This is a genomic window from Marinomonas vaga, assembly GCF_055388305.1.
Genome location: NZ_AP043903.1, coordinates 1766200 through 2127500, shown reverse-complemented (window position 1 = coordinate 2127500; position 361301 = coordinate 1766200). Strand labels below are relative to the sequence as shown.

Genomic DNA, 361301 nt, shown 5'->3' with positions numbered 1-361301 from the left:
AGTTTCCATTCATAGCCGCGATGATGGAATAAAATCCTGAAAACAGAGCAGCAGTTGTAAACAGATTAGGTAAAAGGTACACACCTCGACGTGGCTGCTTTAGCGTTTTGGGCGCCTCAGCCGTGTCATCTTCTAGCTCATCTTTGATTATTTCTTTTTCTGTTTCTTCAACAGGCATATCGTCCACCTTCATTATGGAACCACCTAAACCAATTTTGCTAATGCACGTTTAGCCGCAGCAACGGTAAACGCAATGTCTTCTTCCGAATGAGCCTGAGAAGTAAACCCTGCCTCAAACGCAGAAGGAGCCAAGTAAACACCTTCTTCTAATAGGTGATGGAAGAACAACTTGAATTTATCAGTATCACACTTCTGCACATCCGCGAAAGTTGTCACACATTCTTGGTCTGTAAAGAACAAGCCAAACATACCACCGCCAGCACATACAGTCACCAAGGGTACATTTAACTCGTCGGCAGCAGCTTGAATACCTGTTACGAGGGCGATAGTTTTGCTTTCTAACGTTTTGTGGAAATCTGGCTCGCTAATTTTATTCAACACCGCCAACCCTGCCACCATTGCTACAGGGTTACCTGATAAAGTCCCCGCTTGATAGACAGGACCTAGGGGAGAAATGTGCTCCATAATCTCCCGTTTACCACCGAATGCTCCCACTGGCATGCCCGCACCAATGACTTTACCTAATGTGGTCAGATCTGGCTTGATGTTGAATTTCTCTTGAGCACCGCCAAGTGCCACACGAAATCCCGTCATAACCTCATCAAAAATCAATACCGCACCGGATTGATCACAGACTTCACGAAGCGTCTCAAGAAAGCCTGCGGCAGGTGGAATGCAATTCATGTTACCAGCAACAGGCTCAACGATGACGCAAGCAATCTGATCGCCTATCTCATTGAAACATGCTTTTACTTCTTCAATATCATTAAATTGAAGGGTGATCGTATGTTGCGCTAAATCCGCAGGCACCCCAGGGGAGTTTGGGACACCCAGCGTTAATGCACCTGAACCTGCTTTCACCAGCAGAGAGTCAGAGTGACCGTGATAACAACCTTCAAACTTAACTATTTTGTCGCGACCTGTATAACCACGTGACAAACGGATAGCGCTCATGGTCGCTTCCGTACCTGAGTTCACCATACGCACCATGTCCATTGAAGGCACAAGTTCGCAGACTTTCTCCGCCATGGTGATTTCAACTTCTGTTGGAGCCCCAAAGCTCAAACCAAAATCCAGTTGTTTGCGAACAGCACCAATCACATCTGGATGATTATGGCCGAGAATCATTGGTCCCCAAGAACCAACATAATCGATGTAACGTTTACCATCCTCGTCGTAAACATAGGCGCCTTCCCCTTTTTGGAAAAACAACGGCGTTCCGCCCACACCATTAAATGCTCGAACTGGCGAGTTCACTCCGCCAGGAATACGTTTTTGGGCGCGAGAATACAAATCTTCTGAACGACTCATAACAGGATCCACTTCTTACTAAAATTTAAAACGGGCGAACAACCACCAAGATGGTCACGCCAAGTAAAATCAAAACAGGCAATTCATTGAACCAACGGTAAAACACATGACTACGAGTGTTCACATCATTGGCAAATTTTTTCAGTAATCGCCCACATGCATGGTGATAGCCAAGTAACAAGACCACTAAAAACGCCTTGGCATGAAACCACCCTGCTTTTAAATAATATTCCGGTGCATAGGACACCAACCAGACACCAAACACCACAGTCAAAATGGCTGACGGCGTCATAATGCCTCGATACAGCTTACGCTCCATAATTTTAAAACGTTCGATACTCGCTGTATCTTCTGCACTGGCATGATATACAAACAAACGCGGCAAATAGAACAAGGCAGCAAACCAGCACACCATCGAAATAATGTGGAACGCTTTTACCCACAACATAGTTATTCCTTAAACAACATTTGATTAAGCTGATGGGAAGTCACTAGCCAGAAGCTTCCCGCATCAACATACTGCACCAATACTTGCGACTGATTATTTTTGTGTAGCCAATTTATCAGGTCCGGCAACGGCATAGATGAGTCAATCACCCTGACTTCTTTTCCCTGTAATGCCATCAGCACATCCATTCCCTGCTGATCTCCATCACTGGCCAACCAAGCCTGTGGACCAAGATCCAATTGTTTCAACTTGTCCAACATTTCAGGGGCTGAAACTAAAAAGTAGGCATCGCCAGCTTTGATTGCCACATAGTCTACCATATTTGACGCCAAATCTCGGATTCGTTCCAAGGGCAATATGGCGGGCAGCACTTTTACTTTCTGCGCTACATTACGTAGATCCTGTTGACGCAACAATCGCTGGACTGGTGACCACTCTGAAACCAACCCTAGGGCATTCATGCGCTCCACAAAGATAGAGTCCTGATTAAACAACAAGCGAATCGCCGTGCAGGACAACACAATCACAAAAATAGCAGGGACAATGGTTTGAGAGGTATGGGTCATTTCCACCATAGCAATCATAGCCGTAAGGGGAGCCTGAAAAGTCGTTGCCATCATGGCCGCCATGCCAAGTAATACAAATAACGACATTTCTGTTGCTGGCAGAAGTCCAGTGTCGACCCACAAGGACACTTGCGCACCCACTAATCCGCCAATCACAAAGGTAGGACCGATCATCCCACCAGGAATGCCTAATCCAATAGACAAAGATGTAAGCACCACCTTAGCGATAATTAAGATCAGGAGAGGCATGATAAAGTTCCCTCCCGTCAACGCTACATTTAAAGAATCATAACCGCCCCCAAGCACCTGAGGCACCAGCAAGCCAACCGCCCCCGTCACGACTCCTACAAACAGAAATCGGACCCATGGCGACACATTACCAAAGCGCCAAAACCAGCGTTGCACTTGATAAAAAAGGCTCGATGCAATGACGATCAGTACCACCAAGACGCAATAAGCGAGCAGCATAGAAAAATCATAAAGGGGCAGTTTAAGCACGCCCAACTCAAATAAATCGAAACGCCCAAGCAGGCCTTCACTGATAAACATGGCTACGATTGATGACAGCAATACAGGCAGTACCAAACGCAGCCGATATTCATGAAATATCACCTCGTAGGCAAACAGAACTCCAGCTAAAGGGGTTTGAAAAGCCGCAGCAATGGCACCAGCTACACCACAGGCCACCAAAGTATCCACACCGATATATGACAATCGAAAACGCTGGGCAAGTCGACTACCAAAAGTCGCGCCAATATGCACTGCGGGCCCCTCTTTGCCGATTGACAGACCTCCCATCAATCCAATGAGAGCACCTACAAACTGAACCACCGCATTAATGATCGGCAAGTTGCCCTGATGATAGTTCAACCGTTCAACAACATAAGGGATACCAACCTTTAAGTGACGTTTTGGCAGGAAGTGCCAAATACCAGCCAGTAGAATACAAGCCAAGACAGGTAACAAAAAACGGAATTCAGGAGGGAGAAGTTCATAGCTTTCGCTATGGGTAGGCAAAATAAAAGAGGCGAACCATAACAACAGCATCACCAATGATGTCATCGTGAGACCACTGAGAACACCGCATACCAGCGCTAAACCAGACAGCACCAATAAATCGTCAGAGCCTAGATCACCTTTGCGCCAGCGCTCGATAAAATTCAATCCCTTCAGTTTTCACTCCTCCAACTGTCATAACGCATCACTGTTTCGACACACCAGCGTCCGCCAAACACATGTGAGTCATAATTTTCTCAATATTCGGCCAACTGTCCATCTCTACCCTTAACGCGGTTAAACGCGCCATGGTTTCAGTTTCTACCAACATGATGATGTCCACATCACCGCTAATATAGTGGGCAAACCGAATCTCAGGAATAGAGCGAATGTAGGGCTCGACCATCTCTCGAACCATGGGTCGAAAGGTCAACGAAAAATACGCCATGACAGTATGACTGGCATCGACACCCAATCGCGCGTGATACCCTTCAATAACTCGGCTCTCTTCTAGTCTTTTTATCCGCTCGGTGACGGCTGATCGAGATAAATTAACCTTTCGACTGATGTCTGATACAGACTGTCGAGCGTCCTCCACCAACAATGCCAAAATTTTCTCATCAAATCGATCAATAGCCATTTTTGTTCTTCTATTCCTTGCCGTCATTTTGACGGTAAATACGTTATTTTGCCGCGAATTGCTGACGATTTGTATAGCGCCATTGTTTACGCTTCATTTTATCCTTTGCCTTACAAATCAGTAAAACGGTATCAAGGAAAATCCAATGCAATACCAACGCACTCTTGGCCCAATTCGTGGCATAGCATTAACCGTCACAACCTTTGTCGGCACTGGGCTGATGATTCTACCGGCGATCTCAGTGGCAGAAGCGGGATCCTTCGCTTTTTACGCTTGGTTGATCACAGCACTGGCAATCATGCCTGTCGCGTTTGTTTTTGCATTACTAGGCAGTAAATATCCGTCTGCTGGTGGCGCGTCACACTATATCGGAAAAGTACTTGGGGCAAAAACAGAACGGGCTATTGGCTGGTTATTTCTTAGCATACTCTTGGTAGGACCGACCGTAGCCATCAAGGTGGCAGCAGCCTATCTCGCGGTTCTACTAAATGTTGCCGAGGGACAAATACTGAACCTGAGCATTATCACACTCATAGGTATGCTACTTTTTGCCATTGCCGGGCTTAAAAACTCCGCAAGCTTCCAAACCATTATTGTATTGTGTTTGATCACCACTGTTGTAGCACTCTTTGCCCTTAGCATGAACGCCTCATCAGGCGCCGTGATGCTAAACGTGGAGGCTCCGACCGCACTCACTGATATAAACACGGCACTATTAGCCACAGGGACTATTTTTTGGTGCTTCATCGGTATCGAAGTTATGGCTCATATGGGAGCTGAGTTTAAAAACCCTGGTCGGGATTTTCCAATCGCCTTGTTGGGTGGCATTGTCATTGTTGTTGCCCTGTACTTAGCAACTGTATTAATGATCGCCCACCATAAAGTATACGGGGACGAACTCACAAACAGCCAATCCCTTGCCTTATTAGTTGGCGCTTTACTTGGTGAAGAGGCCCGTCGCTACTTCGCCTTGGGCGCTTACGTGATCGCCTTCTCTAATGTTGGTGTTTACATTTTAGGCTTCTCTCGCATGATTCAATCTATGGCAAGCCAGCACGCCCTCCCCCACTACTTTGCCAAGCTAACCGCTTCTGGCACACCTGTCCGGGCGGTGAGCCTAGTAGGAATCATAGGTATTGCATCTCTTTTGTTTTTTGAATATTCAGGGACACCTCTTAACTGGCTCATCGAAATGACCAATGGTGCTTTTCTGCTCATTTACTTATTAACCTGCGCCATCGCCATTAAACTGCTAACGGGCGCACTCAAAGCCATTGCATGTGTCGCGACACTCTTTTGTATCGCCATGACCACCTTTGTAGGGGAAAGTATGCTATTTGCTCTGATTGCCTTTGGACTGGCATTCGCATGGGAACATATGAAATCTCAGAAACGCCCCCTCCCTGATGAAAAAATTCATGTACAATGAGGCTATATTCAAACACATGGCTTTGCTTGCGTAATAAGCAAAGCCTGGGATACATCAGGAGAGAATCACATGCCATTACTAGACAGCTTTCGAGTAGACCACACTCGCATGCATGCACCTGCCGTTCGCGTTGCTAAATCCATGGCGACACCAAAAGGCGACACTATCACTGTGTTTGACCTACGTTTTTGCGTGCCGAACGAAGAAATCTTGTCTGAAAAAGGCATTCATACCTTGGAGCATTTATTTGCCGGCTTCATGCGTGATCATCTAAATGGCGACGACGTTGAGATCATCGATATTTCACCAATGGGTTGCCGCACAGGTTTCTACATGAGCCTAATCGGAACACCAAGCGAAGAAAAAGTCGGTGCGAGCTGGAAAGCGGCGATGGAAGATGTAATTAATGTTGCAGCAAAAGAAGATATTCCAGAGCTAAATGAATACCAGTGCGGTACCTACACGATGCATTCCTTGGAAGAAGCGAAAGACATCGCTAAAAACATTCTGGCTCGCGGCGTAGCCGTAAACAGTAATGAAGAGCTATACCTAACCGAAGAGTTTTTGGCTGAACACTCTTAATCGACCGCCATTTTACTTTCTGGTAATACAAAAAAGGAGCCGTGGCTCCTTTTTTTATGTCCGAGATAACTTGCTTAAATACGTGATGCCGTCGCCAGAAAGGCACTCGCTAACACAAACACGCCACCCATACCGCGGTTAAGGTTCGCCATACCACGGGGACTGCGAATCAAACGACGCAACTGACGGCCACCAATAGCATAGAAAAATGCTGCGATAAACTCCGTGACCATAAAGGTCATCCCCATGATCACAAACTGAATAGTCACTGGCTGATTCAAGTCCAACATTTGCGGGAAGATCGCCGTAAAGATCAATATTGCTTTAGGGTTACTAACGGCAATCATGAATTCTTGGCGCATGCGATCCTTATGAGAACTTGGGACCACAACCCCTCCTTCTTCCATGGAAACAAGGTTATTAGACGCCTGCATCCAAGCCTTTACCCCCACATAAAACAGATACAAGACACCCAGCCATTTCACGACATTGAACCAAAAAGGAGAAGAAACGATCACCGCTCCTAAACCTAATGCAGAGATCAACATCAAAATACCAAATGCGATGTTCCGGCCAATCACTGCAATCAGCGCCGCCCATGCTCCAGCACGAATGCCGTTGTACATAGCCGTAAAATTATTAGGACCAGGACCAAAGGACAACAGCAATAAAATAGGCGCTGTTGCGAGCCAAAGTTGTAGTGCCATTCGCTGTTTCATTACCTCTCAAAGAATGACTTATGATTCCAAAGCAAAACTCACTCCCAACCTTGTTTTTCAAAGACCTAAGCCTTGGATTCAAAGGTTTCCTGCTGTTCTGACTTTAACCGTTCACCGTAAAATTGGCGGCAACTTTAACGATATATTGAGGCGATGTCATGTCTATTCCGCACATTTTTTTATGGTTAACTGCCTGCATCTGGGGTTTTGCATTTGTTGCACAAAGCACGGCTATGGACGACATAGGTCCCCATACTTTTAACGCCGTTCGATTTCTCTTAGCGACCTTGTCACTTATCCCTTTATTGCTGCTCTTTAAAACCTCTCAAGCCTATGATTTTAAGAAGCTTTTAATCTGTGGCACCAGCGCTGGCACACTGATTTTCTGTGGCTTTACCTTCCAGCAAATGGGGCTCTTGTACACCACGGCCGGAAACGCAGGTTTTATCACCAGCATGTACATAATTTTTGTACCCTTGGTAGGACTGCTTTTTAAACAAAAAATTGATCGCTTAGCTTGGGTGGGAATCGGCGTAGCTTTAGTTGGTTTTTACACTTTAACCGTAGGTCCTAACCTTTCGATTAATAAGGGGGATGCGTTAGAACTTGTAGGCACTTTATTTTGGACGTCCCATGTTCTGTTTATTGGTTACCTTTCACGCTCTCTGCCTGCCCTGCCGCTATCGATCATGCAGTTTGCCGTTGCGACTGTCCTAGCAACCCTTACAGCTTTTATTTTTGAAGCACCAACCATTGCTGGCATTGATGCCGCTTGGTGGCCATTAGTATATGCGGGTGTGGCTTCTTCAGGCATCGCCTTTACTTTGCAGACATTGGGACAACGTAAGGTCATTCCCAGCACCACCGCTTTGATATTATCCATGGAAGCGGTCTTTGCGGTGATTGGTGGCTGGTTATTTATGGGCGAACTATTAACCAGTCAGGCTTTATTTGGGTGCGGATTGATTTTTACTGGGATGATCGTCAGCCAGTGGCCACGAAATAAAGCGAAACTAACTTCAGCTGAACAACAGCCACTTTAAGCATCAGCCAAAGCCTAGAAATGGCTCGCTTCTTGAGCGTTTAAGGGTAACTCTCGCTTGATCGGATTAGATAAAATCATCATGGTTTTAGTGTCACTTAGATCGATCAAGCGTTCCAGCAACACATCCAATGTGGACATGGACGCCACAGCAACCTTCAATATAAAGGCGGATGATCCAGTGACATTGTAGCAATCCACTACTTCGTCTAATCCCAGGACGAGGTCTTTAAACTCACGCTCTTTTGCTCGATAAACCTCACACTCCACCAATGCAGTAATGGGAATACCCACTTTTTCTAAGTTTATCCGAGCGCCATACCCGGTAATCACACCTTGCTCTTCTAGCTTTCTAACCCGCTCTGCAACCGCAGGGGCAGACAGGTGTACTAATTTTCCTAGTTCGGCAAAACTGAGTCGGCCGTTAGACTCCAATGCTTGAATCAGTTTCCAATTAATCTTGTCCATTTGTCACCCTAATCTATAAGAAGCACTAGCTTAGCGGTTAGTACGGGAGATTTCGATAACCATCCAAATAAAAACGGCCACATAAAAGTGGCCGTTTATTCCCGTTAAAGTAATGGATTAGCTGTTACTGCTATCAATGCCCAATTCTTCTTTTAGAGAAGCCACTGAGTTGCTGTACGCTTCAGTAATGGACTCCATAGTGTTGTCATAGGTTTCTTCCGCTTTTGCCAATGCTTCGTCAGTGTTCGCCTTGTCTTTGGCTGTTTCATAGACATCTTTTGCGTTCGCTACCTGCTCATCAAATTCTTCGTGGATGTCTTCCATGCCATCTTGAAAATCCGATTTAACATCAGCCCAAGTATCTTGAGCATTATCCTCGGTGAGCTTTTCATCAATAAAGCATTCGGTCTTCGCCGTCATCAGACTTGCTTGAGACGTAAAGATTTCACTCCAATCATCCTGTACTTGAGCCGTTTTCAATGCCACTTCTTTCTCTGCCACAGTTAAACATGCATTATCATCTGCGTAGACCGCCGACCCCGACATAGCAGCAACCGAAACAGCTACGGCCAACGCACCTTTTTTTGCGACATTTACTGATTGGTTTACCAATGAAGTGTTCATAGTTTCGTCCTGTCTCAATGAATGTGTACTTACATTGTTAATGGCGGGCTAAAGAAATTAAAGGGGCTCAGCGCGGGTTACAGAATTGCTCCTATTAAGTACTAACATTAGAGCTCACTGCGCATTTACTGTGTAATTGTCAGCATCATTTAAAGAATAGGAGAATCAACATTCTTATAGGCATAAAAAAACGCGCCGAAGCGCGTTTTTGAAACAACCTGATAGAAGTCTTACAATGACAAGGTTTTTTCGCCTCGTGCGATACCTGAAACCCCTGTACGCACGACTTCAAGTGTGTGCATGCCACCTAAAGCTTGCAGGAAGCCATCCAACTTGTCGGATTCACCCACGATTTGAATGGTGTAGATAGACGGGGTCATATCCACGATGTTGCCACGAAAAATGTCTACGGTACGTTTCACTTCGGCACGCTGAGCCCCAGAAGCACGTACTTTCACTAGCATCAATTCACGCTCAATGTGCTGACCTTCTGTCAGGTCCACCAACTTCACTACATCAATTAGCTTATTCAGCTGCTTAGTGATTTGCTCGACCACTTGGTCTGAGCCGAATGTTGTTAAAGTCAAACGAGACAAGGTTGAATCGTCTGTCGGCGCTACGTTCAAAGACTCAATGTTAAAGTTACGCTGAGAGAACAGACCAACCACACGCGACAATGCACCCGGCTCATTCTCCATTAAAACTGAGATAATGTGTCGCATATTAAGTTCGCTCCGTTTTGCTCAAGAACATGTCACGCATAGAACCGCGTGGCACTTGCATTGGGTATACGTGTTCTTCTGGGTCCACGTAACAGTTGATGAATACAAGCTGATCCTTCATTGCGAACGCTTCTTCCATCTTAGAATCCAACTCATCCTTCGTACGAATCTCAACATACTTATGACGGTAAGCACCCATCAAGGCCTCAAAGTCCGGCAAAGAATCCATGTAAGAATTTGAGTGACGACCTTCATAGTTCATATCTTGCCATTGGCGAACCATGCCCAAGTAGCCGTTGTTCAAACATAGAATCTTCACAGGCAAGCCATACTGAAGACACGTGGACAACTCTTGGATGTTCATCTGAATACTGCCCTCGCCGGTCACACAAACGACCGTCTCTTCAGGGAAGTTGATTTTCACACCCATTGCCGCAGGCAAACCAAAGCCCATAGTGCCTAGACCACCAGAGTTTACCCAACGGTAAGGTTTAGCAAACTTGTAGTACTGAGCTGTAAACATCTGGTGTTGGCCCACATCTGATGCAACAAACGCATCACCTTTAGTGGCACGCCAACACGCTTCTACTGCCGCTTGTGGCTTAATCTTCTCACTCGAAGTGTCGTAACGACCGCCGTGCACCTGACGCCATTCATTAATCTGTTTCCACCAAGTTTGAATAGACTCTTGGTTTTTACGTGCTGGAGCATCGTCGATCAACTGAAGCATTTCTTCCAGCACTTGAATAACAGGCCCTACAATCGGCACATCGGCACGGATTGTTTTAGAAATGGACGCAGGATCAATATCGATGTGAATGATTTTTGCACCAGGACAGAATTTATCCGGATCATTGGTAACACGGTCATCAAAGCGCGCACCCACAGCCAAAATCAAATCACTGTGATGCATTGCCTGGTTCGCTTCGTAGGAACCATGCATCCCCAACATGCCTAATGACTGTTTATCAGTACCTGGATAGCCACCTAAGCCCATAAGCGTATTGGTGACAGGGTATTCTAACTGTTGCGCAAGCTTAGTAAGCTGGTCAGAACCACCGCCCATGATGACACCACCACCAGCGTAAATAACCGGACGCTTGGCAGCTAAAAGTAGATCCACTGCTTTTTTGATCTGACCGCTGTGACCTTTTGCAGGAGGCGTGTAAGAGCGCAAAGACACGGACTCAGGATACTTGTATTCGAATTTTTCATTCGGCATCGTCATGTCTTTTGGCACATCAACGACAACCGGACCTGGACGGCCACTGCTAGCAATATGGAAAGCCTTCTTCAAAATCATTGGGATCTCAGAAGGATGCTTGACAGTAAAGCTGTGTTTCACGATAGGACGTGACACACCGATCATGTCTGTTTCCTGAAACGCGTCTTCACCGATCAGGTAGCTCATAACCTGACCACAGATGACAACCATCGGAATAGAGTCCATAAATGCTGTCGCAATACCAGTCACGGTATTGGTCGCACCTGGACCAGAAGTTACGAGGACGACGCCTGGCTTACCCGTTGCACGAGCATAACCGTCAGCCATGTGGGTTGCAGCTTGTTCGTGGCGGACGAGCACATGCTTAACATCTGATTGTCGATGCAGTGCGTCATAAATGTGCAATGCTGCACCACCTGGATAGCCATAAATATTTTCGACTCCCTCATCTTTGAGGAAGCGGGCGATCATTTCACCACCGGATAATAACTCCACCTTGAAAACCTCTGTAGTGTTCATCTGTCTGCTTATTTTGGTGCAGCTATTGTAACCGCATACCAAGGGCAGATTAAAGTTGATAAAACGATGTTTGCAAAACTAATGAGTTGCCTAGAATCAAGGAACACTCAAACGCAAGAAATCGCAGTTGTGACACTGCCCGCGTCTTTTCGCGAGGGAAAGCATTGTTGGTAAACGTTCTACTCACAATACTTTGTGTAACGACTATACTTAGTCGTATAGGAGGGGCTGTTGGCCGCCATCAGAAGAGACAATCAGCGGGGTATTGCTGATGTAATAAGCCATTGTCGCAGGCATCTCTCCCCGAGTCAATGAATTGGGGGACTTATGTACCTTTGTCCTTGCTCAAACCGCCCTTTCATGGTGTCATATAGTTAGTCTGTATTAAGGAGTTCCAATCATGGCTTCAGAACTAAACCAACAACGAATTATTGATGAGTTTTTACGCTGTTTTCGCAAAATGCTCATGGAGCCTGAACTGTCTGGCGAATTAGTGCGCATTGCAAAAGAGCACATCAATGAGCCCAACGCATTTCAGAAAATTGCTGAAGAAGTTTCCAACCAAACCACACTAAAAATCCCAGAAGAGCACTCAGAAGCAGATCGTTTATTTATCAAACTTCTGATGGACACAGTGAAAAGCGACGTTAATTTATATTAACGTCTCCACCGAAGGTAAGAGGTTCTCTTACCTTCAAAAATAAGCGCAGCCCGTGTTACCCAATCAACTTAATTCCCCATCAGACCTCGCCGAGCTTGCCGATCAAATTAAACAATGGGCGCAAGAATTAGGCTTTTCCGACTGTCGCATCGTTGATCCTGAATTAGAGCAATATCGAGAGCAATATCATGCTTGGTTAGACGCTGGATACCATGGCACCATGGATTACTTAGCCAATCATGACTCCCTGCGCTTTACCCCAGAGGCTTTACACGCGGGCACCAAACGTGTCATCAGTCTAAGTATGGCCTACTTACCCCAATCTGTAGAAACCGTTAAACGCCTAACAACCAAAGACAAAGCATATATTGCCCGCTATGCATTAGGACGGGATTACCACAAGCTGATTCGCAAACGTTTAACACAATTGGCAAAACGCATCCAAGAACAGGTTGGCGATCACGGCTATCGTGCCTTTGTGGACAGCGCTCCTATTTTAGAGCGCCAAATAGCGGAGCAAGCTGGCATGGGGTGGATCGGAAAGAACACACTATTACTTGCCCCAAAGGCAGGTAGCTGGTTCTTGCTCGGTGAAGTTTTTACCAATTTGCCTCTTCCGGTGGACGCCCCGACAAAGACAAAGCATTGCGGCAGTTGCTCCGCCTGTTTAGACAAATGCCCGACCGATGCATTTGTGGGACCATGGGTTTTGGACGCCAGCAAGTGCATATCCTATTTAACCATTGAGTACGATGGCATCATCCCTGAAGAACTACGCGCCAAGATGGGCAACCGCATTTTTGGCTGTGATGATTGCCAACTGGTGTGCCCGTGGACCAAGTTCGCTAAACACACACAAGAAGCAGATTTTCAGCCTCGGCATAATCTAGATAACGAAGACCTAGTAACGTTATTTAACTGGGATGAAGAAACCTTCCTAAGCAATACTGAAGGCTCCCCTATTCGACGTACAGGGTATGAAAACTGGCGCCGTAACTTAGCCATCGCACTAGGTAACGCTCCCACTAGCGGAGCCATCGTTGAAACACTCAAACACGCTCGAAAAAATGCCTCACCTAAGCTTTTGATCCACCTAGATTGGGCGCTTGCTCAGCATCAAGTGTGATCTTATTGAGCTTCTCCATTTCCCCAAACGCCAATTGCGTATCAGGCCCAGGACACTTAGCACACACCACGCAGTTTCGGCCATGGGCTTTGGCGTCATAGAGGGCATCGTCAGCCCGCTTTAAGACTTCGGAAGACTGCTCGTCTGTGCCGAGTTCAGCCACGCCAATACTTACTGTTACTGTGAGATCAAAGGCCTTGTTTCGAGAGCGAGCTAAGGAGCCACGAATATGCTCAGCCTTGCATCGCGCGAGCTCGATATCGTAGTAAGGCAGCAAAACAGCAAACTCCTCTCCTCCCCAACGACACACGAATCCATTTTGGCCAACCACTTTGTTGATGCAGTCTGCCGAATGTTTTAACACTTGGTCCCCAACTTGGTGACCATATTGATCGTTCACTTTTTTAAAGTTATCTAGGTCAATTAAAAGAATCGATAAAGGGGCTTTATGCTGTTGGGCAAAGGCCAAATTCTCGGAAAAAAGTTGATCAAAACGCGTACGGTTATACACCTGAGTCAATGCATCCGTATTAGCGACCACCGATAACTGCTGATTCAGCTCTAACAAGATTTTATTTTTGCTTGCTAGAGCGGCCGTCCTGAATGCAATTCGCTGCTCCAACTCTTCATTAGTTGCTGCAAGCGCTTCCCTAGATCGGGCCAAGGACAGCAATACACGATTCACAATCCCGATAATCTGACGATATTCTATAAACTGTGACAAGGAACTGTCGTATTGGATCGGAGTGGGCTTCTTTAAATTAATCAAGCTTAATTCTTTAACAAAGCGAAACACACTTCTGCGCAAACTTCGACGAACCAATACCCAAATCAACACCACTAGCAATGCTAACTGAGCCAACATGGCGAATAAGGTTATCCCAAATTGAGAAAACAAGATCCCTACCATGGACAAATGATTAAACTGCACCAGAAGAATATCAGACGAGGCGTTTAAAGCGATGCTGTGCAACTCTCCCTCTCGCCAAGGTTGCTCAGTGGCTGGATTTACCCAATTAAAGCTATTACCAGACCTAGGATTTTTTAGCGCAACACAACTGAATAATTCTCGATTGTCATCTAAATAATGAGAAATTAGGTTGTCGCGCTTCACTGGCGACATACGTTTAATGCTGAGTACTGTCTCAACATAATTTGCCAGCTTTGCTAGACCTCCCTGTTGCTGACTCAGTAGCACATGATAGGAGACCACCATAAAAATTGCTAAAACCAAAGCCGCGGCAATTAAATAAAACGCCATCACCTTTAGCACGATAAAATTCACTGCACTTCGCTGAGCTATCACGCAAAACCCTTTAATATCCGTATTGAGAGCAAACGCTTTTTAATCTTCAGCCCACCTCCATGTGGGCCGAAGTAAACATTCCCTGCATTAAAAACTGATCAAAAATAACACAGCAGTATCACAACACACTAACTTATTAGGGTATTTGCAAAGTAAAATCACGAAGTGAGGCGTATCAAGCCCTCTTGTGCCGTGGAAGCCACTAAGTTTCCTGCTCGATCAAAGATTTTACCTCGTACAAAGCCTCGTGCAGAGGAAGCAGAAGGACTATCAGCCACATATAATAGCCATTCATCCAAGCGGAACGGACGATGAAACCATATGGAATGATCTAAACTGGCAATTTGCATTTTTGGGCTACCAATTGAAATACCGTGGGGCTGTAACGCTGTCTCCAAAAAGCCATAATCCGTGGTATAGGCCAACATACACTGGTGCACTAATTCACAGTCCGGCAGCGGTGCCACACTCTTAATCCACATATGGCGAGCGGCCAGTCCAGGACGCGGGCGAAATGGGTTCTGATTTTCCACAATGCGATATTCTATGGGACGGTCAGCGGTCAATAAATCACGAACTCGCTCAGGGATTTCCTCCGCATGGGAACGAAAGAGACTTAACTCTGATTTGAAATTCTCTGGCCCGGGCACGTTCGGCATGGTTTCTTGGTGAGAGAGCCCTTCTTCAAACACCTGAAACGATGCTGTCATAACCAAAATACTCTTGCCTTTTTGACTGGCGATGACGCGACGAACACTAAAACTTCCCCCATCACGCACCACTTCCACTTCGTACTTGATGCTTTCGTTAGCATCGCCAGGTCGCAAGAAGTAGCTATGTAAAGAATGGGGGGCACGTCCTTTAGGCACGGTCTGAGAGGCAGCACTCAATGCTTGCCCTACCACTTGCCCACCAAACACTTTAGGAAACCCCAGATCTTGGCTTTTTCCCTCAAAGCTCAGATCTGAGACTTTTGTTAAAGTCAGTAGGTCAATTAAATTATGAATCACCTGTTGCACGCGAGTTCTCCTTATCGTTCGCTATGGTGTTTTTATACCAGCTTAGTACTGATCACTTAAATGAATCAATAGCTAGAATTCTTTGCCTAGTCCGCAAAATTTTGCTTCTATAGCAGGGTTAAAGCGAGGTTTTTACGTGTCACACTCCATGCTCACAGACCCATTCGGTCGCACAATTGATTATCTTCGAATCTCCGTCACCGACCGCTGTGATTTTCGTTGTACCTACTGCATGGATGAAGATGCCGAGTTTCTTCCCCGCAAGGACATCCTATCCTTAGAAGAAATAGTTCAAATCGCCCAAGCTTATTGTAGCCTAGGGACAAAGCGCATTCGTATTACCGGTGGTGAGCCACTGGTGCGCAAAAACATCCTTTGGGCGTTAGAGAAGATCGCCGCCCTTCCAGGATTAGAAGAGTTGACCATCACCACCAATGGCTCACAGCTGACTAAAATGGGAAATGACTTGCTCAACGCCGGGGTATCTCGCCTTAATGTGAGTTTGGACACCCTTAAGCCAGAACGCTTTTTAGAACTCACCCGTCGGGATAAGTTGCAACAGGTACTCGATGGGATCGACACCGTCACCCAGTTACCTTTTAAACGCATTAAGATGAATGCAGTCATCCTCGGTGGTTACAATGATGATGAGGTGTTAGACCTCACGCAATTTGCCTTCAACAAAGGTATGGATATTAGCTTTATTGAAGAAATGCCCCTTGGACACATCAGCCATCATGATCGAGCCAAAGTCTATGTTTCCAGCGATGACCTGCAGGCATCGTTAGCAAAACACTGGCAGTTGTCGCCATCAGACAACAAAACGGGGGGGCCATCACGCTATTATGATGTGCTGGGACAGACCAGCAAAATAGGCTTTATTTCCCCCCACAGCCATAATTTTTGCAGCACTTGTAATCGCGTACGTTTGACCGCAGAAGGCCGCCTTCTACTGTGCCTTGGTAACGAACACTCGAAAGATTTGAAATCGGTCGTACGGGCTCACCCGAACAATCCGCTCGTCTTACAACAAGCCATTATGGACTCTTTGGCATTAAAGCCAGAGAAGCACCATTTTAATTTAGAAGAAGAGCCGCAGATATTGCGCTTTATGAGCGCCACAGGCGGCTAATAAGGAATTTACCATGGCCAAAACACCTTCTCCTTTTCGACCTCTTAACATTAGCGTACTGACGGTTTCTGACACTCGAAGCCTTGCTGAGGACACCTCTGGTGACGCGCTAATCAGCTTATTGACGGAAGCAGGACACACTCTGCAAGACCGCCAGATCGTAAAAGATGATGTTTATGCCATGCGTGCGGTGGTTTCTAACTGGATAGCGGATTCTAAAACCCATGTGGTACTGATCACTGGCGGCACAGGATTCTACTCCAGAGATAGCACACCAGAAGCCATCACCCCTCTACTAGATAAAGAAGTGGATGGTTTTGGGGAACTGTTTCGCCAGTTGTCATACGAGGAAATCGGCACTTCTACCATTCAGTCCCGTGCTCTGGCAGGACTTGCTAATAAGACCCTTATTTTCTGCTTACCAGGGTCTACTGGGGCGTGTCGCACCGCTTGGAATGGCATTATTAAGGAGCAACTGGACGCGCGCCACCGCCCGTGTAACTTTGTCACCATGTTGCTCGGACCATTACCTGAAGGACAAGGAGCTTAATCCATGTCTTCACTGATGCCATTACAACAGGCTCTTGAAAAAGCGCAGGGCGAACTACAAATTAAAGTTGCACAGGAAACGATCAACCTGAGCCAAGCCCTCAACCGAGTGCTTGCCAAAGATGTGATCGCTCCCCTTGATGTGCCACCCGCAGCAAACAGTGCTATGGATGGCTATGCCATCAACACTGCAGACTTCGAACAGTCAAAACAGCCTTTGCTTAAGGTGAGCCAACGCATCACTGCCGGTGATCCAACCGAGCCATTGAAGCCAGGCACTTGTGCGCGAATCTTCACAGGTGCTGAGCTACCATTGGGCGCCAACGCTGTGGTCATGCAAGAAGACACTCAACTTGAAGAAGAAGCAGTACGATTTTTAGCGACACCAAGTCATGGGGAGAATGTTCGTCCTGCAGGGCAAGACATTCAACAGGGATCCACCATTCTTCGACGAGGCAAACGCCTTAGCCCAGTCGATCTGGGGGTGATTGCCAGTGTTGGCATCACTACCGTAGAGGTTTATCAGCCATTAAAAGTAGGCATATTAACCACGGGGGACGAGCTGGTAACACCAGGACAGCCCCTAAAAGCCGGCCAGATATACAACTCCAACGGCCCATTACTAGAAGCTCTTATCCAAACCGCAGGCCATCAGGTCAGTTTACATAAGCATGCTGAAGATTCCATTGAATCCACTGAACAAGCTCTCCTAGAACTAAGCCAAGTCGCAGATGTAATCATCTCCACAGGAGGTGTCTCTGTGGGCGACGAAGACCATGTTAAAGCAACGATCGAAAAACATGGCCAACTCCACCTTTGGAAAATTGCCATCAAACCCGGCAAACCTCTAGTTTTTGCAAAGGTAATGGAGACTCCCTTTATTGGATTACCAGGCAACCCGAGCTCGACCCTCGTGACCTTTCACTTGTTTGCACGCCTTACCTTGGCCAAGGCCGCTGGAGAACATTTATGCTTCCCAACAGGGTATTCGGTTCAATGCGGTTTTTCTCGCAAGGCCAATCAGAGCCGCGACGAATTCTTAAGAGTGACCTTGCATGAAGGGGTCGCAAAGCCTCACCCACAACAAAGCTCAGGTGCGCTGCTCGCCGCCAGTCAAAGTGATGGTTACCTCCATGTGCCTGCAGGCCAGGCTCCAACGCCAGGAAGTGAACTCCTGTTTTACCCTTTTAGCGGCTTCTAAACTACACTTTATAGACAATGCAAATGTGCCTGTAAGGAGCCCATGATGAGAGATAAAAATTGGGAACAATCGCTCTATGATCACCAACACATAATGATCAAACATTTGGATATTCACCGCCAAAAGGAGCGTACTGAACCTCTCAGCACGGACGAGAGAATGGCTGTAGAGCATGCGTTTCAGCTCTTAGTTGCTTCTATGTTGGATTTTGCACGCTATGTTCTCGAGCACCACTACAATCACAAAGTGAACACCAGAGAAGAAGTCTTAGAAGCCCTTATCAAACATAAGGACGTGACCTATGAACAAGGCCAGCAGATCGAAGCCTTGATTGAATTGCGCAATAAGATTTTAAACGACTATCTGAATGAGAATTTTGAGCTATTGTCATCCGCTCTCGCCTTGCGTCGTTATGCGCTGGTGGAGGTGCTAACTAAGGAATGGACAAATCGTTTAGACAGTTTGTAATGAATCAGCCGAACAAGAATGTTCGGCTGATTCATTATGACTTATTAAATAGAAGCGATCTCTGCTGAAGTCAATCCAAGCAAATATAACACGCCATCAAGCCCCATCTGACTCATGGGACAAGGGGCTTGCTGTCGAACAATTGGCTTGGCATGCAGAGCCACACCCAAAGCGGCATCATTCAGCATTAATAGATCGTTTGCACCATCACCACAAGCAATGGTTTGGCCATTCAACACATCATATTTCATCGCCAGAGAAGCCAGTAACTCCTGCTTACGCTTAGCATCCACAATCGGTCCGATATGGCGACCAGTTAAAGCGCCATTTTCGATTTCAAGTACATTCGCATGTACTTCCGTCATGCCATAGTCATGCTGCACACGGTCAGCGAAGTAAGTGAAACCACCGGATAAAATGGCCGTATTCCAACCAAAATGATGCAACACTTTCATTAAGGGCGCGATACCGTCCATATGAACAATGCGCTCATAAACAGAATCCATCACATCACTGCTCAAACCGTTCAATAGCGACAAGCGCTGGACAAAGCTCTCAGTAAAATCAATTTCACCACGCATTGCGCTAGCAGTCACCGCAGAGATTTGCTCGCCGATACCCATTTCAACGGCCAACTCATCCATGACCTCCGCTTTGATCAGGGTTGAATCCATATCAAACACCGCCAAACCACCCGCTTTAATATCTGGGGTTTGCATCTGAAAAACATGGTCAATTCCGGTAGTGTCTGCCAAGGTCAACAACTCACTACGAAGCGCTTCTGGTTTACCATCTTCAATAGGAGTGCTAATGTCATAGCGAATGACACTTATGGGATCCTGATCGTTAGTTAAACGCTTGTTTGTAGCCTCAATTTGATGTTTATCCAACCATGATTGGAAAAGAGACAGGCTACTGCTCGTAATGTCGCCGATAAGTGTGATGGAAGCAGACATAGAAACTCCTATTTATGGGGACGCTAACTATACCAAATCCCTATGCATACGCTAACCTTCTCACATAACTCTAAAGAAATTTAAGTGCATTCCGAAAAGAGTAACAGACTTAAAAACTCTATGCGCATCAACTAGCTATTGAATTATTAGACAAATCAGGACGTCGATGGACACCGTAAAAAAACTCTCTGCCGGATACAAACGAATCCTACAAAAATGCTCGTCGGCCAGTATTGTCGTTTCGACTTATATCGCATTAATGATTATCACCTTGGCGACGGTTTGGTTTTCTGTCACCTCCGCGGTCAATAACTACCTTAACCAGCAAACAGACGTACTTGGTAGCAGCTTAGCCACCCAAGCGGCCTTCAACGCAACCCAATCCATCTTGACCAACGATTTACTCAGCTTGAATGTGTTACTAAATCGACTAGTGGTAAGCGATAGCATATTGGGAGCACGGGTTTACAACAAAAAAGATGAGCTGCTCGCCCAAGCCAGCCAGAATGGTACACAGACCAGCAGTGAGAACGAATTACGCCCCAGTGAAACACACAGAGTGTACAGCTCCCCGATTAGGTTTCGTGACGAAATAGTGGGACATGTATTGATCACACTGGATAAGTCTGGTTCACAAAGTACATTAGTCCAGATCAGCAATCTGATGATCGGGCTGGGGATCATACTGACGGCAATCACAGGTCTAGTTTTGCTTCTCGTAATGAGACGCTTGTTTCTTCCAATTACCATGGCAAGCGATGCTGTTGAAGCTTTTACCAAAGGCACCAGCAATGCTCCTTTGCCAAAGCACAGCTATCGTGAAGCGACAGAGCTTGCCGACCAAATCTCCACCTTGCAGACCCTAGAGCTCGCCACACCGATAGCAACTGTCACGCCACAAACCGTCTCCCAAACATTTAAGGAAGACGAGCAATACGAAATCGACTTTGACACCATTATCAAGGAATCAGAGCGAGAGTCCTGCGCCTTATACATTCAATTTAATCATCTAGAAAAATGGCGCGAGGATATGTCCCCTCTACAGGTGGCTAACCTCCTAACTCCGCTTTACCGGGCCATATTCCTATCAGCTGAGCATTTTCATGGTCAGGTACATCAGCACGAAAGCGATAATGTCATCATCCTATTCCAGGAAAAGGATTGCGATGACAATCTGTTTATGGACGCAGCTAGCTGTGCCGAGCTCGTCAGATTGCTACTAGAGAAACTTTCCAATACAGACTTGTATCAGGACGTCCCTGATATTCTCTATCATATGGGGCTTGTGAAAGGCTGTGAGCAAGTTTCTAAGATGTTTGAAGAGAGTTATTTTGCTGCCGACCAAGTGACTGATTTAATTCAAAGTGCCAAGGCACTTTCCTTGTCGGAAAGCTCAAATAAGCTGGTTATGGGAGATGACATTGTGACCCGCCCAGAAATTCAAAACCGAATCATTCTTAGCCTGCCAGAAATCATCGATCTAGAAGATGGTAGCGAACATCTCGCTTACACAGTTAAAGACCTGTCTGAAAAGTACCGCAAGCGTGTCAACCAAGTCATGGACGAGCTATCCGGTGATGAGGCAACCGATTCAGTTTAGCGACGACCTTCTAACACTAAAAAGGCCAGCATTTTTGCTGGCCTTGTTCTGACACTTTACTTATCAGTGATCCAAATTAATCACATCTTCTAAGGACAACCCTTTATTCTGCAACATGGTTCGTAGCTTGCGCAGTGCCTCCACTTGGATTTGACGTACTCGCTCTCGAGTCAAACCAATCTCTGCACCCACATCTTCTAAAGTGCTAGGCTCGTAACCACGTAACCCAAAGCGACGGGCAATAACCTCTCTCTGCTTATCATTTAGCTCATCCAAGAGGTTTTCAATGTTTTGATGAACATCCCCATCCTGACGCTCGTCTTCTGGGCCAGCATGTTGTGTATCCGCTAGGACTTCCACCAAGCTCTTATCATTGTCTAAACCACCAACGGGTGAATCAATAGAACTAATGCGCTCATTGAGACTCAGCATTTTTTGCACGTCCGCCACAGGTCGATCAAGCATCTCTGCAATCTCTTCTGCGCTGGGTTCATGATCAAGCTTTTGTGTCAATTCACGGGCAGCTCGGAGATAAACGTTAAGCTCTTTTACCACATGGATAGGAAGACGAATGGTACGGGTTTGGTTCATGATGGCACGTTCGATGGTCTGTCGAATCCACCAAGTCGCATAGGTTGAAAATCGAAAACCCCGTTCCGGGTCAAACTTTTCAACAGCACGAATCAGACCTAAATTGCCCTCTTCGATCAGATCTAGTAACGATAACCCCCGGTTGAGGTAGCGGCGGGAAATTTTAACAACAAGACGGAGATTACTTTCTATCATCCGCTTTCTTGCTGCTTCGTCGCCTTTTAGGGCAAGGCGAGCAAAATAGACTTCTTCTTCTGCCGTTAGCAGAGGTGAGTAACCTATTTCACTTAAGTAGAGTTGGGTAACGTCTAAAGATTTTGTGTCGCTCTCTGCATATCGAGCACTCACGGCGGATTCGAACTCCTGATCAGAGGCATCATCTTCCATGTCCTCGAAGTCAAAATCACCAGCTCCTTGTAGCATTTCTTCGTTTGATTCTTTGCTCGTATCTACTGATTTCATATCGCCCTCCTGAGTCCCAAAATGTGATTATTATTGTTTGGGAAGCACTTTTAGTGGATCGATCGGTTGGCCATCGCGCCGCACCTCAAAATGCAGCATAGGTCTTTCGGAGCCTTTCCCTCCGATAACAGCTAACGAATCACCAACCCGAACGGTCTGTTTTTCCTTAACCAAAATACGTTCGTTATACGCATAAGCACTGAGATACACATCACTGTGTTTAACGATGACTAGGTTTCCATAGCCAATCAATCCATTACCCGCGTAGACAACTACACCATCGGCAGCTGCTTTTACATGCTCAGCTTCTTTTCCTCTTATGTCTATACCTTTACTACTTACGCCAGCGTTTGAAAAGCTTTTTATGACAGAACCTGATACTGGCCAGCGCCAATCTGATACTTTTTTGTCTGGCACTTTTACAGTGGACACAGGTTTCGTAGAGGAGTTCACTTTTGCTTTGGAGTTTTTTGTTACTGCTTTAGACGCAGTTGTCGATGAGCTTGAAGACGCCACTGAACGAGGTTTAGGAGTCCCAGATAAGCGGATTTTTTGGTTCGGGTAGATTACGTATGGAGAATCAATGCCATTAATATCTGCCACATTTCGGTAGTCCAGCCCATATGAAAAAGCAATAGAAAACAAGGTTTCACCAGATTTAACTCGATGAACACCATTACTCGGAACTTTCTGAACTTTTGCCCCAGACGGTTGCGATGAATAAGGATCAAGATCTGAGTAGTGAAAGCTATCGTAGGCACAACCGGTTAGAAAAAGACACGACAATAGAACACTACTGACTTTCCCTGTCAGTAATTTAGGCACCTCTAATATTCTTTTTAAGTGCTCAACAACAATCATTCCAGATAACCAAACCTTACATTACAGGGCGGCGTTATGACCTTGGTTTCTTTTTTGTAATGAGATGTAATGAATCAATAAAACCGATACAGCCCCCAATAAAACAAGACCTATTGGCACAATTAAATGGACCATTACTTCAAAATCTGTCATTTGCCACGGCAACAGTAATTGTTCTTCCACAGGCAAACGTTTATCACCTACTTGAGTGTAGGCTACCACTTCTTTCCATGGCCAGACCTTCACTAATGCCCCCAACATAACCCCCGTCAATAAGGCGAGTGTGAGAGACTTTGCTTTCAAAAGTAACCAATGGAGTACTTTTGAAAAGCTCAACAACCCTAGTACAGCGCCGCAGGCGAACACAGCAATCACAACAAGATCAAGGGACTTTATAGCACCAATGACATAACCATACATGCCCATCATCAGCAACAGAAAGCTACCTGAAATACCTGGCAGAATCATGGCACAAATAGCAATCATACCTGCTAAAAACACCATAAATAAGTTAATGGATACCGGCACAGGAACCAGTAAAGATAAGGCGGCACCAGCCATGGCCCCTATCACGAGTAACATACCGTGCTTTGAAGTGAACTGCTCAATGTCTGTCACTAGAACATAAGCGGAAGCGATAATAAGCCCAAAGAAAAAGCTCCACAGCCAAACGGGATAGCTCACCAACAGCTCAGTAACCAAGCTGGCAATGCCAAAAATACTGGTAGCAATGCCCAACAAAAGCACTATTAAAAAGTTACCGTCAAAGTGGCGCCAGAGACCTTTAAAGTCGCCACTAAACAGCATCTTTATGCTCGCCAAATTCACGCCACTCAATGCCCCAATCAATCGATCATAAATACCAACAATAAAGGCAATGGTGCCACCAGAAACACCAGGAACAACATCTGCCGCTCCCATTAACACGCCACTCAAATATGTTTTCAGCCACTTAGGCATCTATCTTTCCTTCTAAAAGAGGCACAAATTGCGCTACAGCAGATTCTAAGCGCTTCCATTTATTTCCGTGTCGTCGCCAGCAGCCAATGGCTGGAACTGCATCTGCGATAGGCATAATTAAAATGCCATCTTCTTTTAACATATCAGTCAGGGCAGTTGGAACTTTACTCGCCATAGCGGTCACGATAATAGCGTCCATTTCCACTTTTTGTGGCCATCCTAAGTGGCCATCCCCATGGAGAAACTCCACATTATTAATGGACATACTTTTCAATCGCGCTTGAGCTTGGACATACAAGCTTTTTTGACGTTCAATGGTATGTACCTTATTAAAGAAATGCGCCAACAAACACGTCTGATAACCAGACCCTGTTCCCACTTCAAGCACCCTGCCCAAACGAGCATATTTCAATAACCAGGAAGTCATCTTAGCCACCGTAAGAGGCTGACTTATGGTTTGATTCCGCCCGATGGGAAGAGGAGTTGGACTGTATGCAAGATGGGAAAATGCAGGCTCAACGAATTCATGGCGTGGTAAAGCAGCCATGAGCTCTAATAACTCTTTGTGCTCAACACCATGACTCTTCAAATGCTCAATCATTTGATTAGACCGGGATTGAGAGCGCTTCAGTAATTCATCTAGGGCAGCTGTCATAATGTCTTATTAAATACCCATTGCTGCAATTGATTCATCGCCGAATGACTTGTCATATCTGTATGGATGGGGGTAATGGACACAAAGCCTTCGGACACAGCATGAAAGTCTGTCCCCTCAGCCGCATCATGAGGGTCAGCTAAAGCGCCAATCCAAAAGCTTTGAATTCCCCTCGGGTGTTGCGCTGGGATCGCAGGATGCGCCTGCTGGCGATACCCTAAACGGGTCACCTTCATCCCTTTTAGCGCTTCATAAGGCACATCTGGCACATTAACGTTTAGTAATACTTTAGCTGGCAAATCAAGAGTATGGGCGTCTTCTAATAGCGTTAGTATTACCTGTGCAGCGGTATCGAAGTGCCTATTTCCCACCAACGAAACGGCAAGGGCTGGCCGCCCTAAATGGCGTGCTTCCATAGCAGCCGCTACGGTGCCTGAATAAATTACATCATCACCAAGGTTAGGGCCGTGATTAATACCTGAGATAACCGCATCAAAGCGCCCATCTATTACTTCAGACATGGCTAGATTCACACAGTCTGTCGGAGTGCCATCCACTTTATACTCCCGCTCACGGACAAGGGTCGGACGTAATGGCCGCGTTAATGTCAGGGAGTTACTGGCGCCACTGCGATCACGATCAGGGGCGACTAAAGTACACTCAAATTGGGTGCGTAGCGCTTTGGCTAGCGTTTGAATACCTAAAGCATCCAAACCATCATCATTCGCTAATAGGATTCTCATGATGTCTTTCTTGGGATCGATCATTAATGACAAATAGTTCTCTTAAGACACTGGTGGCAAATGCCCCTCTAGGAAGCTCAAATTGCAGCACAAGCTGATCAGGCCCCTTATCTCCTTTTAGCAATTCCCAGGCCATGTTCTCAGGTGCGAGGCGAGTTGGGCGGCTATCTCGAGCAAAATCATAGGTAATAAGCCCATTGAGGAGCGCTGTTTCCTCTGCGTACAGGGCCGCCATTGATTCAGCGCGCGCAGGAGTTGTCCCCATGGGCCAACCATCACTAATCAAGGGAAGAACTGGAGACACCTGACCAAACTTATGACGATGAATCAAATCTAAGGATAAGGCCTTCACACGAAAGGACTGACTGCCGTCTTGGGGTTGAGCAATATCCCCCACTTGAAGGGTATCCCAACTACCATCAGCCACAAAAGCAGATAAAGCTTCATTAAAAAACCAGGAGCGAATAGCCGATAACCAAAAGGATTCCGTTTTACCTAGTTTATGAGTGCCTTTGCGACCAGGCAAAACCATCTTACGGCCATTGACCAAGTTATTTCCTTGGATGCCAAAGCGCTGCTCGCCATAGTAATTTGGCACACCAAAGCGCTCGATAAGCGCTAACCGTTGCTGCATTTCATCAACATCAGAGTCTAGATTACGCAGTCGCAGCACAAAGCGATTACCTAAATGTCCACCGGTACGCAGTTTTTTGCTGTGACGCTTTTGCTCCAAGACACGGACCATTTCTGGAGCTAAGAAAACCTTCTCTATGTCTGCCACATCCACATCTTGCTTTGGGGAATGAATACAGAACCACTGACGGGTAAGTGCGTGTCGATCTTTAGCACCCGCATAGCTGACTTGCCTCGCTGACACATTGGCCGCTTTGGCTAAGCGCTTTGCCAAAAAGTCGGTGTTGACGCCTTTTTTCTCAATCCAGAGGTAAACAAATTCACCTTTTTGATCCGGCTCAAAACCAAGGATTTCCTCTACCAAGAAGTCACTTTCAACGGTTTTCAGATCCGCTGTGCCAGTGGGGCGCCCCCATGCATAGTGCCAATCCGTGTTCATGCATCCACTCGATATAGCAAGGCTACTGCTGCCACAGCAATGCCCTCTTTACGGCCAGTAAAACCAAGCTTCTCAGTGGTAGTTGCTTTAACGTTAACTTCCGATATAGCAATCCCCAGATCCTCGGCGATATTGGCGCGCATGGCATCAATATGTGGGCGCATTTTGGGGGCTTGGGCCATGATGGTGACATCAAGATTCCCAACCCCTAACCCCAGCTTCTGCACCTCAGCAAAAGCATGACGAAGTAAAACTCGACTATCTGCTCCAGCGTATTCCGCATCGGTATCAGGAAAATGCTTGCCTATGTCGCCTAAAGCCGCCGCTCCCAACAAGGCATCCGTCAAGGCATGCAACACCACATCCCCATCCGAGTGGGCCACTAAGCCTTGCTCATAAGGAATGGACACCCCACCCATAACAATATGATCGCCTTCCCCAAATTTATGTACATCAAAGCCGTGGCCGATTCTAAATGGCATCATGAATTCAATTCCTATTGTTGGGTGTGTGTCTGACTAGCCAATATAGCATTGGCCATGACAAGGTCTTCTGGCACGGTAATTTTTAGATTGGTGGCTTCCCCTTCGATAAGAGCAGGTTGCCATCCTAATAGCTCCATAGCAGAGCTTTCATCGGTAATAGCCAAATTCTCTTCGAGGGCCGTTGAGAGCCCCTCTAACAATGCCATGAGGGGAAATTTCTGCGGCGTCTGGGCTTGCCAAATGGCACTACGATCTACTGTTCCTATAGACTGGGTTGTTTCATTAGCAAGCTTAAGGGTGTCTTTACAGGGAATAGCCAACAACGCTCCTTCAGAACCATCATGAGCCATAATTCGAGTTAAAGCATCATGGGTCACTAGAGGACGCGCTGCGTCATGAACGAGAACATTTGCCGTTTCATCCACGCCAACCGCCAGCAAAACTTGCAAGCCATTTAATACTGTTTCTGCGCGCTCTGTCCCGCCATCATAACGAATCACTTGAGGGTGGGTCGCCCATTCGGACTTTGCCCAGTGTTCATCATTTGGACTCACACCTACCGCCACCCCTAGTATCTGTGGATGGGATAAAAAATTGGCTATAGTGACATCAAGAATCGTGCGTTGATTCAGGGTCAAATACTGTTTTGGAATGGCACTCGCCATGCGTTTACCAGCGCCAGCCGCCGGGATGATTACCCAATATTGCGTCATTACTTTTCTACTATTCGATAAAACATTTCGCCGTCTTTAATGTATTGCATCTCTGTGCGCACATGCTCCTCAACGGCATCTTCACCTTTTCTCAGATCTTTAATTTGGGCACGCAGGGCTTCATTTCGCACCTTTAAACGCTTGTTAATCTGCTCTTGGTACTCGATCTGTTTGGCCAACTCGTCTTCTCGTTTCATACCTTGCTCCCCCCAAAATACCTGAAAGGAAAGGTAGGCTGTACTCAGAAGAAAAATGCCAAGAAAAATGCGCAACATCATGTTGAAATATTCAAACTCAAGACTGAACGAGTGCCCATTATTCCGTGAAATGGGATAAAAAAAAATAAAAAAGGGAGAACTTACGTTCTCCCTTTTCGAAGCAAGCTAAATAATTACGCTTGCCCTTTGATCTCAGATAGACCGTTGTAAGGTGCTTTTCCACCCAGTTGCTCTTCAATACGTAGCAATTGGTTGTACTTAGACACACGATCAGAACGACATAGGGAGCCGGTTTTAATTTGACCCGCTGCCGTACCAACCGCTAAATCCGCAATAGTTGCATCTTCAGTCTCACCAGAACGGTGTGAAATAACCGCCGTGTAACCAGCGTCTTTCGCCATTTTGATGGCTTCCAACGTCTCAGTCAAAGAACCTATTTGGTTAAATTTGATCAAGATAGAGTTAGCGATGCTTTCGTCGATACCACGCTTAAGGATCTTAGTGTTGGTAACAAATAGATCATCACCTACAAGTTGGATCTTATCGCCTAGGATCTTAGTTTGGTAAGCAAAGCCTGCCCAGTCAGATTCGTCCTGACCGTCTTCAATAGAGACAATTGGGTACTCATTGCAAAGCTCAGCAAGGTAGTCAGAGAATTCTTCTGACGTAAAGACCTTACCTTCGCCTTTCATGTTGTACTTGCCGTCTTCGTAGAATTCAGACGATGCACAGTCCATGGCTAGCGTAATGTCTTTACCTAGCTCATAGCCAGCTGCTGCAACAGCTTCTTTAATAACCGCTAACGCTTCGGCGTTAGACGCTAGGTCTGGCGCAAAACCACCTTCATCACCCACTGCTGTATTCAAGCCACGAGCGCTTAATACTTTTTTCAGTGCGTGGAAGATCTCTGCTCCGTAACGTAGTGCTTCACGGAAGTTCGGCGCACCCACAGGCTGGATCATGAACTCTTGGATATCAACGTTGTTGTCCGCGTGCTCACCACCATTGATGATGTTCATCATTGGTACAGGCATAGAGTAAACACCTGGCGTACCATTAATGTCCGCGATGTGTACGTACAAAGGTACTTTCTTAGAAACTGCCGCTGCTTTCGCTGCTGCCAAAGAAACCGCTAGGATAGCGTTCGCACCGAATTGAGATTTGTTCTCTGTACCATCAAGATCGATCATGATCTTATCTAGTTCAGCCTGCGCTGTTGCGTCTTTGCCCAGTAGCGCTTCACGGATCGGACCGTTTACCGCGGCTACGGCTTTTAATACGCCTTTACCTAGGTAACGACTCTTGTCACCATCGCGCAGTTCCAAAGCTTCACGTGAACCGGTAGAGGCACCAGAAGGTGCACACGCTGAACCAAATGAGCCGTCCGCTAGGATTACGTCAGCTTCCACAGTTGGGTTACCACGTGAATCCAGAACTTCTCTGGCTTTGATGTCAACGATTTGACTCATAACAAACCCCTTTTAGTAGATGAAAAATTCACAAACACCTGTTTGCTAAAATTATTTTTCTTTTCCTGCATGCTTCAGTGCGGCGTGAACAAATGCACTGAACAGGCCGTGCCCATATCTTGGTGTTGAAGTAAATTCAGGGTGGAATTGACACGCTACAAACCAAGGATGATCTGCAATCTCCACCATTTCTACTAGTGAGTTATCAGCGGACAAGCCTGAGATCGTTAGACCGGCTTCTTTTAATGCTGGAACATAGTAGTTGTTTACTTCGTAACGATGGCGATGACGCTCACTGATCACATCTTGACCGTATGCAGCACGCGCTTTGGTGCCTTCGATCAAGTTACAGTTTTGCGCACCAAGACGCATCGTTCCACCTAGATCGGATTCCTCTGACCGGATTTCTTTGGAACCTTCAGCATTGACCCATTCAGTAATCAGGCCAACGACAGGATTCTCTGTTTTTAGATTAAACTCAGTGCTGTGTGCACCGTTTAGATTTGCTACGTTACGAGCAAATTCGATGACCGCCACTTGCATACCTAGACAGATACCCAAGTACGGAATTTTGTTTTCACGGGCGTATTGTGCCGTGCGAATTTTACCTTCTACACCGCGCTCACCGAAGCCACCTGGGACAAGGATCGCATCCATTCCCTCAAGCACACTTGTGCCTTCTTCTTCGATTTTCTCAGAGTCGATGTAATGCAGTTTTACTTTAGTACGTGCATGAATGCCCGCATGATCCATCGCTTCGATCAAAGACTTGTAAGCGTCCAACAGCTCCATGTATTTACCAACCATGGCGATGTTCACTTGCTTCTCTGGGTTCAGTTTCGCTTGAGCGACCTTGTTCCAGATTTCCAAGTCTGCAATGTTGCAATCCAAGTTAAAGCGCTGAACGATCAGGCTATCAAGACCTTGGTCTGCCAACATTTGTGGAATTCGGTAAATGGTGTCTGCATCGGGTAAAGAAATAACCGCTCGCTCATCTACGTTAGTAAATAGGGCAATTTTCTTACGCTCTGGTGCTTCGATAGAGACTTCAGAACGACATACCAAAATGTCAGGCTGAATACCGATAGAACGTAGCTCTTTCACTGAGTGTTGAGTCGGCTTAGTTTTCGTCTCACCTGCAGTGCGGATGTAAGGCACCAGCGTCAAATGCATAAACAAAGCTCGGTGGGAACCAAGCTCCACTTTCAACTGACGCACAGCTTCTAAAAATGGCTGCGATTCAATATCACCCACAGTACCGCCGATTTCCACTAGGGCAACATCTGCGCCTTCTGCACCAGCGATAACACGACGTTTAATTTCATCAGTAATGTGCGGGATAACCTGAACAGTACCACCTAGGTAGTCACCACGGCGTTCTTTTTGTAGAACATGTTGGTAGACGCGACCAGAGGTAAAGTTGTTGCGCTTATTCATCTTAGTTGAGATGAAACGCTCGTAGTGGCCTAAGTCTAGATCGGTCTCGGCGCCGTCTTCAGTAACGAACACTTCACCGTGCTGGAAGGGACTCATCGTACCTGGATCGACGTTGATGTATGGATCCAGTTTAAGCATGGTGACTTTTAGACCACGGGATTCTAGGATGGCTGCAAGGGATGCAGATGCCAAGCCTTTACCAAGTGATGAAACCACGCCGCCTGTGACGAAAATATATCGTGTCGCCATGAGTGTTTAGCCCGCCTTAAATATGTATGATCGAAATGAGAAAAGGCACTTAAAAAAGCACCTTTAGGACGGGAGCAAATAATAACACCTTGCCCCCTTGCGCTCAATGTAAAAGCTTGGAAGTTTTACTCTGCAGAGACTAAGTTCCATTTCCCAATCCAATCTATTTTTTCAAATCATTGATTTATAGATCTAATACCAAAAGGTCACTACGAGAACCTGAACAACAAGGCATGATGATTTTCCCCTCGAGGCGTTCCGCATCTGACAAAAAAGTATCCCTGTGATCCGGCACACCCTCTAATAATCGAGTCATACAAGTACCGCACCACCCTTCTTCACAAGAGACAGGGATATCTACGCCATTCATTTCTAGGGCTTGGGTGATAGAAACACCTGGCTCCACATCAAACACCTCTCCTGTGCTGGCGACCTTAACTTGAAAAGACTCTTTCAAGGCTTCATCCATAGAAGCAGAACGCTTGCCACTAAAAAATTCCCGATGGAGCTTTTCACTGGACCACCCCATTGCCATCGCCGTATCTAGGACAGCTTCAATGTAAGCGCTTGGCCCGCAGACATAGATATGCATTTTGGGGTCAGCGCCACCAAGCACTTTTTTCAAGTCAATTCGCTGACGCTCACTAAAATGAAAAGTCATCTTATCAACAAAGGCACTCTGCTGTAGCGCCTCATAAAAAGCTGCGCTTTCGGGGTTCTTAGCGGAATAGTGAAATTGAAAGTCCGTGCCTGCTTTTTTAAGCATTTGTGCCATGGGAATTAGGGGGGTCACACCAATACCAGCCCCCATAAGCAAGGCAGGGACGCGCGGGTTAGAGAGTAAAAAGTGATTTTGCGGCGTAAAGCATTTGAGCGCATCCCCTTCCTTCATCCGATGCAACTCTTCTGATCCCCCTTGAGAAAAAGGATCCAATAACACAGCGATCTCATATTCCTTGCCAGTCGTTGGCAATTTACAAAGTGAATACTGTCGACGTAATCCGCTTGGGAGTTGTAACTCAATGTGGGCACCCGGCTGATAGGTAGGCAGGCCTAAGCCATCTTCGTGGGCCAACACAAAGCGCTTAACCTTCGACGTCTCTTGGATAATTTGCTTAATAACCAGATCCAGCATAACCACCTCTTTTCAGGAATGCGTACTTATTACTTAAAGCCTAAATCAAATTCCTCAAGAGGTCGAAGCTTAACACTTATTATCTATTTAAAAGGCATACCAAGAGGGACTTCTAACACATTACCTGTTCCCATCGGCTGTCCCACCATCTCATCATAGGCGCTTTGATGACACAGTACCGTTTGGCCAACCTTCATACCTTCAAACATCTGCTGTAGTTCAATCTTGTTAGGTCGAGAAATATGTCGCCCCTTGCTGTCTTCAAGATAAAACTCTTCTCCAGCAATAATGACCGACACCTGATATAGATTTGGCATCAAAGAATGAATCTTTACCTTCTCAATAACATTAACTTTCTCTAGCTCAGACCATTTCATTTCGTTACTCTCCAAAGAATCACTAAAAACAATTACGCTGTTTTAGCACTGTCGGATTCATAAAAATGACAACAAACGATCTGTATCAACATCTCGATACCCTCCCGTCCTATCAAGATGCTTTGGCACATTTAATCACTCTTAGCCAACAACCCAAACGCGTGATCATCGCCATTGCAGGACTCCCCGGATCAGGTAAGTCCACTATCGCTGAGTACTTAGCAGCCAGAGCAACAGAGCGAGGCATTGACTGCATTACCTCCGTCAGCATGGATGGTTTCCATTTAAGTAAAGCCCAACTTAGGGCATTGCCTGACCCTGAAGCCGCTTTTAATCGTCGTGGAGCCCCTTGGACATTTGACAGTGAAAGCTACACTGACACTCTAAAGAGCTTTAAAGAACAACCAGATAACACACTCTACTGGCCCAGCTTTGATCACTCAATCGGGGACCCAGTCGATAAGGCAATCATGATTCCCACAGCAACGAAAGTACTCATAGTTGAGGGACTGTATGTTTTACACCGTGATCATGGCTTTGAGCACAGTCAAAGCTACTTAGACGAAAAGTGGTATATTGATATCCCTATGGAACGGGCCATGACGCAACTAGCCGAACGACACCAGCAGGCATGGGGCTTTACTTTAGAGCAGGCCCACCACAGAATCGAGACTAATGATGGCCTCAACGCTCAGATTGCGGCTAACACAGCGCATAACGCAAATCGTCAAATCGCCACAAAATGAACGAAAATGTTACAAACTTCGCCGTATTTTTACATGGAATCCCATCACTGGTAAGACTATGTTGATAGCTTAAAGAATGTACAAGAATGCCTTGTACAACGAGAGTCCAATAATCGTATTAAAATAAAAAGGAAGATAGACTCATGATGCCATCCTTTCCCTACCGAAAGACGCTAATTTCATTTGCTGTTGCCATGTCGGCTGCGCAACTGCACGCGGCAGGTTTCCAGCTAAACGCACAATCCGCTACCGGCCTTGGCCGTGCCTTTGCGGGTGATGCAGTAATTGGCGATAACGCCTCCGTGATTGCTCGAAACCCTGCAGCCATGTCCCTGTTCGACAAACAGCAAATCTCCGTTGGCTTTGAAACCATCACCACCGACATCGAAGTAAAAGATGCGACCTATACTGGACCAAACTCTTCAACATCTGTCTCAAGTAACAGTGCAAATACAGACTCTGTTGGTGATACGTCCATTGCTCCAAATTTCTACTATGTCCGCCCAGTAAATCAAAAATTTGCCTGGGGCCTAAATGCTTACTCCAACTTTGGGACTAAGACAGAATTTGAAGATGGTTATCAAGGTTATGAGTACGGTGGCAACACAGATGTGAAAAGCTTCAATTTAGGCTTAGTAGGCTCATACAAAGTAAGCGAAGCCTTAACGTTAGGCGCAGGACTGGATGCCATCTATGGTAAAGGTATTTTTTCACGCCCAACAAACCCGTTCGTTAATGCAGCATATAGCTCAGATAAAGTACTGGATATTGATGCTAGTGGCTGGGCATTAGGCTGGAATGTCGGGGCCATGTATGAATTAAATAGCAGAAACCGCTTTGGTATTGACTACCACTATAGCCCAGAGATCGAAGCAGAAGGCGATGTTTACACTCTTACTGGCGGAAAGCAAAGTGATACAGTAAAGATGCCATTACCAGATATTGCTGAGTTCTCGGGCTACCATCGCCTATCGCCATCCTACGCCTTGCACTACAGCATTCAATTTATTCAATGGTCTGAGTTTGACAAGCTTGAAGCGGAAAAAGCCGGGGTAATAAACACTTATAACTGGCAAGATGCATGGCACTATTCGATCGGTGGCACCTATTATATGAATGAGCAATGGGAGCTGCGCGCTGGCTACATGTATGACACCAGTGCACAGGATGAAACTCGCTCTATTTCGGTTCCTGACTCGGATCGCCAATGGTTATCAGCGGGCTTCACTTACAAGCCAGACCAAATGAGCAGCATTGATTTCGGTGCCACCTATTTACTAGGGGAAGATACTGATGTCAGTGAGAGCAAAAGTGCTCTAAACAGCTCAATTACTGGCACGACTCACGCCAACGCAGTTCTGCTTGGCCTTCAATACAGCCGCTCGTTTTAAGCACACTAAACAGTTGGAACAGAGATAAAAAATGCCTCCATTAGGAGGCATTTTTATTTCTAATTAGGGGTTATAAAGATGCTAGACTCGCTATCGCAGCCGCATCAAATTTATATTTGATGGGTTGTTTGTCACGTTCCATTGCTTCAACACCATCACTCTCTATTTGAACCGGATCCTCCAGTGTTTCAGAGCTTCTAACGTAAGTACAACCCACTAAGATAAAGCAATACACGATCAATATTAAGGCCTTCATGGTGCGTTAATCTCTACCTTGCTTCTTATCCCTATTTACTTACTTAAGCTTAGACCAGTGACTTAGATTCTCCAGTGGCTTTTTAGGGACTTGCTGGCCAAGGAAGTGAGCTTTTTCGTTGCCACTCAATGACGCCATTCCAGCCTGGCTGCTGCCATAGAGTTCCTATGGCAACCAAGACGCCTGCTTCGTACACATAAGGCAGCTGCTCTCGCCACCATAAGGGAATACGTTGATCTTGCAGCCATTTCTTTAGGGGACGATGGCGTCCATTGGGCAAGCATAATGACACCCCTTGTGGACGCCCTCTTACTTCAACCTGACGGTCAGAGTAGAGTTCATCATGCTCACGTATCAGCCACTGCCCAGCAGTTACAATTTGTGAGACAGGCTCGGCAATGATAGGCAGCAAATATAAGGTGGTTTCAAATCGTGCTAACTGAAAGCCTTCGCCGATAAAACAAGGCTGCTTTTCTTGGCTGGAAAAAAACATGGCCAGTACAGACTTTAGCTGAGGCTCTGTCAACGAATGTCCATTCTGACGGACAAAGCGTGACAGCCAGAATCCTTCTTCTCCCTCTGGCAATTGATCTAAAAGTAGCCCCCCACAGGAAGACTGCAATCCTGCTAGCGCCTCACTGGCAAGTCGATCATAGACAGACATTTCCTGCTGCATGAGCCGAGCACTGGAGGCAATCGCCTGAGCCACACCCGAATTATTAGATTGCCAAGGATGCAGTACCTGGTGGCGCAAAAAATTTCGACGATAGCGGCTGTCGTCATTGGATTCATCTTCTATCCATGACAATCCTTGCGCCGTCACATAGGCTTCGAGCGCTTGGCGCGACACGGATAATAAGGGCCGCCATATCTTCCCTTGTCCCAAGGATCGCCAGATAGGAATCCCCTGCATACCCCGTGTCCCTGCGCCCCTCTCTAGTCGAAACAAGAGGGTTTCTGCTTGATCATTTGCATGGTGCCCTTGCGCTAAAATATCGTGGCGCTTTAGATGCTTTTCGAAGGCTTGATACCTTGCTTTGCGGGCGTTTTCTTCAATTGACCTTGAAGACTCAACTTGAACGTATTCTGAAAGGAAACTCACACCCATGGTTTTGCAAACGGTTTGGCAGTGCTCTAACCAGTCGTCGGCATTAGGACTTAACCCGTGGTGAACATGAATAGCGGTTAACGAACTGCGATGGGAGTCAGGCAGCGATTGCGCCAGCATATGAAGTAAGGCTAGAGAGTCCACACCACCGCTAAATCCCACATAGAGTCTCCCCCCATGGGCCAACGACTGGGTCAGTCTTGGATCATCAAATGAAATCATCGTGTTGTAACTCCCAAGAACAGGAAAGGCGCCTAAGCGCCTTTCACATCACATCTTTACTCGCTTATTAAAGGGCGAACAAGTGATGCTTTTTCTTACCTAGTTTTACTAGGAAGTATTTACCATAGTAGCCATTGTCCGCGGTGAAGATGTCTGCCGCAGCCATATTATCTTCCATGCCTTTCGCAACACCATTCACGAACACTGAGTTACGTTGTAGAGCGTCTTTTACTTGCTTACCGCTTGCTGCCAAACCAGCATCCGCTAACAAGGTCGTCATCGGCGTCTCAGCTAGATCAATCCCAGCCAAAGAGCTGCTTGGTAAACCGTCTTGTTGAATCTGCTCTAGGTCCGCTTCACTCAGTTGATCGGTTTCACCGCTGAACAACGCTTGAGTAATACGCTCAGCTGCTGCCAAGCCTTCTTCGCCGTGTACTAGGCGTGTTGCTTCACGAGCCAAAATAGCTTGTGCTTGTGGTTTACCGCCGTTTTCTTGATCCGCTTTTTCAATGGCTTCAATGTCTGCAATCGACATAAAAGTGAAGTAGCGCAGGAACTTGTATACGTCCGCATCCGCTGTACCCAACCAGAATTGGTAGAAAGAGTATTGGCTAGTTTTCTTTGGATCAAGCCATACCGCACCGGACTCAGTCTTGCCGAACTTAGTGCCGTCTGCCTTTGTCACCAGAGGAACAGTCAAGCCAAAGACTTGTGCTTGATTTTGACGACGAGATAGGTCAATACCCCCTACGATATTCCCCCATTGATCACTGCCACCCACTTGAAGCGTACAATCGTACTGACGGTTTAGCTCGGCGAAGTCCATACCTTGCAACAGGGCGTAAGAGAACTCAGTAAACGAAATACCAGCCCCTTCACGGTTTAAACGTTGCTGCACAGATTCCTTGTTGATCATGGCATTCACAGAGAAATGCTTACCGATTTCACGCAGGAATTCGATGACATTCATGTTCCCCGTCCAGTCTAAGTTATTGACCACACGAGCAGGGTTTTCTACCCCTTCAAAAGAGATGAACTGGCTTACTTGGCTTTTAATTTTATCAGCCCAACCAGCAACCACGTCAGCAGTGTTCAAAGAGCGTTCAGCGGCTTTAAAGCTTGGATCACCGATCATGCCGGTAGCACCACCCACCAAGGCGATCGGATTATGACCTGCATCTTGGCAACGCTTCAGCACCAACAAAGGTACTAAGTGACCTAGATGCAAACTGTCTGCGGTTGGATCGAAGCCACAATACAAAGTACGACGACCAGATGACAAGTGAGCGCGCAGCTCTTCTTCTGCAGTCATTTGAGCGATAAGCCCACGAGCCTGTAAGTCAGCTAATAGGTCGATGTTTTGTTGTGTCATTTTGCGATCCAAATCCTGAAAGTTGTTAAATAAATAGCGTTCAATTATAGCCACTTAGTTGATAGGATGACATGGCTTTTACGGGAAAATTGGACGACAAACTTGGACAGGCTACTTTCTTTAAAAACTTTGTTAATCGCGTTTTCTGTAATGCTTCTGTCCGGAGCAGCGTTACTGGTTTGGTCGACCCTTGCAAAACCGCCAGCCACAGCAGTCAGTCAGCCTTCACCCCCCTTACGGTCTGCGGGTCCTATTGCGCCAAAGCCCGACATTCAAAATCCCGTTTTAGAGAACCAAAACGCGCCTAAGCCTACCCCCAAATACCGTGAAAAACATGTCATTACCATACAATCTGGAGACTCTTTATCCTCTGTACTGCGGGCTAAGGGGGTAAGCAACCAACAGATTTACCAGCTGACACAAGCTGACCACAAGGGGGCTTTAAAAGCCTTACAACCAGGCAACACCTTAGAAGCCGACATCGAATACCCTAACGGCACCTTGATCACTCTGACTCTGAGCCAAAATGTTAGAGAGAAAGAAGTGTTCACTGCTCGGGAAAAACACTTCACCCATCGTACGGTAGAGCGACCTATTACAAACGCCCCAGTGTATAAAGAGGTACGTATTGAAACCTCATTATTTGTGGATGGTTCAAATGAAGGAATATCTGACAAGCTCTTATTTCAATTAGCAGAGATCTTTAAGTGGGACATCGATTTTGCTCTGGATATACGACCGGGGGACAGCTTTTCCATCCTATATGAGCAACAGTCTATTGATGGTGAGGCCATTGGTAGCGGCAACATTCTCGCCGCAGAGTTCATTAACAACGGCCGCTACTTTGAAGCCATCCGATATGATACGGAACAACGCACGGATTATTTTACTGGGGATGGCTTATCCCTACGTAAAGCATTTATTCGAAGCCCAGTAGACTTTACCCGAGTGTCTTCTCGCTTTAACCCCAACCGGCTTCACCCTATTTTTAAAACCACACGTCCTCATCGGGGAGTAGATTATGCCGCCGCAGAAGGCACTCCAATTCAGAGCTCAGGGGACGGTACGGTATCTTACGTAGGAGAAATCAAAGGCTACGGCAACACCATCATTATTGATCATGGCCGGGGTTATACGACTTTGTATGGGCACCTAAATAGTTTTGCCCCTGATCTTGTTCAAGGCATGAAAGTGGAGCAAGGTGAAGAAATTGGTTATGTGGGACAAACAGGTTGGGCAACTGGACCCCACTTACATTATGAGTTCCGTGTTAATGGCGTTCACCAAAACCCTGAAACCATTACGATTCCAAACGACAACCCCATGTCAAAAGCAGAGCTACTAGCGTTTTTACCCTATGCTCAATCCATCCGAAAACAACTAAACGCTGCTCATACAGCTCAGTTTTTGGAGACTTTAGGGCGACTCAGGCGTTAGCTTTGTAACACCCAGATTAGACAAATTTCAGACACAAAAAAAGCCGCTTAAAAAGCGGCTTCTTGTTAGCTGTATTAGGCCCAGATTATAGTGCGCCTTCAACAAACTCTACTAGCTGAGACTTAGATACTGCACCTACTTTAGTGGCAGCAACTTCACCACCTTTAACAACAAGCAGTGTTGGAATGCCACGTACGTTGTATTTAGGAGCTGTCTCTTGGTTCTCGTCAACGTTGATTTTCACAACTTTAACTTTACCAGCGTATTCTTTTGCTACGTCTTCAAGAACTGGCGCGATCATTTTACAAGGACCACACCAAGGTGCCCAAAAGTCTACAACAACAGGCACTTCAGACTTTAGTACTTCTTCTTCGAATTGAGCATCAGTAACGTTGATGATGTTTTCGCTCATAACATTTTCCTTAAAATCGGTTAAACAATTAATGAGGTTAGTGTAACACTAATTAAAAAGGTTAAAAATCAGATTCCTTAACCAACCCAATAGCAAATCTCTATAATTCCATATTCTGGATAACAGACACCAGCTCCTGCAAAGAATGCACCTCAGCATCCGGTGTCGTTGCCCATTCGGAGCGCCAGCGTCTTGCGCCATGACGATTAAACCAAATAGCACGAGCGCCGGCTGCGACAGCCCCTTCTACATCATCAACAGGGTGATCGCCCACATGGATCACACGCTCCAAGGACACACCCGACTTCGTTGCCAAACGCTCGAAAATCTCGGGATCTGGCTTAGCAATCCCCTCTTGATCAGCACGAATCACGGTACCAAAGTAGCGATTTAAGGAAATAGCAGGGTGAAACACATCCGCATTACCATTCGTCAAAGCCGCCAACTCGTAACGCTCGGCCAGCTTATCCAAGGTTATGTGCACATCTGGATACAGGTCGATGCGTTGTCGCCAATCATAAAATACATCAAACGCCTGCTCCGCCACTTGTTCCGCCTCTTCCGAAGGCAGACCGTACTCCTGCAACGCCTGTTGATACATGGCTAAACGCACCTGGGTCACATCTTTGGCAATCTCAGGTTGAGACAACAGAACCCGATTCTTTAGATCCCCCATGGTAGGCGTGTAAAAGCGCTCTGCAAAACCCGGAAAGCGCTCATCAAACCATTTTTCCATGGCATGCTCAGCCCGCACTAAAGTCGGATCCACATCCCAAAGGGTATTATCAAGATCGAAAGAAATTAATAATTGCTGACTCATGGCAACAGTCTCAACAATAAGGCACTTAGAAGGTCAGACAAGAAGTCTAAAAAGAGCGACCCCTTATCTTTATCGAAGTGATTTAAGCGATTTGATCCCAACGCGAGTACCCCATGGTAGACCACCTGTCCGCCTTCACGGGAGACAAGCGGCAAGATAGCCGAAGACATCACAAGGTTACTTTGAGATTGAAACAGGAACTCGGATTCCGCAACCGATAAGACGCCACAGTAGCACCCCGAATTCACTAACATTTCTTTTAAGATAGGCTCAGAAGATTCCCAAGAGGCGGTGCGGACCGAACCATCGAAATCGGTATCGTTAAACAACACCAATGACTGATAGGCAATGTTGAAGTCTTCCCGCATCACTTCTTCGATCACTCCGGCAAAGTCATCCAAGGTTTCGCAGCTTAAGCATTTAAGCACTAAGCGACGACTTTTCTTCATGATGCCTTCGTTTTCACGGGCGACATCTACCAAGCGCTCAAATTGTCCACGATAGTCGCCGTTTGATTTACGCAGTAGAGACACCTGTCTCTCAAGCAACGAGATAGCGCCGCCATGAACTGGATGAGGAATCGTCAGCTCCTCCAACAACGCAGGATTTCGTTCAAAAAAATCAGGCGTTTTCTCTAGGTAGCGGACGACATCCTCTTCCCTCATGGAACCTCTCTTATAGATAGATTTGGCCTTCGAAAACTTTTTCAGCAGCGCCAGTCATAATGATGGGGGACGTTGGCCCTTGCCACGCAATACGCAAATCACCGCCAGGCAAATGAACCAGCACTTCTTTGTCCAACCAGCCTTGCTTAATACCGGCAACCACCGCCGCACATGCACCCGTTCCGCAGGCTTGAGTTTCACCTACGCCACGCTCGTAAACACGAAGATTCACCTCTGTAGGAGAAACTACCTGCATAAAGCCAACATTCACATTATTTGGAAAGGCTTCATGGTCTTCTACAACGGGGCCGATGCGATTAACTAACTCATCGCTTAAGGCGTCCACTCGAATCACCGCATGGGGGTTTCCGACAGAAACAGGAGTTAGCTCAACTGTCTCTCCATTCGCTTGGATTTGATACAGGTCCTGCATCGCATCAGCGGTAAATGGCAGGTCAGCAGGCAAAAAGCTCGGCTCCCCCATATCCACTTCCACTTGCCCATTGTCCAATACATTAAGCTGGATCTGGCCACGTTTTGTTTCGACGTTGATCTGACGCTTGTGAGTCAGTTCTCGGTCCAATACAAACTTTGCGAAACAACGGGCACCGTTGCCGCAATGCTCCACTTCGGAACCATCACAATTGTAGATACGATAACGGAAATCCATATCTGGATTCGAAGGGGGCTCAACCACCAAAAGTTGATCAAAACCAATGCCTCGGTTTCGATCCCCTAAGCGCTCGATTTGAGCTTTATTAAAATACACTTTACGAGACACCGCATCGACAACGACAAAGTCGTTGCCGAGGCCATGCATTTTGGTAAATTTCAACAACACAGGGAGCTCCTTAAGCAGGCAAAATATGCTCACCAGTCAGTTGATGATCAATGTCTTCACGTTCGCGAATCAAATGCACTTGGTCACCATCAACCATTACCTCAGCGGCACGGCCACGGCTATTGTAGTTTGACGCCATGGTAAAACCGTAGGCACCAGCGGAACGAACCGCAAGCAAGCTACCAGACTGAATATCCAGCTCACGCTCTTTACCCAAGAAGTCACCCGTCTCACAAATTGGTCCCACCAAGTCATAGACGCGCTTCCCTTCTGGAGTCCCATCGAGGTTGACGGGCACTATGTCCATCCACGCTCCGTACAAAGATGGACGGATCAAATCGTTCATAGCTCCATCAATGATGGCGAAGTTTTTGTGTGGGTTACACTTTAGAAACTCTACTTTAGTCATCAAGACGCCAGCGTTCGCAGCAATAGATCGACCTGGCTCAAAGGCCAAAGACAAATTACGACCTTTGACCTTTTCAAGTATCAAAGCAGCGTAATCTTTTGGCTCCGGCGGCACTTCATCACGGTAACGTACACCTAAACCACCACCTAAATCTAAGTGTTTAATCTGAATGCCTTTCTCAGCCAATTGATCGATTAAGGCAATCAGACGGTCAAAGGTATCTAAGAACGGCTGAAGCTCAGTTAGCTGAGAACCAATATGACAATCCACACCCATTACATTCAAGTTTTCCAATGAGTGGGCCACGCCATAGATACGTACCGCGTCTTTGATATCAATACCGAATTTGTTGTCTTTCAAGCCTGTGGAAATGTATGGGTGCGTTTTAGCATCCACATCTGGATTGACCCGTAGGGACACAGGCGCAATCACCCCCAACTCCCCAGCCACTTTGTTTAGACGGTGCAGCTCAGCTTCAGACTCTACGTTAAAGCAGTGAATGCCTACTTCAAGAGCGCGACGCATTTCGTGTTCTTGTTTCGCGACACCCGAAAACATCACCTTGCTTGGATCACCACCGGCACGCAAAACACGCTCCAACTCACCAATGGATACGATGTCGAAACCAGAACCCATGCGCGCTAAAACATTCAAGATCGCAATGTTTGAACAAGCCTTTACGGCATAACAAATCAAGGTTGGGTGAGACGCAAAGGCATCTGCATAGGCTTTGTAGTGACGTTCAAACGTCGCACGGGAATACACATAAGTCGGTGTGCCATGGGCAGCGGCAATGTTTGCTAAAGAAACTTGTTCCGCATGCAGCTCATGACCGGAATAATTAAAAAAATCCAAGGGGGGGTCCTCAATTCGCGGTGGTGATTGTTTCAGGATCTGACGGCAAGGCGTCTTGTGGCAAATAGAGTGCGCCCTTATTCCCACAAGCAGACAACAACAAAACCGTCAGTAACGCTAAAATGTGCTTTGACACAGTGACAACCATCCATTAATTCAATTTGTTGACAGTATACTGATCCCCCTAGTGATTCCCAACCCTAGCGCTGCACTTTCGGTGAAAATCTTCATGATTTTCACCCTAAACTTTTAGCGAGTATTTGGTATAGTTCCCACATGATGACGAGCCAATATGATTTTGCTCCCATGCCCCGTCAATGGATCGATGGACTATGCATATGAAGCGCCTATTTAAACCCTGGTTACTTGCCTTAGTGAGCGCTTCACTCCTGCATGGTATTTTTTTCTTTGAGTTCAAAGACGCACACTGGGGTGTTGAGATACCTGACCGTCAACCCTCATCACAACTAAACGTCACCTTACTGCCTCAGGATGCTCCCGTCCCTGCAGTGGAGCAGTCCAGCAACTCTGACACGACAGCAGAGCTTCCAACAGAAAGCAATGAAGTCCCAGCGCAGCCAGAAACACCCACTGCCACAGATACGCAACCTGACACCAACACAGAACCTCTTCAAGAAGAAGTGACGGCAGAGGAAACCACCACCGAAAATACCTCGGTAGAGACAAGCGCCACGGAAGCCTCCTCCACAGAGACAATCAATGATCCAGAGAGCACTCCATCGTCAGAGACAACGGAAGAGCAAAGTACGCTACCCGAAACCATTGTTGAGAAAGAAAAACTGAGCCCACCAGTGCAACTCCAAGACATCAGCGAGCCTGACACCACAACAGCCGACACAGACCTAAAGGCCAAAAGCCTGCTCGACATCGGCAGTGCCCAAACATGGCAAGATAAAGCGGATATTAAAGGACAGCCTTTTTCCAAAAAACTCAGGGATCAAATCAAACAAGCTGAACGAGAACAGACCCGCTACGAAAAAGGTATCGTTGAGCAGAAACACTATGACATCACGGAAGACGCGGATGGCACCAAGTACGTAAACATCAATGGCATTTGCTGGAAAATGCCCGAACCTGGAGCAGAAGAAGAATGGAAGGTAGTGCTCTCTGGTTGTTCTGGGCAAAAACGATCCTTTCGCTTCGAACTAAACATCACCACAGATCTATTAACCCCTGAGCAACTTCAGATGTTGCCATTTGGCAATCAAGAATAAAAAATCCCCGCTAGGGCGGGGATTTTTAACATACCATTAGTGGGTAGTTGAATAAGCGCGTTTAACGCTTGGCTAATTCAGCCTTGGCACGCTCAATAGCGATTTTTACTTGGGCTGGGGCTGTACCACCAATATGATCACGAGCTGCCACAGAGCCTTCCAAGGTCAATACTTCGAACACATCCTGCTCGATCATTGCACCGAAGCCTTGTAGTTCTTCAAGGGTCATCTCCGACAAATCTCGGCCTTCTTTGACACCAAAGCCTACCGCTTTACCCACTACTTCATGGGCATCACGGAAAGCTACGCCTTTACGCACTAAGTAATCAGCCAAATCCGTCGCCGTACTAAAACCACGACGAGCTGCTTCGTACATATGCTCGCTACGGGCTTCAATGGCAGGAATCATATCCGCAAACGCACGCAAAGAGCCGCGTAAAGTATCTGCCGTATCAAATAGTGGCTCTTTGTCTTCTTGGTTGTCTTTATTGTAAGCCAAACACTGGGACTTCATCAGTGTCAGCAATCCCATCAGATGACCATACACTCGACCTGTTTTACCGCGTACTAACTCTGGTACGTCTGGGTTTTTCTTCTGAGGCATAATAGAAGACCCAGTACAAAAACGATCCGGCAAAAAGATAAAGTTGAACTGCGCTGAAGCCCACATGACAAGCTCTTCTGCCCAACGGGACAGATGCATCATGGTGATAGACGCCGCTGATGTAAATTCAATGGCAAAATCACGATCACTGACAGAATCGAGAGAGTTATAGGTTGGACGCTCAAAACCCAACAGCTCCGCAGTCATTTCACGATCGATTGGGTAAGTTGTCCCAGCAAGCGCCGCTGCACCAAGAGGCAAAACATTCACTCGCTTACGGCAATCCAATAAGCGCTCGTAATCACGCTGGGCCATTTCGTACCAAGCCATCAAGTGATGACCAAATGTCACTGGCTGAGCTGTTTGCAGATGGGTAAAGCCTGGCATGATAGTGTCTGTATTGCGCTCAGCAAGAGATAAAATACCTTGCTGTAGACGAGTCACCTCTTCTAGCAAGAAATCAATTTCATCACGCATGTACAGGCGAATGTCTGTCGCCACTTGGTCATTACGAGAACGCCCAGTGTGCAGCTTCTTGCCTGTAATCCCGATCTTTTGCGTCAAGCGCGCTTCAATGTTCATATGAACATCTTCCAGCTCAACGGACCACTCAAACTCACCGCGAGCGATCTCTTGCTCGATTTCCGTCAGACCTTGAATGATTTGGTCTCGTTCTTCTTCAGTCAAAACCCCTACTTTCGCCAACATGGTACCGTGGGCAATCGACCCTTGAATGTCTTGTTTTGCCATGCGTTGGTCAAACTCAACCGACGCCGTAAAGCGTGCAACAAAGGCATCAACAGGCTCAGAAAAACGACCACCCCATTGTTGGTTCGTGGTTTTGTTTGTATCAGTCATCTAATCATTTCCCAGTGTGAGATCAATATTGCGGCAAGATTACCTGATAGAGCGACCTTTATAAAGGCCTGCAAGGATGACGCTCCCAGGTCAAGGGAGTATGATAGGGCGAATTTTTACAGTGATACTGCAGTTACTTTCGACCCTAGGAGAGAATGTGAAAACGAAAATCGTCATCGCCACTCGTGAAAGCCAATTGGCTCTTTGGCAAGCCAACAACGTGAAAGCCTCTCTCGAAGCTCTATACCCGGATACCAAAGTGGAACTCCTAGGCATGACCACAAAAGGGGATCAGATTCTTGACTCTCCACTTTCCAAAATTGGTGGCAAAGGCTTATTTGTGAAAGAGCTTGAAAAAGCCCTAATGGATGGCACGGCAGACATTGCAGTCCATTCTATGAAAGATGTTCCTATGGAGTTCCCAGAAGGATTGGGACTGCCGGTCATCTGTGAACGAGAAGACCCAACCGATGCCTTCGTATCAAACCACTTCAACAGTATCGAAGAATTACCTCACGGTGCCGTTGTAGGCACATCAAGCCTGCGCCGAGCCTGTCAACTCAGCATGCACCGCCCAGATATCGAGATTAAAAACCTGCGCGGCAACGTGAACACACGCCTTCGTAAAATGGACAATGGTGAGTACGATGCCATCATCCTCGCCACTGCTGGCTTGGTTCGTCTAGAAATGGAAGACCGCATCAAAGCACGCATCAGCGACGACTTCTCACTACCTGCTGGAGGCCAAGGTGCCATGGGTATTGAATGTCGCACAGACGATTTAGAGCTCATTGAAATGCTAGCGCCACTACAGCACCCTGAAACGGCTTATCGCGTAACAGCCGAGCGCGCCGTTAATAAACGACTCAACGGCGGCTGTCAGGCACCCATTGCCTGCTTCGCCACCTTAGATGGCGAGGAGTTATTTGTACGGGGTTTAGTGGGCAGCACAGATGGCACCAACATCATTCGTGGCGAGATTCGCGGTCACAAATCCCAAGCAGAACAACTGGGTATCGAACTGGCAGAAGAGCTACTTACAAATGGCGCCCAAGCCATCCTTGACGACGTATATAACCGCTAGTTTAGGACCAGAGCCCATGCAAGGATTGAAAGTTCTGGTGACACGTCCCGAACCGGAAAACACCCACACCTGCCAAACCCTCAGTAACTTGGGAGCGGTTCCTGTACCGCTCCCCATGCTACAGATCAAGCCCCTCGAAACAGAGCAAGACAAAAGGCGCCTCCATTCACAGCTGTTTAACTTGGACGCCTACCAATATGTTATTTTTGTCAGTAAAAATGCGGCTCGTATTGGCGCTGAATTGATCGATGAATGTTGGCCGATGTTACCAGTTGGCATTCACTGGCTTGGGATTGGCAAAGGGACCACGGACACCTTAAATAACTTGCATATCCCAGCTATCAGCTCCCCCGGACATGATACTGAAACCATGTTGGCATGGCTCAAACCCGTTAAAATGCGGGAACAAAAAGTTCTCATTGTTAGGGGGCAAGGTGGAAGACCTGATTTAGCGTCTGGATTAGAGTCCCGAGGGGCAAAGGTGGATGTTTTGGAGCTTTACCAGCGTGCTACTCCCACATATGACGCACAAACATTTTTCTTCCTTGAAGAACCTGACGTAATATGGGTAACAAGTGGTGAAGGTCTCAGCAATTTAACACAGCAAGTTCAACAACATTCACCTAACTTAATGAATACGACGTTATTCGTACCCAGCGAACGCGTAGCCGAACACGCGCGTTCCAAGGGCTGGGCACGGGTAATTTGTGCACAAGGCGCTGACGATCAAAGCTTAATCGCAGCCACAATGCAGCATTTAGGATAAAAACATGACGGATAAAAAAGAAAGCCCGGAAACTGAGCTAAATCCAAGTGGTGAAACAACCACGACTGCAACGCCTGAATCATCAACCCAACACACCAACACACCTGCCTCTGACACTAAAGCAGAACACAGCAGTGAGGCCCCTCAGGCACCCGCCAATCAAAGCTCAAATGGCAAAGCCCTATCTGGCATCGCCATCGCAGTCGGAATCGCCGCTCTAGCTTTAAGTGGTTGGCAATATTACCAGAGCAATTTTATCGCTAAGTCAGATACGGCTCTCGCTCAGGCACAAAATAAAATCATCGCACTAGAGCAGCAAATCACTCGTATTGAGCGCACAGCTCAAAATGGCTCCGAAGCCATTCGCAAACTCGCGCCATTACCCCAACAAGTGGACGCTTTGACCTCCCGTACCGCCCAAGCAAAACAAGAGTCAGAGCAGGCACTGTTAGACTTATCCAGCAAAATAAACCGACTTAGCAACGTCAACAAAGACGACTGGCTATTGGCGGAAGCAGAATACTTGATCCGCCTAGCCAACCAGCGCTTACTTTTGGAACGAGACACCCAGAGCACGATCGCTCTCTTAGAAAACGCCGATGACATTTTGGGTAATCTAAAAGACCCCATCATGTTTGAAACTCGCAAAGCCATAGCGCAAGACATACAAGCACTTAAATCCATATCACAATTCGATTTGGAAGGGCGCTACCTGCAACTTGCAGCACTGTATGACCAAGTTGAAGCCCTGCCTCAACGGGAGCCATCTCAGGCTTGGCAGACACAGCAGTCATCCACTACGGAAGTCCCTGCTAGTGCTCTATCAGACATTAAAGCCCTAGCTTCTCAAGCATGGGGAGGCCTGAAGTCGCTGATTGTCGTGAACTACAACCAGAAGCCTATAGAGCCTCTCTTACCACCCTCTGACTACCAAGAATTGGTCACTGGCATACAGCTACAAATTGAAGTAGCGCAGGTCGCTTTATTGAAAGGTGAAAAAGGTATTTATGACAAAGCTCTGGAGCGAATAGCCCGCGCAGTAAGTGAGCATTTTGACCCTAAATCCAGTACAACAACAGCCTTTATGACCACCTTGACGTCTCTGCAACAGGTCAACCCAAATCCTAGCATTCCACTCCCCCGAGCTTCACTGCAAGCCATGCGCCAGTTGATGCAAACTTGGCAACAGGAGAGCGAGCTGCAAAAACCTGATGTGACAGAAGACGCACCAGTGAACAACACCCCAGAGGAGACCCTATCATGAGAAAACTCCTCTTCTCCCTCATCATCGTTTTATTGATTGGTGGTGCCATTGGTCTGGTGATGCAACAAGACTCAGGCTATGTCTTGATCGCCTTCCAAGGGGTGACTATTGAGATGAGCCTCTGGGTGCTAATAGCCGTCACCATTGTGGCGTACTTTGCGGTCAACTTTTTATTTAAATTTCTCTGGGCATTGCTACACCCGAACTCTTCCCTAGCGAAATTGACTGGCAACTTAAGTCAGAAGAAAGCCTTAAAGAACACCATTCGCGGCATGCTAGAACTGGCTGGAGGCAACTGGAACAAAGCTGAAAAGCTACTGACCTCTTCCGCCGAAAAAGTATCTTACCCGCTCCTAAACTACATTGGGGCCGCCTACGCGGCGAGTGAATTAGACGAACACGATCGCTCTAAAGAGTTATTGCGTCAGGCACATAACACCTCCCCCGATGCGGAGTTTGCCATCAGCTTTGTACAAAGCCAGTTACAATTAAAACAAGGTCATTATGAAGGGGCTCTTGCTACCTTAAAGCGGCTACATAAAATGAAGCCAAAACATCGACAGACCTTAAAAATGCTCGTTACCGTTTATACCAAGCTAAAGGATTGGGACGCTCTTCAAGAGCTGACCCCAACACTTAAAAAGCAGGGTATTTTTAATGACAATAACTTATTAGAGCTTGAAAAAAATGCCTTCCTAGCACTGCTAGAAAAGTTGCGCTTCAAACAGAAAATCGGTGAGAACACCAGTTCCCTTGAGTCAGAGCTTAATACCATCTGGAAAAAACTCAGCACCCCCGACAAAGACGATGAGATGCAGGTTCTTTACGCCAGCACCTTAGTTCAGTTTGGTAATGAGGAGAAAGCAGAAAGCTTTATTCGTCAGAGTTTAAATGACAAATGGTCTGATCCACTGGTGGAAGTCTATGGCTTACTCACCAATGTCTCAATGAAATCCGCACTGGCGAACACCGAAACCTGGATCAGACGACACCCAGACAGCGCCCCTCTTTACTTAGCCGCTGGGCGTATTTGCCAACGCCAAAAATTGTGGGGCAAAGCAAGAGACTACTACGAAAAAGCGCTCATGCTAGACGCTAACTCCGATGCTATTGGCGAACTCAGCCGCTTGCTAGAGGCCATGGGAGACCTCGATACAGCGCAAGACCTGATTATTCGCCGTATTACCCACAATTCACAACACTTACAAAGCCTACCTCTCCCCTAACAAAAAAGGCCGAAGAGCATCACTCTTCGGCCTTTTTTATCACACTGCAAGACGCTTGGGTCTGCGATACAGTTATTTAAATCGAACGACTAACTCATGCATATCGCTGGAGACCTTCTGCAATTGCTCCATGCTGTCCATGGCTGCGTCGGCCTCTGCCTTAGTACCTACAGCAAGGTCTGAAATACGCACCAACTGCTGATTAATATCCTCAGACACATGGGCTTGCTCTTCCACCGCAGCGGCCATCTGCACCGCCATGTCAGAAATGGTCGTAACAGAGTCCACTATCGCGGTTAGAGCCTCTTGCGCAATCCCCATTTTTGCCAACCCTTCCGCCGCGCTGTCTCGTCCAGTACTCGCTATCCGTACAGATTCCTGAGCACCATTTCTTAAACGCTCAATAATTTGATGAATCTCTTGAGTTGAGCCTTGCGTTCGCTGAGCCAACTGACGCACCTCATCCGCCACTACCGCGAAACCACGTCCATGCTCCCCAGCTCGCGCCGCCTCAATGGCGGCATTCAAGGCTAATAAATTAGTTTGTTCTGCTATTTGATCTATCATCAAGGCGACTTCGGCGATACCTTCGGATTGCTTAGATAAATCCGACACTGAATCACCAATTTGTCCAACCAGATTCGCTAATGACTGAATAGACGCTTGAGTCTCATCTAGGGTTTTGCTGCCTTTCTTAGCCAGTGACTTGGATTCTTTGGCACCATCCGCAGTCGACTGTACATGCTGGGAGACATCTGAAACCGTCGCTGTCATTTGCTGCATGGCAGCAGCCACTTCCTGGGTTTCATGCTGCTGCATGTCTATTTTTTGGGTCGCACTTTGAGTTTGGGACAAACCAAACTTAGAGCGCTCTGACACTTCGTTTGACTCCTCTTCGATACGCGTCAAAACCGTATCCAAATGCTGGCTCTGACTCTTAGCAGCCACTTCAAGTAGACCAACAGCTAAAGAATGATCCGAATATGTCTTAGCGGCTAACGGGTGGGTAAATGCCCCCCCAAGCGCCGCAGACATCACTTTGTTGATCTTAGCTAAAGTCATCGCAAAGTAAATCACTAACCCGAGCGCTCCGACTAAAAGCGGAACCCAAGCAAGCTCTGCATGGTCTGTCATAGTCATCCCCAACATGACTATGATGGCCAACAAAGCGATGCTCCAAGCCATCACATGGGTTGGCAAAGTAAGCTGCTTTTTACCCCCTCTAATACGACTATAGAGCGCCTCAGCCCGTGCAACAGCTTTACGATCTGGGGACGTGCGCACCGACTCATAACCCACAACAGTGCCTTTCTCTGTCACAGGCGTTACATAAGCATCAACCCAATAGTAATCGCCATTTTTACTTCGGTTCTTAACCATCCCCATCCAAGGTTTTCCTTTTTTGAGGTGCTCCCACATGACTGCAAAGGCTTCTGGGGGCATATCAGGATGTCGTACCAAGTTGTGAGGTGAGCCAATAAGCTCCTCTTTAGAGAACCCGCTGATATCGATAAATGCCTTATTACAATGAACAATTTTCCCCTTTAAGTCTGTTGTTGAAATCAACTTCACATCTGGCGGAAAGGTTCGCTCATGATTTGTCACAGGTAGGTTTTTACGCATATATCCCTCGATGCATAATTCGGTAAAGACACATTACATTAGATAAATCTAATTGAATTTATTTTAATTTAGGTCGCTAACATTCCAGCTTAGACGACATTCACTTTGTTTGCATAATGCTTAATTACGTTAGGCACTTAAATATTTGTGAAGTCGCTTGGTAATGACAGGCAAAAGATAGGTTGGAACCTGTAACGCTCCAGCTAAGGGTAAGAATGCTGGCCCCAATAAGGCGCCAGCAATGGAATAGGTCAACAGCACATTTCGGTTTCCAGCGGTTATGGCTGCAGTCAGGGCAAGCTCATGTCCTTGTTTACGATATAAGAAAAAAGTGACGACAAAAAATACCGCAACAATCGATATAGCAATAAGTAGATACACCACGGCTTCTGCACGATCTGCTTCCCACAGTCCTCGATAGCTCCCCACCAAGCCAAATGGAAACGCGAATACTAACAAGATGGTGTAAGGAGAGACTTTTAATAACACCCTTTGCAGGGGTTCTTTGGGCAAGAATTTATGAGCGCTGTAAGAAATCAAAATCGGACCTAGGATAAAAATCAATAGACGCATTGCATAGGTCACAAAATCCAAGCCTCCATCACTCAAGTGAATAAAATGAATAGGCACAAACAGAGCAAGGGGCAAAAGCAAGGTACTAACAATCGTCATCGCCATGGCCTCAAGGCTGTCGAACCCTAAAGCCCTCACGATCGCAGGTGTGGCAAATAACGACCCTGTGGCGCCAACCCCTAATATGGCCAAAGTCAGTTCTGGGGTCGCTCCAAATACCCAACAAGCCAAAGTAAAGAGGGCCATATAGAAAGCGGAATGTACCAAGCCATACAGCCAGACGCTTTTATTCATAACCCTTTGGATCAAACGCTCCATAGGCATACCCAGCAGGGTGAGCAGCATGAGTGTAAACAACACAATCGGTAAAAAAGGAAATAAGAAATTAGAAGCTATTGGAAAGGTGAAGCCGATAATTGCACACAGGAACATACCTGCAAGAGAATGTTTAACTAGGAAGGTCAACACTGGAAAGCGCCTTAACTAATGTTAATTATTATTAAAATTTATCGCTTTGTTGAGTGTGCGCACTTTCGATTTTGCTCTGGTAACTCAGCCATTTCCAAAGGCCATTGTTTGCGCGCCTCATCAAAGGCATGACGCAACGCATCCAATTCACTTTGTGATACGTCGAGATTTTCTACTGGTGCCTCCATAGGAGCCTGTGTCTTACTGACAGACTGCTTTGCATTAGACGGAAACTGTATTAGGTTGTCCTTCATACAAGATCTCTATTGAGGCAATAAGTGGATATCTCATTACACTCTATGGATAATCGTTGTAAAACGCAACGATCAGTCAAGGTAAGACAATGAAATATTTGATTTCCCCAGCCAAAACGTTAGATCTAGAAAGCCAAGTCCCTGTCAATCAACATTCGGACCCAAGCTTTCTAGAACAAGCCCAATCCTTGATCAACACCATAAAGCCGTATACCCCCTCAGACATCGCTTCATTGATGAAACTGAGTGATAAACTCGCCACATTGAATGTAGAGCGTTACCAAGATTGGTCAAAAGAACATAACGCTGACAACAGCCGCCAGGCAGTTTTTACGTTCATGGGTGATGTGTACACGGGACTAGACGCTTACTCCTTAAGCGAAGCCCAAATCCAATATGCCCAATCCCACCTACGCATTCTTAGCGGCCTTTACGGACTGCTAAAACCTCTGGATCTGATGCAACCCTACCGCCTTGAAATGGGCACCAAACTCAAAAATGATAAGGGCGAGAACCTCTATCATTTCTGGTCTGATGTGATTGCCCCCGCTCTAAATGCGGAGCTTGAAGAAGACGAGTTGCTTGTCAACCTCGCCTCGACAGAGTACTTCAAAGCAGTCGATAAAAAAGCCATCAAAAGCACTATTGTGACGCCAAACTTTTTAGATGAGAAAAATGGCCAATACAAGGTAATCAGCTTCTACGCGAAAAAAGCGCGTGGATTAATGGTGCGCTACCTAATCGAAAGCGGCGCAGAGTCCATTGAGGACATTAAAGGGTTTGATCTGGCAGGATACCGTTACGATCCAGAACGTTCCAAGCCTTTAGAGCCTGTCTTTATTCGCCCTGAGAGCGCTCAATAAGACGCCCTACTGTTACCCGATCATTGCCACCTAAATCTTGATAGGTGGCAATCTCTTCAAAGCCATGAATTTCAAGCAAGCTCCTAACGGCGCTCCCTTGGTCATATCCATGCTCGAACATTAACCAACCCTTTTTCACCAGATAGTCTTTGGATTGAGACACAATATGACGGATGTCTGCCATCCCCTTCTCTTGCGCAATTAACGCAGTCAAAGGCTCAAACCTGACATCACCTTGGGTGAGGTGCTCATCCTCTGGATCAATGTAGGGCGGATTGGACACAATCAACTCAAACGGTGCCGCATCCTTCACCTCAGAGAACCAATTACTTTGGCGAAATTCAGCATTGCTCACGTCATTACGGATAGCATTACTCTGAGAAAGAGCCACGGCTTCAGCTTGATAATCAACTCCCATCACCTTTGAAGCTGACCACTCTTTTGCCAGAGCCAATGCAATGGCCCCAGTGCCAGTGCCGAGATCTAATATGGATCCAGCCCCTTGAGGTAACAAGTCTAACGCCACCTCTACTAATCGCTCCGTGTCAGCACGGGGTATCAAGGTGTGTGCAGAGGTTTCTAGGGATAAACTCCAAAAATCCTGCTCCCCAAGAATGTAAGCAATAGGCTCGCCTTTCTCTCTACGGGCAAGTAACGTCTCGAAACCCACTTGATGGGCATCGCAGACAGACTTATCTGGCCAAGTAAAAAAATAGGTGGTTGAGACCCCCATAATATGAGCCAACAGCAGCTGGGCATCCAATTGAGCTGTATCTGAGAGGGTGTCTAGCCGCCCATAGGCCTGTTTTAGTAAGGTATCAATGGTCATATGGGCGACATCACACAATAGGGTTGCTGGGAGCGGAGATTAATTTTCGCCGCTTAACGCAGCAAGTTGTTCTGCTTGGTATTCGTTCACAAGTGGGTTGATCAACACATCCAAATCCCCTTGAACGATTTCATCCAACTTATAAAGCGTCAAGTTAATACGGTGATCCGTTACACGACCCTGTGGGTAGTTATAAGTACGGATACGCTCGGAGCGATCGCCACTGCCCACTAATGAACGGCGCGCTTCAGACTGTTCAGAAGCCGCTTTTTCTTCTTCCGCAGCCTGCAGTTTAGAGGCCAGTAATGCCATCGCTTTAGCACGGTTTTTATGCTGGGAGCGCTCGTCCTGACATTCAACCACTACGCCCGTTGGAATGTGCAAGATACGAATCGCAGAATCGGTTTTGTTCACGTGCTGACCACCGGCACCAGACGCACGGAAAGTATCAATTCGAAGGTCGGCTTTATTAATATTTATCGCTTCCACTTCGTCCATTTCTGGCAATATCGCTACCGTACAAGCAGACGTGTGGATACGACCTTGAGACTCGGTTGCTGGCACACGTTGCACACGATGCGCACCGGATTCGAATTTCAATTTAGAGTACGCACCATCACCCACGATACGCGCAATCACTTCTTTGTAGCCACCATGTTCGCCTTCACTGGCACTAACGATTTCTACTTTCCAACGTTGGGTTTCCGCATAACGAGAATACATACGGAACAAGTCGCCAGAGAAGATCGACGCTTCGTCTCCACCGGTACCTGCTCGCACTTCCAAGAATACGTTCTTAGAATCGTTGGGGTCTTTTGGCAACAATAGCTTTTGCAGGTCCAGCAAGAGTTGCTCTTTTTGCTCCTGCCCTGCTTTTAGCTCTTCTTGCCCCATTTCCTTAAGATCTGGATCAGAGTCAGAGATAAGCAGTTGTGCTTCGTCAATGTTTTCTAATACTTGCTGGTATTCTTCAAAACACTTCACCACTGGCTCTAACTCAGCATATTCTTTGCTGTAATTACGGAACAGATCTTGATCCATAATGACATCGGCGTCGCTTAGTAACGCGGCCAGTTCTTCGTAACGCTCAGCCAGACTTTCTAACTTAAATTTAATTGATTCTTTCATTCTAGGATTCTTTTGTGTCAGTGATTCCAAGTACACCTGAGGCGATATCCAACGCTTGTTGGTCTGTGTCGGCACCCGCTTGTCTTAGAAATTGGGTTGGCGAATGAATCAGTTTGTTCATTAACCCATGGGCTAGTTTATTCATAACTTGCTCAGGAGACTGACCAGCCTCCAGCGCTTTCATTGCTCGTTCTAATTCGCTTTGTTTAATTGCATCTGCTTGGGCGCGGTAGCTTACAATTAGATCAGCCACTTTGCGAGACTCTTGTTTACGCTTATAGGCATTAATGCCCTCTTCGATGATGAGTTCTGCAGCTTCAGCGGCGTCCTGACGAGCCTTAACGTTTTCTTCAATAACAGAATGCAAATCATCCACTGTGTAGAGATAAGCGTCTTCCACATCCTGTACTTCAGGCTCAATATCTCGTGGGACAGCAATGTCTACCAATAACATAGGCTTTCTTCTACGTTTACTGGTCGCGCGCTCTACCATGCCTTTGCCAATGATGGGTAACTGGCTGGCCGTAGACGAAATCACAATATCCGCCTGGTGCAAATAATCTGTGATATCGCCGAGCAAAATCGCTTCTGCTCCTAATTCATCCGCCAGCACTTGAGCGCGTTCCAAGGTGCGATTGGCAACAATAATGCGCTTAATACCGGCTTCATTCAGATGACGTGCTACCAACTCAATCGTTTGTCCTGCTCCAATCAATAGCGCCGTACTGCGTTTAACATCCGCAAAAATACGCTGGGCCAAGCTCACCGCCGCAAATGCGATAGACACAGGGTTTTCACCAATCGCCGTATCCGTTCGCACACGCTTAGCAATGGAGAAGGTTTGTTGAAATAAGCTTTGCAGCTCTGCTCCCACGGTTTGACCCGATTGGGAAACGGCGTAGGCGGATTTCACCTGACCTAAAATCTGAGGCTCACCAAGAATGAGCGAATCCAGGCCTGCCGCTACACGCATAATATGCCTAACGCTTTCATCGTTACGGTGGGCATAGCAAAACTTCGCGAGCTCTTCCGGCTCGATGTGATGATATTCCCCCAACCAGCGGATAATACGATCCGCTTGCGCCTCATCCTCTACAGCACAATACAACTCAGTTCGGTTGCACGTTGACACAATCACCGCTTCCGATGCGTTTTCTCCAGACACAAGGGAGTGTAATGCCTCAACCATTTTCTCAGGGGCAAAGGAGACTTTTTCGCGGATGGAAACGGGAGCAGTTTTGTGGTTTACGCCCACAGTTATTAGCGGCATTCAGGAACTCTTCTCACAACTTGAGATCGTACAAGTAATTCAAACACACAGGATATTCTTCACTGAGTATCAAGATAGGCCCTATTATAAGTGGAATTTTTAGCTCTTCGCACCCCATCAAATCAATAAATCTATCGGTTGCTTACGCGATCAAGGCATTTTTGAGGCTGACAAGGCTATAACTGCAAGGCTAACATAGGAATCCAAGGGTCAATTAACTAACCGACAGACAGGCACTTATGCACACTCAACGGCTAAAGAATGTTTTCGCAAAAAGTCTCCTCGTCACAGCTCTGGGTCTAGGCTTAAGCGCCTGCAGTGTCCACTCCACAAAACAATCGACACTTATCTCAGACAGCTCCTGGCCAACTCCTACAACACAAAGTGCTAATTCACAGCAGTTAAAACAGTTGTTAAATGCCGAATTCACCCTGCAACGCCAAGGAGGAGAAGAAGCCTTTCCCCTTTACCTTGCAGCAGCCCAAACGAGTGGCAGCGATTTAGTATCCCAACGCTCTACGGCAGCGGCTATCGCCAGCGATAACAATAATGCCGTACTGGCTGCCACAGAACTCTGGCTAACCCAGAACCCCAAGGCCAGCCAAGCCTACCCGGTCAGATTTCAAGCCTTACTAGTGGATGAGCAGTTTCAGCAAGCGCAAGCTCTTTTGATTCAAGCCCGTACTGAAGAGGTGCCGTTAAGCTTTTTACCCGCTTTTGTTGATCAACAAGCCAGAAACATCGACGCAACAACACAATTGCAAACGATTTTGGCTGCTCCTGAATTAGAAGGAGCTCTCTATGTGGAGTTGGCAAAAACCCACTTAGACTTCCTTGAAGGCAAATCCCAAAAAATACTGACCAAGATCGATGCACTCATCGAACAAAGCCCGGATAATGAAATAGAGTCCCTGATCGTCATCAAAGCATTTAGCTTACAAAAGACAGGTGAGACAGAGCTTGCGCAAACGACTCTTGAAGCAGGAGAACAGGACTACCCCGACAGCCAACGCATCTTCGCCACCCTGCTCGACATCATGATTGAAAACGGCCAAACGGATAAAGCCATAGCCAAATTCGAATCTGCTGACCTCTCCCCCTTCGCCCAGCAACAGATTGGCCTATCCATGGGACAACTACTGCTGCAACAGGGCGAGAGACAACAGAGTATCCAAGTCCTCAAGCAACTTCCCTCTAGGGGAGGTCTAAGTCACCAAATCCACTTTATTTTAGCTAATGCCTACCACGAAGATGGACAACAAGAAAAAGCCCTACAAACCCTAACCCGTGTGTTTGGCAGCTTGAGCTGGAATGCATCAGAATTATTGGTCAAATGGCTATATGAAAATGGGCAACCAGAGCGCATCAACAGCATCATTATTCAACGTACTGGGTTAGATGACGAGCCTGGTCATGTGATTGGTGTATCGGATCTCCATGAACAGCAACAGCGCCCAGATTTATCTCTTGAGCTACTAAGTGCCGCGCTGTTAGCTTTTCCTAACATGGACTCTGTTCGATATAAGCGCGCCATCACTTATGATCAACGGGGCCAGTGGCAAGCCGCAATCAAAGACTTACGATTACTTGCTCAAAAGCACCCTGATGACGCGTCTTACCTGAACGCACTGGGCTATACCATCATGGTACGTGACCCAGTGAACATAGACGAAGCCATTGACCTAATTGAGCAGGCTTATGAACTGGACCCAGAAGACCCTGCGATTATTGACAGTTTAGGTTGGGCCCATTACCTAAGGGGCGAATTAGACACAGCTGCTGCCCTACTCAACCAAGCCTGGAACATAATGGAAGATGCTGAGATTGGTGCCCATTACGGAGAAGTTCTTTGGCAACTAGGCCAACAAGAGCAAGCCCGACGTATCTGGCGTACCTCATTGGAATTGAATGCTCAACTCCCTACACTCAGACAAACACTTGAAAAGTTCGAGCCAACATTGCTCGATCAAGAATAGGACCTCTATGAAAAAGCTTATAATCAGTGCTTTAACAGTGTCTGCATTAGCAGGCTGTAGCATGACCCCTACGACTCCCAAAGCACCGACACCAGAGACGGTAGATGCCATTCAATCTTGGCAAACAGAAGGTCGCGTAGGAATCCGCACAGAAAATGACGCTATTTCTGGTAACTTTTACTGGGATTACGGACCAGATCAATACGAACTCAATATTTATGGCCCCTTTGGTCAAGGGGCAACTCGTCTGCAAGGCACACCAAATAAAGTGGCTCAACTGACCTATGATGACAAAACGGTCGTTGGCAAAAACGCTGAAGATCTTCTGTTTGACGAGCTTGGCTGGCAATTCCCTGTAAACCAAGTGCGATACTGGATACGTGGTTTACCATCACCCAAGTCTTACGCCAACATTCAATACGATATCGATGGCAAAACTCCGACACAAATCACCCAAGACAACTGGACGGTGACCTATCGCGAATTTACGGAAATCGATAATTTAAAACTACCTCAGCGCATGCAAGTGACCCGCTTGCCGTATCGTGTGAACCTGATTATTACTCGATGGAACGTTCAATGAGCCCACTAACCCTCCCTGCACCGGGGAAGCTCAATCTGTTTCTACACATTACGGGACGTCGAGAAGACGGATACCATGATTTACAAACTGTTTTTCAGTTCATTGATCTCTGTGATGAAATGACTTTTACCCTGACAGATCAAGATGGCATTCAAATCCAACCTGAGATTCCGGGTGTGCCGCTAGAAAACAACCTGATCTACAAAGCAGCAAAGCTACTGGAGCCCTCCCGCAAGACACCTAAAGGCGTATTGGTCAAGCTAGACAAGAAGCTTCCCATGGGGGGGGGCATCGGCGGGGGGAGCAGCGATGCCGCCACGACCTTACTTGCACTGAACAAACTATGGCAATGTGAACATAATTTGGAGCAGCTTGCTGCCCTAGGAAAAGATTTAGGAGCCGATGTTCCAGTGTTTGTTCTTGGTCACTCAGCGTTCGCTGAAGGCATCGGAGAAAAACTCACCAAAGTCGCTCCCAAAACCCCGTACTACCTGCTTTTAAAGCCAAATTGCCACGTCCCAACTGTTCAAATTTTTACCGATAAACATTTGACAAGAGACACCCCTGCCATCAGAATATCGCACGCCTTGAAACTGGATGGACACAACGATTGTCTAGAAGTCGTGAAAAGGCTTTATCCTGAAGTGGATGAAGCTATGACATGGCTTACTCAATTTGGCGACGCAAAGCTAACAGGTACCGGTGCGTGCTTGTTTTTGGCGTTCGACAAAATTGATGACGCTGAGCGAGTGAGAGCGTCCGCACCAAAGAAGTGGCAAACTTGGGTTTGTCGTGGTCGTAACACCTCTCCCACTCATGATGCCTTGGACCAGTGGATTGCATAGCAGCTGACTGACCGCTGCCTAAAACGCCAGTCTATTTTTCATCGCTACAAAATACAAAGGGTATACACAGTGTCCAAGTTAATGGTTTTTACCGGTAATGCCAACCCTGAACTCGCACGCAGGGTAGTACGCCGCTTGGGACTTCCAATTGGCAATGCCACCGTTGGAAAGTTCAGCGACGGTGAGATCACGGTCGAGATCAACGAAAATGTTCGTGGTAAAGACGTTTTCATCATTCAGTCAACCTGTGCACCAAGCAACGACAACCTAATGGAACTGATTGTCATGGCCGATGCCTTACGCCGCGCATCTGCCACCCGTGTTACCGCTGTAATCCCCTACTTCGGTTATGCTCGCCAAGATCGTCGCGTACGCTCTGCCCGAGTACCGATTACAGCAAAAGTTGTAGCGGATATGATTTCTGCTGTAGGCATCAACCGTGTACTAACAGTTGATTTACATGCAGACCAAATCCAAGGGTTCTTTGATATCCCTGTGGACAACGTTTACGCAACACCCTTGCTGCTAGACGATTTGCAACGCCAAGGCCACGAAAACATTACCGTGGTATCGCCTGACGTTGGTGGCGTAGTACGTGCTCGTGCTTTCGCTAAATTACTGGATGATGCGGATCTTGCCATCATCGACAAACGTCGCCCACGAGCCAATGAGGCTCAGATCATGCACTTGATCGGTGATGTAAAAGACAAAACCTGTGTATTGGTCGATGACATGATCGATACAGGCGGCACCCTGTGTGCGGCCGCCAAAGCACTAAAAGAACACGGTGCATCGAAAGTGCTTGCCTACTGTACTCACCCAGTACTGTCTGGCAAAGCCATTGATAACATTAGCAATTCTGTACTGGATGAGTTGGTTGTGTCAGACACAATCCCATTGACTCAAGCAGCACAGGACTGCGCAAAAATCCGCCAATTGTCGATGTCTGACATTATGGCCGAGGCTGTTCGTCGCGTCTGCAACGAAGAGTCAATCAGTGCCATGTTTGGGGCCTAAGCCAAACATTAACGCTCGGAACGGGTCGCAGTTCTGGGCACCTTAAACTTAATTTAGGATATTTAAAAATGTCTCAAGTACTAAACGCTACTGTACGTAACGAAGAAGGTAAAGGTGCGAGCCGCCGCCTTCGCCACCAAGGTCTTGTTCCAGCTGTAGTATACGGCGGTAACACTGACGCTGCATCCGTAACGTTCAAAAGCAACGAAGTAGCAAAAGCAGTTGAAAGCACAGCGTTCCTAACAGGCGTTGTTAAAGTCGCTGTTGACGGCGCAGAGCAAGAAGTAATCGTTAAGTCTCTACAACGTCACCCAGCTACTGGCGATGTAATGCACATCGACCTTCAGCGCGTTGATTCAGAAACTAAGCTTGTTACACGTGTTCCTCTAGAATTCGTTAACGCTTCTAAATCTGAAGGTGTTAAATCTCAAGGTGGTCGTCTACAAGTAGAAGCGAAACTTGCTGAAGTTCGCTGCCTACCAAAAGACCTTCCAGCTTCTTTGATCGTTGATACGATCGAAGGTCAGCTTGGTCAGATTTTCCACCTTTCTGACGCTCAACTACCAGAAGGCGTTGAGTTGGTTGCTTTGCTTAAAGGCGAAGACCACGACCAGCCTATCGCACGTATCGGTAAAGCTAAGCGCTAATCATTGAGGCAAGTTTGTGGCAGGTTTTAGATTACTCGTTGGCTTGGGCAACCCAGGCTCTGAATATGAAAATACCCGCCACAATGCTGGCGCACAATGGATAGAAGCATTGGCTCGCATGAGCCAATGCTCTCTTCGCACAGAGAAGAAATTCTTTGGCCAATTCGGCAAAGTTTTTATAGGTGGGCAGGAATGTTATCTACTGATTCCTTCGACCTATATGAATTTAAGTGGCAAAGCGGTTCAAGCTGTTTGCCAGTTCTACAAAATCTCTCCCCAAGAAATTCTCGTCGCACACGATGAACTTGATATCGATCCAGGCACCGTTAAATTGAAAAAAAGTGGTGGCCATGGTGGTCATAATGGCCTAAAAGATATCATCAACAAACTCGGCAACAATCGTGATTTTGGTCGTGTACGCATAGGTATTGGTCATCCTGGGCACGCCAGCAAAGTAGCCGGCTATGTGCTAACAAAAGCACCAAGCGACGAATACCAAAAAATCGAACAAACCATTGATGAGTCATTACGCTACCTCGAAGACATTGTCGCGGACAATTGGAGTAACGTTATGAACCATCTTCATAGTTTCAAAGCATAAACTACCAGCTTTAGGAAAATATTATGGGCTTTAACTGCGGTATCGTCGGCTTACCAAACGTCGGCAAATCAACTCTATTCAACGCACTCACCAAAGCTGGCATCGGCGCAGAAAACTTCCCTTTCTGTACTATAGAGCCAAACGCTGGCGTTGTTCCTATGCCCGATCCACGCCTAGACGCCCTAGCAGAGATCGTTAAGCCTGAAAAAGTCTTGGCAACAACCATGGAATTCGTTGATATTGCAGGTCTTGTAGAAGGCGCCTCAAAAGGGGAAGGGCTTGGCAACAAGTTCTTGGCAAACATTCGTGAAACCGATGCGATTGCCCACGTGGTACGTTGCTTTGAAGACGACAATGTCATTCACGTTTCCAACCAAGTTAACCCTAAAGCTGACATCGAAGTCATTAACCTAGAGCTCGTATTTGCCGATCTAGAATCCATCGACAAACAACTGCTTCGAACGGCCAAAAATGCGAAAAGTGGTAACAAAGAAGCCATTGCCCACAAAGCGTTTCTAGAGCGCATTAAAGCACACCTAGAAGACGGACTTCCGGTACGTGGCATGGAGTTAACGGACGACGAGAAGAAAGCGGTTAAACAACTTCACCTACTTACCACAAAGCCAACCATGTACATTGCAAACGTCTCTGAAGACGGCTTTGAAAACAACCCTCACCTAGAGGTAGTTAGAGAGATTGCCGCCTCAGAGGGCGCTACAGTGGTTCCTATCTGTAACCAACTGGAAGCAGAAATCTCCGAGCTGGACGCAGAAGAAATGAAAGACTTTCTTGACGAGATGGGTATGGAAGAGCCAGGCCTAGATCGCGTTATCCGCGCTGGCTATGAGCTACTTGGCCTACAGACCTACTTCACCGCAGGCGTGAAAGAAGTACGTGCTTGGACCGTTAAACAAGGTGCGACTGCCCCTCAGGCAGCAGGCGTGATTCATACAGACTTCGAAAAAGGCTTTATCCGAGCAGAAGTAGTTGCTTACAAAGATTTCATTCAATACAAGGGTGAAAACGGCGCAAAAGAAGCGGGTAAATGGCGTTTAGAAGGTAAAGACTACATTGTGAAAGATGGCGATGTGATGCATTTCCGCTTCAATGTATAAAATTTTCTAAAAATGCTTGACCCATGAATGGGTTATATGAATAATATCGCGCCACAGACACAGGGAAGCCCAAAGCTTTCAGCTGTCTGTGAGAAGATTGTTGGGGTGTAGCCAAGCGGTAAGGCAACGGGTTTTGATCCCGTCATGCGTAGGTTCGAATCCTGCCACCCCAGCCACTCTTCAAAGGCTATGTAGCTCAGTTGGTTAGAGCACATCACTCATAATGATGGGGTCACTAGTTCGAATCTAGTCATAGCCACCAACTTTTTTGATAAGTTGGGGTGTAGCCAAGCGGTAAGGCAACGGGTTTTGATCCCGTCATGCGTAGGTTCGAATCCTGCCACCCCAGCCATCAATTCAGACCTTTAGGCTATGTAGCTCAGTTGGTTAGAGCACATCACTCATAATGATGGGGTCACTAGTTCGAATCTAGTCATAGCCACCACTTCTTACGGTCAATCACATTTTTTGGGGTGTAGCCAAGCGGTAAGGCAACGGGTTTTGATCCCGTCATGCGTAGGTTCGAATCCTGCCACCCCAGCCACTACTTCCTACGTTTCTGGTTTTAAAATTAGCTTATTTAGTACCGACTGACTGGCACTTAAGTATTCCATACCGTACCGTCACTCAGTATAATTCGCTTATTCCAACTCCTAAACAGGGATGATCCCATGAAAAAAGCACTTGTTGCATCAACGATCCTACTTGCCAGCGCCGCAAACGCTGACGTCCTAGGCCTTACAGCTGAAATCGGCCAATACTCTCCTGACGCCAGCTTTGATGGCCGAGTGGACGGCCAGTCATACAACTCTGACTTATCCGCTGACAGCACTACTTACTACGGTATTGCTTTTGAGCACCCAATGCCAGTTATCCCTAATGTTCGACTACAAGGGTCTACTTTAGAGGGCTCAGACAGCAATGCATCAACAAAAGTTGATGCGACAGATTACACCTTGTATTACGAAATCCTGGATGGCCTTGCCTGGCTTGACCTAGATGTTGGTGTATCGTTTCGCCAAATGGACGTTGACGCACGTGTAAACAACTCTAAAGCATCTGAGAGCTTTGTTTTACCAACAGGCTATGTCTCAGCATACTTCACTATCCCAACTCTCCCTATCTCTCTTGGTGGTGAGATGAAGACTTTAGCAGTAGGCGATTCAAGTGTTACTGACACAACTTTGAAAGTGAAATACCAATCCCCTTTCATCGTCGGTGTTGAAGGCGGCTACCGCAACGCTAACCTTAAAATTGACGAAGGTAGCATCGATACTGAAGTAGATTTTGATGGCTTCTTTATTGGCGTATTTGCTGACTTCTAAGCTTCACTAATGTCTAAGCGTCATAGTCACGACAAAAAAAGCCAGCGCATTGCGCTGGCTTTTTTGTTGAATCCCTTTCGAGTGAGAGTTATGAAGCCTCTCGAGCTACCGGCTCTGAGGTAAACGCCATCCCTTCTTCATCAGCATCCACTTGAATCTCGTCTCCTGCCACAAAATGCCCTGATAGCAACTCATTAGCAAGGGGGTTTTCTATCCATTGCTGAATAGCACGCTTCAATGGACGAGCACCATAAATCGGGTCGTAACCTACTTCAGCCAATCGCTCAAGAGCCCTATCAGTTAGGGTCATAGACATCCCCATTTCCGTCAGTCGCTGGTTTAACTGACTAAGCTGGATTTGAGCAATACCTTTGATTTGGGATTGCATTAGCGGATGGAACACCACTGTCTCGTCAATACGGTTGATAAATTCTGGACGAAAATGCATGCCCACCACTTCCATCACCTTAGACTTCATTTGCTCGTATTCATCATCAGAGCGGTATTCTTGAATCACATCCGACCCAAGGTTAGAAGTCATCACCACCACCGTATTACGGAAATCAACAGTACGGCCCTGGCCATCCGTTAAACGCCCATCATCTAACACCTGCAATAGGATGTTAAAAACATCTGGATGCGCTTTTTCCACCTCATCTAGCAACAACACGGAGTAAGGACGTCGGCGAACAGCTTCCGTAAGGTAACCACCTTCTTCATACCCCACATAACCTGGAGGCGCCCCAATCAGGCGCGCCACAGAGTGCTTCTCCATAAACTCAGACATGTCCACTCGAACCATGGCTTGCTCCGTATCAAACAGAAAACGCGCCAGAGACTTACACAACTCAGTTTTACCAACCCCTGTTGGCCCCAAGAACAAGAAAGAGCCATTTGGTCGATTAGGATCCGCTAGACCTGAACGAGAGCGGCGCACAGCGTTAGATACCGCTTTAACTGCTTCATCCTGACCAATCACTGACTCATGGAGAGAGTCCTCCATACGCAGTAATTTATCACGCTCACCTTCCAGCATTTTATCGACTGGAATACCAGTCCAACGAGAGACTACGGTCGCGATCTCTTCTTCTGTGACACGGTTTTTAAGCAATTGCGTCTGGGCTTCTGTTTCTTCTGCTTGAGCCGCTTTCTCAATCTCAGCCTCTAGCATTGGAATAACGCCGTATTGAAGCTCGGACATTTTGGCCAAATTACCCTGACGACGAGCCTCTTCCATTTCGTGACGCACCGCCTCGAGTTCTTCTTTCAGCTTTTGCGCCCCTTGAACCGCTGCTTTTTCAGCATTCCAGATCTCTTCTAGGTCAGAAAACTGTTTTTGCAAGGCATCAATCTCAGACTCTAATTCCGCTAAGCGCAATTTTGACGCCTTGTCTTTTTCTTTTTTCAAAGCTTCTTGTTCGATTTTTAATTGAATCAAACGACGCTCCAAGCGATCCATTTCTTCTGGCTTAGAGTCCATTTCCATACGAATACGACTGGCTGCTTCGTCCACCAAATCAATAGCCTTATCAGGCAATTGACGATCCGTAATATAACGCTGGGAAAGTTTTGCTGCGGCAATAATCGCAGAATCTGTAATGTCCACACCATGATGCACTTCATAGCGCTCTTTCAAGCCCCGCAGGATAGCAATGGAGTCCATGACACTTGGCTCTTCCACTAAGACCTTCTGGAAACGACGCTCAAGTGCAGCATCCTTCTCGATATACTGACGATACTCATCAAGAGTCGTAGCCCCTACACAATGCAGCTCTCCACGAGCCAATGCAGGTTTAAGCATATTCCCCGCATCCATGGAGCCTTCAGACTTGCCAGCCCCCACCATGGTATGAATCTCATCGATGAAAAGGATGATTTGGCCTTCCTGTTTCGACAACTCGTTCAAGACGGCTTTTAGACGCTCCTCAAATTCACCGCGATATTTAGCCCCTGCAATCAAGGCCCCCATATCCAGCGCCAAGACACGCTTCTTCTTGAGACCTTCTGGCACTTCGCCATTAATAATTCGCTGGGCCAACCCTTCAACAATGGCGGTTTTACCTACACCCGGCTCACCAATAAGGACAGGGTTGTTTTTACGGCGGCGCTGCAGCACCTGAATCGTTCTACGTATTTCGTCATCACGACCGATCACCGGATCAAGACGCCCTTCCGCTGCTCGAGCCGTTAGATCCACAGTATATTTATCAAGAGCCTGACGACTTTCTTCTGCATCTGGGTCATTTACCCCTTCGCCACCGCGAACGCTGTCTACCACCGCGGCAATATCCGCCTTGGTAACACCTGTCGCCTTGAGCGCTTTAGACACATCATCCTTCGCATCGAACATAGCCAGCAACAGCAGTTCTGAAGAAATGTACTGATCTTTACGTTTTTGCGCTTCCTTGTCTGCGAGGTTCAACAGGCGACCAAGCTCTGGTGACATCTGCACATTACCATCGTGATCATTCACCTTAGCCATGCGATCTAACACTTGGTTAAGGGATTCACGGAATTTAGTTACTTGAACGCCCGCCTGTTGAAGAATTGGGCGTGTGCTGCCCCCTTGCTGATCTAGCAAGGCAAGCATAAGGTGAACAGGTTCGATATAGGTATGATCTTGCCCCAGCGCTACCGACTGCGCATCCGAAAGAGCAAGTTGTAATTTACTGGTTAACCGATCAATACGCATACATGACCTCCGATAAATCGATTATTAAATAAGCCTCTAATCGCTTTATAGGTGCTAGATTTCACTTTTCAACGGAAGAGTGTCATTTTTTTGACACCCATCATTATTCAAACCAAATCAAGGTCGCCATGCGCCCTGTCACACCCTCTCTCCGATAAGAGAAAAAGCGCGCTTGATCTGTGTGGGTACAATAATCTCCGCCACTCACCCTATGACAACCCGCTGCTGCCAATCGCTGGCGGGCCAAAAGATACAAATTACCTAGCCATTTATCCGGGTGCCCAGCGGGTCTAAATGCTTCTTCGGCATTAGGATCTTTCTCTATAAACGCCGCCCTCACTTCACTGCCAACCTCAAACGCTTCAGGACCTATGGCCGGCCCTAAACAGGCAACCACATCAGCAGGATCACGAAACTTTGCCAAAGTCGCCTCAAGCACCCCATCACACAGCCCACGCCAACCCGCATGGGCGACTGCCACTTCGTCTCCCGCAAGGCTCGTAAAAACTACTGGTAAACAGTCAGCAGTCAGCACGGCACAGACAGTATTCGCCTGATTGGTATAGGCCGCATCAGCGGTCACACTAGAGGGGTTAGGCAAGCTCACCACATCCGCACTGTGCACTTGATTAAGCCACTGAATCTCTCCCTCATAACCTAACCAATCTTTTAACAAGTGACGATTTTGAGACACCGCCTCCGGTAAATCCTGCACATGGGCACCAAGGTTAAAGCCTTCATAGACACCAGAGCTGACACCACCTTCACGGGTCGTCACATAGGCCTTTACGTTTTTCGGCACTTGCCAGTCCAAGGAAATAATTGATTCCATATCTACCACCTAACAAAAAGGCAGCTTAATGCTGCCTTTGATTTATATGTCTTACGTTACATGTAATGGGTTTTACCGCCGTTGTGAAGATCTTCTTCTAACATCTCCAACAGGGCTTTCATATCCTCAGGAAGATCAACTTCCCATTCCATCCATTCACCTGTCACCGGATGAGACAACTCCAGTTTCTTAGCGTGTAAAGCTTGGCGTCGGAAGCCTCGTAGAGCCTCCTGTAGATCAGGAGAACAGCCTTTTGGCATTTTCAATCGCCCTGCATATTGAGGATCACCCACCAAGGGATAACCAATATAGGACATATGCACACGAATCTGATGGGTTCGACCCGTTTCCAACTTTAGGCGAATATGGGTATGGTTGTTATAGCGTTTAACCAAACGATAATGGGTAATGGCCTCTTTACCATTCACTGGTTCTACTGCTTGCTTTTGGCGATTATGAGGGTGACGTCCGATTGGTTCGTCCACCACACCGCCCCCCGTCATTGCACCAATGGAAATAGCTTCGTATTCCCGCCCCATACTACGGTCTTGTAATTGGGTTACGAGATCCGTTTGAGCGATCAAAGTTTTCGCCACCACCATGAGACCTGTTGTCTCCTTATCAAGACGGTGCACAATCCCTGCTCGAGGAACCGTCGCCGTCTCAGGAGCATGATGTAGAATCGCATTTAATAAAGTCCCATCATTGTGCCCCGCCGCTGGGTGAACCACCAAGCCAGCTGGCTTATTGATGATCATGATATCTTCGTCTTCGTAAACGATATCTAGGGGGATGTCTTGGGCATCGTGAACCTCTTGCTCCTCTAAGGCCACATCTAGGGTAATCATCTCCCCGCCGAAGAGCTTTTCTTTAGGCTTAGTTTTCTTGCCATCGACCAAAAGCACGCCATCTTTGATCCAACCTTGGATCCGAGAACGTGAGTAATCTGAAAACATTTCGGTAGCAATTTGATCAAATCGCTGTCCGGAAAATTCCAGTGTAACTTGGGCTTCTTTTACTATGCGCTCTGCCATACAATAAACTTTCTTTGCTCTATGCTGCGTCATGAGGACGCGAAATACGTCAATTGCATAATCGTTATACAAACTATTATGCTGCTTTTACTAGGGTTGTATTATACATGGGATTCATTAAGACATTGTCACGTTTTCTGACAATTGCTGCCATTTACTCCGTTCTGACGGCTTGCTCCAGTGGACCAACCATAGAACCTGACCTTCCCGAGCAGGAATACTTTGATAAAGGCCAGGAGGCACTGGACAACAGCTTACCCTCTACTGCGGTGGAACATTTCAAAAACCTGGAAACGCGCTACCCATTTGGGGATTATGTGATTCGCGCGCGACTTGATCTAATCTACGCACAACACGAGGCAGGTGATTATATTGCCGCTCACGCAGCGGCGGATCGCTTTATTAAAAATTACCCTGATAACAATGCTCTAGATTACGCCTACTACATGCGTGCGCTTTCTACCTATCGCGGAGCAGAAACCTTCTCTGGTCGTTATTTAAATCAAAATCCAGCAGAGCGTGATGCCAGTGAGTTTAACAAGGCATTCAATGAGTTCGCAGACTTTTTAGCTCGCTTCCCTAGCAGCGAGTTTGCCCCAGATGCCAAGGCACGCATGATTCACCTACGTAATATGGTGGCGGAGCATGAACTCAATATCGCCCACTACTACTTTGCACGCAAAGCGCCGCTGTCCGCTCTTCGAAGAGGTCAAGAAGTCGTTCAGCATTACCCTTCTACCCCATCTGTAGAAGAAGCTATTGCAGTGACGATCCAAGCTTACATGGACCTAGAGCTGTACGACAACGCGCAAACGAACCTTGCTGTACTGAAGACCAACTTCCCTGACAGCCAATACCTTGATCAAGACGGGAAGTTCATTCCCTTCGAGCTTCCAAAGGAAGCAGATCCTGACACCCTATACTGGGTCAGCCTAGGGCTCATTAACTAGCAGATATAAAAAAGCCAAGCAAAATGCTTGGCTTTTTTAATTTCATGCCAGATCAAACAATCGTGACATTCTCAGCTTGAGGGCCTTTTTGCCCTTGAGTTACTTCAAAAGTAACTTTTTGTCCTTCAAGCAGGGTACGACGGCCCGTACCATTAATAGCGCGGAAATGAACAAACACATCCGAACCACCATCACGCTCAATGAATCCAAATCCCTTCTCGTCGTTAAACCACTTAACGATACCGGATACCAATTGATCTGACATATAAACCTCTTTTTTTTATACTGCGTTATAAAGCAGTGTTTAAGCTTCCTACTTCGTGATCCCGAAGCATTGTTCCTTGCCACCACACAAAACCAATCTCTGATTTAATTTTGAACAGTAACCTAACCGATAATATGACGACTAAAAAAAAATAGAAAGATCCTACTTACACAAAATATGCACCATATAGCACTTTTGAATCTATTAGCCAACATAGCTCAATAGTTTAACCTCATAAGATGACAACACTTTTACAGTCATCATCCATTACCGCACCAATTAAAAACACCAGAACATCAATCGCACCATTTTGGCAAGGTTTTTGCTTGAAAATGCACCGAAAAAAGGGAATACACAAAAATACCGGGACCAAGGCCTCTATTTGAGGCACAAAAACAACAACCCATACCAAATTGGTGCAAAACCAACTAGGAGCCCTCGTGGATCAAATTAACAGCGCGGTTGAAACACTTATCGCCAGCTCAAACACTCTTTTTATTTTACTCGGCGCCATCATGGTTTTTGCCATGCATGCAGGCTTCGCATTTTTAGAAGTCGGCACCGTTCGCAACAAAAACCAGGTCAATGCTCTGGTTAAAATCATGACCGACTTCGCCATCTCTGCCTTGGTGTACTTTTTCGTCGGCTATCAAATCGCCTATGGTGTAAACTTTTTTGAAAGCGCCGAAACACTGTCACAAAACAGTGGCTATGCCTTAGTGAAGTTCTTCTTTTTAATGACCTTCGCTGCAGCGATCCCCGCTATCATTTCCGGCGGTGTTGCGGAGCGAGCAAAGTTCTACCCAATGCTTATTTCAGCCGCCCTAATCGTGGGGGTAGTTTACCCATTTTTTGAAGGAATCATCTGGAATGGCAACTATGGCATCCAAGACTGGCTTGAAGCATCGTTTGGCGCACCTTTCCATGACTTCGCAGGCTCAGTCGTTGTTCATGGCCTAGGGGGTTGGGTTGCTTTAGCCGCGATAGCACTTCTGGGCACCCGCAATGGTCGTTTCCGAAATGGCAAACTGGTTGCATTCGCCCCATCCAATATTCCCTTTCTTGCCCTAGGTGCTTGGATTCTCTGCATTGGCTGGTTTGGATTCAACGTCATGTCGGCACAGACCTTGGATAGCATCAGCGGCTTAGTAGCCGTTAACTCTCTAATGGCCATGGTAGGCGGCGTTATCACAGCCATGATCATTGGTAAAAATGACCCAGGCTTTATTCATAACGGCCCACTCGCTGGACTTGTGGCCATCTGTGCTGGCTCAGACCTGATGCATCCTATTGGCGCCCTTGCAACAGGAGCTGTAGCTGGTGCTTTATTCACCCTACTATTCACATGGATGCAACAGAAACTACACAACATTGATGATGTATTAGGCGTATGGCCCCTACACGGTGTCTGTGGTGCTTGGGGTGGAATTGCCGCCGGTATTTTTGGCTCCACCGCCCTTGGAGGCTTAGGTGGCGTTAGCCTGACCACACAAATTATCGGCACCTTGATGGGAATTGCCATTGCCCTAGTTGGCGGCGCAATCGTATACGGCATCGTGAAGGCCGTCTCTGGACTTCGCTTAAGCGAAGAAGACGAATTTAACGGCGCTGATTTATCAATCCATAAGATTGGCTCAATGGGTAAAGAGTAGCTTTTCACTAAGACAAAGAGAGGGCTTTGCCTCCCTCTCTTTGTTATGATCAGCACCTCACCCCATTATTTAATCCATTCCCATGCATATCTGGTTACTGACACATTCCGAAGAATTAAAGAAGGCAAATGGCACTGGGGCAGTCGTCTTAGAGACCTACGCTAAACATTGCACGCGCCTGATCTGGGAGCGAACACAACCAGCGATCGAGCTCGTAAATTTACCCCTTCACAACACCTACCTCATCTACCCCAAATCAGATCAAGAACAGACGGTTGAACAAGACCTCACTTGCCCACAAGGGCAGATAGAGAACCTCATTATTTTAGATGGCACCTGGCAGCAGGCTCGTAAAATGTACAACCGAAGCCCCTATTTACATACATTCCAAAAATATGAAATTAACGGAGAGAACTCGATCTTTAAGCGGCGCAAAAACCAAGTTGAGGGTGGCTTATGCACAGCGGAAACCGCTGCGCATCTATTAAAAGTCTTTGGAGAACAAGACGCAGGAGAGAGGATTTACCAAGCGTTTCTAAGTTTTAATGAGAAGCTCCTAAACCACAGTCAGTGAAATTGAGCCAACCCCCTCAACAACTGCATCCATCTTGTCACCTCGTCGAACTGGGCCTACATTCTCAGGGGTTCCTGTCATAATCAAATCCCCTGGGCGCAACTCGAACTGCTCTGAAAGCTTCACAATCACCTCGGCAATATCCCATGTCAGATGGGTGAGGTTACTCTGCTGCATGGTCTCACCATTTACCTTAAGCAGTACCTCTGCCTCAGCCATCAAAGGAGCATCATATCTAGGGACAATTGGCGACAAGGGCGCACTGTTACTAAACGCCTTACCAGACTCCCATGGACGACCTTTTTTCTTAGCCGCCCCCTGAAGATCACGACGAGTCATATCCAAACCAACACTGTAACCAAATACAGCAGCTTTGGCCTGCTCTAAGGTTAAATTAGAGCCGCCAGATTTCAGGGCGACCACTAATTCGACTTCATATTCAAACTGCTCAGTAGAAGTTGGGTAAGGCAATTCCGACGCTTTATCAAAGGCGACCGGTAAGACACAGGTACGATCCTTACAAAAGAAGAATGGCAGATCACGAGTCGGATCATCCCCCATTTCTCGAGCATGCGCGGCATAATTTCGACCGACACAGTAGATTCTTCGCACCGGAAAATACTGATCAGTACCAACAACAGGCAACACCACTTCAGGCTCTGGGGAAACAACATAATCCAACGACATACAACCTCCAAAAAACTCGCTTAGAAATGACCTGTTTTTAGCCACAAGGTCACACTTGATTCCACTTTGAATTGCTCCCAGTCTACCACAGGGGTCCGTAACCAACTTAAAGCAGGCAGAGGCTTACCTAAATACTCAACATTCCCTTCAAGAATCAAGATTTCAGCGGCGCCTTTTACCCTAGCAGCCATTTTATCAAGAGATTGACCATTAATGTGTATGAGACACACTTGCTCATTTTCAAACCGATGCAACCAAATAGGCTCGTCAAGAACTAAAGGAGCTGAGCTGGATTCCACCAAAACATGCTCTTGGTCAGTCGGCAAAAACTGATGGAGTTTTACAAACAACACACACCCATTTTCACTGAACGGAGCATGGCTGGACCCAGGAGGATTTCGAAAATAGGTGCCGGCAGGATAATGACCATTTTCATCAGAAAACACCCCATCAAGGACCAATATTTCTTCACCTAATGGGTGCGGATGAGGACGAAACACCGAGCCGGGAGCATACCGAACAATACTGGTCGCATGGCCACGTTCAGCCCCTTCACGAGCCAAAGGCTTTCGCTCAACACCTACCATAGGGCTGGGTTGCCAAGACTCTAATTGCAGGTCAATCATCACTGAATCTGAGAAATCCATATTCAACATGGTCAACTACTTTGGTTAATTTATGATCTCCAAAGTCTATATGCTGACCTTTCCTATAATCAATGACTATTTCTTGACATAAAAAAAGGCACTGGGGAAAACCCCAGTGCCTATAAATGTCCCAATTAGTCTATCTCCGAACAGAAATGCCGCATGGAACCTTGAATGACCTCATTTAACGTAAGGCTCCGGATAGGAGCCTTAGAGTAAATGCACTCAAGCAATCACTAAATTCTTAGAACAAGTAAGTTGCACCAGTCGCAACAACTTGGTCTTCATCAGCATCTTGCTGCGCGTATTCTGCATACACATACATGTTAGATGCTAGGTTGTAAGTCGCGCCGATACCGTAGTCATCGTAGTCGTCTTCACCAGCTACATCAGATTCCACCATTTGGTAAGAAGCGTATAGATCACCCATGCCGTATGCATAACGAGTGCTTAGACCAAAACGAGTTGCTTCGTCTTTGGTATCTTCGAACTTAGCACCGATAGATAGCGCTGGAGATACTTGCAAAGAAGCTGACAGACCGTAAGTAGGCTCTACGTTGCCACGAGTCGTATTGCGATCATCGTAACCAGCTGCCAAGGTTAGGGCGTCAACAGAGTACTTAAGTACAAGAGTCGCCGCGGTACCATTGTCAGAGCTTGTTGCATCTGTATCGTCAACACTGTCGTCTGCACTGCCTTTTACTTGAGCAGATGCATGAACTTCAAAACCGTTAAAAGAAGGAGAGAAGTATGCAATGGTATCGCCTTCGTCGGTTAGGCTGTTACCAGAGATACCAATGTACTCAAACTGGTCTAGACCATCTTGGATTGCATTGTTGTACACACTGTCAAACGAACCAACCTGCACCTTACCAAAGCCGCCTTTCAAACCAACGAAGGCTTGGTCAAGACCTAGATCAACGTCGCCATCTTTATCATCAGCGTCCGCTTCAAGCTCGTACTTGAAGAAACCTGTTAAGTCTTGAGAAATGGCAGTGCTACCTTGGAAACCAAATGTAGAACCATTATCAGTAAGCTCAGAACCATCATCATCAGAGTTTGCGTAAACAAGCTGGATATTACCGTACGTGTCAAACTTCGTCGTATCGTCCGCAGCAAAAGCCGTCATGGAAGAAGCCGCCACACTTGAAACTGCTAGAGCTACAAGAGTCTTTTTCATAAATTGGTTTCCTTTCAGTTAGTTCATTTCTTATAGAAATCGCTCGATACATGCAAGCAACTTACAGACACTGTAATATTCATTCATATTTAATCAATAGAGTGGCATTAACTTGCATTTTGCATCCTATATAAATGCACTATTAATCCAATTTCATTAAAGAAGACATATCCGAAACAGCCTCCATAAAATTAATATCTTTTAAAAATCAGACACTTACAATAAAACCCCAGAGAATCATTAAAAATTTAACATCTGTTTTATGCATGAAAGTAGAATTTTAACCCCATTTTATGCACAGATATCACTCAAAAACGGCCACCCAATACCCTTAAATAATATCTTTGCGCAATAAAGAACAAAAAAATGCAATATCGGCACTCAAACCCCGAAAAAAATGACACTGTCACGTACCTTTAAATTTACGACCAGCAAAAAAATGCAAACTCTGTTAGCCTTGCTTGCAAAAAATAAGGAGAGCATTTTGGACTACAGCACACTTTCCATACTGCTATTAGTGGGAACAGGATTCCTTGCAGGCATCATCAATACCCTCGCCGGAGGCGGCTCTAATCTAACCCTCCCCGCGCTCATGGTAATGGGACTACCAGCGGATGTTGCCAATGCCACCAATCGTGTGGGCGTTCTATTACAAGGGCTGGTTGGGGTCAGGGGATTTCATAAAGCCGGCCGCGTGGACACATCAGATTTTATTCCTGTGATGATCCCTACCGTTACGGGTGGCATTATTGGCGGGGCACTAGCGTCCTATGCTCCGGAATACATTTTGAAGCCTCTACTTCTAACCGCAATGCTCTCTATGACACTACTAATGCTAATTAAGCCCAGCGTCATCTCACCACCACCTGGAACCGTCCCCTATAAGGTCAAAGAACGCCCCAGGGCTTGGATTGCACTTTTTATCGCTGGAATATACGGAGGCTTTGTACAAGCAGGGGTCGGTTTTCTCTTGATTGCAGCCCTTGCTGGAACCCTGAGATACGACCTAGTTAGAACCAATGCTTTGAAAATGGTGTGTGCGGTAGGATTTACCAGTATCGCGCTCATTGTCTTCATTTGGAATGGACAAGTACTCTGGATACCTGGACTCATCTTAGCCTGCGGTACTATGGCGGGATCTATGGTGGCAGTAAGGTTTGCTATCAACGCAAACCCAAAACATCTGAAGTGGTTTCTATTTGTGATGACTCTGTGCGGCTGCATCGCAGCCTTAATCAGTGACTAGGAAGATTATAGGCAATAAAAAAGGCAGCCTAGGCTGCCTTCTTTTTAAACGTAAACTCTAAATTATAGAGGTTTAACGTTTTGAGCTTCAGGGCCTTTTTTGCCTTGAGCTACTTGGAATTCAACTTTTTGGCCTTCAGCAAGAGTTTTGAAGCCAGCAACGTCGATTGCAGAGAAGTGAACGAATACGTCTGGGCCTTGCTCTTGAGTGATGAAGCCAAAACCTTTAGTTTCGTTGAAAAATTTAACTGTACCAGTTACTACGTCTGACATAATGATATTCCTGTTTGAAATAAGTTATTTGTGATTGTATTGCTACAATCGGGCAGTGCTTAAAAAACTCGGTATTACTTATGACAAAACAGGACAAACCGTATTCTGGCCGCAAGCGACACTGTACATAAATAGCGCCAATTAATTAAACAATTTGATTGTAAGGCTGTTCTCAGTATGGGGTCAACTTAAACTCACACTTTTTTGTAACTTTATTAATAAGCTTTTTCAGAGGCTTATCCCACCTTCTTGCTCTGGATCAATACCTTGGTTTGATTAAGCTATTCTAATCACTATTCAAACCACAGCATGACCATATAGATTAAAGGAGAGCCCTATGAAAATCGCAGTTTTTTCATGCAAGCCCTATGACAAGCGCACCTTAAATAAAGCTGTGGAAACGTCTTCTGACCTGGAGTTGGTATACTTCGAAAGTAGGCTCAGCATGGAAACAGTCTCTCTAGCAGAAGGCTTTGACGGTGTCTCTTGCTTTGTAAATGATGACCTTTGTCGAGAGGTCATCAATCAGCTAGCTGCTTATAATATTCGTGCCATAGCGATGCGTTGTGCAGGGTATAATAATGTGGATTTATACTGCGCCAAAGCCCATAACATTCCCGTATTTCATGTGCCCGACTATAGTCCGACCTCTGTAGCCGAACATGCCGTTGCTTTAATTATGGCCCTCAACCGCAAAACCCATCGCGCTTACCACAGGGTTAAAGAGGGAAACTTCGCCCTCGAAGGGCTAATGGGGTTTAACTTAGAAGGCAAAACTGTCGGTTGCATCGGCACGGGGCGCATTGGCGCAGCATTTTGTAGAATAATGAATGGCTTCGGCTGCAACATTTTATGCTATGACATTTCTGAAAACCCCGACCTTCAAACACTGGGCGCTGAATATGTAGACCTTGCCACCCTATATAAAGAGAGTGACATTATTAGCTTACACTGCCCTCTCAATGCATCCACTCACCATTTAATTAACGACCAGTCTATCGCTCAAATGAAAGAAGGCGTCATGATCATCAACACCAGTCGCGGCGCATTGGTGAACGCTCAACAGGCCATCGACGGTCTCTATCAAGGTAAAATTGGCTATTTAGGATTGGATGTATACGAACAGGAAGGGGCTATTTTCTTTGAAGATATGTCCGATCACATTATCCACGACAGTGTGTTCCAACTACTTTTAACCTTTCCAAATGTCATTGTGACTGGGCACCAAGGCTACTTTACAGATACAGCCTTAGAACACATTGCTCAGACCACTCTTGATAACCTTAAACAAATGCAAAACACACCCCCTCAATACAAAAGAGAGTTGGCGCTATCCACCTAAAAGGTGGTTAGCCGTCTTTTTCAAACTGGGGTAAGTCATCATTTAAATGATACCAACAGGATTTTTCCGCCACATAAATATGCTTTTCTGGCTCGATATTTGGATCGCTGTCCATAACCCCGAGAGCAATATCAATATGGTTAGGGAAATCTTTGTTGTAGTAATAAATCGCGCAACCACAATCCTTACAAAAACCTCGACGTACCCGCTCCGAGGATGCATAGCGACGAATGCGTTTTTTGCCTGTTAGCCATACCACATCCTCTTTCATGCAGGTGCCATAGGCAGCCCCTCTTCCTCCATGACTTTTTCGGCATTGCTCACAATGACAAACACTTGCGCTGATAAAGGGGGATGCTATTTCAAACTCCACAGCTTTACATAAACAAGAGCCTTTCACGTTAGAAGATCCTCCAAAAAATTCTGCGCCATTATGCCAAACTAGTTGAATTACTCAATTAGAGCGCTAAAAAAACCTGCATATTAGTCATATAAGCGGTTGTACTTTGTCGCTAGGCGCATACACTTAATCCATCAGCATTATTCAAAATCAAGCCAACATAAAGCCGATGAATATAAATAAAATCGATCTTAACCTTTTAATTTATTTAGATGTCCTGTTACGTGAATGTAACGTGACCCGTTCCGCCAATAAATTAAACATCACTCAACCGGCCATGAGTAATGGCTTGAAGCGACTTCGGGATTTGCTTGGGGATCCCTTACTGGTGCGTACCAGTGAAGGTATGAAACCAACAGAAAAAGCCCTAAGACTTCAACCGATTGTGCGCAAAGTCCTCCTAGAACTGGAAGAAGCCCTTCAGCCTGAAGCCGACTTCAACGAAAAAACCTCCACCAGAGTTTTTCGTATCATGGCCAGTGACTATGCAGCATCTACAGTAATCCCGCGCCTGCTGAATCGGCTACGAGAAAATGCTCCCGGCATCACCATTGATATCATGACCCCAAGCGATGTTACCTTCCACGATGTTGAGGCTGGTAAAATTGATATGGCCATCAACCGCTTCGAGGAGCTTCCCCAATCGTTCCATGAAAAAAGCGTCTGGCATGACACATTTGTCTGCATGATGTCTGCCGACAACCCCATAGCCCAAAACTTTACCTTAGAAACCTATCTTGAAGCACAACACATTTGGGTCAGTAAAACTGGATTTGGTGTGGGCGTAGGCATGGACCCAACGGACGTCCAAAAACTAGGTTGGGTAGACGAGGCACTTCAACAACAAGGTCGAAAACGCAGTATTCGTGTGTTTACCCGTAGTTATCACACGGCTATGCACCTAGCCTTAGAGCAAGATCTCATCGCGACACTGCCACGCAAAGTAGCACTGATTAATCGTAACAATCCCGATTTCGTAATATTAGAGCCTCCGTTCACTATTCCACCGATTGAACTAAAGATGATTTGGAGCCCATTGTTACACCATGATGCCAGCCATATTTGGTTCCGTAAGCAAGTCATTGAACTAGCCAACGAACTGAAATCTCAAGGTGCACGCCTTTAAGGAATCATCATGACTCTAAATATTCAAGGCATCCACCATGTGGCCATCATTTGCTCAGATTATGAACGCTCGAAAGCTTTTTACACAGATATCTTAGGGCTGACCATTCTGTGTGAAACCTATCGTTCGGAGCGAAACTCCTACAAGTTGGATTTAAAAGTAGACTCTTCGACTCAAATAGAATTGTTTTCATTTCCGTCTGCCCCCATTCGCCCCTCTTACCCTGAAGCTCAGGGGCTGAGGCATTTAGCGTTTTCAGTCGCTAACCTTGAGGAGTCTGTGAACTCTCTAATCAGTCGCGGCATTGAAGTAGAAGCTATTCGGATGGACGAGCTCACCGGCAAACGCTTCACCTTTTTTGCCGATCCAGATGGACTTCCACTGGAACTTTATGAAGCATAAAAAAACGCGCCAATTGGCGCGTTTTTCTTAAATCTAACGAATTACAGCTTGCCGCCGTTTTCGCCTAGGTAAGATGCAACACCGTCAGGTGTGTTCACCATACCTTTATCACCTTTGTTCCAGCCAGCTGGACAAACTTGACCGTGCTCTTCGAAGAATTGAAGCGCATCAACGATACGAACTAGCTCATCCATGTTACGGCCAATCGGCTCATCGTTTACGATCTGAGAACGTACGAAACCTTTTTGGTCAATTACGAAAGATGCACGCATAGCAACGCCTGCTGGGTAGTAAGAATCGCCGCCTTCAGATTCAATACCGTATGCTTGCGCAATCGCGTGGTCCATATCACCTGCTAGAGTGTACTCCACCGCACCGATACCGCCTTCTTCAACAGGCGTGTTACGCCAAGCATTATGAGTAAAGTGTGAATCGATGGAAACGCCAATCACTTCTACACCCATCTCACGGAATTTTTCCATACGGTGAGACATAGCGATGATTTCAGAAGGACATACAAACGTGAAGTCCAATGGGTAAAAGAACACGATTGCGTACTTGCCCTTGATGGTTTCTGCAAGGTTGAAAGAATCAACGATTTGACCGTCAGCCAATACTGCTGGAGCAGTAAAATCAGGTGCTTTTTTACCAACTAAAATAGACATAATCTAAGTTCCTCTTAACTATACCTGTAATAAAACAAAGCCAAAAAACTTTGGCTCCATACTCTCGTCCTCAGACCAGCTTATTCCTCGGAAGGCGCCGCGTCCTTGATCAAACTTTGTAACTCACCGTTTGCAGCCATTTCTACAATGATGTCACAACCGCCCACTAACTCGCCGTTGACCCACAATTGTGGGAAAGTTGGCCAATTAGCGTATTTTGGTAGTTCCGCACGGATATCAGGATTTTCCAAAATGTTAACAAAAGCAAAACGCTCGCCACATGACATCAATGCCTGCACCGCTTGAGCAGAAAAACCACACTGAGGCATACGTGGGTTGCCCTTCATGTAAAGTAAAATCGGGTTGCCTGTAATTTGCTCTTTAATCGTTTCAATTGTGTTACTCACGATCGTAAACCTCTCATCCTGTCACAGCTAAATTTAAGCCATGAAATTGTGTGTATGTATGCGAGAAAGTATGGGGGTTAACGTATTTTTTACAACCCCATATATTGCAAATCCTTTGACAAATCCCCCTTTACTCAATGGCGGCAGTGTATTAAATTGGCCGATTCCCTAATCATTGGTTAACTTTTGACAGGAGCATACCGTGTCGCCGAGACATTTTTTGACTCTGAAAGACCTTTCGTCTGACGAGCTAAAGCAACTGCTTTCACGTGCAATTGAGCTGAAACGCATGCATCGTGAAGGTACTGAATACCAACCTTTAAAAAACAAAGTTCTTGCGATGATTTTCGAAAAATCATCTACCCGAACACGTGTTTCCTTTGAAGCTGGTATGGCTCAATTTGGCGGACACGCGTTATTCCTTTCCCCACGAGACACTCAACTAGGCCGAGGGGAACCCGTTGAGGACAGCGCACGTGTCATTTCCAGCATGGTCGATGCGGTCATGATCCGTACTTTTGACCACGGAATGGTTGAAACCTTTGCGGCAAACTCCTCAGTCCCTGTTATCAATGCGCTGACCGACGACTTCCACCCATGCCAGCTGCTAGCTGACATGCAAACTTACTTAGAACATCGCGGCTCTATTGAGGGCAAAAAAGTCGTTTGGGTTGGTGATGGCAACAACATGTGTCAGTCCTATATTAATGCGGCGGCACTATTAAACTTCAAACTTGTGGTCGCTTGCCCGAAAGGTTACGAGCCCACACCTGAAATCCTCGCAGAGAATGCAGACTACGTTACCGTGGTAAACAGCGCCCAAGAGGCAGCAAAAGATGCTGACCTAGTGGTCACCGACGTGTTCGCTTCCATGGGACAGGAAGATGAACAGGACCTACGCCTCAAAGATTTTGCAGGCTTCCAAGTCAACCAAGCCATCATGGACCTAGCGAAGCCAGATGCTTTATTTATGCACTGCTTGCCTGCCCACCGAGGCGAGGAAGTCACCAGTGAAGTCATTGACCACCCAGACTCTGTGGTATGGGATGAAGCAGAGAATCGTCTACACGCTCAAAAAGCATTACTTGAATTTTTGATCTGTAACTAAGACAATCTCGTAAGGCTCGTTGTAGGAAGCAACTACACGGGCCTTTTTTGCACCCATAGAAATGAAAATCGTTCACAAAACAGAGATTCCCATGAGCATCATTGAAGTTAGGCACTTAAAAACACTCACCGCCCTGCGCGAGACTGGCAGTCTCGTGGAAGCTGCAGAGCGAGTACACCTAACTCAATCAGCCCTATCTCACCAACTTAAAGACCTAGAAGAAAAACTTGGATGTCCTCTCTTTATTCGCAAAACTAAACCAGTACGCTTTACCAGTGCTGGATTGCGACTGTTACAATTAGCGGACGACGTTTTACTGTCTTTTCGCTCTGCCCAGCGCGACATCCAACGCTTTGCAGAAGGTGAAAGTGGACGCTTACACATCGCCATCGAGTGCCACAGCTGTTATGAATGGCTAATGCCCACCATTGATCATTTCCGTGAACACTGGCCAGACGTAGAGCTAGATCTCTCTACCGCATTCAGCTTTATGCCTTTACCTGCTCTAGCGCGTGGCGACTTAGACCTAGTGGTCACCTCTGACCCTCAAGACTTACCTAATATTGAATACATTCCATTGTTTCAATATGAATCTCAAGTCGCCTTATCGAGACACCATCCCTTGGCAAAGAAAGAGTTTTTAGTACCGGACGACTTCAAAAACGAAACGCTTATTACCTACCCTGTGGAGTCGGAGCGTCTAGATATTTTTAAACACTTTTTAACGCCTGTCGGCGTTTCTCCAGCCAAGATTCGCCATAGCGAGCTGACGCTCATGATGATGCAATTGGTTGCGAGTGGTCGTGGGGTCTGCTGCTTGCCAAATTGGGCTCTGACGGAATACACCAACCGCCAATATGTGATTACCAAGTCCCTAGGGGAAGAAGGGGTATGGTGTAAGCTGTATTTGGCGATCCGCAAGGATCAAAGAGACAATGCTTACATGGACGACTTAATCAGCACCGCCTCGAAAACCTGCTTTAAAAACCTACGGGGCATTCTATCCCCAGACCTTTAATCAAGCTTACTTATCGGTCACTTTTAGCCGATCTGGATAATGGACGAGCAAACTCTAGTGAGCAAAGCTTTGTCATGACTAATGACAAGCACACCGATACTCTCTTGCTCTGCAATACGTTTTAATGTTTGCCAAAGCTGCGCCTGCGAAATGGGATCCAGAGAAGCGGAGATTTCATCTGCTATCAGAAATCTAGGTTTGCCTGACAAAGCACGCAAAACAGAAACCCTCTGTAATTGCCCTCCAGAAAGCTCATGGGGATATCGTTTTAGCCAGTCCGACGCCACACCAATGCAGTCGGCTAGCTCCCTGGATGGCACCATGGCCTCCGATACAATTTGTTCCACACGCCAACGGGGATTCATTGCCAATTGAGGGTTTTGATGAAGATATTGAACTGGATGAAACCCTTTACTCGGAACAGTTCTACCGTCCACATTTACGACACCTGTGGCGGGTTTATGTAACCCTGCAAGGGTTCGTCCAAAGGTGGTCTTCCCTGCGCCCGATGGCCCATACACCCCAACAAACTCACCAGACTGTAAGCGCAAGGACACATTTTCAAACAATGGATGATCAAAACCCGCCGATAAATTCACCGCTTCAAGCATAAGAATAAAACTCATTTTGTGGCAGCGCCTGCCACAAGGCTCGAGCATGTTCAGACTGCAAATCTATACCCGATCCACTGAAATCATCCGCTCGCTCTATGCCTAACAAACGTCCCTGATCCAAAATCACAACCCGATCAACCAATGGTAATACTGCGCTGAGATCATGGGTGATAAGCAGCACTGACCGCTCTCCAGAGGCCTGATCACGGAGCCGTTTTAAAATTCGGTCACGATTGTCAGGATCAAGCCCCACCGTAGGTTCATCAGCAACCAATAGGTTAGGTGAACCTACCAGTGATAGGGCCATTAGAACACGTCGCGCCATGCCTCCAGAAAGCTCACTTGGAAAGCGATCAGCAACCTCTGGGGATAGCCCAACATCGAGCAACTGAGCGACAGGGTCGACTTTATCATTGCCTGCGCGACGCCCTGACCAACGAATCTGAGCACCTACTTTCGCCAGAGGATCAAGGTGACCTATGTCTTGGGGCATCAAAGCAATCTGCTTACCTCTCAGCCCTTTTGGGTAGTCATTCATAAGGGATGCTCCCTTAAACATCATTTCCCCTTTCAAATTGGCATTAGGCGGAAGCAAACCCAGAATGGCATGAGCCAACAAACTTTTCCCAGCACCAGAAGTACCTACCACAGCCACAAGCTCCCCTGGAGCAACAGTGAAGCTTAGAGCAGAGAGACGTTCAACTTGCTCACGGCGGATAAGTCCCCCATAACGATGAAAACTCAGGGATAAATTGGACAGGGTTAGCATTGGGCCTCCCTTGGGGTAAATAAACGTCGGCTGGCGCTACCAAGAGCTTCAAAAGCCAGCACTAATAGCACCAGCATCACACCAGGAAACAAAGCCAACCACCAGCGACCAGCACTGATGTGCCTCATGGATTCCGACAACATGACACCAATAGCAGGACGGGAAGGTTCCAACCCGAAGCCTAAAAATGTTAGACCTGCTTCATGCAAAATAGCATGGGGAAACATCAACAATGCCCCAACTAAAATATGAGGCAGCAAATGCGGCAAGATGTGATGCCTTGCAATAAACCACGGCGACTTCCCCAAGGCACGGGAGGTTTGAACATAGGCTGTGGCTTGAACTTCTCGCAATTCGATTCGTAAAATACGGGCAAGACGGGGCCAGTGACTAATGGCCACAGCCAAGATCACCGCTGAGGTGCCGCCACCTAAAGCGAAAGACAATAGAATAAGCAGCATCAGGTGCGGCATAGACAACATCCCATCAATCAGAAACGTTACCACGCGATCCGCACGATCACCAAAAGCCGCCCCTAAAGCCACCAAGGTTGAAATGAATACTGACAGACTTGCCGCGAGCAGCCCAACCCAAAGACTCAAAGCCAAACCATGTAGTGAACGGGCCAACAGATCACGCCCCATTTGATCGGTACCAAAAGGGTGAGCCCAACTAGGTGACTGTAAACGACTCAAAAAATCCGCTCGAATCCCAGTCTCTCCAATAAGAGCCGCCGCAAGCAACACAATCAGTATCAAGGATAATGCCATTCCGCCGCGATACAGAGCACTTAGACGACCATTCATAGGGACCTCGCACGAGGATCGATGACACCTTGTAAACGGTCGGCACAAAAATTAGCTGTCGAAACTATAAGAGTGGTTAACAAGGCGATGGCTAACAGCAAAGGTACATCTCCCTTTAAACCTGCCTCAACCGTGGCTCGACCTAACCCAGGCCAAGCAAACACCTGCTCAGCCAAGATAGAGCCGCCAAATATCTCACCACTTGCTGCCATCATCGCCGCCAAAGCAGGTAGTGCCGCATTTCGTAACCCGTGGCGTAAAACGATATCAAATAAAGACGCGCCCTGTGCTCGCGCTAACAGCACATAATCTGACTGCAGCACTTCAATCATCTTAACTCGAGTATGCAGGGCAATAGAGGACACCCCAAGGGTAGTTAAAACAATCAGAGGCAAGGCAAGGTGCGCCAGTCGCTCCCCAAAAGTCACCTGATCGGGAGGCACACCAATCGGGCCAGAACAACAAATAGGCGCCCAACCAAGCCATACGGACACCCCGACAATCGCCAGAATCGCCAGCCAAAAAGTCGGTGTACCAGCCAAAACATAACACCACAGGCGTATCATTCGATCGATCCAAGTCCCGGCAAAAGAAGCCGCTAATACGCCCAATATAAAGCCAACAATGCCTGATAGCAGCCATGCCAGACCAGTCAACGCTAAAGACGCGCCAATGCGATCCCCCATGACTTCCGCCACAGACATATTATAAGTGGTACTAAATCCCAGATCCCCTGAGACAAGCTGCCCTGCCCAGACTAAAAATTGTTCGGCCACGGGACGATCGAGTCCCCAAGCGGCCTCAATTTGCGCTTTTTGCTCCGGCCCAACTTTGGAAACCGCCACCCCAAGATAAGCATCCACTGGATCAATCGGCGACAATTTCATCAATAGAAAAACCACCAAAGCCACAGTGACAAGTAATATCAGTTGCCGGGTAAAAAGACGCAATATAGACATTTACTGGCAAGTCCAACGCCAGTCTGCGATGGTCGCAGTGACAGGCCAACCATGGCCATGGGGTTCAATTTGGGTTTTGCCCAAATCAAGACATTCATCAATAAAATAAACATGATCTAGGTTCACTAGCCAAACCCAAGCGTTATCCCCTTTAAACCCAAAGTGCTTGGCTGACTCAGACCAATGGTCGTAAGAGGCCTCAACTGTTTTCGCAGCTTGAGCTTGAGCAAAAAGTTTATCTACCTGGGAGTTTTCATAGTAGCTGGGGTTAGAATAGCCTACTCCGCCCAGCTCTGATGCATAGATACCATAAAGCTGATAAGGAGAATGACTGCCAAATCCAAAAACCACAGGTTCAGAATGCATCACCCGTTGAATGGCGTCCCAGCTCCCTCCTACTGGAGTGGCTTCGATCCCAAGAGGACGTAGTAACTCTGCCACAGTTTCCGCTAAGGCCTGACGGGTTGCATCACTGGCGGGGTAATTAATTGGAAAGGCCGCTTTAACGCCATCTTTTATTCGCACACCGTCAGCCCCCATGAGCCAGCCTGCCTCATCCAATAGCTTCTGAGCCGCTTCTGGATCATGGGGCACCTGCACCTCTCCAGACCAAGGCAAAGCATCTGCAGGCCCATATCCTGGGGTACCATGGCCGTGTAACGCTACATAAACCACTAACTCACGGTCGATCCAGAGATTCATGGCCTTTCTAATGGCAAGATCTGAAGTGGCAGAATTGCCCACCTTGCGACCAGAAACACTCTCAGGGGAAGGAAATGGCATACTAAGCCCACGGTTATCAACCGTTTGAACGGCTTTCGGATAAAAACCTTCCGGTACGACATCCGCTAACTGGGCAGGCACTGATACCATTTGTACTACCCCAGCATTAGCCGCTGCCAAACCTGCATCTTCGCCAGTGAATAGAAAAGTAATCTGTTCAAACGCCGGAGCTTTGCCAAAGTAATAAGGATTTCGTTCAACGATTAGCTGTTGCCCCTCCTGCCAAGAGACCATTTGAAAAGGTCCTGAACCAATAGGATGACGCCCATATTCCGGCCCATAGGAAGCTTTAGGAACAATGCCCAAGGTAAAGAAAAAATCCACAAAGGTTATCCAAGGTTTAGTGAGTTCAATCTTTACCGTTTTTGTGTCTAGCGCCGTTGCTTCTTTCATTACCTGCAAATCCAATTGCCCTGCCGATGCTTTGGCATGGTTGAAAGTAAAAGCAACATCTTCAGCAGTCAGCTGAGAGCCATCAGAGAAGCGAACATCCTCCCGCAATGAGATGGTCCAAGTTAATCTATCATCTGAGAGTGTCCACTGTGTCGCTAGATTAGGCTGAGTTTTGAGATCCGCATCACGATTCAGTAAGGTCGATTGAAACAACGGATTACCATAACTTCCCCACCCTAGCAGTGGATCAAAACCGGTTTCAGGCTCACCACCAATGGCTAAGACAATACTTTTCGGTGTGGTTGGAGACTGGACATTTTGTGCAGAAGAAACAGAACTGATGACCGCAATCAAAGCGATGATGACACTGCTGGTGAATTTCATTATGAGCCGCCTAGGGAGAACATCCATTTAAAGTATGCTAAATTTTTATTTTCATCATACTTTTCCCTTTAAAGAAACGCAATTAGAGCTTTGCATCAACACTCTTTTCAAGGCATATTGAGGCTCATAGAAGCAACTATCTTTTACTTAACCTAGATTTCGAACAATTGGAGTGGGAATGCAACGCGTTACAGTCACGTTAGATGACGATCTGATGGCAGAGCTCGATAAGCTTATGGAAGAACGGGGTTATGGGAATCGATCTGAAGCCATCCGAGACATGACCCGTGCAGGTCTAGCCCGTAAAAGAGTAGAAGCCCTACCTGATACCCCCTGCGTGGCGGCCTTGGTCTACACCTTTGACCATCACGCTCGGGAAGCTTCCAATAAAGTGACAGCTGCCCACCACGATCATCATGATTTGACCGTTTCATCCCTGCATATCCATTTAGATCATGATCAATGCATGGAAGTCTCTATTCTAAAAGGGAATGTAAACGAGGTGCGACACTTCGCAGATCACCTCGTCTCAGATCGTAAAGTAAAAAACGGCGAAGTGGTAATCATCCCCACGGAGACCACGACAAGCTAGGGAGAAATAGTCTCGGACAGAGGCCATCTAACAACTAAAAACGACTCTAACACACATCCCCAGAGGGAAAGGTGCTAGCTTAGGGTGTTCTGATGCTGGCTACGGGACCAAATCAAGCTAAACTTAGCTCCCCCTAACTCACTGCCGTCCACCAGTACTGCACCACCGTGCCAGAAAGCGATACGCTGCACGATCGCAAGCCCCAACCCGTATCCTCCTGAGGCACGGGTGCGGCTGTTATCAAGACGCTGGAATGGAATAAATACCTTATCCCTATCTTCAACAGGAATCCCTGGACCATCATCCTCAATATCTACCTGCCAGCGCTCTTCATCCGCAGTAAAAGTAATTGAGATTACAGAGTTAGCATACTTAGAGGCATTAAGAATAAGGTTCTGTAAGGCTCGATGAAGATGATGGGCGTCCGCATTCACAATGTCATCATCACTGACACTGATACGTACGTCGAATCGTTGCAGCAATGCTTGGTTATGATCCACGATCCCCTTCAACAATTGGCTGATGCTGGTTCGCTCAAAATTGAGAGCCAAGGACCCTTCTTCCAACTTACCATAGGTAAGCACTTCATCAACTAGGGTATTTAACTCTTCCACATCGATCTCAAGGGCACTCACAGAAGGTTCCAAGTCCTCGCTGACATCATCCTTCAAGGCTTCAAGCCCAAATCGTAGGCGCGCGATAGGTGTTCTCAATTCATGGGAGATGGCATTGATCATTTCACGCTGAACTTTCAAAAGCCTCTGAATGTGAGATGACATGGAGTCAAATGAATAGGCCAACTCTTTTAAGGTACCTGAACTATCCACTACCCCTTGAGGAAGATTGCTTCGGCCACGGGCAATTTGTCGAGTAACGGTTTCGAAGTGCACACGTTTTTGATCCAAGCGGCTAAGCTCAGCCCAAATCAAGGTTAAGAGCGCCACCACTGCGATGATCACAATTAACACCACAGCTAGACTTAACGAGAAAGCCACATCAAGATCTAGACGAATTCGCCAAGCCTCTCCTTCCCCTGTGAACCATAAAATACTCAACTCCCCTTTATATGAGTCCACGATATCAATTCCAGACTGAGTTGGGGCAAACCAACGATCAGCCTCAACCTTGGTCACCTCAAGATTGGGTAATTCCTTCAGAGTGGCTATTTTTTGTTCTACAGGTTGAGATAAGCTCAAGTAGTAACGGAGCAAGCTGGCTACACTGTAACCGTCCGCGGATTTAGGAACGCCTTCTAATAACAACTGAGACTGACTATAGACTTGTGCTAAATCCCCTTCAGGGGTATCAAGCCACTCTACGGTCAAGTCACTTGGAGCAGATTCGGGGAGAGATACGACACGCCACTGGAAACGAGAGTGTTGGTTTAAAGCATCTAAAGAGAGAGTTTTGCTACCCAATAACTGTCCAGCAAGGTGGACATCGGCACTCATAAGGCGGTGTCTTTGTTCGGCTTCGTAGCGCTTTTGTATTAACTCTATCGCCACATAGCACACCAGTAATATGATGGCCCCTCCGATCAGGATATGCCGATAGAGGCGCCATATATCACTTCTCATAAAGGTTACACCTCTTTTACAAACAGGTAACCCTTACTACGGATGGTTTTGATTCGACGGGGATGGATCGGATCATCGCCAATTTTAGAACGAATACGAGAAATTCGAACGTCTACAGATCGGTCTTGACCATCGTACTCAATGCCACGCAGCTCACCGAAAATTTCTTCACGGCTAAGAATGCGACCAGCATTGCTCGCAAGCAACCATAGCAAATCAAACTCAGCACTGGTGAGCTCAATTTCTTCACCTTCACGCCAAGCTTCACGGCGAGAGTTGTCCACCACAAGCTGACCAAATTCAAGCGTTTGCTCAACACCTGCTTCGACAACACCTTGATCAACGTCTTGGGTGCTACGACGTAATAGAGATTGAACACGGGCAAGCAATACACGAGGCTTCGCAGGTTTAGAGACGTAATCGTCTGCACCGATTTCCAGACCTAAAATTTGGTCTACATCATCACTGCGAGCGGTCAACATCAAAATGGGGCCTTTGTACTCGTTACGTACGCTACGACAAACAGTAAAACCATCAGCCCCAGGCAACATAAGATCTAGAATAACAAGTGACGGCTGCTCTTTGACAATCCGTGAAATCGCATTACGACCATCTGGCTCAACCGCAACAGTAAAACCATTTTTTTGGAGATACTCTTGGGTCAAACTGGCAAGACGCTCGTCATCTTCAACAATCAAAATAGATTGGGGTTCGTTAGCGCTCATGTTCCATCCTCGTCCGTTTGGTAGTTTTTTATAAAACCTTTAAGATCAATCTACTAGAAGATTTCGAATTTGTCTAACTCGCTCTTGGTTTACACCTAGGTCATCGTAACCAACCCGCGAGGCAGAGCGAACATGCATAACGCTATCCGCTTCTGGGAAGTAGAGTTCCACATCATCTCGAAAACCAAATAAACGGCTATCAACCACAATATGTGTGTAGCCTAAGCGGCTCTCAACAATACGCGTATCAGGCTGACTCAAGAAAAACTGCTCTACCGCCAACTGCGCATCTTTTACGTTGCCACGGTAGATAATAGGCTCAACATAGTGTTCTTCATCCTCAGCATCAGCTTGAGATGACACACAGTTTGGCGTGTCAGGGCATGGTAACAACAGTCCCTCGTTAACTCCTAAATCCTGCGGCATTTCATTATTCATCTCTACATAGACGAAAAAGCCAATTAGCATCGCAATGATAACAACAAATACCCATCGCACCATGCTCATAACACGCTGTCCTCTTATCTAAATGATCTACGTCCTGGTTTTTTAGGTTTAAACTCTTGTTTATCAGAGCTTTGCCAATCAAACCCTTTATCTCGGCGCTTAGTACGTGCAACGCTTCCGCTCACTCGCGAGCCACGTTGACGGCGACGGTCATGCACTTCTTGCTGACTCTTAACACTGGTTGGGCGGTGTGGAAGATCCACCAGCTCACATAATGCTGAAACATCATCGTCTTCCATTTCTACCCAGCGACCAACTTTTGCTTTTGATGGCAAGAACACAGGCCCAAAACGCACACGTTTTAAGCGGTTTACCTTAACCCCTTGGGATTCCCATAGGCGACGCACTTCGCGGTTACGACCTTCCATCAGGCACACGTAGAACCAGCGGTTAATGCCTTCACCACCACCATCAACGATGTCAGTAAACTGGGCCATGCCATCTTCTAATAGCACACCTTTTTTCAGGTTAACCAAATGCTCCTCGGTCACATTACCCATCACGCGAACCAGGTATTCACGGTCAATCTCTGTTGAAGGGTGCATCAGGCGATTCGCTAACTCGCCATCGGTAGTGAATAGGAGTAATCCAGATGTATTAATATCCAAACGGCCCACAGCAATCCAACGGCTACCGCGTAATTTAGGCAATTTATCAAACACTGTTGGGCGGCCTTCAGGGTCTTTGCGAGTACACACTTCCCCTTCTGGCTTGTTGTAAATAATCACTCTACGCTCAAGCTCTTCGACAGCCGTTGCTTTAACCAACTCACCGTCAAGTTCAATCACGTCATCAGAGCGCACACGATCCCCTAGGGTCGCCACGTTACCGTTAACGCTAACACGACCTTCACGAATTCGATTTTCCATCTCACGACGAGACCCAACACCCGCACGTGCGAGAACTTTCTGTAATTTTTCGTCCATTACGACCTCTTTGGGGAATGCTTCGCAGCAACCCACTGTTATTAACAATTAACTGTTTCTTTAACGCTACAACACAGCATTTAAATTGCCTGCATTATAGTCACATCCCCTAGCACTTCATAGGCTAGAAAGAACTCATTTTTAAGCAAACGGCGCTGGGTCACCCGCCCCTATTCGCACCACTTGAATGTCATCGGAATCCAACGCCACCACGGTGGTCGGCTGCATCCCACAAAATCCCCCATCGATGACTAAATCCAGCTGATGCTGCAAGGTGTCACGAATGTCATAGGGATCCATCATAGGATCTGTCTCTCCGGGCAAAATTAGCGAGGCACTCATAATAGGCTCCCCTAACTCAGCCAATAAATCCTGTACGATTTTATTATCCGGCACACGAATACCAATCGTTTTACGCTTGGGGTGCATTAACCGACGTGGCACTTCAGACGTGGCATTAAAAATAAAGGTATACGGCCCAGGCGTGTGATGCTTAAGCAATCGGTACAAGGTGTTGTCAAAGCGAGCATAAGTGGAAATCTCAGATAAGTCTTTACAGACAAGCGTAAAGTTATGCTTATCATCAAGACGCCGAATCATACGAATTTTCTCAAGCGCCGCCTTGTCACCAATGTGGCACCCGAGGGAATACCCGCAATCTGTGGGATAGGCAATAACGCCCCCTTCACGGATGACCTGTGCTGCTTGTTTAATCAAACGAGGCTGAGGGTTTTCAGGGTGGATCTGAAAAAACTGGCTCAATATCTTATCTCCAAGTCGTTAAGTACTTCGATGCTACCACTTGTACCAAATGGGTCTTACTTCCTGCTCATGCACTTGCGTGTAACGCCCAACATTTGTCCAAGGCCCAAACGGCCCATGATAATCGCTGCCCGCGGAGGCCTCGAATTCAAACTCTCGGGTCAGCCGCTCTAAGAAACGCACATGATCTGGTCGTTCATGACCAGATGCCACTTCAATAGCGGTACCCCCGTACCGTTTAAAATCGGCGAGTACACCTTTAAGTTTAGTCACAGTTACGGGATATCGCTTGGGATGTGCGAGCACTAACTCACAATCTGTCGCAGCCAACTCCGGCATAATCTCCTCAAGCTGGGGCCAGACATCCCGTATTTGACCAATTTTTTTATTCCCTAAGTAATGATCAAAGGCTTTATTCATGTCTTTGACAATGCCTTCCCGAATCATCACCTTAGCAAAATGGGGACGTCCCAGCTGGCTCTCACCGGCTTCTTCCACGGCTTTGTCGTATAAGTCCGGTAAGCCTTTTTTAACCAGCAAGTCTGCAATTTGGCGACCTCGCTCCAAACGCACAGTTTGATTGCGCTGGGTCCACTTTTTTAACGCTTGGTTATCTGGCTCGAAGCCCAACGCCACCATATGCAGGGGAATTTTGTTCCAAGCGACGGATAACTCACAACCGTTTATAAGAGTCATCCCCAATCCATGGGCGCACTGATGAGCTTCCTCTAAACCTTTGATCGTGTCATGGTCAGTCAACGCCAGCATAGAAACCCCTTGTTCATGGGCAAGGGTTACTAGCTCTGTGGGAGAGAGTTTGCCATCCGAAGCGGTCGAATGAGTGTGTAGGTCTATGTGTTGATAAGGATGTTCAGACATCAATAGGGGTATTCTTTCAAGCCGTTGCTAGGTATGATTCTTCGAGCATACAGAAACTGGTTTGACTATGAAATTATTATTCGACTTTTTACCCATTCTTGTATTTTTCTTGGTATATAAATCCACCGGAGACATCATTCTCGCCACCGCAGTTCTGATTCCCGCAACGATTTTGCAAGTGTCATACACTTGGTGGAAACACCGCCAAATCGAAAAAATGCATGTCATTTCTTTGGTATTAGTGGTCCTGCTGGGAGGCGCAACCGTCTTAATGGGCGATGGAGACTTCATTAAGTGGAAGCCCACAATCGTTAATTGGTTGTTTGCCATTGTCTTCTTTGGCAGCCAATTTATCGGCCAACGCAACATCATTGAACGCATGATGGGCGATAAGATTCAGCTTCCACACAAGGTATGGCGCACACTCAACTTAGCTTGGGTAGGATTCTTTATCCTATCTGGGGCGGTAAACCTTTATGTTGCCTTCAACTTTAGTGAAGACATTTGGGTAGATTTTAAACTCTTTGGTTTGCTGGGTATGACGCTTGTGTTCATTATCCTTCAGGGCATTTACCTCTCGTCACACCTACAGAATAAGGAATAAGCATGCTGTACTCGATTGTTGGCCAAGATGTCGAAAACAGTCTTGAAGCCCGTCTTTCTGTGCGACCAGCGCACTTAAAAAGATTAGAACTACTTCGCGATCAAGGTCGCCTTGTGCTGGCTGGCCCAAACCCAGCCATAGACTCAAGCGATCCTGGTACTGCTGGCTTCACTGGCAGTGTTGTGGTGGCAGAGTTTGCCTCCCTAGAAGAGGCTCAAGCATGGGCAGATGCCGACCCTTACGTTGCAGCAGGGGTCTATCAAACCGTTGCGGTGAAACCTTTTAAACAGGTTTTCTAACTCAAAGACAGCGAGCTACGGCTCGCTGTCTTGTTTTACATCTGAGTGCCCCAGATCTCGTTCAGGGTCAATCACATCCCGCATTCTTTGTTTCAACACCTTAGCCTCCGGAAAACCACCTTCCGCCTTTCGACACCAAATCTCAGTGCCATTCACGCGCACCTTAAAAATCCCCCCTTGGGTTGGGATCAAAGTGACGCTTTTGATGTCATCATCAAAGGTCGTAAGAAGCTCTTGAGACAACCATGCCGCCCGTAACATCCAACGACAAAGGGTGCAATATTCTATTTCTACCACTGCAGTTCTCATGAAAAGCCTCTCTTACTAATTTCACCTTGGCGTACGCGCCGTTAGTCCCTAATATTATGGGCGCTTTATCAATAAGGAAGACTCTAATGAAAAAAAGTTTAATCGCAGGCCTTCTGCTTAGCACATTGAGCATGCCAAGTTTAGCCACCGAAGTAGACATAAAAACCTCCATGGGGGACATCCGCGTAGAGCTTGCCGACGAGGCTGCGCCACAAACTGTCGAGAACTTTCTGCGCTATGTTGATGAATCCTTTTACAACGATGTTATTTTTCACCGTGTGATCAATGGCTTTATGATTCAGGGCGGTGGTTTTAAAGAAGACCTTGATCGCAAACAAACCCGCCACGCTATCCCATATGAAGGCAATAACGGCCTTTATAACGACCGTGGCACCCTCGCTATGGCTCGTACTCAAGATCCAAACAGCGCCACCTCACAGTTCTTCATTAACCTAGTGGACAACAACTTCCTTAACCATGGTGCTCGTGGTGCAGCGGGATACACAGTATTCGGCCGTGTGACGGAAGGTATGGACGTGGTGGATCAAATCGCCAAAGTGCCGACTCGCAACGTTGGCCCTTACCAAAACGTGCCCAATACGCCTGTCATCATTGAGAGTGTCACGCGTGTTAACTAGCTATCGATTAGAAGCACCGACTTTGCACTTTGGGGACGATGGGGTCCCCCGCTCCGCGACCTTTGATGATGTGTATTTTGATAAAGAAGCGGGGCTTGCGGAAACACGCTACGTGTTCCTCGAACACAATCGGCTAACGGAGCGATTTGGCTCTCTGTTAAACCGCAACTTTACCATTGCGGAAACAGGCTTTGGTACGGGGCTCAATTTTCTATGTGCGTTAGAGTGCTTTTTACAGCATGCTCCTGACACCAGTTGGCTACACTTTGTGTCCGTTGAAAAGTACCCCCTATCTAAAGCATCTCTGACTCAATCCCTAGCCATGTGGCCCAGCCTACAGCCTTTGGCTGACGAGCTGATCGCCCATTACCCACAGCAATGCCACGGCCTGCACCGAGTAGAACTCCCTCAGTTACGAACAACTCTAACTCTTTGGTTCGGGGAAGCAAGTGAGGGCTTTACTGCTCTGGACGCTCAAGTGGACGCTTGGTTCTTAGATGGCTTTGCGCCAAGTAAAAACCCTGATATGTGGAGCGATCAGCTGTTTCAACAAATCAATAGGCTGAGTCACTCTGATACCACTTTTGCAACCTTTACCGCTGCTGGCATCGTTCGTCGTGGACTGCAATCCCATGGCTTTCAAGTACAAAAAGTCAAAGGGTTTGGTCATAAGCGGGAGATGATGATTGGCCAGTTTCTAGAAGACGAGCAAACGACCCGATACTCTTCCACTCAACCAGCTTGGTTTGCTTCACGCCCCCTTCGTCCAATGGGCAAGGTCATTGTTATCGGCTCAGGTCTCGCTGGTGCCACCACCGCTCATGCTCTGGCGCAAAAAAACATTGCCGTTGAAGTCTGGGAACAAGCAGATCACATTGCAGCGGGCGCATCAGGAAACGAGCAAGGCATGCTTTATCCGAAGCTTGGGGCATCCGATACGCCAGTCAATCGTTTATATCTAAGCAGCTACCTGTATGCTCATAACTTTTATCAGCAATATGCTGATAAAAGCATTTGGCAACACTGCGGACTCACACAGTTACCAAAGGATGATGCAGAACAACTGAAATTTGAAAAAATCACCCGTGCTGAGCTGTATCCTGATGCCATTTTAAAGGCCGTTGATGGCAAGCTCATTTTGCCTTTGTCTGGCTGGGTGCGCCCTAAAGCCCTTTGCGAAACGCTACTCAGTCACGCCAACATCACAGTGCACCTTAACCGCCCATTAGAGCAGATTAAGACAACAACAGAAGGGTTTGAACTCCTCTCAAACCAACACACTTATCATTGCAATCAAGTAATACTCTGCACCGCCAATCAACAGGATGCGCTGGCACCTTGGACCCTCTTGCCAACGAAACCCATACGCGGGCAAGTGTCTCAACTTCCTATTTCCACATTGGATATTCCTAGCCAAGTAAAGGCTCGTGAGTTTAAACAGGTGATCTGTGCCGATGGCTATGTTTCACCCGCCTTGGATGATCAGCTTAACTTTGGTGCGACTTACGATCTTAAGAATGAAGACTTAACCGTCACAGGCACCAGTCATAGTGAGAACATCTCCAAACTGGCAGATCTTTTACCGATAGATGTGAATGAAAGCCATTCTAGTCTATGCCAAGGTCGAGCATCTCTTCGTTGTACAGTTTCGGATTACACCCCTATCGTTGGGCCAGTTTCTGCAACAGCCAGCCTCATTAACGCTTTAGGACCTTTACGCACTAATGCGAAATGGCAAACCAATGAAGAAGTTGAAAAAATAGAAGGGCTCTATGTGAATTTAGGGCACGGATCTCGGGGGCTCGTCAGCACACCATTATGTGCAAACTATCTCGCCAGCTTAATGCTGGGTGAGCCATTGCCGATTGAGACGGCGGTAACGGATGCTCTGCACCCAAATCGATTTACGATCCGAAAATTGAAACGAGGCGAGGTGTAATGGCCTCGTTTCAGCAATATCAGTCATTAAATTTCGAACAAATCACAGGCACGAGGGATTAGCTCATCCAAGCGCTGATAAGTAGTCGGTCGATACACGGTCTCACCCAGCACAGGATGCAAGCTGCGTAACTTATCGCTAAGCTTAATCACACCTGGGTTAATCGGTTCATATGGGTAAATATGATCCTGCATACTTAATTTATGCAGCTCGTCCAGCTCATCCTGCAGCATGGTTTTCATAGCAAAAAACAAATCCTTGCTATTTATATCATTTGTTTCCCAATATGCGTCGGACAAAGCGCTGTTGAGTTCGTAAAATACATGCAAGGCATCGGATACAGTTCGTTGACTCATAGTCTCTCCATAAATCGGGCTTTGTGTTTACATTTGCCCTTGTATTGATAGATGCTAACCCCATAACCAGACTCTAGCCACGAAAACATGTAGGTATATTGATCTTGAGTAACACAATGCAATCTGACGTGACATCTGACAACTTGTGGCCATCTTTACAGGCTGAAGCTGAAAAGCTAGCACAAGATGAGCCTATTTTGGCAAGTTATTTTAACACCACCATCCTGCGCCATGACTCTCTGAGCTCGGCACTGAGCTTCTTACTGGCCAGTAAACTGGACAGTATTTCCATCCCTGCGATGGTGCTTCGTGAAGTGTTTGAAGAAGCTATGGCTGACGAAGGATCAAAGATTGTCGATTGTATCGCTCAAGATATTTTATCCATTAAGGAGCGAGATGCCGCATGCGATTGCCTGACAACGCCATTACTCTTCTTTAAGGGGTTCCATGCCCTACAAACTTACCGTGTTGCGAATTGGCTGTGGAAACAAGGTCGTGAGAGCCTTGCCTTGTACCTACAAGGCCAAATGTCCATGACCTTTGGTGTGGACATCCACCCGGCCGCCCGTATTGGTTGTGGCATCATGTTAGACCACGCCACGGGCTTAGTGGTGGGTGAGACCTGTGTCATTGAAGATAACGTGTCCATTTTGCAATCCGTTACCCTTGGGGGTACAGGTAAAGAAACTGGCGATCGTCATCCTAAGATACGTTCTGGCGTCTTGATTGGCGCAGGGGCGAAAATTCTAGGCAACATTGAAGTAGGCGAAGGTGCCAAAATTGGCGCCGGCAGCGTGGTGCTAGAGCCTGTTGCGCGACATACTACCGTAGCGGGTGTACCCGCCAAGGTGGTTGGCCGTAACCAAGAAAAAGAGCCATCCCGAGAAATGGATCACTCTTTTAAAGGATGCGTTCGAGACTGAACAAACCATGATTAAAAAGGGCTTCTGAGAAGCCCTTTTTTGTTAGTCGTAACGATGTTCCAAAGATTGCTTGGACACTAACTGAATAGTTTCACTTTCCGTATCAAACACAAGCACCGCCTCACCGTTTTTCAACGCTCGTAACGCTTGCTCACGTTTTCGCTCTGTCGATAACTCATAGTCACCGTAGTCTGTACCGTCTCGGGAAACAATGTCGTTCAACACATTCACCAGGGTATCAGGGTCCAGGGAGTCAAACGGGATGACAGTATCCATAACTTACACTGCCCCATGTTGAGTGAGCATCTGGTGCAAGGCTTCTTCATCCATGACCTCAACACCCAAGTTTTGTGCCTTAGTCAGTTTAGAACCCGCTTTTTCGCCAGCTACCAAACAGTGAGTTTTGGCTGAGACGGAACCACTCACCTTAGCGCCAAGCTTGATAAGCAAGTCTTTCACTTCGTCACGGGAGTAACGAGACAGAGTCCCCGTTACCACATAGGTTAAGCCCTCGAGAGGCTGTTCACCCGCTTCTACGTCCTGGGTGGACTGCCATGTGAGGCCTTGCTCTAACAAGCCACGAACGATCGCCACATTATCCTCTTGATCGAAGAACATGCGAATGTGTTGCGCAACGATTGGCCCCACATCCTCCACTTCAATCAAATCCTCTTCAGATGCGGACATAAGCTTTTCTATATCACCAAAATATTGGGTCAATGTGCGTGCCGTGGCCTCCCCTACTTCGCGGATGCCTAAGGCATAAACAAAGCGATTGAATTGGGTTTGCTTAGAAGTTTCGATAGCGGTCAGAAGCTTGTCCACTGACTTGTCTCCCATGCGCTCCATTGCGAGCAAGCGGGCAGGTTTGTCTTTTAGCAAGAAAATATCCACTGGGGTTTTCACCAAACCAGCATCCACCAGCTGCTCAATCAGCTTGTCACCAAGTCCATCAATGTCTAACGCTTTACGGGAAACAAAGTGTTTTAAGCTCTCTTTTAGTTGAGCCCCACACACTAAACCACCGGTACAACGCTGAACGGCTTCCCCCTCCACTCGTTCCACATCTGATTGACAGATCGGACACTGGGTTGGGAAAACCACTTCCTGAGCGTCCTCAGGACGACGATCTTGCAGAACCTGAACCACCTGGGGGATAACATCCCCCGCACGGCGAATGACCACCCAGTCTTTTACCTGCACTCCCAAGCGTTCGATTTCATCTTGGTTATGGAGCGTAGCGTTTGAGACAGTCACGCCACCCACAAACGTTGGTTGCAAACGAGCCACTGGGGTAATCGCACCCGTTCGCCCAACTTGGAAATCCACTCCTAGGATCTGGGTCACTTCTTCTTGAGCTGGAAACTTTCTGGCAATCGCCCAACGGGGGGCCCGCGCCACAAACCCAAGCTGCTTTTGTTGAGCAATGCTGTCCACCTTGTAGACAATGCCATCAATGTCGTAGGAGAGCCCTTCACGCTGTTCAGACAGCTCAGCGTAATACTCAAGGCAGCCTTTCACACCTGTTACGCGCTTCATCAGGTTGTTGGTTTTAAACCCCCAATCGGATAACTGAAGCAAGCCTTCATAGTGACTATCAGGCTGCTCCCAGCCTTCCACATAACCAATACTGTAAGCACACAGCACCAGTGGGCGAGCAGCGGTAATTTTGGGATCCAGCTGACGTAAGCTACCTGCCGCAGCGTTACGTGGATTGACGAAGGTTTTTTCGCCCTTTGCTGCGGCCGCCTGATTGAGCTTTTCAAAGCCCTCTTTCGGCATGTAAATCTCACCACGGACTTCCAGAACTGGCGGTGGGGTGTCTGTGCGAAGCTTCAGGGGAACAGAATAAATCGTCTTAATATTGGAAGTAATGTCTTCCCCAGACAAGCCATCACCCCGAGTAACGCCGCGGACCAAGTGGCCATTTTCATAACGAATGCTAATGGCTAGACCATCTAACTTAGGCTCACAGCAGTAGGTCAATTCCCCTTTGCCAGAAAGCTTGCGTACCCGCTCATCAAAATCCTGCATGTTGTCATCATCAAAGGCGTTATCTAGCGACAACATAGGGACTGTGTGCTCTACCGTCGCAAAACCATTATCTGGCTTTTCACCAACACGCTGGGTAGGAGAATCCGGTTGAACCCATTCAGGATGCTTAGCCTCAATGGCCTGCAGCGCGCGATAACAGCGGTCGTACTCTGCATCAGGAACCAAAGGCTCATCTTTCACATGGTAGGCATAGCTGTAGTCGTTCAGCTGCTGAATCAATGCTAAAACATCGTCTAAGGTATAGGCTTTGCTATCACTCATATGGCTCTCAAATCCAATCATATAAACAATAAAGGCCCCTATGGGGCCTTAACTTCGCTAAAGCATTTCGGCTTAGCGCTTCTTCTTAGTTAACTGTCGACGCTCAAAATCTTTAATGCGCTGACGGCAATGGGCAATGGTTTGCTCGCTCATGGGCATACGACGCTCATCACGCAATTCACCACCTAGGTTACGCACTAGGGCTTGGGCCGTTTCAAGCATAAAATCAAACGCTTTCATGCTGTTTTTAGGGCCAGGCAGCCCCATAAAGAAGCTCACCCCAGGGCAGTCAGTTTCACCCATGGTATCAAGATTAAAGGTACCTGGCTCCATGGCATTGGCCATAGAGAACTGAATTTTACCTCTATCGAAGCCCTCTTCATGGCGGTGGAAGATATCCATTTCCCCGTAACGCATGCCGCAATTCAATACCAGTTGTAACAGCTCCATACCAGCGAAGGTTTCACCTTCTGGAGCAAACACGTTGATGACAATCACTTCTTCGATTTCAGCTTCTTCGTCTACGGCCTCTGGCTCATCTTCCAGTGGCATATTGTTGGTAGACTGCTCTAGATCAACACTGCTGTAGTCACGCTCGAAGTTTTCTTCTTCATAACTATCATCATCGGCAATAGGGGTTTCTTCTGCTGGGGCTTCGGCGTCGTCATACGCGTCGTCATACTCTTCGTCATAGCCCACATCTAATCCATCATAACCATCGTAGAGGACATCGCCGTAGTCTTGATCAGCATCCACGTTACCCTGTTGGTCATCATTAAATCGCTCAGGCACTAGGGACGCCAGTTCGTCCAATTCGAACTGATCGTTTCGGTCAAGTTGAGGACCTGAATCCACCTTATGAGGCAGATCTGTTAAAGGCCCTCTTGCTGTCTTCCGAGCATTTTCAAATGCATTCATGACCGGATCATTGGATTCCGGTGGCGCACCAACAGGACGAGCACCACCATTGGGAAGTTCCCGACGTAATGTTGCTTCTTTTACTAATTCATCTGGATCACGAAAATCGTCATCGTCATCAAACGTCTGAACGACTTGCGATCTACGGTATCGTCGATAACCATCCACTAAGATGACTACGATGATCACCACTCCTATTAAAATTAGCCACTCACGCAAGCTAAATTCCATTGCAAAAATCCGCTATAGATCAATTAATTTGTCAGTATTATCAGTTGAAGCGCGCTCGGTTTCAATTATAAGCCGACATTGACCTTAAAAATCTTGTCACTATTGCTTGGAACCGACGATAAATACCCTACCACCTCCCCTAATGTGAGGTCATTTGCATCATTTGTCGAACGTTTAACCACCACATCCACTCTGGCAACGTCTGCAAGTGACTGCCCCGGCATTAGGTTATCCAGATTGGTCAGCACAATTGGCGCCTGTATTTGAGCAGCAGGAATACGTTGAATGGCCACTGGCATTCGTTGATCTGGCACTTGCGCATACACCAAAAACACATCATTCGCTGATATTTTTCTGACGTCTAAGTCTAACTGTAAGTGTAACCTATGGGTCACAATTGAAGGAATCATCTGCTCAGTGATTCCTCCTTGCTTACGCGCCGCGGCAATTCCAGAGAGTAAATCTAAACGTTCGGCGCGGTCGGTGCCATTTACTATGGCTTCTTGCCAAGCCAAAATAGCCTCTTGGTAACGCCCAGCATCAAACTCAATAATACCTTTAAGACCTAATGCTTTAGCATTATCCGGCTGCTGTGCTAACGCCTCATCAACAGCGGTAATCATTGCAGGGGACACTTGATTATTTTGGGAATAAAAGAGCGCTTGTGCCAGCTCCACTTGAACATTTATGGCATCTTCTGAGCTGCCATCAAGCCGCGCTAGAACTTCTCGATAAGATGAGATGGCTTGCTCAAAGTTCTGAGCCATAACTTGATCATTCGCCAAGTAATACCAGTCTTCTGCTCGGTCGTAACGTTGCACTCGATAAGACAAGAACTCGGTCACATCATCCTGCGTCGCGGACTGTTCAATCAATTGCTGGGTAATTTTGACATCCGGCGCAAATCCCAGCTTTTGATATAGAGCCACACTGCCTATGATCACTCCTGCAATCATGACTGATAACACCCAGCGAGCTAACTGTGTATCTTTCGTCAGGGCACGCTGCTGATGTTGGCTCACATAATGGGACTCGCTGGTCACGTCCTGCAGCAACTGTTGGGCTTCTTCTTCGGTTAAACGCCCTGCGCCCTGGTCTTCTTTCACTTCTAGGCGTCGGGCAGAAACAAAGCTGGTTAAAGTATCATCATGACCGGCATTGTTTTTATTCACTAGGTAGTGCATCACATATAAAACGCTTAGCACAATCAAGGCAGCCATAAGAGTCCATGCAACGATCATGTATCAGACTCCTCTGTATGGCGGCCTTTACGGCGGATAACCCAAACAAATATCAAAGCACCAAGACCTAAAAGAGCGAACGGCCCATACCAGAGTATTGCGGTGCTGGATTTATGAGTGGGTCGATATAAAACAAACTCACCATATCGAGCGACCAAATAATTTATAATCTGCTCGTCACTCTGTCCCGCTTCAATCATGGTATAGACTTGCTGACGCAGGTCCACAGCAATACCAGCGTTAGAATCTTCTAAGTTCTGGTTCTGACATTTAGGGCAGCGCAATTCCTCGATCAAGGTGCGATAACGAGGTTCGTATTCCGGTTTTGAAAATTCTCTGACTTCCAAAGCCATTGCATAGGTGCTAACGACCGCAGCAATAAGCAGCAAAGCTCTAAATGCTTTGATCATTCCATGTAACCTTTTAACGTTTGCCATACCTCGGCATTCACAACCCCTTGATGGCGATAGAGCACCTTACCATTACTCCCGATCACGAAGGTCTCAGGCGCACCTGTGATTCCCATATCTACGCCAAAATGCCCCATCTCATCCGTCAACACCAAAGAATAGGGGTTGCCCCGCTCTGCCAACCATTCACGAGCAGCTGGTGTTTCGTCTTTGTAATCGATGCCCACGATGTCCACCCCCTGCTCTGCTAACTCACCTAGGTAGGCGTGCTCAACACTACAGGATGGACACCAAGTGGCCCAAAAATTCATTAAATAAGGGCCCTCAGGCAATTCTGCATTGGTCGCGATGGTGTTATCTGCCAAATCAATTAATTGGAATTCTGGTACTGGCTTTCCGATCAACGCAGACGGCATGTATTCAGCGTTTTTACCCAATTGTTGGTAAAACACAACGCCTAAGCCAACAAACAAAGCCAAAGGTACAAAGAACAATAATTTTTTCACGTTACTCTCCTATCTTGCGTCGGTAGCGCTTATCCCATGCGGCGAGTAAGCCCCCCGTCATCATGAGCAAGCCCCCTAGCCATAGCCAACGCACAAAAGACTTGATGTAGATGCGCACACTCCAAGTGTCTTGATCTAACTTTTCACCTAGAGAAATGTAGAGGTCTCGGGTAAATCCTGGATTCAAAGCTGCTTCCGTCATCACCTGCTGACTCGCTTGATACATACGTTTCTGAGGGCGCATTTGGGCAATTTTACGATCCCCCTTGTACACATTAATAAACGCCGTATCAGCAATATAATTTGGCCCCTCGATGTGCCGCGTTTGCTCAAATTCAAAGGTATAAGCCCCAAGATCCACCTTATCCCCAGGCCCCATACGCACTGCGACTTCGCTGCTGTTCATACTGACAAAAATAATACCGATTAACGTCACGGCCACCCCCAAATGGGCCAGCAACATTCCGTAATACTGTCTTGGCAACTTACGCGCACGGGTAAGGATATTCACCCGTGTTTTAAGCACCTTATCAAACCAATCTCGGATCACCATCAAAACTAACCATAGGGCAATGGCGAAACTGAGCCACAAATACAGGTCAAATTCATGGAAGGTAAACACAAGTGCCGACAATACAACCGACAAAATAGCGGGCACCATGGACACATGAAGCAACCATTTACCCTTTGTTTTATGCCATTTGGATAAGGGCGCAATCCCCATGAACACCACTAACAGCAAAGCAATAGGGCCAAACACCGTATTAAAATAGGGGGCGCCCACAGAGATTTTACCTAGATTAAACGCATCAAATACCAAAGGATAAAGCGTGCCCAGCAACACCGTAAGGGTCAAAATGGTTAATAGGATATTGTTAATAAGAAGCCATGACTCTCGCCCTGAGAACCCGAAGCTCACACTTGATTTCACTTGGGACGCACGAAGAGCATAAAGCAGCAAGGAACTGCCAATGATGATCACCAACAGCGCTAAGATGAACACCCCACGGGTAGGATCTGAGGCGAAGGCGTGAACCGAGGTCAACACCCCTGAGCGGACTAAGAAGGTCCCTAACAAAGACAAGCTGAAGGTGAAAATCGCCAACAGCACAGTCCAGCTTTTGAATACGCCACGCTTTTCCGTCACCGCAAGGGAATGTACCAACGCTGTTCCTGCCAACCAGGGCATTAAAGAAGCATTTTCTACTGGGTCCCAAAACCACCAGCCACCCCAGCCCAACTCATAATAGGCCCACCAACTGCCTAAGGTGATACCTAAGGTTAAAAACGCCCAAGACGTATTGGTCCAAGGTCTCGCCCAGCGTGCCCACGAAGCATTCAGATTACCTGTTACTAAAGCAGCAATCGCAAATGCAAACGCCACAGAAAATCCCACATAACCCATATACAGCATGGGAGGATGGACGATCAGGCCAATGTCCTGCAATAAAGGATTTAAATCAGCTCCATCTACTGGCTGATCTGGCAATAACCGAACGAAGGGCGATGAGGTAAACAAGATAAACGCCAGAAAGCCTGACGCCACGATACCCAACACCGCCAATACCACAGGGCCCGTGGCATGGGGTAAGGTATGACTTTTACGGGCCACCGCGGCAGACCAAGCAGATAAAATGGCAATCCACAATAACAAAGAGCCTTCGTGCCCCCCCCACACCGCACTGATTTTAAACCACACAGGCAACAGACTGTTGGAATGCTGACTGACATACAGCAAAGAGAAATCATCCGTGGCAAAGGCCACCGCGAGAATAATAAGACTGCTCCAAATAAGCAGAGCAGAAATATAGGTCAGAGGCTTAGCACTGTTCAGTAACACCCCATTACGGGTGTAATAGCCAATAAAAGGGACTACTCCTAGGGCTATAGAAAACATCATCGCGAGAATGAGTGCAAAATGCCCAATTTCGGGAAAAATCATATCCAACAACCTTATTGAGATTTTGACTGCTTAAGGGCCTCAGCAATTTCTGGAGGCATGTACTCTTCATCGTGCTTAGCCAGCACTTCGCTAGCAATGAGAACCCCATCACCATTCAACTTACCCTGTGCGACAATCCCCTGCCCCTCACGAAATAAATCGGGCAAGATTCCGTGATAACGAATCACTACCTGATGGGCATAATCTGTCACCGTAAACATCACATCCAGTGTGTCAGAATCCCTATCCACACTGCCATCCACCACCATGCCACCGGCGCGAATCATCACCCCTTGAGGAGCTTCACCGTTGGCAATTTGAGTAGGCGAATAAAATAAATTTATGTTTTGCGACAAGGCATACATCACCAACGCGACAGCGACAGCCAAGGTCGCTAAGATAAGACTAATGGTAATTAAGCGCTTTTTACGAACTGGATGCATCTAGCGGTCTTGCTCCCTGCGGTAACGTTTTTTAAGAGATTTGGTAAGCTGTTTACGCTGCATTCGGGTGCTTAGAAACAAACCTGCTAACGCGAGAAAGCTGATGGCATAGGTAGACCACACATAGCTTCCATGAGTTCCCATTTGAAAAAAATCACTCAAGCTATCAAACGCCATCGCCCATCACCTCTTTCTTGACCCAATTTGCTCTGCGCTCACGGTGTAAGACTTCGTTTTGCATACGCCACATGGCAAGCCCGGCACAAAAAACATATAAACCCAATGCAGAAAACAGAAGCGGTAGCCACATTTCCATCGGCATAGCAGGCTTTTCCGTGAGTTTAAACGTGGCTGGCTGATGCAGCGTGTTCCACCACTCAACGGAATATTTAATAATTGGCAAGTTAATCGTGCCGACCAAGCTGACCACAGCGGCCGCCTTATCCGCGAACACACGATCTTCAATGGTGTTTTGTATGGCGATCACTCCCATATACAACAAGAACAACACCAACACCGACGTAAGCCTAGCGTCCCACACCCACCAAGTTCCCCAAGTGGGTTTACCCCAAATAGCTCCCGAGACAAGCGCGATAAACGCCATCACCGCGCCAATCGGCGCCACGGCTTTGATAAACACAGGGGCCAACTTCATTTGCCATACCAAGGTCACCAAGCCAGCAACCCCTAAGCCCAAATAACAGCTCTGAGCCAACACAGCAACCGGCACATGAATATAGATGATGCGGAAACTATTACCTTGCTGATAATCAGCTGGCGCGAACCCTAGACCCCAGCCTATGCCTATCAACAACAGCAGCGCTCCTAAATACACACAAGGGGATCCCCAGCGTCCTGCCCATTGATAAAACCACTTTGGTGAGCCCAGTTTATGGAACCAAGACCAATTCATCACTTCACACTCGCTTTTATTGAAATTGCCGCCATGACTGGAGAGATCACCAAAGACATCAAAGAAAGAGCCGCCAAAATAGCCAGTTGACCACTAAAAGGCATCCCCAATTGAGCGGCACGAATCGCCCCAGTGGCAAAAATAATTACCGGAATATACAAGGGCATAATGATCAAGAGCATCAATACCGCCCCGCGCCTTAAGGAGACAGTGAGGGCGGCACCGATAGAGCCGAAGAAAAACATCGCAGGCGTGCCAAGCAGCAAGGTGACTAACACCACTCCCACAAGATCCATGGGAAGAAACAACATGCTGGCTAGTACAGGTAAAATACAAACCAATGGCACCAAAACCACGAGCCAATGCACTAGGGTTTTGATGAACACCAACCAAGACAGAGATAGGCTGCTCGTTAACCACTGTTCTAAGGAGCCATCGCTGTAATCTTCTTTATACATGCCTTCTACGGCCATCAAAATGGACAAGGCCGTGGCACACCAAATAATGCCTCCTGCGGCTGGAGCCAAAAAGCTTGCGTCAGGACTCACTCCCAACGGAAACAAGGTAATCACCATAACAAAAAACAAAATCGCATTGAGCGTATCCTGCTTTCTTCTGATCAAGCCTAGCCATTCAGACTTCAGAAAAGCGCGATAATTCATGTTTTCAGCTCAATAATCTTGGGGAGCAGAGTTTGCAGAGGCTGATGAGTTGTCATAATGACCGCCCCACCAGACGCTAGATGCTCTTTGATACGATGTTCTAGAGTCAAAGTCCCTTGTGCATCCAGAGCAGTAAACGGCTCATCCAGAAACCAAATCTGCTTATCCGTTAGCCATAAACGAGTCAAAGCCACACGACGCTTTTGACCAGCGGACAAATCACCTGCGGGAGTGTCTTCAAAGTCGGCTAAATTCAGATTACGCAAAGCTTCGAGACGATCTGACTCATGACTGTTTGGACAATAAAGGGAGAGGTTTTCCTGCACAGTAAAAATGTCTTTTATCCCCGTGGCATGGCCAATATAAAGCTGCTCTGCTAATAAGCTATCACGATGGACACTAATATCTTCGCCATTAAACTCAATCGTCCCCTCTTCAATCGGCAACCAGCCTAATAAAGCCTTCATTAAAGAGCTCTTACCAGAACCGTTCTCACCAGCGATACGGATCAGCTCACCCCCTTCTACAGTGAAAGACAACTTCTGACACAGCAAACGTTCGCCGCGCTCGATGCAGAGATGTTTTATCTGTAAGTTAATGGGTTTGTACAAAAGAAATGTCCGTATTGGCCGTTAATGTAAGATTGAGCAAAGCCCCAAAGCGGCGCCTATTATAAAATATATTTTTAGCTTTTCAGAACGAAAGGGCCATCTAAGCATGATCACGGATATAAACTCACTTATCTCCGGGCAAGGGAAAACCAACTCGACCCAAACCAACTCGCCCTCAATCGGTGCCTTGGCGAAGCTGTCGAGTGAGCTAAAATTGATTCAGGGCATGCAGCCGATTCAAATCACTTCAGTGCAAAATAGCCAATCTGCTAACGGCCAGACCGCGCAACTTATTAGCGTCACACAAAACAACCAGCAACGTCTGACATTGGTCAATCAAGAGGCCAATCCTAACATAAAAGCTGGAGATCGTGGCGTACTCAACGTGGCGGCTCAATCGGCCACTTTAACGGTTACCCCCTCTTCAACGGCAAACACCTCTAGCAGGGGGCCTTATGGTTCAAGCGCCAACTCAGCTACAGGGTCTGTTAACAATAGCACTCAAACTCCGCAACAGGTGCCATCAGGCAATTCACAAAGCTCCAACACTGGCACTACAACTCAAGCCCCCCAGCCGCTAATCGCCACCCAGACTAGCGCTAAAATCACGGCACAAGTCGCTATCGCTAGTCAGCCAATTCAACTGACTGTGCTGCAAACGTCCGCTAACTCTACATCTTCAACGGGGGCCACGTCTGCCGCAACAACAGCTCAGCCTGCGCAAGCCGGACAACAACCCAGCACAGCGCCTACAACACCGTCTCCAAACCAATTCAGTGCCACTGTCACCGACGGCAAAGAAACATTCACTCTCAACACACGCCATCCCCTGCAACCTGGAGACACTCTCTCAGTAGTCGTCGATAAACAAGGCAAACTACAGTTTTTGCCTCAAACAACATCAACACCCACTCAAGCCACCATAACAGAGGGGCTTAAACAGTCTCTACCAAAGCAGATAACCCCCCAAGAATTTACCACTATGTTGCGCCAACTCACGACTATGGCGCAGTCAGGTTCCCAGCTGCCGGAACGAGTGTCTCAAGCCTTAGAGCAACTGATTCGCCAGCTTCCCAATTTGCAAAGCCTCACCCAATCTCCAGATTCTCTAAAACAGGCTCTGCAGACATCAGGTACTTTCAGCGAACGTAATCTATCCACCAATACACTCGTTCCCCAAGACTTAAAGCTCAACCTCACTCGGCTGGACGGCGCCACAAACGACCCTAAGACAGTAAGCCAGCTAAACTCAGCCTCCAGCACACAAACCCAAGTATTAAACCAAGTCGCAGGAGCCATTGAACGTATCACGACTCACCAGCTGCGCAACATCGTAGAAAACGTTCAACAAGACGGACAAAATCTACCATTAAGCATAGAGCTACCGATCAAGGACGGACGTAGCACGTCCCTAGTAAACATTCGTATTGACAGAGACAACTCTCAGGACCAGGACGTGGAACCCCACAATCGCCGTTGGTTAGTCCAATTGAAGTTTGAATTTGAAGAAACGGGGAAGTTTGAAGCGCGAGTGAGTGTTCAAGATCAGAAAGTGGGGGTTATTTTTGCTGTAGAACAAGCCGAAACCGAGCAGCTAATCCGAGGCAAGCTAGACGATTTGAAGGAGAGCCTACGCCAAAAGAATGTTGAAATCGAAACCATGGACTGTTTTCGAGCCCAATTAAAAGAGCCTTCCAAATCCCCCTATGATTCCCCCTCCACTCGACTGATTGATGTGAGGACATGATGAAGCAGAAAAAAGCGGTAGCCTTACAGTATGATTTTCAAAGTGCGCCAAAAGTCACCGCCAAGGGCTCAGGTTATCTAGCCGAGCGAATCATGCAGGTGGCTGAGGAAAATAATGTATTGCTTCACCAAAGCCCTGAATTGGTAGAGGTCTTGGCGACATTGGAGATTGGGGATGAGATACCCGAGACCCTATATTTAGCGGTGGCCGAGATCATTGCATTCTCTCATTCCATCAAGAATATCAATAATCCGACCTAATTATCGGGCCGTCAGTAGGGCTGGCTTGAATTCGGGTTACGTCTGGACTCTTTTTTCAGCAGACTAATTAACTCTGCTTCAGCCCGGATTAAGCCACATTTGGAAACCAAATCGTCCACGGTCGCTCCCATTTCTAAAAGCTCCATAGCGCGATTATAGGAGACACTGCTCCCCTCTTTCGAAATCAACTCTGATTGACGCTCTACTGCCATGTTTAAGCGTTTTTCAATTGCGACTAGACGACGTCCCATCCCAATAGAACCCGATGCAAGCACTTGCACCTGTTTTTTCTGACTGAGATCCGCCTCTTTTGCTGCCTGTTGAACAGACTTCACCTTGCGGGACAAACGAAAGGCCCACACAGCCAAACCCAAAATACCCACAAACTGAACAACAAGCAGTAAGTTAAAAATCCATTGAGATTCCATTAAAAGCCTTCTGAAACTAGGTCACATTAAAGCGAGCCAATTTCGCTCCACTCATCTTCTGAAAGCATTTTATCTAAATCTACCAGAATCAACAAAGTATCATTTTTATGGCAAACACCTTGAATGAATTTTGAAGACTCATCATTGCCAACACTAGGAGACACTTCGATCTCAGATTGGCGTAAATACACGACTTCAGATACCGCATCCACCAAGATACCAATAATATGACCTTCCACTTCTAAGATCATAATGCGGGTTGCATCTGTGATGTCACCGGACATCAAACCAAAGCGCTGGCAAGTGTCGATCACGGTGACAACCGTGCCACGTAAGTGAATAATGCCTAGAACAAAAGTTGGTGCGCCTGGCACAGGAGCGATTTCAGAGTAACGAAGGACTTCCTTTACCTGCATCACATTAACGCCGTAGATCTCATTTTCTAAACGAAAAGTCACCCACTGTAGCATTGGATCTTCCGTTTCTTTTACTTCTTTTAAAGCTCTACCTGTCGTCATAGCGACCTCCAAACAAACTTAACCTTTTAAATGTTTTCGAAAACCATTCTCCGGATCTTCAAGCAACTCAATAAATCCCTGTACATCTAATATAGCGCACATATGATCAATGACAGTGCCTGCTAACCAAGGACGGCGACTACGATCTGTCCGCCACTTCACTTGATTAGGTTCTAGGGAAATCGCTTCGGCAACACGCTCACACGCTAACCCCCAGTCGGATCGATCCAACTGGATGACAAATTTAAAGTTGTCTTTCAGCTCACCTTCGTAGTGATTAGGCATTACCCAGCGAGCCGTATCAACGGTTCGAATATTGTGGTCTCCCACATTGGCAACCCCCATAAACCATTTAGGCTGTCCAAAAATCTCGGTGAGTTTATCTTCATGGGATTGATAGATCCCACCTAACTCCACCAGCGGCACAGCCATCTTCAAACCACCTACATAAAAAAGTAAGCATTCAAACCGGCTTTTCGCCCAAGGCAGAGGATCTGTTTTCGCCACATATTTTTGCGGCTCTGGCTCTGGCTCTGGCTCTGGCTCTGGCTCTGGCTCAACAATAGTCTCTTGTGAGTCCATTTGTGGTTCAACGTCAGTCTCAACCGGCCAGTCTTGGATTTCCGCTTCACCGGCACTCACCATCTCAGGCTCTGTTGCCTCTATTTCAGGCTCTGGCTCTGGTTGAGATTCAAGTGCCTGTTCCGCTTGAAGGGACTGAATAGCGTCTTCAAAATCAGCAAATGACGCATCCAAAGCATCTAAATTAAATTCATCCTGAGGCGTCTCTTCTGGTGCAGGCTCTGGAGCAACCTCTTGATCCTGCTCTTCATGGCTAGGCTCTAAAAGGTCCGTTTCTGTCGTCTCTAACACGTCTTGCGTGTCTTCAGTCACATCTTCTACTAGGGTCGAAACGGTAGATTCCTGCAACAAGTCATCTAGATAACGCTGGAGTGCTTGCTGGGGACTGTTCTGTAATGAGTCTTTTGTCTTGGTATCTTTCATGGGCATTAACCTGATGGATGCAACAAGGTATCCATCAAACTCGCATACGCTTTAATGCCTCGAGCGGATGCGTCTAGAGCTGAAGGCGCCACCCCGGCAGTACTGGCATCACGAAGTTTCGTATCAACAGGTATGACCGAATGCCAAACCGCATCATCATATAAATCTTTCAAACTTCGTAAGCTTTTATTCGATGCCTGAGTACGGCGATCAAATAAAGTCGGGACAATTGTATAAGGAATGGGACGTTTACGAGCGCGATTAATCATGGTCAAGGTGCGTATCATGCGCTCCAAACCTTTTATCGCTAAAAACTCAGTCTGTACTGGGATCACTAGTTGCTGGCAAGCGGCAAGAGCATTGATCATCAATACACCCAGAACTGGCGGGCTATCGATCAAAACGTAGTCGTAGTCATCCCAAAGAATCGCTAGGGTTTTTGAAACAACCAGCCCCATACCACCTTGGGCCTGAGCATGACGCTCCAAAGTCGCCAGTGCTGTAGAGGATGGCATCAGGGATAAATTTGGGTGGCCCGTCTCTAAGATTAAAGATCGTGGTAACTCTTCAGGGATTTTGCCATTTACTTGAAACAGGTCATAAGCACTGTGTTCAATGGAATCTGGGTCAAACCGAAAATAGCTCGTTAAGGAACCGTGGGGGTCAAGATCTATCATCAAAACCCTATGGCCGGCATCGGCCAGTAAGCCAGACAGACTCACTACCGTTGTCGTTTTCCCGACACCACCCTTTTGATTTGCCACCGCCCAAATGTGCACACCGACCCCTTAGATTCTATGCATAATTTTTACGTTGAGTATTTTAGCAATCATATACACTAACTTGTTAATTAAACAAGTAATCGTGCACGTTCGCATCCATCTGCTTGCTGATTTTCAGCGTAACTCGACGATTTTGCGCTCTAGCAAAATCGTTACTATTTCTCACTTTAGGGTTTTCACTAGCAAACCCCATTGGAGCCAGCCGTTTGGAGTCAATTCCACGATAAATCAACTCATCCACCACTGAAGCAGCTCGCATACTTGAAAGATGCCAATTGGTTGGGATTTGAGTAGAGTTGGTGGGTAAATCATCTGTGTTACCCAACACTAAAATCGGCGCTGGATAGCCTTTTAGAATATTAGACACCACTATCAATAACGCGACGGCTTCATTGGTCAATTCATAGCTACCGGCACCAAATACAAGACCGGCTTTCATATCCAAGGTTATCCAATTGGCGTCTTCCGTGATGGAGACTTGCCCGGTTGTTTGAAGCTGCGGGAATTGCGAACTAATGGATTCACTCAAGGCGGTATACAAAGGGCTCGTGACTGACTCTTCTTGAGGGGTACTCTCGGGCTCTGATGGATTATTCGGCGTGACTTCCATTAGCTGTTCACTATCAGGCTGTCCCGCTACAGGGTCTCCGACATTAATCGGCTTAATGGATTTTTGCACCGCATCAAACACACCATTGAGTGTTTCAGATAAGACTTTTTCATCTCCCGCCTGCTTTAACGAAATCGAGTAAAGTGCCACAAAAAAAGCAAACAAAAGTGTTATAAAGTCCGCGTAGGATAGAATCCAACGATCTTTATGGGGGGATTGGTCAGGCACATTTCTACGACCTAACTGGCGAGACCGACGACGAGGGCGTGTCTCAGAGCTGCTCATAACCGCCAAGTTCCAAATCTAAACGTTGGGGATGCTTACCCGTGGCTATGCCATGGATACCATCAATGAACATCTGATTTAGCAATAGTTCCTGATCTGCGTAACGATACAACTTACGGCAGATTGGGAACACAACAAGGTTGGCAAACCCCTGTCCGTACAAGGTCGATACAAAAGCAACCGCAATGCCCTGCCCTAATGCTTCGGGACTGTCTAAGTTGGCCATAGCTTGAATCAAACCTAACACAGAACCCATGATCCCTAGTGTTGGCGCATAGCCTCCAATAGCTTCCAAGAAGCCAATGCAACCGGCACGTCGATCACGAATACGAGCCGCTTCTTCGTGTAAGCGGTCTGCAAGTAATTCTGGATCTGTACCATCAACGGCCATTTGTAAAGCACGGGTGGCAAAGGTGTTATGAAGCGCTTTAATGTCACTTTCGAGGGCAATAATTGACAGTCGGCGAGCTTTCAAGGCGAGACGATTAATTGTGTGACGACTGCCTTCTAAATCAAACACAGGAGGCATTAAGGACCAGCGCAGTAGCTTCAATGCAGAAATCGCTTCACTGATGCTACTTTGCACCAAAGCAGCCCCAAGGCTGCCCACAATAACGATAATCGCTGATGGCAGATTCAGCAGGAGAATCACTTCCCCTCCACCCAGCCAATTAGCAAGGAAAACAGAACAGAATGCTAATACCAGTCCACCTAAGGTTAACAGATCCACTAGCAGACCTCTTTAACGATGCGCTCACCAATATGATCTAGATGGATGATATCGTCCGCCAAGCCAGCTTTTTCAACCGCTTGGGGCATACCATAAATCACACAAGAATCTTCACTTTGGACCCAAACTTTAGAGCCAGAGTTTTTCAGCATTCGAGAGCCTTCGCGACCATCTGCCCCCATGCCTGTCATAACAACAGATAATACTTTACCAGGGTAGCACTTTGACGCTGAGCCGAAGGTCACATCCACTGATGGTTTGTAATTCAAGCGCTCGTCCCCTTCTAGAATACGAACACAACCACCGTTGCGAGGATCAACCATCATTTGCTTACCACCCGGTGCAAGCAAAGCCACACCTGGTTGAAGTTTGTCTCCGTCAACAGCTTCTTTGACAGTGATTTGGCAAATGTTATTGAGACGATCAGCAAAAGCATGGGTAAAGGCTGCTGGCATGTGTTGCACTAACACCAAAGGCGTTGGGAAGCCCTTCGGAAGTTTCGTTAAAACCGCCTGCAACGCCATAGGGCCGCCAGTAGATGTGCCAATAGCCACCAAGCTCACTTTTTTGCGAGCGCGGGGAATAATGACCCCCCGGTCAGTAACGATAGGTTTAGGTGCTTCTTTGACCTTAACAGCTGGCGCTGGTTTAAGCTGGCCACCAACTCGAGTTCGGGCAACCGTCAGTACTCGATCCACCAAGGCATGTTTGACGACAGCTGAATCTCGAGAAATGTCCTCGAAATTTTTCGGCATGAAGTCAACGGCACCGGCCTCTAACGCATCAAGGGTAACTCTAGCGCCTTCATGGGTAAGAGAAGAGAACATTAATACAGGCGTTGGCTTAAGCTTCATGATGCTAGCCACGGCAGAGATGCCATCTAAAACAGGCATCTCATAGTCCATAGTCACCACATCTGGAGACAAAGACTGAACCTTATCAACCGCTTCTTGACCGTTATTTGCCGTTCCCACCACTTGCAGGCGAGGATCAGCACTAAATATCTCTACAAGTCGGCGACGAAAAAAACCAGAGTCATCAACGACCAGCACCTTCACTGGCATACAACCGCTCCTATCAACCTACTAACGGGACGCATATGATTTCAGCATACTCGGTACATCAAGAATCAACGCAATACGCCCATCACCTGTGATGGTTGCGCCAGCCATACCCGGTGTACCTTGGAGCATTTTGCCTAGAGGTTTGATCACCACTTCTTCTTGACCTACTAGCTGGTCTACCACAAAACCCACTTCATTCATGCCCACTTGGACTACCACCACATGGGCTTCTTCTGGCTTCTCTTCGTAGGCCGCACCTTTAATTAACCAATCCTTAAGATGGAAAATAGGCAAGGTTTTACCGCGTATGACTACGACTTTCTGACCATCCACCACATTGGTTTTCTTAAGATTAAGGTGGAAAATTTCATTCACACTGACCAATGGGAAAGCAAACGCTTGATCGTTCAGCATCACCATCAGAGTTGGCATGATAGCCAATGTCAGTGGCACTTTAATACTGAAACGAGAGCCTTGACCCAATACGGATTTAATATCCAAGGTACCGTTGAGTTGAGAGATTTTCGTTTTAACAACGTCCATCCCAACACCACGACCCGACACGTCCGTAATTTCAACTTTGGTAGAGAACCCTGGCGCAAAAATCAGGTTGAACGCTTCATCATCAGATAGACGCTCTGCGGCGTCAGTGTCCATGATGCCTTTTTCGACAGCCTTACGGCGCAAGACATCAGCATCCATACCTGCACCATCATCATCGATAGACAGAAGGATATGATCACCTTCTTGCTCAGCAGATAAGATTACGTGACCTACCCTAGGCTTGCCTTTGCTTTCACGAACATCAGGCGCTTCAATACCGTGGTCAACCGAGTTACGCACCAAGTGGACCAATGGGTCTGCTAGGGCTTCCACTAGGTTTTTATCTAAATCGGTTTCTTCACCTCGAAGCTCTAAATTCACTTCTTTTTTGAGGTTACGAGCCAAGTCACGGACCACTCGAGGGAATCGACCAAATACCTTTTTAATAGGCTGCATACGGGTTTTCATGACCGCGTTCTGCAAATCACCTGTCACCACATCCAAGTTGGCAACGGCTTTGCCCATGGACTCATCGTCGCTTTGTAAGCCAAGACGAACAAGGCGGTTACGAACCAGTACCAGCTCGCCGACCATGTTCATGATGTCATCAAGGCGCTTGGTATCCACACGCACTGTGGTTTCTTGAACCACGGGCGAGTTAGCTTTGTCTTTAGGCTCCGCTTCTGGCTTTTCAGCCTTAGGCGTAACAGTCGGTTTTTTGGGTGCTGCTGGTTTTTTTGGAGCTGGCTTTTCTGGGGCTGGTTTTTCTGATGCTGGCTTCTTCGGCTCAGACTTAGGTGCCTCTTTGGCATTTTCAGCTGCAGCAGCTTTTGGCTCTTTCGCCTCAGGCGCTTGCCCCTTACCATGCAAGCTATCAAGCAGTTGTTCAAACTCGTCTTCGGTAATCAAGTCGGATTCAGCTGAGTCAGAGCTTGGTGCAGACTTATCTGCTTCGTCTTTACTCGTATCAGCTTTGGGTGCTTCAGCCTTTTCTGACTCATCCAAGCCAGGAGCACTGCCACCATGAAGCTGGTCTAATAACGCTTCAAATTCGTCTTCTGTAATTTCGTCTGAATCATCACCAGAGTTTGCTGCCGGTGCTTCAGTAGTCTCTTTCTTTGGCTCTTCTTTTGCCGTATCAGAAGCGGCACTGACCCCAGGGGCTCCTGCACCATGGAGCTGATCCAACAGAGCATCAAACTCGTCTTCCGATATTTCATCGGATTCTTGATCTGCGGCAGAGGAGGATTCGGACTCGCTATCATTCTCTGTATCGGAAGAACCTAGTGCGCTGAGCAGAGATTCAAACTCATCATCAGACAAGTCTTCAGGAGTTTGATCGTCTACGACGTCTTCTGCGACAGGTTCTTCAATCACAGGCTCATCATCAACAGCCTCTTCGACCTCTTCAGGTGTGTCGTCTTGTTCGTCGTCATTGGCCGCCAGTTCATCTGCACTGGGCGGTTTAGCATAATAACTCAGCGCTTCAATAAGCTGCGGATCTGCTCGCTCTGGTTCTCCGCCAGCGCGAACGGTTTCGAACATTTCATTGACAGCATCAAGGGCTTGTAGAACAACGTCCATCAGATCAGAGTCAACGGTACGCTGATGGTTACGTAGTACGTCAAACACGTTCTCTGCATAGTGACAGCAATCAACCAAAGCAGTTAACTGCAAGAACCCAGCACCACCCTTAACCGTATGGAACCCTCGGAAAATTGCATTCAACAAGGCATTGTCTTCTGGATTTTGCTCCAGATCTACCAATTGCTCTGAGAGCTGTTCCAGGATTTCTCCAGCTTCTACCAAAAAATCCTGTAGAATTTCTTCATCGACCTCGAAACTCATCCGCAGCAGCTCCTATTAAAAACCAAGACTTGAAAGAAGATCGTCTACTTCGTCTTGGTTATTCAGTACTTCAGGGTTGTCTTTCTTATTAATCGCTGGCCCATGACCACGATCATCATTATTTTCTTGGCTCTTTTCTTCGTGTTCCATGCCTGAAATGCTATCCACTCGACCAGCAACCGACACGAGATGCACCAAACGCTCTTCAACATCGCGAATCAAATCGTTCACTCGAGTGATCACTTGTCCGGTAAGATCCTGATAACCCTGTTCCAATAAAATGGTATTAAGATTTGTGTGTAGTGTGGTCGCGCTTTCATCGGTGTACTTAAGAAAGGCATCAATACGTTTGTACAAATCTCGAAACTCTTGGGGCGTTAAATCACGTTGAATCAAACGATTCCAGTCTTTGTGTAATTCACGGGCCTGATTCTGCAACTCGCTGGCAACAGGAACACTGCTATCAACCATGTCCATGGTCTTGTTAGCAGCTGAGCTGGTCATTTCAATAACATAGTTTAAGCGATCAGAAGCGTCCGTGATCTTAGACGTGGCTTCAGGGGAATCAACTGCGCCGCCGTTTTGCAACATCATTTCCATTGAGTCAATTTGGAAATCTCGAATCGCATCATGCAGGCTGCGGGTCAGGTAGCCCACTTCGTTGTAAAAGCTCTTGTGGCGGGCATCACTCAACTCTTGAATGATTTTGATCGCGCCACTGAAATCACCGACTTCAATTTTGTTAAGTAAATCTACTGCGCCATCTTTGACAACAGATTCGAATTCACCCAGCTTTGAATCGTTACGTTCAGACATGCAGACACCTACTTAGCAGAATCAATTCGTTCGAATATCTTCTCAATCTTTTCTTTTAACGCAACAGCGGTGAAAGGTTTCACCACGTAGCCATTTACCCCCGCTTGAGCGGCAGCAATGATCTGATCACGTTTGGCTTCAGCGGTTACCATTAGTACAGGAATCGTTTTGAGCTTGTCATCCGCACGCACAGCACGAAGCAGCTCAATCCCTGTCATTCCAGGCATGTTCCAGTCTGTTACCAAGAAGTCGATTGTGCCTGTCTGCAAAATTGGCAGAGCAGTCGTACCATCATCTGCTTCGACTGTATTGGTAAAGCCCAAATCCCTCAGCAGATTTTTGATGATACGTCTCATCGTTGAGAAATCATCAACAATCAGGATTTTCATATTTTTATCCAATGCAACCTCCACAACCCACAGGTAATGTCATAATTATCATAGCCTTTAATCTTGCCAATCACTCAGCCTAGCTCGCAGCCGCATAGCAGCTTGACTGTGAATCTGACTGACTCGTGATTCGCTGACACCAAGAACGGCACCAATTTCTTTTAAATTAAGCTCATCATTGTAGTAGAGCGATAACACTAGTTTTTCACGCTCTGGCAAACGATCAATCTCTTGTGCCAAATGACTCTGGAAGCCACTCTCTTCTACTAGATGATGAGGCTGGCCGGCATCACTATCAGACTCAATGTCTAATTCATGACCGCCATTTTCACTGTCTAACATTTCTTCGTAACTGAACAACTGGGTCGACATCGAGGAATGCACAATATCATGGTATTCGTCGATGCTTATTCCCATATGAGCAGCCACTTCTAAATCTGTTGCTTCGCGACCTGTCGCCGCTTCGATTTCGCGAATCGCGGTCGTGACAGCTCGACCATTTCGTCTTACTGAACGAGGCGCCCAATCGCTTTTACGCACCTCATCCATAATCGAACCACGAATCCTGATCCCAGCATAGGTTTCAAAGGATGCGCCTTTAGTCGATTCAAAACGTTTGTAGGCTTCAATCAACCCCATCATGCCCGCTTGCAGTAAATCGTCCACGTCTACATTGCTAGGTAAACGCGCTAACAAGTGGTAGGCAATTTTCTTTACCAAGTAGTCATACTGCTGCACGATCGAATCAATCGACAACGTTGCTTTCTTTGAGTATGTGCTGTAACCATCTTTGCGTTGCATACGATGCGCTATAACCTTGTGTCTGCCGCCTGTGAAGGCATGATCAAATGTACTATATAGTTATACATCACGCTCTGACAAATAACATAATTTTACTAACTCCCATACTTTAGTGACCCATATAGCTGGCCAAACTGCTCGGCGGTATATACAGCTCTACTGATTAAGTTATGGGCCCGCGCAGGTTCGATGTCATCAGGGATTCGCTGACCATCGGCCACGTACATGACGGGTAGTCCTTCCTCGATCACCACACTTATGGCTTCACCAAGGGAGGCTGACTCGTCCAGTTTACTCAAGACACAGCCATCAAGCTGCACTTGGGAATACACATCTACGACGGTTTTTAGTACTTGTCTTTGACTAGTACAAGGTAACACTAGCAGCTTTTTCAGATGGCCGCGGGCGCGCTTCATCATAGCGAGTTGACGCTCTAGGTTACGGTCGCGGGGATTCATACCTGCCGTATCCACTAGTACAAGGGAGTAATCTGAGTATTTGTCGAGCACTTCATTAAGGTCTGAATATTCATTTACCACTTCAACAGGCACGCCCAAAATCCGACCAAAAGTACGAAGCTGCTCATGGGCTGCGATACGGTAAGTATCAGTAGTCACCAGCGCAACACTCCCTGGACCGTGCTTTAAAACATATTGTGCGGCGATTTTACCAATGGAAGTGGTCTTGCCGACCCCTGTAGGCCCCATGAAAGCAATGCAGCCTCTAAAGGCATCACCGGAGTTTCTAACTGGGATGCAATCCGCAAGATACGATAAGGCTTTTTTCCAATCTTCCTCACGTCCGGTTAGCTGAAGATCAGAAGCAATTTTATCAATCACTCGTTCAGAGAGACCCAAGGTCACAAGTTGTTCTTGAAGCTTATTTCGCGGTGTCTTCGAGGTGCTTGGTCGAGGTGCAGCTTCTGTTGCCGTTTGGCTGCGCTCTAATAACTCACGTACTTGATGCAGCTCTTCTTCCATAGCACGAAGCTTTTCTTCGTCAGCCGTAGGCCGAGCATGGGTATGAGGCTTGACCGAAAGCGCTTCGTCGATAACAGGCTCTGGGTCATAAGGTGGCTGGTATGTGGGTTGACTAGGCGCCGGCGCTTCTTCAAAGACCTCGTAAGCATCACCTGAACGTTTGCGCCCAGCAGGCTCATTTGCCCCCTGAACATCCATATTGCGGGCCTGCTCAATACGCTCTTTGTAGGACTGGCTTGGTTGCGCTGATGCAGGCGGCTTTTCAGGTGCTCTATTACTTGAAGAAGGAGAAAAACTTGGCGGCACAGAACCATCATAATCAATGACAGTAACAATCTCGACTTCCCCTGATGGAAGCTTTTTATTGGACAAAATGACAGCGTCAGGCCCTACGGCGTCACGGATTTTCCGTATTGCCTTGTGCATATCAGGAGCTCGAAACCGCCTATACTGCATTTATATACCAGTCCTTTCAGTTTATTTTTGCATACAAATCCATAGCTTACCGGAAAGATTTTCATAAATATAGCGTGAAAATCAATGGTTTTCCTTGATTCATTGACCAATTACAGCGACAACCGTGACGCGCTTATGATCTGGCACTTCTTGATAGGAGAGAACTGACATATTCACTCCCCCGTAACGCATAAAACGGGCCAACATTGGACGAATAGGAGCAGACACAATCAAAATTGGTGCGTTACCCATAGCCTCTTGTTGTTCAGCATGCTCTTTAAAGGATTTTTGCAATTGCTCGGCCATTTGAGGCTCAAGAATAAGCGCCTCTTCATTCTTAACCCCAGACTGCTGGCTCTGCTGAACGGTTTGCATGAGCATTTTTTCCAGCTGCGGATCCAATGTCATAACAGGGACTTCTTCCACCCCTTCAGCTAAGGCCTGCATAATCATACGAGATAATGAGGTGCGCACCGCCGCCGTCAGTATCATCGGATCTTGAGTTTTGGGTTGAACCCCCATAATCGCCTCAGCAATCGTACGCATATCTCGCAGAGGAACATTTTCCTGTAGCAGGTTCTGCAGCACTTTAAGCAACACACTCAAAGGCACAGTGTTGGGCACCAACTCCTCCGCCAACTTAGGGTTATGCTGTTTAAGCAAACCAAGTAATTGCTGCACCTCATCATGACCTATCAGCTCATAGGCATGTTTTTGCATAACTTGGTTGATATGAGTTGCTACCACTGTGCTGACGTCTACCACTGTGTAGCCAAACGTTTGGGCTTGATCTCGTTTCTTGGTATCAATCCAAATAGCGTCCAAGCCGAAAGACGGATCTTTACCCGGAATACCATCAATCTTGCCAAATACTTGCCCAGGATCAATCGCAAGTTCTTTATCGGGATGCACTTCCGCTTCAGCTAAACTAACCCCCATTAGAGTGATGCGATAGGCATTCGGCATCAAATCCAAGTTATCGCGAATGTGTACACTGGGCACTAGAAAGCCAAGCTCCTGAGAAAGCTTACGACGCACCCCCTTGATGCGAGAAAGCAACTCTCCCCCTTGGCTCTTATCCACTAGAGGAATTAAGCGATAGCCCACTTCTAACCCCAACATATCGACTGGCGCCACATCCTCCCAGCTCAAATCTTTTGTTTCAGCTGGAGGTTTGGCCTTACCATCATCTCCCGCTTTGACACCCTTAGAAGCGGTTTTAGATTGGGCCTGCACTTTTTTGCGTCGTTCTAAGTAATAAGCCAGTCCCGCTATCCCTGCCGCAAGAGATAAAAAGGAGAAATGAGGCATACCCGGAACAATCCCCATGACCGCCATGATAGAAGCCGCCACATAGAGAGCTTTTACCGAGCCGAACATCTGGCCGTAAACCTGCTGCCCCATATCACCAGACTCGTTCACACGGGTCACCATGATCGCGGCGGCGGTAGACAGCATAAGAGAAGGCAATTGAGCAACCAACCCATCACCAATGGTTAATAAGGAATAGACCTGAATCGCTTCAACAAAACCAAGATCATGCTGAGCCATACCGATAGACAAACCACCAATAATATTGATCCCGAGAATCAGAAGACCGGCAACAGCATCCCCTTTTACAAACTTGGACGCACCATCCATAGAGCCATAAAACTCAGCCTCGGCAGCAATTTCAGTCCGGCGTTGTTTGGCCTGATCCGCGTCAATCATGCCCGCGTTCAAGTCCGCATCAATGGCCATCTGTTTACCTGGCATCGCATCTAGGGTAAATCGAGCACTTACCTCGGAAATACGACCAGCACCTTTCGTGACCACCGCGAAGTTAATAATCATGAGAATGGCGAAAATTACAAAACCCACCACATAATTACCGCCTATTACCACTTCACCAAACGCTTGAATAACTTTACCCGCAGCATCTCCCCCTTCGTGACCATTGAGCAATACCACACGGGTCGAAGCCACATTCAATGCCAAGCGCATCAAGGTGGACACCAAAAGAACCGTAGGAAAGACAGCAAAATCCAAAGGTCTCATGGAGTAAACCGCCACGAGAAGCACCACAATTGCCAGAGCAATATTGAAGGTAAATAAGACATCCAATAGGAAGGCAGGCAGAGGCAGCACCATCATGGCCAGCAAAGCCAACAGCAAGAATGGCACACCTAAGTTACTACTCAGAATACCTCGCGCTTGACCTACAAAACGTCGGCGATCAAATTCCACTCAAACCTCGATACTGCAAATTAAATATTCCCATCCCACTGAAATTCCTCAGGAACATCCAAAAGGGGCATAGCTTCCGGCGGCTTCTCTCCATTTCGAGAGCGCCGTAGCTGAAACACATAAGCTAACAATTGAGCAATGACTTTAAACAGTCCTTCTGGGATCTCATCACCTATCTCTGTATGCCGATAAACAGCACGGGCTAACGCTGGCGATTGTATCACAGGGATATCATAGTGATTGCCCACCTCACGGATCTTGAACGCCATAAAATCAGATCCTTTCGCAAGCAAAATAGGGGCTCTAGCATTCTTTTGATCGTATTTTAAGGCCACCGAAAAGTGGGTCGGGTTAGTGATGATGACATCCGCTTCAGGGACATCCGCCATCATCCGACGCATAGCCGCCTGCCGCTGTAATTGACGAATACGACCTTTAACCTGAGGATCACCCTCCGCCTGCTTGTGCTCATCTTTTACTTCTTGCTTGGTCATCTTCAGCTTTTCTTTATGCTGCCAAGCCTGAAACGGCACATCAATGGCAGCAATTAAAACCAATGAACTCGCCACAAAGATAAACGCCCAAATTAATACTTCGATTGCATGCTCAAGGGCAGAACTGGTCGATTCAAAAGTTAAGCTTCTCAAAAACGGTAAGTAATACATCAATACCAAAGTGGCTACACCGCCCACCAAAGCGATTTTAAAAATCGATTTAATAAGCTCCACCAAGGACTGAACTGAGAACATCCGCTTAATTCCTTGTATGGGACTCAGTTTGCTTAACTTAGGCGCTAAAGGCTCCCAGGAAAAATTCATCCCTCCCAACATAATACTGCCCAAAATACCGGCAGCCGCCACTACCGCCATAAAGACCGTTAGGGAATCAACCGTTGCCATAATGGACACATACAAATGGTGCACCATTAGGGCCACATCAAAAATGTCTTCCCGAGCAATATCAAAATTAAAATGATATAGCCTTGTCAGATCCCTCACCATTAAAGCGCCAACACCATACAGGGATATCGCTGCAACAATTAATAATGCCGCACTACTCAAATCTCGCGACCGAGCAATATTACCCTTCTCCCTTGCTTGAGAGAGTTTCTTGGCACTGGCGTCTTCGGTTTTTTCAGTACCGTCTTCGTTCTCAGCCATCGACCCGCAATCCCCAAGTATCTTTCAACCACGTTATCATTTCTTGGAATAAAAGGCGGTAAATATCCAAGAAATCCCCCAACATGACCCAAAAGAAAAACAAAGAAAACATCATAATAATGGGAAAACCCAGAGCAAAGACGTTTAACTGAGCAGAGGCTTTCGCAACAACACCAAAAGAAATATTCATAATCAAAGTTGCCACCGCTAAAGGCAACACAATTAACAGCGCCTTTTCAAACATCCAGCCACCAAGGGTCACCACATCCCAGTATCGCTGACTATCAAAGCCACTACCAATAGGCCAGTACTCGAAACTCTGCACCAAGAATTCAATCATTACCAAATGCCCGCCAGTCCCTAAAAAAGCGAGCCCAGCCATAGTCATATAATACTGCCCCATAGTAGCGACAGTAATACCATTAGCAGGGTCATTGGACATAGCAAAACCCAAGCCAGCCTTCATCGCTGCCAACTGACCGGCTAAAGAAAATATTTGGAACAACACTGAGACAATAAAACCCAACACCCAACCAATAATAAGCTGTTCGGCAATCAATAAAATGAAGGCTGGGGAAATGGCATCGTAACTCGGTATTTGAATAACAGGGGTTACGATTATAGAAATAACGAAAGCAAACAGAATCCGAATACGGGAACTGACCAATTGGCTGCCAATTAAAGGCAAGGCCATCATAAAAGCGCCAATACGAAAAAAAGGCAGAAAAAAACTGATGGTCAGGGCAAGAAGTTGATCGGTATTTAATTCCAACATCAGCCGATCAGCATTGGAATATCAACAAAAAGCTGATTAAAGAAATCAACCAAGGTTGTGAGTAGCCAGGGGCCTAAATGCATAATTGCCAGTATCGTGACAATTAAACGAGGCAAGAATGATAAGGTTTGTTCGTTTATCTGAGTCGCCGCCTGAAACACACTGACAATTAAACCTACTATAAGACTAGGGGTCATCACAGCCGCCACCATAATAACGATCAGGTAAAAACCTTGTCCATATAAGTCCAGTACGACTTGCGGATCCATAGACTATATCCCAAAACTTGCAGCCAGAGTTCCCATAATCATAGACCAGCCATCCACCATAACGAACAACATAATCTTAAAGGGCAGCGATATGATAATAGGCGACAACATCATCATACCCATTGCCATCAAAACACTTGCCACCACCATATCAACGATGAGAAAAGGTATAAACAACATAAAACCGATTTGGAAGGCGGTTTTAAGCTCACTCGTAACAAAGGCAGGCATTAATATAGTAAAGGGCAGCTCATCTAACGAGTCAATTTGCCCCTCTTTACCAGCCAACTTCACATACAAAGCCACATCGTCTTCCCGTGTCTGAGCCAGCATAAACTCCCGCACAGGAACAGACGCCGCTTCCACGGCCTGCATAGAGGTTAGCTCGTCATTAAGATAGGGCTGCACTGCCACTTCATTCACCCGATCAAGGGTGGGGGTCATAATAAACAAGGTTAAAAACAGCGCCATCCCTAACATAATCTGGTTAGAGGGTGACTGCTGCAAACCGATAGCTTGCCTGAGAATCGCCAAAACAATAATGATTCGAGTGAACGCCGTCATCATGATCAACGCTGCAGGAAGCAGCGTCAGGGCCGTCATGATAAAGAGTATCTGCAAGGAAACCGTATACTCTTGGCTGCCATCAGGATTGGTGGTCACAGTGACCGCAGGCAATCCCGTTTCTGCATGCGACACCAATGGCAACAACATGGCCAAGGGCAATAACAACCTAATGACCCACAGAAGACTATTTTTCATCGGATAATTGCTCATCCATTAAGTCAGCAAAGTTTGCATCACTTCGTCCTAGCTCTTTTAAACAGGTAATTTGCTGGGAGGTCGCACCTAACAAAAGACGACGACCATCCACCTCAACAAGCAATAGACGCTCTTTAGCGGTAATGGGATGGGCCGCTATCACCTGAATCTCAGACTTTGACAATTTATACTGCAAGCCTTGTAGTTTTTTTAATCCCCAAATAACCAAGGGAATCAAAGCGAGCAAAATCCCTAATGCCAAAAAAAGGCGCCATATTGAAGAGGCGCCGGCCATTTGGGAGACCCCAGAAGTCTCCCCGTAGGATGCAAAAGAAATAAGAAAAAGACAGCCAACAGCTAATTGTTTGATCACAAACAGCCTACTTCAGTCGTTTGATGCGCTCGCTTGGGCTCACCACATCGGTTAAACGAATACCGTACTTATCGTTGACCACAACCACTTCCCCGTGGGCGATCAAAGTACCGTTAACTAAAACATCCAGCGGCTCACCAGCGAAACGATCCAGCTCTACCACAGACCCTTGGGTCAGCTGAAGTAGATTTCGAATGGCAATTTCAGTGTTACCCAATTCCATTGAAAGGGTCACAGGAATATCCATGATAAGGTCCATATCAGACCCAACACCGCCCGCTGACAGCGCCTTTCCAGCACCCAGTTCTTCTAACTGAACAGGTTTAACCTCTTGCTCTGACATGGCCGCAGCCCATTCATCATCAATGTCTTCGCCTCCGGCTTCCGCATCGCCAGACTCCGACATAGCGGCCGCCCATTCATCGGCTAGCTCGCTGTCCATTCCTTCTGCATCAGGATTCGTTTCTTCTGCCATGGTACTACCTAGTTATTCTTACCGTTTTTATAGCTTTCCATCATTTCAACGGCATATCGGCCATTGCTGACACCCAATTTTCCTTTAAAGGACGGTACATTATTGGCCCGGACTGTTACAAACTCGGGCATTTCAAGAGGTATCACATCCCCCTCTTTGAATTTCAATACGTCCCCAAGACGAATTTTTTTGTTGGCAACGTTGACCTGCAAATTCACATCGAGCTCTTTCACATCCTGTTGTAAGGATTTGCCCCAACGATCATCTTTCTCGTCCACGTCACTCTGTACACCCGCATCCAATAATTCCCGCACAGGCTCTATCATTGAATAGGGTAAGGTAATGTGAAGCTCACCACCACCGCCATCTAATTCAATGTGAAAAGTGGATACCACTACCACTTCACTAGGGCTCACTATGTTAGCCATGGCTGGGTTCACTTCAGAACTGATGTATTCAAGCTCAAGCTTGAGCACAGGCGCCCAAGCCTCAGTCAAATCTACGAATACCTGTTCCAACATTAACTGAACAATTCGAATTTCTGTGGGCGTGAATTCACGGCCCTCAATTTTTGCGTGACGCCCGTCTCCCCCAAAAAAGTTATCCACCAGCTTAAAGACTAACTTAGCGTCCAAGATAAACAAGGCGGTACTACGAAGGGGACGAAACTTAACCAAATTCAAACTGGTCGGGACGTACAGGGTATGCACGTACTCCCCGAACTTCATAATTTGAAGACCACCGGAGGACACATCGGCGGTGCGGCGCAATAGATTAAATAAACTGATTCGAGTATAGCGAGCAAAACGCTCGTTAATCATCTCCAAGGTAGGCATGCGCCCACGAACGATCCTCTCCTGACTCGTTATGTCATAGGAGGAAATACCATTGGGATCGGCGTTATCGTCCGCATCTGGCTTATCGTCTGCACCATGTAAGAGAGCATCGATTTCGTCTTGAGAGAGTAAGTCTTGCGCAGCCATCTTAGGTGCCTATCTATTGCATCACAAAGTTAGTAAACAGCACATCTTCGATCCCACCTAAACCTGTTTCTTGCACTAGGATATTATTAATGGTTTCAACCGATGCGGCTTTAAGAGCCATTTTACCGTCTATGGATTGAAGCTCGTCAAATGACTGACTGGAGAAAAGCAGCACTAAACTGTTGCGAATAAGTGGCATGTGAATTTTCACTGCATCGATCTGAGCTTGATCACGGGATTTGAGAGTCATATTAAGTTGCAAATAACGCTGACGCCCAGACACCATAAAATCCACAACAAATGGTTGATCAAATTCTAAATAAATGGCAGGACCTGACGTCTGAACCATTTCTTCCGGAGCAGCTTCGCCCTCAGCCACCTCTTCAGAATCATCACCACTGAATAAAAAGAAGTATGCCGCGGCACCACCACCGCCAAGCACTAACAGCGCCGCCAGGATGATGATTATTAGCTTTTTCTTACCGCCTTTTTTACCACCTTCTTCGGCGCCTACATCTAGTCCGTCTTCCGCAGCCATATACAACCCTTGTTCTATGCAAGTAAACACAACGCTAAAAACTAGCGTCTAATCTCTCTATTCTACAAAGATTATGGCGAATCACCATGGTTTTCTATGCGTAAAAATCAATACCCTTGGTTGCTGGTGTCACAAAACCAACATTTTCTAGGTCTTCTTCATCATCCAGCCCCTCTGAGCCAGTCACACCTGAGCCTTGTCCACCAGGAGATTGCTCTCCCGAGGCTTCTGATTGCCCCGATTGACCATTACCTTGCGACACTTCCACGTCCACGCCATCAAGGTCGATACCCTGCTGTTGCAGCATCTCTCTTAACCTTTGCATCTGTCCTTCAAGGGCATCTTTTGCCGCTACAGAACTGGCAACGAAGCTCACATGGGTATTGGAGTCCTGATCCATGGTCACCTTCACCGTTAAACTGCCTAGCTCAGGTGGATCCAGTTGAATATGTGCTGTTTTTATACCTTCATTTGCAACCCATGATACCTTTTGCGACATCTCTGCTGCCCAACTAGCAGAAGCAGGCAGGGACTGCATGGTCAATTGAGCGGGTGTGTCTCCCCGCATTGCTACGCCCGCGGAAAGGGAGGTGTTGGACGCCACTGACTGCCAGGTTTGAGTCTGCCCCGTTAAACCAGCAAGCACTTGATCGAAAGATTTCCGCGAAGAGGGTTGGGTTTCAAGGTCGTCGGCCAGCGCTACATCGAGATCCAAGTCGCTGGCATCCAACACATCAGAGAGCTCTATCCCCTCCTCAAACTCTCCTGCGTTGAGATCTGGATCAACAGTTAGCACATTGGAATTTGTTGTCTGGGTAGTTTTTTCAAACTTTGATGACAGCTGCTCCATCACCCATTTTAAGTTGGTGGATTCCGCTTTGTCTGTATTTTCATTGGCAGATTGCAAGGCCACGCCAGCGGCCTCAGCCACCTTTGTTTCTGGCAGCTTGGTTGTAGAAGTCGAAGCCATTTGACCAGTCAGACCAACCTCTGGTGTTTTTACTAGGTGTTCATTGGTCTTTTTGTCTGTGCTAGGAAGCACTCCATCTGTATTTGCTTGGGGCTTAACCAGCTCTTCAATTGCGTCATCAGCTGACTGACTAATAGGTTGCGCCAATAAGGCTTCTTGATCTTTCTCTAGTACTGCCTCTGGAGCCTTATCATCATCTGAAGTCACATCACCATCTGAAGCCACATCACCATCTATCGCTTTATCCAGCAATATGCTGCCATCATTGAGTTGTGTGTCTTCCGCTTCTAACGACTCAGTATCCTCGGACACCTCAGGATGTATTTCCCCCTCAGCAGGGAGAGCAGGAGGCACGTTTGACTCTCCCTGAGGAGGCAAGACTGCAACATTTTGCCCATCCTCTTGCAGGGCTTTGCCATCTTTATCCTGTTCAATATCAGACTGAGGCTTAACATCCGTGTCAGCCATAACGTCTTCACTCACGCCTACCTCTTCTGTTTCACTTTTAACATCAGAGTTAGCCGCGTCCTTCTCTAGGGAAGATTCAATCTCAGAGGTAAGCTGTTCAGGTTTCGAGTCAACACGCTCAATATCTTGATCTGCTTTAGGTTTATCATTGTTTTCAACGGTTGCAGGGGCACTACTGTGACGCTCTTCCGTTGTATTAGAAGCCTTACTAAACACATCACCAAACTGGCTTTCACTCTTTGCGGGCGAAGCAAAGCGCGACTCAGAAGACGATTTTTGAGTAGTGAGTGTTAAGGATAAAGATGGGCTGTTAATCATAGCGACCTCCACAAGATATTATGGAGTTTGCAAATACGAGGCCAGTTTTACCAAGTATAAGTTGCGGTCAATTGTGCCCCAGATTCGGCAAAAGCGATCTCGTCACACAGTTCGTTTACTAATGAAAGTCCCCGACTAAAAGCTTTCTCATGATCCAGTGAATTCAGATTGACTGCTGACACATCAAAACCATTGCCGCTATCAGAGACTGTTACGGTCAAAGACCCTTGTGCTTCCCCTGATATGACTCTCGCCGCAATGCGAACGTATCCAGAGCTTAGAGCATTAAGTTTCTGTTCCCGTTGGGCATAATACTCAGAAAATCCCTCAACCGTTTTCTTCAGGTTTGAATCTAGCTGCAACACACCATGCTCAAGAGCATTAGAGTACATCTCAGATAGAATCATAAACACTTCACTCGAATGCTTATTAAGGCCAGGCACAGTTGTCAGAATTTGCAGCAGATAAGGCAGTGGATCTGTGTTTTTAAGGGAGTCGGCATTCAGCTCATACACAAAAGAAAAGTCAGACGGCGAACTGGTGTCCATGACAGCACCAGACTGGTCCATATGGTGGTCCACCATTTCCGACGACAAATCAATACACAAGACCGAAATATCATCATGGGGATCTTCCAAAATCCCTTCTTCTTCTAGCATTCGCTCAAGCCAAGTGAAGGGCGGATCCTTTACCTCCCCCTCGTAAAGGGGATCCAAAGCATGGTTGTATCGAATTTTATTATCTGAGGTGCGAGCCTCGTAAACACCATCTGTGAAAGCAACAAAATAGTCACCAGGCTCATAGGATAGGAGCTCTACGTTTGTCTCGAATTCACGCTCCTCTAGAATCCCTAATGGCAAGGACTCAGATTTAATCAGTTTTGGACGATCACAATCTCGACCAAAATATAGCAAGTCAGGCAAACCGCCATTCCAAACCTCAATGGTTCGGTTATTAATGTTGATATCAATAAATGCCGCCGCACAAAACATATTTGGCGGCAATATTGCCTGCAAACGCTTATTAATTTCCGGCAAGATTTGCCGCATAACGAACCCTTTCTCCGTCCACTCGAAGAAGATATCCGCAAGGGGTAAAGCCCCGATGGCTGCCGACAAACCATGGCCCGTAAAATCCCCCAGGAGCAAATGCATACCGCCATTGGGTTTATAGGCCGCGAGAATCACATCACCATTGAAGGTATGGCTGCCTTGATGAAGGGTTTTTAAAGCAGGGTCACTCAAACAATTAGAGTGAGTGATGCGCTCATAGACAATTTTTGCCACTTCTTGATCGTGAACCATCTGCTGATTCAGAGAAGACAACTCGTCCCGCTGCTCTGACAAGGTATTTTGCAACACCAGCAATCGAGCAATCGCGTTTAATTTTGCCGAAACAAGGGTTGGATTATAGGGTTTTGAAATAAAGTCAGTGGCCCCCACCTCTAGGCACTTCTGCAACGCTATGGGATCTGAGACACCTGAAAGAAACACAATTGGGACAAGGCGATGCTGGGCTTTGGCTTGTATTTCTAATGCGGCTTCCCAACCATCTTTACGTGGCATTTTTATGTCAAGACACACCAACTGAACCGTCTCAGGATCAAAGCGCTCAACCGCATCTTGGCCATCAACCGCAGTCTCAACAACATGACCAAACTGGCTTAACATGGTCTCTAACAACAATCGATCCGATGGATTATCGTCCGCCACCAAAATTTTAAGCCGTTGTTCTTTCATAGCATCCTAACCTAAGGTAAACAGGCGCTCAAAACGAGCCATACGCAACGCGTTCTCAACAAAATCACGGGCACCAGTTAACACCACTTCCCCTTTATTGCCCCCCGCATGATCACGAAGCAGCAAAAGCATACCCAACGCAGAGCTATCAATATAGTTCACTTGAGATAAGTCTACGACGAATCGACACTGCTTTGAGCGCTTTAAAAAGCTTTCACGAAAGGCTTGCTGACAGGAATAATCAAAACGCCCCTTCACCACCAGTACCAAGGTATTGGTTTTGTCATCAAACTGCTCAACAATCATTTTATCGCCTCACAACATTAAACATAGACCTTTGGTCTACTTGTCATTCTCTATGCTGTGGTGAGTTAATTGAGCGATCCTTTCAAACTGTTCTTGCACCAAATTAAGGTGTGCCATGAGCTCAGATTCCGACCCTTTGATCTGCTCTAAACGGATACCTTGAGCCGCTGGTCGCGACTCTACAATATCCGCTAAAACCGTATCAATATCATGAGCTAAATCCACAATACCATGCTCTAGTGCACTGACCGTTTGATGATCATCAGCCATAGTTAAAAGCCCCAGCACAGCTTGTTTTGTATTCGCTAAACCATCATGAACAGAGTTGACCCAAGCACCTTGAGCCAACTGCAACTCTGTCAGCTGCTGAAAATAGGTTTCATACAATTCAAACCGTTGCTCGATTTGCTCTCTCACCTGCAAAAAGTTTTGTTTACTACCCTTCACCTCAAGCTGAACTTGGGACTCAAAAAGCTCCTGATCGGCTTGATCTGATTGGTTGCTTTGAAGTGTAGCAATGAGCTCACCTGACAACTGTTGCAGTTTGGTAATCTTATGATGTCCTTTTCCACATTGGTGCAAAAATGTGTTCATTCCTTCAAGGAAACCCGCAACATGGCTACGCACAGCTTCGAGCTTTTGAGAAAAACTGAGATAAGAGGAATTTTCATTCAAAATACGAATGGGGGCATTCCACACATCGTTTGACATGAGACTTAACGAGGCCTCTAACACCTTCAACTCATTTGTCGCCACTTGAGGAACAAATTCCACAAGGTAACCATATGGCTCACTAGAACCAATACGCTGAGAGTGCACAACAAAAGTTTGTCCGCCAATCAAGACAGGAGACAAGGACGAAGCAGACAGTAACGCTTCTGAAACCACCTCCCCTTCTAAGCGATCCAAATGGGCATCCACTTCAAGCACCTCGGCCAATGCAGAGGACTCTAACACCCAAAGCTCTGAAGCGCCCTCACTCATCACTGCGATCTCACGGTACTGATTCAACAGGAATTTAATGGAAACCGATGCAGACAAGGCAGACTGGCGTAACTCAATATCATGCTTAATGGCTTTGTTGTCATGCACTATTGAAGATAAGACACTGTCTAAATAACGGGAGAAATCACCATATTCGTCGTTTCGCGCACCATGAATCGCCGACAAAGGTTGATCTGAAAGCCGACGATCGAGCTGATAGTGGAAGAAACGTAGAGCCGATTTTCGGTCTTTTAGTACCCGACTCCAGCCCCATACCAAATACAAGAATAACGCCAACCAGCCGATACTCAGCAATGGAAACAAACTGTTTTGAAAAACGGTAAACCGCTCCAATTCCGAACGAATAGAACTAAGAAGTTGAGAGATTTGACCTAAACGACTGATGGCAAGCTGCTTATGCTCATCTGGGTTGTAGGTGGATGCATTCGGCACATCTGGCACTGACGCATCATGTTGCAACAAACCTTGTACACCTGCTTTTAACGCCCTCTCAGCTTCCAGCAGATCTGTCACTAAGTAGGTACCCTCTTGGGCAACCAATTCCCAACGGTAAGACAGTTCCATGGTTGTGGTCGTTAAGGTATGAGTTTGCTGTAAGCGCTCCATCTGAGATGCATATTGCTGGCTAACGGAGTAATACATCACTGACAACAAGCCAATTAAGGCCACGGTAAACACTAATGCATACTGTACAATCCAGTCAGAAAATCGATTACGAGATTGATTAAACTCATCATAAGCAGACTTTTGCGTATCTAGCATTTAACTGGCCTCTAACAACATACGATGCAAAGCAAAAACCTCTGCTTCACTGACAATCTGTAAATCTTGAATAATACCTGATACCCATTGCGGATAAAGCTCACTTACAGACGCCAATTGAACCTCTTCACGAGGCTCAACATGAACTCCTTCAATGGTTTGACATCCCACAGCAATCTCCATTCCTCCCGCTCGTAACACTAAAAACACACCCGTTTTATTCATCACTACCCAAGGGTTCAATATGGGAATAAGAGAATCCTCAAGCAACAACATAGACTCACCAAAACGCACACAAGCAACGCTTGGCAATACTGCACTGATTAGCATTGAGGCGACTCGGATACGGCAATTTTTACACACTAAACACTCAGTTATCTTAACCTGATCACTCAAAGTCGAAATGGGGGTTTGGCAAATACCGTTGGGAGACTGAGTAGCCCCTTGAGCAAGTATCCTGACATCTAATTCATCGGGTAGGTGATACTCTTCCATAAGCTCACCACGCACACTCCAAACATTAATCACCTTATCGGGTAACCACTTGGTGCGAACCGGCGTCCCATAGGCTCTCTCAATACCATCCCCCATTAACAGGTAACCTCTCTGATCACGCCAAACTCTGAGCACAGGCTTTTCTTCAGCGCTCTCAGATTGCCCCCACCCCGCTTCCGTTAATGAAAGCCTTGTCCCTTTCATAACGTCTAGTTCGTGAGTATCGGCAAAATACGCAGGGATGATAACGGTTCGACCATTAGTCGATACCTTATAAACAGGCAAAATGACCGACGCCAACTCATAGGGTAAGATGTCCCCACCGGTTACGACAAACACACCGCCGTATGCCATCAAGGCCACCGCCGCTCTCGCTTCCGCTATAGGAGGTCTATCTTTAGCAACCACATGAAACCCCGTTGCCCCATGCAAATCATATAGCGTATCTAGGGCCAAAGTTTGAGAGCAAACCCTGGTTTCCATATCTGCAAATAATCGCCCTAACGATGCATTATGGCGCCAGGTTTCCCGCTCAATGGCAAAGCGCTTTAAATATGAAAGCGTTTCCCTCGTCGTATTTTGGTCCAGTCGGCTGACAACATCCCTCTCAAGCTTGCTGGAGCTCTCTGCTTCAGACCAGTGCCAGCCAGTATCACATCGCTGCTGTAGGTCCATTTTGCTTAATGTGGTTGAAAGAGTAAGATCACAAGATACGATCCCCCCTTCAGACACTCCTAAGGAGGGCAGCTGATTAGCACAGTGATCAATTGACCAAAGGCCAATCTCTGACAAAAGATTTAAACCTGTTTCAAGCTCCCCAAGTTGCCCTTCAAAAGCACCCGTTAAAGTATTCGACTCTTTACCATCGTAGGGTGCAAAGGCATCGAAAATCCTCTGCTTAAGCTGTAACAATTCACCTAAATCCTCAGGCAAGTAAAATGACTCAGTCAATAAGTACTGTGAGCGCGCCTCCGTTACCCATGCCATAAGCAAAGATTCCTGAGCACTTGGCCAACCGCCTTGGGTTGCTAATGCTTGATCGAGTCGGTCATGAAGGCTGCCACAGGCACTGCATATACCTTCATGCTTACTCTCTAGAGACAACTCTGCCACCAGTTCTGACAACAGGAGCAGGGTTCGGGAAGCCCCATATAAGGGTTTTTCTGGCAGAGAAAGTATCGCCTCTTCCAATTGGAAGAATAGCTTAGGAGTTTGATTCGTCAGGACATCTAGGCCATCGGACATCAAGAGTTCATCCGATCAAAAAACAATCGACTGGCAAATTCATCAATCTGCTTCTGCTCTTGCTTGTTTTCTATAGCCACTTCTTCCGTGACACTTTTATCTTTTAACCAATCCATTCCCTTGGTCTTCGCGCGGGCGTTTTGCCAGCGTTTCATGGTCATATCTAGCTGTTGCTGAGAGCGTTTTACCTGAAGAATCTGCTGCTGAATCGCCTGTTGCACACGATCCACAAAGTGTTGGTAATTCGTTGTGAGGTAAGGGGATAAACCGAGCAAATTGCGTTCTTGATCATATTGGCTAGCATAATCGCGAAGATCATCCAGCTTGCGCTGATCCTCTAACAGACGTGCACGGTCACGAGCCAGAAGCTTTACAACTTCGTCTTCTTTACGTTTAGCAACGTCTACCAATATTTGCATGCGCTGAGATTTTTTCATGCTACTCCCTCGGAACCTCTAGATAGTAGCGATTACTTACTCTAGCGTCTAGTTTGTGGCTGGCACCGAAGTCATCGCTGCTACTAGAGCCTCCAAACTACTATCAATAGAGAAGCTTTCGCTTAATGACTGACGCAAGAAGTCATTGATGGCAGGCATTAACTGGATGGCTTGATCTAATTCTGGATCACTGCCTTTTGTATAGGCCCCAACAGCGATTAGGTCTCGGTTTTGCTGATAGCGAGAATACAGCTGCTTCACTCGCATGGCCCCTTGCATATGGGCTTCGGAGACAATATGGGGCATGGCACGGGAAATGGACGCTTCAATATCAATGGCAGGATAATGACCTTCTTCCGCCAAACGACGAGACAATACAATATGCCCATCCAGAATGGCTCGAGAAGCATCAGCAATAGGGTCTTGCTGGTCATCTCCTTCCGTCAAGACCGTATAAAAGGCCGTTACTGAGCCCCCCCCTTCTTTACCGTTACCGGCTCGTTCTACTAACCACGGTAGTTTTGAAAACACAGAAGGCGGATAGCCCTTGGTGGCAGGCGGTTCACCTACAGATAGGGCTATTTCTCGCTGCGCTTGGGCATAACGGGTCAAAGAGTCCATCAGCAAGAGAACATTTTTGCCTTGATCTCGGTAATACTCGGCAATCCGTGAGGTCAGTACCGCTGCCCTGAGACGCATTAACGCGGAATCATCCGCTGGCGATGCCACCACCACAGATCGAGCCAAGCCTTCTGGGCCAAGTATCTGCTCAATAAACTCTTTCACCTCACGGCCACGCTCACCAATCAGCCCCACCACAGTAATGTCAGCTTCGGTAAAACGCGTCATCATCCCCAGCAACATACTCTTACCGACACCACTGCCAGCAAACAACCCTAACCGTTGACCCTTGCCTACGGTCAACAAGGAATTAATGGCTTTGATGCCCACATCAAGAGAATCGCTGATCGGTTTACGTTCGAGGGGGTTGATAATGTCGCTTTGTAGAGAAATGCTTTCTTCCGCTTGTATCGGCCCTTTTCCATCAAGAGGACGACCTAAGCCATTTACCACTCGACCAAGAAGCCCCGGACCGACCGGCATTAAACTCTCTGCTTTTAGAGGTTTTACCCTTGCGCCAGGGGAAATGCCATCGATGGCTTCCGTAGGCATTAAATAAGTCAAATCGCCAGTAAAACCGACTACTTCGGATTCTACCCAGCGGTTACGCCCCACTTGCACCAAGCAGCGGTCCCCCAAAGCAGCGACACAACCAATCGCCTCCATGGTCAGTCCCACCATGCGCGTCACTTTGCCTTCGATATCAACAGCGATATCAGGCAGAGGCTGTTGCTGCAGGTGAAAAAAACGATCAATCAGATTGGTCATAAATGGCGCCAACTAGGGTTTGTCTAAATGGCTTAAAATCTCTTGCAGACGGGTCTCAACTCGTCCGTCCACAAAGAATGCCTGAGAATCCAGCACGAACCCACCAGGTAACAAGGCTTCATCCTGCTTAATTTTAATCTGTAAGCGGCTATCCGTGGCAAGAGCTTGAGCCGCCTCAACCAAGGAAGGATGCACACTCAAAGCAGCCCTTCCCTCATAATCGGCAAGTTCTGTTAGCGTTTTAGAGAGCTCTGTTGTGAGTAACTGCTCACTAGCTTCTTCTAATTCATGATGAAGCACATGCTCAACCAAGCGCTTGGCTGTGGTTCTTAAAATACCCTCAATAGCATCTCGAGATTGTTCAAGGGGACGTTCAAACTCTTGTAGGCAGGCATTCAATAGCTGTTCCAGTTCTCCTAACTGGCTTTGGGCAAGCTCAACCCCCTTCTCAAAGGCTTCGCTTTTGCCATCTTCTAAGCCTTTTTCAAAGCCTTCTGAATAACCAAGCTCTTGGCCTTTTTCAAAGCCCTCTTCTTTACCCTTTTCAAAGCCTTCATCCTGACCTTGAGCAAACCCTTCTTCGTAGGCGGCACTACGAATTTCTTCTAACTGCTGCGCCGTCAGAGGTTCGTAGACTAACGATTCTTCATCAATCTCTTCGGTGACCTCAACCGCTTCATCCTCTTTGATCGCCAAACCTGAGGTTTGACTTCGAGGTTTAGAAGAGCGATTGGAGTCTAGATTAGGTAACTCCCAGCGCTCATAGGCAGTGAGTTTTTTTTGTTTCGGTGTTTCGTCTGACATTCATTAAACCATTTGTTCGCCGCCGCCACCGAGGACGATCTCACCGTTGTCAGCCAAACGTCTCGCAATCGCAAGAATCTCTTTCTGAGCCACTTCCACCTCACTGACACGTACAGGACCCTTAGCTTCCAGGTCATCCTTAAGCATGTCTGCCGCACGGGAGGACATATTGCGGTATACCTTCTCCTGCATATCTGGGTCCGCACCCTTCAACGCCAAGATCAGAGTTTCGGATTCCACCTCACGCAAGATGACCTGAATACCACGATCGTCAACTTCCATGAGATTATCAAAGACAAACATGAGGTCTTGAATGCTACCAGCAAGATCTTCGTCCACATCCCGGATCGATTCCATTAATTCAGCTTCCACCGAACTGTCGATGAAGTTCATAATGTTTGCAGCCGTTCTTACGCCGCCAATAGATGTGGATTTAGTGGAGTTATTACCAGAGAACTGGCGCTCAAGGATGTTGTTCAATTCCTGTAATGCCGCAGGCTGCACTGTGTCTAGAGAAGCCACACGTAATACAATATCCAAGCGCACACGTTCATCAAAATTCGACAAGATGTCCGCTGCTTGGTCAGGATCTAAGTAAGAAATAACAATGGCTTGAATCTGGGGATGCTCATAACGAATCACATCTGCAACCGCACGGGGCTCCATCCATTTCAAGGTATCCAAACCTGTGGTATTGCCACCCAATAGAATTCGGTCAATAAGACTACCGGCTTTTTCTTCACCTAACGCCTCTTTCAACATGTTACGAATGTAACCATCGGACCCAAGCCCTAGACCTGTCTGATCCCCAACCAGAATCAAAAAGTCATCTAATACTTTTTCAACTTGGTGACGCTGCACATTAGTCAACTGTGCCATGGCCTGACCAATGCGCTGTACTTCTTTTGGCCCCATGTGCTTCAAAATTTGAGCCGCATCAGACTCACCAAGAGACATCAGCAACACAGCCGCCTTTTGAATGGAGCTCATATCTCCAGCGTTAGCATCACTCATCTTAGCCTTCCATCACCCATTGTTTTACTACTTGCGCAACACGCTCAGGCTCTTCTGCAATCAAGCCACGAATCGCATTAAGCTGTCGATCAATCTTCTCAGGAGACCCTGGAACCATCACATCTTCAGCACTCACCAAGGACACCTGATCATCGGCGATTTCATCTGTTTCATCTGCAAAAATTGCCGCTTCAGTATCTTCCGCCACAGCAATCTTGTTTTGCTCACTCAGGGTTCTCAAAATCGGACGAACCACCATCAATAATAGTAGCAAAACAAACAAGCCCACCAAGGCTGGCTGCAATAGATCCATAAACCACTGCTGACGATAGAAAGGGACGCTTTCTGGTTCTGCAGGAGGCTCTGGCAAGGCAAACGGTGAATTAATGACACTGACGCTGTCACCACGGGAAGGGTCATAACCTACAGCATCACGTACCAAGAGGGTCAAGCGGCTTAACTCATCATCGCTCCAAGGCGTTCTAACAATCTCAGAGGTTTCAGGATTAACCGATGCGATATCATCCACCACGACAGCCACTGACAAACGTCTCACGGTCCCCTGTTGACGGCGGGTATAACTGATACTGCGGTCTAACTCAAAGTTGCGGGTAGTTTCTTCCCGAGATTGACCATTAGAACCTTGACCTGAGCCACCAATGGCAGCACCGGAGCCATCAGTGGCTTCAGGAATATTCACTGCTCCAGGGGGCTGATTGGTCAAAGAACCAGGAACACCACCATTCGCGGAGGCAGATGAGCTTCTTTCACGCAAGGTCTGCTCACTTCGCAATGCGAGCAAGTCGGGATTGTACTGCTCGTCGGTTTGTTCTACCGCGGTAAAATCAATATCCGCCGATACTTCCGCTTGGAAGCGACCACTCCCTACTACTGGCGAAAGGATATTATTGACCCGCTGCAGCATCACATCTTCAACACGACGGGTATAGTCAAATTGCTTGCCTGCGATCGTCAGCTCAGTATTACCACTCTTATCCGTCAGTAAGGTGCCGCGCTGATCGACCACAGTGACATCTTTATCACTTAACTGAGAAATACTAGAAGCCACCAAATTCACAATCGCATCCACTTGGCTGCGATCTAATCGCCGACCGGGATAAAGCTCCAAGAATACCGATGCGGAGGGCTTACGGGTGTCCCGCACAAATACGGACTCTTTCGGGATGGCAAGGTGCACTCGGGCAGATTTAACACTTTGTAAACTGGTAATTGTCCGACTCAACTCACCTTCCAGACCTCGACGGTAGCGGGTGGTTTCCACAAACTGAGAGGTCCCCAAGGCTTGCTCTTGGTCCATAATCTCGAAGCCGACAATATTGTCTGAGACGATACCTGACCCTGCGAGCTTGAGTCGCGCTTGATGATAAAAGTCAGACTCAACGAGCAAAGCGCCCGAATTTTGATCTAATTTGAAAGGGATATTATTGGTATTAAGAATTTCAACAATTTGATCAGCATTATAATCGGTAATGCTGCTCAACACTGGCTTATAATCTGGTCCAGATGACCAGAGAACTGCCGCTAGGGCAATAGCAATAGACGCAGCTAAGCCGACCATCAATGAAAGCTGACGGATCACCGTTAACTTATTGAAGCCCGTCAACAATTCCATATAGAGCTTTTGCTCAGATCGTTCTGCTGGGACGTTATCCATTCAGTACTGCCGCGTCTAAACCCATTAAATAGGCATGTTCATTATTTTTTCGTAGGCATCCACCAGCTTATTACGCACTTGGGTCATGGCCTCAAAGGACACGCTGGATTTTTGCAAACCAATCATCACTTGGGGCAGATCCACACCGTCTTCCCCACGCTCATAGGCTTGCGCCAAGCTTGTCGCGTCTTTCTGCAAAGAATTTACATTATCCACTGCGGATTTAAGCATGTCTGCAAAGTCTGGGCGCTCCACGCCATCGACACTTTGCGTGGTGTCAGTTTGCATGGGATTCTGCAGTCCAGAACTCGGGGCTTGCACCTGACTTCGCAAATCGCGCATCTGTGAAAGCACCTGATTAATATCAGGTCTGTCCGTTATCATAATCACTTACACCCAAAAAAAACCATTAATTTGTAACAGCTTAGCACACTGCTATTAAAAACTAGACTTATATATCAATCAACTTCTATGCCACATTCCCGCATCTTAGCGATTTTATAACGTAAAGTCCTAGGACTGATGCCTAAAGTCTCAGCCACTTCTTTTCGCTTACCTTTTGCGTCAATAAGAGCTTGAGCAATAATGCGGAACTCATGTTGCTGAACCCCTTTACCTAAAATAGACGCCGCTTCGCTGGCATCTTCATCGGCCTCTTCTACTTTAGGGGCAGAAATCATATCAAATAAAATATGCTCATCACTGATACGACCTTGACCACTCAAAATCAACGAGCGCTGAATAACATTCTCAAGCTCACGAACGTTACCAGGCCAAGAATGAGCTTCAAGTTTGCTCAGTGCAGAAGGTGTCAACAAAGGGTTATCAAGGCGCATCTTTTGTGCATGCTTCAACAATAATGCTTCTGCTAGCGGTTGTATATCGCCTTTACGCTCACGAATCGGTAACCACTTCAAAGGAAAGACATTTAAACGGTAATACAAGTCCTCACGGAAGCCCCCATTACGGACATATTCACCTAAATCGCGGTTAGTGGTAGCAATGATTCGAACATCTAGTTTGATTGGCTTTTTCCCACCAAGGCGCTCTACTTCTTGCTCTTGAAGCACACGCAGTAGTTTAGCCTGCAAACCAATATCCATTTCGGTCACCTCATCTAGCAACAAGGTACCGCCGTTGGCCTGTTCAAATTTACCTGCTTGAGAAGACACCGCCCCTGTGTAAGCGCCCTTCTCATAACCAAACAGCATGGCTTCGAGCATGTTTTCAGGAATGGCCGCGCAGTTTATCGCTACAAATGGCCCAGTACTTCTCTCTGACGCCGAATGAATGTATTGGGATAAGACTTCTTTACCCGTCCCGCTTTCACCACAAATCAACACCGTGGAGTCCGTCACTGCAACCCTTCTTGCCAAATCGATTAAGGCAATACTCGCAGGATCTTTCGCTATCGGTGCATGACTTTTAACCTGCGCCACATGGGAAGTATGTTTAGCGATGGCTTCTAGTAATTCCGTTTCCTGGAACGGCTTCAATAAATAATCAACCGCCCCACTACGCATGGCATCTACCGCATGGGCGATGTCACCATAAGCCGTCATCAGCATCATAGGCAATTCAGGAAAATGATCTACCACGTGTTGCAGCAGACCATATCCATCCATACCCGGTAGGTTCACATCTGATACCACCATATCGAATGTTTTACGCTTAAGCTCTAGGATGGCCTGTTCAGAACTGTCCACCATCAAACATTTGTAACCAGCCAATAACAAAGTGTCTTCTAAGGCTTCAGCCAACCCATGATCATCCTCAACGACTAATAAACTCACATCTGTCATATCAACTTCCTATTATTGGCAAAACGACTGTGGCGGTGGTCCCCGTCCCAAGATGACTCTCTAATGAAAACGAACCATGGTGAGCGCGGGTGATCGCTTTTACAACCATAAGCCCAAGCCCAGTGCCGTGCTGTTTAGTCGTCACAAAACCCTCTTGGACCCGCTGCATTTGATCTTCACTCATCCCCTGACCGTGATCCTTAATTGAAATAGCCAGTTGTCCCGAGCGCTCTTGCACTGAAACATCAATAGGCCCCACTCCTTTTGACGCTTCAATCCCATTACTGACAAGGTTTAGGAGCGCACCGATCAGCACTTCCTGATTACATTGAAGCATACCCTTTAGGCTCTCATGGGCCGTCCAAGTGAATCCACAATTTTTCTGACCGGCTAGCTCAGCCACCCGCTCTTGGAGCAACTCAGAAAATGCCTTAGTTGATACTTTTTCATCAAGTTTCACGTCGGCCTTAGAAAAAATCAGCATATCGCGGATTTGACGTTCAATATTGTTCAGGCGATCCGACAGTTTCCCAGCAAATCGAATGCGCATATCTTCCGATAACGCTTCTTTTTCTAAGTGCCCTGAATACAAGATAGCAGAAGACAATGGGGTTCGAATTTGATGAGCCAAGGCAGCCACCATTTTACCCATAGTGGACAAGCGCTCATGATGTGCCAACTGGCGCTGCAGTGAATAAGTCTCAGTTAAGTCAACTAGGATGATCAGCTGCCCAGGAACATCCCCCAAGGAAGAGGTTTCTACTCGCACCCGTCGTCCCGATACCATGGTCACTTCATGCCCATCGTCTTTTTGTGGTCGAAAGCTTTTGGGTACGATTTGGGACCAACTCCCACCTAGAATTCGTTCACCAAACAAGCGCTCTACGATGGGGTTTGACATCACTACTGTGCCTTCTGCATTCAGCAGAAGCACACCAACAGGCATAGACCAAAACAATTGTTGAAACTGCTTTAATAGCACCTTGTTTTTGGATTCTTCTTCTTGCTTAGCTTGCTCTGCGACCTGTAACTGAGCCGTGAGCTGGCGCACTTCTCTCTGTAATTCTTCATAGGAAGATTGCAGGGTTCTGGAGGTTTCTTCAAACTGCAGAAAGGCTTCCCTTAAGTGAGCAATTTCTTCGTCCTTGTTCACTTATAGCTCCGATTTATCAATTTGGTAACGGCGCATCTTTTCAATCAAGGTCGTACGCTGAATTTGCAACAGGTCTGCCGCTTTCGATACCACACCATTGGTGGTCATCAAGGCATGACGAATCAAAACGGACTCCAAATGACGCACGTAAATATTTAAATTTACAGCCTGAGTACGGGGCATATTCGGGGTTTCAGCAAGGCGATTGAGCACGGGTAAAATCTGCTCTTGACGCCAAGGAATTGGACAGCTCCAAACCAGCGAATCCTCTACATTCGATAAGGTATCCCCGAGCCAAATGGCAGGCAAAGGCAATGACAGTTGAGCAACATCCAAGACACTCCCTACGACAAAGAAGTCAACGTGCTCACCAGAGTCTGGATCGAGCACCACTTCAATACCTAAAAAGTGAAGCACCGGCGCAACCGCCTGAGTCTCTTCTTGATTTACTCCAATTAAACAGGCTTTCATGATTCTCTATGCAAAAGATTCTTAATAACTTCTGACTTTAGCACAGTGTCTCTCTATAGACAGTGTTTTAAATACTACAATACATCAATAAAATCTTTATAAGGCAAAGGCTTATAATAAAAATACCCTTGAATAAGATCTGCACCAGAGGCTGAAACCCAGTTCAATTGCTCCTGTGTCTCCACTCCCTCAACAACTACTTCAAAATCCAAGTCATGGGCTAAAGCAATTATATGGGACAAAATACTCTGGGCTCGATTATCCAGCTCCAGCGCGTCCACAAAGCTTTTATCGATTTTAAGTTGGTCAATAGGTAACTGGAATAAATAGCTTAATGACGAATACCCGGTACCAAAGTCATCCAAAGATATTTTCATTCCCTGATTCTTTAGTGAAGACATTACCCGATTTACCAGGGCCTTATCATCTAGAAAAGTGCTCTCTGTTAACTCAAGTTTAATCAAGGCCGTCAAATGAGATGGGTAGGAACTAAGAAGGCGAGTAATTTCCTGTTCAAAAGTCGATTCTAAAAAGTGTTCCGATGCAATATTAATACTGATCGGCACAGCTTTCTGAAGGGTATCCAGATTCTGCAAGGCCTCTAGTGTTAAGGAGGTTACAAGCATCCCCAAGTCACTGATTAATCCCGCCTGCTCCGCAATCGGTATAAACTGCCCTGGAGAAATCATGCCCCGCTCTGGGTGGGGCCACCTTACTAACGCCTCAGCGCTGACTACTGCACCAGTGGCAACCGCCACCTGAGGTTGAAAGTAGACTTCAAGCTCCCGCTGGTCAATTGCACGACGTAAATCAGCCTCTAAATAAATACGCTCTAATACAACCGATTGGGCATCATCTTGATACACTGCAAATGGTTGATGCAAGCTTGTACCGGACATGGCAGATGCCAATTGACGATTTAATTCTGACGCAGCGACCACTTCATCCGTCACGGTTGCCGCAACACGAACTTCCTCCAACACAGAAATGGTGTCCGAGGTAAACTGGCCAGACAAGGTGCGTATAATGTGCTCTGAGATTTCAAAAACGGCCTCATCTGACACATTCGGCATGGTGATCGCGACACTGTCATAGGTCATGCGATATAAAGCAGGAGCCTGACATAAGCCACTGTCATTCAAAAACTCAGTCAATTTGTTTATCTGAGCACACAAATATTTAGTTGCACCGTCTACCCCAAAACTGTTGTAGATATCCGTGTACTTTACAAACTGCACCTGCAATGCTTTTACAGACTGATAGCTATCCCAATTTTTACTGTCTGCCATCATGCCGCTGGCATTCGGTAGCCCAGTATAAATATCACTATTCTGAGCGGTCTGAATTTTATCCAACGCCCGAGCACGCTTTTCCAGGGCAGCATCTGTGCGAGCTTTCAAGATAGTAGGATTAAAGGGTTTCGATAGGTAATCTTCTGCTCCTAACTCAATCCCCTTTGCCACATTTTCCAAATCATCGGCGGCCGAAATCATGATGACAGGAAGATTATCCAGCAGCTGAAGATTGCGCAACTCAGTGAGAACTTCAAAACCATCCATGCCGGGCATCATCAGATCTAAAAAAACCAGATCAATCACTTCATCTCGAACCAGCTCAATTGCCTTAAAGCCATTGTCCGCCTCGACACAGTTGTCAAAGCCAAACCGTTTCAAACGACGCTTAAGTAGGTAGCGGTTATCTTCAATATCATCAACAATCAATATCTTAGGCATCTTTGCCTCCGGATAACAATGACTCCAATTTGCCTCTCAATCGAGTAAAGTCCACTGGTTTACTATCAAAATCATTAGCTCCCGACTTTAGGGCCTGATCAATATGCTCTTGCATCGCATGAGCCGACAACGCCAAAATCGGCAAATCCCTTCCCGCTCTGCGTATTTGTTCAATCGCCTCCCAGCCATCAATCCCAGGTAAACTTAAATCCATCAAGATCAAATCGTATGAACCAGACAAACACTTCTCAACACCCTCTTCACCAGTGGGTGCCACATCCACTTCCATACCAATGCGTTTAAGTCGCCGAGACAACATATAGACATTGTCTTCATTGTCCTCAACGTACAGGACCTTTACCGTCATCCTCGAGCCTCTTTAACAATCGATTTCATTCGAGAAAGAAAAGACCCCTCGCTATCACCACCTTTGCTCAACACGGCTGTCGCTCGTCCTTCTAACCATTGTTTTTGCTCAGGCGTTAACTCCATAGCAGTCATGATATATACATCCAAATCTTTAAACTCTCCTGAGCGCATTCGTTGCAGCAGCTCAAAACCATCCATTTCAGGCATCATCAAATCCAGAATGACAAAGTCGGGACGGACTTGCGCTAAACGCTGCAGAGCCACTTGACCATTTTCCGCTTCAAATACGGTTAACCCAAGCCGCTCAAACAGCTTTCGAGCAGACATCCGAATTTCCTCAGAGTCATCAACTACCAACACAGAAGATGCGTTACTAGACTCTTTACTTGCAGTGTGTAATATCCGCTCAACATCCTCTTGTTTAATGGGTTTTACTAGGTAATCCGTGGCCCCCATTTCATAAGCCTTCTGGCGCTCATCCGAAACTGAAATAATCACCACAGGGATGTTTGCAAGGGCCTTATCTGCTCTCAATGCTGCCAAAGTATCCCAACCATTTAACAGGGGCATTTCCACATCAAGGGTGATCATATCGACTCGTTTATTTCGAGCTATCTCAAGTGCCTGTACACCATTTTCAGCGACTTCTACCTGCACGTCTTCTGGGATATGACGTCTAATTAATTCTGCACTGGTTGGATCATCATCGATCAGCAATAGAGTCTGCAAATCCGCACTTATGACATCCGTCGACGAGACTTTCGGAAGACGTAAAGGGATAGAAAAAGTGAATGTAGAACCCTTTCCAAGTTCACTGGTAACCGTGATATTACCGCCCATCATTTGGGCAAATTTACGGCTAATAGCAAGTCCTAACCCAGTCCCCTCGTGTTTACGGTTAGATTTAGAGTCCAATTGCACAAACTCCTTAAATAACGTCGACAATTGTTCCTCTGAGATACCCGGCCCCGTATCCGTCACACTGATTTTTACATCACCATCATGCATTGTGGCGGCGACACCGACTTCCCCTTGATCGGTAAATTTGATGGCATTACTGATGAGATTAAACAGCACTTGCTTAAATCGTGTTGGGTCAACAACCGCCCTGCCGAGGGTGTCCTTGTCTAACGTAAAGGCAATAGGTTTATCCTTCACTAGGGTTTCAGCCGTTTCAATGACCTCTGTAACCAAAGCATCTAAGTCCGCGTTTTCTGGATATATCTCCATTTTTCCAGACTCTATTTTAGAAATATCTAATATTTCATTGATTAAACTCAATAGATGTTTTGAAGCACGAATCACTCGTTCTAGAGGCTCCACATAATCCTCATCGCCAAATTCTTTCGCATCCTCATGCATCATCTCGGATAAACCTATAATGGCGTTAAGTGGCGTGCGTAACTCGTGGCTCATTTTGGCTAAAAACTCTGATTTAACTAAACTGGCCTTTTCTGCCTCATCACGGGCAAGCTCTGCTTGCTCCCTATGGGTTTCTGCATCAATTCGCAGTGTTTCCGATTCAATTCGCAATGACTCAGAGCGATCACGCTCCTCTAGAATCTGCAATTCACCAGACTGGATACGGCGCTCTATACGCCCCAACAGGAAATAAAAGAACATGAGTAGCAAGGCAGCAATAAGCAATGCTGCGACAGTTACTACCAATTGCAACCATAGGGTATCTTCTTGATCTTGGGTCGTATTCTTTACCACAAGCGTTTGTGCTATTAATTCACCTTCAACACCAAAAAACGGCAATAAGGCTAGGTCAAAATACTCTTCACCCAATCCAATACCGGTTTTATAAGAAAATCGCCCTGCGTCATTATTGGCCATCATTTCTTGATAAACGCTAATGAAATCACTTGGATTCACCAGTGCATCACTGCTGTAAATGGTTAATGTCGCTTCAGAAAATGGTTGTGCATATTGGTTAAATGTCATGGCAGGAAAAGCCTGAGCCAATTGTGGATCAACTGAATCAGTCCCAGCAATAAGGTTGGTATATACCCCATGGGCCCTAGATAGCTGGCCAATACTTCGCACAAAAGGATAATCGGCCACCAAAGCACCGAAGCCATCAGGGAGCAATTGCACTGCACGTAAAATAAGTTCGCCTGTAGGGAGCAATATCAGTCCCCGCTTATAATTCAGTCCACGCTCATCATTATTAAATGAATCACCATATCCCATTGCTATATCCAATGGCAGAAGAGAGGTGGCCGTTTCAAATCTAAGCTCCCCATTATCATCTACCCAAGTCAAACGGGATAACTTCATACCAGCAACCGTTTGCTCAAAAATACTCTCAAGGGGAACCATATCGTTGGAGACAATCAACGATTCCAACAGTGTTAGGCGCTCTTCCAAAGCCCCCATAACACTGGTTTGTTCTTGAAATAGCTGATCATCAAATTGGTTAATACGCTCTTGTAAACTGCGCTGCTGAAGACTTTCAAACCAAAGCCACGCCACACCAACAAACAGCAGCCAAATCAGAAAAAAGGCAATAATCAGTGGCAACAATACTGGCAACTTGATTTTTGAAAGCTGTTTATTTGTCAACGACATATCCATGTTATGCAGCCCTACAGATTAATTTTCGACGATAAAGAAGTCCCAATCCACAACACGTGACTGAGCATGAAAACCTGGATAAGCACCTGATCCTAAATTCAAATTGCTCATCACACTAAGCGCAATAATTAACTGTCTTTGGCGTTCTGGGTCTTTCCCCTCTTGTACCCATCCAGTAAATCGGCGCACCACATTGAGTGGCAATTTAAGCGCATCGGAGGGTGTCTCTAAATTAAAAGGGTTGACCACATCTTCAAGGCCACGAGCTAATACTAGCGCCGTTATATAGCCTTCGAATCCACGCATATGAGGCGTTAGATAAGGATTAAGGTCAGCAAGACTTTTAGTGTAATCCTGGTAAGTCGGGGTTGTTAAAACAGAAGCCCCAAAAAAAGAAACAGATTTTAGAGAGCGGATAGACAACAACTGACCCTTAACTGATTTTGGATCCACAGCAGATGTTAACCAGAGCGTTTTATTCTCATAAAACGACATACCCAATTGCCGCAAAAGGATGTTTAACGTGCGGGAGTCCCCTAGTAGTAAAACTTCGGAATTAGTGATGGCGGAAGCACGTTTAACTGTGTCATGGAAACCCAGGGAGTTGGCTGGATAACTGACGCCCTCCACCTCAACTTTTTGAGCTTGGCAAGCTTGCTGCACAAAACCAAACATGACACTGGCCTCTGGATGCACAACAGATACCCGTTGAATGCCTTGGGCTTTAAAACTCTCACACAAGAATCCAGCCTCAGTGGACATAGTGGGGCGGACACTTAAAACGTTTCTGGTTTTATCTAGAGCTTGAGGAGGCATAGCAACGCCACCAAGAAACAGAATGTCTTCTCTTTCCGCTACGCGCGCTAACGCCAATGAAGAGTGCTCCCCCCCTCCCAAAATAGCTAAAACATTTTTGCGATTTGTAAAACGCTGGGCGTTTCTCTCTGCCAAAACTTCTGAGAACTCGTCATCGAGCGCTTCCAGTTTTAACGACTCGCCTCTCACTCCCCCTTGAGCATTAAGCTTGGCAAAGGCCGCTTGAACACCATAACGGTAGGCGAGGTTATCCTGCCCCAAAGGGCCGCTAAACCCCGCGCTCATACCAATTGTGATATCTGCGAAAACGGCCGGCGCTGACAAGAGAGCCAGCATCAGCACTAAATATTGCTTTACGGGAGCCACAAGCGAATCTTCCTAATCATTCCATACTTACGTAATTCTTACACAAATATTGGAAGCACGCCCATAAAAATCAGCTCAATTTCGACAGTATCCCATCAAACTCCTGTTCAGCAGCAAGTCTTTCCTCATGCTTTGATAAGGTGCCAAGCAAAGGCGCTGACAACATTCCTTGGAGCGTTGCGAGGTTTTCCTCAAAGTAAGGCATCTCTTCCAACCCAGCATTCGCCACCCAGCCAGCGATTTTTAAACCATCACGATTAATGGCTTCCATTGTGAGAATGGCATGATTCAAACATCCAAGCTTCATGTTCACCACCACAATCACCGGCAAAGCCAGGCGTTTTGCCACGTCGGACAATAACTCTCGATCATTTAATGGGACGCGCCAGCCCCCTGCCCCTTCTACTAAGGCGAAGTCATGGGGCGTAAGCAAGGTGCCTTTAATAAACCCTTCCAAACGGGAAGCATTGATGATCCGATTCTCTTTCGCTGCCGCAATATGAGGAGCAATGGCCGCTTCAAAAACCACAGGGTTCACCTGCTCGTATCGCAGCTTAACCGAGCTGGCCGCCTGAATACGCAAGGCATCCTCGTTTACCCATTTACCCTCTACTAATTCTGCCCCTGCGGAGATTGGCTTTACTCCTAAAGAGCGTAACCCTTGACGCCCAGCGGCGGTCAATAAGCCTTCACAGACGTGGGTTTTTCCGGCGTCCGTATCGGTTCCGGTGACAAAATACTGCTGTTTAGCCATGATTTACCTTTTTCAAACGTATAAACGCAACACGATAGGACAAGGGCAGCCCCTGTGTTTCTCGATAGCGTTCGTATTGGGTCTCAAAATTACGCCACTTACCTGGGCTGATAGGTGCAGCGCCATCTTTTATCAATGAGGCGCCTACTTTTTTGAGGGAATCTACCACATCTCTGACGCAGGGAAACCAGCTAGTAATAGTGTTTTGCTGGGCCTGTACCTCTTGAAAACCTGCTCTTCGACAGATTTTAAGTAGCTCATCATAGGACAAATACTGATTTTGGTGGGAGCAGCCATCCACTTGCTGCCAAGCTTGATTCAGCTCCGGCATTGAATCTTGCAGCAGGGTCGCGAATACTAGCTCCCCATCTTGTTTGAGTACCCGGTGCAACTCATCAAACAACACCTCTTGATTGAGACACCATTGCAAAGCAAGACTGGAAAAAATGCCATCCAATGATTGGCTTTTTAACGGCAGTGCCTCTGCATCCCCACAAATAAAGTGCGCCTCAGGCATTCTCCCTTGAGCTTGCTGCAGCATAGAGTGAGAAATATCAGCAGCCAATAAACTAGGACAAGTTTCAGCACTTGCAAACAGGGATAAGGCTCGCCCAGTTCCGGTGCCCAGATCCAACCAAACATCATCAGTCTGAGACACATTCACCATGGCAAATAATTGGTTTAATACCACCTCCTGGAAGGCGGCATAATCATCGTAGGTCTGCGCCGCTTTAGAAAAACGCGCGGCGACTTTTTGCTTATAGCTAGGAGAGATATTAGCGGGTTGAATGCTCATCTATGTACTGTTGTATTAAGGCCACACATTGTGGCTCATCTTCAATAAACGGCTGATGACCACAGTCTGGTAGAACCATCACTGTCTGCAGCAGGTTCGATGGCAATTCATTCACCACCTGAGCAGAAACCAGTCCATCTTGGGCACCAAACACATGCAAATTCGGAACATCCAGCAAAGCCATTTCTCGACGCACATCGAGCTGAGCCAACAAAGCCAAACCACGATTTAGCGCCTCAGGGTCAATCAACTCTTTAGGCTGAAAGGATGCTAACTGCTTCAGGGTCGCTTTTTCATCGCGACAGCCCTGGGATTGAATCGATAGAAAGCGTCGATAACCTTTTTCCGGTGTTTCACGCACCAGCTCAGCAAACTGATCGAACGTGGTTTGCTCCATCCCCAAAGGCCAATGCTCATCGGCAACAAATTTTGGAGCTGAGCCCAGGGTAATAACCCCTTCCACACAACTAGAGCGGCGTGCAGCAATATAATTTGCCACCATGCCACCCAACGACCAACCGACCCACCAACAAGGCTTAGGAGCCGAACGAATCAATTGCTCTGCTAAGGCATCAATATCGTAATTGGGACCAAAGCGATTACGCTTGTGCCAATCAGAATCCACCGAAATACCCGGCAAGTTAGCCAGCACCACATAAAAGTTCTTGCTCAGGGCTTGCGCCACCCTATGAAAGACTTCCTTCGGCATGGCCCAACCCGGGACGAAGAAAATCGCAGGATGACTCGGATCACCAAAAGCTTCTGTTTCAATAGGAGTACGCATAAACCATCACTTACCCAGGTCATTAAAGATGCGATCTAGGGTATCACATAAATAGATCACATCTGTATGACTGTGCTCAGCACTGAGAGTAATCCGTATACGAGCCGTATTCACCGGCACCGTTGGCGGACGTATGGCGGTACATAAAATCCCCTTCGCCTTTAGCTGCTCACTAATGGCGAGAGCTAACCCATTGGAGCCAACAATAATCGGTTGGATGGCACTGTTCGATGCCATTAACTGGGCAGGCCAATCCGCTGCTCGTGAGCGAAACAATTCAATATTACTCGCTAGCCTGCGCCGCCTTGCTTGCCCTTCCTCTGATCGAATCACCTCAAGGCTTTTTAACACCGTTGCTGCAACTGCAGGGGACATCGCCGTGGTATAAATAAACGGGCGAGCAAACTGGGTGAGGTATTCCGCCAAATCTTCAGAACAGGCCACAAAGGCTCCCGCCACACCAAATGCCTTGCCAAAGGTGCCCATTAGTAAAGGGACTTTAGAGGCATCTAGCCCAGCCAATGCCAGGGCGCCACGCCCATCATCTCCCAAACAACCAAGGCCATGGGCATCATCTACCATCAATGTCCACTGGCGAGCCGCGGCAGACTCTGCCAACAACTTTAATGGTGCAATGTCCCCATCCATACTGAACACCCCATCCGTCGCCAAAATACCAGCCTGATCAGACCGGTCCATAAGCTTTTCAGCACTTTGCACGTCCCCATGCAAATACCGACGAAACGGCGCCCCTGATAGCTGAGCCCCATCGATTAAGGAAGCATGATTAAGCTTATCCATGATGACAGGACGGTCTTTGCTACCCAGAGCAGAAATCACCGCCAAATTAGCCATATAACCTGTACTGAACAGTAAGACACGATCGTAGCCAAGCCACTGAGCTAACGCTTTTTCCAAGGCAGCATGGATATCTAAATGACCACAGACCAAATGAGAAGCACCACTTCCTACCCCCATCTCTAGGGCGGCATCCGCCATGGCTTGCTTAAGATCAGGATGGTTTGCCAGTCCTAAGTAATCATTTGAGCAAAACGACAGGTAGGGCTGGCCTTCCTGACTCACTCGGGTGGATTGAGGCCCTGCAATTTTTCGTACCGAGCGATATAAATCCTGAGATTTTCGCTCCTTTAGGGCCTGCTTAATCCAGTCTGGCGTACTAGCTGACGCTGGCATCATAAAAGAACTTAGACTCTTCTTGGGCTTTCGCTTGGGCAACGATAGATTCTTCTACCGCTTCATCAGACACATCATGGCGTTGCTCTGGTTTAATACCCAATTTTTCAAACAGCAAGCGGTCTTTGTCCGCCTCAGGGTTGCCTGTGGTCAGTAGTTTTTCACCATAGAAGATAGAGTTAGCCCCCGCCATAAAACATAAGGCTTGAGTTTGCTCGCTCATACCCTGACGACCCGCAGACAGGCGCACGTGAGAATGAGGCATTAGAATACGGGCCACCGCGATGGTACGAATGAAATCAAACTCATCGAGATCGTCCACGTTCTCCAGAGGCGTACCCGCTACTTTCACCAGCATGTTAATCGGCACACTCTCAGGATGAGGCGTCATTTGGGCCAACTGACGCAGCAACCCTACACGATCTTTCTCTTCTTCTCCCATACCCATAATGCCGCCACAGCAAAGTTTTACGCCGTTGTCTCGTACTCGAGAAAGGGTATCTAAGCGCTCTTGGTAGGAGCGAGTGGTAATGATGCTGTCATAGTACTCTGGAGACGTGTCAAGGTTGTGGTTGTAGTAATCCAACCCTGCCTCGGCAAGTTGCTTCGCCTGATCTTCGTTTAGCGTCCCCAAGGTGACACAAGACTCAAGACCAAGCTGTTTAACGCCTTTAATCATCTCAAGCACGTAAGGAAAATCTTTTTGCGACGGATGCTTCCAAGCAGCCCCCATGCAAAAGCGGGTTGCGCCTTTTTCTTTCGCCAAGGTCGCTTCTTGCAACACCTTTTGCACTTCCATGAGCTTTTCTTTCTCTAGCTCTGTGTTGTAATGACCACTCTGAGGACAGTATTTGCAGTCTTCTGGGCAAGCCCCTGTTTTAATGGACAACAAGGTACTAACTTGAACTTGATTCGGTGAAAAGTGTGCCCTATGTACGGATTGAGCATGGAATAGCAGATCCATAAAAGGCAAATCAAACAATGCCTGAACTTCTTGGCTCGTCCAGTCAAATCGGGGTTCAGTGGAAATATTCACCGTATCGGCTCCATCATTTTATTGTTGCAAGGAACGCAATACTAATGAACAACAGAAATCTGTCAACCTTGATATTTAACAAGGTTTACAAAAGGCTGAATATAGAACAGTGCTATATTTGCGGTTTTAAAGGGGAAGGAAACCTTTGCTCCCAATGTCGCACCTTCCTCACACCAAACACCCACCACTGTGGCCAATGCGCTCGCCCCACCCTAGTCAGCATCGACATTTGTGGTCAGTGTCAAAGCCATCCACCTGCCTTTAAATCGGTCATTGCCCCGCTGGTATACAGTGGTCTTACTCGTGCCCTCATCACCCAAGCGAAATTCAACAACAAAGGCCACCTATTTCGCCCCTTAGCAAAGTTATTAGCCCATGCATTGCTAGAGCAGCTGGACCTCTCAAAACCTTGGCACTGGTGCGTGGTGCCTACCGGGCGAAGCTCTCTGCTAGAGCGGGGCTACTGTCAAACACGCTTCATTCGTAAGCTTCTAAAATCACATTTAAAACATACCTTAGAGCATCCTTTTCATACCTTTGATATTTCCCGTAGCCAGGAGCGCCCAACACAACACACCCTTAAAAAGAAAGAACGCCAACGCTTAAGTGCCAAGGCATTTACCGTGGCAAAGCCTGCACCGGACTATGTGATACTGATTGACGACCTCATTACCACAGGCAGCACCATCGAAGCCTGCGCCAAAGCACTCAAGCAGGCAGGCAGCAAAGAAGTCATTGTGGTCGCTTTGGCACGCACACCATCTCAAACTAGCGAGCCCCTGTAAATTTCGCTAGTATCCCGCCACATTCATCACATTTGGCTGCTCATCTATGAACCAAGCACAACTCATCGAGCTCGATAAACAACTCCTGTGGCACCCTTACACTTCTATGAGTCACCCAGCACCCCATTTTTTGGTGAAGGGTGCAGAAGGCTGTGAAATTGAGCTAGCCGATGGTCGTAAGCTGATTGATGGTATGTCCTCTTGGTGGAGCGTTATTCATGGCTACAACCACCCAAGCATCAATGACGCCATGACACAACAGATACACTCTTTTTCCCATGTCATGTTTGGTGGTCTTACCCACGAACCCGCTATTGCTCTGGCACAGAAGTTAGTGAGCATGACACCTGAGTCACTCCAGCGTGTCTTCTTTTCTGACTCTGGTTCAGTGTCTGTGGAAGTGGCTTTAAAAATGGCCATACAGTACTGGCATACCCAAGGCCTTCCCTCTAAGCAGCATTTCGCGACCCCACGCTCGGGTTATCATGGGGACACCTTTGCTGCCATGTCGGTGTGTGATCCAGTGAATGGCATGCACAGCATGTTTAACCAAGCTTTAACGCCTCAGTATTTCGTCTCACCGCCACCCACAGGTCTTACAGAGCCTGTTCAAGAAGCTTACCTCCAAGAGATACGCATTCTTTTTGAAGCCGAGCACCACCAGTTGGCAGGCTTTATTATTGAACCTGTCGTACAAAATGCCGGAGGCATGCGTTTTTACAATCCGAGCTATTTGGATGAGCTTCGTGCCCTATGCGATGAGTTCGATATATTGCTGATCTTTGATGAAATAGCCACTGGCTTTGGCCGAACTGGCAAGCTGTTTGCCACTAATCACTGCCATATTGAGCCTGATATTATGTGCTTAGGTAAGGCACTTACTGGGGGCTACATCACCCTGGCAGCCACTCTGGCCAACGACAAGGTGGCCCTAGGCATTAGCCAAGATGGCGGAGTATTTATGCATGGCCCAACCTTTATGGGCAATGCCTTGGCGTGCTCAGCCGCAAACGCCAGTCTTGATTTAGTGGCAAGCTATGACATTGAAAATAAAGTGGGGGCTTTGCAAAGCTGGCTTGAAGAAGCCCTAAAACCCTGCGAATCACTTGATGCTGTGGCCAGTATTCGCTGCCTTGGTGCCATTGGTGTTGTGGAGCTCCATCAGCCAGTTAATCTCCATGAAATCCAACCCATGTTTGTGGAGCAAGGCGTGTGGATCAGACCCTTTGGCAAGCTTATTTATCTGATGCCCCCTTATGTGATCACCAAACCTCAAATTGAGCAGCTTGGACACGCCATCTATCAAGTCATCGAAACTTACCACAGTGACTCATAGAGGCTCCTACAAATAGAACTCTTGTTAATAGAGCTCTTGTGAATAGAGCTCTTGTGAATAGAGCTCTTGTGAATAGAGCTCTTGTGAATAGAGCTCTTGTGAATAGAGCTCTTGTGAATAGCGCTCAATCAAAAGCACAGAGCCCCCAAGGTATGCGCTACCCACAAAAAAGCCGAGCTTTATGCTCGGCTTTTTTATGCACTTAACACTAGCTGTTATTGCTTCATTCGCTCCGCTAGATTGCCCTGCTCATAGGCTTCTTCTTCGATATGGGCAATGTTTGCCACGATATTCTCAGCTCGCTCAATGCTCTCGACACTCAGACGATCCACTTCCATCATTTGCTCACTTAAAGAGGTGGCAACACCTGCCTGCTCTGAGGTAGCCAAATTGATTTGAGCTGTCATTTCCACAATATGGCTGATGGCTTCTTCAATGGTGCTCATGCTGTCTGCCACTTGAGTTACACCGGAAACACCATCGTTTGCTACTGTCGCACCTTTCTCAATCGCTTCTAATACATCGTGAGTATTACGTTTCAATTCTTCCGTGGTGTCATGAATGCTTTGTGTGGCGTCTTGGGTGCGTATCGCTAGAGCGCGTACTTCATCCGCCACCACAGCAAAACCTCGGCCCGCCTCCCCTGCTCGTGCTGATTCAATGGCAGCGTTCAAAGCAAGCAAGTTGGTCTGCTCAGCAATGTCACTGATAGAGTTCACCAGCTCATTGATTCGGTCGCTTTGCTTGGCAAGCTGCACCACCACGTCTTTCGCCGCATTCACTTCAGAATAGACCTTTTGCATGGTGTTGCCGGTATTCAACGCCAAATCGCGACTCGCCTTGGCTTTGTCTTCTACGGAAGCTGTCTCATCCGCTGCCATACGTACGTTCTCAGCGATTTGATTCACACTCGCCTGCAGCTGAGTGGTGGCAGACACTACTGTCTGAAAGCTATCACGCTGACGATTAAAATTGGCTAGATTTGAGGTGACACTCTGCTTCGCTTCTACGGCTCTTTGCTGCAGCTGCTGCGAACCAACCAACAAACGATGACGGAAGGTAAAGGCTGCTGCCGTTTGATGCAACTGAGCAAAACTGATGGCGATGTTGGGCCCAACCCCTTTGAAATATAGGTATTGACCGATGGGGTTATGGGCTTCATCAGACAATTTATTTATGGTTTCTTTGAGGGATTGGCGCTGAGTTAAATTAATAGTGGCACCAATCACCGCCAAGATTGGCGAGACAATCTGCAACCATAAGTAAGGTGAAAATAACCCCGCCACACCAAACAACACGAAGAACAAGGCATTTAACCAAGCTTGACGCCACATCCAACCTCTAAATCGCACCATAGCAGGCACAGGATGTTTGCCCGAATTGACCCGCTCATAGACGGACTGGGCGTGACGTTTCTCTTCATTGGTGACTTTTTGACGAACGGACTCATAGCCAATGACTTTACCATTATCAATCAAGGGACTCACATGGGCACTCACCCAATAATGATCGCCGTTTTTACAACGGTTTTTCACGATCCCCATCCAGCTTTTACCTGCTTTCAGGTTCGCCCACATGTCAGCAAAAACAGCCGGAGGCACGTCTGGATGGCGAATTAAGTTATGGGGCTGACCAATTAACTCGTCACGAGTGTAGCCCGCTACATCACAGAAGTCGTCATTGACAAAGGTAATACGCCCTTTTACGTCAGTACTAGAGACTAGGGTATAGCGATCAGAAAAATCATTTTCCTTGTTAGTAACAGACATCTTTCGCATAGAGATTCCCAACAATGAAGTATTTTTATTTAGGTTAACCTTAAGATTTACATGTTCTTTTCGCAATAGCTACGACTAAACACTATTCGTCATCAAATCCTTGATAAGCATCCGGCGCTAAGTCCTCAAAGCGGGTAAATTTACCAATAAACGCCAAACGACAGGTGCCGATTGGACCATTACGCTGCTTACCAATAATAATCTCGGCAATCCCTTTATGGGGCGAGTCTTCGTGATATACCTCGTCACGATAAACAAAGGAGATCACGTCCGCATCCTGCTCAATCGCTCCCGATTCACGAAGGTCTGAGTTAACAGGCCGTTTATTTGGTCGTTGTTCCAAACTACGGTTCAACTGGGACAGCGCCACCATAGGGCAATTCATTTCCTTGGCAATGGCTTTGAGGGAACGGGAAATCTCAGAAATCTCGTTGGTACGCCCTTCACTGAAGCCTGGAATTTGCATTAGCTGCAAATAGTCGACCATGATCATAGCCACACCACCATGTTCACGGGCAATACGTCGCACCCGGGAGCGCATTTCCGTAGGGCTGATGCCACCCGTGTCATCGATAAACAACTTACGGTCTTTGAGCATTTTGACCGCAGACATTAGCTTATCCCAATCTTCTTGGATCAACTGACCCGAACGCATACGGGTTTGGTCGATTCGCCCTAGCGAGGACAACATACGCATCATCAGCTGTTCTGCCGGCATCTCCAAACTGAAAACGATAACAGGAAGATCACTAATCATGGCTGCGTTTTCAACCAAGTTCATGGCGAAGGTGGTCTTACCCATGGAAGGACGCCCAGCCACAATCACCAAGTCGGCGGGTTGTAACCCTGAAGTCATCGCATCCAAATCCGTGAACCCGGTACTCAAACCAGTAATAGCACCGTCCTGATGATACAACTCATCAATCTTATCCACCGTGGCACTGAGGATATCGGAGGCAATACGAGGCCCACCTTTCTTTTCACCGTTTTCAGCGATTTGAAAAATTTTACGTTCCGCTTCGTCCAACACCTCGGCAGCCGACATCCCTTCAGGATGATACGCTCGGCCAGAGATCTCGCTGGTTGTACTGATCAAGCGACGCAACACTGAGCGCTCTTTAACGATCTCAGCATAAGAACCAATGTTTGCCGAGCTTGGGGTCGCCTCAACCACTTCGATCAAGTAAGCCACACCCCCGACAGTTTCTAGCTCGCCGCGTTTATCTAAACGCTCACTGATTGTCACCACATCAATGGGCTCAGAATCATCAGCTAGACGAGCAATCACTGCAAACATAGAGCGATGCTCAGGGCGATAAAAATCGTCTGCTACCACCAGCTCAGACACCCGATCCCAAGCTTGGGGGTCTAACATCAATCCACCGATGACAGATCGCTCTGCTTCAATGGAATAAGGGGGCATTTTTATCGAGGAGACTTCAGTATCTTCTAGTTGCACAAAACACTCTCAGGAAACGGTAAATTCAAATGACAACAAAGCTTATCATTCTGCCCTCAAAACGCTAGGGACTTACTCCAATATTGGCTTAAAAAGTTGCCATAAAAAAAGGGCGCTCTGTAAAACAGAGCGCCCTCTTATTCGACGGTAATTTCTAAGAAATTACTGTGCTACAACGTCTAGAGTAACTGTAACAGTTACGTCAGCGTGTACTTGTACGTCTACTTCGTAAGTACCTACGTTACGTAGAGCACCTTCTGGAAGACGTACTTCAGATTTAGCAACTTCAACGCCACCAGCAACGATCGCGTCAGCGATGTCACGAGTACCGATAGAGCCGAAAAGTTTACCTTCGTCACCAGCGTTAGCAGTGATAGTGAAAGTTTTACCTTCTAGCGTTTGAGCACGAGTCTCAGCAGCCGCTTTACGCTCTGCAGCTTGTGCTTCAAGTTCTGCACGGCGTTCTTCGAAAGAAGCTAAGTTAGACTTAGTTGCCATTACAGCTTTTTTGTTTGGAATCAAAAAGTTACGTGCGAAACCTGGTTTAACAGCAACAACGTCACCGATACCGCCTAGTTTGCCTACTTTGTCGAGTAGAATCACATCCATCTCGATCACCTCTAAAATAAATTAACGAGCTTTAATTGAAGTCGGAAGGTTTTGACTGTAGCCGTTCTCGAATCCCTACAAAGCTATCGATCACAGCAATCATGATCAGAATATTCGCAAAGTAAGAGCTCAGAACCAGTATGCCAATCAAATAGAATGCAACCAGTCCAACCATCCCAATTTTTTTCAGTGCCAGAATACCGTGCACCAATGCTAAACCAGGTATTACCAGAGCCGGCAAAGCCGCTCTTGATAAAATCTCAAAGCCACCACCTAGACTCTCCCCTACCAACACCATTGCACCGAGTACAAGAGCGATTGGCAAAGGCAATCTAAATTGATGGAACTCTTTCTTTAACCCACCAGGGTTAAACAATTGAGCTTGCCAGCGGCGTGCTAAAAACAGCGCAGCCACGGCAACATAAGCCTGCATTACAGACATGGCGATCACCGCCTGTTGAATAATCAGTTCTTTTGAGGGAACAGACTCTTCACCTTCACGGGTCAAAATTTGCTGAATCAGTTCTGCAACCAAATCCAGAATATTGCCCATCAAGAGCGGCTGAACCCAGGAAGAGATGACTGCGAGAATACTCGCTCCCAAAACCACCCAAGCCCAAGACACTTTTTCCCTTAGCACATAGGCCAACAGGTAAGCGTCGATCAGCACCATGAGTGCTGTTGCATCCCCTTGGATCGTCCACAGCACTATGGCTGGTAAACATCCCCAAGCTAATACAGGTATTCCTTCCTTTACACCTTTACGAAGTACCACAAGTCCTAAGACTGCAGCGCCTAACCAAAACAACATTGGGATGATGCTGCACAATGCTACCGCTATGATAGCATTCATGCGCTTTTTCATTACCCAGTTAGCTAAACCGCTCATGTAATACTTCTTTGTCGCTTCTTAGTTGAAGTGACCGTCAGTGTATGGAAGCAAGGCAATGTAGCGAGCGCGTTTGATAGCAGTCGCTAGCTGACGCTGGTAACGCGCACGTGTGCCAGTAATACGGCTTGGTACGATTTTACCAGTTTCAGTGATGTAACCTTTTAGAGTATCTAGATCTTTGTAATCGATCTCTTTAACGCCTTCTGCGCTGAAACGGCAGAACTTACGACGACGGAAAAAACGAGCCATAATGTATCTCCTAATTAATCAATTATTCAGCAGAGTCGTCTGCAGCTTTGTCGGCAGCAGCTTCTGTTGTTTTCTCTTCACGCTGTGGAGCAGGACGACGCTCTTCACGGCTTTCAGAGGCTTTGATTGGAGACACTTCAGTTACCGCTTCTTTACGACGGATAACTAGGTTACGGATGATTGCATCGTTGTAACGGAAAGTGTCGTTTAGCTCAGCCATCACACCTTCAGACGCTTCAATGTTCATAAGAACGTAGTGCGCTTTGTGGATTTTGTTGATTGGGTAAGCTAGCTGACGACGGCCCCAGTCTTCTAGACGGTGTACTTGACCGCCATCTTCAGTGATCAAGTTAGTGTAACGCTCGATCATTGCTGGAACTTGTTCGCTTTGATCTGGGTGTACCAGAAACACGATTTCATAATGACGCATGATTGCTCCTTATGGGTTCTTAGTCTCCACGCTTTCCCCGTTAAAAAGCTGTGAGACAAGGAGTAGTAAATTACGGGGACGCGAATTATATACCGCAACCCTATAATTAAAAAGCCTAAGCGAATAAAAAATAACCTTTTCTAGTGTAAAACCAATCTTTATCCCTTACCCACCCACAGATTGAGCAAACATTACGCAAGGGCGCTCATATAACCAGCCCTCTCGACACTAGAGGACGAAGGCGTTATGGTTTCGCACCTATATCTGACAGCCAAAATTCGAATAGCTAGTCATCACATAATTCTAAGAAAGGACTCCCTATGCCCGCGTTCGTATTTCTCTTGTTGCCCATTCTGTTTTGGTCTGGCAACTATGTCCTTGGTCGCCTAACCGTTGGCGACGGTGTCGACCCTTACACCATTTCCTTCTTCCGCTGGTTTATTGCTTGCTTGGTCATTATACCTTTGGCATTCCCCAAGATTCGTCAGGACCTTCCTCAGATAAAGCAACACTTGCCCATGCTGACCTTCCTCGCGTTTCTAGGTATCTGCAACTACAACCTATTCCTATACATAGGACTACAGTCCACCACAGTAACCAATGCGGTACTACTGAACTCTTTAATGCCGGTTATGATCCTCATTACCGCTCGAGTCCTACTTGGATCCAAGACAAACAGCCTGCAAAACCTTGGCATTCTTGTTTCTACCGTGGGCGCATTGGTGATAGTCAGCCGTGGCAGCTTAGATACCTTACTTCACCTAACCGTCTCATCCGGGGATTTGTGGATCATAACCGCCGCTATCAGTTGGGCGATCTATTCAGTGTTGTTAGTGAAACGCCCAGCCATGCATTTGCTGAGCTTTTTTGCCGTGACTGCCATGATCGGCACCTGCATCCAGTTTCCTTTGTACCTGTTGTTCTCTTCAAAAGATCTTGCTGAACTGACGACAGCAAACTGGGGAGCCATTATTTACATGTCATTATTTGCTTCCATCGGCGCCTTTATTTGTTGGAACGCAGGCATCCAAAGACTTGGTGCCACCACCGCAGGTCACTTTGTACACCTGCTCCCTGTGTTCAGCATCTTTTTATCAACTCTGTTCTTAGGGGAAGTGATGGAAGGCTTCCATGGTATTGGCATCTTCCTGATCTTTTCAGGAATTGGGATTGCTACCCTACTCAATAAACAACTAGCCAATCGCGCCCAAAAAACCTCTTAAACCTTCTTACGACTGATTTGCGCGCTCAAGAACACGCTCACGAAAATCAATACAGTCCCAGAAATCGCTAAGGCATCTGGGACATGCCCCCAAATCGCCCACCCCCAAAAGCCAGCAAACACTATCCCCACATAACTCACTGGAGACACGACGCTGGCGGGGGCATAGGTGTAAGCCAAGGTATATAGAAACATCCCCACATAGAGAGTCACGGACACCAATAGCACCCAAAACCAAGTGCTACTGGGCAATGCGAGGCTTTCTCCTTGAATAAGAGCCAAGGGCAAGGACAACAAAGCCGAAATGACAAAATACACAAGCATGGTTTCTTGACTGGAAACATGACTACTAAGCAGTCGCGTTGTCACCATAGAAAACGCCAACCCCACCGCAGATAAGAACCCCACAATATGCCAAGGATTAAAATGATCCGGCGTGGGATTAATCACTAACGCCACCCCGACAAAGCCGATCACTAAAGGTAGCCAGCGGGCTTTAGGCACCATGACTCGGTGCATAATCAACACCACAAAGGGCACACACAGAGGCGCGCAAGATCGCAGCAAAGACGCCTCTACCAAGGGAATATGATTCAATGACCAGTAGTAAAATAGAAATCCGGTAAAACCACCGAAACTTCGCAGAAAGTGTGCTTTCACTACAGCTTTAGGACGTCGTTCCCACTTGCCCCACATTTGTGGCAGTAGCACCAAAACACAAAACAGGCTTTGCCAAAACACCAACACAGGCACAGCAATCTGGGTTTGAACTTGTTTTGCCGCAACGGCAGTAATAGACATGATGAAGGCATAAGCCAAGGTGGCGTAGATGCCTTTCTTTACGAGATAGACGTCACTCAAGAGTGCTTCCTTGTGAGATAGGTAACCGATACTAGTCACCTATCATCGCTTTATTTCTCTCGAGTTGAAACCTGCAAATATCGGTTAAAAGGTGAATTCACTGGCATCTCATGCAATATTTTTGCATCAGCTTGTGCCACAACTTTGCCTGCCTCGACCAAGATAACCTGCCCTCCCAATAACGCCACATCTCCAGGGCTGTGGGTCACCATAATGGTTGTCCAATCATACTGGTCCGTTAGGTCCTTAATCAGATGCAGCATGTCCGAACGCAACTTAGGATCCAAAGCACTAAAGGGTTCATCTAATAGTAAAATCGGCTTCTCACGTACTAAGACTCGAGCTATCGCCACCCGCTGGGCCTGACCTCCCGACAGCTGATCAGGGAAGCTATCACTGTATTCCTGCAAAGCCACTTGTTCCAATGCCCAAGTTACTTTTGCGGCTTGTTCTGAAGACAGCTTTCGAGAAGGAGACAAACCAATGGCAATATTGTCCTTCACGGTTAACTGGGGAAATAAATTATCACTCTGAAATAACGTTGTGATAGGGCGTTCATGGGGTAAGCAAGACAATAAATCTTGATCATCAAAACACAGAGTTCCTTGCCCTTCGATGTAGCCACCTAGCAGAGACAACAGGGTACTTTTGCCCCCGCCACTTGCTCCCAAAATGGCCGTCACACCTGCTTCCAGCTGACCTTGATAATGGGCATCAAACCCTTGCCAACGATACTTTAGATCAAACGACAGCACGGCGACCTCCCACCAAACGGTTAATCACATAGAACAACATCAAACACAACAAAATCAGCACCACAGCCACACAAGCGCCCTGCTCGACTCGATAAGATCCGATGAGCTGAAACAAATACATGGGTAAGGTCTCCAAGCCCTTGGAGCCAAACAACGCCACCACCCCCAAGTCTCCAAGACTCAGTAGCACGGCATAAGCCAGGCCCTGCGCAGCAGCTGAACGAATCTGCCCCCACTCTAAACGCAAGCGAGCCCAGCCTGTTATATTCATCTGGGCATACAAGTGCCGAAAGCGTTTTTCCTGTTGATAAATGGTCGGCATCAAGGCCCGCAACACAAAGGGCAAAGCCATCACAGCATTGACCCAAACCACAATCCAATAGGCATGCTTGATACTGACTCCGAGATTACGAAACAGCAAAAACAATCCCGTTGCCAAGACTAAGCTCGGCACCATCAGCACTAAGTTACCCGATTGCTCCAACCGCTGGGCCCATGCATCCGTTTCCTGACGCCAACGCAAGGCTCGCGCTAATGCCGCAATACTAAGCCCAATCCCTAGTGCTAAAAGCCCCGATGGCAACGCGATTCGCACCGAATGCCACAGGGACCACCAAAGATCTTCCATGCCTAAGGTCTGCCAAAACAACGCACTAAAAATCGGCACCAAGATGGCGGCAAAGGGCGGCAGCACCCAAAGTAACACCACCGCCAAAGCACTGAAATCGGCCAAATTAGCCCACCAGCTTGAAGGTAACCGCAGGCGCTCCCCCTGATACAAGCTCACATCCTGACGCACCGATGGGGCAAAACGATACACCGCCAAAGCCACTAAAGAACAAATCAACACCTGCAACAAAGACAAGTAACTCGCCTTATTGAGATCAAACTCAAACCTCAGCGCCTGATAAATCGCCACCTCTAAAGTACTGGATCGAGGACCGCCCCCAAGACTCAAGACCACCGCAAAGCCAGAGAAACACAGCATAAAAATCAGTAAGAAAACACCGGGCAGGTTCTTTCTCAAATAGTGCCATTCAATCAACTGGAACACGTGCCAACGGGATAAACCAAGTTGACTGGCGAGCCGCCATTGAGCATCAGGAATCAAGCTGTAAGCTTGCAAAATCACTCGCACTGCCAATGGCATATTGAAAAACACGTGTGCCAGCAAGATGCCTCCCAGTCCATACAAGGGAAAAGACACACCAAACACACTGGTGAACCAGCCACTACGACCGTACACCACCACAATCCCCAAGATCGCCACTATGGTTGGCACCACCATAGAAATCGCAAACAAAGACAACAAGGTTTGTCGCCCTAAAAAGCGCCTATGAAACAAGCAAGACGCCATAGGGATCGCCAGTAGAATACTCAAAAGAGCACTCAGACTGGCCTGCAAAAGTGAGAAGCGGACAACCCGCCAAGTATAGGGATCCGCAAAATACTGCCCCCAAGAACTGGGCGAGGCATAGCCGAGGAGTGCTGCAAATGCCGCACCCGCAATGACTAAATAAAGAGAGAAGCCCAGCCAAGCTGGGCGTAAATAAGATGAGAAAATCAAGATTAACGGGTAGTAGCTTCTAACCACTCATTCACCCAAGCCTGACGGTTTTTAGCCACTTCTTTGGCATCCAAGGTCAACACTTTTGTAGGCTGTGGTTGAGCTAAAAAGGCCTCAGGCAGCGGTGCCACGTCACTCACAACTGGGTACATCCAGTTGCCAGTAGCGACTTCATTTTGGAATCCTGGAGCCAAGATGAACTGCATGAACTGCTCCGCCAAGGCTTTATTTGGGGCATTCTTCAACATAGCAGCCACTTCGATCTGTGGGTAAAAGCCTTCTGAGGCTAGTGCCGCTTGGTACTTGTCTTCCCCTTCCGCCACAATATGGTACGCCGGAGACGTGGTATAACTCAGTACAACATCCGCCTCGCCTTTTAAGAACAAGCTGTACCCATCGTACCAGCCTTTGGTCACAGTCACCGTATGACTAGCAAGTTGCTCCCATGCATCCGCTGCCTGATCACCGTAAACGGACTTCATCCACAGCAACAAACCCAGCCCCGGCGTCGAAGTACGAGGGTCCTGGTAAATCACTTTTAGGTTTGGGTTTTCCACAACTTCTTGCAGAGACGTTGGCGGTGTCGCCAGGGTTTCACTGTTATAGATAAAAGCAAAATAACCTTGGTCAAACGGTACGAAAAGCTTGTCGTCCCAACCGCCTGGGGTGGTCACAGCAGAGGTATCAACCCCATGCTCTGCTAACAAACCAGACTTTTTAGCCGCTTCCATGACATTCAAATCCAAACCTAACAACACATCTGCTTCGGATGCTTCCCCTTCCAGTTGCACACGGGACAAGATACCAACAGAGGAATCCAACGCCACAAAGTTCAGTTCGCAATCACATTGGGCTTCAAAGTTCGCTTTGATTTTTGGCCCTGGCCCCCAATCGGAAGAGAAGGAATCATAGGTGTACACGTTCAGAGTTTGCGCTGTAGTGATAGACGACACCAATAAGGCCGCCCCAGCGAAAGCAAAAGATTTAAAAGACATAGTCGCTCCGTAAATGAGCGGCGTATAACTGGAATGGCGAAGCCGAATGGGACTTGCAATCTCAATTCCTACGCCAGCATGATCTGGTTCAGGTTCAATGGGTTAACCAACCAAGGTTTCTCAGCAGCCCAACTAGGCCACACCCCATGAGATATAAAAAATGTGTTGTAACGCGCGGGCTATTCTAGCAAAACCCTAGGAGATGTCTAAAGATTGTAATACTCGTTGAAGCGCTCCTTGATTAGCCTGAGCATTCGCCAAAGCTCGCTGCCCCATCTCTGTACGCTTTTGGGAGTCCTGCAGAACCAGAAGCTCATCTTCCAGCTCTGATACAGACTGAACACGAGCCGCCCCTTGATCAGCCACCAAAGATTCCGTGATGTCCGCAAAGTTAAACGTGTGAGGCCCCACCAACACTGGCTTTGCCAGCACCGCAGGCTCAATAGGGTTATGACCACCCCGCTCAATCATACTACCCGCCACAAAGGCCACATCCGACACAGCGAAGTAACGCATCATCTCGCCCATGCTATCGCCCAACAAAATATCCGCTCCTGACCAGCTAGCAAGATCCTCATGAGAGCGTTTGGCAGTCACCAAACCAGACTGCTGACAAAGGGAAAACACGGCATCGAAACGTTCTGGATGTCGAGGAACCAAAATAAGCTTAGCCTTAGGAACCTGTTTTTTAAGGGCTTTATGCGCTGCCAGAAATTGCTCGTCTTCACCGGGATGAGTGCTGGCCGCAATCCATACAAACTCATCTTCCGGTGCTAACGCAGAACGCCAAACAGCCCCTTGGGGATCGTCTGGCGCAATGACGTCAAATTTGATGTTACCCACTACGGAAACCTGTCGGGCACCCAGTTGCTTAAAGCGCTCCGCATCCGCTGCGGCATGAACTAAAAAACGATCAGGAAGAGCCATCAGCTTATGGGAAAAGAAACCAAACTTACCGTAGCGCTCAGCAGAGCGTTCACTTAAGCGGGCATTGATGATTTGAATAAACAAGCCTTTTGCTTTGGCAACTGTGAGCAGATTTGGCCAAAGTTCCGTTTCAATGATGGCCAACTGCGGACAAGTAAGATGCTTCAATGCACGGCGCACACACATGCCATGATCTAACGGCAAGTAACGGTGCTGGACCTTTCCAGCAAACCACTTTTGCACCTGCTCTTCCCCAGTGGGAGTGACGGTAGTTATTAATAAAGACTTGTCAGGGTTAGCCGCTAGCCACTGGGTTACCAGAGGTTTTGCCGCCAGCACTTCCCCTACGGAAGCACAATGCAACCAAAGGTCCGCTGTCACACTCCCCCAATGACCTAGGGCTTCAGTCACCCGATAATTGTCATAGCGTTTGTGATAGCGCCAGATTCGCCGTGCAATCAGTGGTGACGCCAGCGCTAATAACAATCGGTACAACCACATGCTCGCTACTCTTCGCTAAACTGCTTTTGGTGCAGGCCAGCATAGGCGCCATTTAGCTCTAATAATTCTGCATGAGAGCCTGACTCAATGATGGTGCCATGATCCACCACGGCAATGATGTCTGCGTTTTCAATGGTCGATAAGCGGTGGGCAATGGCAATGGTGGTGCGGTTTTTCATCAAGGTATCCAACGCCTGCTGAATAGCACGCTCGGACTCTGTATCCAAGGCCGAGGTCGCTTCATCAAGGATCAAGATTGGCGCATTTTTAAGAATGGCTCGGGCAATGGCGATACGCTGGCGCTGACCACCAGACAAGAGCACACCGTTTTCACCTACGACCGTATTTAAGCCCTGATCCAATTCTTGGATGAATTCCCAAGCATTGGCCGCCTTGGCCGCTTCAATAACCTCTTGCTCTGACGCATCACGCAAGTAACCGTAGGCAATATTGTCTCGAATAGAGCCGTTAAATAACACGACGTTTTGATTCACCAGGGCAATCTGACTACGTAATTCACGTAACGGATACTGGCGGATATCATGATCGTCGATCAGCAACTCCCCATCGGTCACATCGTACAGACGGGGTATCAAGTTCGCCATAGTGGATTTACCACCGCCAGAGCGCCCAACCAAGGCCAGAGTTTTGCCCGCCGGTACAGTCAGATTAATGCCATTTAACGCAAGACGGTCAGTATTAGGGTATTGGAACGACAGGTCACGCCACTCAATATTGCCCTGAGCTTTAGGTAGCGCCTTAGTCCCTTGATCCACTTCTTCCGTCATATCGATGAATTCAAAGATACTTTGAGCCGCTGCAATCCCTTTTTGCAGTATGCTGTTTACATCGGTTAATTGACGAGCAGGCTTGCTCAACATACCCGCAGCACCAATAAAGGCAACGAAGTCACCCGCTGACATTTGCGCGCTCAAGTTAGGATCCAGTGCCAACCAAATCAAAACAGCCAAGGCAATGGCAACGAGGAATTGCACCACAGGAATGTTCAGAGCCTTTGTCAGCTCCATCTTCATTTGCGAGCGACGATTATCATCCGCCGCTTTACTGAAGCGTTGTCTTTCGTACTCAAAGCCACCAAAAATCTTCACCACTTCTTGGCCCTTGATGGACTCTGACGCCACATCAGACACACCGCCCATGGCATTCTGAATGTTTTTGCTTAATTTTCGGAAGCGCTTAGAGGCATAGGACACCACAAAACCAATCACAGGAATGATCAATAAAAACAGCAAAGAGAGCTTCCAATTGGTGTACAGCATGTAACCCAATAAACCAATTACGGTGAAGCCTTCACGCAATAGGGTTTTCACGGCTGACGTCACCGCGCCAATTACCTGCTCAGTGTCGTAAGTAAGCTTAGAGAGTAGGCGCCCAGAAGGCATGTCGTTGTAGTAACTAGAAGGCAAGGCCACCAATTTATCGAACATGGTTGTACGTAGATCATAAACCACCTTATTAGCGATTTTCGCCATAAAGTAGCTTCCTAAAAATGTACCTGTGCCACGGAACAGAAATACGCCCAAGATCGCTGCAGGAATCAGGATACGGTTTTCCGAGATAGTGCCGGAAGAGACCACGTCAACAATGTGCTTTAGCAAAGCAGCCAAAGCGGGCTCCATGGCGGAGTACATCAAATACCCCAGAATACTGAGTAAAAACATCCACCAAGAGGAACGAATATAACCTAACAGGCGAAAATAGATTTTCACGCCAGAGGCGGCATTTTTAGCGTCTGATTGAGACATTAAGCGTTCGCCTTTTCAATGATCGAGGTGGTCGAATAACCGTCCACAAAAGACAGCACTTTCACTTCGCCACCATGGGCCATGACATGCTCTGCCCCAACGATGGATTCCACCGTGTAATCACCGCCTTTTACCAAGATATCTGGGGTTAAGGCTTCAATGATTTCCAGTGGTGTATCTTCATCAAACCAAGTGACCCAGTCGATGGCACCAATGCCTTCCAACACCGCCATACGGTGGGTTAAGTCATTTACAGGTCGCTTTTCGCCTTTCAAGCGTTTTACGGAAGCATCTGTATTCACGGCAACAATCAAACGATCTCCTAAGGCTTTAGCTTGTTTGATGTAAGCCACATGCCCTGGGTGCAAGATATCAAAGCAACCATTGGTGAAGACGATTTTCTCACCGTTTAATTGCGCTAAGTTAATCTGTTCCTTCAATTCTTCTGGGGACAACACACCGAAGTTACTTGAATGGGAGCGAGCAAACATGATGGCTTCTAGGGTCTCGGCACTGATGGATGCCGTACCGAGTTTACCCACCACGTAACCTGCGGCCTGGTTAGCATAATCCACCGCATCAGAAAAACGTTTGCTAGTGGTGTACACAGCGGTTAACACGGCGACCACCGTATCCCCAGCGCCAGTCACGTCAAATACTTCTTTTGCTGCAGTAGCAAGGGAGAAAGAATTTTTACCGTCTTCCAGTAGGATTAAGCCATCTTCACCGCGAGTCACCAGCAAGGCTTTCCAACCAAAACGTTCACGTAACTCACGCCCCTTGCGCTCGATTTCTTTACTGTCTGCACAAGGACCGACAATGGCTTCAAATTCAACAAGGTTAGGCTTGACTAAAGTAGCCCCTTGATAGATAGAAAAATCATTACCTTTAGGGTCCACAAAACTCGGCACACCCGCATCGTTGGATTTAGCGATCAATGTTTGAACGTCCGCAAGACAGCCTTTAGCGTAATCGGAAAACACGACAGCACTGGCACCTTGCAGTAACTCTACTACCTTAGCTTCCACCGCTTGGTTTTGACTTAAAGAGTCTTCACGCTCTTCAAAGTCCAAACGAATCAGCTGTTGATGACGACTGATCACACGTAGCTTGGTAATCGTCGGTAAATTCTCTGCCGTGACAAAATGGCAATCGACGCCTTCTTTTTCCAGCGCGGCCTGTAGCGCCGTGGCATTTTCATCATTGCCAACAACCCCCACTAGGGAAACCTTAACCCCGAGCTTCGCCAGCCCCAAGGCAACGTTGGCCGCACCGCCGGGCCGATCTTCTACATTTGAGACTTTCACCACCTGCACCGGTGCCTCAGGAGAGATACGGGAGGTGCCACCATGCCAGTAACGATCTAACATAACGTCACCAACAACTAGGATATGCTTATTCTTGAAATTCAAATGTGAAGATGTCATAGCGCTTTTTCATCGATTTTTGAGGGCGAGCATCTTATCATACCCGTCATTCAAATTGGACTCACACAAAATTATACATCATGGAAATACCTCAAACGTTGCACAAACGCATTGATCGTTGTGCCGAACATGTATTCCAAGGCCTAATTCCCAACTGGGTTGCTAATGGATTCACACCTCAAGGCTACAGCCTCGAAAGCCTCACGCTAGAGTGGCAGCCAAACCCTGTTGGCCGAGTCCGCCTGCTTACCCAGTGTAGACAGCTTTATACCCTTTGCCATGGTACACAAAGTGGCGCGTTATCTGGTTTTGAGGACACTATTGCTAAGTTGTTCCAATTCATCATTGAACACTACTACGTTGACCACCGCTGGATCTTTTCTTTAAACGACGATTTAACGGTCAAAGACACCCAAAGCGATGCTTATGCTCTGGCGTTTGTGCTGTTTTCTTTCAGCCATTATTACCAGCTCACTCAAGATGCTCGGGCGCTTGATTTTATCGAAGGTACCGACCAGTTCCTTAATGACACCATGCGACACCCTGCTGGCGGCTACCAAGAGGCTTACCCTGTTCCGACTGGCGTACGTCGACAAAACCCTCACATGCATTTGCTAGAAGGCTTCGTGGCTGCCTATGGAGTGACTCAAGACAAAAAGTATGCAGGTCGCATTGTTGAGCTGTGTGAACTTGCCCACAGGGCTTTTGTTGAACCTAAAAACAACACCCTGCGTGAATTTTTCAACGATGACTTGTCCTTAGACTCTGAGACAGGACACCTAGTCGAGCCAGGGCATCACTTCGAATGGGTTTGGTTATTACATCAAACTTATGCCATCACAGGGCGTGAGCAAGATTTAGCCCTGGCGGACCGCCTCTGGCAGCAAGCCAGCCAATACGGCATGGCAAACAACGGCGGCATTTACAATGCCATCGACGGCAACACACTCTTGCCAGTTGACCAAGAAAAGCGAATTTGGCCACTCACAGAGTACCTAAAAGCCTGCTGTGTTGCGGCCATTCCCATGGCAGACAAGATCCAACGCATTGATGACGCCCTACGTTTTTTAGAGGCTCACTATTTCATCGACAAGGGTCGCTGGATTGAATATCTAGACGCGCAAAATAACAGTAAAGGTTATCCATTACCTGGCACCACTGGTTACCATATATTCTTGGGCCTAGCGGAAGTGCTAAAATGGCGACACTCTCACATTTAACGGGACTCTAATATGTATATCGTAACCGGCGGCGCTGGCTTTATTGGCAGCAACATCATCAAAGCCCTAAACGACCGAGGCATCCGTGACATCCTATTAGTGGATGACCTAACAGACGGCAAAAAATGTCTAAACCTATCTGATTTAGACATTGCTGATTACATGGATATGTACGACTTCCTAGACCTAATCAAGCAGGACGCCCTGAACATCCAAGCGACTGCGGTATTCCACGAAGGCGCATGTTCTGCCACAACTGAGTGGAACGGCAAGTACGTGATGGACGTAAACTACCAATATTCCAAAGCGGTTTTAAAATGGTGTTTAGACCATAAAGTGCCTTTTTCATACGCTTCCTCAGCATCAGTTTATGGACCTGGCCCTGTGTTCAAAGAGTCTCGAGACCATGAACAGCCGCTCAACATGTACGCCTACTCTAAATTTCAATTTGATCAATACGTGCGCGATATTTTGCCAACCGCCACCACTCAGATCGTGGGCTTCCGCTACTTTAATGTATACGGCCCTCGTGAAAATCATAAAGGCAGCATGGCCAGTGTCGCCTTCCACCTGCGTAATCAAGTCCTTGCAGGGGAAAATCCGAAACTATTCGGCGCTTACGATGGCTACGAAGCAGGCGGCCAAAGCCGTGACTTCATCTATGTGGAAGACCTAGTCAACACCAAGCTTTGGTTCCTTGATAACCCAGAAAAGTCAGGCATTTTCAACTTAGGAACCGGTCACGCTGAGCCATTCCGCACCATCGCCGAAACAGTGATCGACCATTACCAAAAAGGGGAAATTGAATACATTCCTTTCCCTGAACACTTAAAAGGCGCTTACCAAAGCTTCACCGAAGCCGATATCACCGCCCTACGGGAATCTGGCTATGACGGCAGCTTCCGCGGTCTCGCTCAAGGTGTAAAAGACTACATGGTGTGGTTGGATCAACGTGGCTAAATACTTAATCGTTGGGCCCTCTTGGGTCGGTGACATGGTCATGGCCCAAAGCTTATTTAAAGCTTTGGCCGCCAAAGACCCAGACGCCATTATTGATGTGATTGGACCTGCTTGGTCCAGTCCAATTTTGGCACGCATGCCTGAAGTGAGAAAAGCCATTACCTTGCCAACGGGCCATGGTGAATGGGGTATCGCCACTCGTCGCCAACTGGGCAAATCATTACGTCCAGAACAATACGACCACGCCATCACTCTGCCACGTTCTTGGAAGAGCGCCTTGGTGCCTTTTTTTGCCAATGTGCCCCATCGTGTTGGCTTCCATGGTGAGCAGCGTTACTGGCTCCTGAACGAGCGCCGTAAGCTAGATAAAAGTGTCTTAAATCAAACCGTCAAACGCTTTGTCTCTTTAGGGGTCGAGAAAGATCAGGCCTATCCGCCATCAGAACGCCCGAATCCTGAGCTGAGAGTAGACCCAAACAATCAAGCCAAGCTTTATCAAACTCACTCCCTCGCCCCAGATCGCCCCGCGGTGGCTATGATGGCCGGTGCGGAATATGGACCAGCCAAACAATGGCCATTAGAGCACTTCAGTGAGCTAGCAAAGCAGCTCATCGAGAGAGGCTATCAAGTATGGATTTTGGGGGGACCAAAGGATGTGGACGATGGCAATGCCATTACCGAGGGGCTAGGAGAATTCGCTTACAACCTGTGTGGCGCGACCAAGCTGGTAGACGCCATTGACCTCTTGGCAGCAGCTGAAGTGGCCGTGAGTAACGACTCAGGCTTGATGCACGTCGCCGCCGCAGTGGGCACCAAGGTACACGGCATCTATGGCTCCACCAGTGAGCTGTTTACCCCGCCACTAACGGACAACAAGGTGATTCACAACCTACACCTTGAATGCTCTCCCTGCTTTAAACGAACCTGCCCTCTTGGGCATACCAATTGTTTAAAGCAGATACTGCCAGAGCAAATCTCTGCCTCCATCGCAAATCAATAGTAAAGTCAGCAAGAGAGCTCACGGAAGAGCTCTTAAGTCACTTTCGAAAGTATCGCTTGGTATTTTTCCAAAACACACCATTGGCATTGGAAACAGAGATCACCAAGCCCGCTTTACCATCTAATATGCCAAGCCTTAAAACATAGGTTCTGAAGAAGGCAAACAGAGATTTCACGACGATCATAGGCATTGAATAGCGCTTTTTCTGTGTAGCCGCTCGAAGTGATGAGTAACGTGACACTTTCTCTAGCATTTGCCCCACATCTGTTACCGCATCATGGTCAATCGTTCCAGCAAGACGAATGGTTTGGCTATCTTTGGACAGGTTGATATTCTCATGTACCATGGCGTCGTTAAAATTATGGCAAGAACGATTAAATAAACGCACTAGCCAATCTTTGCCCCAGCCCGAGTAACGTACACGCTGCCCTAAGAAGTAATTATGACGCCAAATAACACCTACTTTGCCGGGGGTGTCGAAATCGAACGTACCCAAGCTATCGATCAGGTCTGCACTTAAAGATTCATCCGCATCCAGGGACAAGACCCAATCATTTTTGGCATAGCTCACCGCTTTTTGCTTAGTTGGACCAAAGCCTAAAAATTCCCCTTGAATACATTGCACATTCTTGTATTCCGCAAGAATTTCTAAGGTGCCATCCGTGGAACCATTGTCGTACACAATAACTTCTTCAAACACGGATAAGGAATCCAAAGCTTTTCGGATGCAATGGGCCACATCACGGGTTATCAATACTGCCGATACGTTTTTGATCATCACACCTTTCACTTATTATCGAGTCCGACCTATTAATTAAGGTATTATACCGCCCAACACACAGATTTTCTTTGGGATTTAAATGCTTAACATCACCCATGTGAACTTAGCAAAGGGCTTTCGCGGCGGCGAGCGCCAAACGGCCATATTAATAACAGAATTAGGCAAGCGCGCAGACGTTAGGCAACAACTCGTATGCCGAGAAGACTCACCATTACGCCAATTCCTAAAAAATGTCCCTAACCTTAGCTATGTTACGGCCAACCACCAGTTTGACGGTCATTTTAGCTCACCCAAAGCGGATGTTGTCCATGCCCATGAAGCTAAAGCCGTCCATTGGGCATGGTTGCATCATTTGCTCAAGAAAACCCCTTATATTTTGACTCGACGAGTCGACGCTCCCGTTAAAGATAAGTGGCTAAATAAACAGACTTACAGCAACGCTTTCTCCCGTGTTGCCATTTCCAATATTATCCAAGGCATTCTTGAAGATAAAAACTGGGGACATGTTGACCGTGTCTACAGTGTGAAAGGCGACCTGCCATTTGATCTTGAGCAAAGTGCTCAAATCCGCAGCCAATTTCCCGGCAAAACTCTGGTAGGACATATCGGCGCATTAGTGGATAAACATAAAGGTCAAAAGATCATTATTGAAGCTGCTCGACTTTTGGCGAAAAGCCACCCCCATTTGCAATTCTTATGTTTAGGGGATGGCAAAGATAAAGCAGAGCTGGAAACCTTGAGCGCTGATTTAACCAATCTCACATGGTTGGGCTTTCACTCAAATGTGGGAGATTATATCCATGCCTTTGACTATTTTGTCTTCCCTTCGCGAAATGAAGGGCTCGGCTCCACCCTTTTGGATGTCATCGATGCCAAGGTACCGATTATCGCTTCCGATGCAGGAGGCATCCCCGACATTATAAAAGATGAACAAACTGGCCTAGTAATACCCAATGGAGATGCCTCAGCACTATCAAATGCCATTATTGCCCTAGACCAATCTCAAGACCTACAAAAAACGCTAGTAGAGGGGGCATTAGCCCACCTAAATAACTTTACGCCGAAAGTGATGGCAGAGGGCTATTTGGAGATTTACCGCAAAGCACGATAAACCGTCATTTATCGTGCTGCTTGCATATCAAAGTATTTTTGGGCGACCAATAGGCTCACTAACAGCTCTTGGTCGCTGTCTTTAAATTGCGCCACATAAGCATGTGCGTTGGCGATAATCTGAAGTGCTTTGTCTTGGTTTTCTGGAAGGTTGTAAAACTGTACCTTTTCCTCCAAATCAGAAAAGTCATCTTTTAGCTCAACATAATGCACACCGGGCTCAAGACGCCCTTCCATAAACCAGGTTTCAAAACGTGGTTTACGCATCATAACCAAAGAGTTTGATGCCATCGCCCACTTAAGATTAGTGGCGACATCTTTACCTTCCACACTGACAATATAACGAAAGGTCAGTTGCTCAGCGACACTCATAAACCCTTTATAGCTTGGCTCATCCGCGCGCTTTTCATCATTGTGCCCAACGTCTGCAAACGGCTTATCGTGGTACATGTCAACAAAGTCTCGACGGTGCTGGTGATAGACCATGCCGCGCCAAACAGCTTGTGGACGCTTTTCTGAAAAAGCTTGCGAGTCCTCAAAAAACTGGTAGTGCCGAATTGCGTTCAGTTTCAACAACACAGCGTTGTCATTGTTCTCAACAATCGGACGACTTTTAACGAACGAAGGGGTCTCTGGCACGTCGATGACATCACCAAAGATATAGTCGAAATAAAAATTTTTAGGAAAATGCCTCACTATTCTCTTTAGATCAGCAAAATAAACAAAGCTCTTAGTTTTGGCAAAATCTTGGTTACGGGTAGCCTGTTTGGAAACGGTAAAGGGAGTTTTTATCTTGCAACAATAATCCACTCTTTGTTTGAGTTCTGGAGTCACTTCAATGTGTTTTAAAAGTGATTCTGCTTTGGCAACAGGCTTTTTTAAAGCGAATGTTTCGCGAACATAATAGGCAATGCGCGCGAAACGTTTCTTAAAGTAGGCGAGATCCTTTTTTGCCACTTAAGAGTCTCCACCAAATAAATCTCGAGTGAATACTTTTTCAAGCGCATTTTCTAGTTCCTCAGTCACCCGATTGGCAATAATCACATCTGCCTCAGCTTTAAACGCTTCTAAGTCCTTCACAACACGAGAGTTAAAAAACAAAGACTCTGTCATAACGGGTTCGTAAACGATCACTTCAATTCCTTTGGCCTTGATCCGTTTCATAACACCCTGAATCGCCGAAGCACGGAAGTTATCCGACCCCGCTTTCATCACTAGGCGATAAATACCCACCACTTTTGGAGCGCGTTTAATAACTTCGTTAGCAATAAAATCTTTACGGGTCGCGTTCGCATCAACAATGGCGCGAATCAGGTTGTTAGGCACCTGTTCATAGTTGGCTAATAGCTGTTTAGTGTCTTTTGGCAAACAGTAACCGCCATAGCCAAAAGATGGATTGTTATAATGACCACCAATACGTGGATCCAAAGAAACCCCTTCAATGATCTGCTTAGAATCTAGCCCATGCGTTGCGGCATAAGAGTCCAACTCATTAAAGTAGGCAACCCGCATAGCAAGATAGGTGTTAGCAAATAATTTAATGGCTTCGGCTTCGGTGGCGTCTGTCAGCAAAATCTCAATGTCTTTTTTAACAGCACCCTCAGCCAGTAAACTAGCAAACAATTTCGCTCGCTCAGAACGCTCCCCTACGATAATTCGAGAAGGGTATAAATTGTCGTACAGAGCCTTACCTTCCCTTAAAAACTCAGGAGAGAAAATTAAATTCTCTGTGCCATAACGTTCCGATGCATCTTTAGTAAAACCAACGGGAATAGTTGATTTAATGACCAAGGTGGCAGCTGGATTGAGCTCTAACGCTGTCTTGATTACTGACTCAACATGCTGAGTGTTAAAGTAATTGGTTTCTGGATCATAGTCAGTTGGGGTGGCAATAATGATAAATTCAGCCCCATCGAAAGCATCTTTAGCGTCTAATGTCGCGCGAAAGTTTAAGGTCTCTTCTGCTAGATATCGCTCAACCTCATCATCTTGAATCGGGGACTTACCTTGATTAAGTAGTGTTACCTTTTCTGGAATAATATCCAGCGCAACCACTTCGTTATTCTTTGCTAATAATAGGGCGTTGGAAATGCCAACATACCCTGTCCCAGCGACAGCAATTTTCATCAATAAATCCTAACTAACGTATTTAATACGGGGTATTTTACAGAGACTTTGATAACAGCTCTATGACTATCAAGCATCAGATAAGGCTAACTGCCTTTGAATACGCTTGGCCCATTGGCTCCAAGAGCCAACGTACACATGTTTAGCCTCCAAACCTGCATGGTTCATCGCCAACACATTGTGACAGGCAGTCACACCTGAGCCACAGTAATAGACCACCGGCACATCCACTTCCCCTAACAAGGCACTCCACTCATCAAACAACACATCCGGTGATTTCATTTGGCCGCTGGGCCGCAAGTTATCAGCAAATGGACGATTCAAGGCGCCGGGAATATGCCCAGCAACGGGATCCATGGTTTCGTTTAATCCTTGAAAGCGGTCTTGTGCCCGAGCGTCAATCAGTTGAAACTGCCCTGATTCAAAATTCGTCACCACATGCTCTTCAGAAATAAACCAAGGAAACTGCACATCTACTGAGTATTTCGCCGGCGTGGCAGTGGTTTTAACGGAAGTGACGTCATAGCCGGCATTTACCCAAGCAGGAAAGCCCCCATCTAATACCATCACTTCGATTCCCTGCTGAACCAACATCCACCATGCCCGAGCAGCAAAGGCTCCTCCCATGTCATCGTACACAACCACCTGCGAGCTGGGTTCAATACCCCACTGTTGAATTGAAGCAGACAATGCTTTTGCATCAGGCAACGGATGACGTCCTGACGTTTCCGTTTCCGCACCAGCTAGATCATGATGTAAATCTACAAAGACCGCCCCTGGTATATGCCCCTTATGGAATTCTTGTTGACCTTTCGATAGGTCATTCAAATAGAAACGACAATCCAAAACAACCAAGTCAGACTGGGATAAAACAGCCTTAAGCTGAGCTGCACTTATTAAGGTGGGCAGTGCCATACCAAGGATCTCCTTAAGTTCTAAAACTTCATGGGTAGGAAGCCTCTAGCCTACTTTGAATCGCATGACTTTGCTATGATGAGCACAACTCAAATCAGATAATTCCCATGAAACGCATCGACCAATTACTTACCGAAAAGCAATTCACTAAATCTCGCTCCCAAGCTCAATCCTTTATTAGTGAAGGCAAAGTTCAAGTCTGTATTAATGGCACCTGGGCTCAGGTCACCAAAGCCAGTTTCAAAATTGAAGAAGACTGGGAAATCAAGCTCACTTTGACGGACGAAGATCGGTATGTTTCTCGAGGCGCCCTGAAACTATCAGGAGCGTTAGAACAGGCCCAAATGGACTTAAAAGGCTTTACGGTATTAGATGTCGGCCAATCCACGGGGGGATTCACCGACTGTGCGTTACAGTTTGGCGCAACAAAAGTCGTCGGTGTTGAAGTGGGCCATGACCAGCTCGACCCTCGTCTACGCTCACGGGATGATGTTGTGTGTCTCGAGGGATTAAATGCCCGCCATCTGACACAGGCAGACCTAGGAGAACACTTCCCTGAGGAAGGATTCGACGCCGTAGTCATGGACGTGTCCTTCATCTCTCAAACCAAAATACTGTCGCAACTGCCTGCCCTATTAGGTTCCTCAGGACATCTTATTACCCTGGTAAAACCTCAGTTCGAACTAGGTAAAGAAGCCATTGGTAAAGGCGGGATAGTTAAGGATCAACTAAAGGTGGCACAACTGGAACAACAGATGAAAGACCTGATACGAGAGCTAGGATTTAGCGTTATCAGTTATAACAAAAGCCAGATCAAAGGGGGCGACGGCAATCAAGAGTTCGTCCTACATGCCGTCAAAAACTAAGGCAACATCTCATCGGAATGCACGGATTCGGCCAAGGTCATTTCCGTGCGATACTCCAGCTCATTGATATAGCGGCGCGCCATCACAAAACCAATACATCCAAAAATCACCGACCCCATAGCCTGACCAAACAACACCCCTTCAGCCCCCATAAAGAGACCAAAAAAGGTAATCAAAGGCCAGGTTCCCAAAGTCGCCCGACCAAAGTTCAACAAGGTACTGTTTAATGGTTTGCCAAGGTTATTGAACACCGCAATCCCAATAAACAACAAACTCTGGAAGAAAAAGCTAAAGGACACATAGGTAGCAAAGAAGCGAATCAGATCTGCCGTTTCATTGCTGGCATTAAAGATCGAGACCAGAAAACCCTGAGACAAATACAAGGCCGAACACAATACAAGACAATAGCCCAAGGCATACACCACAGCGCTAGTCATCGCATGATGCATTCGCTGGAATTGTTTTGCCCCATAATTTTGCGCAAGGATAGGCCCCACGGCACCAGACAAAGCAAACAAACCACCAAACACCACAGGGATAACCCGCCCAATGATAGCGACACCCGCCACCGCATCGTCCCCAAAGCTGGCCGCATGCTCCATGACAATGGCATTCGCCAAAGGCGAAGACATATTCGTTAACATAGCGGGAACGGCAATTTTGGCAATGGGCTTTAGATCTTGCAGGCATTCCATTAAATCAAATTCGCCGATCATACGATGTACTTTCACCACACCGTAGTAGGTCACCACCACCATAGAAAGTCTTGCACACAATGATGCAATAGCCGCCCCATGGATTCCTAAGCCAAATACAAAGATTAAAATAGGATCCAAAACCGCATTGACCACACTGCATAAGAGGGTCGCGTACATGGCTCGCTTGGCATCCCCTAGAGCACGCATAATACCGGAGCCAATCATACCTATCATGACCGCAGGCATGCCCAACAAAAGAATATGGAGATAGCCAGTGGCCAAATCCAAGGTACGCATGTCCGCACCTAAGAAATGCAAAATAGCCGGAATTCGAGGCCAAAGAAGCCACACCACCACACTGGAAAATATCACCCCAACACCGAGCACATGGGTCGCTCGGCGACGTGCTAATTCGATGTCTCCCTGCCCCACGGCACGGGCCACTAAGGCCGTGGCGGAAATGGACACAGCGATACTCAAAGACACAGTAAAGAAGATAACAGTGCTGGCAAAGCCGACCGCTGCCACGATTTCTTTTTCACCCAGCATCGACAAAAACAACATGTCGACCAAATCCACAAGAAACATCGCCATTAAACCGAGTGCGCCTGTGAAAGACATCACAGTCACATGTTTAAACGTAGAGCCTCGGGTAAGCGTTGCTTGCCTGGACATCAGGGTCCTCAAAGATGAATAAATGAAAATAAAAAGGGCCGAGCAATTGCTTGCTCGGCCCGTATTCTCTCACGTCTTCATTGCGGTGAGAACGCATCTAATGGGGAGAATTTAATGAAGCCCTCGATCACTCTTAGCAAATACGACTTTTTCAACATCAGCAAAACGTTCTGCGAAATGCACTGTCATATCCGCTTTTACTGACTCTGGCAGCTCTTCAAAATCCCGGCGGTTCGCTTCCGGCAATATCACCTCATTGATCTTGCTCCGTTTCGCCGCAATGATTTTTTCGCGGATACCGCCAACGGGGAGCACTTGCCCTGTCAATGTCAGCTCACCGGTCATGGCCAATTGACGCTGTACTGGCTCTCCCCGGGCCAAAGACATCAAGGCCGTGGCCATGGTAATGCCTGCACTTGGGCCGTCTTTTGGGGTCGCCCCTTCTGGCACGTGCAAATGCACCAAGCATTTATCAAAGAACTCCTCGTTACGCTGGTAGCTTTTTGCATGGGACAATACATAGGAGTAGGCAATCTCTGCCGACTCCTTCATCACCTCTCCGAGCTTGCCTGTCAGCTTAAGACCGCGGCTCAACTCATGCACTCGGTTTGCTTCCACTGGCAAGGTTGCACCTCCCATAGAGGTCCAGGCCAAACCAGTGACCACACCCACTCCACGCAAGGTTTTCTCTGCGCGGAAATACGGCATCCCTAGGAAGGCTTCTACATCTTTCACCCCTACATTGATGCTGTCTTTTTCACCAGTCATCAGCTGCACCACCGCCTTACGCAGGATTTTCTGTAATAACTTATCCAGGCCACGGACACCCGCTTCACGGGCATAGGATTCAATAATGTGCTTTAACGCCGCATCAGTGATGTTCAACTGTTTCTTCAACAGCTTGTTGCGCTTCAAAAGCTTAGGCCACAAGTGCTGTTTGGCTATGGCCAATTTCTCTTCTGCGATATAGCCGGACAAGCGGATCACATCCATACGGTCCAAAAGCGGTGCCGGAATGGTATCCAGCTGGTTCGCAGTACAGACAAACAGTGCCTTAGATAAGTCCACACGCATGTCCAAATAGTGGTCAAGAAACTCGCTGTTTTGCTCAGGATCTAAGGCCTCTAGCAAGGCTGAAGCAGGATCACCTTGGAACGAAGAGCCGATCTTATCGATCTCATCCAACATGATCACTGGGTTTTCTACTTCCACGTCTTTTAATGCCTGTACAAATTTACCAGGCAAGGCACCAATATAGGTTCGGCGATGGCCTTTGATCTCAGACTCATCGCGCATTCCCCCAAGGCTGAAGCGGTAAAACTGCCGATTCAGAGACTCAGCAATGGATTTACCGATAGAGGTTTTACCGACCCCTGGTGGGCCCACAAGTAACAAAATAGAACCGCCCATTTCCCCTCGATGAGCGCCCAACGCTAGGAATTCAGTAATGCGGTCTTTCACATCCCCTAGCCCCGAGTGATGACTTCCTAGCACCTCTCGAGCTTTGGCAATATCAAGATTATCATCGGAGTGAACGCCCCAGGGAATAGACGTTGCCCAGTCCAGATAATTGCGCGTCACGCCGTATTCCGGTGAACCCACCTCTAGGATGCTCAGCTTTTGCAATTCTTCATCAATCTTCTTCTGGGCGGCTTCTGGTACTGTCTTGCCTTCTAGACGCGCTTCAAACATATCAATGTCTGTGGTGCGGTCGTCTTTTGAAATCCCTAACTCTTTCTGAATAACCTTGAGCTGCTCCTTTAGGAAAAACTCCCTTTGGTGCTTGCTGATCTTGTCATTCACTTCCGCACTGATCTCGTTTTGCAAACGGGCGATCTCAAGCTCTTTGCGCAGCAACATGAGCGACGAGCTTAAGCGAGGCACCACTGCAGTCGTTGCCAACACATCATAAAGCTCTTGCGGCTCAGCAGAGGTAATTGACGCTGCAAAGTCCGCCAGTAAACCAGGCTCATTAAAAGAAAAGCGCCCAAGGTACTGACGCAGATCTTCGCTAAACAAAGGATTCAGGCGAATCAGCTCTTTGATAGCATCCAAGATTGCAATGGAGTATGCCTTCGACTCGTCGTCTTTTACCTTAGAATCATTTACATAACGAACACGGGCACGGTATGGGGCAGTGTCGTCTAACCACTCAACGACCTCAATCCGTTTCAAACCTTGAGCAAGGAAGGTCACCTTATCGCCTTGCTTTTCAACACGATGAATGCGCGCCACACAGCCAATTTGATTAAAAGTATCCACATGCGGAGCGCCCTTTCCGGTTCGCTCAGCATAAATAAGCCCAACCACCGCTTGAGGCTGATCGGAAATATCTTCTAAGGTGGATTCCCAAGGATCGGCATCCACCATGACAGGCTGCACCTGTGCAGGGAAAAATGGACGACTGGAAACCGGTAAAATATGAAGGATTTCGGGCAAGACATCATCAAGCAATGCCAAACCACGGGGATCGCTGATAGTGACTTCCTCACCATCAATTGTGTCTTCTACAGGGTCAATGTACTTCTCTTCGTCACTCATAAGTCTCTATCTCAGCAAATCAGACTGATTAAAGTCAGTTTCGGAATGTTAAAACTTATGTAGTGTCAATTGGCAGAATTACAATACAAAAGGAGCAAGGTGCAGGGTTGCTCCTTTTTTATTGGAGAAATATGAAAGGTATCTCTGTACCACTAACGCAGCGCTAAAAACGACCCCGCACCGACCATCAAGCCACCAGCGCCACGATTCAAAAACTTCATGGAACGAGCGGACTTCATATAACGACGGGCTTGTGCTGCCCCTAAGGAGATAGTCGTCAAAGCCAACATTAACGCCACAAAGGTCAAGCCCGAGGCGATGACAATATCGCTACCACGTAACGCCGTAATGTCCATAAAAGTGGGCAAAAATGCGATGTAAAACAAAATCACTTTAGGGTTAGATGAGGAAATCAAAAAGCCCTGCAGCGCCGCGCTCCACCCTTGCTTACGGGACGACGCCTCATCCTCAACCATGGGCGTTACGGGAGACGTCCACATTTTCCAGCCCAAATAGAGTAAGTAGGCGGCACCAATATAACGGATCGCCACAAACAAGGTTTCCCATTGCTCAGCAATCGCAGCCAAGCCAAAGCAAGCCATGATCAGATATAAAATATCCCCACACACCATACCAATGGACAGCGGCAAAGTGCGGCGCACACCATTACTTAAACTTTTAGCCAATACTGCAAAAGTGCCTGGTCCCGGTGTGATCCCGAACACTAAGATAGCGATAAAAAAGGTGATACCACTTTCTAAACTCATAAGGATTCCTCAATGCCGCAGGTGACTAACACCATCCGCGTCACAAACTGTTTTGCGTCGTCGAAGTCATCTTCCGATAACTCGTCTTTACCTAATAAAATCTTAACCTGCGCCCCAAAATCCGCATAGGTTTGTGTAAGCGCCCACATACTAATAAATAAATGCTCAACCGACACAGACTTCATTAACCCCTGTGCAGCCCAAGCTTCAATAATGGCCTGCTCTTTCTTTAACTCTTCTACGAAAAACCGACGTAAATACTCCAACACAAAGGGCTCTTCACCGATTAATGCCATGGCAAATACTTTCGATGCACTGGGACGCAAGCGAGACTGGTCTATCTTTTCACTGATGTAACGGGTCAGGTTCGCCTTTGGGCCGTCCTCTTGATTAAAGCGACTGACCGACTCTAGCCATGCTTGCATGATACGCTCAAGCACCGCCTCTAACAGATCTTTTTTTGAGCGATAATAATAGTGAATATTCGCTTTAGGCAGCCCCGCCTCATCAGCGATAGCTTGTGTGGTCGTTTTCGCTAACCCTTGGCGTGCAAACACCTGCTCAGCCGTCTCTAAAATAAGAGCCTGGTTTTGAGCACGAATATGAGTTTTAAGCTGATCTTTAGGGCGTTTAGGGGATTCGGACAAAGGTGCCTCGGCTAACATCTGTTTAAACATCGCACAAGATTAATGAACTAAAACTGCGCGTTAATTTGCGTATATTAGCATTTTATAGGGTGGCCTAGAAGAAAATAGAAGTGAGATTGCGGGAGGTTTAGACATAAAAATGGGGAGCAAAGCAACTTTGTTGCGATTCTCAAGACATTGAAACTAAAAGACTTTTCTATCCATAGTTTTCAGAGTGTCCATTTAGTGTCCATCTGATTTAAACGGATTAAATTTTACAGCGTCCTGCAGGTGATCTGGAGCAAGGTGGGCATAACGCATGGTCATGGAAATGTCAGAGTGTCCAAGTATTCTTTGTAGTGCCAAAATATTGCCTCCATTGATTATAAAATGGCTGGCAAACGTATGACGTAGAACGTGTGTGTTCTGCCCTCTTGGTAACTCAATTCCTGTTTCCGCTATTGTCTTACGAAAGCACACCCGACAATTGTCGAACAACTCATAGGGGCGCTCTTTCGCTCTAGCTCTAAGCAATTTGTACAAATCGCGATCTATCGGAATGGTTCTATTTTTGCCGCCCTTGGTATCCGTAAAAGTCACCTTGTTATTGATAATACGGCTGGCAGTTAAACCCTCCGCTTCCCCCCAACGAGCTCCAGTCGAAAGACAAACACGGGCAACCAGTTCCGTTTCTGGTTTATAGCTGTCACGTAGTGCCACCAATAAATCATCAATTTGAGAACGCGTTAGGTAGTGCATCTCGGTGTCTTTTTGCTTTAACGCAGTGACCTTTTTAAGCGGGTTTTCGTAGTCGATTTCCCCCAGGTCATTCAAGCCGTTATAGACACTGATCAGATAATGAAACTCACGGTTAACAGTAGACGGGGCTGTACCCGAGGCAATACGCTGGGAGCGATACTGACTAAATTGGCTAGGCTTCAATTCTGAGGCTATAGGGTCGCCCATAGCCTCAGCAACACGTTGTATTTTCCTTAAACGGGGTTCGTTATACCGCAAGTGCTGACCTAAATGCTGATACCAAATAGCAATGATCTCAGAAAGGGTACGCCGATCGGCTGGACGAGGTTGCCACGGTTTACCTGTTGCCACCAATTGCGCTTCTACAAACTTTTGGTAACGCTCGGCTTCCGCCTTGGTTTTGCACGTCTTGCGGTAGCGTTTGCCATTCGCTCCCCCTGCCCTAAAGTCTACTTTCCAGCCGTCCTTTGTTTGCTTAATCGACACCTCCCACCTCCATGTCAAATGTGGGAATAGACTGTTCTGGGGACTCAGGCATATCTATTAGTATTTTTGGAATTCGCTTCCCGTAAACAGGAACAGAAAACCAATAAAGTTCAACACTAGCGTGGCGAGACACACCTATATTATCTCGATAATGAATCCAGCATTTTTTGAACATTGGGATTTTCCCCTGATCCTCAACATCCAAATAATAAGCGAACTCAGTCTTTATTTTCACTGACTCGCCTTTCTCCAATATCTGCACAACCTCTGAACAGCAATATCCTTGCGAGTTTTTTATATAGATATCGGTTGATGTAGAGCCGATATTTTTAAACGAGAAAGCAATACATGTTTGATTCTCATGTTCGTACTTGTGCCCAAAAGCTTGAATGAAATTTGGCTGATTAGCACTAAACACACCTAATCGTTCCTCTTGATACATTGCCCTTGTGAGTTCAAGAGATTCTCGAGTTAACTCTAGATTAATCTTAGTCTCTAAAGCTTGCCTATTATTATTGGCCGATTGGTTCAAATAACCAATAATCAGCCAAACAAAGACTCCTGTAGATGTAATTCCTGAAAGATAAGATCCTATATCTTGAATCTTCACGCCTTTAATTTCAGTGCCTATTGTGAATGGAATTGAAATATACAATACGAGAATAGCCATGCTTATAACAGCCATGAAGCCTACAAAGTTGGCAATCAATCTTTCATTCTTAAGATACCAATTCAAATCTTTCTCTTTTGGAAAAAAGAAGAAGAACAATTTTATAAATTTCATACTCAAACTTCCTGTATAAACTATTTAAACTATCTTTCTACCGAACCAAACAACACGGCCAATAATCGTTAATCGGTCTAAGTCATGCTTTGATATTTCAATGCTCATGTGATGATGATTATCACTGGTTACCGCTACACGACCATCTAGCAGCTTTTGTACTCGCTTAACAAATAATTCACCCTCGTAGTTGATGACATATATCCCACCGTCACTGCCTACGATATTTTGTGTTCGGTCAATAAGTAGAGAATCGCCATTAGTGATAGTCGGCTCCATTGAGTCGCCACGCGCATAGATACCAATCAGGTCATTGGAATTAATTCCCTCCCGCGCTAACCACTCACGACTTAGTGTTAGATGTTGCTCAATTGCCTCTGCTTCGACCAATGAGCCGCCGCCCGCGCTGGCTTGAATAGCGTATTGCGGCACTGAGTAATGCTTTGCTGTGCTTCCTGACTCCATCATTTCTCCTTTTCCTGTTAACAGCCACTCAAGTGAAACCCCCTTTTCTAAAGCCGTTGTACAAACTTCCTTATAGGGAATGACGTTTCGATTTTTCCAATTTTTCACGCCACTAGCGCTCACACCTAATGCCTCACATAGCTGAGTGTTGCTTTCAGCATTATGAACCTGTCTCAACCTTTCAATCACATCAATAGAATTATTCATTCAAAAAAGCCCTTTGGTTTATTTTTAACCTTTACTTTTGGTAATTTGAAACCTAACATCTCAATCAAAGCTAATATGAAACCCAAAAGTAGCTATAACGACCACAAACGTACAAGTTAAGGAGTGTAGACCAATGTCTATAGATTCAAAAGAGCCAAAAAAGGTGTCATTCGTACAAATTGAGTCTGAAGGGACTCAAGTTGTATTTGGATTACCGCCATATATGAGCGCTAAAAACTGGGCTCTCTTGGTTGGTGATAAAACAGAGGGAGCTGTAAAGAAGGATCTGCAAACAGGTGCAATTGCTCGTTATCAACCTGTGGAAGGTGGACGAGTATATGTGAATGTACTCAAAGAAATGCAACGCGCTGAAACCGCACCAGATTTCTAGGAGCTAACAATGGACGTTACTTACGAACAAATCTGCATTGACTGCAACTGGAAAGGCTCTGAATCAGAACTGCATTTTCTGGACGGGTGGAACGTCTGCCCAGAGTGCCACCAGCCTGAATTCCTCATGACTGGCGAAGACCTAGATGCCGAGCCATGGGACGAGCTAGCGCCGTTTTAAAGGGGGACGTAATGACCCCTTTAGAACTTAGCCGCTCCCAACTTGCAGCCTTTATGACCACCCGACCACCGCAAAACCTGTTTTATCACTTATTACACGCTATGAAGGAAGAAAAAGCCGTGATCAATCAAGAAGCCGAAAACCGCTTTTTTAACATGCTCGAAGCAGCTCCCGAGCTAAAGCAATACTGGGACGCTGACGAACGTATGCCCAAAATGAGGTCTATCCAAACAGTGCTACACAACCGCCCCAAAGAAGACGGCGTTTTATTGCGCTTCTTCGGTTCTGTCTGGTTTGGTAACTCTGACATGTTCGACTTTGATTTTATGCACGCTATGAAGTGCATGAATGATCGAGAGCTTAAAATTGTGCGCCGCTGGATGGCCGCACCGTTCTGGCCGTAGGGGGTGACTATGTTTACACCTACTGCTCATTGTGTCGTTTGGCGTAATGAACTGTTATCAGGTTTAAGCCCTCAAGATGTGGGCTTTTTACGCTCGCGTCTTGACGAGTTAGACCAGACAAAAGGCTATGTAGCTTCTAATACATGGCTACGTGGTGCCATTGATCGTGTAAAGCTCATTAGCAAACTTGAAAAAACAGGGATGCGTAACATTGTGCTACGTGAAGCAGACCGCCGTCAGAAGCGTGAAAACCAACAAGCGGCTATGGATTGGTTACGCGGTGTGGTGGATCGTTTGTACTTCTGTGACGAGTGGATTACCGACTTAACAGGCGACAAGCTCACGGCATGGGCAAAAGAGAAAAGCCGCCGTTTTGAAATGTCAGCTAAAGCCTTTTTGGTCCGTCAAAATACACACTTCTTTGAGTTCGTTAAAAGCGAGGCTGAAACAGTTAATGCACTGTTTGACAAATGGCATGATGACGACAAAGTACAGGCTCTTATGCTTCGAATGTTTACCCCTGAGTGGTGGATACGCCAAGCTAAACGCCATTACCGCGCCGTGGAGAATATCCGTCGTGAATGCGGTGAGGTCTCCAATCAAGAGTCCCCGTATGTTTCCCGCTGGGGTATTCATCGCCACCGCAAACAGAAACAAGCGAACCGCGCTTTTCTGGAAAGCTGGGAGGCTACTAACCAATACGGCCAAAGCTTTCTGCTTTCAGACCTTGCCAGTAAAAGCGTTTCTAACCCAATTCACAACAAGGCAGAATTGAGCGTCAGGGTTAAGGGCGTTCAATTCTTGGCGGTTGAACATGGGCATATAGGCTGGTTTTTAACGCTTACATGCCCGTCCAAGTATCACCCAGTACATAAGAAATCAGGCCACCGTAACCGCAAGTTTTATGACTTCGGTTGCCCTTCCCCACGGGATGCCCAGCAATACCTAAACGGCCAATGGAAAAAGATCAGGGCGGCGTGTGCTCGTGAGTCTATCCACTTCTACGGTTTACGCGCTGTAGAGCCACACCATGACGGCACCCCCCATTGGCACATGATCCTATTTGTTCACCCGAAACAAAGTAAGCGCATGCTAGCGATTATGGAAAAGTACGCTTATGAAGTGGACGGTAACGAAAAAGGCGCGGATCACAGCCGTTTTGATAAGAAATTCTTAGACCCAGCAAAAGGCGGCGCGGCTTCTTACGTTGCCAAATACATTGCTAAGAACATAGACGGCTTAGACGCTAATGGTGAGTGTGTCGGCATTGATAAGGACACAGGATGCACCTTTGTCGATGCCGCCGAACGTGTACAGGCTTGGAAAAGCCGCCACGGTATCCGCCAGTTTCAATTTTTGGGCGGTGTCTCTGTGACCGTATGGCGTGAAATCCGCCGTTTGAAAGACTCTCTACCAGAAACGTTTATCGACATTTACCAAGCCGCCATTGGTAACGATTGGAAGCGTTTTACTGAATTGATGGGCGGCGTGTCGGCTGGCCGTAACCAAACCCTCAAACCTTTCTACAACAACCAAGAGCTAAACCAGTTTGGCGAGCCTAAGCAGTGCATAGAAGGCTTGTTTCAAGCGTCTAGCGCTGAGCTAGTCATTACACGCCTGTACGAGTGGACAGTGCAGCGTATTGGCTCTGGCTCTTTGGCTTTAGGAGCGGCGAAGCCGTTCCCTAGAAATCGTGTCAATAACTGTACGGGGGGCGGAATCGCCCCGAATTCTCCCCCCGTTTATCACTAAAGGAAACCAATGAATGACTAAGCAAATGACCAGAATGGAAAAAATCGAAAAAGGGCTCAACAAGCTGGGCAACAACTTCACCACGGCGGATACGCTGGGGGCCTTTTCTATGGGTAAGAAAATCGAATTAGCAGAAGAATCCAGCCGCCTAGCCTATGCGGTGCTGTCTGCTGTCGTGGATGAATTAAAGGAGATTAAAGCTAATGGCCAGTAAAGCGGAAGTAATCGGTGAAATCGTTTGTGAGTGTGGGCGTTGTGCCTACGTGGAACAAACCAAGCGTAAGGGTGATTTTTTACAGGTGCGTTGTAGTGCCTGTGGTGTGGATCAACGTACTGGGAAGACTATCCAGACACGTTGGAAAAGCACCATGAAACCTGTCGGACACTATCACGATAGTAAAACCGTAGCGCCTTATGGGGCCGAGACGGTAGAGCCAGTTGCAGAGACTAAAACGGACACTATCGGGAATAGTACCGATACACTCAAAGTTACACTGCCAGAACCCGCCGCAAAGCCAGCAATCACACGCCGCGAGACTATCAAGCCACGAACACAAACTAATGGAACAAGCACCCTCTTAGGTTTAGGTGTCTTCGTAGTATTCGCGGGTGTATCGGTGTTGGGTTCAGAACTACTAAAAGCTACTAAGGGGTAAGCATGAAAGACGAATTTGAAACGCAGACAGATGAACTATTAGAAGATCAAAACAGTGTATTCGAGGGGGAAAGTGACCCTGACGAGGGGTTATCTCTTGATGCATTAATCAGTGACGCACAGGAAGAAGCAGAACAGGAAGCCGCTCCCAGTGCTGAGGAAGAAGCTGAAAACCACGAACGGGCGGAACGCCTCGCGGCTCGCTTCAATAATATGCTGTGGTGGGGCCTGTCTAAAGCCTATCCACTGGCTGAAGTAGAAGACGAGAAAATAGAAGCGGGGGCGGCGGCGCTGGTTCCACTGGCTGAAAAGTACGGTGACTCTATGCCGTCATGGGTGGATGACTTCATGGAAAAGCCCGAAATCAAAGCGGGGCTGTATGTTGGATCGGCAATCATGGCGGCGCGTGCTTCGCACTTATTGGAAGCCACTAAACAACAAGAAGACACAGAAACCGAAAAAGGGGGCGCACTTGGCAACTAACGCAGATACAAGCTTGCCGAACCGTCACCGCTTTATCACCGCCATTACGGGTGGTGGTAAAACACAGGCCATTAAGAACCTTGTGAAGAACTCAAAACGAGCGGTGTTTTGGGACCCTGATAATGATCACACCTGCAAGCACTACAACGACAAGCAAGCATTTCTCATGGCCCTAAAAGCGGTCATGGCAAAAGGTGGGCGGATTGGTTGGAACGGTGACGATGATGAAGTCACGTTTGAATGGTTCATGATGTGTATGTGGGCGGCGTTGGATGGCTCTAAGCCGCTTGATATTGTGATCGAGGAAGCGGCGGACGTGGGCCTAAAACAATCTATGCCCAAGTGGACGGGCAAAATGTGGCGGCGCTCTCGTAAGTATGGCGGCATTCTGACCGTTGGCACCCAGCGGGTTCAGGAAGTGCCTAAATCTTTCATTACCCAAGCGGGGGAAACTTATATCGGTATCCAACGGGCTAATGACCAGCACTATATTAAACGCCAAACAGGACTGGCACCGGAAAAAATGGGGGCACTTGATCCCCTCAACTTCTACAAAGTCGTCAAAGACACCTTCAAAAAAGTGACGTTCAAGTACATTGGCTAGGCGAAAAGCGCACTTTTTCAACGAATTTCATACTATCCATACTATAGCGATACTATCGGCGGGTTGACCGCCATAGTATCTCGCCCTCTATCGTTCCCCCTGCAAAACGCAAACAAACAACCTTTCATACACAAGGGGAACAAATGAACCAAACATTAGAAAAGGTCAAAAGCTCTGTTGACTGGAAAACCGTCGTTTCTGTCGGTGTCGGTCTGGCGGCTTTTGGTGTCGCCGTCTATGCGGTGAAGAAATCAGGCAAGACTGGTAAAAAAGTCGCGTCTGTCGTTACAGGGGGTTAATCCATGCGTCATTTGTACGAAGAATTAAACCCGTTTTCAGGTGAGCTAACAAAAGGCAAACGCCTGTCTTTGACGTTGCCAGCGAACACAGTTTTTCGCTCGTTCCTGATCTTCACCAACATTGATCCGCAATTCATTGAAGCGGTAGAGCTGGCAAACGGTTCTGACGTGCCGATTCCATTGTCTGCTGACGAACTGTTAATGATGGAACGCCACCACAAGCGCCCAACGGTTAAAGGGGTTATCCCTTTTCATGTTGCCGATGTTCGTGCCCGTACGCTGCCAGGTCAAGACTCACTAGAGCGTCCAAGCGGCCCGAATGATGCTCATGAATTGCGTGTTCGTCTTTCCACTGGATTGCCTGCAAGCAATGGCTACTACCTTTATGCACGTGCCTTGTTTGCTTCACCTATCACGGTTTTGCGTGATGGTAATGGCATGCCTATTCGTGGTGTCGATGGTTCTATCAGCATGGGCCAACGTGTGCGAACCAATGAGCGCCGCTTTGAACGTCACACCATCAACAACGTGAGTAAGGGTGTCATTGTTTACGACAAACTGCCCCGCGGCCCAAAACTGCGCGCACTCTACATCAAGGGCAATGTGTCCAAGATCGAAATGGAAGCCCGTAAAGGCGGCACCGTGGTGAAACGTATGGAGCTAGACCGCGAAACCTTGGAATACATCCAAGTCGCGGAACAAGACCTAGCACCTCAAGAGGGTTACTTCATCTTCAACCCAGTTGGTTCGGGCTTTATGTCTGACGAGATGATGACGGCGTACGACTCGTTGCAATTCAAATTGCACCACGAATCAGATAACCAAACCATCGACATCCTAGCGGACATTAACGCCTCGTTGGCGTAAGGGGTGTGGAATGAGTTGGTTTCTAGAGCAGTGGGAAAAAGTGAAAGGCGGCGCGGGGGAACTGGTGGACGGATACGTGGAGCGTGAAGTGGAAGCATCCAACCCAGAACCCGCAAATACGGCCAACATGCCCAAGCAGTCGGAAACCGCCAGTGTTATCAAGTATGACGACACTGCCGCCGCGATTGCGGCACAACAAGCGGCTGAACGTGCCGCCGCCAGCCAGCCAACCGCTTTTATGACGAAGTACGGTAAATGGTTAGCCATTGGCGGTGGCACCGTAGCGGCATTGGGAGTGTTTTCGCTTTTGGCTAAGGGGAAACGCTAATGGACCCAATGACAATGGCCGCGGCGTCTCAAATGGCGGGCTTTGATATGGGCGGCCTGAACATGGGCGGCGGTTCGATTGCCCCTAGTTCGAGTGCTTCCAACCAAGGTGGTACCAACACCGTGGGCGGTGCTGTTTTTGGGAACTACAACCCTGCCGCCACTACAAGCGCCCAACAAAATTGGGTGCCGTGGGTGGTGGGTGGTGCAGTCGCTTTGAGTGCAGTGTTGTTAATGCGTGGAGGTAAGTAATGGGATTATTTAGCTCATCAAGCCGAAGTAGCAATACGACCAACAACGACATTGATAACTACAACTTGCAGGGCACCAACGCTCAAACGGTGGTGGCTGGGAATAACAACACAATCACCAATACCGACTACGGGGCAATTGTGGGGGCGTTGGATTTAGTGTCCCAAAGCGTGGGTAGTAACCAGCTAGTGAGTTTAGCCGCCATGGAACAAAGCGCGGATTTAGCCGAAGTGGGCATGGCCTACGTTGGCGAAGCATGGAAAGACTCGTCCACGTTGGCAGTCGATACCGCAAAAAACGCCGCCAACATGATTGATGAAATCAGCCGTAACAACTCGGATCGCGTGGAGCATATGGCGACAGCTGTAGCAACGGATGGGCAAAACCTGATTGCTGAAAACGGCCTCAACTTTCAAACGAAGATGGCTGAAAACAGTAGACAGTTTATGTACGTGATTGGCGGTGTTAGCTGTGTCGCTGTGCTGGGAATGGCATTGCTCGCTAAGGGGGCTAAATGAAACATGAAATGCGCTTAAACCCGAACGAACGCTGGGACATTACCGCAACGGGGCGCTATATCGGTTATTCCAGTGGTTCACCTGAAATTGAAATAGTGATTGATGGGGAACCCCACTTTCTTGGTGTCAATGAGGTGTTGAGACTGGATGAGCCCTTTAAGGCATTCAGCGTGCGCAATGCGTCCGACTATGCGGGTGACATTGTTATCAAAACAGGAACCGGTGCCCTGTATATGGCGGGTGATGGACAGCTAACCGAAGTTCTCTCTGTGCGTGAGACGGTGAAAACCAACATGCTAAACGCTGGGGAAATCACCGACCCGATTTTAGTGGCACTTGCTCAAACGCTAACGGCGAACGTCTCTAACACTGGCGATATTAGTAACCCAATCGTTGCGGCACTGGCCCAAACACTGACGGCAAATGTCTCCAACACTGGCGACATCAGTAACCCAATCGTTGCGGCACTGGCCCAAACGCTAACGGCGAATGTCTCCAACACTGGCGACATTAGTAACCCGATTGTGGCCGCGCTGGCCCAAACGCTGACGGCGAACGTCTCCAACACAGGCGACATTAGCAACCCGATTGTGACGGCACTAGCCCAGACATTGGAAACACTAGAAAAGCCTGCCACTGAATTGGCGAGTTCTTCTAAAACGTTTACGGCGGGGGAATCGTTCACGATCACTGCCAATGCAAACCGCCGTGATGTGACCATCATGGCATCGGAAGACAATACAGACACGGTGATTGTGGCGGGTATCCCGCTTCGCGCTGGTCAGTATGTGGAATTAACTAAATACACAGGCGCGGTCACTGCCCAAGCAGTCGCCGCAAACGATCAAATTTTTATTACTGAGGTAATCAAATGAAAGTAGGTTCTCAATCAACCTTAAATGATTTGGCGTTACTAGATAGTCAAATCGAAGCGATTAACGCCACGATTTCAAAGCTGAACTCAGACGTTAGCCAATTCGCGGATATCAACAACCTCCACACTTTTATGAAGGTTCGCCCAACACTCACGACAGAAGATTTTTTTGTGATTCGTGAGCCGGGCATTTACAAAATTCAGAATGGATCACAGACCCCTAACCCTAATCGACCTCCTGAGCTTCGTTGGGGCTTGGCTAATTTGTATGGCTCACTCGTTGTTTACCGTTCTGAAATCAACGGTGAAAACCGAACAGTAATCGACTTCCTAAGTGATGGTGGTGCTCGATTCACAGCCCATTCAAATAATGGTGGCTGGAGTGAGTGGAGCGAAATTCCTGTCATTGGCGAGACGGCTATTGTTGATGCTGACGGCTTCATTAAAACGGTCTAAGCGCCGCGCTTAGACTCCTGAAAGAATCACAAAAGGAACATAAAACATGGCAATTATCCAAACCACAGCGGCGCTGAACTTGCTACCAGATGGCGTAAATAAAAACAGCACACAGCCACAGATGACAACCGAACGTCTAGAGCTTGGCGTTTACCAGATTGGCGGCGTAATCAGTCTAGCGTCTGAGGGCTGGCGCACCACGATCAAGAAAGACGATAACGGTGATCCATCTATCTCACTGGCAACAGAAGCCAACGAAACAGGCGTATTGGTCCGCACTTACGAACGCGGCACCACTACCCCTACTGACATCATCGGCGCGTTAACGCTTCGCTTTGACGTAGAAGTAGAAGTGCCTGACGTTGAGCCAGTAGCCGAAGAACCAGCCGCGTAATGAACAAGGGGGCATGGCTAGTGGTGGTGTGTGCCGCCGCTGGCCTGTACATCATGCTTAATCGAAAATGGACACCGCCCGAAGCGGCGCAACCGTACCTTGCTGACATCATGGCGGCTGAATACCAATACGGTATGCCGCGTTATCTGTTAGCACGACTACTCTACCAAGAGAGCCGCTACCGCCAAGACATCATAGCAGGCGAAACAACCAGTTCAGCTGGGGCCGTAGGTATCGCTCAAATTGTCCCACGTTGGCATCCCGAGGTAGACCCGCTTAACCCCGTGGCAAGCATATACTACGCGGCCAAGTATCTGGCGAAACTTAAGACGCGTTTTGGTGATTGGGAAACCGCGTTAGCGGCTTATAACTGGGGACCAACGGCGGTTAGTAACTCAATGAAAACAGCGGGTGAAAAGTGGCTGGCATCCGCCCCAACTGAGACGCAAAACTATGTGTCCGAAATTTGGGGAGACGTTGCGTAATGGCTGTGTTTACAGACAAGCAACTACTAGCCTTGGCCGTTGTTGGCGGCTTGGGGGCATGGTTTATCTACAACCGCGCCGCCCGAGTCGTCAACGACACAATAGAAACAGCGGGTGAAGTGGGCGAAGCCGTTGGGTTCCTAGGAGAATACTACCTAGATCAAGCAGTGGACTATGTATCTAGCGCGCTGGAAACCGATCCATTCGACAAAAAGTTCCGCCACCAACTGCCCCTTTTCAATGACGAACAATACGAGCGTTGGAAAGCGGCCGTACAAGCTGGACAAATCGAAAACAACCTACCCGACCCAACACAGGAATAAACCATGAAGGGACTGAACAAATTCATTAGCAACAACAAGAAAGCACTAGGCGCGTTAGTTGTCGTGATCGGCACAGCATTCACGCCAGTGCCCTCTGCAATCTGGAACATTGCCGCCCCGTTGATCGTCAACGGCGTAGAACAAGCCACAGAGGGCGAATAGTGGAACTGGAAATTATCAAACTACTGACAGGGACAGGAGCCGACACGGTCACAATCATAATCGGCTGGGTGCTGATCAAACACGAACTACGCATTCAAAAGCTAGAAAGCGGAAAAGAAAAAGGGGCAGATTAAGCCCCTACAACTCTGAATTAGCTCAATGATGGAAGCACATTTTTTTCATAGATCACATTGATCCCATCACAAATTTTTTCAACGCAATCATCAATGGAAAGATGGTTTGACTTTTCTATTGTGCTAGAGACAAAGAAACACTTACTTGAATTTTGAATAAGTTTAAAGCCTACCAGACGGTTTTCATTCATGAATACTCTAACGCGTGAGTCATGAATCGTGTGCTCTAACATTTCCCAGTTGGAAAGTGAATCATATGCAGTTAGATCGAATAAATAGTCCAAAGTGCTATTGTTTTCGTGAGCGACATAGAGCTCAAAATTCTTTTCTACAGCTTTGACCCAACGGCCACAATAACTAACAATTTCCATTCTGTTACTCCCTTCTCAAATGATAAAAAACTATCTTCTTGGTCTATCTTTAGGTAAAGCATAACAGCTCTATATTTGGTGTGGTGCTTAAGTTAGAGGATTCTGAATAAATAGTAATTCTACTGACGATAAAAATCCCCACCTATCCAAGCATCGTCCCGATATGCAAAAAGCGTCAGCGTTTCCACATCATCCTCTGCACCACTAGCAGCAAGACCAGCAGAATAAGAACCATTCAAACTATCGTCTGTACACTCCGAGGCGGTAGCCGTCATTGAGAATGCGGAATAACGGTAGTCTTCATCCTTTAGCACAACCGTGACTAGGCATCCCAGTTCTAACGAACGCAACGAAGCGACACCATTTGTCATCGTAAACGTGTCACTAGCCCCATCATCATACTGATACCACGTCCCATTTAAGTCTGATAAATCACGACTCTTTTTAAACTGGTTGTTATTTTCGGTATCACCTGTGCCTGCAAAAGTGAACGTATCAGAACCATACTTTAGGCTGGCAGATAAAGCGCCATTATTAAATGAAACGGTAGAGTCATATGTGTATTTATCATCACCGTCTATCTCGTAAAGAATCCCCGTTCCCGTGTTACCGTTCCAATTAAGGTCACCATATACAATAGAGCCTTCGGCGTTAATAAACGTGAACCCTGATTCGTTCACAAACGCCACCGACTCATATGTATTATCGTAAATGCTGGACGTGCCATACCAATATCCCACCGCACCACTGATAGCGGTATTCGTAGAAGTTGACTCGCTAGAACTACCGCCGCCACCGCAAGCAGTAAGAAAAACAGACGCCGCAACGGGCAAAAGAAGTGCTTTCATATCCTTGATTCCTTGTTATCCAAATAACGGCGGGGATAGTAGCACAGCTAGGCATTAGATAAAGATCAACGGGAAAAGCTAAAAGAGAAATAAAGTGTCCATATAGTGTCCACTTAGCGGGGTAAATATGGGTAAAAACTGTATAAATAAACAGTAAAAATAAAGCCTTAAGACCCTGAAACGCCCGTATTATGGGCGTTTTCAAGGCATTAAAAAGGGGAGCAAAGCTCCCCGTTCCCCTCACAGCAGTTCGGTGTTAGGCGTACACCTTTTGCGCTGCTGTACCACGTTGGCCCCGGTTGCCATGAGAGTTACCTCCCATTGCGAACTAGGTTATTGCAACAGGCATTGCAATAAATCTTGAATATTCGGTCAGATTACCTATCTTGCTTTAAAAGCGCAAGATATTTTTGACCGACTGTTCAACTTTATTAAATTAGGCCACCACAACGCAGTTCCGGCCCTTCTTTTTAGCCTTATAAAGCGCTTCATCGGCACGCTTTATAACTTCAGAAGACCTTTCATCTGGCTGGACCATCGCCAATCCCATGCTCGCAGTCACCGTTACAAATTTTTCTTTGTCATCTTTGGAGACATCTAACGGCTGCAAGTGAATTTGCTCACGAATATCCTCTAATATAGCCTCTGCATAGTCACAAGAGCGGCCTTTAAACAACAAGGTAAACTCCTCTCCTCCATAACGATAAACAGAAGCTGGACCAGAATGCTTCAATAAGACTCGGCCAACGATTCTGAGTACCTCATCGCCTTTATCATGACCGTGGGAGTCGTTAAATTTTTTAAAATGATCCACATCTAACATAGCAATGGCATAGGACTTGGGTAATGCCAGCATTGCCTCATTCAATGCTCGGCGACTGGGCAATTGCGTTAACTCGTCTCGAAAAGCCATACGATGGCTTTCAGCAACGATGAACCAAATCCAAATTAAAATTTGCGCACTGCGTAACGCTGCTTCTTGCTGTGGTGAAAACGTCATAAACTCGATCAGCAAGAGTGCAACCATACTGACTAAAACCGCTGACGAAAATCCGTCTGCTCCCCGCCACCAAACCACAACACTGACCAGCATGGTAATCAAAATGACAGCCCAACAGATTAAGGTTGTTAGGGACATCTGGAATCCAGGCACCATTACCTGAAGAAAGTTAAAATTGATCCAACTCTTTTCGTAAAAAAAGCTCCAAGCCACCAGCATGGAAAGAAACAGCAGGCGATTTAACCCGTACCGATTAAAAAAGCCTCTTTCCTTTAGTAATAAAAGTAAGCCAAGCCCTAAGGCCGTAATGGTCGCCGAGCTTGATGGCACACCGCCATTGGACACATAGGGATAAAAAGCGGGCAAAAGCAGTAAACCACCCGCGAGCAGCACCTTACCTCGATTAAAGTGCCAAGCGAGAAATACCATGACCACTGCCAAAATATAGGGCAGCAGCGGTAATAAAGAGAGTGCCAATGCTGGCAACTCCAATACATAGGCACTAGCAAATAAGCCAGCAAGTAAGACAAATAGCGGGACTAATAAGGGGCCTGTTTTTTGAGGCATGAACGAACCCATCGAACCTTTCGATTAAACCAAATCAATATCTTGCCCCGAAAAGCAGGCATTTTCATTAATAATAAGAGTTAAATAGCAGTAAATTTAAGATGAGAGAATATTATGGGTTTATTAATTGATGGTAAATGGCACGACCAGTGGTACGACACAAAAGCCACTAACGGTAAATTTGTCCGCTCACAATCACAATTTCGTAACTGGCTAGTGGCACCAAAAGACTATGACGCCGACAACTCAAAACACTTTCCTGCCGAGTCTGGCCGCTATCACCTGTATGTGTCATTAGCCTGTCCTTGGGCGCATCGCACATTGATATTTCGCCAACTGAAAGAGCTAGAAGCACACATCAGCGTAAGTTGTGTTCACCCACACATGCTGGAGAACGGCTGGCAATTTAAGCAGGAAGAACGTTTTGATGACGCCCAAGTTCCGACTGGAGACCCATTGTTTGGCTCTGACTTCGCCCATCAAATCTACACTAAAGCAGATCCCAAATACTCTGGTCGCGTGACAGTGCCGATTCTTTGGGACAAACACACCAATACCATTGTCTCCAACGAATCTGCAGACATCATCCGCATGTTTAATAGCGCTTTTAATGATCTAACAGGTAATCAAGATGATTATTACCCAGAGGAAAAACGCGCTGAGATCGATGACATCAATGATCGCATTTATGACACCGTCAATAATGGGGTGTATAAATCAGGTTTTGCCACCACTCAAGAGGCCTACGAAGAAGCAGTAGCCCCCTTATTTGAAACACTGGACTTCCTTGAGCAGCGCTTAGAAACACAAGCTTATCTTGTTGGCGAGCAAGCCACAGAAGCGGACTGGCGGCTATTCACCACCTTGATTCGCTTTGATCCGGTTTACTTTGGCCATTTCAAATGCAACTTACGACGCATCATTGATTACCCAAATTTAAATGCCTACTTAGAGGGTTTATACAACACAGCAAACGTGGCAAAGACAGTAAACCTCACTCATATTAAGCAACACTATTACTACAGCCACGACACAATTAACCCTACTCGCGTCGTTCCTAAAGGGCCTGACACGCTTTTTCGTAGTGATATGTAACTTCGAAATTAAGGGAAAATTAAGCAGTTTTGACAATCCCTAGACGCAAAACTATCAAAGTGCCGAAATTTTTTAGATAATGTTCTGCTAATACATAGTTTGCAATACTGAGCGGTTTACCCCTAACCGCTCTTGTTTGCATCGGTGCTAATTACAGATGGTTGATTATGGAACGTAAGCTACTTTGGGTTATTTCATGTATCGTCATTTTTATCCTATGGATAAAAATTGACCCTCAAAGCACGTCGCCGGCTCCTGCTCAAGAGCCATCAAAAGCGGCAAGCAAGACAGATGCGCCTACCAAGGCTAAACAGAAAGAGAGTCAGTCCACAAAGCAGGACAAAGACTCTGAAACCCCTGTAACAGAGCAAGAAAAGGCTTACTTTAAAAGCCATCCGATTACCGGTGAGGCACCAAACTTCGCCGAAATTTCAGATATTCCAACCAGAAAAGATGCCTTCTTTAATTTCTTAACGCCATTCGTGCATGAGAAAAATGCACTTCAGCTTGAAGATCGCGCTCGCATTGAGAAGATCTTGGCGAAGGGCCAACCCTTTAGCGCGGAAGACTTATCCTGGGTCGGCGCCCAACGCAGCATCCACCGCCTTAAGAAAGTCGAAGAATACGGTCCTGAGCACATTCAAGCACTGCTTAAATATGTTGATATTATCCCCACTTCCTTAGTCTTGGCTCAGGCAGCTAACGAGTCCGCTTGGGGTACTTCACGTTTCGCAACAGAGGGCAACAACTACTTTGGCCAATGGTGTTTCCGTAAAGGATGTGGCTTAGTACCAAACTCCCGTTCTGACGATGCCGATCACGAAGTACGTAAGTTCAATGACGCCCGCGAATCTGTATTTGCCTACATTGATAATCTTAATAGCAACCCTGCTTATCGAGAGTTACGCAATATTCGCGCAGAGCTTAGAACGAATGAAAGCACGATTACTGGTTTAGCTTTGGTTCACGGTTTAGAAAAATATTCTGAGCGTGGGCAAGAGTATGTGGATGAGATCGAGAGCTTGATCGATTACAACGAGTTATGGCGCTTTAACGTCCACACAGACAACCAAGAGCCTAACGAATAACGCCAAATCCGCCCCCTTACACAACTTTTGCTTGTCTAGGGGGGATTTACCTGCTTTTTCCCATTGCTTAGGGTGGCAGTCGCTCCCTTCCTTCCATTACAATAACCTCCGTTATTATCCCATTTCTAAATCGAGGACATTCCTTTGGCCCGTTTACCTGTTATCGTAGGCTTTGGCGGAATCAATTCGGCTGGACGTACTTCTTTTCATCAAGCATACCGTCGAATCATTTTTGATCTACTTCCCACAGCCCTTCAGCAGGAGGTTCTCCTAGACCTCGCAACTATTACTCAACTAGCTGAGCACCAAAACGGTCTTTGGTTAACCCCTGATGGGGAAGCACTCGATGCTGATACACTGATTGATACTTTTGGTGAAGAGCTTCTCGCTCGCACCTTGATTCGCCGCATCCACCCTAGTCTATTTGACGTAGACAATGTGGTGCTGCACAAGAGCTCTGCCCTATCGCCAGTCAGCGAAGGCGAAAAGCTTAGCTTCAGTGTTAAGACACGCTCCTTACCAGAGAACATCCCTGCTAACTGGCAAGTAAAAGAGCTGTCCAAAACTCATAGCGAAATTACGGTAGACGGCACACTAGAAACCTTTATCAAGGATACCAAGCCCCTTTCTGTGAAAGCGGCAGGTCAACTACCAACCGGGTTTGACCCATCTAAACTGTACCAGAGCCGTAACCATCCTCGCGGCCTACAAATGACAGTTTATGGCGCATCCGATGCCGTCCTAAGCAGTGGCTTGGACTGGGACACGGTACGCAATCATGTGGCCCCAGACCAAGTGGCTGTCTATGCTGCTAACTCTATCGGTCAAATGGACGACCTTGGCTTTGGCGGTATGCTGAAGTCCGCCCTAATGGGCAAACGCACGACTTCTAAGCATTTGCCTTTGGGTTATGCGCAAATGCCAGCAGACTTTGTAAATGCTTACATACTTGGCTCCGTTGGCAACGTAGGCACGTCCATTGGTGCTTGTGCGACCTACTTCTTTAACCTTGAGCGTGCGGTCGAGCAAATCAAATCAGGCAAGGTCCGTATTGCCATGGTGGGTGGCAGTGATGCGCCTATTACTCCTGAAATCATTGAAGGCTTCCGCACCATGGGTGCGCTGGCTGAAGACACTGCCCTGCTGGCATTAGATCAGCTAGAAAATCAAAAAGAGCCAGACCATACTCGTAGTTGCCGTCCGTTCGCCCAAAACTGTGGCTTTACCATCGGTGAATCTAGCCAATGGACGCTACTTATGGACGACGAACTTGCCCTAGAGTTAGGCGCGACGATTTATGGTGCTATCCCAGCCGTCTACGCGTTTGCTGACGGCTATAAAAAATCTATCTCTGCGCCAGGGGTAGGCAACTACCTCACCATGAGTAAGGCAATGGCTTACCTGCAAAACATCATCGGTGAAGAAGGTCTGACCCAACACACCTTTATCCAAGCACACGGCACAAGTACTCCGCAAAACCGTGTCACTGAGTCCCATGTATTGAGCCAAGCGGCAGCAAGCTTCGGCGCCGAAGCTATGCCAGTGACCGCTATGAAAGCTTACCTTGGACACTCCCAAGGGACAGCCGGTGGTGATCAGCTACATCTTTCATTAGGTGTTTGGGAGCACGGTGTATTGCCTGGCATCTTGACGTCTACTGCTGTGGCAGATGATGTCTACACTGATGGGCTTAAATTCCAGCTAAAACACGAAGACTACGGTAAAGAGCACTTCAAAGCTGCACTACTGAACTCCAAAGGTTTTGGCGGTAACAATGCAACAGCTGTCTTGCTATCACCTTTTAAAGCGATTGAAATGCTGCAAAAGCGCTATAGCGCAGAGCAAATGAAAGCTTACGAAGCGAAAAATGCGGAAGTTAAAAAAGCCGCAGAACGTTACAACGAAGCGGCAATTCGTGGTGAGATTGAGCCAATCTACCGCTTTGGTTTCAACGTTCTTGGTGGTGAAGAGCTTAACATTACCGATAAGCAAATTTCCCTTCCAGGCTACGAAATGCCAGTAGATCTAAAGGTTGCCAACGAATTCGACGACCTCGTTTAATACCTTACAGCTGTGTGGCCAACCCTATTCTAAGGTTGGCCACACGCTTACTGCAGCTTCTTAATTAAGAAATCGATCAGTAATCTCACCTTTTTTGGCAACAGCTTTCTATCGGCATAGACCGCATAAAACTGCCCAGAGAAAGTTTCATAGTCATCCAATAGGTGCACCAGTTCCCCAGTTTTCAAATACTTCTCTACCAAAAAATCTGGCTGCATAATGATGCCAGCGCCTTCCACCGCCAATCGAGTCAAAGCACCGCCGTTGTTGGCAGAGAGAGTGCCACTAATCGAAGCCTCTTCTGTCACACCATCTTTTGTAAACACCCAACGACCAGTGTTCGGCGCATTTGTGTAGACCAGACAATCATGCTGGCTCAGCTCATTAGGAAATTTAGGGACACCTTTACGCTCAAGGTACTTAGGCGAAGCACAAACATAACCTTGCATGCGACACAAAGGACGAGCGATAAAATGATCGCCCCCTAAATCACCGCCCCGTACTGCCAGATCAATGCCAGACTCAGTCAAATCAACACGCTTGTCACTGAAGTCGACTTCCAGACTAATCTCAGGGTACAAACTGGAAAACTCACTCAGAATTGGCACCATATGGGACAAACCAAAATCCATCGGCACACTCAAACGCAGATGACCTTTGGGCTGATGGGTTAAATCCCCTAAATCACTTTCTGCCTCTTCAATCGCTTCTAAGATTGGCACGCAGTGTCGATAGTATTGCTTCCCAGCGTAGGTAATACTGATATTACGAGTATTACGATGCAGCAATTTAGCACCCAGCTCCTCTTCCAAGGCGTTGATATAACGAGTCACCATAGGTCGAGAGATGTCCAGTGATTCACTGGCCATCTTGAAGCTTTCTGCTTCATAGACTCGACAAAATACCTTCATCGCTTGCAGCTTATCCATCAGTACTCCTAATTAGCGAAAAAGTTCCACAAACATTATTTCACAATATGAAACAGTGAATTATATATCGGTGTAATTATGTATTGAAAGAAACTGATTATACTTGGTCTCATCATAAATCAACGAATAGCGGAGACCCCCTATGAAAGCATTACTTTTAACGACAGCCGTTCTAGCGTCTGGAAGCGTTTTAGCAGCAGATTACAATGTTGACCCAGCTCACTCTGCAGTGACTTTTGAAGTAGGCCACTTAGGCGTTAGTACAACAGCAGGTCGCTTTAACGAGTTCGAAGGCAACTTCACTATCAATGATGACAAAAAGTCTGGTAGTGCTTCTTTCACAATCAAGGCCGACAGTGTTGATACCAACCATGCTGCACGTGACAAGCACCTACGTAGCCCAGACTTTTTGGATGTAAAACAATTCCCAACTCTGACGTTCACCAGCACTTCCTTTAACGGCGAAGAGTTAACAGGTGACCTAACACTTCACGGCGTGACTAAGTCAGTAACGTTTGACGTGGAAATGATCGGTGAAGGCAACGACCCATGGGGTGGTTACCGCGCAGGTTTCGAAGCAAGCACAACCATCAAGCGTAGTGACTTTGGCGTTAGCTACTTCATTCCTGGTGTGACTGACGAAACTGAAATCGAAATCTTCGTTGAAGGCATTCGCCAGTAATAGGAGCAGTTATGTACGAGGAAGCAGGTAACTCCAACCTAATAATGCTACTCAATACTGCGATTTACCCCTTTCTTGTTGCTGCTGTATTGACCTTGCTACTTGGCAAGGTCAATACAAAGCTCACAACGATCGGCTCCGCAGCAGGCTTTTTTGTTGGTCTATTTTTGATCCATACTGGCTTGAATCTTCCGCCATCTAAAGCGTTAGACTTCTTAACGGTGACCTTAGCACTAGGCCTATTGGTTTCATTTATTGAAACAACATCATTATCCGATAAAGCCAAAATGAGCGTTGGGGTGATTGCGTTAGTGGTAAGTTTTTACCTCTTGCTCAACCCAGTTCTTAGACACCAAGGCCAAGCCATCAGTATTGTCTGTGCGCTCGCCGTTGCTGCCATCACCGCCATTGTTTCTGGATTACAAAAACTTGGTGCGAGTGAACGTTACTCCCATGCGCCAGCACTGTCTTTGATCGTGGTCGCAGCCGTGACTGCACCGGTAGTATCAATCGGGGGCAGCCTATTAATAGGCCAGTTACTTGGCGTATTTGCCGCAAGCATGGGGGGCTTAGTACTCATCCAACGCTTTGTTTGGAATACATCAAGCACAAGCGCTGTGACCCTAGGCTCATTTGTCTTAGCGGGTTTACTTGCCCAAGCACATGTACTTGCCGATCTGCCTATTTGGACCATGCTGGTTGCTTATTTGGCACTGATAGTCAATATAGGACTTGGCTGGGTCATGAAAGAAGATGGTACTGTCATCAGCACAATTAAAGCCATCATCCCGCAAGTCATAGTGAGTGCAGCCATCGCTGGCCTGTCACTATGGTCTGTGTGGCCAGAAAGCAGCTTGTACTAACAGCACTAGATAGCCCATCTAAAATGCAAAATGCCCGCTTTAACAATTAAAGCGGGCATTTTTATGCCATATGCAGCAATCCAAATCGAATCAATCGACGGATCAACTCTTAAAGATAGTTCGAGATGCACGCCAAAAGGGCAATACACAAGCCGCTAATAAACAGCTAATAAACCCAAAAGAAAGGAAATAGCCAATGCTGATATGAGAAAAATCTAAAAACATACTGATGAAGATAATATTAGGGATCACCACAAAAACCCAACTACCTATGATCATCAACATCATATCAAAACCAGATGTTAGGTGACTCTTCACCAACATCCAGCCACTAAAATAGGTATAGAGAAATAACGCAACCGCAAACACTACCAAGGTTTCAGTTTTAATATGCTGCAACGCCAAGCTCTCTAGGTCTGAAGCGACATCTGATGGTGCTGCAGTATACCAAATCGCTGCCACCAGCAATTGCACGACATATACCACAAGTACAGCTTTGAGGTTCACCTTATACACTTAGTTACCTTCCCTAATTTACCCCAATCTTTAGATCAGGCCTGCTGATACAAATCTTTGATTAGCCCTCGTAATACCGGACGCCACGAACGCTGCTTTATGCCAAAATGGTTAAAAATCTTACGGCATGAGAGGGATTGACGCTTAACCTCTATCGCCATCTCTAAGGCGGAGGCAGTATCCCCCATACTTTCTAGGGCTGTTTGAGCCTGAACATCGAATTGGCTTGAAGTGGTCAATACCGCTTCTACCAATCCCATCCAGCTCACCTCTTCGGAACAGCAATAGTGGTAAATACCAGTATTTTGTGCCCCATAATGTCTTTGTTTGACTACAGAAAGCAAAACCCGCGCCACATCCGTTACCGGAGTTGGGCAACCAATGGCCGTATCATGAAACTCGATTTTGACGCCCTTCTTAACCAAGTTAATCGTATTGGAGACAAAATCATCTTGAGCGCCACTAAAAAGCCAACCAGTCCGTAACACAATGTTTTTGTCCGATGACAAGACAATGCTCTCTGCCTCGATCAAGCGTTTCGCATGACGACTGCGGCCATTCGCTTCATCATTTTCAAGATAAGACGCATCCTTATCACCAGTAAAAACCTGCACACCACTAAGCATGTACATCAACGGACACTGTTCTCGCCCTACGACTTGCTTCAAGATCTCCAAGTACTCTTGGTAATCGTCTTGGGTCACACTGCGAAGAGAGTAAGCATCAATCACTGCATCACAGTATTGCGTATCAATAATCGACGATCTCAATACAGAAATCACTTCATCACAGGGAGTTTGAAGCCAGTCAAAATCAAAATCATTGTCGTAGTAATTTAAAATTGCGCGCCCTAACTCCGTATCACTGCCCAGCAATACCACCTTCATTGGCGCATTAATATCTCGTTGTTTAGTCAACTTTAAACCTCGTGCCAGTTCGGCAGCACACGTTGTAAATTTGCGCGGGTATTTTGCGCAAGTTGAGTCAAGGATTGCCCACGTATCTTTGCGACACTCTCAGCAACCAGTAATACTTTTTCCGGTGTATTTCTTTGCCCTTGATATCCATATAGGGGCATATCAGGAGAGTCCGTCTCCAACACAAAATCCGCGTCCGACAGAGCAGCCAGAACACGTTGAGCCTTTTGAGCTCGAGGGTAAGTCACTGTACCGCCAATACCGAGCACAAAACCCAAGTCAATAAACTGCTTGGCCTGCTGCAAGCTGCCATTAAAGGCATGAACGATACCGCCATGTTGGAAGTTTAATTGACGAATAACCTTTAGCAAGTCATCTTCGCTTTTACGAGCATGAAGAATGATAGGCAAACCTAAACCCTTAGCCAGACATAATTGTTCATAATAAATACGCTGCTGTAGCCCATAGTCAGGCATACCTTGCCATTTATCTAAACCAATTTCTCCCACTGCAACCACAGCAGGGTGTGCCAGCGCTAATTCCAGCTCATCCCGGTACTCACCAAGCCCATCCTTTAAAAAATATGGGTGCAAGCCAAGAGCAATCCGGATTTGCGGATAACGATTTGATAGCTCAATCACATTTGCCCAAGATGCTTGGGTCGTACTAGGCACTAAAAACGAGTCTACGCCCACCTTATGACAATCATTCAAAAGTGTCGATAAATCTGGCTTAAAGCACTGAAAATCAAGGTGGCAATGACTGTCTGTAAACATGCAGAAAGATTACATGAACAAACACCAAGTCTCTAGACGGTAACCGGAAGGGAATGTAAAAAAGCCGCGCAGAATGCACGGCTTTCTTGTAAAGATAGGCTTAAAGCTTTGGACCTGCATCCACAATGCTTTGAGAAACCGTTTCAAACTTCTTAAAGTTCTCAACGAACTGAGTAATCAAGCCTTTAGCTTGCTCATCGTAGGCTGCTTTATCAGCCCAAGTATCACGAGGATTCAGTAGAACGCTATCCACCCCGGCAACAGATGTAGGAATGTCTACGTTCAATTGATCCAGGTGAACAGTTTCTGTGTCAGCCAAAGCGCCAGACTGAATCGCAGCAATCACAGCACGAGTGGTTGGGATACTGAAACGCTTACCACCTTTACCATGGGCACCACCAGTCCAGCCCGTGTTGACTAGGTAAACCTTGCTACCAAACTCCTCAATACGTTTAATCAACAGATCCGCGTACACGTCTGCAGAACGTGGGAAGAATGGCGCACCAAAACAAGTAGAGAAAGTAGACTTAATACCAGATCCTGCACCCATTTCTGTAGAGCCAACCAAAGCCGTGTAACCACTTAGGAAGTGGTAAGCCGCTGCTTCTTTAGACAATACAGATACTGGAGGCAATACACCTGTTAGGTCACATGTTAGGAAGATAACAGCCTTAGGCTCACCCGCACGGTTTTCTTCAGCACGCTTGTCGATATGAAGACGTGGGTAACCAGCACGACCGTTTTGCGTCAAAGAAGTATCAGTGTAATCCGCAGAACGAGTTTCTTCGTCTAGGACAACGTTTTCCAAAATGGTGCCAAATTTAATGGCTTTCCAAATCACAGGCTCGTTCTTTTCAGACAAATCGATGGTCTTAGCGTAACAGCCACCTTCGATGTTAAATACTGTGTCTTTACCCCAACCGTGCTCATCATCACCGATCAAGAAACGAGACTCGTCAGCAGACAAGGTAGTTTTACCTGTACCAGACAGACCGAAAAACAAGGTAACGTCCCCATCAGCACCAACGTTTGCCGCACAGTGCATTGGCAACACATCGTAAGCCGGCAACAAGTAGTTTTGCACAGAGAACATAGCTTTCTTCATTTCACCAGCGTAACGCATGCCAGCGATTAGAACTTTGCGCTCTTTGAAGTTCAAAATCACACAACCGTCAGAGTTAGTGCCATCACGCTCAGGCTGACACTCAAACGTTGGCACATTCAAAATTTGCCACTCACCCTTAGAAGCAGGGTTGTAAGTTTCAGGGTTGATAAATAGGTTACGGCCAAACAGATGCTGCCAAGCGGTTTCAGTACGCATCTGAACAGGGATGTAATAGTCATCACCTGCCCCCACATGAACATCTGACAAGTACGATTTCTTTTCATCCAGATATGCTTCAACGCGATCCCATAGCGGTGCAAACTTCTCTTCTGGGAATGGGCGGTTAACAGGGCCCCAGTGAATCGTATCTTTGGTTGTCTCTTCTTCAACGATAAAGCGATCCATTGGAGAACGACCTGTACGAGCACCTGTTTTCACTACAAGCGCGCCAGTATCAGCTAAAACGCCTTCACCGTCAGCAATGGCAAATTCCACAAGCTGGGCAGTATTAAGGTTACGTAGAATGGTTTGGTCGTTTGTTCTGGTGTTCATCTTGCTATGGTCCTCTGAACAAAAAGAAAAAATGTTCTTGTCAGTTAGTAATTGGGGGATGAATACATAGTAACAAAACAATCTAAAAAAAAATATTGATATAACAAAGTGTTATTTTATTTCATATAGATGACTGAAAGACAAACCATTAAGTGCTTGTTTTTAAATGAATTGATAGAAATTACTGCAAATAGGAGGATAAAAGTTGATCAGAATGAAACACCCCATATTGAAATTAAATTACATTTCTGTAGTTTAATAACTTCTATGAAGCGCCCAAGACGAGAGGACATAAAGGATAACTATCGTTAAAGCCAATATATTATTGCGTAATTGTGGGTCGAAATTGTCGTCATACTCGTCTAAAATCCCCATCACAATAATAAATTTCATAATAGTTAAACTTTTACCTCTCCCAATCGGCAGGCTAACTGTGCCTGCTTCGTGGTAGGATTCTTTCTAACCTTCCCCCTGTTTTCAACAAAGGTAGACCTTAAGCTATGCAAAACGTGAATCAGAGCTGCAACATCGGATTCGTTGGACTTGGTGTCATGGGCAAAAACCTTGCTCTTAACCTAGCTGACCATGGTTATCGCGTTGCAGGTTTTGATCTCGATACAGACAAAGTTCAGGACGTTCTAGATACTGAAGCAAAAGAACGCCCAGATTCTGTCCAAGACGCGAGAATCATTGGTTGTGACAACTTAAAGCAAATGCTCGACATGCTGGTGACGCCACGTGTTGTGGTAGTGCTTGTCCCTGCTGGCGCACCTGTTGACGCTGTTTGCAAAAACCTAATTGATGCAGGACTAGAGCCTGATGACATCGTTGTGGATTGTGGCAACAGCCAATGGACTGACACCATTCGCCGTGAAAGTGAATACAAAGAAAAATTCAAATTCTTTGGCACCGCCGTATCTGGTGGCGAAGTCGGAGCACGCTTTGGTCCATCATTGATGCCTGGTGGTGATGCAGACTCTTGGAAATACCTACAACCAATGTGGGAAGCCGTTGCTGCGAAAGTTGACGAAAACGGCAAACCAATCGAGACACGCACTCCAGGTCAACCAGTAACAGAGGGTGAACCTTGTACTGCCTACCTAGGACCTAATGGCGCAGGTCATTATGTCAAAATGGTTCATAACGGAATCGAATACGCTGACATGCAGCTGATTTGTGAAGCCTACCACCTGCTTCGCTCACTTCTTGGCTACGAGCCAGAAGAAATCGGCAAGCTGTTCGAGAAGTGGAATCAAGGCATCCTAAACAGCTACCTTGTTGAAATCACAGCTGACATCCTCCAGCAGTATGACGCCAAAACTGGTGCGCCACTGGTAGACATGATCCTAGACAGCGCAGGTCAAAAAGGTACTGGTCGTTGGACCTCTATCAGCGCCACACAAATGGGTGTACCGGCTGGCATCATAAGTGAATCAGTCTACGCACGCGCTCTAAGTACCTTAACTGCAGAGCGTGAAAAAGCAGCAAGCTTCCTAACTGCCGACATCGATACCGCTGAAATCGACGCAGAAGCCGTTGAACAAGCCATCGAAAACGCCCTGTACTGTGCCAAAATCTGTGCTTACGCCCAAGGTTTCCAGCTGATGCGTGCGGCACAAAAAGAATACGACTGGACGTTAAACTTCACCGGCGTTGCTAAGATTTGGCGTGGCGGCTGTATCATCCGCGCATCTTTCCTTCAGAAAATCGCCGATGCATTTGAGAAGAACCACGACCTAGAGAACCTATTGCTGGACGAATACTTCGCAACTGCCATGGCAGAAAAGCAAAAAGGCCTTCGTGAAGCCGTTGTGTTAGCTGCCCAATCAGGCATCCCAACACCTTCCTTCTACTCTGCCTTGGCCTACTTCGACGGCTACCGCTCTGAAGTATTGCCAGCCAACTTGCTACAAGCCCAGCGTGATTACTTCGGTGCCCACACTTACGAGCGTGTCGATGCTGAGCCAGGTGAGAAGTTCCACACTCATTGGCAACAAGATGGTCGTCCAGAGACGAAAATGAAGTAAACCTCTGAACCAACTAATAAAAAACCCGCTTTTAAGCGGGTTTTTTATTCACATATCCTTTGGATACGAACACAGTCATTGTCACAAAAGGTGCGCGGGACCGAGTTATCTACTTATGGGTATTCAATCGTAAATGTCGCATAACCATTGGCAACCCCCGCTCCCACACGACCGGATTCAGTTTGCACGTAACGGGCACGAAGAGGCAGGACTAAATCACTAGAGTCTGTTTGGGCACTACCTAGATTGATACCCTGGTTAAAATGTATTTCCTTCTCAGCACTTCCATCACGCTGCACAATCTGAATACCGACCCCCGTTGCGCTATCAGCCACGTTATTTAATTTTAGTACCCCTGGCATGTTTGAAGCGTCTTGCTCAGCGTCTATGCGAATGTTTACCTTATAGGAGTCGATCGTACCGCCTTGGCAAGTTAAACGGATTTCAAAATCACGCCCCCCAACATAAGAGCCAACGCCATTGAAATCGATATTGGCCACATCACCAAAGTCCACTGCGATATTGCGACTGCCAGCCTCTACCTCACAGCTAGGACTGATAACGGTCGCCCCAGTCCCAAAAAATGATGAAGTCAGCATTGGAATATTTGGACTGCCATCATAGTGATAACTTGTGAAACGTCCATTAGGCACAATCCGCCCTGAGCCGGGGTTTTCCGATGTTTTAATCAACTGAACCACAAATTGCCCTGATGTTACGTGCTTCCTAGAGAACCCCCCAATGTCATTTGGATTAATGGGACGTGTACCAGGGAAGTAAGCGTCTATGCTCGTACGTCGAAACGCTCGAACCCCTATTCCTTCCACATCCGTAGAGTAAACATTATCAAAACCTGGCACAGCCACTTGCTGTGCCGCATTGATAAAACGGTACAACCTCGAGCCACCCGAATCATCACAATATAAATCATAACCACTACTACGATTAATCGGTTCAATCACCTCCTTAATCACACCACCAACCGGAGTATTGGGAAGAACAACGACTTGCCCAAGGTCCATGGCGATATCCTGCCAGACAAAATCATCATCGTAGAGCTCACAAGCTGCGCTGGCCTGCTGAACACATAAGGCCGTGCAAAAAGCAACCAAAGCTTGATTCTTACGAGCTAACATCAACGGCATAAAGCCTCCAATTGTATAAATCCTCTCTGTGACGCATCGGCATCTGATGGCACTTGATAATCCACATAACAATGTTGATCAGCGTGGCTTCCCCATTCCACTAACAATCGACCTTGCATTTGCTCGCTACGCACATAGAGACGATGCCCTTGACTGACCATCCCCACAAGTTGGCCTTGTTCATCCTTAATTTGAGCGCCAAAGGGCAAGCCATACTCATCGGCATTACGGATTTGGATTAATAATGCATTGCCTTTGCGGGTTTCATATCGAAGGTGGCTGATTGCCCCTGCATAAGGAGCTATTACTTGACTGGTGCTTTCAAGCTCAACATCATGGGCCATTCCCCGAGGGTCTAGGCTGATGGTATTAAGTCGGTAAGGTGAAACATACGGCACGACCGCATAGCCATCACGGTTTACCCGTGCACCGGAAGAATTCGACACCAGTGCATTTTCAGCCCCAGGGGCTTCCACTAGCACCATGGTGTCCCCACGTTGTGGGGCGAGAGTCACACCACCAGAATGCAATACCACACTACCGTTTGCCCCTACCGACACTTGTTGGTAGTCAGAGGTATGGCTATAGGTAGCATTCAATGCTGAATAACGGCTGCGATAGCCTAAATTACCAGACACACTGGATCCGCTTGACTGAGAGTCCGATAGAGCTACCCCGTAACTCAGATCATTGTTCTCCCCCGCTGAGCCATTAATGCCCACGCGAGCATTCTCGTAACCTCCGTGTTCACGAGCGCCAAAATCAAGCTGCATGGACATCGGACTACTGCCCCCCCCCCAATGGAGTACTAAATGACAGTAAATACTGGTTATCAGAGCGACCAGATCCACTGGTATGCATAACAGAAAAGCCCATGTTGACTGAGCCTAAAGCATTGTTATAACCCACTTGATATTGCTTCGCAGTACCGCTTCTGTTGTAAAAATCCCGTTTCGACCCTGTTATGTATAAATTGCCAAAACGATCACCTAACGATTGATTCAGGGTTAATTGAAGCTGGCTTTTTTGACGACCTTGAGCAATAGGGTTTATACCTCTGGATTCAAGGTCACGACTGTATACGGCATCACGTAAGCTATAAAAACCTTCGGTTGAGTAACGGTAAGCCGCTAAGGTCAGGTTGGTTTCAGTCGCATCGAGCAATTTACTGTAACCCAATCGCACACTGTTCCCTGTATGATGACCATAATCTCCGAGGTCTGTACGTGCCAAGGTAAAATCCATAGACACAGCACCAATTGGGGTGGACAGGGCACCACCAAATAGCAATGACATATAGCCTTCACTCATTTCACTGCCACTAAACATGGTGACCTGATTATTCACGCCCCGTTGATAAGTCCCCTGTAATAGCCAAGGCTCATCACTCACTTGAAGGCCACGGACCTGCCCAGCTGTCAGGGAATACCGGGATACCCCCTCCCTCAGCATTTGCGGCACAGAGCTAAACGGCACCTTGAATTCACTTCGCCGACCATCTACTTCAATGATACTGACATCCAAATCCCCGCCGTAACCCGTGGCGTATAAATCATCAATGACAAAGCTACCTGGGGAAACGGTTGTTGAATAGATAAGCAGGTCGTTCTGTCGCACTTCAACGCGAGCATTGGTTTGGGCAATACCTCGAACAACCGGAGCATAGCCCCGCAGAGAGTCAGGTTGCATACGATCATCTGTGGTCAGGTTAACACCACGATAGCCAATTGAATCGAACAGCCCACCGCCAGTAAACGCTTCACCAATGGTCAACATGCCTTCTAATTCTGGAAGGCCACGTTGAGCATAGGTAGCGATACCTTGCCATTCAGAACCCCCGTCTTTGTCATCACTCCAAGTGAAGTTAGAGTCATGACGAAACTGCCAACCTGCGAAATTGAAGCCGGTATTCAACCCTAAATAACTGTTACTCCGGCTTTGCCCCCCTGCCATGCGACTCTTACTAGCAGTTGAGCTAGCACTGTAACCAATAAAACCCGCATCGATACCGCGGTCCCACAACATAGGACTGACATAACCACGCGCTTCACGACGCATAAATGCTTGGGGAATACTGATGTCATAGCGCAAATTACCACTGTCGTAGACACCAAAGGCACTGCTTATTCGTTGCTGCAATGGCATACAACTGAGAGCATCAGAAGATGATGAAGGCATGGAGGCTTGTACTGCTTCGCTGTCCACCCCCATTTCGATTAACATGGGCAAAGTCACACAAGCATCAACACGCCCCTGGGCATCACCTTTAAAATGCAAATTGCGACGTCCCTGCCAAGCCCCATTGAGGTAGACATCGACCATATAGGTACCTGCCAACACAGGATTTCCATGCTCAAAAGCAGTTAAGTCAATACTTTTGGCTTGGCCAGACAGAAAGCTTGAGTCAAACTGCACTTGTTTCGGGGCACGGGCCACTTCCACATCTACTTTCGATGGAAGTCGACCATTAGAATCGGAATTGTCAGAAGAGGCATGTATCAAGTTAGTAAAGGTCAATCCATTGACCAACAAACAAATCATCAACTGACTCGACTTAAGATGGCAATCCATGCCTACTCCCTCTCTCGTTTACTTCTCATACTTCCCTGATAACAGTATTACGGTGTGGCTCAACTATCTAAACGAGTCTCATGTTGAACCCGGCCGCCATAGTCATTCACGGTAATGAAGCGCAACCGCTCTGCAGATCTGGGAACAACAAACTCCATAGTTTGTTTTGGCGCGATCATTAGCCCTTTGTCGTCAAGGATGACCTCACTCTGATCTGTTAAAGCTCGAATTTCAGTGAACGATATGTGGTAGTCACTGGGGTTTTCTACTTGCAAGCGATCATCCACTAGCCGCCAACGCAGTAATGCTGGGGCATTATTGGCATTCCCCGATAAGCCCTTCGGTCTGTAAAAGAGCTTGAGACGCGAACGAAACGCGACCTGCAAGTAATTCTCACTGCCTGTAGCTGATTCGGGCGATGGCGGCACCTCTAGCACATTGAGCCAGAACACCGACTCTTGATCAGAGGGCAACGAGGTTCCGGTAAATAGGATTCGTAGAGTCTGACTCCGCCCCGACTCAACGCGACTAACCGGAGGGGTAAGAAAGAATGGCGCATCACTGTTATCCGCTGTTTGATTCACATCGCCATCATCCACCCAAGCCTGTACCAATGAAGGAGAGTCTCCAAGATTATCCAGCTTTACCGTCACTTCTCGGGACTCTGCTGGATAAATAATTCGAGTGCCATTCACCACAACACTGGCGAAAACTTTTTGGCAAAAAAGAAGCGTGAGCACTGACAACAAGAGCACTCTTAAGAGCGATACGTTCATTGATAAACCTAGAATGGTAAGTATTAGGTGAAGCAATGCGTTGACTAGCAAAAGCGCCAATCAACGCATTAAAGACGTTAAATCAATTGTAGATTACGGTGTACTTGATACTACTGGCGACATCACCAGGAGTGGCAGCACCTGTTGCGTAATACTCAGCGTAGTAGTTAAGGGTGGCGCTGCCATCCTCTCCCACAGTAACCCATTGGGAATTATCCTGAGCAACATCCACCCCAGCAGCTTTAATTGGCAAGAACTGGCTATTGTCTCCTAACAACTGCAATTGCACATTGCTGGCTGCGTCAGTGGACGCTTGGTTATTCAAACGACCCGTTTCAAAGTCAACCGTAGCGCCAGGCTCAAAGTAAGTTGCCACACTACCAGAGCTGCAATCACTAAGATTAATTGAAAAAGGCGTACGACCAGCAACGGCTCCAGCACTTGCTAGAGAATTCATAGACATTGTCGGAAGGTTAACCGCAAAATCACCACCACCTGGTGTTGAGATGGTGCACGTCTTATCGGTTATTTGGCCAGAAAACGTAATGGTGCCATCACTGGCCTGGGCAGTCATCGAAGCAGCCGCCAAAACTAAGACCGCAGTAAGTTTACTCTTATTCATTTGCTCACATATCCTATCAACTAGATAACGTTATGGCGCAAGTAAGGGGAAAAGCATGAGGGGGGGCTAGTACATCCTACTTGTACATAGGCCACAGACAGCTTGAGAAAAGCGCTGCAACCTCAAGCGCTAATCTATTAAGAATGGCAGCAGAAAAATATAGGACTGTTCTTAAATTGCCATTAGCAGACCTTATAGACAAGGTGCTTTTGCAAGCCAAGCTTGAAGACGAATCAGCCCATTTCCACGAGAGCCCAGCCCTTTATTGAGCGATTTTGTACGAGTAAAACCAGAATTGGTGGGCTATTTTGTTATTGTGCTCACAAATGACGTTTGATTAATGTAGTAGCTATTTTAAGCTACCCTGGAGCTTCTAATCTTATGAAAAGCCTCTTGGGTCTCACTCCTGCCATCATTACAGCTGAACACCATGAAGCCTATACGTGTTGCGTTACTTGACGACCATGAAGTTGTTCGTCAGGGCCTAATCCATTACCTTAATAAGTTCCCAGATATAGAGATTGTTGGTGATTTTGAGAGCAGCCACGAGTTGATGCAGGCAGCGGGTAGCACCTCCATTGACGTCTTGCTGTTGGATTTTGTTCTGGGTCATAAAGAGCTTGATGGTGTATCACTTATTCGCTCTTTTCGAACACGTTTCCCAAATTGTCGAATATTGGTTCTTTCTGCCCATGACACTCTTGCTAACGTATCACTGATACTCAGAGTGGGAGCTCACGGTTTTATCAGTAAAAACGAAGGTCTCTCAAACTTCCCAAAAGCGATTCGACAAGTGGCCTCTAACGTCACGTATTTGAGCTCGGAAATGTCTTACAAACTGTCTGAGACGAATTACAAAAACAAACTCTCTTCAAAAGGATCCTACGACAATGCTCATCCGTTACTGTCGACCTTGTCTGCCCGTGAGCAGGAGGTGATACGCTGCTTTTTGACTGGAATGACCATATCTGAAATTGCTGCAAAATTTAATCGTAGCGTCAAAACTATCAGCACCCAGAAAAACAGTGCCTTTCGCAAGCTTGGAGTATCCTCTAATAATGGCTTATTCAAAGTCATGAAAAGAGCCAAGCAAGTTAAGCCATAAAGCTCAACGACCTGATTTCACTAGCAGGTCGATATCAGGCCTTAGGCTTAACTTACAAGGATCATTTTCGTTCAGTCAGGGGCATGCCCCCAAACATAAAAGATTACTTTGCTTGGCGCTCAATCGACGTCAACATGCCACGTAGCATCCCCACTTCTTGCTGGTCCAGCTTGGAGCGCTGAAACAAGCGACGAAAGCGAGTCATGACTTGACGCGGGGCTTTAGGATCTAAGAATTCAATATCACCCAGCACTTTTTCTAAATGGTCCAATAGGAAGTCCACCTGCTCTGACGTGGCAGCGGGCACATCCCATTTACTCTTCACAATGGGCGCGTCTTTTAAGCTCAGCTCCTGCATACGTAATTCATAAGCAATAACCTGTACTGCCGCTGCCAAGTTTAGCGAGCTAAAGCCTTCGACGGATGGGATATGCACATGGTAATGACAGCGCTGCAACTCTTCATTAGTTAACCCACGATCTTCACGACCAAACACAAAAGCCGTATTAAGAGACTCTTCAAACACAAGATTTGCCGCTTGGCGAGGATCCACCAAAGGCCATGGAATATGACGCTCGCGAGCACTGGTGCCAATCACCAACTGACACTCTGCAATGGCTTCTTCAAGCGTTGCGACAACCGTGGCATTTTCAAGAATATCCGTCGCTCCAGACGCTCGGCTTGTGGCCTCTTCATGGGGAAAGAGCTTGGGTTCGACCAACACTAAATCGCTCAACCCCATGTTTTTCATAGCACGCGCGGCACCGCCAATATTGCCCGGATGGGAGGTATTTACTAAGACGATTTTAACGTTTTGTTGCATAAGATGAGTTACACCTAAATTCTGTCAGTCGAAAAAGGGTATGGTATCAAAGAATTTTAGGTTGCGTGTATTTTGAACAGAATTTAACCATTTTTTAACTGGATAAGCCGCACTAATTCCGCTAGAATTCGCGCCCATAATATGCGGCCAAAAGCCCATTTCGCTCTTTAACACTTTAACTGCAACTTCCTGCCTTATCAGGCAGAGGCTGCCCTATTGGTTCAACATTGGTATCTTATGCAACCTCGAATTAACGTCGCTATGAAAGCAGCGCGTACTGCTGCCGACTTCATCATCCACGCTCAAGAAAAATTCTTGTTCGACAAAGAACAAGGTCAAAGTGCAACAGAAGTGTACAACAACGTTTGTACTGGCGCGGAAAAGACTATCGTTCACCATTTGGCAAAAGCCTACCCAGCTGACACCATCACCACACGTCTACAAGGCACAGTACAAGAAGGTACTGAAGGTGAGTGGATTGTTGACGCTATCCAAGGGCAACACTTGTTCTCACGAGGGCTATCTGGCTACGTGATCACAATGAGCTATGTGGTTGCAGGTAAAGTGGAACACGCCGTTGTCCTAAATCCGACAACCCGTGACGAATTCTACGCCAGCAAAGGTCGTGGCGCTTACCTAAATAACTCTCGCATCCGTACTGGTGCTGCCCGTTCTCTAGAGGGCACAACACTAGGCTCTCAGTTCCCAGGCACTGAAACCACTATCGATTACGCAACAGGCCAATTCGCAGCCCTTAACGAACTCGCAATGAAAGGTGCCCGTGCGGTACTTCACGATGCGCCAGCATTAATGCTTGCCAACGTTGCTGCAGGTCGCCTAGATGCTGCATGGGGTCTAGAATTACGTGAGTGGGAAGTACAAGCACCTTTGTTCATTGCCAAAGAAGCAGGTTGCCTGTTTGCTGGTTTTGATGGGTCACCAAACTACGAAAGCGGGAACGTTTTGTGTGCGAACCCACGTCTATTCAAGTCTTTGTTACCATTATTAAACAAGCACTTGAACAAATAAAATGCCCTAAGCATTTGAAAAACATAAAAAAGCCAGCAAAATCTGCTGGCTTTTTCGTACACAACAAGCTACCAATTAAGCTTTGTAGAAGTTTTCAAAGCAGTAGTTAGTGGCATCAACGAAACCTTCAACACTACCACAGTCAAAACGACGTCCCTTGAATTTGTAAGCCAAGACACAACCTTCTTTCGCTTGGCGCAAGATAGCATCCGTGATTTGAACTTCGCCATTAGCACCTGGGGGTGTTTCACGGATTTTGTCAAAAATATCTGGGGTCAAAATGTAACGACCAATGATCGCCAAGTTAGACGGTGCATCTTCTTTCTTAGGCTTCTCCACCATGTCCGTCACGCGGAACAAGCCTTCCATCATGGAATCACCAGCGATCACACCGTATTTATGTACTTCTTCTTCTGGCACTTCTTGAATGGCCACGATAGAACAACGGAACTGTTTGTACAGTTTTACCATTTGCGCCATCACACTCTCGCCGTCTTCACCGATGCATAAATCATCCGCCAACACGACACCAAAAGCTTCATCACCAATCAACGGCTCACCAGTTAAGATGGCATGGCCCAAGCCCAGCATGTTGTGCTGACGAGTGAATGAGAAGTTAACGTTATCAATCAAGCCACGAATACCCTCTAGGTACTCTTCTTTTGCTGTACCAGCAATTTGATGCTCAAGCTCGTAGCTGATATCGAAATGGTCTGCAATAGCACGCTTACCTCGACCTGTAACAAAGGTAACATTGTCCAATCCCGCTTCTACCGCTTCCTCAACACCGTACTGCACCAACGGCTTATTCACGACAGGTAGCATTTCTTTAGGCATAGACTTAGTAGCAGGCAAAAAGCGCGTTCCATAGCCAGCAACAGGGAACAAACATTTACGAATCATAATTTTTCCTTTTAGAACCGATGCGTTGGTCGCCAAAAAATAAAGCACGGCAGACCACTTAAGAATAACATTGATCAAGTGACATTTTGAATCACCCGAACGCAAACCAATAAAACCCTTTTCATTGATTTGTAGCGACTTTCGATTTTAACGTCTTTACTCAAGCACATTACATGCCAGTTACATCACATACAACATGAGCCCTAACCGCAACTCATTTCGCTAAACCTTTCATCAAAATAGTAACCTAGCACGCCAATGAGGTGTGCTACCGTTTGGAAAAAAATGCGCAACAAATAGTTTCGCTGATGCGCATTCAGGACATATAGCCCATTTTTAGGAAGGCGCCCCTTACTTTATAAAGACAAGGGGCAAAATAAGAACAGATCGAGATTACAACTTAATCTCAACTTCATTGGATTCTGGCTCTGGGGCAGGTGAACTGGAATCTGCGTCCACCAACATTTCCGCAGCCACAACCGAAGAGACACTCAAGCCCACGTGAACGTGGTCCCCCTGCTCTTCGATAATCATTGGTGGTTTGTTTTGAATGCGGTAAATAGCAAATAGGGCCACCGATAGGTTCATCAGCGCGATAAACATAAATAAAGCATCTATACGGAAAATATCCATCACCGCAGATGCAATTAACGGCCCTAATACCCCTCCGGCACCATTTAAAAGGATCAAGCCACTACTTGCTGATAAGACTTGCTCTGGGCGCAGCTGATCATTCATATGAGAGGAAGAAAGAGCGTACATGGGGAAAGTAAACGCCCCAACAAAGAACATCCCCACCATCATCAAGACAAAGCTTCCATTGGCGTTACCCAAAGGAACGATCATAGCGGTAATCGCGCCTATTATGCCCACCAACAAAATCGTCACACGCCGATCTTGGCGGTCTGACAACATACCAATGGGCCATTGCAATAACATCCCCCCCACATAACTGGCACCAATGAACAAGGAGATTTCAGCAATATTAAGTCCGATAGACTTGGCATACAGAGCCCCTAAGCCCAGCAAGGCGCCAGAGGTCACCCCTGCCACAAAGGCCCCCGTCACCCCTAACGGTGCCGTCTTGATCAAGCCTAGCAAATTGAGCTTTTCTGGTACCTCAATGGTTGGCGATGGCGTTCGCACCAACAGCAAGGGCACCAAAGCCATGGAAATCAGTACCGAGGTAAGGATAAACAAATCGTATCCGCTTGGAGAGGCCGCATTCAGTAAGAACTGGCCTAGGGTTTGGCTGGCCCAGATCTCAATAATATAAATCGAAAATAAACGCCCACGGGTGGTATTACTGGCGATAGCGTTTAACCAGCTCTCGGTCACGATGAACAAGCCTGCGTAACACAAGCCGGTTCCCATACGCATCAACATCCAGAACCAAGGGTCTACCACCACAGACTGCATCAAGATGGTAATAGATGCCAAGGACGCTACCGCCGCAAACACTCGAATATGACCAACGTTTTTCACCCATCTTGGTACCAACAAAGACCCCAAGATAAAGCCCACATAATAGGATGACATAATCAAACCAGTGGCTGTGGTGTTAAACGACTCAATAGAGGCACGAATACCAATCAAAGAGCTTTGCAGTGCACTTGCCATGGTGATGATGGCCACACCAAACAAAAGACTCCAAATTGGCAACAAGGTTTGCTTGAGCATTAATTACGTCCGAATCGGCAAAATGAGTAAGACACGAAACCTAAATAGCGATGCTATAAGGGCTTCATGACAAGAAAAAGTAAAGTGTAGTACGTTAGGAGATATAGATTACAACTTAAACCCTAAAGAGACCTACAGACTTCAAAATTTGCGGCATTCTAACGTAAAAAATAGTGGGGAACTATGGTAAAAATCCGCTTAAATAATGATCTATTTAGGACGACACGACTGCTGAGTGTTATCGTCCATCAGATGACTAACTTCATTAAATAAACAGAAGATTTTTACCTTAAATAATGCGGAATGGCCTACTTAAAGCCCATCAGAAGTATCCAGCCAAGAACAAAGATTTTCCAACATGCGACAGCAGTGTTTTAGTTGGTCGATCTCAACATATTCGTCTGGCTTGTGACCTTGGTCCATACTGCCTGGACCGCACACCATAGTGGCCACACCGGCTTCATCAAACAGCCCACCCTCAGTCCCAAAAGCCACCGTTTGGTAAGACTGACTCTCAGCCCATTGACCCAGCCATTGGGCGAATTCTGACTGTTGATCCGTCAACAGCGGTGGGTAAGCAGAGATCGATTCGAACTGAATGCTAGCCTCTGGGGCAACCGCCTGCATTTTCGGCTCTAGAGTGCCCTTGGCATAATCCGCCAGAGTATTAAAGGTCGCTGCAGCATCCACACCTGGAAGGTAGCGCATCTCCATATCAAATTGACAGAACTCAGGGACGATATTTAGGGCCGCCCCGCCTTTAATCACACCCGTTTGCACTGTGCTGTAAGGGGGATCGAAGCGCTCATCCAGCTGCTTACTGAGGGGCTCCGCTAGGCTGGAGAGCTTACCTATTAACTGTGCCGCGTATTCGATCGCATTCACGCCTTCTGGCGCATAGGCCGAGTGGCATGCCTTACCATGCACTTTACAACGAAGGGCTACTTTTCCTTTGTGCCCATACACAGGCTTCATGGAAGTCGGTTCACCAATGATGCACAGAGCTGGTTTTTCAGGGGATGCCTTAAGGTGATCAATTAGACTTCTAACCCCCAAACAGCCAACTTCTTCATCGTAGGAAAAAGCCAAGTACACCGGCATACGTAGCTCTTTATTGAGAAACATGGGGACTGCCGCAAGCACACAGGCGATGAAGCCTTTCATATCAGTGCTGCCACGACCGTAATATCTTTGATCGTGCTCTGTCAGCTCAAATGCAGGGAAGGTCCAGTTTTGACCATCTACTGGCACCACATCAGTATGCCCAGACAACATAACGCCGCCATCTCCTGCGGGCCCAAAACGAGCGTAGAGATTGGCTTTACTTCCTTCTTCATTGAAGATCAGTTCACTCTCCACCCCCAAGCCTTGCAAGTAATCCCGCACAAACTGAATCAAGGCGAGATTAGACTCTCGGCTGGTGGTATCAAAACTAAGCAGTTTGCTGAGCAGCTCATGCACATCTGCATGAGCTATGCCGGCTTCACCCGTCATTATTCGTCTCCTGGGACGCCATAGCTTGGCGCCTTGCGAGGGTCTAACGCCCGTGTCACATAAGCCAACATTTGCGGCTCATAATCCTGCCAAAGTTTCGCCAGCTCGCCGACAGGGTCCTGGTCAGCCCAATCCACCCTTAGGTCAACCAAAGGCCAAGTGTAGTCGTCAACAACCTTGAGGGCAGCAGAATGCTCTGGACCGGCTTCACCACCACTCTCAACACCAGCAGCTAAAGCAATTAAAAGCCGTGTACTCAACTCCCCAGTGGAGTGCTCAAAGGCTTCAACCATGGCTTCAATGACAGACGTTTCAGACAACATATTGCCCGCCGCCACACAATTTGTGCCAGCTTTCATGTGATGAATACCCAAGGTCTCCGTACCGCTGAAACAAGCAGCTTTGCCTTGGGTGTCAATCACGGTGACTTGGCGATAAGCGCTGAACTTATCTTCAGCCAAGGCGGCTTTTAATGCTTGATCAGAGGTCAGCCCCTTAGCCAAATTCTCTAAGGTTTTCTGCCCTAACGCTGGCAGGGTAATGTTTTGGCTCGAGACCGCACCAACTCCTGCCTGTAGCCAAGGGCAGCGTGCGCCAACGGCAATGCTTGATGAACTGATGGCGATACCTAATTGCCCCGAATCAGGACACATGGCAGTTATTGAAATAGTCATAAATAGTCCCTTCTTATTCAGCGTCTGGAATAACGGCGATCACATCGATCTCCATCAGCCACTGAGGCTGAGCAAGGCCAGCAACGACCAAACCAGTGGAAATCGGATATACGCCCTTCAACCACTTCCCCACTTCACGGTATACCGGCTCACGAAAACGCGGATCGGTAATATAAGTAGTGGTTTTCACAATATGGGATAAGTCACTACCCGCCTCTTCCAGCAGTTGCTTCACGTTTTTCATCGCTTGTTCTGCTTGGGCTTGTGGGTCACCCAAACCCACTAGGTTCCCCTCAAAATCGGTGCCTACTTGGCCACGCACATAGACAGTGTTTCCCGCCACAACCGCTTGGCACAAATCATTGTCCAGGGACTGGTTGGGATAGGTTTCTTTAGTATTGAACATGCGAATACGAGTATGAGTTGGCATGGTAGCAGCTCCTAAACTTCTTGATCTGTGTAATGTTGGTATTGGCGCTGGATCACAATCTGATCGGCGATGTATTTCGCGTCGTGCCAAACACCCCAAATGAAGGTAGAACCGCGACGGGATAACCAAGGTAACCCTAAAAAGTACACGCCCGATGCTTTGGACACACCACGATGATGCTCTGGCTTACCTTGCTCATCAAAGGCATCAATACTGTTTAACCAACCGTAATCTGTGGAGTAGCCCGTGGCCCAAATAATGGTAGTAATCCCCGCTTCCTTTAGGTCAAGCTCTAAGGTTGGTTGAGCCATGCATTCAGGGTCAGGTAAAAGTTGGCGAGCTTCTGGCTCTTCTGGCAAATCTAAGCCATTTTTCGCAATGTAAGCATCAGCTTGGTCCAACAACGAAAGATAGTTAGCATCGCCGCCACGGATATTCGTCGCAAGGTCGTTGGCAAAGCGTACTCGCCCATCAGCAAAGGACTCTGTGCGCCCCACTAGCTTCATGCCTGCTTGCGCCAGCTCTCTAAAATCAATGGTCTTGCCACCTTGTGCGCCACTGACAGCAATCGTTACATGCTCTTTGCCCGGTTCATTTGCAGCCATATCCCAAAGGCCTAACACCCCCAACCACCATACAAAGTCGCGACCTCGATAACTACGAGGCGGACGATCATGGGGCCCAACAGACAAGTAGACATCACGACCAGACTGTAAAAGCTCATCCGCAATTTGCACACCAGACGACCCAGCACCGACCACCATGACGGCACCCTCAGGGAGCTGCTCTGGGTTACGGTAAGACGCAGAATGGATTTGATTTAGACCGGTCTGAACCTTGGGTGCTATGGCAGGAATAATGGGCGTTTGGAATGGGCCTGTGGCCGAGACGATGCGTTGTACATGGTAAGTCCCGTCAGTCGTCTCCACCTCAAAACCACTGACACCTTCGGTCTGTGACACGCTCAACACTTCGACCCCCGTGCGCACAGGTGCTTCGAACTTTTCAGCATAGGCTTCGAAGTAATCCGCTACGCTGTCTTTTTTAACGAAGGCATCAGGATGTGCGTTTGGAAACTCCATTCCAGGAAAACGGTCATGCCAAGCTGGGCCATTGGCGACCAAAGAGTCCCACCGACGAGTGCGCCATGCTTCCGCAATACGGCTTTTTTCTAGGACAAGGTGAGGCACCTGCTGACGAGTCAGGTGCTCGCTCATAGCGATCCCTGCCTGACCCGCTCCTACGATAAGGGTATCGATGTTCTGGATAGTGTGTGTCATGTATACGCGCCTTTATATGCGGATTAAATAGGTTCTCAATAGAGAGTAAAATCAGCTTAGGGCAGCGCATAACCTCAGTAAATTATTATAAATATACGATCTAAATAGAAAAATTATTAACCTAGCACTCTTCTAGCTCAATTTTTATGAAGATGAAATCCCCATATTTAAGCCTTGCCCCCCGTGAAATCCAAGTCCACAGAGCGACAATAATCCATAAACAATTGCGCAGGTTTTGTTGGTTCATTGGTCTTTAAGTGCGCCATGATCAGAGTGGAGCTTTCCATTTCATCTTCAATATCCACATAGGCCAGCGCCTTACCATCGTATGTGGTTTTGCTACATGGGCGCGTCACCAGTACAGAAAAGCCCTGTTCTTGCCCCACCATACAACGCACCATCTCAATGGAAGGCGATGTGTAAGCCACTTCTGGATGCAGCCCCTTTTCGGTGAAGATGCTAAGAAAATAGTTGCGACTCGGAATCACGTCCAATAGCACCATAGGCTCTCGGCTTAACTCCGCTAAAGTAACACTAGGTTTTGTCGCGAGGGGGTGATTGGCTGGCAATAAAGCATAAGGCTTGTGTGGTGCATTAAGGATTTCCTTCTGAATAGAATTATCCAATTCCAAATCGTACAAGAACGCCATATCAAACTGCCCACGGTGTAAGCCCACCATGATTTCGTGCTGCTCCCCATCGCGCATTTGAATTTCGATGTCTGGGTATTGTGCTTTAAAACCTGCAATCAACTTTGGAATGTACAGAGGTGCAACGGACTCGAAGCAGCCTATGGATATTTTTCCGCTGGTGGTTTCACTGTCAGCTAGGGTATTTTGCTCAAACTCATGGGAAAACCTGAGTAGCTCCCTTGCCTTGTTATAAAAGCGACGACCACTGGGTGTCAGAGACACCCCTTGGGCATGATGTCGAATCAATAATTGCTGCCCAAATGAATCTTCTAGATTCTTAATTGCAATCGAAATGGAAGGCTGTGCGATGTGAAGTTTGCGTGACGCTTCAGCAATGCTTTCCGTCTCCACGACCGTCGTAAAATAGTGCAATTGCTTCAACGTAAAATATCTCATACACCACCCCGATTAATTTACAAAATATTGTTTATCATATGAATTGAATAGATTTTTATTTAGCAACCAAAATGCCACCGCCTATTTAAAAGTTTTTAAATAACATTAAGATGCTGATTTATAAGAATAAAATTATTAAGCAGCAAAAAACGTCCTATCCGAGATGCCAATTCATCATCATTTTAATGCTCTAAAACGGGGCATTCTTTTCATTTGTGACAACGCCTTTGTCTACCGCGGTGCATAATTTTTTTATAGGTCTACCCCCAGGTACTAGATAGTTTTTTTAAAACTAGAAACCAAGAAAATACTAATTGCCAGTCTTCCCGATCTGCCTACATAGTGATTGCACAGATTAGGAGTTTTATTGCTATGACAGACAACAACTTCTAATGCATTTTTTGAAAGTAAGGTGGCAAATCTATGATGTTCGATTGGGACTATCTGTTCAGTTTGTTTAGCTTGTCAGACTTCTGGTGGGCAAGCTGGACTGTAATTAAGCTCAGTATTGCAAGCTGGGTGTTAAGTATCATTGTCGGTTTCGTACTCGCGCTCGGTAAGCAATCTAAATATGCCGTGCTCAGTGGTCCCGCAAAATTTTACATCTGGTTATTCAGAAGCTTACCTTTGCTGGTGTTGTTGATCTTTGTCTACAACATGCCTCAGGTCTTCCCAGCCAGCGCCGCTATCTTAGCTGACCCTTTCTGGGCGGGTTTGATTGCCATGGTCATGTGTGAAAGTGCTTACGTGGCAGAGATCCATCGAGGGGGCTTACTTTCCATTCCCAAAGGACAAGGTGAAGCGGCGAGAGCCCTTGGCATTCGCTTTGTGGGAGCCCAATGGCTGGTGGTCATTCCTCAGGCTTTACGGGTTGCTTTGCCGGCGCTGACCAACGAGTACATCTCTATTGTGAAACTGACGTCCCTTGTGTCGGTTGTCTCTCTCACAGAAGTCCTAATGGTGGGACAACGCCTTTACACCCAAAACTTTCTAGTATTAGAAACCATGGCAGCCGTGGCCATTTACTATGTTGCCATTGTCACTGTGTTCGACTTCTTACTTAATCGTTTAGAGAACTACTTGGACGTCACTAAAAACACCAAGACTAAACAACCTTCTGCTGAACTGATCGAACAAGTAAAAAGTGCGCCAGCCCCAGCGGTTTCTCAAGCGCCTAGCTTTGATGGTCCAGCCCTACAAGCCTCTAAGCTTCACAAAGCCTTTAATAATGTTGAAGTACTTGGCTCGGTCAACCTAAGTATCAATTCTGGTGAAGTGGTCTCCGTCATTGGCCCCTCTGGCTCAGGCAAAACCACCCTTATTCGCCTAATGAATGGCTTGGAGCAACTGGACAACGGTGAGATCCATTTGAATGGTCAATCCTTCTTGAAACTGCTGCGCCATGGCCCAGATAAAACCAAGTTTGTCGAGCAATCTAGCCTGCGTCGAAACATTGGCATGGTGTTCCAAAGTTTCAACTTATTCCCACACCTTACCGTGCTGGAAAACCTAATGCTGGCCCCTCGCTACCACAAAATGGGCTCCCGCAAAGAGTTAGAAATGCAGGCCTTCCAGCTTCTCAACAAAGTAGGAATGCTAGAGCACGTTTGGAAGTACCCACACCAGTTATCTGGCGGTCAACAGCAACGTGTTGCCATTGCCCGTGCCTTGATGATGCGTCCTCAAATCATGCTGTTTGACGAACCAACCTCAGCCCTCGACCCAGAGAAGGTAAACGAAGTGCTACAGGTCATCGAGGATCTGGCCCAGGAAGGTATCACTATGGTGATCGTCACTCACGAAATGAATTTCGCCTTTAAAGTCTCTGATCGAGTGGTCTTTATGGAGCAAGGTCGCATCGTATGTGACGACGCCCCAGCGGTACTCAGAGAAGGCAACAACCCAAGAATTGAAGCGTTCCTTAAAGACGTTTCCCTAGCATAACGGCTCAACCGAAACAGATTGGAGTATTTCATGCTTGAACAATGGCAAATAGACCAGTACCACGAACAAGGCTACCTCGTTGTCAATGCAGTATTGACTGACAAAGAAGTCGCAGACTTACAAGCGGACTTTGACGCTTGGGTCGAGGAAAGCCGCTCCCACGATGCACCTTGGGGCGACACCATCGACGGTCGTGCACGCTTTGATATTGAAGAAGACCATACCCCAGAGCACCCGTCTCTGCGCCGCGTCACGTCACCGACCGAGATTTCCGAAGCTTTTAAACGCACGGCGCTGGAATCAAAAGTTGCGCAAATGGCAGGTCAATTAATTGGCGGTCATGGAGCACGCTTGCACCACAGCAAAATCAACTCCAAATTGCCTCACACTGCCACGCAAGTGAAATGGCATCAGGACTTCCCATTTACGCCTCATAGTAATGATGACCTAGTGACCTGCTTGCTGATGATCAGTGATGTGACGCCAGAAAACGGCCCCCTTCAGGTGATCCCAGGTAGCCACAAAGGCACCCTATTTTCACACTGGAACAATGAGCGTTTCACGGGTTATGTGAAGCCAGAAATCGAACAAGAATACTGTCAAAACCCAGTCTCTTGCTACGGTCCATCTGGTTCCGTTTGCTTTATGCACACCCGTCTGCTGCATGCTTCAAGCCCGAATGAAACAGAGTTCCCGCGGACCCTATTTATCAGTGTGTTTGCCGCCGAAGATGCCCTGCCTTTCGGCGAAAACCCACTGCCGAGTCTTCACACTGGCACCCTTGTTTGGGGTAAAGAAAGCGGCGAAATTCGCAGCACTCCCAATACCCTAAAACTGCCACAAAAACCCAAAGGCGCTTCGTTTTTTGTCCAGCAAGCTGGCAAAGACTCAATCGCTGAATAATTAAAATCACACAAAAGGAACCACCAAGATGTTTAAGAATCGTATTGCTCGCTCAACTCTTCGCTCGGTTGCCGTTGGCACAGTGAGCGCCCTACTGGCTGTGTCGTCTATGAGTGCTCTAGCATTCAAAGAAGAAGGCAAAATCATTGCCGGATCTGACATTACCTTCTTCCCATACGAATACATGGACAACAACAAACCCGCTGGCTTCGACATCGAATTTCTAGACGGTCTTGCGAAAGTGATGGGACGTGAAGCGGAAAACATCGATACCCGCTGGGCGAACCTTATCCCAGGTCTGCGTGGTGGTCGTTTTGATATCACCAACTCGTCCATGTACATCACAGCTGACCGCCTAAAAGTCATCGACATGATTCCTTACCTTAAAAGTGGTGTCTCCATCCTTGCGGTAAAAGGCAACGACTACCAGCCTAAAACCCCAGAAGATTTCTGTGGCCACAAAATCGGCTCCATGGCCGGCACCGCTTGGTTGAAAAAGATTCAAACCTTGTCCAAAGAATACTGTGAAGCAAACGGACTAGAGCCCATTGCCATCAGCGAATACCCAACGGACCCACAAACCACTCAAGCCATGCTATCTCGTGCGGTAGAAGCTCAAATCACCGATGCTGCCGTAGCTCGTGGTGTGGTAGATAAACTAGGTAACCGTATCGTTATTTCTTCCGACACCATCATCTACGCTGTTCTAAACGGATTCGGTGTGAGAAAAGGCAACGACGAAGTGAAACAAGCCTTGATTGAAGGTCTAGAGAAATTCAGCAAAACCCCTGAATACGCCGCGCTGCTGAAGAAGTACAACTTCCAAGCGCCAACGGCAGCAGATCTAGAAGAACTGATGCCTAAATAACCCCCCAGCAGTACCCGCGCGCTCACCTTGAGCGCGCATTTTGGAGACAGATATGGCCCTCTCAACCGAAGAACAGATTCGCATCGACCTCGCCGCCTCCCTTCGCATTGTTGCTCACCTTGGCATGCACGAGGCCGTGGCGAACCATTTCAGCGCTGCCGTATCAGAAGACGGCAAACAGTTTTTAATCAATCCCAAGTGGAAGCACTTCTCCCGTGTCAAAGCCAGTGAACTACTGTTGCTGGATGCCGACGACGCCTCCACCGCAGAACGCCCAGAAGTGGACGCCACCGCTTGGTCGATCCACGGACAACTGCATCAGCGTTTACCCCATGTACGCGTTGCCATGCATCTTCACCCGGTCTACACCACTGCCGTATCCACCCTGAAAGATCCGCGCATTTTGCCCATCGACCAAAACACTGCCCGCTATTTTAACCGAGTGTCAGTGGACACCATGTTTGACGGCATGGCAGATACCGTGGAAGAGGGCGCACGCCTGTGTAGCTTGTTAAAGGACAATAGTCGCCTATTAATGGGCAACCATGGTGTCATGGTGACTGGAACAGATGTAGGTGTCGCCTTTGATGATATTTGGACACTAGAACGAGCTTGTCAGATCATGGTGACCGCCCTTTCAACGGGTCAGCCGCTTAATGTCTTATCTGACGAAGTGGCAGAAAAAACCGCTCAAGATTGGGAAAAAATCGAAGACTTCTCACGCCAGCACTTCGAAGAAATGAAAGCCCTGATGATCGCCCAAGATCCATCCTTATTGGATTAACGCAGGTCACACGACATGGCCGATGCGATCAGGCCATGTCGTCATATTTATTCACGGGTTTCTTTCACCGCTTGGTGGGCCTTAGCGACAGCTGATCTCGGAGTCATACCCCAGAGGCGCACAAACACCTTATACATAATCACCAAAAACAGCAGGGGAATGATAATGGTCTTTAACACAAATAAGGCAATTAAATTTAAGAAGTGATCTATGGACTGATTGAGGGTGTCAACATAACCTGTCACCTTATCTTTGGCGGCCATGGTCATGCGACTGAAGCCATCGCGAATGCTTGCGAAAGTACTCACCTTTCCCTCTAAGCGATCTTGCAAGTCTGACATGTCATCTTCCACATCATCCAAGTCTCTTTCGACCCGATCCAAATCCCCTTGAATACGGCGCAATTGAGCCAACAAACGATTACGTTGGCGCTCCAAGGCTCGCTCCTGGGTTGTTTTCTCGAATAAACCACTGAAACCAGAGCGTCCTTCTGCTGCAGTCACTAGGGCTTCTTCCACCCTATCAATCTGGGCAAGCTGATCCGATTCTTCTAGGGTTAGACGCTGGCGTTGTTGCACCAATAGCTGTTGTTTGGCTTGCTCTGCTTCCAACTCTGTGGCGACTTGGGCTTTAATTTCTTGGGATAAATCCAGTGCTTGGTCCAACTTATCAGGGGAAGCAGGAAACGCCTCCAAGGTGGCGTATTCTTTCTGTACTGCCTCATCGAGAAAGGCTTCATCCACCCAACTACTAGCCACCGCCACCATGGCAATCGAGAACTTACAAATCACCGCGAACAAAAACACCTTATAGGCCAGCACACGATGGCTCGTCCAAACAAACTTAGTAGCCAGATACATCACACCAGAAAGGGACAAAAACACTTTGAAATGAAGGGTTTGGAGAATCTCTACGAGAAATTTCTGAATCAATAAAGACGAGATGGCGTACTTCATCACCGAGGAAAAGTCCTCCACCAAGTCGTTCAATGGATCTAATAACTGACCAATTTGCACCGACCCCACAATCGGCACATTTAGGGTAATGGTAGACAAGACAGAAACCGTTGCATTAAACAGCCGCGCAATACCAAACGATGCCCCAGCGGAGACCAAAGACCCATTGATGTACTGCTCTGCGTATTGATCCACAACGCCTACCCAAGCAAAGACCACCAACGCTAAAACGATCAGCACATCCTTGTTTCGCTTAACGGATTCCAGCATTGCCTATGCTCCACTAATGTATTGAGAGTGCCACCAATTTAGCAGAGCTTATAGGGAACGCGAACCCTTTTACAAAAAAGCCCCTAGCGCATCCACGCTAGGGGCTTTTTAATGGTCGCCGCTTGGCGCTCATATACCATTTAAGGATTACAGCTTCGCACTCAGTTCAGGTAAAGCCTTAAACAAATCCTCTTGTAACCGGTAATCTGCCACTTGGAAAATAGGGGCGTCATCGTCGTTGTTAATGGCTACGATGACTTTAGAGTCTTTCATCCCTGCAAGGTGCTGAATGGCCCCCGAAATACCGCAGGCGATGTATAGATCAGGGGAGACCACTTTGCCGGTCTGCCCCACTTGCCAATCATTAGGGGCGAAGCCCGAGTCAACCGCCGCCCGGGAGGCCCCTACTGCGGAGCCTAGCTTATCGGCTACCGGTAAGATAAATGTCTGAAAATTCTCCGCTGATCCCAGTGCACGACCGCCAGAAATAACCTTCTTAGCAGAAGACAACTCTGGTCTATCGGATTCGGATAATTGATCTGATAGATGAGCTGAATGTCCTGTTTCCAGAGTTACGGATAGGTGTTCAATCGGACATGCTGCGCCCTTACCTGCCGCTTCAAAGTTCGAAGTGCGTACCGTTAATACTTTGACCGTATCATTGGAAGTCACCGTTTGGATGCCATTTCCAGCGAAGATAGGACGCTTAAAGGTATCGCTACCCAGCACTTCAATCACTTCTGAGATTTGCATCACGTCAAGCTTGGCTGCCACACGTGGCAAGGTGTTTTTACCGGTGGTGGTCGCCGCCGCAACGATGGCACTGTAACCTTGCCCGCAGGCTAATAGAACTTGCGCTGTGGTTTCAGCCAGTTGATGGGCCAAGTCTGGGTGTTGAGCGACAAGCACTTTCCCCACCCCTTGAAGCAGGCAAGCTTGCTCCGCCACACTTTCGCATTGATCGCCCATGACTAATATGTCGACAGGGCCCATTTTTTGAGCGGCGGTCAATGCCTTGGCGGTATGCTCAGATAGAGTTTGGTTGTCATGTTCTGCCATCAATAATGTTGTCATTCCTTATCCCCCTTACAGCACACTGGCTTCATGTTTAAGCTTATCAAGCAGCTCATCGACGCTAGCCACTTGAATGCCTGCTTGACGCGGTGCAGGTGCTTCGGTGTTCGTGATGGTTAACCTTGGTTGAATGATGTCTTCCGACAATTCCAGATCCGATAAAGTGAGTTTGGCTAGGGGCTTCTTTTTAGCCTTCATAATATTGGGCAAGGAGGCGAATCGCGGCTCATTCAACCGAAGGTCCGTTGTGACGATGGCAGGTAAGGTTAATTGCAAGGTTTGCAGACCACCGTCTACTTCGCGTGTCACCTTCAGTTTGTCTGGAGTTGCTATATCCACGTCTGAGGCAAAGGTGCCTTGGGGCCAATCCAGTAACGCCGACAACATTTGACCGGTTTGATTGCAGTCGTCGTCAATGGCTTGTTTGCCAAGAATCACCAGACTGACTTGCTCTGACTCAGCCACAGATTTCAAAATCTTAGCCACCGCCAAAGGCTCCACTGCCTGCTCACCTACTTCAACCAAGATACCTCGGTCGGCTCCCATAGCGAGCCCTGTACGCAAAGTCTCTTCGGACTTGCTGACTCCCACTGACACCAAGATCACCTCTGAAGCCGCGCCGGATTCTTTTAGGCGAATGGCTTCTTCCACGGCTATTTCATCAAATGGGTTCATGGACATCTTTACGTTCGCTAGATCCATCCCAGAACCATCAGCTTTTACGCGCACTTTTACGTTGTAATCCACCACACGTTTTACCGCGACCAGTACTTTCATATTCCTCTACCTATGCAAAATATGCGTGGACAGACACCTGAGCTGCCCACGCAATCGGTTAACTAAAGGTCTTTGACCAAACGAAGGGCGTCATAAATGGCCGCATGTGTATTGCGAGTGGCCACCGCATCCCCAATACGAAACAGCTGATAACGTCCGTCTGGATTACGCAGGACATCCTGTGCAACGCCAGCAATGAGCTGATCATGGGACATTTCCCCAAGGTTTGTAGAGTTAGGCTTCAGCTCGAAGTAGATGTCATCAAGGGGGATGACGCCGTGGTTGACGATGATCTGGTCATACTCTTTTATCTGAGACACGCCGCCATAATCGCTACCAATATGCGCTTTTAAGGTCGTGCCTTCTTTATCCACCGCATGCAATCGGTAGGTGACAGTAAAGCGAGTATCCAGAGCTTGCAGGGTACGCATATAGGGCACTAAGTTCATGGCCATCACTTCGGGAGCAAAGGCGCGGTCTGGAGTCATGATTTCGACCTTGGCTCCACTCTTAGCAATGATTTCAGCGGCCTGTAGCCCTGCATGGTCTCCAGCGTCATCAAAAATCAGCACATTTTTGCCGGGCTTCACGCTTCCAGAAATAATGTCCCAAGTAGAGATCACATGGTCATTGCCATGGGCCAATACCTCCGTGTCTGGCAGTCCACCGGTTGCCACAATGACAACGTCCGGGTTCTCTGCTTCCACTTCTTCGGCTTCGGCCCAAATATTGAACTTAAAGGTGACCCCAAGTCGTTCGCACTCAGCCATACGCCAATCAATGATGGACATCATCTCTCTACGGCGTTCGCTCTGTGCGGTCAGCAACACTTGCCCACCGGCCTTGCTTGACGCCTCTAAGACCACCACTTGGTGACCACGCTCTCCAGCCACACGAGCGGCCTCTAGTCCCCCTGGCCCAGCACCAATCACTACCACTTTTTTCTGGGTGTCAGCCTTGGAGATAATGTGAGGCATGGTTTGCTCACGGCCAGACGCAGCATTGTGAATACACAGGGCTTCGCCACCTTGATAAATACGATCTAAACAGTAGTTGGCGCCAACACAGGGACGAATCTGCTCTTCCCGTTTTTCGATAATTTTTTTAACAATATGAGGGTCGGTTAAATGGGCGCGGGTCATGCCAACCAGATCCACCTTGCCTGACGACACCGCATAGCGAGCGGTGGCTACGTCTGGAATCTTAGCCGCATGCAGCACAGGCATACCCGTTGCGGCACGAATCTCACCGGCAAAATCCAAATGGGGGTTATTCGCCATCCCTTGAATCGGAATCACATCGGTCAGTCCTGGATCCGTATCAATGTGCCCCCGTACCACGTTAAGGAAATCCACCATGCCACTGGCTTTCAGGCGACGAGAGATTTCAAACCCTTCTTCCGGACTGATGCCATTTGCCAGCATTTCGTCACCTGTATAGCGCATGCCGATAATGAATTCTGGGCCTACTCGTTTGCGCATTTCCGTTAATACATCAAAGGTGAACTGCAAACGGTTGTCCAAAGAACCTCCGTATGGTCCTTCTAAGGTATTGGTCAAAGGTGACCAGAACTGATCCATTAGGTGTCCGTAGGCTTGTAGCTCAATCCCGTCCATGCCACCCGCTTTCATGCGTTCCGCCGCATCCGCATAGTCTTTTATAATGCGCTCAATATCCCAATCTTCCAGTTGTTTAGGAAAAGCACGATGGGCAGCTTCCCGTTGATGGGACGGCGACACCACTGGCAACCAATGAGCTTTATCCCAGCGGGTACGACGTCCCAAATGGGTTAATTGAATCATGATTGCGGTATCATGCTCATGCACTGCATCGGTCAAATCTTTTAAGTAAGGAACCACTTCATCTTTGTAGACCAGTAGATTGTTGAACACTGGCGGACTGTCTTTTGAGACGGCAGCGGAACCTGCGGTCATGGTCATGGCCACCCCGCCTTTTGCACGCTCTGCATGGTAGGCAAGGTAACGTCCTTTCGGCATGCCATCTTCTGGATACGCCGGCTCATGGGAGGTCATGATAATGCGATTTTTTAGGGTCAAGTGCTTGAGCTGATAGGGCTGCAAAAGAGGATCATTGGACACGACCGCACTCCTTATGTCTTTTGTGACTTTTGTCTTTGTGACTTTTGTCTTTGTGACTTTGTCTTTGTGAATGGGACTGGCATATTTTTTATTAGGTTATTTATTAACCGCTTTTTTTCGATCCTAATTAAAAATGTACAGATGCGTCAATTAATAAATTAAGCTATTTTAAAAATATTCATAAATGTACAATTTCAACTTAACGACTCTGTACATTTCTATAAAAGTTAAGGGCTAGAGCAACATGAAAAAGCAAGCAAGCAGCGACTCAGGCTGGCGAGGTTCACCAGAAGTTTGGTTTGAAGCCGCCATAGAGATCTTGTTGGAGTCGGGTATTGAAGCTGTGAAAATTTCGACACTGGCTAAGCGCTTAAACATTTCTCGAACCAGTTTTTATTGGTTCTTCACCGATCGAGAAGCCTTACTCAGGGAGCTGGTGTCTTACTGGCAACGGAAAAATACTGGCAGTTTGATTAAGCAAGTCGAAGCCTATGCTGAAACCTTACCGGAAGCGGCTTTAAACATATTTGACTGCTGGTACGACCAAGAACTTTTTGACTCGAAGCTGGAATTTGCCATTCGAAGCTGGTCGCTGCAATCAGAAGAGATCCGCCAAGCGGTACAGGCTGCAGACGACGAACGTCTAGCAGCCCTCATCGCCATGTTCGAAAAATTCGGCAAAGCGAACATTGATGCCGTAGTACATGCTCGCACCTTATATCTGGTGCAAATCGGTTACATCACCATGCAAACCAAAGAGCCATTAGAGGTGAGAATTCAATGGGTGCCGGGCTATGTGAAAGCGTTCACGGGAGAAGACGCCACAGAAAGTGAACTGCGCCGCTTCCAACATCGCCATGGCTACATAAACAAGGAGTAATGGGAATCATGACAACACAGTCCAGAACCATAGGTATTATTGGTGGCTTAGGTTGGTTAGGATCAGCACTCCTGCATGCCGCCCTCGATCACCCTAACCTGCAAGGGGTTCGCTTTGTTGTCTCCTCCCGCCGCCCCGCTCCACAGACATTACCAGAGCGAGTCTCCTTTACTCAGGACAACCAAGCCTTGGTGGAGGCAAGCGACCTGATCGTATTGTCCATCCGACCACAAGATTGGGCGGAGCTGTCGTTGGATATGACCGGAAAAACGCTGATTTCTTTTATGGCTGGCGTAACATGTGAGGACTTACACACCCGACATCATCCAAAAAACCTCATCCGTGCACTCCCCAACGGGGCTTGCTCGGTAAAACAGTCTTACACCCCTTGGTTTGCTAAGAGCGACCTTTCTCCTGACTTGGAACAATTGATTGGGGATCTGTTCGACAGTTTCGGGGCCCATGATCCCTATGACTCAGAAGATCACATTGACGTACTCACCGCCATTTCCGGCGCTGGACCCGGCTACCCTGCCTTGCTTGCACAGGCCTTAGAGCAATCAGCCATCGGGCTAGGCATCCCGTCTCACAAGGCCAGACGTGCAGTGAACGCCACCCTCAAAGGCAGCGGCTTGCTGATTCAGGATCTCCAACAATCCCCAGCAGACACCGTCTCACTCCTCGAATCCTACCAAGGCACCACCGCAGCGGGACTGTCCCAGATGAAAGCCGCGGACTACCTACAAGTGGTGGACTCTGGGGTACGCGCAGCCTACCAAAAAGCCCTTAATTTCCAAGATAAAAAAGACTAGCTCACCCAACAACCGATTCCCTAAACCGCTGACTTCTGACAACAAAAAAGCCCCTAGTGCTCTCACACTAGGGGCTTTTTAAATATCTATTCGATCGACGCATCAGTACCTTAGCCTCCTTTCAGGCAGACAAATATTGACATACATCGAAGATGCACTGACAACATGGCGCCATTTTTCCGGCCTAATTGGGTACTTATAATTTGGTGGCTAGACAAAACGTGATAGATTTATTGTAAGACCGCATTAGTAATATCTAGGGCACCCACATAAGGCACGCTCTAGGATAAACCGTATCAGCAGTTTCGTGATAAAAGGACGTATCAGTGATTCCAAATTACCAGCAGTTTATGCGCCCTTTCCTAGAGGTTGCCTACCAAGCTAAGCAGCAAGGCAAAGAAGAAGTAAGACTTCGAGACGTCATTGATGTCCTTGCCGAGCAATTTGAGCTTTCCGAAGAAGAACGTAGCGAACTCCTTCCCAGCGGTAGACAGCGCGTTATAGACAACAGAATTGGTTGGGCACGAACGTATTTAACCAAAGCCGGCTTGCTAGAAGCCACTCGACGAGCTCACTTCAGTATTACTGATCAAGGTATACAGGCAGTTAAAAGCAAAGAGACAATCGACAACGCTTACCTCAACCAATTTGAAAAGTTCATAGCCTTCAAACTACAGAGCAACAATGACTCTGAAAAGCTGCCCCTACAACCCCCTTTGCAAACAGAGAGCTTAAATGATGACGACATCACACCTGATGAAGCACTACTTGCCTCTTACAGAAAAATAAATGACGCATTAGTCGAAGATATTCTGGAACGAACTCGTAAAGTCACACCAGCATTCTTCGAACACCTACTGATAAACCTTTTACTCTCTATGGGCTACGGCAGCACAAAAGAAAGTACCGCCCATGCGTTGGGCAAATCAGGTGACAACGGTGTAGACGGTGTAATCAACCAAGATCCTCTTGGTGTTGATCAGATTTATATCCAAGCCAAACGCTATGCAGAAACCAACAAAGTCGGTGCTGGTGAAATTCGCGATTTCTTTGGAGCACTTAATCTAAAGAATGCACAAAAAGGCTTGTTTATTACCACCTCTGACTTTACCGCATCAGCCAAAGATACAGCTCATCAACTCAGTAGCCGAATAGTTCTTGTGAACGGAAAGGAGCTCGCTAAGCTCATGTTACGATACAACATTGGCAGTCGTGACGAACAAACTCTCCATCTTAAAAAGATTGATGAAGAGTTTTTTGAAGGGTAAAACATGTCAGGTCGCTATCAGAATTTGAACCCTCAAAAAGGCCTTATATGGCGTATTGTCCATGTAAGTAATATCCCTTGGATTCTAGAAAACGGGCTGTACTGTGCAAATTCAGCTGTTCAGTCTCCTAACTATGAAGCCATTGGTAATCCTGAGCTGATTCAAAAAAGGACACAAAGGGCAGTTCCTATTGAACCATACGGAACATTAAGCGATTACGTTCCATTTTACTTCACGCCGTTTTCTCCCATGATGTACAACATCTATACTGGAATCAGCGTGGCAAAAAGACGTAACGAAGAAATAGTCATATTGGTTTCATCAATCCCAAAGCTACTGGAACACGGTATTCCTTTCGTATTCACTGATCGACATGCCTACACTCAGTTGGCAGAGTTTTTCAATGAATATAACGACTTAAGCAACCTAGACTGGAACATTCTGCAAAATAGAGATTTCAAGCGTGATGCAAACGATCCAGAAAAAGTAGAGCGTTATCAAGCAGAAGCGCTTGTCTACCAGCACCTTCCTGTTCAGAGCTTATTAGGGATTATTTGTTATACTGAAGAAATTAAGCTTCAGCTGGAGCAAGCTGTTCAGGTAAGATCGCTTGCCCTAGAGGTCTACAAAATGACGCAATGGTATTTCTAATATGATTCATTACACACAAGGTAACTTGCTCGACGCAGAGGTAGATGCCCTAGTTAACACGGTTAATACCGTAGGTGTAATGGGCAAAGGAATCGCGCTGATGTTTAAAGAGCGTTTTCCTAAAAACATGGCTATCTACGCGCAAGCCTGTAAAGCTAAGCAAGTACAAACAGGTAAGATGTTTGTCACCTCAACAGATGAACTCACAGGCCCTCAATGGGTTATAAATTTTCCAACCAAGCAACACTGGCGTAGCCCTTCCAAAATGGAATGGATTGTAGAGGGACTGAAGGATCTGAGGTCATTTATTATTGAGAACAATGTGCGATCTATTGCCATTCCTCCATTAGGTGCAGGCAATGGAAAACTGAATTGGGATGAGGTGAAACCGCATATTGAGCAAATTCTTGCAGATTTGGATCATGTGGATGTATATGTCTACGAGCCAACGTCCCAATATCAAAATGTAGCTAAACGCAAAGGTGAACTCAAACTGACACCTGCTCGCGCCATGATCGCAGAGCTTGTTCGTCAATATTGGACGCTGGGCGTTGAGTGCAGCTTACTGGAAGTTCAAAAACTGGCTTGGTTCTTAGAACGATCTATCGAGCGTCACCCAGAATTAACAAACAACCCTTTAGACTTGCGTTTTGAAGCTAATATTTATGGCCCCTATGCAGACCGTCTTCGTCATGTTTTAGATCATTTGGATGGTACTTATCTAAAATGTGAAAAGCGTATCAGCGATAGTGATCCCCTTGATGTAATCTGGTTTGATGATGCTCAAAAAGAACGCTTAGAGGCTTATCTGAAAAGCAGTGAAATGAAGCCTTATAAAGCGGCTTTGACAGAAACAATTAAACTCATTGATGGTTTCGAGACCCCATTCGGCCTTGAGCTACTGTCAACTCTGGATTGGCTAGTCCACAAAGAGGAAGTCGAGCCCAATAAAGCAGCGCTAATGGACGGTATCAGCAAATGGCCAGCAGGTGTCGGAGCAGCAACTCGAAAGAGTAAAATCTTTCATGAAAAAGCCGTCGCCATTGCGCTTAATCGCTTAAAACCCTTCTATCAATTTGAGCTTGCGTAAAGTTCAACTTCAAAGGCGACTGTTCAGTCGCCTTTTTATTACCTACTTACAAATGATCTACACCGCCTGTGCCACAAGGGCATCGGTTAGGTTTAGCTGGGTGGTTTTGCTGTCGGCGAGTTTGGCTTTTAGTTGGTCGCAAAGAGCCATTAATTGATCGACTTTGGCTACGATATGATTCTGTTCCGATAAAGGCGGCATAGGAATCACAATAGATCTACTTTTTGTCACAGAGATATTATCTTGCCCAGCAGTACCAATTAGCTCTATTGAGTTAAGGAATAGTCCAGCTACTAGATATTGATATATATAAAATCTTAAACGCGAATCTATTGCCCTAAAAAAAACAATTGCCTGATTACAGTTCCACTCGTCATACGTACTCGGAATAATCGCAATCTTACCTAACGGTGGGCCTACAATATTCATAACAACATCACCAGGCTTAAGTATTGATCGCGCCAACTTAGTCATGTGATAAGACTCATTTACAAACTGAGGCTGGTACTCAAAATCTATTTTCTGGTTCCTGATATTGTAGACTTTAAGATAAGGTACACCTTCACCATCGCTGAACTCTGTTTTCGGTGGAGTTGATCCTGAAGTGATGCCATAACAAATATCATCAGCTCGACACCACTCCCACCCCTTGGGCAGTTGAAATGGTTTTTCATCGTCGCTGATCGGCGGTAGTGGTTTCTGTTTTTTGATTTTCTTTTGCTTAACCAGCTCTTCTTTTTCAGCGGCGATGCGTTTGAGTAGCTCCGACGCGGGTTCGTCGTTGGGATCTTGGGGTACAAGTTTGCCCATCACGGCGAGTTGCAGGATGGTTTGTTTAAGCTGGTCGATGCTTTGCTCAGTGGTAAATAGCAGATCAAAGTGGGCGCTTAGGCGTTGCCAGTTTTGCTCTAGTTCTTCGGCATCAGCGCTTTGTAGCAAAGTATCCAGTAGGGTTTGCACCAAGGTTTGGTGAGCATCGAGGCTGGATTCGGTTTGCTGCTCCAAAAGATCGCAAAGCGCCATTAGCTCATCGACTTTAGCGACGATGCGCTGTTGCTCGGCTTTAGGCGGGAGAGCCATAGTGTAGTTTAAGAGCTGCTCTTGTGTAATACCCGCGACTGTAGTTCCAGTACCGATTATTTTGAGTGTTGAATAGAACCTTACAAAATACAAAGGAAGTAAAAACGAAGTCAAGGAAACAGCTTTCAAGTCCTGATTGAAAGCCATACGATGCTCCACTATAGCAATTTTACCTAGCCCCATTCGAGTACAGATTAATAAATCTCCTTTCAGGGCTTCTTTGCTACCATTTTCTAAACCAAGCTCTGTTATATGATCCTGAGTTTGGCTTAGATATAGGCTAGAACCGAGATCTTTTACACTAGCCCAAGGTATATCTCCATCCCAGTAATCATTATTTCTTTTACTAGGAGTGCCACCACTCATTATGGAATTAAATAGCTCACCGATTCGGCATAGTTCCCACCCTTCCGGTAGCTCGAAGGGCTTTTCCTCTTCGCTAATCTCTGGCAGTTTTTTGGGCTTTTTGATTTTGCCTTGTTTCACTAGTTCGGCTTTCTCTGCGGCAATACGTTCTAGCAAGACCGAAGCAGGCTCGTCATTTGGGTCTTGGGCGACCAGTTTGCCCCGTACCGCCAATTCTAAAATTAGCTCGCGCAGTTTTTTAATGCCGTAAAGCTCTCGCTTACTACTGCCACCACGACCGGCGCTGGATTTGTCTTTGACCGCGCCCGTCCAGAGATCAATATGCTGGGTAATCAGCTGTTGTACCTTGTCTTTTTGTGGAAGGTCTTTTTGTAGAGAGTGAAGCTCAGCCATTAGCCACGTTCCTCTTCTGAGTCGTCTTGTTGGCTGTTTGCCGTGCTCATTAGGGCATCGCCTAGGATGTTTTTCAGCTGTAGGCGCAGTTCGCTGATTTCCGATTGCTGCTGCTGGTAAGTTGCCAGTAGCTCTTCTGGATCATGCACTTCTACTTCTTCTTGGTATGGGTTTTTAATATCCAAGTTGAAGTTACGGGCGATGATGTCATCAATAGACACTTTCCACGCTTGGTTGGTTTCGACGCGGCTGGCGAAGCCATCTTCTTCATTACCCCACCAATCGATTTCCGTTTGAAACTCTTCAAACTTCATCGGCTTGGATTTGTTGTAGTTCTTCACACCGTCTGGGTACGGGTGTTCATAGAACCAAACGTCTTTGGTTGGCTGGCCTTTGGTAAAGAATAGAATATTGGTTTTGATACCCGTGTATGGGTTAAACACGCCATTGGGTAAACGCATAATGGTGTGCAGGTTACATTCTTCGGTCAGTAGCTTTTTGATTTTGGTTTTCACGCCTTCGCCAAATAGGGTACCGTCTGGCAGTACCACGCCCGCTCTACCTCCCTCTTTACCCGCTGATGGCTCCCTTAACACTTCAATAATCAGCTGTAAGAACAAATCCGCTGTTTCACGGGTTTGCATCTCCGCTGGGAAGTTCTTTTCGATACCGTCTTCTTCCGTACCGCCAAAGGGTGGGTTGGTTGCGATCACGTCGATATCGCTGTCCCAGCTAGAAAGCGGTTTGTTAAGCGTATTGCCATGGCGGATTTGTGAAGGCACTTCGATGCCGTGCAACATCATGTTGGTGATACATAGTAAATGCGGCAGCTGTTTCTTTTCTACGCCATGGATTTGCTTTTGCAGGATTTGATGGTCTTCGGTGGTTTTTACGTAGTTGTCTTTAACATGGTCAAAACTACAGGCAAGGAAACCACCTGTGCCCGCCGCTGGGTCCATGATGTTCTCGCCCAACTTTGGATCAAGACGGTTAACAATAAACTTAGTCACAGCCCGTGGCGTATAGAACTCACCGGCGTTACCCGCGCTTTGTAGATCACGCAAAATCTGCTCGTAGATATCACCAAATAAGTGACGCTCTTGAGAGTCGGTAAAATCAATCTCGTTGAGTTTGTTGATCACCTGACGCAGCAAGGTGCCGTTTTTCATGTAGTTGTAGGCATCGCTAAACGCTTCTTTCACCACAAAGCCACGCGGGTTTAAATCTCGCGGAGCGTTCAGCGCTTTCATATCAGGAAACAGATCATCGTTTACGAAGTCTAAAAGCTCTTCACCGGTAATGCCTTCAGGATCGGCAGCCCAGTTACGCCATAAGTAGTTTTCTGGAATCGGGGCTTTGTAGTCGTCCAGTTCAAATTCTAGCTCTTCTTCTTCTTGTGCATCAAAGACTTTCATGAATAGTAGCCAAGACATTTGGCCTAGGCGCTGGGCATCGCCGTCTACACCGGCGTCTTTACGCATAATGTCTTGAATGGATTTGATAACGGTACTGATCGACATAAGTTTCTCTATTAACTGAATTCTGTAGTGACGTAAACGTCAGATCATTACAGCCAAAAGTTACGTTTCTTTGGCTGTAATGCTTTGTATTAGGCGGATTTAGGCTGGTATAGCTCGTTTTCTAAATCGTGTACGGCGGCGAAGTAAGACTCTTTACTTCCAAAGCCTTTTTTGATGATTTCTAGGGGACGGCCTAGTTCATCGAATGGTGTCACTTTTAGCACATTGATATTTTCAATTTCATTCACACCCGCATCGGCGTATTTATCCAATAAGCGGCTAAGTACTTCCTGAGCCACACCATCGAATTTCGTGAAGTAGTTGCGCTTTTTGACGTTGTTCGCACGCTCTTTGCGGGTCAAAGGCGGCTGATCATATACGATATGACAAATCATATCGAACGGATCGAGGTCTTTACCGACCTCTTGCTCTAGGATTTCCCAGATCACACCATGCTCTTCCAGCTCTTCGATAATGGCCTGCTTCTTATCAGCGTCTTGCCATTTTTTAACAAATTCATCAAGGCTGGCGAACTGCTTATGAATGGTCTTACGGGTGTAGTCTTTAAAGGACTCTGTGACCAATTTGCCATCGGAATCGTAGTATTGGATACGCTCAGCTAGGGTTTTGACCTTCACACCTTTGACGTGGAACTTACGAACTTTGTCTTCGTCATTCCAGTCATCATTTGTCAGGTTGTAATCACCGTTATCTGATGAGCTCGAATCATCATGTTGATACTCTTTCTCCGGTTCTTGAACAGAGTCTGGATCAATATTTTCATCGGTTAGAATACCGTCTTCATCACCTTCAATAATGGTGTCGAGTATCTCATCATCTTCAAAGTCACCAGGGCAAGTCACTTTCACTTGTTCTGGCTCACCATCGAAACGTGGATCGGCAAACAGTTCAGTCGCTTTTTTGAAGTCCAAAATGGTAAACCAAAGTTTGCCGTATCTATCATCGATACGTGTGCCACGGCCAATGATCTGCTTAAACTTAGTCATCGACTGAATACCTTGATCCAGTACCACTAACTTACAGGTCTTAGCGTCTACGCCCGTGGTCATTAGCTCGGAAGTCGTTGCGATCACTGGGTACGCTTTTTTGGGATTGATAAAGTTATCTAGTTGAGCTTTACCTGCGTCATCATCGCCGGTAATGCGCATCACATACTTTTCATTCTTTTTGACTTGCTCAGGATTAAGGTTCACCAAAGCCTGACGCATACGCTCTGCATGATCAATGTCGTTACAAAAGACGATCGTCTTGGCCATCGGATCGGTGCGTTTTAGGTAGTTCGTGATCGTTTCGGCAACCAGTTGGGTTCGATCATCAATGACAATGGATCGATCAAAATCTTTCTGGTTATAAATGCGGTCTTCGATAACATGACCGTTTTTATCGGTCTGATCTTTGTTAGGACGCCAGCCTTGAACATCGATATCAATATCCACACGGATGACTTTGTAAGGTGCAAGGAAACCGTCTTCGATACCTTGTTTCAGTGAATAGGTATAGATCGGATCTCCGAAGTATTCGATGTTGGACACTTCTTCTGTTTCTTTTGGTGTCGCAGTCAAACCGACCTGAGTCGCACTGCTGAAGTAATCCAATATCTCACGCCAAGCACTGTCTTCTGATGCACTGCCACGGTGACACTCATCGATAACGATCAGATCGAAGAAGTCTGGGTCTACTTGCTTGTAGGCTTTTTGCGCTTCTTCAGGCCCAGTTAAGGCTTGGTAAAGCGCTAAGTGGATCTCGTAGGATGGATCAACCTTACGATTTTTAATCTTCGTCATGGCTGAGCCAAACGGCTGAAAATCGTTTATGAATGTCTGATCCACGAGGACATTTCGGTCTGCCAAAAACAGAATGCGCTTCTTCGCACGCGCCTTCCATAAGCGCCAGATAATCTGAAAGGCCGTATAGGTTTTACCAGTGCCTGTTGCCATTACTAGCAAGTTACGGTCTTGGCCTCTGGCAATCGCTTCAACCGTTTTATTGATCGCTTGAAGCTGGTAGTAACGCGGAGCTTTGCCAGTACCATCATCATGATAATCTTGCGTCACAATTGGCAACTGATCGGTTTCATAGCCTTTCCACTGGGCGAACTTGAGCCACAGCTGCTCAGGCGTTGGAAAATCCTCTAAGGAAATTTCAGTTTCAATCTGTGCGGTATTGGTTTTTTCATGGAATAAAAAGCCATTGCCATTGGTTGAGAACACAAATGGCACTTCCAAAAGCTCGGCGTAGCCAAGGGCCTGTTGCATACCTTTGCCAATCTCAAACTTGTTGGCTTTAGCCTCAATGACCGCTAACGGCATCCCCGTTTTGTGGTAAAGCACGATGTCTGCGGCTTTGACTTTTTGACGAGCAGCCATCTGCCCCCGAACCACCACTTTACCGTCTTTCAGTTTCACTTCCTGGCGGATCTGGGTCATATCATCCCATCCTGCACTTTTGACCGCAGGAAGGACGAGCTTGGTGATGATATCGGTTTCAGTAAGATTGGCTTTGTTAATCCCTTGAGGCATGCAAATCGTCCGTAATTTAGTAGCAGAGTGTATAACTGATACTAACGCACTTCTAAGAACTTGCCGACATCAATACATGTGCACTTATCAAAAAAAGCCCTCACAGCATGCAACTATGAGGGCTTTGTATTTTAGGCCTTAAGTTAAAGGCTAATTTTTAAGACAGAGGGCTAATTCTCGGAGACAGAAATTCTCCTTAAGTTTCAGCCAGATGGAGACACACAAACTTTTTTGTCTCCGGTGCAATTTTAATTGTCTCCGTTTTAATTTCACCAAATCAATATTAAGACGCTCGGCTGAAGTGTTTACCCAGCAAGGCATGGTAGAAGTCATGGTCTGCCAGAGCGCCTACACATTTACCGTTATCTTCCAGCAAGAGTGCAAGTTTAGACTGGTAGCGGATCTCCACCGCGTCGCGCATGGAGATATCGATTGGCGCCACGACCACTGCGTTTTCTGGTAGGTCTTCGATGTCCATACCGTGGTCCCAACGAGCAATCGTCACCGGCTCACCATGCAAGGTGGCACCTTCTAGCTTACCATCTTGCAGATTCGCCCATAGGTGGTCAGAAAGCTTACATTGACCCTCTTGAGTACCTAGTTGCTCCACCGGCGTCATCAATGCACGTCCACGCAATACGTTCAGTGGATTGGTGTGCGCTACGAATTTTTCCACATATTCTGTGGCTGGATTCAATACGATTTGCTCAGGCACGTCTTCTTGGATGATGCGAGCTGATTCCATGATGGCAATCTTAGAACCGATTTTTAGGGCTTCGTCCAAGTCATGACTTACGAAGATAATGGTCTTTTTCAGACGCTTCTGTAGCTCGATCAGTTCGTCTTGCAATTGGGAGCGGATCAGAGGGTCCAATGCCGAAAACGGTTCGTCCATCAACAGGATGTCGGAGTCCATTACAAAAGCACGGGCCAAGCCCACACGCTGGCGCATACCACCAGACAGTTCATCTGGTTTCTTGTTACGCCACTCGTACAAGCCCACCATTTTAAGCTGTTTCAAGGCACGATCTTCACGCTCTTTTTTGCCCACACCTTGCATTTCAAGGCCAAAGGCAACGTTCTCTAGCACGGTTAGCCATGGCATCAGGGCAAAGCTCTGAAACACCATAGATACGCGGTTTGTACGCATATGACGTAACGTGTTTTCATCACACTTCGCCATATCCACCATGCGGCCACCATCACGTACTAAACAACGGCCACGGGCCACCTTGTTTAGGCCATTAATGGCACGTAGCAGTGTGGATTTTCCTGAGCCAGACAAGCCCATCAGTACACAAATCTCACCTTCTTCAACAGAAATAGTGGCATCTTGTACACCGATAACGTCCCCTGTTTCCGCTAGGATTTCAGGGCGGCTTAAGCCTTTGTCCAATAGACGCAGAGACTCTCGCATTTGGTTACCGAAAACGATGTCTAGGTTTTCAATTTGAACCATTGGCATAGATTAACCCTCCGCGTTTGATGAACGTGTTTTACAAATTCGATCCAGCATGATGGCAACCAATACGATCGCAACACCGGCTTCGAAGCCTTGAGAAATATTCACTGTGTTAAGTGCTCGAATAACTGGCTTACCTAAGCCATCGGCACCTACCAGTGCTGCCACAACCACCATGGATAAGGACAGCATGATACATTGGGTTACGCCCGCCATGATGCTTGGCATTGCGGCTGGTAACTCCACTTTGTAAAGCAATTTAGATTTGGTACAGCCGAACGCTAAGCCCGCTTCACGCAGCTCATTGGGCACTTTACTGATGCCTAAGTAGGTTAGGCGAATCGGTGCCGCAATGGCGAAAATGATCGTTGAAATCAGACCAGGCACATAACCTAGACCGAATAGAATAAGAGTCGGAATCAAGTACACAAACGTTGGAATGGTTTGCATAAGATCCAAAATAGGTCGCAATATGGTGTACATAGCAGGTCGATGCGCTGCTGCGATACCCAGTGGAACACCGATCAAGACACTGATAGCGGTGGCCGTTACCACGAGTACCAATGTTTGAATGGTTTCAAGCCAGTAACCAAGGTTCATGATCAAAAAGAATGACGCTGCCACAAAGAGCACTAGACCAATGCTTCGGTGCAGCCAGTAAACAAACGCTACCACAAGGGCTACTACGACAAACGGATTCATCCACTCTAGGGCGTCTACCAAGTTGAAGATCAGGGTCTCAAGCGTAAGCGAGATAAAGTCAAAAAAGAATGCAGCGACGTCGATCAACCAATTTACAAAGGTCTCCATGGTATCGCCTAGGGGGATTTTATGGTCCGTAAGCCAATTCATATAACAAGTTCTCCGAAAATATTTTTACCACATGGATGAGCGCCCCCAGGAGCGCTCATCCTGATATGCAATGAATTAAGACTTATAGGCCAAGAGACGATTTCACTGCAGCAAGACCGTTGCCACCAGATTGAGTCGTCACACCGTCTAACCAAGCGTCTAGAACCGCTGGGTTCGCTTTTAGCCATTTTTCTGCAGCGGCTTCAGGCTTCTCGTTGTCGTTTAGGATTGCCCCCATGATTTCGTTCTCCATTTGTAGGGAGAACTCAAGGTTGGTGATCAATTTACCTACGTTTGGACACTCTTGTAGGTAACCTTTACGTACGTTGGTATGCACGTTGGCACCACCGTAGTTAGGACCGAAGAAGTCATCACCGCCTTCAAGATAAGCCATGTCAAAGTTGGCGTTCATTGGATGTGGTTCCCAACCTAGGAAAACTGTCCAAGTGTTACGACGTTCATTACGGCTAACTTGAGACAACATGCCAGCTTCAGAAGATTCCACCAACTGGAAGTCACCTAGACCGAAAGCGTTTTGATCGATCATGTCTTGGATCAGACGGTTACCGTCGTTACCTGGCTCGATACCGTAGATACGGCCTTTGAATTCACGAGCGTATTTAGCAATGTCAGCAAAGCTCTTTACGCCGCCATCAAAAGCACTTTGGCTAACCGCTAGGGTGTATTTTGCACCCGTAAGGTTTGGACCTAGGTCTTCTACTGTGCCTGCTTCAAGGTATGGAGCGATGTCCGCTTCCATGGTCGGCATCCAGTTACCCAAGAAGATATCGATATCCTTGTTCGCAAGAGACGTGTAGGTTACCGGCACAGACAAAAGCTGTGTGCGGGTGTTGTAACCCAAGCCCTCAAGCACAGTGGACGCAACCGCTGTGGTTGCTGTGATGTCGGTCCAGCCTACGTCTGAGAATCGAACAGTGGAACATTCTGCCGCAGCGTAAGAGGACGCCCCCATAATGCACAAAGCTAACGTAGCGTGTTTGAATTTCATGTTGATTATCTCCTTTCGGGTAAATTTGGTGTGGAGGTCAGCCCTCACACGATTCAAAATAGTCATCAAAATTTATTCACGCCTCGCTTTCAAAACACGCTCTACTGCGCCTTTTCCGGCAATGCCGTGACCAATATCTTGTTGATCACGTTGGCGGCGTAGTCACTGTCGATCCCCCCGGCTAGGGAGCCTCGAAGCCACATACCGTCAATTAAAGCCGCTACCGTAAAGGCCAGTTCGCGGGCATCTTCGAGCTCTAGTTGCTCTCGAAATACCGCCACAAGCGCACTTTGCAAGCGGCGTGAATAAACATTTTGTAAGCGAAAAAGCGCTGGTTTGTGCATCGCTGACGCCCAAAACCCCATCCAAGCTTTGACGACTTGGGGGTGCGTCTGAGATTGACTGATACTGGCGCGCACAATCGCCATCGCTTTATCTAGGGTGCTGCCCTTTCGAGCCCTATGCAGCTCGCTATGCAACACCTCAAAAAATTCTTTAATCAGGCTACGCATGGTTTCTTCTAACAAACCATCTTTGCCACCGAAGTAGTGGTTGATGATCGCGGGGGAAACGCCCGCTTTTTTACCAATTACGCTCACCGTTGCGCCAGGAAACCCTAATTCATCAATTGCTGTAATGGTTGCTTGAATCAGTTGTGGTTTTCTAATTTCTGGCATTCCAACCTTAGGCATCTGCATTCCTTTTAATTAAACAACCATTTAATAAAAACTATAGTAGACAGAACGTCAGGGAATGGTCAACCCTTAATAGCTCTAAACATTAGTCGTCAAACAACCAGAAGGTACGGATACAAAGGAATGCAGCGGGAAAAAATATTTTTCTTATTATGTAAAAAAGATGATCACTTTTTACACGCTACCCTAAATCTGCCCATTTGAGTTATCTAAAAACGTCCTGTTTATGCAATATTGTGTCTCTAACGACTTTGCTGTGGCAGTATGTTTTGAGTCTTACAAAACCACATGACACTGATAGGGAGTTTATATGAGATTGGCGTCTCGTTTCGATACAATTCACGACCGAACCACTCAGCAAAGCGATAAATGGGCCAAGTACCCAGCTGACGTGATTCCAATGTGGGTTGCTGACATGGATTTCGACGCACCTGAGTGCGTAAAAGAAGCCCTCCACAAGCGTGTGGACGAGGGAATATTTGGTTATACCTTTCCTGCTAAGTCATTAGTGCAGGCCATTCAAGAGCATTGCCAAACACGCTATGACTGGACACCCCACTCTGCCCACTTTGTACACTTACCAGGGCTAGTGTGCGCACTACATTTGTGCGTTCAAGCACTGACAGAAGCGAGCGCACGGATCATTGTACCAAGCCCAGTGTATTACCATTTAACCAAAGCACCTTTGATGGCTGGCCGTGAATTAGACCTAATTCCCTTTGGGCTCAAAGAGAATCGCTGGACAGTAGACCTGGAGCAACTGGCTGCATCTTGTGCCAAGCCCGATGCCCAAATGATCTTGCTGTGTAATCCGCACAACCCAGGCGCCACCGTATATCGCCGCGAGGAACTGGAAGCCATTCATGCTCTTGCTAAGCAATATGACCTGCTAGTGGTTTCTGATGAAATCCACTGCGATCTCATCTTAAACGGCGCCCAACACATCCCCTTTGCCAGCCTAAATGAGGATGCCGCCAATCGAACCGTGACGCTAATGGCCCCTTCTAAAACATTTAATTTAGCAGGTTTAGCCTATGCCTTTGCTGTCATTGATAACGCCAAGTTGCGCCAACGCTTCAATGAGGCGCGCGGCGCTCTGATTCCCGCACCAAATTTGCTAGCCCTGGTAGCGGCTGAAGCCGCCTATCGAGAAGGCCAAGACTGGCACCAAGAGCTACTAGGATATTTGTATAAAAATTGTGAATACATTCGACAGCGAATTGCCGGCACCAAGATTAAGATGGCAGAGCACGAGGCTACGTATCTCGCATGGTTGGACATAAGTGAGTACAAACTTGAAGATCCTCAAGCCTTTTTCCGCAAGGCGGGATTGGGCATTTCTGAAGGTGCGGGGTTTGGCGCACCGGACTTTATTCGCCTAAACTTCGGTTGTCCTAAATCACAATTAGAAGAAGCCATGAATCGTATTTTGGCAGCGCTCGATAGCTTGTCTTAACCAACCCATCCAGCCAGTCGTCAACATACGCCATGCAATCAGCCCCGTTGGAGGTGCTTATGTTGACGACACTTAACCCAAGTGCGCTAAAGGATTGCAGCGTAACCCCAAATGATCACGTAAGTACGGATCTGCAAACGCTCACGGAACTTATTTTTGCCATTGCCCCTGAGGCCGCCCTCATCCAAGAAAAAGGCGTCAGCGTTTTTTATCTGACGGATCGTTGGCTGTTTGCCATCGCCCCTCACCAGCACAATCTATGTTTGTACTATTCCGCCGATGTGGACATGACCCAGTTTGCTGACCGTCTAAGCAATACCCACTTAGGGGACCACTGCATCATCATTAATGATCTGGACATGGTGAATTTAAATGTCCTAGTGGAATTACTGGCGGTAGTTAAGGTCGATATACAAAGAAAACTGATACCAAGTCAGGCACTTCACTGAGGGATTTCGTGTAAACTAGCGACATCGAGCTGGTTTACGGACACCTATGATCGACTATTCATTACGAATTTACGCTTTTATTTTTCTTATCAGTGCGCTGCTAGCATGGCAATGGGCAGCGCCCCGTAAGCCGCTTCAATATGCTCGCCAACGGTGGTCCCACAATCTAGGTCTGTTTGCACTGGACGCTCTTCTCGTTCGCATCTGTCAGCCTTTAATCTTAACCGGAGTAGCACTACTTCCCAGTGCCACTTTTGCACCATTGACCCATTTGCCCGAGGCTTGGGCGTTGATTGTCTCCTTGATTCTTTTGGATGCGCTTATTTACTGGCAGCATCGATTGTTTCATACAGTCCCTTGGTTTTGGCGTTTACATCGGGTACATCACAGTGACCCTGAATTGGACGTGTCCTCAGCGGTGCGCTTCCATCCCCTTGAAATTCTTCTGTCCCTAGTCATTAAAGCCGTTGCAATCTGGTTACTGGGCGTCCCTGCGGCGGCCGTTCTATTGTTTGATATCTTGCTCAATGGCTTCGCCATGTTTAACCACACCAATGTCCATTTAAAACACCCAATGGATAAATGGTTACGTCGCTTGGTGGTGACCCCCGACATGCATCGTATTCACCATTCTCGATTAACAGAAGAAGCCAACAGCAACTATGGCTTCTGCCTCAGCTTCTGGGATCGTCTGTTTGGCAGTTACACCCCCGATAGCCAACAGGGAGATCAAAAACTTGCCATAGGCATGCCCGGTACTCGTTCTTTCGCGCCCAAGCGCTTTTCACATTTGCTCACTATGCCCTTTTCACTCTTTATCAAGGAAAAGGACTCATCGTCTTAGGAGATTGCCATGTCGTATTACGCCTTAACGGCTAAAGAAGCCCGCGTTATTGGTTGTTTAATGGAAAAGTCCATCGTGACACCGGATCACTACCCTTTGAGCATCAATGCCCTAACAAACGCCTGTAATCAAAAATCGAGTCGCGACCCAGTGACCCAATACAGTGAATACGAAGTACAGGAAACGGTAGATGGACTCGTATCTCGTGGGCTAGTGACAGAAGACTTTTATCAAGGAAGCCGTGTGGCCAAGTATCAACACCGCTTCTGCAATACCGAGTTTTCAGATTTACAACTCACTGGTGGCGAGACTGCCATCGTTTGCATGTTGCTCCTACGTGGCCCACAGACGCCGGGAGAGCTTCGTTCTCGAAGTGGACGCCTATATGCCTTCCAGAGCATTCAAGAAGTCGAACAAGGGCTAGAGAATCTCACCCAAAAGACAGGTGGCCCCTTCACAGAGCAACTGCCAAGAGAACCCGGTAAACGCGAATCCCGTTACCGGGAGCTATTTTGTACCGAGCAAGATTTAGCAGCCTATGCCAGCACTGCACCAGAACCAGTATCAGAACCAGTGAATGATGAGGTGGATCAACGTATCGCCCAGCTAGAGCAACAGGTAGCAGATTTGACTGCACGATTAGCTGCGTTAGAAGCCCAGAGTGAACTATAATCCAACCATTGCCACCACATTTATATCCACTAGGAGTCTCTTATGAGCGAAGTACGCTGGGGAATCATTGGCACAGGCACCATTGCAAAAGCCTTCGCAGCAGATTTTCGATATGCCAAAACAGGCGAATTGCGAGCGGTTGCTTCCCGTGACAAGGGAAGCGCTGATGCGTTTGCCGAGCAGTTTGGTATCGAACTGGCGATGGTGGATTACTTTTCCTTAATCAACAGCCACGAAGTAGACGTCATCTACATTGCTGTGCCCCACGTGTTTCACTTCGAACTCACCAAGGCGTGTATCTTGGCGGGCAAGCACGTGCTGTGTGAAAAGCCTTTCACCCTCAACCAAGCCCAAGCCAAAGAGCTGTTTGAGCTGGCCCAAGCCAAAGAAGTGTTCGTAATGGAGGCCATGTGGTCACGCTTCAATCCGGCAGTAGAACAAGCCCTAGAGTGGGTTGAAGAAGGAGAGATCGGCAACGCCCAGAGTGTGCAAGCTAGCTTTGGTTTTGCCTTGGAGCAAGACCCAAGTCATCGTTTGTTTAACCGAGAGCTGGGGGGCGGCGCGCTTCTGGACGTTGGGATTTATCCTATCTTTTTGGCACAGCTTATCTTCGGCAAACCGGACTTTGTACAGAACCAGGCGGTCGTTGGGGATACGGATGTAGACTTACTAGAACAGCTACTACTGGGCTGGGACGGTGGTCAGCTGGCCTCACTAGAAGCGTCAATCATTACTCAACAACCCAATCGCGCGGTTATCTCTGGCACCCATGGCTATATCGAGTTTGATAAAGAATGGTACAAGGCCAAAGCCATCACCCTATGTAAACAGGACGGCTCAGAGCACACCATGACCTTTGATTTCCAAGGGGTGGGTTATCAATTCGAAGTGGAAGAAGTAAACCGTTGCATACAGGAAGGCGTTCTGCAAAGCCCGAACCATCTTTGGGAAGACACCCTGAACTTACTCTCGACCATGGATGAGATTCGCCAAGACATTGGTGTCTCCTATCCGGGTGAGCCGGAGCTCTATGAGATGGATGTTGAGCACCACCACCATGAGCACAACCATCACCACAAACACTAACCTATCTCAACACCTAGCAATTGCCTTAGCTCAACCAACTATGAGCTAGGGCAATGCTTACTGGCACCGTTATCATCGACATCCCAGTTTGTAAGGTGATAAACGCCGCCATACGCTCCGCATCCCCCCCTAACTGCTTCGCCAAGGCATAGGCCGAGGTAGCCGTAGGCACAATACCGAACAAGAGCGCTACAGACGCCGCCAAGCCAGAAATCCCCAACACAAAACACAATCCAATGACGACCGCGGGAAAGACCACAAAGCGCCCCACGGCAGAGATCCAAAAACTCATCCCCACACTACGGATCGCAGTAAAACGCACCCCAGCACCAACTGCCAACAACACCAGCGGCAAGGTCGCACGGGACAACATCTCCGTCATATCCGACAGAATCAACACAGGCGTTAACCCCAGTAAATTCAAACTGATCCCTAACGCGATCGACAAAATCAACGGGTTACGTAACAACTCCTTGGAAATCAACGCCGGCAACGACTGACCCGGTTTACCGTGCATGGACACCAAGCACACCACTAAAAACACATTCACCGAAGGAATCAACACCGCCGCCCCTAATGCGGCATAGACAAGACCTTCAGCGCCATACAAACGCTCCGCCAAGGCTAAGGTGATAAAGGTATTAAAACGGATCCCCGCTTGGATCATTGAGGTAGTTGTTGGGTTCGGCGCTTTTATCCCCTTGGCCAACAGGTAGACAAACACAGCTGTGACGCACATAGCCCCCACAAGGGTCACCCCATAGTCAAACAACATGGGGTTGTTGAAATCAATGACACTGGTTTTAGAAAACAAGAGCGCTGGGAACAGGCACCAGTAAACCAGCTTATCCACCCCTTGCCAAAAGCCATCAAATGGAAAGCGCCAATGCTGAAAAGCAGCACCAACCATCAATAATAGGAACACAGGCAAAATGGCGATGAACAAGGTCATTCGGGCTTCCTTAGCAAATACATCAGTTAAACTGATAGATAATCTCGAAATATTGCGTTTTTAATTTATTTTTTCGATATATAAACTACTCCTATATCGTCGCAAGACCAATTTATAGGAGTTAATCATGATCACTTTACGCAAAGCACAGGATCGTGGCCATGCTAATTTTGGCTGGCTAGACAGTCACCATACGTTTTCTTTTGGTCACTATTACGACCCAGCCCACATGGGGTTTTCACAACTACGCGTCATCAACGATGATACGGTGACACCCTCCATGGGCTTTGAAACCCACGGCCACCGTGACATGGAAATCATCAGCTTGGTGACTCAAGGGGTCATCGCCCACAAAGACAGCGCGGGCAATATCCGTGAGCTACCAGCGGGTGAATATCAGCTCATGTCTGCGGGTTCAGGGATCTTTCACAGCGAGTTTAACGCATCGTCTGAGGAAACGTTAAAGTTCTTGCAGATCTGGATTCAGCCAAACCAAAAAGGCGGAAGTCCAGGCTACCAACAGAAAAGCTTTGGCGAAGAAGAAGGCTTTACCACTGTGATAACCGCCGATGGCAAAGAAGACACCCTGCAGATCAAACAAGACATGCAGTTGATACAGCTGATCTTAGAGGATGCTCAAAAAGCCACTTGGCAAGGTGATGCAAACCGCAACTATTACGTACACCTAGTGGAAGGAAGCATCACCCTAAATGGAGAGCATCAGCTTACAAAAGGTGACGGTGCCAAAATAGAGTCTCTGGCTGACCTGCACTTTGCAAAAAGCACGGATCAACGCGCCAAAGCCCTGATTTTTGATTTACCCTGATCTATCCTATCTAATAGGCAAACAAAACGGAGTGCGATAATGCGCCCCGTTTTACTTTATCTTTAACAGCCACAGGTGACGACATACAGGAAAGAGAGCTTTTTATGGAGCAACCCGATTTTAAGCAGTACGGCTGCCAAGAGTGCGCCAAAGGGTGTGACCTTGATTTCCAATTCACCATGGCATTTCAGCCAATTATCGACACACGAACTCATTCTATTTACGCCCAAGAGGCCCTCGTACGAGGCATTAATGGCGAAGGCGCTGGACAGGTTTTCCAACACGTCAATGATGGCAACCGCTATCGGTTTGATCAAAGTTGCCGTGTGAAAGCCATAAAACTGGCTGCCCAATTGGGAATCACCTCCAAACTCAGCATTAACTTTTTGCCCAACGCCATCTACAAACCTGAACTCTGCATTCGGACCACACTGGCGGCGGCTGAGCAATATGGTTTTGACTACAAAAAAATTGTCTTTGAATTCACCGAAGATGAGCGCATTCAAGACCATGACCACCTAATCAACATCATTAGGCATTATCAAGACCTTGGCTTTAAAACGGCAATAGATGATTTTGGCTCCGGTTATAACGGACTCACACTGCTCGGCACCATGCCCACCGATATCGCCAAACTAGACATGGAACTGATACGTGACATTGACACAAATCCAGTCCGTCAAACCCTGATTCGCCATACACTGGCCATGTTTAATGAGCTAAACATTACAGTGATCGCAGAGGGGATTGAGACCTTGGAAGAATATCGCTGCTTAGAATCCTTAGGAGTTCATTTATTTCAAGGCTTTCTCTTTGCAAAGCCCGCATTTGAATCCCTTGCAGAGATAAACTGGCCCTAAGGCTAACTCTCAAAGTACCTGAGTACACCTCATTTTGCGGACGCTTGAGGCAACACAAATGACATCGGGGCGGTAGGCAGTTGGTTCACTTGAATTGGCCATTGGTAGGCTCGAGTGAGATTCTCATTTGTCATGACAACTGGAGGAGAGTCTTGAATCAGCAGCCTCCCCTTCTCAAACAGTGCAATGGAATCAGAGTACATAGCCGCGAGATTTAAGTCATGCATCACGGCGATGACACCGCCACCAGCATTAGCAAACTCCCGAGCAATGCTCATCACTTCAATCTGGTGCCCAATATCCAAAGCAGAAACAGGCTCATCTAGAAATAGCCACTGGGCGTCTCCAGCCACCACCGGATGCCAAACCTGCACCAATACTCGGGCAAGCTGTACCCGCTGCTTCTCCCCCCCTGAGAGTTCTTGGTAAAAACGGGGTTCGAAGCCCTTCAAGCCAACCTTAGCAAGGGCAAGGCTCAATAGCTCTGGATGGCTCCCATCCATCCCATTGCGTAACCCTAGACGCACGACCTCTAAAACAGTGAACGGAAAAGACAGGCTAGTTGATTGGGGCAATACGGCTCGCCGGGTTGCTAGCTTCCAATCTGGCATCGATACCATGTTATTACCATCAAACATAATATCGCCGCTGTAAGCCATTTCTCCGGTCAAGGCTCGCAGAAAGGTGGTTTTCCCAGACCCATTAGGCCCAGCAATGGAGACTAGTTCGCTAGGCTTCGCGACAAAATTAACACCTTCAATGATGCTTTTATGCCTTATAGCGACCCCAACGTCATGGGTAACAATCATAATTTACAAATCCAGAATGTTGCGATTGCGGAGCAGAATATAAAGGAAAAATGGCCCACCGATGACGGCCATGACAATCCCAATAGGCAGTTCTGCTGGGGCAATGATGGTTCGACTGATCATATCGGCAACCAGTAATAAAATAGCCCCCAGCAAGGCCGAAGCCGGTATTAGGTATTTATGATCAGGACCGATCAACAAGCGTAACAAGTGCGGAACGACGATCCCCACAAAACCAATACCACCGGAGGCCGCTACAGCCGCCCCAACCGCACCTGCCACGGTTAAGATGGCGATGCTTTTTAGCCTTTGCACCGGAATACCCAAATGCATAGCCGTGGCCTCGCCTAGGGCCAGTCCATTGAGTCCCCGCGCTAAAAAGGGTGTCACCATTAAAGACAGCAATATTAATGGAGCCGTCATGGCCACCTTATCCCAGGTAGCTCCCGCAATAGAGCCAAGCCCCCAGAAGGTCAAATCCCGAAGTTGGCTATCATCCGCTTGATAGACCAGTAGCCCAGACAAGGCACCCGTTAATGCACCTAAGGCGATACCGGCCAACAACATAACGGCCACCGACGTTCTACCCTGACGAGTCGCCACTTTATACAGCAAAATCGTGCTGATCCAGCCCCCTAAAAAGGCCGCCACAGGGACTAAATAATAACCCAGACTGCTGAGCAAATATCCGGGTAAGAGGCCACCAATGACAATTGCTGAAATCGCGCCCAAGCCAGCACCAGCACTCACACCAATCAGCCCAGGATCGGCTAACGGATTACGAAACAGCCCTTGCATCACGGCACCAGACACAGCTAACGCGGCTCCCACCAGCATCCCCATTAGCGTTCTTGGAGCACGTATATCAAACAAGATAATGTGTTCTCTAAGGCCAATCTCATGACCCGTCATCAAGGTTTTCAGGGCGGTATACAATGGCGTTTGGGTGGCACCCGTCGTTAAGCTCGCAAGAGCCACAAAAAAAAGCGCAATGATCAAAAGTAGAATCAGGGCCTTAGCCCGCTTAGTTCTATCTCCGGTGCTCTCGACGGGAAAAAATGAAGTCAAAATAGCAATCATGGTAAATCCATTTACCTAACAACTAAGGATACATAGCAGCATGTAGCTCAGTGATGGCACTCCCACTGCGGGGACCAAAACCAAGCAGCAACAAAGCATCCATTCGAACCACGCGCTGGTTCAAAGCTGCGTTCGTTGTTTGTAGAGCAGGCATAGCAAAAAGCGCATCATTGTCTGCGTCATGATTACCGCGCCCCGCTTGAGCCCCCATCATCAGAATAATATCCGGGTTCGCTTGGGTAACCGCTTCGTCGCTCACCTGCTTGTAGCCAGTGAACTCACTGAAGACATTCTCCCCGCCCGCCAGCCCAATAATACCGTTTGCAGCCGTATCAGCCCCTGCGGCCATGATTTTCCCGCTACGGGTTGAAAGAATAAAGAGAACCTTCTGTTTCTCAGTCACTTGGCTGACGGCTTGCTCCGCGTTCAGCAGTTGCTGATTTACCTTCTGGGCAAGCTCCTCCCCACGCTGAGGTACATTAAGAGCCTTTGCAACCGCTCTAATCTTGCCGACTATCCCCTCTCGGGTGTAACCATCTTTAATGGTGATATAGGGGATATTGGCGGCTTTTAACACTTCTATGGTTTCTTGGGGCCCAGTGTTTTGCTCTGCAATAATCAGGGTCGGCGCAACGGAGAGCACCCCCTCAGGGGACAAAGCTCGAGCATAACCAATGTCAGGCAATGCATTCGCCTCTTTTGGCCAAGTGGAAGTGGTATCACGCCCCACTAATAAGTGCTGCTGGTCTAGGGCATACACTATTTCGGTGACTGCGCCGCCGATGGAAACGAGACGCTCCTGAGCCCATGCTCCAGAAACTAACGTAGTGAAGCCAAAGGCGAGAATCCATCGAAAAACCATATGACATGTGTTTATCATTACATTTACCTGTTAGGGAGAGCTTAAAATCAGCGAGGCTTGTGCCCTTCACGAAGATGCGAAATGGTTGAATTACCTGTAATAGCGTAAGCACGGCCAAAGCCCTTTACATAACGTCCACTGGTGGGTGTTAAACGAAACATTTTAAAGTCTGAAAGCTGGCTTAAGTTCTGCGCTCGCTCCCCATGACGGGACACAAGAGAGGCCAAACCTTGGTTCCAAGCCTCGGAGTTCACTTCTAGCAACTCCGCATCCATCTGATAATTCACACGCATTCGTGCAAACAGCTCACCTGCTGTATCTTCATCTTCAATAATCAGAGCTGAAGCCTTGGGCATGTGTCGCAAGTTTTTAGCATGCAACGCAATGTCGCTGATAAGGATGTAATAGCAGTCTTTGCCTATGCCAAAGGGCGCATAGGACGCAAAAGGAAGATTATTTTCATTGATAGTGGATAACATCAAACTTTTACGGCTTGAGATAAATCGCTCTATTTCAATACGAATTTTGTCTTCGGTGGATTGAGTTAAGTTGGATACTGTTGTTGCATCAGTCATTTTTAGCAGTCTCTTCAAGCTGGTGAAATCGAGCAACCTGAGGCTCGATCAAATTACCGTCCGCATCTCGACCTAAAAATATTTTAAACACCGCCTCATCGTCCTTAATGAAAGAAAATGCGTGAGAGAGGCGTCCTCGGTGAAGTTTGGTGATGAGTTCAATACGATCCAAGGTATCTAGCTTAAGGTGTCCCTCAAAGCCTGTTTTACCTTTCAGGTTGTAATAACCCTGAGCGTTTTTACCTTCTGGAAAATCGCCCTTAAATTCAAAGACACTTCCCCCATGAATGATAATGGTCGTGGTATTCCCCCAGGTGGCAATGTCAGATAAAAGAGACTCAGCTTGATCCGCTGGCAAATATGGGTGGGAGCTTGTGTTAGCGTCCATTGTTTTGTTCGACTCCTGACTCAGGTAAAAACCCTAAGCAGAATACAAACTTCAAGAAACAATGTAAATAGAAATCATTATCACTTTTATTAACAAGCGATAAATACCTTGTGGATCTTTATGGGCGCAAAGCCGAGATCATCAAATTTCGAGGGGTTAGTGATGCCTCACAAAATTCACTGATACGAACCTGATAACCGGCCTCTTCAAGTTGTAACCCTCGATCTAGCACGAGCCAGAGTTCTAAAGGGCGGCGAAAATACTGAGTGATGGCTTCTATCTTGGCCACCTGCTTGGCTCGCTCATTGCCCACTTGCTCAAAGCCGGCCGTTGATAATTTTCCCTTTAGATGAGTGAGTTGCTTTTGCGTCATAGCCCAGTCACAGAAGGCTTCAAAGCCTTCATTTAATAAGGATTTAGCGCAAGACGGCACATTTAAATAATGGTCTACACCTCGAGCTTTGCGCTGCCACCCATCAAAACCAAGGCGGTAGGTGAGCTCTTTTTGTTTCAGGAGCTGCTCCCGTGCGCCTGCCGTAGCAACTTCCTTCACGGCCAGTTTGAGGTTATTGCGACTAAGCTGAACGTTAGCGTTTTGACCTTGCTTAGAAAGCGGCGTATACAGTGTTTCTTTTGTTAGATGATAACAACAAGGCGACAGCTGAATGGATTGCAAACCAGCCTCGATGGCCTGTTCGATTAATACCCGGTGCAAATCGCCACAGGCGTGGAGCGCCACAGCACTGTTAGCCTTCGATAAGGGCTGAGCCCCCTCTCCTTTCAGTACATCGGTACAGGTGAAGGTTTGATCGATGGATAAGTCTTCAGCTTGTTTCTGTCCCGTATCACAAAGATTTTGTTGCCATTCCAAGCTGTGGACTTGCACCTGATGCTGATAGGCCAATACCTTACCCAAATGGCCTTTGCCTGCGCACCACTCCACCGCCGGACTGATGGGGTGAGCCATTCGACTAAAGGCCGTAATCTGATCCCATTTTCGGCCTTTGATGCCCTGGCTGAAATAGCTAGGCGGCGAGGGAAGTGCCTGAGCGTCAGTTGAAAATAACCAATCACAATTAGGCTCAGCTCTGAATTCTGGCCAGAACTCTTCTAAAGCGTTTTGCACGGCTTCAGGGGTGGGCACGTTCGGCTGCTGGGTTAACCACTCGCAAAGCTCTGGACAGTGGGCCCGCCATGGCCAATCTAGCTCGGCAAAACTTTCGATGTCCCACAAAGGTTTAAACTCTGCAAGCCAATTATCCAATGTCTCAAATAGATCGTTAAGTGTAGCGGTCATGGCAGCCTGTGAAAGGTGTTCATTTTTTTGGACAGTTTATTCAATGTTTGCATATATCATCACTTTTTCGAATTGTATTTTATCGTCAAAAGCGCAGAATATGTGAGCGTTTAATCTCATCAAGCATCGTTATACTTTGCCTAAATAAGTAAGGAAAGATCCCGACATGTTCAAACACCTAAAAGCCGTTCCTGGTGACCCGCTATTAGCCCTAATCGTTGCCCATCAACAAGACCCAAACCCAAAGAAAGTCGACTTGGGCGTAGGCGTTTATAAAGATGATCAAGGGCGCACCCCTATTTTAGAATCTGTTAAAAAAGCAGAAGCTATTATGGTGGCTAATGAGGAAACCAAAGCTTACTTAGGTGTCTATGGTGCGGCAGATTTTGCCCCACTGATCCAGACATTGTTGCTTGGCGCAGACAGCGAAGTCATCAAACAAGGTCGCATTCAGTCGACACAAACTCCTGGCGGTACAGGCGCACTTAAAGTCGCAGCAGACTTCATCAGTGCAAACCTAGCGGGCGCGCGTTTATTTGTCAGTGATCCAACTTGGGGTAACCATACCTCTATCTTCAACTCCGCAGGCGTTGAAGTCATTGAATACCCGTACTACGACCCAGCAACCAATGACGTTCGCTTCGACGATATGATGACCTTCCTAGAAGCAGAAATGAAAGAAGGCGATGTATTGTTGCTGCACGCTTGCTGCCACAACCCCACTGGTGTTGATCTACAACTAGAGCACTGGCACACCCTGACAGACTTTGTTAATCAGCGCAAAGTGTTGCCTTTGATTGATGCTGCTTACCAAGGTTTTGGCGATGGTCTAAACGAAGACATGGCGGGCCTACGTTACATGGCGGAGCGCACTCCAAGTATGTTGATTGCCAACTCTTTCTCGAAAAACTTCGGTATCTACCGTGACCGTTGCGGTGGTTTGAGTGTGATTGCAGAAACAAGCGAAGAAGCGAAAAACGCATTCTCCATCATTGGCCAAGCGATCCGCGCAAACTACTCCATGCCACCTGCTCACGGTGCCGCAGTGGTTCACACCATTATGAACAACCCTGAGTTACATGCTCTGTGGGAGTCTGAAGTAACGCAAATGCGTAACCGTATCAATGGACTGCGTAGTCAACTGGTACAAAAGCTTGCTGCATCCGGTGTTAGCAAAGACTTTAGCTTCATTGAAAAGCAGCGCGGCATGTTCTCTTACTCAGGCCTTACCCTAGAGCAAGTGCGCAAGCTTCGTTCCGATTACTCAATCTACATCGCTGATACGGGCCGTATGAGTGTGGCCGGCGTAAGTGATCAAAACATCGATTACCTATGTGAGTCCATCGCCAAAGTAGTGGGTTAATCCCATACAGCTCCATCAAAAAGGGCGCTCAATGAGCGCCCTTTTTTGTCTATGTTTTTTGTCTATGTGCTAGGGTCAATGCAAGATGGGCGTACTATCGCCACTGGAATCAATCTGAATCTCTGGGTGATTGTGCTGAGCCAAACGCACGATGGATGGCTCTAACGATTCGCGCCAAAATTGCACTTCCGCATCACTCATCGCGTCCAGTTTTTGCCACCCCGCCGGGGTACCAAACAGGCGTACACTGGCCATGACTTCGTCGATAAACTCACGTGATCCAGTATGGGACAATCCCGTAAGTCGAGCACCACGCATAAATCCAGCACACCAGTCTTCTACTATGATGGTCACCTGACCTTTAGGGTCTTCGTGCTCCAAATAGACAGGGTTAAGATTGCCATTAATCAACCCATCAACCGCTTCTAAATGTAACAGCATCACCAAGCCATAGAATTCATCTTCTTCATCGGATATCGGCCATTTAGGCTGGTCTTCTGGCGCCCCCCAAATAGCGGGCAACCAATCACTGGGCGCCAGCACATCTTTGCTGCACCCTATAGCCGAGACAAAACCATCAAGCTCTGAGACAGAGATGATTGAGCGCTCCGTGGCATGCTTTTGAAGGTGATAGTCCAACCGTTCGTACATCGCCTCAATGGGTAAGGCATCGTTCTGCATAAGAGGTCTCTAGTTCAACTGCTTAGGTATTAAGTGTAATAGGTTTCCAGCAGTTTGCTGAAAACCTATTACAAGAGAGTGATTAATCCACAACCGCTAGGTTGCCATAGGTTTCTAACCAATCTTTGCGGTCGCTGGCACGCTTCTTAGACAGAAGCTTATCTAGCACTTCGCCGGTGACCGTTGGATCTTCCATGGTAAGTTGAATCAAACGACGGGTATCAGGTGCCATGGTGGTTTCACGCAGTTGTGCTGGGTTCATCTCACCCAAGCCTTTGAAACGCTGTACATTGGGGGTGCCACGCTTATTCTCTGCTGCCAGCTTGTGCAAGATGATGTCTTTTTCTTCATCATCGAGGGCGTAATGAACTTCTTTCCCTAAGTCGATACGGTAAAGAGGCGGCATCGCCACAAACACGTGACCACTGCGAACCAAGGCAGGAAAGTGACGAACAAACAGGGCACATAGCAAGGTCGCGATGTGCAGACCATCGGAGTCCGCATCCGCCAGAATACATACTTTGCCGTAGCGTAAGCCCGACAAGTCATCTTCCACAGGGTCCACCCCTAGAGCCACAGAAATATCATGGATCTCCTGTGACGCCAAAACTTGGCCAGAATCCACTTCCCAAGAGTTCAAAATCTTGCCACGCAAGGGCATGATGGCTTGGAAGTCTTTATCTCGGGCTTGCTTGGCTGAGCCACCAGCCGAGTCCCCTTCCACTAAGAAAAGCTCACTTCGAGCGGAATCTTGCCCTGCACAATCCGCAAGCTTGCCCGGCAGCGCTGGACCTTGAGTGACCTTTTTACGCACGACTTTTTTGCTGGCACGCATACGTTTTTGCGCACTGTTAATCACCAGCTCGGCAATCTTTTTACCATCGTCTACGTGCTTGTTGAGCCAAAGACTGAAGGCATCTTTAACCGTTGCGGAAATGAAAGCAACAATCTGGCGAGAAGATAAGCGCTCTTTGGTTTGCCCTGAGAATTGTGGCTCTTGTAGTTTTGCCGACAAGACATAGCTACAACGCTCCCACACATCTTCCGCAGTAAGCTTAATGCCACGGGGAAGTAAGCTGTGAAAGTCACAAAACTCACGAATACCTTCTAACAAGCCAGTACGCAGGCCATTCACATGGGTACCACCTTGGGCGGTAGGGATGAGGTTAACATAGCTTTCGGTGATCAGCTCTCCACCTTCAGGTAGCCATTGTACGGCCCAATCAACCCCTTGAGTTTTCTCTGCTAAGCCACCAATAAAAGGCTCTTCAGGAATCAACTCAAAGCCTTCATTTGCTTTCGCAAGATAGTCTTTAAGGCCATCTTCAAAGAACCATTCTTCACGGGCTTCTTCTGCACCACTTTGGTCAATGAAGACCACATGCAGGCCCGAGCACAAAACGGCTTTCGCTTTTAATAAATGCTTCAAACGGGACAGGGAAAACTTGCCACTGTCGAAGTATTTAGGGTCCGCAGAGAATTTAACCATTGTACCTGTGTTCTTTTTGCCGACCGTCCCAACTTCCTTGAGTTCGGACACCTTATGGCCATCTGCAAAGCCAATGTGATATTGCACACCACCACGTTTTACCCAGACTTCAAGAGACGTGGATAAGGCGTTTACCACACTTACCCCAACCCCGTGCAAACCACCTGAGAATTGGTAGTTGTCGCCGGAGAACTTACCACCCGCATGCAATTTAGTCAGGATCAACTCCACCCCAGAGACGCCTTCTTCCGGGTGAATATCCACTGGCATACCACGGCCGTTATCTTCCACACTCAAGGAATTATCTTTGTGCAGGGTGACCGTAATGCGATCCGCATGACCTGCTAAGGCTTCGTCAACGGAGTTATCGATGACTTCTTGGGCAAGGTGGTTAGGGCGTGTTGTTTCCGTGTACATCCCTGGGCGTTTTTGTACAGGCTCTAGCCCGCTGAGAACTTCTATCGATCCGGCGTTATATTCTTTTGCAGACATGGGTACTTCCAAAATTCGGGGCGGGGTTCCGCCAATAAAATCTAGCTTGAAACGAGTCTATAACAGAGGTTTTCGTTGTAGCAAACTTAGTATCAGGTAATGGTGAGATTTCAAACAGAAAATCCGCTAAAACGCAAAATTTCGTCTATAAAACGATCAAATTTTACAAAGCTGTGGTCGCCCCCTTCTTCGTGGGTCAACTTTGCCGGTGTGGGGTAACGTTGAAGCGCCGCACGGTAATCCAGCACCTCATCTTGCTCCTGCACCATAAGCCATGTGCGCGAAGTCTCTGGCGCTGCGATATCGATGGCCTCCAGCTCCCCCATGTGGCGCTCGGCCAATACATAATGCTCGTCAGTATAAGGATTATGCTGAGGGCCAAGATAGTGGCGTAGGAGTTTTGGCGCTTCCACCGCAGGGTTTACCAACACCACAGGCAACTGAAAGCGCTCCCCTAAGTAAGTGGCGTAGAAACCGCCTAGGGAGCTTCCCACCAAGGCCACTTCATGCTCCTCTGCTAGGCGTTGTTCAATAAAATCAGATAACTCTGCAATCGCTTTCGCTGGCTGCCAGGGCAAACGAGGGCAAGCAAAGTGCTCTCCTAAGCCAAGGGCTTCCATACGCTGTTTTACTTGCTGAGATTTGTAGGATTTTTCAGAGCTATTAAAGCCGTGCACATACATCAAAAAGGGCATAGCAGGCTCCGTGCCATTAAGCCAAATCAGGCAAATTGGATATTTGGCAGATCCGTCATGCGGTGGCCATGCTTCAGGCACAGCTCAAGCAAATCAGACAATTGTTGATTTAGACGAAACTTCTCATCTCGATGATGCATATCGTCATTGGGGTACGGATAAGCCCCTTGGTAATGACGATGACCATCGGTGATTTCAGCAATGCCTACGTCATGGTACAGGCGCACAGTCATGACCAAATCACTGTTGAAGGGTAATTTAACGGAGATCTGCGGTGAAAACGTCAGGGTTAGTTGTGCCGTAAAGCGGCTTTCTTCCGTTAGCTCTAACGAGAGATGACTTTGTTGCCCCGCCGTATGAATAGTGAAGTGCCATGCATCGTCCTCTTCATAGCCACGCACAAGCTTACCGAGACGTCGATAATTCAACTCTCCTAGTAGCTGTAGCTGGGCTAAATTCGGTACATATGGGTGTTGCATGGATCATCTCATTCGCTGTCGTTTTGTTAACTTTGTAAACCATTTTCACCATTAATGGGGGCATTTCGATTCATTTCAAGGATAGAACAGTCCGCCTCATCTGCCACTAAGGAATCATCTTTCCCTTGCCAATAGCCATTAAACCACTCAAAAAACTCAGACTTATCTTGCTCAGAAAGCGCCCCTTGAAACCGGACTGGTAAAGGAACATGGCGCACCCTAACCTGCACAGGTCCAACGCGCCCACACAATAAATCCCAGTAGGACACCACTTTATCGCCATAAACAATGTTGACGTCCGTGATGCGGGTAAACTTACCTGGCATGGCTTGCAGTACCATGAAAATGCCCCCGGCTTTAGGTCGAAGTAGCTTTTCATAGGGAGACTGTTGGGCCTTATGTTTGGCGAGGGTAAAGCGAGTCCCTTCCACAAAACTCATCACAGCACTGGGGCTCGACATTAGCGACTCACAGGATTTTTGTGTGGTGGCCAGATCCTTACCCATCAGCTCAGGATGTCGTGCTAGCTTGGCCTTGCTGTAACGTTTTACATGGGGAAAGCCCATGATTTTCGTTGCTGAGCCCACCAAAGGCAGCCAGCCTAGGGTATCTTTCATAAATATCCGCGGCATGGGGACGCGCCCTTGCACTTGGGCCAACAACACAAAGGCATCCACCCACGTCTGATGGTTAGCAATAATTAGGTGCCACTGGTCGGCCTTCGGCTTAAAGCTTTCATCCAACTGCCAAGTGACCCCCAGCATCCGATGAAACCACCACTCACAGGCTCTGACCCAACCTCGATACCAGATATCTACCTTAGGGCGTGACCATGCGCTGGACTTTCCTGTGAGCCAGCCAAATAAGCCAATGGCATGAATGGCAATGCCGCAGACCAAAATATTGCTGTTCACAAAGACCAGCGACAACAAGCCGATAAACGGTTTTGCCCAAGGCCAAGGAAGCCACTTCACTAACATAGGTTACTTGCTCTCTGTCCAAGCTGTGAGTAGCTTGTGTTTGTTCAACATAAACCACTGTAAGCCCATGATAGTACTCGCATTAACAATGTCTTGATCCAACAAACCTTGAACCTCATCCGCTGCGATAAGATGCAACTTGATGTCTTCGTGCTCTTCGTCCAACCCCATGGTGGCAGTCAAGTCCACCTTGTCAGACTCAAACTCCCCTGCGTACATACGCAAGTGCTCAACTAACCCACCTGGAGATGGCACAAAACGCATCATGTATTCCATGCGCAGCACTTCCACTCCGGCTTCTTCTAGGGATTCACGGCGCGCCACATCTTCATCAGACTCCCCTTCTTCCACCATGCCTGCCACCAGCTCCAATAACCATGGGGATTCGTGAGCGGGCAAACAGGGACGAAATTGCTCTATTAGCAGTAATTTGTCTTTCACTGGATCAAATAACAGCACGCACACCGCATCGGGGCGCACCATCATTTCTCGGGTCATGGTATCGGACCATTCCCCATTGAACTTACGATGACGCAAGGTGCGCTTATGCATTTTAAAAAAGCCGTCATAGACCACTTCGTCTTTTTGAACATCGACATCGCTTTGCTGGTAAGTCGGTTTAAACATGAATTCTCTTCCTTATCGTACTCGCGATCAGGATACGCCCCCTGATACAGGTGTTTGCTTGCTATGATAACGCTAAAACACGCTTTGAATCGATGCATCCCTAAACAGATTTGCTCCAGCGCCAAATAGGTAATAGAGTCAGATTTATTTAAACTCACTAAGGAAACATACCATGGCGGACATGCGTTGTGACTGGTGCCTAGGCTTCCCTGAGTACATTGAATACCACGACAAAGAATGGGGTATTCCCGTAAAAGATGATCACACCTTGTTTGAATTCATCGTCCTCGAAAGCGCCCAAGCAGGCCTCAGCTGGAGCACCATATTGCGTAAGCGAGAAGGTTACCGAGCAGCCTTTCACGGTTTTGATCCCATTAAGGTAGCGAACATGTCCGAGGACGACATAGAGCGTTTAGTACTCGACCCAAGCATCATTCGCCATCGCGGTAAGATCGCCGCCACCCTCACCAACGCCCAAGCCTTTTTACGCATCGCAGAAGAATTTGGCTCATTTTCAGACTATTACTGGGGCTTTAACGACCACAAAGTCACAGTGAATACTCCTAAAACCCTCGCTGATGTGCCCGCAGTCACGCCGCTGGCGGAGAAGATTTCAAAAGACATGAAAAAACGAGGTTTTAAATTCTTTGGCCCGACCATTTGCTATGCCTTTATGCAGGCGACAGGCATGGTGGAAGATCACCTAGTGGGATGTGTGGCGAAGCCTGCTGACCACCTTTAGTAGGTGATCAGCCCTTCGCGATTTAAAGTTTTCATGATCGGAATTATTTCCCAAATAGGCTCATTGATTCGCTCTGCGATCTCAATCAAATCCATTTCCCCATCGCAGTAACTGATAAAGTTCATCATGGCACGCACATGGTCCGCATGGCCTTTAGAGGAAATGGTTGGGTATAGACCGCGTTTACCTAACTGGGGCTCACAGAGCACAGTTACCTTCGGATAATGATTGTGTTCAATTGCCTCTATGGCTCGACGTAAAGCAAGATAACCGCCGTATAGTCCTGCTTCTGAGATAAAATCTAAGTTATCTAACGATGTATGATATTCTGGGTATTCCCCATATTTGGATCGCATCATGGCACACATGGGCAAATCCACCCCTGGAGCACAAAACTGACGCTCATCACTACCGCGATCTAGCCAAGTGTAGTGGGTCACCTCACTGCCAATAAAACGCAGAACATGCTGCGCAGCACGGTCTGATAAGGTCCCGCCTTTTCGGCTTGGCAAGTAAGAATAAGCCAGATCATCCCCTACACAGGTCACCACAAAGCCAGCTTTCACATGTTGCTGTAAATGCTCTAGATGCTGTGACAAGTACACAATTGAACCAATGGTTTCAGGTAAAAATAGCAATCGGTAAGTGTACTTTCTCGACGGCATATCCTTTAAGGTCTGAATCAGCGCCATCAGCACAGCAGGGCCAGAAAGCTCATTATTGGCCATAGATGGGTGACACACATAAGTGGTCAGCAAGATCTCTTCTTCTGTTTCCCCTGGCAGCACAAGCTCACCATAGTTCAACACGCCTGGGGTAAGATCAGAGTCCACATGCACATGATAATGACCTGGCTTCAGGCGCTGACGAGCCTCATGGGTAAGACAAAAGCCCCAGCGCTCCTTGTAGTATGACGTCACATACGGAATCGCATCTGGCTGTTCAGGTATCGAGTACAGGTGTTCCTGTAACTCTTCTAAAGACACCGTACCATCAAAGGCAGTGGAATAGCCCAACACATGTAAATTGTGATCAGCAAAATCAATCACCCGCTCGCCACTTTCATGCTCTACCCAAGCGTCGCGGATGTGCCATTCAGGAGGAACCGTCCAATCAAAAGCCAGACTGCCACTGGGAACTGCTTTGACACCTAATTCAGGCACAACCTTTTGTATGTAAGAAAGGGTCTCTCTCACTCCAGGGCCGGTTAGGCTTCGACAAACAGGGAACAAGTCTTTAACCCAATTGTACATCTGCCCAGAGATGGCGTTTTTTTCTTGCTCGTTAATCATTTTTGAAAAGGCTTAGTCTGAGGTTCCTTACGGAGCCAAATAAATGGGTTTTCGATCATTAACTGCAATACATGATCGTAGAACTGAGACATAGAAAAAGATTCTATAAAGGAACGCCCCAAGGGGACTTTATGCAACTCATGCTGCTGCTCAAAAGACGCCATAATGGTCACATTCCGATCTCGCTCTACCTCCATATCGCGATACAAAACATGCAGATAAAAGGGTTCAACCTGCACGGCCTCTTGGCGCACAACAGGCTTCATAAACTCTTTCACATAGCGATATGGCACAGCAGCAGCGAGCTCCACGTGATGCACAAGACTGACACTGTTACGCGCTTCTTTACCGAGAGCAAGGAATAAAGCATCCCTCTTAACCATGGCATCAAAGGGAGTGCCTGCACCGTAAACATGACGAGACTTACCTCCACAGATTTCCTGCGCTTGTGCACCGATGGCGGTAGAAGATGAAAAAGGATGGAACTGGCGACATGCCATATCTTGCTGACGAATAAAATCAGAAAATGGCCCGGTTTCACTGGGAGTTAAATGTGGGTCGAATGGCTCATCGGTATTCACCAATTTAAAACTATGGGTGGGCACCACTAAAGTACCTGTCTCCCCCAGCAGCTCCATTAACACATCAAAGTGATCCTGAAAGAGTGTTGCCTTGTCTTTGGATTCATAGCGACCTAGCCGTCCAAAGTTTCCTGTGACGTAAACAACTTTTCCTTCGCACACTCCTGCTCGACGATAAGCATCGAGCAGATCTTGTCTTGAATAATCCATCCAATAACTCTTAGGCTTTTGCGTTGACGTAATCAAGCAAGGTAGCGAAAGAATTCAGCTGCTCAAAATCTTCATCAGGAATAGCAACGCCTAGCTCATTGTCGATTTCCACAAAAAAATTAAAGATATCCAAGCTGTCTAACCCCAACTCAGAAAAAGTGGTCTCTGGGGCAACATCGTCTTTTGCCACACTGATATCTGCCTGAGCCATTAATTCTACTAATTTTTCTAGAGTAACCATGGTGTCCCCTCCGCCATCGGCATGTTTTAGAATAGTATTTAAAATTTATGAGTGATTGCTTGATAACACGGCCGTCGCCCAAGAAAAGCCCACGCCAAAGCCACATACGATGAGGTTTTGGTAGGTATTAACCGACGCTAGAATGTGGCGCTCAAGCAATAAAGGTATGGATGAGGATACCGTGTTCCCCGTATCTTCAATATCTTTAATAAAACGTTCTTTATGTTGAAAGCGGCGCGAAATAGCATCAACGATCGCAGCACTTCCCTGATGCACAACAAAGGCATCAATATCTTCTTCTGTCAGCTGTTGCTTTTCGATCACCTGTTTGATGTGTGGTGCAACTTTAGTGGCAGCGAAATTAAACACCTGGCGGCCGTTCATGGATAAGATGCCATCATGAACTTTCAAAAACTCTTCGCCCTCACCATCTGTTCCATAAGCTACCGCCCCGAGATTTAAGACAGGAGAACTGCCTAACCAAGTGGCTGTGGCCGCATCACCAAACAACATAGAAGTCACTCGATCTGTCGTATCAATTACTTTTGAGTAAGGATCAGCAGTGATCAGTAGGCCGTTTTTCAAACCCGAAGCCTGCATCATTCCTTGCAAAATATACAAGCCATACACATAGCCAGAACACCCTAAGGACACATCAAACGCAACAATATCGGTTCGTAGCCCTAATTTTTTCTGCACCACCGCGGCTGTGTGAGGTAGACCACAACCATCGCCATTTTGAGTGACCACTACAATCGCATCGACCTGATCAAGATCGAATTCAGACGTATTTGCTTGCAGTGCTTTCACCGCCTCCACACACAAATCTGAGGTTTCTTGGTCCGCCTCCTTTCGTGGTAGTCGTAACGCCCCCAGCTTTCCTTTCACAAAATCTTCCGATTCTCCAAAAGACTCAGCCAAAGCAAGGTTATCTAGGGCTGTCGTTGGCACATAACTGCCAATTGCTTTAATACCAATCGTCATTAAGGACCTCCAACGATAAACCGAATCGTGCCAATCTCCGCGTCATCAATCAGCACTCGACTCACTGAAAAACGGTTAGGTATATAATTTTTAAGGCTAATTTGCAGGCTGCTATATGAGTCGGGCAAAGCCGTTGTGGCATTTAACTGCGCAAACACCCATTTCCCCTCGACCTTTGGTGCAAAGTCATAATGCAGCGCCTTTGTCAGGGCTACCACCATTTCTATGGTGCTATATTCATATTGAACGGCCGTTGAAATGCTTTCTTTAGCATCATTTATTAGCGCCCCATGGACAGCACGTTCCTCATTAAACTCATAGCGCTCTGTTACCGGCTTATCCGTTTGTACCCACCAAAATGAAACCTTCTCACCAGCTTGGGTCATGGCTTCCCCTTTACAGGGAGAAATAGCCGCCTCATCAGGAGCGGTTAAACTGAGTGAGCATTGGTGTGTTGCGAAGCTTCTAAAAGAAAGACTGCAAATATGGGAGAAATCTGAACAGGCCTGAGCCATTAACTGCTGAGAAAAACGATAAAAGTCCGTGCCATGTAGATACTGACGGTTTCCTTTAAACTGAAACATTGGGCTCCTCAATGCTACGCGCCAATAGTTGGAAAAAAGCCGCAGACTGTACCAAAATAAAATTTGCTACGACTTATAAAACATTGTTTTATTTAGCTTTACAATAGCAGATATCGCACACCTTTGATTACTTGAAGATAAGGCAAATTGACAAAATCGTGCTTTAGAGATTTCGTACCCGGCCGATAACAGAAGTTATCATTAGTTTTATATCCAATTGGTAGAGTGACTCATGTTCAATAACGCAAGCATTTTAATTACAGGCGGCACAGGCTCATTCGGCAAAAAATACGTCGAAACCCTCTTAGCAAACTACCGCCCTGCTCGATTGATCATTTACTCCCGAGACGAACTCAAGCAGTACGAGATGCAACAGGAATTCGATGCTCCCTGCATGCGTTACTTTATTGGTGATGTGCGCGATAAAGACCGCCTCACTCAAGCGATGCGAGATGTGGACTTTGTAATCCACGCAGCAGCATTAAAACAAGTGCCAGCGGCGGAATACAATCCAATGGAATGTATCAAAACCAATATCCATGGTGCTGAAAATGTCATTGCAGCCGCCATTGCCAACAATGTCAAAAAAGTCATTGCGCTTTCTACGGATAAAGCAGCAGCCCCTATCAATCTATATGGCGCCACCAAGCTCGCCTCAGACAAGCTGTTTGTCGCTGCCAATAACACGGTTGGCAAAGGCTCTACTCGCTTTGCTGTCGTGCGCTACGGCAATGTAGTGGGGTCTCGCGGGTCAGTTGTCCCATTATTTAAAAAGAAAGTCGCAGAAGGTGCGAAAAGCATCCCAGTAACACACCCAGAAATGACTCGTTTTTGGATCACCCTGCAAATGGGCGTCAATTTTGTACTGAAGAACTTTGAGCGTATGCGTGGCGGCGAGATTTTCATCCCTAAAATCCCATCGGTTCGAATTAAGGATTTAGCTCAAGCCTACGCCCCAGATATTCCTATTGAAGACATTGGCATTCGTCCGGGGGAAAAAATGCATGAAGTTATGTGCCCTGTAGACGACTCCTATCATACTTATGAGTTCCATGATCACTTTGTGATCGCTCCCAGTATCAAGTTTTTCCACGGGGAGCTTAGCTTTGATAACAATGCCATTGGCGAAAAAGGTGAATTGGTAGCGCCAGGCTTTGAATACCAATCTGGTAGCAACCCTGATTTTTTAACCGTCGAAAATATTCAAGCGTTCGAAAATGAGTAAGGCATTTATCCCCTATGGCCGACAATCCATCTCAGCTGCAGACGTTGAAGCCGTCTGTGAAGCTCTAACGTCGGACTATTTAACCCAGGGGCCATTAGTACCAGAATTTGAAAATTCGGTTGCCGAACTCAGCCAATGTAAATATGCCATTGCTGCAAACAGTGCCACATCAGCGTTACATGTGGCCTGTTTAGCCTTAGGCGTTGGCCCAGGTGACTTAGTTTGGACCACACCCAATACCTTCATTGCCAGTGCCAATTGTGCTTTATATTGCGATGCTCAAGTGGACTTTGTGGATATTGACCCTCAAACCTACAACCTGTGTCCAATTCAACTGAAAGAGAAGCTAGAACTCGCCAAGTTTCAAAACCGCCTACCTAAAGTGGTCATCCCAGTGCATTTTGGTGGTCATCCTTGTGACATGCGTGCTCTGCATGAGCTATCAAAAGAATACGGTTTTTATATTATTGAAGATGCCTCACACGCGATTGGTGCCAAATTCAAAGGCCAGCCTGTGGGCAGCCGGTACTCGGATATTTGTGTCTTCAGCTTCCACCCAGTTAAAGTTATGACCACCGCAGAAGGCGGCATGGCCGTCACCAATAAAGAACCGTTAGCGGATGCTATGCGGTTATTGGTTCATCAAGGTGTGACCAAAAACAAACGGGAATTTCAGACCCGATCCCCCGGCGATTGGTATTATGAGCAGCAGGATTTAGGCTTCAATTACCGCATGACAGAGCTGCAAGCAGCCTTAGGTATTTCGCAATTAAAACGCCTAAACCAATTTATTGAAAAGCGCCGTGAACGGGTACAAAACTACTACAAGCTGCTACAAGGATTACCAATCCAACTACCGAGCGAAGCAGATTACGCCTTTTCCAGTTGGCACCTATTTCCGATTGTGCTCTTTGAAGCGTTAGAACCCCAGCGTGCGTTGATTTTTCAGTATTTAAGGGAACAACAAATAGGCACTCAAGTGCACTATATTCCAGTTCACACACAGCCGTTTTACCAAGAAAAAGGGTTCGCATGGGGAGACTTCCCTCAATCAGAGGAATACTACCAGCGTTGCTTAAGCTTGCCTCTCTACCCAGATTTGACCTATGAGGAGCAAGTTTACGTTGCAAATGCTCTGAGAGAAGCCATTGATAGAGCGTTTGTTGCATGAACGTAGCGATTATTCCTGCACGGGGAGGATCTAAGCGGATCCCGCGAAAAAACATTAAGCTTTTTCATGGCAAGCCTATTATTGCTTATTCCATTGAAACCGCCATGGCATCTGGTTGCTTTGACCGCATTATTGTTTCTACCGATGACGACGAAATCGCGGCCGTTGCACGTGAATTTGGGGCAGAGGTGCCGTTTAAACGCCCTGCAGAATTATCGGATGATTTTGCTACCACACTTGATGTGATGGCGCATGCGACCAATTGGCTCTTAGCAAATCAACCAGACATAAAGAACGTCTGTTGCATTTACCCCACTGCCCCATTAATACTGGCCGAGGACTTACGTCAAGGACTGGAAAAACTTAACGGCTCTAACGCTTTAAACTATGTGTTTAGCGCAGTGGAATACGCTTTTCCTGTTCAAAGAGCCATTACTTTGCAATCCGAAAAGGTCTCTATGGTAATGCCGGAATTCGAGCAAACTCGATCTCAAGACCTTCCAAAAACTTATCACGATGCAGGCCAATTTTATTGGGGTAAAGTCAGCGCATTTACCAATAAAACACCGATCTTCAACGGCGACGCCTCCATAGTTGCATTACCCCAAACTCGTGTACAGGATATTGATACGTTAGAAAACTGGCTGTTCGCCGAGTCCTTGTACCAGCACTATGTGATCCCCCATGCAAATCGCCATACGAGCTGACGCCTCTCTGGACATCGGCAGTGGCCACATAATGCGCTGCCTCGCTCTCGCCGAGATACTTAAGAGCCAAGGTCATTTGGTGATATTCTATTGCCAAACCCTACCAGGAAACTTAATCACACGTATCCATGAACGAGGGTTTACAACACGGGGGATAGACACACCTGTGTCAAAAGAAAACCTACTCACTGGATATGGCAGTTGGTTAACTCGAACCCAATCAGAAGACGCTGCGGCGTTTTGTGATCAGGCAAAAGATATCGAACTCGTGGTTGTAGATCACTACGCTCTTGATCAAGACTGGGAGCGACAAATCCAGCAACAACTATCAGTCCCCGTCCTTGCTATTGACGACCTGAAACGCCGCCATTCAGCAGACATCATACTCGACCAGACACTTGGACGTTCCCAGTCTGAATATGATGCTCAAGGTGTTGTACTTTGTGGCAGTCAATATGCTTTGCTCAGCCAAGCCTTTGCTAACGCCCGTGAGCATGCATATGAACGTGCCCTTTCCAACCACCCAATACGAGTTCTCATGTCTTTTGGCGGTGTTGATCAGCACAATATGACAGGTTCTGCGTTGAACTCATTAGTTAGTAGTCTAGATCTAGAGATCACTGTGCTCTTACCGCCTTATGCTCCTCATTATCATGAGATCAAGAGCCTAGCTGACAGCTTAGCAAATGTAACGCATATCCCATTCTCTGATCAGATGGATGCCCTCATGCTGTCCCATGACATGGCAATAGGAGCGCCAGGAACCACAAGTTGGGAGCGCGCCTGCTTGGGGCTTCCAAGTATTATTATCCCTATTGCAGAAAACCAATTGAATGTCTGCGAACAACTTTGTCGCCACAATATTGCTTTGATGCTCAAAGAGGAAGACATTCATAAGTTACCAGAAGCAGTCATGCAACTAGTCAACGATTGGCAGGGGTTTCATAAAAGAGGGATGGCAATCTGTGATGGACTCGGTGGCTATCGAGTAGCCGCCGAAATAAACCAATTAGAAGCCGTTTCCCAAGGTATGGATAGTTATCACTTAGCACTCGCACAACCACAAGACGCCCAGCGTATTTATCAATGGCAATGTCATCCAAAGACACGTCAGCATGCTTTAACCCCTGATATACCAGACTGGTCAACCCATGAGGCTTGGTTCCAACGTAAGTTGGCTCAAGCGGATGCTTACTTCTACCTTATCAAAGACAGCCATGAAGCCTTAGGCGCTGTCAGACTGGATCGCTTACACCCATTTCACTATCTAGTGTCTATCTATGTGTCACCTGATCACTACCGAAAAGGTGTCGCATCCAAAGGCCTCGCTTTAATGGACCTTATCCATCCTCATATTCACATTCATGCTACGGTGCTGTTAGACAACCTGGCCTCCCATGCCTTATTCACCAAGGCAGGTTATGGCAAAATAGATTCCGAACACTATGTGCGCCCACCGATAAACGGAGCCCAGTTATGACAAAATTTATCTCTATCGATGGTCGAAGAATTGGCCCAGATTACCCACCGTATATTATTGCGGAAGTGTCAGCCAACCATAACGGCAAGCTTGAAAACGCTTTGAAACTGCTGGAAATAGCCAAGGAAGCCGGTGCTGATGCGGTTAAATTACAAACGTATACGGCTGATACGATTACACTAGATTGTGATAAAGAAGACTTTCAAATTCGCGGTGGCCTATGGGATGGCAATACGCTTTATAGCTTATATCAACAAGCCTACACACCATGGGAATGGCATAAAGCTTTATTTGAGAAAGCCAAATCGCTCGGTCTAACGATTTTTAGCTCTCCGTTCGACGCCACTGCTATTGAACTGCTGGAGTCCCTCGATGCCCCTGCCTATAAGATTGCTTCTTTCGAAGCCATCGACCTCCCCTTAATACGAACTGCCGCCCGCACTAAAAAGCCACTGATCATTTCAACTGGCATGGCGAATCAAGATGAAATCCAAGAGGCGATCGAGGCTGCCAAAGAAGCAGGCTGTACCGAATTGGCGATCCTACATTGTGTCAGTGGCTATCCAACCCCTGCAGATCAGTATAATTTGCGCACTGTTGCTGATATGACAGAGCGGTTTGAGTGTGTTGTCGGCCTTTCAGACCACACCATTGAAAACATCACCGCTATCACTTCTATCGCCATGGGTGCAGCGATTGTTGAAAAACACTTTACCCTTGATCGACAAGGGGGTGGTCCTGATGATTCGTTCTCATTGGAGCCAGAGGAGTTAAGCGCTCTTTGCAGAGATACCAAAATGGCCTGGCAGGCCCTAGGAAAAGTAAATTACACCTTAACGGAAGCAGAAAAAGGCAATGTGCAGTTTCGTCGTTCCCTGTATGCGGTGAAAGACATTCGCCAAGGAGAACCTCTGACAGAAGATAATGTTCGAAGCATTCGCCCCGGTTACGGCTTAGCTCCCAAACACCTACCAGATGTATTGGACACCATTGCGACTTCAGACATAGAGCGTGGCACGCCAATTTCTTGGGAGTTCATAAAAAATAAAGCGCCATAGGCGCTTTATTTTTAACCATTAAATTTCCCGTCTAGACGTCCACGTCCTTTATCAACATAGTCTTGAGCACTTGCTAGCATGTCTGGCATTTCCTGAATGAGCTCTTTAAACAGCTCTATCATTTCACTCACAGTGTCTAAACAATCGTCAGGAGAGCCCAGCAGTAAATCTAGAACCTCATTCGCAAAATAAATGAAAGAACCAAACATTAGCTCAGCATGATAAGGCGTCTGTAGATAATATTGCTTCATCATATTTGCATTGAACTGAGCAAACACTCTCAACAAATCTTTTTTATCTTTTATATCTTGCTCAAAAAAGCCGAGGGAGTCATCGCAAAAGGCCCTAAAAGACTCTTCGATTCCAGCTAAGCCTTCATCAGCTGCCACATTTGCATCGTAATCTTCTGCCGAACAATGCTTCCAAACATATGCCTTCACCGCCTCTTTTTGTTCAACTCCAGATTGCATAATGAGTGCATCATCTACGGCTAAAGGCAACGCCCCCTCAATCTTAATACCATCAGAAAGATTGTAACAATGGAACATCTTGTTATTTTCTTTTGCGCGTAAGATTGATAAACCCAACTGAATTCTTGATGTGTCCATCATACCGGTTGTATACGCCACACCACCGAAATTGGCTTCCCGCTTAACTAGATTCCGCTTATATTCCAACAAACCAGTACTAGTACCATCGTCTTTGAAGTAACCACTTGCCTTAGAATGATGCTCATCTGGGTTTTTAAAACCGCAATCCACGCCAATCAAATACACATCAGAAAAGCCCATTAGCGTGGCATAAGACATTGCCAAATTCGCCACAATAGGAGCCGAATAATTCATGGTCATCAGTCGACTTCTGTTTGCATCAGATACAATTTTACTTAGAGCCATAATCGATGAGATCGGCTCACTAGGCTTCAAACCTATTAAGCATTTATCGAAGTATTCGTAAAAGTCGGGGTGCATAACATTCACGGTTAAAGCTGTAATGCCAGACAAAAACTCCTTATCGATATAAGCCAGTTTCTCTGCAGTATGCTTCAAACGCTCAACGTCAACTTGATAATCAGGCTTAATACCGTATTTACGCAAGGTATTAATAGTTGTTCCGCAAGAGATAATAATTGCGTTATCAGCATTTTCCTTAACAAACTCAATATTCTTATCTAGTGATGGCCCATTCCCCAAAATAAAAACAGGTAAATCAAGGTTTTTATTAAAGCCCTGTTTAGTACCATAATTCGGTGTTACCGCTAAGAATGTTGAGGTGCGGCGGGAAAGGTATTGCCCAATACCAATAATACCATCATCAAAAAAACCCCACCCCATTACTTGGCGGGAGTACTGGTCATGGAACTCATCGAGCACTGATTTAATGTGCTCACGACTGTAACCCATATACAGGAAGGTATGGGCTGCCATGTACATTCCATTGTAGCGAATATCACTTAAATATTTATTGGTAAAACTCTTTTCATCTAGTCCGAGAAAGAAATGCAATGTACTATCACGCGCTTCCATCTCCGTTACTACCCACTGCCAATCAATAGCAAAAAGCGAATAATAAAACAGATCAATATTCTCTTCGTAAATGTAGATGTGATTCACATGATGTTCATCAAGAATACGAATCAACTGATAGCCAAAATCAAAGCCAAAAAGAATTACTCCACCAATAAAATCAGGCAACCCAGAATAGGAAGCTAAATCTTTTTTCTTTTCAATCTTCTTTTCTTGAACAAGGCTAAGATAGTATTCGTGGCGAGATTGTTTTTTTCGATTTGCCTCAACATTTATAACAGTTCGTGCTGGTTTTTCTCGAAAAAGTCGATATTTCTGGTCGATTTGAGTGAAGGGTTCTTCCGAAAAAAGAGTGTAACCTGTATCTGGAAAATAAAGATTTAAAGCACCGTCTCGCTCTAAAAATATATTTTTATTGCTAGGTTCGTAGGCCAACATTTCTTTGTGAATATCAGGGAAGTAATGCTTTAATACTTCCATATTTTTGCTGTACTGGGCCGAAAATATATCATCATTATCAACCAGCCTTTCCTTGCCCTGCTTCAGTCTCTCGATAATAGTTTCATCAACTTTAAAGCCAAGGGTATCTTCCTGCATTACAGCTTCCCTATTTCTGAATAGCCTTTTGAGCCTTTTCTCTTTTTCATTAAATGAGATTGTTCTTTTTTTAAAGCAGCTCTTTCGGATTTAACAACTGCTTCTGACTGACGAATTAGCTCATATAGATGGCGATATTCATCCGCTTGGGATGCCACTTTTTGTTGTGACACCTCCCCCGATTGAATCATTTTCCGTAGACCAAGATCTATCTTTTGCAGTGACTCTATATCTTTTTCAGCAATCGCTTTTTCAAGATATGGCACCAAAGCCAGCACATCTATATCACTGCTTTCAATATCTTTTAAGGCATTAGGCATGAGCTTGTGCCGCTTCCTGCTTGGCTACATCACTAATCTGGTCCCATGCCCCTTTAATCTCAAGCATAAGTCTCATTACTAAATCTAGCTTTGAGGTGTCTTGTTGGGCACTGGCCTCGTTCACCTGTTCAATCATGTAGGAATACAATGAGTCCAGATTATCAACTAATTCAGGATTGGCATCACGATCCAGCGCATCACGCAGGGCGTTAATAATTTCAACCACTCGCGTAAGAGTAGCCGCTTTGGCAGCCATATCTCGACGCTCAATATGCCCTTTGCCAAGAGCCAAACGCTCTAAAGCCCCTTGCATTAACAACTGAATAATTCGATGGGGGTCTGCTGACGCCAGATCAGACTTAAGTGAGTCTTTTTTGTAGGCCTGAATGCCTTTATTCGCGTACATATCAACCTCTTATGTTACAACGAGCCTTAATTAGCTACTGCTTAAGCTGCTTAGCTGAGTTAACAAGTAGTCACCATTGGAACTCAAGTTCGCCAAGAGCGTATCCAATGTCGTAAATCGAGCACGTAATTGCTCTTCGTAAAGCTCCATGCGATATTCGAAATTCTCCAATGACTCTTCTGTTTTATCCGCAGAAGCTTGTGACGTATCAACCATGTCTTTCAACAGGCCACTTGAGCCAGTGTAATTACTCAACATGTCTTCCATGATACTGGCCAACCCCGTATCACCAGAGAAAAGCGATACCACATCATCGTAGCTTTCCTCCATAGCATCTGCGAAAGCAGTGCTATCTAAAGATAAGGTGCCATCATCGGCCATTTCAATACCGAGATCAAAGATGGTACTTAAGGAGCCTGCATCATCAAAAATGGTCATCAAATCGCTATTCAAGGTACCTTCAAGTCCCCGAACCAAGCTGCTGCCATTTAATATGGCATCCGAATCTGTATAAGTATCGAAGACAGAGAGCAATGAGTTATATGCTGAGACAAAACCTTCTAGGGTTTCTTGAACGGTTTCAGTGTCGTAATCTACCGTTGCTGTAGCCGCTTCTGGATCACCATTCGCGTCCGTTTCAGACACCGCCAAGGTTTTGATCGTTAAACCTGAAACAGCTCCCTCAAAGGTATTAGTGTCGCTGCGAATTTCAATACCATCCACATCGATCACTGCATCCTGAGCAGCATCATCCGCAGCAATACTTAACCCTGCGGTACCAGCCCCCGTCGCCACAGAAGACACGCTGTCTAAAGATTCGTCCGTATTGGTAACGACCAAATCATTGCCATCACCTGTCACATCAGAATTTAGCGTCAAATAAACGTTACCTGAGCCGTCATCTACTAAGTTAGCGGACACACCAAAGTTATTCTCATCATCATTGATTTGTTCGCGAAGCTCAGAAAGAGTCGTACCAGCCGCAACGCTAATGGTGAAGGTTTCGTCTCCAGCGGTGAAAGTTAAATCACCACCAACACTGCTGACTACATCATCAGAGGTGCTAAATAAGCCTGCCGCGGACACACTTCGACTGCCTTGGGCCAATTGGGAAACAGAGATATTGTAGGAGCCATTAGACGCATCACTGTCAGCCTCAACTGAAATGATATCGCCGCTGGTTGGCTGGGTAAGGGTAGCAGTACGACCAGTGAATAGATCACTGTCTGCAAGGGTTTCGACGGAGGTTTCAAACTTTTCTAATGCGGATTTTATCGCACCGTAGGCAGAAACTTCTGATTCGTAGTCACTGATTTTATCTTCGTATGCGCTAACCTTAGTGTCTCGCTGCACCGAGATCATATTCTCTACGAGGGTTTCAAGGTCTAGACCAGAACCAACACCAAGTGATGTAACTGACATACTTTTCTCCCTTAGCTCATAAGCAAAGAGCTAACTTAAACTTCGCTATTGATCAGGTTCCCTTTTAGGCTATTTAATTCACCAAATATCTCATCAAGACGATCAGACATTTTCAAGAATTCTTCCGAAGGAATTTGACGAACCAAATCGCCAGTTTCTTGATCAATCACTTTAACTATGTTTTCGGACTCGTCTGTTAACTCAAATGACACCCCTAAACTGAGCTGTCGCATTTTGACATTAACTTCTTCAACCTTTGGCTCGTCGACGGCCTCTTGCTTAGAGCTTGCAAGATCACTGCCATTCTCAGACCCTGTGTCCATAGGATTGCTATCGGCCGTTTGCTGTACAACTTGAGCTTCCATTTGCTTTTCTTTCACAAATTCTTGCTCACTCAGCTGATTCCCCTGGCCGGTTTGCAGAGGTGTCACAGATAACTTTGAAAAATCGGAATTAATTGACATGGGTACTCTCCCAAAACAAAAAAGCTGGAGTAATACTCCAGCTTTTTGGCATTACTCAATATTAACCTAGTAAGGATAGCGCAGTTTGAGGACGCTGGTTAGCCTGGGCTAGAATAGAGGAACTTGCCTGTTGCAAGATCTGAGCGCTGGTCAAGGCTGCAGTTTCTTCGGCGAAGTCTGTATCACGAATACGTGAACGGGCAGCCGATACGTTTTCAGAGATGTTGCTCAAGTTGTTAATAGTAGAGCTGAAACGGTTTTGCACCGCACCCAACTCAGCACGCTTAGAGTCAACCGCAGCAATCATGCCATCGATGATAGAAATCATACTTTGAGCATTGTCAGAAGAAGAGATTGATAAACCTGTAGCAGCCAAACCAGCAGAGTTCATACCTGATACAGTAAAACCGGCACCAGCAGTACCCGATGAGTTAGATGAACTCAAAGAGAATGAAATCGTTTGGTTCGCATCCGCGCCCACTTGGAAAGTACCTGAGTAAGAACCATCCAGTAGGTTTTGTCCACCGAAAGTAGTATCGGATGCTACACGGTTGATCTCCTCGCCAAGCTGTGCAATCTCTTGTTGCAGTGCAACACGGTCTTCATCAGTGTTGGAACCGTTGGCAGACTGAACTGCAAGGGTACGCATACGCTGAAGCATACTTGTCGTTTCGTCTAAGGCACCTTCAGCTGTTTGCGCCAAGGAAATACCGTCGTTCGCGTTACGAACTGCTTGGTTCAAACCGTTGATCTGAGAAGTCAAACGGTTAGAAATTTGAAGACCCGCTGCATCATCTGCCGCAGAGTTGATACGCAAGCCAGAAGACAAGCGCTGGTAAGCTGTATCAAGTGTGGAACCTGATTTCATCAAGTTGTTCTGAGCGTTCAACGATGATGTATTAGTATTTACATATAAAGCCATAATAGCCTCCTAGTTTCGCCTTTGTGGCCTGCCGCCAAGCAGAACCTCTAATGAGTGCCGAGATCGCCAAATCTCATTTGCACCATAAACCTCTTGTTGTAGGTAACGGCGTCCTTTACGAAAGCTTTAGGCTTTTTTTGAATTTTTTTTCCTTTAGCGGCAATATTTCTCCGCCAGATACGGCAATCTATTGTTATCAAACAAGTTTTTTTATTTTTATTTTTTCTTCTACCGCCGTAAAAAAAGCGCAAATATGCCCTTTCAATGACCTTTCCTTGAAATTCTATCGATACTGATGATTTAAAAATTTGGCACGTGGTTTGCTGTACAAATAAAGAGCGAAGACCGCCAAGTCTTCGCCAAAAAAAGCCAAGTGCGCTAACACTTGGCTTAAAATCACTTCTAGGAGAAAGAAGCGAGAAAGGTTTCGAATGCCTTCGCCAAACCTCTTGCCTCCGGCATTCGAAATTTGCTTCGTAATGAGCGGCCTGATCAGCCGCTCTTTTTTTATGCCTAGCCTCCTAGTAAAGACAAGGCTGTTTGAGGACGCTGGTTTGCCTGAGCCAAGATAGTTGAGCTAGCTTGCTGTAGGATCTGAGCGCTCGTTAAAGAAGCAGTCTCTTCAGCGAAATCTGTGTCACGAATACGTGAACGGGCAGCAGACACGTTTTCAGAAATGTTGCTTAAGTTGTTAATTGTTGAGCTAAAACGGTTTTGCACCGCACCCAACTCGGCCCGCTTAGAGTCCACCGCAGCAATCATACCATCGAGAATAGAAATCATACTCTGAGCATTGTCCGCTGAAGAAATAGACAAATCTGTCGCAGCTAAACCAGCAGAGTTCATACCTGATACAGCAAAACCGGCACCAGCAGTACCCGATGAGTTAGATGAACTCAAAGAAAATGAAATCGTTTGGTTTGCATCCGCACCCACTTGGAAAGTACCTGAGTAAGAGCCATCTAGTAGGTTCTGACCACCAAAAGTAGTTGTATCAGCCACTCGGTTAATTTCTTCTGAAAGCTGAGCCATCTCTTGTTGCAGTGCAACACGGTCTTCATCAGTGTTCGAACCGTTAGCAGACTGAATAGCTAGAGTACGCATACGCTGTAGCATACTTGTGGTTTCATCCAAGGCACCTTCAGCAGTCTGTGCTAGAGAGATACCGTCGTTCGCGTTACGAACAGCCTGGTTCAAACCGTTGATTTGTGAGGTCAAACGGTTAGAAATTTGTAGACCCGCAGCATCGTCTGCAGCAGAGTTGATGCGCAAGCCTGAAGACAGACGTTGGTACGCTGTATCAAGTGTGCTACCTGACTTCATTAGGTTGTTTTGAGCATTCAATGAAGACGTATTAGTGTTTACATAAAGAGCCATGATAATTTCTCCTAGAACGTAAAATTTCTTAGGCAACCTTTTGATTTAATTGATTATTTGGTTGCGCCTTGCTTAGTTAAGTTATCGTCTGGTTGTGAAAAAGCTTTAATAAATTTTTCAATTTTTTTTAACTTTTTTGGAACCCAATAACACAACTTGCTTACAGTACTTTTATCGGCAGGAGAGACGATTCTTTAGCTAAATTTAACTAATATGATCGACAAATCTAAGGTCGTAGTCGGATGGCAGGATAATTTTAGAAATTGACACATCTTCATTGCGGTCCACAGGAATGTCCGCAGCAGGTATAAAGGTCTTAGTAGGTAAGCTATAGACTTGCCTAACAAGTGAAGGTTTAAGCTGTTTGTTCAGGGTCAGCACAAAACCTAAGCGGCCATTAGAAAGCTCTACACAAGAGCCAACAGGAACACTTCCCAAGCTTTTGATGAAAAGTTCAAGAAGCTTCTTATCAAAGGCCAAGCCAGATTCTTTAGACATTTTACGCAAGGCACCACTTGGCGTAATGGAGTGCTTAAAAGGCTGCTCTGAGGTCATGGAGTCATAGGCATCAACAATTGCGCCTATTTTGCCATAAACACTGATCTCATCTCCTTCTTTACCATTCGGATAGCCAGAGCCATCAACTCTTTCATGGTGATCCCAAAGCATTTGATACACCACTTTTGGGATTGAGGGCGTCACTTGTAACAAGCCCTCACCAAAGTGCACATGCTTGCGCATTAAGGAGTACTCTGCTTCAGACAACTTCCCTGCTTTGTTAACAATGGGAGCAGGTAATTTGAAGCGACCAATATCAAACAGCAAAGCAGCGATACTAATCACTTCAACATAACGAGGCTCTAACTCAAGCCCTTTAGCCAAATGACAGGCCAGCACAGCACACCCCAAGGTATGCTGTGCTAAATAAGCGTCTTCAGATTTGTTGTGTCGCAATGACAATAAGGCATAGGGGTTACGCTCATGGCTAGCAATCAGCTTTTGCACAAAACCACTTAATTTGGGGTAGTCTAGGGCTTTGCCAGTCTGTAACAGGGCCACTTGCTCCTGAATCAAAGCCGTGCCCTGGGTCATCAAGCGAAGCGCTACCGGGATTTCTTTTGTGTATGGCGTTGGCTCGATAGAGAGGGCTCGATCAGGCCGAGCAATCACCCCAGTCGCCGAAGAAGTTGCCTCTGAAATACCCCCGTGCGGTGTTGGGGGTACAGAGACAGAAGCAGGTTGATTCACACGACCATCTTCATCCACGTTGCCTTGCTTATAGTCCAACACATACTCGCGAGTATTATCGTTCAGAATCTGACGAAACAATTGATACAGACTGCGCCCCGCAACATACATTTCACGCCAATCACGGGTGTTAAAATCTGGTTTAAGGCGCTTCAAGCCTTTGATGGATTTACCGGTGGCTAGGGACCAACAAATAAACAGCAGCTTTTCTTCCGCTTCATACAATCGCTCACGCTCAGCGGTATGCATATCCCCCACTTGAAAGTAAGGGTCAAAGGGTAAGAATTTACTGTTAAGAATGGGTTTAAGTTCTGCCAAGGTCACTTGGCGGATGGCGATGGTTACTATGTGATGCTTTGCACTGTGTTGTTTAATTAAACTGGCAACACGCTTGCTCTTGAGTACATCATTTTTAATGCCCAAGGCGTCTATCAGCTCAATGACATTAAAATAGGCAAAGCCGATGTCTACACCAAACAGATTCGTTACATCAAACTTCGCCATCAAATACCCTTAATCTATAACGAATTAAACAGGGATAAGCCACTCAACCGTGTGAACAACAATTGTGAGGCCGATAGAGCAGACTCAGTAAGCTCTAACTGAGTTGTCGCCTCATACACATCCAAGCCACCGATGTTCTCTTGGGCTGTGGCATTATAGATCTGTTTCGACGAGTTAAATTCAGTACGGCTGGAAATAGTATTTAAGCTTGCCCCCACCCGCGAAGATGCTGTACCAATGCTGACTTGAGTATTAGAAATGCTTTTAGAAGCATCCAACATAGCTGCATCACGCTCCGCATCTGTTAAAGATGTATCTTTTAATGCGGCTACAGCCCCCATGATTTGGTTTAGTACATTATCGCGCTCAGGCGTATCAATCGTCACATCAACGGTGCTACCCACAGCACCAGTGAGTGTGAAAGACATACCGTTTACCGTAATCGCATTACCTGACTCATAATCGCCACTGGCCAAAACGTTGCCACTGCTATCGGTCAATTCAAATTGATCAGGGGCACCGGCTGCGGTTGTCAGTGTAAAGTCATTCAATGTCGCGTCGACAGCACTGAAGTTGTTCGCAACGAAATCATCATAGGCATCCTGATCCGACACTGCAAAAGATAAGGTTGCAGTGCCGGCTGTTACATTGGCAGTGAAAGTATTGCGCGTCCAAACGTCCTCAAATACTTTTTTACCGGAGTCATTGGTGGCCACACTGATGGTTTCGGAGATTTGCATGTTTTTCTGTGCTTCGTTACCCGAATACACATATTTACCCGTCGCATCTTTTTCGAAAGCGGGGCTGCTCGAGTCAGTACCAGCGAATACATACTGACCATTGGAATCCTTAGAGTTCATTAGATCTGCTGCAGCAGTAACCAGGCTCTCAATTTCACCCGCTATGGAATCAAGATCATCTTGAGAATTTGCGCCGTTTTCCGCCTGGATCATCAGCACATTTATTTCATCTAACACATCATTCAAGCTTTCCAGTGCGACAGACTCATACTCCAAAGAGTTGGTCGCCAAGGTCATATTGTCTTCGTACTGTTCCAACAACTTAGTATCAGCCTGCAATCGCATAACCTGACCAGCGCCACTAGGGTCATCGCTTGGGCGAACAATATCTGACTGCTCTGCGATACGCTCTTGAACTTTTAATAAGCGCTCATTGGCTTTGGCCATCGACTGCATGGACTGGTTGTAAATTAAATTACTAGTAACTCGCATAATAACCTACCCCAACGCACTGATAAGCGTTGCAAATGTACTTTGAGCCGCTGTCAGTATCTGAGCAGAGGCAGTATAAGATTGTTGGTAACGCAACAAGTTCACGGCTTCTTCATCCAAGCTGACAGCAGAAATCTCATCTCGTGCCGCTTCCGAACGATTCATAATGACTTCACTGGAATCCGCATTCGTCGATAAAGAAGCCGTCAAGCTCCCCACTTCAGTGACTAAAGACGTAAAGGCTTCACTGTAAGTTTGTGTGCCTCCTACCGTCGAAGCGTTTTGCAGGTTCGCTAACAATAAACCATTATAGTTATCCGCCTCACCAGAGTCGTTAAAGCTCATGGAGAAGGTATCCCCTGCAGTGGGTGTACCGTCCAAACTAATATCAAACCCTGCATCATCTGCTAAGCCTGCTTGCTCTAACAGATTAGAATAATCAGTAATACCCGTAACAGTTGCCAACACATTACCGTTAGCATCCAACACTTCCATCTCATCGCTGGCAGTAAAATTTAACGTCTGAGGTGCGGATGGATACAAACCTCCCGATTGGGCAAAAGCCGACGAAGACGGGTCTGTATTCGTAATAGAGGAAATGGCTATTTCCACATCAGAAAGATTAGACGAACTGCTAGACACCGCAATGGGCGCAGCCAACGCTAAATCATCACCAGAGCGAGCAGACAGATCCAAAGTCGATGCTGCATTCTTAGTTGGAATAAACTGAAATTTATCTCCTGATGCATATGACGACGCAGGATCAAGGGTAATAGACACCCCTAAACCCTCTACTTCATAAGGCTGTCCAGTATTGCCAGTAATATCCACATTGTCAGATTCACCGGTAATATTGCCAGACACATCGTATGTCACCACTTTAAACGCCGTGGCAGACGTCATGACTACTTCATAAGTGTCTGTGGTCACATCCCCAGAGGAGCCTGACGTCACCTGTGCAGAAATGGTCAGGTCTGAATCGCTGTTATTAGCGTTAGGGGTAACATTAATTGCTCCGGTGGAAAACAAATTAATGCCATAACCACCATCTGCATCTAAGCCTAACTGGTTTTGGGTGTTCATGGTGTCAGCTAGAACCAAAGCTTGTTGACCTAACATGCGCTCGGCACTGGTTACGAATTCATTCCTAAAGGAAATCAAGCCCCCCACTGATCCCCCCAAATCTTCCGAAGTCACCCCAACATCGTATTTACCAAAATCTAAACTAATGCTTAGTTCATTGTCTGGATTACTCGAGTCAGATGATAAGCGTAGCTCATTGCTACTGCCTTGTAAGACAAGGGGCTGACCTGACGCCAAGTTAACTGTCATCAAATCATTGTCATCATACTTCACTTTGACATCCAGGTACTCAGACAGCTCTTTCACTAATTGCTCTTGGGTGTCACGGAGCTCATTAGCTGTCGATCCCGTAGAGGATTCCAACTTGTAGATCTGGCTGTTCAGATCAGAGATCTGGGACGTCAAATTATTGATCGTATCTATGCTATCGTTGATTTCTTCGTTAGCCAGATTTTTCTGGGTCGAAATATAATCCGCCAGCTCATTATATTGAGCCACCAACTCATCTAAGTTTGCATAAGCGTTAGATCGAGCGGCACTGTCTGTTGGGTCGCTGTTTGCTGTTTGCAATGCACTAAAGGCATTGTCCACATAAGTCGAGATCGAAACGCTCTCCTCCCCAAAGATGGCGTCAAAACTCGACATCATGGAGTGGTAGCTTTCGTAATAGTTATAAGTAGAGGTATCTGACCAAAGTTGCTGGTTAATATACTGATTAACCACTCGCTCAGTATCCTGAATACGGACACCACCACCGGAAACACTCACCGTTGAAGTAGATTGACGGCTATAGCCTTCCGTATCGACGTTAGCGGTATTTTGACCCGTCGTAGAGATGCGTGCCGTGCTCGACTGCAAACCTGACAAACCGATTGAATAAAGACTGGAACTCATTCCGCTAACCTCGTGAAAACTAAAAAGCTGAAGGGCTTACCCTTCTGTTATCGTCAGATAATGCAATTACTTTACCAACTTAAAATAAGTACAGATCTGCCCTACAAGAGGGTGTTCAAAATATCCCTTAAACCATTGTTTTACAGGGATTTGAACCATTTACTAGAAAGGATATTAGTGATTTTCTCAGCATACTGAGGATCGGTCGCATAGCCGCTTTGCTGCAAAGAAGCGGCAAAGCTTGCCGCATCGCCACCGACTTGTAAGGCATTTTTATACCGATCACCGGACTGCAAAAATTGCGCATAGTCGGCAAAGCTTTCTGCAAAAGAATCGTAGGCACGGAATGAGGCTTTTTCTTGTTTAGGAATGCCGCCACGAAATTCCAAAGTATTGACCAAAGCTCGATCACCTCCCCAACGATGATCGGCCTTAATGCCAAACATGTTATAACTTGGAGAGCCATCATCCTTAGCCATAGGGTACTTACCCCAGCCTGTTTCCAAGGCGGCCTGTGCCAAGATGGCTTTCGGGTCCACCCCTAACTGCTCACCTGCTTTTTGGGCATGGGGCCAAAGTGACGCCACAAAGCTATCAGGGGAAGAAAACACCACATCATCAACGCTTAATGTGGCCGTCTCAGAAGAGCTATCTAAGGACACATTCCCCGCTAACTCTTGGGCGGCTTTTTTAGCCACCGCTTGAATATGAGACGTATCTAAGGTGGACAGACGTGTTAGGAAATCAGCTTCAGATTCTTGAGCATCGGCAGGACTATTATTGCCACTTCCCTTTCCTTGGAATTGCCGCACCAAAGCATCAGCCAAGCCAATCCCCCCGGATCCAGCCAATGACTGGGCCATCTGAGAATCCATCATTTCAGTGTATTGCTTAGTTTGAGAGCTATCGAATAGACCACCACCGATGGTTTCATTGGCGCTACGCATATTCTTAAATAGCATATTAATGAAAATTGCCTCGAACTCTTGCGCAACTTTCTTTAACGCGGCATCAGGATCTTTTTGAGCCTGAGTTTTCAAATTAGCGAGGGAGTTAAAATCCGCGAAAAAGGTATTATTGTCTATCCGGCTCATAAGATAACCTAAATCACAACCACATCAGCGTTCAAGGCACCGGCCTGTTTCAAGCCTTCTAAAATGGCCATCACATCCCCTGGCGCAGCACCTACTTGGTTAACCGCTCTCACAATATCATTAAGTGAAGCACCAGGGTTAAAGACAAACATATGTCCGCTGTCCTCATCCGTTTGAATTTCCTGACGAGGCGCTAAAGTGGGCTGCCCATTTGGCAAATCCGGCTGACCAATCTCTGGATTCGCCATAATGGTCACAGTCAAACTGCCGTGGGTCACCGCAGCAGGAGACACAGTGACATTCTGACCAATAATAATGGTACCTGTACGCGAGTTCACAATAATCTTCGCCCGCTCACGACCTAATTCAACCTCTAGATTCTCAAGTACGGATAGGAAAGTAACCCGCTGAGATGGATCACGTGGAGCCGTCACACGAATAGAAGTCGCATCCAGTGACTGGGCAACCCCAGGCCCTAGTAAACCATTAATCGTGTCTACCACTTGCTTGGCCGTGGTAAAGTCCGGGCGATTTAAATTAAATGTAAGGGTATCACCACGGTTAAAGCTGTTCGCAACCGCTTTTTCTACCGTCGCACCGTTAGGAATACGCCCAACTGTTGGGATAGTAACCGCCTGACGGGAGCCATCGTTACCATTAGTACCTAATCCACCCACAACCAAGTTCCCTTGAGCAATAGCATAGACCTGACCATCCGCCCCTTTCAGAGCAGACAGCAACAAGGTACCGCCACGCAAGCTGCTGGCATTCCCTAATGAAGACACGGTGACATCAATCGCCTGACCAGGCTTTGAAAAAGGTGGCAAGGTTGCCGTCAATGACACAGCCGCCACGTTGTCCGCGTCAGTACTGGCCCCATCCGGCAAGGTAATGCCGAATTGGTTCAACATACTAATAAAGCTTTGGTTGGTGAAATCCGTATCATCACCTGTACCATTTAGACCGATCACTAAACCATAACCAAACAACTGGTTATCACGCACACCTGCCACACTGGCAATATCCTTTAAGCGCTCTGCAAAAGCACTGGAAGCCACGCTAAGCAATACCACAAAAGCCAAACAGGATTTAATCTTCATCGATCATGCACCTTAAAATGGTAACCAACTGGAGTTAACGATACGGGTTAACCAGCCTTGCTCACTGCCAGCGGCTAATTCGCCCGTACCAGAGTAAGCAATACGCGCATCCGCCAAACGGATAGACTCCACCGTATTGTCAGAGCCGATGTCTTCTTCACGCACTAAACCAGACAAGCGGATGTACTCTTGACCGCGGTTTAAGGTAATCCATTTTTCACCGCGCACCGCCAGCAACCCATTAGGGTAAACCTCATAAACGGTCACAGTAATGCTCCCTGTCAGACTGTTACTTTGGTTGGCATCTGCACTGCCAGCAAAGTCGCTATTCATCCCAGGAAGTTCCGTATCCAAACCAATAGGTACGCCCAAAATCGTTGGGTTCTGAATAGTGGATGACGATGACTTGGTCACATTCGCAGCGTTGGATTTGGTAGAACTGGTACTTTCAGACAAAGTAACAGTTAGCACATCCCCTACTCTTCTTGCCTTTTTATCACCAAAGAATACATCTCCCATGCCCGTTTGATAAATACCGCCTTCGGTATTTTGAGAATACTGCATGGTTGGCTGTATCACTGGCGCATAGTAGGGCTCATCCGAAACTGGTGTTTGTTCTACGGAAGCACACCCAACTAACACACACGGCAACAAAACAAGAAGATAACGCATAACTAATACCTTTAAAGTTGCTGATTCACAAAGCTCAACATACCATCTGCCGTAGAAATGACCTTGGAGTTCATTTCATAGGCACGCTGGGTAGTAATCATATTCACCAACTCTTCAATCGAGTTAACGTTTGACGCCTCCAGCATCCCCTGGCTCACAGAACCTAACCCATCTTCCCCAGGCACACCCACAATAGGATCACCACTGGCAGTGGTTTGCTGATACAAGTTGCCACCCAAGAAATTAAGACCTGCCGGGTTAATAAAGTTGACCGTGTTAATCGCGCCCACTTCTTCTGTATCCGTTTCACCAGCACGCAGCACAGAGACAACACCATCATCGCCAATAGTGATCTCTACGACATCGGGATCAATCGTAATATTCGGTTCCAACAACATACCGCTAGAATCCACAATATCCCCATCACTGTTTAATTGAAATGAGCCGTCACGGGTATAAGCAATAGAGCCATCTGGCTGCAGGATTTGAAAAAAGCCCGCCCCTTGGATCGCCACATCAAGCTGACGATCAGTGACATTGTAATCCCCTTCAGAAAAGTTTTTTTGCGTCCCTGTTACACGCACACCCGCACCGATCTGCAAACCAGAAGGCAACTCAGTGTTTTGAGCAGACAAGCCACCTGGCGCACGCAAAGTTTGATACATCAGATTTTCAAATACCGCACGATCTTTCTTGAAAGCGGTGGTAGAAACGTTGGCAAGGTTGTTTGAAATCACAGACAACTGTCTGTCCATAGCAGACAAACCAGTCTTAGCGACCCATAGTGCAGAATGCATAATTATCCCCTTACAAAAAAGCTGTCGTAATCCCTATTAGGCATTACGCTGTAAAATCCTAGCGGACGCATCTTCGTTGGTGCGAACCGTATCCATTACCTTGATATTCATTTCGAAACGACGGGCGAGCGCCATAATCTGTGTCATCTCTTCCACCGCATTCACATTACTGCTTTCAAGGAACCCAGATAACACCCTTACATTATTGTCTTGAGGCAACTCTTCGCCATTACGAGTACGCAGCAGGCCATCGGAATCCTTCACCAATTGCTCTGGCTCCGCAGACACCAGCTTCAGTCGATTCAATGCGGTAATTTGAGTGCCATCGCCACCCTGAGGAATGATAGAAATCATGCCGTCTTCGCTAATAGAAAGTGAGTCTAGAGGCGGCAAAAAAATAGGACCATCAATTCCCATCACAGGCAAACCTGTGCCTGTCACAAGCTGGCCCGCAGCCGTCAGCTGAAGATCCCCAGCGCGGGAATACACCTCACGCCCTAAGCCATCAAGGGTTGCAATAAAACCATCGCCTTGGATGGCGATATCCATGTCTCGTCCGGTTTGTTGTAACGCCCCTAAATCATAACGAGTACCTGGGTTTTCCGTCATAGCGTAAACACGTGATGGATAGTGCTGACCGTTTACCTGCATAGAACGAGCTTGCTCGAAATCCGCTCTAAACCCTGTGGTCGCAACGTTCGCTAAGTTATTGGCGTGAATACCTTGAGCATCCATGACTTGAGTCCCCCCAGACATGGCTAAATACAATGCTCTATCCATACATCACCCTTAATAAAAATACTGTCGTTAACCTTTCTATAAACAAATAGCGTGCCAACTTCAAACCACACAGCAAACACAAAAAAGCCCAGCATAAGCTGGGCTTTTAAATCCAATATTTTTAGCGATTAACGAAGGTTAATAATCGTCTGTGTCACGGTATTCTCGGTCTCTAGCGTCTTACTGTTAGCCTGATAGTTACGCTGAGCCTCAATCAAGGCCACCAGCTCTTCCGTCAAGTCTACGTTCGATTCCTCTAACGCGCCCCCTTGAATACTGCCAAAGGTCCCCGTATTCGGCTTGCCGACATTTGCCGCTCCAGAGTCAGAGCTTGCCACCCACGCCGTATCACCTGCTGGCGTTAAACCATCCACGTTATCAAAAGCAGCTAGAGCGATTTGCCCAAGTACTGCCGTTTGTTGGTTAGTGTAGCTGGCAATCAAGAAACCATTGTCATCAAAACTCACACCCTGCAACTCACCTGCCGCAAAACCATTTTGACTAAAGGTATCCGAGCTTGTCAGGGCGTACTGAGTAGAAGCCCCCAAGTCAATTTCCAGCTCTGCAAACGCATCGGTTGGATCCCATCCAGTAATACTCAATTGGGTTGGGTTTGCTACCGCGTATGGAGAGTAACCCACATAAGTACCAGAGATGTTACCTTCAGAATCAAAGGTCACATTGGTATCTTCTTCTAGGAATGGATCGCCATTAGCGTTAGTGGTCTCTCCATCAACCGTAATCTTAATTTCCCAAGTATTATCTTCACCTTGCTTGATAAAGTAGTAACCAATGGTATGGGACTCACCCAGAGCATCGTAAACTGTATTCGTGTTACCGTAGGTGTAGGTCTCAGGATCCGTTGGATCAAAGTCACGACGCGCATAGCTTGCTGGAGTCGTTAAGGTACCATTTACCGATGGGTCCAATGTTAAGGCCACGGTATCACCATCTTCGTCCACACCATTGATCGCCAAGTTAACAAAAGTACTTAGGTCACCCACATCAGGCTCAGTAGTGCCTGAATAAATGGCTTCGTAACTGCCACTACCGTTTGTTGTACCTGCTTCATCATCGAAGGTCACAAAGTAGTCAGATAACCAATCATTACCCGCCGCATCTGTGGTATCACCATCAACGGTTGCGTATACCTGGTAAGTATTTGGCGACTCAGATTTCGCATAGTACAAGGTCACCACATGCTGATCACCCGCCGTATCTGTCACATTCTGAGTTTGAGTGTAGGTGTAAGTATCTGGATCAGATGGATCAAACGTAGAAGAAACATACGCAGGAATGTCATCCGCTTCAGAGTTCAAGTTAGTTTCAATGGTCAATTCACTGGTGGCCTCAGGTGCAATACGCTCTGTTGGCACCACAAGGTTTTCTAAGAAACCACCAATCACGCCATTGACAGCGTTATACCCCTGAACATAGGCGCCGTCATTAGTGACCAAGTAACCTTCTTCATCCAGTTTAAAGTCACCTGCACGGGTGTAAGCCTGGGTGCCGCCCACATCTAGGACGAAGAAACCTGTGCCATCAATGGCCAAATCTAGGTTGTTATCTGTGTAAGCAATGTTACCGGAAGAAAACTCTTGAGCGATGTTATTCACGCTCACACCACTACCAATAGTGTTACTACTACCAGCGCCAATGACACTCGTGTTGTACAAGTCACCAAACTCGATACGAGATTTCTTGAAGCCAGTGGTGTCAGAGTTTGCAATGTTATTACCGGTCGTGCTGAGGAAATCAGCTGACGCTTTGATACCAGAAAGTGCTGTATTAAAACCCATAATTATTCCCTCGTTAACCTAAAATCTCTAGCTCGTCAGTGAGAGCCAGCTTGCCATAATCTGCAACGTTTAACGTCGTGCCATCTTCACCGTTAATGGTCACCCCATTAATGCGTGCTGGAATCTGTGTCGTCAGCTGTGTCACCTCACCATCACTGTTGGTAGAGGTTGCTATGAAGGTATAAGTACCATCATCCACCACATTGCCCTCAGCGTCTGTGCCATCCCAAACGTACTCTTCATCCGTAAGAGACACCGAATCCACCAACTCACCAGAACTATTATAGATCTTCAGCGTATTGGAGACAGAATCATCCGTGAAAGACGTTTTAACGTAAGTTGAGCTACCATCCACCACAGATGCAGTTTCCTGGTCAACGTACACATAAGAGCCCACCAAAGTAGAAGCCGTAAGCGCCTGACTGGAAATCAAAGACTCAGACATACTCGACATCTGTGCCGCCATACTGGTCAACTGTTCCAGTGAGCTAAACTGAGCCATTTGAGACACCATATCACCGGTTTCCTGAGGTGACGTTGGGTCTTGGTTTTTCAACTGTTCAATATACAGCTGCAAGAAGACATCCTGATCCGCTAACGCAGACGAACTGTCCGTTAGACCGGATGTGGTTGTATCCTCTGAAACGCCTGCCTTCGCCTTGGCACTGTCTGTACCATATTGCGAAATCAGACTCGATAAAGCGGAATTAGAAGAAACGTCTGACATAACCTACCTCCTTAGGATTGGCCTAAGGTCAACATTTTCTGCATCATGCTTTTTGCAGAATTCATGATTTCAACGTTGGTTTGGAAAGAGCGCGATGCAGACATCATATCCGCCATTTCTTCCACCGGATTCACATTTGGATAGAACACATAACCTTCTTCGTTAGCCATCGGACTATCAGGCTCATAGCGCGGTTGAAGCGGCGCATCAGACTCGATAATACCGGCTACCTGAACGCCCATACCGGATGCATTTTCCATAACACCGCCTTGGGCATTCCAGCCACGTTCACGCATCTCTTGGGTCAGCATCTGCTCAAACACAGGCTTGCGGGCACGATAGGTCTGGTCAACTGAACTCGCCACACTGTCAGCGTTAGCGATGTTACTGGCCACCGTATTTAGGCGAACCGTTTGGGCACTCATCGCAGAACCAGAAATGGCAAAAATATTACTTAAAGACATTATTATTGACCTCCGGTAAGCGCTTTCTTCATGCCGCTGATTTTTCTATCCAAAAACATAAAACTTGTATCAAATTGCAACGAGTTCTGGGCAAATTCCGCTTGCTCACGCTGCATATCCACCGTATTACCATCAAGAGACGGCTGACTTGGATTGCGGTAAAGCATCTCATCACTGCCTGTTGAAAAAGAACTGCTCGCAGCAATGTGCTGATCATCATCACCTGACAATTCCAATCTGCTACGCTCTGCTTCCAACATGGAATCAAACGTGATGTCACGAGCTTTGTAGTGGGGCGTATCTGCGTTGGCGATGTTATTTGCTAACACGGAAGCACGAGCACTGCGAAACAGTAGCGTCTTATCGTGTCCAGCAAATGCGTCGTTAAAAGAGATAGCCATGAAATCCTCGTTGGTAAAATTTGATTACTTACAACTTGTTTAGCAAGATAAGTGCCAAATATAAATTCCTTATTTTTCAGTAACTTGAAAAATAAGCTACCCTTAAGCGGCAAGAGGCGGCAAACAAAAAACGGCAACCCGAAAATCGAGTTGCCGTTTTAGCATAGCCTAAATTAAGAAATGTTATTTAGCCCGGTAAACGATACCCGGATGACATTGAACAATATCAAACAAAGAAGACATACCGCTCAATGCCTCTGACCCCCCAAGGAATAAAAACCCTCCAGGATTCAAACTGGCATGCATACGCTTCAAGATATCGGCCTTAGTTTCGGCAGTAAAATAGATCAGTACATTGCGACAGAAAATGATGTCGAACTTTCCCAATGAGCTGAACGAATCAATCAAATTCAGATAACGGAACTCTACCCGAGAAGCCACCGCAGGTTTCACTTTCCAAGTACTTTCAGACAGCTTCTCAAAATAGCGATTTTGCTTATCAGGGCTCAACCCTCGAGCAATGGCCAAACTGTCGTACTCACCTTGTTTTGCGTGCATCAAAATATTAGTACAAATGTCCGTAGCGACAATACGCTCCCCTGCTTTCAAAGCACTGGGTTTCATTTGCTTATATTCATCCAACACCATACTAATTGAGTAAGGTTCTTGGCCAGTAGAAGACGCTGCAGACCAGATACGTACAGGGCGCTGAGAGAACTCAGGCAACACCACATCCTTCAAAATCTTGAATGGATGCGTATCACGAAACCACAAGGTCTCGTTGGTCGTCATGGCGTTAATCACTTCTTCCCGAAGCTTCGCCGAACGCCCACCACGCTCCAATGCATCCACCAACATTTCAATTTTAGTGAATTTCTCACGCTCCAGTAGCTTACCTAAGCGACTGGCCACCAAATACTGCTTATTTTCGCTTAATGAAATACCGCTCTCTTTCTGCAAGTATTTGCGAAATCGATCGTACCCGCCGGGAGAAATCGTATTCGTACTGCTCTGCATCCAGACTCCTTAGTGCACAAGCAAATTCAACTAAACTTAAGCTTCAGCCTGTGCTTCAACCGTTTCGATTGCAATACGTGCAAGTTCATCCGGCTGGAACTTCGCCAAGAAACCATCTGCACCAACCTTCTTAACCATTGCTTCGTTAAACACACCACTCAAAGAGGTATGCAGCAAGATAAACAAGTCTTGCAGACGACTGTCATTACGGATAGCAGTGGTCAAAGTGTAGCCATCCATTTCCGGCATCTCGATATCAGAAATGACCATGGAAAACTCACGGGTAATATCCACACCATCAGCGACCATGCCTTGCAAATAATCCAAGGCTTCTTTGCCATCACACAACACCGTTGTAGCAAAGCCTACATCTTCCATACAACGCTTGATCTGCTTACGAGCCACAGAGGAATCGTCTACAATCAAGATATGATGGTTCTGGGCGTTAGTTTGAACATCATCCGTTACGATACCCGCAGTGATGTTTTGACGAGTCGGAGCCACCTCAGAAAGGATCTGCTCTACATCGATGATTTCAACCATCTCTTTGTCTACCTGACATACGGCAGTCAAATAGTTGTCATTGGATAAGCCTTTTGGTGGCGGCTGAATATCGCTCCAATTCATGTTAACGATACGCTCTACACCACGGACCAAAAACCCTTGAATGCGGCGGTTGTATTCCGTAATGATGACAAAGCAGTGCTCAATGTTCTCAATAGGGCTCGCTCCCGTCGCCAACCCCAAATCCAAAATAGGAATCGTGCCACCACGAATGTGAGCAACCCCGCGTACGACTGGACTACTGTGTGGCATAGTGGTCAGCTTGGGACATTGCAGAACTTCTTTTACCTTGAAAACGTTGATACCGTAAATCTGCTTGCCGTTCAGTCGGAATAGCAATAGCTCAAGACGGTTCTCTCCAACGAGTTGAGTACGCTGATTTACACTCTCGAGAACTCCGGCCATACACGCCTCCTCAAATTATGCGCTCTATTAAAAGGGAGAAACCCTATTGTTATGAAAATCTCTCTCCAAATGATAGAGTGATTTTTGTTTTTTTACTAACCCAAGTCCACATCTCTGGAGATTTACGATGGGTCGAGTCAAGCTTTTGACCATCTTACTCTTTTTTATTTCTACTGGGAGTCATGCGTCACAAATAGAAACGCAAATCCAACACTTCATCAAAAACGAAGAATACCCGCGCCTACAATCCATTTATCCGGACGCTCGCATCAGCATTGAACTACAAAACCAAGTGGCTTTAAATTACCTACCTGATTGCTCACCGGAGCAAATCACCATAGAAAATCAACGTCCAGAAGCCACCCGTAGAACCACCTACGCCATCAGCTGCGAGGAACCTTTCTGGAAGTCTTACGTACCGGTGGAGCAACATATCTTCATTCAAGGCATTAAAGCCATCACCCCCATCTCCCGTGGAGAGCGCATCACTAAAAGTAACACAGATATAGGCGAAATCGACTTATCCACTTTGCGAGGTCACCTATATACCGACACTAACCCGCCCTACGGCCTGATTGCCTCACGCAACATTCGTATCAATAGCTTCATCACCGACCAACTTACTGACAAGCCAAACTTAGTAAAAAAAGGCAGTAGCGTGCTCATAACCGCTAAAAGTGGCGGCATTATTGTGAAAATGAATGGCACCGCGTTAGAAGATGGCGTACAAGGCCAACAAATACGTGTAGAAAACACCAGTTCTGGTCGAATTGTGTACGGAAAAGTTGTCAGCGACAGCGAGGTTTTAGTAAACTATTGATCGTATAAGCGACTTGCTCAATTCAGTTAAAAAACTCGAACTTTTTATTAAAGTTTTGCTGTGCTTAACCGATAACTGGGTTAGCGGACTAATTTCTGGAGGCAAGCAACATGGCAATTAACTTAAATGGAGTCGGTACTCAACCGTCTCTAACCACCAAAAACGAACGAGTTTCCAAAGACGAAGCGAACGCTTCTTCTAATGCGTCTACTTCATCTGTAGACAGCAAAGAAACCCTAGCGGAAGACACAGTGCAACTTAGCAGTGTGGCTCAATCTCTGCAATCTAAAGGATCTGACTCCGAGAGTTCAGCCATCGACATGGACAAAGTAGAGCAAATCAAACAAGCCATTGCTGCAGGCGAGTACAAAATCGATACTGAGAAGCTTGCTGGCAACATGATGTCTATGGACGCCCTGTTTAGCTAATATTAGCGACTGGCCCCCATGATCCCGCTTGCCCCGCTGTTTGTACAAATGAAAGAAAGCCTCGAGCAACTGCTTGAGGTTTTGTCACGTGAGCGCTCCGCCCTTGCAACCGCCACAGCAGATGACATCCTGCAACTTGCCGCAGAAAAAAAATCCCTACTCGACACCATCGAATCCGCTAACCAAAAACGCGCTAAAATGCTAATCAAATTCGGTGTGGTAGAAGCCAAAGCTCCAGACTTTGTCTTCAAAGATTGGCTGGCCCAACAACCCGCCACCATGGACGACGTCAAACAAATGGCCGACGCCTGCAACGAGCTTCTTGAGCAATGTAAAAAAGAAAACTTCACTAACGCCCGCATACTCAGCACCCTGCAAAAGCGCAATAAAGTGATGTTTGAAACACTCCAAGGCCACAGCCGCAAAAACAAAGTCTACACCGCCAGCGGCAACACACGCCCAGTGAGTAGCAAGCACACCTTAGGCCGCGCTTAACAAACCCATAACTGCTTATAAATCAGCCACATATCTAGCTTATCTTGGCGACACCAAGAGAATTCAGTATACTAGCCGCCAGTGTCTCCATAGGTAAACGGGATATACCTGCCGCCTCCTAAGCGGCTATTCCAGGTTCGAGTCCTGGTGGAGACGCCACAGTTTTTTAAAGCCGCTTCGACGAGCGGCTTATTTATTTCTCGCAAGCACCGTCAGCATTTGCAATAAGACACTACTCAAAGAGAGCTTCAGACCGCTTAAACCATAAAATTAAAGATTAGGATGGTTTCATGGCCTCTACCATTTGTACGAACTGCTCAACTCCTTGACGCACTTCTTCAAGACCATTGGAAACATTGTTGATGCTTTCTTGCCCGTGCATAGCAATCCCTGACACGGATGCCAGCTCTTGGTCTATGTTATTGATCAATTCATGGTTGCGCTCCACAACCCGAGAGATCTCAGCAGTTGCCTCTGCCGTGTTGCTGGCAAGCTTACGGACTTCGTCCGCCACAACCGAGAAGCCCCGCCCAGCGTCACCCGCACGAGCCGCTTCAATGGCCGCATTAAGCGCCAGCAAATTCGTCTGATCCGCAATCGAATGAATGGTCACCACCATGTCAGAAATACTTTTCGACTGTTCTTTTAACTCTTCTCCAATCTCGGATGCATGTCCTACTTGAGCCGCAATTCGGTGAGAGGTATTAACAGCCTCATTGAGTACCTGTACTGCGTTAGTGGTGATTTGACTGGTTTGTTCTGATGTCGCTGCGGCCATATCAACCGCCGTCATAGCAATGCTCACTCGAGACGTGATGTCAGAGGCAAATTTGATGATTTTATAGACCTTACCCGTCTCATCTAAAATGGGATTATAAGTGGCCTCCAGCCAAATCACCTTGCCATCACTGTTTACCCGTTTAAAACGTCCAGACGAAAGCTTGCCATCTGCCAATGACTCCCAAAACCTTGGGTTCTCTTTATAAAAAGCATCGTCACAAAACATACGGTGGTGTTTGCCAACCACATCCGATTGACTGTATCCCATAACGGCAAGGAAGTTTTGATTAGCATTAATAACAGTGCCATCCGGCAGAAACTCAATCACCGCTTGGGAGCGGTCTAACGCATCTAGAATGGCATCCTTAGACTCAAGGTTTCGTTGTCTGGCGGTCACATCATGACAAATCTTAATGACCTCAAACACCGCCCCTTGTTCATCTTTAACAGGAAAGTAAGCCGCCTCTAGGATCAACAAAGTGCCATCCTTCTTAACCCGAGTAAAGGTATCTCTAAAGGAATGCCCTTGAGCAAGATCGGCCCAAAATTCACTATAAGCTTCTGACTTAACCAAGGACTCTTGGCAAAAGATTCGATGGTGCTGACCAACCACCTCTTCTAAAGCATACCCCACCGTTTCTAAAAACAGCTTATTTGCTTCGAGGATCACACCGTTTGGATCAAATCGTATGAAAGCGGCATTGGACTTAATCGCATCCAACTCGCTTTTCAGCTTAAATAGCGCATGCTCGCTATCGGTTTTTTGTTGTTGTGTTGATGTCTGTATACGTGAACCAAAAAACATCTTACCCCCTCAGGCTATTCCGCGATTTGACGTCCATGAATCACTTTAATGAGCATAGAGTATGGGTCACATTCCTGCACAACATTAGGTAGAGAGCTGTTATTTTTGGTTGTTTTTTGTACCTACGCTTCTTGTTATCAATTAACGCCGCAAATGCTCATCCTGCATTTTTTGCCAGAACTGTTGTAAATTTGGGTTGGCGTTGTGACGTGCTCGGTAGAGGCGGATTTCTAGGGGAACATTCCAGTTCACTTCTCCCGCTAAGGCAAGGCTGCCGAAGCTGAGGGAGTCATTCACCAGTCGCTTAGGCAGCCAGCCAATCCCAAAGCCTTCTTTCACCATGGCTTTGATGCTGGCCGCATGGATATTGCTGGTCAAGATCTGTAGCTGAGGAACGTCATGCTGGCGTTGTAAATGGTGCTGCACCGCTGGTGCAAGGAAGGTGGCATCGTCGTAAGCGATGTACGGAATAGGCTGCTTGCGGGTGCCGGGCAGTTCAAACAGAGGCTGCTGTTGCTCGTTGGTGGCAACACAGGGCACTAGGATCTCACGATCAATGGTAACGTACTCAAAATGCTCTTCGTCCAGTTCGTTTAAAAAGCCAATGGCTGGATGCCAAAAGCACAGCATCAGGTCACTCTCTGTACCGGTCATGGCATTGATAAAGTCAGCCCCTGCCCAAGCGCTGGATTTCATGTTCACATCAATGCTGATGCCCAAGCGCTGGCACAGTGGCTCCACAAAATCCCGATAATAGCCGAGGAACAATGACTGGGTCGTGATGAAGCGAATCTGGGATTGCTCCTGCTCTTTGATTTCCAAGCAACGAGCTTTGGCATCTCTAAGTTGACGGGTGATCATCTCCGCACTTTGCAAAAAGATCTCTCCCGCCGGAGTCAGTGACAAAGGCAAGGTGTTGCGGTCGATCAGGGTGACCTTCATCTCTTCTTCGAGCAGCTTTATTCGGCGACTAAAAGTAGGCTGAGTGACATTTTGTTCGTCTGCCGCACGGGAGAAATGGCGCGTTTTGGCCAAGGCGATGAAGTCTTCTAACCATCTTATTTCCATGGTCGCCCCTCCTCTACCGCATGGCAAGCCACGGAGCTGCCATCTGGTTGCAACTGCAACACAGGAATCTGCTCATAACAGCGTTGATTCGCTAACGGGCAACGGGCGCAGAAGCTACAACCCATAGGTTTCTCAAGGGGCGTTGGGACTTCACCAGTCAAGTGAATGGGCTCAATGGATAAATCATCTAACCGCGGAATAGAGGACAATAGCGCTCGTGTGTAAGGGTGCTTAGGGGCCTGGAACAAGGCTTCACGGCTTGCCACTTCACAGATTCGGCCAAGGTACATAACCGCCACTCGGGTGGCAAAATGCTCCACCACTGCCAAGTCGTGGGTGATGAACACATAGGTCAGGCCAAACTCTTGCTGCTTGTCCATCATCAAGTTCAACACTTGTGCTTGTACGGACACGTCCAACGCCGCCAAGGGTTCATCTGCCACGATCAGTTCGGGCTCTACCGATAAGGCTCTGGCAATGGAAATACGCTGGCGCTGACCACCGGAGAATTCGTGTGGATAGCGGTCTTCTGCCTCTTGGCTTAACCCAACCGAGGTCAGGAGCTCAGCAATAAAATCGTCCGTCTGCTGGCGAGAAAATCCCTTATGGTGCAGTGTGATGGCTTCACTCAAAATCTGATAAACAGTCATGCGCGGATTCAAAGACGCATAGGGATTTTGAAACACCATCTGCATCTTTTTACGAAACGGCATACGCTCCTTGTCTGTGAGCATATCCGTACGGTAACCCCCGTAGTAAAGCTCCCCAGCGGTGGGTTTCTCAAGCCCTACCAAGGCCCGAGCCAAGGTGGATTTGCCGCAGCCTGTTTCACCAACAATACAGAGGGTCTCACCTCGTTCAACGGTCAAAGACACGCCATTGAGAGCAAACACACTGTGCTGTTTTTTGGCACGGCGGTTACGGCGCAACCATCGAGGCAACAGCCACTCAGAACGGGCGTGAAAGACTTTTTCCAAACTGCGGATTTCGATAAGAGGGTTACTCACCGTTCACCTCTCTTGCAAGCCAATCACTGTCCGGCTCGTTCGAGTCTAAGGCTTCAAACTCTGCCAGCATGTCTTCGATCACATAGCAGGCCACCGTGGACACACCGCTGTACACAAAGCCTGGCGCTTGGGCACGGCACTTTTCCGTAGCATAAGGACAGCGAGGGTGAAATGCACAACCCGTTGGGTGTTCACTCAGGGAAGGCATATTACCCTGAATCTGATTCAGGCGTTGCCCCGGCAGAGCCATCTGGGGCAATGCATTTAGTAAGCCTTGGGTATAGGGATGCTGAGGATCGTTAATGATCTCAAGGGTGGGCCCTTGCTCCACGATTCGTCCGGCGTACATCACAGCGGTACGCTCAGCAATGCGCGACACCACACCAAAGTCATGGGTGATGATAATCAGCGCCACACCGTATTCCTCACAGATCTGCTTGAGCAACTGCAAGATCTCCGCCTGAATGGTCACGTCCAAGGCGGTAGTAGGTTCATCGGCGATAATGATTTCAGGGTTAAGCAACAACACAATGGCAATGATCACCCGCTGACGCATGCCCCCAGACAATTCGTGTGGGTATTGATCAAAGCGTTGGCTGGGGGCAGAGATTCGCACATGACTAAGCTTTTCAATGGCGAGCTTTTTCGCATCCCCATAGCCAATGCGCGTATGACTGCGAATCGCTTCCACCATCTGATCCCCCACTGTTAGCACTGGATTTAAGGTGATCATGGGGTCCTGAAAAATCATGGCAATCTTTTTACCACGCACCTCTTGCCATTGCTTAGAGCTGAGGCTGGTAAGTTCGCGCCCATGAAATTTGATTGAGCCAGAGTCGATATAACCGGGCTTGCTTAGCAAGTTCACTAAGGAATAGCCCAAGATGGATTTACCCGCCCCTGACTCCCCAACAATGGCCAAACGCTCACCGCGACTTAAACTAAAACTCACATCCATGAGAGCATCTAAATCCCCGTGGCGCTGCTTAAACTTCACATTTAAATGATTGACGGTTAGTAAGCTCATCCCTAGCCCCTCGTCGTCTGCGGATTGAGGTGATCCCGTAACCAATCACCCAACAAATTCATTACAAATATCAATAAAATCAGCGTAATACTTGGGAACACTGAAATCCACCAAGCCCCTGAAAACAGATAGTTAAAACCAGAGGAAATCAAGGCTCCCAAAGACGGCTGGGTCGGCGGCATCCCTAACCCTAGGAAAGACAAAGCGGCTTCCGCAACGATGGCGTTGGCGATCTGAATGGTCAAAATCACCAAAATGGGCGATACGGTATTTGGCAAAATATGGCGAAACATAATGCGTAGCTTGCTGACCCCCATGACTCGGGCAGCGTCCACATATTCTTTCTCTTTTTCCGCCAAGACACAGGCTCGAATCGTGCGGGCAAAAATCGGCCATTCGGCGATGCCCAACACCAAAATCAGCATCAACATAGCCAGTTGCTGATACGCGGCATTGCCAAACATAGCCTGAAAAACCGCCAACACCACAATGGCCACCATCATGGTGGAGAAGGATAATTGAATGTCCGCACAGCGCATCAAGAAGGTGTCTAATCGCCCGCCAATATAGCCAGATAAAAGGCCAATACATACCCCCAAAAACACCTGAATCAAGACCGCACAAACACCAATCGTCAACGACAAACGGGTGCCATAGAGAATCACAGAGACCAAATCTCGCCCTTGGGTATCCGTGCCCAACAAGAAGCGACTGTCGCCTCCCTGCCAATAAGGTGGCAGCTCGGCATTCATCAAATCCAAAAAGCCTGTACTGGTCACATCATAGGGAGACAACAAAGGTGCCAGCAGCGCTACCAGGCAATAGAAGGTAAAAATAAGCAGGGCAAACAGCGCAAGCTTATCCCCTCGAATCGCACTGAGAATATGACGCAAACGGGTAGGATTCACTTGGGTGATCACTGGTGGACGGTGCAATAAACTCATGAGCTGTACCCCGGAATACGCACCCTAGGATTCACCATGGAATACACCACATCCACCAAGGTATTAGTAACCACAAAGATCAACCCCACCACGATGAGATAAGCAGAAATCAAAGGCGCATCCACTCGCGTTACCGCATCCATAAACAAAAAACCCATCCCCGGCCATTGGAAAATACTCTCCGTTAAAATGGTATAAGCCACCAAGGTGCCGGCTTGGATGCCCCCCCACCGTGATGACCGGCAACATGGTATTTTTCAACGCATGGATAAAATAAATCCGCGGGGCAGAAATGCCCTTCGCCCAAGCAAAGCGAATGTAGTCACTTTGCAGCACGTCGATCATCTCTGCACGAATCAAGCGAATGAAAATCGGCGTCATGACAAATGCCAATGACAAACTCGGAAGTAGCAAATGCAGCAGACCATCTTTGTTAAACAAACCTGATTGCCAAAAGCCAAATATCAAGGTGGTTTCCCCGCGTCCAAAGCTGGGCAACAAGCGCCACTCAATGGCAAAAAAATACATCAAAAACACGGCCACGATAAAAATCGGGATCGACAAGCCCAAAGTACTAAACAAAAGCACCCCACGGGCCATGATATGTTTTGGCTTGATGGCGGCAAACACCCCCAAGGGAGTCGCAATCAGAGTCACTAACAACAGGGCACAAAAAGAAAGCTCAAGGGTCGCAGGTAGGCGATTGCCAATCACCGACAAGGTGGATTCTTTATAGTAATAAGACGTTCCTAAATCCCCCTGCAGAGCATTACCTAAAAATCGGGTGTACTGCACCAGCATAGGATCGTTTAAACCCAACTCTTCCCGGAGTTGATCTCGTTCTTCCACGGACACCGAGGTCCCTACCATTTGACGCACAGGATCACCGAGCTTCCCTTGAATCAAGAAGCTCGCAAAACTAATGGTCAATAACACAAGAATCGCCTGTATCAAACGGCGAAACACAAAGCTCAGCATTCAGTCGCTCTACCTAGAAACGTCTCGACGTCCTGTCGAAGATGTTTAATCCTTTACTCAATGTACAAATCCCCCCAATAAGGGAAATTTAAGAAGTTTACCACGCTGGACAGCTCAATATTGCTTCGCGCCGCCCAAATAATGGGTTGCCAAAACAAAGGGATAACCGCGGCCTGTTCATAGGCTTTCATTTCAATCTGACGCAATTCTCGCACTCGGCGCTCAGGGTTCATTTCCCGATTGGCACTGCGAATATCGCTGTCGATTACGTCATTACAATAGTTGCTGGCATTGTAAGCCCCAAAACCGGTTTTAGGGTCAGCACAGGCCAACACAAACTCATAAATGTTATTAGAATCAAAGGTATCCGACTGCCAACCTAACATCATGATGTCCGCCGCTCGCTGATCATACAGTTGGAAATACTGGGCTTTCGGGAAGGTTTTTAAATCCACCTTGATATTAATCTTTTCCAACATGGCCGCCGCCGCTTGGGCTACTTTCTCATCCCCCATGTAGCGATTGTTCGGAGCCATCATGGAAACGCGGAAACCATCTTCGTAGCCTGCGGCTTTCATCAGGGCTTTGGCTTCCGCCAAGTCGTACTCAGGCTGAATGGCATCAACATGCCCCAAAAAGGTCTCGGCACTGAGCTGAGCGGCGGCTTCTCCGTACCCTCGAAGGATTTTCTCAACGATTAAAGACTGATTGATCGCAAGATTCATAGCTCGACGTACGCGCACGTCTTTAAATTCAGGACGACGCAGCTCATTCATCTGCAACATGACAATGCGGGTGCCCGACATATGGAACACATCCACGTCAGGGGTACGCTTAACCCGCTCTAAATCAATCGGAGCCACCGGTGAAATAATATCCACATCCCCCGTAAGCAAGGCCGCTAAACGGGTGGAATCAGAACGAATCGGGATCAGCTCTAATCGTTCAACATTGCCGTTTGACGCCTGATCCCAATAGTGAGGATTACGCACCATCAATGCCTGCGGGAAGGCCGACCAAGATTGCAAAGATTGCCGCACAGATGGCCAGCTCAACCGTTGCAGGGAATAGGGTAAGGAATTCGCTCAATACAGGCTCTTTGGTGACCAGAGAATTACCTAAATCACCCTGTAGAACGCCGCCTACATAGCGGAAATATTGCACATATAAAGGCTGATCAAAGCCCAGTTGAGCACTTAGCTCAGCGTGTCGCTCAGCGCTGACACCACGCTCCCCCGCCATCACCTCAATCGGGTCACCTGGGATCAGTCGAATCAGAGTGAACGTTAGTAGTGTGATACCAATAAAGGTCGGAATCACTAAACTTAATCGTCGAAATATAAATTGAAACATAGAAGACTAGCTCTTGTGTTTTGTAATGAACGGCACAGTCCTTTTGAGCCTGCCCGATCAGCAAATCCCCCATCTACTTCCACGCAGATGAGGGATTTGGATGAGCACTAAGTGCTGGGTATTACTTATCTAGCGTTACGTTGTAGAAGTAGTGACCACCAAGAGGATCAATCTTGTAGCCTTTGACTTCTTTACGAATCGGTTCGTAAACAACGGAGTGCGCAACGGTAATCCAAGGCGCTTCACGCTTGAATACTTGCTGAGCTTCTTCGTAGTACTTAGTTCGCTCTGCTTTGTCAGACGTCGCTTTCGCATCTAACAATAGGTTGTTGAACTCTTCGTTACACCACTGGGCACGGTTAGAACCACCTACGCCGTCACAGCCAAGCAATACGTACATGAAGTTGTCTGGGTCACCGTTGTCACCGGTCCAACCTAGCAATACGGTATCGTGCTCGCCTTTCTTAGAACGGTTTAGGTACTCACCCCACTCGTAAGAAACGATCTCTGCATCCACACCCACTTTTTTCCAATCTTCTTGGATGATCTCAGCCATACGGCGAGCATTCGGGTTGTAAGGACGCTGAACTGGCATAGCCCAGATGTTGGTTTTAAAACCGTCCTCGTAGCCCGCTTCTTTCAGCAAAGCTTTCGCTTTCACTGGGTCATAGGCGTAGTCTTTTACGTCGTTGTTGTAAGACCACATAGTCGGTGGAATCGGGTTTTTCGCAACTTTACCAGCACCTTGGAACACAGCATCAATGATGGCGCTCTTGTTAGTCGCTAGGTTCAAGGCTTGGCGAACTTTCGTGTTAGTGAAAGGTTCTTTTTCAGTATTGAACGCTAGGTAACCGACGTTCAAACCTTCTTGGTTCATCAAGTTGATGTCGCTGTCCGCTTCCATCTGCTGAAGATCCGCAGGGTTCGGGTACGGCATCACGTGACACTCGCCCGCTTTCAATTTCGCGTAACGAACAGAAGCATCCGGCGTGATAGAGAACACTAGACGGTCAATGCCTGCTTTGCCTTTCCAGTAATCTTCAAACGCTGTGTAGCGGATCAAAGAGTCTTTTTGGTACTGAACTTTTTGGAACGGACCAGTACCCACTGGGTTAATGTCTAGTTGCTCAGGCGTGCCTTTCTTCATTAAGTAGTCTGCTTGTTCTGCAGAGAAGATAGACGCAAAGTCCATCGCCAAGTTAGCGATAAATGGCGCTTCAGGCTTAGTCAGAACAAACTTCACTGTGTAGTCGTCAACTTTCACGATGTCTTTGATCAAGTCGCCCATACCCATACCGTTGAAGTATTCGTAAGAGCCGCCAGACACAGTGTGGTACGGATGGTTGTCATCCCACTGACGAGCGAAAGTGAAGATCACGTCATCAGCATTGAAGTCACGTGTTGGTTTGAATTCCTTGGTGCTGTGAAATTTTACGCCTTTGCGTAAATGGAAAGTGTACTCAAGGCCGTCAGCGGATACTTCATAGCTCTCTGCCAAACCAGGTTCCGTTTCAGTGGTTCCTAGCTTGAACTCAACCAAGCGGTTGAACATGTTTTTAGAGCTGGCATCAAACGTAGTACCAGAGGTGTAGAACGCTGGGTTAAAGCCTTCTGGGCTACCTTCTGAACAGTACACAAGCGTAGAAGCTGCGTGTGCAGAAGTGGAAATAGCGCCAGCTGCCATCAGGGCAAGAGGTAAAGCGGCTAACCGTTTTTTCATGTTAACTCTCCATTTAGCATAATTATGATCGTGCGAGGCACGAGAGAATTCTGGGCAGCCACCACACTGTCAAAGCTTGAGCTAAAGCAAATGTCGTTGGCTGAAATCGATTTGTTCTTTGTGAATTTGTATATGGGAGAAAAAGCTGTGTGATTTAAAAAGCGGCCTCGTTCAAACGCTCACTTGAACGAGGCGGCCTTCCCTCTTCCTTGAGGCCCCCTTAGCGCTTTCACAAACTGCGTAAACAGTTTGCAAAAACAGCGTATTCGAAGAGTACTCAACCGCTTAAAAATGACCAATCGAAATAACGATATACCCTATACGCATCACGTATAGAGAATTTGAATGGAATTAAAAACCAATAAAAATCAATCGGTTAAAATTAAAGAATTGAAATATTTGGATGTTTTTTTTGATAGAGCATTTCATGAGGTGACCATGAATAGCCTTGCACAATGCCCAAACAGATGCGTCGAGAACAAGAGATCACCTTATCTAAAGGCTGCGTGGTAACATATCTCTAGTCAGAAAAACTCAATCAAAAGCCTTGAGCCGAGGAAATGAATGTGAAGCCATTATCCCTATTTTTGCGACGCAACTTGTTAGTATTAAGCATCACAGGCCTTATGGGGCTGACTACGGCTACCGGGGCAACCTACGACCAGAACACGCTAGAGTCTCCCTCCATCACAATTACCAACAGTGCACCACGGTCCGGAGAAGCTATCTACAATCAAGTCTGCACCATGTGTCACTCTATTGGTGTGGCTGGGGCACCTAAATTTGGCAATGCAGGAGATTGGGCACCACGCAGTGCAAAAGGCTATGATGAACTGTTAGCGAGCGCCCTCAGAGGCTTAAATGCTATGCCGCCACGGGGCACCTGCAGTCAATGCAGTGATGAGGAAATATTGAATGCCATCAAGTATATGGTGGAGCATTCCAAGTAATAGTACTTAGGAAGAGCCTTGAGGTAATTTAAGTGCATATAACAAAATGGAGGCCTTTGCCTCCATTTTTAATCAGTCATTAAGCATGGCTTTGAGGGCAGACAGTGACGCCTTGCCTCGTTCTTTCTTTTGAGTATCAGACTCATCCGAGCGCCCTTCCCAGACCAAATCTTCCTCCGGCAATTCATCTAGAAAGCGACTGGGCAAGCAATCAATTTCTTCACCAAACTGACGACGCTTAGCCGCCATGGTGATGCAGAGGGTTTTCTTTGCTCGGGTAATGCCCACGTAGGCTAAACGACGCTCTTCTTCAATGTCGTCGTTCTCAATGCTGTTTCGGTGAGGCAATAGCTCCTCTTCACAGCCAATCAGGAATACATGGGGGTATTCCAGACCTTTAGAGGCATGCAAGGTCAGTAACTGCACCTTGTCTTCGTCTTCTTCCTCTTCTTGGCGCTCCAGCATGTCGATCAGCAGCAGCTTAGAAATGGCGTGATCAAGTCCCGCGTCTTCGTCTTCTTCCCAAGCGGCTTCCATCATTCGTTGGATAGATTCAATCAAGAAACGGACGTTTTCGATGCGGCGCTCAGCAGCTTTAGGGGAGCTAGCCTGCTCCTGAAGCCAGCCGAAGTAATCCATATCATGGATCATTTGCTCGATCACTGGGATCGGAGAGCCTTTCGTCAAGCGCTCCCGAAGGTTGCTTAGCCAGCGCTCAAATTCTTGAATGCTACGTAATGGCTTGCCATTGACGCTTTCTTCCAAGGCTTTGTAGCCCGCCGCTTCAAAAAGGCTGATGCCATACTCGGTGGCAAGATTACCGACTTTTTCAAGGGTTGCAGGACCTATGTCTCGACGGGGCAAATTCACCACCCGCAAAAAGGCATTGTCATCGGTCGGGTTCACTAATAAGCGCAAATAGCCCATTAGGTCTTTGATTTCGGCACGGGAGAAAAACGAGGTGCCACCGTTCATTTTATAAGGAATACGGTAGGCCTGAAGCTTAATCTCTAGCAATCGGGCCTGGTGATTACCGCGATATAAAATAGCGAAATCTTTGTAAGGAATGTTGTAACGCAAATGGCGGGATTGAATCTCCGCCGCTACCCGCTCGGATTCCGCATCTTCGTTACGGGTCACCATGACACGAATCGGATCGCCCACCTCGTGGTCACTCCACAGGGCCTTATCGTAAACGTGGGGGTTATTGGCGATTAGGGTGTTAGCAGACTTCAAAATCGTTTTTGTGGAACGATAGTTTTGCTCCAGCTTCACCAGCTTTAAATTCGGGTATTCCACCGACAATCGATCTAGGTTTTCTGGGCGTGCCCCTCGCCAAGCATAGATGGATTGGTCATCATCCCCTACCAAGGTAAAACAACGACGAAAGCCCGCCAACAGGCGAATCAACTCGTACTGACAGGCGTTGGTGTCTTGGCACTCATCCACTAACAGATAGCGAATCTTCTTTTGCCATTTGTCCCGCAAGGCTTCATCGGAAATCAGCAAGCTCACTGGCAATAAAATCAGATCGTCAAAATCCACCGCATTGTAAGCGCGAATATAGCGTTGGTATTGGCCATACACCTGAGCGGCGAGCTGCAACTCTTCCGTGTCTGCATTGGTCATGGCCTCATTGGGGGGAATCAGATCATTTTTCCAATTGGAAATAGAGTGCTGGCAAAAGCCCGCGGCATCCATTTGTCCGTTGAATTCTTTATCGAGAATGTCTTTGACAAGAGTTAAGGCATCCTGTGCGTCAAACAAGGTAAAGCCTTCTTTCAGCCCTGCTTTGCGATACTCCTTCCGTAGAATATTCAGCCCAAGGGTGTGAAAGGTGGAAATGCTCAAACCACGGCTTTCTTCTTTACTCAGCATACTGACCACCCGCTCTTTCATTTCACGGGCAGCTTTATTAGTAAAGGTCACAGCAACGATGCTGTTTGCTTTGAAACCACAGGTTTGGATCAAATAGGCAATCTTGGTGGTGATTACACTGGTCTTACCCGACCCCGCACCAGCCAACACCAACAATGGACCGTCGATCTGCTTGACCGCCTCAAGCTGACGCTCATTGAGGTTGCGCATGCGTTGAGCAATGGAAGGAAGAGGCTGACTCATAAACACCACGATATTGGAAAGATTAGGCGGTCATTCTACACCACTCAGGTGGTGGCGTTCGAGATACTATCGCTGAGTTCAGGGCAAATAAAAAACGGGCAGCTTGTGGCGGCCCGTTTTTCTGAGGTTGCTATTGCAACATTCTGGGTCTGGCTAGTTGGTTAACTCAGCCGCCGCAGGCGCGTCATCAGACGCCTTTAAAGGCTTTTTACTCCAGTAACTCGCAATCAAGGAACCGGAAATATTGTGCCAAACACTGAAGATAGAACCCGGCAAGGCTGCCCCTGGGGTGAAGAATTGAATCGCCAAGGCAGAAGCCAAACCAGAGTTTTGTAAACCCACTTCAAAGGCAATCGTGCGACAAACCTTCTTATCGAAGCCCATCCAGCTAGTAACAAAGTAACCCAGCATTAAGCCGATACCGTTATGCAGAATCACCGCAGCCGCCACCAGAGCACCAACCGTTGCAATCTTGCCTGCACTCAATGCCACGACAATGGCAATGATCAACACAATGGCAAACATAGAGATGTACGGCAGGATAAACTCGGCCTTGCGCACGGCGTTGTGAGCAACCGTATTAATCAGTACACCAATAGCCACAGGGATAAAGACGATTTTAACCAAGCTCATTAGCATAGAAGCAACGGGTACATCTACCGAAGTACCTATCATCACAGACACCAATAAAGGTGTTAGCACAACACCCAGTAACGTAGAAATGGCCGTCATGGAAATAGACAGGGCCGTATCACCTTTGGCTAGGTAACACATAACATTTGACGAAGTACCGCCAGCCACACTGCCGACCAGTAACATACCAACCGTTAGCTCGCTATCGAAGCCAAACGCCATGGCGATAAAAAACGCAGTGATTGGCATCACTAAAAATTGCAGCAAGACGCCGACAGCGACTGCTTTGCCATTTTTGCCTACACGCTTGAAGTCTTTTGGACTCAAGGTTAGACCCATTGCCAACATAATGGCCATCAGCAAAGGCAGGATGTAGCCTTTTAAACCGACAAAGAATTCAGGTTGAAGTAACGCGAGGACAGACAACAAAACTGCCCAAACAGGGAAAAGCTGAATGATCATTTGGGGGGCTCCCGATCGTTTATTATTAGAGTTTCAGCTGGGAATACCCACTTTCATCTAAGCGGGTTCGCAGCGCCGCTAGTTTACAGTCTGTAACAATAAGCTGGCAGTTTCCATACAACTCCTTCCCCATTTATTCCTAGATTGAGAGAGCCGACCTCAGGTTTCATCCCCACTATCCGCCTCTATCTCAAGCACCGGTGAGTTTTGAAACTAAGTTTTGTTTTAAATATTATTTGATAAGCATTATCATTATCTTTTAAATAAACTAGCACGTTAAATAAGAGACTCACTCCATGGCAGTACCCTTCTTATCACGCTTTCTCTTGGCTTTTGCATTAGTGTTGGCTTGTGCCACCTCTGCGCAAGCCGTTACGGTTCAAGACAGTAAAGGCAGCTTCACCATTGACTACGAGCCAAAGCGCATTGTCGTGTTAGAGTTTTCCTTTGCCGATGCCCTTGCTGCTGTGGGCGTCGCACCGATTGGCATCGCCGATGACAAAGACAAAAGTCGCGTACTGACTGCCGTGCGTGATGTGGTCGGTGACTGGGAATCCGTGGGAACACGCTCCCAGCCGAGCCTAGAAGTGATTGCGTCGTTAAAACCAGACCTAATCATCGCTGACATTGCCCGCCACGAAGCGGTCTATGACGATCTGCAAAAGATCGCGCCAACGTTGATTTTGCCTTCCCGTAGAGAAACCTACTCAGACAACCTAAAAGCGGCCGCCATCATTGGTAAAGCCATTGGCAAAGAGCCAGAAATGACAGCGCGTCTTGCTCAGCACAAACAAACCATGGCAGAGATTGCCAAGCAACTTCCTGCAAATGCCAACGTTCAATTTGGTGTGGCCCGGGCCGATGCGTTGTTTCTACATACCCATGATTCTTACGCAGGGGGAGTGATTGCAGCCCTTGGCATGCAAACCCCTGATTCAGGCCGTGATGATACGGCCTATCGTCAGACCAGTTTAGAGCAACTGGTCGCCATCAACCCAGAGTACTTCATTGTTGGCAACTACACTGACCCAAGCATTGTGGATCTATGGGAAGACGAGCCCCTTTGGAGCATTCTGCGTGCTGTCAGTAACCACCATGTCTACCAAGTAAACCCTAATGTTTGGTCCCGTTGTCGAGGCATTATGGCCGCAGAGCAAATCGCCAATGACCTATTACAGATTCTAGGGAAACAATAAGCCCGACAATGCTCACCTCTTTCAAATCCTTCAGCCTAGTCACAGCCTTGTGTCTAGGCCTTTTGCTCATTAGCTGGTCAAACCTGTTTGCCTGGTCGGTTGTGCCTGTGAGCGGCTTGGACGTATGGCATGCCTTTGTTGCTTTTGATAGCCAAACGGTGGCTCATCGAATTGTCATGGATTTGCGTCTCCCCCGGTTATTAACCGGTTTGTTAGTGGGGGCTTGCTTAGCCGCCGCTGGCACCATTATGCAAGGGCTTACCCGCAACCCACTGGCTGCTCCATCTGTATTAGGTGTCAACGCTGGGGCGGCTCTGGGGATGGCCTTGGTCTCCACCTTACCTTTTTTGTACGGAGCATTAAGTACTTCCATTGCCGCTATGATCGGCGGCGGCATTGCTTGGCTGTTGGTGATGTTACTCGGTAGTGCCTGGCGCATCGGCGGCAATGAACACGGTCGCTTAGTGTTAGCTGGGGTCGCCATCTCAGCCCTGTGCGCAGCGCTTACTAAGGCGGTGGTCATTATGGAAGAGGACCAAGCGGCGGGGGTCATGACTTGGCTTGCGGGGAGTCTAGCCGATGCTCGCTGGCAGACCTGGGGAACCTTTTGGCCCTTTGCTGCGCTTGGGCTGTTAGGAGCCTTGCTGCTCACGCCAGCCTTAAACCTACTTCAATTAGGAGAAGATAACGCTCGCAACTTGGGGGTGCACCTTCTACGAAGCAAGTTACTTGGCAGCTTTTTGGTACTGGTGCTGGTGGGGGCTTCTATCAGTGCTGTAGGCAGTATTGGCTTTGTCGGTTTGATCGTACCCCACATAGCCCGTTTGTTAGTGGGCCAGGATTTTCGCCGTTTTTTACCCGTTGCCATGATACTTGGAGCCGGTTTAGTGACCTTGGCGGATACTTTAAGTCGCGGGGTGGGCTATCCGATGGAAACCCCTGCTGGGGCAATTCTCGCTCTAATTGGCGCCCCCTTCTTTATTTACTTGGTTCGAAAACGCACCCTATGAATGCTCAACGATTCTTCCCCCTGGCTGTTTTATTGTTGCTTCTGCTTTGCGTTGCCAACCTAGTGTTTGGCGCCGTCCCCCTCTCTTTGGCACAAGTATGGCAAGGGTTGTTTGCAGGCTCTGAGCAACATTTCACGGTTTTTGAATATCGCTTGCCACGGATCTTTCTCGCGATCTTAGTGGGAGCAGGATTGGCCTTATCTGGGGCTCTGGTACAGGGGGTGATTCGCAATCCATTGGCCTCTCCCGATGTATTAGGGGTCAGCCATGGGGCGGGGCTTGCTGCGGTATTCTATATGACCTTTTTTAGCCAAGCCTCCACACGCTGGTTGCCCGAAGTGGCACTGGTAGGCGGTTTGCTAGCAGCCTTGGTACTCTGGTGGCTGTGCGGCAAGCGCAGTAGCGCGATCAAACTGGCTATTACGGGGGTGGCTCTCGCGGCCTTCTGGGCCAGCTGTATAGACTTCTTAATGCTTACCAAGCCCCTTGAAATCAACAACGCTCTACTCTGGTTAACAGGCAGTTTATGGGGGCGGGGTTGGTCGCAGCTACACGCTCTATTGCCATGGTTTGTACTGGTTCCACTCGCTTTGGGGTTAAGTAAATACTTGAACTTATTAGACCTTGGAGATGACAGCGCCACCAGTCTTGGTGTCTCACCACAAGTATTACGTTTGTGTGCCCTTGCCATTGCCGTGGCACTCACCGCGGCCTGCGTCTCGATTTGTGGTCCGATTGGCTTCTTAGGACTGGTCGCCCCCCATTTAACCCGCAAGTTAGTGGGCGGCCGACATCAGCCCCTACTACCTGCCACCATGCTCACGGGAGCTTGTTTGTTATTGGCAGCGGATTTAGCAGCCCGCACTCTTGATCCCCCTATTGAACTGCCCGCTGGCATATTAACCGCCATCATTGGCGCTCCGTATTTCCTATGGCTCCTGATGAGGATGAAATAATCATGTCCCTAAGCGCACACCAACTCAGTGTCGGTTACAACGGCCATAGCATTGTCAAAGAAATGGACCTCACCCTGCCAGAAGGTCGGTTTATCGCTCTGCTGGGACCAAACGGATGTGGCAAATCCACCCTATTGAAGTGCTTTGCTCGTATCCTACCAGCCATGTCTGGGGAGGCCCGCTGGCAAGGACAAAACCTCCATGATTACCCCTCTAAGCAATTGGCTAAAGGGCTGGCACTGCTGCCGCAAACACAGCCAATTCCTGAAGGAATTAAGGTAAAGAATTTGGTGGCCTATGGCCGCAGCCCCTACACAGGTTTTTGGGGCAAACTAAGCCAACAAGATCATCAGATCGTCGAACAAATGATGCGCCAAACTGGCACATTCGAGCTTCGAGAACACCTAGTAAGCGAACTCTCTGGAGGGCAGCGTCAACGGGTATGGCTGGCTATGGTACTGGCCCAAGATACGCCTTACCTATTGCTTGATGAGCCCACCACTTACATGGACATCAACCACCAAGTGGAATTGATGCACCAGCTACAAGAACTTAATAAACAAGGCAAAACCATCATCACAGTGCTGCACGATATTAACCAAGCAGCACGCTATTGCGACCATCTGGTGGTGATGAAAGCAGGGGAGCTGAAATACCAAGGCGCCCCGGAAGATGTGTTAACAACACACATGCTACAGGACGTTTTCTCCCTCAAGGCACAAATCCACCGCGACCCTGTCTCCCATACGCCCATGTGCGTAGTGGAAGATTGAGCTGTTTCATCCACCCTCTATTTCATGACAACAAAGGCCCTATGAAATATCTAACACTTTCTTTCTCCCTTGCGCTGTCTATGCCATTGATGGCAGACACCACAACTTCTGAGTCCACGGACCAAGAGCTAGACACCTTGGTCGTCACGGGACGCGCATTATCCCACTACAAGGAAGATACGACGGATATTGGCACACGTACGGATACGGACATTGATAAAACACCACAATCGGTTCAAGTGTTCACCAGCACCTTAATTGAGGATCAAGCAGCTCATCAGGTGACCGATCTGTATCGCTCCATTTCAGGGGTTTCCCAAGACAATGTGTCCACGGTGACGTTTCGTGGCTTTCACCAAGATGAGCAACTCTATGACGGCATGCGCGGCAATCCGTATAAAGGTTTTTTCACCATTCCGCAGCTCACCAATGTGGAAGAGGTGCAAGCTATTAAGGGGCCCGCAGGGGCATTATACGGTGCAGGAGAACCCGGTGGTGTGATCAATTATGTCTCCAAAAAGCCCACTTATGACTCCGAAAACTTCATCAAACTGGGCACGGGAAATAAAGGCTATCGATCCGCCCAGCTGTCTAGCTCGGGACCGGTAAATGAAGACGCTAGTCAGCGTTATCGTATATCCCTTTACAAAGATGAAAGCGGCTCTTACCGCAACAACGTCGATCAAGAAAACCAAAATATTGACCTAGGGTACGCTTGGGACATCAATGACGATTCAACTCTGACAGTTCAATACACCAACATCGACCAGACCCTTTATGGCGCTCGCTTGCGCGGCATTCCAACGGACGACGAGGGCAACTTTCTAGCGGATGATTCATGGAACGCAAATGAACCAGGTGACCACCAAACCCTAAATGCAGAAACCTTCCAAGCAAAGCTAGAGCAGTACTTAAACGATACCGTTTCGTGGGATTTAGGATTGCGTTACTACAAGGGCGAAGAAACTCAGCAATACCATGAATCTAGAGGGTTAACCGATACCGACAGCGATGGTGTGGACGATGCGGTGAACCGCCAATACCGAGATCAATTGCGTAGCAATGAAGGCATTAGCTTGGCCAGTAACTTTGTCTTTGATCTAGGGAATCACACACTATTAGTCGGCACAGATTACACTCGTAACACTTATGATTACCTCTATTACCGATCCAACGACCCTGATGCACTGAGCCTACTCAACCCTGTTTATGATGCAGACGTGAGCAGCTACACCCTGTCCCTCAACCAAGACAACCAGACCGTGTCACAACAACTAGGTGTGCTGGTGCAAGATCAATGGGCAGTGACCAACCGTTTAGACTTGGTAGCTGGGGGGCGCTTCAACCAATTTGAAGAAGAATTTACCGACTACCGCAACCGCAGTAACGATGCCAACTACTCAGATCACGGCATCGACAAGCGCATCGGGGCGACCTATGAATGGTCAGATAACATCAAGCCCTATGCCTCTTTCTCTACAGGTTACCAACCACAAAGCGCCAGTGATCAGCAGGCATCGTCAGGGGGGCCATTTGACCCAGAAGAAAGCCAACAAATGGAAGCGGGGGTGCGCACTTACTGGCTTAACAATCGCCTTAACGTGAACTTCGCCCTGTACCACATTGTTCGCGAAAATGTCCTGCAAGAAGACCCAGACGACAGCGATAAAATGATCGCCATCGGTAAGGTACGTAGCCAAGGGGCGGAAATAGATCTGTTAGCCGACATTACCGACCGCTGGGTTGCCAATGTGAGCTACGCCTATAACGACACAATTATTAAAGAAGACAATGATGACGGCATTCAATTTGCTGCGGGGGACTCTCGACGTTTTTCTAACTCGCCCTTGCATCAACTGGGTGTCTGGACACGTTACGACTTGCCTGCCCTATCATCGTCGGTGTCTGTGGGCGCCGAATACGTAAGCCAGCAGTACAACCGTGACCATCAAAAAGTGAAGCCGTACACAGTTTACGACGCCACTTGGCAAACCCGCATTGATGACTGGACGCTACAAGCGACAATCAAAAACCTTACGGATGAGATTTACGCTACCTCTGGTTTTAACCGCAACATCGGCTCCAACCTTGGGGAACGACGCCGTATTTACCTCAGTGCACAGTACGACTTTTAATCACTGAAACCCAAAGATGAATGAGGCCAAAAGGCCCCATTCATCTGTTTCCAGCAAACGCCCTCTTGCCCTTAATTCATTAAAATGATTCCTCCTTTTCGTCCATTAGTCATAAATCCTTAATGGCCGCCGCCTATGGTGTTCTTATCCAGTAATTAATTGAAAGGAACTCAATATGCAGGATGCCGCCAATGCCGCAAGCTGGCTAGAAGATGAACTGGCTGACGCCTTTGACGAAGATTTGGAGATGGAGCTCTCGGACCCGGAATTATCCCTCGCTCTGCGTAGAATCTATAAATCCAGCCGCCCAGAAACCCTCAACCGCCGCACTTATTTCGAAGCTTTACTGCCACTGCAATCAGAGCTAATTAAGCTACAGGATTGGGTGGCTCACACCGGACAAAAGGTCGTGGTGTTATTTGAAGGTCGTGATGCAGCCGGTAAGGGAGGGGTGATTAAACGCATTACCCAGCGACTGAATCCACGGGTTTGTCGCGTGGTTGCCCTACCTAAACCCACCGATCGAGAACGCACCCAATGGTACTTTCAGCGTTATGTGCCGCACTTGCCCGCCGCAGGGGAAATCGTTTTATTTGATCGCTCTTGGTACAACCGAGCCGGAGTAGAACGGGTGATGGGCTTTGCCGATGAAACTCAAGTGCGTCAGTTTTTTGATGATGTACCTGAGTTTGAACGCATGCTGGTGCGCTCTGGGATTATCTTGGTGAAGTATTGGTTTTCCATCACCGATGAAGAGCAACAAATGCGCTTCTTAATGCGGGTCCATGATCCCATGAAACAGTGGAAGCTCTCCCCAATGGATCTGCAATCCCGTGTTCGCTGGGAAGCCTATACCAAAGCCAAAGAAGAGATGTTTGCTAAAACCAATATCCCCGAAGCCCCTTGGTACATAGTGGAAGGCAACGACAAAAAACGCGCCCGCCTTGATTGCATTCATCATCTGCTGGATCACATCCCCTATCGTCCGGTGGAGCATGAAAAAATCTCTCTTCCTGAACGTCATTTTGACCCGGACTACGAGCGCCAAACCCTTCCCAATGAATTATATGTGCCATCCCGGTACTAATTAAAAGCCTTGATTTATTAATGGATTAAAAAAGAGAGGGAATTCTCATGAGTAATGCAGAAGCGTTAACCAGCCCACAGGTATCCAATAGCCATAGATGGCGACAATGGTTACTGGTAGTGCTGATGATCTACATCCTAATCAGCGCTGTGAGCATCATAGGCTCTGGCTTTAAAGCGGCCACTGGCGGCCATGCACAGGAGTTATTTGCCTTTGCCTCCAACCCTTATGTGGGCTTGGTCATCGGCATCATCGCCACGGCTTTGATTCAGTCATCCTCAACGGTTTCATCCTTAATCGTGGGCATGGTGGCGGGTGGTTTACCGGTTCACATTGCCATCCCTATGATTATGGGTTCGAATGTTGGCACCACAGTTACCAATACCCTAGTGAGCTTAGGCCATGTCCGGGATAAAGATGAGTTTCGCCGAGCCTTCTCAGCGGCCACAGTCCATGACTTCTTTAACCTGATAGCCGTCGCTATTTTCCTACCATTGGAGATCATGTTTGGATTACTAGATAAGGTATCCAGCTGGCTCACGGGCTTCTTTATCAGCCCTGAAAGCTACTCCATGTCAAATATCAATGTGATCAAATCCCTTACCAAACCCCTAGTTAATGCGGTAGACACTGCCACAAGTGTGCTGCCAGGCAGCTTTGCTGGGGTTGCCATGATCCTCATTGGCTTAGTCTTGATTTTCTTCGCCATCACCTACATTGGCAAACTGCTCAAAGTGCTGATGGTGGGCAGAGCTAAAGCCATCATGCATTCGGCCATTGGCCGTGGTCCGATTACCGGGATCGCCTCTGGCGCATTGGTGACCACCTTTGTTCAGTCGTCCTCCACAACCACAAGTTTAATGGTTCCTCTGGCGGGGTCTGGCACTTTCAGCCTAAAACAAATCTACCCCTTCATGCTCGGAGCCAATATTGGTACCACTGTCACCGCTCTATTAGCGGCTACGGCTATCACAGGTTCACTGGCTGCATCCGCTCTGGGAATTGCGCTCGTTCACTTGCTATTTAACCTGTTCGCAGTGGCGGTGATTTTCGGCTTACCTTTTTTACGCAACTTACCCATCAGGGGCGCTGAATGGTTAGCCGATATTGCCGCGGAGCAGAAAGTCTACGCCGCAATCTGGGTACTGGGCGTATTCATCCTGGTACCAATGTTACTGATCTTGGTCAGCCTAATCTTCTGATTCATTGACGAACAAAAAGGAAAGACACTATGAACCGTCTAGAACGCCTGTCTCAACAAGAGCTCGAAATCATCCTTGATGACACCGAAGCACACATTCATCAAATTCGGGATGAATTGCGCCGACGCTCGTTAGAATCACAACACACTCAGATTGACGACATTGCTTTAAGCCCTGAATGGACACCAGTGAAATGGGGGCAGGTGCGAACATTCTTTCAGCATGTGCTGGCGGAGCTGCGAGATCGCTCATAGAGACTGCAGCGCCATAAAAAAGAGCGGCTATTGCCGCTCTTTTTTCTTTACTGACTTACGTTAAAACACCCAACGTATACCAATACCAGCTTCTTCAGAGGTATTTTGGGGTTCATAGTAATATCCATACCCAGGACCTGTGCACCTAGGTGTAGAAATATAGTCGGTGTCCGAATCCCCTATGTCCCAATAGCGATAGTAAGGCTCTATGGCAAGGGAGCCCCCACCATCAGACACAGGCATGGTAAATTTCAAAGCAAAGCGATAGCCTTTACCACCTTCTTGAGTAAAGACCCCACTGCTGCCACCACAGACTTCATCAATACCTGAGTAATTACGCCCGGCGATAAAGTAGTCGTACTCCGCACGTAATGCCACTTCCCAGCCACTGGCTAAGCTACGTTGCCAGTTCAACCCCACTGGTATGTACCAATAGTATTGCTCCCGCGTATAGCCCGTGGTTCGAGTACTGGTTTTCATGCCACTACTGTCATCAGATAAGTAACGTTGGCCAATCCCAGCATAGGCGTGCAGTTGGGACCGAGTTGACTGATACAAGCGCGGTCCAAACAAGGCCCGCATTTCGAATAGATTATTAGGGATATCTTGGAGGGTTCCAGAACCTTCGTAGTCCATATCACCGAAGGCGTAGTCCACTTCCAATGCGACAAAGGTGGAGCCATAGTTAGTAAAGCGTCCTTGGAAGCCAAAAAGGTTGCCCTCTTCGCGCATGACACCCGGTTCCACATATTCAATAGATGAGTAGGAGATCCCAAGCTCTGTTTGGCCTGCGGCCATAACTTGGGTAGATAATGTTGCTGTAACCAATGCACCAAACATCGGCCAAGCCATCCTTGGTTTTAAGCTAATTTGCATGGTGTTCTCTCGTTAGGAAAGTATCTTTAATCCTACACCATCTAATAGATTTGACAGCCTTTTCTATCATTTTTAAGCGAGAAAAGGCTGATTGAGTGATTAACGACTAGCTCCCCCATTTCCAAGCATGTTTTTCTCCATTTTTCGGTAACTTAGGGATTCCATCAGGTGTTTTCTGGTCACGGTAGTTTGCTCTAAATCCGCTAGGGTTAAGGCAACCCGTAGTACTCTATGATAGGCCCGCGCAGACAGCTTAAGTCGATCGAGTGCCTGTTGCATAAAAACCTTATCGCTATCATTGAGGGCGCAGATGCGTTCCAGTTCACGGCCACTCAACAAAGCATTTTGGCACCCTTGTCGGGCCCGTTGTCGAGTAACTGCGGCTTCTACCCGTTGACGAATGGAATCACTGGCCTCTCCTAATTCTTGTTCGTTGACGAGCACATCCGTGGGTAGCGGGGGGACTTCCACATGCAAATCAATGCGGTCTAAAAAAGGCGCCGACAGTTTTTTCAGGTATTTCTGACTGGCGGAGGATTGGTAGTATTCTTGGCCTCCACTGTAGGCTTCATTGCTAGCGTTCATGGCAGCCACCAACTGAAAACGGGCGGGGTAAGAGACTTGTCCACGGGCTCTAGAAAGGTGCACCTCGCCATTCTCTAATGGCTCACGCAGCACTTCCAACACCTTGCGATCAAACTCGGGTAATTCGTCTAAGAAGAGTACGCCACGATGGCTCAAAGAGGCTTCTCCAGGCTTAGGCACTGATCCTCCGCCCACTAAAGCCACCGCGGAGCTGGAATGGTGGGGGCTGCGAAAAGGCCGCTCTGACCAATGCCAGTCGATCCCCATTTTGCGCCCAGAGACGGATTGCACCGCCGCTACTTCTAAGGCTTCCGATTCAATCATTCTTGGCATGATGCCTGGCAATCGTGACGCCAGCATGGTCTTGCCGGTTCCCGGAGGGCCAATGAACAGTAAATTATGAGCCCCGGCAGCGGCGACTTCGAGGGCCCGCCGCGCTTGGTATTGGCCTTTTACATCCGCCATATCTCGCAGGTGTTGAACAGGCACTTCTGCTCTTGGCACAGCAGAACATAATTCCAGTTTCGATAACCCCAGCAAGGCCGCCGTGACTTGGGTCAGATGGTGTGCATGGTAGATTTTATGCTCGACTAATCCTGCTTCGTTTGCATTTTCCGATGGACAGACCATTTTGCGTCCCGCAGCCTTAGCTGCCATGGCAGAAGGCAGGACGCCGGGAACCCCACGTAAATCCCCTGCGAGTGCCAGCTCCCCCACAAATTCATATTCGCCGAGTTGGCACTCAGCTAACTGTCCGGAAGCTTTTAAAATACTGATGGCAATCGCAAGATCGTAGCGCCCCCCTTCTTTGGGCAAGTCCGCTGGCGCTAGGTTGATCGTGATCCGTCGTAAGGGAAATTCAAACTGGCTGTTGATAATGGCGCTGCGCACACGATCTTTCGATTCACGTACAGCGGCTTCGGGCAAGCCTACAATATTGAGAGACGGTAAGCCGTTGGAAATATGCGTTTCCACGGTAACGAGAGGCGCCGAAACCCCCACACGGGCACGGCTGTATACAGTTGCTAAGCTCATACTCACTCCTTGAAATGGCTAAACAATCTAATTATCCCTAGGTCACGTATTACATATAGGAGGATCTATATGAAAAAACTCAACCCAAACAAGCTACTACTCTCAAAGTGGACGTCCGCTGTTCCAAAAAATAAAGAGAAGCATTTTATTGTGACCGAACTCATCAGAGATGAAGATGAGATCGTCACTGAAGTGGTGCTCGAAGCCGTATATAACAAGAACACCTACCCAATGCCTTGGCAGACCTTGCAACAAGATCAATGGTTACAAGGCTGGAAATAACCTTTACTTGTCTTCTGTAGCTTCCAGCTCCGCTAGACGCGCTTCCAATTGGACAAGTTTCTCACGGTACTTTTGCAGCATCTCCGCTTGCACCTCAAACTCTTCTCGAGTGACAAGGTCCATTTTGGTTAAGGTGTTTTTAGCCACTTGATGCAGTTGTGCTTGGATTTCTTCTGCTGGCAGCTTACCTAGGGTGCTGGCAGCTTGTTCAAGTCCAGTGCCCAGTTGCTTTATAAATTGATCAATCATACTGACCTCTTGGTTTGATTCCTGTTCTCTTCATTATAAGAGTCCAACTTAAGAATGTCTGTACACAATTATGCCCCATAATCGCACTCCTCAAACGCATCCTTTAAGTGCACAACCCGAATCAAAGCCAACACAAAGACCCTAAAAAAAACCATAAACGCCCAATAGGGGCGCAGTTTTATTCACTAAAAAATCTGTAATAACAAACAAATAACACTGCAAATCACAATTTAGACCAGCCTATTACGCCATAATGCACCAAAATTGAACAACCGCACCAGCACCACTCTTTGCAAACTCCTTACAGTGAATGAGCAAAAAAAGAGGTCTAAACTTGCAAGCCCTTTAATAGCAAGGGATTAGCAGGTTTTATCGGTCTTTTCTTTAACATGGCACACTCCTTGTATAGTTCTAAACACCTGCGACACGACAATAAGCCAGACTTAATTAAGGAGACTGTAGGTATGAAGCTTATCACTGCCATCATCAAGCCATTCAAACTGGATGATGTTCGCGAAGCACTTTCTGAAATCGGTGTACAAGGTATTACCGTGACAGAAGTTAAAGGCTTTGGACGTCAAAAAGGTCACACAGAACTATACCGCGGTGCGGAATACGTTGTGGACTTTCTACCAAAAGTAAAAATCGAGCTAGCCATTGCAGACGACATGGCTGACCAGGTTGTTGAAGCCATCTCTAACGCTGCCAACACTGGCAAAATCGGCGACGGTAAAATCTTCATCGTTAATCTTGAGCAAGCGGTTCGTATTCGTACCGGCGAGACTGGGGAAGACGCGGTTTAATTACTGCTCGAATCTTACAAGCCTTTAGGGGGGCGAAACATGCAAGATCAAATTTTTCACTTACAATATGCCATGGACACCTTTTACTTCTTGGTGTGTGGCGCACTAGTTATGTGGATGGCAGCCGGCTTCGCAATGTTAGAAGCAGGCCTTGTACGTGCTAAAAACACAACTGAAATCCTAACTAAGAACGTCGCGCTTTTTGCGATCTCTTGTATCATGTACTTGGTTTGCGGTTACGCAATCATGTACGGCGGCACTTGGTTCCTTTCTGGTATTCAAGACGTAGACGTAGCGTCTACGCTATCTGACTTCGCTGGCCGTGAAGGTGGCTTCGAAGGCGGTTCTATTTACTCTGGCGCTTCTGACTTCTTCTTCCAGGTAGTATTCGTTGCAACAGCAATGTCTATTGTATCTGGTGCAGTTGCTGAGCGTATGAAGCTTTGGGCTTTCCTAACTTTCGCAGTGGTAATGACTGGTGTTATTTACCCACTAGAAGGTTCTTGGACTTGGGGTGGTGCAGACGTATTCGGCATGTACAACCTAGGCGACATGGGCTTCTCTGACTTCGCAGGTTCAGGCATCGTACACATGGCCGGTGCTGCAGCAGCACTTGCAGGTGTTCTAGTACTTGGCGCTCGTAAAGGCAAATACGGCCCTAACGGCGAAGTACGTGCGATCCCAGGTGCAAACCTACCTCTAGCCACTTTGGGTACATTCATCCTTTGGTTGGGTTGGTTCGGTTTCAACGGCGGTTCTGTTCTAAAACTTGGCGATATCGCTAACGCTAACTCTGTTGCAATGGTGTTCCTAAACACTAACGCTGCAGCAGCAGGTGGTGCAGTAGGCGCATTGATCCTAGCACGTATCCTATTCGGCAAAGCAGATCTAACAATGCTTCTAAACGGCGCTTTGGCTGGTCTTGTTGCCATCACTGCTGAGCCTTCTACTCCTTCCGCTCTTGGCGCTACGCTAATCGGTGTTGTAGGTGGTCTGATCGTTGTGGTTTCTATCCTGACTCTAGACAAACTAAAAATCGACGATCCAGTGGGCGCTATCTCTGTACACGGTGTTGTAGGTCTTTGGGGTCTTCTAGCAGTACCTCTAACGAACGACGGCGCTTCTTTCGGTGGCCAGATCGCTGGTGCTCTAACAATCTTCGTATGGGTATTCGTAGCAAGCTTGGTTGTTTGGTTGGTTATCAAAGCAATCATGGGTGTTCGTGTTACTGAAGAAGAAGAGTACGAAGGTGTTGATATCTCTGAATGTGGTATGGAAGCATACCCAGAGTTCAAAAAATAATCTCTAACGATTATTAACTCTTCTAGGAAACCCTCGCCTCGGCGGGGGTTTTCTTATTTGCATCACATCTAATCTGCAAAACCCGCCAAGAAGTGCGATATAGTACCCACATCACTGCAATCTATTTTGGAGCTCCCATGTTGGAAGATCTACACCTTAAGATCCGTAACTTAACACTTGATGACTACCCACAAGTCAAAGCCCTCATGGATCGCGTCTATCATGACATTGGCGGTTCATGGCCAAAAAACACGATTCGCAAACTCATCAAGGATCTACCAGACGGCCAAATCTGTCTGGTTGACCACGACCAAATCGTGGGTATCGCCCTGTCTGTTAAAGTGAACTACCAGCGCTTTAGCAACCCCCATACCTACGACGATCTAGTGGACCAGCGTGAGCGTATTTACCATGATGAAAATGGCGACGCCCTTTATGGTTTGGACGTACTGATCGACCCAGAGTACCGAGGTTACCGTCTTGGTCGACGCTTGTACGAAGCTCGCAAAGAGTTATGTCGTCAAGAAAACCTGATCGCCATTTTGGCTGGTGGCCGCATTCCAAATTACTACCAGCATGCGGATGAAATGAGTCCAGCAGAATACTTAGAAGCGGTGGACAAACGTCGTATCTACGATCCGATCCTTACGTTCCAATTATCGAATGACTTCCAAGTCACTCGTTTGCTAACTAAATACTTACCGGAAGACGAAAAGTCCCGTGGTTACGCAACGCTGCTCGAGTGGAAAAACATCTTCTACGAACCAGAGACCACTGTACTTGAGTACCGCAAAACGCAAGTGCGTATCGGTGCCGTACAATGGCAAATGCGTGAAGTGGGCAGCGTAGAAGAGTTACTGAAACAAGTGGAATACTTCATTGATGCATTGTCCAGCTATAAGAGTGACTTCGCCCTATTTCCCGAATTCTTCAATGCGCCATTGATGGGCTTAGCGCCGGATCAAACCAACCAGACCGAAGCCATCCGCTTTTTAGCCTCCTTCACGGAGCGCTTTGTGAGCGAAATGTCACAGCTGGCAGTGAGTTACAACATCAACGTCATTACCGGCTCCATGCCAGTGGTTGAAGACGACATCATGTACAACGTCAGCTACCTATGTCGTCGCGATGGCACCATCGAAGAACAACGCAAGATCCACATTACGCCACATGAACGCCGTGACTGGGTCATCGAAGGCGGTTACGAAGTACGTGTGTGGGACACGGACGCAGGCCGCATCGGTATCCTAATTTGTTACGATGTGGAATTCCCAGAGCTTGCCCGCCATCTTGCATCCCAAGATATGGATATTCTGTTCGTGCCTTTCTGGACAGATACGAAGAACGGCTACCTGCGCGTGCGCAGCTGTGCTCAAGCTCGCGCCATTGAAAACGAATGCTATGTGGTCATCTGTGGTAGCTGTGGTAACTTGCCGCAAGTGGAAAATCTGGACGTTCAGTACTCACAAGCTGCGGTATTCTCCCCGTCAGATTTCTCCTTCCCACATGATGCTGTCATGGCGGAAACCACACCCAACACAGAGATGCTAATGTTCTCTGATTTGGACTTGGACAAGCTCAAACTGGTTCGCAGCGAGGGGTCTGTAAACAATCTAAAAGACCGTCGTTTGGACCTTTACAGCATTGATTGGAAAACCCAATAAGCCAAAGCCTGTGATACCATACTGATCATCTGGTGAGACAACTCAACGGCCGCTGGCACCACCAGCGGCCGTTTGTATTTTTAAGGAAGGAAGACCCATGGCCAAAGCCAAAACCGCCTTTGTCTGTAATGAATGTGGCGCCGACTATGCTAAGTGGCAAGGCCAGTGCCAAGCCTGTGGCGCATGGAACACCCTGCAAGAATTTAAAGTCAGTAGCAGTAAAACTTCTGCTCGGGTCGCTGCCAGCCAAGACACCCGTCGTCAGGGATACGCGGGCGCAACAACCGGCATTCAAGACTTATCGGAAGTCGACTTGGGGGATGTTCCCCGCTTTAGCTCTGGCGCCAGTGAATTTGACCGAGTGCTGGGGGGCGGCTTAGTGCCTGGAGGCGTGGTGCTCATTGGTGGTCACCCTGGAGCGGGTAAAAGTACCCTGCTATTGCAAACCATGTGCTGGCTCGCCCAGCAGCAAAGCGCCATGTATGTGACTGGGGAAGAATCCTTGCAACAGGTCGCGATGCGAGCCCAGCGGTTAGGACTCCCTACCAAAAACTTAAAAATGCTGTCTGAGACCAATGTTGAATCCATCATGGCAGTGGCAGATCAAATTAAACCCAAAGTCATGGTGATCGACTCCATTCAGGTGATGCACTTGGATGGCATTGAATCCGCCCCCGGTAGTGTTTCCCAAGTACGAGAAAGTGCTGCCGTCTTGACACGATTTGCCAAACAGACTCAAACCACTGTGCTGCTGGTAGGCCATGTGACCAAAGATGGCACACTGGCAGGCCCTAAGGTACTAGAGCACATGGTGGATTGTTCCGTTTTATTAGAAGGCTCTGAAGATTCCCGCTTTCGCACCTTACGGGGCATGAAAAACCGCTTTGGCGCCATCAATGAGTTAGGCGTATTCGCCATGCTCGAAAACGGCCTTAAAGAAGTTAAAAACCCCAGCTCCATCTTTTTGAACCGCTCCAATCACCCTGCTGCGGGCAGCTTAGTCATGGTGGTATGGGAAGGTACACGCCCCCTATTGGTAGAGCTACAAGCCTTAGTGGACGACTCAGCGCTGGGGAACCCTCGTCGCGTTACGGTGGGCTTTGACCACAATCGATTGGCCATGTTGTTGGCTGTATTACACAAACACGGTGGGTTACTGACCGCAGATCAAGATGTGTATCTAAACGTGGTCGGCGGTGTCAAAGTCTTGGAAACCTCCGCGGATCTAGCCGCCATTGCCGCAGTTGTCTCTAGCTTCAGAGATCAGATCTTACCCCATGATTTAGTGGTACTTGGGGAAGTCGGCTTATCCGGCGAAATCCGCCCTGTGCCATCGGGTCAAGAGCGCATCAGCGAAGCAGCCAAACATGGCTTTAAACGTGCGGTGGTCCCCAAGGCGAACTGTCCTAAAAAGCCTATTCCGGGAATGGAAGTGGTCGGTGTGGAGCGCTTATCTGAAGCACTGGAAGCTATTTTTGGTATTTAATCTATCAGGAATACTCAGAGATCGGCGTGGAGAATAAGTCCTGGACTTCTTCTCCCTCCATGCCATAGGGCAAGTCTTTTTCCGTGGACATGTCGAGGCGCTCCTGACGGGCCTTTAATAAACGCTGCCAGCGAGTTTTGCACAGTTGGATCACCTGACGGCGCTCCACCTCTCCCATGGTGTGCCAGTGAAAACGCTCTTCTCGACTGCGTAAACACCCTTTGCAAAACCCTTTTGCACTGCTTTGGCAAACGCCTCGACAGGGGCTTTCAATGTGAAACAGCTCAATTTGCTCCATTGTTTCCCCCATGAATGGTGACCTCAGTCCGTGACCAACTGATAATCGTAGATCTCTTCCGGTGACAAAAAGTACACCCGCTCTGATGGTGCCGCATCTAAGGTAAACCAATAAAAGCGCTCAGGAATCCCCATAGAAAGATAAAAATTAATGTAACTGGCATGGACTGGATCCGCAATGTTCACATCACTGCCCCATTCTCTGGCATCGCGCCAAGAATGCACTGCCACACCAGCACCGGCGCCAATAGAACGCTCAACCCCTCCTAAGAATAGGTCGACGCCACCGGATAGTACATAGCCCGTACGAGCAATATGGGTATTTAAACCCAGACGTCGAATCATCCTAGCGGCTTCAATGGTGGCAGCTTGATCTAACGTTCCAGGCACATCCACCAACACCAACTCAGTGACATTTGGATGCTCGCTTAACATGGCTTTCAGCTGCTCGGGGAGCTGACTGTCTAACACCCCCGACAGGTAAGCAGCGTTTTCATCCACATAGAACGACAACTCTCCTTGCCCTTTGTCGGTGTGATACGTTTGTACGGGTGACCCAGAGCAACCCGCTAACAAAGCCGCACACACCATCCACACAAAGACTGCTCGCAATGAGTACCAAGAGAAAAACAAGTCCTTACTCCTTATAAAGCCTGTACCGATGTTACCCTGTGTTCTTACATAAGAGCTAGTAAAGCTTAGTCCACATTATGTCTTCACAAACAAGTAAAAAGTCCGTTTAGAACTATGAATCACAATACAAATTAAATCCCGCAAGATATATCCCTAGCGGAATATCTACCATAGCGTACACTTAATTTATATCTCTGACCGATAGATATAAAATCCAGTTATTCACTTTCTTTTACTGACTGTTTACGGAGTATTCCATGGCTCGTAGATTTTGGGCACTTAAGCCCATAACCCTTGCGTTTACTGCTGCGTTTCTTCTTAGTGCCTGTTCTTCTGAAGAAGAAACCACCACAGAAGCTGCTGCCCCAATCATTCGACCAGTAAAACTGTTTACTGTTGATTCCACAGATGCGGTCAGCTTTCGAGACTTCCCCGCTGAGCTTAAAGCCAGTGCCGAGTCCAATTTAGCCTTCCGTGTTGGCGGTCAGGTGACAAAACTTAATGTCAAAGAAGGTGAGCGTGTAAAACGTGGCCAAGTATTGGCATCTCTGGACCCGACGGATTACAAACTACAGGTCGAATTGTCTCAAGCCAACTACGATCTGGCCAAAGTTCAGTTTGATCGTACTAAGACCATGTTGTCTCAAAGGGCTACATCACAAGCCCAATACGACGAAGCAAAAGCTAATCTAGATCAAGCGCAAAACGCTCTGCAAACCGCTCAAAACCAGCTAGGCTACAGTGTTTTGAAAGCTCCTTATGATGGCATTATTGCGTCTCTAGACATCGATAATTTTGAATACGTGGCTGCAACACAAACCATTCTTCACATTCAAAATATCGAGCAAATGGACGTGGTTTTCCAAATCCCTGAGCGCTTGGTGGCGAACGTACGTAAAGTTGCCTTGGAGTACCACCCTAAAGTTTCCATCGATTCAGCCCCAAACCAAACTTTTGAAGGGGTATATAAAGAGCACCGTACCACCCCTAACGAAACCACTAAATCTTACGACGCCACCTTATCATTGCTGAACTCTGAAAAAGCCAGCATCAACCTGCTACCAGGTATGACGGCAACGGTTAGCCTAGACATCAGTGCGATCAGTGGTCGTCCGACACACATCACAGTGCCAATCGAAGCGGTGATGCGTAAGCAGTCTAACGAAGGCCAAAAACAAAGCGTCGTTTGGATTTATAACCCTGTGTCTGAAACTGTCTCACCACGTGATGTCACCTTGGGTGATATGACCCAAAGCCATATTGAGATCACATCCGGCCTCAGCGCTGGCGAGCAGATTGTCTCCGCTGGCGTAAACAGCCTAGCCAACGACATGCAAGTACGCCCATGGACTCGCGAGCGAGGAATTTAAGTTGAATATCGCCGGTTATTTTATTGAACGTAAAGTATCCAGTTGGCTTGTAACCCTCATCCTGTTATTGGGTGGGGCGATTGCATTCACCAACTTGGGACAGTTGGAAGACCCAGAGTTCACCATCAAGGAAGCTCTGGTCATCACCTATTATCCGGGCGCAAGTCCAGAGCAGGTAGAGGAGGAAGTCACCTATCCTATCGAGCTTGAGTTGCAAAACCTGCCCTATCTCGACAAGGTAGTGTCTACCTCTAAAGCGGGCTACTCCAAGGTCCAAATCACCATTAAAGACACTTACCGTGCGGAACAGCTCAAACAGATTTGGGACGAAGTACGCAAGAAGGTCAACGACATGCGTGGTAGCTTCCCTACGGGGGTTGGCACGCCGATTGTGGTGGACGATTTTGGCGATGTGTACGGCATCATGCTTGCGGTCCATGGTGAGGGCTACCCTTACAAAGACCTAGAAAACTACGTGGACTATGTTAAACGTGAGCTAGTGCTGGTTGATGGCGTAGCGAAAGTGGCTGTCGCAGCAGAACAGAGCGAACAAGTGACCATCGAAATGTCACGCTCTAAGTTGGCCAATATGGGCGTATCACCTTCCCAGCTACAAACCCTGTTAGCAAACCAAAACGTGGTGTCTGACGCAGGTAAGGTACAGGTAGGCTCTGAGTACATCCGCATTAGCCCAACGGGCGAATTCCAAGACATTTCCGAATTGGAAAACTTGATTGTCGGCTCCCCTGGTGAAGACAACTTGATTCGTCTAAAAGACGTCGCCACGGTCAAACGTGAATACCAAGATCCACAAGATCAGTTGGTGAATTTCAACGGCGCCAGTTCACTCCTATTGGGCGTCTCGTTCAGCAACAACGTCAACGTGGTTGAAGTGGGCAAGCGCATTGAAGCCCGCCTTCATGAGCTTGAATACCAGCAACCTGTAGGCATCAGCTTAGATACGGTTTACTTCCAGTCTAAAGAAGTAGAGAAATCCGTCTCCAGCTTCCTAGCGAACCTTGCCGCGGCCGTGGGGATCGTAATCCTTGTCTTGCTTGTATTCATGGGAGTTCGCTCCGGCATTCTGATCGGCTTAATCTTATTGCTTACAATCCTAGGTACTTTCATTGTCATGGAGTACTTCAACATCAACCTTCAGCGGATTTCATTAGGGGGGTTGATCATTGCTCTGGGGATGTTGGTGGATAACGCCATTGTGGTCACTGAAGGGATCTTGATTGGCCTACACCGGGGGCAAACCAAGTTTGAAGCAGCTTCCGCCGTGGTTAAACAAACTAAGTGGCCCTTACTCGGCGCAACCGTTATTGCGGTTACAGCCTTTGCACCGATTGGTTTGTCTCCGGACTCTGTGGGTGAGTTCGTTGGCTCCTTGTTCTATGTCTTGTTGATTTCCCTGCTTTTAAGCTGGGTAACAGCCATCACTCTGACACCATTCTTCTGTGACCTGTTCTTTAAGGAAAACAAAGAAGCGATGGCGTCAGCCAGTTAAGGTGTTGCGTCCCATCTTGAATGATGCCCAAGCCCGTCGTTTAGGTATCAACAAGTCGGACCTAGACGAAGTCTTGTTGACCAATTTCACCGGTGCAGAAATCGGCACCTACCGAGATGGTACTGACTTACTGCCGATCATTCAGACGGTGCCTGAAAGTGAACGTGTGGCCATTGACCAGGTACGTGATCTACAGATCTACAGCCCTGCAAGCGGTGCATACGTATCCGTATCAAACATCGTAGATGGATTTGAAACCGTTTGGGAAGATCCCATCATCGAGCGTCGTGACCGTAAGCGTACGATTACAGTGAAAGCCGACCCACTCATCCTTGGAGATGAAACGGCCATGTCTGTATTCGGTCGCATTCGTGGACCCATCGAGCAGATTGAACTTCCACCGGGCTACACACTCGAATGGGGTGGCGAATATGAAAGCAGTACCGATGCACAGGCGAACATCTTTACGTCTCTGCCAATGGGTTACTTGTTCATGTTCATCATAACGATTTTGTTGTTCAACTCGGTACGCGTGCCACTGGTTATCTGGTTCTGTGTGCCTTTGGCGCTGATCGGTGTGTCCGTCGGCCTGTTGGCAATGAACGCCGCCTTTAGCTTTATGGCACTGCTGGGCTTCCTCAGCCTATCGGGCATGATCGTGAAAAATGGTATCGTTCTCGCGGACCAAATTAACTACGAAATCGCCCAAGGTACGGAAACCTACGAAGCCGTGTTTAAATCAGCGGTGAGTCGTGTTCGCCCCGTATGTATGGCTGCCATCACCACCATCTTAGGTATGGTGCCATTGCTATACGACGCCTTCTTTGAAGGGATGGCAGTTGTCATTGCCTTTGGCCTTGGCTTTGCCACCATATTGACACTTATTGCTGTGCCGGTGTTCTACGTCATGTTGCACCGAGTGAAGTACCGAAAAGCCCGCGACTTTAATATGTAAGGTCGCACACCTGCCCTCAAGCGCATTCGTGCTTGAGGGCTACGGATGTTGTTATGCGAATTGAAGATTTATTAAAACTCGACGTAAAACTGTTAGTTTCGTTTCAAGTCATTTTAGAAGAGTGCAGTGTATCCCGCGCCGCAGAGCGTTTAGGCGTGACTCAGCCAGCCCTGAGTAAATCCCTACAGCGTTTACGGGATCTGTTTAACGATCCGCTGTTTACTCGCCAAGCCTATGGATTAAGTCCAACTACACGAGCCTATGAGCTGAATGAGTTGATCTCACCGATCTTGAACTCCATGACAAACTTACTTCAGCCAACCCAATTCGACCAGGCTACCCTAAAACGCCGTTTTAACATTAAAGCGGACGAAGAAATACTACTGACGTTTACCGAACCTTTGTTGGCCATGCTCCATTATCAAGCCCCGAACATACGCTTGATGACCAGTAACTGGACCCAGGAAGGCTTTGAAGACCTTATGAATGGTGTGGATCTCGGCATCATTAATGTGTCCAGTACACCGAATAATATTCGCAGTAAATTAGTCGGTGCCATGGATGCGTGCGTGATTCTAAGCGAATCCCACCCACTCTATTTCAAAGAAGAAATTACCTTACGAGATTTAATGCAACACAACACCGTAGTGTTCAACATTCGTAATTTCCGCAGTGCGACCACCTGTGTCACCATCGAAAAACTGGAGCGCTTAGGCTACGAGATTGAACCTAAGATCGAAACCGACAGCATTACTGTGACCATTGAAGCGGTAAAACGCGGCATGGCATTAATCGGTTCCGCACAATTAGGCGAAATGTTTAGCAACATTGCCGATTGCAAAGAGGGATTCTCCTCCATACGAGTCGCACCTTTACCAATTGACGCTGTGGAAGCTGACCCCTACAAAGGTCGCCATCCCATTCAAATTTGCTGGCATGAACGTTACGACAAAGACCCTGCTCACCAATGGTTTAGAGAGCAAGTGCTTCGCTTTATGCGTGAATCCCCTTGGATGTACTACGACTGAATATAAAAAACGCGCCTTAGGCGCGTTTTTTATAGGATCATTCGTCTATCGTGGCTCGAATCCATTCAAACCGTGGGATACTTTCGCCGTCGATGATGACACTTTCTAAAAACATCGCTTTAGGACGCACCCACCACCCAAACTCGCCATAAAGCGCCTGGTAAACCACCATCTCTTCTTCCGTTTCACTGTGTCGCGCTACTCGCTCAACCCAGTATTCTGCACCTTTGTAATGTTGGTACACCCCTGCCTTAATGGTACTTTTCTTCATGATTTTTCTAAATTCGACTCAATATGTCCAAGTTATTGAACGATAGGTCGCAATTACGAAAATAGCCACCTACCCGTTCCGTTCGCCTTCCGCGATAATCAATCCATTGTCTGCTTATCTTTTAGGAGCGTCCAGTGTATTTAGTTAGACCCGCTGACTTTTCAGACTTACCAGCACTAGAACGCTTGGCTCAAAACGCCGGAATCGGTATCACCAACTTTCCTGCGAATCGAGAGCGTCTTAACGACAAAATCGCCACCTCCATCCGCTCTTTGCAAACCGATGTGGTGCAGCCGGGCAACGAATCTTATTTATTTGTTTTGGTCGACACAACAACTGACCAAGTTGTGGGTTCCTGCGGAATCGACGCCATGGTGGGGGTAGATTCACCGTTTTACAGCTACCGTATTGACGAAGTGGTACACGCTTCGCCGCAACTTCAGATCCATAATCGTGTGCCTGCGTTGTTTTTATGTCACGACTACAGCGGTATGAGCCGTCTGTTCTCACTGGTCATTGATCAAGCCCATCAAAACACTCAAGCCATGGCGCTTTTATCCAGAGCTCGTCTGCTATTCATTGCTCGCCATCCTGACCGTTTCACAAAGAAACTGTTTGTGGAACTACGAGGAGAAAGTGATCGCAAAGGCTATTCTCCGTTTTGGGATGCCCTAGGACGCCACTTTTTCAGCATGGACTTTAAAAAGGCGGATTACTTATCCGGGGTCAGTAATAAGCATTTTATTGCGGAGCTAATGCCTCGCTACCCTATCTATGTGCCAACCTTGCCAGAGGAAGCACAAGATGCCATTGGGGTGATCCATGAAGACTCAGAGAAAGTCGCCGACATTCTGCTTAATGAAGGTTTCATATTCCGAGATTATGTTGACATCTTTGACGCTGGGCCAACCATCGAGGCCCGTGTACAAGATCTAAAGACCGTCAGTAGTCAGCGTATGGGGAAAGCTCTGATTGACACCAAACTATCGAGCAAAACCCCTTACTTAATTGCTGCAGGTCACCTAGAAGACTTCCGAGTCATCAGTGCCAACGCCGAGTCCCAAGTGGCTGGCTTAGTTATTCATCCAGATACCCAACACAGCTTAGGCTTATATTCAGGTAGCCGTATTCAATGGGCTGAACTTTAATTAATAGAACAACCGGGTCACCTAGTTACGACCCAAGCTGCAAAAGAGGAACACCGCTATGATGGTAATACGTCCGATCAAAAAGGATGACCTAGCAGAGCTATACCATTTAGCCGAACTGACAGGGGTTGGCTTTACGTCCCTAGTGGCCGACGAGAAGATTCTAACGCGAAAGATCCAAGCCTCTCTTGATGCTTTCGATAAAGAAGACATTGAGCAACCAGACGAAGAGAGCTATCTATTTGTCCTGGAAGACACCGAAACCAACCAAATAGTAGGCACCTGTGGCCTGCTCTCAACAGTGGGTCTCGACGAGCCTTTTTACAGCTACCACCTAGGCACCATTACCCACTCCTCCCGGGAACTTGGGGTTCACAACATGCACCCCACATTGGTACTTAACAATGATTACACTGGCTTTAGCGAAGTCTGTACTTTGTTTTTAAAAGAAGACTACCGCCACTCACGTAACGGCCAGTTGCTGTCAAAAAGCCGCTTTATGTTCCTAGCCCAATTTCCAGAGCGCTTTACCGAAAAGATCTTCGCTGAAATGCGTGGCGTGTGTGATGAAGAAGGCGTCTCGCCCCTATGGGAAAGCCTTGGCCGTCAGTTCTTCTCCATTGATTTTGAGCGAGCCGATGAACTAACCGCCCATGGTAACAAGCAATTTATCGCTGAACTGATGCCCAACAATCCGGTTTATGTGAACTTACTCCCTCAAGATGCACGGGACGTACTAGGCAAAGTCCATAAAAACACCGAGCCTGCCCGTCGCTTACTGGAGCAAGAAGGCTTCCGTTTTGAAAACTACGTGGACATCTTTGACGGTGGCCCAACCCTCGAAGCACGCATCCAAGATCTACGGGCCGTGCGCGATAGCCGTCTTGTTCTAGCCACTATTGGCACACCAAAAGGGGCGAACGAAGGCGCACAATATCTGGTTTCTAATGCGAAGCTGGACGAATTCCGTTGCATTCTCATCCAACGAGCGACACCACCGGGCAGCGGCCTTGTACTGAGCCAAGAAGAAGCCGACGCGCTACTGGTTAAGCACAAAGAGCCCTTACGTGTGGTGGAACTGTCACCGTTCACCAGTCGCTAATTTACCGAGGAGATCCCATGAAACAACAGCATTTTATTAATAACCAGTGGGTCGCTGGCCAAGGTGCCCTTGTCACCTCGATTGACCCTTCTGACGCCTTTCAAGTTTGGCAAGCCAACAGCGCTACAGAAGCTCAAGTAGACGACGCAATCAAAGCCGCCCGTGCCGCCTTCCCTGCATGGGCCAACCGCCCCATAACTGAGCGTACCGAGATCATTGATCGATTTGCCGAGTTGGTAAAACAACATACGGAAGAGATCGCCCTACTCATCAGCCGTGAAACAGGCAAACCCATTTGGGAAACACGTACCGAAGTAGCCGCTATGATCGGTAAAGTAGGCATCTCTAAACAAGCCTATGACGAGCGCACAGGTACCAAAAGCTCCGACATGCCGGGGGCAAAGGCAGTCTTGCGCCACCGTCCCCATGGGGTAGTGGCTGTCTTTGGGCCGTACAACTTTCCGGGGCATCTACCTAACGGACATATTGTTCCAGCCTTGATTGCTGGCAATACCATTGTCTTTAAACCCAGTGAACAAGCTCCAGCCGTATCGGATCTGATTATTCAGCTTTGGCAGCAGGCAGGCATCCCAGCTGGCGTGCTTAACCTTGTTCAAGGAGAGCGCAATACTGGTGTAGCCCTAGCCAATCATCCGGGAATTGATGGATTGTTCTTCACCGGCAGCCCTGAAGTAGGCCATGTATTACATGATCAGTTTGCAGGCCATCCGGGTAAAATTTTGGCGTTAGAAATGGGGGGCAACAACCCCTTACTGGTGTCTGAGAAGACTCAAGATGTCCGTGCTGCTGTCTATGAAATCATCCAATCTGCGTTCTTGTCAGCAGGTCAGCGCTGCACCTGTGCACGTCGACTCCTGTTGCCAAAAGGCGCCCATGGAGACGCCATTCTTGCGGCACTCGTCACAGCGACTAAGGCCATAAAGGTTGATCGGTTTGACGCTACGCCAGCGCCCTTTATGGGACCCATTGTTTCTGCTGGCGCAGCAGATGCCCTCTACCAAAACTACCAAAAGCTTGTTGAGCTTGGGGCTAAGCCTGTGGTGGAAATGACCCGTGGGGACGCCAATACAGGCTTTGTTACCCCAGGGATTGTGGATGCAACAGCCATGCTGTCTTCTCTACCAGACAAAGAATACTTTGGTCCATTACTGACGGTCATCCGTTATGACTCTATGGATGACGCCATGGCACAAGCAAACAATACTAAATTTGGTCTGTCCGCAGGTATTTTGTCGGACGATCGTGCCGAATATGAGTGGTTCTTGCAGCACAGCCGTGCAGGCATTATCAATTGGAACCGACAAACCACTGGCGCGTCTAGTGCGGCGCCATTTGGTGGCACAGGAGCCAGCGGAAATCACCGTGCCAGCGCCTACTATGCTGCAGACTATTGTGCCTACCCAGTGGCCAGCATCGAAGTGGAATCACTGCAAGTGCCTGACACTCTACCAAACGGCATCACCCTTTAATTATATGATTCAGCAAGAGGTCACCATGAGCCAAGCAATCGAAGCGAATTTCGACGGACTTGTCGGCCCGACTCACAATTACAGCGGCCTATCCTTCGGCAACGTCGCCTCCCAGAACAACTCTGCTAAGCCGTCAAACCCTAAAGCGGCGGCAAAGCAGGGCCTTGTGAAAATGAAGGCACTAGCGGATATGGGCTTTGTACAAGGCGTTCTCGCTCCCCACGAACGTCCACATATTCCGACTTTGCGCTCTTTGGGCTTCACCGGTTCTGAGTCTGAAATCTTGGCTCAAGCAGCGGCTCAAGCGCCAAAGCTACTGGCGGCGGTCAGCTCTGCATCCTGCATGTGGACGGCCAATGCGGCAACCGTTTCACCCAGTGCAGACAGTCGCGATGGTCGAGTGCATTTCACGCCAGCGAACTTGGTTAACAAGTTCCATCGCTCTATTGAGCATCAAGTAACGGGAGAGATCCTAAAAGCCACTTTCCCTGATACTGACCACTTTGCTCACCATCCTGCATTACCGAGTGTGGAACACTTTGGTGACGAAGGGGCTGCCAACCATACTCGCTTTTGTCACGACTATGGTCAGCAGGGAGTGGAATTTTTCGTGTATGGCATGTCAGCTTTCAATACAGCTGTGCCACGGCCGCAAAAATTCCCTGCCCGCCACACTTTAGAAGCGTCTCAGGCGGTCGCACGTAACCATGGTCTAAACGGTAACAAGGTCGTCTATGCACAGCAAAATCCTGATGTGATCGACGCAGGGGTGTTCCACAACGACGTGATCGCAGTGGGCAACCGCAACGTGCACTTCTACCATGAGCAAGCGTTTCTAAAACGTGAGCAAATGAAAGCGGACATTCTTCGAGCATGGGGGGATGTGGATACGCCTTTTTACTTTGTAGAGGTCCCTGAGGTCGCTGTCAGCGTGGCCGATTGTGTGCAGTCTTATTTGTTCAACAGCCAACTTGTGTCCCACCCTAACGGTGATATGACTCTTGTTGTGCCAGGGGAAGTGGAAAACAACCCGAGAGTTTGGGCGTATCTAGAAGACCTAGTAAACCAAGGCACGCCAATTAAAAACATTCAGGTTTTTGACCTTAAACAGAGCATGAGCAATGGTGGTGGCCCTGCCTGCCTTCGCCTTCGAGTGGCGTTAAATCAGACAGAACTGGCGGCGGTGAACCCTGCGACACTCATGAATGATCGCTTATTCAACACCCTGAACAATTGGGTCGATAAGCACTACCGAGATCATTTAGTGGAAGCGGATCTGGCTGATCCTAAATTACTTCAAGAAAGCCGACAGGCATTGGATGAGCTCACTCAAATCCTTCAGTTAGGCAGTGTCTACGACTTCCAAAAAGCTTAACAAGCAACACAAAAAAAGCCTTTTGATCTGATTAGATCAAAAGGCTTTTTAATAGTTTTAGAATACCCTTACCTTTAAAAGTGCTCACCGTTCTCGAAGTAATCTGAGCCTTTCAGATCACGGAATATCGTGGTGATATCTTGCCCTGCATTCACGAGGGGACGAAACAAGTCATCAACAGCTTGAGCCACCTTTGCTTTCACCTCAGGGCCTCGATCAAACCAAAGAATCTCAATGAATGGATAAGCAGGAGATGCGCCGCCCACCGCAAAAAAAGTGGAGGCTTGATATTCAAGTGTGAAATGGGAGTTCGGCGTTTCTGTTAATTCAGCTAGGTTTTCCACTAGCAAATCAGAAACGGACTCTAAGTCTTCCAACGGCAAACCGCGGACACGGATATGGGGCATGGTCTGTTACCTGTGATTCAATCAGATGGCAATCTTACCATTCATCCACATAATCAAACGAGTAGCTGTCCACCACTTCCCCGTCTTTTACGATGTCCACTGACCAAACACCATCAAATCCAGGCATCAAGCGTTTGCTCGACCAAACACGCCAGCGCTCACCACGGATATCAAATGGAATCTCAGCTTGCACATCGCCATCTAACTTCCAGCGATGTATTACCTGGCTACCGGCCATATCACGTAAATCGGTGAAGAAGTAGACACGCTGAATTTCACCGTATTCCACCTTGATCACATCACCAATATTATCAATGGGTTCACGGTCGATAACGTCTGACGCAAATTGGGCTCGCGCAACGGTTCCGGCTGCAGAGGCTACGGACATTCCTAACAAAGCCACCACAACCAGCAAGGAACGAATCAGAGATAGGCGCATAAATATTCCTATTGTCCTTTGAGTAGAAACCCTCATTCCATAGTGACTGAGGGCATGCATCTAGTAACTAAAAGCTAGCTCAAAACTCAGATCGCGCGACGTTTTTTTATGTAGAAAATTGCAACTTAGAGCGCTAGACCGATCATTAAAACAACCCTATCCGGCAAACTCAAAGGTTTTTCTGAGTACTAAGCTTTGTGACGATCCGCTAGCGGTGTAGAGAAAGTGTACTCCATGTCCCATGGGAAGCGAATCCATGTATCTTGACTAACTTCAGTAATAAATGTGTCAACCAGTGGCTTACCTGCTGGTTTAGCGTAAACCGTTGCGAAGTGGGCTTTTGGCAGCATCTTGCGGATCTCACGGGCCGTTTTGCCAGTATCCACCAGATCATCTATTAAGATGTAGCCTTCGCCATCCCCTTCAACACCTTTCAGAATACGCAAATCCCCTTGCTGGTTCGCCGTGCCACCTTCTTCACTGGAATCGTAGCTTACGACACAGATAGTATCTATTAGACGAATGTCCATTTCGCGACAAAGGATCGCCGCAGGAACCAAGCCACCACGAGTAATGGCGATAATGCCTTTCCAAGGACCTTGCTCTAGCAAGCGCCAAGACAAAGCACGCGCATCACGATGTAGTTCATGCCAAGATACAGGAAAATCTTTTGAATAGGGGTTCATTCTTCGCTCCTAAGCTTTTCTCTCTAGAAATCCGTCGCCCGATATTAAGATAGGACATACCAGTCAGATTAGTAAGCCGCGCATTTTAGACCAATCGGTTAAAGTTTTTCCATAAAAATCGCCTATTCTTGGGCAAATATCGCTCAATTAGGTGACAAAACTTACCCCTTTAGACTCAGAGGCAAACCTGCCGCCACTAAAGTGACCTTATCTGCCACAGCCGCGATCTTTTGGTTCAGCAGGCCAATTTCATCCCCATAGCGTCTTGCAAGCTGATTTGTCGGCATAATCCCTAAGCCTACTTCTGCTGAAACCAATACGATTGGCCCCTGATATGCCGATACAGCGGCCAGCAAAGCTTTTGTATGCTCTGCTATGTCTTGAGGCTCTTCTTGGCACAGCAAATTCGTTATCCAAAGAGAACAGCATTCAAGAATCACAGCTGGGACTATATCCCTAGCGTTAAGGGTGTCTAATTGATTCGCCAGCTGAATGGGCTCTTCGATCAAACACCAGTGATCTGGTCGCTGAGCCTGATGTTTAGTGACCCGTTCCGCCATGCCCTCATCCCATATCTGAGACGTGGCCAGATACACTACCTGTTCGCTTTGCGCGGCAATCCAAGTTTCTGCATAAGCACTTTTGCCACTGCGTACGCCTCCTAGTACTAAATGAATCATGCTAACTCCTTTAGCTGATGTCCCTGCAATAATTTGACCAACGCATGATTTAAACGTTGCATTTCATGACCCGCGGGTAAAGATACCCTTATCCAACCATCTCCTAATCGTACATGAATTCCCACAGAGTGCAGGGCATTAAAAGCTTTTTTGGCCTGTTCAGGTGACGTGCGCCAAGTATAAAAAAGCAGTGTATGGGTCACCTCTTGGGAGTCAAACAAGGTATTTAACTTAGGAACTACTTGGTCTTGGAAATACCCATTGCGTTCTGTCAAAGACGCCTTCGCCTCGGCTTGCCATTCGCTGTCTCCCAAAGCTTGCACCAGAACCTCTAACGCAGGCGTTGCCACCGGCCAAGGGCCTATCAAGCTACGTAACGGCGCTCGCCACATCTCATGGGCAAACGCGAACCCCACCCGGGCACCAGCTAAACCAAAGAACTTACCCGCCGAGCGCAATACAAAACAGCGTTCAGGTAAATCGCCCTCTAACCAACTGCGCTCCGGGGCAGCATCTAAAAACGCCTCGTCCACAACTAGATAGCGTTGTGCATCAGACGTTAGCCTTGCCATCAACTCAACTCGGGTGGACGGGTTCATTTCCTCAGCAGTGGGATTATTAGGGTGAATCACCACAGCCACATCCCACTTTTGGTCTAAAAGCTCTTCAAGCGAACCATAATAATGCAGGGAATAGCCCCATTTTTGCCAACAGTAACCGTGCTCCTGATAGCCAGTTTGTGGAACCATCACCTTTTGCCCCGCCCCCTGCGACTGCAATAGGGGCGGTAACACTTCAATGATTTGCTGGGTACCCGCGCCAATGGCCACAGGACTTTGACCAAAAAAGTCTTCTGCAGCTTGATACAAACGCGCCTGATCCGGCAGCTCGTACCAGAGTTTTGGATCTATTTCAGGAATAGGCCAAGGCTCTCGATTACAGGCAGAAGATAAATCCAACCAATGTTCAGCTTGGGACATTTTGCGCTGCCATGCTTCCAAATCCCCTCCATGTGAAGGCGGTTCTAAATCAAAAAGCATAGTACTATCGCCCATAAATAAACGCCCTTATCCACCAACCAGATCGACTTATCCAAATCCTCAACCGTTGGCTCCCTTCCTTCTCCCAAACAAGGACGCTCTTGGGTTTCGCCAAAATACTGAGCTTTACCCCCAAGCTTCACCGTCAAAGCGCCTGCGCCCGCTGCCATGACTGGCCCTGCGTTTGGACTCTTCCAGCGACAACCTTGCTGACGGGCACACCGCATGGCAGGCTCCCGCTTGCCACACACCGCATATGTCAGCACCACCAAACGCGCTGGAAGATAATTCAACACATCATCAATACGCGCCGCACACCATCCAAAATGCAGCAATGACGGAGTTTTGTATCCCCACATGGCATCTAAAGTGTTCGACAAACGGTAGCCCAGCGCTCCCACAGGACCGAGCAACACAAACCAAAAAATCGGTGCAAAAATCGCATCACTGCCATTTTCCAGCACGGACTCAATGCCTGCTTTTGAAATCTCTCCCTCTGATAGAGAAGAAGTGTCACGACTCACTATACGTCCTACCGCTTCGCGGGCGTCATCCAACCAACCATGACGCAGAGGCTCAGCAATGGCCACCCCATGCTGGCGCAAACTCTGCCAACCAACGGTGAAATACAGCACAATCGTTCCTAAAATAAACTCAAGCCAATCAGGTAAGACGGCTAACAGCCACCACAACACCAGCACAAATGGCAGCACAGCCAACCCCCAAGCCAGCACACCGTTTAAACGCTGCTGACAGGGCTTCACTTGAGCTGGTAACTGCAACGCAGAGCGACACCAGTCAACCCACTTACCAAAACCAACCAAGGGATGCAGAACATTAGGCTCACCAAACAAGCGGTCGAGCAAGAGCGCTACCAGCAAAGACAGCGCAGTGGTCGAAATATGACCGAAAAGAAAATCCATCAGGTTGTCCACGACATGATTCAATTAACAAAATGCGTAATTACGCTAGAATTGCCTTCCATTGTAATAAAACTATCGGGCAATCCACATGCGTTTTTTTAATCTTATGGTGCAGGGAACCACTTCTGATGCGGGTAAAAGCACCCTAGTCACAGCACTTTGTCGCCTGTTCAAAGAACGCGGCCTCCAAGTCGCCCCATTCAAACCGCAAAACATGGCCCTCAACAGCGCCGTCACGCCGGACGGCAAAGAAATCGGCCGTGCCCAAGCCGTACAGGCCTATGCCGCAGGGGTGGAACTGGATGTGGACATGAACCCTATCTTACTCAAGCCTAACACCGATATTGGCGCCCAAGTCATCATCCAAGGGCATTCCGTTGGCAACATGAATGCCGTGGGCTACCACGAATACAAAACCATCGCCAAAACCGCCGCACTGGAATCCTATCAGCGCCTTGCGGACAAATACGACAGCGTTGTCATCGAAGGGGCGGGGAGCCCCGCCGAAATCAACCTACGTGCCCGAGATATCGCCAACATGGGCTTTGCAGAGAGCATCGACTGCCCTGTCATCATCATCGCCGACATCGATAAAGGGGGCGTCTTTGCCCACCTGGTTGGCACCCTAGAACTACTCTCAGAAAGTGAACAAGACCGAGTAATAGGCTTTGTGATCAACCGCTTTCGTGGGGACATTGCCTTATTACAATCTGGCTTAGATTGGCTAGAAGAACGCACCGGTAAGCCTGTACTCGGCGTATTACCTTACCTTACTGGCTTTCACCTTGAAGCCGAAGACGCCGTCGCCCAAAGCCCATTAAAAGCCTCTGAGTCACAACAGCTACACGTGGTCATCCCTATCCTACCTCGTACTAGCAACCACACCGACTGGGACGCACTGCGCCATCATCCTAACGTCCAAGTGACCCTAATTGGCAAAAACAGCCCCATCCCACCGGCCGACCTCGTCATCTTACCGGGAAGCAAAAGCGTACAAAGCGACCTAGACTTTTTAAAACAACAAGGATGGGAAAATTACCTCGCACGCCACCTACGCTATGGCGGCAAAGTACTTGGCATCTGCGGTGGCTTCCAAATGCTAGGCCAATACCTTGATGACCCCCTCGCACTGGAAAACAGCGAACCCAGCTCCAGCCCAGGACTTGGCTACATCCCCATGCGCACCGAACTGAAAGATGGCAAACAACTCAAAGTCCGCCATGGTCAACTGCCCCAACTTGGCAACGCCAACATCAAAGGCTACGAAATCCACAGCGGCATCTCCAACTTCGACACCGCCCCGGTCCCATTCGCTCTACTAGAAGACGGAACCCAAGAGGGCTACCTATCTGCCGATGGCCAAATCATCGGCACCTACCTACATGGCCTATTTGACGACGCAGACGCCCTTGCAGCCATACTAAAATGGGCTGGCGCCACCGACGCACAAACCTTCGACTACGAAGCCTTTAGAGAAAAAGAAGTCGCACGCCTCGCCAAAAGCTGCGACCAACACATGGACATAGACAGCCTCATCGAACAATGCCGACAATTCTATGAAAACTCCCACAAAATGGACTTAGGGTAAGAAATTTCAGACCAGCCTAAGCAGAATCCTAATGTCCATTTGGAGCGCACTCTAGGACTTGTCCGTGGAGCGGAAAATGGACTTAGGATGAAGCATCTCGGGTCAGCTTACAGAGCGAAGACTAGGAACCCAACAGTAGAGAATCTATTGTCTATTTGTAGCGCACTCTAGGACGTGTCCGTGGAGCGGAAAATAGGCATAGATTCGACTTTCTAAAATACGAAAAATAAATTTAGGATGAAGCATTTCAGACCAGCCTAAGCGGAATCCTAATGTCCATTTGAAGCGCACTCTAGGACTTGTCCGTGGAGCGGAAAATGGACTTAGGATGTAGCCCTTAAAATCAACGGGAAATAAAACTAAGCAACTTCCTCAGGATGAGGTAAACGACGCCCTCGGAAAATCACCAACTTCCTCTGATAGCGCCAATACAAAACCACCGCCAACACAGACAAACCAACCCCAAGCCCCAAATAGAAACCGCGAATATTCAATTCAGACGCCCACGGACTCAAATGGGCCAACCAATAACCAAGGGGAATACTCAAACCAAACAAAGACAACCCCATGGCAATCATACTTGTGCGGGTATCCCTAAAGCCCCGCAAAGCACCAGTAAAGACCGTCTGCACCATATCTGGAATCTGATACGTAGCAGAAATCAACAGAATCCCAGCCGCCATAGCGACCACCTCTGGGTTGCTCGAAAACAGCAAAGGAATCTCATGTCGCAAGCCCTGAGTGACTAAGAAACATACACCTACATACACCGCCCCAAGAGACAGAATAATCTTAACGCGACGCTGCACCTCATCAATGCCAGAGGTTGCCATGGCTTTGGCCACAATAATCGCCGTCACCGCACTCATGGCCATCAAAGGCGTAAACAAAATCGTACAGTAAGACATCACAATCTGCCCGGCTCCTAGGGCTAAATCCCCAAAAGACGAAATCAACCAAGTCAAAGAAGAAAACAGACCAATCTCAAACGAAAAGGCAAAACCCGCTGGCATCCCCACCGCGAACAAAATCCCAAAGTGACGTGTGTAACGCCACTTGATGCGAGAAAACAAAGTGTCTTTGTTAAATTTCAGGTCGTATAAAATGAACACAAACAACGACAAATACACCGCTACAACCGAAGCAATCGCTGCTCCAGCGGCGCCCATTTCAGGAAAACCAAAACGACCATAAATCAGGACATAATTGAAGATAACGTTTAACACCAGACTTAAAAACGCTACTAAAAGAGGGATTCTTGGCTTACCTGCCGCCTCAAAAACATTCTTATAGGACGTCATCAAAGCCAGCGCCATAAAGGCTGGAGAAAATAAATACAAATACAAAGAAGCGACGCGCTGGGTTTCTGGTTCAGTCGCCATCAAACGTGCTGCATATGGCAGCACAGTCAAACTCATAAGCGCACCAACCACCCCTAAAATGATCGACAACCCCAACGCTTGAGACATATAAATATTCACCAAGCGGCGCTGGCGGCCATGTAAATGTCGGGTCACCAAGGGCGTCAACCCAAAGGTCACACCAATCATAAAACACGCCACAGGCCCCCATAGACTAGAGGCCAAACCCACAGCAGCCAAATGCAGCGCATCATAGTGTCCCAGCATCATTGTATCCACAACACTGATGGAAAGTTCTAACGACATGGTTAAGATCATAGGGAACAATAGATGAAGGATTTCACCTAAAGCAGGATGACGCTGAGTAAGCTTTTGAAACATGATGATTTAATCGTTACAGTGCATAGATAGGAGCGAGGGGCGAATTTATCACCAACTGGTCAACTTTGCACGGTCACATGAGAAAAATGCACCAAGGATGTGCTTTTCAAAAGGGCAATACGTGCTAATATCCGCCCCCACCCTATGATCAGAAAACCAACTAGGATCAATGGATTATGACCGTCTTAAGCACATTAGGCCCGCTACTCGCTGCGTTGCTCATAGGTTACTTTATCAATGTTAACCTGCTCACACCTAAGCTCGTAAACAAGGCCCTGAGTCAACTGACTTACCTTATTTTATTACTGATCGGGTACAGCATCGGCGCCCTCGATAACCTAATGGCCAAAATCGGCATTGCCGGCTATCAAACAGTGGTATTAATCATTGCTACCACCCTCCTGCCATTACTTTGCTTGTGGATAAGCGGTCGTGTTTTCCACGCCAGCGCCAGCAAGGTAGAACATGTGGATAACAGCCGTTCTACGCGTCAAGCCCTAGTGGATGCCATCCAAACCCTTGCAGTGGTATTCGTAGGCATCGTCTTAGGTTGGTTGCTCAAAGAATGGATTCCCAATGTCGACAAACCAGTAGAATGGCTACTGTATTTACTGCTGTACTTAATCGGCTGCCAACTTCGCCAAGGCAACTACCGCCTTCGTAAACTGCTACTAAACTCCCAGGGGGTCATCATTGGCACTGTCGCCGTCCTAGCAACCTTGGTATCAGGACTGATCGCAGGCACCTTCTTAGGACTGGATTGGAACCATAGCTTAGCCGTTGTATCAGGCTTTGGTTGGTACAGTTTATCCGGCATCTTGATTACCGGTTTAGGCGATCCCATCCTAGGTACAACCGCCTTCTTACTGGATCTCGGACGAGAAATCATCGCCCTCATCTTCATCCCCATGCTGGCACGCATCAGCAGCCATCTGTCCGTTGGCTATGCAGGTGCCACCGCCATGGACTTTACCCTGCCCCTTTTAGGCAAGGTACACGGACCAGACATCGTCCCTATCTGCGTCGCTAGCGGCTTCATCATGAGCGTACTAGGCCCCATCCTAATCCCACTCTTCATGGGCATGTAAGAAGTATCTAGGACTGAGCGGAATCCTAAAGTCCATTTGGAGCGCACTCTAGGACGTGTCCGTGGAGCGGAAAATGGACTTAGGATGTAGCCTTTCGGGTCAGCTTAAGGAGGGGAAAAATTAATTTTGGAGTTAGCCAAAAAGAATCTAGCGTCTATTTGGAGCGCACTCTAGGACGTGTCCGTGGAGCGGAAAATAGACGCTAGATTCGATTTTCTGATGAGGTGGAACGTAAGCATTTAGGCCTAAGCGAAGTCCTAAGGTCCATTTGAAGCGCACTCTAGGACGTGTCCGTGAAGCGGAAAATGGACTTAGGATGTAGCCTTTCAAATAAGCCATGAAGCAGAAAACAGACTTAGGGTGTCGCCTTTCACACTAAGCAATTACCCGATGCCACAAGCCAAGGATATTCCCTTGATCCTGCTCTGATACATTCTCAGCATTCAGAGTGTCTTTTAGAATCTCTTCAAAGTACTGGTCAAACGCCACATCGCCCTCTTCCTCTGCAGCACTGTGAAGCCCTAACAGCCCCAACAGATAAGCGCAGTAAAACAGCTGATCACCATCGTCTGCTTGATGCTCTAGATCCCGCAGCTTATCGCACAAATCATCTGCGCGTTCTGAGTAAGTCGTCATAAAAATCCTATATATAAGAAAGCCGACCTCTCCCTGATACAGCGAGAGGTCGGCTTTGGATGTCTTTATTAGTTGTTACGGCTTAAGTTTCAATGTCTCAAGAGTACGAGCGCGAACTTCCAGCAACAAGTCAGTATTTTCAACAAGTGACTGGCCGTAAGAAGGCACCATCTCTTTCAGCTTGGTTTGCCATTCATCAGACGCTACACGGTCAGCAAAACAACGCTCAAGAATATTGATCATGGTATTAACCGTCGTTGAAGCACCTGGAGAAGCCCCTAGCAAAGCAGCAATAGAGCCGTCTTCTGCGGCGATTGCTTCGGTACCAAACTCAAGCTTACCGCCACCGTTCGGATCTTTCTTAATGATCTGAACCCGTTGACCTGCGTATGCCAAGCTCCAGTCTTTATCTTGTGCATCAGGAAAGAAGTTACGCAATGAATCACAACGATCTTTGTGAGACTGACGTACTTCGCTGATCAAGTACTTGGTTAGATCCATGTTGTTCTTACCCACACTCAGCATGTTGCCAAGGTTGTCAGCTCGAACACTCTTCATCAGGTCAAACACAGAACCTTGTTTCAAGAACTTCGTT

Annotated in this window: 369 protein-coding genes, 6 tRNA genes, 3 pseudogenes and 1 riboswitch (2 of these 379 only partly in view); of the genes and pseudogenes, 135 read left to right on the top strand and 243 right to left on the bottom strand. The window is 47.2% G+C overall.

Annotated elements, in window-relative coordinates; genetic code table 11:
* The 5 genes in view from pssA to ACZ5DR_RS10005 are tightly spaced (at most 37 nt apart) and all read right to left on the bottom strand, a layout consistent with a single transcriptional unit that may run on beyond the window.
* Positions 1-193: the 5' end (the start) of a CDP-diacylglycerol--serine O-phosphatidyltransferase gene (gene pssA / locus ACZ5DR_RS10025; protein WP_377368028.1), read on the bottom strand. 602 nt of this gene lie to the left of the window's left edge; 193 of the gene's 795 nt are visible here — the first part of the coding sequence; it begins with the start codon at positions 191-193; the stop codon falls past the left edge of the window.
* A gap of 11 nt (positions 194-204) precedes the next feature.
* On the bottom strand, positions 205-1491 hold the full coding sequence (hemL, locus tag ACZ5DR_RS10020) for a glutamate-1-semialdehyde 2,1-aminomutase (protein WP_377368030.1): 1287 nt from the start codon (positions 1489-1491) through the stop codon (positions 205-207).
* A 25-nt stretch (positions 1492-1516) separates the two neighbouring features.
* Positions 1517-1939 carry a protoporphyrinogen oxidase HemJ gene (gene hemJ, locus ACZ5DR_RS10015; protein WP_452600460.1) on the bottom strand — a complete coding sequence of 141 codons (423 nt, stop codon included), beginning with the start codon at positions 1937-1939 and terminating at the stop codon, positions 1517-1519.
* A 2-nt stretch (positions 1940-1941) separates the two neighbouring features.
* The gene (locus tag ACZ5DR_RS10010; RefSeq protein ID WP_377368032.1) at positions 1942-3669 is read right to left on the bottom strand and encodes a chloride channel protein; all 1728 of its coding nucleotides are present in this window, start codon (positions 3667-3669) and stop codon (positions 1942-1944) included.
* Positions 3670-3706: 37 nt separating this feature from the next.
* The gene (locus ACZ5DR_RS10005; RefSeq protein WP_377368033.1) at positions 3707-4141 is read right to left on the bottom strand and encodes an Lrp/AsnC family transcriptional regulator; all 435 of its coding nucleotides are present in this window, start codon (positions 4139-4141) and stop codon (positions 3707-3709) included.
* Between the two features lie 145 nt (positions 4142-4286).
* Here ACZ5DR_RS10005 and yjeH point away from each other — a divergent pair, with 145 nt between their 5' ends.
* Positions 4287-5570 carry an L-methionine/branched-chain amino acid transporter gene (gene yjeH / locus ACZ5DR_RS10000; RefSeq protein WP_377368035.1) on the top strand — a complete coding sequence of 428 codons (1284 nt, stop codon included), beginning with the start codon at positions 4287-4289 and terminating at the stop codon, positions 5568-5570.
* Positions 5571-5639: 69 nt separating this feature from the next.
* Entirely contained in the window at positions 5640-6152 is a 513-nt protein-coding gene (gene luxS, locus ACZ5DR_RS09995; RefSeq protein WP_377368037.1) for an S-ribosylhomocysteine lyase, read from the top strand.
* A gap of 74 nt (positions 6153-6226) precedes the next feature.
* On the opposite strand, the gene ACZ5DR_RS09990 is transcribed toward luxS, so the two are convergent.
* Complete coding sequence (locus ACZ5DR_RS09990; RefSeq protein ID WP_377368038.1) at positions 6227-6871, bottom strand: LysE family translocator; 645 nt, start codon at positions 6869-6871, stop codon at positions 6227-6229.
* Between the two features lie 158 nt (positions 6872-7029).
* On the opposite strand from ACZ5DR_RS09990, the gene ACZ5DR_RS09985 reads away from it, so the two are divergent.
* Positions 7030-7914: a DMT family transporter gene (locus tag ACZ5DR_RS09985; protein WP_377368040.1), complete on the top strand. Its 885-nt coding sequence runs from the start codon at positions 7030-7032 to the stop codon at positions 7912-7914.
* 14 nt (positions 7915-7928) lie between these two features.
* Here the strand turns inward: ACZ5DR_RS09985 and ACZ5DR_RS09980 are convergent, their stop codons facing one another.
* The 4 genes from ACZ5DR_RS09980 to ACZ5DR_RS09965 all read right to left on the bottom strand — a co-directional run bounded on the left by ACZ5DR_RS09980 (position 7929) and on the right by ACZ5DR_RS09965 (position 11447).
* Complete coding sequence (locus ACZ5DR_RS09980; protein WP_377368042.1) at positions 7929-8381, bottom strand: Lrp/AsnC family transcriptional regulator; 453 nt, start codon at positions 8379-8381, stop codon at positions 7929-7931.
* A gap of 117 nt (positions 8382-8498) precedes the next feature.
* A complete protein-coding gene (locus ACZ5DR_RS09975; protein WP_377368044.1) occupies positions 8499-9005 on the bottom strand; it encodes a hypothetical protein in 507 nt (168 codons plus the stop codon).
* Between the two features lie 230 nt (positions 9006-9235).
* Positions 9236-9727, bottom strand: a complete 492-nt coding sequence (gene ilvN, locus ACZ5DR_RS09970) for an acetolactate synthase small subunit (RefSeq protein ID WP_377368047.1) — start codon at positions 9725-9727, stop codon at positions 9236-9238.
* 1 nt (position 9728) lies between these two features.
* Entirely contained in the window at positions 9729-11447 is a 1719-nt protein-coding gene (locus ACZ5DR_RS09965; RefSeq protein ID WP_464543916.1) for an acetolactate synthase 3 large subunit, read from the bottom strand.
* Positions 11448-11871: 424 nt separating this feature from the next.
* Between ACZ5DR_RS09965 and ACZ5DR_RS09960 the strand changes: the two genes are divergently transcribed.
* Together ACZ5DR_RS09960 and queG are read left to right on the top strand one after the other, a co-directional pair.
* On the top strand, positions 11872-12132 hold the full coding sequence (locus tag ACZ5DR_RS09960; protein ID WP_377368050.1) for a hypothetical protein: 261 nt from the start codon (positions 11872-11874) through the stop codon (positions 12130-12132).
* A 52-nt stretch (positions 12133-12184) separates the two neighbouring features.
* Positions 12185-13258 carry a tRNA epoxyqueuosine(34) reductase QueG gene (gene queG / locus ACZ5DR_RS09955; RefSeq protein WP_377368051.1) on the top strand — a complete coding sequence of 358 codons (1074 nt, stop codon included), beginning with the start codon at positions 12185-12187 and terminating at the stop codon, positions 13256-13258.
* Here queG and ACZ5DR_RS09950 read toward each other — a convergent pair.
* Entirely contained in the window at positions 13209-14564 is a 1356-nt protein-coding gene (locus ACZ5DR_RS09950) for a GGDEF domain-containing protein (protein ID WP_377368053.1), read from the bottom strand. The genes queG and ACZ5DR_RS09950 overlap by 50 nt on opposite strands.
* A 158-nt stretch (positions 14565-14722) precedes the next feature.
* On the bottom strand, positions 14723-15583 hold the full coding sequence (locus ACZ5DR_RS09945; protein ID WP_377368055.1) for an acyl-CoA thioesterase domain-containing protein: 861 nt from the start codon (positions 15581-15583) through the stop codon (positions 14723-14725).
* 136 nt (positions 15584-15719) lie between these two features.
* Here ACZ5DR_RS09945 and moaA point away from each other — a divergent pair, with 136 nt between their 5' ends.
* From moaA to ACZ5DR_RS09925, 4 genes are read left to right on the top strand one after another with little or no spacing between them, the layout of a single operon-like run.
* Complete coding sequence (gene moaA / locus ACZ5DR_RS09940; protein ID WP_377368057.1) at positions 15720-16715, top strand: GTP 3',8-cyclase MoaA; 996 nt, start codon at positions 15720-15722, stop codon at positions 16713-16715.
* Between the two features lie 13 nt (positions 16716-16728).
* Positions 16729-17265: a molybdenum cofactor biosynthesis protein B gene (gene moaB / locus ACZ5DR_RS09935; protein ID WP_377368059.1), complete on the top strand. Its 537-nt coding sequence runs from the start codon at positions 16729-16731 to the stop codon at positions 17263-17265.
* A gap of 3 nt (positions 17266-17268) precedes the next feature.
* Positions 17269-18465, top strand: coding sequence for a molybdopterin molybdotransferase MoeA (locus ACZ5DR_RS09930; protein WP_377368060.1), 1197 nt, complete (start codon positions 17269-17271; stop codon positions 18463-18465).
* Positions 18466-18507: 42 nt separating this feature from the next.
* Positions 18508-18933 carry a hypothetical protein gene (locus ACZ5DR_RS09925; protein ID WP_464543490.1) on the top strand — a complete coding sequence of 142 codons (426 nt, stop codon included), beginning with the start codon at positions 18508-18510 and terminating at the stop codon, positions 18931-18933.
* Between the two features lie 44 nt (positions 18934-18977).
* Here the strand turns inward: ACZ5DR_RS09925 and serB are convergent, their stop codons facing one another.
* On the bottom strand, positions 18978-19889 hold the full coding sequence (gene serB, locus ACZ5DR_RS09920; protein ID WP_377368064.1) for a phosphoserine phosphatase SerB: 912 nt from the start codon (positions 19887-19889) through the stop codon (positions 18978-18980).
* A gap of 166 nt (positions 19890-20055) precedes the next feature.
* On the opposite strand from serB, the gene ACZ5DR_RS09915 reads away from it, so the two are divergent.
* Positions 20056-21489: an AhpA/YtjB family protein gene (locus ACZ5DR_RS09915; protein ID WP_377368066.1), complete on the top strand. Its 1434-nt coding sequence runs from the start codon at positions 20056-20058 to the stop codon at positions 21487-21489.
* Positions 21490-21552: 63 nt separating this feature from the next.
* On the opposite strand, the gene rpoS is transcribed toward ACZ5DR_RS09915, so the two are convergent.
* The 13 genes from rpoS to ACZ5DR_RS09850 all read right to left on the bottom strand — a co-directional run bounded on the left by rpoS (position 21553) and on the right by ACZ5DR_RS09850 (position 32916).
* Entirely contained in the window at positions 21553-22542 is a 990-nt protein-coding gene (gene rpoS / locus ACZ5DR_RS09910) for an RNA polymerase sigma factor RpoS (protein ID WP_377368068.1), read from the bottom strand.
* Between the two features lie 30 nt (positions 22543-22572).
* Complete coding sequence (locus ACZ5DR_RS09905; RefSeq protein ID WP_377368070.1) at positions 22573-23403, bottom strand: peptidoglycan DD-metalloendopeptidase family protein; 831 nt, start codon at positions 23401-23403, stop codon at positions 22573-22575.
* A 21-nt stretch (positions 23404-23424) separates the two neighbouring features.
* Positions 23425-24363 carry a DUF368 domain-containing protein gene (locus ACZ5DR_RS09900; RefSeq protein ID WP_377368072.1) on the bottom strand — a complete coding sequence of 313 codons (939 nt, stop codon included), beginning with the start codon at positions 24361-24363 and terminating at the stop codon, positions 23425-23427.
* Positions 24356-25018 carry a protein-L-isoaspartate(D-aspartate) O-methyltransferase gene (locus tag ACZ5DR_RS09895; RefSeq protein WP_377368074.1) on the bottom strand — a complete coding sequence of 221 codons (663 nt, stop codon included), beginning with the start codon at positions 25016-25018 and terminating at the stop codon, positions 24356-24358. The genes ACZ5DR_RS09900 and ACZ5DR_RS09895 overlap by 8 nt, the downstream gene beginning before the upstream one ends.
* On the bottom strand, positions 25015-25761 hold the full coding sequence (gene surE / locus ACZ5DR_RS09890; protein WP_377368076.1) for a 5'/3'-nucleotidase SurE: 747 nt from the start codon (positions 25759-25761) through the stop codon (positions 25015-25017). Before surE ends, ACZ5DR_RS09895 begins: the two co-directional genes overlap by 4 nt.
* On the bottom strand, positions 25739-26833 hold the full coding sequence (truD, locus tag ACZ5DR_RS09885; protein ID WP_377368078.1) for a tRNA pseudouridine(13) synthase TruD: 1095 nt from the start codon (positions 26831-26833) through the stop codon (positions 25739-25741). The genes surE and truD overlap by 23 nt, the downstream gene beginning before the upstream one ends.
* The gene (ispF, locus tag ACZ5DR_RS09880; protein ID WP_377368080.1) at positions 26830-27318 is read right to left on the bottom strand and encodes a 2-C-methyl-D-erythritol 2,4-cyclodiphosphate synthase; all 489 of its coding nucleotides are present in this window, start codon (positions 27316-27318) and stop codon (positions 26830-26832) included. Before ispF ends, truD begins: the two co-directional genes overlap by 4 nt.
* A gap of 11 nt (positions 27319-27329) precedes the next feature.
* Complete coding sequence (gene ispD / locus ACZ5DR_RS09875; protein ID WP_377368082.1) at positions 27330-28031, bottom strand: 2-C-methyl-D-erythritol 4-phosphate cytidylyltransferase; 702 nt, start codon at positions 28029-28031, stop codon at positions 27330-27332.
* Positions 28031-28228 (bottom strand): septum formation initiator family protein, encoded by a 198-nt coding sequence (locus ACZ5DR_RS09870; RefSeq protein ID WP_464543485.1) that lies wholly within the window; start codon positions 28226-28228, stop codon positions 28031-28033. The genes ispD and ACZ5DR_RS09870 overlap by 1 nt, the downstream gene beginning before the upstream one ends.
* A 194-nt stretch (positions 28229-28422) precedes the next feature.
* Positions 28423-29718 (bottom strand): phosphopyruvate hydratase, encoded by a 1296-nt coding sequence (gene eno, locus ACZ5DR_RS09865; protein WP_377368086.1) that lies wholly within the window; start codon positions 29716-29718, stop codon positions 28423-28425.
* Positions 29719-29769: 51 nt separating this feature from the next.
* Positions 29770-31404 carry a CTP synthase gene (locus tag ACZ5DR_RS09860; RefSeq protein ID WP_377368088.1) on the bottom strand — a complete coding sequence of 545 codons (1635 nt, stop codon included), beginning with the start codon at positions 31402-31404 and terminating at the stop codon, positions 29770-29772.
* Positions 31405-31588: 184 nt separating this feature from the next.
* Complete coding sequence (locus ACZ5DR_RS09855; protein WP_377368090.1) at positions 31589-32539, bottom strand: PDR/VanB family oxidoreductase; 951 nt, start codon at positions 32537-32539, stop codon at positions 31589-31591.
* 83 nt (positions 32540-32622) lie between these two features.
* Positions 32623-32916 carry a DUF6482 family protein gene (locus ACZ5DR_RS09850; RefSeq protein WP_377368092.1) on the bottom strand — a complete coding sequence of 98 codons (294 nt, stop codon included), beginning with the start codon at positions 32914-32916 and terminating at the stop codon, positions 32623-32625.
* Positions 32917-32981: 65 nt separating this feature from the next.
* Here ACZ5DR_RS09850 and ACZ5DR_RS09845 point away from each other — a divergent pair, with 65 nt between their 5' ends.
* Both ACZ5DR_RS09845 and ACZ5DR_RS09840 read left to right on the top strand, forming a co-directional pair.
* Positions 32982-33662, top strand: coding sequence for a nucleoside/nucleotide kinase family protein (locus tag ACZ5DR_RS09845; RefSeq protein WP_377368094.1), 681 nt, complete (start codon positions 32982-32984; stop codon positions 33660-33662).
* Between the two features lie 143 nt (positions 33663-33805).
* Positions 33806-35053, top strand: a complete 1248-nt coding sequence (locus ACZ5DR_RS09840) for an outer membrane protein transport protein (RefSeq protein WP_377368096.1) — start codon at positions 33806-33808, stop codon at positions 35051-35053.
* A gap of 338 nt (positions 35054-35391) precedes the next feature.
* On the opposite strand, the gene tilS is transcribed toward ACZ5DR_RS09840, so the two are convergent.
* Positions 35392-36639, bottom strand: a complete 1248-nt coding sequence (gene tilS / locus ACZ5DR_RS09835; RefSeq protein ID WP_377368099.1) for a tRNA lysidine(34) synthetase TilS — start codon at positions 36637-36639, stop codon at positions 35392-35394.
* 67 nt (positions 36640-36706) lie between these two features.
* Positions 36707-38011: a tyrosine--tRNA ligase gene (tyrS, locus tag ACZ5DR_RS09830; RefSeq protein WP_377368101.1), complete on the bottom strand. Its 1305-nt coding sequence runs from the start codon at positions 38009-38011 to the stop codon at positions 36707-36709.
* Positions 38012-38113: 102 nt separating this feature from the next.
* On the opposite strand from tyrS, the gene ACZ5DR_RS09825 reads away from it, so the two are divergent.
* Positions 38114-39448 (top strand): M23 family metallopeptidase, encoded by a 1335-nt coding sequence (locus ACZ5DR_RS09825; protein ID WP_377368103.1) that lies wholly within the window; start codon positions 38114-38116, stop codon positions 39446-39448.
* A gap of 85 nt (positions 39449-39533) precedes the next feature.
* Here ACZ5DR_RS09825 and trxA read toward each other — a convergent pair whose 3' ends face one another.
* From trxA to lptM, 6 genes are all read right to left on the bottom strand, one after another.
* Entirely contained in the window at positions 39534-39860 is a 327-nt protein-coding gene (gene trxA / locus ACZ5DR_RS09820) for a thioredoxin TrxA (protein ID WP_377368105.1), read from the bottom strand.
* Positions 39861-39960: 100 nt separating this feature from the next.
* Entirely contained in the window at positions 39961-40680 is a 720-nt protein-coding gene (locus ACZ5DR_RS09815; protein WP_377368107.1) for an HAD family hydrolase, read from the bottom strand.
* Positions 40677-41345, bottom strand: coding sequence for a DUF484 family protein (locus tag ACZ5DR_RS09810; RefSeq protein ID WP_377368109.1), 669 nt, complete (start codon positions 41343-41345; stop codon positions 40677-40679). The genes ACZ5DR_RS09815 and ACZ5DR_RS09810 overlap by 4 nt, the downstream gene beginning before the upstream one ends.
* Before the next feature lie 10 nt (positions 41346-41355).
* A complete protein-coding gene (gene dapF, locus ACZ5DR_RS09805) occupies positions 41356-42186 on the bottom strand; it encodes a diaminopimelate epimerase (RefSeq protein WP_377368111.1) in 831 nt (276 codons plus the stop codon).
* 10 nt (positions 42187-42196) lie between these two features.
* Positions 42197-43450: a diaminopimelate decarboxylase gene (gene lysA / locus ACZ5DR_RS09800; protein WP_377368113.1), complete on the bottom strand. Its 1254-nt coding sequence runs from the start codon at positions 43448-43450 to the stop codon at positions 42197-42199.
* 10 nt (positions 43451-43460) lie between these two features.
* Positions 43461-43586: an LPS translocon maturation chaperone LptM gene (gene lptM / locus ACZ5DR_RS09795; protein WP_377368115.1), complete on the bottom strand. Its 126-nt coding sequence runs from the start codon at positions 43584-43586 to the stop codon at positions 43461-43463.
* Positions 43587-43788: 202 nt separating this feature from the next.
* Here lptM and ACZ5DR_RS09790 point away from each other — a divergent pair, with 202 nt between their 5' ends.
* A complete protein-coding gene (locus ACZ5DR_RS09790) occupies positions 43789-44685 on the top strand; it encodes a hypothetical protein (protein WP_377368117.1) in 897 nt (298 codons plus the stop codon).
* A gap of 61 nt (positions 44686-44746) precedes the next feature.
* Here ACZ5DR_RS09790 and argH read toward each other — a convergent pair whose 3' ends face one another.
* Positions 44747-46147, bottom strand: coding sequence for an argininosuccinate lyase (argH, locus tag ACZ5DR_RS09785; RefSeq protein ID WP_377368118.1), 1401 nt, complete (start codon positions 46145-46147; stop codon positions 44747-44749).
* A gap of 157 nt (positions 46148-46304) precedes the next feature.
* Between argH and hemC the strand changes: the two genes are divergently transcribed.
* Genes hemC through ACZ5DR_RS09765 form a run of 4 tightly spaced genes read left to right on the top strand, consistent with a single transcriptional unit; the run spans position 46305 to position 50487 of the window.
* A complete protein-coding gene (gene hemC / locus ACZ5DR_RS09780; RefSeq protein WP_377368120.1) occupies positions 46305-47231 on the top strand; it encodes a hydroxymethylbilane synthase in 927 nt (308 codons plus the stop codon).
* Positions 47232-47247: 16 nt separating this feature from the next.
* Positions 47248-47997: a uroporphyrinogen-III synthase gene (locus ACZ5DR_RS09775; RefSeq protein ID WP_377368122.1), complete on the top strand. Its 750-nt coding sequence runs from the start codon at positions 47248-47250 to the stop codon at positions 47995-47997.
* A 4-nt stretch (positions 47998-48001) separates the two neighbouring features.
* Positions 48002-49261 (top strand): uroporphyrinogen-III C-methyltransferase, encoded by a 1260-nt coding sequence (locus tag ACZ5DR_RS09770; RefSeq protein WP_377368124.1) that lies wholly within the window; start codon positions 48002-48004, stop codon positions 49259-49261.
* The gene (locus tag ACZ5DR_RS09765; RefSeq protein WP_377368126.1) at positions 49258-50487 is read left to right on the top strand and encodes a heme biosynthesis HemY N-terminal domain-containing protein; all 1230 of its coding nucleotides are present in this window, start codon (positions 49258-49260) and stop codon (positions 50485-50487) included. Before ACZ5DR_RS09770 ends, ACZ5DR_RS09765 begins: the two co-directional genes overlap by 4 nt.
* Positions 50488-50559: 72 nt before the next feature.
* Here ACZ5DR_RS09765 and ACZ5DR_RS09760 read toward each other — a convergent pair whose 3' ends face one another.
* From ACZ5DR_RS09760 to ACZ5DR_RS09750, 3 genes are all read right to left on the bottom strand, one after another.
* Complete coding sequence (locus ACZ5DR_RS09760; protein WP_377368128.1) at positions 50560-52110, bottom strand: methyl-accepting chemotaxis protein; 1551 nt, start codon at positions 52108-52110, stop codon at positions 50560-50562.
* Positions 52111-52239: 129 nt separating this feature from the next.
* Positions 52240-53151 carry a hypothetical protein gene (locus ACZ5DR_RS09755; RefSeq protein ID WP_377368130.1) on the bottom strand — a complete coding sequence of 304 codons (912 nt, stop codon included), beginning with the start codon at positions 53149-53151 and terminating at the stop codon, positions 52240-52242.
* A 38-nt stretch (positions 53152-53189) separates the two neighbouring features.
* Positions 53190-53405: a hypothetical protein gene (locus tag ACZ5DR_RS09750; RefSeq protein WP_377368132.1), complete on the bottom strand. Its 216-nt coding sequence runs from the start codon at positions 53403-53405 to the stop codon at positions 53190-53192.
* A gap of 89 nt (positions 53406-53494) precedes the next feature.
* Between ACZ5DR_RS09750 and yaaA the strand changes: the two genes are divergently transcribed.
* On the top strand, positions 53495-54268 hold the full coding sequence (gene yaaA / locus ACZ5DR_RS09745; protein WP_377368134.1) for a peroxide stress protein YaaA: 774 nt from the start codon (positions 53495-53497) through the stop codon (positions 54266-54268).
* On the opposite strand, the gene prmC is transcribed toward yaaA, so the two are convergent.
* Genes prmC through hemA form a run of 3 tightly spaced genes read right to left on the bottom strand, consistent with a single transcriptional unit; the run spans position 54243 to position 57495 of the window.
* Positions 54243-55097, bottom strand: coding sequence for a peptide chain release factor N(5)-glutamine methyltransferase (gene prmC / locus ACZ5DR_RS09740; protein ID WP_377368136.1), 855 nt, complete (start codon positions 55095-55097; stop codon positions 54243-54245). The genes yaaA and prmC overlap by 26 nt on opposite strands.
* A gap of 39 nt (positions 55098-55136) precedes the next feature.
* Positions 55137-56225 (bottom strand): peptide chain release factor 1, encoded by a 1089-nt coding sequence (gene prfA, locus ACZ5DR_RS09735; RefSeq protein WP_377368138.1) that lies wholly within the window; start codon positions 56223-56225, stop codon positions 55137-55139.
* 1 nt (position 56226) lies between these two features.
* The gene (gene hemA / locus ACZ5DR_RS09730) at positions 56227-57495 is read right to left on the bottom strand and encodes a glutamyl-tRNA reductase (protein WP_377368140.1); all 1269 of its coding nucleotides are present in this window, start codon (positions 57493-57495) and stop codon (positions 56227-56229) included.
* Positions 57496-57905: 410 nt separating this feature from the next.
* Here hemA and ACZ5DR_RS09725 point away from each other — a divergent pair, with 410 nt between their 5' ends.
* The 13 genes from ACZ5DR_RS09725 (at position 57906) to ACZ5DR_RS09665 (ending at position 65604) form a co-directional block, all read left to right on the top strand.
* Complete coding sequence (locus ACZ5DR_RS09725) at positions 57906-59471, top strand: tetratricopeptide repeat protein (RefSeq protein WP_377368142.1); 1566 nt, start codon at positions 57906-57908, stop codon at positions 59469-59471.
* Positions 59472-59478: 7 nt separating this feature from the next.
* Entirely contained in the window at positions 59479-60054 is a 576-nt protein-coding gene (lolB, locus tag ACZ5DR_RS09720) for a lipoprotein insertase outer membrane protein LolB (protein ID WP_377368144.1), read from the top strand.
* Complete coding sequence (gene ispE / locus ACZ5DR_RS09715; protein ID WP_377368146.1) at positions 60051-60899, top strand: 4-(cytidine 5'-diphospho)-2-C-methyl-D-erythritol kinase; 849 nt, start codon at positions 60051-60053, stop codon at positions 60897-60899. The genes lolB and ispE overlap by 4 nt, the downstream gene beginning before the upstream one ends.
* A gap of 69 nt (positions 60900-60968) precedes the next feature.
* Positions 60969-61916, top strand: a complete 948-nt coding sequence (locus ACZ5DR_RS09710) for a ribose-phosphate diphosphokinase (protein ID WP_464543476.1) — start codon at positions 60969-60971, stop codon at positions 61914-61916.
* Positions 61917-61984: 68 nt separating this feature from the next.
* Positions 61985-62563 (top strand): 50S ribosomal protein L25/general stress protein Ctc, encoded by a 579-nt coding sequence (locus ACZ5DR_RS09705; protein ID WP_377368148.1) that lies wholly within the window; start codon positions 61985-61987, stop codon positions 62561-62563.
* A 16-nt stretch (positions 62564-62579) separates the two neighbouring features.
* Positions 62580-63164, top strand: coding sequence for an aminoacyl-tRNA hydrolase (pth, locus tag ACZ5DR_RS09700; protein ID WP_377368150.1), 585 nt, complete (start codon positions 62580-62582; stop codon positions 63162-63164).
* A 23-nt stretch (positions 63165-63187) separates the two neighbouring features.
* On the top strand, positions 63188-64279 hold the full coding sequence (gene ychF / locus ACZ5DR_RS09695) for a redox-regulated ATPase YchF (RefSeq protein ID WP_377368152.1): 1092 nt from the start codon (positions 63188-63190) through the stop codon (positions 64277-64279).
* A gap of 101 nt (positions 64280-64380) precedes the next feature.
* Positions 64381-64455, top strand: a tRNA-Gln gene (locus tag ACZ5DR_RS09690).
* A 9-nt stretch (positions 64456-64464) separates the two neighbouring features.
* Positions 64465-64541: transfer RNA gene (locus ACZ5DR_RS09685), tRNA-Met, on the top strand.
* Between the two features lie 15 nt (positions 64542-64556).
* Positions 64557-64631 (top strand) — tRNA-Gln (locus ACZ5DR_RS09680).
* A 16-nt stretch (positions 64632-64647) separates the two neighbouring features.
* Positions 64648-64724, top strand: a tRNA-Met gene (locus ACZ5DR_RS09675).
* 24 nt (positions 64725-64748) lie between these two features.
* A tRNA-Gln gene (locus ACZ5DR_RS09670) sits at positions 64749-64823 on the top strand.
* 127 nt (positions 64824-64950) lie between these two features.
* Positions 64951-65604, top strand: a complete 654-nt coding sequence (locus ACZ5DR_RS09665; protein WP_377368154.1) for a TIGR04219 family outer membrane beta-barrel protein — start codon at positions 64951-64953, stop codon at positions 65602-65604.
* A gap of 88 nt (positions 65605-65692) precedes the next feature.
* Here ACZ5DR_RS09665 and clpB read toward each other — a convergent pair whose 3' ends face one another.
* The 3 genes from clpB to rluD all read right to left on the bottom strand — a co-directional run bounded on the left by clpB (position 65693) and on the right by rluD (position 70162).
* Positions 65693-68296: an ATP-dependent chaperone ClpB gene (gene clpB / locus ACZ5DR_RS09660; RefSeq protein ID WP_377368156.1), complete on the bottom strand. Its 2604-nt coding sequence runs from the start codon at positions 68294-68296 to the stop codon at positions 65693-65695.
* Between the two features lie 103 nt (positions 68297-68399).
* The gene (gene pgeF / locus ACZ5DR_RS09655) at positions 68400-69128 is read right to left on the bottom strand and encodes a peptidoglycan editing factor PgeF (protein ID WP_377368158.1); all 729 of its coding nucleotides are present in this window, start codon (positions 69126-69128) and stop codon (positions 68400-68402) included.
* A gap of 56 nt (positions 69129-69184) precedes the next feature.
* Positions 69185-70162, bottom strand: a complete 978-nt coding sequence (gene rluD, locus ACZ5DR_RS09650; RefSeq protein ID WP_377368160.1) for a 23S rRNA pseudouridine(1911/1915/1917) synthase RluD — start codon at positions 70160-70162, stop codon at positions 69185-69187.
* Positions 70163-70269: 107 nt separating this feature from the next.
* Here rluD and ACZ5DR_RS09645 point away from each other — a divergent pair, with 107 nt between their 5' ends.
* Positions 70270-71112 (top strand): outer membrane protein assembly factor BamD, encoded by an 843-nt coding sequence (locus ACZ5DR_RS09645; RefSeq protein ID WP_377368162.1) that lies wholly within the window; start codon positions 70270-70272, stop codon positions 71110-71112.
* Between the two features lie 52 nt (positions 71113-71164).
* Here the strand turns inward: ACZ5DR_RS09645 and ACZ5DR_RS09640 are convergent, their stop codons facing one another.
* Positions 71165-71377: a cold-shock protein gene (locus ACZ5DR_RS09640; RefSeq protein ID WP_115468511.1), complete on the bottom strand. Its 213-nt coding sequence runs from the start codon at positions 71375-71377 to the stop codon at positions 71165-71167.
* A gap of 440 nt (positions 71378-71817) precedes the next feature.
* On the opposite strand from ACZ5DR_RS09640, the gene ACZ5DR_RS09635 reads away from it, so the two are divergent.
* Both ACZ5DR_RS09635 and ACZ5DR_RS09630 read left to right on the top strand, forming a co-directional pair.
* A complete protein-coding gene (locus tag ACZ5DR_RS09635; protein WP_377368164.1) occupies positions 71818-73029 on the top strand; it encodes an ammonium transporter in 1212 nt (403 codons plus the stop codon).
* 82 nt (positions 73030-73111) lie between these two features.
* Positions 73112-73603 (top strand): DTW domain-containing protein, encoded by a 492-nt coding sequence (locus ACZ5DR_RS09630; protein WP_377368166.1) that lies wholly within the window; start codon positions 73112-73114, stop codon positions 73601-73603.
* On the opposite strand, the gene ACZ5DR_RS09625 is transcribed toward ACZ5DR_RS09630, so the two are convergent.
* The 3 genes from ACZ5DR_RS09625 to ACZ5DR_RS09615 all read right to left on the bottom strand — a co-directional run bounded on the left by ACZ5DR_RS09625 (position 73586) and on the right by ACZ5DR_RS09615 (position 76117).
* On the bottom strand, positions 73586-74290 hold the full coding sequence (locus ACZ5DR_RS09625; RefSeq protein WP_377368168.1) for a fumarylacetoacetate hydrolase family protein: 705 nt from the start codon (positions 74288-74290) through the stop codon (positions 73586-73588). The genes ACZ5DR_RS09630 and ACZ5DR_RS09625 overlap by 18 nt on opposite strands.
* Before the next feature lie 20 nt (positions 74291-74310).
* The gene (locus ACZ5DR_RS09620) at positions 74311-74946 is read right to left on the bottom strand and encodes a cupin domain-containing protein (RefSeq protein WP_377368170.1); all 636 of its coding nucleotides are present in this window, start codon (positions 74944-74946) and stop codon (positions 74311-74313) included.
* 235 nt (positions 74947-75181) lie between these two features.
* Positions 75182-76117: a porin gene (locus tag ACZ5DR_RS09615; RefSeq protein WP_377368172.1), complete on the bottom strand. Its 936-nt coding sequence runs from the start codon at positions 76115-76117 to the stop codon at positions 75182-75184.
* Between the two features lie 484 nt (positions 76118-76601).
* On the opposite strand from ACZ5DR_RS09615, the gene ACZ5DR_RS09610 reads away from it, so the two are divergent.
* Entirely contained in the window at positions 76602-77363 is a 762-nt protein-coding gene (locus ACZ5DR_RS09610; protein WP_377368174.1) for a sulfite exporter TauE/SafE family protein, read from the top strand.
* 62 nt (positions 77364-77425) lie between these two features.
* Here the strand turns inward: ACZ5DR_RS09610 and ACZ5DR_RS09605 are convergent, their stop codons facing one another.
* Positions 77426-77635: a cold-shock protein gene (locus ACZ5DR_RS09605; protein ID WP_377368176.1), complete on the bottom strand. Its 210-nt coding sequence runs from the start codon at positions 77633-77635 to the stop codon at positions 77426-77428.
* A 337-nt stretch (positions 77636-77972) separates the two neighbouring features.
* Here ACZ5DR_RS09605 and ACZ5DR_RS09600 point away from each other — a divergent pair, with 337 nt between their 5' ends.
* A complete protein-coding gene (locus ACZ5DR_RS09600; RefSeq protein ID WP_377368178.1) occupies positions 77973-78977 on the top strand; it encodes a 2-hydroxyacid dehydrogenase in 1005 nt (334 codons plus the stop codon).
* A 7-nt stretch (positions 78978-78984) separates the two neighbouring features.
* Here the strand turns inward: ACZ5DR_RS09600 and ACZ5DR_RS09595 are convergent, their stop codons facing one another.
* Positions 78985-79350 (bottom strand): GFA family protein, encoded by a 366-nt coding sequence (locus tag ACZ5DR_RS09595; protein ID WP_464543915.1) that lies wholly within the window; start codon positions 79348-79350, stop codon positions 78985-78987.
* 196 nt (positions 79351-79546) lie between these two features.
* Here ACZ5DR_RS09595 and ACZ5DR_RS09590 point away from each other — a divergent pair, with 196 nt between their 5' ends.
* Together ACZ5DR_RS09590 and gloA2 are read left to right on the top strand one after the other, a co-directional pair.
* Positions 79547-80503 (top strand): LysR family transcriptional regulator, encoded by a 957-nt coding sequence (locus tag ACZ5DR_RS09590; RefSeq protein ID WP_377368182.1) that lies wholly within the window; start codon positions 79547-79549, stop codon positions 80501-80503.
* Between the two features lie 9 nt (positions 80504-80512).
* Entirely contained in the window at positions 80513-80905 is a 393-nt protein-coding gene (gene gloA2, locus ACZ5DR_RS09585; RefSeq protein ID WP_377368184.1) for an SMU1112c/YaeR family gloxylase I-like metalloprotein, read from the top strand.
* Between the two features lie 41 nt (positions 80906-80946).
* Here the strand turns inward: gloA2 and ACZ5DR_RS09580 are convergent, their stop codons facing one another.
* A complete protein-coding gene (locus tag ACZ5DR_RS09580; protein ID WP_377368186.1) occupies positions 80947-81570 on the bottom strand; it encodes a peroxiredoxin in 624 nt (207 codons plus the stop codon).
* Positions 81571-81650: 80 nt separating this feature from the next.
* Complete coding sequence (gene grxD / locus ACZ5DR_RS09575; protein ID WP_377368188.1) at positions 81651-81977, bottom strand: Grx4 family monothiol glutaredoxin; 327 nt, start codon at positions 81975-81977, stop codon at positions 81651-81653.
* 202 nt (positions 81978-82179) lie between these two features.
* Between grxD and argF the strand changes: the two genes are divergently transcribed.
* On the top strand, positions 82180-83085 hold the full coding sequence (argF, locus tag ACZ5DR_RS09570; RefSeq protein WP_377368190.1) for an ornithine carbamoyltransferase: 906 nt from the start codon (positions 82180-82182) through the stop codon (positions 83083-83085).
* 91 nt (positions 83086-83176) lie between these two features.
* Entirely contained in the window at positions 83177-84103 is a 927-nt protein-coding gene (locus tag ACZ5DR_RS09565; RefSeq protein WP_452600461.1) for a LysR family transcriptional regulator, read from the top strand.
* Between the two features lie 23 nt (positions 84104-84126).
* On the opposite strand, the gene ACZ5DR_RS09560 is transcribed toward ACZ5DR_RS09565, so the two are convergent.
* Genes ACZ5DR_RS09560 through ACZ5DR_RS09540 form a run of 5 tightly spaced genes read right to left on the bottom strand, consistent with a single transcriptional unit; the run spans position 84127 to position 88811 of the window.
* Entirely contained in the window at positions 84127-84729 is a 603-nt protein-coding gene (locus tag ACZ5DR_RS09560) for an ABC transporter ATP-binding protein (RefSeq protein WP_377368192.1), read from the bottom strand.
* Positions 84707-85486, bottom strand: a complete 780-nt coding sequence (locus ACZ5DR_RS09555) for an ATP-binding cassette domain-containing protein (protein ID WP_377368195.1) — start codon at positions 85484-85486, stop codon at positions 84707-84709. Before ACZ5DR_RS09555 ends, ACZ5DR_RS09560 begins: the two co-directional genes overlap by 23 nt.
* Positions 85480-86292: an ABC transporter permease gene (locus ACZ5DR_RS09550; protein ID WP_377368197.1), complete on the bottom strand. Its 813-nt coding sequence runs from the start codon at positions 86290-86292 to the stop codon at positions 85480-85482. The genes ACZ5DR_RS09555 and ACZ5DR_RS09550 overlap by 7 nt, the downstream gene beginning before the upstream one ends.
* Positions 86289-87251, bottom strand: a complete 963-nt coding sequence (locus tag ACZ5DR_RS09545; protein ID WP_377368199.1) for an ABC transporter permease — start codon at positions 87249-87251, stop codon at positions 86289-86291. Before ACZ5DR_RS09545 ends, ACZ5DR_RS09550 begins: the two co-directional genes overlap by 4 nt.
* The gene (locus tag ACZ5DR_RS09540) at positions 87252-88811 is read right to left on the bottom strand and encodes an ABC transporter substrate-binding protein (RefSeq protein ID WP_377368201.1); all 1560 of its coding nucleotides are present in this window, start codon (positions 88809-88811) and stop codon (positions 87252-87254) included.
* A 178-nt stretch (positions 88812-88989) separates the two neighbouring features.
* Between ACZ5DR_RS09540 and nikR the strand changes: the two genes are divergently transcribed.
* Entirely contained in the window at positions 88990-89403 is a 414-nt protein-coding gene (gene nikR, locus ACZ5DR_RS09535) for a nickel-responsive transcriptional regulator NikR (protein ID WP_377368203.1), read from the top strand.
* 74 nt (positions 89404-89477) lie between these two features.
* Here nikR and ACZ5DR_RS09530 read toward each other — a convergent pair whose 3' ends face one another.
* The 6 genes from ACZ5DR_RS09530 to ACZ5DR_RS09505 form a co-directional block, all read right to left on the bottom strand.
* Positions 89478-90980: an ATP-binding protein gene (locus ACZ5DR_RS09530; protein ID WP_377368205.1), complete on the bottom strand. Its 1503-nt coding sequence runs from the start codon at positions 90978-90980 to the stop codon at positions 89478-89480.
* A gap of 5 nt (positions 90981-90985) precedes the next feature.
* A complete protein-coding gene (locus ACZ5DR_RS09525; protein WP_377368207.1) occupies positions 90986-91705 on the bottom strand; it encodes a response regulator in 720 nt (239 codons plus the stop codon).
* Between the two features lie 45 nt (positions 91706-91750).
* On the bottom strand, positions 91751-92212 hold the full coding sequence (locus tag ACZ5DR_RS09520) for a DUF1499 domain-containing protein (protein WP_377368209.1): 462 nt from the start codon (positions 92210-92212) through the stop codon (positions 91751-91753).
* Positions 92213-92226: 14 nt separating this feature from the next.
* Positions 92227-93138: a 23S rRNA pseudouridine(2605) synthase RluB gene (gene rluB, locus ACZ5DR_RS09515; RefSeq protein ID WP_377368211.1), complete on the bottom strand. Its 912-nt coding sequence runs from the start codon at positions 93136-93138 to the stop codon at positions 92227-92229.
* Positions 93139-93279: 141 nt separating this feature from the next.
* Entirely contained in the window at positions 93280-93900 is a 621-nt protein-coding gene (locus ACZ5DR_RS09510) for an L-threonylcarbamoyladenylate synthase (RefSeq protein WP_377368213.1), read from the bottom strand.
* A 33-nt stretch (positions 93901-93933) separates the two neighbouring features.
* Entirely contained in the window at positions 93934-94779 is an 846-nt protein-coding gene (locus tag ACZ5DR_RS09505) for a PHP domain-containing protein (RefSeq protein ID WP_377368215.1), read from the bottom strand.
* A 67-nt stretch (positions 94780-94846) separates the two neighbouring features.
* Here ACZ5DR_RS09505 and ACZ5DR_RS09500 point away from each other — a divergent pair, with 67 nt between their 5' ends.
* Complete coding sequence (locus ACZ5DR_RS09500; RefSeq protein WP_377368217.1) at positions 94847-95383, top strand: septation protein A; 537 nt, start codon at positions 94847-94849, stop codon at positions 95381-95383.
* 2 nt (positions 95384-95385) lie between these two features.
* Positions 95386-95682, top strand: a complete 297-nt coding sequence (locus ACZ5DR_RS09495) for a YciI family protein (RefSeq protein ID WP_377368219.1) — start codon at positions 95386-95388, stop codon at positions 95680-95682.
* Positions 95683-95697: 15 nt separating this feature from the next.
* Here ACZ5DR_RS09495 and ACZ5DR_RS09490 read toward each other — a convergent pair whose 3' ends face one another.
* Entirely contained in the window at positions 95698-95991 is a 294-nt protein-coding gene (locus tag ACZ5DR_RS09490; protein ID WP_377368221.1) for an Rdx family protein, read from the bottom strand.
* Between the two features lie 86 nt (positions 95992-96077).
* On the opposite strand from ACZ5DR_RS09490, the gene ACZ5DR_RS09485 reads away from it, so the two are divergent.
* A complete protein-coding gene (locus ACZ5DR_RS09485; protein WP_377368223.1) occupies positions 96078-96629 on the top strand; it encodes a peptidylprolyl isomerase in 552 nt (183 codons plus the stop codon).
* On the top strand, positions 96619-98568 hold the full coding sequence (gene mnmC, locus ACZ5DR_RS09480; protein WP_377368225.1) for a bifunctional tRNA (5-methylaminomethyl-2-thiouridine)(34)-methyltransferase MnmC2/FAD-dependent 5-carboxymethylaminomethyl-2-thiouridine(34) oxidoreductase MnmC1: 1950 nt from the start codon (positions 96619-96621) through the stop codon (positions 98566-98568). Before ACZ5DR_RS09485 ends, mnmC begins: the two co-directional genes overlap by 11 nt.
* 26 nt (positions 98569-98594) lie before the next feature.
* Here the strand turns inward: mnmC and ACZ5DR_RS09475 are convergent, their stop codons facing one another.
* Complete coding sequence (locus ACZ5DR_RS09475; RefSeq protein ID WP_377368227.1) at positions 98595-98924, bottom strand: hypothetical protein; 330 nt, start codon at positions 98922-98924, stop codon at positions 98595-98597.
* Positions 98925-99040: 116 nt separating this feature from the next.
* Between ACZ5DR_RS09475 and cysE the strand changes: the two genes are divergently transcribed.
* Positions 99041-99847 (top strand): serine O-acetyltransferase, encoded by an 807-nt coding sequence (gene cysE, locus ACZ5DR_RS09470; RefSeq protein ID WP_464543914.1) that lies wholly within the window; start codon positions 99041-99043, stop codon positions 99845-99847.
* Positions 99848-99889: 42 nt separating this feature from the next.
* On the opposite strand, the gene ACZ5DR_RS09465 is transcribed toward cysE, so the two are convergent.
* From ACZ5DR_RS09465 to ccmA, 12 genes are all read right to left on the bottom strand, one after another.
* Positions 99890-100123, bottom strand: coding sequence for a YheU family protein (locus ACZ5DR_RS09465; protein ID WP_377368231.1), 234 nt, complete (start codon positions 100121-100123; stop codon positions 99890-99892).
* Between the two features lie 3 nt (positions 100124-100126).
* Positions 100127-102163 carry an NAD-dependent DNA ligase LigA gene (ligA, locus tag ACZ5DR_RS09460; protein WP_377368233.1) on the bottom strand — a complete coding sequence of 679 codons (2037 nt, stop codon included), beginning with the start codon at positions 102161-102163 and terminating at the stop codon, positions 100127-100129.
* A 72-nt stretch (positions 102164-102235) separates the two neighbouring features.
* On the bottom strand, positions 102236-103312 hold the full coding sequence (gene zipA / locus ACZ5DR_RS09455; RefSeq protein ID WP_377368235.1) for a cell division protein ZipA: 1077 nt from the start codon (positions 103310-103312) through the stop codon (positions 102236-102238).
* Positions 103313-103377: 65 nt separating this feature from the next.
* Complete coding sequence (gene ccmI / locus ACZ5DR_RS09450) at positions 103378-104553, bottom strand: c-type cytochrome biogenesis protein CcmI (protein WP_377368237.1); 1176 nt, start codon at positions 104551-104553, stop codon at positions 103378-103380.
* Positions 104550-104963 (bottom strand): cytochrome c-type biogenesis protein, encoded by a 414-nt coding sequence (locus ACZ5DR_RS09445; protein WP_377368239.1) that lies wholly within the window; start codon positions 104961-104963, stop codon positions 104550-104552. Before ACZ5DR_RS09445 ends, ccmI begins: the two co-directional genes overlap by 4 nt.
* Positions 104960-105469 carry a DsbE family thiol:disulfide interchange protein gene (locus ACZ5DR_RS09440; protein ID WP_377368241.1) on the bottom strand — a complete coding sequence of 170 codons (510 nt, stop codon included), beginning with the start codon at positions 105467-105469 and terminating at the stop codon, positions 104960-104962. Before ACZ5DR_RS09440 ends, ACZ5DR_RS09445 begins: the two co-directional genes overlap by 4 nt.
* Position 105470: 1 nt before the next feature.
* Positions 105471-107408 carry a heme lyase CcmF/NrfE family subunit gene (locus ACZ5DR_RS09435; RefSeq protein ID WP_464543913.1) on the bottom strand — a complete coding sequence of 646 codons (1938 nt, stop codon included), beginning with the start codon at positions 107406-107408 and terminating at the stop codon, positions 105471-105473.
* A gap of 14 nt (positions 107409-107422) precedes the next feature.
* Positions 107423-107854 (bottom strand): cytochrome c maturation protein CcmE, encoded by a 432-nt coding sequence (ccmE, locus tag ACZ5DR_RS09430; protein ID WP_377368244.1) that lies wholly within the window; start codon positions 107852-107854, stop codon positions 107423-107425.
* Positions 107855-108031 carry a heme exporter protein CcmD gene (ccmD, locus tag ACZ5DR_RS09425; protein WP_377368246.1) on the bottom strand — a complete coding sequence of 59 codons (177 nt, stop codon included), beginning with the start codon at positions 108029-108031 and terminating at the stop codon, positions 107855-107857.
* Positions 108021-108767, bottom strand: coding sequence for a heme ABC transporter permease (locus ACZ5DR_RS09420; protein WP_377368248.1), 747 nt, complete (start codon positions 108765-108767; stop codon positions 108021-108023). Before ACZ5DR_RS09420 ends, ccmD begins: the two co-directional genes overlap by 11 nt.
* On the bottom strand, positions 108767-109429 hold the full coding sequence (gene ccmB / locus ACZ5DR_RS09415; RefSeq protein ID WP_377368250.1) for a heme exporter protein CcmB: 663 nt from the start codon (positions 109427-109429) through the stop codon (positions 108767-108769). The genes ACZ5DR_RS09420 and ccmB overlap by 1 nt, the downstream gene beginning before the upstream one ends.
* Entirely contained in the window at positions 109426-110040 is a 615-nt protein-coding gene (gene ccmA, locus ACZ5DR_RS09410) for a cytochrome c biogenesis heme-transporting ATPase CcmA (RefSeq protein ID WP_377368252.1), read from the bottom strand. The genes ccmB and ccmA overlap by 4 nt, the downstream gene beginning before the upstream one ends.
* A gap of 106 nt (positions 110041-110146) precedes the next feature.
* Between ccmA and fliK the strand changes: the two genes are divergently transcribed.
* Complete coding sequence (fliK, locus tag ACZ5DR_RS09405; RefSeq protein WP_377368253.1) at positions 110147-111787, top strand: flagellar hook-length control protein FliK; 1641 nt, start codon at positions 110147-110149, stop codon at positions 111785-111787.
* Positions 111784-112047: an EscU/YscU/HrcU family type III secretion system export apparatus switch protein gene (locus ACZ5DR_RS09400; RefSeq protein WP_377368255.1), complete on the top strand. Its 264-nt coding sequence runs from the start codon at positions 111784-111786 to the stop codon at positions 112045-112047. Before fliK ends, ACZ5DR_RS09400 begins: the two co-directional genes overlap by 4 nt.
* Before the next feature lie 11 nt (positions 112048-112058).
* On the opposite strand, the gene ACZ5DR_RS09395 is transcribed toward ACZ5DR_RS09400, so the two are convergent.
* From ACZ5DR_RS09395 to bioB, 44 genes are all read right to left on the bottom strand, one after another.
* Positions 112059-112475, bottom strand: coding sequence for a DUF2802 domain-containing protein (locus ACZ5DR_RS09395; protein ID WP_377368257.1), 417 nt, complete (start codon positions 112473-112475; stop codon positions 112059-112061).
* Positions 112476-112501: 26 nt separating this feature from the next.
* A complete protein-coding gene (locus ACZ5DR_RS09390; protein WP_377368259.1) occupies positions 112502-112993 on the bottom strand; it encodes a chemotaxis protein CheW in 492 nt (163 codons plus the stop codon).
* Positions 112994-113011: 18 nt separating this feature from the next.
* Positions 113012-113998 (bottom strand): chemotaxis protein CheW, encoded by a 987-nt coding sequence (locus ACZ5DR_RS09385; protein WP_377368261.1) that lies wholly within the window; start codon positions 113996-113998, stop codon positions 113012-113014.
* A 5-nt stretch (positions 113999-114003) separates the two neighbouring features.
* The gene (locus tag ACZ5DR_RS09380; RefSeq protein WP_377368263.1) at positions 114004-114777 is read right to left on the bottom strand and encodes a ParA family protein; all 774 of its coding nucleotides are present in this window, start codon (positions 114775-114777) and stop codon (positions 114004-114006) included.
* Between the two features lie 67 nt (positions 114778-114844).
* Entirely contained in the window at positions 114845-115675 is an 831-nt protein-coding gene (locus ACZ5DR_RS09375) for a flagellar motor protein MotB (RefSeq protein ID WP_377368265.1), read from the bottom strand.
* Positions 115662-116405 carry a flagellar motor protein gene (locus tag ACZ5DR_RS09370; protein ID WP_377368267.1) on the bottom strand — a complete coding sequence of 248 codons (744 nt, stop codon included), beginning with the start codon at positions 116403-116405 and terminating at the stop codon, positions 115662-115664. The genes ACZ5DR_RS09375 and ACZ5DR_RS09370 overlap by 14 nt, the downstream gene beginning before the upstream one ends.
* Positions 116405-117469 carry a protein-glutamate methylesterase/protein-glutamine glutaminase gene (locus ACZ5DR_RS09365; protein WP_377368269.1) on the bottom strand — a complete coding sequence of 355 codons (1065 nt, stop codon included), beginning with the start codon at positions 117467-117469 and terminating at the stop codon, positions 116405-116407. The genes ACZ5DR_RS09370 and ACZ5DR_RS09365 overlap by 1 nt, the downstream gene beginning before the upstream one ends.
* 21 nt (positions 117470-117490) lie before the next feature.
* Positions 117491-119860 (bottom strand): chemotaxis protein CheA, encoded by a 2370-nt coding sequence (locus ACZ5DR_RS09360; protein ID WP_377368271.1) that lies wholly within the window; start codon positions 119858-119860, stop codon positions 117491-117493.
* A 15-nt stretch (positions 119861-119875) separates the two neighbouring features.
* Positions 119876-120676: a protein phosphatase CheZ gene (locus ACZ5DR_RS09355; RefSeq protein ID WP_377368273.1), complete on the bottom strand. Its 801-nt coding sequence runs from the start codon at positions 120674-120676 to the stop codon at positions 119876-119878.
* An 8-nt stretch (positions 120677-120684) separates the two neighbouring features.
* Positions 120685-121065 (bottom strand): chemotaxis response regulator CheY, encoded by a 381-nt coding sequence (locus ACZ5DR_RS09350; RefSeq protein ID WP_425452749.1) that lies wholly within the window; start codon positions 121063-121065, stop codon positions 120685-120687.
* 57 nt (positions 121066-121122) lie between these two features.
* Positions 121123-121866 carry an RNA polymerase sigma factor FliA gene (locus ACZ5DR_RS09345; protein ID WP_377368275.1) on the bottom strand — a complete coding sequence of 248 codons (744 nt, stop codon included), beginning with the start codon at positions 121864-121866 and terminating at the stop codon, positions 121123-121125.
* A gap of 95 nt (positions 121867-121961) precedes the next feature.
* Complete coding sequence (flhF, locus tag ACZ5DR_RS09340) at positions 121962-123272, bottom strand: flagellar biosynthesis protein FlhF (RefSeq protein WP_464543459.1); 1311 nt, start codon at positions 123270-123272, stop codon at positions 121962-121964.
* A 129-nt stretch (positions 123273-123401) separates the two neighbouring features.
* Positions 123402-125528, bottom strand: coding sequence for a flagellar biosynthesis protein FlhA (gene flhA / locus ACZ5DR_RS09335; protein ID WP_377368279.1), 2127 nt, complete (start codon positions 125526-125528; stop codon positions 123402-123404).
* A 20-nt stretch (positions 125529-125548) separates the two neighbouring features.
* Positions 125549-126688: a flagellar biosynthesis protein FlhB gene (flhB, locus tag ACZ5DR_RS09330; protein ID WP_377368281.1), complete on the bottom strand. Its 1140-nt coding sequence runs from the start codon at positions 126686-126688 to the stop codon at positions 125549-125551.
* On the bottom strand, positions 126681-127463 hold the full coding sequence (gene fliR / locus ACZ5DR_RS09325) for a flagellar biosynthetic protein FliR (RefSeq protein ID WP_377368283.1): 783 nt from the start codon (positions 127461-127463) through the stop codon (positions 126681-126683). The genes flhB and fliR overlap by 8 nt, the downstream gene beginning before the upstream one ends.
* Positions 127463-127732 carry a flagellar biosynthesis protein FliQ gene (fliQ, locus tag ACZ5DR_RS09320; protein WP_377368285.1) on the bottom strand — a complete coding sequence of 90 codons (270 nt, stop codon included), beginning with the start codon at positions 127730-127732 and terminating at the stop codon, positions 127463-127465. The genes fliR and fliQ overlap by 1 nt, the downstream gene beginning before the upstream one ends.
* 3 nt (positions 127733-127735) lie before the next feature.
* Positions 127736-128446: a flagellar type III secretion system pore protein FliP gene (gene fliP / locus ACZ5DR_RS09315; RefSeq protein ID WP_464543912.1), complete on the bottom strand. Its 711-nt coding sequence runs from the start codon at positions 128444-128446 to the stop codon at positions 127736-127738.
* A 37-nt stretch (positions 128447-128483) separates the two neighbouring features.
* Positions 128484-128756, bottom strand: a complete 273-nt coding sequence (fliO, locus tag ACZ5DR_RS09310; RefSeq protein ID WP_377368289.1) for a flagellar biosynthetic protein FliO — start codon at positions 128754-128756, stop codon at positions 128484-128486.
* A gap of 118 nt (positions 128757-128874) precedes the next feature.
* Positions 128875-129342, bottom strand: a complete 468-nt coding sequence (gene fliN, locus ACZ5DR_RS09305; RefSeq protein WP_464543457.1) for a flagellar motor switch protein FliN — start codon at positions 129340-129342, stop codon at positions 128875-128877.
* An 8-nt stretch (positions 129343-129350) separates the two neighbouring features.
* On the bottom strand, positions 129351-130325 hold the full coding sequence (gene fliM, locus ACZ5DR_RS09300) for a flagellar motor switch protein FliM (protein WP_377368291.1): 975 nt from the start codon (positions 130323-130325) through the stop codon (positions 129351-129353).
* Positions 130326-130338: 13 nt separating this feature from the next.
* A complete protein-coding gene (locus tag ACZ5DR_RS09295; protein ID WP_377368293.1) occupies positions 130339-130863 on the bottom strand; it encodes a flagellar basal body-associated FliL family protein in 525 nt (174 codons plus the stop codon).
* Between the two features lie 94 nt (positions 130864-130957).
* Positions 130958-132619 (bottom strand): flagellar hook-length control protein FliK, encoded by a 1662-nt coding sequence (locus tag ACZ5DR_RS09290; protein WP_377368295.1) that lies wholly within the window; start codon positions 132617-132619, stop codon positions 130958-130960.
* Positions 132620-132666: 47 nt separating this feature from the next.
* Positions 132667-134358 (bottom strand): SpoIIE family protein phosphatase, encoded by a 1692-nt coding sequence (locus ACZ5DR_RS09285; RefSeq protein ID WP_377368297.1) that lies wholly within the window; start codon positions 134356-134358, stop codon positions 132667-132669.
* A 6-nt stretch (positions 134359-134364) separates the two neighbouring features.
* Positions 134365-134664, bottom strand: coding sequence for an STAS domain-containing protein (locus tag ACZ5DR_RS09280; protein WP_377368299.1), 300 nt, complete (start codon positions 134662-134664; stop codon positions 134365-134367).
* A gap of 36 nt (positions 134665-134700) precedes the next feature.
* Positions 134701-136431, bottom strand: a complete 1731-nt coding sequence (locus ACZ5DR_RS09275) for a hypothetical protein (RefSeq protein WP_377368301.1) — start codon at positions 136429-136431, stop codon at positions 134701-134703.
* A complete protein-coding gene (locus ACZ5DR_RS09270; protein ID WP_377368303.1) occupies positions 136432-138171 on the bottom strand; it encodes a hypothetical protein in 1740 nt (579 codons plus the stop codon).
* A complete protein-coding gene (gene fliJ / locus ACZ5DR_RS09265) occupies positions 138171-138608 on the bottom strand; it encodes a flagellar export protein FliJ (RefSeq protein ID WP_377368305.1) in 438 nt (145 codons plus the stop codon). Before fliJ ends, ACZ5DR_RS09270 begins: the two co-directional genes overlap by 1 nt.
* A gap of 48 nt (positions 138609-138656) precedes the next feature.
* On the bottom strand, positions 138657-139997 hold the full coding sequence (gene fliI / locus ACZ5DR_RS09260) for a flagellar protein export ATPase FliI (RefSeq protein ID WP_377368307.1): 1341 nt from the start codon (positions 139995-139997) through the stop codon (positions 138657-138659).
* 12 nt (positions 139998-140009) lie between these two features.
* Positions 140010-140801 carry a FliH/SctL family protein gene (locus ACZ5DR_RS09255; protein WP_377368309.1) on the bottom strand — a complete coding sequence of 264 codons (792 nt, stop codon included), beginning with the start codon at positions 140799-140801 and terminating at the stop codon, positions 140010-140012.
* A 3-nt stretch (positions 140802-140804) separates the two neighbouring features.
* Positions 140805-141815, bottom strand: coding sequence for a flagellar motor switch protein FliG (fliG, locus tag ACZ5DR_RS09250; RefSeq protein ID WP_377368311.1), 1011 nt, complete (start codon positions 141813-141815; stop codon positions 140805-140807).
* Position 141816: 1 nt separating this feature from the next.
* Positions 141817-143490, bottom strand: coding sequence for a flagellar basal-body MS-ring/collar protein FliF (gene fliF / locus ACZ5DR_RS09245; RefSeq protein WP_377368313.1), 1674 nt, complete (start codon positions 143488-143490; stop codon positions 141817-141819).
* A 24-nt stretch (positions 143491-143514) separates the two neighbouring features.
* Positions 143515-143874 carry a flagellar hook-basal body complex protein FliE gene (gene fliE / locus ACZ5DR_RS09240; RefSeq protein WP_464543453.1) on the bottom strand — a complete coding sequence of 120 codons (360 nt, stop codon included), beginning with the start codon at positions 143872-143874 and terminating at the stop codon, positions 143515-143517.
* 74 nt (positions 143875-143948) lie between these two features.
* Positions 143949-145292, bottom strand: coding sequence for a sigma-54-dependent transcriptional regulator (locus ACZ5DR_RS09235; protein ID WP_377368317.1), 1344 nt, complete (start codon positions 145290-145292; stop codon positions 143949-143951).
* 1 nt (position 145293) lies between these two features.
* The gene (locus tag ACZ5DR_RS09230) at positions 145294-146445 is read right to left on the bottom strand and encodes a sensor histidine kinase (RefSeq protein WP_377368319.1); all 1152 of its coding nucleotides are present in this window, start codon (positions 146443-146445) and stop codon (positions 145294-145296) included.
* Positions 146446-146916: a helix-turn-helix domain-containing protein gene (locus tag ACZ5DR_RS09225; protein ID WP_377368321.1), complete on the bottom strand. Its 471-nt coding sequence runs from the start codon at positions 146914-146916 to the stop codon at positions 146446-146448. It abuts the gene before it with no gap.
* Positions 146917-146990: 74 nt separating this feature from the next.
* The gene (locus tag ACZ5DR_RS09220; protein WP_377368323.1) at positions 146991-148649 is read right to left on the bottom strand and encodes an EAL domain-containing protein; all 1659 of its coding nucleotides are present in this window, start codon (positions 148647-148649) and stop codon (positions 146991-146993) included.
* Positions 148642-149016 carry a response regulator gene (locus ACZ5DR_RS09215; protein WP_377368325.1) on the bottom strand — a complete coding sequence of 125 codons (375 nt, stop codon included), beginning with the start codon at positions 149014-149016 and terminating at the stop codon, positions 148642-148644. Before ACZ5DR_RS09215 ends, ACZ5DR_RS09220 begins: the two co-directional genes overlap by 8 nt.
* On the bottom strand, positions 149013-151598 hold the full coding sequence (locus ACZ5DR_RS09210; RefSeq protein ID WP_377368327.1) for a response regulator: 2586 nt from the start codon (positions 151596-151598) through the stop codon (positions 149013-149015). Before ACZ5DR_RS09210 ends, ACZ5DR_RS09215 begins: the two co-directional genes overlap by 4 nt.
* Positions 151599-151616: 18 nt before the next feature.
* The gene (locus ACZ5DR_RS09205) at positions 151617-152780 is read right to left on the bottom strand and encodes an ABC transporter substrate-binding protein (RefSeq protein WP_377368329.1); all 1164 of its coding nucleotides are present in this window, start codon (positions 152778-152780) and stop codon (positions 151617-151619) included.
* A gap of 70 nt (positions 152781-152850) precedes the next feature.
* The gene (gene bioD, locus ACZ5DR_RS09200; protein WP_377368331.1) at positions 152851-153534 is read right to left on the bottom strand and encodes a dethiobiotin synthase; all 684 of its coding nucleotides are present in this window, start codon (positions 153532-153534) and stop codon (positions 152851-152853) included.
* The gene (gene bioC / locus ACZ5DR_RS09195; protein ID WP_377368333.1) at positions 153527-154330 is read right to left on the bottom strand and encodes a malonyl-ACP O-methyltransferase BioC; all 804 of its coding nucleotides are present in this window, start codon (positions 154328-154330) and stop codon (positions 153527-153529) included. The genes bioD and bioC overlap by 8 nt, the downstream gene beginning before the upstream one ends.
* Entirely contained in the window at positions 154311-155114 is an 804-nt protein-coding gene (locus tag ACZ5DR_RS09190) for an alpha/beta fold hydrolase (protein WP_377368335.1), read from the bottom strand. Before ACZ5DR_RS09190 ends, bioC begins: the two co-directional genes overlap by 20 nt.
* 6 nt (positions 155115-155120) lie before the next feature.
* Positions 155121-156311 (bottom strand): 8-amino-7-oxononanoate synthase, encoded by a 1191-nt coding sequence (bioF, locus tag ACZ5DR_RS09185; RefSeq protein ID WP_377368337.1) that lies wholly within the window; start codon positions 156309-156311, stop codon positions 155121-155123.
* Entirely contained in the window at positions 156292-157338 is a 1047-nt protein-coding gene (bioB, locus tag ACZ5DR_RS09180; RefSeq protein ID WP_377368813.1) for a biotin synthase BioB, read from the bottom strand. Before bioB ends, bioF begins: the two co-directional genes overlap by 20 nt.
* 50 nt (positions 157339-157388) lie before the next feature.
* Here bioB and ACZ5DR_RS09175 point away from each other — a divergent pair, with 50 nt between their 5' ends.
* Positions 157389-158129, top strand: a complete 741-nt coding sequence (locus tag ACZ5DR_RS09175; protein ID WP_377368339.1) for a ComF family protein — start codon at positions 157389-157391, stop codon at positions 158127-158129.
* Between the two features lie 46 nt (positions 158130-158175).
* Entirely contained in the window at positions 158176-159465 is a 1290-nt protein-coding gene (gene bioA, locus ACZ5DR_RS09170) for an adenosylmethionine--8-amino-7-oxononanoate transaminase (protein ID WP_377368341.1), read from the top strand.
* Here the strand turns inward: bioA and ACZ5DR_RS09165 are convergent.
* From ACZ5DR_RS09165 to rpsF, 7 genes and pseudogenes are all read right to left on the bottom strand, one after another.
* A pseudogene (locus ACZ5DR_RS09165) lies at positions 159437-159535 on the bottom strand (hypothetical protein); the annotation flags it as partial. The gene bioA and the pseudogene ACZ5DR_RS09165 sit on opposite strands and share 29 nt — an antisense overlap.
* Before the next feature lie 145 nt (positions 159536-159680).
* The gene (locus tag ACZ5DR_RS09160) at positions 159681-161243 is read right to left on the bottom strand and encodes a methyl-accepting chemotaxis protein (RefSeq protein WP_377368343.1); all 1563 of its coding nucleotides are present in this window, start codon (positions 161241-161243) and stop codon (positions 159681-159683) included.
* 82 nt (positions 161244-161325) lie between these two features.
* Positions 161326-162666 (bottom strand): replicative DNA helicase, encoded by a 1341-nt coding sequence (gene dnaB / locus ACZ5DR_RS09155; RefSeq protein ID WP_464543911.1) that lies wholly within the window; start codon positions 162664-162666, stop codon positions 161326-161328.
* 198 nt (positions 162667-162864) lie between these two features.
* Positions 162865-163311, bottom strand: coding sequence for a 50S ribosomal protein L9 (gene rplI, locus ACZ5DR_RS09150; protein ID WP_377368347.1), 447 nt, complete (start codon positions 163309-163311; stop codon positions 162865-162867).
* A gap of 31 nt (positions 163312-163342) precedes the next feature.
* Positions 163343-164200 (bottom strand): hypothetical protein, encoded by an 858-nt coding sequence (locus ACZ5DR_RS09145; RefSeq protein WP_377368349.1) that lies wholly within the window; start codon positions 164198-164200, stop codon positions 163343-163345.
* A 21-nt stretch (positions 164201-164221) separates the two neighbouring features.
* On the bottom strand, positions 164222-164452 hold the full coding sequence (gene rpsR / locus ACZ5DR_RS09140; RefSeq protein ID WP_055461955.1) for a 30S ribosomal protein S18: 231 nt from the start codon (positions 164450-164452) through the stop codon (positions 164222-164224).
* A 22-nt stretch (positions 164453-164474) separates the two neighbouring features.
* Positions 164475-164882 carry a 30S ribosomal protein S6 gene (gene rpsF, locus ACZ5DR_RS09135; RefSeq protein WP_377368351.1) on the bottom strand — a complete coding sequence of 136 codons (408 nt, stop codon included), beginning with the start codon at positions 164880-164882 and terminating at the stop codon, positions 164475-164477.
* A 320-nt stretch (positions 164883-165202) separates the two neighbouring features.
* On the opposite strand from rpsF, the gene ACZ5DR_RS09130 reads away from it, so the two are divergent.
* A complete protein-coding gene (locus tag ACZ5DR_RS09130) occupies positions 165203-166105 on the top strand; it encodes a DMT family transporter (protein ID WP_377368353.1) in 903 nt (300 codons plus the stop codon).
* On the opposite strand, the gene ACZ5DR_RS09125 is transcribed toward ACZ5DR_RS09130, so the two are convergent.
* The 7 genes from ACZ5DR_RS09125 to hldE form a co-directional block, all read right to left on the bottom strand.
* Positions 166102-166965, bottom strand: a complete 864-nt coding sequence (locus tag ACZ5DR_RS09125; RefSeq protein WP_377368355.1) for a DMT family transporter — start codon at positions 166963-166965, stop codon at positions 166102-166104. The genes ACZ5DR_RS09130 and ACZ5DR_RS09125 overlap by 4 nt on opposite strands.
* 50 nt (positions 166966-167015) lie before the next feature.
* On the bottom strand, positions 167016-167720 hold the full coding sequence (locus tag ACZ5DR_RS09120) for a thiamine ABC transporter ATP-binding protein (RefSeq protein WP_377368357.1): 705 nt from the start codon (positions 167718-167720) through the stop codon (positions 167016-167018).
* Positions 167707-169314, bottom strand: a complete 1608-nt coding sequence (gene thiP, locus ACZ5DR_RS09115) for a thiamine/thiamine pyrophosphate ABC transporter permease (protein ID WP_377368359.1) — start codon at positions 169312-169314, stop codon at positions 167707-167709. Before thiP ends, ACZ5DR_RS09120 begins: the two co-directional genes overlap by 14 nt.
* Positions 169290-170282, bottom strand: a complete 993-nt coding sequence (thiB, locus tag ACZ5DR_RS09110; protein ID WP_377368361.1) for a thiamine ABC transporter substrate binding subunit — start codon at positions 170280-170282, stop codon at positions 169290-169292. The genes thiP and thiB overlap by 25 nt, the downstream gene beginning before the upstream one ends.
* 47 nt (positions 170283-170329) lie before the next feature.
* Positions 170330-170439: riboswitch (TPP riboswitch) on the bottom strand.
* A 38-nt stretch (positions 170440-170477) separates the two neighbouring features.
* Positions 170478-171710 carry a 3-deoxy-D-manno-octulosonic acid transferase gene (locus ACZ5DR_RS09105; protein ID WP_377368363.1) on the bottom strand — a complete coding sequence of 411 codons (1233 nt, stop codon included), beginning with the start codon at positions 171708-171710 and terminating at the stop codon, positions 170478-170480.
* 5 nt (positions 171711-171715) lie between these two features.
* Positions 171716-173476, bottom strand: coding sequence for a lipid A export permease/ATP-binding protein MsbA (msbA, locus tag ACZ5DR_RS09100; protein WP_377368365.1), 1761 nt, complete (start codon positions 173474-173476; stop codon positions 171716-171718).
* On the bottom strand, positions 173476-174903 hold the full coding sequence (gene hldE / locus ACZ5DR_RS09095) for a bifunctional D-glycero-beta-D-manno-heptose-7-phosphate kinase/D-glycero-beta-D-manno-heptose 1-phosphate adenylyltransferase HldE (RefSeq protein ID WP_377368366.1): 1428 nt from the start codon (positions 174901-174903) through the stop codon (positions 173476-173478). The genes msbA and hldE overlap by 1 nt, the downstream gene beginning before the upstream one ends.
* 80 nt (positions 174904-174983) lie before the next feature.
* On the opposite strand from hldE, the gene ACZ5DR_RS09090 reads away from it, so the two are divergent.
* From ACZ5DR_RS09090 to waaF, 3 genes are read left to right on the top strand one after another with little or no spacing between them, the layout of a single operon-like run.
* Complete coding sequence (locus ACZ5DR_RS09090) at positions 174984-176123, top strand: AGE family epimerase/isomerase (RefSeq protein WP_377368368.1); 1140 nt, start codon at positions 174984-174986, stop codon at positions 176121-176123.
* 12 nt (positions 176124-176135) lie between these two features.
* Positions 176136-177083, top strand: coding sequence for an ADP-glyceromanno-heptose 6-epimerase (gene rfaD, locus ACZ5DR_RS09085; RefSeq protein ID WP_377368370.1), 948 nt, complete (start codon positions 176136-176138; stop codon positions 177081-177083).
* Positions 177076-178083 (top strand): lipopolysaccharide heptosyltransferase II, encoded by a 1008-nt coding sequence (gene waaF / locus ACZ5DR_RS09080; RefSeq protein WP_377368371.1) that lies wholly within the window; start codon positions 177076-177078, stop codon positions 178081-178083. Before rfaD ends, waaF begins: the two co-directional genes overlap by 8 nt.
* A gap of 37 nt (positions 178084-178120) precedes the next feature.
* Here the strand turns inward: waaF and ACZ5DR_RS09075 are convergent, their stop codons facing one another.
* Complete coding sequence (locus tag ACZ5DR_RS09075; protein ID WP_377368815.1) at positions 178121-178861, bottom strand: glycosyltransferase family 2 protein; 741 nt, start codon at positions 178859-178861, stop codon at positions 178121-178123.
* An 82-nt stretch (positions 178862-178943) separates the two neighbouring features.
* On the opposite strand from ACZ5DR_RS09075, the gene ACZ5DR_RS09070 reads away from it, so the two are divergent.
* Entirely contained in the window at positions 178944-179975 is a 1032-nt protein-coding gene (locus tag ACZ5DR_RS09070) for a glycosyltransferase family 4 protein (protein ID WP_377368373.1), read from the top strand.
* An 8-nt stretch (positions 179976-179983) separates the two neighbouring features.
* Here ACZ5DR_RS09070 and ACZ5DR_RS09065 read toward each other — a convergent pair whose 3' ends face one another.
* The 3 genes from ACZ5DR_RS09065 to ACZ5DR_RS09055 form a co-directional block, all read right to left on the bottom strand.
* The gene (locus ACZ5DR_RS09065) at positions 179984-180931 is read right to left on the bottom strand and encodes a glycosyl transferase family 90 (protein ID WP_377368375.1); all 948 of its coding nucleotides are present in this window, start codon (positions 180929-180931) and stop codon (positions 179984-179986) included.
* Positions 180932-182101: a nucleotide sugar dehydrogenase gene (locus ACZ5DR_RS09060; RefSeq protein WP_377368377.1), complete on the bottom strand. Its 1170-nt coding sequence runs from the start codon at positions 182099-182101 to the stop codon at positions 180932-180934.
* Between the two features lie 69 nt (positions 182102-182170).
* Positions 182171-183016, bottom strand: a complete 846-nt coding sequence (locus ACZ5DR_RS09055; RefSeq protein ID WP_377368379.1) for a sulfurtransferase — start codon at positions 183014-183016, stop codon at positions 182171-182173.
* Positions 183017-183123: 107 nt separating this feature from the next.
* Here ACZ5DR_RS09055 and ACZ5DR_RS09050 point away from each other — a divergent pair, with 107 nt between their 5' ends.
* A complete protein-coding gene (locus tag ACZ5DR_RS09050) occupies positions 183124-183882 on the top strand; it encodes a TlyA family RNA methyltransferase (protein ID WP_377368381.1) in 759 nt (252 codons plus the stop codon).
* On the opposite strand, the gene ACZ5DR_RS09045 is transcribed toward ACZ5DR_RS09050, so the two are convergent.
* From ACZ5DR_RS09045 to ACZ5DR_RS09015, 7 genes are all read right to left on the bottom strand, one after another.
* A complete protein-coding gene (locus ACZ5DR_RS09045) occupies positions 183879-185255 on the bottom strand; it encodes an MATE family efflux transporter (protein ID WP_377368383.1) in 1377 nt (458 codons plus the stop codon). The two genes, ACZ5DR_RS09050 and ACZ5DR_RS09045, sit on opposite strands and share 4 nt — an antisense overlap.
* Positions 185256-185366: 111 nt before the next feature.
* A complete protein-coding gene (gene lon, locus ACZ5DR_RS09040) occupies positions 185367-187796 on the bottom strand; it encodes an endopeptidase La (protein WP_377368385.1) in 2430 nt (809 codons plus the stop codon).
* A 152-nt stretch (positions 187797-187948) separates the two neighbouring features.
* Positions 187949-188563 carry a LysE family translocator gene (locus tag ACZ5DR_RS09035; protein WP_377368387.1) on the bottom strand — a complete coding sequence of 205 codons (615 nt, stop codon included), beginning with the start codon at positions 188561-188563 and terminating at the stop codon, positions 187949-187951.
* Complete coding sequence (locus ACZ5DR_RS09030; protein ID WP_377368388.1) at positions 188560-189240, bottom strand: TetR/AcrR family transcriptional regulator; 681 nt, start codon at positions 189238-189240, stop codon at positions 188560-188562. Before ACZ5DR_RS09030 ends, ACZ5DR_RS09035 begins: the two co-directional genes overlap by 4 nt.
* A gap of 192 nt (positions 189241-189432) precedes the next feature.
* Positions 189433-190434 (bottom strand): phage integrase, encoded by a 1002-nt coding sequence (locus ACZ5DR_RS09025; RefSeq protein WP_377368390.1) that lies wholly within the window; start codon positions 190432-190434, stop codon positions 189433-189435.
* Positions 190424-191218 carry a hypothetical protein gene (locus tag ACZ5DR_RS09020; RefSeq protein ID WP_377368392.1) on the bottom strand — a complete coding sequence of 265 codons (795 nt, stop codon included), beginning with the start codon at positions 191216-191218 and terminating at the stop codon, positions 190424-190426. Before ACZ5DR_RS09020 ends, ACZ5DR_RS09025 begins: the two co-directional genes overlap by 11 nt.
* Before the next feature lie 24 nt (positions 191219-191242).
* Positions 191243-191890, bottom strand: a complete 648-nt coding sequence (locus tag ACZ5DR_RS09015; protein WP_377368394.1) for a LexA family transcriptional regulator — start codon at positions 191888-191890, stop codon at positions 191243-191245.
* A gap of 133 nt (positions 191891-192023) precedes the next feature.
* Here ACZ5DR_RS09015 and ACZ5DR_RS09010 point away from each other — a divergent pair, with 133 nt between their 5' ends.
* From ACZ5DR_RS09010 to ACZ5DR_RS08915, 20 genes are all read left to right on the top strand, one after another.
* Positions 192024-192281 carry a hypothetical protein gene (locus ACZ5DR_RS09010; protein WP_377368396.1) on the top strand — a complete coding sequence of 86 codons (258 nt, stop codon included), beginning with the start codon at positions 192024-192026 and terminating at the stop codon, positions 192279-192281.
* Between the two features lie 9 nt (positions 192282-192290).
* Positions 192291-192461, top strand: coding sequence for a hypothetical protein (locus tag ACZ5DR_RS09005; protein WP_377368398.1), 171 nt, complete (start codon positions 192291-192293; stop codon positions 192459-192461).
* 11 nt (positions 192462-192472) lie between these two features.
* Positions 192473-192865, top strand: coding sequence for a hypothetical protein (locus tag ACZ5DR_RS09000; protein WP_377368400.1), 393 nt, complete (start codon positions 192473-192475; stop codon positions 192863-192865).
* Positions 192866-192874: 9 nt separating this feature from the next.
* Positions 192875-194617, top strand: coding sequence for a replication endonuclease (locus ACZ5DR_RS08995; RefSeq protein ID WP_377368402.1), 1743 nt, complete (start codon positions 192875-192877; stop codon positions 194615-194617).
* 13 nt (positions 194618-194630) lie between these two features.
* Complete coding sequence (locus ACZ5DR_RS08990) at positions 194631-194831, top strand: hypothetical protein (protein ID WP_377368403.1); 201 nt, start codon at positions 194631-194633, stop codon at positions 194829-194831.
* Positions 194821-195273, top strand: a complete 453-nt coding sequence (locus ACZ5DR_RS08985; RefSeq protein ID WP_377368405.1) for a hypothetical protein — start codon at positions 194821-194823, stop codon at positions 195271-195273. The genes ACZ5DR_RS08990 and ACZ5DR_RS08985 overlap by 11 nt, the downstream gene beginning before the upstream one ends.
* Positions 195274-195275: 2 nt before the next feature.
* Positions 195276-195755: a hypothetical protein gene (locus ACZ5DR_RS08980; protein WP_377368407.1), complete on the top strand. Its 480-nt coding sequence runs from the start codon at positions 195276-195278 to the stop codon at positions 195753-195755.
* Positions 195745-196359: a hypothetical protein gene (locus ACZ5DR_RS08975; protein ID WP_377368409.1), complete on the top strand. Its 615-nt coding sequence runs from the start codon at positions 195745-195747 to the stop codon at positions 196357-196359. Before ACZ5DR_RS08980 ends, ACZ5DR_RS08975 begins: the two co-directional genes overlap by 11 nt.
* 143 nt (positions 196360-196502) lie before the next feature.
* Positions 196503-196658 carry a hypothetical protein gene (locus tag ACZ5DR_RS08970; RefSeq protein WP_377368411.1) on the top strand — a complete coding sequence of 52 codons (156 nt, stop codon included), beginning with the start codon at positions 196503-196505 and terminating at the stop codon, positions 196656-196658.
* A gap of 3 nt (positions 196659-196661) precedes the next feature.
* A complete protein-coding gene (locus tag ACZ5DR_RS08965; RefSeq protein ID WP_377368413.1) occupies positions 196662-197525 on the top strand; it encodes a hypothetical protein in 864 nt (287 codons plus the stop codon).
* 10 nt (positions 197526-197535) lie between these two features.
* On the top strand, positions 197536-197853 hold the full coding sequence (locus ACZ5DR_RS08960) for a hypothetical protein (protein ID WP_377368415.1): 318 nt from the start codon (positions 197536-197538) through the stop codon (positions 197851-197853).
* Entirely contained in the window at positions 197853-198104 is a 252-nt protein-coding gene (locus tag ACZ5DR_RS08955; RefSeq protein WP_377368417.1) for a hypothetical protein, read from the top strand. The genes ACZ5DR_RS08960 and ACZ5DR_RS08955 overlap by 1 nt, the downstream gene beginning before the upstream one ends.
* Positions 198104-198622, top strand: coding sequence for a hypothetical protein (locus ACZ5DR_RS08950; RefSeq protein WP_377368419.1), 519 nt, complete (start codon positions 198104-198106; stop codon positions 198620-198622). The genes ACZ5DR_RS08955 and ACZ5DR_RS08950 overlap by 1 nt, the downstream gene beginning before the upstream one ends.
* Positions 198619-199497 carry a hypothetical protein gene (locus ACZ5DR_RS08945; protein WP_377368421.1) on the top strand — a complete coding sequence of 293 codons (879 nt, stop codon included), beginning with the start codon at positions 198619-198621 and terminating at the stop codon, positions 199495-199497. The genes ACZ5DR_RS08950 and ACZ5DR_RS08945 overlap by 4 nt, the downstream gene beginning before the upstream one ends.
* Positions 199494-199952: a pyocin knob domain-containing protein gene (locus ACZ5DR_RS08940; RefSeq protein ID WP_377368423.1), complete on the top strand. Its 459-nt coding sequence runs from the start codon at positions 199494-199496 to the stop codon at positions 199950-199952. The genes ACZ5DR_RS08945 and ACZ5DR_RS08940 overlap by 4 nt, the downstream gene beginning before the upstream one ends.
* Positions 199953-199998: 46 nt before the next feature.
* Entirely contained in the window at positions 199999-200346 is a 348-nt protein-coding gene (locus ACZ5DR_RS08935) for a phage tail fiber protein (RefSeq protein WP_377368425.1), read from the top strand.
* Positions 200346-200831 (top strand): lytic transglycosylase domain-containing protein, encoded by a 486-nt coding sequence (locus ACZ5DR_RS08930; protein WP_377368427.1) that lies wholly within the window; start codon positions 200346-200348, stop codon positions 200829-200831. Before ACZ5DR_RS08935 ends, ACZ5DR_RS08930 begins: the two co-directional genes overlap by 1 nt.
* Positions 200831-201154, top strand: a complete 324-nt coding sequence (locus ACZ5DR_RS08925; protein ID WP_377368429.1) for a hypothetical protein — start codon at positions 200831-200833, stop codon at positions 201152-201154. The genes ACZ5DR_RS08930 and ACZ5DR_RS08925 overlap by 1 nt, the downstream gene beginning before the upstream one ends.
* A 3-nt stretch (positions 201155-201157) precedes the next feature.
* Complete coding sequence (locus ACZ5DR_RS08920; protein WP_377368431.1) at positions 201158-201316, top strand: hypothetical protein; 159 nt, start codon at positions 201158-201160, stop codon at positions 201314-201316.
* Positions 201316-201450 (top strand): hypothetical protein, encoded by a 135-nt coding sequence (locus ACZ5DR_RS08915; RefSeq protein ID WP_377368433.1) that lies wholly within the window; start codon positions 201316-201318, stop codon positions 201448-201450. The genes ACZ5DR_RS08920 and ACZ5DR_RS08915 overlap by 1 nt, the downstream gene beginning before the upstream one ends.
* Positions 201451-201467: 17 nt before the next feature.
* On the opposite strand, the gene ACZ5DR_RS08910 is transcribed toward ACZ5DR_RS08915, so the two are convergent.
* From ACZ5DR_RS08910 to ACZ5DR_RS08900, 3 genes are all read right to left on the bottom strand, one after another.
* Positions 201468-201821: a hypothetical protein gene (locus tag ACZ5DR_RS08910; RefSeq protein ID WP_377368435.1), complete on the bottom strand. Its 354-nt coding sequence runs from the start codon at positions 201819-201821 to the stop codon at positions 201468-201470.
* 119 nt (positions 201822-201940) lie between these two features.
* On the bottom strand, positions 201941-202669 hold the full coding sequence (locus tag ACZ5DR_RS08905) for a hypothetical protein (RefSeq protein WP_377368437.1): 729 nt from the start codon (positions 202667-202669) through the stop codon (positions 201941-201943).
* Positions 202670-203105: 436 nt separating this feature from the next.
* On the bottom strand, positions 203106-204236 hold the full coding sequence (locus tag ACZ5DR_RS08900; RefSeq protein ID WP_377368439.1) for a GGDEF domain-containing protein: 1131 nt from the start codon (positions 204234-204236) through the stop codon (positions 203106-203108).
* A 114-nt stretch (positions 204237-204350) separates the two neighbouring features.
* On the opposite strand from ACZ5DR_RS08900, the gene ACZ5DR_RS08895 reads away from it, so the two are divergent.
* The 3 genes from ACZ5DR_RS08895 (at position 204351) to ACZ5DR_RS08885 (ending at position 208480) form a co-directional block, all read left to right on the top strand.
* Positions 204351-205331, top strand: a complete 981-nt coding sequence (locus ACZ5DR_RS08895; protein ID WP_377368441.1) for a glutathione S-transferase family protein — start codon at positions 204351-204353, stop codon at positions 205329-205331.
* Positions 205332-205498: 167 nt separating this feature from the next.
* Complete coding sequence (locus tag ACZ5DR_RS08890; RefSeq protein WP_377368442.1) at positions 205499-206419, top strand: glucosaminidase domain-containing protein; 921 nt, start codon at positions 205499-205501, stop codon at positions 206417-206419.
* 144 nt (positions 206420-206563) lie between these two features.
* A complete protein-coding gene (locus tag ACZ5DR_RS08885) occupies positions 206564-208480 on the top strand; it encodes a beta-ketoacyl synthase (protein ID WP_377368444.1) in 1917 nt (638 codons plus the stop codon).
* A 47-nt stretch (positions 208481-208527) separates the two neighbouring features.
* Here the strand turns inward: ACZ5DR_RS08885 and ACZ5DR_RS08880 are convergent, their stop codons facing one another.
* The gene (locus ACZ5DR_RS08880; protein ID WP_377368446.1) at positions 208528-209409 is read right to left on the bottom strand and encodes a LysR family transcriptional regulator; all 882 of its coding nucleotides are present in this window, start codon (positions 209407-209409) and stop codon (positions 208528-208530) included.
* Positions 209410-209551: 142 nt separating this feature from the next.
* Between ACZ5DR_RS08880 and ACZ5DR_RS08875 the strand changes: the two genes are divergently transcribed.
* The gene (locus ACZ5DR_RS08875; RefSeq protein WP_377368448.1) at positions 209552-210091 is read left to right on the top strand and encodes a YceI family protein; all 540 of its coding nucleotides are present in this window, start codon (positions 209552-209554) and stop codon (positions 210089-210091) included.
* Between the two features lie 11 nt (positions 210092-210102).
* Complete coding sequence (locus tag ACZ5DR_RS08870) at positions 210103-210954, top strand: hypothetical protein (protein ID WP_377368450.1); 852 nt, start codon at positions 210103-210105, stop codon at positions 210952-210954.
* 102 nt (positions 210955-211056) lie between these two features.
* On the opposite strand, the gene ACZ5DR_RS08865 is transcribed toward ACZ5DR_RS08870, so the two are convergent.
* From ACZ5DR_RS08865 to ACZ5DR_RS08850, 4 genes are all read right to left on the bottom strand, one after another.
* Positions 211057-211470, bottom strand: a complete 414-nt coding sequence (locus tag ACZ5DR_RS08865; protein WP_377368452.1) for a hypothetical protein — start codon at positions 211468-211470, stop codon at positions 211057-211059.
* 35 nt (positions 211471-211505) lie between these two features.
* Positions 211506-212387: a sugar nucleotide-binding protein gene (locus tag ACZ5DR_RS08860; protein ID WP_377368454.1), complete on the bottom strand. Its 882-nt coding sequence runs from the start codon at positions 212385-212387 to the stop codon at positions 211506-211508.
* Between the two features lie 2 nt (positions 212388-212389).
* Positions 212390-213163, bottom strand: coding sequence for a TatD family hydrolase (locus tag ACZ5DR_RS08855; RefSeq protein ID WP_377368456.1), 774 nt, complete (start codon positions 213161-213163; stop codon positions 212390-212392).
* 100 nt (positions 213164-213263) lie between these two features.
* Positions 213264-214820 carry a phosphoenolpyruvate carboxykinase gene (locus ACZ5DR_RS08850; RefSeq protein ID WP_377368458.1) on the bottom strand — a complete coding sequence of 519 codons (1557 nt, stop codon included), beginning with the start codon at positions 214818-214820 and terminating at the stop codon, positions 213264-213266.
* Between the two features lie 500 nt (positions 214821-215320).
* Here ACZ5DR_RS08850 and gndA point away from each other — a divergent pair, with 500 nt between their 5' ends.
* Entirely contained in the window at positions 215321-216847 is a 1527-nt protein-coding gene (gene gndA / locus ACZ5DR_RS08845) for an NADP-dependent phosphogluconate dehydrogenase (RefSeq protein ID WP_377368460.1), read from the top strand.
* Between the two features lie 113 nt (positions 216848-216960).
* On the opposite strand, the gene ACZ5DR_RS08840 is transcribed toward gndA, so the two are convergent.
* The 5 genes from ACZ5DR_RS08840 to ACZ5DR_RS08820 form a co-directional block, all read right to left on the bottom strand.
* Positions 216961-217992 (bottom strand): fimbrial protein, encoded by a 1032-nt coding sequence (locus tag ACZ5DR_RS08840; protein ID WP_377368462.1) that lies wholly within the window; start codon positions 217990-217992, stop codon positions 216961-216963.
* Positions 217983-218771 (bottom strand): fimbria/pilus outer membrane usher protein, encoded by a 789-nt coding sequence (locus ACZ5DR_RS08835; RefSeq protein WP_377368464.1) that lies wholly within the window; start codon positions 218769-218771, stop codon positions 217983-217985. Before ACZ5DR_RS08835 ends, ACZ5DR_RS08840 begins: the two co-directional genes overlap by 10 nt.
* Before the next feature lie 4 nt (positions 218772-218775).
* On the bottom strand, positions 218776-220563 hold the full coding sequence (locus tag ACZ5DR_RS08830; protein ID WP_377368466.1) for a fimbria/pilus outer membrane usher protein: 1788 nt from the start codon (positions 220561-220563) through the stop codon (positions 218776-218778).
* 59 nt (positions 220564-220622) lie between these two features.
* Positions 220623-221339, bottom strand: coding sequence for a fimbrial biogenesis chaperone (locus ACZ5DR_RS08825; RefSeq protein ID WP_377368468.1), 717 nt, complete (start codon positions 221337-221339; stop codon positions 220623-220625).
* Positions 221340-221421: 82 nt separating this feature from the next.
* On the bottom strand, positions 221422-221961 hold the full coding sequence (locus tag ACZ5DR_RS08820; RefSeq protein WP_377368470.1) for a fimbrial protein: 540 nt from the start codon (positions 221959-221961) through the stop codon (positions 221422-221424).
* Between the two features lie 430 nt (positions 221962-222391).
* Between ACZ5DR_RS08820 and ACZ5DR_RS08815 the strand changes: the two genes are divergently transcribed.
* A complete protein-coding gene (locus ACZ5DR_RS08815; protein ID WP_377368472.1) occupies positions 222392-223066 on the top strand; it encodes a response regulator transcription factor in 675 nt (224 codons plus the stop codon).
* Positions 223067-223169: 103 nt separating this feature from the next.
* On the opposite strand, the gene ACZ5DR_RS08810 is transcribed toward ACZ5DR_RS08815, so the two are convergent.
* Positions 223170-223889, bottom strand: coding sequence for an RNA methyltransferase (locus ACZ5DR_RS08810; protein ID WP_377368474.1), 720 nt, complete (start codon positions 223887-223889; stop codon positions 223170-223172).
* A gap of 237 nt (positions 223890-224126) precedes the next feature.
* On the opposite strand from ACZ5DR_RS08810, the gene ACZ5DR_RS08805 reads away from it, so the two are divergent.
* Positions 224127-224918, top strand: a complete 792-nt coding sequence (locus ACZ5DR_RS08805) for an inositol monophosphatase family protein (RefSeq protein ID WP_377368476.1) — start codon at positions 224127-224129, stop codon at positions 224916-224918.
* A 75-nt stretch (positions 224919-224993) separates the two neighbouring features.
* On the opposite strand, the gene galU is transcribed toward ACZ5DR_RS08805, so the two are convergent.
* From galU to ACZ5DR_RS08770, 7 genes are all read right to left on the bottom strand, one after another.
* Positions 224994-225821 (bottom strand): UTP--glucose-1-phosphate uridylyltransferase GalU, encoded by an 828-nt coding sequence (gene galU, locus ACZ5DR_RS08800; RefSeq protein WP_377368478.1) that lies wholly within the window; start codon positions 225819-225821, stop codon positions 224994-224996.
* 393 nt (positions 225822-226214) lie between these two features.
* Positions 226215-227501 (bottom strand): MFS transporter, encoded by a 1287-nt coding sequence (locus ACZ5DR_RS08795; RefSeq protein ID WP_377368480.1) that lies wholly within the window; start codon positions 227499-227501, stop codon positions 226215-226217.
* Positions 227502-227813: 312 nt separating this feature from the next.
* Entirely contained in the window at positions 227814-228995 is a 1182-nt protein-coding gene (gene argE / locus ACZ5DR_RS08790) for an acetylornithine deacetylase (protein WP_377368482.1), read from the bottom strand.
* The gene (locus tag ACZ5DR_RS08785) at positions 228995-229669 is read right to left on the bottom strand and encodes a DUF1028 domain-containing protein (RefSeq protein ID WP_377368484.1); all 675 of its coding nucleotides are present in this window, start codon (positions 229667-229669) and stop codon (positions 228995-228997) included. The genes argE and ACZ5DR_RS08785 overlap by 1 nt, the downstream gene beginning before the upstream one ends.
* Positions 229670-229682: 13 nt before the next feature.
* Entirely contained in the window at positions 229683-230099 is a 417-nt protein-coding gene (locus ACZ5DR_RS08780; RefSeq protein WP_377368486.1) for a RidA family protein, read from the bottom strand.
* A gap of 11 nt (positions 230100-230110) precedes the next feature.
* Positions 230111-231379 carry a flavin-containing monooxygenase gene (locus ACZ5DR_RS08775; protein ID WP_377368488.1) on the bottom strand — a complete coding sequence of 423 codons (1269 nt, stop codon included), beginning with the start codon at positions 231377-231379 and terminating at the stop codon, positions 230111-230113.
* Between the two features lie 167 nt (positions 231380-231546).
* On the bottom strand, positions 231547-232467 hold the full coding sequence (locus tag ACZ5DR_RS08770) for a LysR family transcriptional regulator (protein WP_377368490.1): 921 nt from the start codon (positions 232465-232467) through the stop codon (positions 231547-231549).
* Positions 232468-232890: 423 nt separating this feature from the next.
* On the opposite strand from ACZ5DR_RS08770, the gene ACZ5DR_RS08765 reads away from it, so the two are divergent.
* From ACZ5DR_RS08765 to ACZ5DR_RS08750, 4 genes are read left to right on the top strand one after another with little or no spacing between them, the layout of a single operon-like run.
* Positions 232891-234411, top strand: coding sequence for an amino acid ABC transporter permease/ATP-binding protein (locus ACZ5DR_RS08765; RefSeq protein WP_377368492.1), 1521 nt, complete (start codon positions 232891-232893; stop codon positions 234409-234411).
* Between the two features lie 30 nt (positions 234412-234441).
* Positions 234442-235314: a phytanoyl-CoA dioxygenase family protein gene (locus ACZ5DR_RS08760; protein ID WP_377368494.1), complete on the top strand. Its 873-nt coding sequence runs from the start codon at positions 234442-234444 to the stop codon at positions 235312-235314.
* A 28-nt stretch (positions 235315-235342) separates the two neighbouring features.
* Positions 235343-236182: an ABC transporter substrate-binding protein gene (locus ACZ5DR_RS08755; RefSeq protein ID WP_377368496.1), complete on the top strand. Its 840-nt coding sequence runs from the start codon at positions 235343-235345 to the stop codon at positions 236180-236182.
* A gap of 52 nt (positions 236183-236234) precedes the next feature.
* Positions 236235-236966, top strand: coding sequence for a class II aldolase and adducin N-terminal domain-containing protein (locus ACZ5DR_RS08750; protein WP_377368498.1), 732 nt, complete (start codon positions 236235-236237; stop codon positions 236964-236966).
* 47 nt (positions 236967-237013) lie between these two features.
* Here ACZ5DR_RS08750 and ACZ5DR_RS08745 read toward each other — a convergent pair whose 3' ends face one another.
* From ACZ5DR_RS08745 to ACZ5DR_RS08730, 4 genes are all read right to left on the bottom strand, one after another.
* On the bottom strand, positions 237014-238192 hold the full coding sequence (locus ACZ5DR_RS08745; RefSeq protein ID WP_377368500.1) for a hypothetical protein: 1179 nt from the start codon (positions 238190-238192) through the stop codon (positions 237014-237016).
* A 147-nt stretch (positions 238193-238339) separates the two neighbouring features.
* Complete coding sequence (locus tag ACZ5DR_RS08740) at positions 238340-239266, bottom strand: electron transfer flavoprotein subunit alpha/FixB family protein (RefSeq protein WP_377368502.1); 927 nt, start codon at positions 239264-239266, stop codon at positions 238340-238342.
* A gap of 12 nt (positions 239267-239278) precedes the next feature.
* Positions 239279-240043, bottom strand: coding sequence for an electron transfer flavoprotein subunit beta/FixA family protein (locus ACZ5DR_RS08735; protein WP_377368504.1), 765 nt, complete (start codon positions 240041-240043; stop codon positions 239279-239281).
* 62 nt (positions 240044-240105) lie between these two features.
* Complete coding sequence (locus tag ACZ5DR_RS08730) at positions 240106-242142, bottom strand: oxidoreductase (RefSeq protein WP_377368505.1); 2037 nt, start codon at positions 242140-242142, stop codon at positions 240106-240108.
* A gap of 244 nt (positions 242143-242386) precedes the next feature.
* On the opposite strand from ACZ5DR_RS08730, the gene ACZ5DR_RS08725 reads away from it, so the two are divergent.
* The 5 genes from ACZ5DR_RS08725 to darG all read left to right on the top strand — a co-directional run bounded on the left by ACZ5DR_RS08725 (position 242387) and on the right by darG (position 246843).
* A complete protein-coding gene (locus ACZ5DR_RS08725) occupies positions 242387-243022 on the top strand; it encodes a TetR/AcrR family transcriptional regulator (RefSeq protein ID WP_377368507.1) in 636 nt (211 codons plus the stop codon).
* A gap of 8 nt (positions 243023-243030) precedes the next feature.
* Entirely contained in the window at positions 243031-243834 is an 804-nt protein-coding gene (locus ACZ5DR_RS08720; protein ID WP_377368509.1) for a pyrroline-5-carboxylate reductase family protein, read from the top strand.
* Between the two features lie 326 nt (positions 243835-244160).
* On the top strand, positions 244161-245102 hold the full coding sequence (locus ACZ5DR_RS08715; RefSeq protein WP_377368511.1) for a restriction endonuclease: 942 nt from the start codon (positions 244161-244163) through the stop codon (positions 245100-245102).
* Between the two features lie 3 nt (positions 245103-245105).
* Entirely contained in the window at positions 245106-245753 is a 648-nt protein-coding gene (gene darT, locus ACZ5DR_RS08710) for a type II toxin-antitoxin system toxin DNA ADP-ribosyl transferase DarT (protein WP_377368513.1), read from the top strand.
* A gap of 1 nt (position 245754) precedes the next feature.
* On the top strand, positions 245755-246843 hold the full coding sequence (gene darG, locus ACZ5DR_RS08705; protein WP_377368515.1) for a type II toxin-antitoxin system antitoxin DNA ADP-ribosyl glycohydrolase DarG: 1089 nt from the start codon (positions 245755-245757) through the stop codon (positions 246841-246843).
* A gap of 57 nt (positions 246844-246900) precedes the next feature.
* On the opposite strand, the gene ACZ5DR_RS08700 is transcribed toward darG, so the two are convergent.
* From ACZ5DR_RS08700 to betI, 7 genes are all read right to left on the bottom strand, one after another.
* Positions 246901-248682, bottom strand: coding sequence for a restriction endonuclease subunit S (locus tag ACZ5DR_RS08700; protein ID WP_377368517.1), 1782 nt, complete (start codon positions 248680-248682; stop codon positions 246901-246903).
* On the bottom strand, positions 248682-250202 hold the full coding sequence (locus tag ACZ5DR_RS08695; protein ID WP_377368519.1) for an N-6 DNA methylase: 1521 nt from the start codon (positions 250200-250202) through the stop codon (positions 248682-248684). Before ACZ5DR_RS08695 ends, ACZ5DR_RS08700 begins: the two co-directional genes overlap by 1 nt.
* Positions 250203-250291: 89 nt before the next feature.
* The gene (hsdR, locus tag ACZ5DR_RS08690; protein ID WP_464543903.1) at positions 250292-252742 is read right to left on the bottom strand and encodes an EcoAI/FtnUII family type I restriction enzme subunit R; all 2451 of its coding nucleotides are present in this window, start codon (positions 252740-252742) and stop codon (positions 250292-250294) included.
* A gap of 283 nt (positions 252743-253025) precedes the next feature.
* A complete protein-coding gene (choV, locus tag ACZ5DR_RS08685) occupies positions 253026-254207 on the bottom strand; it encodes a choline ABC transporter ATP-binding protein (RefSeq protein WP_377368521.1) in 1182 nt (393 codons plus the stop codon).
* 3 nt (positions 254208-254210) lie between these two features.
* Positions 254211-255056 carry a choline ABC transporter permease subunit gene (gene choW, locus ACZ5DR_RS08680; protein WP_377368523.1) on the bottom strand — a complete coding sequence of 282 codons (846 nt, stop codon included), beginning with the start codon at positions 255054-255056 and terminating at the stop codon, positions 254211-254213.
* 82 nt (positions 255057-255138) lie between these two features.
* Positions 255139-256065 (bottom strand): choline ABC transporter substrate-binding protein, encoded by a 927-nt coding sequence (locus ACZ5DR_RS08675; RefSeq protein ID WP_377368525.1) that lies wholly within the window; start codon positions 256063-256065, stop codon positions 255139-255141.
* A 101-nt stretch (positions 256066-256166) separates the two neighbouring features.
* Positions 256167-256757: a transcriptional regulator BetI gene (gene betI, locus ACZ5DR_RS08670; protein ID WP_377368527.1), complete on the bottom strand. Its 591-nt coding sequence runs from the start codon at positions 256755-256757 to the stop codon at positions 256167-256169.
* A 313-nt stretch (positions 256758-257070) separates the two neighbouring features.
* On the opposite strand from betI, the gene ACZ5DR_RS08665 reads away from it, so the two are divergent.
* Genes ACZ5DR_RS08665 through ACZ5DR_RS08645 form a run of 5 tightly spaced genes read left to right on the top strand, consistent with a single transcriptional unit; the run spans position 257071 to position 261267 of the window.
* Positions 257071-258216, top strand: a complete 1146-nt coding sequence (locus ACZ5DR_RS08665) for a MalY/PatB family protein (protein WP_377368529.1) — start codon at positions 257071-257073, stop codon at positions 258214-258216.
* 59 nt (positions 258217-258275) lie between these two features.
* On the top strand, positions 258276-258665 hold the full coding sequence (locus ACZ5DR_RS08660; protein WP_377368531.1) for a hypothetical protein: 390 nt from the start codon (positions 258276-258278) through the stop codon (positions 258663-258665).
* A gap of 46 nt (positions 258666-258711) precedes the next feature.
* Positions 258712-259509, top strand: coding sequence for a sterol desaturase family protein (locus ACZ5DR_RS08655; RefSeq protein WP_377368533.1), 798 nt, complete (start codon positions 258712-258714; stop codon positions 259507-259509).
* 9 nt (positions 259510-259518) lie between these two features.
* Positions 259519-260181 (top strand): YceH family protein, encoded by a 663-nt coding sequence (locus ACZ5DR_RS08650; RefSeq protein ID WP_377368535.1) that lies wholly within the window; start codon positions 259519-259521, stop codon positions 260179-260181.
* Positions 260182-260223: 42 nt separating this feature from the next.
* The gene (locus ACZ5DR_RS08645) at positions 260224-261267 is read left to right on the top strand and encodes a Gfo/Idh/MocA family protein (RefSeq protein ID WP_377368537.1); all 1044 of its coding nucleotides are present in this window, start codon (positions 260224-260226) and stop codon (positions 261265-261267) included.
* Positions 261268-261292: 25 nt separating this feature from the next.
* Here the strand turns inward: ACZ5DR_RS08645 and ACZ5DR_RS08640 are convergent, their stop codons facing one another.
* Positions 261293-262219: an AEC family transporter gene (locus ACZ5DR_RS08640; protein WP_377368539.1), complete on the bottom strand. Its 927-nt coding sequence runs from the start codon at positions 262217-262219 to the stop codon at positions 261293-261295.
* 127 nt (positions 262220-262346) lie between these two features.
* On the opposite strand from ACZ5DR_RS08640, the gene ACZ5DR_RS08635 reads away from it, so the two are divergent.
* Positions 262347-263045: a pirin family protein gene (locus ACZ5DR_RS08635; RefSeq protein WP_377368541.1), complete on the top strand. Its 699-nt coding sequence runs from the start codon at positions 262347-262349 to the stop codon at positions 263043-263045.
* 104 nt (positions 263046-263149) lie between these two features.
* Positions 263150-263905 (top strand): EAL domain-containing protein, encoded by a 756-nt coding sequence (locus tag ACZ5DR_RS08630; protein ID WP_377368543.1) that lies wholly within the window; start codon positions 263150-263152, stop codon positions 263903-263905.
* 29 nt (positions 263906-263934) lie between these two features.
* Here ACZ5DR_RS08630 and ACZ5DR_RS08625 read toward each other — a convergent pair whose 3' ends face one another.
* From ACZ5DR_RS08625 to ACZ5DR_RS08600, 6 genes are all read right to left on the bottom strand, one after another.
* Positions 263935-264714: a heme ABC transporter ATP-binding protein gene (locus ACZ5DR_RS08625; RefSeq protein ID WP_377368545.1), complete on the bottom strand. Its 780-nt coding sequence runs from the start codon at positions 264712-264714 to the stop codon at positions 263935-263937.
* 3 nt (positions 264715-264717) lie between these two features.
* Complete coding sequence (locus ACZ5DR_RS08620; protein ID WP_377368547.1) at positions 264718-265794, bottom strand: FecCD family ABC transporter permease; 1077 nt, start codon at positions 265792-265794, stop codon at positions 264718-264720.
* A 22-nt stretch (positions 265795-265816) separates the two neighbouring features.
* The gene (locus ACZ5DR_RS08615) at positions 265817-266674 is read right to left on the bottom strand and encodes a heme/hemin ABC transporter substrate-binding protein (RefSeq protein ID WP_377368549.1); all 858 of its coding nucleotides are present in this window, start codon (positions 266672-266674) and stop codon (positions 265817-265819) included.
* Positions 266675-266703: 29 nt separating this feature from the next.
* The gene (locus ACZ5DR_RS08610; protein ID WP_377368551.1) at positions 266704-267231 is read right to left on the bottom strand and encodes a HugZ family pyridoxamine 5'-phosphate oxidase; all 528 of its coding nucleotides are present in this window, start codon (positions 267229-267231) and stop codon (positions 266704-266706) included.
* Positions 267224-267619: a heme utilization cystosolic carrier protein HutX gene (gene hutX / locus ACZ5DR_RS08605; RefSeq protein WP_377368553.1), complete on the bottom strand. Its 396-nt coding sequence runs from the start codon at positions 267617-267619 to the stop codon at positions 267224-267226. Before hutX ends, ACZ5DR_RS08610 begins: the two co-directional genes overlap by 8 nt.
* A 118-nt stretch (positions 267620-267737) precedes the next feature.
* On the bottom strand, positions 267738-268916 hold the full coding sequence (locus ACZ5DR_RS08600) for a methyltransferase (RefSeq protein WP_377368555.1): 1179 nt from the start codon (positions 268914-268916) through the stop codon (positions 267738-267740).
* A 166-nt stretch (positions 268917-269082) separates the two neighbouring features.
* Here ACZ5DR_RS08600 and ACZ5DR_RS08595 point away from each other — a divergent pair, with 166 nt between their 5' ends.
* Entirely contained in the window at positions 269083-270279 is a 1197-nt protein-coding gene (locus ACZ5DR_RS08595) for an amino acid aminotransferase (protein ID WP_377368557.1), read from the top strand.
* 75 nt (positions 270280-270354) lie between these two features.
* On the opposite strand, the gene ACZ5DR_RS08590 is transcribed toward ACZ5DR_RS08595, so the two are convergent.
* The 6 genes from ACZ5DR_RS08590 to ACZ5DR_RS08565 form a co-directional block, all read right to left on the bottom strand.
* A complete protein-coding gene (locus ACZ5DR_RS08590; RefSeq protein WP_377368559.1) occupies positions 270355-270960 on the bottom strand; it encodes a UPF0149 family protein in 606 nt (201 codons plus the stop codon).
* An 82-nt stretch (positions 270961-271042) separates the two neighbouring features.
* Positions 271043-272941 carry a DNA topoisomerase IV subunit B gene (parE, locus tag ACZ5DR_RS08585; protein ID WP_377368561.1) on the bottom strand — a complete coding sequence of 633 codons (1899 nt, stop codon included), beginning with the start codon at positions 272939-272941 and terminating at the stop codon, positions 271043-271045.
* A gap of 110 nt (positions 272942-273051) precedes the next feature.
* The gene (locus tag ACZ5DR_RS08580) at positions 273052-273636 is read right to left on the bottom strand and encodes a YqiA/YcfP family alpha/beta fold hydrolase (protein ID WP_377368563.1); all 585 of its coding nucleotides are present in this window, start codon (positions 273634-273636) and stop codon (positions 273052-273054) included.
* A gap of 26 nt (positions 273637-273662) precedes the next feature.
* Positions 273663-274115 carry a DUF1249 domain-containing protein gene (locus ACZ5DR_RS08575; RefSeq protein ID WP_377368565.1) on the bottom strand — a complete coding sequence of 151 codons (453 nt, stop codon included), beginning with the start codon at positions 274113-274115 and terminating at the stop codon, positions 273663-273665.
* A 26-nt stretch (positions 274116-274141) separates the two neighbouring features.
* Positions 274142-275095, bottom strand: coding sequence for an acetyltransferase (locus ACZ5DR_RS08570; RefSeq protein WP_377368567.1), 954 nt, complete (start codon positions 275093-275095; stop codon positions 274142-274144).
* A 3-nt stretch (positions 275096-275098) separates the two neighbouring features.
* On the bottom strand, positions 275099-275722 hold the full coding sequence (locus ACZ5DR_RS08565; RefSeq protein ID WP_377368569.1) for an NUDIX domain-containing protein: 624 nt from the start codon (positions 275720-275722) through the stop codon (positions 275099-275101).
* A gap of 172 nt (positions 275723-275894) precedes the next feature.
* Between ACZ5DR_RS08565 and ACZ5DR_RS08560 the strand changes: the two genes are divergently transcribed.
* Positions 275895-276464, top strand: a complete 570-nt coding sequence (locus tag ACZ5DR_RS08560; RefSeq protein WP_377368571.1) for a DNA-3-methyladenine glycosylase I — start codon at positions 275895-275897, stop codon at positions 276462-276464.
* Here ACZ5DR_RS08560 and ACZ5DR_RS08555 read toward each other — a convergent pair.
* From ACZ5DR_RS08555 to ACZ5DR_RS08535, 5 genes are read right to left on the bottom strand one after another with little or no spacing between them, the layout of a single operon-like run.
* Entirely contained in the window at positions 276461-277756 is a 1296-nt protein-coding gene (locus tag ACZ5DR_RS08555; RefSeq protein ID WP_377368573.1) for a DUF4910 domain-containing protein, read from the bottom strand. The two genes, ACZ5DR_RS08560 and ACZ5DR_RS08555, sit on opposite strands and share 4 nt — an antisense overlap.
* Positions 277753-278547, bottom strand: coding sequence for an AAC(3) family N-acetyltransferase (locus tag ACZ5DR_RS08550; protein ID WP_377368575.1), 795 nt, complete (start codon positions 278545-278547; stop codon positions 277753-277755). The genes ACZ5DR_RS08555 and ACZ5DR_RS08550 overlap by 4 nt, the downstream gene beginning before the upstream one ends.
* Positions 278548-278557: 10 nt before the next feature.
* On the bottom strand, positions 278558-278788 hold the full coding sequence (locus ACZ5DR_RS08545; protein WP_377368576.1) for an acyl carrier protein: 231 nt from the start codon (positions 278786-278788) through the stop codon (positions 278558-278560).
* Between the two features lie 45 nt (positions 278789-278833).
* Complete coding sequence (locus ACZ5DR_RS08540) at positions 278834-279772, bottom strand: ketoacyl-ACP synthase III (RefSeq protein WP_377368577.1); 939 nt, start codon at positions 279770-279772, stop codon at positions 278834-278836.
* The gene (locus tag ACZ5DR_RS08535; protein WP_377368578.1) at positions 279772-280356 is read right to left on the bottom strand and encodes a hypothetical protein; all 585 of its coding nucleotides are present in this window, start codon (positions 280354-280356) and stop codon (positions 279772-279774) included. The genes ACZ5DR_RS08540 and ACZ5DR_RS08535 overlap by 1 nt, the downstream gene beginning before the upstream one ends.
* A gap of 232 nt (positions 280357-280588) precedes the next feature.
* On the opposite strand from ACZ5DR_RS08535, the gene pseB reads away from it, so the two are divergent.
* The 5 genes from pseB to pseI are packed head-to-tail and all read left to right on the top strand — an operon-like array spanning position 280589 to position 285997.
* Positions 280589-281581, top strand: a complete 993-nt coding sequence (gene pseB, locus ACZ5DR_RS08530) for a UDP-N-acetylglucosamine 4,6-dehydratase (inverting) (protein WP_377368580.1) — start codon at positions 280589-280591, stop codon at positions 281579-281581.
* Positions 281574-282752, top strand: coding sequence for a UDP-4-amino-4,6-dideoxy-N-acetyl-beta-L-altrosamine transaminase (pseC, locus tag ACZ5DR_RS08525; protein WP_377368582.1), 1179 nt, complete (start codon positions 281574-281576; stop codon positions 282750-282752). Before pseB ends, pseC begins: the two co-directional genes overlap by 8 nt.
* Positions 282749-283459 (top strand): pseudaminic acid cytidylyltransferase, encoded by a 711-nt coding sequence (gene pseF, locus ACZ5DR_RS08520; protein ID WP_377368584.1) that lies wholly within the window; start codon positions 282749-282751, stop codon positions 283457-283459. The genes pseC and pseF overlap by 4 nt, the downstream gene beginning before the upstream one ends.
* Positions 283437-284939 carry a UDP-2,4-diacetamido-2,4,6-trideoxy-beta-L-altropyranose hydrolase gene (gene pseG, locus ACZ5DR_RS08515; RefSeq protein ID WP_377368586.1) on the top strand — a complete coding sequence of 501 codons (1503 nt, stop codon included), beginning with the start codon at positions 283437-283439 and terminating at the stop codon, positions 284937-284939. Before pseF ends, pseG begins: the two co-directional genes overlap by 23 nt.
* Complete coding sequence (gene pseI, locus ACZ5DR_RS08510) at positions 284936-285997, top strand: pseudaminic acid synthase (RefSeq protein WP_377368588.1); 1062 nt, start codon at positions 284936-284938, stop codon at positions 285995-285997. Before pseG ends, pseI begins: the two co-directional genes overlap by 4 nt.
* Positions 285998-286008: 11 nt before the next feature.
* Here the strand turns inward: pseI and ACZ5DR_RS08505 are convergent, their stop codons facing one another.
* The 21 genes from ACZ5DR_RS08505 to ACZ5DR_RS08405 all read right to left on the bottom strand — a co-directional run bounded on the left by ACZ5DR_RS08505 (position 286009) and on the right by ACZ5DR_RS08405 (position 307812).
* Positions 286009-288120: a motility associated factor glycosyltransferase family protein gene (locus tag ACZ5DR_RS08505; protein ID WP_377368590.1), complete on the bottom strand. Its 2112-nt coding sequence runs from the start codon at positions 288118-288120 to the stop codon at positions 286009-286011.
* A complete protein-coding gene (locus ACZ5DR_RS08500; RefSeq protein WP_377368592.1) occupies positions 288120-288440 on the bottom strand; it encodes a hypothetical protein in 321 nt (106 codons plus the stop codon). Before ACZ5DR_RS08500 ends, ACZ5DR_RS08505 begins: the two co-directional genes overlap by 1 nt.
* Positions 288433-288846 carry a flagellar export chaperone FliS gene (fliS, locus tag ACZ5DR_RS08495; protein ID WP_377368594.1) on the bottom strand — a complete coding sequence of 138 codons (414 nt, stop codon included), beginning with the start codon at positions 288844-288846 and terminating at the stop codon, positions 288433-288435. The genes ACZ5DR_RS08500 and fliS overlap by 8 nt, the downstream gene beginning before the upstream one ends.
* Positions 288847-288876: 30 nt before the next feature.
* Complete coding sequence (gene fliD, locus ACZ5DR_RS08490) at positions 288877-290268, bottom strand: flagellar filament capping protein FliD (RefSeq protein WP_377368596.1); 1392 nt, start codon at positions 290266-290268, stop codon at positions 288877-288879.
* A 35-nt stretch (positions 290269-290303) separates the two neighbouring features.
* Positions 290304-290732 carry a flagellar protein FlaG gene (locus tag ACZ5DR_RS08485; RefSeq protein ID WP_377368598.1) on the bottom strand — a complete coding sequence of 143 codons (429 nt, stop codon included), beginning with the start codon at positions 290730-290732 and terminating at the stop codon, positions 290304-290306.
* A gap of 61 nt (positions 290733-290793) precedes the next feature.
* A complete protein-coding gene (locus tag ACZ5DR_RS08480) occupies positions 290794-291654 on the bottom strand; it encodes a flagellin domain-containing protein (RefSeq protein ID WP_377368600.1) in 861 nt (286 codons plus the stop codon).
* A 513-nt stretch (positions 291655-292167) separates the two neighbouring features.
* Positions 292168-293031 carry a flagellin N-terminal helical domain-containing protein gene (locus tag ACZ5DR_RS08475; protein WP_377368602.1) on the bottom strand — a complete coding sequence of 288 codons (864 nt, stop codon included), beginning with the start codon at positions 293029-293031 and terminating at the stop codon, positions 292168-292170.
* Between the two features lie 204 nt (positions 293032-293235).
* A complete protein-coding gene (locus tag ACZ5DR_RS08470; protein ID WP_377368604.1) occupies positions 293236-294783 on the bottom strand; it encodes an HD-GYP domain-containing protein in 1548 nt (515 codons plus the stop codon).
* Positions 294784-294797: 14 nt separating this feature from the next.
* Positions 294798-296015 carry a flagellar hook-associated protein FlgL gene (gene flgL / locus ACZ5DR_RS08465; protein ID WP_377368605.1) on the bottom strand — a complete coding sequence of 406 codons (1218 nt, stop codon included), beginning with the start codon at positions 296013-296015 and terminating at the stop codon, positions 294798-294800.
* A 6-nt stretch (positions 296016-296021) separates the two neighbouring features.
* On the bottom strand, positions 296022-297992 hold the full coding sequence (flgK, locus tag ACZ5DR_RS08460) for a flagellar hook-associated protein FlgK (RefSeq protein WP_377368607.1): 1971 nt from the start codon (positions 297990-297992) through the stop codon (positions 296022-296024).
* A 140-nt stretch (positions 297993-298132) separates the two neighbouring features.
* Positions 298133-299086: a flagellar assembly peptidoglycan hydrolase FlgJ gene (gene flgJ, locus ACZ5DR_RS08455; RefSeq protein ID WP_377368609.1), complete on the bottom strand. Its 954-nt coding sequence runs from the start codon at positions 299084-299086 to the stop codon at positions 298133-298135.
* Positions 299087-299094: 8 nt separating this feature from the next.
* Complete coding sequence (locus ACZ5DR_RS08450) at positions 299095-300186, bottom strand: flagellar basal body P-ring protein FlgI (protein ID WP_377368611.1); 1092 nt, start codon at positions 300184-300186, stop codon at positions 299095-299097.
* 12 nt (positions 300187-300198) lie between these two features.
* Positions 300199-300858: a flagellar basal body L-ring protein FlgH gene (gene flgH / locus ACZ5DR_RS08445; RefSeq protein WP_377368613.1), complete on the bottom strand. Its 660-nt coding sequence runs from the start codon at positions 300856-300858 to the stop codon at positions 300199-300201.
* A gap of 11 nt (positions 300859-300869) precedes the next feature.
* Positions 300870-301655: a flagellar basal-body rod protein FlgG gene (gene flgG / locus ACZ5DR_RS08440; RefSeq protein WP_377368615.1), complete on the bottom strand. Its 786-nt coding sequence runs from the start codon at positions 301653-301655 to the stop codon at positions 300870-300872.
* Between the two features lie 36 nt (positions 301656-301691).
* A complete protein-coding gene (flgF, locus tag ACZ5DR_RS08435; protein WP_377368617.1) occupies positions 301692-302435 on the bottom strand; it encodes a flagellar basal-body rod protein FlgF in 744 nt (247 codons plus the stop codon).
* A 128-nt stretch (positions 302436-302563) separates the two neighbouring features.
* Positions 302564-304234: a flagellar hook-basal body complex protein gene (locus ACZ5DR_RS08430; RefSeq protein WP_377368619.1), complete on the bottom strand. Its 1671-nt coding sequence runs from the start codon at positions 304232-304234 to the stop codon at positions 302564-302566.
* Positions 304235-304247: 13 nt separating this feature from the next.
* Complete coding sequence (locus tag ACZ5DR_RS08425; protein WP_377368621.1) at positions 304248-304961, bottom strand: flagellar hook assembly protein FlgD; 714 nt, start codon at positions 304959-304961, stop codon at positions 304248-304250.
* Positions 304962-304972: 11 nt separating this feature from the next.
* The gene (flgC, locus tag ACZ5DR_RS08420; protein WP_377368623.1) at positions 304973-305425 is read right to left on the bottom strand and encodes a flagellar basal body rod protein FlgC; all 453 of its coding nucleotides are present in this window, start codon (positions 305423-305425) and stop codon (positions 304973-304975) included.
* Between the two features lie 2 nt (positions 305426-305427).
* Positions 305428-305826, bottom strand: coding sequence for a flagellar basal body rod protein FlgB (flgB, locus tag ACZ5DR_RS08415; RefSeq protein WP_377368625.1), 399 nt, complete (start codon positions 305824-305826; stop codon positions 305428-305430).
* A 183-nt stretch (positions 305827-306009) separates the two neighbouring features.
* Positions 306010-306843, bottom strand: coding sequence for a CheR family methyltransferase (locus ACZ5DR_RS08410; protein WP_377368627.1), 834 nt, complete (start codon positions 306841-306843; stop codon positions 306010-306012).
* A 36-nt stretch (positions 306844-306879) separates the two neighbouring features.
* Complete coding sequence (locus ACZ5DR_RS08405) at positions 306880-307812, bottom strand: chemotaxis protein CheV (protein WP_377368629.1); 933 nt, start codon at positions 307810-307812, stop codon at positions 306880-306882.
* Positions 307813-307939: 127 nt separating this feature from the next.
* Here ACZ5DR_RS08405 and flgA point away from each other — a divergent pair, with 127 nt between their 5' ends.
* The 4 genes from flgA to ACZ5DR_RS08385 all read left to right on the top strand — a co-directional run bounded on the left by flgA (position 307940) and on the right by ACZ5DR_RS08385 (position 309714).
* Positions 307940-308632 (top strand): flagellar basal body P-ring formation chaperone FlgA, encoded by a 693-nt coding sequence (gene flgA / locus ACZ5DR_RS08400; RefSeq protein WP_377368631.1) that lies wholly within the window; start codon positions 307940-307942, stop codon positions 308630-308632.
* A gap of 110 nt (positions 308633-308742) precedes the next feature.
* A complete protein-coding gene (flgM, locus tag ACZ5DR_RS08395) occupies positions 308743-309060 on the top strand; it encodes a flagellar biosynthesis anti-sigma factor FlgM (RefSeq protein WP_377368633.1) in 318 nt (105 codons plus the stop codon).
* Positions 309061-309078: 18 nt separating this feature from the next.
* Positions 309079-309555, top strand: coding sequence for a flagella synthesis protein FlgN (locus ACZ5DR_RS08390; RefSeq protein WP_377368635.1), 477 nt, complete (start codon positions 309079-309081; stop codon positions 309553-309555).
* A gap of 83 nt (positions 309556-309638) precedes the next feature.
* A tRNA-Arg gene (locus tag ACZ5DR_RS08385) sits at positions 309639-309714 on the top strand.
* Between the two features lie 118 nt (positions 309715-309832).
* Here the strand turns inward: ACZ5DR_RS08385 and ACZ5DR_RS08380 are convergent.
* The 9 genes and pseudogenes from ACZ5DR_RS08380 to ACZ5DR_RS08340 form a co-directional block, all read right to left on the bottom strand.
* Positions 309833-311140: a methyl-accepting chemotaxis protein gene (locus tag ACZ5DR_RS08380; RefSeq protein WP_377368637.1), complete on the bottom strand. Its 1308-nt coding sequence runs from the start codon at positions 311138-311140 to the stop codon at positions 309833-309835.
* A 141-nt stretch (positions 311141-311281) separates the two neighbouring features.
* The gene (locus tag ACZ5DR_RS08375; RefSeq protein WP_377368639.1) at positions 311282-312208 is read right to left on the bottom strand and encodes a LysR family transcriptional regulator; all 927 of its coding nucleotides are present in this window, start codon (positions 312206-312208) and stop codon (positions 311282-311284) included.
* Positions 312199-313215 (bottom strand): ABC transporter ATP-binding protein, encoded by a 1017-nt coding sequence (locus ACZ5DR_RS08370; RefSeq protein ID WP_377368641.1) that lies wholly within the window; start codon positions 313213-313215, stop codon positions 312199-312201. The genes ACZ5DR_RS08375 and ACZ5DR_RS08370 overlap by 10 nt, the downstream gene beginning before the upstream one ends.
* Positions 313208-314242 (bottom strand): ABC transporter ATP-binding protein, encoded by a 1035-nt coding sequence (locus ACZ5DR_RS08365; protein ID WP_377368643.1) that lies wholly within the window; start codon positions 314240-314242, stop codon positions 313208-313210. Before ACZ5DR_RS08365 ends, ACZ5DR_RS08370 begins: the two co-directional genes overlap by 8 nt.
* 2 nt (positions 314243-314244) lie before the next feature.
* Entirely contained in the window at positions 314245-315186 is a 942-nt protein-coding gene (locus ACZ5DR_RS08360) for an ABC transporter permease (RefSeq protein ID WP_377368645.1), read from the bottom strand.
* Positions 315183-316164: pseudogene (locus ACZ5DR_RS08355) on the bottom strand (ABC transporter permease). The gene ACZ5DR_RS08360 and the pseudogene ACZ5DR_RS08355 overlap by 4 nt, the downstream one beginning before the upstream one ends.
* A 53-nt stretch (positions 316165-316217) precedes the next feature.
* Entirely contained in the window at positions 316218-317192 is a 975-nt protein-coding gene (locus tag ACZ5DR_RS08350; protein ID WP_464543900.1) for an ABC transporter substrate-binding protein, read from the bottom strand.
* Positions 317149-317517, bottom strand: a complete 369-nt coding sequence (locus tag ACZ5DR_RS08345; protein WP_377368651.1) for an ABC transporter permease — start codon at positions 317515-317517, stop codon at positions 317149-317151. Before ACZ5DR_RS08345 ends, ACZ5DR_RS08350 begins: the two co-directional genes overlap by 44 nt.
* Before the next feature lie 121 nt (positions 317518-317638).
* Entirely contained in the window at positions 317639-319237 is a 1599-nt protein-coding gene (locus tag ACZ5DR_RS08340) for an ABC transporter substrate-binding protein (RefSeq protein WP_377368653.1), read from the bottom strand.
* A gap of 566 nt (positions 319238-319803) precedes the next feature.
* On the opposite strand from ACZ5DR_RS08340, the gene ACZ5DR_RS08335 reads away from it, so the two are divergent.
* Positions 319804-320187 carry a c-type cytochrome gene (locus tag ACZ5DR_RS08335; RefSeq protein WP_377368655.1) on the top strand — a complete coding sequence of 128 codons (384 nt, stop codon included), beginning with the start codon at positions 319804-319806 and terminating at the stop codon, positions 320185-320187.
* A gap of 72 nt (positions 320188-320259) precedes the next feature.
* On the opposite strand, the gene rep is transcribed toward ACZ5DR_RS08335, so the two are convergent.
* Together rep and ACZ5DR_RS08325 are read right to left on the bottom strand one after the other, a co-directional pair.
* On the bottom strand, positions 320260-322308 hold the full coding sequence (gene rep, locus ACZ5DR_RS08330; protein WP_452600462.1) for a DNA helicase Rep: 2049 nt from the start codon (positions 322306-322308) through the stop codon (positions 320260-320262).
* 153 nt (positions 322309-322461) lie between these two features.
* Entirely contained in the window at positions 322462-323403 is a 942-nt protein-coding gene (locus tag ACZ5DR_RS08325) for a bile acid:sodium symporter family protein (RefSeq protein ID WP_377368657.1), read from the bottom strand.
* Between the two features lie 296 nt (positions 323404-323699).
* Here ACZ5DR_RS08325 and ACZ5DR_RS08320 point away from each other — a divergent pair, with 296 nt between their 5' ends.
* From ACZ5DR_RS08320 to ACZ5DR_RS08285, 8 genes are all read left to right on the top strand, one after another.
* Entirely contained in the window at positions 323700-324599 is a 900-nt protein-coding gene (locus tag ACZ5DR_RS08320; protein WP_377368659.1) for a Fe(3+) dicitrate ABC transporter substrate-binding protein, read from the top strand.
* Positions 324600-324607: 8 nt separating this feature from the next.
* On the top strand, positions 324608-325609 hold the full coding sequence (locus tag ACZ5DR_RS08315) for an iron chelate uptake ABC transporter family permease subunit (protein ID WP_377368661.1): 1002 nt from the start codon (positions 324608-324610) through the stop codon (positions 325607-325609).
* The gene (fecD, locus tag ACZ5DR_RS08310) at positions 325606-326565 is read left to right on the top strand and encodes a Fe(3+) dicitrate ABC transporter permease subunit FecD (protein ID WP_377368663.1); all 960 of its coding nucleotides are present in this window, start codon (positions 325606-325608) and stop codon (positions 326563-326565) included. Before ACZ5DR_RS08315 ends, fecD begins: the two co-directional genes overlap by 4 nt.
* Before the next feature lie 2 nt (positions 326566-326567).
* Positions 326568-327338, top strand: coding sequence for a Fe(3+) dicitrate ABC transporter ATP-binding protein FecE (gene fecE / locus ACZ5DR_RS08305; RefSeq protein ID WP_377368665.1), 771 nt, complete (start codon positions 326568-326570; stop codon positions 327336-327338).
* Between the two features lie 41 nt (positions 327339-327379).
* Positions 327380-329473 (top strand): TonB-dependent siderophore receptor, encoded by a 2094-nt coding sequence (locus ACZ5DR_RS08300; RefSeq protein ID WP_377368667.1) that lies wholly within the window; start codon positions 327380-327382, stop codon positions 329471-329473.
* Between the two features lie 175 nt (positions 329474-329648).
* A complete protein-coding gene (ppk2, locus tag ACZ5DR_RS08295) occupies positions 329649-330560 on the top strand; it encodes a polyphosphate kinase 2 (RefSeq protein WP_377368669.1) in 912 nt (303 codons plus the stop codon).
* A 47-nt stretch (positions 330561-330607) separates the two neighbouring features.
* Positions 330608-331762, top strand: coding sequence for a Na/Pi symporter (locus ACZ5DR_RS08290; protein WP_377368671.1), 1155 nt, complete (start codon positions 330608-330610; stop codon positions 331760-331762).
* A 29-nt stretch (positions 331763-331791) separates the two neighbouring features.
* Entirely contained in the window at positions 331792-332016 is a 225-nt protein-coding gene (locus tag ACZ5DR_RS08285; RefSeq protein ID WP_377368673.1) for a hypothetical protein, read from the top strand.
* Positions 332017-332076: 60 nt separating this feature from the next.
* Here ACZ5DR_RS08285 and ACZ5DR_RS08280 read toward each other — a convergent pair whose 3' ends face one another.
* Positions 332077-332892 (bottom strand): hypothetical protein, encoded by an 816-nt coding sequence (locus tag ACZ5DR_RS08280; RefSeq protein WP_377368675.1) that lies wholly within the window; start codon positions 332890-332892, stop codon positions 332077-332079.
* 99 nt (positions 332893-332991) lie between these two features.
* Positions 332992-334512 (bottom strand): YifB family Mg chelatase-like AAA ATPase, encoded by a 1521-nt coding sequence (locus ACZ5DR_RS08275; protein ID WP_377368677.1) that lies wholly within the window; start codon positions 334510-334512, stop codon positions 332992-332994.
* A 69-nt stretch (positions 334513-334581) separates the two neighbouring features.
* Here ACZ5DR_RS08275 and ACZ5DR_RS08270 point away from each other — a divergent pair, with 69 nt between their 5' ends.
* Positions 334582-334794 (top strand): TIGR02450 family Trp-rich protein, encoded by a 213-nt coding sequence (locus tag ACZ5DR_RS08270; protein ID WP_377368679.1) that lies wholly within the window; start codon positions 334582-334584, stop codon positions 334792-334794.
* A gap of 3 nt (positions 334795-334797) precedes the next feature.
* Here the strand turns inward: ACZ5DR_RS08270 and ACZ5DR_RS08265 are convergent, their stop codons facing one another.
* Positions 334798-335043 carry an accessory factor UbiK family protein gene (locus tag ACZ5DR_RS08265; RefSeq protein WP_377368681.1) on the bottom strand — a complete coding sequence of 82 codons (246 nt, stop codon included), beginning with the start codon at positions 335041-335043 and terminating at the stop codon, positions 334798-334800.
* A 464-nt stretch (positions 335044-335507) separates the two neighbouring features.
* On the opposite strand from ACZ5DR_RS08265, the gene glnK reads away from it, so the two are divergent.
* The 4 genes from glnK to radA all read left to right on the top strand — a co-directional run bounded on the left by glnK (position 335508) and on the right by radA (position 340298).
* Positions 335508-335846, top strand: a complete 339-nt coding sequence (glnK, locus tag ACZ5DR_RS08260) for a P-II family nitrogen regulator (protein ID WP_067204550.1) — start codon at positions 335508-335510, stop codon at positions 335844-335846.
* A 39-nt stretch (positions 335847-335885) separates the two neighbouring features.
* Complete coding sequence (locus tag ACZ5DR_RS08255) at positions 335886-337148, top strand: ammonium transporter (RefSeq protein WP_377368683.1); 1263 nt, start codon at positions 335886-335888, stop codon at positions 337146-337148.
* 137 nt (positions 337149-337285) lie between these two features.
* Positions 337286-338812, top strand: a complete 1527-nt coding sequence (locus ACZ5DR_RS08250; RefSeq protein WP_377368685.1) for a GNAT family N-acetyltransferase — start codon at positions 337286-337288, stop codon at positions 338810-338812.
* A 97-nt stretch (positions 338813-338909) separates the two neighbouring features.
* A complete protein-coding gene (gene radA / locus ACZ5DR_RS08245; RefSeq protein ID WP_377368687.1) occupies positions 338910-340298 on the top strand; it encodes a DNA repair protein RadA in 1389 nt (462 codons plus the stop codon).
* Between the two features lie 4 nt (positions 340299-340302).
* Here the strand turns inward: radA and ACZ5DR_RS08240 are convergent, their stop codons facing one another.
* Positions 340303-340608 carry a DUF1289 domain-containing protein gene (locus tag ACZ5DR_RS08240; protein ID WP_377368688.1) on the bottom strand — a complete coding sequence of 102 codons (306 nt, stop codon included), beginning with the start codon at positions 340606-340608 and terminating at the stop codon, positions 340303-340305.
* Positions 340609-340619: 11 nt separating this feature from the next.
* A complete protein-coding gene (locus ACZ5DR_RS08235; protein ID WP_377368690.1) occupies positions 340620-341228 on the bottom strand; it encodes a COG3904 family protein in 609 nt (202 codons plus the stop codon).
* A 257-nt stretch (positions 341229-341485) separates the two neighbouring features.
* Here ACZ5DR_RS08235 and ACZ5DR_RS08230 point away from each other — a divergent pair, with 257 nt between their 5' ends.
* The 3 genes and pseudogenes from ACZ5DR_RS08230 to ACZ5DR_RS08220 all read left to right on the top strand — a co-directional run bounded on the left by ACZ5DR_RS08230 (position 341486) and on the right by ACZ5DR_RS08220 (position 346091).
* On the top strand, positions 341486-342598 hold the full coding sequence (locus ACZ5DR_RS08230; RefSeq protein WP_377368692.1) for an efflux RND transporter periplasmic adaptor subunit: 1113 nt from the start codon (positions 341486-341488) through the stop codon (positions 342596-342598).
* A gap of 1 nt (position 342599) precedes the next feature.
* A pseudogene (locus ACZ5DR_RS08225) lies at positions 342600-345063 on the top strand (efflux RND transporter permease subunit).
* Positions 345064-345116: 53 nt separating this feature from the next.
* Positions 345117-346091 (top strand): LysR family transcriptional regulator, encoded by a 975-nt coding sequence (locus ACZ5DR_RS08220; RefSeq protein ID WP_377368698.1) that lies wholly within the window; start codon positions 345117-345119, stop codon positions 346089-346091.
* A 37-nt stretch (positions 346092-346128) separates the two neighbouring features.
* Here the strand turns inward: ACZ5DR_RS08220 and ACZ5DR_RS08215 are convergent, their stop codons facing one another.
* Positions 346129-346362 carry a DUF1653 domain-containing protein gene (locus tag ACZ5DR_RS08215; protein WP_377368700.1) on the bottom strand — a complete coding sequence of 78 codons (234 nt, stop codon included), beginning with the start codon at positions 346360-346362 and terminating at the stop codon, positions 346129-346131.
* Positions 346363-346496: 134 nt separating this feature from the next.
* Here ACZ5DR_RS08215 and ACZ5DR_RS08210 point away from each other — a divergent pair, with 134 nt between their 5' ends.
* Genes ACZ5DR_RS08210 through astB form a run of 4 tightly spaced genes read left to right on the top strand, consistent with a single transcriptional unit; the run spans position 346497 to position 351477 of the window.
* Positions 346497-347510, top strand: coding sequence for an arginine N-succinyltransferase (locus ACZ5DR_RS08210; RefSeq protein WP_377368702.1), 1014 nt, complete (start codon positions 346497-346499; stop codon positions 347508-347510).
* Between the two features lie 58 nt (positions 347511-347568).
* Positions 347569-348612 (top strand): arginine N-succinyltransferase, encoded by a 1044-nt coding sequence (gene astA / locus ACZ5DR_RS08205; protein WP_377368704.1) that lies wholly within the window; start codon positions 347569-347571, stop codon positions 348610-348612.
* A gap of 17 nt (positions 348613-348629) precedes the next feature.
* On the top strand, positions 348630-350102 hold the full coding sequence (astD, locus tag ACZ5DR_RS08200) for a succinylglutamate-semialdehyde dehydrogenase (protein WP_377368706.1): 1473 nt from the start codon (positions 348630-348632) through the stop codon (positions 350100-350102).
* Between the two features lie 25 nt (positions 350103-350127).
* Positions 350128-351477 (top strand): N-succinylarginine dihydrolase, encoded by a 1350-nt coding sequence (gene astB, locus ACZ5DR_RS08195; RefSeq protein ID WP_377368708.1) that lies wholly within the window; start codon positions 350128-350130, stop codon positions 351475-351477.
* Positions 351478-351551: 74 nt separating this feature from the next.
* On the opposite strand, the gene ACZ5DR_RS08190 is transcribed toward astB, so the two are convergent.
* The 6 genes from ACZ5DR_RS08190 to cbiB form a co-directional block, all read right to left on the bottom strand.
* A complete protein-coding gene (locus ACZ5DR_RS08190) occupies positions 351552-351884 on the bottom strand; it encodes a DUF1904 family protein (RefSeq protein WP_377368710.1) in 333 nt (110 codons plus the stop codon).
* A gap of 34 nt (positions 351885-351918) precedes the next feature.
* Positions 351919-352323 (bottom strand): DUF2914 domain-containing protein, encoded by a 405-nt coding sequence (locus tag ACZ5DR_RS08185; protein WP_377368712.1) that lies wholly within the window; start codon positions 352321-352323, stop codon positions 351919-351921.
* A 188-nt stretch (positions 352324-352511) separates the two neighbouring features.
* A complete protein-coding gene (gene gpt, locus ACZ5DR_RS08180; RefSeq protein ID WP_377368714.1) occupies positions 352512-353009 on the bottom strand; it encodes a xanthine phosphoribosyltransferase in 498 nt (165 codons plus the stop codon).
* Positions 353010-353170: 161 nt separating this feature from the next.
* Positions 353171-353689 (bottom strand): bifunctional adenosylcobinamide kinase/adenosylcobinamide-phosphate guanylyltransferase, encoded by a 519-nt coding sequence (cobU, locus tag ACZ5DR_RS08175; protein ID WP_377368716.1) that lies wholly within the window; start codon positions 353687-353689, stop codon positions 353171-353173.
* Positions 353686-354690: an aminotransferase class I/II-fold pyridoxal phosphate-dependent enzyme gene (locus ACZ5DR_RS08170; protein ID WP_377368718.1), complete on the bottom strand. Its 1005-nt coding sequence runs from the start codon at positions 354688-354690 to the stop codon at positions 353686-353688. Before ACZ5DR_RS08170 ends, cobU begins: the two co-directional genes overlap by 4 nt.
* A gap of 23 nt (positions 354691-354713) precedes the next feature.
* On the bottom strand, positions 354714-355652 hold the full coding sequence (cbiB, locus tag ACZ5DR_RS08165; protein ID WP_377368720.1) for an adenosylcobinamide-phosphate synthase CbiB: 939 nt from the start codon (positions 355650-355652) through the stop codon (positions 354714-354716).
* Positions 355653-355740: 88 nt separating this feature from the next.
* Between cbiB and ACZ5DR_RS08160 the strand changes: the two genes are divergently transcribed.
* Positions 355741-357240, top strand: a complete 1500-nt coding sequence (locus ACZ5DR_RS08160; RefSeq protein ID WP_377368722.1) for a cobyric acid synthase — start codon at positions 355741-355743, stop codon at positions 357238-357240.
* 359 nt (positions 357241-357599) lie between these two features.
* Here ACZ5DR_RS08160 and ACZ5DR_RS08155 read toward each other — a convergent pair whose 3' ends face one another.
* Complete coding sequence (locus ACZ5DR_RS08155) at positions 357600-358982, bottom strand: MATE family efflux transporter (protein ID WP_377368724.1); 1383 nt, start codon at positions 358980-358982, stop codon at positions 357600-357602.
* Positions 358983-359158: 176 nt separating this feature from the next.
* On the opposite strand from ACZ5DR_RS08155, the gene ACZ5DR_RS08150 reads away from it, so the two are divergent.
* A complete protein-coding gene (locus ACZ5DR_RS08150; protein ID WP_377368726.1) occupies positions 359159-360070 on the top strand; it encodes a LysO family transporter in 912 nt (303 codons plus the stop codon).
* 375 nt (positions 360071-360445) lie between these two features.
* Here ACZ5DR_RS08150 and ACZ5DR_RS08145 read toward each other — a convergent pair whose 3' ends face one another.
* A complete protein-coding gene (locus ACZ5DR_RS08145; RefSeq protein WP_377368728.1) occupies positions 360446-360706 on the bottom strand; it encodes a YfcL family protein in 261 nt (86 codons plus the stop codon).
* A gap of 75 nt (positions 360707-360781) precedes the next feature.
* Positions 360782-361301, bottom strand: the 3' portion of a protein-coding gene (gene mqo, locus ACZ5DR_RS08140; protein WP_464543897.1) for a malate dehydrogenase (quinone). The gene runs 959 nt beyond the window's last position; 520 of the gene's 1479 nt are visible here — the last part of the coding sequence; the start codon falls outside the window, past its right edge; it ends in the stop codon at positions 360782-360784.

Bases quoted from the DNA above. Each gene is read 5' to 3' on its own strand.
- ACZ5DR_RS09020 (WP_377368392.1), bottom strand. From the start codon at position 191,218: ATGAAATTTATAAAATTGTTCTTCTTCTTTTTTCCAAAAGAGAAAGAT.
- ccmI (WP_377368237.1), bottom strand. From the start codon at position 104,553: ATGATCGTTGCATGGACTCTTATGGCTGCCTTGATTGTGCTAAGCGTT.
- ACZ5DR_RS09860 (WP_377368088.1), bottom strand. From the start codon at position 31,404: ATGGCGACACGATATATTTTCGTCACAGGCGGCGTGGTTTCATCACTT.
- flgB (WP_377368625.1), bottom strand. From the start codon at position 305,826: ATGGCTATCTCTTTTAACGACGCATTTGCTGGACACGATAAGACGCTA.
- ACZ5DR_RS08985 (WP_377368405.1), top strand. From the start codon at position 194,821: ATGGCCAGTAAAGCGGAAGTAATCGGTGAAATCGTTTGTGAGTGTGGG.
- ACZ5DR_RS09810 (WP_377368109.1), bottom strand. From the start codon at position 41,345: ATGAGGGAAGAGGATGTCGTCCGCTACCTAGAGAAAACGCCTGATTTT.
- rpsR (WP_055461955.1), bottom strand. From the start codon at position 164,452: ATGGCTCGTTTTTTCCGTCGTCGTAAGTTCTGCCGTTTCAGCGCAGAA.
- ACZ5DR_RS09930 (WP_377368060.1), top strand. From the start codon at position 17,269: ATGTCTTCACTGATGCCATTACAACAGGCTCTTGAAAAAGCGCAGGGC.
- ACZ5DR_RS09505 (WP_377368215.1), bottom strand. From the start codon at position 94,779: ATGTCTGAACATCCTTATCAACACATAGACCTACACACTCATTCGACC.
- ACZ5DR_RS09220 (WP_377368323.1), bottom strand. From the start codon at position 148,649: ATGCCTAAGATATTGATTGTTGATGATATTGAAGATAACCGCTACCTA.
- fliM (WP_377368291.1), bottom strand. From the start codon at position 130,325: ATGGCTGCGCAAGACTTACTCTCTCAAGACGAAATCGATGCTCTCTTA.
- rfaD (WP_377368370.1), top strand. From the start codon at position 176,136: ATGTATATCGTAACCGGCGGCGCTGGCTTTATTGGCAGCAACATCATC.
- ACZ5DR_RS08815 (WP_377368472.1), top strand. From the start codon at position 222,392: ATGAAGCCTATACGTGTTGCGTTACTTGACGACCATGAAGTTGTTCGT.
- ACZ5DR_RS09285 (WP_377368297.1), bottom strand. From the start codon at position 134,358: ATGAAAGAACAACGGCTTAAAATTTTGGTGGCGGACGATAATCCATCG.
- tyrS (WP_377368101.1), bottom strand. From the start codon at position 38,011: ATGACACAACAAAACATCGACCTATTAGCTGACTTACAGGCTCGTGGG.
- ACZ5DR_RS08640 (WP_377368539.1), bottom strand. From the start codon at position 262,219: ATGACCTTGTTCATCGCCATTTTGCCTGTGTTCCTATTATTGATGGTT.
- ACZ5DR_RS08725 (WP_377368507.1), top strand. From the start codon at position 242,387: ATGAAAAAGCAAGCAAGCAGCGACTCAGGCTGGCGAGGTTCACCAGAA.
- bioC (WP_377368333.1), bottom strand. From the start codon at position 154,330: ATGAGCATTCAACCCGCTAATATCTCTCCTAGCTATAAGCAAAAAGTC.
- ccmB (WP_377368250.1), bottom strand. From the start codon at position 109,429: ATGAATTATCGCGCTTTTCTGAAGTCTGAATGGCTAGGCTTGATCAGA.
- prmC (WP_377368136.1), bottom strand. From the start codon at position 55,097: ATGACCATTGATACCTTACTAAAACAGGCCTATGGGCGGCTAGACACC.
- fliI (WP_377368307.1), bottom strand. From the start codon at position 139,997: ATGACCAATCTGATTGATCGTTTTTTTCACCTGCAGCAACAGCCTCTG.
- ACZ5DR_RS08565 (WP_377368569.1), bottom strand. From the start codon at position 275,722: ATGTTTAAACCGACTTACCAGCAAAGCGATGTCGATGTTCAAAAAGAC.
- ACZ5DR_RS09760 (WP_377368128.1), bottom strand. From the start codon at position 52,110: ATGCGTAAAAACCTACCTGTGACAAATCATGAGCGAACCTTTCCGCCA.
- clpB (WP_377368156.1), bottom strand. From the start codon at position 68,296: ATGCGTATTGATCGGTTAACCAGTAAATTACAACTTGCTCTTTCGGAT.
- ACZ5DR_RS08345 (WP_377368651.1), bottom strand. From the start codon at position 317,517: ATGTTTCAATTTATATTTCGACGATTAAGTTTAGTGATTCCGACCTTT.
- flgL (WP_377368605.1), bottom strand. From the start codon at position 296,015: ATGCGAGTTACTAGTAATTTAATTTACAACCAGTCCATGCAGTCGATG.
- yjeH (WP_377368035.1), top strand. From the start codon at position 4,287: ATGCAATACCAACGCACTCTTGGCCCAATTCGTGGCATAGCATTAACC.
- ACZ5DR_RS08360 (WP_377368645.1), bottom strand. From the start codon at position 315,186: ATGAGTTTATTGCACCGTCCACCAGTGATCACCCAAGTGAATCCTACC.
- ACZ5DR_RS08590 (WP_377368559.1), bottom strand. From the start codon at position 270,960: ATGCAGAACGATGCCTTACCCATTGAGGCGATGTACGAACGGTTGGAC.
- ACZ5DR_RS09015 (WP_377368394.1), bottom strand. From the start codon at position 191,890: ATGAATAATTCTATTGATGTGATTGAAAGGTTGAGACAGGTTCATAAT.
- ACZ5DR_RS09530 (WP_377368205.1), bottom strand. From the start codon at position 90,980: ATGAGAAGTGATATATGGCGCCTCTATCGGCATATCCTGATCGGAGGG.
- ACZ5DR_RS08270 (WP_377368679.1), top strand. From the start codon at position 334,582: ATGAAAAAACTCAACCCAAACAAGCTACTACTCTCAAAGTGGACGTCC.
- ACZ5DR_RS08380 (WP_377368637.1), bottom strand. From the start codon at position 311,140: ATGTTTTTTGGTTCACGTATACAGACATCAACACAACAACAAAAAACC.
- ACZ5DR_RS08785 (WP_377368484.1), bottom strand. From the start codon at position 229,669: ATGACTATTTCAATAACTGCCATGTGTCCTGATTCGGGGCAATTAGGT.
- ACZ5DR_RS09495 (WP_377368219.1), top strand. From the start codon at position 95,386: ATGCTGTACTCGATTGTTGGCCAAGATGTCGAAAACAGTCTTGAAGCC.
- ACZ5DR_RS09605 (WP_377368176.1), bottom strand. From the start codon at position 77,635: ATGTCAGACGTAGTAACTGGTACAGTTAAATTTTTCAACGAAACTAAA.
- ACZ5DR_RS08765 (WP_377368492.1), top strand. From the start codon at position 232,891: ATGATGTTCGATTGGGACTATCTGTTCAGTTTGTTTAGCTTGTCAGAC.
- ilvN (WP_377368047.1), bottom strand. From the start codon at position 9,727: ATGCGACACATTATCTCAGTTTTAATGGAGAATGAGCCGGGTGCATTG.
- ACZ5DR_RS08155 (WP_377368724.1), bottom strand. From the start codon at position 358,982: ATGTTTCAAAAGCTTACTCAGCGTCATCCTGCTTTAGGTGAAATCCTT.
- ACZ5DR_RS09395 (WP_377368257.1), bottom strand. From the start codon at position 112,475: ATGGAATCTCAATGGATTTTTAACTTACTGCTTGTTGTTCAGTTTGTG.
- pgeF (WP_377368158.1), bottom strand. From the start codon at position 69,128: ATGGAATCAATTATTTCCTTGGACTGGCAAGTGCCGAAAAACGTAAAG.
- fliN (WP_464543457.1), bottom strand. From the start codon at position 129,342: ATGGCAGAAGAAACGAATCCTGATGCAGAAGGAATGGACAGCGAGCTA.
- ACZ5DR_RS08450 (WP_377368611.1), bottom strand. From the start codon at position 300,186: ATGAAGATTAAATCCTGTTTGGCTTTTGTGGTATTGCTTAGCGTGGCT.
- ACZ5DR_RS09550 (WP_377368197.1), bottom strand. From the start codon at position 86,292: ATGAATGGTCGTCTAAGTGCTCTGTATCGCGGCGGAATGGCATTATCC.
- ACZ5DR_RS08925 (WP_377368429.1), top strand. From the start codon at position 200,831: ATGGCTGTGTTTACAGACAAGCAACTACTAGCCTTGGCCGTTGTTGGC.
- ACZ5DR_RS09600 (WP_377368178.1), top strand. From the start codon at position 77,973: ATGAAAATCGCAGTTTTTTCATGCAAGCCCTATGACAAGCGCACCTTA.
- zipA (WP_377368235.1), bottom strand. From the start codon at position 103,312: ATGGAATTTAGCTTGCGTGAGTGGCTAATTTTAATAGGAGTGGTGATC.
- ACZ5DR_RS09625 (WP_377368168.1), bottom strand. From the start codon at position 74,290: ATGTCGTTGGATTATGTTGTTTCCCCAGAGCCTGAAGTGGTGTTGCCT.
- tilS (WP_377368099.1), bottom strand. From the start codon at position 36,639: ATGATTTCATTTGATGATCCAAGACTGACCCAGTCGTTGGCCCATGGG.
- ACZ5DR_RS08695 (WP_377368519.1), bottom strand. From the start codon at position 250,202: ATGTCGATCAGTACCGTTATCAAATCCATTCAAGACATTATGCGTAAA.
- fliF (WP_377368313.1), bottom strand. From the start codon at position 143,490: ATGGATAACGTCCCAGCAGAACGATCTGAGCAAAAGCTCTATATGGAA.
- ACZ5DR_RS08560 (WP_377368571.1), top strand. From the start codon at position 275,895: ATGGCGGACATGCGTTGTGACTGGTGCCTAGGCTTCCCTGAGTACATT.
- ACZ5DR_RS08430 (WP_377368619.1), bottom strand. From the start codon at position 304,234: ATGGGTTTTAATACAGCACTTTCTGGTATCAAAGCGTCAGCTGATTTC.
- prfA (WP_377368138.1), bottom strand. From the start codon at position 56,225: ATGAAAGAATCAATTAAATTTAAGTTAGAAAGTCTGGCTGAGCGTTAC.
- ACZ5DR_RS08920 (WP_377368431.1), top strand. From the start codon at position 201,158: ATGAAGGGACTGAACAAATTCATTAGCAACAACAAGAAAGCACTAGGC.
- ACZ5DR_RS08265 (WP_377368681.1), bottom strand. From the start codon at position 335,043: ATGATTGATCAATTTATAAAGCAACTGGGCACTGGACTTGAACAAGCT.
- ACZ5DR_RS09555 (WP_377368195.1), bottom strand. From the start codon at position 85,486: ATGCTAACCCTGTCCAATTTATCCCTGAGTTTTCATCGTTATGGGGGA.
- ACZ5DR_RS09345 (WP_377368275.1), bottom strand. From the start codon at position 121,866: ATGCAACGCAAAGATGGTTACAGCACATACTCAAAGAAAGCAACGTTG.
- ACZ5DR_RS08580 (WP_377368563.1), bottom strand. From the start codon at position 273,636: ATGCCCTTTTTGATGTATGTGCACGGCTTTAATAGCTCTGAAAAATCC.
- truD (WP_377368078.1), bottom strand. From the start codon at position 26,833: ATGAACACGGATTGGCACTATGCATGGGGGCGCCCCACTGGCACAGCG.
- ACZ5DR_RS08365 (WP_377368643.1), bottom strand. From the start codon at position 314,242: ATGAGCTTACTAACCGTCAATCATTTAAATGTGAAGTTTAAGCAGCGC.
- luxS (WP_377368037.1), top strand. From the start codon at position 5,640: ATGCCATTACTAGACAGCTTTCGAGTAGACCACACTCGCATGCATGCA.
- ACZ5DR_RS08375 (WP_377368639.1), bottom strand. From the start codon at position 312,208: ATGGAAATAAGATGGTTAGAAGACTTCATCGCCTTGGCCAAAACGCGC.
- argH (WP_377368118.1), bottom strand. From the start codon at position 46,147: ATGACTGATACAAACAAAACCACGAACCAACAATGGGGTGGTCGTTTT.
- ACZ5DR_RS08220 (WP_377368698.1), top strand. From the start codon at position 345,117: ATGCGAATTGAAGATTTATTAAAACTCGACGTAAAACTGTTAGTTTCG.
- rluB (WP_377368211.1), bottom strand. From the start codon at position 93,138: ATGGACGAAAAATTACAGAAAGTTCTCGCACGTGCGGGTGTTGGGTCT.
- flhB (WP_377368281.1), bottom strand. From the start codon at position 126,688: ATGGCTGAGAACGAAGACGGTACTGAAAAAACCGAAGACGCCAGTGCC.
- ACZ5DR_RS08855 (WP_377368456.1), bottom strand. From the start codon at position 213,163: ATGTTTACAGACAGTCATTGCCACCTTGATTTTCAGTGCTTTAAGCCA.
- ACZ5DR_RS09060 (WP_377368377.1), bottom strand. From the start codon at position 182,101: ATGAAAATTGCTGTCGCTGGGACAGGGTATGTTGGCATTTCCAACGCC.
- fliE (WP_464543453.1), bottom strand. From the start codon at position 143,874: ATGATAACGGACAGACCTGATATTAATCAGGTGCTTTCACAGATGCGC.
- msbA (WP_377368365.1), bottom strand. From the start codon at position 173,476: ATGTCTCAATCAGACGCTAAAAATGCCGCCTCTGGCGTGAAAATCTAT.
- gloA2 (WP_377368184.1), top strand. From the start codon at position 80,513: ATGACTCTAAATATTCAAGGCATCCACCATGTGGCCATCATTTGCTCA.
- pseI (WP_377368588.1), top strand. From the start codon at position 284,936: ATGACAAAATTTATCTCTATCGATGGTCGAAGAATTGGCCCAGATTAC.
- rplI (WP_377368347.1), bottom strand. From the start codon at position 163,311: ATGGATGTGATTCTACTCGACAAAGTAGGCAAACTAGGCGGTATCGGT.
- ACZ5DR_RS08595 (WP_377368557.1), top strand. From the start codon at position 269,083: ATGTTCAAACACCTAAAAGCCGTTCCTGGTGACCCGCTATTAGCCCTA.
- ACZ5DR_RS09985 (WP_377368040.1), top strand. From the start codon at position 7,030: ATGTCTATTCCGCACATTTTTTTATGGTTAACTGCCTGCATCTGGGGT.
- ACZ5DR_RS10005 (WP_377368033.1), bottom strand. From the start codon at position 4,141: ATGGCTATTGATCGATTTGATGAGAAAATTTTGGCATTGTTGGTGGAG.
- ACZ5DR_RS08660 (WP_377368531.1), top strand. From the start codon at position 258,276: ATGTTGACGACACTTAACCCAAGTGCGCTAAAGGATTGCAGCGTAACC.
- ACZ5DR_RS09990 (WP_377368038.1), bottom strand. From the start codon at position 6,871: ATGAAACAGCGAATGGCACTACAACTTTGGCTCGCAACAGCGCCTATT.
- cobU (WP_377368716.1), bottom strand. From the start codon at position 353,689: ATGATTCATTTAGTACTAGGAGGCGTACGCAGTGGCAAAAGTGCTTAT.
- ACZ5DR_RS08480 (WP_377368600.1), bottom strand. From the start codon at position 291,654: ATGGCTTTATATGTAAATACTAATACATCATCGTTGAACGCTCAGAAC.
- ACZ5DR_RS08230 (WP_377368692.1), top strand. From the start codon at position 341,486: ATGGCTCGTAGATTTTGGGCACTTAAGCCCATAACCCTTGCGTTTACT.
- ACZ5DR_RS09295 (WP_377368293.1), bottom strand. From the start codon at position 130,863: ATGGCTGCGGAAGACGGACTAGATGTAGGCGCCGAAGAAGGTGGTAAA.
- ACZ5DR_RS08550 (WP_377368575.1), bottom strand. From the start codon at position 278,547: ATGGATTATTCAAGACAAGATCTGCTCGATGCTTATCGTCGAGCAGGA.
- flgK (WP_377368607.1), bottom strand. From the start codon at position 297,992: ATGAGTTCCAGTCTTTATTCAATCGGTTTGTCAGGTTTGCAGTCGAGC.
- ACZ5DR_RS08145 (WP_377368728.1), bottom strand. From the start codon at position 360,706: ATGACGACTTACTCAGAACGCGCAGATGATTTGTGCGATAAGCTGCGG.
- ACZ5DR_RS08280 (WP_377368675.1), bottom strand. From the start codon at position 332,892: ATGCAAATTAGCTTAAAACCAAGGATGGCTTGGCCGATGTTTGGTGCA.
- ACZ5DR_RS09290 (WP_377368295.1), bottom strand. From the start codon at position 132,619: ATGATTAACAGCCCATCTTTATCCTTAACACTCACTACTCAAAAATCG.
- ychF (WP_377368152.1), top strand. From the start codon at position 63,188: ATGGGCTTTAACTGCGGTATCGTCGGCTTACCAAACGTCGGCAAATCA.
- ACZ5DR_RS08540 (WP_377368577.1), bottom strand. From the start codon at position 279,772: ATGACGATTGGTATTAAAGCAATTGGCAGTTATGTGCCAACGACAGCC.
- ACZ5DR_RS08150 (WP_377368726.1), top strand. From the start codon at position 359,159: ATGACCGTCTTAAGCACATTAGGCCCGCTACTCGCTGCGTTGCTCATA.
- ACZ5DR_RS08290 (WP_377368671.1), top strand. From the start codon at position 330,608: ATGAGTAATGCAGAAGCGTTAACCAGCCCACAGGTATCCAATAGCCAT.
- ACZ5DR_RS08840 (WP_377368462.1), bottom strand. From the start codon at position 217,992: ATGCCGTTGATGTTAGCTCGTAAGAATCAAGCTTTGGTTGCTTTTTGC.
- ACZ5DR_RS09225 (WP_377368321.1), bottom strand. From the start codon at position 146,916: ATGAAAGCCTGTTTAATTGGAGTAAATCAAGAAGAGACTCAGGCGGTT.
- ACZ5DR_RS09640 (WP_115468511.1), bottom strand. From the start codon at position 71,377: ATGTCAGATCAATTGGTATCCGGTATCGTTAAGTGGTTTAACGACGAG.
- ACZ5DR_RS08500 (WP_377368592.1), bottom strand. From the start codon at position 288,440: ATGCCTAATGCCTTAAAAGATATTGAAAGCAGTGATATAGATGTGCTG.
- ACZ5DR_RS09375 (WP_377368265.1), bottom strand. From the start codon at position 115,675: ATGAGCAGCTCTGAGACACGCCCTCGTCGTCGGTCTCGCCAGTTAGGT.
- ACZ5DR_RS08835 (WP_377368464.1), bottom strand. From the start codon at position 218,771: ATGTCCATGCAGCTTGATTTTGGCGCTCGTGAACACGGAGGTTACGAG.
- gpt (WP_377368714.1), bottom strand. From the start codon at position 353,009: ATGAACCCCTATTCAAAAGATTTTCCTGTATCTTGGCATGAACTACAT.
- flgM (WP_377368633.1), top strand. From the start codon at position 308,743: ATGGCAATTAACTTAAATGGAGTCGGTACTCAACCGTCTCTAACCACC.
- ACZ5DR_RS08535 (WP_377368578.1), bottom strand. From the start codon at position 280,356: ATGTTTCAGTTTAAAGGAAACCGTCAGTATCTACATGGCACGGACTTT.
- hsdR (WP_464543903.1), bottom strand. From the start codon at position 252,742: ATGCCTCAAGGGATTAACAAAGCCAATCTTACTGAAACCGATATCATC.
- ACZ5DR_RS09355 (WP_377368273.1), bottom strand. From the start codon at position 120,676: ATGTCTGAACGTAACGATTCAAAGCTGGGTGAATTCGAATCTGTTGTC.
- ACZ5DR_RS08555 (WP_377368573.1), bottom strand. From the start codon at position 277,756: ATGATTAACGAGCAAGAAAAAAACGCCATCTCTGGGCAGATGTACAAT.
- ACZ5DR_RS09275 (WP_377368301.1), bottom strand. From the start codon at position 136,431: ATGCTAGATACGCAAAAGTCTGCTTATGATGAGTTTAATCAATCTCGT.
- ACZ5DR_RS09050 (WP_377368381.1), top strand. From the start codon at position 183,124: ATGAAACGCATCGACCAATTACTTACCGAAAAGCAATTCACTAAATCT.
- ACZ5DR_RS09030 (WP_377368388.1), bottom strand. From the start codon at position 189,240: ATGTTTAAACAGATGTTAGCCGAGGCACCTTTGTCCGAATCCCCTAAA.
- ACZ5DR_RS09750 (WP_377368132.1), bottom strand. From the start codon at position 53,405: ATGAAGGACAACCTAATACAGTTTCCGTCTAATGCAAAGCAGTCTGTC.
- ACZ5DR_RS08750 (WP_377368498.1), top strand. From the start codon at position 236,235: ATGGCCCTCTCAACCGAAGAACAGATTCGCATCGACCTCGCCGCCTCC.
- choV (WP_377368521.1), bottom strand. From the start codon at position 254,207: ATGCCAATGGTTCAAATTGAAAACCTAGACATCGTTTTCGGTAACCAA.
- ACZ5DR_RS08870 (WP_377368450.1), top strand. From the start codon at position 210,103: ATGTACGAGGAAGCAGGTAACTCCAACCTAATAATGCTACTCAATACT.
- flgJ (WP_377368609.1), bottom strand. From the start codon at position 299,086: ATGAGCCGGATAGACAATAATACCTTTTTCGCGGATTTTAACTCCCTC.
- ACZ5DR_RS08955 (WP_377368417.1), top strand. From the start codon at position 197,853: ATGGACCCAATGACAATGGCCGCGGCGTCTCAAATGGCGGGCTTTGAT.
- ACZ5DR_RS08875 (WP_377368448.1), top strand. From the start codon at position 209,552: ATGAAAGCATTACTTTTAACGACAGCCGTTCTAGCGTCTGGAAGCGTT.
- ppk2 (WP_377368669.1), top strand. From the start codon at position 329,649: ATGCAGGATGCCGCCAATGCCGCAAGCTGGCTAGAAGATGAACTGGCT.
- ACZ5DR_RS08940 (WP_377368423.1), top strand. From the start codon at position 199,494: ATGAAAGTAGGTTCTCAATCAACCTTAAATGATTTGGCGTTACTAGAT.
- hemJ (WP_452600460.1), bottom strand. From the start codon at position 1,939: ATGTTGTGGGTAAAAGCGTTCCACATTATTTCGATGGTGTGCTGGTTT.
- ccmD (WP_377368246.1), bottom strand. From the start codon at position 108,031: ATGGCGTTTGATAGCTTGAGTGATTTTTTTCAAATGGGAACTCATGGA.
- ACZ5DR_RS08755 (WP_377368496.1), top strand. From the start codon at position 235,343: ATGTTTAAGAATCGTATTGCTCGCTCAACTCTTCGCTCGGTTGCCGTT.
- flgG (WP_377368615.1), bottom strand. From the start codon at position 301,655: ATGCATTCTGCACTATGGGTCGCTAAGACTGGTTTGTCTGCTATGGAC.
- ACZ5DR_RS09845 (WP_377368094.1), top strand. From the start codon at position 32,982: ATGACAACAAACGATCTGTATCAACATCTCGATACCCTCCCGTCCTAT.
- ACZ5DR_RS08745 (WP_377368500.1), bottom strand. From the start codon at position 238,192: ATGCTGGAATCCGTTAAGCGAAACAAGGATGTGCTGATCGTTTTAGCG.
- ACZ5DR_RS08630 (WP_377368543.1), top strand. From the start codon at position 263,150: ATGGAGCAACCCGATTTTAAGCAGTACGGCTGCCAAGAGTGCGCCAAA.
- ACZ5DR_RS09235 (WP_377368317.1), bottom strand. From the start codon at position 145,292: ATGACAGATGTGAGTTTATTAGTCGTTGAGGATGATCATGGGTTGGCT.
- dnaB (WP_464543911.1), bottom strand. From the start codon at position 162,666: ATGCCCCCTTATTCCATTGAAGCAGAGCGATCTGTCATCGGTGGATTG.
- yaaA (WP_377368134.1), top strand. From the start codon at position 53,495: ATGAAATATTTGATTTCCCCAGCCAAAACGTTAGATCTAGAAAGCCAA.
- hemL (WP_377368030.1), bottom strand. From the start codon at position 1,491: ATGAGTCGTTCAGAAGATTTGTATTCTCGCGCCCAAAAACGTATTCCT.
- ACZ5DR_RS08215 (WP_377368700.1), bottom strand. From the start codon at position 346,362: ATGAAGAAAAGTACCATTAAGGCAGGGGTGTACCAACATTACAAAGGT.
- ACZ5DR_RS09270 (WP_377368303.1), bottom strand. From the start codon at position 138,171: ATGTCCGATGGCCTAGATGTCCTGACGAATCAAACTCCTAAGCTATTC.
- fecD (WP_377368663.1), top strand. From the start codon at position 325,606: ATGAATGCTCAACGATTCTTCCCCCTGGCTGTTTTATTGTTGCTTCTG.
- ACZ5DR_RS08890 (WP_377368442.1), top strand. From the start codon at position 205,499: ATGGAACGTAAGCTACTTTGGGTTATTTCATGTATCGTCATTTTTATC.
- ACZ5DR_RS09815 (WP_377368107.1), bottom strand. From the start codon at position 40,680: ATGAGTCAGCAATTATTAATTTCTTTCGATCTTGATAATACCCTTTGG.
- ACZ5DR_RS09620 (WP_377368170.1), bottom strand. From the start codon at position 74,946: ATGTTGAATATGGATTTCTCAGATTCAGTGATGATTGACCTGCAATTA.
- ACZ5DR_RS08600 (WP_377368555.1), bottom strand. From the start codon at position 268,916: ATGACCGCTACACTTAACGATCTATTTGAGACATTGGATAATTGGCTT.
- ACZ5DR_RS08615 (WP_377368549.1), bottom strand. From the start codon at position 266,674: ATGATAAACACATGTCATATGGTTTTTCGATGGATTCTCGCCTTTGGC.
- ACZ5DR_RS09210 (WP_377368327.1), bottom strand. From the start codon at position 151,598: ATGGATATGTCGTTGACAAATAAACAGCTTTCAAAAATCAAGTTGCCA.
- hldE (WP_377368366.1), bottom strand. From the start codon at position 174,903: ATGACATCTTCACATTTGAATTTCAAGAATAAGCATATCCTAGTTGTT.
- fliR (WP_377368283.1), bottom strand. From the start codon at position 127,463: ATGTTGGAATTAAATACCGATCAACTTCTTGCCCTGACCATCAGTTTT.
- galU (WP_377368478.1), bottom strand. From the start codon at position 225,821: ATGATTCGTAAATGTTTGTTCCCTGTTGCTGGCTATGGAACGCGCTTT.
- ACZ5DR_RS09420 (WP_377368248.1), bottom strand. From the start codon at position 108,767: ATGAATTGGTCTTGGTTCCATAAACTGGGCTCACCAAAGTGGTTTTAT.
- fliQ (WP_377368285.1), bottom strand. From the start codon at position 127,732: ATGGATCCGCAAGTCGTACTGGACTTATATGGACAAGGTTTTTACCTG.
- bioA (WP_377368341.1), top strand. From the start codon at position 158,176: ATGAACCAAGCACAACTCATCGAGCTCGATAAACAACTCCTGTGGCAC.
- fliK (WP_377368253.1), top strand. From the start codon at position 110,147: ATGATCACGGATATAAACTCACTTATCTCCGGGCAAGGGAAAACCAAC.
- ACZ5DR_RS09010 (WP_377368396.1), top strand. From the start codon at position 192,024: ATGTCTATAGATTCAAAAGAGCCAAAAAAGGTGTCATTCGTACAAATT.
- ACZ5DR_RS08340 (WP_377368653.1), bottom strand. From the start codon at position 319,237: ATGAAAAAACGGTTAGCCGCTTTACCTCTTGCCCTGATGGCAGCTGGC.
- ACZ5DR_RS08760 (WP_377368494.1), top strand. From the start codon at position 234,442: ATGCTTGAACAATGGCAAATAGACCAGTACCACGAACAAGGCTACCTC.
- pseF (WP_377368584.1), top strand. From the start codon at position 282,749: ATGAACGTAGCGATTATTCCTGCACGGGGAGGATCTAAGCGGATCCCG.
- ACZ5DR_RS09980 (WP_377368042.1), bottom strand. From the start codon at position 8,381: ATGGACAAGATTAATTGGAAACTGATTCAAGCATTGGAGTCTAACGGC.
- ACZ5DR_RS09580 (WP_377368186.1), bottom strand. From the start codon at position 81,570: ATGTCTATTTTAGTTGGTAAAAAAGCACCTGATTTTACTGCTCCAGCA.
- ACZ5DR_RS08635 (WP_377368541.1), top strand. From the start codon at position 262,347: ATGATCACTTTACGCAAAGCACAGGATCGTGGCCATGCTAATTTTGGC.
- ACZ5DR_RS08275 (WP_377368677.1), bottom strand. From the start codon at position 334,512: ATGAGCTTAGCAACTGTATACAGCCGTGCCCGTGTGGGGGTTTCGGCG.
- ACZ5DR_RS09035 (WP_377368387.1), bottom strand. From the start codon at position 188,563: ATGAGTTTAGAAAGTGGTATCACCTTTTTTATCGCTATCTTAGTGTTC.
- ACZ5DR_RS08970 (WP_377368411.1), top strand. From the start codon at position 196,503: ATGAACCAAACATTAGAAAAGGTCAAAAGCTCTGTTGACTGGAAAACC.
- bioF (WP_377368337.1), bottom strand. From the start codon at position 156,311: ATGATGCCAGCGTCAGCTAGTACGCCAGACTGGATTAAGCAGGCCCTA.
- ligA (WP_377368233.1), bottom strand. From the start codon at position 102,163: ATGAGTGATAGCAAAGCCTATACCTTAGACGATGTTTTAGCATTGATT.
- fecE (WP_377368665.1), top strand. From the start codon at position 326,568: ATGTCCCTAAGCGCACACCAACTCAGTGTCGGTTACAACGGCCATAGC.
- ispD (WP_377368082.1), bottom strand. From the start codon at position 28,031: ATGACGCAATATTGGGTAATCATCCCGGCGGCTGGCGCTGGTAAACGC.
- ACZ5DR_RS08645 (WP_377368537.1), top strand. From the start codon at position 260,224: ATGAGCGAAGTACGCTGGGGAATCATTGGCACAGGCACCATTGCAAAA.
- ACZ5DR_RS09075 (WP_377368815.1), bottom strand. From the start codon at position 178,861: ATGATCAAAAACGTATCGGCAGTATTGATAACCCGTGATGTGGCCCAT.
- ACZ5DR_RS09615 (WP_377368172.1), bottom strand. From the start codon at position 76,117: ATGAAAAAGACTCTTGTAGCTCTAGCAGTTTCAAGTGTGGCGGCTTCT.
- glnK (WP_067204550.1), top strand. From the start codon at position 335,508: ATGAAGCTTATCACTGCCATCATCAAGCCATTCAAACTGGATGATGTT.
- flgC (WP_377368623.1), bottom strand. From the start codon at position 305,425: ATGTCTTTAAGTAATATTTTTGCCATTTCTGGTTCTGCGATGAGTGCC.
- lon (WP_377368385.1), bottom strand. From the start codon at position 187,796: ATGAGTGACGAAGAGAAGTACATTGACCCTGTAGAAGACACAATTGAT.
- ACZ5DR_RS08825 (WP_377368468.1), bottom strand. From the start codon at position 221,339: ATGAACGTATCGCTCTTAAGAGTGCTCTTGTTGTCAGTGCTCACGCTT.
- ACZ5DR_RS08965 (WP_377368413.1), top strand. From the start codon at position 196,662: ATGCGTCATTTGTACGAAGAATTAAACCCGTTTTCAGGTGAGCTAACA.
- ACZ5DR_RS08285 (WP_377368673.1), top strand. From the start codon at position 331,792: ATGAACCGTCTAGAACGCCTGTCTCAACAAGAGCTCGAAATCATCCTT.
- ACZ5DR_RS08410 (WP_377368627.1), bottom strand. From the start codon at position 306,843: ATGCAGAGCAGTACGAATACGATTTCTCCCGGCGGGTACGATCGATTT.
- ACZ5DR_RS09850 (WP_377368092.1), bottom strand. From the start codon at position 32,916: ATGAAATGGTCTGAGCTAGAGAAAGTTAATGTTATTGAGAAGGTAAAG.
- ACZ5DR_RS09665 (WP_377368154.1), top strand. From the start codon at position 64,951: ATGAAAAAAGCACTTGTTGCATCAACGATCCTACTTGCCAGCGCCGCA.
- ACZ5DR_RS08650 (WP_377368535.1), top strand. From the start codon at position 259,519: ATGTCGTATTACGCCTTAACGGCTAAAGAAGCCCGCGTTATTGGTTGT.
- ACZ5DR_RS09790 (WP_377368117.1), top strand. From the start codon at position 43,789: ATGAAGCGCCTATTTAAACCCTGGTTACTTGCCTTAGTGAGCGCTTCA.
- ACZ5DR_RS08960 (WP_377368415.1), top strand. From the start codon at position 197,536: ATGAGTTGGTTTCTAGAGCAGTGGGAAAAAGTGAAAGGCGGCGCGGGG.
- ACZ5DR_RS08980 (WP_377368407.1), top strand. From the start codon at position 195,276: ATGAAAGACGAATTTGAAACGCAGACAGATGAACTATTAGAAGATCAA.
- fliS (WP_377368594.1), bottom strand. From the start codon at position 288,846: ATGTACGCGAATAAAGGCATTCAGGCCTACAAAAAAGACTCACTTAAG.
- ACZ5DR_RS09590 (WP_377368182.1), top strand. From the start codon at position 79,547: ATGAATATAAATAAAATCGATCTTAACCTTTTAATTTATTTAGATGTC.
- ACZ5DR_RS08990 (WP_377368403.1), top strand. From the start codon at position 194,631: ATGACTAAGCAAATGACCAGAATGGAAAAAATCGAAAAAGGGCTCAAC.
- serB (WP_377368064.1), bottom strand. From the start codon at position 19,889: ATGTCTGCTTCCATCACACTTATCGGCGACATTACGAGCAGTAGCCTG.
- flhF (WP_464543459.1), bottom strand. From the start codon at position 123,272: ATGCACAAGGCAATACGGAAAATCCGTGACGCCGTAGGGCCTGACGCT.
- ACZ5DR_RS08810 (WP_377368474.1), bottom strand. From the start codon at position 223,889: ATGCAACAAAACGTTAAAATCGTCTTAGTAAATACCTCCCATCCGGGC.
- ACZ5DR_RS09190 (WP_377368335.1), bottom strand. From the start codon at position 155,114: ATGCGTACTCCTATTGAAACAGAAGCTTTTGGTGATCCGAGTCATCCT.
- rpoS (WP_377368068.1), bottom strand. From the start codon at position 22,542: ATGAAATCAGTAGATACGAGCAAAGAATCAAACGAAGAAATGCTACAA.
- ACZ5DR_RS09130 (WP_377368353.1), top strand. From the start codon at position 165,203: ATGCCCGCGTTCGTATTTCTCTTGTTGCCCATTCTGTTTTGGTCTGGC.
- ACZ5DR_RS08405 (WP_377368629.1), bottom strand. From the start codon at position 307,812: ATGGCCGGAGTTCTCGAGAGTGTAAATCAGCGTACTCAACTCGTTGGA.
- ACZ5DR_RS08160 (WP_377368722.1), top strand. From the start codon at position 355,741: ATGCGTTTTTTTAATCTTATGGTGCAGGGAACCACTTCTGATGCGGGT.
- pseG (WP_377368586.1), top strand. From the start codon at position 283,437: ATGCAAATCGCCATACGAGCTGACGCCTCTCTGGACATCGGCAGTGGC.
- ACZ5DR_RS09900 (WP_377368072.1), bottom strand. From the start codon at position 24,363: ATGCCTAAGTGGCTGAAAACATATTTGAGTGGCGTGTTAATGGGAGCG.
- ACZ5DR_RS09975 (WP_377368044.1), bottom strand. From the start codon at position 9,005: ATGAACACTTCATTGGTAAACCAATCAGTAAATGTCGCAAAAAAAGGT.
- ACZ5DR_RS08720 (WP_377368509.1), top strand. From the start codon at position 243,031: ATGACAACACAGTCCAGAACCATAGGTATTATTGGTGGCTTAGGTTGG.
- ACZ5DR_RS08820 (WP_377368470.1), bottom strand. From the start codon at position 221,961: ATGAATAAGAGTAAACTTACTGCGGTCTTAGTTTTGGCGGCTGCTTCG.
- ACZ5DR_RS09485 (WP_377368223.1), top strand. From the start codon at position 96,078: ATGAAAAAAAGTTTAATCGCAGGCCTTCTGCTTAGCACATTGAGCATG.
- ACZ5DR_RS09070 (WP_377368373.1), top strand. From the start codon at position 178,944: ATGCTTAACATCACCCATGTGAACTTAGCAAAGGGCTTTCGCGGCGGC.
- gndA (WP_377368460.1), top strand. From the start codon at position 215,321: ATGCAAAACGTGAATCAGAGCTGCAACATCGGATTCGTTGGACTTGGT.
- ACZ5DR_RS09540 (WP_377368201.1), bottom strand. From the start codon at position 88,811: ATGAAATTCACCAGCAGTGTCATCATCGCTTTGATTGCGGTCATCAGT.
- ACZ5DR_RS08740 (WP_377368502.1), bottom strand. From the start codon at position 239,266: ATGACAACATTATTGATGGCAGAACATGACAACCAAACTCTATCTGAG.
- fliD (WP_377368596.1), bottom strand. From the start codon at position 290,268: ATGTCAGTTACATCACTTGGTGTTGGTTCTGGTCTAGACCTTGAAACC.
- ispE (WP_377368146.1), top strand. From the start codon at position 60,051: ATGAGCCCACTAACCCTCCCTGCACCGGGGAAGCTCAATCTGTTTCTA.
- ACZ5DR_RS09475 (WP_377368227.1), bottom strand. From the start codon at position 98,924: ATGAGTCAACGAACTGTATCCGATGCCTTGCATGTATTTTACGAACTC.
- ACZ5DR_RS08780 (WP_377368486.1), bottom strand. From the start codon at position 230,099: ATGCCAACTCATACTCGTATTCGCATGTTCAATACTAAAGAAACCTAT.
- ACZ5DR_RS09915 (WP_377368066.1), top strand. From the start codon at position 20,056: ATGGACACCGTAAAAAAACTCTCTGCCGGATACAAACGAATCCTACAA.
- ACZ5DR_RS08250 (WP_377368685.1), top strand. From the start codon at position 337,286: ATGTTGGAAGATCTACACCTTAAGATCCGTAACTTAACACTTGATGAC.
- ACZ5DR_RS08470 (WP_377368604.1), bottom strand. From the start codon at position 294,783: ATGGCGAAGTTTGATGTAACGAATCTGTTTGGTGTAGACATCGGCTTT.
- ACZ5DR_RS08805 (WP_377368476.1), top strand. From the start codon at position 224,127: ATGCAACCTCGAATTAACGTCGCTATGAAAGCAGCGCGTACTGCTGCC.
- hemA (WP_377368140.1), bottom strand. From the start codon at position 57,495: ATGCCGCTAATAACTGTGGGCGTAAACCACAAAACTGCTCCCGTTTCC.
- ACZ5DR_RS09280 (WP_377368299.1), bottom strand. From the start codon at position 134,664: ATGATTGTTGAGCAGTTTGATGACAAAACCAATACCTTGGTACTGGTG.
- fliP (WP_464543912.1), bottom strand. From the start codon at position 128,446: ATGTTGTTGCCATTGGTGTCGCATGCAGAAACGGGATTGCCTGCGGTC.
- ACZ5DR_RS09560 (WP_377368192.1), bottom strand. From the start codon at position 84,729: ATGAGTTTTATTCTTATGCTTGAAGCGGTGAATTTATCGGCGGGTTTT.
- ACZ5DR_RS09565 (WP_452600461.1), top strand. From the start codon at position 83,177: ATGAGCATCATTGAAGTTAGGCACTTAAAAACACTCACCGCCCTGCGC.
- ACZ5DR_RS09630 (WP_377368166.1), top strand. From the start codon at position 73,112: ATGCATATCTGGTTACTGACACATTCCGAAGAATTAAAGAAGGCAAAT.
- ACZ5DR_RS08240 (WP_377368688.1), bottom strand. From the start codon at position 340,608: ATGGGGGAAACAATGGAGCAAATTGAGCTGTTTCACATTGAAAGCCCC.
- ACZ5DR_RS09145 (WP_377368349.1), bottom strand. From the start codon at position 164,200: ATGAGCGGTTTAGCTAACTGGGTAATGAAAAAGCGCATGAATGCTATC.
- ACZ5DR_RS09545 (WP_377368199.1), bottom strand. From the start codon at position 87,251: ATGTCTATATTGCGTCTTTTTACCCGGCAACTGATATTACTTGTCACT.
- bioD (WP_377368331.1), bottom strand. From the start codon at position 153,534: ATGGCTAAACAGCAGTATTTTGTCACCGGAACCGATACGGACGCCGGA.
- surE (WP_377368076.1), bottom strand. From the start codon at position 25,761: ATGAGAATCCTATTAGCGAATGATGATGGTTTGGATGCTTTAGGTATT.
- ACZ5DR_RS08795 (WP_377368480.1), bottom strand. From the start codon at position 227,501: ATGCTCAAGCAAACCTTGTTGCCAATTTGGAGTCTTTTGTTTGGTGTG.
- ACZ5DR_RS08945 (WP_377368421.1), top strand. From the start codon at position 198,619: ATGAAACATGAAATGCGCTTAAACCCGAACGAACGCTGGGACATTACC.
- ACZ5DR_RS08675 (WP_377368525.1), bottom strand. From the start codon at position 256,065: ATGAAATTCAAACACGCTACGTTAGCTTTGTGCATTATGGGGGCGTCC.
- ACZ5DR_RS09360 (WP_377368271.1), bottom strand. From the start codon at position 119,860: ATGAGTTTCGAGGTCGATGAAGAAATTCTACAGGATTTTTTGGTAGAA.
- ACZ5DR_RS09765 (WP_377368126.1), top strand. From the start codon at position 49,258: ATGAGAAAACTCCTCTTCTCCCTCATCATCGTTTTATTGATTGGTGGT.
- darT (WP_377368513.1), top strand. From the start codon at position 245,106: ATGTCAGGTCGCTATCAGAATTTGAACCCTCAAAAAGGCCTTATATGG.
- ACZ5DR_RS08655 (WP_377368533.1), top strand. From the start codon at position 258,712: ATGATCGACTATTCATTACGAATTTACGCTTTTATTTTTCTTATCAGT.
- ACZ5DR_RS09385 (WP_377368261.1), bottom strand. From the start codon at position 113,998: ATGAAAGATACCAAGACAAAAGACTCATTACAGAACAGTCCCCAGCAA.
- eno (WP_377368086.1), bottom strand. From the start codon at position 29,718: ATGAGTCAAATCGTTGACATCAAAGCCAGAGAAGTTCTGGATTCACGT.
- pseB (WP_377368580.1), top strand. From the start codon at position 280,589: ATGTTCAATAACGCAAGCATTTTAATTACAGGCGGCACAGGCTCATTC.
- pseC (WP_377368582.1), top strand. From the start codon at position 281,574: ATGAGTAAGGCATTTATCCCCTATGGCCGACAATCCATCTCAGCTGCA.
- ACZ5DR_RS09490 (WP_377368221.1), bottom strand. From the start codon at position 95,991: ATGAGAACTGCAGTGGTAGAAATAGAATATTGCACCCTTTGTCGTTGG.
- ACZ5DR_RS09465 (WP_377368231.1), bottom strand. From the start codon at position 100,123: ATGGATACTGTCATCCCGTTTGACTCCCTGGACCCTGATACCCTGGTG.
- ACZ5DR_RS09775 (WP_377368122.1), top strand. From the start codon at position 47,248: ATGCAAGGATTGAAAGTTCTGGTGACACGTCCCGAACCGGAAAACACC.
- ACZ5DR_RS09705 (WP_377368148.1), top strand. From the start codon at position 61,985: ATGTCTCAAGTACTAAACGCTACTGTACGTAACGAAGAAGGTAAAGGT.
- lolB (WP_377368144.1), top strand. From the start codon at position 59,479: ATGAAAAAGCTTATAATCAGTGCTTTAACAGTGTCTGCATTAGCAGGC.
- ACZ5DR_RS08735 (WP_377368504.1), bottom strand. From the start codon at position 240,043: ATGAAAGTACTGGTCGCGGTAAAACGTGTGGTGGATTACAACGTAAAA.
- ACZ5DR_RS09445 (WP_377368239.1), bottom strand. From the start codon at position 104,963: ATGATCAAAGCATTTAGAGCTTTGCTGCTTATTGCTGCGGTCGTTAGC.
- ACZ5DR_RS09960 (WP_377368050.1), top strand. From the start codon at position 11,872: ATGGCTTCAGAACTAAACCAACAACGAATTATTGATGAGTTTTTACGC.
- ACZ5DR_RS09005 (WP_377368398.1), top strand. From the start codon at position 192,291: ATGGACGTTACTTACGAACAAATCTGCATTGACTGCAACTGGAAAGGC.
- astA (WP_377368704.1), top strand. From the start codon at position 347,569: ATGATGGTAATACGTCCGATCAAAAAGGATGACCTAGCAGAGCTATAC.
- hutX (WP_377368553.1), bottom strand. From the start codon at position 267,619: ATGGACGCTAACACAAGCTCCCACCCATATTTGCCAGCGGATCAAGCT.
- flgF (WP_377368617.1), bottom strand. From the start codon at position 302,435: ATGGATAGAGCATTGTATTTAGCCATGTCTGGGGGGACTCAAGTCATG.
- ACZ5DR_RS09365 (WP_377368269.1), bottom strand. From the start codon at position 117,469: ATGCCAGTGAAGGTGCTGGTCGTTGATGACTCTGGTTTTTTTCGTCGC.
- ACZ5DR_RS09840 (WP_377368096.1), top strand. From the start codon at position 33,806: ATGATGCCATCCTTTCCCTACCGAAAGACGCTAATTTCATTTGCTGTT.
- ACZ5DR_RS09895 (WP_377368074.1), bottom strand. From the start codon at position 25,018: ATGACAGCTGCCCTAGATGAATTACTGAAGCGCTCTCAATCCCGGTCT.
- ACZ5DR_RS09215 (WP_377368325.1), bottom strand. From the start codon at position 149,016: ATGACGGTAAAGGTCCTGTACGTTGAGGACAATGAAGACAATGTCTAT.
- ACZ5DR_RS08910 (WP_377368435.1), bottom strand. From the start codon at position 201,821: ATGGAAATTGTTAGTTATTGTGGCCGTTGGGTCAAAGCTGTAGAAAAG.
- radA (WP_377368687.1), top strand. From the start codon at position 338,910: ATGGCCAAAGCCAAAACCGCCTTTGTCTGTAATGAATGTGGCGCCGAC.
- ACZ5DR_RS08905 (WP_377368437.1), bottom strand. From the start codon at position 202,669: ATGAAAGCACTTCTTTTGCCCGTTGCGGCGTCTGTTTTTCTTACTGCT.
- ACZ5DR_RS08620 (WP_377368547.1), bottom strand. From the start codon at position 265,794: ATGATTGCTATTTTGACTTCATTTTTTCCCGTCGAGAGCACCGGAGAT.
- ACZ5DR_RS09400 (WP_377368255.1), top strand. From the start codon at position 111,784: ATGATGAAGCAGAAAAAAGCGGTAGCCTTACAGTATGATTTTCAAAGT.
- moaB (WP_377368059.1), top strand. From the start codon at position 16,729: ATGGCCAAAACACCTTCTCCTTTTCGACCTCTTAACATTAGCGTACTG.
- ACZ5DR_RS09870 (WP_464543485.1), bottom strand. From the start codon at position 28,228: ATGAAACGAGAAGACGAGTTGGCCAAACAGATCGAGTACCAAGAGCAG.
- ACZ5DR_RS08190 (WP_377368710.1), bottom strand. From the start codon at position 351,884: ATGCCCCATATCCGTGTCCGCGGTTTGCCGTTGGAAGACTTAGAGTCC.
- ACZ5DR_RS09105 (WP_377368363.1), bottom strand. From the start codon at position 171,710: ATGTGGTTGTACCGATTGTTATTAGCGCTGGCGTCACCACTGATTGCA.
- ACZ5DR_RS09770 (WP_377368124.1), top strand. From the start codon at position 48,002: ATGACGGATAAAAAAGAAAGCCCGGAAACTGAGCTAAATCCAAGTGGT.
- flgH (WP_377368613.1), bottom strand. From the start codon at position 300,858: ATGCGTTATCTTCTTGTTTTGTTGCCGTGTGTGTTAGTTGGGTGTGCT.
- ccmE (WP_377368244.1), bottom strand. From the start codon at position 107,854: ATGCATCCAGTTCGTAAAAAGCGCTTAATTACCATTAGTCTTATCTTA.
- ACZ5DR_RS09000 (WP_377368400.1), top strand. From the start codon at position 192,473: ATGACCCCTTTAGAACTTAGCCGCTCCCAACTTGCAGCCTTTATGACC.
- argE (WP_377368482.1), bottom strand. From the start codon at position 228,995: ATGACGGGTGAAGCCGGCATAGCTCATGCAGATGTGCATGAGCTGCTC.
- ACZ5DR_RS08665 (WP_377368529.1), top strand. From the start codon at position 257,071: ATGAGATTGGCGTCTCGTTTCGATACAATTCACGACCGAACCACTCAG.
- ACZ5DR_RS09090 (WP_377368368.1), top strand. From the start codon at position 174,984: ATGGAAATACCTCAAACGTTGCACAAACGCATTGATCGTTGTGCCGAA.
- thiB (WP_377368361.1), bottom strand. From the start codon at position 170,282: ATGTCTTTTAAATCTTTTGCTTTCGCTGGGGCGGCCTTATTGGTGTCG.
- ACZ5DR_RS09175 (WP_377368339.1), top strand. From the start codon at position 157,389: ATGAACAACAGAAATCTGTCAACCTTGATATTTAACAAGGTTTACAAA.
- ACZ5DR_RS08930 (WP_377368427.1), top strand. From the start codon at position 200,346: ATGAACAAGGGGGCATGGCTAGTGGTGGTGTGTGCCGCCGCTGGCCTG.
- ACZ5DR_RS09645 (WP_377368162.1), top strand. From the start codon at position 70,270: ATGGGATTCATTAAGACATTGTCACGTTTTCTGACAATTGCTGCCATT.
- astD (WP_377368706.1), top strand. From the start codon at position 348,630: ATGAAACAACAGCATTTTATTAATAACCAGTGGGTCGCTGGCCAAGGT.
- ACZ5DR_RS08935 (WP_377368425.1), top strand. From the start codon at position 199,999: ATGGCAATTATCCAAACCACAGCGGCGCTGAACTTGCTACCAGATGGC.
- ACZ5DR_RS08255 (WP_377368683.1), top strand. From the start codon at position 335,886: ATGCAAGATCAAATTTTTCACTTACAATATGCCATGGACACCTTTTAC.
- ACZ5DR_RS08830 (WP_377368466.1), bottom strand. From the start codon at position 220,563: ATGGATTGCCATCTTAAGTCGAGTCAGTTGATGATTTGTTTGTTGGTC.
- ACZ5DR_RS09525 (WP_377368207.1), bottom strand. From the start codon at position 91,705: ATGAGCGCTAACGAACCCCAATCTATTTTGATTGTTGAAGATGACGAG.
- ACZ5DR_RS08325 (WP_377368657.1), bottom strand. From the start codon at position 323,403: ATGATCATTCAGCTTTTCCCTGTTTGGGCAGTTTTGTTGTCTGTCCTC.
- ACZ5DR_RS09520 (WP_377368209.1), bottom strand. From the start codon at position 92,212: ATGAGCATGGTGCGATGGGTATTTGTTGTTATCATTGCGATGCTAATT.
- ACZ5DR_RS08185 (WP_377368712.1), bottom strand. From the start codon at position 352,323: ATGCGCCTATCTCTGATTCGTTCCTTGCTGGTTGTGGTGGCTTTGTTA.
- fliG (WP_377368311.1), bottom strand. From the start codon at position 141,815: ATGAGTGATGCTAACGCTGGAGATATGAGCTCCATTCAAAAGGCGGCT.
- cysE (WP_464543914.1), top strand. From the start codon at position 99,041: ATGCAATCTGACGTGACATCTGACAACTTGTGGCCATCTTTACAGGCT.
- betI (WP_377368527.1), bottom strand. From the start codon at position 256,757: ATGCCTAAGGTTGGAATGCCAGAAATTAGAAAACCACAACTGATTCAA.
- ACZ5DR_RS09160 (WP_377368343.1), bottom strand. From the start codon at position 161,243: ATGCGAAAGATGTCTGTTACTAACAAGGAAAATGATTTTTCTGATCGC.
- ACZ5DR_RS08850 (WP_377368458.1), bottom strand. From the start codon at position 214,820: ATGAACACCAGAACAAACGACCAAACCATTCTACGTAACCTTAATACT.
- ACZ5DR_RS08425 (WP_377368621.1), bottom strand. From the start codon at position 304,961: ATGTCAGACGTTTCTTCTAATTCCGCTTTATCGAGTCTGATTTCGCAA.
- ACZ5DR_RS08505 (WP_377368590.1), bottom strand. From the start codon at position 288,120: ATGCAGGAAGATACCCTTGGCTTTAAAGTTGATGAAACTATTATCGAG.
- nikR (WP_377368203.1), top strand. From the start codon at position 88,990: ATGCAACGCGTTACAGTCACGTTAGATGACGATCTGATGGCAGAGCTC.
- darG (WP_377368515.1), top strand. From the start codon at position 245,755: ATGATTCATTACACACAAGGTAACTTGCTCGACGCAGAGGTAGATGCC.
- ACZ5DR_RS08570 (WP_377368567.1), bottom strand. From the start codon at position 275,095: ATGTTAGTGAAGTGGCTTCCTTGGCCTTGGGCAAAACCGTTTATCGGC.
- astB (WP_377368708.1), top strand. From the start codon at position 350,128: ATGAGCCAAGCAATCGAAGCGAATTTCGACGGACTTGTCGGCCCGACT.
- parE (WP_377368561.1), bottom strand. From the start codon at position 272,941: ATGTCTGCAAAAGAATATAACGCCGGATCGATAGAAGTTCTCAGCGGG.
- ACZ5DR_RS08475 (WP_377368602.1), bottom strand. From the start codon at position 293,031: ATGGCTCTTTATGTAAACACTAATACGTCTTCATTGAATGCTCAAAAC.
- fliJ (WP_377368305.1), bottom strand. From the start codon at position 138,608: ATGAAAAAATCTCAGCGCATGCAAATATTGGTAGACGTTGCTAAACGT.
- rluD (WP_377368160.1), bottom strand. From the start codon at position 70,162: ATGGCAGAGCGCATAGTAAAAGAAGCCCAAGTTACACTGGAATTTTCC.
- ACZ5DR_RS09255 (WP_377368309.1), bottom strand. From the start codon at position 140,801: ATGTCAGACGAAACACCGAAACAAAAAAAACTCACTGCCTATGAGCGC.
- cbiB (WP_377368720.1), bottom strand. From the start codon at position 355,652: ATGGATTTTCTTTTCGGTCATATTTCGACCACTGCGCTGTCTTTGCTG.
- ACZ5DR_RS08770 (WP_377368490.1), bottom strand. From the start codon at position 232,467: ATGAGATATTTTACGTTGAAGCAATTGCACTATTTTACGACGGTCGTG.
- ACZ5DR_RS09500 (WP_377368217.1), top strand. From the start codon at position 94,847: ATGAAATTATTATTCGACTTTTTACCCATTCTTGTATTTTTCTTGGTA.
- ACZ5DR_RS09055 (WP_377368379.1), bottom strand. From the start codon at position 183,016: ATGGCACTGCCCACCTTAATAAGTGCAGCTCAGCTTAAGGCTGTTTTA.
- ACZ5DR_RS08775 (WP_377368488.1), bottom strand. From the start codon at position 231,379: ATGACACACACTATCCAGAACATCGATACCCTTATCGTAGGAGCGGGT.
- ACZ5DR_RS08485 (WP_377368598.1), bottom strand. From the start codon at position 290,732: ATGTCAATTAATTCCGATTTTTCAAAGTTATCTGTGACACCTCTGCAA.
- ACZ5DR_RS09855 (WP_377368090.1), bottom strand. From the start codon at position 32,539: ATGCTGGATCTGGTTATTAAGCAAATTATCCAAGAGACGTCGAAGGTT.
- ACZ5DR_RS08895 (WP_377368441.1), top strand. From the start codon at position 204,351: ATGGGTTTATTAATTGATGGTAAATGGCACGACCAGTGGTACGACACA.
- ACZ5DR_RS08625 (WP_377368545.1), bottom strand. From the start codon at position 264,714: ATGATTGTTACCCATGACGTTGGGGTCGCTATAAGGCATAAAAGCATC.
- ACZ5DR_RS09905 (WP_377368070.1), bottom strand. From the start codon at position 23,403: ATGATTGTTGTTGAGCACTTAAAAAGAATATTAGAGGTGCCTAAATTA.
- rpsF (WP_377368351.1), bottom strand. From the start codon at position 164,882: ATGCGTCATTATGAAATCGTGTTTCTGGTACACCCAGATCAAAGCGAA.
- ACZ5DR_RS08390 (WP_377368635.1), top strand. From the start codon at position 309,079: ATGATCCCGCTTGCCCCGCTGTTTGTACAAATGAAAGAAAGCCTCGAG.
- ACZ5DR_RS08320 (WP_377368659.1), top strand. From the start codon at position 323,700: ATGGCAGTACCCTTCTTATCACGCTTTCTCTTGGCTTTTGCATTAGTG.
- ACZ5DR_RS08545 (WP_377368576.1), bottom strand. From the start codon at position 278,788: ATGGTTACTCTAGAAAAATTAGTAGAATTAATGGCTCAGGCAGATATC.
- ACZ5DR_RS08950 (WP_377368419.1), top strand. From the start codon at position 198,104: ATGGGATTATTTAGCTCATCAAGCCGAAGTAGCAATACGACCAACAAC.
- flgA (WP_377368631.1), top strand. From the start codon at position 307,940: ATGGGTCGAGTCAAGCTTTTGACCATCTTACTCTTTTTTATTTCTACT.
- ACZ5DR_RS09390 (WP_377368259.1), bottom strand. From the start codon at position 112,993: ATGACGACAGGTAGAGCTTTAAAAGAAGTAAAAGAAACGGAAGATCCA.
- ACZ5DR_RS08315 (WP_377368661.1), top strand. From the start codon at position 324,608: ATGCTCACCTCTTTCAAATCCTTCAGCCTAGTCACAGCCTTGTGTCTA.
- rep (WP_452600462.1), bottom strand. From the start codon at position 322,308: ATGAGTCAGCCTCTTCCTTCCATTGCTCAACGCATGCGCAACCTCAAT.
- ACZ5DR_RS09045 (WP_377368383.1), bottom strand. From the start codon at position 185,255: ATGTCCAGGCAAGCAACGCTTACCCGAGGCTCTACGTTTAAACATGTG.
- choW (WP_377368523.1), bottom strand. From the start codon at position 255,056: ATGAATTGGCTTACGGACCATAAAATCCCCCTAGGCGATACCATGGAG.
- trxA (WP_377368105.1), bottom strand. From the start codon at position 39,860: ATGAGCGAAAACATCATCAACGTTACTGATGCTCAATTCGAAGAAGAA.
- ACZ5DR_RS08610 (WP_377368551.1), bottom strand. From the start codon at position 267,231: ATGACTGATGCAACAACAGTATCCAACTTAACTCAATCCACCGAAGAC.
- ACZ5DR_RS09925 (WP_464543490.1), top strand. From the start codon at position 18,508: ATGATGAGAGATAAAAATTGGGAACAATCGCTCTATGATCACCAACAC.
- ACZ5DR_RS08300 (WP_377368667.1), top strand. From the start codon at position 327,380: ATGAAATATCTAACACTTTCTTTCTCCCTTGCGCTGTCTATGCCATTG.
- ACZ5DR_RS09350 (WP_425452749.1), bottom strand. From the start codon at position 121,065: ATGAAAATCCTGATTGTTGATGATTTCTCAACGATGAGACGTATCATC.
- ACZ5DR_RS08995 (WP_377368402.1), top strand. From the start codon at position 192,875: ATGTTTACACCTACTGCTCATTGTGTCGTTTGGCGTAATGAACTGTTA.
- ACZ5DR_RS08575 (WP_377368565.1), bottom strand. From the start codon at position 274,115: ATGCAACACCCATATGTACCGAATTTAGCCCAGCTACAGCTACTAGGA.
- ACZ5DR_RS08880 (WP_377368446.1), bottom strand. From the start codon at position 209,409: ATGGATAAGCTGCAAGCGATGAAGGTATTTTGTCGAGTCTATGAAGCA.
- ACZ5DR_RS08900 (WP_377368439.1), bottom strand. From the start codon at position 204,236: ATGCCTCAAAAAACAGGCCCCTTATTAGTCCCGCTATTTGTCTTACTT.
- ACZ5DR_RS08700 (WP_377368517.1), bottom strand. From the start codon at position 248,682: ATGGCTGAGCTTCACTCTCTACAAAAAGACCTTCCACAAAAAGACAAG.
- ispF (WP_377368080.1), bottom strand. From the start codon at position 27,318: ATGATGCCATTTAGAATCGGCCACGGCTTTGATGTACATAAATTTGGG.